Source organism: Variovorax sp. YR566, from assembly GCF_051992195.1.
GTDB lineage: Bacteria > Pseudomonadota > Gammaproteobacteria > Burkholderiales > Burkholderiaceae_C > Variovorax.
Genome location: NZ_CP197092.1, coordinates 1,840,223 through 2,282,576, shown reverse-complemented (window position 1 = coordinate 2,282,576; position 442,354 = coordinate 1,840,223). Strand labels below are relative to the sequence as shown.

Here is a 442,354-nt window from a genome sequence, read left to right as displayed (position 1 = left end):
GCGCATGACGCGCGCCACCGTGCTCGAAGTGCTGCACGAGGACTACATCCGCACCGCGCGCGCCAAGGGCCTGGGCGTGCTGCCGGTGCTGGGGCATGCGCTGCGCAACGCGGCCATTCCCATCGCCACCACCGTCGGCGCGGGCATCGCGCTGCTGATCGGCGGCGTGGTCGTCACCGAAACGGTGTTCGCCATTCCGGGCGTGGGCCGGCTCGTGATCGATTCAGTGCAGCGACACGACTACCCCGTGATCCAGAGCGTGCTGCTGCTCTCGGCGGGGGTGTATGTGCTGATCAACCTGCTGATCGACCTGAGCTACCGCCTGTTCGACCCGCGCATCCAGTACTGATGAAGAAGAACCCCACGCAATGTCCACGGTCCTTCCCTTGAACACCATCCAGACACCCGACGCCGCGGCCGACGACGAAGCCCCTTTCGTGCCGCCGCGCTGGCGCTGGGTGCGCAAGCACCCGACGCTGATCATCGGTGCGCTGCTGCTGATTGCGGTGGCCATTCTCTCCATCGCCGCGCCGTGGATCGCCACGCACGATCCGCAGGACATCGACCCGCTCGCGCGCATGCAGCCGCCCTCCGGCGAGCACTGGTTCGGCACCGATGCGCTGGGCCGGGACGTGTTCAGCCGCGCCGTGTGGGGCGGGCGCGTGTCGATGATCGTGGGCGCCGCGGTCGCGGTGCTGGCCACCTTCTTCGGCATTGCGCTCGGACTGGTGTCGGGCTTCGTGCGCTGGGCGGACGGGCCGATCATGCGAGTGATGGACGGGCTCATGGCCATTCCCGGCATCCTGCTGGCCATCGCGCTCATGGCGGTGACGCGCGCCAGCCTGACGACGGTGATCATCGCCATCACGGTGCCCGAGATTCCGCGCGTGGTGCGGCTGGTGCGATCGCTCGCGCTCACGCTGCGCGAGCAGTTGTTCGTGGAGGCAGCACACGCGGTAGGCACGCGGCTGCCGGTGATCCTGGTGCGCCACGTGCTGCCGAACATCGTGGCGCCGTTGGTGGTGCAGGCGACCTTCGTGGCGGCGGCCGCCGTGCTGACCGAGGCCGCGCTTTCATTCCTCGGCGTGGGCGTGCCCTCGCAGACGCCGAGCTGGGGCAACATGATGGCCGAGGGGCGCAACTTCGTGACGGTGGCGTTCCACATCATCCTGTACCCGGGGCTGCTGCTGGCGGCGACGGTGCTGGCGATCAACCTGCTGGGCGACGGCCTGCGCGATGCGCTGGACCCGCGCCTGGCACGGCAGCTGTGAAGGACATGTCATGACGATCACCATGTCCCACACCGCCCTCGCCCCCGGCGAGCCTCTGCTCGAAGTCGACAACCTGCGCACGCACTTCCACACGCTGGCGGGCGTGGTGCGGTCGGTCGATGGGGTTTCGTACACGGTGCGCGCAGGCCGCACGCTCGGCGTGGTCGGCGAATCGGGCTGCGGCAAGAGCGTGACGGCGCTGTCGATCCTGCGGCTGGTGCCTACACCGCCCGGACGCCACATGGGCGCGGTGCGGCTGCGCGGCACCGACCTGATGCAGCTCAGCGAACGCGAGATGCGGCAGATTCGCGGCAACCGCATCTCGATGATCTTCCAGGAGCCGATGACATCGCTGAACCCGGTGCTCACCGTGGGCCGGCAGATCGCAGAGACGGTGCAGCTGCACCAGAAGGCCAGCCGCGCCGATGCGATGAAGCGCGCGGTCGAAATGCTGCGCGTGGTGCAGATCCCCGAGCCCGAGCGACGCGTGAACGAGTACCCGCACCAGCTCTCGGGCGGCATGCGCCAGCGCGTGATGATCGCGCTGGCCCTGGCCTGCAACCCCGAGGTGCTGATCGCCGACGAGCCGACGACGGCGCTCGACGTGACGATCCAGGCGCAGATCCTCGACCTCATCAAGCGCCTGCAGAAGGAGCTGGGCATGGGCGTGGTGATGATCACGCACGACCTGGGCGTGGTGGCCGAAAGCTGCGACCGCGTGGTCGTGATGTATGCCGGCAAGAAGGTGGAAGAGGCAGACGTGATCGACCTGTTCGACCGCCCGCTGCACCCCTACACGCGTGCTCTGATGGCCTCGATGCCCGCGATGAACACCACGAGCACGCGGCTCACCGAGATTCCGGGGCTGGTGCCGGCCGCACACGAACTGGGGCGCGGCTGCGCCTTTGCGGCGCGCTGCAGCCATGCGCGCGAACGCTGCCGCGCCGAGACGCCGCAGCTCGTGCAGCAAGTCGGCGACCATGTGGTGGCCTGCTTTGCAGTCGAAGAACACTGGGCAGGTACCGAGGAGATGGCTGCATGACGACGACCGCTGCAACGCCACTGCTGCAGGTGCGCAACCTGCGCAAGCACTACATGTCGCCCAAGCGCTGGCTGCGGCCGGCCAGGCCTTCGATCCAGGCGGTCGACGGTGTGTCGTTCTCTGTTGCGCGCGGCGAAACGCTGTCGCTGGTCGGCGAATCGGGCTGCGGCAAGACGACCACGGCCAAGTCGGTCATGCGGCTGGTCGAGCCGACCTCGGGCTCGGTGGAGCTCGAAGGCGAAGAGCTGCTGACGCTGTCCGCCGAAGACATGCGCATGCGCCGGCGGCAGCTGCAGATTATTTTTCAGGACCCGTATGCCTCGCTGAACCCGCGCCTCACAGCCGGAGACATCGTGGCCGAGCCGCTGCGAAACTTCGGCATGGGCATGGCAGCGGAACGGCGCGAGCGCGTGCAGTGGCTGTTCTCGCGCGTTGGGCTGCGGCCCGAGGCGGCGAAGAAGTTTCCGCACGAGTTCTCGGGCGGACAGCGGCAACGGCTGGGCATTGCGCGTGCATTGGCGCTGAACCCGAAGCTGATCGTGTGCGACGAGCCGGTGTCGGCGCTCGACGTGTCGGTGCAGGCGCAGGTGGTCAACCTGCTGATGGACCTGCAGGCCGAGTTCGGCATCGCGTATCTCTTCGTGGCGCACGACCTTGCGGTGGTGCGCCACATCAGCCATCGCGTGGCAGTGATGTACCTCGGGCACATCGTGGAGATTGCCGACCGCGACACGCTGTTCTCTTCGCCGCTGCATCCGTACACCGAGATTCTTCTGTCGGCCGTGCCCGTGCCCAACCCACGCACGCCCGCACGCCGCATGCTGCTGCAGGGCGATCCGCCGAGCCCCGCCAACCCGCCTTCGGGCTGCCGCTTTCACACGCGTTGCCCGATGGCGCAGGCCGTGTGCAAGGAGAAGACGCCCGAGCTGAGCGAGCGGCCGTCGTCCGCGAACGGCAGCCACTGGGTTGCCTGCCATTTCCGCTGAAGAAGAAAGAAAGGATTTTTCCGTGTCCGAAAAACCTCCCCACTACGACCTGCTGATCCGCGGCGGCACCGTAATCGACGGCACCAAGGCGCCGCGCTTCGATGCCGACATCGGCATCGTGAACGGCCGCATCGCCGCCATCGGCAAGCTCGCCGGCCACACGGCCGAACAGACGCTCGACGCCACCGGCCGCATCGTCGCGCCCGGCTTCATCGACTCGCACACGCATGACGACCAGGCCGTGCTGTCGCAGGCGCAGATGCCGTTCAAGGTGTCGCAGGGCGTGACCACGGTGGTGGCGGGCAACTGCGGCATCAGCGCCGCACCGCTGCGCGCCGACATGGACCTGCCGATGCCGCTGAGCCTGCTCGACTCGCCGGCGGAAGGCCGCTTCACCACCTTCGCGGCGTACCTCGATGCGCTGCGCGCCACGCCCTCATCGGTGAACGTGGCGGCGATGGTGGGCCATTCGACCTTGCGCGCCGTGGTCATGGCCAACCTCGACCGGCCCGCGAACGACATCGAGATCGCGGCCATGCAAGCGCTGGTCGAAGAGGCGATGCAGGCCGGCGCCATCGGCCTGTCGACCGGCACTTTCTATCCGCCGGCCGTGAAGGCGACGACCGAGGAGATCATCGAAGTCGGCCGCCCGCTCACATCGCGCAAGGCGCTGTACGTGACCCACATGCGCGACGAGAGCGACCGCGTGATGGAGTCGCTGGAAGAAACCTTCCACATCGGCCGCGCGCTCGACATTCCGGTCGTGGTGTCGCACCACAAGGTGCAGAACACGCAGAACTTCGGCAAGACGAAAGTCACGCTGCCTTTCATCAAGGAAGCGATGCAGCACCAGTGCATCGGGCTCGACTGCTACCCCTACACGGCCGGCTCCACCATGATCCGCACCGACCGCGGAATGATGGAAGGCCGCGTGCTCATCGCATCGAGCGTGCCGCACCCTGAATGCGCAGGCCGCGACCTGAAAGACATTGCAGCCGGATGGGGCGTGTCGGGCGAAGAGGCGGCCAGGCGGCTGCAGCCCGGCAGCGCGATCTATTTCATGATGGACGAGGACGACGTGCAGCGCATCCTCGCGTTCGACGAGACCATGATCGGCTCGGACGGCATTCCGCTGGGCGAGAAGCCGCATCCGCGCCTGTGGGGCACCTTTCCACGCGTGCTGGGCCACTACAGCCGCGACATCGGCCTGTTCCCGTTGGAAACTGCGGTGTGGAAGATGACGGGGCTCACGGCGCGCAACTTCGGCCTGCACGAGCGCGGCACGCTGAAGCCGGGCCACCATGCCGACGTGGTGATCTTCAACGCCGCGACGGTGCGCGACACCGCGAACTACGAAACGCCGATGCAGCCGGCAGAGGGCATCGATGCGGTGATCGTGAATGGCGCCGTGACCTGGCGCGATGGGTCGCACTGCGGGGTGCGCAACGGACAGGTGATCACGCGGCGCGAGACTGCCTGAATGGCTTGAGCAGGCTCAGTCCGGAGCGTTCATCACGCGGTCGAACTCTTCGTCGGCCGGCACGTTGTCGGCATCGAGTTCGCTCGCATCGGTGAGATCGATGCCCGTTTCCTCCGACAGGTCGTCGGACACGTCGCTGTCCTGCTCCTCGAAGTCATCGGCGGGCGTGTCGTCCTCATCGTCTTCGGCGGGCGAGGCGGATCGCGCGGTGGCGTCGATGGTATTCATGATCGGTTCCTCGGCTGATTTCTGACAGACCCCCTATGGTGCGCCTGTTTCGGCCGTTCCGGTTCATCCGGCGCGCAGCGTCGGTGTCGGAAAGTTTCCCGCGGGATTCGCTAACCGGCTGACCGACCGTGAGTCCTTGTGCACATGGCCGTGCTCCCCGTGGCCCGGGTCGTCGTGGCCGTGGTCGTGCCCATGCTCGCCATGCGCCAGCCGGCTCACTAGCGTGACCAGCACGATGCCCGCGGCCAGCCACAGGATCTGCGCGGCGGTCTGGCGTGCCGGCAGGCGCTTCTGCAGCTGCGGAATCAGGTCGGCCAACGCCACGTAGACAAAACTGCTGCCGGCCAGCACCAGGAAGTACGGCAGCCAGCTGTGCAGCTGGTCGACCAGCCACCAGCCCGCGATGCCACCCAGCGCGGTCATGGTGCCAGCGAGCGACACCTTCACCAGCGCCGCGCGCTGGTTGGCGGAGCTCTGGCGCAGCACGACGAGGTCGCCGATGTGGTGCGGAATTTCGTGCGCCAGCACCGCGATGGCAGCAACCAGGCCCAGGCGCAGGTCGGCGGTGAAGGCCGAGGCGATCAGGATGCCGTCGCCGAAGCAATGCACGCTGTCGCCTGTGAGCACGGCCCAGCCACCGGTTCGGGGGCCGTGGTCGTGCGTGTGGCCATGCGAGTGCCCGTGGTCATGGTCGTGCCCCTCGTGCGCGCTCTTCTCGTCGCCATGGTGATGTTCGTGCCCGTGGTGCCACAACTCGGCCTTGTCGAGCAGGAAGAAGAACACCAGCCCGAACAACAGCACCGCGAACAGCAGCGCGGGCTCGATGCGGCTCTCGAACGCCTCGGGCAGCAGATGCATGAACGCCGTGGCAAGCAGCGCACCAGCTGCCAGGCTCAGCAGATGCTGCGGGTTCACGCCGCCCGAGCCGCTGCGCACGCCCACCTTCAGCAGGAGGGCCGCGAGCCAGACGCTTCCGATACCGGCAACCAGGGTCGCCGCGATGATGACTATCAAATTCATAGCTGCTTGCGCAAGAGGAGCGGCCGCTGAAACTGTTTCAACAAGGCCGTTGTCCGTTCATAAAAAGAGAAAAGGCCGTCATTCGACGGCCTTCGGCGGGGGTGGCTACAGGGCGCCGCGTTCAGGCGACGCCATTGGCTTTGAACCAGGCCGTGGCACGTTGCCAGCCGTCGTCCGCTGCGCTCTTGACGTAGCTGGGGCGGTAGTCGGCATGGAATGCGTGGCCTGCTTCGGGGTACACGACGAAGCTCGACGCCTTGGCCGCCGGGGTTCCAGTGGCCAGAGCTGCTTTCATCTTATCAACCGTGTCAAGGGGGATCCCCTGGTCTTTTCCGCCGTACAGGCCAAGCACCGGCGCCTGCAGGCTGGCGGCGATGTCGATGGGGTGCTTCGGCGTCAGTTCGCTGGGCTGCCCGACCAGCCGGCCGTACCACGCCACGCCCGCCTTGACCTTGCCGGTGGCGGCATACAGCCACACGATGCGCCCGCCCCAGCAGAAGCCGGTGATGCCGGCCTTGCTGGTGTCGCCGCCGTTGGCCTTGGCATAGGCCAGCGCGCCGTCGAGGTCGGCCAGCACCTGTGCGTCGGGCACCTTGCTGACGATGTCGGCCTGCAGCTTGGGAATGTCGGTGTAGCCGCGCGGGTCACCCTGGCGCGCATACAGCTCCGGCGCGATGGCCAGGTAGCCGAGCTGGGCGAAGCGGCGGCAGGTGTCGGCGATGTACTCGTGCACGCCGAAGATTTCCTGGATCACCAGAATCACCGGCAGGCCGGTCTTTCCGGCGGGTGCCGCAGCGTAGGCGGGCACATCGAAGCCGTTGACGGTGTACTTGATCGGGCCGGCCTTCAGGCCTTCGGCCGAGGTGCTGATGGCAGTCTGCGCGGCCACCGGCAGCACGGCGGCGGCATAGCCCACGCCGATGGCGGCCTTGAGTGCAGTGCGGCGCGTGGCGCCCTGCTCGGTGCTCTCGCCGGGGCGAAGCGAATCGAAGTCTGAACGGCTGTCGTCGAGGGGCATGGGAAGGGCTCCAGTTGGATCGTCGGACAAGGGGCGTTGCGCTATCAAAAACGCACGCCGCAATGTAGGCGAAATCGACTCCTGCCTCTATGTCCCCTGGTTTCAGTGGGGTTGGTAGGCCCGCCGGGCCAGCGCCGCGGCCAGTACCTGCGCGGGGTCGACGAGGTCGAGGCCCGCCACCGCGGCCGAACCCTGCAGACCCAGCGGCACTTCGGTACAGCCCATGATGATGGTGACGGGGCCATGGCGCTCGGCCAGCCGCAGCGCCACATCGGAAAAGCATTGCTCGGCGAGCTGCATGTTGCCGGCCTTCACGCCGTCGAAGATGCCGCGCGTGATGGTGTGGCGCTCCGCCGGCGTCGGCACGTGGCAGCCCAGGCCCGCTTCGGCCAGCGCCTGTTCGTAGAGGCGCACGCGGTAGGTGCCCTCGGTAGCCATCAGCGCGACGCTGGTCGTGCCCTGCCCGGCCAGCTGTTGCGCGGTTTCGCGCGCCATGTGCAGCAGTTCGACCTGCGGAAAGCGCTCCTGCAGGTTGGCGTGCCATGCATGCGCGGTATTGCAGGCGATGGCCACGGCCCGGCTACCGAGCGCGGCCAGCCGGCCCAGCGCCTGCAGCATCGGCTCCAGCGGCTGGTGTGCGCCCTGTTCCGCCGAAGCCAGCGCGTCGGTACGGTCGGGCACCGGCACCTGCGCGAGCCAGTGTTCAGGAAAGGACTGGTCGCGCACCGGCTCGCCGCGCGCGCGCATCTGCTGCGCGCAGGCCTGCACGAAGAGCCGCACGAAGTCGGCGCCCGCCGCGGGGCCCATGCCTCCAAGAATGCCGACCACCTGCGTCACTGCCATGTCCTTTTCTTATCTTCTCGTCGCGCCTGGATCAGGTCGCGGGCTTGTCGCTGAGAGCTTTCAGGTTCTCTTTCAGCTGCGGGCTCATCGGCAGGTTCAGCGGCACGTTCTTCGGCGGGATCGGCTGCATGAACCACTTGTTGTAGAGCTTCTCGAACTCGCCGCTCTTCATCAGGCCGGCGAAGGTGTCGTCGACCAGCTTCTTGAAGGCCGGGTCGTCCTTGGGCAGCATGCAGGCATAGGGCTCGACCTGCAGAGAATCGCCCACCACCTCGAAGTCGGCCGGCGTCTTGGCGTTGGCGATCAGGCCGAACAGCAGGATGTCGTCCATGGCGAAGGCCACCGCACGGTCGCTCTCGACCAGCAGGAACGAATCGGCGTGGTCCTTGCCGAGCACGATGTCCATGCCGAGGTTCTTCTCGGTGTTGTACTTGCGCATTACCAGTGCGTTGGTGGTGCCTGTAGTGCTGGCCACGGTCTTCTTCGCGAGGTCGGCGTAGTTCTTGATCTTCGAAGACTTCTTCACCAGCAGGCGCGTGCCGGTGTAGAAGTGGTTGATGGCAAAGGCCACGTCCTTGCCGCGCGCGGTGTTGTTGGTGGTGGAGCCGCACTCCAGGTCGACCGTGCCGTTGGTGATCAGCGGAATACGGTTCTGCGAGGTGACGGGCATGAGCGCGACCTGCAGGTTGGGCTTGTTCAGTTTTTTCTTCACCGCCTCGACCACGGCGTTGGAGAGTTCGACCGAGAACCCGATCGGCTTGTTGGGGCCGTCGAGATAGCTGAAGGGCACCGACGACTCGCGATAAGAGAGCGTGATCTTGCCGGACTCGGCGATCTTGGCCAGCGTGTCGGCAGCCTGCGCGCCAGTGGCGCTGAAGAGCGCCGTTGCGGCCATGGAAGCCATGAGGACGGAGAGTTTCATGCGAGCCTTCATTCGGTTGGACTGAACATGCGGCCAGTTTAAGAAGCAGCGAAACAAAACAACAATTCCAATTGAAAGCCGACCCATGCCCAAAGGTTATGGGCGGGGGTTCTTTTGGCATTTCCGGCCGGAGCCGCGCGCGCCTACAGTCACGGCTCAAGTTCTCAATCTCCGGAAAGTTGCCTCCATGCATGTGTGTGTGCTCGGTGCCGGCATCGTGGGCCTGGCCACCGCCTGGCAGCTCGAACGCCAGGGCCATCAGGTCACCGTGATCGACCGCGCCGCCCCTGGCGCGGGCGCAAGCGGCGGCAATGGCGCGCAGCTCAGCTACTCGTACGTGCAGCCGCTGGCCGACCCGTCGATCTGGAAGCAGTTGCCCAAGCTATTGCTGTCGCCCACATCACCGCTCAAGCTGCAGCCGCAGCTCGACCCGCTGCAATGGCGCTGGGGCATGGCCTTTCTCGCGGCCTGCAACGCGCAGACTTCGCGCGACACGACGGCGAAGCTGCTGGCGCTGGCCGCATCGAGCCGTACAGAGTTCGAGGCGATGCGCGCCGATATCGCACCCGATTGCGATTTCTCGGCCACCGGCAAGCTGGTGCTGTATGCCAGCTCGGCTTCGCTCGAAGGTGCGCGCGCACAGCTCGAACTGCAGCGCGCCATGGGTAGCGAACAGCGCCTGGTAACGCCTGACGAATGCATCGCCATCGAGCCCGCGCTTGCCAGCTACCGCGGCCAGATGGCGGGCGCCGTGCACACGCCGAGCGAGTGCGCGGCCGACTGCCTCAAGGTGTGCACCGAGCTCATGCGGGCATTGAGCGCGCGCGGCGTGCGCTTCATGCTCGGTGCCGACGTGCATGGCTTTGCACGCAGCGAGAACCGCATCGCGGCCGTGCACACCAGCGAAGGCGACGTGGAGGCCGATGCCTTCGTGATGGCGCTGGGCTCTGCCTCGCACAAGCTGGGCCGCGCGCTGGGGGCCTATCTACCGGTGTATCCGCTCAAGGGCTACAGCATTACCGTGGAGGTCGATCCGTCGCCCGGCGCCGCGCCGCACGTGAACGTGACCGACAGCGCACGCAAGGTGGTGTTCGCGCGCATCGGCTCGCGCCTGCGCGTGGCGGGCATGGCCGAGCTGGTGGGGCACGACGCAAGCATTCCTGCGACGCGCATCGAGACGCTGGCAACGGCGACGCGTGCCCTCTTCCCGCATGCGAGCCGGCTCGAGGAACTGCACCCGTGGACAGGCATGCGGCCCGCCACGCCGAAAGGATTGCCGATCATCGGCCGGCTGGAGAGCGCGCCGTCGAACATGCTGTTCAACACGGGCCACGGCGCGCTGGGCTTCACGCTGGCCTTCGGGTCGGCGCTGCAGATCGGGCAGGCCTTGCGGGCCTGAGCGCAACCTGCCTCCTTCTCAGCTGGTGGTGACCAGCTTGAGCCCGATCACGCCGGTCAGGATGAGCGCAATGCACAGCAGCCGCATCGGCGCGGCCGAATCGCCCAGCACCACCATGCCCACGATCGCGGTGCCCGCGGCGCCGATGCCGGTCCACACCGCGTAGCCCGTCCCCATCGGCAATGTCCGCAGCGAGAGCGAAAGAAGCACCACGCTCGACAGGCCGGCAGCGACCGTGAACAGCGCGGGCACCAGCCGCGTGAAACCTTCGGACGACTTCATCGCAAAGGCGAAGACGATTTCAAGAACGCCGGCAACGCCGAGCAATGCCCATGCCATGGCGTTCAGGCCTTGGCAGCGGCGGCAGTGGCAGCGGGCGTCGAGCGGAACGTGATGCCGAAGCGGTTGAAGGCGTTCATCAGGCCGATCGCGTAGCTGAGGTCGGCCAGTTCCTTGTCGCTGAACTCGGCGGCAGCGGCTTCGTAATCCGCATCGGGAACGCCGGTTTCAGCGACGCGCGTCACGGTTTCTGCCCAGGCGAGCGCGACCTGTTCGCGGCGGCTGAAGACCTCGCCCGCGTCGTGCCACACCGGAACCAGCACGAGCTTGTCGACCGCCAGGCCGGACTTGAGCAGGTCGCGCGAATGCATGTCGATGCAATAGGCGCAGCCATTGATCTGCGAAACCCGCAGGTAGACGAGATCGACCAGTTGCTTGGGCAAGCCGCTTTTCTGGACGGCCATGTACACCCCTCCGAAAGCCTTGTAGACCTCGGGCGAAATCTTTGCGTAGTCGATGCGATTGCTCATGAAGAGTCCTTGTGTGTACTGGTTGGAAAGGACTCCATGGTGTCGAATCTTGGTCCAGCCCAGAAGATCCATAAATGGCATTCGATACTGGGCCATGATCTTCCAGATCACATCAGGCTCAGGATGCGCTTTCCGAGCTTCTCGGCGGTGCGCCGGGAATCGATGTTCGTGAAGTTGACGAGCAGGGCCGAAGCGCCCTCGCCCTCCTTCGTCCAGTCTGACAATGCCTCCGCGTACAGGCCCTCTTCCCGCATGCGCGCCACGAGCTCGCGATCCGATTGCCGGCCTTGCAACCGCAAGATGAGATGCATGCCACCGGGTTGCGCGTCGATTCGCACGTGCTGCCCGAGCACGCTCTGCAAGCCCGCGCTGGTCGCCTCGCGACGCTCGGCATAGAGCCTGCGCATCCGCTGGATATGCCGCGCGAAGTGCCCCTCCGTGATGAAGGCGGTGACGATGGCTTGCGTCAGTTCGGGGCTGCCCCCGGCGAAGGTCTGGATGATCTGCTCGAAGCGCTCGACCTGCGACTCCGGCACGACGAGATAGGCCAGCCGGATGCTCGGGAAAAGCACCTTGCTGAAGGTGCCCGCATAGAGCACGCGTCCGTCGCGGTCCAGGCTCTTCAGCGCAGGCAAAGGTCGGCTGACATAGCGGTATTCGCCGTCGTAGTCGTCCTCGACGATCCACGCGTTGTGCCGTCCGGCCCAGTCGAACAGCGCCTGGCGCCGGGGCAAGGACAACGACACGCCCAGCGGACTCTGGTGCGCCGGCGTAACCACGGCTGCACGCGCGCGTGGCGCCGACTTGATGCCCTCGGAAACGACCATGCCCTCCTGGTCTACACGCACCGGGACAGCCGCGATTTGCATGTGCGCGAGCAGCTCCCGCGTGGGCGGGTAGCCGGGGTCTTCGAGCCAGACGCGGTCTCCCGCCTTCAGCAAGGCGAGGCCGATCAGCTCGATGGTGTGGCGGTATCCCGAGGTCACGAACACCTGCGATGCAGCGCAGTTGATGCCACGCGACACCTGCAGATACGCGGCGATTTCGGCACGCAGCTTTGGCAACCCGTAGATGGAAGGATGCGCCATGTCGGACGGCTGCATGGCACGCACGCAGCGCGCACCCAGGCGGGCCCATATCTTTCGAGGGAATTCGTCGAGGGCGGGCAGCCCCATTTGAAACGGAAGAATCGAATCCGGCCGGAAACCGATCGAAGAAATTCTCTTGTCGAGCGGAGGCTCCGGAATTGCCACGGGCGTTTGCGGCTTGAGGCCCGGCGCCACGATGGTCCCGGCCTGGCCACGTGCCTGGATGTATCCCTCGGCGACCAGCAAGGAGTACGCGGCTTCGATCGTTCCTCTTGCCAGGCCCAATTCCTTGGCCAGTGCGCGGGCGGCGGGTATCCGGTCGCCGGGCTTGAGCAATCCGCTGGAGATGGCATTGCGAAACCGCTCGTAGATCTGCCGGTAGTAGGGCTCGGCCGCTGCGGGGTCCAGCGGTGATACGGGGCTGCTCTTCTTGGCGATCATGGATCAATCACAAGCTCCATTCTTGGCTCTGGAGTGTAGGCCATGCAAATTCTAGGATTGACGCTTCTCCCTTGCGGCCATATCAATCATGAAAATCCTGCACGTCAATTGCAGCTCCCGCGGGCAAGCCTCGGAGAGCTTCAGGCTTTCCCGAAAAATCGTCGATCTTCTGCTGAAGAAGTCGCCCGATGCCGTATTGGTCAAACGAGAAATTGGCGGCGGCGCCCTGAGGCATATCGACGCGAATTACGCGCTCGCCCAGCATTCGTCCACGACAGAAATAAATCAGGAAGGCTCGATTTCCACATCCGAAGAATTGATCCGGGAACTGGAGAACTCGGACGTCGTGGTCATCGGAACGCCCATGCACAACCTGAGCGTGCCCTCTGCGCTGAAGGCCTGGATCGATCATGTCGTTCGAGCACGCCGTACGTTCAATGTGGGCGCTGCGGGCAAGGTGGGCACGCTGCGCGACCGCCCGGTCTTCATCGCCGTGGCTTCGGGCGGGAGATTTTCCGGGGAACATGCACGGCAGCCGGATTTCCTGACGCCATACCTGACGACCATCCTGGGCACCATCGGGCTGAAGGACCTGAATTTCTTCTCAATCCAGGGCACGGGCCTCGGCCCGGATGTCGTCGCGCACGCCAGGGCCAAGACCGACCTGGCGCTGCAGGCGTATTTCTCCTAGAGCGCCTCTTGGATCGCCTGCTGCATGCAGCGCGTGATGCCGCGCACCGCCACCGAATCGGGCCGCGCCGCAAAACGCAGCGCGCGAATCGGCACCGGAATGTGCGGCTCCAGCGTCAGCACCTCGACCTTCGCACGGTCCGCCGATCGCGCCGTGCAACCGTCGACCAGCGCCACGCCGATGCCGTGGTGCGCCATGGCCAGTGCCGCGTGATAGGTCTGCACCGTGACCACCGCCTGCTGGAAGCCCACGCCCGCCTGCCGGCAGGCCTGGCTCAGGCTGGTGCCGACGGGGTCGCGGCTGTCGAGGCCGATCACCGGACGGTTGACGAGATCGTGCAGCGCCACCGAACCGTTGCGCACCAGCGCGCGCGGCAGCATGCCCTTGGGCGCAATGCACACCATGCGGCTGTCGGCCAGCGTCTCCTGCGTGAGCGAGGGATGTACCGCGGGGCTGAAGGCAAAGCCCACGTCGGCTTCCTGCAGCAGCAGCGCCGACATGATCTGCGGCGAGTGCAGCGACTCGACGGTAATTGCATAGCCCGGATGCTTTTCGCGAAAGGCCTTGAGCGCGCGCGGCAGGATGTCGTAGCTCAACGCCAGCACGCTGAGGATGCGCAGCTCGCCTGTATCGCCCGCGGTGCGCAGGTTGGAGGCAAGCCGCTGTACCTCGTCGAGCTGCGCGAACAGCCGTTCGATATGCGGATACAGCGTGAGCGCTTCTGTGGTCGGCGTGAGCCTGCCCTTGGCGCGCTGAAACAGCGGAAAGCCCAGCTGCAGTTCGGCATGCTGCAGCGTGCGGCTCACCGCCGGCTGCGTGATGTTGATGAGCCGCGCCGCCGCGCTCACGCTGCCAGTGAGCATGATCGCGTTGAAGACCTCGATGTGGCGAAGGCGCATCGCGAACGGCGGGTCAGTTGCCCGAAGCGGTCTTGCCTCGTGCGATATCCATGACCATGCGGGTGCCGAGGTACAGCCGCGGTTCGATGGAGTTGACCAGCACGTACTCGGCATCGGCCGAGTGCGCGCCGAAGCCCTGCAGGCCGAAGCGCTCGATGACGGGCGCCTTGGTCTTCAGCGCGGCAAAGGCCGCATCGGTGCCACCACCGGCGGCCTTGTCGTCGGCGCCCAGCGGCAGGCCGAGCTCGTCCTTGTAGATCTGCTGCGCATGGCGGGCCATGGCGCGCGAAGCGTCGGTGGCTTCCAGCGGCGGGCGGCGGCGCTCGAAGTTCATCTCGACCTTGGCCTCGGGAATCAGCTGTTTCTTCACGCGCTCGTTCACCTGCTGCTCGATGCGGTCGTAGTCGCTGACCTTCAGCACGCGCACGTCGGCGCCCGCGGTGGCACTGGCCGGAATCACGTTGCGGTTGCTGCCCGACTTGGAGATGGTCCAGTTCATCTTCAGGCCGGTGGCCGGGTCGGACAGGTCGCGCATCTGCAGGATCTGGTGCGAAAGCTCGTACAGCGCGTTCACGCCCAGCTCGGGCGCCGAGCCCGCATGCGAGGCCTTGCCCGTGACATGCAGCGTGACCGAGGCAATGCCCGCCGTGGCGAGCGAGAGCTTGTCTTCCTTGACGTAGGCGCCCTCGAAGGACAGCACCGCATCGTGCTCGCTGCCCATGCGCGTGATGAGCGCGCGTGCGCCGGGCGAGCTGATTTCCTCGTCGCCGTTGATCAGCACGGTGAGCGTGCCGTATTCCTTGAACTTCATCGCCTGCAGCATCGACACGATGTGCGTGATGACGGCCACGCCCTGCTTGTCGTCGGCAATGCCCAGGCCGTAGGCCTTGTCGCCATCGATGCGGAACGGCTGCTTGTTGAGCATGCCCACGGTGTAGACCGTGTCCATGTGCGCGATCAGCAAGATCTTCTTCTTGCCCGTGCCCTTGAAGGTGGCGCGCACCACGCGGCCCATTTTCTCGGGCGTGTCTTCCATGCGGTAGGCCTCGGCGCTCGGGTCGATCAGCTCGACCTGGCCGCCCAGCGCCTTGAACTTCGCGGCGATGAGGTCGGAGATTTTCTCGAGGCCGTCGAGGTCGCGGCTGCCCGACTCGATGGAGACCAGCTCCTTCAGCGTGTCGAGCAGCGCGGGCTTTTCCTTGGCGGCGAGCGAAGCGACTTGCGCGTCGGGTGCGGCGAAGGCGGTGCCGAAGCAAGCCGCGCAGACAGCGGCGAGCAGAAGTTTGCGGTGCGGAAATTGAGTCATGTGCGTACGTTCTTCTCGGTTGGTTGTCTCGTCTTTTTGTTCATCAATGCGCCTTGTCCCAATTGGGACCGACACCGATCTCGGCCAGCAGCGGCACCTTCAGCGCGGCCACGCCGGCCATGAGACGAGGGATTTCGGTGCGCACCCATTCGATCTCGGCCTCGGGCACTTCGAACACCAGTTCGTCGTGCACCTGCATGATCATCCGGGTGCCGCGCTTCTCCTCGTCAAGCACGTTCTGTACCTTGACCATGCTGAGCTTGATCAGGTCGGCGGCCGTGCCCTGCATCGGCGCGTTGATGGCCGCGCGCTCGGCGCCTCCGCGTCGCGGGCCGTTGGGCGAATTGATTTCGGGCAGGTAGAGGCGGCGGCCGAACACGGTCTCCACGTAGCCCTGCTCCTTGGCAAGCGCCTTGGTCTCGTCCATGTAGGCCTTCACGCCCGGGTAGCGCGCAAAGTAGCGCTCGATGTACGAGGCCGCGGCCTTGGTCTCGATGCCGAGGTTGCGCGCAAGGCCGAAGCTGCTCATGCCGTAGATCAGGCCGAAGTTGATGACCTTGGCATAGCGGCGCTGCTCGCTCGACACCTGGTCGGGCGTGGAGCCGAACACCTCGGCGGCCGTCGCGCGGTGCACGTCGATGCCTTCGGTGAACGCACGCAGCAGCGATTCGTCGCCGCTGATGTGGGCCATGATGCGCAGTTCGATCTGCGAGTAGTCGGCACTGGCGATCACGCTGCCCGCCGGTGCCACGAAGGCCTCGCGCACGCGGCGGCCTTCTGGCGTTCGGATCGGGATGTTCTGCAGGTTGGGGTCGTTGCTGCTGAGGCGGCCCGTGACGGCCACGGCCTGCGCATAGTGCGTGTGCACGCGGCCGGTGCGCGGGTTGGCGAGCTGGCCGAGCTTGTCGGTGTAGGTGCCCTTGAGCTTCGACAGGCCGCGGTGTTCGAGGATCTTGGCCGGCAGCGGATAGTCTTCGGCCAGTTTTTCAAGCACCTCTTCGTCGGTGCTGGGTGCGCCGCTCGGCGTTTTCTTGACCACGGGCAGGCCCAGCTTGGTGAAGAAGATTTCGCCGATCTGCTTGGGCGAACCGAGGTTGAAGGGCTGGCCGGCGATGTCGTAGGCCTCCTGCTCCAGCTCCATGATGCGCTTGCCGAGCTCGTGGCTTTGCGTGGCAAGCGTAGGGGCGTCGATCAGCACGCCGTTGCGCTCGACGCGGTAGAGCGCCTCGCTCGAATCCATTTCGAGCTGGTAGATGAAGCGCAGTTTTTCGTCGGCTTCGAGGCGCGGCCACAGCGTGTTATGCACGTCGAGCGTCTGGTCGCTGTCCTCGCACGAATACTCCGCCGCCTTGGCGATGTCGACCTGGCTGAACGGGATCTGGTGCGCGCCCTTGCCGCACAGGTCTTCGTACGAGATGCCGCTGCGACCCAGATGGCGCTCGGCCAGGCTGGAAAGACCGTGCGGCTTGTGCACTTCGAGCACGTAGCTCTGCAGCATGGTGTCGTGCGCGTAGCCCTGCACCTCGATGCCGTGGTTGGCGAACACGTGGCGGTCGTACTTGATGTGCTGGCCGAGCTTTTTCTTGGCACCGTTCTCCAGCCAGGGCTTGAGCTTCGCCAGCACCTCGTCGATGGGCAACTGCTCGGGCGCATCGGGGTAGTTGTGCGTAAGCGGGATGTAGGCCGCTTCGCCGGGCGTGACGCTGAAGCTCACGCCGACGATCTGCGCGACCATCTCGTCGAGCGAGGTGGTCTCGGTGTCGATGGCCGCGAGGTCGGCAGCTTCGAGCTTTGCGAGCCAGGCGTCGAACTGCGCCCAGTTCGTGATCGTGTCGTACTTGAGGTTGCTCGCGGGCGCGGCGGCCTCCTGCGCTTCGAGCTCGGAGGGCTCGTCGAACAGGCCGCCCTGGTCGCTGTCGGCCTTGGAGGCAGCCTTCTTCTTGATGCTCTCTTCGATCAGCTCGGGCGGCACTTCCTGCGCTTCGAGTGACTTGACCAGGCTCTTGAAGCCGAACTTCTCGTAGAAGGGTTTCAGTTCGGCCGTCTGCGGCGCGCCGACGGGCAGGCCTTCGAGCGACGGCAGGCCGGTAACGTGGCCGTCGAGGTCGCAGTCGGTGCGAATGGTGACGAGGCGTTTGCTCAACGGCAGCTTGTCGATGGCCTGGCGCAGGTTCTCGCCCGCGGCGCCCTTCACTTCGGCTGCGCGTTCGATCAATGCATCGAGCGAGCCGTATTCGAGCAGCCATTTGGCGGCAGTCTTGGGGCCGACCTTCGGGACGCCGGGCACGTTGTCGACCGTGTCGCCGACCAGCGTCTGGTAGTCGATCATCAGGTTCGGCGGTACGCCGAACTCGGACGTCACACCCGCCACGTCGCGCTTCTTGCCGTTCATCGTGTCGATGATGGTGATGTGCTCGTCGACCAGCTGGCTCAGGTCCTTGTCGCCGCTGGACACGATCACCTCGACGCCCTGAGCGGCGGCGACTTTTGCGAGCGTGCCGATGACGTCGTCGGCTTCCACGTCGGGCACGCTGAGCACGGGCCAGCCGAGCAGCTTCACCACTTCGTGGATGGGGTCGATCTGGCTGCGCAGGTCGTCAGGCATCGGCGAGCGGTTGGCCTTGTACTCGGGGTACCAGTCGTCGCGGAAGGTCTTGCCGGGAGCGTCGAAGATGCAGGCTGCGTAGTCGGCGCGCACCTCGCGCCGCAGCGCAGTCATCATGTTGATCATTCCCCGGATGGCGCCGGTCGCCGGGCTCTTGGGATCGCCGGGCACGGCCCGCAGATCGGGCATCGCGTGGAAGGCGCGGTAGAGATAGCTCGAGCCATCGACGAGCAGCAGCGTTTTCTTGTCGGTCATCGGGCCATTTTGCCGTGCCCGCGACGGCGTCCGAAGCCACGACGGCACGAGGTGTCAACCGACGCCCCGGAACCGGGGGCGAGCCTACAATCAAGGCATGCCTAGCTCCACACTCCTGGTCGCCCGCCGCATCCTGCTGGCGCTGGCTTTCGCAGCCCCCTTTGCCGCCGTACAGGCGCAGCAGCCCGCAGCCGCCCCCGCGGCGGCTCCGGCCGCATCGCTACCAAATCAGGAGCAGGACAAAGCCGAAGGCCGACGCAACCAGAAGGTCGAGAACATCCATACCGAGGACAGCGGTGCCTCGGTCGACGAAGTCCGCTACGGCGGCCGCACGCAGAGCATCAACGTCACGCCCAAGGCCAACGTGCCGGGCTACGAAGTGCTGCCCGCCGACGCGTACACGGGACGCCAGGGTTCGTCCGAAACGGGCGCCAATGGCCCCCGCGTCTGGAACGTGATGAAGTTCTGACCGTGCGTTCTTTCGTCCTAGTTTTTGCAGCGGCAACGCGGCGCTGAGTACCGCGATGGCAGTTTTCACCGAAGTCAGTTTCGGCGAGGCAGACGCGCTCGTCCAACGCCTGGGCCTGGGCCCGCTGCGCGAACTGCGCGGCATCGAGGGCGGCATCGAGAACACCAACTACTTCGCGACCACCGAGTCCGGCGAGTTCGTGTTGACGCTGTTCGAGCGCCTGAGTGCCGAGCAGCTCCCGTACTACCTTTGTCTGATGAAGCACCTGGCGGCTGCCGGCCTGCCTGTTCCCGCGCCCGTGGCGGCAGCCGAGCCCGTCGCCGCCGAGAAGCCCAGGAAGAACCAGCCCCCCGTGCCCGCCGAAGCCGCGTGCGACCTGTTGCACATCGTGGCCGGCAAGCCTGCGGCGGTGGTGCAGAAACTCTCGGGCCACAGCGAACTGGCCCCCGGCATGGCGCATTGCGCCGAACTGGGCGCGATGCTGGCACGCATGCACCTCGCGGGGCGCGACTACCCCCGCATCCAGCCGAACCTGCGCGGCCTGCACTGGTGGAACGAGACGGTGCCGGTGGTGCTGCCGTACATCGAGGAATCGCAAGCCGCCCTGCTGCGTGCCGAACTGGCCTACCAGAACCACGTCGCCGAGTCTTCGGCCTATGCGGCCCTGCCGCGCGGCCCGGTGCATGCCGACATGTTCCGCGACAACGTGATGTTCGCGACCGGTGGCGAGGCCGGCGCTGCGCCCCGCCTGACCGGCGTGTTCGACTTCTACTTCGCCGGCACCGACACCTGGCTGTTCGACCTGGCCGTGTGCCTGAACGACTGGGCCATCGACCTGCCGACGGGCCGGCACGATGCCGAACGCGCCGATGCGCTGCTGTCGGCCTACGAAACCGTGCGAAAGCTGAACGCCGCCGAGCGCGCCCTGCTGCCCGCGATGCTGCGCGCCGCGGCGCTGCGCTTCTGGATTTCCCGGCTCTGGGACTTCCATCTGCCGCGCGAGGCGAGCATGCTCAAGCCCCATGACCCCACGCACTTCGAACGCGTGCTGCGCGACCGCGCCACCCACCCGCACGCCATGGCACAGGCCCTCGAGCCGCTGCTGGCTGCCTGACCTCTACACATGAAACTCAACCTCGTGCCGGCGCGAACCGGCGTCGAATGGGTCCGCCTCGGACTCAAGAACTTCTGGCGGCAGCCGCTGGCCTTTGTCTCGCTGTTCCTGATGTTCATGGCGCTGATCACGAGCATTTCGCAGCTGCCGCTGATCGGCAGATTCATTCCGTTCGTGCTGCTGCCGTTCTCCACGCTGGGCTTCATGGTCGCGGCGTCGGTGGCCGACGCCTCGGCGACCAACACCGATCTTCCTGGGGAAGCGGGCGGCGTGAAGAAGCCGACCGGCGCGCTCATGTTCCTGTCGGTGGCCCGTGCCATGCGAACGGAATGGCGCGCTCTGGCTGTACTTGGCGTGATCTCGGCGGTGTATTGCTTCCTGACCGTGTTCCTGACGGCACTGGTCGATGGCGGCCAGTTCATGCGCAGCTACCTGCTGGGCGAAACCCCGACCAAGGAAGTGCTGGAAAGCAGCCGCTTCCAGATGGCGAATCTGCTTCAGATGTGCCTCGCGCTACCGCTGGTCGCGGCGATGTGGCATGCCCCCGCGCTGGTTCACTGGCACCGGGTGGAGCCGGTGAAGAGCATTTTCTTCAGCCTGGTGGCGATGTTCCGGAATTTCGGCGCCTATGCGCTGTACTGGCTCGCGTGGTGCGGCGTGCTGGTGCTTGGCCTGCTGGCGGCGGCGCTGGTCGGCACCATCGTGATCGGCGTGGGCTCTCTGGGCTCGGACACCGGCGCAATGGCCATCGGTAACATCCTGATGGTCGGCACGGTGCTGACGCTCGCCGCCATGGCGCAGGCGTCGAACTGGTTCACCTTCCGCGACACTTTCAATCCGGACTGAGTGCCGCCGCAGCAAGCGGCGCCCTGAACTCAGATCGGCGTGAGCTTGGCCACCGACAGCGCCAGCCACTTAACGCCATGCCGCGCGAACTTGACCTGCGCGCGCGCATCGTCGCCGGTGCCTTCCAGCGCGGTCACCGTGCCTTCGCCGAACTTGTTGTGGAACACCTGCATGCCCGAGCGCAGGCCGTGTGAAGGCGCTGTCTTCTGCGGCGGCACGGGTGGGCTGGCGAAGGTGTCCTTGTCGCGGCTGCTGCCGCCGCCTCCATAGCCACCACCGCTGTAGCCGCCTCCACCGCCGCGCGTGCTCGCGTAGCCTCCGCCATAGCCGAAGGCCGATGGAGTGAAGCCCTGGTTCTTGGGCGTGAGCCACTTCAGCGCGCCTTCGGGCAGCTCGTCGAAGAAGCGGCTCTTGACGTTGTAGCGCGTCTGGCCGTGCAGCATGCGCGTCTGCGAATGGCTCAGGTACAGGCGCTTGCGGGCACGCGTGATCGCCACGTACATCAGGCGGCGTTCTTCCTCGAGGCTCTCGAAATCGCTCATCGAGTTCTCGTGCGGAAACAGGCCCTCTTCCATGCCGGTGATGAACACGCAGTCGAACTCCAGGCCCTTGGCGGCGTGCACGGTCATCAGTTGCACCGCGTCCTGCCCGGCCTGCGCCTGGTTGTCGCCCGATTCGAGCGCGGCGTGCGTGAGGAAAGCGGCCAGCGGGCTCAGTGTTTCGCCGGTCTCGGCGTCGGGCGCGAGCGGCTCGTCGAGCACCGGACGGCTCGGGTCGATGCCCTGGCTCGCGGGCGACTGGCGCAGCTCGTCGACCGGCAGCGCCACGGCGTCGCGGCCGAAGCCTTCCTGCGTGACGAAGCTCTCGGCCGCGTTCACGAGTTCGTCCAAGTTCTCGAGGCGGTCGGCGCCTTCGCGGTCGGCCTTGTAGTGCTCGACGAGGCCGCTGTGGTCGAGCACCAGCTCGATGATCTCGCGCAGGCTCACGCCTTGGGTCTGCTCGCGCAGCACGTCGATCTTGGCAACGAAACCCGTGAGGTTGGCGCCGGCCTTGCCGCCGACGACGCTCACCGCATCGTGCAGCGAACGCCCGGCCGCGCGCGCCGCGTCCTGCAGGGTTTCGAGCGTGCGCGCGCCAATGCCGCGCGGCGGGAAGTTGACGACGCGCAGGAAGCTGGTGTCGTCGTCCTTGTTCTCCAGCAGGCGCAGATAGGCCAGCGCGTGCTTGATTTCGGCGCGCTCGAAGAAGCGCAGGCCGCCGTACACGCGGTACGGCACCGAGGCATTGAAGAGCGCCGTTTCGATCACCCGGCTCTGCGCGTTGCTGCGGTAGAGCACGGCCATTTCCTTGCGCTCGTAGCCGTCGCGCGCGAGCTGGCGCATTTCCTCGACCATCCACTGGGCTTCGGCGAGGTCGGTGGGCGACTCGTACACGCGCACCGGCTCGCCCGGGCCCTGGTCGGTGCGCAGGTTCTTGCCCAGGCGCTTCTTGTTGTGGCTGATGAGCTCGTTGGCCGAGTCGAGGATGTTGCTGTAGCTGCGGTAGTTCTGCTCCAGCTTGATCTGGTGGCGCACGTCGAACTCGCGCACGAAGTCGGTCATGTTGCCCACGCGCGCGCCGCGGAAGGCGTAGATGCTCTGGTCGTCGTCGCCCACGGCGATCACGCTGCTGTTCTCGCTCGGTGTGAACTGGCCCGCGACGGTGTTGCCGGTGAGCATCTTGATCCACGCGTACTGCAGGCGGTTGGTGTCCTGGAACTCGTCGATCAGGATGTGGCGGAAGCGCCGCTGGTAGTGCTCGCGCACCGGGTCGTTGTCGCGCAGCAGTTCGTAGCTGCGCAGCATGAGCTCGCCGAAGTCGACCACGCCTTCGCGCTGGCATTGTTCTTCGTAGAGGCGGTAGAGCTCGACCTTCTTGCGGTCGTCGTCGCTACGCACTTCTACGTCGCCGGGGCGCAGGCCGTCTTCCTTGGCGCCGGCGATGAACCACTGGGTCTGCTTGGCCGGGAAGCGCTCGTCGTCGACGTTGAACTGCTTCATCAGGCGCTTGATGGCCGAGAGCTGGTCTTGCGTGTCGAGGATCTGGAAGGTCGACGGCAGGTTGGCCAGTTTCCAGTGCGCGCGCAGCAGGCGGTTGCACAGGCCGTGGAAAGTGCCGATCCACATGCCGCGCACATTGACGGGCAGCATCGCCGTCAGCCGCGTCATCATTTCTTTCGCGGCCTTGTTGGTGAAAGTCACGGCGAGGATGCCGCCGGCGGAGACCTGGCCGGTCTGCAGCAGCCAGGCGATGCGGGTGGTAAGCACGCGCGTCTTGCCGGAACCGGCGCCGGCCAGGATCAGCGCGTTGCCCTCTGGCAGCGTGACCGCGGCGAGTTGCTCCGCGTTCAGGTTCTGGAGCAGCGGCAGCGCTGGGGGGTGGGCGTCAGCCGCAGGATCGTTAAACAACATCATGCGATTGTAGAAACCACGGCGTATGCGGGTTATATGAAGAACCGGAAGACCTGCCTTTGCGAGACCGCGTAAAATCAATCACCGGGCCCAAGTTTCTTGCGCCCGGTTTTTTGTGGGCGTTTTCCTTGCAGAACGCACCGCGAAAGCCGGCCGGACCAAGCGCTCATTCGTTTCTTTCAACGATTCCTTTCAGGAGCCTGGTCATGCAAATTTTCGATTACGACAACATCCTCCTGCTCCCGCGCAAGTGCCGCGTGGAGAGCCGCTCCGAGTGCGACACCAGCGTCACGCTGGGCGAGCGCAGCTTCCGCCTGCCGGTGGTGCCCGCCAACATGAAGACGGTGGTCGACGAGTCGATCTGCCTGTGGCTGGCGCAGAACGGCTACTTCTACGTGATGCACCGCTTCGACCTCGACAACGTCAAGTTCGTCAAGGAGATGCAGGGCAAGGGCGTGTTCGCTTCCATCTCGTTGGGTGTGAAGAAGGCCGACTACGACACCGTCGATCAACTCGTGGCACAGGGCCTCGTGCCCGAGTACGTCACGATCGACATCGCACACGGCCACGCCGACAGTGTGAAGAACATGATCGGCTACCTGAAGGAAAAGCTGCCCAAGACCTTCGTGATTGCCGGCAATGTCGGCACGCCCGAAGCGGTGATCGACCTCGAGAACTGGGGAGCTGATGCGACCAAGGTCGGCATCGGCCCGGGCAAGGTCTGCATCACCAAGCTCAAGACCGGCTTCGGCACCGGCGGCTGGCAGCTGTCGGCGCTCAAGTGGTGCGCGCGCGTGGCGACCAAGCCGATCATTGCCGATGGCGGCATTCGCGACCACGGAGACATTGCCAAGAGCGTGCGCTTCGGCGCGTCGATGGTCATGATCGGCTCGCTGTTCGCGGGGCACGAGGAGTCGCCGGGCAAGACGGTCGAGGTCGACGGCGTGCTGTTCAAGGAGTACTACGGCTCCGCCAGCGACTTCAACAAGGGCGAGTACAAGCACGTCGAGGGCAAGCGCATCCTCGAACCCATCAAGGGCAAGCTGGCCGAAACGCTGGTCGAAATGGAGCAGGACGTGCAGAGCTCGATCAGCTACGCGGGCGGCCGCGCGCTGATGGACATCCGCAAGGTCAACTACGTCACGCTGGGTGGCGACAACGCGGGCGAGCACCTGCTGATGTAGGCCGCCCCACCCGGGCGCCGGTCAGGCTTCCAGCAACTGCACCGCGTGCCGGTGCAGGGTGTGGGCAGGATCGGCGAGCGCGTCGACCACATCGAAGTGGTTGAGCCCCGGTAGCACCTCGCACACCGGCACGGTGTTGCGTCCCCACGCCTCGCGGATCATCGCGTTGTGGCGGATGAACTCTTCGCTCTCCCCGCCGCCAGCAACGGCGTAGAGCTGGCCGCGTTTGGGCGCAGGCCACCGTGCCGGGCTGGCACGCAGGGCGTCTGCATCGGTCAGCTTCAGCACATTCTCGAGAAATGGCGTGCGCTGCAGCGGGCGAAGGTCGTAAAGGCCCGAGATCGACAGCGCGTTGCGCACGAGCTGCGCGGGCAGATCGGGTGCGACCGCCTTCCAGTCGCAAGCCAACAGCGCCGCCGCCATATGACCACCGGCCGAATGGCCTGCGACGGTGATCCGCGAAGGATCGCCGCCATGGGCCGCGATGTGGCGCCAGGTCCATTCGAGCGCACGCACCATCTGCAGCAGGATGCCGGGCACCGTGACAGGCTGCTCCGGCGTACCGGGGCACAGCGCGTAGTTGGGCTGGACCACGCAGATGCCGCGGTCATTGAACGCAGGCGCAATGAAGGAGTGGTCTTTCTTGTCCATGGCGCGCCAGTAGCCGCCGTGGATGAAGACCAGCACGGGCGCGTCGGGCACCGGTGCGGGAAAGATGTCGAGCGTTTCGTTCACGCCCTGGCCGTAGGGAAGATCGATCCGCGCCGGCAAGGCCTCGCGCACTGCGGCCGATTCGCGCGCCCATCGCTCGAAGTACGCGGGGTGATCTTTCACCCGCGCAAGGTTGTTGTACATGCCTTCCAGCCAGGCGGGGTCGAACGAGGCCATGCGGTCTTTGCTCCGTGTTTCGCGAGGCGCGCATCTTGGCACGGCAGAGTGCGCCAAAACAGGAGTTCCGGTTAAAATTCGCCCTGCGTTGGGGGGGTAGCTCAGCTGGGAGAGCGCCGCGTTCGCAATGCGGAGGTCGTGAGTTCGATCCTCATCCTCTCCACCAACCAATACAGAAAAGGCCTTGGCATCCGCCAGGGCCTTTTCTTTTTTCCGGCTCAGGTATCGAGCGTCAGATGCTGGCCGTGCAGCGCCGCGGCGCCCGGCGATGCAAGGAAGCCGATCGTCTGAGCGGCGACCGAGGTCGAGACCCAGTCAGCCGGATTCGCATCGGGCATCGCCTGCCGGTTGGCCGGCGTGTCGAGCACGCTCGGAGCCACGCTGTTGATGTTGACGCCATGCGGTGCCGCCTCGGCGGCCATGGCTTCCACCAGCCGCTGCAGCGCACTCTTCGAAGCGATGTACGCGGCCATGGCCGGCACGCCGCGCGCTGCGACCTTCGCCGTCACGGCGATGACGCTGCCTGCGCGTCGCTCGATCATCGAGGGCAGCACGGCCTGCGTCACCGCCACGAACGACCATGCGTTGAGATTCATCATCCGGTCCCAGCTCGCGCGCGTGAGCGCATGCGTCGCCTCACCCATCTCGAAGCCGCCTGCGATGTGGACCAGCGTGTCGATGCGACCGAAAGACTTGAGCGCCTGCTCCGCGAGGGCTGCCATCTCGGACGCGGAAGTCACGTCGCCCGCCAGCAAGAGGTGCTGCGAGTTGTCGAGGCCCGGGAAGACCTCCGCAAGACGACCTGCATGATGGTCGACCAGCGCAAGGCGCGCGCCCTGGTCGATGAAGTGCTGAGCCACGGCACGGCCCAGTGCGCCTGCGGCGCCGGTGATCAAGACATGGGGCGTGGTGTTGGCGTCGCTCATCGAAGTTCTCCTGGTTGAGAGGGCCGTGCCCCCGTCGTCGGTAGAGGCGAATCCTAACGCCGCGACCTACAAATTTTTTGGACGGACAGAAATTCTGGGATATACTCGTGGTCTTGCCAGAAAACACCAAACGTTTTCAACGCAAGGGCTCTTAGCTCAGTTGGTAGAGCAGCGGACTCTTAATCCGTAGGTCGAGTGTTCGAGTCACTCAGGGCCCACCAACCAACATCGCGTCATCGCTGGAACGCCCGCTACTCACAAGGTAGCGGGCGTTTTTCATTGTGGCTGCTACCGCATGTACTGAGTGGGAGTGGCACCAAACGTGCGCTTGAACAAGGCAATGAACGCACTGATGTTGCTGTAGCCGAGCTCGAGGGCAACGGTCGTGACGGAGCGTCCCTCAGCCAGGAGCTCCAACCCACGCAGCAAGCGCGCACGCTGCCGCCATGTTCCAAGGCTGTATCCGGTCTCCACGGGAAAGCGACGGTTCAGCGTGCGAGGCGAAATATTCGCCAACCCGGCCCAGGCGTCCAACGAACGATCGTCAGCGGGCTGCGCCAGGAGCTCTTGCGCGATCTTCATCAGCGATGGGCTTGTCGGCATCGGCAGGCTGAGCTCTTCGATCGGCAAGGACCTGATCTCGTTAACCACGACGAGTTCGAGCAAACCTCGCATCACTCCAGCAGGCTCGCTGTTGAGACTTTCAAGCCGCCGCACTGTCTCGCGCAACAGGGCCGAGATACGAAGCGTCGCCGGTCGTTCAGGCAGCCCCTCACCCGCACCGCTCTGAACGTAGATGCTCCACGTGTCGACCTGTCCGTGCGCGCTCGCCCAGTGCAGTTGCCCGGGCGGTATCCACACCGCGTGCACGTTCGGCACGAGCCATTTGCCGAACTCCGTGCCAAGCGTCAGCAGGCCTCGCCAAACACCAAGGAGCTGCCCTCGTCCGTGGCTGTGAGGCTCCACCAGCGAACTCCCTTCGACGCATTGGGAAACAACGATCGCCAACGGCCCCGCGGCGCCATCTTTCAGGTCCGCAAGGTCGGGCTGCTGGGTTGTCGAGGACATGGCGCAAATGAGCTATTGAATGGCCTGAACAGCATAGCAACGCCAGACCCAAAAACCTAGCATCGATCCAACACTTCAGAGCAGATGACCGCCATGCAAGCCCAAGACATCCTTCCCGACAGTGCCGACATGGAAGACAGAGCAAGAGAACGCAACGTCGTTGCACTCGGCGAGCTGTACGCCGAGCCATCCCCGATGATCCAGAAGGCGGTGTCTCGCAGACTGACCGAGTACCACCGCCCCTACCTTGAAGCCGCGACGTTCTTCTGCCTTGCGACGGGGCGCGAGAGTTCGGGCCTCGACGCTTCTCCGCGCGGCGGTCCGCCTGGCTTCGTGCACATGCTCGATGCCCAGACGCTCACGTTCGCGGATTGGCCCGGCAACAACCGCATCGAGTCACTGAAAAATCTGCAGGACGACGACAGGGTTGCAATGCTCTTTCTCTTTCCCGGGCTGGATGTGTTCATGCGCATCAATGGCCGCGGGCACATCTCCACATCGCCGGATCTGCTTGGCAGGCTTGTCGAGCGAGGCAAGCATCCCAAAGCCGCCGTTGTGGTCACGGTCGAGGAAGCCTTGTTCCACTGCGGCAAGGCCGTCAATCGCGCGCGGCTGTGGGATCCCACCGCACTCCTGGATCGCAACTCCCTGCCAACGGTCGGGACAGTGCTGGTCGCACTTGCAGAGCTGAACGACGTCTCTGCGTCGGTCCTTGATGCGAAGTACCAGGACGCGGTCAAACACGATTTGTACTAACACGGAGCAACACATGACATCCAAGGTTTGGTTCATCACAGGCACGTCTCGAGGGCTCGGACGCGCATGGGCACAGGCGGCGCTGGAACGCGGCGACAAGGTCGTGGCAACAGCTCGCTCCATGGAGGCACTACAGCCGCTGGTGGCGAAGTACGGCGACGCCATCCTCCCGGTGACTCTCGACGTCACGGATCGCGACGCAGTATTCGCAGCGATGGACGCGGCGATTGCCCGTTTCGGCCGACTCGACGTCATCGCCAGCAATGCCGGCTATGCGTTGTTCGGCACCATCGAGGAAAGCAGCGAACCGCAGGCGCGTGCGCAGTTCGAGACCAACCTCTTCGGAACTCTCTGGGTCATTCAAGCAGCGCTTCCCCACCTGAGGGCGCAAGGCGGAGGGCACATCCTGGTGACCTCGAGCGTGGCGGGGATCATCACCTTCCCCACTGCCGGGGTCTACAACGCAACCAAATGGGCGGTCGAGGGACTCGTGGAGACGCTCGCATCGGAAGTCGGGGCCTTCGGCATCAAGGTGACGCTCGTCGAGCCCGGCGGCTACGACACGGACTGGCGAGGAGCCTCGGCCATCAGCGCGGAGCCGATGCAGGTCTACGAGGGGCTGCGCCAGAAGATCAAGGCCCTCAGCGCCACCCGAGCGCTGGGCAATCCGGTTGCCACGACTGCGGCGATCCTCGCTGTAGTCGATGCAGAGGAACCGCCGCTGCGACTCTTTCTCGGAAAGGCCTGCTTGCCTGCCGCGAAGCAGGCCTATTCGCAACGCATGTCGACCTGGGAAGCCTGGGCTGCCGTGTCCGAGGGAGCACAAGGCTGACCTGCGGACCGCCGGTGAACCGGACTATCAGGAAGCGGCTCCCTGCCGCGCGATCCAGTCGTCGACACAGCGATCGAGCAGATCGCGCCGCTCACCCACCTCGGCCATCAGATACTGGCGCGCGTGTGTCTGCGCCAGTTCGCTCGACAGGAACCATTGCTCGCGCTCCGGGCTTCCTTGTGCCGGCGGCGCACCCCATGCCGAACTGCCGAGAAAAGCCTCGGTGACGGGCAGTCGCCCATCGGTCTTGCCGATGTCCGACAAGGCGTCTCGCGCGCCGCCGAGGACGATGCGCACCTGCACGACCTCATCGTCCGCCTCGATGGAGGCCGCGAGGCCGCCCGCTTGATGCACGTGCCAGAGTTGCGCTGCAGAAGCATTGCGAACCCAGCTCTCCAGCGCGCGCGTCAAACTTTCAAGAATGATTTCTTTGTTCATACGGGAATATTTCACGGTTTTGCCTATCACTTGCAACCTGCTTCGGCCCCGACCTGCAAAAGACACCCATTGGGCATGGCATCTTGTACCTGCTGTCACGCATCACAACAACAAGAGACACAGGGATATCAACTTCGAAGCCAAAAAGCTCGTTCGGCCCGCTCATGCGGGTATTTTTTTGCCCGGCCGCGGCCAGGGCCAGTGACGATGTTCGGAGGCCACAGAATCTGACCTGCCTCGGACCACGCTTCGGGCGTGAGCTATATTTCCTCCCATGGAAAAGGCGTCCGACATAGGCAAACCCACCGTCCCCATCGACCTGATCGGGCCAGATCACTGGCCGCGCTCGAAGCGCGGTTCCGGTCGTGCCACCAAGGTGATCCTCGCGGTCGTGGGTGGATTGGCGGCCGCAGGCCTGATCGCCTACCGCTTCTTCGGGCGCTGACCACCGATCCCCCGCACAAACAAAAGCCCGCCGTCCGGAAGACAGCGGGCTTTTTTCATGGACATGGGTCAAGGGCACAGCCCTGCCCTTACTGAAGCCGCGAGCCCTTGGGCAGCCGCTTGGCCAGCCACTCGTGCACGTCCGCACGAATGTTGCGGCCTTCAAGCAGAAAGTTCTCATAGCGGCTCGGCACATAAGGCAGATAGACCAGCGGCATGCCTGCTTCCTCCGGCGTGCGCGCGGCCTTGCGGTTGTTGCAGACCGCGCATGCGCTCACGAGGTTGGTCCAGGTCCACGGGCCTCCGCGCGATTCGGGCAGCACGTGCTCGCATTGCAGGTCGCGCTCGTGGAACACGCCCGCGCAGTAGGCGCAGGTGTGACGGTCGCGGCGCAGCAGCTTGCTCTTGGTGACGCTCGGAATCACGTCGAAGAGGTTGATCTTCGACGCACCGCGCAGCGCGATGATCGGCGCCACTTCGACGCGCGACTGCACACCGCGCGCCACGTTGAAGCCGCCACGCAGCGTGGCCAGCGGCAGGTCGCCGTCTTCCCATGCGACCGAGCCGGTCGCGTAGTGCAACACCGCCTGCTCCAGCGAAATCCAGGCTTGCGGCGTGCCCTGAATATCGAGTTGCAGGACGTGAGGGTGCATGACTCGCCTCCTTTTGCGGCGATGGTTGTGAGGTTGAATGAAATGAAACCATGGGGTGCACGAACGGAATCGAACCGTCGTCAGCGGGACCACAACCCGCGGCTCTGCCGTTGAGCTACGTACACCATAAGAAAAAGACGAGCAGCCGACTCACCACTCGCCGACCGCGCGCACGCGCTGGTCGAGATCGAGGCCTTCGAGTGGCGCCTCTCGGCCCGGCGACGTCGGCGCGCGTTCGTTCGCGCGACGTGCATCGGTCACGATGCCGAAGCGTTGGGCCAGGGCCAGCACCATGCGCTTGCGCGGTTGTGCCGGGCGCACGGTGATCATCCGGATCGGGGTGTTGCGCTTGCGCATGGTGGCTCCTTGGTTGTGTGACAGCTGAACAAAGAAAGAAATGGCCCCACGTGCACGACTCGAACGTGCAACCCCTTGCTTCGTAGGCAAGTGCTCTGATCCATTGAGCTAACGCGGGTCAAAAAACAAAAAGTGTCCGGTTACGAGTTCCGGCGCCGCCCAATCTTTGCGGCCGGTTTCCGCGGGAGGGCCATCTGCAATGGCCCGGTCCCGCTCGGGTTCGGTGTTGTTCAAAAAAGCGGTGGCCCGCTTTCCATTTCGGTTGTGTCCTCACGCGACGGACAGCGCGCTGGGCGCTGCCCCGTACGACGTCGCTGCACAGGAGTGATCAATTCCTGCACATCCCGCCAGACCGTCTACGCGGTGGGCTCTGGCGGTGTGGTGAAGGCACACCCGAAATGGCAAACAAGAAGCCAAAAACAAAAAGGCCCGGAACCTTGCGGTGTCCGGGCCTCTGCATGAGAGAGCTTGGAAGATGTGCGCCTATGCGCAACCTCCACCCGGTAGCACCTGATCCTCGACTTTTCCAACGCGCAGGCTGGCTGCAGCTTTTGTGGAATACACGTGGCTCTGGTGCTGATTCAGTCGGAACGACGGCATGCCATCGAAACCACCACACGCCCAGACGCGCACGAGCGATCGGCCCGAGGCGGGTCGAATGCTGGTGAGGTTCAATGCGGTGTTCACGATGGTTCCTGAGTCAAAAATTGCCGCTGTCGGCTGTAAAGGGTTGGAAAAAAGGTACGGCTTTGGGCCGCGATTGAGGGCAACTGTAAATAGTGTTTACGACTGCGTCAACAACCGGGACAATCTTTTTTTGTCTTGTTGTTGTTTTTGAACAGTGCCCAATATCACCGTCGCGCGCCGCCGCAATGCTCTCGCGCTGCACCGCCGCTTTCTCGAAGAGGCCGTTGCCGCGGGCCTGCCTGCCAAGGGGCTGGACCAGGCGTTTGCGAAGAAGATCGAAATCTCCCCCAGCATGTGGAGCCAGATCAAGAGTTCCCGGCCCATCGGCGACAACCTGGCACGGCAGATCGAACGGCACTGCAACGTGGAGCCGGGCTGGCTCGACAAGGAAGATCGCCCCTCCGAGGTGCCCGATGCAGCAGAAGAACGCTTCATTGCCGCCGCGCGCGAGGCATGGCGCACGGCCAATGCCAAGGGCAAGAAAGAGCTCAGCGGCTGGCTGAAGAAGCGCACGCAGGACGCTGCCGGCAACGAGCCCGCGCCCTGAACAAGGATCAGCCCAGTTCGGGCGCGTTGCGCAGGATGGCCACGCGCATGTCGTCCGGAATGGCGACGGCGCGATGCGTTTCGAGCGAAGTCGTCACGATCACCTGTGTCATCTGCATGCGCACTTCGCCCGTCTCGGCGCTGAAGCAGCGCACAGCCAACGTCATCGAACGCGAGCCCAGCCGCTGCACCGTGAGCCCGAGGAGCACCCGGTCGCCCATGCGGCTCACGGCGCGGAAATCGACATCGAGCTTCACGGTCGGCAGGCCGATGCGGCGCTGCGCCACCAGGCCGTGGTAGCTGAGCCCCAAGCCTTCATTGACCCAATCCTCGATCAGCCCGTTGAGCATCACGAAGTACTGCGGATAGAAAACGATGCCCGCCGGGTCGCAATCCGAAAACCGGATCAGCCGCGGCCTGCGGAACTCATTGCTCGCGGCCGCCAGATCGACGTGCGTGTCGTCGCTCATCCTCAGCTCTCCTCGCCCGAAGGCTCGCCGCGCATCACATGCACGCGCAGCAGGCCCAGCTGCGTGTGCATCTGCTTGACCGTCTTCATGTCGAGCCCCGAGAACATCTCGAGGATCCACTGCTCGTGCTCGCTCGCCATCGTCTCGAAGGTGCGGCGCCCCGTGGGCGTGAGGCTCACGATCCACGCGCGGCGGTCGTCGGGGCTGGGCGCGCGCGCCACCATGCCTTCGCGTTCGAGCTCATCCGTCAGGCCCGTGACGTTGCCGCCGGTCACCATCAGGTAGCGCGACAGCACGCGCATCTTGAGCCCATCCTCGTAGCGGTAGAGCTGCGCCATGTAGTCGAAGCGCGCCAGCGAGATGCCGAAGCGCTCGCGCAGCCGGCGCCGGATCTCGGCCTCGATCTGCGTGGTGCTGGCCAGCATGCGCAGCCACAGCTTGAGCATCGCGTGGTCCTCGTGGCCCGCGCGGGCTTCGTGGCCCAGTTCTTCCGCATCGCTCAGCGCGGCGTGCGAGGCATCGTTGTTGCGTGTCATGTCACTTCTCCCCCCGAAACCGAGATGGACTGCCCGGTGACCGACGCTGCACCGGGCCCGCACAGCCAGCGCACGGCATCGGCCACCTCGGACGGTTGCACGATCCGCTTCTGCGGATTGACGCTGGAAAACTCCGCCAGCGCGTCTGCCTCGCTGCGCCCGGTCTTGCCGACCACATTGGCGACGCTGTTGCGAAGGATGTCGGTGTCGGTGTAGCCCGGACACACGGCATTCACCGTGATGCCCTTGCGCGCCACCTCGAGCGCCAGCGAGCGCGTGAGCCCGATCACGCCATGCTTGGCCGCGGTGTAGGCCGCCACGTAGGCGTAGCCCTTCTGCCCCGCCGTGCTGGCGATGTTGACGATGCGGCCCCAGCCGGTGTCGAGCATGTCGGGCAATGCCGCCTGCGCGCACAGAAAGCTGCCGGTGAGGTTGACCGACAGCATTCGCTGCCAGAGCTCGAACGACGTCTTGAGGAAGGGCGCACTTTCGGCCGCGCCGGCGTTGTTGACGAGCACAGCGACCGGGCCTCGCGCGGCGCGGGCCTCGGCGAATGCCGCCTGCACAGCCTCGGGGCTCGCCACGTCGGCGGCCACGACGCCATGCCCGCCGCCCGCGAGCGAATCGGCCACGCGCTGCAGCGCCTCACGGTCACGGCCCAGCAGCGTCAGGACGGCGCCCTCGGCTGCCAGGGTGCGGGCGATCTCGGCGCCGATGCCGCGTGCCGCACCCGTGACGAGTGCGTGGCGGCCAGTGAGTGAATTTGATTGCATACCTGAATGTTTTAGTTCTGAATCATTTTAACGGAGTGAGCCGGCCCGAGTTGTCAGCGCATGAAACGGCCGCCGTTGAGGTCCAGCGTGGTGCCCGTCATGAAGGCTGCTGGCGGCGAAGCGAGATAGACCACTGCCGCGGCCACCTCCTCTGGCAATCCGAAGCGGCCGAGGGGAATGCCCGCCCGCAGCGCCCACTGCTTCGCTGGCTCCATGGCGTCGAGCGCCGGGCTGCGGATCGCCGCAGGGGCCAGCGCATTCACCGTCACGCCGTGCGGCGCCAGTTCCTGCGCGAACGATCGCGTCAGCGCCAGCAGTCCGGCCTTGCTCGCTGCGTAGTGCGCGCCGGTCACCGTGCTGGCCTGCTGCCCCGCCATCGAAGTCAGGTTGACGATGCGCCCCGCGCCGCGCTCACGCATGTGCCGCCCGGCAATGCGACAGCCGAAGAAACTGCCACGCAGGTTGACGGCGAGCACGTCGTCCCACTCTTCAGGTGTGATGTCCCAGAGCGATGTGGTCGGCGTGCGCGCCGCGTTGTTGACCATGACGTCGACAGCGCCGAAATGTGCAACCGCCTTGTGGAAGCAAGCGGAGAACGCCGCCTCGTCGCGCACATCGAGTTGCAAGGCGAGCCCGCCGACCTCCGCCGCAACGGCTTCGGCATTCGCAAGCTCGATGTCGGCCAGGGCCACGCGCGCCCCGGCTTCCGCCAGCCCTCGCGCGATGGCCGCTCCCAGCCCCTGCCCCGCACCCGTCACGAACGCCACGCGGCCGGAAAGCGGGAGCAGCACTGCGCTCGTCATGCGATTCGCCTCAGGCCCTGGCGGGCCGTCCGTCCCAGGTCTGCGGCCCGACACCGCGCTCACGCAGCTTGAACTTCTGCACCTTGCCGTTCTCGGTGCGCGGCAGGTCGGCCAGCAGGTCGATGTATCGCGGCACGGCGAAGTACGGCAGGCGCCCTTCGCAAAAGCGCGCGAGTTCGGCGGGATCGATCGACACGCCCTCGCGCGCCACCAGCGCGGCCATCACCTCGTCTTCGGCCAGTTCGGAGCGCACCGGGTACACCGCGCACGAGGCCACGCCCGGGTGGCTCAGCAGCACCTGCTCGACCTCGAACGAAGAGATGTTCTCGCCACGCCGGCGGATCGCGTCCTTGATGCGGTCGACAAAGCGGAATGCGCCGTCGGCATCGCGCACCACGCGGTCACCGGTGTGAAACCAGAGATTGCGCCAGGCCTCGACCGTCTTCTCCGGCATGTTGAAGTAGCCGCTCGCGAAGGCGTGCGGCTCGTCCGCACGCAGCAGCAGTTCGCCCGCCTCGCCGGGCGGCAGCGCCACGTCGTCTTCATCGGCCACGCGCGCCTGGAAGCCCGGGCGCAGCCAGCCCATGACACCGCCGCGCGGCGAATCGGGCGTGGTGGCGATGGCGAAATTGGTTTCCGTCGAACCGTAGCCTTCGAGCAGCGACACGCCTGTGCGCGCCTTGAACGCAGCGCCTGCGGCAGACGGCACGCCGGGCCCCAGCCCGATGCGCACGCGGTGGTCGCGCTCCCCAGGGCCTTCCGGCTGCGCGAGCAGGATCGGCACCATCGCGCCCAGCAGATACACCACCGTCGCCCCGCTCGAGCGCATCGTCGGCCAGAAGCCCGAGGCCGAGAAGCGCGACTCGAACACAACTTGTGCGCCCGTCAGTGCGGCCTGCGCGAAGGTGTTGAGCGCGTTGATGTGAAAGAGCGGCAGCGTGGTGCACAACACATCGTCGGCGCCGACGCCGAGCACCTCCGCGCTGTTCACGCCCCACCAGAAATACTGCGCGTGAGGACAGATCACACCCTTGGCCGGCCCCGTAGTGCCGGAGGTGTAGAGGATCGCGAGCGGGTCGCCGGGCTGCACCGCAGCCGGATCAACGGGCTCCCCGCCCTCGGGATACGCCACGACGCGCACACCTTCAGGCGCTCGCCACGCGCTGGGTGCCGCTTCGCCAACCACCCAGACCTCGCGCAACGCAGTGCGCGTCAGGTCTGCCGTCGCGAGCCGCTCCAGAAAGCCCGCCTCGATCACCAGCAGCTTCGCCTCGCTGTTCGCCAGGAAGTATTCGATCTGCGGCCCCATCGACGCCGTGTTGACCGGCACCATCGATGCCCCCAACCAGCCTGCACCGAGAAAGCTTTCGAGAAACTCGACACGGTTTCCGCACATCACCGCAATGCGGTCGCCGCGTACCAGGCCAGCCGCCGCCAATGCCCCAGCACGCACAGCCGCAGCCCGCGCCGCATCGCCATGCGTCCACTCGCTCCCCGCGATCCGCAGCAACGCACGCGAGCCGAACAGCCCGGCCTGCCGCCGCAGCATCGCCGGCAGCGTGCGCAGGGCGGGCGGTACGGCGCGCGGGTCACTCGTCATCGTGCGTGCCTCCGCCGAGGTAGGTGGCCTGCACCCGCGGGTCGCTGGCCAGCTCGGCCGAAGCACCCGACAGCGCAATCTCGCCCGTCTCCAGCACATAGCCCTCGTCCGAGCTTTCGAGCGCGGCGCGCGCGTTCTGCTCCACCAGCAGGATCGACACGCCGTCTTCCCGCAGCTTGCGCACGATGGTCAGAATGTCGCGCACGATCAGCGGCGCCAGCCCGAGGCTGGGCTCGTCGAGCATCAGCAGGCGCGGCGCCGACATCAGCGCGCGCCCCACCGCCAGCATCTGCCGTTCGCCACCCGACAGGGTGTCCGCGCGCTGCGAGCGCCGTTCGGCCAGCCGCGGAAAACGGTCGTACACCGACTGCAGCCGCTTCTTCATTGCATCGCCACGCAGCCGCTTGGCGTACGCGCCGAGCTGCAGGTTGTCGAGCACCGTGAGCTCGCCGAACAGCTCGCGCTTCTCGGGCACGAGGCACAGGCCGCGCTCCACACGCGCTTCCACGTCCAACCCCTGCAGGTCTTCGCCTTCGAAGCGCAGCGTGCCCTTGCAGGGCAGCAGGCCCATGGCTGCGGCCAGCAGCGTGGTCTTGCCCGCGCCGTTCGGCCCGATCACCGAAATGATCTGGCCCGGCTGCAAGTCGAGCGACACCCCGCGCACCGCCTCGACCTGCCCGTACGACACATGCAGATCGCCGATCTCCAGCATCGCGGTCATACAACGCTCCCCAGGTAAGCCGCCTGCACACGCTCGTCCGCGCGCACCGCCGACGGCACGCCCTCCACGAGCTTGGAGCCGAAGTTCATCACCACCAGCCGGTCTACCAGTTTCATCACGAAGTCCATGTCGTGTTCGACGATGAGGATGGTCACGCCCTCCTCGCGCAGCTTGCGCAGCAAATCGCCGAGTGCCATCTTTTCCTTGCGGCGCAGGCCGGCAGCCGGCTCGTCGAGCACCAGCAGCACGGGATCGGCGGCCAGAGCGCGCGCAATTTCCAGGATGCGCTGCGTGCCCAGCGGCAGGCTGCCCGCCAGTTCGTGCGCGCGGTCGCCCAGGCCGATGCGGTCGAGCTGGCGCTGGGCCTCCTGCAGGATCTGGCTTTCTTCCGTGCGATCGAGCCGCAGCCCCGCCTTCAGGATGCCCGAGCGCGTGCGCGAGTGCGCACCCAGCGCCACGTTGTCCAGCAGGCTCATGTGCGGGCGCAGCTTCACGTGCTGGAAGGTGCGCGCCAACCCCAGCCGCGCCACCTCGCGCTGCGGCATGCCCGCGATGTCGTGGTCCAGGAAGCGCACCTGGCCCGCGCTCATCGGCAGCGTGCAGGTCAGCAGGTTGAACATGGTCGACTTGCCTGCACCGTTGGGCCCGATCAGCCCGACGATCTCGCCGGCCTTTACATCGAAGCTCACGTCGTTCACCGCAACCAGCCCGCCGAAACGCTTGACCGCACCATTCACTGACAACACCTGCGAGCCGCGTTCGGGCAGCGTGCGATGCGGCAACGGTTCGACCGGCGGCGCCTCGTGGCGCGACGGTCCTTGCGCAGCACCGCGACGACGCGTCCAGCGTCGCAGCAGGCCCATCACGCCGCCGCGCGCAAAGTGCAGCAGCAGGATGAACAGCGCGGCGAAGGCCACGGCCTCCAGCTGGCCGGCGCGTTGCGTGAGCATCGGCAGCACGTCCTGCAGGCCGTTCTTCAGCACCAGCACCAGCGCGGCGCCCACCAGCGCACCACCCAGCTGACCGAGACCGCCGGCCACCGCCATCAGCAGATACTCGATGCTGGCGCGCACGTCGAAGGGCGACGGGCTCACGAAGCGGTTCATGTGGGCATAGAGCCAGCCCGCTAGCCCCGCGAACAGCGCGGCTGTGACGAACAGCGACAGCCGCACGCGGTACGCATCAGCCCCCACGCTCGCCAGCAGCGTCGCACCGCCGCGCAGTCCGCGAATCGCGCGACCCGGCCGCGACTGCAGCAGGTTGTAGCTGAACAGGCAGGCCAGGCCGACCACCACCCAGATCAGGTAGTACATCGCGCGCGGGTCGGCCAGTGACCATCCCGCGACCTGCAGCGCCGGAATGTTCGACAGCCCCGTGTGCCGACCGAGCGCATCGACGTTGCCGAACAGCATCGCGATCGACAGCCCCCAAGCGATGGTGCTCAGCGGCAGAAAGTGCCCGCCGAGCCGCAGCGTGAGCATGCCGATGGCAAGCGCCGACAGCCCCGTGAGCAGCAGCGCGAACAGCAGCCCGATCCAGGGCGATATGCCCTGCGTGGTCGTGAGCCACGCCGTCGCATAAGCCGCGATGCCCACGAAGGCCGCCTGCCCGAACGATGTGGCGCCGCCCACGCCCGTGAGCAGCACAAGGCCCAGCGCCACCAGCGCGCCGATGCCGATGTCGTTGAGCAGCGAAACGGTGAAGCTGCCCGCCAGCACCGGCACCAGTGCCAGCACGACGACGAGCCCGGCGACCCGCGCCCGGCGCTTGTTGCGGTTGGCGTTCATTGGTCCACCTCGTCTTCTTCCTCTTCGGCGTGCGTGGCCATGAAAGACCGCAGCATGAGCACCGGAATCAGCAGGCTGAACACGATCACGTCTTTCAGCGCACCGCTCCAGAACGAGGCAAAGCTCTCCACCACGCCAACCGCGAGCGCACCAATGGCCGTCATCGGGTAGCTCACGAGCCCGCCGATGATCGCGGCCACGAAAGCCTTCAGGCCGATGATGAAGCCCGAGTCGTAATACATCGTCGTCACCGGTGCGATCAGCACGCCGATCAGCCCCGCCAGCAGCGAGGCGCAGCCGTACGCCAGCAGCGCCGTGCGCACCGGGCGAATGCCCACCAGCCGCGCGCCCACCCGGTTCACAGCCGTGGCGCGCAGCGCCTTGCCTGCCACCGTGCGCTCGAACACCAGGAAGAACAGCCCGCTCAACACGATGGCCGCTCCCACCATCAACACCACCTGCCCGCTGACCGTGAAGCCATCACCCAGCGTGAACACGGCGCTGGTCAGCGGCGTGGTGCGCGAACCCTCGGGCCCGAAGAACAGCAGGCCCAGCCCCGACAGCAAAAAGTGCAGCGCCAGCGACACGATCAGCAGCACCAGCACCGATGCATCCGCGATCGGCTGGAACACCACCCGCGCCAGCAGCGGCGCGATAGGCACCACCAGCAGCACCGCCACCGCGATGTGCACCGCCACCGGCACGCCCGGCCGCGCCGCCAGCCATGCGAGCACGCACGGAATGGCGGGCAGCACGCCCCACATCAGCACCGCCTTCGGAATGCGCGCGGCCTCGCCGCGACGCAGCAGGCTGCCGATCTCGGTGGCAAGGGCCAGCGCGGCCAGCACCGCGACCATGCCGATGGTCGGCGGCACGCGGTCGGTTTCGAAGGCCGCGAGCGACAGGGCCGCAAAGGCCGCGATGTCGCCGAACGGCACGAACACCACCCGCGTGACGGAAAAGATCAACACCAGCCCGAGCCCGGCCAGCAGATAGACGGCCCCGTTGGCCAGGCCGTCGGTGAGGAGAATCAGCGCCACGTCCCATGTCATCGCGCGGCCCTCCGGAAAGACAAAGGCGAGAGGTTCAAGGTGCGAGCTTCCATTGGCCGTTGTCGAGCTTGACGATCACGCGGGCGCGTTCGTCCACGCCGTAGAGACTGCCGGGCTTGAAGGTGTAGACGCCGTGCGTGCCCACCACTTCCTTCGTGCTGAAGATGGCATCGCGCAGCGCCACGCGAAACTCGGGCGTGCCCGGTTCCGCCTTCTTCATGGCGCGCGAGGCGGCATCGACGAACACCAGCCAGCCGTCGAACGAGTAGGCCGAGAAGGCGTCGCTGGTCGGTGCGTTGTTGACCTTCTGGAACACGGCGCGAAAGTCGGTCGCGATCTTCTTGGTCGGGTAGCTGTCCGGCAGTTGCTCGGCCACGATCACCGGGCCGGTGGGCATCAGCGCGTTCTGGCCGGCCGCGCCGACCACGCGCACGAAGTCGGGGTTGATCAGGCCGTGCTGGCCGTACACGCCGCCCTTGAAGCCGCGCTCCTGCAGCGCAAGGAACGGCAGCGCCCCCGGCGTGCCGGCGCCGCCGGTCATCACCGCGTCGGGCCGCAGCGCCACGATCTTCAGCACCTGCCCCGTCACCGAGGCGTCGGCACGCGCATAGCGCTCGTTGCTCACCACCTTGATGCCTGCGCCGGGCGCGGCCTTCATCAGCGCGTCGTAGACCAGGTCGCCCCAGGCGTCGGAGAAGCCGATATAGCCCACGGTCTTCACGTTGTTGCGCTTCATGCGCTCGACGACCGCATCGATCATCAACTGCGTCGGCTGCGCCACCGTCATCACCCAAGGGTTCTCGTTGGGGTCGAGCAGGATGGGCGTGAGGCCGATCATCGGCGTCTTCGCCTCCTTGCCCACCTGCGCCATCGCAATGGCGGCCGGCACGCCCGATGTGCCCATGAGCACGTCGACCTTCTCTTCCTCGATCAGCTTGCGCGCGTTGCGCCCGGCCGTGGTCGGGTCGGAGCCGTCGTCGAGCACGACGAGCTGGATCTTGCGGCCGTTCACCTCGCCCTTGTAGGCCAGCGCGGCCTGCATGCCCTTGGCATAGGGCACGCCCAGCGAGGAGTTGGGCCCCGACAGCGACACGCTGAGGCCGACCTTGAGGTCGGCCGCGAACGCGCTCGCTATGCCACAGGCGGTCAGCGCCGCGGCGAGGGTGCCGCGCGTCAGGATCTGCATCAGGCTCTTCATGTCGTAGCTCCGGTGAGGATTGTTGGAATGGACAGGTGGGTAACTCAGATGAACAACTGGATGGCCGGCAACGCGCGCGGGGCGTTGAGCAGGTCGACGCGCTTCTCGCGGATCAGCCAGCCGGTGGAGATGCGAACAAGGTGATGGCGGGCGGTGCCGCTCAGCAGGATCTGGTCTTCGCCGCGCGCCTCGACGTAGAGGAACGGCGTGCGCAGCCATGCCTCGTCGCCCTCCTCGCGCTCGATGCGAGAAGGCTGCAGCACATGCTGGCTATGGCTCGCAGGATGCTGCGAATGCGCGCGCGGGTTCTTGAGGCGGTCGACGCGCAGCTGCAGCAGCAGCCGGTCTTCATAGGCCAGCGAGTTGTGCGAGAACGGGTCGGCCTGCGCCGCACCGAGCAGCGGCACCCAGTAGTGGCCGTCTTCGGCGAACAGGGCCAACCAGTCATCGAGCCGCCGCTCGTCGAGCAGCGCCGCCTCGTGGGCGACGAAATCGCGCGGGTCCGTCATGTCGCAGCCTCCATGCCCGCCGCCATGGACTTCGCCCAGGCGCGGAACTGGTTGCGCATCAGCAGTTCGTTGGTGCCGTTGGTGGTGACCGTGGTTTGCTGCGTCTCGGCCGGGTCGTAGTTGCGGTGCAGGCTCACCCACTCGTTGCCGGCGGCGCTCAGGCCCTGCTGGATGCTCTCGAACAGGTGCACGTCGTCGTGCGCGACCACCGACATCGGCGAGAACACGAGGCGGTTGTAGCTCATGGCGCGTTCGAACAGCAGCGCGGGCGCACCCGCCGCACAGAAGCTCCAGGCCTCGATCAGCGTGCGGTTGGCCGCCAGCGGGCGAATCACGCGAATGGCCTGCGGCGAGCCCTTGACCGACAGGCTCGGATAGAAGACCGAGTTCTGCGGCGAGCGCTGCAATATCTCGGTGGCCCGCGCCTCGCCGTGCGCGGCGCGCATCGCGGCTTCGTACTCGGGCAACTGCGCGTAGTTGGAGTGGATGCTGAAGTTCACCCCCAGCACGCTGTGCCCGTTGGCGAACACGCGGCCGCCCATCTTGTCGAAGAACTCGTAGCCCGAGCCGAAGGGCAGTATCTGCTCCATCGCCATCGGCTTGGGGTCCGTGGGCGCATGGCCTTCCCACAGCGCCTCGGCCGCCTTGGTGGCCGACTCGTGCGTCGACATCGGGTGCACCGTGTCGTTGATGTTCTCCAGGTACATCTTCCAGTTGCAGTGGACGATGTTGCGCAGCACACCTCCGCCCACTGTCAGCCTGCCTTCGGGCGAGCGGTCGACCATGTTGTCGATGGCGCCCAGCACCTCGCCGAAGTAGTCCTCGAACGAAGGCCCGGTGTCAGACAACCGCACGAACACGAAGTCGCGGTACACCTTCACGTGCTTCACCACCGACAGCCCCTGCCCCGACTCGCAGGCCTTGAGCTGCGTGCCCTCGTAGCCGTTCTTCAGCGGCAGCCCGAGGGGCGTGCCGTCGAGCTTGTAGGTCCACGCGTGGTATGGGCAGCGGAAGAACCGGCCGGTGTTGCCGCATTCGTCCGTCACCAGCTGCGTACCCTTGTGGGCGCAGCGGTTGTAGAGCACGTGCACATCGCCATCGGGCTGGCGCACCATCAGCAGCGGCCGTCCCGCGATGTCCTGCGTGACGAAGTCGCCGGCCTCGGGCACCTGGCTCGCGTGGCCGAGGAAGACCCAGGTGTTGGCGAACAGGTTCTCCTGTTCCAGCGCGAAAAGCTCTTCGCTGAGGTACAGGTCGCGGTGCACCCGGTCGTCCTGCACCAGCGCCGCGACGAGATCGGGGCGGTTGCGATAGATGGTCATGGCGATGTGCTCGGTGGTTCGGCGAAGACTACGGAACCAGCTTCCACTGGCCCTTTGTCATCTGCACGATGACCACGCCGCGCTGGTCGGAGCCATAGCGGTCGTCGGGCTTGAAGGTGTAGATGCCGTGCGTGCCCACCAGATCCTTCGTGCTCACGATGGCGTCGCGCAGCGCCGTGCGGTACTGCGGCGTGCCCGGCTCGCCCTTGGTGCGCGAGGCCGCATCGGCCAGCAGCAGGTAGGCGTCGTAGGTGTACGACGAGAAGGCATCCGTCGGCACCGCGCCATTGACCTTCTGGTAGGCGTTGCGAAAGCCCATCGACACCTTCTTGATCGGGTTGCTGTCGGGCAACTGGTCGGCCACCAGCACCGGTCCGCTCGGCACCTGCAGGCCTTCGATGGAAGCGCCGCCCACGCGCACGAAGTCGGCGTTGATGAGGCCGTGCGTGCCGTAGATCTTGCCCTTGTAGCCACGCTCGGCCAGCGCGATGTAGGGCAGCGCGCCGGGCGTGCCCGAGTTGCCGGCGAACACCGCATCAGGCCGCGACGCGACAATCTTCAGAACCTGCCCGGCCACGGACGAATCGCTGCGCGCATAGCGCTCGTTCGCCACCACCTTGATGCCGGCGGCGTCGGCGCTCTTCACCAGCGAGTCGTAGGCCAGGTCACCCAGTGCGTCCGAGAAGCCGATGAAGGCCACCGTCTTCACGCCCGACTTCTTCATGCGCTCGACCACGCCAGCGACCATGAGCGGGAACGGCTGCGACACCGTCACCGTCCACGCGCCCTCGGGGCCGGCGATGGTGACCGGCGTGGGCGAGATCAATGGCGTGTTCAGTTCCTTGGCCACCGCTGCGATGGCCATGGCGCCTGGCACGCCGGAGGTTCCGATGAGCACGTCGACCTTGTCCTCGGTCACCAGCTTGCGTGCGTTGCGCCCGGCTGTGGTGGGATCAGAAGCGTCGTCGAGCACGATCAGCTGTACCTTGCGACCGGCAATCTCCGGGTGCTCGGCAATGGCGGCGCGGATGCCCTTTTCGTAAGGAATCCCGAGCGCGGCCACGGGGCCCGAGAGCGAGCTGATGAAGCCGATCTTCAGGTCAGCCGCCATGGCCTGCGAAGCTGCCAGCGCAAGCGCTGTTGCGCCAAGAATGTGGGTTAGCTTGTTCTTCATCTCAGGGCACCAGCTTCCATTGACCCTTTTCGAGCTTCACGACAACGCGCGAGCGGTCATCCGAACCATAGCGGTCGGTCGGCTTGAAGTTGTAGACCGAATGCGTGCCCACCAGCTCCTTGGTGCTCACGATGGCATCACGCAGCGCCAGCCGGAATTGCGGAGTGCCAGGCTCAGCCTTGCTGGCCAACGCGCGTTGCGCAGCATCGAGATAGATCAGCCACGCATCGAAGCTGTAGGCCGAGAAGGTGTCGGTGGGCGCTGCGCCGTTGGCCTTCTGGTAGGCGGCGCGGAAGTCCATCGCGATCTTCTTCATCGGGTTGCTGTCGGGCAGCTGCTCGGCCACCACCACCGGGCCCGTGGGCGCCAGCAGGCCTTCGACCGACGGGCCACCAACGCGGATGAAGTCGGGATTGATCAGCGAATGCATGCCGTAGATCTTTCCCTTGTAGCCGCGCTCGGTGAGCGCGAGGTACGGCAACGCACCGGGCGTGCCCGACGCACCGGTGATCACCGCGTCGGGCCGCAGCGCCACGATCTTCAGCACCTGGCCGGCCACCGACGAATCGCTGCGCGCATAACGCTCGTTCGACACCACCTTGATGCCCGCCGTGGGCGCTGACTTCATGAGCGCGTCGTACACCAGGTCGCCCCAGGCGTCGGAGTAGCCGATGTAGGCCACCGTCTTCACGCCGGCCTGCTTCATCTTCTCGACCATCGCGCCCATCATCAGCGGCGCGGGCTGCGGCAACGTCACCATCCATGCACCTTCTTCGCCTGCCAGGTCGGCATTGGCGATGGAGATCAGCGGGGTCTTGGTTTCACGCGCCACGCCGGCAATGGCCAGCGAGCCCGGCGCTCCGGCCGTGCCGATGATGACGTCGACCTTGTCTTCCTCGATCAGCTTGCGCGCATTGCGCGCCGCCGTGGACGGGTCTGACGCATCGTCGAGCTGGATCACCTGGACCTTGCGGCCTGCGACCTCCGACTTGTAGGCGACTGCCGCCTTCATGCCCTTGTCGTACGGAATGCCGAGCGACGACACCGGCCCCGACATCGAAGTGATGAAGCCGACCTTGAGATCGGCGGCCCACGCGCCCGCGGCACTCAGCGCGCCGAGGCCCGCGGCAATGGCCGCGAGTGTGCGAATTCGGTTCAGGACTTTCATGGCGAGGCTCCAGAGGTGGTTTTGGATGAACGTGAGGAAAGCAAAAAACTCAGAGGGCGAGACTTCCGACGCTGGTGCCGCCGCACACATACAGCACCTGGCCCGTGACGAAGCTGTTCTCGGCATCGGCGAAGAAACGCACGGCGCGTGCCACATCGGCCGATTCACCGAGGCGCTTGACGGGCACCGAGGCTGCGAGCGCGCGTTCCTTCTCGCTGCCGGCTTCGACCACGTCGTAGAACATGTCGGTGCGGATCGGCCCCGGCGCCACCACGTTCACCGTGATGCCGTCGGCCGCCAGCTCCAGCGCCCAGGTGCGCGCCATGCCCAGCATGCCGGCCTTGGTGGCCGAGTAGCTGGTGCGCGTGGCCAGCCCCAGCGCGGCGCGTGACGACAGCAGCACCACGCGGCCGAAGCGCTGCGCACGCATCGCGGGCAACGCACCTTGCACGAGCTGTATCGCACAGCCCAAGTGCAGGTCGACCAGTGCGTCCAGGTCGTCGAGCTTCACTTCGGGCAACAGCGCGGCGCGGATGACGCCTGCGTTGTGGACGATGGTGGTCGGCGCGAAGCGTTCGACCAGTTCGCGCACCGCCTCGCCGGTGGCGGCGCGGTCGCTCAGGTCGACCTCGATGCTGTGCAGCTTCGGATGGTCGATTTCGGCCTTGCGGCGCGCGAGCGACACCACCTCGTAGCCCTGCGCGAGCAGGTCCTCGCAGATCGCCTTGCCAATGCCGGCGCTGCCGCCGGTGACGGCCGCGACCTTGGGCGCCGCGCTCATGCCGAGGCTCCCACCAGGGCCAGCACGCGCAGCGGGCTGCCGCTGCCCTTCTCGATCTTCAACGGCGGGCAGATCAGCACCGCGCCGGCCGGTGGCAGCAGGTCGAGGTTGCTCAGGCACTGCAGCCCGTAGCGGCCCGCGCCGTGCATGTAGTAGTGGCACGGGTACGGTGGCCGCAGGTGATAGCCCTGCCCCGCATCGGTGCCGATGGCTTCGGAGCCGAAGCCCAGCACGTCGCGCTGCTCGACCAGGAAGCGCACGGCCTCGGTGCTCGGGCCCGGCGTGTGCTGGCCGGTTTCGTCGAAGTTCTGGTACGCCTCGGGGTCGCTGCGCTTGGACCAGTCAGTGCGCATCAGCACCCAAGCGCCTTTCGGGATGCGGCCATGCGCCGCCTCGTAGCGCTCGATGTCGGCCACGCTCAGCAGGTAGTCGTCGTTCGACTGCACATCGGCCGAACAATCGATCACGCAGGCCGGCGCCACGAAGTGCTGCACGGGAATGGTGTCGACCGAGTTGTTCGGCAGGTCACGGCCCGAGATCCAGTGGATCGGCGCGTCGAAGTGCGTGCCGGTGTGCTCGCCGCAGGAAAAGTTGTTCCAGTACCAGCCCGGGCCACGCTCGTCGTACTTCGACACTTCCTCGATGCGGAAGGGCCAGCACTGGCCCATCTCGGGCGGCAGCGCGATCTGCGGGAACTCGGGCGTGAGCGTCTGCGTGAGGTCGATCACGCGGATGCGGCCACTGGCCATTGCGGTCACCAGGCCGCCGAGGATTTCGGCGGCGGACATCAGTTCGGTTGTCGTGGTCATTCGTATGGCTCCTGTCTCAGCCGCCCGCCGCGAGCTCGCGCTCGAGCACCTTGGGGTTGTCGCGCCAGCGCTCCAGCCACTCCTGCGCCACGTCACCGGGGTAGACGTCTTCCACGCCGTCGCGCAGCGCCTTCACGATGGCGTTGGCCAGCGCTGTGGGTGCGAGCTTGGGTGGTGGCGTGTGCTGGTTCCATTCGTCGTCGATGGGCCCCGGGAACACATTGATCACGCGGATGCCGGCCGGCCGCATCTCGGCACGCAGGCACTGCGCGAGCGAGTGCGCTGCGGCTTTCGACGCGCTGAAGGTGCCGTGCGGCGGGAAGTTGCTGAGCGCGTAGATCGACAGCAGGTTGACCCAGGCTGTCGCGCCGGTTACGCCGTCGGCCGAGCGGCCCTTCAGCGCGGGGCCGAACTCCTGCGCCAGACGAAGCAGGCCGAAGTAGTTGATGTCCATCTCGGCCTTGGCCACGTCGGTGCCGCGCCGCGCTCCGATGCCGAAGGTGCGGTGCACCTCGGCGTTGTTGATCACGATGTCGACCTTGCCGCCGATGGAGCCCGCAAGCTCGGTCACCTGGCGGCCGTTGGTCAGATCGAGCGGCACCAGCGTGACCTGCGGCAGCGCCGAGATGTCGTCGAGCCCGTCGCCCATCTTCTTCCAGGGCTCGGCATGGCCGACCCAGACGATGTCGGCGCCAGCCTTCACCAGCGCGCGCACGATGGCCTGGCCGGTCTCGGTCTTGCCGTCTGTCACCAGCGCCTTGCGGAACTTCGGATCACTGGTCATTTCGCGAAGCATCTTGTCGTCGGCCATATGGGCACTCCCTTCATTCGGAAAACCAATGAGAACGGCCTGGCCCGCGCGGTCGAGCCGGGCGCCGACACGCACGCGTTGCGGCGCATCGCCGACCTCGCCATGCAGGTGGACCATGAGCGTTGGCCCGGCATCGAGATGCACCAGGCCCAGCCGCCAGGGCAGCCGCTCGCGGAAGAACAGGTCGTTGCTGTGGTGCAGCGTGGTGCTGCCGAGCAGCTCGCCCTCGCCGCTCTGCTGGCGCCAGCGCAGCGCAGCCGAGAGGCATTTGTGGCAGACCTCGCGCGGCGGGTACTGCACCGTGCCGCAGTCCTCGCAGGTCTGCAGTTCGAAGCGGCCTTCGGCGGCAGCAGCCGTAAGGCCGAGCGCCACGCGGCCACGCGCGCCGGGCGGCAGGTTCATCTGCCGGGTGCGCAGCACCGGGTTCTTGCGCGGGGGGCGCATCATCGGCATGGTCATAGCGCCTCCGCCGGGCCGCCCCAAGGCAGGCGCGCGGCCCCCTCGGGGGGCAGTGCAGCCGCGAAGCGGCAAACGTGGGGGTACATCATTCCGGTCTCCCCAGGATGACGGCGCCTGTGCACAGGCAGCGGTCGTAAGTCACCATGCCGAAGCCGGCGACCAGGCCCAGCTGTGCATCGGGCACGGTGCGTGGGCCTGCTTGATCAGTCAGCTGGCGGATCGTCTCGACCATGCCGAGGAATCCGCCCGCCGCGCCGGCCTGCCCTGCCGAGAGCTGCCCGCCGCTCGTGTTGTTCGGAAAGCTGCCGTCGAAGGTCATGGTGTGCGACTGCACGAAGGCCGGGCCCTCGCCCTTCTCGCAGAAGCCCAGGTCCTCGAACTGCATCATCACGATGACGGGGTAGTCGTCGTAGGTCTGCACGAAGTCGAGTTCGGTGGGCTGGATGCCGGCCTGCGCATACAGGTCGTCGCGGTCCTTGCGCCATCCGCCCTGCACCATCACGGGATCTTCGGCGTAGGCGTTGTGGCGCTCGATGGCGCCGCGGATCACGACGTGCGCCAGGCCCAGGTCGCGCGCGCGCTCCTCGCTCATCACGAGGAAGGCATCGGCGCCCGCACAGGGCATCACGCAGTCGAACAGGTGGATCGGGTCGGAGATGGGCCGCGCGGCCATGTACTCGTCGAGCGTCAGGCCCTTCTTGAACATCGCGTTCGGGTTGCCGAGCGCGTTGGTGCGCTGGTCGACGCAGATGCGGCCGAAGTCTTCGCGCTTCGCGCCGTAGGTGCGCATGTAGTTGGCGGTGATGAACGCGAAGATCGAGTTCGGGCCGCCCGAGCCGTAGGGGTAGCTCGCATCGCGCGCGAAGTTGCTGAAGCTGCCCAGCGTCTGGCGAAAGGAGTCGACGTGGTTGGTGTCGGCACCCACGCAAGCCACGATGTCGGCATCGCCCGCCTGCACGGCCCGCGCCGCGCGGCGCAGGCACATCACGCCAGATGCGCCGCCGGTAGGCACATGGTCGAGCCAGCGAGGCGACAGGCCCAGGTGCTGCGTGACACCCACGGCCGTGTCGGGCGCGAGCGAGAAGCTGCTGAGGCACAGGCCGTCGATCTGCTCCTTGGCCACGCCGCTGGCATCGACCAGCGCCTCGATGGCCTGGCCGACGAACCAGTGCGCGGTGCGCGTGGAGTAGCGCACGTAGGGCACGGTCACGGGCACCGCGACCGCGACGCCTTCGTAGGAGAGCCGTCGTTTCGTCGTCATGCCTGCCTCTTCTTCATGGCGCGTGTGTCGACGCAATGGCCCTGGCCCGGCAGCGACTGCGCCATTTCGCGCAGCTGGCCGCGCTGGATCTTCTGCGAAGGCGTGAGCGGCAGCGCATCGACGAAGGCCACGTAGCCGGGTGCCTTGTAGTACGCCAGCTGGGCCAGTGCGTGTTCGACGATGCTGGCGGCGACTTGCGTGCGCTGCGAGGCGTCGATGTCTTCGCGCATCACGATGCAGGCCAGCACCTCGTCACCACGCACCGCATCGGGCGTGGCGGCAACGGCGGAAGTCTTCACCGCCGGGTGCTGGTTGAGCACGCTCTCGACCTCGACGGCGGAGATGTTCTCGCCGCTGCGGCGGATCACGTTCTTCTTGCGGTCGACGAAGAAGAAGTTGCCTTCGGCGTCGCGGCGCACCAGGTCGCCGGTGTGAAACCAGCCATCGGCCCAGGCTTCGCGCGTGGCTTCCTCGTCCTTCAGGTAGCCGGAGAAGAAATAGCGCTTCGGGTCATTGCCGGCCGAACGCACCAGCAGTTCGCCCGGTGCATCGACGCCGACGTCGCTGCCGTCCTCACCCATGAGGCGGATCTCGACGAAGTCTTCCTGCCGCCCGAAACAGCTGGTGCCCACGAGGCGCGGCTCGCGGTTGGCCATGATGCAGGCGGCCGCGCCGGTCTCGGTCATGGCCCAGGCCTCGACCAACGGGAAACCGAAGCGCTCCTCGAAGGGCGCATGGTTCTTGCGGTCGACACCGGCGCCGAAGCCCCAGCGGATGGCGTGATCGCGGTCGGCCGCCGATGCAGGTGCGGACAGCAGCATGGCGGGCATCACGCCGAGGTAATGCACGATGGTCGCGCCGCTTTCCTTCGCACTGGCCAGCCAGGTCTTCGGATGGAAGCGATCAAGCTGCACCAGGCAACCGCCCGCAACCAGCACCACCATGGTGGAGAAGGCCATCGCGTTCATGTGGTTCAGCGGCAGTGGCGTGATGACGCGTTCCTTGTCAGGCCGGATGCCGCACACACCATCGAGCGCCGCATACCACTCGCCCGCGCGCAGAAAGTAGGCGTTGCTCAGGATGCAGCCCTTGGGCCGGCCCGTGGTGCCCGAGGTGTAGAGCAGGCCGCATTCGGTGTCGGCGCCCACGGGCTCATGGGCGCGCGGTGCGGCGGTCTTCGCTGGCGGCACGGCGTCTTCAGGCCCCATCGTCTCGAACGCCACGCCCGCCTGCGCCGCCGCGGCACGCAGGTCGGCCGCGCGCGCCGGCAGCGTCACGGCCAGGCCGATCTCGCTGTGGCCGATCAGGTAGACCAGCTCGGCCGAGCGCATCTCGGCGTTGATCGGCACCACGCTCACGCCCAAGGCATTCAGCGCGAGCCAGTGGAAGATGAAGGCAGGCCGGCTCTCCAGCAACAAGCCGACGCGGTGGCCGTGCCCGTAGCCGGCTTGCGCATAGGCCGCGCGCAGGCGTTCGATCTGTGCGGCAGCCTCGCCCCACCGGATGGCGCCTGCTTCGATGCCATAGGCGGCCGCAGTCACCGATTCGGTGAACAGGAATTCGGCTTGCGGCGTGCGCGCCGCGGTGGCCGCAAAGACTTGATGGACGGTGGCGTGTGACATCTCGTCCCTGTCAGATGAAGAGCTGAACGGCCGGCAGGGCCGCGTCGCAGTTGAGCAGGTCGACGCGCTTGAGCGTCATGCGCAGCGCGCCATCCTGCACCGTGAGGTGGTGGAAGAAGGTGCCGACGTAGAACTGCAGTTCGTCACCCTGCGATTCGGTGTAGTGGAACCCGGTGCGCACCACGTAGCGGTTGGCCTCGGCATCGAACTGTTCGACCACCGGCACTTGCAGCAGGTGGTGGCAGCGGCTCGGCGGCTGCTGCGAGAAAGCGCGCGGGCTCTTCAAGCGCTCGATGCGCAGGTCGCGCAGCAGCTTGTCTTCGTACAGGTGCGAGGTGTGGTTGAGGCCGTCTTCCTGGTCGGGCACGAGCGGCACCCAGTAGAAGGCGTCGTCGGTGAAGAGCGCGTTCCACTCTTCGTAGCGCCGCGTGTCGAGCAGGTGTGCTTCGTTCACGACGAAGTCGATCAGGTCCTGGCGGGTGACTTCGGTGCCGGCCATTACATGGTCTCCGTCATGCGTTGCACCCAGCTTCGGTACTGGTTGCGCATCGGCAGTTCGTTGGTGCCGCCCGTGGTGATCTCGCCGCCTTTCAGCTCCGAAGGGTCGTAGTCGCGGTGCAGGCTCACCCACTCGTTGCCGCTCGCGTGCAGGCCGGCCTGCATGCCTCGGTAGGCCTGCAAGTCGTCATGCCCCACCACCGAGAACGGCGAGTTGATGAGCCGGTTGTACATGGTGGTGCGCTGCAGCAGCTCGGGCGGCGCCCCCTTGAGGCGGAAGGTCCAGCTCTCGATCAGCGTCTTGTCGGCCGAGATCGGCTTGACCACGCGGATCGCCTGGATCGCGCCCTTGATCGTGAGGTTCGGGTAGTACACGGTGTTGTGCCGCGCCATGCCGAGGATCTGCGCCGTCTTCTCCTCGCCGTAGCGCGCCTTCATGGCGTCGTCGTACGCGGGGATCGCCTTGTATTTGCTATGGATGCTGAAGTGCACGCCCGTGAAGCTGTGGCCGTTGTCGTAGGTGCGGATGCCCATGTCCTCGAAGAACTTGTAGTCGGACATGAAGGGCGCGAACTGCTCGACCGCCATGGGCTTGGGCTGGTCTTCGGGCTTGTCGGCCCACATGCGCTTGGCGGTACCCGCAGAAGATTCGTGCGCCACCATGGGGTGCATGGTGTCGTTGAGGTTCTCGACGAACATCTTCCAGTTGCACTGGTGCATGAAGCGCAGGCACCCGCCCGCAATTTCGAGCTCGCCTTCGGGCGAGCGGTCGGCCATGTTGTCGATGGAGCTCAGCGAGTCGCCGAAGTATTCGTCGAAGTCGGGGCCCGCGTTGTTGATCTTCACGAAGATGAAGCCACGGTGGCTGCGCACGTGCTTCACGGTGGTGAGGCCCTTGCCCGACTCGCACTCGTGCAGTTGCGTGTGCTCATAGCCCGTCTTCAGCGGAATCGCCAGCGGCGCGCCGTCGGTCTTGAATGTCCAGGCGTGGTACGGGCAACGGAAGAATTTGCCGGTGTTGCCGCAGGGCCCGTTCACGAGCCGCGAGCCCTTGTGGGCGCAGCGGTTCATCATGGCGCGCACGCTGCCGTCGGAGTGGCGCACGATGATCAGCGGGCGGCCCGCGATCTCGTTGCTGATCCAGTCGCCGGGCTTGGGCAGTTGGCTTTCATGGCCGACGTAGTTCCAGGTGTTGGCGAAGAAATGCTCCTGCTCCAGCTCGAACAGCTCCTGGCTGGTGTACAGGTCGCGGTGCACGCGATCATGCTGCACCAGCGCGCGGATGGCATCGGGGTTGTCTCGGTACGAGGTCATGGTTCTCATGGCTCCTTGCTTCATCAGATGTCCAGCACCAGGCGCGCACCCTTGGCGCGCGAGATGCAGATCTGCATGACGTTGCCTTCCGCCTTCTCACGGGCGGTGAGCACGTAGTCGCGGTGGTCGATCTCGCCTTCGAGCACCGGCACCGCGCATACGCCGCATTCGCCGCGCTTGCAGTCGAACATCGGGTCGCAGCCGTTTTCGATCAGGCAGTCGAGGATGCTCTGGTCGGCCGGCACAGTGAAGCACTGGCCCGACTGGGCGAGCTCCACCTCGAAGGGCTGATCGCCTTCTTCCGCGACCGGCTCGGTAAAGAGTTCGAAGTGCACGCGGTCGTGTTCCCAGCCGCGCGCCTGGGTGTGTTCGAGCACGGCGTCGAGCATGACCTTGGGGCCGCATACATAGAGGCGGTCGCCGGTGGGAACGCTGTCGAGCAGCGCGTCGATATCGAGCGGCGTGCCAGCCTCGGCGTCCGCGTGCACGCGCAGGTCATCGCCGAGCAGGGTTTGAAGCTCGGGCAAAAAGGCCATCAGGTCGCGGCTGCGGCCGGCGTAGTGCATGCGCACGGCTGCACCTTCGGCGCGGCGGCGGGCGGCCATGGTGGCGAGCGGCGTCACGCCGATACCACCGGCCACCAACACGGTGCCGCCGGGGCCGGTGTGCAGCGGGAAGTCGTTCTTGGGCGCCTCGATGGCGAGGGTGTCGCCCTCTTGCAGCTGCTCGTGCATGAAGCGCGAGCCGCCCCGGCCTTCGGCCTCCTTGCGCACTGCGATCACGTATTCAGCCGGCGCATTGGTGGCATTGCGCGCCGTGTCGAAGTTGATGAGCGAGTAGTGGCGCCAGTCGGTCTTGCCGTCGGGCAGCGACACCTGCACGCGGATGTGGGCGCCGGCTGCAAAGCCGGGCAGCGCGCGGCCATCTTCGGCGCGCAGGCGCAGCATGCGGATCAGCGGATTCAACGCCCGCGCCTCGACGACGCGCAGTGAGAGGGTGGCTGAGGGTGCGGTCATCTTCGTTGTCTCTTCAGGCCAGTGCATGCTGTGCCAGTGCGGCCTGCAGCTTGTGGCCGTGTTCGTCGGCCAGGGCCGCATCGCGCAGTTCGCGCAGCGTGGCCGGTGCCAGCGCTGTGCCGGCGCGCTCGACAGCACGCATCACGGTGTCGTAGTTGCGGATGCCGCGTTCGTGCGTATCGCTGTAGCCCTTGACGAGGCGCTGGCACTGGGCCAGCTCGACGGCCAGTTCGGGGTTGCGTTGCGCGGTGGCGGCGATGCGCTGCAGCCATTCCTCGATACGGCGGTTTTCCTCGGCATAGCGCATCGTCGACAGGCGCCAGCGCTTGCATGCCGCCACGATGCGCAGCATGAGGTAGCCGCGCAGTGAGCTGGTCTGGATCACGCGGCCGTGCTGCGTGAAGCGCTCGACGAGCTTCTTGGGCATCGTCGAGTTCATGAGCCAGCGGCCGATGCCGCCAGGCAGCGTCTCGCAGATTTCCTGCAGGCGCGGGTGCATGTACTCGTTGATGGCGAGCACCTGGCCGGGCTGCACGCTTGCCTCACCGCGCACGCGCTCGAAGCGGGTGGAGCGGGTCTTCAGGGCTGCGACGCGGGCAGTGTCTTCGTAGGACATCCAGAGCGCGAGGTGGCGCGCGGTTTCGCGCAGCAGGCGATGGTCGTCGTTGCCCGGCAGCGCGGCGATGGCAGCCATGCGGTCGAGGTACAGGCTGGCGTAGGCCGGGTCCTGGTAGTCGATGAGACGGCGCACGCCTTCGAGCAGGAAGTCTTGCGCTTGCACCGGGAAGTCGTGTTGCACCCGCTCAACCAAAGCCCGCACGGCCGGGTGGCGCGGTTGCGGCGCCGGCGCGGCGATAGGCACTTCTTTCGCAGGCTCGCCGTCGTCACCGCCCTGTACGCGAGCGAATGCAGCGCCAAAGGCCTTGAGGCTGGGCTTCACGCCCACGCCGCCTCGCTCGATGGTTGCCTCGAACTGCGCGCGGCTGAATGGCAGCACGCCCGAACCTGCCAGCGTGCCGAACAGCACGGCGCTGATCACGCTGCCCGAAGCTTCGGCTGCCTGTGCCATGTCGAAGCGGATGAAGCGCTTGGCTGCCTTGGCGGTGTGTGCGAGAAGCTGGTCGCTGTCGACGCGGCCATCGCCCAAGGCGCTTTTCTCCGCGATGGAGAAGACGCGGTGCGTGGATGCGATCAGCGTGGTGCGGTCGCGCGTGACGAGGCCGCGCTGTACGGCACGCCCTGCCTCCATGAGCTCCGACGCCAGCACCACGTCGACGTCGCCCGGCAGCGGCATCAGCGCGAGCACCGGCAGGCCGCCATCGGCCTCGGCCTGCGCCGTGGGGTACAGCTCGACGTAGTAGATGGTCGCGCCGGTGCGCTGGGCCACGCCCGGCACCGAAGTGGTCTGGGCGACGTAGCCGTTGGCCTCGCCCATGTCGACGATCCAGTCGGCCAGCACGCCGCCGCCCTCCCCGCCCATGGCCAGGATCGCGATCTTGATGGGTTGTGCGTTTCTCGTCATTGCTTCAGAAGGCATAGGCTTCACGGCGGCGCGCCTCGCCGCGTTGCAGCCAGCCGATGACGGCGGCGCGCACACGTTCGCGCAGCACGTCCCAGCGGCTGGGGTTGCTCACGATCTGGGCCTTGTAGAACGATGGGCACAGCACGGCTGCATGCGAGACCTCGCCGCACACGCCGCAGCCCACGCAGCTGTCGAGCACGGTCGCGACGGGGTCGGTGCGCAGCGGATCGGGGTTGGGCTTGATCGACAGCGACGGGCAGCCCGACAAGCGAATGCAGGAATGGTCGCCGGTGCATGTGTCTGAATCGACGCCGAACTTCTCGCGCACCATGCGCTTGCCGTCGGCGATGGCCTTGCGCACCAGCGGCTTCTCGCGGCGCTGCTTGTTGAGCATGCACTCCGACTGGGCGATCAGGACCTTGGGGCCCTTCTTCGTGGTGGTGAGTGCGTCTTTCAGCGCGTCGCGCATGCCTGCCACGTCGTAGGTGCGGCGTAGCGTCTTGACCCACTCAACGCCCACGCCGCGCACGGCGCGCTCGATTTCGTGGCCGGTGCTGCGCGTCTTGTTGACGGCGTGCGACGACAGGATGTCCTGCCCGCCCGTGGCCGAGGTGTAGTTGTTGTCTACGACGATGGTGAGGTTGTCGCTCTTGTTGAAGACCGCGTTCGCTACACCGCTGGTGAGGCCGTTGTGCCAGAAACCACCGTCGCCCATCATCGAGATCGCGCGCTTGCCGGCGGGTGCATTGAGCGCCGCGGCACCTGCGCCGCCCAGGCCGTAGCCCATGGTGGTGTTGCCGATGTTGAAGGGCGGCAGGATCGAGAACAGGTGGCAGCCGATGTCGGCGCTCACGTGGTGCGCTCCGAGTTCGCGCTCGACCAGCTTCATGGCGCTGAAGATGGGGCGCTCGGGGCAACCGGTGCAGAAGCCTGGCGGACGGGCGTGGACTACCTCGCCCAATGCTGTCGACGGCTGCGCGGGCTCGGGTGCGGCATCGACGCCGATGGCCGCCACTTCCTTCAACGGAATCACCTTGCGCACCGGCACTGGCACCGGCAGCGGTGCCAGGCGTTCGTAGCGCTCGCAGAAGCTGCGCGCGCCTTTGAGCAGTTCGGAGGCGGTGTACTCGCCGGCCACCGGCAGTACGTCCTTGCCGTGCAGCGCGGTGGTCGAGCCGGCCTGGCGCAGGATGGTTGCCAGGTTCTGCTCGACGAAGTTGGGCTGCCCCTCTTCCACGACCATCACGGCGCGCTTGCCTTCGCAGAAGCGGATCACCTCGCTCTCGATGACGGGGTAGGCCACGTTCATCACATAGAGCGGCACCTGCGTGTTGCCGTACACGTCGGCCAGGCCCAGGCGCTCGAGGGCGCGCAGCAGCGTGTTGTAGCTGCCGCCCTGCACGATGATGCCGATGTCGTCGGCGTCTTCGGAGAAGAACTCGTTGAGCTTGCGCTCCTCGATGAAGCGCACGGCAGCGGGCCAGCGGTCTTTCACCTTCTCTTGTTCATGCACGAAGCTCGCGGGCGGCAGCACGATACGGCTGACATCGCGCTGCGGGTTCTCGAGCGCGTCTTTCAGCGTGAACTTCGGGCGGCGGTTGTCGCCTGCAATGAAGTGGCCGTGCACGTGGCAAGCGCGAATGCGCAGCTGCAGCATCACCGGCGTGTTGCTGGCCTCTGAAAGATCGAAGCCCTGCTTCACCGCATCGACGATGCTCGGCAGGTTGGGGCGTGGATCGAGCAGCCAGATCTGCGACTTCATGGCGAAGGCATGGCTGCGCTCCTGCATGATCGACGAGCCTTCGCCGTAGTCTTCGCCGACGATGATGAGCGCGCCGCCGGTGACGCCGCCGGATGCCAGGTTGGCCAGCGCATCAGACGCGACGTTGGTGCCCACGGTCGCCTTGAAGGTGACGGCGCCGCGCAGCGGGTAGTTGACGGAGGCGGCCAGCGTGGCGGCGGCGGTGGCCTCGCTCGCGCTGTTCTCGAAGCGGATGCCCTGCTCGGCAAGGATGTCCTGCGCGTCGGCCAGCACGTCCATCAGGTGCGAGATGGGTGCACCCTGGTAGCCCGCCACATAGGAAACTCCCGATTCGAGCAAGGCCTTGGTAACCGCCAGAATGCCCTCCCCACGGAAGACTTCCCCACCAGAAAGCCGCAGCTTCTTGACTTCTTCAACGAATGAACGCTCGGCCATCTGGGTCCTTGTTGTCTATCGTGGGACGATGAGCTTGGGGAGCTGCATCGCGGTTCATATAATGTTGACAAATGAATGTATCCACAATCATGAATTACCCTAGACATGCAAACAGCGTGCCCGCGGCGACTGTGAGGTGCCTTCATGGCTGAAGAACAACCCGTCGAATCGCATCGCTTCGTCGATGACTACCTGCCGGCACTGCTGGCGCAGGCCAGCCAGCTGATCTCCTCGGAGTTCCACGAGGTTGCGCGGCAGCAGGGCTTCTCCGTATCGGAGTGGCGCGTGATGGCATCGCTCGCCGGCAGCGAGCCGATCAGCATCGGCCAGCTCGCGCAGGTGACAGTGACCAAGCAACCCACGGTGACGCGGCTGCTGGACCGCATGGAATCGCGCGGACAAGTCGAGCGCCTGCCCCACGAAAGTGATCGCCGCATCACGCTGGTGCGCATCACGCGCAAGGGGCTGAAGGCGGTCGAGCACCTGATGGAACTGGCACGCGACCACGAACGGCGCGTGCTCGAACCCTTCGGGCTGCGACGCGCCGAAGAGCTCAAGCAGACGCTGAGGCAGATGATCGACCTGCACGTACATGTGCCGGTCGAGGAGCCGCAAGAAGACTGAGCTTGCTTGCTCGCTCGCCTCTCCGCTCAGAGGCGGGGCACGAGGACGGCGCGGCCGCGGTGGCCGCGCTGTGCGATCCATTCAAGCGCGTGGGCTGCATCGGCAAATGCGAACGGCTGCACGTCGAGGTGCAGGCGGCCATCGGCCAGCCTCGCGAGCAATTCGGGCGCCGCTGCACGGCCGGCGGCTTCACGTCGAATCATGTTGAGAGGCAACAGCGCAACGTCGCGTTGCAGGAAGTGCGCGATGTCGAGCTGCAGCGTCGGGCCGGCGGTATAGCCGACCAGCACGGCACGGCCGCCTGGCCGCACCGAAGGCAGCACCTTGGCGAGCACATCTCCGCCGACCGTGTCAATCAGCAGATCGGCGCCGGCAGCGGGTGGCGGCGCGGCGTTCGGATCCACTGCCGTCACCGTGCAACCTGCGTCGCGTGCGAGTTGCATCACGAGCGAGCCGACGGCGCCGCTCGCGCCGGTCACCAACACCTGCTCACCGGCCTGCAGCTTCGCGACTTCGTGCAGCGCCACCCATGCCGAGGTCGTGGGCGAGAAGAAAGCAGCGCCCAGCGCCATCGGCACAGCGTCGGGCAACAGGCCCAGCGCTTCGTCGGGCGCATCGATCTGCTCGCACCAGGTGCCGTCGAAGAGCGTGCCGAGTCCGCTGCCGCGCAGCCACACGCGCTGGCCGACGGCATACCGTTCGCTTGCCATCACTACACCTGCAGCCTCCACGCCAGGCGTGTAGGGCAACGGCGGATGGCGAAGGAAACTCCCGCGCCACACTGTGCGGTCGATGTGCCCGACCGTTGCGGCTTCCATGCGCACCAGGGTGCGGCCCGGCCGCGCGACAGGGTCGGCAATCTCCTCCAGCACGGGGATCGCATCGAATCCGTGAATGCGCACTGCCTTCACGGCAGCGTCTCCAGAAAATCGAGCACTGTGCGTGCGAAGGCTTCAGGCATCTGATCGGGCAGCGGCACCATGCCGCCTTCAATGTCGACGATGCGCGCTTGCGGCAGGTGGTGCTGCAGCTCCTCGGCATGCGGCGCCGCGAACGGGTCGGCGGTGGCGCGAACGATCAGCGTGGGCTGCGTGACGCGACTGATGCGCTCTTCCATGCGATACGACGCGACGGCGCGATGGCCCTCTTCGACACGCTTGACCTTCAATGCATCGAGCACGAAGGCTTCGAGCAGATCGGGACGTCCTAGCGGATAGAAACCCTGGCGCTTTTGCCACAGCGCTGCGAGGTGAGAGCCGTCTTCGCTCGGCGCGACTTCGTCGATGGGTGGACGTTGTGCCCGTGCCTTGCGAAAGGGCTCGTCGGTGTACGGCGTCGAAGACAGCACGAGGCTGCGAACGCGCTCAGGAAACGCTGCCGCGAGCTCGACTGCGATAACGCCGCCTGTGTGATGCCCCACCACGTCGGCCTGCGCGATGCCCATCGCATCCAGCAGTTCGCAGGCCACGCGTGCCCATTGCCCGATGCTCGCCGGCACTCCGCCGTCGGCCGAATCGCCGAAGCCGGCTGTGTCCATCGCAATGGCCCGACGATGCGCGCCGATCAACGGCAGCACTGCGCGGTACTCGGCCCAGCTGCGCGGCGACTGATGCAGCAACAGCACGGCCGGCGCCTGGTGGTCGCCGCACGCCGCGTAGTGCACCTGCCCCACCGACAGATCGGCAAAGGCGCGGCGGATGCTCATGGCAAGGTCTCGTCCGCAGGCGCGCGCCAAAGGCCCGCATGCCGCAGTTCGCCGAGCGTGCGCGAGAGCACGTCACGCCGGTAGGCCGCGATGTCGCGGCCTTCGTAGTCATAGAAGCCGCTGCCGCTCTTGAGGCCCAGCCGGCCCTGCTCGACCATGCGGCCGACGATGGCAGGCGCGGTGTAGCGGCCGGCGTCGAGCGAGGCCGACATCTCGCGGCTCGCGTGATGCAGGATGTCGCAGCCGCCGAAGTCGATGAACTCGACCACGCCCAGCGCGGCGAAGCGCAGGCCCAGGCCGTAGCGCGTGGCCTTGTCGATTTCTTCGGCGGTGGCGGCACCCTCTTCGATCATTCGCGCGGCTTCGTTCATCACCAGCGCCTGCAGGCGCGGCACGATGTAGCCTGGCGAGGCACCGCAAACCACGGGCAGCTTGCCGATCTCTTCCATCAGCGTCTTGGTGCGGGCGAGCACGGCGGCGTCGGTGCCGGGGTGGCAGCTCAGCTCGACCACGGGGATCACGTAGGCCGGGTTGAGCCAATGCATGTTGAGGAAGCGCCCGGGCAGCCGCACCAATGACGCCAGCTGCGTCACGAGGATGCTGCTGGTGGTCGAGGTGAGGATCGCGTCGTCGCGGCAATGGCGGTTGAGCTGCTCGAAGGCCTCGCGCTTGGCTTCCATGGTTTCGGGGACGCCTTCGAACACGAGTTCGGCTGCGGCCAGCGCCTGCGGGGCGGCCGCGGCGTTGACGAAGTCCACGCGCGCGGCGATGCGCTCGATCTGCGATGCGTCGATCACGCCGAGCTGCGCGAGACCCGAGAGGCTGGCTTCGATCTCGGCCTTTGCTTCGTCGCGCAGGCGCTGCCAGGCTTCGTCGCTGCGCGAGCGCAGGTCGATCAGCGAGATGCGGTGGCCGGCATAGGCGAATGCGATGGCGATGCCGCGCCCCATGCGGCCCGCGCCGACCGCCGCGAACCGGGGGAGCGCGGCGTCATTCGCCATCGTGCAGCCTCTGCTTGAGTTGCGCCGCGCTCAGGTCGGCGAGGCCCAGGCTTTCGAAGGTGCGCGGCCCGCGCCGCAGGTCGCGCCCGAGAAAGCCGCCGACGATGGCCAGCAGGCCGTGGGCGATGGGTGCATCCACACCCGCGTGGCGCGCGGCCGAGGCCAGGAAGGCCAGGCCGAGCTCGGTGTCTTCCGTGATGTAGCGGTGCGTGTGCAGGTCGATGTTCTCGCGCCAGTCGCCCGATTTGACGAGCTGCTTGTGCGCGTCGCCGTACATCCACTGGTCGTTGTTGTAGTGGTCGGCCAGCGGATAGTGCGGCGCGCCCTGCCCGAAGGCTTCTCGCACGGCAATGCGTTCCTGGTCGAGCCGATCGGTCACGTCGCGCACGGCGCGTTGCGTGCCTTCGTTGTGGATGTCCCAGCGCTCGAAGTGCTGCAGCGGCGCGGCATTCATCACCATCAACGGCGGGTGGATGACTGGGCCTGCATTCATCAGTGCACCCGAGAGCGCATCGCCGCAGCCGTGCACGGACGGATAAGCCTTGCGGATCACCTCGATGGCTTGCGCCTCCTTGCGGGCCGGGTAGACGCCGGTAGGCAGGCGGATGGCGCGGATGGTGAGGTTGACTTCGCGCTCGCCGTGCTTGCGCGCCAGGTAAGGCAGGGTGCCGGTCTCGGCCCAGGCGACGTCGGCACGGCTGCCGGCCTCTTTCACCGTCTTCGCCATCACGTAGCTGCCGAAGGTGCCCGGCGGCAGGAACACGACCTGCCCGTCGACCAGGTGCGGTGCCATCGCGAGTGCGATGTCGTGCTGGGCGATCGCGGGGGTGGGAATGACGATCAGCTCGGCGCCCTTCAGGGCTGCGCCGATGTCGGCGGTGGCCAGCGCAATGGGCACCTCGCGTGCGCCGTCGGCGTCCTTCAGCGTGATCGAGCCGGCACGCGCCAGCGGCTCGAGCGCCGCGGCGTCGCGGCGCCACAGGCGCACTTCATGGCCGGTTTCAGACAGGTCCGCAGCGGCCGCATAGGCGCCGTGGCCACCCCCAAGAATCGCAATTTTCATGTCGAAAGTCGAAAAGCAGGTGTCGATGAACCGGCGGCCGCAGGACGGACCCGGGGAAATAATGCCTTATTACATTACTTTTCATCGATTCAGATGTCAATCAAATTCAATGTCACCTGACTGCTCGGAAACCCGAAATGAAAAAGCCCGCGTTCGTTAGAAGCGCGGGCTTTCTGGGGGCGAGGCGGCCGTCAGGCCGCCCGGGAAGCAGGATCAGCGGCTGGGCTTGAACGCGCGCTTTTGCGCGTCGCGGGGCACGAACACCTTGCCTGGGCCGCCATGACCGGCAGCGCCATTGCCGCGGGGCGCGAAGCCCTCGCGCGGTGCGAAGCCGCCGTCGCCGCGGCCACCGCCGTGACCGTGGCCGCCGCGCGGAGCGCTGTCGCCCCAGCCCGGCTTGCGGCCGTAGCCGGCACCGCCGCCGTTGCCGCCTTCGTCACGGCCGCTGCCGAAACCGGCATTCTGGCCGCCCTGGAAACCACGCGGGCCCGGTGCGGCCGGACCACGCGAGTTGCGGTCGTTGAAGCCGCTGGCGCCGGCATAGCCGCCGCCGTTGCCGCCACCATTGCCGCCGCGGTAGCCACCGCCACCGCCGCCACCGAACTTGCGGTCGCGCGATTGGTTGTCGCCACGGCCGCCGCGGAATTCGCCTTGCGGCGGACGCGATTGCGGCATGCGCTGTTGCGGCTCCATGCCCGGCACCACTTCGGCCTTGAACTGCTGGCGGCTGTAATGCTCAATGTCCATGATTTTGCGGCGATCGCGGAACTCGGCGAACGTGACGGCCAGGCCGTCGCGGCCGGCACGGCCGGTGCGGCCGATGCGGTGGGTGTAGTCCTCGGCCTTCATCGGCAGGCCGAAGTTGAAGACGTGGGTGATGGTCGGCACGTCGATGCCGCGGGCGGCAACGTCGGTGGCCACCAGGATCTGCACCTGGCCCTGGCGCAGCGCCATCAGGCGGCGGTTGCGCAGGCCCTGGCTCAGGGCGCCGTGCAGCGCCACGGCGCTGAAGCCTTCTTGCTGCAGGTCGTTGGCGAGGCCGTCGCACTCGACTTGCGTGCTCGCGAACACGATCGCCTGGTTGATGCTGGTGTCGCGCAGCCAGTGGTCGAGCAGCTTGCGCTTGTGCTGGCTGTTGTCGGCCCAGAACAGCACCTGCTTGATGTTGGCGTGCTTTTCCTGCGGGCTGTCGATGGTGATGCGCTGCGGTTCGCGCATCACGCGCTGGGCCAGTTGCTGGATGCGCGGCGCGAAGGTGGCGCTGAACATCATCGTTTGCTGGCGCTCGATAGTGAGCTGGTTGACTTCGGCCAGGTCGTCGGAGAAACCGAGGTCGAGCATGCGGTCGGCTTCGTCGACCACCAGGAACTTGACCTGGTCGAGCTTGAGCTGCTGCGAGCGTTGCAGGTCGAGCAGACGGCCGGGCGTGGCAACCACGAGGTCGGCGTTCTGCAGCTTGGCGATCTGCAGTTGGTAGGGCATGCCGCCCACCACGTTGGCGATGCGCAGGCCGCGGCAGTGGCGAACCAGTTCGATGGCGTCGTGCGCGACTTGCTGCGCGAGTTCGCGCGTCGGGCACAGGATCAGGGCGCCGGGCGTGGCAGCCTTGAAATGGCGGGCGTTGGTCGGGTCCTTGCGCTTCGGCTTCTTGGGCGGGGCTTCGCCGCGGGCAGCAGCTTCGGCGGCCAGGCGCTGGAACTCGGCCTTGGCTTCGGCTTCTGCCTCGGCCTGGCGCTTGAGCAGCGTGTGCAGCACGGGCAGCAGGAAGGCGGCGGTCTTGCCGGAGCCGGTCTGGCTCGAAACCATCAGGTCGACGAAGCGGGCAGCGCCCTCTTCGCCCATGGCGATCGGCACGACCTTTTCCTGCACGGTGGTGGGCTGGGTGAAGCCCAGGTCAGCCACGGCGGCGATCAGCTCGGGCGCGAGGCCCAGCTTGATGAAGCCGTTGGGCTTGGCGGGCTCTTCGGCCGCGGCAGCTTCGGGGGCAGCCGCATCCAGCGCCTCGAGGATGGGCGCCTCGGACATGGTGTCCGTGGCGGCGGTGAATTCGTTGTGGGTAGCGGATTGCACAGGCGCGAACTCGCCCTGCGCTTCAAAAGCGTCGGTCATGAATATCAATCTCAAACGCGAGCGCTGCCGTAGGCGGCGCCCCGTTGGTGGTTAAAAACATCAACCATCCAACGACATTCAACTTCGGGCTGGCGCCTGAGGTTGCGGCCCTTTTTGATCAGCGAATGCGATCGGGCGCGGTGTGCAAGATAGGGAGATGCAAGAGACGCTGGCCGGGCTTGAAATACCTTCCCGATCAGCGAAGCCTGCGATTATGGCATGGATTCGGGTTTTTACCTAATCCCCAGCTTTGCTCAATCCGTCAGGCGCAGAAAGGTCTCGCGGTAGTGCGCCAGTTCCTCGATGGATTCGTGCACATCGGCCAGCGCGGTATGCGCCTGCTGCTTCTTGAAGCTGCTGTAGGCCGTGGGTTTCCAGCGCTTGGCCAGCTCCTTGAGGGTGCTGACGTCCAGGTTGCGATAGTGGAAGTACGCCTCCAGCTTGGGCATGTACCTGACCAGGAAGCGCCGGTCCTGCCCGATGGTGTTGCCGCACATGGGCGAACCGCTGCGCGGGATGTATTTGGCGATGAATTCCAGCAGTTGCTGCTCGGCGGCGGCTTCGTCGAGGGTGGATGCCTTGACCTTGTCGATCAGGCCGCTGCGGCCGTGGGTGCCCTTGTTCCAGGCATCCATGGCGTCGAGCACGGCGTCGCTCTGGTGAATGACGAGCACGGGGCCGTCGATGACGGGCGTGAGGTCGGGGCCGGTAACGACCACGGCGATTTCGAGCAGGCGCTCTTTTTCGGGGTCGAGGCCGCTCATTTCGCAGTCCAGCCAGACCAGGTTCTGGTCGCTTTTCTTCAGGGTGGGCGCAGCTGCGGGGGGCGTCGGGTCAAGGGATTCAGGCATCGCAGGATTGTCGTCGAAGGGCTGCGCCCCCAGATAGCGGGGACTAAACTCGCCGCTCCATGTCCTATTCGCTCATCTTCACCATCGCCTTTGCGGCCGCATTGGTTGCAGGCCTGCTCGTGAAGTTCTGGCTGGCCACGCGGCAGGTGCGCCATGTGGCGCAGCACCGCGGCACCGTGCCGGCCGCTTTCGCGCAGACCATCGCCCTCGCCGCCCACCAGAAAGCGGCCGACTACACCATCGCCAAGGCGCGCTTCGGCCTGGTCGAGATGGCCTGGGGCGCAGCGCTGCTTCTGGGCTGGACCTTGCTCGGCGGCCTCGACGTGCTCAACAAGCTTCTGCTGGCGTGGATCGGCGGCGGCATGGCGCAGCAGCTGGCATTGCTGGCAGCCTTCGCGGCCATCGGCGGCCTGCTCGAACTGCCCTTCACGCTCTGGCAGACCTTCAGGCTCGAAGAGCGCTTCGGCTTCAACAAGATGACCTGGAAGCTCTGGCTGGCCGACACGCTCAAGTCGACGCTGCTGGGCGCGGCGATCGGCCTGCCGATCGCGGCGTTGATCCTCTGGCTCATGGGCGCGGCCGGGCAGCTGTGGTGGTTGTGGTCCTGGGGCGCGTGGATGGGATTCAACCTGCTGCTGATGCTGATCTACCCGACCTTCATCGCACCGCTGTTCAACAAGTTCAAGCCGCTCGACGACCCGACGCTCAAGGAGCGCGTGACGGCACTGATGAAGCGCTGCGGCTTCGCGGCCAAGGGCCTGTTCGTGATGGACGGCAGCACGCGCAGCGCCCACGCCAACGCCTACTTCACCGGCTTCGGCGCCAGCAAGCGCGTGGTGTTCTACGACACGCTGCTGCGCCAGCTCAACGCCGGCGAGGTCGAGGCCGTACTCGCGCACGAACTGGGACACTTCAAGCACCGCCATATCGTGAAGCGGCTGGTCGCGATGTTCGCCCTGAGCCTGGCTGGCTTCGCGCTGCTGGGCTGGGTGTCGACGCAGGTCTGGTTCTACACGGGCCTGGGCGTGCAGCCCAACATGACGGCGCCCAACAGCGCGCTGGCGTTGCTGCTGTTCATGATTGCCGTGCCGGTGTTCGGCTTCTTCGTTGCTCCGCTGCCCGCACGACTGTCGCGCAAGCACGAGTTCGAGGCCGACGCCTACGCAGTGGCGCAAACCAGCGGCGCCGACCTGTCGGCCGCCCTGCTCAAGCTCTACCAGGACAACGCCTCGACGCTCACGCCCGATCCGGTGTTCGTCAAGTTCTACTATTCGCACCCGCCGGCTTCCGAGCGCCTCGCGCGCATGACGGCCGCCTGACCCGACTCCCCTCATTTCGAAGAAGCCCATCATGAGCAGCATGTTCAAGCCCAAGGACTGGAAGAACCTCCCTCCCCGCAAGGCGCTGAGCGCCACCGAGATCGTGGCCGGCCTGGCGCGCCTCGACGGCTGGATGCTCACCGGCGACGGCGCCAACGTCGCCATCGAAAAAACCTTCAGCTTCGCCAACTACTTCGAGACCATCGCCTTCGTGAACGCGCTGGCTTTCGTGGCGCACACGCAAGACCACCACCCCGACCTGGCGGTGCACTACAACCGCTGCGTAGTGCGCTTCAACACGCACGACGTGGGCGGCCTGTCGGTCACCGACTTCGACTGCGCCCGCCAGGCCGACGCGCTGGTCGCGCCCCCCGCCGCATGACGGAACGAGCCCTTGGCTAAGCCCGGCCGCGCCGCGCCCGCAGCCGCTGCTGCGAAGGCACTCCACGACGGCCTCGTCGTTGCCAGCCACGGGCGTCATTGCCTCGTCGAAACGCCCACGGGCGAGCGGCTTATCTGCCACCCGCGCGGCAAGAAGAGCCAGGCCGTGGTCGGCGACCGCGTGCACTGGCAGGCCAGTGAGGACGAAGGCACCATCGAGCAGGTGCTGCCGCGGCGCAACCTGTTCTATCGGCAGGACGAGATTCGCACCAAGTCGTTCGCTGCCAACCTCGACCACGTGCTGATCCTGATCGCGGCCGAGCCGGAGTTTTCCGAACATCAACTGGCTCGCGCGCTGATCGCGGCGGAGGCCGAGCGCATTACGCCGATCATCGCGCTCAACAAAAGCGACCTTGTCGAGCCCTTCGAGCGCGCATGGACCAAGCTGGCACCCTACCGCCGCATGCACCACGGCGTGCTGCCCCTATCGCTGAAGGCGTCAGGCGAGGCGGACTACGCCTCGCTGATGAAGCTTCTGGCCGGCAAATCCACGCTGGTGCTCGGTCCGTCCGGATCGGGCAAGAGCACGCTGACCAATCTGCTGGTGCCGGGCGCGACCGTGCTGACCCAGGAGATTTCGCAGGCGCTTAATTCGGGCAAGCACACCACCACGAGCACCACCTGGTACTGGATCGATGAAGCCCGCACCACCGGCCTGATCGACTCGCCGGGCTTCCAGGAGTTCGGCCTGAACCACATCGCGCCAATGCAGCTCGCCGGGCTCATGCCGGACATCGCCGAGCATGCGAACGACTGCAAGTTCTACAACTGCACGCATCTGCACGAGCCGGGCTGCGGCGTGATTGCGAACGTGGAAACAGCAAGCAGCGGACCAGGCGCCATCAGCGCGAGCCGCTACAAGATTTATGGCGAGCTGTTCGCCGAGTTGAGCCAGAAGCGGTACTGACCGAAAGGCAGCTTCAGCCGAGCCAGATGCGGTAGGACTTCCAGGTCGGGTCGAAGACGAGATCGAGCGTCACCGGCAGGTCCATGTCGTCCTGCAGCGATTGCGCATGCGAAATCGCTGCCTCAGGGTCGGACACCTGGAAGTGGACGGTGCGAACGCCCTCCTCCAGTACCACGTGCGTGCAGCAGCCTGCTTCGTGCGTCTGCAGCCGCGCCGTCAGCCGGTCTTCGTAGACGCGTGCCTCTTCCAACTCCTCACCCGATTCGACCGGCACTGCCGTCGACAGGCGATGGCACAGGTCGGCGCGCCCCACCAAGGCAGTGGCCGCGTCATTGCGCATGACGATCACCTCGATCTCGCGGTCGTCCTCGGCCGTGCGCGTCGCGTTCATGCCCGACCAGGCGTGTTCACCCTGGGGAAACACACCGGTGTGGCCGAGTTCGTCGCGCCAGCAGGCGTCGAACACGGACACGAAATCGTCGAGCGGCACGCCATCGAAATCCGCGTGCGCGTCGGCCTCGACGTAGTCGACCGCCCCGACCTTCACCGCGAAGTCGTACTCGCCCAGGATATGGTCGAGCATGATGAGGCTCATGTGGCGCGCATGGTCCTGCATGTCCATCGGGATGGGCTTGGCGAAGCCGATCTCCAGCGCCACCCGCCCCCGGTAGAGCTCGTGCTTCACAAGGACTTCGGAGCTTGCCAATTCGAAGTCGTTCATGCGCATGCCGAAGCCATCGCTCGAACGGTGACGAAAGGCTTCCACCTCGACCTGCGGCAGCTTGGGGCTGCTTTGCACCAGCGCCATCAGATCCTCGAAGTCGTCTACCGAACCGTGCGCCGTCAGCACCAGCTTGAACTCGGGCGGCTCGCCAGCCACTTCGGCCGCCAGCCGCGGAAAGAAGGGTTCGAGCAGTTCGTTCAACCCTTCCATCAATTCGCGAGCGGGCAAGGCGCGCAGGCTCTCGAGCCGGGCGCTCACTGCTTGCCAGAAGCCTGAGCAGGCCGCTGTGCGCGGATCGGTGTCGTGGGTCAGCATCGCCAGGGGTTCCTTCAGGGGTTTGGAGTGAGGATGTCCTGCAGGCGCTGGACCAGCGTGCTGCATTGCTCGCGCGTGCCGATGCTGATGCGCAGGTACTGCGCGATGCGCGGCTGTTTGAAATGCCGCACCAGCACCGCACGCTCGCGCAGCAGGGCCGCCAGTTCGGCAGCGTCGCGCTGCGGATGGCGTGCGAAGACGAAATTGGCCTGCGACGGCAGCACCTCGAAGCCCAGGTCTTCGAGCTGCAGGCCGAGGCCCTCCCGGGTGTCGACGATCTTGTCGCGGGTGCTGCGAAACCAGTCTTCGTCTTCGAGCGCGGCGACGGCGCCGGCCGAGGCCAGCCGGTCGAGCGGGTACGAGTTGAAGCTGTCCTTGACGCGCACCAGCGCGTCGATGAGGTGCGCCTGGCCGCAGGCAAAGCCGACCCGCAGGCCAGCCAGCGAACGCGACTTGGAGAGGGTCTGCACCACGAGCAGGTTCGGGTGCTTGTCGATCAGCGGCAACGCACTCTCGCCACCGAAATCGACGTATGCCTCGTCGACCAGCACCACGCGATCGGGGCAGGCTTCGAGCAGTTGCTCGATGCGCGACAGCGGCAGGCCGATGCCGGTCGGCGCGTTCGGATTCGCGATGACGATGCCTGCGCAACCTTGGCGGGCACGCGCTGCAAGGGCGTCGACATCGATGCGCAGGCCCTCGTCCACCGGCTGCTGCTCGCAGACGATGCCGTACAACTGCGCGTAGACCTTGTAGAAGCTGTAGCTCACGTCGGGCATCAGCAGCGGCTCGGCCTGCTGGAAGAACGCGAAGAAGGCGTGCGCGAGCACTTCGTCCGAGCCGTTGCCCGCGAACACTTCGTCGACCCGCAGGCCATGCCGCCGCGCTACGGCTTCACGCAGCGCGAGCGAGGTGGGGTCGGGATAGCGCTCCAGGCCGTTCTCGGCCGCACGCCGGATGGCCTCGATGGCGACTGGCGACGGCGGATACGGGTTCTCGTTGGTGTTGAGCTTGACAAGGTTCGCGATGCGCGGCTGCTCGCCGGGCACGTAGGGTTCGAGCGCGCCGATGCGCGGGCTCCAGAAGGCCGGCACTGGATGTGTCATGGTTCGTTCGCCGCTTCGCTCAACCGAGCAGGCGAGCCAGGGTGAGCAAGGCCAGCAGCACCATCCACATCACGACCGAGCGCCAGACCAGGCCCACGACACTTCGCAGGTGGCCGGGCTCGGGCTCGCGCCCCGGCGTGCTGCCGGTGTCGGTGCGACGGCCGTCGGCCAGCGATTCGCCGGCCTGGGCGCGCGGCAGCGGGTCGGTGACCGGAATCGGGCGCAGCGAACCGCCGCCCAGGCGCACGTTGACCGCACCCGACGTGGCCGCGAGGATCACACCGTCGTTCTCATTGGGAAAACGCTGTGCGTCATTGCGCCAGCAATCGATCGCTTCCTCGAAGCTGCCGACCACCGCGAAACCCAGCGCCGTGATGCGCGCGGGCAGCCAGTCGATCATGTGCCAGGCGCGATCCGCGGCCTGTTGCACAGAAACACTCGACGGCTGCACGGCAGCGCCGTTCTTGTGCGCCCAGTAGCGCGAGACGAACTCGCTCATGCGATAGAACACTGCGCCCGCAGGCCCAAGACCGATGGCCGCAATGATCGAGAACCACGCGAGCACGCCGAACACATGGCGATGCGCTGCGATCACCGAATGCTCGATCACGTGGCGCACGATCTCGCTGCGCGGCAGGTTGGCCGCATCCACGCCCTGCCAATGCGCGAGCAGCGAGCGCGCGAGCGGCTCGTCGCCTTCGTCGAGCGCATCGCGGATGTCGGTGAAGTGGTGGCTGAACTGCCGGAAGCCCAGCGTGACGTAGAGCACCGCAATGCTCCAGAGCACTGCGAACGGCAGGCCGAGCGTGAGCACCAGCAGCCAGTGCACACCCAGCGCGCCGAGCGTGGGCACGAACACCGCGAGGCCCCAGGCGATCCATCCGTGATGCGGCTTGCCCGCGTCGAAGTTGCGGCTGGTCCAGCGTGTCCACGCCAGCACCGCGCCGTACACGGGGTTGTGCGGGCCCAGGGGCCGCACCTGCTCGATCAGCAGCGCGCACAGGATGGCAAAAAAGCTCATCCTTCGATGATAGCGAGAGCGCCTGAAGGTTCAGGCCATCTTCATTCGAGCTACGGATTCAGTCAGGCCGCGAGGAAACGATAGAGATTGCGCAGCATGCCCGCGGTCGCGCCCCACACGAAGCGCTCGTCGGGCCCGTCCTGGTAGGGCATCGAGTACCACTGGCGCCGGGTGCCATCGGGTGCGGGCACGGTGTGGTGACGGTGATTGGCCGGGTCCATCAGCCATGCGAGCGGCACCTCGAAGGCTTGCGCGACCTCATAAGGATTGATGGTGAGTTCGAAGTCAGGTTGCACCAGCGCAACCACCGGCGTCACGATGAATGAGGTCACCGTCGTGTAGGTCGGCAGGTTGCCCAGAACCTCGATGTATTGCGCCGAGAGGCCGACCTCCTCCCAGGCCTCGCGCAAAGCGGCAGCCGCGATGTTGGCGTCCTCCGGGTCGACGCGGCCACCGGGAAACGCAACCTGCCCCGAATGCGTCGACAGATTCGAGGTCCGCTCGGTCAGCAGCACGGTCGCGCCCTGGGGGCGTTGCACGATCGGCACCAGCACCGCAGCCTGCGCGGGGACACGGTCGGTCATCCGCGGATCACGCCGCAGCTCCGGCGTCCAGGCAGGCGGTGTCGCGAAGCGGGCTCGCAACGCCTGTGCCGTCAGCTGCACGGCCGACACCGCCGGCAATCCCTCGACTCCTCCGGCCACAAACGGCACTTTGCGCGGGTCGAACTGCAGCAGCGTGGGCGGCGCCACGGCGTTGACGGGTTCGACGGATACGGCCTGCGGAGGAATGGATGAGTTGGTCAAGAGATGAAACGTACCTGAGGCGGAGGAAAGAAAGAAGTAGAGCGGAAAAAAGGAAGGTTGTCGCTGAGCGGGGGCAACAATGCAAAAAGCCGCCAGAGCGGCGGCTTTTTTGCACGACAGGCGAGCTGCTTACTTGGCAGCCGCTGCAGCCGTCGACTTGCTCGGCAGCTTTTCCTTGATGCGTGCCGAACGGCCGCTGCGGTCGCGCAGGTAGTACAGCTTGGCGCGGCGCACATCGCCACGGCGCTTGACTTCGATACCGGCGATCAGCGGGCTGTAGGTCTGGAACGTACGCTCCACGCCTTCGCCGCTGGAGATCTTGCGCACGGTGAAGCCGCTGTTGAGGCCACGGTTGCGCTTGGCGATCACAACGCCTTCGTAGGCCTGCACGCGCTTGCGGGTGCCTTCGACGACGTTCACGCTGACGATGACCGTGTCACCGGGCATGAAATCGGGGATGGTCTTGCCGAGACGGGAGATTTCTTCCTGCTCGAGGGTCTGGATGAGGTTCATGATTTCCTGAAAGTCGATCGTGTCGGGCTACACAAAAGGCGCCTTTGGCTTTCACGGGATGACCGGGAAAAGACCGGGCGCGGCCGGGCAGAGGATCGGGGAACCGGGGATTATAGCTTTTTTTTCAGCGCGGCCTCATCGGCTTTGCCAAGACGACCCGCCGCGCGGGCGGCGTCGATCAGGTCGGGGCGCCGTGCGGCCGTGATGGCCAACCGCTGATCGCGTCGCCAGCGCTCGATCTGGGCGTGGTGCCCCGAGAGCAGCGGCGCCGGCACGCCCTGCCCGCTCCATTGCTCGGGCCGCGTGTAATGCGGGCAGTCGAGCAGGCCGTCGAGTGCGGGGTTGAAGCTGTCCTGCACGTGGCTGGCCTCGTCGCCGAGCACGCCCGGCTGCAGCCTGGCCACAGCGTCGAGTAGCGCCATGGCTGCAATCTCGCCGCCGGAGAGAACAAAATCGCCGAGGCTGATCTGGTGGGTGACGCGCGCGTCGATGAAGCGCTGATCAATGCCTTCGTAGCGGCCGCAGATCAGCACCGCGCCTTCGCTGGCCGACCACTTCTCGACCGCCTCATGGCGCAGCGCCTCCCCGATCGGAGAAAACAACACGACGGGCGCCTCTGCGCCGCGTGCAGCCAGCGCCGCATCAAGGCAGGCCGCCAACGGCTCCGCCATCATCACCATGCCTGGACCGCCGCCAAAGGGGCGATCGTCCACGCGCTTGTAATTGCCCTGCGCAAAATCGCGCGGATTCCAGAAGACGACTTCGACCTGCTTCGACTCGTAGGCACGGCGCGTCACGCCGCTGGCCATGAAAGGAGCGAACAGTTCAGGAAAAAGCGTGAGGACGTCGAAGCGCATGCGCGCAAGGTCCAGATCAGAAATCGGGTTGCCAGTCGACCGTGATGAGACGGCCGGGCAGGTCGACCTTGTCGACGAAGACCGAGACGAAGGGCACCATGCGCTCGATGGCCTTGCCGTCTTCTTCGGCGGTGAGCACCAGCGTGGTCTGCGGGCCGGTTGCGAGCAGCTCGCGCACGGTGCCGAGCACCACGCCTTCGCGGTTGACCACCGACAGGCCGATCAGGTCGACCCAGTAGTACTCGTCGTCGCCGGCCGTAGGAAAGCTCGAGCGCGGCACGAACACGCGCGCGCCACGCAGCGCCTCGGCCGCATTGCGGTCGGGCACGTCCTCGGATGTGGCGACGATGCAGTCGGAATGTTCTTTGGCCTCGCGGATCGCGAGCCGGAAAGCGGTGCTTGCCGAGGCTCCGGGAGCCTGCAGGAACCAGCGCTTGGAAGAAAAAAGCGCCTCGGGCTGGGCGCTGTGGGGCAGGACCTTGAACCAGCCCTTGATGCCCCAGGCATCGGCGATGCGCCCTACTTCAATCGCATCCGCCGGCAATTCGGCGGTTTCGAGTGCGGGCAGCATCGCCGTGCGGACGGCTTAGGCCGCCGCCTTGGGAGCTGCCGAGGCAGCTTGACGGATCAGGCGCAGAACGGTGGGCGAAGCTTGTGCGCCGACGCTCTTCCAGTAGGCCAGGCGGTCCTGGGCGATACGGATGCTTTCTTCGTTTTCCTTGGCGGTCGGGTTGTAGAAACCCAGGCGCTCGATGAAACGGCCATCGCGGCGAACGCGCTTGTCCGACACGACGATGTTGAAGAACGGACGGCCTTTGGAGCCGCCGCGGGAGAGTCGAATGACGACCATGATTTATCCTTGGGTGGTCAGCAGGCCTTATGGATGAAGAAGAGGCCCGCTCACAATGTTCTTCCAGCGTCGAGACACGCGACATGGCCACCCGGCCAGCGACACGCTGAAAAGCCCGCGATTATAGCCCGACCCGCGTTTTCTCCGAATTCCGGCCTTGCGCCATCCGTTTCCACCGCATGCCCCTCACCATCCGCCCCAGCCGCGACGAAGACGTCGAGGCCATCGCCGCCATCTACGCCCACCACGTGCTGCACGGCACCGGCACCTTCGAAACAGAGCCTCCTTCCCCCGCCGACATGGCCGCCCGCCGGGCCGACGTACTGGGCAAGAACCTGCCGTATCTGGTTGCCGAAGAAAATGGCGAAGTGTTGGGTTTTGCCTACTGCAACTGGTTCAAGCCGCGCCCGGCCTACCGTTTTTCGGCCGAAGACTCGATCTACATGTCGGAGTCAGCACGCGGCAAGGGTCTGGGCGCCAAGCTGCTGGCAGCGCTGTCGCAGGCTGCCGAGGCGGCCGGTGTGCGCAAGCTGATCGCGGTGATCGGCGATTCGGCCAACGCCGGCTCCGTCGGCGTGCACCGCAGCCAGGGCTTCACGCACGTGGGCGTGCTGAAAGACTGCGGCTGGAAGTTCGGCGAATGGCGCGATGTCGTATTGATGGAAAAAGTGCTCGGCGAAGGCAGCACCACCAAACCCGAATGAAAAACAAGACTGTTGCCGCCTGGCTCTCCTTCCTCGGCGGCCCGCTCGGCCTGCACCGCTTCTACCTGCGCGGCATGGGCGACTTGCTCGGCTGGCTGCTGCCCATTCCCACGGCGCTGGGCATCTACGGCATCGAGCGCGTGCGCATGTACGGCGTGGACGACGGCGTTAGCTGGGCGCTGATCCCGCTGCTGGGCTTCACCATCGCAGGCTGCGCGTTGATGGCCATCATCTATGGCCTCATGACGCCCGAGAAGTGGAATGCCCGCTTCAACGCCAGCGCGCCGGCCGACGCGGAACCCGGCCGCACGAACTGGTTCACCATCGGTGCCGTCGTGCTCTCGCTCTTCTTCGGCAGCACGATCCTGATGGCCAGCATCGTGTTCAGCTTCCAGCGCTACTTCGAGCACCAGGTCGAAGAGGGCCGGAAGATCTCGCAGTAGCCGTCAGAACAGCTGGATGCTGATCCAGTAGGCAATCGCCGCCACGAACGCCGAGGCCGGGATCGTGAAGATCCACGCCCATACGATGTTCCCCGCCACGCCCCATCGCACCGCGCTCGCGCGCTGCGTCGAGCCGACACCGACGATGGCGCCCGTGATGGTGTGTGTGGTCGACACCGGAATGCCCAGCGCCGTCGCCAGGAACAGCGTTAGCGCCCCGCCCGTCTCGGCGCAGAAGCCGCCCACGGGCTTGAGCTTGGTGATCTTCTGGCCCATCGTCTTCACGATGCGCCAGCCGCCGAACATCGTGCCCAGCGCGATCGCGGCGTAGCAGCTCACGATGGTCCAGGTCGGCGGGCTCGCGTCGCCGGCATTGGCATAGCCGGTGGCGATCAGCAGCATCCAGATGATGCCGATGGTCTTCTGCGCATCGTTGCCGCCATGGCCCAGGCTGTAGGCGCCGGCCGAAACCAACTGCAGTCGCCGGAACCAGCGATCCACGCGCGACGGCGTGGCGCGCCGGAAGCCCCAGGCCACCACGACCATCATCATCGAACCGAGCAGGAAGCCCAGCAGCGGCGACACGAAGATGAAGGCCACCGTCTTCCAGATGCCCGAGGCCACCAGGCCACTGGTACCGGTCTTGGAGATCACCGCGCCCACGATGCCGCCGATCAGCGCGTGCGACGAGCTGCTCGGAATGCCGTAGTACCAGGTCACGAGGTTCCAGCTGATGGCGCCGACGAGCGCACCGAACACCACGTGCACGTCGACCACCCCCGGCTGGGCGATGCCCTTGCCCACGGTGGCGGCCACGCTCAAATGGAAGATGAAGATCGCGATCAGGTTGAAGAAGGCCGCAAACACGACGGCCTGCCCCGGCTTGAGAACCCCGGTGGACACCACCGTCGCAATCGAATTGGCGGCGTCGTGGAACCCGTTCATGAAGTCGAACAGGATCGCCAGCGCGACCAGCACTATCACCACCCAGAGGGCGACCTGAACCGTTGCCATCAGCGCTGCCCGCTCAGGAATTCTCGAGGACGATGCCCTCGATCACGTTGGCCACGTCCTCGCACTTGTCGGTGATCGTCTCGAGCAGCTCGTAGATCGCCTTCAGCTTGATCACCTCGCGCACGTCGGGCTCCTCGCGGAACAGCTTGCTCATGGCGCTGCGCATCACGCGGTCGGCGTCCGATTCGAGGCGGTCGATTTCCTCGCAGGTCTTCAGCGTGGCCTCGGCCACGGCCGGGTCGGCGATCTTGCCGAGGAACTTGACGGCATCCTTCAGGCGGTCGCAGCACTTCACGCTCAGTGCCGTGAGGCGAACGATCTCGTCGGTCATGTGGCGCACGTCGTACAGCGCCATGGTCTCGGCCGAGTCCTGGATCAGGTCGGCCACGTCGTCCATCGTGTTGATGAGCTTGTGGATCTGCTCGCGGTCGATGGGCGTGATGAAGGTCTTGTGGATCAGCCGGTTGACGTCGTGCGTCACGCGGTCGGCGGCGCGCTCGGCGTTGTCGACGTCGCGGTTGTACTGCTCGCGCAGGTGCACGTCGCTGTAGTTGGCAACGAGCTGCTCGAAGGCCCTTGCCGCCTCCACGATGCGCTCGGCGTGCTGGTTGAACATCTCGAAGAAATTGCCCTCGCGGGGCAGCAGCTTGCCGAACATGAAAACTCCAGGGGAGCGCCAATCACAGTTTCATGACGCCTTGATGAAAAACCGGCGAAGTTTAACGGGCGCGCGACCCCTGCCCGGCCCGGCCGGCTTTTCGGGGCCGCCGGAACCCCCTCAATTCAGGCTGGCAAGCGCAGCACCGGCAGGTGCCAACCGCCGTAGATTCCGCCCAGGCGGAGCGCCACGATCAGCAGCACGCCGGCGTGAAAGGCCCAGCGCCGCGGCGTTCCAGCCGCCTGCAGCAGAAGGTAGGCCGCGATGCCCGCGATGGCGGCCGAGCCGTAGATGCCGCTGCTCAGCAGCAGCGGAACGCGGGCGGTGAACACATCGCGCAGCAGCCCGCCGGCCGCACCGGTCATGGTGCCGACCAGCAGCACGATGACGGCCGGCAGGCGCCGCTCCTCGGCCACCTGCGCACCGGTGATGGCGAACAGGCCGAGCCCCAGGGCGTCGGCAACGGCCAGCGCATGCTCCGGCACTGGCAACAGGTGCACCCAGACGATGGTGAGCGCCGCAGCCGCGAGGATCACGTAGACATACCGGGTGTCGCGGATCCAGAACACCGGATGGCGGTCGAGCAGCAGGTCGAGCAGCAGGTCGCGCAGCGTGCCGCCGCCCACCGCGGTGACCGAAGCGATCACCACCACGCCCAGCCAGTCGAGGCCCGCATGGCCGGCCCCCCAGCGCCCCACTGACCGCGAAGACCGCCACGCCGGCGAGATCGAGGACGTAGAGCAGCACGGCCTTCAGACGATGCGCTTGACCACCTGGCCCGTAACGCGTGCCAGCGCCGCGCGCGGCACCTTGTCGGGCGCGATTTCGGCGAGCGGCTTCAGCACGAAGGCGCGCTCGCGCATGCGGGGGTGCGGCAAGGTCAGCGTGGGCGTGTCGATCACCGAGTTGCCGTGCATCAGCAAATCGAGATCGAGCGTGCGCGGCGCGTTGGGAAACGGCCTTTCGCGGCCAGCCAGCGCCTCCAGGCGCTGCAACGCCACGAGCAGTTGCTCGGCATCCAGGCCGGTGCGCACCGCCACCACGGCGTTGATGAAATCGGGGCCTTCGGCATCCACCGGCTCACTGCGATAGAGCGACGAACGGGCCGTCACCACGGTTCGCTGAAGTGCGCCGATGTCCGCCATGGCGGCCTTCACGGCTGCCTCGGCATCACCCAGGTTGGCGCCGATAGCGATGAAGGCCTGTGCCGTGGGGTAATCCTCCCGCGGACCGCGTGGGCTGCGCGACGGTGCACGGGTGGGCGCGCGGCGCGCGGGCGGTCCGCTCTTGGCGCCTGCAGACGGTGGCTTGGCACCACCGCCCGCACGCGGCGGTGCAGCCTTGGCCTTGGGGCCTGGCTTGCCGTCCTTCGGCCGGTTGGGCGTGCTCATGCGCCTCCGGCGCTCCCGCCGCCCCCACCACCAGCACCGCCACCACCTCCGGTGCGGGGCTTGCGGCGACGCCGGCGCTTGCGCGGTACCGCCTCGCCATCGGGCGGCACGGCGCCGGCTTCTACTTCAACCTCTTCGACTTCGTCGTCCTGCTCCGAATCGGGGGCCTGGCTCTTGCGCGCAGCCGGTTCACCGCCGCGCGGCTTCGGCGCCGGGGTTTCGCGCACCCGCACGCGCTGGCGCACCTTCTGCTCCTCGCGCACCTGCTCCAGCAGGTCCTGGCGGCGCACGTCGTCGGCGGTGCTGAATTCCTGCCACCACTCGGCAATCGCCTCGCTCACCTCGCCCACGTCGGCGCGCAGGCGCATGAAGTCGAAGGCGGCGCGGAAACGCGCCTGCTCGACCAGGCTGTAGGGCGTGGATCCGGTGCGCTTGTCGAAGCGCGGCTGCATCATCCAGATCTCGCGCATGTCGGCGGCCAGCTTGCCGCGGCCCGAGACATCGCCGATGCGGGCGTTGAACACGTCGTCGATCGCGTCCTGCAGCGCCGGGAACGGCGGCTGCGGGCGCTGGCCGTGGCGGCCTTCCTGGCGCTGGGCCCAGCCGTCGCGCACGTCGGCCCACAGCACGCATGCCAGCAGGAAGCTGGGCGCCACGGGCTTGCCTTCGCCCACGCGGCGGTCGGTGTCCTGCAGGGCGGCCTTCACGAAGGGCTGGTCGGCGCGCTCCACCACCACGTCGAGCAACGGATAAATGCCACGGGCAAGGCCGAGCTTGTTCAGCTGCTCGACGGTCGCAATCGCGTGGCCGGTCTGCAGCAGCTTGAGCATTTCGTCGAACAGGCGGCTTTGCGGCACGTCAGCCAGCAGCTTGCTCGACTCGATCAGCGGGGCCACTGTCTTGGCTTCCATCTTGAAGCCCAGGGCCGCGAGCTTGGCCGAGAAGCGGATGGCGCGAATGATGCGCACCGGGTCTTCGCGGTAGCGCGTGGCCGGGTCGCCGATCATGCGCAGCGTGAGCTTCTGCGCGTCCTTGATGCCGTTGTGATAGTCGACCACGACCTGGTTGGCCGGGTCGTAGTACATGGCGTTGACGGTGAAGTCGCGGCGCGCCGCGTCTTCTTCCTGCGGGCCCCAGACGTTGTCGCGCAGCACGCGGCCGCTGGCGTCCACGGCGTGCTTCATGCTGGCAAGCTCGCCCTTGCTGGTGCGCTCGTTGCCCGCCACCTGCTCGGCCGCGGCGTTGTCCATGTAGGCGCGGAAGGTCGAGACCTCGATCACCTCGTGCTCGCGGCCGCGGCCGTACACCACGTGCACGATGCGAAAGCGCCGCCCGATGATGAAGGCGCGGCGAAACAGCGACTTGACCTGCTCGGGCGTGGCGTTGGTGGCCACGTCGAAGTCCTTGGGGCGCAGCCCCAGCAGCAGGTCGCGCACCGCGCCACCCACCACGTACGCCTCGTAGCCGGCCTGCTGCAGCGTGGTGACCACGTTCTTCGCGCGTTCGTCGACCAGGGCCGGATCGATCTTGTGAACCTCTGCCGGCACCTCCTGGCGCTTGCCGAAGCGGCTCTTGCCCTGCGTGCCGCCGGCGGTCTTGCCGAGCAGCTTGTCGATGAATTTCTTGATCATTGTTGGTTGAAAGCCTAGTTCGCTCTTTTATTCGTTCTCGAGCATGGAGCGGATCAGCGGAATGGTGATCGCGCGTTGCGTCTGCAGGGCATAGCCGTCGAGCTGCGTGAGCAGCTCCATCAGGCTGCCGAGGTCGCGGCTGAATCGGTGCAGCATGTAGTCGAGCACGTCGTCGGACAGCATCACGCCGCGCGCATCGGCGGCCTGGCGCAGCACCGCGCGGCGTTCGCTTTCGCTCAGCACCTGCAAGTGGAACACGTGGCCCCAGCCGAGGCGGGTGCGCAGGTCTTCGCGCAGCGGCAGGTCGGCCGGCGGCAAGGCGCCGGCGGCGACCACGCCACGCTGCAGGGTCTGGGCGTTGACGAACCAGTTGAATGCCGCATGCTGCTGCACGGCGGTGTAGAGGTGCACGTCGTCGAGCAGGACGGCGCCCCAGCGCTCGTCGAACTCGGGCGGCTCCAGCAGGCCGGCGTGCAGCCAGCCCACGCTGGCGCCCTGCTCGCGCAGTGCGACACGCACCGATTCGAGCAGATGGCTCTTGCCGCTGCCGCCTTCGCCCCACAGATAGGTTGGCACCGGCGAGTGCAGCGCGGGGCTGCCGGCGCCGCCCACCCACACTTGCAGGTGCCGCAGCGCCGCCTCGTTGGGGCCGGCAAAAAAGGCGTCGAAGCTGGGGCCCGTCGCAATGCCGATATCGAGCGCGAGCTGTTTCATCCCGGGAAGGTTCATGGAGGGGGCCGCGAGGGCCCTTAAAATCGTGAGGAATTCTATCGGCCCGGCCACCATGGTTACCGGCGCCGCCTTCCGCTCCTACTCTTCGCGTCCTTCCCGACCTCGACCACCCATGACTTCCCCTACGCCCACTCCTCTCAGCTACAAGGATGCCGGTGTCGACATCGATGCCGGCGACGCGCTGGTCGACCGCATCAAGCCCCTGGCCAAGAAGACCATGCGCGAAGGAGTGCTGGCCGGCATCGGCGGCTTCGGCGCCCTGTTCGAGGTGCCCAAGCGCTACAAGGAGCCGGTGCTGGTGAGCGGCACCGACGGCGTGGGCACCAAGCTCAAGCTGGCCTTCGAATGGAACATGCACGACACGGTCGGCATCGACCTGGTGGCAATGAGCGTCAACGACGTGCTGGTGCAGGGCGCCGAGCCCCTGTTCTTCCTCGACTACTTCGCCTGCGGCAAGCTGGACGTGGACACGGCCGCGGCCGTGGTCGGCGGCATCGCCCGCGGCTGCGAACTCTCGGGTTGCGCTCTCATTGGCGGCGAAACCGCCGAAATGCCCGGCATGTACCCGGCCGGCGAGTACGACCTGGCGGGCTTTGCGGTCGGCGCCGTCGAAAAGTCGAAGATCCTCACGGGCCAGAACGTCAAGCCCGGCGACGTGGTGCTGGGCCTGGCCTCGGCCGGCGTGCACTCCAACGGTTTCAGCCTGGTGCGCAAGGTGATCGAACGCGCCGGCGCCGACCTGCCCGCCACCCTCGACGGCAAGCCCTTCCGCGAAGCCGTGATGGAACCCACCCACCTCTACGTGAAGCCCGTGCTCGAAGCGCTGGGCAAGCACCCGATCAAGGCACTGGCCCACATCACCGGCGGCGGCCTGCTCGAGAACATCCCGCGCGTGCTGCCCGAAGGCACCGCCGCCCACCTCAAGAAGGGCAGCTGGCCGCAGACCGAGCTGTTCGCCTGGCTGCAGAAGGTGGCCGGCATCGACGACATCGAGATGAACCGCACCTTCAACAACGGCATCGGCATGGTGGTCGTGATCGACGCGGCTGAAGCCGCCGCCTGCGCCGCTACGCTGCGCGCCGCTGGCGAATCGGTGCACGAGATCGGCGTGATCGCCGAGCGCGGCGAAGGCGCCGCGGTAGTCGTCGGCTGAGCGCCGGCTGCCCATCCACAATGTCCTGAACTGAGCACGCGACGCCCCGGATGGCCAAGAAGCCACAACCCATCAGCCCCGCCGTGACAACGGCCCCCGTCCACCGCCCGGCCGCCTCGCGCGGCGTGATGATCGCAAGCTACCTGCTGATGCTGGCCGCCTTGCTGCTGGTGATGTGGGAACACCTGCTGCCGGGGCTGCTGTGCGTCTGCATCGGCTTCCTGGCCACGCGGTGGTTCGCACGGGTGCTGAGCGCGGGCATGCGGCGCATTCCGGCACTCGGCGGCCAGCGCGCCGATGGCTGGGCCGGCGTGCTGGCCGTCATCCTCGTGCTGGTGGGGCCGATCGCGCTGATCACGCTGCTGCTGTCGCAGGCCCGCGAATACATCGTCGACGCGCCTGACCAGTACCGCGAATTGCTCGACTACACGGCGCGCACGGTGCTGGAGCTGCGCTCCAAGCTGCCGGTCGAAATCGCTGTCTACCTGCCCGAGGGCGCCGCCGAGGTGCAGCGGGTGATCGCCAATTACCTGCGCGCGCAGGCCGGCTCGCTGGCCGTGGCCGGGCGTGCCTGGCTGCACGGCATTCTCTTTTCGTACGTGGGCCTGATCGTGGGCGGCCTGGCCGCCGTGGCGCACGCGCCGCTGCGCCGCCTGCCGCTGGCCGACCAGCTGCACCAGCGCGTGCGGACCTTCGGCGAAGCCTTCGGCCAGATCGTGGCGGCCCAATTCTGGATCGCTGCCTTCAACACGCTGCTCACGGCGATCTTTCTGCTGTTCATCATGCCGACGTGGGGGGCTCACCTTCCGTACACGCCGGCGCTCATCACCCTCACCTTCCTGGCGGGGCTGGTGCCGATCGTGGGCAACCTGGTCTGCAACTCGGTGATCACGCTGGTGGGGCTGTCGGTGTCGCCGGTCACGGCGGCGGCGTGCCTGATCTTCCTGATCGTGATCCACAAGGCCGAGTACGTCATCAACGCCAAGGTGGTCGGCGCACGCACGCAGATGAGCGTGTGGGAGCTGCTGGCCGTGATGTTCGTGGCCGAGGCGGTGTTCGGGCCGGCTGGGCTGGTGGCGGCGCCGCTGTACTACGCGTACCTGAAGAAAGAGCTGCAGGCGGCGTCGCTGGTCTGAGGCAACCGTCGGGCAGCAATGTCCTGATCTGATCGGTTTTGGTCCGGCCGCGAGCGGACTGCGGGCTGGCAAGGCAGAAGAATAGGCGGCATCATCCACTTTGCCTCTGCGAGCCCCGCCATGAAAACCTGTCTGATTGTGATCGACGCCCAGGAATCGTTCCGCCAGCGCGCGTACTGGTCCGAGAGCCAGGCCACTCCCTACTTCGCCGCGCAGAACGCGCTGATCGAAGGCTGCGCCGCCGCCGGCGTGCCGATCGCGCGGGTCTTTCACACCGACGAGCCCTCCGATGCGGGCAACCCGTTTGCCGTCGAATCGGGCCACGTGCGCCCCATCGGCGGGCTTGCCGACTTTGCCGCAGCAGCCACCTTCACCAAGCACCGCCACAGCGCGCTGGTCAACAGCGGGCTGGACATCTGGCTCACGCAGAACGGCATCGGCCGGCTGATCGTGAGCGGCATCCGCACCGAGCAGTGCTGCGAAACCACAACCCGCCACGCCTCGGACCTGGGCTGGGAGGTCGACTACGTGACCGACGCCACGCTCACCTTCGACATGGTGCAGCCGAACGGCCAGCCGCTTTCGGCCGCCGACATCAAGGCCCGCACCGCCACCGTGCTGCAGGGCCGTTTCGCCACCGTCTGCACCGTGGCGCAGGCGCTCGAACGGGCCGTGGCGTGAGCGGCATGAGCTTGCGCGTGCTCATCCTCGCCTTCGACGGCGTCGAAGCGCTGGACTTCGCCGGCCCCTTCGAAGTGTTCACCACCGCGAGCCGGGTCAGCCAGCGGATGCAGCCGGGCACCGCGGCGCCGTTCGATGTCGCATCGGTGGCCCACGCTGCACACGGCCAGTCCGTGCAGGCGCGCGCCGGTCTGCGGCTGCTGGCCAACCACACGCTGGCCGACAACCCGAAGGCCGACGTGCTGATCGTTCCCGGTGGCGTGGTCGACGCGCCGATGGCCAGCCCCCACACCCTGCGATGGATCGCCCACAGCGCAGCCGGTGCGCAGGTCGTCGCCTCGGTCTGCACCGGCGCCTTCCTGCTGGCCGAAAGCGGCGTGATCGCGAACGACACCGTCACCACCCACTGGGAAGACATCGCCGACCTGCGCGAGCGCTTTCCTTCGCTCGACGTGCGCGACGGCGTGCGCTGGGTCGACAACGGCCGCATCGTCAGTTCCGCGGGCATCAGCGCCGGCATCGACATGAGCCTGCACCTCGTCGAGCGGCTGGCCGGACGCGAACTGGCCGAGCGCACCGCGCGCCAGATGGACTACGCATGGACCCGCAACCCCAGCCACGACCCATCCGCGTAGTCTTCGTCCTCCTGCCCGGCAGCATCGTGCTCGACTGGGCCGGCCCGGCCGAGGCGCTGCGCATCGCCAACCAGCGGCTGTGCGCAATGGGCCAGCCCGAGCGTTTTGCCATCGAGTTCGCGAGCCCCCGGCCGACCACGATGGGCTCGGTCGGCGTCGCGCTGGCCGGGCTCTCGCCCTTGCCGACGCAGTGGGACGGCCCCGGCTGGATCGTGCTGGTCGGCCTGCCCGGCGACACCATCGCCATCGACAACCCCGAGACGCAAGACCTGCTGCACTGGCTGCGCGGCCTGCGCTTCGAACGCGACCGGCTGGAGCTGCTGACGATCTGCGCCGGCGCGGTGCTGGCCGCGCATGCCGGTGCGCTGGCAGGCCGACGCGCCACCACGCACCACCAGCACCTCGACGAACTTCGTGCCGTGGAGCCGCGCTGCGACGTGGTCAGCAACCGCGTGTTCGTGATCGATCCGCCGCTGTACAGCAGCGCGGGCGTGACGACCGGCATCGACCTCGTCCTGCACCGCATCGCCAGGCTGTGCGGCGAAGCGCTCGCGGCGCAGGTCGCGCAGACCATGGTGGTGGCGCTGCGCCGCGGCCCGCACGACCCGGAGCTGTCGCCCTTTCTCGCCTACCGCAACCACCTGCATGCCGCGCTGCATCGCGTGCAGGACGCGGTCAGCGAGCAGCCGCAGGCCGACTGGAATGTGCCGCGCATGGCCGAGGTGGGGCACACCTCGGCGCGGCATCTCACGCGGCTGTTCGTCGAGCATGCGGGCGTGGCGCCGCTGGCCTATCTGCGGCGGCTGCGGCTCGCAGCTGCGCAACTCGCGCTGGCCTCGGGCACGAGCGTGACGCGGGCGGCGGAGCAATCGGGCTTCGGCTCGGACACCCAACTGCGCCGCGCGTGGCACCAGTTCGGGTTGCCGGGCTCGCCTTCGGAGGCGGGCCCGGCCTTCAAGGCCTGAAAACGCTCAGTGCCAGACGCCGACGGGCACCGGCCCGGGCACGCGCAGCAGCCTGTCGTCGCCGATCTCGAGCAGCCGGTTGGCCGCATAGCTGTTCTGCGAGTCGGGCTCCAGCGCCGCGCTGACCAGCGGCGACAGCGGCTGCGCCAGCGACACGTAGAAGCTCCCCGGCTGCACCACCGCGCGACCGGCCCGCGGCCGCACGCGGAAGGCGCGGATCGCCTCGCCGTCCTCGATGGCGCCGCGCGCATCCTGCCGCTGGCCGTCGGTCTGCGACAGGATCTCGTAGCGCTCCACCTGCCAGGGCGCCGCGCTGTCGATGCGCTCTACCCGCACGCCCAGCATCTGCAGGCGCTGCACGGCCGTGGTCTCGCTCGCCGCGAGCAGATAACCGCAGGGGCGCGGGCGCGCATTGGCAATCTTGAGCGGCTCGGCGGCGCGCCATTCGACGTCGACGGTCTTGTCTTCCCCGGTCTTCGCGTCGAGGAATTCGAGGCGCTGCCGCGTCGGCGTCTGCCAGGCCTCGACCACCAGATCGCCATGGCACGCCTCGGCCTTGGCGCGCTGGCCAGCCTGCGCGGTGAGCTGCATCAGCGCCGGCCCCTGCTTCGCGGCCGTCTCGATGACGGTGGTGGCGGCCAGTACCTGCGTGTGCACGCGGCGCGCGAAGTGCGCACGCCCGAGCCCCACGCCGCGCACTTCGAGCAGCAGGCTCACGGCCTGGCGCAGCGCGCTCACGTTGCGTCCGGTGTCGGGCTGCACGCCGCCCATCGACACCGTGCGGTCCTCGCTCTTGCCGCCGGAGGTGGTGTGGTACTTGAAGCCCTGCAAGCCGGCCTGCGTGAATGCGGACTGGATGGCGTCGACATAGTCGCGCTGCGCACCCACGGCGATGGCGGAGTCGAGATTGCCCACGGTGGCAGGCTGCAGCAGGCCGTCGTACTTCATGACCGCGCCGAACTTCTCGATCCAGCGGCCGCCGACGGTGAACTCGTGCAGGTCGAGCACCACCTGCGGCTGGTAGCGCAAGGTGGCGGCCGCGAGCATGCGCGCCTCGGGGGTGCGCAGCAGCAGGTGGTCGCGATTCACGTCGATGCCGTTGGCGGTGACGCGGGTGAAGCGCTCGGCGCCGTCCGGGTTGCCGCGCGGCACCAGCACCAGGTTCACCTTCTTCAGCAGCGCGGCGCCGGGCTCGCTGGCGAACTGCTGCGCCAATGCCAACACCGCTTCGCCACCGGCCGGCTCGTTGCCGTGCTGCTGGCCGATCACCATCACGGTAGGCCGCGCGGGATCGATTCGCCCCTGGTCGGCCAGCACCACCAGCGGCATTTCGCGTCCCTGCTGCGTCAGGCCCAGGCGCTCGACGCGAACGTTCGGCGACTGGCGCGCAAGGTCGCTCAAAAAGGCCAGCACCTCGGCATGCGAAGGAAAGTCGGCGCGCCCGGCGCGAAAACCCGGCGTGGCGTAACTCACCGGCGGATCGGGGAAACGCGCGGCGATGGCCTGCGGCTCGACCCACGCCTTGGCGGGGTCGAACTGGGCCTGGGCCGAAAGGGCCGGCAGCAGGGCCAGGCAGGAAACGCACAGGAGGCGGAGGGAGGGGGTGCACAGCATGGCGCGCATTTTCTCCCGGCACCGGCCGCGCGGGCCAGCGCAGCTTCAGCAGGCGCTCAGCTCACCCGCCGGGGCCATCGAGGAGGCAGGCGCGCGCACGCGCCAGCAGCAGCGCCCGCTCGCGCGTGTTGCGCGTGAGCGCCGCGGCGCGGTCGAATTCCTTGCGCGCCTCGTCGCGGCGGCCGAGCTTGAAGAGCAGATCGCCGCGCACGGTCGGCAGCAGGTGGTAGCCCTTCAGCGAGGGCTCGTCCATGAGCGCATCGACCACCTCCAGCCCCGTCGCCGGCCCGAAAGCCATCGACAACGCGACCGCCCGGTTGAGCTCGACGATGGGCGACGGCGTGAGCTCGGCCAGCGCGTCGTAGAGCGCGGCAATGCGGCCCCAGTCGGTTTCGTCGGCGGTGCGCGCGCGGCCGTGGCAGGCGGCGATGGCGGCCTGCAGCGCATAGGGGCCTAGCGCGCCGCCGAGTGCTTCGGCACGCGCGAGCGCCGCGAGGCCGCGACGGATCAGCATCTGGTCCCAGCGCGCGCGGTTCTGTTCGAGCAGCAGCACCGGCTCGCCGGAAGGCCCCATGCGCGCGGCGGTGCGCGAGGCCTGGATTTCCATCAGCGCCACGAGGCCGTGCACCTCCGCCTCCTTCGGCACCAGCTCGGCCACGATGCGGCCCAGGCGCAGGGCCTCGTCGCACAGCGTGGGGCGCATCCAGTCGTCGCCGGCGGTGGCCGAGTAGCCTTCATTGAAGATCAGGTAGATCACTTCGAGCACCGAGGCGAGCCGGGCTTCGAGCTCGTGCCGGCGCGGCACCTCGAAGGGCACGCGCGCCTCGGCCAGCGTGCGCTTGGCGCGCACGATGCGCTGCGCCACGGTGGCCTCGGGCACGAGAAAGGCGCGCGCGATTTCGTCGGTGGTGAGGCCGCCCATCAGCCGCAATGTGAGCGCCACGCGGGCCTCGGTCGACAGCACCGGGTGGCAGGCGGTGAACACCAGTCGCAGCAGGTCGTCGCAAATGTCGTCGTCCAGCGCGGCATCGATCGCCTCGGCGAAATCGTCCTGTGCCATTTCGTGCTGCGCGTCGATCTCGCGGCCGATTTCGCCGGCCTTGTGCTCGGCCAGCTGCAGGTGGCGCAGGCGGTCGAGCGCGCGGCGCTTGGCCACTGCCGTGAGCCAGGCCGCGGGGTTGTCGGGCACGCCGGATTCGCTCCATTGCTCAAGCGCCGAGACCAGCGCGTCCTGGGCCAGCTCTTCAGCCAGGCCCACGTCGCGCACCATGCGCGCGACGGTGGCGATGATCTTCGCGGACTCCATGCGCCACACCGCCTCGATGGTGCGGTGGATGGCGGCGACGTCCGCGCGACCCTCTTCCCTGATCACAGCTTTACGGCTCGGTCTTCTTGACCGTCTGCATCGACGCGAACTCGCTGGTCAGCGCCTGCACGTCGGGTGGGTAGTCGCCGATTTCCTGGATCTGGCGCACCTCGATGACTTCGTTGTCGGAGCCGGGGCAGCGGGCAGCCCATTCGATGGCGGCGGCGCGCGAGGGCACGTCGATGACCCAGAAGCCGCCGAGCACTTCCTTGGCCTCGGCGAAGGGGCCGTCGACGATCTTGGGCTTCTTGTTCTTGAAGCTCACGCGCGCGCCCATCGAGGGCGGATGCAGGCCGTCGCAGCTGATCAGCACGCCGGCTTTCTGCATCGATTCGTTGTAGGCCATCATGGCCGACACCGCATCGACGTCTTCGGGGATGGTGCCGGGCGCGGCGGTTTCGTAGCCGTGGGGAATCATCAGCAGCATGAATCGCATGGTGGATCTCCTTGGGTTCGATTCGGTTGCGGCTGCTTCAGCTGCCGGCCTTGGCGCGGGCCTCGGTCTCGGCGCGCAGGCGGTCTTCCTGGGCGAGCAGCTCGGGCGTCATCGAATCGCCGAAGTCGGCAGCCTCGAACACCTGGCGGATCTCGATCTCGCCTTCCTGGAAGGGGCTGCGCTTGATCCACTCGATGGCTTCTTCCTTTGACTTGACCTGGAACAGCCAGAAACCAGCCAGCAGCTCCTTGGTTTCAGCGAAGGGGCCGTCGATGACGGTGCGCTTGGTCGGGCCTTCGCAGCGCACGCGCACGCCCTTGGAGCTGGGGTGCAGGCCTTCGCCCGCCAGCAGCACGCCGGCCTTGACCAGTTCCTCGTTGAACTTGCCCATGGCGGTGAGTATTTCGGTGCTGGGCATCACACCGGCTTCGGAATCGGCGTTGGCCTTGACCAGAATCATGAATCGCATGTCGTTTCTCCTGAAGGTTGATGAGACTGGGAGCGGCTGACGAATGAAATTTGCCTGCTCCTGTTCACACGTCGGACGAGCGGAAGACGGATCGACACGATCGCATCGATCTATTTGTAATTTTGTGTTTCTGAAATCGAGGCTTCAGGGCAGATAGCCGCAGAAGCGCAGCACGTGGCCGTCGGGCTCCCGGATCGCGAATTCGCGCAGTCCCCAGGGCTGGGAGGTCGGCGGCTCGATGACCGTCACGCCGCGCTTCACGTAGGCGGCGTGCAGGCCGTCGATGTCCTTGCCCACGTGGATCACGATTTCACCGCGCCAGGGTTTGGCCTCGCGCGAGTTGCATTGCCACAGCCTCAGGTAGACCGGGTCGCCATAGCTTCGGTCGCCCTTCTTCACCCGGGCGTAGCTGGGCGGCTCCCCCGCGATGAAGTCGAGCTCGAAGCCCAGCACGTCGCGAAACCAGCGCGCGGCGCGCGACACGTCCGACACCGGCAGCACCGGCTGCACGCCGTGGAATTCATGCAGGGTGCCCAGGTCGGGCGCCGGGCTCACACCGGCCTTGGTGTTCATTTTCAGCTGGCCATTCGGCGCAACATGGCGACGCGCTCGGCGATCGCGTCGATGTCGAGGGCGTCCTCGGCCTTCCCCAGATAGGTTTCCAGGTCGCGCACGGCCTGCGCCGTGTTGCCCTGCTCGGCGTGCGCGATGCCGCGGTCGCGGTACTCGCCCCAGGCACTGGGCAGCAGGGCGATCAGGCGGTCCTGCACGGCGATGACGCGCTGCCAGTCTTCCTGCGCGTGGTGCACTTCCTTCAGGTTGCGCAGCATGCGCGCAATGATTTCGCGCGGGCTTGCGGGCTGCAGGTACAGGCCCAGCGGCACGTCGAAATCGCCGACCAGGCCATTGCTGCGCTTGTAGGGCTCGAGCCGCTCGCCGAGTTCCTCGCGCGACAGCGACTTGCCGGTGAAAGGATCGATCACCACCTGCCCCTTGGGCAGCGTCACCTTGAGCATGAAATGCCCCGGAAACCCGATGCCGCGTGCCTGCAGGCCCAGGCCCTGCGCCAGTTCCATCCACAGCACGGCCAGCGAGATCGGAATGCCGCGGCGGGTGCGCAGCACGGCGTTCAGGTAGCTGTTGTCGGGGTCGTAGTAGTCGTTGACGTTGCCGCCGAAGCTCAGGTCATTGAAGAAGAACTGGTTCAGGGCGCGCAGGCGGGCCAGCGGTGCGGCGTCGGCCGGCAGGCGGCGCTTCAGGCGGGCCAGGAGCTGGTCTACATCGCCAAGCACCTGCTGAACGTCGAGATCGGGGTATTCGTCCTGCGCCAGGCTGGCGGCAGCTTCGAGCAACGGAAATTGATCGTCGCTGCGAACCAGCGATTCGAAATACTCCAGTGCGGTAGGAACCTGAAAGCTGAACGTCATGTGTCTTTGTAGAGGAGCATTCAGGGAGCGTCAAGGCGGGACACGTGCGTATTGCCAACGCCCTGCGCGCTGGCTTCAGCGGCGCAGGAAGCTGCGCAACCGCACGCCGACGGCCGCCAGCACGGCGAAATAGAGCAGCGCCGAGCCGGCGATCAGCGCGGCGAGCAGACCGATGCGCAGCAGGCGCTGCTCGCGCAGGCCGACCCAGTCGAAATGGCCCGAGCCCCAGAACAGCAGGCCAGCCAGCACCAGCGTGCCCGCCAGCACCTGCAGCGCGAACTTGCCCCAACCCGGTTCGGGCTTGTAGCTGCCGCGGCGCATCAGGCCGACAAGCAGCCAGGTCGAATTGACCAGCGCGCCGATGGCGATGGTTAGGGTCAGCGCTGCGTGCTGCAGCACCGGCACCAGGAAGATATTGAGCACCTGCGTCAGCACCAGCACGCCGACTGCGATGAGCATCGGCGTGCGCGTGTCGTGCTTGGCGTAGTAGCCGGGCGCGAGCACCTTCACGGCCACGATGCCGACCAGCCCGACTCCGTAGCCCATCAGCGCCAGGGTCGTGCGGCCTACGTCCTCGCCGGTGTACGCACCGTTGTGGAAGAGCACCGCCACCAGCGGCTTGGCAAACAGCAGCAGCGCGATGGCGCAAGGCGCCGAAAGCAGCACGACGAGACGAAGGCCCCAATCGAGCAGCGACGAATAGCGCGCGTCGTCCTTGGCGGCGCGGGCGCCGGCCAGCTGCGGCATCAGCACCACGCCGAGCGCGACGCCGAGCATGGCGGTGGGGAATTCCATCAGCCGGTCGGCATTGGTGATCCAGGTGACGCTGCCCACTGCAAGGTGCGAGGCGATCTGCGTGTTGATGAGCAGCGAGATCTGCGCCACGCTCACGCCCAGCAGCGCGGGCAGCATCAGCTTGAGCACCTTGCGCGTGGCAGGGTCGGTCCATGCGGTCCGCAGCGCCCGGAAGCTCGCGCCGACACGCGGCATCAGCCCGAGCTTGCGCAGCGCCGGAATCTGTAGCGCCAGCTGCAGCACACCGCCCACCAGCACGCCCACGCACTGCGCATAGATCGGCTCGATGCCCCAGCGGCGGAACAGCGGCGCCCCGACCACGATCGCCAAAATCAGCGCAATGTTGAGCAACACCGGCGACGCCGCCGGCACCGCGAACTTGCGCCAGGTGTTGAGAATGCCGCCCGCCAGCGCCACCAGCGACATGAAGCCGATGTACGGGAACATCCAGCGCGTCATGATCACGGCCGGGTCGAAGCCGGGCAGTCCGCTCGCCATGGCCCAGACCAGCAGCGGCGCGCCGGCCACGCCGGCCACGCACACGACCAGCAGCGTCCAGGTGAGCAGCGTGGCGACATGGTCGATCAACTGCCGGGCGCCCTCTTCCCCGTCTTCGGCCTTGCGCGCGGCCAGCACCGGCACGAAGGCCTGGCTGAAGGCGCCTTCGCCGAAGACCCGACGGAACAGGTTGGGAATGCGAAATGCGACGTTGAAGGCGTCGGTCAGCGCGCTGACGCCGAAAACCGAGGCAAACAGCACGTCGCGCACAAGGCCCGTGATCCGCGAAGCGAGAGTCAGCAGGGAGACGGTGGAGGCGGATTTGAGCAGGGACACGGGGGCCGAGTGTAGGGCCCGCGAAGGTGCCGAAACGGGCCGATTCGGGCGCGAATTGGGCAAAAGGGCCAACCCGGCCTATAATGGAGGGCTTTGCTGCATCATCCTCAGACACCTAAGGAACATTAAATATGGCATCCGCCAAGCCCAAGAAGAAGAACCCGCGCCTCGCCTCCGGCCGTAAGCGCGTCCGCCAGGACACCAAGCTCAACGCTGCGAACACCTCGCTGCGCTCCAAATACCGTACCGCTGTCAAGAACGTCGAAAAGGCTGTTCTGGCTGGCGACAAGACCAAGGCAAGCGAACTGTTCGCGAAGGCCCAGAGCATCGTCGACACCGTCGCCGACAAGGGCATCTTCCACAAGAACAAGGCAGCCCGCGACAAGAGCCGCCTGTCGGCCAAGGTCAAGGCCCTCGCCCTCGCGCCTGAAAAGGCGGCCGCCTGACACCTGTCAGGCAAGCCCGGACCGGAATTCTCCAGTCCGCCGTTTGATCGGGGTGCGCTGCAGCAAAGTGAAAACCGCCTTCGGGCGGTTTTTTCATGCCCGTTCGATTTGCGCCCCAGGGCGACGGGCAAGAAAAAAGGCCGCTCAGGCCTTCTTGGGGGGGATGGGCGTGTCGGGCACCAGGCAGGCCTCGGCCACCTGCAGGTCGTTGTCTCTCGCGAAGTTCACGCAGAAATCCCAGGCCATCGGCTCGGCATCGCGCAGCTCGCGGTTCACGATCACGCACTTCACGCCGTTGATGGTCGTCGGAATGCACCAGGGCGAGTAGCTCAGGTGGCTGCCCGGATAGGCGCCGCCGGGGCGAAAAGAGCACATCACGCCGGCCAGACGCTCGGCCCAATCGCTGGGGCGGAATGTCCGGCCATCCTTGGTGATGCCCTGGATGAAGATTTCTTTGGCAGTGGGGGAAATCATCGTTGAATGAGGCGACCGGAGCGGGTGCTGCGGTGCAGCAAGCGATTCTATCCGCGGCACTTTTTGCATCCTGAACATGGGGCATTGCTGTAATGCGGAATCCTCAACGAAGCCGTCAAACGGCACGCCTAGAATCCGCCTTCCCTATCTGGAGAACCCGAATGAGCGCTACCGCCCAGCCCACCTCGCCCCACGTCATGAACACTTACGGTCGCCTGCCGATCGCACTGTCGCACGGTCAGGGTTGCCGAGTCTGGGACACCACGGGCAAGGCCTACATCGACGGCCTCGGCGGCATTGCCGTGAACACGCTGGGCCACAACCACCCCGAGCTGGTGCCCGCCCTGCAGGACCAACTGACCAAGCTGATCCACAGCTCCAACTACTACCACGTGACCGGCCAGGAACAGCTCGCCACCAAGCTGACCGAGATTTCGGGCCTCACCAACGCGTTTTTCTGCTGCACCGGCCTCGAAGCCAACGAAGCCGCCCTGAAGCTGGCGCGCAAGTTCGGCCACGACAAGGGCATCGAGCGCCCCGAAATCGTCGTCTACGAAGCCGCCTTCCACGGCCGCAGCATCGCCACCCTGTCGGCCACCGGCAATCCCAAGGTGCAGGCCGGCTTCGGCCCGCTGGTCGAGGGCTTCATCCGCGTGCCGCTGAACGACATCGAGGCGCTGAAGAAGGCCACCGAAGGCAACCCCAACGTGGTCGCCGTGTTCTTCGAAACCATCCAGGGCGAAGGCGGCATCCACCCGATGCGCGTCGAATACCTCAAGCAGGTGCGCCAACTCTGCGACGAGCGCGACTGGCTCATGATGATCGACGAAGTGCAGTGCGGCATGGGCCGCACCGGCAAGTGGTTCGCCCACCAATGGGCGGGCATCAAGCCTGATGTGATGCCGCTGGCCAAGGGCCTGGGCTCGGGCGTGCCGATCGGCGCCGTGGTGGCCGGCCCCAAGGCCGCCAACATCTTCGGCCCGGGCAACCACGGCACCACTTTCGGCGGCAACCCGCTCGCCATGCGTGCCGGCGTCGAAACCATCCGCATCATGGAAGAGCACAAGCTGCTCGAAAACGCCGCCACCGTCGGCGCCCACCTCAAGGCCGCGCTGGAGCGCGAAATCGGCGGCCTGCCCGGCGTGAAGGAAATCCGCGGCCAGGGCCTGATGCTGGGCATCGAACTCGACCGTCCCTGCGGCGTGATCCTGAACCGCGCCTGCGACGCCGGCCTGCTGCTGAGCGTGACGGCCGACAAGGTGATCCGCCTCGTGCCGCCGCTCATCCTGAGCATTGCCGAGGCCGACGAGATCGTTGCCATCCTCGCGCCCATCGTCAAGAACTTCCTGTCGGAGCCTGCCGCCCAATGACGACCGCCACGACGACCGCACCCGCCGCCATCCGGCACTACCTGCAGTTCTCGGACTTCACGGCCGACGAGTACGCCTACCTCTTCGATCGCATGGCGATCATCAAGAAGAAGTTCAAGACCTACGAAAAGCACCAGCCGCTGGTCGACCGCACGCTGGCCATGATCTTCGAGAAGGCCAGCACGCGCACCCGCGTGAGCTTCGAGGCCGGCATGTACCAGCTCGGCGGTAGCGTGGTCCACCTGACCACCGGCGACAGCCAGCTCGGACGCGCCGAGCCCATCGAGGACAGCGCCAAGGTCATCAGCCGCATGGTCGACATCGTGATGATCCGCACCTACGAGCAGACCAAGATCGACACCTTTGCCGCGCACTCGCGCGTGCCGGTCATCAACGGGCTGACCAACGAGTTCCACCCCTGCCAGATCCTCGCGGACATCTTCACCTACATCGAGCATCGCGGCTCCATCCAGGGCAAGACGGTGGCGTGGGTGGGCGACGGCAACAACATGGCCAACACCTGGCTGCAGGCGGCCGAGATCCTGGGCTTCACGGTGCACGTGAGCACGCCCAGCGGCTACGAGGTGGACCAGTCGATCGCCGGCATCCGCTCGGGCGACAGCTACAAGGTCTTCAAGGACCCGATGGAAGCCTGCCGCGGCGCCGACCTCGTGACCACCGACGTCTGGACCAGCATGGGCTACGAGGCCGAGAACGAGGCGCGTCGCAAGGCCTTTGCCGACTGGTGTGTCGACGAGGACATGATGCGCATCGCCCAGCCCGGCGCCCTGTTCATGCACTGCCTGCCTGCCCACCGCGGCGAAGAAGTGCAGGCCGAAGTCATCGACGGACCGCAGTCGGTGGTGTGGGACGAGGCAGAGAACCGCCTGCACGCACAAAAGGCGTTGATGGAGTTCCTGCTCCTCGGCAGGCTCTGACTCCCTGAAGCACAAGGCGCAGCCGCATGTCCGATTGCCAGCAATGCGGCGCCTGCTGCGCCAGCTATCGCGTCGACTTCAGCGTGCATGAGCTCGACGACAACGGCGGCAAGGTGCCCTCGGGCCTCGCCGTCGAGGTAAACGACGCCATCTGCCGCATGCGCGGCACCGACCACACGCCCATGCGTTGCGCTGCGCTCACCGGCAAGATCGGCCAGTCCGTGGGCTGCGGCATCTACGAATGGCGCCCCAACCCGTGCCACGAGCTTCAAGCTGGCAGCGACGCATGCGAGCGGGCGCGGGCACGGCACGGGTTGCCGGCGCTGTCGTCGTTGCACTGATCCGTTCAACTCGTCACGTTTGGTGTTGGAAATAACCGACACCACGACCCCTCGCCCGGCGCTAACTTCGCGCCATGGCTTCATCACATCAGCAACGCATCTGGGACATCTCGCCGCCCGTGCATGAAGGCGCGCCGGTCTTTCCCGGCGACACGCCCTACCAGCAGCGCTGGGCGGCGACCATTTCACCGGACTGCCCGGTGAATGTCAGCGAGATCAAGCTCTCGCCCCACGTCGGCGCGCACGCCGATGCGCCGCTGCACTACGACCCCGAAGGCCAGACCATCGGCAACGTCGACCTCGCGCCCTTTCTCGGCCCCTGCCGCGTGATCCACGCGATCGACAAGGGCCCGCTCGTCGAGTGGGATCACATCGCCCACGCCGTCGACAGCACCCTGCCCCCGCGTGTGCTGGTGCGCACCTACACCACCATGCCGGTCGGCCACTGGGACCCGCAACTTGCGGCCTACGCCCCCGCCACCGTCGAGCGCCTCGCGGCCATGGGCGTGAAACTCATCGGCATCGACACCGCCAGCATCGACCCGGCCGACAGCAAGACGCTGGAAAGCCACCAACGCATTCGCCGCCTCGACCTGCGCGTGCTCGAGAACCTCGTGCTCGACGACGTGCCCGAGGGCGACTACGAACTCATCGCGCTGCCGCTCAAGCTGGTCAGCGCCGATGCCTCCCCCGTTCGCGCCGTGCTGCGCGAACTCCCCCGCTGAAAACTCCACCATGACGACCCTTGCAGACTGCCGCGCGCTCGACGCGCAAGACCCGCTGCGCGCCTTGCGCGACCAATTCACCATTCCCGAAGGCGTGCTGTACCTCGACGGCAACTCGCTCGGCGTGATGCCCAAGGCTGCACCGGCACGCATCGCCGAAGTCGTGACCAAGGAATGGGGCGAAGGCCTGATCCGGTCGTGGAACACCGCGAGCTGGTTCGACCTCCCGCAACGCCTGGGCGACAAGGTGGCCCGACTGATCGGCGCCGCGCCCAGCGAAGTGGTGTGCACCGACAGCACCTCGGTCAACCTCTACAAGGTGCTGTTCGCTGCCTTGTCCCAGCAGAAGGACAGCGGCCGCAAGCTGGTGATCAGCGAGCGCAGCAACTTCCCGACCGACCTGTACATCGCCGAATCGCTGTGCCGCGAGCGCGGCTTCACGCTCAAGCTGATCGATGCGAGCGAATTGCCCGGCGTATTGACCGACGAAGTGGCCGTGCTGATGCTCACGCACGTCAACTACCGCACCGGCGCCATGCACGACATGAAGGCCATTACCGCCGCCGCGCATGCCGCGGGCGCGCTGACCGTGTGGGACCTCGCGCACAGCGCGGGCGCCGTGCCGGTCGCGCTCAACGACAGCGAGGCCGACTACGCCATCGGCTGCGGCTACAAGTACCTGAACGGCGGCCCCGGCGCGCCGGCGTTCGCATGGGTGAACACGAAGCACGCAGGGCAGTTCGAGCAGCCGCTGTCCGGCTGGTGGGGCCATGCGGCGCCCTTCGAGTTCACGCCGCACTACCGACCTGCCTCGGGTGTAGGCCGCTACCTCTGCGGCACGCAGCCGATCATCGCGCTGGCCGGGCTCGAATGCGGGCTCGACACCGTGCTCGCGGCTGAAGCCTTCAACGGCACGAACGGCGCGATGGCCGCGCTGCGCACCAAGTCGCTCGCGCTCACCGACCTGTTCATCGCACTGGTCGAAGAGCGCTGCGCCGGACAAGGCCTCTCGCTCGTCACCCCGCGCGACCACGCACTGCGCGGCTCCCAGGTCTGCCTGAGCCGAGAAGAAGGCGCCTACGCCATCGTGCAGGCGCTGATCGCGCGCGGCGTGATCGGCGACTACCGCGCCGGCGACTCGCAGATGCCCGACATCCTGCGCTTCGGTTGCACGCCGCTGTACCTGAGCTTCGAGGACGTGTGGAACTCGGTCGAGCACCTGGCGCAGGTGCTGGAGACGGGCGAGTGGAAGCGCGAAGAGTTCAACCGCAAGAACGCCGTAACCTGAGACGAAGCCAGCCATGAAATCCCGACTGATCATTCTGTACACCGCCTTGCTGATGCTGGCGGCACCCGCCCTTGCACAGCAACCGGCGTTCACGCTGCCGCAACTGAAAGCCTTCGCCGAACTGACGCCCGACGCCTTTCGCCAGCAGATCAAGAGCCAGGGCTTCTCGTATGCCGACAAGACCGTGACCGACGAGGTCAGCATGATCGAGTACGAGAAGTTCGTCGACGGCCAGACCACGCACCTGATGAAGTCCACCTACGTGGAAAGCCGCCGCAGCGAGGACGGCGTGCAGCTCTCGCTGACCGACAAGGCCGCCTTCGAGCGCCTCGTGAAGGAGGCACGCGACACCGGCTACAAGCCGGGCGAGAAGGGCCGCATTCCCGGCGGCGAGACCTACCAGGAATACAAGCGCAAGAACGAGGTCGTGCGCTTCGTCTATCCGAAGAAGGAGTCCGGCATGGGCCTTCCTTCCTACACCGCCGTGGTCTGGCGATGACCCGCCAGCAAACATCATGAGCACCGACAAGTCCCCCGAGAAAATCGTCCACGAGGAAAAAGCGCAGCTGGACTTCAGCAAGTCCATGAGCTACGGCGACTACCTGCACCTCGACGAGATCCTCAACGCGCAGCACCCGCTTTCGCCCGCGCACGACGAAATGCTGTTCATCGTGCAGCACCAGACCAGCGAGCTCTGGATGAAGCTGATGCTGCACGAGCTGCGTGCCGCCACCGCCCACATCGCCGAAGAGAAGCTGGCCGACGCATTCAAGATGCTTGCGCGCGTGAGCCGCATCATGGAACAGCTGGTAAGCGCATGGACCGTGCTCTCGACCATGACGCCGCCCGAGTACACGGCGATGCGCCCCTACCTCGCGAACTCCAGCGGCTTCCAGAGTGCGCAGTACCGCTGCATCGAATTCGCGCTCGGCAATAAGAACGCCGCCATGCTCAAGCCGCATGCGCACCGCGCCGATCTGCTGGCGCAGGTCGAAGCGGCCTATCGCGCGCCTTCGCTGTACGACGAGTCGCTGCGCCTGCTGGCACGCCACGGCCTGCCGGTGCCCGCCGACCGGCTGGAACGCGACTGGACACAGCCCTACGAATCGAGCGATGGTGTCGAAGCGGCGTGGCTCACGGTCTACCGCAATCCGCACGATCACTGGGACCTGTACCAGCTCGGCGAAAAGCTCACCGACCTGGAAGACGCGTTCCGCCTCTGGCGCTTTCGCCACGTGACGACGGTCGAGCGCGTGATCGGATTCAAGCGAGGCACCGGCGGCACGGGCGGCGTTAGCTACCTGCGCAAGATGCTCGACGTGGTGCTGTTTCCGGAAATCTGGAAGCTGCGCACCGACCTGTAGCCCACGAGGCCGCGCGCGAAGTTGGCTCCTACAATCCGCGCGGCACCGGCACTTCAAGACTCGACAAGGCTCTGCGATTCGTCGCCTGGTCTTGTACTGCGGGGGAACCCCGTGGTGGATGGATGGCTACACATTCCGGCGCGTGAGCGGACCTGCGCTACCGCGCAGCCCAGCTAGCGCATCACCGGCTGGTTGAAGGGCTGGTTGCCACCCACCTTCACAGGCCTCGCCATCTTCATTCATGACGCGTGAACTGAGCTACAGCGAATGGATCGCCCAAAGCCTAGCGCGCGCATTGCTTGCCGATGCGAGGCAACCCGGCGGCACCGCGCCCGGTGCGTTACGCGCGCGGGCTGCGGCAACGCTGGGCGCCGACGCGCCCTGGCTGAAGCCGCTGGCGGAAGCGCTCGGCAACCGGTCGCGAGCCACTTGGCGGCGCACCGACCTGCCCACGCTGGCGAAGGCGATCCATGAAATGCCTGAGTTCGATGCGGCCTTCGAGCAGGACGAGGAGCCACGCGTGCGGCGAATCATCCTCCGGCCTGCGGAGATGTTCCCCCGCCCGATGGGGCTGGACCATTTCGCGCTGCCGAACATCCCGACGCTCGCCGACCTCGCGCAGTGGCTGGAGCTCGACGCGGACCGGCTGGCCTGGCTCACATCACCGGCACAGGCTTTTCGCGCACCCAGCGATCCCGGCGTGCAGCCCGCATCGCACTACCGCTACCAGTTGCAGCCCAAGCGCCTCGGCGGCCTGCGCCTGCTCGAGATTCCCAAGGCCGACCTGAAGCGCGCGCAGCGCCGCATCCTCGACGACCTTCTGCAGCACGTGCCCGTGCATGAAGCGGCGCACGGCTTCGTGCCGGGCCGCTCGGTCGCGAGCCACGCGGCCGCCCACGCCGGCCAGGAGGTCGTGATCGGATTCGACCTGCGCGACTTCTTCCCCGCCGTTCGCGCCTCTCGCGTGCATGCCACGTGGCGCACGCTGGGTTACCCCGAAGGCGTGGCGCGCGCCCTCACCGCACTGTGCACGCACCGCACCGATGCCGCTGTGATCGAGCGCCTGCGCGACGACGGCGGGCTCGACTGGATGGGCGCCAAGCGCCTCGCCGCGCCGCACCTGCCCCAGGGCTCGCCCTGCTCGCCCGCGCTGGCCAACCTCTGCGCATTCCGGCTCGACCTGCGGCTCGAAGGCCTGGCGTGGGTCTTCGGCGCCACCTACACGCGCTATGCCGACGACCTGGTGTTCTCCGGGCCGGCCTCGCTGCGCGCGCGGTTCACCGCCTTGCGCGCCTGGGTCGACGGCATCGCGGCCGACGAGGGCTTCGAGCTGCACCCGCGCAAAGTGCGCTGCATGCCGCAGCACCGCCAGCAGCGCGTGACCGGCGTGGTCGTCAACGACAAGGCAAACGCGCCGCGCGAAGACTTCGACCGGCTCAAGGCCGTGCTGCATCGCTGCACGCTCGACGGCCCCGCCAGCCAGAACCGCGCGAAGGCAGCTGACTTTCGCGCCCACCTGCTGGGCCACATCGCATGGATCGGCCAGTTCAGCCCGACGCGCAAGGCCCGGCTGATGAGGCTTTTCGACCGCATCGACTGGACGGGTACCACGCAAACGCCCTCATGAAGCTGGGGTGGACCTGATTGTTCCGTCGGCGCAAAGCGCTACAGTTTTGAAAACAACGGAGGCCCCCGCCATGCACGACATCCGGTTCACACCCGACGAGCTCTCCACCCTGCGCGAACATGGCGTCGTGCTGTTCGCCGACCGCGTGATCTTCGACGCGCAGCCGCCGATGCCCCGGCAGCAGATCGATGCCGTGCAGGCCCTGTGCGCGGGCCCCGTTCCCGAAGGGCTGCTCGCGCTGTGGCAGCAGACGGCGGGCGGGCGGCTCGACTACGACCTGTCGCTCGAGATGAACGGCAACCTCGAAGCCATCAGCTGGAACGAGCTGTTCTGGAACGGCAGCGACGGCTACCACGACCTGCAGGGCTGGATCGAGCACGAACTGGAACTGGCCAAGGAAGCCGCCGAGGACGGCGGCAAGCCATCGAGCGGCAAGCTCACACACCTGCCCTTCGGCGGCTTCGAGTACACCGACCGCGTCTACGCGGTGGTCGAACCCGGTGCCGGGCACGGGCAGATCGTCGCGTGGAAGAAGGGCCTGCCACCGGCCTGGACGCACGCGCTGCATGAAGACAGCGTGAACACCATCGCGCCCGACCTGCGCGGCGCATTCGCGGCGCTGCAGCTCGACGAAGACCCGCTGGCGCCCACGAGCGACTACTTCTCGGGGCAGACGCTGCTCGGCTACCTCGACGATCGCCACCAGGACCACGGGCTCGACCTCGACCTGATGGACAAGCTGGTGACCTTCTATTGCCACGCCGTGGTCGACTGGCACACGCCGCTGGCCGAAGGCACGCTGCGCCACCATCCGTCGATCGCGCGCGTGGCCTTGCGCCATGCCATCGCGGCCGACGACGCCGGGCTGGTCGCCGAACTCGCCGCCTCGGGCGTGGGCTTCGACGGGCCGCATCAGGGCAGCGCGCTCGCGACCGACGTCGCAGTGGAGCACGGCGCCTTCGCCGCAGCCGCGGCGCTGGTGCGCGCAGGCGCGCCGGTGGCTGCCGACGCCCTGCGCAACATCGACGGGCAGATCGCTCCCGAACTCACGAGCGCCCTGCTTGCCAACGGCGCGGAGCCCAACGTGACGGCCATCGTCAAGTGCGCGGCGTGCGGGGCGCCCGCAAGCGCGCACCTGATTGCTGATGCCTGCGCGCAGGCGGGCATCGATGTGGCGCCCGCATTCGTTGCTGAGCGCGATGCGATGCTGCTCGAACTGGAGACCACGCTCGCGCAGATGCAGGACGGCACGCACGGGCACTACCTCGGGCAAGAGGGGCTCGCGGAACGCATCGAGCACCTTCAGACATTCCGGCTCTGAAAGGCGCCGGCGCGCCGTTCGCTCAGCCGCCGTACAGCCAGGGCTGGTCGAGCAGCTTTGCGCCCAGCAAGCGCATCGCCATGTCGCGGCCCAGGCGCACGGCGCCCGTGGCATGGAAGATCTCGCCGTTGCGGCGCGCACGTGCCTGTACCTGCGCGTTGCGCGCCCAGCGCGCCTCGGCATAGCGCGCGAAGGCAGCGGGCACATCGGCCGCACGGCCGTCGGCTAACGAATCGGCCAGCGCCACCGCGTCTTCGATGGCCATGCCCGCGCCTTGCGCGAGGTACGGCACCATCGGATGCGCGGCATCGCCCACCAGCGCGACACGCTCATGCGCCATCTCGGCTGCGCTGGTCATGGGGGCGCGGTCGCCGAGCGACCATGCGCGCCAGCCGGGCATGGCATCGAGCAACGACTGCAGTCCGGCGCAACTGCGGCCCATGGCCTGCTTCAGGGCGGCGATGCTGCTGGACTGGTCCCAATCGCGCGCGTCGCCGGCCGGGGCCGATTCGGCGATCACCACCACGTTGAGCCAGTCGCCGCCGCGCACCGGGTACGCCACGGCATGCAGGCGTGGGCCGAGCCACACATCGACCCGCTTGCGGCGCAATGCGGCGGGCAGGCGCGATTGCTCGATCAACGCGCGCCAGGCCGTGTGGCCGGTAACGCGCGGTGGCTGCGCGGCAGACGCGCAATCGAGCTGCCGACGCACCATGCTCCAGAGGCCGTCGGCTCCGACGATGGCTTCGCCCTCCCAGGCGCGTGCGTCGGTGCTCGACAGGCAGACGAGGTCGTCGCTGGTTTCCACCTGCCTTATCTGCGCGCCAGTCACGAGCGTGCCGGTGCCGCGCGCACGCACGGCATCGAGCAGCAGGCCGTGCAGGTCGGCGCGATGCACGCAGAAGTAGGGGGAGCCGTAGCGCTGCTGCATGGCATCGGCCAGCGGCATGCGGGCGAGTTCGGAGCCGCTTTCGGCGCTGTGCACCACCAGCGCATCGGGCCGCGCCGCGATGGCTGCGAGCCCGGGGCCCAGGTCGAGTTGCTGAAGACGCCGCGTGGCATTGGGCCCGAGCTGCACGCCGGCACCGATTTCGCCGAAGACGGCGGCCTGCTCGAAAACGTCGACCCGGTGCCGGCCCTTGGAAAGCGCCAGCGCAGTGGCCAGCCCCCCGATGCCGCCCCCGGCGACGAGGATGTGCGCGGGCATCGGTCTCAGCGGCCGTGCATGGACGGGCTGATGGTGGCCTGGTCGGCTTCCGGTTGTTTGAGAGGTGTCTTGGGGGCGCAGCTTCCGCAGCTGTCGCACGAGCCGCAGCCCGAGGTCTTGGCGAGCGATGCAGCCAGTTCCTTGGCGCGTTCTTCGTCGACCCAGCCCGCGCGATGCGTGCCGGCCGCGAGCTTCTGTGCCGCGCCGCGGCGCCAGCCTGCGGGCATCCAGCGCCAGACCGCGTAGAACGCGGCGGCCGCGACGATCAATCCGACGATCAGTTGCTGTGCCATTTCTTCTTCAAACCTTTCATGACAGGTTTTAACCCGCTCCGAGTGCCACCGCAACGCGGTAGGTGATGAAGCAGGCCATGTAGGCCAGCGCGAACAGGTAGCCAGCCATGATCCAGACGTACTTCCACGAGCCCGTCTCGCGCTTCACCGCAGCCAGCGTCGAGATGCACTGCGGCGCGAACACGTACCAGACCAGCAGCGACAGCGCGGTAGCCAGCGACCAGCTGCCGGCGATGAGCGGCTCCAGCTGGCCTGCCACGTCGTCGCCCGTGGCCGACAGCGCGTACACCGTGCCGAGCGCACCCACGGCCACTTCACGCGCCGCCATGCCGGGCACCAGCGCGATCGAGATCTGCCAGTTGAAGCCGATGGGCGCGAAGATGTGCTCCAGCCCGCGGCCGATCATGCCGGCCAGGCTGTACTGGATGGCCGGGCCGGTCGCGCCCTCGGGCGGCGACGGGAAGGTCGAGAGGAACCACAGCAGGATCGTCAGCGTCAGGATGATCGTGCCCACGCGCTGGATGAAGATCCATGCACGCTCGTACAGGCCCAGCGCCAGGTTGCGCGGGTTCGGCCAGCGGTAGGCCGGCAGCTCCATCAGCAGCGGCGAATGCTGCGTGTTGTCGCGGAAGCGCTTCATCACCCAGGCCACGGCCATCGCCGAGACGATGCCGAACACATACAGCGCGAACAGCACCACGCCCTGCAGGTTGAACACGCCGCCCACGGTGCGCGCCGGAATGAAGGCCGCGATGAGCAGCGCATAGACCGGCAGCCGCGCCGAACAGGTCATGAGCGGCGCAATCATGATGGTCGTGATGCGGTCGCGCCAGTTGCTGATGGTGCGCGTGGCCATCACGCCCGGAATGGCGCAGGCAAAGCTCGACAGCAGCGGAATGAACGAGCGGCCCGACAGGCCCACGGTGCCCATCACGCGGTCGAGCAGGAAGGCCGCGCGCGGCAGGTAGCCCGAGTCTTCCAGCGCAAGAATGAACAGGAAAAGAATCAGGATCTGCGGCAGGAAGACGATGACGCCGCCCACGCCTGCGATCACGCCGTCGACCAGCAGGCTCTGCAGCATGCCCTCGGGCATGGCCGTCTTGAGCAGGTTGCCCAGCCCCTCGGTGCCGGCCTTGATGGCGTCCATCGGCACGTTGGCCCAGCTGAACACGGCCTGGAACATCAGGAACATGGTGACGGCCAGCACCAGCATGCCCCACACGGGGTGCAGCACCACGCGGTCGATGCGGTCGCTGGTGGCAAGGCTGCCGACCGGCTCCTTCACCGTGAGACCGAGGATGCGGCGCACCTCGCGCTGCGTGGCCAGCACGTCGTCGAGGCCCGGCGCCTGCCAGGGCTGCGGCGTGGCGGCGGCCACTGGCGTGTCGAGCGCTGCGAGCAGGCCTTGCGCGCCGCCGGTGTGCACGCCGACGGTTTCGATGACGGGCACGCCCAGTTCGCGCGAGAGCACGGCCGTGTCGACCACGATGCCCTGCTTCTTCGCCATGTCGGTCATGTTGAGCGCCACCACCATCGGCAGGCCGAGCCGCTTGGCTTCGATCACCAGCCGCAGGTTCAGGCGCAGGTTGGTGGCGTCGGTGACGCACACCAGCAGGTCGGGCAGGGCTTCCTTGCTCTGGCCGGTGACGATGTCGCGGGTGACGGCTTCGTCGGCGCTCAGCGCGTTCAGGCTGTAGGCGCCCGGCAGGTCGAGCACGAACACGCGGCGGCCCGAGGGCGTGCGCAGCGTGCCCTCCTTGCGCTCGACGGTCACGCCGGCGTAGTTGGCCACCTTCTGGCGGCTGCCGGTGAGCAGGTTGAACAGTGCGGTCTTGCCGCAGTTGGGGTTGCCCAGCAGGGCGATGCGGCCCGGCTGAGCGGTGGCGGCGAGGCGGCCGGGGCCCTGGATGACGGCTTCAACCATGGTTTGCGGCTCCCGGCGTGACGTGGATCAGCGCGGCCTCGTGGCGGCGCAGTGCGAAGGTGGTGTGGCCGAGGCGCACCGCCAGCGGCTCGCGGCCCGGAATGCCGCTGGCGACGATGCGCACGGCCTCGCCCGGCACGAAGCCGATTTCGGTCAGGCGCAGGACGAGTTCCCGGTCGTCGGCGTTGTCGGGGCGCGCCACGTCGAGCACGGTGGCCCACTGGTTGTTCGGAAGCTGGTCGAGGCGCAGGGCGACGGCGGTGGTCGGCGCTGCGCCGAAATCGTTGGTTCGCACGGTGAGAGGACGCCCGGGATATCGGGCGCGCCGGTAAGCAAAACCTAGATGCTAGCAATTCTCACTCACAAATACCTGACCAACCCCTCGAAATCAGGCTCTATCGACCCAGAAACACCAAGAAACCGGCTCAAGGCCGGGTCTCAGGTGCCTCCCCCGGTAGAGGGAAGACCACCCTGCGGGTCGATCGAGACGACGCGCGCAGTCACTGACGCACCGTCGATAACGAGTTCGGCGACGGAAATCGGCAGCTTGAACCGTCGCGGGCCCGCACTGCCCGGATTGACGTAGAGCACACCATCGCGCTCTTCGACTTTCGGCTTGTGCGAATGGCCCGAGACGACCACGCGCACGCCGGCTGCGGGCGGGTCGATGTCGAGCTGCGCAAGATCATGAATGGCATAGAGGTGCACGCCGCCGAACTTCACAAGTTCGGTTTCCGCAATGGCATCTGCCCAGGGTTCGCGGTCGTTGTTGCCTCGCACGACCGTCAACGGCGCAATGGCCGCGAGCGCTTCGAGGATGCCGGCGCTGCCGATGTCGCCACCGTGCACGATGAAGTCGCTGCCCTTCAGGAAGGCGAGGGCCTCGGGCCGCATGAGCCCGTGCGTGTCGGAGATCAAACCGATGCGAAGCATGGGCAGAAGAAGAAAGTTATTCAGGCAAACCCGGGGCGACAGCCAGCAAGAAGCACGGCCCCCAAGGGCATGATCGACGACATGCCCGAAGACATCATCGCACCGCAGCAGCCTCCCGAGAACACCGAAGAAGCATCCGCTTCGCCTCCGCCCACGCAGGACACCCCGCCGCGCGCGAGCCTGTGGCACTGGCTGGTCGGCGGCCTGCGCGCCTCGCTCCTGCTGGAGCCGCGGGTCGATGCACGACCCGCGCCCTGGCAGTTGCTGCTGCTCGTGCTGCTGCCCGAACTCGTCTGGACTGGCTTGGCGCGCCTCGAAATCGCCGGCCCCGCACGGCTCTACGAAACCGTCGGCCTCAACACGCTCTGGGTGCTCGGCGTGCTCGCGTGGCTGGGCTGGTTCGCGCTGTCCGGGCGGGCCCGCGGCGGCGGACTGGCGCGCTGGTTCGTGCTGGCCACCTGGGCGATGTTCCCGGCCAACCTGGCGCTCGGCATGCTGGCGCTGGGCTACACACGCGGCTGGTTGCCGTCGGCGATCGCCACCTCGCCCGGCTACTGGGTCGTCTTCGGCCTGGGATGCGCGTGGATGGTGCTGGCGCTGGTTCGGTTCACCGCGCGCGAAGCCGGCGCGCGCTGGCGGCTCGCGATCTTCGCGCCCGCGTTCGTAGCCTTGCTGACGCTGACTTTCTGGCAATCGCTCAACACACAGGACCGCATGTGGCAGCCCGATGCCACCAGCGCATCCACCCAGCCCGAGCGTCCGCGCATGCAGCTGACGCAGGAACTCTTCGAGGAGCAACAGGCGCTGTGGGAGCGCACGGTCGCGGCCCTGCCCGCCGGCAAGCCGGGGCAAACCAACGTCTACGGGCTGGTGTTTGCGCCCTACGCGTCTGAAGACGTGTTCCTGCGCGAAAGCAACATGGTCACCCAGTTGCTGGAGGAACGCTTCGACGCCAAGGGCCGCGTGATCCACCTGATGAACCACGCAACCACCGCCGAGACGCTGCCCTGGGCCACCCCGCTCAACCTGCAGCGTGCCATTGCCGCGCTGGCCGAGCGCATGGACCGCGAGAACGACGTGCTGATCGTCTACCTCACCTCGCACGGCGCGCGCGACCACCAGCTGGCCGCCGCGCATTGGCCGCTGGCCGTGCCCTGGCTCACGCCGGAAGAACTGCGCGAAGCGCTCGACGAAGCCGGCATTCGCCACCGGGTGGTGGCGGTGTCGGCCTGCTATTCAGGGGGGTGGATCGAACCGCTGGCCAACGAAAACACGCTGGTGATGACCGCCGCCGACGCCACGCACACCTCGTACGGATGCGGCCGGCTGTCGGAGCTGACCTTCTTCGGCCGCGCGATGTTCAACGAGGAACTGCGCAAGACCCGCTCCTTCGAAACCGCCTTCGCAGCGGCCGTACCGCTGATCAAGCAGCGCGAGATCGAGGCCGGCAAGGAAGACGGCTTCTCGAACCCGCAGATCAGCGTCGGCGAAAAGATCCGCCCGCTGCTCGACCAGCTTGCGCAGCGACTCGACGCCGCCTCGAAGTAGCAGCGCGGACGGGCCTGCTCCCGGGAGTTATTCCAGGAGCTGTCGCAGCACGAACGGCAGGATGCCGCCGTGCTTGTAGTAGTCGACCTCGATAGGCGTGTCGATGCGCAGGCGCACCGTCACCTCCTGGTGCGTGCCGTCGGGACGGTGCACCACCAGCTTCACGTCCATCTGCGGCTTCAGCTCGCTGCCGATCACCACGTCGATCTGCTCGTCGCCCGTGAGACCCAGCGTCTGCCATGAATCGGCGCCGCGGAACTGCAGTGGCAGCACGCCCATGCCGACCAGGTTGGCGCGGTGGATGCGCTCGAAGCTGCGCGCCACGACGGCCTTGATGCCCAGCAGCTGCGTGCCCTTGGCGGCCCAGTCGCGCGAGGAGCCGGTGCCGTACTCTTCGCCGCCGAACACCACCGTGGGCACGCCCTGCTCCATGTACTTCATGGCGGCGTCGTAGATGAACATCTTCTGGTTGCCCGGCTGGAACAGCGTGACGCCGCCCTCTTCCTGCGTGCCGTTGGCATCCGGCGGAATCATCAGGTTCTTGATGCGCACGTTGGCAAAGGTGCCGCGCATCATCACGTCGTGGTTGCCGCGGCGCGAGCCGTAGCTGTTGAAGTCGGCCTTGGGCACGCCGTGCGCCTTGAGCCAGATGCCCGCGGGCGAACTTTCCTTGATGGAGCCGGCCGGCGAAATGTGGTCGGTGGTGATCGAGTCGCCGAACAGCGCCATCACGCGCGCGCCCTTGAAGCCCGCGTCCGACGCATGCGGCTTCATCTTGAAGCCCTCGAAGAACGGCGGCTCGGCGATGTAGGTCGACTTCGGCCAGTCGTACACCTGACCATTGGTGCCCTTGATGCTGCTCCAGAACTTGCCCGGGTCGGTCTTGACCTTGTCGTAGTTGGAGCGGAACGACTTGGCATTCATCGCGTAGCGCAGGTTGTCGTCGATTTCCTTCGGCGTGGGCCAGATGTCGCCGAGGTACACGTCCTTGCCTTTCTTGCCCTTGCCAACGGGTTCGGTCATCAGGTCGGTCATTACGTTGCCGGCGATGGCAAAGGCAACCACCAGCGGCGGCGAGGCCAGGAAGTTGGCCTTCAGGTTCGGATGGATGCGCGCCTCGAAGTTGCGGTTGCCCGACAGCACGGCCGCGCCGATCAGGTCGTTCTTGGTGATCGCCTCGTTGATCTCAGGCGTGAGGTCGCCGGCGTTGCCGATGCAGGTGGTGCAGCCGTAGCCCGCAAGGTAGAAGCCGAGCTTTTCGAGGTACGGCAGCAGGCCTGCCTTCTCGAGATATTCGGTCACGATGCGCGAGCCTGGAGCCAGCGAGGTCTTGATGTGCGGCTTGACCGTGAGGCCGGCCTCGACGGCCTTCTTGGCCAGCAGGCCGGCGGCCAGCATCACGCTCGGGTTCGAGGTGTTGGTGCACGAGGTGATGGCCGCAATCAGCACGTCGCCGTTGCCGATGGTGACTTCGCCCTTGGGCGCCGAAGGCGCGGTGGCGCTCACGTGCGCGGCGGCGTTGGTCGAGCGGTTCGCCACCATCTCGACCACGTCGAGCGGCGCGCCTGCCGGCGGCGGGGCGGCTTCTTCGTCACCGGCCTTGCCGGCCGCGACCAGCGGATAGCGCAGCTTGAGCCTGTCGGCCGGCTGGTTGAAGCCGTTGGCGTCGTTGGGCTTGCTGTAAAGCTCCGAGAACTTGGTGGAGAGGTGGCCGAGGTCGATGCGGTCCTGCGGGCGCTTCGGGCCGGCCAGGCTGGGCGAGACGGTGCCCAGGTCGAGCTTGACGATCTTCGTGTAGTCGATGTCGCCCGGGTTGGGCATGCCGTAGAGGCCCTGCGCCTTGTAGTAGGCGGCGAAGCGCTCGACCTCTTCCTTGGTGCGGCCGGTGCCTTCGAAATACGCCACGGTCATGTCGTCGACCGGGAAGAAACCCATGGTCGCGCCGTATTCAGGCGCCATGTTGCCGATGGTCGCGCGGTCGGGCACGGCAATGGATGCGGCGCCGGGGCCGAAGAATTCGACGAACTTGCCGACCACCTTTTCAGCCCGCAGGATGGAAGTGACGTACAGCACCAGGTCGGTTGCCGTGACGCCTTCGCGCAGCTTGCCGGTGAGCTCGAAGCCCACCACGTCGGGCGTCAGCATGTAGACCGGCTGGCCCAGCATGGCCGCCTCGGCCTCGATGCCGCCAACGCCCCAGCCGACCACGCCGATACCGTTGATCATGGTGGTGTGGCTGTCGGTGCCGACCAGCGAGTCGGGGTAATACGTTGGTTTGTCGCCCTTGTCGCTCGGGCTCTTGTAGACGCCGCGCGCAAAGTATTCGAGGTTGACCTGGTGCACGATGCCGAAGCCCGGCGGCACGACGCGGAAGGTGTCGAAGGCCTGCATGCCCCACTTCATGAACTGGTAGCGCTCGTTGTTGCGCTGGAATTCCAGCTTCATGTTCAGGTCGAGCGCCTTGGACGTGCCGTAGTAGTCGACCATCACCGAGTGGTCGACCACCAGGTCGACGGGCACCAGCGGCTCGATGGTCTTGGGCGACTTGCCCAGCTTGGCGGCCACGCTGCGCATGGCGGCCAGGTCGGCCAGCAGCGGCACGCCGGTGAAGTCCTGCAGCACCACGCGAGTGACGACGAAGGGAATTTCGTCTACGCGCTCGGCGTTGGGCGCCCAGTGGGCCAGCTCTTCGACGTGCTTGGCCGAGACTTTCTGCCCATCGCAATTGCGCAGCACCGATTCGAGCACGATGCGAATGGAGACGGGCAGGCGGTCGATGGTGGGGTATTGCTTGGCCAGTTCCTTCAGGGACCAATATTTGCCGGACTTGCCTGACGGGGTCTTGAAGGTCTTGAGGGTGGACGCAAACGCATGCGCCGGGGCTTTGGCCATGGAGAGACTCCTGTTTGTTCGTGGAAGCCTCTCAAAGATATCAGGGATCAATGTCAGCCGTTGTAGTCGGTCTTCTCCGATCCCGCCTTCTGCCGCCCTGTTCCTCATCGCGAAAAATGCCGGGTAAAGGGGTGTCGCCGGCATTTGCGCGAGATCGGATCACCAACGACCGGCCGGCGTCAGCCCGGTGACCGCGCCTGCACTGCCGCGGGTGCGGCGCAGGCCAGTCCATTGCAGCTCGGCCAACACAACCACGCACGCAACCTGCGCCAGCACCCATGCCATGCCCAACACAGTGACCGCAAACATGCCGCTCACCAGCAGCGCGATGCACGCCACGGCCCAGCCGAAGTTGCCGGCGACGACCAGGCCGATCAGCGTGCGCGGCGGAGTGCTGCGGCTGGCCATGAAGGCCGCGGCGGCGGCATAGACCAGCAGGAACACGCCCGTACCCATGAGCAGCGGCGCCGACAACCCGGTCAACCCGGCCAGTGCGCCGGTGAATGCCACCTGCAGCGCGCCGGTCGCGGCGCAGGAGGCGGCGTCGGCCCACATCACGGCGGGCAGGAAGCGGGGGGATGCGAAGACGGACATGAGGATCTCCTTGGTGGTTACGCGGCAAGCCAGTCCTGCCGCGTTGGAGCCAATGATTCCGGCCAGCGTGGATCGCGTCGATGACCTCGGAGGTCATGGCGCCGCGCCGCCGCCACGCCAGAATGCGCCTCATGAACACCACCCGCTCCCACCCGACCAAGGCCAGCCAGCCCGGCGCGCGCGACCCGTTCGGCGCCCACCTGCGGCACTGGCGCACCCACCGCCGCCTGAGCCAGCTCGACCTGGCGCAGGAGGCCGAGGTCTCGACCCGCCACCTGAGCTATGTTGAAACCGGCCGCGCCGCGCCCAGCCGCGAGATGGTGCTGCGCCTGGCCGAGCGGCTCGAGGTGCCGCTGCGCGAGCGCAATGCGTTGTTGGTGGCCGCCGGCTTCGCGCCGATGTACCGGCAGCGCTCGCTCGATGATCCGGCAATGGCCGCCGCACGCCGCGCGGTCGATCTGGTGCTGAAAGGCCACGAGCCCTTTCCCGCGCTGGCCGTGGACCGCCACTGGAACCTGGTCGCGCACAACGCGCTGGTGCCGCTGCTGATGGAAGGCGCCTCGCCCGAGCTGCTGAAGCCGCCCATCAACGTGCTGCGCCTGAGCCTGCACCCCGACGGCGTGGCGCCGCGCATCGCCAATCTTGCGCAGTGGCGCAGTCACCTGCTCGAACGGCTGCAACAGCAGATCGCCGCCACCGGCGACGCGGTGCTGCAAGCGCTGCACGATGAACTCGCAGCCTATCCCCCGCCCGCCGTGAGCCATGACGCGCCCGTCATCGACACCGCGCTGTCGGCGGTAGCCGTGCCCTTTCAAGTGGTCATGCCGAGCGGCGTGCTGAGCTTCATCAGCACCATCACGATCTTCGGCACGCCGGTCGACGTCACATTGCAGGAACTCGCGGTGGAGTCGTTCTTTCCGGCGGATGAGCAGACGGCGGCAGCGCTGATGGCACTGGCTGCGCAGCAGCAACAGGCGGGCTGAGGTCGGCCCTGCCGTCTGCATCGCGCGGCGGGCCTTCGAAGTCGTCCACCTGGATGACCTTGTCGGCCGCTTTCAGATAAGCGAGCGCCAGTTCGGGGTCGGGTGCCGAGCGGGCCGCCTCTTCGAGCGAGTTCGTGCGGCGTAGCGCCTTGTTGAGCGCAGCCGTGGCATCGCCGAGCTGCGCGCCCAGTTCCATCGCGTACATCAGATCGCGCAGGCCACCCGCGGCGGGCTCGCTCAGGTCAGGCGCCAGGCGTTCGATGATGCGCGGGTCCTTGCGCAGCAGGTCGGCCAGTTCGAGCAGTTGCACGTCGCGCAGCGGCGCCAGGTGCGCGGTGCGGCGCAGCACCAGCGCACCGATCACGCGCCGGCCCGCCGTCGGCAGGTTGGCATACAGATCGCGCAGGATCTTGCCGGCCTCGTCGATCTGCAGGCGGATCGCAGCCCGTGCGAAGGGCAACAGTTCGGGCGCACCATCGACGCGATAGCGCCAGATGCACGAACTGGCCAGGTACAGGTGCGCGAGCACGTCACCCAGGCGCGCCGACAGCAGCTCCATGCGCTTGAGCTTGCCGCCGAGCATGCCCATCGCGAGATCAGCCGTGAGCGCGTACTTGGCGCTCATGCGCGCGAGGAGCCGCGCTTCGTGCATCAGCTCATCGGGCGGCGCGCCGAGCACCGGCGCGCCGAAGAGGCTGCGCCACAGGTTCACCGCCACATGCCTGCCGTGCGCCATGAGCGCCTTGCCGAGCGCGGTCTCGTCCTTCGCTTGCACGGCAGCCATTTCGTCGAGCACATGCGGATGGCATCGCACCGCGCCCTGCCCGAACACGATGAGCGCGCGCGTGAGGATGTTCGCGCCCTCCACCGTGATCGCGATCGGCGCCTGTCGGTAGGACACGCCGAGCAGGTTTGACGGGCCGGAGATGATGCCCTTGCCGCCGAGGATGTCCATGCCGTGGTTGACCGCGCGGCGTCCGGCTTCGGTCAGCTGCACCTTGAGGATGGCACTGGCCACGCTGGGCCGTTCGCCCTTGTCGAGCGCGGCCGCCGTGAAGCGCCGCGCCGCATCGGTCGCATACAGCTCGGCCGACATCTGCGCCACCAGCCCGGCGACCGCGTGGAACTTGCCGACCGGCATGCCGAACTGTTCGCGAATTTGCCCATAACCATTGCTCACGTAGAGCGCTGTCTGCTGCATCGCCGAGCCCAGCGCCGGCAGCGAGATCGCACGGCCCGCGGCCAGGCACTCCATCAGCATGCGCCAGCCCTGCCCGACCTGCTGCTCGCCGCCGATGATCCAGTCCATCGGCACGAACACCTGACGGCCGTGGATCGGGCCGTTCATGAAGGCGCTGTCCATCGGGCGATGGCAGCGGCCGATCTCCATGCCCTCGTGCGGCACTGGAATCAGCGCGCAGGTAATGCCGAGTTCGCGCTCGCCCTCGGGCCTGCTTTCGTCGATGGCGTGGAAGGCCAGCCCGACCACGGTGGCGACCGGCGCGAGCGTGATGTAGCGCTTGTCAAAATCGACCAGGAAGCCGCGCGTCATGCGGCCGTTGAATTCGCGCTCGACCACCACGCCACGGTCGGGAATCGACGCCGCATCCGATCCCGCATACGGCGATGTCAGGCCGAAGCACGGCAACTCGCGACCGTCGGCAAGGCGCGGCAGGTAGTGCTCTTTCTGCGCATCGGTGCCGTAGCGCAGCAGCAGTTCGGCAGGCCCCAGCGAGTTGGGCACCATCACCGTGACAGCCGTGGCCACGTTGACGGTGGCGATGCGCGCCACCACCGTGGCGTGTGCATGGTGACCGAAGCCGAGGCCGCCGAATTCCTCTGGAATGATCATTCCGAAGAAGCGCTTTTCGCGCAGGTAGCGCCACACCTCGGGCGGCAGGTCGTGCGCCTGGTCGATGGCGTGGTCGTCGAGCATGTGGCACAGCTCGCGCACTTCGTTGTGGAGAAAGGCCTGCTCGCGTTCGGTGAGCTGATTGGGGCCCATGGCCGCCAGTGCATCGAAGTCCGGGCGGCCTGCGAAGAGCTGGCCTTCGAAGCCGACGGTGCCCGCCTCGAGCGCCGCGCGCTCGGTGTCGCCCAGCGGCGGGAGCGCCTTCGAGAATGGCTGCATGGCCCATCGGCCGATCAGTGTCGCCAGAGGCATGGTGCGTCTCCTTCCGCGACGAATGCGCGCGGATTGGCACCATTCTTGAGGCTTGTGGCTGGCCCCGAGGGCCGGTCAAGGGCTCCCCGGCCTGTCGGAGACGGACGCGCCTACCGCTTCTTCGGAGGCTGGGCCGCAGCAGCGGCGGCTGGATCCCGCCAGCCATATTCGACATAGCGCCGGATGACCAGGCAGCCCGGCGGCGAATCGATCAGCGAGACCGACGAGGTCGGCTCCTTCTCGTCGGTGTAGACCGCGTAGTTGGGCAGCAGCCGCGTCATCTTGTAGCTCGCCAGCTCCTGCTGGCCGACGCTCGCGCAGGTGAAGGGCGCGACCGAGATGCGCTCGGCCGACACGGTGCAGGCGCCGCTTTCATCGGGAATGGCGGTGATCGAAGCAGCTACGCCAGCGTTCGGAAACTCCATGCCGATCAGCGAGAACATCGGCCCTGCGTCGGGGCGCTTTCGGTCCCAGTCGAGCAGCACGTCGTGGCTGCGAGCCCCCTGCACGGTGAGCGTGGAAAGCCGCGTGATGGCCGGCAGGCAGCGCTTGATGCCCACGCTGGTGGCAGCGCGCGTGAGCGTGTCCTGCGGCGCCGCGGACGGGGCCTGGGGCACCAGCACGCCTTGGGCAAGCGCGGCGCCGGCAGCGGCCCATGCAAGGGAGGCAATCAGCAGGCGGGGAAATCGTTGGGTCGGCTTCATCCCGGTCCTCATGCGTAAAGGTTTTCGATGGCGGCGGTGTAGGCGCGCACGTTGTCCTCGCCCTCGGGGTCGAGCGTGGCGATGAAGCGGCGCGCGCGCTCGCGGTAGGCCGGCAGGTTGGCGTCGTGCTCGGCAAAAGCGCGCTGCAGGGCGCGGCCGCCCTCCTCGCAGTCGAAGCCGTGGTAGCGGTAGCCGCAGTCGCCGATGAGGTGCGAGTTGTGGACGAGCGGGTAGCCGCCGTACAGCGCCTCGTAGTAAAGGTAGTTCTGCGCGTTCTCCCAATGGTGCGCGAACACGGCGTCGATCTTGCCGGGCATCACCTGGTACATCGGAAAGCGCCCCTCGAAGGTGGCCAGGCCGTGCTGCACGAGGTCCAGGCTCTGCGCGAAGCCGATGAACAGCGGCTTGTCCTTCAGGTGAAAGCTGTTGTAGACCCACATCTTCTCGATCAGCCGCGGCTGCGCGCGGTGCGCCGCCTCGCAGCCGAGCATGGGAATGAAGCTGGTCTTCACCATGCAGATGTTGGGCTCGAAGATGGCCACGCGCCATTGCTTGCGGCCGGGCTCGTAGGCAAAGGGCGGGCTGTCCGCCGGCGCGCGGGTCATGGCGCGCTCCAGCACCATCGGGCTCCAGAGATGCGGCATGAGCCGCACCGGCGCGCGGAAGGTGCTCTCGAAGTAGGGCTTGCACGACACCTCGTACTCGGGAATCGTCCAGACCTCGTCGTAGGGCGCGCCCGAGATCAGCAGGCCGTGCGGCTTGTCGAAAATCATGCGCTCGATGTCGATCACGTAGTCGTTGCCCACGCGCATCGAGACGATCTTGCCGCCGCGCTCACGGAACGCCACGGACCACGGCATGGCCAGCTGGGCGCTCATCTCGATCATGAGGTCGAGCTCCTGCGCTGCCGTGGCCATGTCGATGATGGGCACCGGCGAATCGGCGAGGAAGTTGGTGGCGTCCGCCGGGCCGCCGTCGCCACCGCCGGCCACCAGCACGGCGCTTTCCACGCGCGGCGAACGCAGCAGCAGCATCACGAGGAACAGGCAGTTCTGGTAGACGCCGTTCTCCCACAGGCTCTGCTCGCCCTTGCGGATGAAGATGGAAACGCCGACCTTCAGCTTCGCCGGCATGGCGTTCTTTTGTTGCTGCGCCTCGTTCATGCGGCAGCCTTCACGCCGTCGGCACGGAATGCGGCATTGCCACCCACCAGGTTCAGCAGGCGCTGCGCATAGCCGTCGACGTTCGCGGGGTTGAGCGGATCGACCGCGTCGAAGACGCGTTGCGAGCGGGCGCGGTAGTCGTCCAGCTGCCGGTCGTGATTGCACACGGCCTGCTGCAGTTGCGCGGCGCCGGCGGCGATGTCGAAGTCTGGGTAGTAGTAGCCCGCATCGCGCAGCCAGGGCGAGTTGTGCACCAGCGGGTAGTTGCCGTAGAGCGCATCGAGGTAGCTGTAGTTCTGGTCGTTCTGCCACTGGTGCGAAACCACCGCGTCGGCAAACTGCACCATGAAGCCCGCGAAGTCGTGCCGGCCGTGGAAGATCGCCTTGTGCTGGCGCACGATGTCGAGCGAGTTCGCCAGGTACAGCATGGTCGGGTGGTCCTTGATGTGCAGGGTGTTGAGCACCTGCATCGAGGTCACGGCCGCCGGGTCTGCGCGATAGGCCCCGTCGCAGATCAGCATGGGCACGCTGCTGGACTTCACCACCGAGATGTTGGGCTCGAAGATCGCCACCCGAAAGCCCGGCTGCTGCGCCGTGCGCGGCGTGTAGCCGAAACGATGGCCCGCGGCCTCGACCTCCGCGACGCGCTGGGCCAGGAACTGCGGCGACCAGAGGTACGGCACCTCGAACACCGGGCAGCGGTGCATGGTGCGCATCATGGGCGTGAACACCGCGTCCTTGGGCAGCAGCCACACCTCGTCGCAGCGCTCGGGCTTGCTGAAGTGGCCCTTGTCGGTGAACACGATCGGCTCGGCCAGCGCCGCGAAAGGCTGGCCCACGCAATGGAACACCACGCGGCCGCCGCATGCGCGAAAGTAGGAGAGCCATTGCACGTCGAGCGCGCCGGCCATCTCGATGACCACGTCGAGCGCATCGGTCAGCTCGCGCGCCCGCCCAAAGGCCAGGCCCATGGCAGCAAGGTCGACCTGGGGCGGCATGCTCGGCTGGTCGCCGGCGTCGATCAGGGTGACGGACTCGACGAACCCGATGCGTTGCAGCAGCCGGGCGAGGAACAGGACGTTCTGCCCCATCCCGTTCTCCCAGATGTTCTGCCCCGCGTGGGTGAGGACTGAAATACCAATGCGCATGGGGGCGAAGTGTGTACCAAAAGAAAAGGCTCCCGCACCATCACGGCGCGGGAGCCGGCCGGTCGCTGGCCGATTCAGTGGCTTATTTCCACTTCCAGCCGATGCCGGCGTTGACACCCCACTCCTTGCCCGTGGTCGTCAGGCCCGCGCCCCAGGACATCTTGCCGTCGTCGGACAGCGCCTTGAAGGTCAGCGCCACGGCGCTGTAGCCCTTGTAGCTGCCGAGGCCCACGCCCACCGTCTTCTCGCCGGGGTACAGCGTCGGCAGGTAGGTGCCCGACATCGCGAAGGCCATGGCCGTGCCCGAGTAGGCAATGCGGGCCACGTCACCGACCTGGCTCTGCACCTGGTTCAGCTGGCTCATGTTGACCGCGTCGCCCGGCAGGATGCCCGGCGCCACGTTGCTGATGCGCGTGCCGCCAGTTGCCTGGCCGTTGCCCAGCGTGATCTGGTTGTAGTTGACCGAGCCGTCCGGGTTGGTCGCGTACTGCACGCTGCCGGCCTTCGCGGCGGCTGCCGATGCCTTGAGCTGCGCCACGTTGGTCGCGTCGCTGTCGGCCGTGCCTGCTGCCACGCCCGTGATCTGGCGGTACTGCCCGTTGGCCGCATCGCCCACCGACACCGCGGCCTGCGTGCTGGTGGTTGCATTGACGGCTGCCTGCTGCTGTGCCGACGCACCGCCCGGCACGTAACCGGCCACGCCCGCCGCGGTGGAAGCCACCGAGCCCGAGCCCAGTGCGACGCCGCCGCTTTGCGTCACGATCGCGCCGAAGCCGATGGCCGTGCCCTGCGAGATGTTCTGTGCCTTGCTCAGCTGCGTGCCGCCGGCATCCGCGTTGTCGCCCAGCGCCACGCCGCCGCCGCCCGCGCGGGAGTTCACGCCGATCGCCTGCGAGCCCGTGGCCAGCGCCCCGGTGCCGATGGCGATCGCGTTCGCACCCGTGGCCTGCGCGCCGAAGCCCACCGCCACCGCGCCGTCGGCCGTCGCCTTCGCACCGTTGCCGGCCGCAAAGGAGTTGGCGCCGCTGGCCACCGACTGCGGGCCGATCGCCACTGCTTCCTGGCCGGAGGCGTCTGCGTCTGCCGCCGTCGAGTTGGCGTGGAAGTACTTGGTGCCGGTGTTGTAGATGTTGTTGACCGACGTGCTCAGGCTGTTGACGTTGACATTGGTCGTGCTCAGGCTGGTCGACAGGCTGCCGACGCCGGTCGAGAGACTGGCGATGTTGCTGGTCGCAGTGCTCAGGCCCGACGAGGTCGACGTGGACAGGCTTGCGAGGCTGCTGTCGGTGGTGCTCAAGCCGGTCGACAGGCTTCCGATGCTGCTTGTCGCGGTGCTCAGGCCCGTCGAGGTCGACGTGGACAAGCTGTCGATGCTGCTCGTGGCAGTGCTAAGCCCCGTGGAAGTCGAGGTCGACAGGCTCGCAACGCTGCTGTTCGTCGTGCTCAGGCCGGTCGAGGTCGAAGTCGACAGGCTGGCAATAGCGCTCGTCGAACCGCTCAGGCTCGTCGACAGGCTCGCCACATTGCTGTTCGTCGTGCTCAGGCCGGTCGACAGGCTGCTGATGCTGCTGGTCGCCGTGCTCAGGCCCGTCGAAGTCGAAGTCGACAAGCTGTCGATGCTGCTCGTGGCAGTGCTCAGACCCGTGGAGACCGAGGTCGAGAGACTGGTCACATTGCTGTTCGTCGTGCTCAGGCCGGTCGACAGGCTGCCGATGCTGCTGGTCGCCGTGCTCAGGCCCGTCGAAGTCGACGTGGACAGGCTGTCGATGCTGCTCGTGGCGGTGCTCAGGCCCGTGGAGGTCGAAGTCGAGAGGCTGGAAACGTTGCTGTTGGTCGTGCTCAGGCCGGTCGACAGGCTGCTGATGCCCGTCGAAGTCGATGTGGACAAACTGCCGATGCTGCTTGTGGCGGTGCTCAGCCCTGTGGAGGTCGAAGTCGACAGGCTGGAGACGCTGCTGTTCGTCGTGCTCAGACCGGTCGACAGGCTGCCGATGCTGCTGGTCGCGGTGCTCAAGCCCGTCGAGGTCGACGTAGACAGGCTGTCGATGCTGCTCGTGGCGGTGCTCAGGCCCGTGGAGGTCGAGGTCGACAAGCTCGAGACGTTGCTGTTCGTCGTGCTCAGGCCGGTGGACAGGCTGCCGATGCTGCTCGTTGCAGTGCTCAAGCCAGTCGAGGTGGAAGTCGACAGGCTGGCAATACCGCTGGAAACCGAGGTCGACAGCGAAGTCAGTTGGCCGAAGTTCACCGCGTCAGTGGGGTTCACACCCGCGGCAACGTTGGTCAGGATGACCGGCGATGTCGCACCAGCGCCGCCCAGCGTGACCTTGGTGTGAGTCGCATCGTCGTACTGGACCGAGTTCGCGACGCCCGTGGACAGGCTGCCGATGCTGCTGTTGGCGGTGCTAAGGCCGGTGGACAGGCTGCCGATGTTGCTGGTGGCGGTGCTCAGGCCGGTCGACGTCGAGGTCGACAGGCTGGTCACATTACTGTTCGTCGTGCTCAGGCTCGTGGACAGGCTGCCGATGCTGCTTGTGGCTGTGCTCAGGCCAGTCGAGGTCGAAGTCGACAGGCTGGTGACATTGCTGTTCGTCGTGCTCAGGCCAGTCGACAGGCTACCGATGTTGCTGGTCGCGGTGCTCAGACCCGTCGACGTCGAAGTCGAGAGGCTGGTGACATTGCTGTTCGTCGTGCTCAAGCCAGTCGACAGGCTACCGATGTTGCTGGTCGCGGTGCTCAGACCCGTCGACGTCGAAGTCGACAGGCTGGTCACATTACTGTTCGTCGTGCTCAAGCCGGTGGACAGACTACCGATGCTGCTCGTCGCAGTGCTCAGACCAGTCGAGGTCGAAGTCGACAGGCTGGTCACGTTGCTATTCGTCGTGCTCAAACCTGTAGACAGGCTACCAATGCTGCTCGTCGCAGTGCTCAGACCGGTCGACGTCGAGGTCGACAGACTGGTCACATTGCTGTTGGTCGTGCTCAAGCCGGTAGACAGGCTGCCGATGCTGCTCGTCGCTGTGCTCAGACCGGTCGACGTCGAGGTCGACAGACTGGTCACATTGCTGTTGGTCGTGCTCAAGCCGGTAGACAGGCTGCCGATGCTGCTTGTCGCTGTGCTCAGGCCCGTGGAGGTCGAAGTCGACAGGCTAGTCACATTGCTGTTCGTCGTGCTCAAGCCGGTCGACAGACTGCCGATGCTGCTCGTCGCCGTGCTCAGACCGGTCGACGTTGAAGTCGACAAGCTGGTCACATTGCTGTTCGTCGTGCTCAGGCCGGTCGACAGGCTGCCGATGCTGCTGGTGGCTGTGCTCAGACCGGTCGACGTCGAGGTCGACAAGCTGGTCACATTGCTGTTGGTCGTGCTCAAGCCGGTAGACAGGCTGCCGATGCTGCTTGTCGCTGTGCTCAGGCCCGTGGAGGTCGAAGTCGACAGGCTAGTCACATTGCTGTTCGTCGTGCTCAAGCCGGTCGACAGACTGCCGATGCTGCTCGTCGCCGTGCTCAGACCGGTCGACGTTGAAGTCGACAAGCTGGTCACATTGCTGTTCGTCGTGCTCAGGCCGGTCGACAGGCTGCCGATGCTGCTGGTGGCTGTGCTCAGACCGGTCGACGTCGAGGTCGACAAGCTGGTCACGTTGCTGTTCGTCGTGCTCAAGCCGGTCGACAGACTGCCGATGCTGCTCGTCGCCGTGCTCAGACCGGTCGACGTTGAAGTCGACAAGCTGGTCACATTGCTGTTCGTCGTGCTCAGGCCGGTCGACAGGCTGCCGATGCTACTTGTCGCTGTGCTCAGACCCGTCGACGTCGAGGTCGACAGACTGGTCACATTGCTGTTCGTCGTGCTCAGGCCCGTCGAAAGGCTGGCAATGCTGCTCGTTGCGGTGCCGATGCTGCTCGACAACGAAGCTGTGACGGTCTTGACTTGCAGGACGTTGACGGCGTCCTGGTCCGCGCTGCCCGGCGCCACGCCTGTGATCTGGCGGTTGCCCACGTTCACTTCACCCGATGAGCTTTGCTTGCTCGTCAGGCCGAACGCGTCGTAGTTGGCCAACGCACCCACGCTGGCCACCGAGTTCGCACCCAGCGCCACGCTGTCGGGCTTGGTGGTCTGGGCGTTCTTGCCGACCGCCACGCTGTTGTCGCCGTTGGAGATCGCGTTCTGGCCGATGGCCACGCTGTCGGCGCCGTTGGCCTGGCTGTCCGCGCCGGTGCTGTTGGCGTGGAAGTACTTCGTACCGGTGTTGTAGATCGAGCTGACCGACGAGCTCAGGGTGCCAAGGTTGCTGTTGGTCGTGCTCAGGCTAGTCGACAGGCTGCCGATGCCGCTCGTTGCGGTGCTCAAGCCGGTGGACAGGCTGGAGACGTTGCTGTTCGTCGTGCTCAGGCCCGTTGACAGGCTGCCGATGCTGCTCGTCGCAGTGCTGAGACCTGTCGACGTCGAAGTCGACAGGCTGGTCACGTTGCTGTTCGTCGTGCTCAAGCCGGTAGACAGGCTGCCAATGCTGCTCGTGGCGGTGCTCAGACCCGTCGAGGTCGAAGTCGACAGGCTCGCAACGTTGCTGTTGGTCGTGCTCAGGCCTGTAGACAGACTGCCGATGCTGCTGGTCGCGGTGCTCAAGCCGGTCGAGGTCGAGGTCGACAAACTCGCAACGGCGCTGTTCGTGGTGCTCAAACCAGTCGACAGGCTGCTCACGTTGCTGTTTGTGGTGCTCAGGCCGGTCGACAAGCTGCCGATGCTGCTCGTCGCTGTACTCAGACCGGTCGACGTCGAGGTCGACAAGCTGGTCACGTTGCTGTTTGTGGTGCTCAGGCCAGTCGACAAGCTACCGATGCTGCTCGTCGCTGTGCTCAGACCGGTCGACGTCGAGGTCGACAAGCTGGTCACGTTGCTGTTCGTGGTGCTCAGGCCAGTCGACAGGCTGCCGATGCTGCTCGTCGCTGTGCTCAAACCGGTCGAGGTCGAGGTCGACAGGCTGGAAACATTGCTGTTGGTCGTGCTCAGGCCAGTGGACAGGCTGCCGATGCCGCTAGTCGCCGTACTCAGACCCGTGGAGGTCGACGTGGACAGACTGGTCACGCTGCTGTTCGTGCTGCTCAAGCCGGTCGACAGGCTACCGATGCTGCTCGCCGACGCGCTCAGGCCAGTGGACAGGCTGCTGACGGTGCTGTTGGTCGTGCTCAAACCAGTCGACAGGCTGCCGATGCTGCTCGTCGCAGTGCTCAGACCGGTCGAAGTCGAGGTCGACAGGCTGGAAACCCTGCTGTTGGTCGTGCTGAGCCCGGTCGAAAGGCTGCCGATGTTGCTCGTCGCAGTGCTCAGGCCCGTCGAGGTCGAGGTCGACAGACTGGTCACATTGCTGTTCGTTGTGCTTAGGCCCGTGGACAGGCTGCCGATGCTGCTCGCGGTAGTGCTCATGCCCGTGCTCAACTGAGCTACGGTCACAGCGTCCTGGGGCGCCGCGCCATCGGCAACGTTCGTGATTCGCCGCAGGGCGGAAGACGAACCCACCGAGACCTCGGACGCAGGCGCGTTGGTGTTGGTGAGGAACCCCTTGCCGGTAGGCGCCGCGGCGCCGGTCACGCTGCCCGCGCCAATTGCGACGCTGTTTGCATACGCTGCATTGGCGCTGTCGCCGACAGCAATGCCGGACGCGCCATTGACGGCTGATCCACGTCCGACGGCAATGCCGGAGGTTGCCGTCGCAGCGACAGCGGACTGCCCACCAATGGCGATCGAATCGTTCGCAAGCGCCTTCGCCCCGCCAACGGAGTTGGAGCCAATCGCGGTGGATCCGTCAGCGAACGAATTCGCTGTCCGGCCAAGGGCCACGGAGTAGGCGCCTGTGGCGTTGGCTCCCGAGCCAATGGCGGCGCTGCGGTCACCGATGGAAGACGCATTGGTGCCGACCGCCAGGCCGTTTGTTGCACCGGCGCCGGTCTGCGCGGCATAACCGATAGCTGCGGAGGTGGCGCCCTGGGCATTCGAAAGGGTCCCGAATGCCGTGGAACCGCTGCCCGTGGCATTTGCGCTGTTGCCGAAAGCGGTCGAAGGTGCCAGTCCCGATGCATCGCCAACGGCACGCGCGTTGGTGCCGAAAGCCATGTCGTTGCCGAAGGCTGCATTGGCGTTGTTGCCGAAGGCCGTCGCGCCGCCGCCATTGGCCTTGGCACCGGCGCCGACCGCGACTGCGTTGGCGCCAGAGCCAATGGCAGAAACGCCGAGGGCTACCGCGTTGAGGGCCGACGCATTGGCGCCATCGCCAACGGCAACACCGGCTGTGCCGCTGACGATCGAGCCGCGCCCGACCGCGATACCGGAGTTGGCGGCAGCCACCACCGAAGACTGACCGCCGATGGCGATGCCGTCGACGGCCGCCGACTTGGCCACGTCGGTGGTGTTGCTGCCGATCGCGATGGAGCCGGTGTTCGAAGCCAGCGTGCCATTGCCCGCTGCCAGCGAGTTCTGGCCCGTGGCTTTGGCTCCCACCCCGAAGGCGGTCGCGCCGCTGGCAGAAGCCGTGGTGCCGTTGTTGCCGATCGCCAGCGTGTTCAAGGCACTGGCCGTGGTCTGGCCGCCGACGGCGGTCGAATCCTGGCCGGTGGCCTTGGCACCCGTGCCAACGGCGGTGGAATCGCCCAACGATGCAGCCGTACCCGTCGCCACGGCGCCCCAGCCGATCGCAAGATTCGAGGCGCCGGTAGTCGCAGCATTGGCATTCGTGCCGATGGCGATGGCATTGCTGCCGATCGCGTTCGCGCCGTCACCGAGCGCAATCGCACTGGTACCCGCGACGTTGGCGCCGCGGCCGATGGCTACGCCCGAAGTGGCCCCGGAACTGACAAAAGCCTGGCCGCCGATGGCGATGGAATCCGTCGCGGTCGCCTGCGCGCCCTTGGTCGCGTTGCTGCCGATGGCCACCGCCCCGCTGCCCGAGGCGGTGGTCGAGTTGGCAACGGTCAGCGGGGTGGTGCCGTCCCCGCCCGCGCCGCCGATGGCTACGGCATTGAGCGCGGCAGCGTTGCTGCCGAAGCCCATCGCGATGCTGGAGATGCCGCCCGCGCTCGACTCCAGCCCGTAGGCGCTGCTCCACTTGCCGCTCGCGTTGCTGAGGAAGCCGAATGCGGAAGCCCCGGTTGCCCGGCCCTGGGCGAACGCGCCGTACACGGTCACCGCGGTCGAGCCCGTACCGGTCGCGTTGCATCCCGCCACCAGCGAGTAGGTGCCGGTACCGTCTTGCGTCGGTGCACCGGTCGCTCCACTGGTGCTTCCGGGATTCACGCGGCCGACGATGCCGCTCGATCCCGTCACACAGGTGCCGTCGGTATTGATGACGTTGGCGTACGCCACCCCGGCTCCGCCCTGCATCACCCCATAGATGGCCGCCACGGCCAGGAGACGGAATGTCGACCGCTTCGCGCTACCGCTTCGCTTGCCGCGCGCCGAGGTGAGCTCGGAAGCCGCCACCCATGCTCCCAGGGCTTCGTTCCATATACTTCTGTATGACTTGTTCATTTGCTGTTCGGCTCGCGGTGAATGGATTGACGGGTTCAGATCGACAAAAAAATGCGATGCCCCTGCGTCAGGTTCCATCGCTGAAGGCACGCGCTTGGGAGTGCCTCGATTACAGGAATGCTGGAATGTACGGACTTGTTTACATTTCAGTTCGCATGCCGCAATAGGGAAATTTCGAACCAATGATTTAGTTCACAAAAATGAAATATGAGTGAACTCATTCAGGCCCGAGGGTTGCCGACAAGCCACTGAAAGCGGGAGGCCACATAGAATCCAAAGCGCGGCTTCAGCGGACTTTTTTCACACAACTTCGCCGATAAGCCCCCTTTCTCCTTCTTCTCGCCGCCGGCTCAAAGAACAGTACGTCTGCTCTTTGCAAGCCTCGAAGAATGACAAAGCCCACTGAAATAGGAATTTCGTCACATAGCAGTTAATTAATTGCCAATCCCAGAAAGCGATCTCCAATCGCCGCGGATGGCAATTAACATTCTTGAAACAATTAAATGAGGTCCGCCATTCAGCTGCGCATCGGCATCACCATCGGCCTCCACCACGAGGCCGAAACCCTCTGGAACAACGGCATCAAGCAGAACGCCGTGTTCCTGGCGGAAGCACTGAAGCACTGCCCGGATGTGGCGTCGGTGGTACTGGTCAACACCACGGCGACCCCGATTACCCCGGCCCTGCCCTGGGACCAGACACGCTGGCCTACCGTGACCTTCGAGGCGGCCAAGGACAACGTGGACGTGCTGATCGAGCTCGGCGGCCAGATCAACCCGGCGCAGACCGACTACCTGAAGCAGCGTGGCGCGCGGCTGGTGTCCTACTGCTGCGGCTTCGAATACGTGCACGCCATGGAGTCGATGCTGTTCAACAAGCCGCTCTGGGGGCAGAACCTGTTCGTGAACCAGCGCTACGACGACATCTGGATGGTTCCGCAGGTGGCGAACATCAGCCAGCCGTACTTCGAGGTGCTGCGCCGGGCCGAGGCGCGCCCCGTGCCTTTCGTGTGGAGCCCGGTATTCCTGGACGAACGCACGCGATCCCTGCCCGACGCCGGCGTCTACCAGCCGCACGCCGGGCCGCGCCGCCTCAGCGTGATGGAGCCGAACATCAACGTGGTGAAGTTCTGCCTCTACCCGGTACTGATCGCCGAGCTGGCCTACCGCGCCCGGCCCGAAGCCATCGCGCTGCTGCAGGTCACCAATGCCGAACGGCTGGCCAGGGAGAACATGGAGTTCATCACGCTGATGAACCAACTCGACCTGGTCCGAGAGCACAAGGCGGTCTTCCTGGGCCGACATGAAACGCCCGTGTTCCTCGCGCAGAACACCGACATCGTGGTTTCGCACCAGTGGGAGAACCCGCTCAACTATTTCTACCTGGAAACCTGCTGGCAGGGCTATCCGCTGGTGCACAACGCGCACCTGTGCGCGGACCTCGGCTACTACTACCAGGGCAACGACGTGGCCGGCGGCAGCGCCCGGGTGCTCGAAGCCATCGACACGCATGATGCGCAGGCAACCGCCTATCGCGAGCGCCAGCGCAGCCTGATCGACCGCTACCTCCCCGGCAACGCCGCGGCCACCGAGGTCTACAACAACCTGCTGCTCGGCCTGATGCAGCGCCCCGCCCGATAGACAGGCACACGGAGCCCGAAATGCTTGACCCGTCCGAACTCCGGCAGTTCTTTCCCGTGGTCGTGACACCGAGCCACGACGGCAAGTTCTTCCAGAACTACGTCGCCTCGATGCTGAACTTCACTGTCCAGGCCGAGCGCGCCGGCATGCGCATGCAGGTGCTGATGCACCAGGGCGAGAGCCTGGTGACGCGTGCGCGGAACAACTGCGTGGCCCAGTTCCTCGCCAATCCGCAATGGACCCACCTGTTCTGGATCGACGCCGACATCGGCTTCTCGGCGCAGGCGGCCTTCCGGTTGCTGCTGTCGGGCTACGACATCGCGGCCGGCGTCTATCCGCTCAAGCGGGAGAACTGGCCCGACGACGGCGTGGCCGCGGGCACGACACAGCAGCAGTTCGAGGCCACCTTCACCCGCTACACGGTCAACGCCAAGGCCTCGGAGACCACTTCGCAGGTCGAACTCAAGATCCAGCCCGACGGCTTCATGGAGATGACCGAGGCACCGACCGGATTCATGGTGATCAAGCGCGCCGTGTTCGAGCGGCTCATGGCGAGCTACCCCGACCTCGCCTACGTGCCCGACAGCATCGGCGAGGCCGACCTGGGCCTGCACTACCGCTTCTTCGACGTGATGGTCGACCCGCAGACGCGCCGCTATCTCTCGGAGGACTACGGCTTCTGCCGCCTGTGGTCGGGGCTGGGCGAGTCGATCTACATCGACGCCAATTCCAACCTGACACACCAGGGCGCCAAGCTGTACCGCGGCGACTTCGCCAACTCGCTGCTGACCTCCCTGCCCCATGCGGTGGGCGGCCCGGTCGGAGCAAAGATGGTGCTCACGGGCCAGGAGTACCTGCAGCCCAACGCGCCCTCGCTCTGAGCTGAACGAAGGCACATCGCCCACAAAAAAGCCCCGCCGAAGCGGGGCTTTCTGGTTGGAGCGATCCGAAGAAGATCAGGCCGCGACCGTGTCCGCCACGCCCTTGTAGTCTTCGATCTTGTCGAAGTTCAGGTACTGGTAGATCTGCGCGCTGGACGCGTCAAGCACGCCGGTGGCGGCCATGTACTCCTCACGGGTCGGGATGCGACCCAGGCGCGAGCAGATGGCGGCCAGTTCGGCCGAGCCGAGGTACACGTTGGTGTTCTTGCCCAGGCGGTTGGGGAAGTTGCGCGTGCTGGTCGACATCACCGTCGCGCCTTCGCGCACCTGTGCCTGGTTGCCCATGCACAGCGAGCAGCCCGGCATTTCAGTGCGGGCACCGGCATTGCCGAACACGCCGTAGTGGCCTTCCTCGGTGAGCTGCTGCGCGTCCATCTTGGTGGGCGGAGCGATCCACAGCTTGACCGGGATGTCGCGCTTGCCTTCGAGCAGCTTCGACGCGGCGCGGAAGTGGCCGATGTTGGTCATGCACGAGCCGATGAACACTTCGTCGATCACGGCGCCTGCCACGTCGCTGAGCGTCTTCACGTCATCGGGGTCGTTCGGGCAGGCCACGATGGGTTCGTGGATCTCGGCCAGGTCGATCTCGATCACGGCGGCGTAATCAGCGTCGGCATCGCCCTTGAGCAGTTGCGGGTCCGCAAGCCAGGCTTCCTGCGCGGCGATGCGGCGTTGCAGCGTGCGGGCATCGGCGTAGCCTTCGGCAATCATCCACTTCATCAGCGTGATGTTGCTGTTGATGTACTCGATGATCGGCTCCTTGTTCAGGTGCACCGTGCAGCCGGCGGCCGAGCGTTCGGCCGAGGCGTCGCTCAGCTCGAAGGCTTGCTCCACCTTCAGGTCGGGCAGGCCTTCGATTTCGAGGATGCGGCCCGAGAAGATGTTCTTCTTGCCCTTCTTCTCGACCGTCAGCAGGCCGGACTTGATGGCGTACAGCGGAATTGCGTTGACCAGGTCACGCAGCGTCACGCCGGGTTGCATCTTGCCCTTGAAGCGCACGAGCACCGATTCGGGCATGTCCAGCGGCATCACGCCGGTGGCGGCCGCGAAGGCCACGAGGCCCGAGCCCGCCGGGAAGCTGATGCCGATGGGGAAGCGGGTGTGGCTGTCGCCGCCCGTGCCCACGGTGTCGGGCGTCAGCAGGCGGTTGAGCCACGAGTGGATCACGCCGTCGCCGGGGCGCAGCGACACGCCGCCGCGGTTGGCCATGAACTCGGGCAGTTCGTGGTGCATCTTGACGTCGACCTTCTTGGGGTACGCCGCCGTGTGGCAGAACGACTGCATCACGAGGTCGGCCGAGAAGCCCAGGCAAGCCAGGTCCTTCAGCTCGTCGCGCGTCATCGGGCCGGTGGTGTCTTGCGAGCCGACCGAGGTCATCTTGGGTTCGCAGTACGTGCCCGGGCGAACGCCCTGGCCTTCGGGCAGGCCGCAGGCGCGGCCGACCATCTTCTGTGCCAGCGAGAAGCCCTTCTTGGTGTCGACGGGGCTTTGCGGCAGGCGGAACAGCGTCGAGACCGGCAGGCCCAGCGCCTCGCGCGCCTTGGCCGTCAGGCCGCGGCCGATGATCAGCGGAATGCGGCCACCGGCGCGCACTTCGTCGAACAGCACGTCGCTCTTGACCTGGAACTCGGCGATGACCTTGCCGTCCTTCAGCGCCTTGCCTTCATAGGGACGCAGCTCGACCACGTCGCCCATGTTCATTTGCGCCACGTCGAGTTCGATCGGCAGCGCGCCCGAGTCTTCCATGGTGTTGTAGAAGATGGGAGCGATCTTGCCGCCGAGGCAGACGCCGCCGAAGCGCTTGTTCGGCACGAAGGGAATGTCTTCGCCGGTGAACCAGAGCACCGAGTTGGTGGCGCTCTTGCGCGAAGAGCCGGTGCCGACCACGTCGCCGGCATAGGCCACGAGGTGGCCGCGCGCGCGCAGGTCTTCGATGAACTTCACCGGGCCGCGCTTGCCGTCTTCTTCGGGAACGATGCCCGGGCGCGCGTTCTTGTGCATCGCCAGGGCGTGCATCGGAATGTCGGGACGGGTCGTCGCGTCGGGTGCGGGCGACAGGTCGTCGGTGTTGATTTCGCCGGCCACCTTGAAGATGCTGACGGTGATGCTCTCGGGCACTTCGGGACGGCTGGTGAACCACTCGGCATCGGCCCAGCTTTGCAGCACGCCCTTGGCGTTGGCGTTGCCCTTGTCGGCCTTTTCCTTGACGTCGTGGAACTGGTCGAACATCAACAGGGTTTTCTTCAAGCCTTCTGCTGCCACAGCGCCGACTTCGGCGTCGTCGAGCAGGTCGATCATGGGGCTGATGTTGTAGCCGCCGAGCATGGTGCCGAGCAGTTCGGTCGCGCGGGCACGCGAAATGAACTCGCTCTTCTCGGTGCCGTGGGCCACGGCCGCGAGGTAGCTCGCCTTGACCTTGGCGGCGTCGTCGACGCCGGCAGGCACGCGATAGGTGAGCAGGTCGAGCAGGAAGGCGCCGTCCTTGGCGTTCGCGCTCTTGAGGAGCTCGATCGCTTCAGAGGTCTGCTTCGCGCTCAAGGGCAGCGGCGGGATACCGAGCGCGGCGCGTTCGGCAACATGGTCAACGTAGGCTTGCAACATCTTCTTTTCTCCGGAAACTGAGCTGGCGGGCGTGCAGTACGGCAAGCAAGAGCCGCGCCGCACGCCGTTTCGTTACTTACTTCTTTTCGCCGTCGGCGCCTTCGAACAGGGCCTTCGGCGGGTTCTTCTTCATTTCTGCGGCAAATGCGACCTGGGCGTCGGTCTGGCATTCATCGGCAATGCGCAGGCCGGCCTTCTGGTTCATCAGCATCGACTTGTTGCCGAGCTGGAGCCACATGGCGCCGGCACGCGGGTCTTCGAGGCGGATGGCACCGGTGCGGCTTTCGACCGGGTGCATGCGGTACTTCAGGCCCTTGGTGGTCACGGTGAAGAAGCCGGGCTTCTTCTCGTCGGGCGTGACGGTCACGTCGGCGCCGAGTTCGCACTGGGCGCGGCCGATCGACACGCGCTGGGCGACAGCCAGGTCGGCATCGGTGAGCACGACGTTGGTGTCGTCGGCGATCGGCGTGACTTCCTCGACAGCCTTGGCCGCCTTGCGGGTGACCTGGCGCTTGGGAGGTGTCTTCTTGGCTTCGGCCTTTGCCGCAGGCTTGGCCGCGGGCTTGGCGTCCTGCGCGACTGCTGCAAGCGGCAGGGCCAGGGCGACGGCGGCGATCAGGGCAATTTTCTTCATGTGTGGGTTTCCTTGAGGCTGGATTCAGAGAGTTTCAGGAGGCCGCGAGCGCAAACCAGGCTTTCGCCTCGGGGGGCAACGCGCGCCCTGTTGCGTGGGCGCGCGTCAAGACCTGCCAAAAGTGGCGGTAGCTCGCGCGGTCGTGCAATGTGCCATCAATTTGTGTCGGAGCCCAATCAGCAAGCGCCGCTTTTGCAATGATTTGTGTGGCAACCTGAATCTGCGCCTCGTCGGGCGCAAAGGCCTCGAGGATGGGGCGGATCTGGTTCGGGTGGATGCTCCACATGCGTGTGTAGCCGAATTCGGTGGCCGCCTTGCGGGCCGCCGTGCGCATGGCATCGGTGTTGCTGAACTCGGTGACCACGCAGTGCGAAGGCACCTTGCCGTAGGCATGCGCGGCCGATGCGATGGCCAGCTTGGCGCGCACCACCAGCGGGTGGCTGAACTGCCCTGCCGCACCCATGCCATCGGCAGGGATCGCGCCGGCGTGGGCCGAGACGAAATCCATCAGGCCGAAGCTCAGCGACTGCACGCGCGGATGGGCGGCAATCTCGAAGGCGTTGTGCACGGCGAGCGGCGACTCGATCAGCACGTGCAGCGGCAATGCATCGGCATCGGCCGCTTCGAGCGCCGCGACAGCCTGCAACACATCGGCCACCGATTCGACCTTCGGCACCATCAAATGGCTCAGGCGCTGGGCGGCACGGCCGGCAATGGTGATCACGTCGCCGGCAAAGGCGGGATGGTCGACGGGGTGCACGCGCACGCCGACGCGCATGCCGGGTTTGGCGGCCAACGCTAGTTCGGTGACTAGCGCGGCATGCTCGGCTTCGCCGCCCACCGGGGCGCCGTCTTCGCAATCGAGGGTAACGTCGAACACGCAGGCGCCGAACTCCTCGGCCATTTCGGCCTGGAGCGCGAGGCTCTTCTTCATGCGCGCCTCGACGCCGCTGTAGTGGTCGCACACGGGCAACGTCACAGCGCCGGCTTGCGCGCCGAGCAGTACTTCAGCGGGATGCGCGGTCTTCGTCATGCCTTTTTCTGGGCCACGATGAACATGCGCGGGAAGGCGAGCAGCCGCTTGCCGTCGGTGCGCGCCGGATAGGCTTCGTTCACTCGACGCTCGTACTCGGCGAGGTAGCTCGCCTGCAGGTCCGGCGGCAGTCGGTCGACGAAAGGCTTCAGCCCCGTGCCGCGCACCCATTCGACGATGGATGCGGCATCGGCCATGCGGTGCTGGTAGATCGTGTGCCAGACATCGACGTGAACCGCACGCGGCGCCAGCAGGTCGTAGTAGCCACCGAGGTCGAGCAGCAGGGTGCGCAGCTTGTCGGCGTCGCCGATGCGTTCGGCCCACGGTGCTTCAGCGGCCAACGCACGCATCAGGCGATGCGTGGGCTCCTGGCGGTTGTCGGGCATCTGGATGGCGAGCACGCCACCCGGGGCCAGCGCGTCGAACAGGCGCGGGATCAGCTTTTCGTGATCGGGCACCCACTGCAGGGACGCGTTGGCATAAATGAGGTCAGGAGCTTCTTCCTGGGATTGCGGCGCCCAGGTCGCAATGTCGCTCAACTCGAAGCGCGCCTGCGGCAGGCGCTCGCGCGCGCTGACAAGCATGGCTTCGGAGTTGTCGGTTCCGAGGACTTGCGCCTTCGGAAACCGGTTGACCAGCAGCTCGGTGGAGTTGCCCGGTCCGCACCCGAGGTCGACCACGCGGGCGGCCTCGGTCAGTGGCACCCGCGCCAGGAGCTCCTGTGCGGGTCGGGTGCGCTCGTCCTCGTAGCGACGGTAGAGCGCGGGGTTCCAGTCGAGCATGCTGGCTGGTCGTGCTTTAGAGCAGGTGAGCGACGCCGGCGCGTTCGCCTTCCAGTTCTTCCAGGGTCTTGTTGATGCGTTCCTGGCTGAATGCATCGATCTCGAGGCCTTCGACCAGCTTGTATTCACCGTTTTCGCAGGTGACCGGGAAGCCGAACATCACGTCCTTCGGAATGCCGTACTGGCCGTCCGACGGAATGCCCATGGTGACCCACTTGCCGTTGGTGCCCAGGGCCCAGTCGCGCATGTGGTCGATGGCGGCGTTGGCAGCCGAGGCAGCCGACGACAGGCCGCGTGCTTCGATGATGGCAGCGCCGCGCTTGCCGACGGTCGGCAGGAAGGTGTTGGCGTTCCATTCCTGGTCGTTGATCATCTTGGCGACGCTTTCGCCGTTGATGGTGGCGAAGCGGTAGTCGGCGTACATCGTGGGCGAGTGATTGCCCCAGACGGTGAGCTTCTCGATGTCGGCCACGGCCTTGCCGGTCTTGGCGGCGATCTGGCTGGCGGCGCGGTTGTGGTCCAGGCGCAGCATGGCGGTGAAGTTCTTGCGCGGCAGGTCGGGGGCGCTCTTCATGGCGATGTAGGCGTTGGTGTTGGCCGGGTTGCCGACCACCAGCACCTTGACGTTGCGGCTGGCGACGGCATTGAGGGCCTTGCCTTGCGCGGTGAAGATGGCGCCGTTGACGGCCAGCAGTTCGGCACGTTCCATGCCGGGGCCGCGGGGACGCGAACCGACGAGCAGTGCGTAGTCGGCGTCCTTGAAGGCGGTCATCGGGTCGCCGTGGGCTTCCATGCCGGCCAGCAGCGGGAAGGCGCAGTCGTCGAGTTCCATCATCACGCCCTTGAGCGCCTTCTGGGCCTTCTCGTCGGGGATTTCGAGCAGCTGCAGGATGACCGGCTGGTCTTTGCCGAGCATTTCACCGGAGGCGATACGGAACAACAGGGCGTAACCGATTTGACCGGCGGCACCGGTGACGGCAACGCGGACGGGCTTTTTGCTCATGGGAAGACTCCAGAAGGTAATGAAACGGTGTCGGCGCTCTCGTGGGGCGCCAGGGTTCTGCGGGCTGGGAATACTTCCCGCAGCGCGAGACCGGCCGCATTTTAAGCCGATTCAATGAGCCTCGTCTTATGTCTTATATAAGATATCCTCCAGGGGTCCGCCAAGGCGCACCCCACCGCTGCCATGAACACGCCCACCACATTCGACGAGCCCGCGACGCCGTCCTTCAGTCCGCTCTACCAGCAGATCAAGACATTGATCCTGCAGAGCCTGCAGGCGGGCGAGTGGAAGCCTGGCGAGCCCATCCCGAGCGAGATGGACCTGGCCGTGCGCTATCGGGTGAGCCAAGGCACGGTGCGCAAGGCCATCGACGAACTCTCTGCCGAAAACCTCGTGGTGCGCCGCCAGGGCAAGGGCACCTTCGTCGCCACTCATGCCGAGCAGCATGTGCAGTACCGCTTCCTCAAGCTCGTGCCCGATGCGGGCGACCCGAACACCGAGGGCCCGGCGGTGCGCACCATCGTCGACTGCAAGCGCCAGCGCGCATCGGCCGACGTGGCGCGCGCGCTCGGCCTGCGTACGGGCGACGCGGTGCTGCAGGTGCGGCGCGTGCTCGCCTATGGCGGCGTGCCCACCATCCTCGAAGACCTCTGGCTGCCCGGCGCGCCCTTCAAGGGGCTCACCGCCGAGCGGCTGCGCGCATGGCCCGGCCCGATGTACGCATTGTTCGAAACCGAGTTCGGCGTGCGTATGGTGCGCGCAGAAGAAAAAATCCGCGCCGTGCTGCCCGATGCCGAACAGGCCGCGCTGCTCGAGGTGACGCTGCAGATGCCCCTGTTGAGCGTGGAACGCGTGGCGCACACCTACCATGACATGCCGATGGAGTTGCGTCGCGGGCTCTATCGCACCGACACGCACCACTACAGGAACCAGCTGGGCTGATCCCGATGCAGACGAAGGCCGAATACCGCCGCGCCGATGTGCGCATACAAGCTGCGCATTGCGCTACGAAGTCAATAGCATCCGACTGCAACGGTGCGCCGACTCGTGCATGTCCGCTGCGCGATGGTGCATTGCAATAGAATTTTGCGTTGTTTGCATTTCCGCAGAAGAAACAAAAGCGTTCGCTCTCAGAACAAGCCAACAAGTCACAAAAGCCACGAAAGCACTTCCCCCAATGACAGAGCTTGCAACTCCCCCCCGGCCTCCGCGTCGCGAATTCCGCAACATCAATGCCTTCACCGACCTCACGACCTACCGGCTGCCGCCGGCCGGCATCGTGTCGATCCTGCATCGCGTCAGCGGCGTGCTGATGTTCCTGCTGCTGCCGTTCATCATCTGGATGTTCGACACCTCGCTGTCTTCCGACTATTCGTTCGCCAAGTTCAAGGCCGCCTTCAACAGCGGCCTTGGTTTCGTTCCGGGGTGGTTCTTCAAGCTGGTCGCGCTCGCGCTCATCTGGGCCTACCTGCACCACTTCATCGCCGGCCTGCGCCATCTCTGGATGGACGTGAGCCACGCTGCCGTGACCAAGGAATTCGGCCATACCTCGGCTGTCGTCACGCTGGCACTGAGCATCCTGCTCACCGTGGTGCTCGGCGCCAAGCTGTTCGGCCTGTACTGAGAAGGAGCCAACCATGTCTGTGAATTACGGCTCCAAGCGCATCGTCGTCGGCGCGCACTACGGTCTGCGCGACTGGCTCAGCCAGCGCATTACGGGCGGCCTGATGGCGCTCTTCACGATCGTGCTGCTCGCGCAACTGATCTTCACCCGCGGCCCCATCGGCTACGACCTCTGGGCCGGCATCTTCGCCGCGCAGTGGATGAAGGTGCTCACGTTCTCCGTGATCGTCGCCCTGCTCTACCACGTGTGGGTCGGCATGCGCGACGTCTGGATGGACTACGTCCAGCCCGTCGGCATCCGTCTCGTGCTGCAAATTTTCACCATCGTCTGGCTTGTCGGTTGTGCGGGTTGGGCCATTCAAGTGCTTTGGAAGATCTGACCCCACCATGACCTACACAAAAGAAAAAATCACCAAGCGCAAGTTCGACGTCGTGATCGTCGGTGCCGGCGGCTCCGGCATGCGCGCCTCGCTGCAACTCGCCCGTGCCGGCCTCAACGTGGCCGTGCTCTCCAAGGTGTTCCCGACCCGTTCGCACACCGTCGCCGCTCAAGGCGGCGTGGGCGCATCGCTCGGCAACATGAGCGAAGACAACTGGCACTACCACTTCTACGACACGATCAAGGGCTCCGACTGGCTCGGCGACCAGGACGCGATCGAGTTCATGTGCCGTGAAGCCCCGAAGGTCGTGTACGAGCTCGAACACTTCGGCATGCCCTTCGACCGCAATCCCGACGGCACGATCTACCAGCGCCCGTTCGGCGGCCACACGGCCAACTACGGCGAGAAGCCCGTGCAGCGCGCCTGCGCCGCGGCCGACCGTACCGGCCACGCGATGCTGCACACGCTCTATCAGAAGAACGTCGAAGCCCGCACCCAGTTCTTCGTCGAATGGATGGCACTCGACCTCATCCGTGACGACGAAGGCGACGTGGTCGGCGTGACCGCGCTCGAAATGGAAACCGGCGACCTGCACATCCTGCAGGCCAAGACCGTGCTGCTGGCCACCGGCGGCGCAGGCCGCATCTTCCAGGCCTCGACCAACGCCTTCATCAACACCGGCGACGGCCTCGGCATGGCGGCCCGCTCAGGCATTCCGCTGCAGGACATGGAGTTCTGGCAGTTCCACCCGACCGGCGTGGCCGGCGCAGGCGTGCTGCTGACCGAAGGCTGCCGCGGCGAAGGCGCGATCCTGCTGAACAGCAACGGCGAACGCTTCATGGAGCGCTATGCGCCCACCCTGAAAGACCTGGCGCCGCGCGACTTCGTGTCGCGCTCGATGGACCAGGAAATCAAGGAAGGCCGAGGCTGCGGTCCCAACAAGGACTACGTGCTGCTCAAGCTCGACCACCTGGGCGCCGAAACCATCCACAAGCGCCTGCCCTCGGTGTACGAAATCGGCGTCAACTTCGCCAACGTCGACATCACGAAGGAACCGATTCCGGTCGTGCCCACCATCCACTACCAGATGGGCGGCATCCCGACCAACATCCACGGCCAGGTCGTCATCCAGAAGGGTGAAGAGAACAGCGCAGTGGTGAACGGCCTCTACGCCGTGGGCGAATGCTCCTGCGTGAGCGTGCACGGCGCCAACCGCCTGGGCACGAACTCGCTGCTCGACCTGCTGGTGTTCGGCCGCGCGGCCGGCAACCACATCGTCGAGTTCAACGACAAGCTCAAGGAACACAAGCCCCTGCCCAACGATGCGGCCGACCGCACGCTGGAGCGCCTGAACCGCCTCGAGTCGACCACCACCGGCGAATACGCCCAGGACGTGGCCGGCGAGATCCGCGCCGTCATGCAGCAACACGCGGCAGTGTTCCGCAAGCAGGCTTCGATGGACGAAGGCGTGACCAAGATCGCCGCCGTGCGCGAGCGCGTCAAGGCCATCGGCCTGAAGGACAAGTCGAAGGTGTTCAACACCGCCCGCATCGAAGCGCTGGAAGTCGACAACCTGATCGAAGTGGCGCAGGCCACCATGGTCTCGGCCGCCGCCCGCAAGGAATGCCGCGGCGCCCACACGGTCGAAGACTACGAACGCCCGGCGGACGACCCTGTCGCACCGCTCGGCCGCGACGACGTCAACTGGATGAAGCACACGCTCTGGTACAGCCAGGACAACCGCCTCTCGTACAAGCCGGTCAAGCTGCAGCCGCTCACCGTGGCCTCGGTTCCACCCAAGGTCCGCACGTTCTAAGAGAACGGCTCACAGTCAGCTCATACAAAGCATTCACAAGGTCACTACGATGAAGCGCACATTCCAGATTTACCGCTACGACCCGGACAAGGACGCCAAGCCCTACATGCAGACGGTCGAGATCGAACTCGACGGCCACGAGCGCATGCTGCTCGACGCCCTCATGAAGCTCAAGGCGCAAGACCCGACGCTGTCGTTCCGCCGCTCGTGCCGCGAAGGCGTCTGCGGCTCCGACGCGATGAACATCAACGGCAAGAACGGTCTGGCCTGCCTGACCAACATGAACACGCTCAAGGGCACCGTCGTGCTCAAGCCGCTGCCGGGCCTGCCCGTCATCCGCGACCTGATCGTGGACATGACGCAGTTCTTCAAGCAGTACAACTCGATCAAGCCGTACCTGCAGAACGACACCGTGCCGCCCGAAAAGGAACGCCTGCAGTCGCCCGAAGAACGCGAAGAGCTCAACGGCCTGTACGAGTGCATCCTGTGCGCGAGCTGCTCCACGAGCTGCCCGAGCTTCTGGTGGAACCCCGACAAGTTCGTGGGCCCCGCCGGCCTGCTGCAGGCCTACCGCTTCATCGCCGACAGCCGCGACGAAGCCACCGCCGAGCGCCTGGACAACCTGGAAGACCCGTACCGCCTGTTCCGCTGCCACACGATCATGAACTGCGTGGACGTGTGCCCGAAGAGCCTGAACCCGACCAAGGCCATCGGCAAGATCAAGGAATTGATGGTGCGCCGCGCCATCTGACCCTGATCCATTTGTTCGAGAAGCCACCATGCAACCCGCCGCCGACTCCGCCGACCTGCTCAGTGAACGTGCGCTGAGCAAGCTCAAATGGCGCTGCCGGCGCGGACTGCTCGAGAACGACCTGTTCATCGCCCGCTTCTTCGAGCGGCACGAATTCCGCATGACCGTGGGTCAAGCGGGAGCGATGGAGACACTGATGGACCTGTCGGACAACGACCTCCTTGACCTCCTTCTGCGCAGGAAGGAGCCCGAGCCCGCATGGGCCGGGGCCGAGGTGGTCGCATTGCTGCAGCTGATGCGTACCGACGGCGCGCAGCGTCCCGCAATCTCTCCTTCGTCCTGAATCCACCTCTGAAAGTAAACCGAAATGAAAGCATCCGATACCAAGGCCACGCTGTCGTTCAGCAACGGCGGCGACAGCGTCGAACTGCCGATCTACAAGGGCACCGTGGGCCCCGACGTGATCGATATCCGCAAGCTGTACGCACAGACCGGCATGTTCACCTACGACCCGGGCTTCATGTCGACCGCCGCCTGCCAGTCGGCCATCACGTACATCGATGGCGACAAGGGCGAGCTGCTGTATCGCGGCTACCCCATCGAGCAGCTTGCGACCAACTGCGACTTCATGGAGACCTGCCACCTGCTGCTGTACGGTGAACTGCCGGACACGGCCAAGAAGGCCAACTTCACCAAGCTCGTGACCAACCACACGATGGTGAACGAGCAGATGCAGTTCTTCCTGCGCGGCTTCCGCCGCGACGCGCATCCGATGGCCATCATGACCGGCCTGGTGGGCGCCCTGTCGGCCTTCTATCACGACAGCACGGACATCAACAATCCCGAGCACCGCGAGATCGCCGCGATCCGCCTGATCGCGAAGATGCCCACGCTCGTGGCCATGGCCTACAAGTACACGATCGGCCAGCCGTACATGTACCCGAAGAACGACCTGAGCTACGCCGGCAACTTCCTGCACATGATGTTCGCCACGCCGTGCGAAGAGTACAAGGTGAACCCGGTGCTCGAGCGCGCGCTCGACCGCATCTTCATCCTGCACGCAGACCACGAGCAGAACGCCTCGACCTCGACGGTGCGCCTGTGCGGCTCGTCGGGCACGAACCCCTTCGCGGCCATCGCGGCCGGCGTGGCCTGCCTCTGGGGCCCCGCCCACGGTGGCGCCAACGAAGCGGCGCTGAACATGCTCTACGACATCCAGAAGGAAGGTGGCGTGGAGAAGATCGGCGAGTTCATCAAGAAGGTCAAGGACAAGAACTCGAACGTCAAGCTGATGGGCTTCGGCCACCGCGTGTACAAGAACTACGACCCGCGCGCCAAGCTGATGCAGGAAACCTGCAACGAAGTGCTGACCGAGCTGGGCCTGGAACAAGACCCGCTGTTCAAGCTCGCCAAGGAACTGGAAAAGATCGCCCTGGAAGACGAGTACTTCGTGTCGCGCAAGCTGTACCCGAACGTCGACTTCTACTCGGGCATCGTGCAGCGCGCCATCGGCATCCCGGTGCCGCTGTTCACCGCGATCTTCGCGCTGGCCCGCACGGTCGGCTGGATCGCCCAGCTGAACGAAATGATCGGCGACCCCGAGTACAAGATCGGCCGCCCGCGCCAGCTGTTCGAAGGTTCGCCAAAGCGCGACGTGAAGCCGATCACGGCTCGCTGAGCTTCCGTCGAATCTCGATGATCAGAAAAGCTGCCTTCGGGCAGCTTTTTTTTGGCCTGTAAATTGCGATCTCTTTGGGCTCAAGAAGGAGAAGGCGAATGTCAGTTTTTCAACGCGTGACCTGGTTTGGCGCGAAGGCGGCATTCATCGCCTTCGCGACAACGCTGCTGTTCGGCTGCGCTACCGACGCTCCCGGCGCAAAGCCGCCGCAGCAGATTGCAGTGAAGGTTCTCATCATCAGCATGTTCAAGCCCGAGGCACAGGTGTGGTTCGAGCCGCTGAAGCTGACCCGGGAGATCAAGGTGCCGGGCCTGTCCGCCGACGATCCGCAGGTCAGGTGCAACGCCGATTCGGTGTGCCAGGTCACCACCGGCATGGGCCACACCAATGCGGCGGCTTCCATCACGGCACTGGTGTTCAGCGGGAAGTTCGACCTCTCGAAGACTTACTTCCTGGTGGCCGGCATCGCGGGCGTCGACCCGAATGTCTCGACCATCGGTTCTGCCACCTGGGCCCGGTTCCTGGTCGACTTCGGCATCGCGCACGAGATAGATGCGCGTGAAATGCCATCGACCTGGCGCTCTGGCTACTTCGGCATCGGCGCCAAGGATCCGGACTCGAAGCCCAAGTTCGAGTACCGGACCGAGGTCTTCCGCCTCAACGAGAAGCTGCTGCAGAAGGCCCTGAAGCTGTCGGCCAATGCGCCGCTGGCCGACAACGACAAGGCACGCGCCTACCGCGCCAGGTATTCGCAGCCAACCGCGAAGGCCCGCCCGTCGGTCCTGCAATGCGACACCGCGGCTGGGGACACCTACTGGCACGGCAGGTTCCTGGGCGAAACCGCCACGCGCTGGGTTTCGCTCGTGACCGACGGGCAGGGCAAGTACTGCACCACCCAGCAGGAAGACAACGCCACCTACGAGGCATTGAAGCGAGGCGCCAGCGCGGGGCTGCTCGACCTGCAGCGCGTGGCGGTTCTTCGCACGGCATCCAATTTCGATCGGCCCTACCAGGGGCAGACCGCTTACGCCTCGTTGAATGCCGAGTCGGGCGGGTTCCCCATCGCTACCGGCAATCTCCTGATCGCAGGACGCCCTCTGGTGGATGCGATCGTGGGCAACTGGCCTGCCTGGAGCGCGGGGGTTCCCGCGGACTGATCCGCTCCGGGCTCAGCCTTTCACCACTTCACCCGCACGCCGATCGACCCGTTGATCGAGCTCTTGACCTTGGCGTCGCCACCGCTGGCCCAGAGCTTGCCGATTTCGCCGTAGAGGCTTGTCGTCTGGCCCAGCGCCAGCGTGAAGCCACCTGCCAGCTCGGTGCTTGTGCCGCCCGTCGGCGCCGAGATATCGGTCGTCGTCGCCCCGTTCACGAAGCGCGCGATGTCCGCGCCGCTCGATGTCCTGTAGACGTTGAAGCGGCCGTACGGCTGAAGCGCGCCGATGCCCGTGTCGATCTGGCCCTTCACCCGAACGCCCGCACGGGCGATCCAGCCGCCGTCGGCCTGCGGCTGAGCGATGGCGCCAGCGATGGCGGAGTTGTTCAGATCCATGTGCTGGTGAATCAGCTGCAGCTGCGGCTCAACGCTCCAGCCACTGCCGCCCAACGCAAAGGCCTGGCCCACCTCGATCGAGCCCAGCAGGCTGTTGCCCTTGCCGCCGACACCCGGGCTCAGGAATGGCTCGACCGTGTAGCGGTGACGGCCCGACTGCACCACCGCATCGGCGTAGAAGCCGCTGTCGCTGGTGTAGGTGCCGTACACGCCCAGGTACTGGCTGCGCAGGTCGTTGCGGCCCACGGCCAGGTTCTGGATGCCGCTGGCGAAGCCTCTCACGCGGGCATCGCCGTCGAGCTGGCCGACGTAGAGGCCTGCTCGCCAGTTCGGCATGACCAGCAGGTCTGTGCCGGCCTGGAAGCCGGTGAGGCGCCCTTTGCTGGATGGCGAGACGGCACCGCCCTGCTGGATGTCGATGTCGGTGGAGAGCACGCGGGCCCAGGCTCGGCGATCAGAACCGGTCGGGGTGGTCGCGGTGCCCTTGACGTCGTCATCTCCCACGCGCTTGCGCAGGTCGCCCAGCATCGCGAGGTTGCCCTGTCGCAGCTGGCCCGCCAGCGCGGCGTAGAGCGAGGCTTCCGCGCGGTAGGTGACCACGGGCGCAGAGGGCGTGGGCGCACCTGGCGATGCTGTGGTGCTCGAACGCAGGAACCAGTTCTCGCCTGCGCCGTTGGCATCGGCCGCGTACAAGCGGTACTCGTAGGCGCCGGCATCCACGTGGCCATTGGCCAGCGAGAACGCATCCTTGGTCGTCTGGGCAGTGGTCGTCGCGCCGTTCTGCGCGGTGATCACCTCGATGCCGTTGCCGCTGGTGAGCGCACCCAGGCCGCCGAGGTTGGTGATCTGCACCGTGGTCTTGCCGCTGGCCACCGCAGTTGCGCCGTTGAGCACCAGACGATCCGACGGCCCCGTGCCGTTGAGCGCGGTGCCGAGCCTGAGCACGCCGTTGTTGCCGACGTACGCGCCCGTCACCGTCAGCGTGGTGCCTGCGGTCGCACCCACCAGCGAGACGGTGCCGCTGTTGGCTAGCGAGGCCACGCTCTGATTGAAGCCCGCCAGATCGAGCGTCGCGCCCGAAGCCACGCTGTGCGCCGAAGCCGCGCTGAAGGTGTTGGCGGCGCCCGCCTTGAGCGTGCCCTGCGCGACGTTGGTCGCGCCGGTGTAGTTGTTGGCGCCCGACAGCGTCAGCGTGCCCGTGCCTTCCTTCGTGATGAAGCCGCCGCCGCTGATCGCGCCGCTCAAGATCGCGTTGAATGCGCCGGTGTCGATGACCGGATCGTTGTTGCCCGTGAGCTGGATCGCGTTGGCGATCGTCAGCCCGTCGGCGCTGAAGCCCAGCGTGGTGTCGTCGTCCATCAACAGCGTGCCAGTGCCCAGCGCCAGGTTGTTGCCGAGGTTCAGGCGCCCCTGGCGCAGCGCGGTGCCGCCGGTGTAGGTGCTGGCGCCCGAGAGCGTCAGCGTGCCGGTGCCTTGCTTGACGAGGCCGCCGCCGGTGCCGGTCAGGCTGCCACCGAAGGTTTGCGATGTGTTGTCGGTCAGGGTCAAGGTGTTGGCACCCAGTGCCACCAGGCTGCCCGCCGCGCCTGACAGGTGCGCCACCGACTGGCTGCTGCCGGTCGACAGGTCGAACACCGCGCTGGCCCCCGTCAGCGATACCCCGGTTGCCCCGGCCAGGGTGCCCGCGCCGGCCAGCTTCAGCGTGCCGTTGCTGATGGTCGTCTCGCCCGTGTAGCTGTTCGCGTTCGTCAGCGTCAGGATGCCGGCGCCCGTCTTCGTCAGGCCGCCGGTACCGCTGATGCCGCTTGCCAGCGTCACGTCGTTGCCATTGGTGTCGAAGGTGCCGCCGCTTGCACCCAGCGCATTCAACCGGCCGGAAATGTCCGTCGTGTTTGCCGCGGCCCATTGCAGGCTGCCGCCGTTCAGAGTGATGCGGCCGGTGCCGAGGTTGCCGCCGTTGCTGAAGTTGATCAGGCCGGCGTTGACGATCGTGGCGCCCGAATAGGTGTTCGCCCCGGTCAGGAAGGTGATGCCGCTGGCGTTCTGCACGACCGCGCCGGTGCCGGCGATGGCCGTGGCAAATGTGTAGGCGGCATCGGACTGGTTGAAGTTGATCGTGCCCGCATTGGTGATGCTGCCGACCAGCCCGGTGACGGTGCCGGCGGTCGTGCCGTTGGCCGTGGCATTACCGATGTTGAGCGTGCCGTTTCCATTGATGGTGAAAGCGGCGCCGGTCAGGTTCAGCGTGCTGCCATCACCCAGGTTGAAGACACCCGCGCCGCCCGCCCCGCCGTTGCCGGAACAGCCGCAGTTGCCGCCCGTGCCACCCAGGCCGCCGATGTACAGCTGGGTGCCGACCGTGATGGTCGCCCCGCCGGTGGCAGTGAGCGTTCCACTGCCGCCCGTGCCGCCATTGCCGCCCCGTGTGAAGGGGGCTCCGCCCGAACCGCCACCGCCACCGGCACCGCCGATCAGCAGCGTGTTGGTGACGTTCAGGGCCGTGCCGTTGAGATTGAGTACCCCCGCACCTCCGTCGCCTCCATTCATGCCGCCCAGGTTGGCACCGTCCCCGCCGCCGGCGCCGCCCCCGATGCCGACGTAGTCGTAGATCGGCAGGAGGCTGCTGCCGCTGGCCGGGCTGGGGAGAGTCTGCGTCGGAGCGGGAACACCACCCGCACCACCAGCGCCTGGAAGGTAGAAGTCTGCCCCGCCACCGCCGCCGCTGATGCTGCCGTTGCCGCCGTCACCGCCGCCCGTGCCGCCGGCGCCTATGAGGAGCACGTCGGCCGCGTGCGCTAGCGGCGCGGCCAGGCCCAGCGACACCGCGAACATCGCGCTCGCCGCGGCGCGACGCCGTGCGCGGCGCTTCCCGCCCGCGCCCGCTCCTTTGACGGCCGACACGGCCAGTTCAGATACAGCCTGCCAGACGCCCAGACTCCCGTTCCAGACGACCCTGAAAGTGCGATTCATCCTGTTGATCCCGTTCTGTTTTGTCGGATCCGGCTACGTGGTCGCAGCCGCGTTTCACGGAACGCCACTCGAGGCACTTGCTCGCGATGGAGCGATGCCGGGCATCCGGGAGACTTGAAGGAGCCAATGTAAGATTTGCAACAGGACGATTCAATTACCCGAAAGAGTAGTCATGAACACCGACCCGATCCTGTTGCAGGAAATCGTGCGCCTCTACGAGGCCGAACCTGACCTGCTGACGCTGCCGCAGCTTCTCTTCGAGGGTGTGGTCCGCCTGACGGACTCCGACGTGGTCGGCTGGACGGAGGTCCACCATCGCAGCGGCGAGCTGCGCGCGCTGCTGTCGGTCGAAGACGACCCGGATCGGCGCCAGGCGGCGTTCCAGGCCTACGCACGTCACGCGGGCAGCCACCCTTTCTGGCAGAAGGATCCCGCCTTTTACGGCGAGCGCGCGGTGCGTGAATCGGATGTCTTCACCGACGAGGAATTCATGGCGCTCCCCATGGCTCGCGATGTCTTCCTGCCATCGGGCGCCCACCGCATCATGGGCGTCCTGATTCAGCACGGCGAATACGCGTTGGATCTGAGCGCGCATCGGGTCATCGGGCGACCGGCATACAGCGATGCGCAGCGCGACCGGCTCCAGATCTACCGAGGGCACGTGCTGCGCGTATACCGCCAGGCGCAGCAGCGTACCGTCGACAACCTCCCCCCAGCCGACCGTCTTCGCTACGCCTTTCCGGAGTTGACGCAGCGTCAGGTCGAGGTTGCCGTGTGGATTGCCCAAGGCAACTCGAACGAGGCCATCGCCAGTGCCATGAACGTCACTCTGGATACCGTCAAGGCGCATTTGAAGGCGATCTTCAGCAAGATCGGCACCGACAGCCGGCTCGCCCTGGCCAAGCTTGTCCACACCGTACCGCCGTTCTCGCAGATGCCGCCGCTGTGGAAGCTGCCGATGGGAACGTGGAAAACGCAAACCAGACCAGGGTGACGCGCACGGCGAAGCCGTGCAGCCGCAGGGCATCCCGTCGCCACCCGGCAACGATGCCATCGTGCATCGCGATGGATACGGGGCAAAAACAAGGGGAAAATGGCAATCTCATCGCAAAGCGCGATGACTCCCCACAGCCCCATGAGCACATCCGAACGCAACTTCGCCCGCCGCATCGACCTCACGTCGCTGCAGCTGTTCGTTGCCGTGTGCGAACTGGGCAGCATCGGCCGCGCTGCCGAGCGCGAGTTCATCGCGGCCTCGGCCATCAGCAAGCGGCTGTCCGACCTCGAGGCCACGCTCGGCACCACCCTGCTCTACCGCCACGCGCGCGGCGTCGACCTCACGCCCGCCGGCGAAAGCCTGCTGCATCACGCCCGCTCGGTGCTCTACAGCCTGGAGAAGATGCAGGGCGAACTCAGCGAATACGCCGACGGCGTGCGCGGCCACGTGCGGGTGCACGCCAACATCTCGGCGATCGTGCAGTTCCTGCCCGAAGACTTGGGTGTGTTCACACGCGCCCACGAGGCCATCAAGATCGACCTTGAAGAACACCTGAGCAGCGAAGTGATCCGCGCGGTGCAGGAAGGCGCGGCCGACCTCGGCGTGTGCCACGTGGCCGGCGGCGCGAGTGAGTTGCAAAGCCTCTCGTACCGGCACGACCGCCTCGCGCTCATCGTGCCCACGGGGCATGCGCTGGCGGCGCAGGGCGCCATCGATTTCGTGGATTCGCTCGACTTCGATCACGTCGGCCTGCACACCAACAGCTCGATCTACGTCGCGATGCACGAGGCCGCGCTCGACGCCGGCCGCAGCATCAAGCTGCGTATCCACGTGACGGGCCTCGACGCCATGTGCCGGATGATCGAGAACGGCCTGGGCATCGGCGTGATGCCGCAGCGCGCCTTCGAGCTCATGCAGAACGGCATCGGCCGCGGCCTCGTGAGCGTGGCGCTCAACGACGCCTGGGCGGCACGCGAGATCCGGCTGGTGGCGCGCGACTTCTCCACCCTGCCGGTGGCGGCGCGCTCGCTGGTGAATCACCTGCACGCGGCTGCGGACGCTGCAGAACAGATCGCGGCCTGAACCTCGAATTCACGGCCGCAACGACAGACAATCCATTTCCCCACGAAAGACAAGAGACCGACATGGCACGCACGCTCTACGACAAGATCTGGGACGAACACGTCGTCCACACCGAGGAAGACGGCACCGCGATCCTCTACATCGACCGCCACCTGGTGCATGAAGTGACCAGCCCTCAGGCCTTCGAAGGCCTGCGCGAAGCCGGTCGCAAGCTGTGGCGCATCAGCTCGGTCGTGGCCACCGCCGACCACAACACGCCCACCACGGGCTGGGAGCGCGGCTACGAAGGCATTGCCGATCCGACCAGCAAGGAACAGGTCACCACGCTTGACCACAACATCGCCGAATTCGGCGCGGCCGCGTTCTTCCCGTTCCTGAGCAAGCGCCAGGGCATCGTGCACGTGATCGGCCCCGAGTCGGGCGCAACGCTGCCGGGCATGACTGTCGTCTGCGGCGACTCGCACACCTCCACGCACGGCGCGTTCGGCGCGCTGGCGCACGGCATCGGCACCAGCGAGGTCGAGCACGTGATGGCCACGCAGACGCTGCTTGGCAAGAAGGCGAAGAACATGCTCGTGAAGGTCGAGGGCAAGCTGCCGCTCGGCTGCACCGCCAAGGACATCGTGCTGGCCATCATCGGCAAGATCGGCACGGCCGGCGGCACGGGCTACACCATCGAGTTCGCGGGCTCGGCCATTCGCGACCTGAGCATGGAAGGCCGCATGACGGTCTGCAACATGGCCATCGAGGCCGGCGCGCGCGCCGGGCTGGTGGCGGTCGACGAAAAGACCATCAGCTACGTGAAGGGCCGTCCGCTCGCGCCCACCGGCGTGGAGTGGGACCAGGCAGTGATCTACTGGCGCACGCTGCAGTCCGACCCTGGCGCGACCTTCGACGCCGTGGTCGAGCTCGACGCCGCGCAGATCCAGCCGCAGGTGACCTGGGGCACCTCGCCCGAGATGGTGGTCGATATCAACGGCCGCGTGCCTGATCCCGACAAGGAAAAAGATGCGAACAAGCGCGGCGCCATCGAGCGCGCGCTGGTCTACATGGGCCTGGAGCCGAACAAGGCCATGAACGACATCTTCATCGACAAGGTGTTCATCGGCTCTTGCACCAACAGCCGCATCGAAGACATGCGCGAAGCCGCCGCCGTGGTGAAGAAGCTCGGCCAGAAGGTCGCGAAGAACGTGAAGCTCGCGATGGTCGTGCCCGGCTCGGGCGTGGTGAAGGAACAGGCCGAGCGCGAAGGGCTCGACCTGATCTTCAAGGCCGCTGGCTTCGAATGGCGCGAGCCCGGCTGCTCGATGTGCCTCGCAATGAACGCCGACCGGCTCGAGCCCGGCGAGCGCTGCGCATCCACCAGCAACCGCAACTTCGAAGGCCGCCAGGGCGCCGGCGGCCGCACCCACCTCGTGAGCCCGGCCATGGCTGCCGCTGCTGCCGTGCACGGCCACTTCGTCGACGTGCGCACCTTCGCCTGATCTGGAGACAACACATGCAGAAATTCACCGTGCACAAGGGCCTCGTGGCCCCGATGGACCGCGAGAACGTCGACACCGACGCGATCATTCCGAAGCAGTTCCTGAAGTCGATCAAGAAGACCGGCTTTGGCGTGAACCTGTTCGACGAATGGCGCTACCTCGACGCAGGCTTTCCGGGCCAGGACCCGGCCAGCCGCAAGCCCAACCCCGACTTCGTGCTGAACCAGCCGCGCTACGCCGGCGCTTCGGTGCTGCTGGCGCGCAGGAACTTCGGCTGCGGCTCGTCGCGCGAGCATGCGCCGTGGGCGCTCGACCAGTACGGCTTTCGCGCGATCATCGCGCCGAGCTACGCCGACATCTTCTTCAACAACAGCTTCAAGAACGGCCTGCTGCCGATCGTGCTGCCCGAAGCGCAGGTGGCCCAGTTGTTCGACGAGACCTTCGCGTTCCCGGGCTACCAGCTGACCATCGACCTGGAACGCCAGGTGGTCGTGAAGCCCGATGGGCAGGAGTTCGCGTTCGACGTGCAGGCCTTCCGCAAGTACTGCCTGATCAACGGGCTGGACGACATCGGCCTCACGCTGCGCCACAAGGACAAGATCAAGGCCTTCGAGGCCGAGCGCCTGGCGCAGAAGCCGTGGCTCGCGCACACGATGATCTCCTGATCGCGCGCATTTCCGTTTTCAAAAAACCTCAGACCAATTTATGAAAATCGCAGTTCTCCCGGGTGACGGCATCGGCACCGAAATCGTGGCGGAAGCCGTCAAGGTGCTCGACGTGCTCGACCTGAAGTTCGAGATGGAGTCGGCGCTGGTCGGCGGCGCGGCCTACGAGGCGCACGGCCACCCGCTGCCTGAATCGACGCTCAAGCTGGCGAAGGAATCGGACGCAGTGCTGTTCGGCGCCGTCGGCGACTGGAAGTACGACAAGCTCGACCGCCCGCTGCGGCCGGAGCAGGCGATCCTGGGGCTGCGCAAGAACCTCGGCCTGTTCGCGAACTTCCGTCCCGCCATCTGCTACGAGCAGCTGGTGGATGCATCGAGCTTGAAGCCCGAGCTGATCGCGGGCCTGGACATCCTGATCATTCGCGAACTGACCGGAGACATCTACTTCGGCCAGCCGCGCGGCCGCCGCATCGCGACGGACGGGCACTTCCCGGGCGCCGAAGAGGCGTTCGACACGATGCGCTATTCGCGCCCCGAGATCGAACGCATCGCCCGCGTGGCCTTCGAGGCCGCCCGCAAGCGCAGCAAGCGCGTGACCAGCGTCGACAAGAACAACGTGCTGGAAACCTCGCAGCTGTGGAAAGACGTGATGCTCGACATCGCGAAGGAATATCCGGACGTCGAACTCGACCACATGCTGGTCGACAACGCGGCCATGCAGCTCGTGAAGGCGCCCAAGAAATTCGACGTGGTGGTCACCGGCAACATGTTCGGCGACATCCTCTCGGACGAGGCCGCGATGCTCACCGGCTCCATCGGCATGCTGCCCTCGGCATCGCTCAATTCGAGCAACCAGGGCCTGTACGAGCCCAGCCACGGCAGTGCTCCCGACATTGCCGGCAAAGGGGTTGCCAATCCTTTGGCTACAATCCTGTCCGCTGCCATGATGCTCCGCTTCTCACTCAACCAAGCCGAAGCTGCCGACCGTATCGAGTCGGCGGTCAAGGACGTGCTTGCCTCCGGGCTGCGCACGGGCGACATCTGGTCAGAAGGTACGAAGCGCGTCGGCACCCGCGAAATGGGCGACGCGGTCGTTGCAGCAATCACCAAAAAGACGATTACCGGCTAACCGCAGCCCGCTTCGTCACGCCCCTCCCCGGCTCGACGAGTCGGGGGCAAGAAAAGACAACTTTTTCTTTTTTCATAAGGGCAAACTGAAATGGCGAACGCATCTCAACCTCTGGTCGGCCTCGTGGGCTGGCGCGGCATGGTCGGCTCGGTCCTGATGGACCGCATGCAGGCCGAAGGCGACTTCGGTCTCATCGAGCCGGTCTTCTTCTCGACCTCCAACGCCGGCGGCAAGGCCCCGGCGATGGCCAAGAACGAAACCGCGCTGAAGGATGCGAACGACATCGAGGCACTGAAGAAGTGCGACATCGTCATCACCTGCCAGGGCGGCGACTACACCAGCGAGGTGTTCCCCAAGCTGCGCGCCGCCGGCTGGAACGGCCACTGGATCGACGCCGCCTCCACCCTGCGCATGCAGGACGACGCGATCATCGTGCTCGACCCGGTCAACCTGCCGGTCATCGAGAACGCGCTCGCCAAGGGCGGCAAGAACTGGATCGGCGGCAACTGCACCGTGAGCTGCATGCTCATGGGCGTGGGCGCCCTCTACAAGGCAGGCCTGGTCGAGTGGATGACCAGCATGACCTACCAGGCGGCCTCGGGCGGCGGCGCGCAGCACATGCGCGAGCTGCTGACCCAGTTCGGCACCCTCAACGCCGAAGTGCGCGCCCTGCTGGACGACCCGAAGTCGGCCATCCTCGAAATCGATCGCAAGGTGCTGCACAAGCAGCAGACCCTCAGCGCCGCTGAAACGGCCAACTTCGGCGCGCCGCTGGGTGGCTCGCTGATCCCCTGGATCGACAAGGACCTGGGCGACGGCATGTCCAAGGAAGAGTGGAAGGGCGGCGCCGAGACCAACAAGATCCTCGGCCAGGGTCCGGGCTTCAGCACCGCTGCCACGCCGGTCGACGGTTTCTGCGTTCGCATCGGCGCGATGCGCTGCCACAGCCAGGCCCTGACCTTCAAGCTCAAGAAGGACGTGCCGGTCGCCGACATCGAAGCGATGATCGCCGCCGACAACCCCTGGGCGAAGGTCGTGCCGAACACGCGCGAAGCCACCCTGAAGGACCTGACGCCGGTGGCCGTGACGGGCACCATGGACATCCCAGTCGGCCGCATCCGCAAGCTGGCGATGGGCCCGGAATACGTTGGTGCCTTCACCATCGGTGACCAGCTGCTGTGGGGCGCCGCGGAACCGCTGCGCCGCATGCTGCGTATCCTGCTCGAAGCCTGATGCGGGCTGCTCAGGGCCTTTTGAAACATGAATTGTTGCCTTACGGCAACATCGAATGTGTGCGTAAGTATGCGCGCACTGGGTAGAACAAGCGCATTGCCTTGTCAGTGCCCGGTGATGGTGCTAACGTCCTCTTACAAATTCTGGGCCTGAGCCGCCCCCTATCAGCATGACAAGACATCTGTTGCCTGCGGCCAGCCCATCGGCCGCTCGCCCGCCTCTGCCATCGAATGGCTGGCGCCTTTCCATCCTCGGCGCGGCGGCAGCCGTGGCCCTGGGCATCGTCAGCACCGACGCCAGCGCATTCGCGCTGGGTCAGCTGAAGGTGCAATCGGCACTGGGCGAACCCTTGCGCGCCGAGATCGACGTGACCGAAATCGCCGCCAACGAGGCGGACGGTCTGAAGATCAACATCGCCACGGCCGAAGCTTTCAAGAGCGCGGGCGTTCCGTACAACTCGGCACTGAGCGACGTCAAGGCGACGCTTCAGCGCCGCGCCGGCGGCCAATACGTGGTGCGCTTGAGCGGTAACCGCCCGTTGAACGACCCGTTCATCGACCTGTTGCTCGAGGCCAACGGTTCGTCGGGCCGCATCGTGCGCGACTACACCGTGCTGCTCGATCCGCCGGCCACGCGCCAGGCGGCGGCACCGGCCACGCCCATTTCGCCCCAGATCGCCACGCCGACCGAACGCGTTGCCCCGGCAGCCCGTGCTCGCCGCGAGCGCCCTCCGGTGGTGCCGGCTGCGCCTTCGGCAGCCCCCTCTGCACCTGCGGCAGCTTCACCGGCGCCTGCGCCCGCTGCGGCAGCACCCGCCCCTGTCACCGCAGCCGCTCCGGCGGTTCGCAGCGGTGGCGGCGAACAAGTCACCGTTCAGCGCGGCGACACCGCCAGCAAGATCGCCGGCGCCCACAAGCCAGCCGACGTGTCGCTGGACCAGATGCTGGTGGCGCTGCTGCTCTCCAATCCCGATGCATTCGTCGGCGGCAACGTCAACCGCATGCGCGCCGGCGCGGTGCTCGACCTGCCGAGCGGTGCCGAGGCGGCCGCCATTCTGCCGGACGAAGCCCGCCGCACGGTCACGGCACAGAGCCGCGACTTCGGCGCCTACCGCCAGCGCCTGGCCGACAACGCGCCGACCTCGAACGTGGCCGCCGCCAGCCGCAAGGCATCGGGCAAGCTGCAAGCCAACGTCGAAGACCGCAATGCAGCGGCCAGTGCCCCCGACAAGCTCACGATCTCGCAAGGCAACGCGGCCACCCGCGCCGCCGACGAAAAGGTCGCGCAGACCCGTCAGGCACAAGACAACAACAACCGCGTTGCGGAACTGTCGAAGAACATCAACGAGCTGAACAAGCTCAAGGCTGCAACGGGCACCGGTTCGTCGGCACCTGCCGCAGCCGCTGCGCCGGCAGCACCGTCGACGCCGGGCATCCCGGTTCCGGCACCGACCACCAGTGCCACGACCGCTCCCCCGGTCGCAAGCCCTGCACCAGCACCTGTTGCTGCACCAGTTCCGGCTCCCGCCCCCGTTGCGGCAGCCGCACCGGCCGCTCCCGCCGCAGCAGCACCGAGCCCCGCGCCCACGCCCGAGGCAACGGCAGCGGCCCCTGCTGCTGCACCGGCTCCGACGGCCGAGGCCGCAGCCGCTGCCGCGCCAGCTGCAACCGACGCCGGTGCCGCTCCCGCAACTGCGGCAGCCAGCGCCGCAGTGGCCGCCGCTGCACCGAAGCCAGCCGTGAAGAAGCCCGCTCCGCCGCCCCCGCCGGAGCCCACCTTCCTCGAAGAACTGCTGGACAACCCGCTGATGCTGGCCGGCGCGGCGCTGATCGCGCTGCTGATCGGCTTCCTGCTGTACCGCGTGCTGGGCCGCCGGCGCGAGGAAATGAGCGAAAGCGTGTTCCTCGAAAGCCGCATCCCGAAGGATTCATTCTTCGGCGCCAGCGGCGGTGAATCGGTCGACACCAAGCATCGCGGCGACTCCACCGTCTCGTCGCTGTCGTACTCGCCGAGCCAGCTCGACGCGGGCGACGTGGACCCCGTGGCCGAAGCCGACGTGTACCTGGCCTACGGCCGCGACCTGCAGGCCGAGGAAATCCTGCGTGAAGCGCTGCGCCTGAACCCCGACCGCACCGCCATCCACCTGAAGCTGCTCGAAATCCACGCCAAGCGCCGCGATGTGCGCGCCTACGAAGGCCTGGCTACCGAAGTGCACAAGCTGACCGGCGGCCTCGGCTCCGACTGGACCCGCGTGGTCGACATGGGCAAGGATCTCGATCCGGGCAACCCGCTGTACGAATCGGGCGCTCCCCGCAGCGGTGGCGGTGCCAGCGCTGCCGAGACGGCCGCCTTCGCAGGCGCCCTCGCTTCGGCCGCCAAGCCGGCAGCAGTTCCGCCTCCCGCAGCACCGCCAGTGGCCGTTGCACCGCCTGCCTTCGTGCCCTCGGTGGCACCGCTGGACTTCGACCTCGACCTGACCACGCCGCCGGCACCCGCCCCTGCGCCGGTCCAGCACGCACCGGTCGGCGCCAGCCTGCCGAAGTCGGTCTACGCGCCCGCTCCGACGACAGCACGCCCCGCGCCGCCCCTGTCGAACGGCCACGCCGCAACGCCTGTCGATCTCGAGAACGACTTCGACACCGCCCCCGGCGCGCTGTCGGCAGACACGCTCCCCAGCTCGCTGAGCGATGCGGAACACAACACCCGTCCCGCCGCACTGCGCAATGCGCTGCCGGCCGACTCGGGTTTCATCGAATTCGACATGAGCGCGCTGGCAGGTCTGCCCGCTGCCCGCTCGGCCGAAACTGCAAGGTCTGCGGCTACCGCGCCTGACGACGAAGGCGACGACAGCCCGCACGCCGTCAAGCTGTCGCTCGCTCGCGAACTGCAAGCCATCGGCGACGTCGAAGGCGCCCGCTCGCTGGTCGAGGAAGTCGAAGCCGAAAGCGCCGGCGACCTCAAGTCGCAAGCCCGTCAACTGCTCGCAGAACTGCGCTGAGCGATTGCCGCTCCTGTCGTTCTTCCTGAATTCGTGAGGCTGGCGCTCGGCATCCGGTACAACGGCCAAGCGTACGAGGGCTGGCAAAGCCAGCGCTCGGGCCTCACGGTGCAGGACAAGCTCGAAGCGGCCCTCACGAAGTTCGCCGCGCAGCCCATCGGCACGCTGTGCGCCGGCCGCACCGATGCCGGCGTGCACGCGCTGATGCAGGTGGTGCACTTCGACACCACCGTCGAGCGCGAACCCTTCTCCTGGATGCGCGGCACCAACCGCTTTCTGCCCGACGACATCGCGGTGCAGTGGGCGCAGCCGGTGCCCGACGAATTCCATTGCCGCGCCAGCGCCCTGGCGCGCCGCTACCTCTACGTGCTTTCTCAATCGCCGGTGCGGCCCAGCCTCGATACGGGCCGGGTCGGCTGGTCGATGCATGCGCTCGACGGCGATGCGATGCGCGCCGCGGCCGCGCTGCTCGTTGGGCGGCACGACTTCAGTTCGTTCCGCGCCTCGGCCTGCCAGGCGCGCTCGCCAGTCAAGGACCTGCGGCGCATCGAGATCACGCGCGTGGGCGACGGCGAACGCTGCCGCTGGCATTTCGAATTCGAAGCCGACGCCTTCCTGCACCACATGATCCGCAACCTGATGGGTTGCCTCGTGCGCATCGGCCGTGGCGACGAACGGCCCGAGTGGATTTCTGAAGTGCTCGAGGCGCGCAGCCGCAAGGTGGCGGCGCCCACCTTCTCCGCGGACGGCCTGTATTTCCTGGGCCCGTTGTACGACGCCAAGTGGGGTCTGCCGGCGGAAGCCACGCTGCAGGCCGGCGGGGCTCCGTATGATGGCCCGCCATGACCGCGCCTCCCGTTCCCCGCACCCGCATCAAGATCTGTGGCCTGACGCGTGAGGCCGACGTGGATGCGGCAGTCGAAGCCGGCGCCGACGCCATCGGCTTCGTGCTCTACGCGAAGAGCCCCCGCGCCGTGACACCCGAGCGCGCCGCCGAACTGGCCTCGCGCCTGCCCCCGTTCATCACGCCCGTGCTGCTGTTCGTGAACGAGGATGCTCCCAAAGTCATAGCAGCACTCAGCCGCGTGAAGGGCGCCATCGCGCAATTCCACGGCGAGGAGACGCCCGAACAGTGCGAAGAAGCCAGCGGCCCGGGGCGCTTTCGCTACATGCGCGCCGCCCGCATTCCGCTGGGGGCTGCCGGGGCCGGCTTCGACCTCGTAAAATACGCGTCCGATTACTCCCACGCCCAGGCCATCCTGCTCGACGCGCACGTCGAAGGTTATGGCGGTGGCGGCAAGGCATTCGATTGGTCACTTCTTCCACCCGCCGTCGACGCTCACCTCGTCTTGAGTGGTGGGCTCACACCTGCAAACGTGAGCGATGGCATTCGCATCCTGCGGACGCGCTGCAAGACGCTGTCCGTTGATGTGAGCTCGGGCGTCGAAATCGACGGTCCCGGGAACAAGGGCCTCAAGGACGCCGGAAAGATCCGGCAATTCGTCGCAGCCGTCAGGGCTGCCGACGCGTCCTTCTCCAGTTAGCCGCCGCAGCCGATCGTTGTCGGGCTGCGGCTCACCGATCGAGAACCATGCAAAGCCAATTCCAGGACTACCAGCAACCCGATGCCACCGGCCATTTCGGCAACTACGGCGGCACCTTCGCGAGCGAAACGCTCACCCACGCGATCAACGAACTGCGCGACGCGTACGCCAGGTTCAAGGACGATCCGGCGTTTCTCGCCGAATTCCACTACGAGCTGAAGCACTTCGTCGGCCGCCCCTCGCCGATCTACCACGCCGCACGCACCAGCCGTGAAATGGGCGGTGCGCAGATCTACCTGAAGCGCGAAGACCTGAACCACACCGGCGCGCACAAGATCAACAACGTGATCGGCCAGGCGATGCTCGCGCGCCGCATGGGCAAGCCCCGCGTCATTGCCGAAACCGGCGCCGGCCAGCACGGCGTGGCCACCGCCACCATCTGCGCGCGCTACGGCCTCGAATGCGTGGTCTACATGGGCAGCCAGGACGTGAAGCGCCAGAGCCCCAACGTCTACCGCATGAACCTGCTCGGCGCGACCGTGGTACCCGTCGAATCCGGCAGCAAGACGCTGAAGGACGCGCTCAACGAGGCGATGCGCGACTGGGTCACCAATGTGGAAAACACCTTCTACATCATCGGCACCGTTGCCGGCCCGCACCCCTATCCGACGATGGTGCGCGACTTCCAGAGCGTGATCGGCACCGAGTGCATCGAGCAGATGCCGGCCATGCTCGCGGCCGACGGCATCACCGGCGAGGCCGAGGGCAAGCAGCCCGACGTGGTCGTCGCCTGCGTGGGCGGCGGCAGCAACGCCATGGGCATCTTCCATCCCTACATCCCGTTCGCCGGCACTCGCCTGATCGGCGTCGAAGCGGCTGGCGAAGGGCTCGACAGCGGCAAGCACTCGGCGTCGATCCTGCGCGGCAGCCCCGGCGTGCTGCACGGCAACCGCACCTACCTGCTGCAGAATGAGGACGGGCAGATCACCGAGACCCACAGCATCAGCGCGGGCCTCGACTACCCAGGCGTGGGCCCCGAGCACGCGTACCTGGCCGACATCGGCCGCGCCGAATACGTCGGCATCACCGACACCGAAGCGCTCGAAGCCTTCCACTACCTGTGCCGAACGGAGGGCATCATCCCCGCGCTCGAATCCAGCCATGCCCTGGCCCATGCAATGAAGCTCGCCAAGACCATGCGCCCCGACCAGTCGATCCTGGTGAACCTCTCGGGCCGCGGCGACAAGGACATCGGCACTGTCGCCGACCTGTCGGGCGTCGATTTCTACGACCGGCCCTCGATGCGCGGCCTGAGCGTGAAGGGAGGCAAGTGATGAGCCGCATTGCCGCCACCTTCGACGCGCTGAAAAAAGACGGCCGCCGCGCCCTGATTCCCTACGTGACCGCCGGCTTCCCCTTCGCCGACATCACGCCCGAGCTGATGCACGGCATGGTCGAGGCCGGCGCCGACGTGATCGAGCTGGGCGTGCCCTTCTCCGACCCCATGGCCGACGGGCCCGTGATCCAGAAAGCCGGCGAAGCCGCGCTGGCATTGGGCATCGGCATGAAGCAGGTGCTCGCCATCGTGGCCGCCTTCCGCCAGAAGGACACGACCACGCCCGTGGTGCTGATGGGCTATGCCAACCCGGTCGAGCGCTACGACCTCGTGCATGGCAAGAAGGCCTTCATCCGCGATGCGGTCGCCGCCGGCGTCGACGGCCTGCTGGTGGTCGACTACCCGCCGGAAGAGTGCGAAGACTTCGCCGCCGAGCTGAAGGCTGCCGGCATCGACCTGATCTTCCTGCTGGCCCCGACCAGCACCGACGAGCGCATGGCGCAGGTCGCGCGCATCGCCAGCGGCTACGTCTACTACGTGTCGCTCAAGGGCGTGACCGGCGCTGGCCACCTCGACACCGAGGCGGTCGGCCAGATGGTCCCGCGCATCCGCCAGCACTTGAGCATCCCGGTCGGCGTGGGCTTCGGCATCCGCGATGCGCGCACGGCGCAGGCGGTCGGATCGGCCGCGGATGCGGTCATCATCGGTACCAAGATCATTCAACTCATCGAAGACCAGCCCCGCGAGCGGGTGGTGCCGGCGGTGCGCGAATTCCTTGCGGGCATCCGCGAGGCGCTCGACGCGCTGCCTGCCGCCACGGCCAAGAACGCGGCTGGTCGATAATCACCGCCAACACAAGGAGCCCCTTATGAGCTGGCTTGAAAAACTGCTACCCGCCAAGATCGCACAAACCGACCCGTCCGAGCGCCGCCAGGTGCCCGAGGGCCTGTGGATCAAATGCCCCGCCTGCGAGACCGTTCTGTACAAGACCGATCTCGAGCACAACCAGAACGTCTGCCCCAGCTGCAGCCACCACCACCGCATCGGCGCCCGCGCACGGCTCGACGCGTTCCTCGATGCCGAGGGCCGCTATGAAGTCGGCCAGGAAGTGCTGCCGGTCGACGCCCTGAAGTTCAAGGACAGCCGCAAGTACCCCGAGCGCCTGAAGGAAGCCCTGGAAAACACCGGCGAGACCGATGCGCTGGTCGTCATGGGCGGCTCGGTCCACAGCATCAGCGTGGTCGTGGCCTGCTTCGAGTTCGAATTCATGGGCGGCAGCATGGGCAGCGTGGTCGGCGAGCGCTTCGTGCGCGGCGTCGAGACCGCCATCGAGCAGAAGGTGCCCTTCATCTGCTTCACCGCCACCGGCGGTGCGCGCATGCAGGAAGGCCTGCTCTCGCTGATGCAGATGGCCAAGACGAATGCCGCGCTCACGCGCCTGGCAAAGAAGGGCCTGCCCTACATCAGCGTGCTGACCGACCCGACCATGGGCGGCGTGTCGGCAGGCTTCGCCTTCGTGGGCGACGTGGTGATCGCCGAGCCCAAGGCGCTGATCGGCTTTGCCGGCCCGCGCGTGATCGAATCGACCGTGCGCGTGACGCTGCCCGAAGGCTTCCAGCGCGCCGAGTTCCTGCAGACCAAGGGCGCCATCGACTTCATCAGCGACCGCCGCGAACTGCGCAAGACCATCGCCAGCACGCTGGCCATGCTGCTGCGCCAGCCGGCCGACGCGGTCAGCTGAGCGAAACAGGGCAAAAGCAAAAGGGCCCGGGTGCGATGCACCCGGACCCTTTTTTTATTGCCGCTTCAGAAAGTCAGTTGATAGGCAAACACCAGCAGGTTGCCCAGCACGATCGCGATCACCTGCAGCACGACGATGGCGGCCAGCGGCGACAGGTCGACCCCGCCGATCAGCGGAATGAAGCGGCGAAACGGCCGCACCAGCGGCTCGGCCAGGCGCGAGATCAGGTCGAGCAGCATCGGCGAGGCATTTGGAATCCACGACAGCACCGCATAGACCACCAGCAGCGCGGTCAGGCCGGAAACCGCCAGTTGCATCAACCCGACCAGCGACACCAGCGGCAAGGTCGCGATACGCCCAAGATTGCCCACCAGCAGCCACAGCAGCAGAAACTTCAGCATCACCAGCAACCAGGCCGCGATCAGGCTTGCCATGTCCCAGCGCTTCACCGCGGGCACGATGCGCCGCAACGGCAGCACGATCCAGTCGGTGATGGCGAACACGAAGCGCCCGAGCGGGTTGCCGAACGGCACCCGGTGGTACTGCATGTAGAGCCGCAGCAGACATGCGCCGCCGAGGAGGCCGACGATCACGTCGAGAAGGAACGAGGGAATCTGATAGAGCATGGGGCGTGGCCGTGAGCGGAATGCGATGATAGCCACGCAAGGCTCTTCGATGACGACACAACCCTTTTTGCATTCACTGCCATTGTTCCCGCTCGGTACGGTCCTGTTTCCGGGTGGCCTTCTTCCACTGCGCATCTTCGAGGTTCGTTATCTCGACATGATCGGCAAGTGCCGCAAGGCCGACGCGCCCTTCGGCGTGGTGAGCCTCACCAGCGGCAGCGAAGTGCGCAAGGCCGGCGCCGATGCGGAAAGCTTCGCCGCCATCGGCACGCTGGCCATGATCCGCGAGTTCGAATCGCCGCAGAGCGGCCTGCTGCAGATCGAATGCGTGGGCACGCAACGCTTTCGGGTTCGCAGCAATGAGCTGCAGAAGCATGGCCTGTGGGTCGCCGAGGTCGAGGCCGTGAACGACGACGTCGCGCTTGAAATCCCCGACGACCTGCGGCACACCGCCACCGCGCTGCAGCGCCTGATCGACACGCTGGAAGAGCGCCGGCGTGCGCAAGGCGAAGCGGTGCGGCTGCCGATCGGCGCGCCCTATCAGCTCAACGATTGCGGCTGGGTGGCCAACCGCTGGTGCGAACTGGTGCCGATGCAACTCGAACTGCGCCAGCGCCTGATGGAGCTCGACAGTCCGTTGATGCGGCTCGAACTGGTCAGCGATCTGCTCGCACGCACGGGCATCACTGAATAGGCTGCTACTTTTTTTGTAGCACATTGCGCAGGATTGACGGGCGCTAGGCGCAGGTTTTATTCAAACCCGATGGGCTAAAATGCCAGCCCCGCGCACGCTCCCGGATGCGCGCCACCCGCCTCCCATGTCCGATCACCTGACCCCTCACCTTCCCACGCCCGCTGCGGCACCGGCCGCGACCACGCCTGCCGCCGACGACAACAAGCTCATCGCCGAACGCCGCGAGAAGCTCAAGCTGCTGCGCACAGCGCAGGCTGAGGGCAAGGGTGTCGCGTTCCCGAACGACTTCAAACCGGGCCATCGTGCGGCGGCACTCATCGAGGCACATGACGCCACCGAAGCCGAAGCCCTTGAAGCTCAAGCCGTCGCCGTGAGCGTGGCGGGCCGGATGATGCTCAAGCGCGTCATGGGCAAGGCCAGCTTCGCGACGCTGCAAGATGCCACCAGCCGCATCCAGCTCTACGTAACGCGCGACGCGGTCGGCGAAGAGGCTTATGCCGAATTCAAGCGCTGGGACCTAGGCGACATCATTGGCGCCGAAGGCACACTGATGAAGACCAAGACCGGCGAGCTGTCGGTCAAGGTCACGAAGATTCGCCTGCTGACCAAGAGCCTGCGGCCTTTACCCGGTGACTTCTACGGCATGGCCGACCAGGAGCAGAAGTACCGCCAGCGCTACGTCGACCTGATCACCGACGAATCGGCGCGCGTGCGCTTCACTGCGCGCAGCAAGGCCGTGAGCGCGCTGCGCGAGTTCATGGTGGCCAACGACTTCCTCGAAGTCGAGACGCCCATGCTGCATCCGATTCCGGGCGGCGCGAACGCCAAGCCCTTCAAGACGCACCACAACGCGCTCGACCAGGAGATGTTCCTTCGCATCGCGCCCGAGCTGTACCTCAAGCGCCTGATCGTCGGCGGCTTCGAGCGCGTGTTCGAAATCAACCGGAGCTACCGCAACGAGGGCATCTCGGTGCGGCACAACCCCGAGTTCACGATGATGGAGTTCTACGCGGCCTACTGGAACTACCGCGACCTGATGGACTTCACCGAGACGCTGATCCGCACCATCGCCGACAAGGCCGTGGGCACGCTGCAGCTCACCTACCAGGGCAAGCCGGTCGACCTGACCCAGCCCTTCGAGCGCCTGACGATCCGCGAGGCGATCCTGAAGTACACCGACGCCGGTGATGGCGTCGACGACGCCGCCTGGCTCATCAACGCCCTGCGCAAGATCGGCCTGAGCGAAGAGAAGGACAAGCTCTCGCAGCGCAGTTTGGCCAGCCTGCAGGTGATGTACTTCGAGGAGACTGTGGAAGAGAAGCTCTGGCAGCCGACCTTCATCATGGAGCACCCGACCGAGATCTCGCCGCTGGCGCGCGCCAACGACGAGCGCCCCGAGGTCACCGAACGCTTCGAGCTGTACATCACCGGCCGCGAGTTCGGCAACGGCTTCAGCGAGCTGAACGACGCCGAAGACCAGGCCGCGCGCTTCAACGCGCAGGTGGCCGCCAAGGACAGCGGCGACGACGAAGCCATGTACTACGACCACGACTTCGTGCGTGCGCTCGAATACGGCATGCCGCCCACCGGCGGCTGCGGCATCGGCATCGACCGGCTGATGATGCTGCTGACGGATTCGCCGAGCATTCGCGACGTGATCCTGTTCCCGGCGCTGCGCAGGGAATCTTGAGCGTGTTGTCACCGTCGTCGCTGCCGACGATCGGCATCGACTTCGGCACCTCCAACTCCGCCGTGGCCTGCCGGGTCGATGGCGAGGCCCGCCTGTTGCCCATCGAAGGCGCGGCCACCACCCTGCCCACCGCGATCTTCTTCAACGCCGAAGACCGCACGACCCACTTCGGCCGCGACGCCATCGGCCAGTACCTCTCGGGCACCGAAGGCCGCCTGATGCGCTCGCTGAAGAGCCTGCTCGGCAGCGCGCTGATGCAGGAGAAGACTGCGATCTACGACGGCCTCGTGAGCTTCGAGGACATCATCGCGCGCTTCCTGCGCGAACTGGCCGTGCGCGCCAGCCGCGAGCTCGGCCGGATGCCCGAGCGCGTGGTGATCGGACGGCCCGTGCATTTCGTGGACGACGATGCCAGGCGCGACGAGCGTGCCGAAGAGAGCCTGCGCCACGCAGCGCGCGCGGCGGGGTTCCGCGAGATCGCCTTCCAGCTCGAACCTATTGCGGCCGCCTTCGACTACGAGCAGCGCATCGTCAAAGAGTCGATCGTGCTCATCGTCGACATCGGCGGCGGCACCTCTGACTTCACTGTTGTGCGCGTCGGCCCCGAGCGTGCCGCGCGCGAGGACCGCAGCGACGACGTGCTGGCCACCAGCGGCGTGCACATCGGCGGCACCGACTTCGACCAGCGCCTGAACCTCGAGCGCGTGATGCCGCAATTCGGCTTTCGCCACCACGGCCCGCAGGGACGCGAAGTGCCGAGCAAGGTGTTCTTCGAGCTCTCGTCCTGGCACCTGATCAACTGGCTCTACGCTGCCAAGGCGGTGCGGCAGGCAAAGGATTTGCGCACGAGCTACAGCGACACGCGGCTGCACGACCGGCTGATGACCGTGCTCGAAGAGCGGCACGGGCACCGCATCGCGAGCGCGGTGGAAGCGGCCAAGATCGATGCCTCGGTGACCGATGCGGCGACGGCGATCGACCTCTCCTGCGCCGAACACGGGCTGGTGGCCTCGCTCACGCCGGACGACATGGCACAGCAGCTGGCCGGACCACTCGAGAACGTGATTGCGTGCGCCCACGCCTGCGTCAAGCGCGCGGGCTTGCGCAGCGGCGACCTCGACGCGATCTACCTCACCGGCGGCTCTTCGGCGCTGCGACCGTTCCAGCACGCCCTGCGCAAGAGCTTTGCGGGCGTGAACCTGGTCGAAGGCGACCTGTTCGGCGGCGTGGCCACGGGGCTGGCCTGCGCGGCGCGCACGGAGCGCCGTCGCGCATGAAATACCTGGCGGGCTATCCGGCGCCCCTGCTGGACCAGGTCCGTCAGCTGATCGCCGAGGACAAGCTCGCTGCGCTGCTCGGCAAGCGCTATCCGGACGGAGTGCACAACGTGCAGACCGACCGCGCGCTCTACGAGTACGTGAACGAGCTCAAGAGCGAGTTCATGCGCAAGGCCGAACCGCTGTCGAAGGTGATGTTCGACAACAAGCTGCACGTGATCCGCAACGCGCTGGGCACGCACACCACGGTGTCGCGCGTGCAGGGCGGGAAGCTCAAGGCCAAGCGGGAGATCCGGGTGGCGAGCCTGTTCAAGGGCATGCCGCTGGCCTGGTTGCGGATGATCGTCGTGCATGAACTGGCGCACATGAAGGAGCGGGAGCACGACAAGGCCTTCTATGCGTTGTGCACGCACATGGAGCCGGACTACCAGCAGCTTGAATTCGACCTGCGGCTGTATCTGACGCACCTGGATATGAACGGCCGTCGGCTCTGGGACGCCAGCTCCCGGCCCTGATCAGTCGGACGCGAAGAACGCGGACAGCTCGCGCGCCAGCACCTCGACCTCTTCCTGGGACATGGTCTCGATGGCATGCGACGCACGCAGGTTCTCGGTGCCATGAAGGCTCTCGATCAATTCATTGCGCGAACCCGAATCGTGGTGCAAGTGGAAAAGGGGCACGTGCATCGAGTGCCAACGCAGACCCAGCCGCCCTGCCCTGCGCAGCAGTTCATCGTCCTCGCCGCCCCATCCTTCCAGGCGTGCGTTGTACCCGCCGACTCGGATGTACTCGCTACGCTTGAACAGCACGATGCCCCCATTGGCATTCGAGTACAGCACGCCGGCATCCGGAGGCAGTTGCTCCACGTCGATCGATGCGAATCGGGCGTAGTCGGGCAACTGCATGAAATCGCGCTTGAGTTCACCCGTCACGTTGATGACGCTCCAGTAGGGGCACAGCACCTCGCTGCTGTCCCGGTCCAGCAGCACATCGACACAGCCACGCAGCGTTGAAGGCTGGGCAATGGAATCGGCGTCGTGGAAGCAGATCACAGGGCTGCGGGCCAGCCGGACGCCCGTGTTGTAGAGCATCGACTTGGGAAACGGCCCATCGTGATGGATGAAGACATGCCGGATCTTCGGATCGCACAGCCGCTGCCAGTCGAAGCGCGGCGCCGTCGCCGCCTCCATCAACCACAGCCGGTAGTCGGTATAGGTGTAGGCCAGATGCGCCAGCACGGCATAGAGGTTCTCGCGCCGCTCTTCGGTCGCCTCCCTGTACGAAACGATGATGTCTATATCGCGAAGGGAGATCTTGTCGGTTGCCGTCATGAAACAACGTCCGTCAGAAGGGGCGGTACAGCACGACGTTGTGTTCGTCAGCCGGCTCCTTGTAGCGCGTGTCATGAATCGTCAGGTTGACCGCCTGCTTCTTGTCGCTGGAATGGTCGTTGAAAATTCCCGCTCCATTGACCGCACTCACTACCTCTGCCAGACCCGGCCCAGCCCAGTTGTCGTGCCCCCTGAGCAGATAGAAGTGCATCACGCCGCACTGCTGGTGCGCCCAGTAGTCGTGCCAGCCGAACGAATCGGGACGCCACAGCGAGTTGTGGCCTTCGAAGAAGATGGGACGGCTCATCGGCATGCATTCCGGCGTGGAAACGATGAGATAGCGGGAGCGGTAGTTGAGAAATTCCAGCAGGTCGCGGCCTTGCGAATGGAGCATGTGCTCGATGACATCGCCCAGGATCACTACGTCGTAGAGATCGCCGCTGCGTTCATAGAGCTTGTCGGCCGTGATCGGAAGAATCTGGTGGTAGCCGACCTCGCGCAGTTGAGGAAATGCCACTTCGTCACACTCCAGCGCGGTCAGCTCGCATTCGGGCACGACGTTCTTGAGCAAGGCTCCATATTTGCCGCCCCCGGCACCGATGTCCAGGATGCGCTTGGGATTGATCGTCTTGACGACGTGCTGCGTCAAGCTGTCGAAAGTCAGCCAGGATTCGCCGATGTGCGCCATGAGAAATGCCCCCCGAAACTGCCTGATTCAGAACATTTGACTCTATAGGACGGCGCGGCTGACTTATCTGGCGTATTTGCCAGCTTGTTCACAAATGCGCCAATTCCGGATCGGCTGGACAGCCTTCAAACGTCCGTCATCCGCCTCGCATCGCGGTACCCGCGCGAAGCGACGAGCGTCGACCAATCGGGTGCAGCGCCCTGCGGCAGCAGCGCCTGGCGGCGCGCTTCGCTGCTCGCGTCCGGCAGCCATCGGCCCGCGCGCGCGGCGGCCTCGAAGCCCTCGAGGAAGTCGTCGAGCAGGCTCCCCTCGCCGATGCTCTGGTTGCACAGCAGCGCCATGTCGCATCCGGCTTCCAGCGCGGTCAGCGCCGCATCGGTATAGCTGAGCAGCCGGCCATCGATGTAGCGGCCCGCCTCCATGCTCAGGTCGTCGCTGAACACGGCGCCGTCGAAGGCAAAGCGCTGCCGCAGGATCGCCTTGAGCCATTTCGACGAAAACCCCGCCGGCCGCTTGTCGACCTTCGGATAGATCACGTGCGCCGGCATCACCGCGCCGAGCGTGCCCGACAGCCAGTCGTACGGCCGTGCGTCGTCGTCAAGGATGGCCTTGAGGCCGCGCTTGTCCACCGGGATCTCGACATGCGAATCGGCCTGCACGAAGCCATGCCCCGGAAAATGCTTGCCGCAGTTGCGCATGCCCATCTGCAGCATGCCGTGCATCACGCTCTTGGCCAGCAGCGCCACCACGCGCGGATCGCGATGAAAGCTGCGGCTGCCGATGACGCTGCTGCCGCCGTAGTCCAGGTCGAGCACCGGCGCAAAGCTGAAGTCGACGCCGCAGGCGCGCAACTCGCCCGCCAGCACCTGTCCGACCGCGGTCGCGGTCTGGGTGGCGCGCATGGCGTCGCGCATCCACAGCTCGCCGAGTGCGCGCATCGCCGGCAGGTGCGTGAAGCCGTCGGTGCGAAAGCGCTGCACGCGGCCGCCCTCGTGGTCGACGCAGATCAGCAGGTCGGGGCGGATCGCCTTGATCTCGGCATTGAGCGCAGTCATCTGCGCGCGGTCCTGCCAGTTGCGGGCGAAATGGATCACTCCGCCGACCAGCGGATTGGCGAGACGACGGCGGTCGGCGTCGTTGAGCTCGGTAGCCGCCACATCGATGATCAGCGGCGCATGGGGGCGAGCGGCGGGCCCGGCAGTCATAGCTTCTCCACCACCACGAAGCTCGCGGCGTATTCGGTTTCGTCAGTCACGGTCACGTGGGCGGTGAGGCCCTGCGCCTCGAACCAGTCCTTCAGGCCGCCATGCAGCACGATGACGGGCTTGCCACTGCGCAGGTTGGCGATCTCGCACAGGCGCCAGCTCATGGGCATGCGCATGCCCAGGCCGATGGCCTTGCTGAAGGCCTCCTTGGCGGAGAAGCGGGTCGCCAGATAGCTCAGGCCGCGCTTGGGCCAGCGTTCGCTGCGGGCCTTCCAGACTGCGAATTCAGCGTCGCTCAGCACCTTGCGGGCAAAGCGTTCGCCCTGGCGCTCGAAGGTCGCGGCAATGCGACGCAGGTCGCAGATGTCGGTGCCAATGCCGTAGATCATGCGGCGCGGGCGCTCATTGCGCCTCGTTGATGCAGCGCAGGTAGTCGCGCGTGGCGGCCGTATAGCCGAGCTCCAGCGCGTCGGCCACGAAGGCATGACCGATCGAGACCTCCTGCACGCCAGGCACGGCACGCAGGAAAGCCGTCAGGTTGTCGCGGCTCAGGTCGTGGCCGGCGTTGATGCCCAGGCCTGCGGCATGGGCCGCACGCGCCGTGTCGGCATAACGCTGGAGCACAGCCTTCTCGTCGGGCGTTCCGCGCGATGCGGCATAGCCTTCGGTGTAGAGCTCGACGCGGTCGGCGCCCACGGCCTTGACCGCCGCCATCATTTCGGGAATCGGGTCCATGAACAGGCTGACGCGCACGCCCAGCGCCTTGGCTTCGGCGATCAGGGGGCGCAGGCGCTCGGCGTCGTCGGGGAAGGTCCAGCCGTGGTCGCTGGTCGACTGGGTTTCGCTGTCGGGCACGAAGGTGGCCTGGTGCGGCCTCAGCGTGCGCACGAAGTCCATCAGGTTCTGGAACGGGTTGCCTTCGATGTTGAACTCGATGGCCGGCCAGTCTTTGGCGAGCAGCGCCGACAGGTCGCTCACGTCGTGTGCGCGAATGTGGCGGGCATCGGGCCGCGGGTGCACTGTGATGCCGTGCGCGCCGGCTGCCAGGCAGGCCTGGGCAGCTTTCACCACGCTCGGGATGCCCAGGTGGCGCGTGTTGCGGACCAAGGCGACCTTATTGAGGTTGACGGACAGCGAGGTGGTGGTGCCTGAAGTGCTCATAGTGCTTGCAGATCTCTCATCATTTGCCGCGTGCGCAGCGTGGACACGCCGCAATGGTAGTTGAGCAAGGTGCGCAACTGGTTTCGCAGGGCACTGTTGCTGCCGGCGTTCATGGTGGCAATTTCACGCAACGTGGCGGTAAAAGGGGCGCGGTCGTCGAGAACTGCCTGCAGAGCCTGCCAGTCGGCGCCATTCAGCGCGGCCTCGTCGTCGGCGGCTTGGCGCAGGCCGGCTTCCGGCACGAGGCTGTAGCGCTGCTCGGCAGCAAGCGGCTCCAGCGTGAGGGTCTGCACATCGAGCGACGGCAGCAGGCCGACCTCGCGCAGCAGCAGCAACTCGAAAGCACGTAGCGCAGCAGCCTGGGTCGCGGCCTGCGCGCCGACGTGATCGCCTGCCAGCACCTGAACGACCCCGGCGTAGGCATCGAACAGCGCTTCATGGGCATCGTCACGCGCCAGCAGGCGCAGCAGCAGCTCGTTGACGTAATAGCCCGACAGCAGCGCCTCGCCGGTCGGCATCACATGGCCGCCCATCCATTCGGCGCCCTTGAGCGTGCGGATTTCGGCGTCGCCGCCGTAGTTGAGCTGCAGCGGCTGCAGCGGCAGCAACACCGGCCGGAAGTTGGAACTAGGCCGCTTCGCCCCTTTGGCCACGAGCGCAATGCGCCCGTGGTGGCGGGTGAAGACTTCGAGAATCAGGCTCGACTCGCTCCAGTCGTAGCGATGGAGCACATAGGCCGGTTCGTGCGAAACGCGGTGGGCAGCGGCCACTTCATTCGTAGCCGAACGAACGGACACGGGCTTCGTCGTCGGCCCAGCCCGAACGCACCTTCACCCACAGTTCGAGAAACACCTTGGCGTCGGCCAGCTTCTCGAGCTCGACGCGGGTTTCCATGCCGATGCGCTTGATGCGCTCGCCCTTGTCTCCGATCACCATGGCCTTGTGGCCGTCGCGTTCGACCACGATGGTGGCGGCAATGCGCAGCAGACGCTTCTGGCCCTTCTTCTGGGGCGGCTCTTCCTCGAATTTGTCGATGATGACGGTCGAGGTGTAGGGCAGCTCGTCGCCGGTGAGGCGGAACAGCTTTTCGCGCACGAGTTCGCCGGCAAGGAATTTCTCGCTGCGATCGGTCAGTTCGTCCTCGTCGTAGAACCAGGGCTGTTCGGGCAGGTACTTCTCGCAGATGCCGAACAGGCGCTCGACGTCCTTGGCATTCTTCGCCGACATGGGCACGAACTCGGCGAAGCTGTGCTTTTCCTGCATGGTCTTCAGCCAGGGCGCGATGTCGCCGCGGCGGTGCACGTTGTCGAGCTTGTTGGCCAGCAACACGGTCGGAATGCCCTTGCCAAGCAGCTTGAGCACGCGCTCGTCGGCCGGCGTGAAGCTGCCGGCCTCGACCACGAAAAGAATCAGGTCCACATCGCCGACCGCGCCCTGCACGGTCTTGTTGAGCGACTTGTTCAGCGCGTTGGCGTGCAGGGTCTGGAAGCCCGGCGTGTCGACGAACACGAACTGCGTGGCGCCCAGCGTGCGCATGCCGGTGATGCGGTGACGCGTGGTCTGCGCCTTGCGCGAGGTGATGCTGATCTTCTGGCCGACCAGCGCATTGAGCAGCGTCGACTTGCCCACGTTGGGCTTGCCGACGATGGCGATGAGGCCGCAGTGTTGGGGTCCGGTGGCAGGCGCATCGCCTGCAGTGTCTTCGGGTCCCGCTACGGGATTGATAGCATCGTTCATTCTGGTTTCACGCGGTGCCGCGTGCCTTGAGCCGGATCAACATGGCGGCCGCAGCCGCCTGCTCGCCGGCGCGGCGCGAGCCGCCGATGCCGCGTTCGCGAAACCCCAACTCGGGCACCTCGCACTCGACATCAAAAGTCTGCTTGTGCGCTGCGCCCAGTGTGGCGGCCACGCGATACACCGGCAGCTTCATTTTGTGACCCTGCAGCCATTCCTGCAATTCGGTCTTGGGATCCTTGGCTGCGGCTTCCATGCGCGGATTGATTTCGACCGCCTCGTAGAGCCGGTGCACCAGCGACTGTGCGGCCGCAAAGCCGGCGTCGAGATAGACGGCGCCGATCAGCGCCTCGAGCGCGTCGGCCAGGATCGACGGCCGGTTGGGCCCGCCCGAGCGCGCCTCGCCTTCGCCGAGCCGCAGCAGCGGCGACAGCGCCAGCCCTACCGCCAGGCGGTGCAGGGTGTCCTGCTTGACCAGGTTGGCCCGCACGCGCGACAGGTCGCCTTCGGGCAGAGCCGACAGGCGCATGTAGAGCAGGTGCGAGACCGCCAGGTTCAGCACCGAGTCGCCGAGAAATTCAAGGCGCTCGTTGTGTTCGGCCGAGAAGCTGCGATGCGTGAGCGCGAGCTGGAGCAGCCGCGGATCGGAGAAGGTGTGCTGGAGGCGCGCCTGCAGCGCGGCAAGGCTGCCCTCCACCTTTTTGGGCGCCGTGTTCAGCGGGATTCGCCCTTGTACTTGAGCGTCAGGTAGGCCGGGCCGAACAGGGGGATCTCACGCTCGTACGAGTACGACACGACCACCTTGTCGCCGACCTTCTTGATGTCGAGATCCTTGCCGCTGACCGACTTGAAGTCGTCGATGGCCTGGGCACGATCGAAGATGGCGCGCACTTCAGGCACGGTCGTGCCTTCCTTGGCCTTGTTGACCGCCTTGTCGATGGCCTGCCATTCGATCAGCGTCGGGATGACCTGCGCGACGACCACGCCCAGGCACCCGAGCACGACCGCGACAAACACCAAGCCGATGAACGAAATGCCGCGTTGTTGCGCAGCCCTGCTGCGAACGAACCGATGTGTTCTCATGCCCTCATACCCCTCGAACTGAACTATTCAGATGAATGCTTATTGAAACGGACCGATGCGACCCAGATCGCCGAAGTTCATCCAGACGAAGAACGCCCTGCCCACGATGTTCTTGTCCGGCACGAAGCCCCAGAAACGCGAGTCCGCCGAATTATCGCGGTTGTCGCCCATCATGAAATAGTTGCCGGCCGGCACCTTGCAGACCACGCCCTCGACCGAGTAGCGGCAGTTTTCGATGCCCGGGAAATTGAAGCCACTGGCACCGGGAACGTAGGATGGCGTGGTTTCGTCGTTGAGGATCTTGTGCTGCTTGCCGCCGAGGTTCTCGGTGTACTGCTTGAGCAGGCGCATCGATTCGCCGTCGAGGTAGTCGGCATCCGACTCCTTGGACACCGGCTGACCGTTGATCGTGAGCTTCTTGTTCAGGTAGGCCACCTCGTCGCCCGGGACGCCGACCACGCGCTTGATGTAGTCCATGCTCGGCTTGGGCGGGTAGCGGAACACCACCACGTCGCCGCGCGCCAGCGGCGTACCGTCGGTGATCTTGGTGTTGATCACGGGCAGGCGCAGACCGTAGGTGAACTTGTTGACCAGGATCAGGTCGCCGGTCAGCAGCGTGGGCATCATCGAGCCCGATGGGATCTTGAAAGGCTCGTAGAGGAACGAGCGCAGCAGGAACACCACCAGGATCACCGGGAACAGACCGGCGGTCCAGTCGAGCCACCAGGGCTGCATCAGCAGCCGTTCGCTCGCCTTCGCGTCGGCCGTGTCGACCTGCTTGATACCCTGCTCGGACAGGCGCGCATTGCGCTCGGTCAGCGAAGCTTCCAGCTTGGCGGCGGCCTGTTCGCGCCGGGGCAGGAAATAGAAGCGCTCGGCCAGCCAGTAGAGGCCGGTGACCACCGTCGCCAGGAACAGCAGCAAGGCAAAGTTGCCTTCGATCGCGTTGAAATACCAGGCGCCGACATAGGCGGCGAAGGCCGCGAGGACCAGGGTGGTGATGAATGCCATTTTTTTGATCAGTCTTCGACTTGCAGAATGGCGAGGAAGGCCTCTTGCGGGACCTCGACGGAGCCGATCTGCTTCATTCTTTTCTTGCCCGCCTTCTGCTTCTCGAGCAGCTTCTTCTTGCGGGTGATGTCGCCGCCATAGCACTTGGCCAGCACGTTCTTGCGAAGCGCCTTGATTGTCTCACGCGCAATGATGGTGACGCCGATGGCCGCCTGGATCGCAACGTCGTACATCTGGCGCGAAATGATCTCGCGCATCTTCGACACCACGGCCCGGCCGCGATACTGCGACTGGCTGCGGTGCACGATGATCGACAGCGCATCGACCTTGTCGCCGTTGAGCAGGATGTCGACCTTCACCACGTCGGACGCGCGGTACTCCTTGAACTCGTAGTCCATCGAAGCGTAACCCCGGCTCACCGATTTCAGCTTGTCGAAGAAGTCGAGCACGATCTCGCCGAGCGGCATCTCGTACGTCAGCATGACCTGGCGGCCGTGGTAGGCCATGTTCATCTGCACGCCACGCTTCTGGTTCGCCAGCGTCATGACGGAGCCGACGTATTCCTGCGGCATGTAGAGATGAACGGTGACGATCGGCTCGCGGATCTCCGCCATCCTGCCGACGTCGGGCATCTTGGACGGGTTCTCGACCATGATCACTTCGCCGTCGTTCTTGACCACCTGGTAGACCACGCTCGGCGCGGTCGTGATCAGGTCCTGGTCGAACTCGCGCTCCAGGCGCTCCTGCACGATTTCCATGTGCAGCAAGCCGAGGAAGCCGCAGCGGAAGCCGAAGCCGAGCGCCTGGCTCACCTCGGGCTCGTAGCGCAGCGACGAATCGTTGAGCTTGAGCTTTTCGAGTGCGTCGCGCAGCGAGTCGTACTCGCTCGCTTCGGTCGGGTACAAGCCCGCGAACACCTGCGGCTGGATTTCCTTGAAGCCGGGCAGCGCCTCGGTCGCCGTTGCCGCGGCACCACCAGTGCCGGCCTTGATCAGCGTGACCGTATCGCCGACCTTGGCCGCCTGCAGCTCCTTGATGCCCGCGATGATGTAACCCACCTCGCCCGCTTCGAGCGAATTGCGGGGTTCGTTGGCGGGCGTGAAGACGCCGACGCTGTCGGCGTTGTACATCGCACCCGACGCCATCATCTTGATGCGATCACCCTTCGCGAGCCGGCCGTCGACCACGCGCACCAGCATGACGACGCCGACGTACGGGTCGAACCAGCTGTCGACGATCATCGCGCGCAGCGGGCCGTCGGGGTTGCCGCGCGGCGCGGGCATCCTGGCAACGATGGCTTCGAGAATGTCGTCGATGCCCACGCCGGTCTTTGCCGAGCACGGGATCGCATTGGTCGCGTCGATGCCGATCACGTCTTCGATTTCGGTGCGCGCGTTGTCGAGGTCCGCGTTGGGCAGATCGATCTTGTTGAGCACGGGCACCACTTCGACTCCGAGGTCGAGCGCGGTGTAGCAGTTGGCCACTGTCTGCGCTTCGACACCTTGCGATGCATCGACGACGAGCAGTGCGCCTTCGCACGCCGACAGCGAGCGGCTCACTTCATACGAGAAGTCGACGTGGCCCGGCGTGTCGATCAGATTGAGGTTGTAGACCTGCCCATCGAGTGCCTTGTAGTGCAGCGCAGCGGTCTGCGCCTTGATGGTTATCCCACGCTCTTTTTCGATGTCCATCGAGTCGAGCACCTGCGCTTCCATCTCGCGGTCTGCGAGGCCGCCGCAACGCTGGATCAAACGGTCTGCGAGCGTCGACTTGCCATGGTCGATGTGCGCAATGATCGAAAAATTTCTGATGTGATTCATCAACGGGAACGCTTAAGTACTTGAATTGGCTCGTGCGCAGAGTGCGACAGGCAAGAAAAAAGGGCGCGTCTTCTGGAGACGCGCCCTGAACCAACAAGCAATGGCAACTGCAGTAGTTGGAACTTCATTGTAGGCAAAAAGGGAAGCGCGTACATCCGGGAACGGGGTCCAAAGGGGTCGTTGCAGGTCCACAACATGAAAGATATGAACAGGTTATCAACAGGATCGGTGGAGCAGTCACTGAACAACTTGTGGGCGATCTGTGGAGCACCGGTGGACTGCTGTCTGACATCTCGCATGGTGAAGGTCAGGGCACTCCTTATGCGCCGACCGACCGCCGAGAGCGCCCTATTCTACCGAAATCCGTCCTTAGCCTCTTTAAAAGTTAGTGAGCACAAACAAAAATCGGCATTTCCGAGCCCTCAGATTTTTTTAGGGGCCGGCGCCTGAACGTCGTAAACACCTCAAAAAAACGGCCCCAAACCCGACTGCCGGGTGGGGCCACTTGACGCCAGAGCCAGATCAGCGTGCAGGGCGAATCAGCGCGTACTGCGCCCAATCGCCACGGCGGAACAGCACGCTGAGCGCCTTGCTCTTGTCGGCCTTGCCGATGGCGGACTCGAATTCGCGCGCATTCGACACCTCGACATTGCCCACCGACAGGATGATGTCGCCCTCGCGCAGGCCTGCACGGGCTGCGGCGTCACTGGCGGCATCGACCTTCACGCCGCCCTTCAGCTTGAGCTCTTTCTTCTGCGCGTCGGTGAGATCGCTCACAGCCAGGCCGAGCGACTTGGCGGCTGCAGATGCGGGCGGCTTCGGCGCCGGCTCGTCGCGGTCGCCCGCACGCTTGCCCGGCTTGTCGGGCTCGATCTCGGCAATGGTCACGCTGAGGTCGCGCGAAGCGCCGCGGCGGAATACGGTGAGCGTGCTCTTGGTGCCCGGCTTGGTGTTGCCCACCAGGCGCGGCAGGTCGCTCGGCTTCTCGATGGGCTTGCCGTCGAACTTGGTGATGACGTCGCCCGGCTCGACACCGGCCTTTTCGCCCGGCGAGCCGGCTTCCACGCCGCGCACCAGCGCACCCTGTGCCTTGCCCAGGCCGATGGCCTCGGCCACGTCCTTGGTGACCTGGTCGATCTGCACGCCGATGCGGCCGCGCGAGACGCGGCCCGAGGTGCGTAGCTGATCGCTCACGCGAATCGCCTCGTCGATCGGGATCGAGAACGAGATGCCCATGAAGCCGCCCGAGCGCGAGTAGATCTGGCTGTTGATGCCGACCACTTCGCCGCGCATGTTGATCAGCGGGCCGCCCGAGTTGCCGGGATTGATGGCCACGTCGGTCTGGATGAACGGCAGGTACTCACCGGTGTCGCGCTGCTTGGCGCTCACGATGCCGGCCGTGACGGTGTTCTCGAGGCCGAAGGGCGAACCGATGGCCATCACCCATTCGCCGACACGCAGCTTGGAGATGTCGCCAACCTTCACCGCTGGCAGGCCGGTGGCCTCGATCTTGACGACCGCGACGTCGGTGCGCTTGTCGGCGCCAACGATCTTGGCCTTGAACTCGCGCTTGTCGGGCAACGTGACCAGCACTTCGGAAGCGTCTTCGACCACGTGCGCATTGGTCATCACGTAGCCGTCGGCTGTCAGGATGAAGCCGGACCCGACGCCACGCGGACGCTCTTCTTCCTGCGGCTGCTGCGGGCGCTTCGGGGTCGGGCCCTGACGCGGTTGGCCAGGCAGAGGCTGGCCGAAGAAACGGCGGAAGAACTCCTGCATCTCCTCGTCCATCTCGCCATTGCCGCCGCGCTGGGCGACCTTCTCGACGGTGCGGATGTTGACGACGGAAGGGCCGACCTGGTCGACCAGATCGGTGAAATCGGGCAGCGTGCGCGTTTGCGCATGGACCGGCTCGACCGGAAGGAATGTGGCGCTTGCAGTCAGTGCGAGCGCGCAAGCCAGCAGACCGGAACGAAACTTGTGTCCCTCGACTTTGAAGATCATCGGTTTTCTTTCAAAAGAACAGAGCGGCTGAAAACAAGTGCTATGAGTTTGCGCTGTGTGCTTGGTTCAGCGCAATTGGCGCCTATTTGGCCTGTCAGCGCGTGCGCGCGAGGCTTTGGGCGAATGCATTGAGCGTCTGCTGCGGCACCTCGCCGACTGCGGTCAGCCACCAGTCGCTGGCCGGCTCGGGCAGACGCCGACGGATGGCGTTGGTCGCTCCGATGGTCAGCACGCCGTCGCGGGGCGCGCGCGCTGCGTCGTAGCGCTCGATGAAAAGCGACACCGAGGCCAGGCCATCGGAGAAGGTCCACTGGACCGTGGCCGCGTCCTGCTTCGACTTGCCGCTGCTGTCGCCATCACCACCCGCTGTCGGGCGACGGAAGAAGCTTCGGGGCTTAAATCCGGCCACAGGCGTGCGCAGCGTCCAGCCTTCGTCCTGCGCATTGCTGCGCTCGAGCTCCAGCTTCTCGATGCGGTAGCCGGAGGTGTTGGACATCATCTGCGAAAGCGCCTGCGCCTTCACCGGCGCGTCGAGCTGCAGCTCGGAAAACGCCGACTGCTCCACCACGCGGGAATCGCCGTCAATGGTCTGCAGCTTCACCACCAGGCCCGAGCGGCGCTCGCTCCAGATGCGATAGCCGAAGCGCAGCGCGTCGTGCGGCACCAGTTGCACCACGTCGGCATCGAAGCCGGCCACGCGGTCCTTGCCGATCGCGCGCACGTCGTAGAAATCGCCAATCGACGAATCGGGCTTGTCCGGCAGGTTCGGGAAGAGATCGAGGTTCTCGCGCTTCTCGACCTTCACCACCTTCGCCTCCGGCAGGAAGGTCATGACATTGCGGTTGCGCCGGAAGGTCGAGCGCGGCGGCCCCGAGAGAGCTTCGATGCGTTCGATCTGATGCTCGCCGTCGCGCACATGCCAGATGCGTGCGCTCGACAGGTCGCCGCCCGGCGCCGACACCACGAAGGTGCCCACGTAATTGCGCTGCCGGGCGCCCGCGTGCATGCGCTGCAGCCACTCGGTCACGCTCATGGCCGGTGGCTCGTCCGTCTGCGCAGTCGCCGCGCTCTTCGTATTCGCAGCGCCCGAGCGGGTCTGCGCGGTGGCAGTCTGCGCAAGGCAAAAAGCAGCAAACACAAGCACGAAAGCGCGCGCGGAGATCGGCATCGGAACGGTCATTACGGGCAGCTAGGGGTGCGCGCACTCAGCGCGTCGGGCCCTCGAAAGTGGCATTGCGCAGGAAACCGGAAGGCATTTGCGAAGCACCGCCAGCTTGCTGATGCGCTTCGAGCAGTTGATCGAGCCGCGGGTCACGCAGCATGACCTGCGGATTGCCGTTGCCCACGATCACGCGAGTCGGGGTCAGCGTGTTGCTCGCGGGTTGCGGGCTGTTGACCGCAGCCGCCGCCAACACCGAATTGACCGCCGGCTGCTGTTGCTGCTGGACCGAAGCCAGCTGCGCGCCGCCCTGCGGCACCGCCGTGCCGTTGCCGACCAGGGTCCAGCTGATGGCAGCCACGGCCATCAGCGACGCGGCACCAGCCACAAGCTTCCAGCGGAACACAGGCTCGTTGGCCGCTTCCGCCCTGCGCTGCGCGGGCAGTGCCACCGGTGCGGCGACCGGCACCGGCATGGGGGCGACCATCACAGGCTCCGCCGCCAATCGCTGCTGGAAGCGCGCCAGGAATGCCGAGGTATCGCTGCACGGCGAATGAGAGCCCGAACGCAGCACATCGCCCACCACGTGGTAGGCCTGCCATGCCGCGCGCGATTCGCCTTCGGCGCAGACAGCTTCGATCGCCTGCGCGAACGCCTCGCCCTGCAAATGACCATCCGCAAGTGCGGACACCTGTTCCCGAACCGTCATCGTCTGATTCATTTCATTCACCTGCTTACTTACCAACGCTTGCCGGACTGGTTGTCCAGCAGCGGCTTGACCCTGGCCGAAATGGCCTCGCGCGCCCGGAAAATACGCGAACGCACCGTGCCGATAGGGCAATCCATGACCTCGGCAATCTCTTCGTAACTCATGCCCTCGATTTCGCGCAGCGTGACCGCCTGGCGCAGCTCGGCAGGGAGTGCTTCCATGGCCGCCTCGACGGCACTGGCGATTTCATTCGCCGCCATGACCGATTCGGGGGTTTCGTCGGTGGTTGGTTCGTTTCCGGGACGGTAAGTTTCATCGTCGTCCTCAGAAGAAGGCCTGAGAGCGGCCTCGGAGACAGTCGGATCGCGCTTCATGTCCACCAGCGCCTTCTTGGCGGTGTTGACCGCGATCCGGTAGAGCCAGGTGTAGAACTGCGCCTCACCGCGGAACTGGTGCAGCGCGCGATACGCGCGAATGAAGGTTTCCTGCGCAATGTCCTCGACCAGGTCGACATCGCGCACCATCCGCCCGATCAGGCGCTCGATGCGGCGCTGGTACTTGATGACCAGCAACTCGAACGCCTTCTGGTCACCCGCGACGGTGCGCTGGACCAGCTGGAAATCGACCTCACCCGGACGCACCACGGCGGGCGCATCGTTCAGACCGGAATCCGGCGGCACAGGCGGAGAAGTGGTCATCGACGGAGGATCAGGGCGCGTCGGCGGGAGCCGTCGCGCGCCAGGGGTCGCCCGCAGGTGCTGCGGACGGGGGGCGCGAATATACCGCACGGCGCACGTCGCGCCAGCGCTCAGGCATGGCCCGCTGCTCGATCCAGACCCAGCGGCGGGCGCGGCCCGGCTCGCTGAGCCGCACCAGCATCAGCGACTGGAAATCGAGCGCCACGAACGCCCTGGCAGCATGCACGGCCCGGGAGGCATGACCTCCCGTCAACGACCAGTAGAGGCCGTCGAAATGCAGAACGCCCGCGCCATCGCGTCGCAAGCCGAAGCCCGCGGCGACACCTGCAAACACGACACTGAGAACCAGCAGCAGCTGGCGCCATCCGGCGCTATCGAAGAGATAGCAAGATGCGCCCGCACAGCAAGCGCCCAGGGCCCAGAGGACAACGAGAATCCGGGTTGCGCCACGCGAGCGCCCCACCGGATAGGTCACCGACGGTGCGCTGTGCATGAAAGAGCAGTGCTCAAGCGCGCTTGAACACCAGCGTGCCGTTGGTGCCGCCGAAGCCGAAGTTGTTCTTGACCGCGACGTCGATCTTCAGATCGCGCGCCTCGTTGGCGCAGTAGTCGAGATCGCATTCCGGATCCTGATTGAAGATGTTGATGGTCGGCGGGCTCTTCTGCTCGTGCAGCGCCAGCACCGTGAACACCGATTCGATGCCGCCCGCGCCGCCCAGCAAATGGCCGGTCATGGACTTGGTCGAATTGACGACGAGCTTCTTCGCGTGATCGCCGAATGCCAGCTTGACCGCATTGGTCTCGTTGACGTCGCCGATCTGCGTCGAAGTGCCGTGCGCATTGAGGTACTGCACCTGATCAGCATTGACACCGGCATTGGCCAGCGCCATGGCCATCGAGCGGCGCGGGCCGTCGACGTCGGGCGCGGTCATGTGATACGCGTCGCCCGTCAGCCCAAAGCCCGCGACTTCCGCGTAGATCTTGGCGCCACGTGCCTTGGCGTGTTCGTACTCTTCGAGCACCAGCACACCAGCGCCCTCGCCCAGCACGAAGCCGTCGCGGTCCTTGTCCCACGGACGCGAGGCCGTGGCGGGATCGTCGTTGCGCGTGCTCAGCGCGCGAGGCGCGGTGAAGCCACCGATGCCGAGCGGAGAGATGGTCGACTCCGCGCCACCCGCGATCATCACGTCGGCATCGCCGTACTCGATCATGCGTGCCGACGTGCCGATGGCATGCAGGCCGGTGGTGCAGGCGGTCACGACCGCGATGTTCGGGCCCTTGAAGCCGTACTTGATCGAGACGTGGCCCGAGATCATGTTGATGATCGATGCCGGCACGAAGAACGGCGAGACGCGGCGCGGGCCGCGGCTCATCAGTTCGCCGTGCGTCTCTTCGATCATCGGCAGGCCGCCGATGCCGGAGCCGATGTTGCATCCGATGCGCACGGCTTTTTCATAGGACAGCGCTTCGCCGGTCGGCAGTCCGCTGTCCTGCACCGCCTGGATGGCGGCGGCGAGACCCAGATGAATGAAGCGGTCCATGTGGCGCGCTTCTTTCTCCGAGATGTATTGGGTGATGTCGAAACCCTTGACCTCACCGGCGAACTTGCAGGCGAAGGCGCTTGCATCGAACGCGGTGATGTTCGCAATACCCGATTTCCCGGCCAACAGGTTGGCCCAGGATTCGGTTGCGGTGTTTCCGACAGGAGCGATGCAACCGAGTCCGGTCACGACGACGCGGCGTTTGGTCATGCCGGCAAACCTTTCTGGAAGCGCTGAACAGTTGCCTGTCGGCGCGTGCGGTTTTTAAAGGAAAAGCCGCCGGCCGCAGTTGCAGTGTTGTCAGCTGGCCTATCAGGCCTTTTGATTCTTGGTGGCGTAGTCGACGGCGTTTTGCACCGTGGTGATCTTCTCGGCATCTTCGTCGGGAATTTCGATGCCGAATTCGTCTTCGAGTGCCATCACGAGTTCGACCGTGTCGAGCGAGTCAGCGCCGAGGTCGGCCACGAAAGCCTTTTCGTTCGTCACTTGGGACTCTTCCACGCCGAGCTGCTCGGCGATGATTTTCTTGACACGTGCTTCGATATCGCTCATTTGGTTCCCTCTGAGGGTTGTAGGTAATCGGTGGATTTTAGCCGGGCGCATTGTGGCATTTGCCGCGCGTCCGGTACGGGAAAAACTTGCGCCTTGCGGCTACATGTGCATGCCGCCGTTGACGTGCAGCTCTTGCCCCGTGACGTAGGACGCCTGGGGCGATGCGAGGTAAGCCACCGCGTGCGCGATGTCGGCCGGCTTGCCCAAGTGGCCTAGCGGGATCTGCTGGAGCAGCGCCTGTTGCTGGGCTTCGGGGAGGCTGGCCGTCATGTCGGTTTCGATGAAACCAGGTGCGACGCAGTTGACGGTGATGTTGCGGCTGCCCAGCTCGCGGGCCAGCGCACGGGTCATGCCCGCGACGCCTGCCTTGGCAGCGGCGTAGTTGGCCTGGCCGGCATTGCCGGAGGCGCCGACCACGCTGGTGATGCTGATGATGCGGCCGTAGCGCTGCTTCATCATCGGGCGGATCACGGCGCGCGAGAGGGAGAAGACGGCCTTGAGATTGGTGTCGAGCACCGCGTCCCAATCACTGTCCTTCATGCGCATGGCGAGCGTGTCGCGCGTGATGCCGGCGTTGTTCACCAGCACGTGGACGGCGCCGTAGGCCTGCACGATCTCGTCGATCAGGGCCTCGACGGCGGCGCCGTCGTTCACGTCGAGCGCACGGCCGCGACCGCCGTAGGCGCTCAGGGCCGAAGTGATCTTGGCCGCGCCGTCGTCGGTGGTGCCGGTGCCCACGACCTTGAGGCCACGCTGCGCCAGCTCCAACGCGATCGCCGCGCCGATGCCGCGCGTTGCGCCGGTGACCAGGGCGACTTGCCCTTCAAATTTGGGAATGCTCATAAGAAAAAGTGTCGGAGCCTTGCGCCGGTCAGCCGGCGAGCGATTGTCGGGTGTCCGCGAGCGTGGCCGGGTCGTACACCGACGCGGCTTCCAGATCGGGGGAGATGCGCTTCACCATGCCGGCCAGCACCTTGCCGGGACCGCACTCGATGATGGCGGCTACACCGCGCAGTTTCAAGGCCTGTACGCTCTCGACCCAGCGCACCGGGCCGGCGGCCTGGCGCACCAGGGCGTCGCGGATGCGGTCGGCATCGGTCTCGATGGCGACGTCGATATTGTTCAGCACCGGAATTTGCGGCGTGGCCAGCGTGATGGAAGCCAGCTTCTCGCGCAGCGCTTCCGCGGCAGGTTTCATGAGGCTCGAATGGAACGGCGCCGAAACCGGCAGCAGCAGCGCCCGCTTGGCACCGTTGGCCTTGAGCAGTTCGCAGGCCTTGTCGACCGCGGCCTTGCTGCCGGCGATCACGGTCTGCATGGGGTCGTTGAAATTCACCGCTTCGACGATTTCCGCACTGCCAGAGCCAAAGCTGGCAGTGGCTTCCGCGCAGCCTGCCACCACCTTGCCCGACTCCATGCCGAGCACCGCAGCCATCGCGCCGACACCGACGGGCACCGCCTGTTGCATCGCTTGCGCGCGGAAACGCACGAGCGGCGCAGCCTGCGCGAGCGTCAGAACACCCGAAGCCACCAGCGCCGAATACTCGCCGAGCGAATGACCAGCCACCACAGAAGGCGCGGCACCACCCTCGGCCAACCAGGCGCGCCATGCAGCAACACCAGCCACCAGCATCACGGGCTGAGTGTTGGTGGTGAGCGCCAGCTCTTCCTTGGGGCCGTTCTTGATCAGCGCGCCGACGTCTTCGCCGAGCGCTTCGGAAGCTTCGCGCAGCGTTTCAGCCACGGTCGGGTGATCACCCCAGGCGTCGAGCATGCCGACCGCCTGCGAGCCCTGACCCGGAAAGACAAAAGCAAAGGATTTCATTGTTGTATGCGCCATCTCGCATCGCGGCCGCCCTCTTCCAGGGCGCCGCAACGCACTACAGATTCAATAGCACCGCGCCCCAGGTGAAGCCGCCACCCACGCCTTCGAGCATGAGCGTTTCGCCTTTCTTCACCTTGCCGGAGCGCACGGCCTCGTCGAGTGCCAGCGGAATCGAGGCGGCGGAAGTATTGCCGTGCTCGTTCACCGTGACGATCAGCTTCTCGCGCGGAAGCTTCAGCTTCTTCGCCGTGCCTTCCATAATGCGGATGTTGGCCTGATGTGGAATGAGCCAGTCGATGTCGGTGTCGACCTTGCCGGCCTTGGCCAGCGTGGCGCGCGCAGCCTCTTCGAGCACGCGGACCGCGAGCTTGAAGACGGCCTGGCCGTCCATGTGCAGCAGCGGCGTGCCCAGCACATTGCCGCCTGAAACGTGGCCCGGCACACAAAGAATGCCGACGTGCTTGCCGTCCGCATGCAGGTCGCTGGCCAGAATGCCGGGCTCTTCGCTGGCTTCAAGCACCACCGCGCCCGCGCCATCGCCGAACAGCACGCAGGTGGTGCGGTCGTTGAAATCGAGGATGCGGGAGAACACTTCGGCCCCCACCACCAGCGCGCAACGCGCTGTGCCCGTGCGGATCATCGCGTCGGCGACGGTCAGTGCGTAGACGAAACCACTGCAAACCGCCTGGACGTCGAATGCCGGGCAGCCGGCAATGCCGAGCTTGTTCTGGAGAATGGCGGCCGACGACGGAAACACCATGTCGGGCGTCGAGGTCGCGACGATGATCAGGTCGATGTCGCCGGCTTTACGGCCGGCAGCCTCCAGGGCGTGTCGGGCCGCTTCAAGACCAAGGTCGCTGCTCGTGACATCCGGCGCGGCGAAATGCCGCGCGTGGATGCCTGTGCGCTCGACGATCCACTGGTCGGAGGTTTCGATGCCTCGCATCGCCAGGTCTTTGGCGAGATCGTCATTGGTCACGCGGCGTGGGGGCAGATAGCTGCCGGTGCCGGTAATGCGTGAATAAGAAGGGGTCATCAAACGTGAAGGGCCGTCGCGTCGACCGGCGCCGCCGGTTCCTGTCGCGCTAGCAAAGGCGCGGCGTGGGCGATGCGGGCCCGCACGCGATCGAGCAGGTTGTTGCGAGCGGCATCATAAGCGCGATCCAGCGCATGGCCGAAAGCCACTTCGTCAGCCGAGCCATGGCTCTTGAAAACCAGGCCACGCAGCCCCAGCAAGGCTGCACCGTTGTAGCGACGATGATCCAGGCGGCTTTTGAACGCTTTTAGAACCGGATAGGCAACAATTGCCGCCATCTTGGTAAAAATGCTCCGAGAGAATTCGACGCGAATGAATTCGCCGATCATTGAAGCCACGCCCTCGCTGGCCTTCAGAGCCACATTTCCGACGAAGCCGTCACAGACGACGATGTCGGTCGTGCCCTTGAAGATGTCGTTGCCTTCCACGTTCCCGTAGAAGTTCAGATCCTTGGAGTTGGCAGCTGTACGCAGCAGTTGGCTCGCTTTTTTGATCGTTTCGCTGCCCTTGATGGCTTCCTCGCCAATATTGAGCAGGCCGACCGAGGGCGCCTCATTGCCAGTCAGCGCCGACACCAGGGCCGAGCCGAGCACGGCGAACTGGAGCAGGTCTTCGGCGTCGCAATCGACGTTCGCACCCAAATCGAGCACGGTCGTTGCCCCGCCCTTGGCATTGGGAAGCTGCGGTGCGATCGCGGGGCGATCAATGCCTTCGAGCGTCTTGAGCAGGTAGCGCGCAATCGCCATGAGGGCGCCGGTGTTGCCGGCGGAGATGGCGGCTTGGGCGGCGCCGTCCTTGACCTGCTGGATCGCGACGCGCATTGAAGAGTCTTTCTTCTTGCGCAGGGCGATTTCAACCGGGTCATCCATGCCCACCACTTCGCTTGCAGCGACGATGCGGGCACGCGGATGCGCGGCAAACCCCGCCAGTGCGGCCGGCGCGCCGACCAGCAACAACGAGGCTTCGCTGTGCCGCTCGAGAAACGCGCGGCAGGCCGCGAGCGTGACGCGCGGCCCATGATCGCCTCCCATGCAATCCACGGCGAGCGTGATTGCAGAAGGCGCAGCAGTGATTTCGGGGGAAGAAGGCGTAGCCATCAAAACAAAGGCCCGACGCTACAGCAGAAGTAGCTTCGGGCCTTGGCCTTGGAATGCGAGATCAGGCTTCGGACTTGTTCTTGAGCACCTGACGGCCACGGTAGAAACCGTTGGGGCTGATGTGGTGGCGCAGGTGCGTTTCGCCGGTGGTCGGTTCCACGGCGATGCCGGGCACGACCAGCGCATTGTGGGAACGGTGCATGCCGCGCTTGGAAGGCGACTTCTTGTTTTGCTGGACGGCCATGATGGCTCCTGGACTGTTAGGTGAGTGATTGGATGCGGGCTCAAGCGGTGGCAATACAAAAAATTTAACGGCATGTATGGAATGCCTTTATCTGTACTGCTGCTCACGGCGGCGCGCGCGAAGCCCATGATTATAGCCCAGCCTGCGGGAAAGGGCTACTTTCCCTCTTCGGGCTTGCGCGAACGCAACGCGCCGAGCACTGCGAAGGGGTTCGGCTTGGCCTCTTCGGCCGCCTTGAAGTCCTCGTCGCTGGACGAAAGCTGCACCGGCGTGGGGCAGACATCGTGAACGGGCATGACGGGGATTTCCATCAGCAGCTCGTCCTCGATCAGGGCACGCAGGTCGAAATCCCGGCTCACGACGAGCAGGTCTTCCTCGGATTCCTCGTCTTGCACCTCGGCAGTGGCCTCGTCGGCCACGAAACGGAACCAGCGATCCACGGAAAGCAGCGTGTCGACCGGCGACAGGCAACGCTGGCAGACCAGCGGCACGGTGGCTTCAGCCTCCAGGTGCAGCCAGGGCGCGGCCTTGCCATCCGCACCGGGGCGCTCTTCCCCGTGAGCCTCCCATCGGACCACCGCGTCGGGCGCCGGGACGGCCAATTCGGCGACCAGGCGTACATAGTTTGGAACCGGATCGGCGGCTTCCAGGGTGGCGGCAGCGGCGGTAAAGCCGGGCACATTGAGCCGTTCGGGGGCAAATTCTCTCTTCATCCACGCCAGTCTAGCGTGCCGGCCATCTCACCGGCTTGGGGCATACCTGAGAGTTCTGGGCGGCTCACGCACAATCGTCACCATGCAACGCACCGTGATCCTCGCCTCGACCTCGCGCTACCGCCGCGAACTGCTCACCCGCCTGCGCCTGCCCTTCGATGTGCACTCGCCGGAAGTCGACGAAACGCCCCAGCCCGGCGAAACGCCGCACGACCTGGCCGTGCGCCTCGCGCTGGAAAAGGCCAACGCCGTGGCCACCCGCTTCCCAGAAGCCGTGGTCATCGGTTCGGACCAGGTGGCCGACCTGGCCGGCGAGGCGCTGGGCAAGCCCGGCGACCATGCCCGCGCCACTGCCCAATTGCGCCGCATGCGCGGCCAGACGCTGATCTTCCAGACGGCCGTGGCCGTCGTCTGCAAGGCCACCGGCTTCGTCCAGCGCGACATCGCGCCCGTGCGCGTGGTGTTCCGCGACCTCAGCGACGCCGCCATCGAACACTATCTGCAGGCCGAGCAGCCCTATGACTGCGCCGGCAGCGCCAAGAGCGAAGGCCTCGGCATCGCGCTGCTGAGCGCCATCGACAGCGACGACCCGACCGCACTGGTCGGCCTGCCGCTGATCCGTACCTGCCAGATGCTACGCGCCGCGGGGGTCGATCTGCTGTGACACAACAAAAAGGCAAGCTCTACCTCGTTCCCGCGCCGCTCGACTTCGGCTGCGACGTGCAAGCCCCGCTGCAAGACGCCCTCCCGCTGGGCACGCTGCAGACGGCCGCCGGCATCACCCACTGGATCTGCGAGAACGCGAAATCCGCGCGCGCCTACCTGAAGCGCATCGACGAAGTGGCGCCACTGGCCGCTGCGCTGCAGGCGCAGAACATCCAGGAACTGCCGCGCGAAGTGCACAAGAAAGGTGATCACGCAGGCCAGTTCGACGCCCGCCCCCTGCTGGCCGCTGCGCTCGAAGGCCATGACATCGGCCTGTTGAGCGAGGCAGGCATGCCAGCGGTGGCCGACCCGGGCTCCTCGGTGGCGCGCGCCGCGCACGACCTGGGCCTTACCGTGGTGCCGCTGACCGGCCCGGTCTCGTTGCTGCTCGCACTGGCCGCGAGCGGACTCAACGGCCAGAACTTTGCCTTCGTCGGCTACCTGCCGCAGGACGCCAGCGAGCGCCAGACCCGCATCCGCGAGCTCGAAGCGCTCGCGCTCAAGTCGGGCCAGACGCAGCTGTTCATCGAGACGCCCTATCGCAACGCCGCGCTGCTGCAGGCCCTCGTGCAGACCTTGCAGCACAACACCCGGCTCGCCGTGGCGCGCGGCCTGACGCTCGCCTCCGCCCACGTACGCAGCGAAACGGTCAAATCCTGGCGCGCCAAGCCACAAGCCACCACAGACGAACGCCTGCCCGCCGTGTTCGCGATCGGCCGCTGACGATGGTGGGTGTTACCGCAGCCACGCGCTGGGCATCGCGCGCGCAGTTCTTTGCCGCCGGCTTCATCTTCGCGACCTGGGGCGTGCATGTGCCCACGGTCAAGGCGCACTACGGCATCGACGAAGCCCAGCTCGGGCTGGCGATGCTCGCGGCCGGTGCCGGTGCGATGTTCGGCCTGACCAGTGCAGGCCGCTGGATCGGCCGCCACGGCCCGCGCCGTGTAGCCAGCATCTGCGGCTGCATTTATGCACTGCTGCTGGCCGGCCTGATCGCGATGCCCGGCTATGCCGCGCTGCTGGTTCTGCTGGCGGCTTTCGGCCTCGTGACCAGCGTGTTCGACGTCTCGATCAACACCGAAGCCGCCCAACTCGAACTGCACGGCGACACGCCCCTGATGAGCGGCATGCACGGCATGTTCAGCCTGGGCGGCATGGCCGGTGCCGCGAGCGGCAGCGCCGCGCTGGCGGCCGGGCTCGGCGCGCAGGCGCACCTGCTGCTGGTCTCGGCCGTGATGGTGCTGCTCGTTGCCGTAGCCTCGACACGCATGCTGCCCCGCCCCGCCACCAGCGGCGCCACCGAGGCCGATCACGGCTTCCTGCTGCCCCGCGGCACGCTCGCGGTGCTGGGCGTGCTGGCCGCGCTGGGTCTGATCGCCGAAGGCGCGATCTACGACTGGAGCGTGCTCTATATGCAGCAGGAAATCGGCAGTCCCCAGCAACAGGCGGCTCTGGCATATGCGAGCTTCTCGGCCGCGATGGCCGCGGCGCGCTTCGGCGGCGACGCGCTGCGCGCCCGCTTCTCGCCGAGCACGCTGCTGCTCGGCAGCGGCCTGCTGGCCGCGGCGTCGATGGCGCTGGTGCTCATCACCGACCTGCCCTGGCTGGCGCTGGTCGGCTTCGCGGGCGTGGGGGTCGGCTTTGCGAACGTGGTGCCGATCCTGTTCTCGGCCTCGGCGAAAGTTCCAGGCATCGAGCCCGCACGCGGCATTGCGTCGGTCTCGGCCCTGGCCTATCTGGGGTTCATGGCAGGCCCGGCAGTGATCGGGCTGCTGGCGCGGGCGACCTCGCTGACCGCCGCGCTCTATGTCGTCGTGGTCTTCGCCGCGGCGCTGGCGGCATCTGCGCGATACACCGCCAGCGGCGAAAACAAATAAGAGATCAGCGCAGGGCCGGCGCGGTGTGCATCAGCCGCACCGTGGTTTCAGCCATCGCCGCGCCGAACTTCTTGGCCAGCTTCTCGGCCACGTTGTCGCGCCGCGTGTAGTCGATCACCTCTTCGGCCTTGATCACTTCGCGGGCCACGTAGTCGACGTTGCCCAGCTGGTCGGCCAGGCCGTATTCGACAGCCTGCTCGCCGCTCCAGAACAGGCCGCTGAACAGGCCGGGGGTGTCGAGCTTCAGGCGGTCGCCACGGCCGGCCTTCACCACATTGATGAACTGCGTGTGGATCTGGTTGAGCATCGTCTGCGCGTGCGCGCGCTGCGCATCGCTCATCGGGCTGAACGGATCGAGGAAGCCCTTGTTCTCGCCGGCGGTCAGCAGGCGGCGCTCAACGCCGACCTTCTCCATCACGCCGGTGAAGCCGAAGCCGTCCATCAGCACGCCGATGCTGCCGACGATGCTGGCCTTGTCGACATATATCTTGTCTGCGGCGGCGGCAATGTAATAGGCGGCCGAGGCGCAGGTCTCCTCGACCACGGCATAGACCGGCTTCTTGTACTTGGCCTTCAGGCGCTTGATCTCGTCGTTGATGATGCCGGCCTGCACCGGGCTGCCGCCGGGCGAGTTGATCAGCAGGACCACGCCCTTGGCGCCTTCGTCCTCGAAGGCCGTCTTCATCGCGGCGACCACGAACTCTGCGCTCGCATCCCCGCCATTGGCGATTTCGCCCTTGATCTCGACGACGGCGGTGTGCGCCGTGGTCTTGGCCGTGCTCGGCGCGCTGCGCGAGAGCGCGAACCACGCCAGGAAGACGAAGAAGGCAAGCCAGGACAGCCGCACGAAGGTCTTCCAGCGGCGCGTGGCCTTCTGTTCGTTCAACGAAGCGAAGGCGAGCTTTTCGAGGGTGGCGCGCTCCCAACCGGGGCGCTGCGTGGGATCTTTGGCCATATTCGTGGGAGGGGCCGGCTCAAATGGTTCGAACCCGGCGGGTTCCGTTCGGTTCGGGTCGGTCATGTCAGAAGGTCAGGGGGTGAAGGTTCCAGCCAGTATGCCAGTGCACTACGCCGTCATGCTCGCTCAAGGCGATCTTCACGAGGCCGCCGCGGCACGGCCCGCCCGCGCACTCGCCGGTGTCGGGCTTGTAGACCGCGCCGTGCGTCGCGCACAGCAGCCACTGGCCGGTGTCGTCGAAGAAGCGGTCGGGCTGGAAGTCGAGTTCCATCGCGACGTGGCTGCACCGGTTGAGAAACGCATGCGGCTGCCCCTCGAAACGTATCGCGAAGGCGCGGCAGGTTTCTCCGCCATAGACCACGTCGAAGGGCACGGCCAGGCTGCCTTCGACCAGGTCCGCGGTATTGCACAACGGGATGCGTTCTTCGTCGCTCATGGCGGGACTTTTTCAGGCGTTTCCGAGAAGCCACGCTTCGAGATCGGCCACCGAATGCGCAATGTGCAGCGGCTTGAATTCGTCGAAGCTGGCGGGTTCATGCGCGCCGTAGCTCACACCCACGTTGGCGCAGCCGGCGTTCTGCGCAAGCTGCAGGTCATGCGTGGTGTCGCCGATCATCAGGGTGCGTTCCGGCGGCACGTCGAGTTCTTCCATCAATTCCAGCAGCATGCGCGGATGCGGCTTGCCGAAGGTTTCGTCGGCAGTGCGAGAGGCATCGAAGCGGTCGCGCAGCGCGACCGACTTGAGCGCCTCATTGAGGCCGCGGCGCGACTTGCCGGTGGCCACGGCCAATTTGTGGCCGCGCGCGCGCAGGGCATCGAGCATCTGCAGCACGCCATCGAACAGCACGAGGTCGTCCTGGTGCTGAAGATAGTGGTAGCGGTAACGGGCGCCAAGCTCCGGGTATTTTTCTTTCGGCACGTCGGGCGCCGCACGCGCGAGCGCCTCGGCCAGGCCGAGGCCGATCACCCAGGCGGCGTCGTTCTCGCTCGGCTTGGCACCGCCGACGTCGATCACCGCGGCCTGGATGCAGCGCACGATCAGGCGCGTGGAGTCATAGAGCGTGCCGTCCCAGTCGAAGGCAATCAGGTCGAAGCGAAGAGGTCTGGAAGAATCAGTCATGGGCCGTGGGAGTGGGATGTTGGGCCAGTGCCTCGAGGGCAGCGGGCGGCATCAGCGCGTGCAGCTCGGGCGGCAGGTCGGCCTGCAGCGCCACGCGGTCGCCGCTGGCCGGATGGTTGAATTGCAGCCGCCAGGCGTGCAGGAACATGCGCTTGAGGCCAAGTTTCTGAAATGCGCGCTGGCGTTCGGACTCGCCGTACTTGTCGTCGCCGGCAATCGGATGCCCGGCCGACGCGAGGTGAACGCGAATCTGATGCGTGCGCCCGGTCTTGATAGTCACTGCCAGCAACGACAGCGGCGCGGCATCGCCCGGCAGCGAGAGCCGCGCCAGCACCCGCACCAGCGTGACGGCGCGCATGGCGTCCGGATGGTCCTTGGCGACCACGCGCACGCGGCGCTCGCCGGCGCCAGCGCCGGAACCGTCGGGCAGCAAATACTTGGCCAGCGGCGCGTCGAGCACCTTCTTGTTGGCCGGCCAGGCGCCTTCGACCAGCGCCAGATAGGTCTTGCCGGTTTCGCGTTCGCGGAACTGGTCCTGCAGCGCGACCAGCGCGCTGCGCTTCTTGGCGACGAGCAGGATGCCGGAGGTTTCGCGGTCCAGCCGGTGCACCAGTTCCAGGAATTTGGCGGCGGGCCGGGCCGTGCGCAGTTGCTCGATCACGCCAAAGCTCACGCCGCTGCCGCCATGGACGGCCACGCCGGCCGGCTTGTCGATGGCCAGCACGGCTTCGTCTTCGAGCAGCACCGGAAATTCGCGCGCCGGTGCCGGCGGGGTGCCGCCCTCTTCAGCGCGCGGCGAGATGCGGATCGGTGGCAGTCGCAGCACATCGCCCGCCTCGATACGGGTTTCGGCCTGCACCCGGCCCTTGTTGATGCGCACCTCGCCCGACCGGATGATCCGGTAGACGTGCGTCTTCGGAACGCCTTTCAGATGGCGGAAAAGGAAGTTGTCGAGCCGCTGCCCGGCAGATTCGGCGTCGACCGTGAGGAATGTGATGGCCGAATGCGGCGCCCCGGCTTCGCCTGGGGCTTTTTGGCCTGCGGGATTTGGAGCAGCCGCGGGGCCTTGCTTCGCACCTATAATGTTTTTCACCAGCGCGGTCATGTAAGTGCTTGATTAGACAGAAGTTTAGTCCACTGCCATCAAATACCCAGGACGGCGCTGTGAGGTCGATGCCGCTTTGGCGCCGAGCTGCAAACCCCGCGCAATTGCGCAAAGTGGCAGACCAGGCACCCAAGTCAAGCCGACACCCACGAAACACCGATACGGAATACCCAGCCTGCAGCTTCCAAGCTGCCGGCGGATCGAAGCGAGTCCCTTGTTGTGTTGATGCTGCTGATTCAAATGTGCCTGCGCTGGCCAACCTGGTTTCGACCAGTGGCCTCAGGCATTGAATCGTTGGCAGCGTGCGCCACTCTTGCGCAACCAGCTATCAAAAAGATAGCTGGCCAACACCGAATCTGGCTCGCGCCCATCCACGCGCCCCCACCCCGGCTGTCTTCTTGAGCTAACGCTCGAGAGGCCTGCTCGCGCCTGGCGCGGCAGTGAACAGCATCCGGGGCCCAAGCGGCAATTCCCTGGTTTCGCGGGCGTCGTCCGTGCATCGTTGGCCCATCAAGGGCCGGTAGAACGATACATATAAGGACAACGCATCATGAAGCGGATGCTGATCAATGCCACGCAGGCCGAAGAACGCCGCCTGGCCATCGTCGACGGGCAGAAACTGCTCGACTACGAAATCGAAATCGAAGGGCGCGAACAGCGCAAGGGCAACATCTACAAAGCCGTCGTGACGCGCGTCGAGCCCTCGCTCGAAGCCTGTTTCGTCGACTACGGCGAAGACCGCCACGGCTTCCTGCCGTTCAAGGAAATCTCCAAGCAATATTTCGCCGAGGGCGTGTCTGCCAGCCAGGCCCGCATCCAGGACGCGATCCGCGAAGGCCAGGAACTCACCGTCCAGGTCGAAAAAGAAGAACGCGGCAACAAGGGCGCGGCCCTCACCACCTTCATCTCGCTGGCCGGCCGCTACGTCGTGCTGATGCCGAACAACCCCCGTGGCGGTGGCGTTTCGCGCCGCATCGAGGGTGACGACCGCGCTGAACTCAAGGAGGCGATGGACCAGCTCGAGTACCCGAAGGGCATGAGCATCATCGCGCGCACCGCCGGCATCGGCCGCATCGCGTCCGAACTCCAGTGGGACCTGAACTACCTGCTCAAGCTCTGGACCGCCATCGACGGCGCGGCCAAGGGCGGCAAGGGTGCCTTCCTGATCTACCAGGAATCGTCGCTCGTCATCCGCGCCATCCGTGATTACTTCAATCACGACATCGGCGACATCCTGATCGACACCGACGACATCTACGACCAGGCGCAGCAGTTCATGGCGCACGTCATGCCCGAGCATGCCGCCCGCGTGAAGCGCTACCGCGACGACGCGGCCCTGTTCAGCCGCTTCCAGATCGAGCACCAGATCGAATCGGCCTACGCCCGCACCGTGCAGCTGCCTTCGGGCGGCGCCATCGTGATCGACCACACCGAAGCACTGGTCTCGGTCGATGTGAACTCGGCCCGCGCCATCAAGGGCGGCGACATCGAAGAGACCGCCACCCGCACCAACCTCGAAGCCGCCGACGAAGTGGCCCGCCAGATGCGCCTGCGCGACCTGGGCGGCCTGATCGTCATCGACTTCATCGACATGGACGAGTCGAAGAACCGCCGCGAAGTCGAAAGCCGCCTGCGCGACGCGCTGCGTCAGGACCGCGCCCGCGTGCAGTTCGGCTCGATCAGCAAGTTCGGCCTGATGGAAATGAGCCGCCAGCGCCTGAAGCCCGCACTCTCCGAAGGCTCGTCGATCCCCTGCCCCCGCTGCGGCGGCTCGGGCCACATCCGCGACACCGAATCGAGCGCGCTGCAGATCCTGCGCATCATCCAGGAAGAGTCCATGAAGGACAACACGGCCGCCGTGCATGTGCAGGTGCCCGTGGAAGTCGCCTCATTCCTGCTGAACGAAAAGCGCCCCGAAATCGCGAAGATCGAGCTCAAGCAGCGCGTCACCGTGCTGATGGTGCCCAACAAGACGCTCGAAACGCCGAACTACAAGCTCGAGCGCCTGAAGCACGACGATCCGCGCCTCGACCACATCGAAGCCAGCTACAAGATGGCCGACGAGATCGAAGACCCGACCTCGGTCACGCGCCGTTCGCAAGAGCCCACCAACAAGCAGACGCCGGTCATCAAGGGCGTGCTGCCCGATGCGCCCGCGCCCGTGGTGCCGCCCAAGCCCGAAGCAGTGCGTGCGCCTGTCGCAGCAGCACCCGCACCGGTCGCACCGCCCGTGGTGAGCGCACCGGTTCCGGCGCAGACCGGCTTCTTCGCCTGGATCAAGAACCTGTTCGGCGGCACGCCGGCCCCCGCTGCGGCGCCTGCGCCGTCCGCGATCCCGGTCGAGGCACCGAAGCCCCGTCGCGACGGCCGTCCTGGCCGCGACGGCGAAGCACGCGGCGGCGCACGTGACGGCGAACAGCGCCGTGGCGGCCGCGGCGGCGAAGGCCGCGGCGAGAACGGCGGACGCTCCGGCGGTCGCGACGGCGAACGCCGTGGCGGCCGTGGTGGCGAGCGCCGTGAAGGTCGCGAAGGCCGTGAAGGCCGTGAAGGCCGCAGCAGCGAACTGCGCAACGACGCCGCCAACCAGCCGCGTGAACAACGCGAACCGCGCGAGCAGCGTGAGCCCCGCGAGCCGCGTGAAGCGCGCGCACCGCGCGACGGCGAACAACGCCGCAACGGTCGTGGCGAGCGCCGCGAAGGCGAAGGCCGCGAAGGTCGCAACAACGCACCGGCCGAAGCACTCGACGGCAACGTCAACCTCGAAGCCCAGCAACTGGCGCCGGGCGCCGTTGCAGGCGATGAAGGCAACGCAGCAGAACGCGCACCCCGCGCCCGCGGCGAACGCCGTGAACGTGGCGAGCGCGGTGAACGTGGTGGCGAACGCAATGGCGCCGACAACAACGGCGCCCGCGAACGCAACAATGCCGAAGCCGGCGAAGGCGCCGCACAAGGCGAGCAACGCCAGCCCCGCAACGGCCGCGACGAGCAGCGCGCACCGCGTGGCGACCGCAACGACGGCCGCCGCGAACGCCGCAACGACGCGCCTCAAGCCGAAGCGGATGCACGCGGCGCCGAAGCCGCAGCAGCCGATGTCGATCAAGGCGGCGAAGCCAGCATCAACGGCAGCAACGAGCAGGCACCGCGCCGCGAAGGCGACGAGCGCCGCGGCCGTTCGCGTGACCGCTACGGCCGTGACCGCCGCGAACGCGGCCCGCGCGATGAAGCCGAAGCCACCGCCGAAGGCGCCGCAACGGAAGCCACGGGCGATGCACAGCAGCAAGCCCCGCAGCAGCAACTGCCGCTGGCGTCGGAACGCTTCGAAGCAGTCGAAGCCGCTGCGGCACCGGAAGTCCGAGAACCCGTGGCAGCACCGCAGCATGTCCGCACCGAGCGCCCTGCGCCGGCACCGGCTGTCGTGGCAGCAGCTGCGCCGATCGTCGTCGAAAGCGCCAAGGCACCTGTCGCTGCCAACGGCCGCGCACTGCCCAAGGTCCAGCCTTTCGAACTGCCGCTGAACGAGCTCGCGCAGATCGCCGAGAGCTCGGGCCTGCAGTGGGTCAATTCGGATGCCGAACGCATCGCGCAAGCACGCGCCGCCATCGAAGCCGAGCCGAAGCCGGTGCACGTGCCGCGCGAACGCCCACCGGTGGTTGTGCTCGACGAGGGCCCGCTGGTGCTGGTCGAAACCCGCCGCGACCTCGGTTCGATGTCGCTGCCGTTCGAGCAAGAGCGGCAACGCAGCCTCTGAGCGACACACGCTCCTAAGTAAAAACGGCGCCAGTGGCGCCGTTTTTTTATGCCTTGTCGTGCGCCGGCAGTTCCGGCATCTCCAGGATCAGCTGGCCGAACCGGCAGGCGCATTCCGTCTTGCCGCCCTCGCTCCAGATAAGCGAAAAATCCACGTTCGGCAAAGGCGGCAGGCCATAGCGGCCGTCGACGATCTTCATGCCCGGCTCCACGTCCTCGCGCGTGAGCACCGTCACGGCCAGCCCCGCCAGCACGGCCGCGCGAATGCCATGCTGGCTCGCGGAGGTGAACACGACGTGCCAGTCGACCGGCGTCGCATCCAGCGCTGCGCCGGCCAGTTCACGGTTGACGCAGGGCTTCGGAAAGTACGCCAGCGGCAGCGACGCGCCGGCGGGCGGCTCGAAAGTCTCAGCCGCCACCCACACCAGTTGCGTGCGCCGCAAGCGCGTGCCCTCCTCGCAATCGGCCGGCGACATCACCACCGCGAGGTCGAGCTCGCCCGCCTTGATCATTGCGCGAAAGTCGAGGTGCATGCTCACGCTGACTTCCATGCGCGTGGCGGGGAACGAGCGCGCGAACTGCGAGAGCAGCGGCGGCAGCCGGTCGCCCATGAAGGTGTCCGGCGCGCCGAAGCGCACCACGCCCGAGATCAGCGAGGGTTGAAAACGCCGCGTCATCGTGTCGAGCGTGTCGAGGATCTGCTGCGCATAGCGAAGAAAGTCTTCGCCGTCTTCCGTCACCGTGAGGCGGCGTGTCGTTCGATGCAGCAGCGGCCGGCCCACCTGCTCTTCGAGCCGCCGGATCTGGTGGCTGATGGCCGACTGCGTCAGGTGCAGCCGCTGGGCGGCGCGCGTGAAGCCGCCGGTTTCCTTGACGGCCACGAAGGCTCGCAGCAGCGCAGGGTCGAAATCCATGGCAATCACCCAATCAATGATGAATCGTCATGGATTCTAGGAAATTAAATCATTTCCATCATGAAGAGGCCTTCCCCAGAATCGCCCGAACCTCTTTGCCAAAGACTCCCGAAAGACTTCCGATGCCTCTCTCCCATACCGGCAAGAACCGGGTCGCGCTGGCCGCGATCTGCCTCATTGCCCTGATGTTCGGCCTGGAAATCTCCAGCGTGCCGGTCATTCTTCCCACGCTCGAACAGGCACTGCACGCCGACTTCAGCGACATGCAGTGGATCATGAACGCCTACACCATCGCCTGCACCACGGTATTGATGGCCGCGGGCACCCTTGCCGACCGCTACGGCCGCAAGCGCCTCCTCGTCGTCGGCGTGGTGCTCTTCGGCCTCACCTCGCTGGCCTGCGGGCTGGCGCAGAGCGCGCCGGTGCTGATCGTCAGCCGCTTCCTCCAGGGCCTGAGCGGCGGCGCGATGCTGATCTGCCAGCTCGCCGTGCTCTCGCACCAGTTCCAGGAAGGCAAGGAACGCAGCAAGGCCTTCGCCATCTGGGGCGTGGTCTTCGGCATGGGCCTGGGGTTCGGGCCGATCATCGGCGGTGCCATCGTGGCGCTGTCGAACTGGCAGTGGGTGTTCCTAGTCCATGTGCCGCTGGCGGCGGTGGCCGCTGCCCTGGTGCTCGGCAGCGTGGAAGAGTCGAGCGACCCCGATGCGCAAAAGCTCGACCTGCCTGGCATCGTCACGCTGTCGCTTGCGGTGCTGGGCCTGACGTACTTCATCACGCAGGGGCCGGGTCTCGGCTTTGCGAGCCCGCTGGCCATCGGCGTGATCGCGGCGTCGGCCGCGGGCTTCGCGCTCTTCCTGTGGGTGGAAAAGATCAACCCGCATCCGATGTTCGACTTCTCGGTCTTCAAGATTCGCAATTTCTCGGGTTCGATCATCGGCTCCATCGGCATGAACTTCAGCTTCTGGCCGTTCATGATCTACCTGCCGATCTACTTCCAGGGCGCGCTGGGCTACGACGCGGTCACGGCCGGCTCGGCACTGCTGGCTTACACGCTGCCCACGCTCGTGCTGCCGCCGCTGGCCGAGCGGCTGTCGCTGCGCTACCGGCCCGGCGCGGTCATTCCCGCGGGCCTGTTCGTCATCGGGCTCGGCTTCATGGCAATGCGCTATGGCAGCGGCATGGCCCACGCAGGCTGGATGACGATGCTGCCCGGCTGCCTGCTGGCCGGCATCGGGCTGGGCCTGACCAACACGCCCGTCACCAACACCACCACAGGTTCGGTGCCGAGTTCGCGCGCAGGCATGGCCTCGGGCATGGACATGAGCGCACGGCTGATCACGCTGGCCATCAACATCGCGCTGATGGGCTTCATCCTGCTCGAAGGCGTTCATGCGCATCTGCGCGGCGCGTTGTCGGCATCGCTGGACGCAATGCAATTGCGCGCGCTGGCGGAAAAGATCGCGGCCGGCAACTTCGCATCGCTTGCCGAAGGCTTTCCGGCGCTGTCGCAGGCGGACCCGTCCGGTGCCGTCGTGCATGCGGCGCTGGTGAACAGCTTCGGACTGGTGATGCTCTACGGGGGAGTCGGCGTCTGGGTGCTGGCCGGCGTCAGTCTGCTGATCTTCGGCAGTGGCAAGCCACTGGCGCGGTCATCGGGCCTGCACGCCGAGAGGTCCTGCCCCTGAAAACGCTCAGGTGTTCTCGATCTGCGCCGCGCGCTTCCACGCCTCGGCGGCTTGCTCTGCATCGTCGCGGTCTTCGGCCAACTGGGCCAAGGCGAGCCAGGCGCGACGGTACAGATCGGTGTCCTGCAGCCCAAGGCCGGCCTGTGTCAACAGCTGCTGGGCCTTGCCCCACAGCTGGCGCTTCATGCAGGCCATGCCTGCGAGGTACTGAAGGTTCGGGTCGCGCGGGTTGTTGCGCTGCGCGCTTTCGATGCGCGCCAGCCAGTCGGCATCGACCGAGTCGAGCCCCGCTTCGAGCGCACGCGCCAGCTTGACGCGCAGCGCATCGCCGAGCGCGCGCGGATTGGCCACCATGCGCTCCCAGGCCGGCAGCAGCCAGCCGCGGGCCAGAGCAAGGTCGCCACGCAGCGCGACCATGCGTTGGGCCGCGTGAATCGCCACTTCGGGCATGTCGCGCTCATTGGCATCGAGCTCAGTCCACGCGCGAAGCAGCTGTGCCGGATCGTGCGCGCCCGTCAGCAGCTCGGTCGCCAGCCCGCGCACGATGCTCTGTGCCGCGGCATCAGAGAAGGCGCGGTGCTTGGCCAGCAGGCGCGCGGTTTCGAGCGCTTCGAGCGTGCGGCGATCCTGCCGTGCCGCCTTGAGCCGCAAGCGCAACGCGAGCGTGCGGCGTTGCGCGCCCTGCGGCAGTTCTTCGAGCCGCGCGAGCGCTGCGGCTGCATCGCGGTCTTCGAGCGCCCAACGCGCCGCGCGCAGTTGCACGCCTTCGCGCGTCTCCGGGCTGGCGAGCACGGCGCGGTCGGCGCTTTCGTTGAGGGCCTGCTGCAGATGCGCGTCGCGTGCTGGCTTGTCTTGCAGGGCCTGTGCGCTCTCGGCCGCCAGCAGGTGCGACAGCACGCGCACCTGCTGCGCCTGCGGCAGGCTGGCGCCGAGCGCCGACAGCGTTTTCTCCTGCGTGAGCGCGGCCTGCGCGGCCTTGCGTGCACGCGAGAAGCGACCCGAGATCAGCTGCACCATCGCATCGAGCAGAGCTGCATGCAGCGTGCGCTCCTTCTGCTGCAGCCGCCACTGGCGCGCCTGCGTCGGCAGCGAGAACAGTGCTGCCAGCGCACGCAAAGCCACGTGCATCAGCACGAAGGCCACCAGCAGGATCACGAGCACGAGATTCAGCGACAGGTCGACACGCCAGGGCGGCCAGAACACGGTGATCGTGCCCTGGTTGTTGCCTGCGAAAAGAGCGACTGCTGCTGCAACAGCGAACAGCGCGAGGAGCCAGATTGCGGCGCGCATGTCCGATCAGCGTCCTGCTGCGGCGGTGGCCAGTGCCGCGAGCGTGTCGTCGATGCGGACCGGCTCGGACGTCTTCACCAGCGCCTGCAGCTGCTGCAGCTGCGTGGCGGCGGCCTGGGTGCGGCGCGATGCGGGATCGAAATAGCGGTTGAGCGAGGCAGTTACCTGCGACAGCTCGCCGCGCGTGGCCTCCATCTGCCGCGACAGCAGCGACAGGCGCGCATTGAGCAGCTTGAGCTTCAGGTTCTCGCGCAGGAAGTAAGACTGCTCGGGCGCCAACAGGATCGCCTCCGGGCTCTGGATGCGGCCGACGCGCACCAGCGAGCGGGCCTCGCCGCGCACGGTGAGCAGCACGCGGCGCCACCACGGCGCGTCGGCGGGAATCGGCTCGGGCTGCCAGGCGTTGGTGCCGGTGCCGCGCACGGCAACGGCGTTGAGCGTGGGCAGGTCGTCCACGCCGCGCATCAGTTCGTCGAGCTTCTGCAGCGCTTCGGCGCTGTCGGTGCTTGCAGTGCTGCGCAGGCGGTCGGCATCGCGCTGCATGGACCTCTGCAGTGGCGTCAGCCGCGGCTGCGCGGCTCGCGCGATGCGCACGTCGCCGGCCTTCAGCGCAGCCAGCAGCGGCTCGACGCTGCCGGTGACCTGTGCCTGCTGCAGGGCAAGGCGCACGGCCGACTCGATGTCGACCACGAGGTTCTCATCGCGCGAACGCGAGAGGCTTTGAATGAGTTCTTCGAGCTGCGAGCGCTGCAGCGCGACTTCAGCCACGCGGGTTTCGACCAGAGCCACGCGGGCCGAGGCCTCGCGAACGGTGTCGCTTGCCTGGCGGGCCAGCGTGCGCGCCTCCATCGATTGCGCGATGGCATCGGCGCTCTGGCGTGCCAGCTGTTCCTTCATGCCGCCAACCTTCTGCCACAGCGCGATCGCCATCAGCAAGGCGGCCAGCGCCACGAGGGCCACGAGGCCGAATGCGATGCGAGAGAGGATCAGCGCCCCTGCTGCCTGTGCGGCCGGCGTCTGGTGCGGTGCCAGCGTGGCGGGCACCGGCGCCGTGGCAGCGGTTGGGGAAGGAGAGGAAAAATCGTCTGACGGGGACGCGGCGCTCATGCCAAGGATTCTATAGACGCGATCAGCGCATCCCGCAGTGGTGTGCATACACGCAACGCCCCGAAACCCGCGGCCCGCGCGGCTTCGCCGATTCGTGCATGCGTGGCGACCGCACTCGCGGCATGCCATTGCACACCGGGCATCGCACGCTGCAGATTGCCGATGGCCTCTGAGCTGCTGAAGAGCCAGATCGCGCGGCCTTCGGCGCCATCAATGGCCAGCCGACGTTGTACGACATCCAGCGACGGCGGCAACCGGCGATAAGCCACCACGGTGTCGCGATGGCCGCCCGCGACATCGATTTCATTGGCGAGCCAGTCGCGCCCTGTGGGGTGCCCGGCTTCGTCGCCGCCACGCACGATCAGCACGCGCACGCCGGCAGACACCTGGGCCTGCACCCGCTCCCACAGCGCTTCGGAGTCGAAACGCGTGGCCTCAGGAGGTGGTGCGTCGATGAGCTCCGACGGCACGCCGGCGCGAAGCAAGGCGCGCGTGGTGCCTGGGCCCGTGGCCCAGAAGCGGCGCCCTGCCAGCGTATCGGCAGCGTTCTTGTGCTGGAAGAAATGCTCGACGGCCGTGGCGCTCACGAACATCAGCGCCGCGTAATTCACCAACTGCCGCCACGCCGTGCGCAGCGGTTTGGCATCGACCACTGGCGCGATCACGATGAGCGGCAGCGTCACCGCATCGAGCCCAGCGGCGCGCAGGTCACTCACCCATTGCGCCGCCTCGCGCGCCGGCCGCGTGACGATGACGGGGCGGGCGGTCATACGATGACCACCGATCTCAGTGGGCCCCGGCGTCGCGCAGCAGCGCCGCGGCGCGCTCGCCGAGCGCATCGGCCTGCGCGAAATCGCCGGCCTGCGCCAGCGCATGCACCTTCACCAGCGGCGCGTTGCCCTCTGGATCGCCCCAAGCGGCGTCGATGCGCAGCGCGCCGTCGGCCTGCCAGCGTGCATGAGCCGCCAGCGGCATGGAGCAGCTGCCGCCCATCGCGCGACTCACAGCGCGCTCGGCGGCGGTGGAAAGCCAATCGCCCTGGTGGGCCAGCGAGCGCAGCAGTTCGATGAGTTCGGCACGGTCCGCGCGCACCTCGATGCCCAATGCGCCCTGCCCGGCGGCCGGCAGCATGGTGTCGGGATCGAAGGCCACGCGGATGCGGCTTTCCAGCCCCAGCCGCTTGAGCCCGGCCGCAGCCAGCACGATGGCGTCGTACTGCCCTTCGTCGAGCTTGCGCAGGCGGGTGTCGAGGTTGCCGCGCAGCGGTTCGATGCGCAGGTCGGGCCTCAGCGCGCGCAGCAGCACCACGCGGCGCAGGCTCGAAGTGCCGACGACCGCACCCTGCGGCAGCGCGTCGAGCGATTCATAGCGGGGGGAGACGAGCGCGTCGCGCGGGTCTTCGCGCTCCAGCACGCAGGCCAGCGCGAAGCCTTCGGGCAGGTCCATCGGCACGTCTTTCAGCGAATGGACCGCGATGTCGGCGCGCCCTTCTTCGAGCGCGAGTTCGAGCTCTTTCACGAAGAGCCCCTTGCCGCCCACCTTGCTGAGCGTGCGGTCGAGGATCTGGTCGCCGGTGGTCGTCAGGCCGAGCAGGCTGACCGTATGGCCCTTTTCTTGCAAAAGCGCCCGGACGTGTTCGGCTTGCCACAGTGCCAGGCGGCTTTCGCGCGTGGCGATCACGATATTGCTCAAGACCGGTTCCAAAAGTACATGTTCTAAACCGCCGGAATGCTAGCATGTTGCGCCGCAACAACGCAGGCGGCGCATCCATTCAAGAAGTCAAAAAGTCCAGGACAAACATCGAATGAAAGCCAGCAAGACCCCTGCTCCCCCCAAGCGCCGCCAGACCGAAGACCAGCCACTGATCGACGACATCCGGCTGCTGGGCCGGATCCTCGGCGACGTGATCCGGGAGCAGGAAGGAGACGAAACCTACGCGCTGGTCGAAAAGATCCGCACCTTGTCCGTGGCTTTCCGCCGCGATGCCGATCACGCCGCCGACCGCGCGCTGAAGAACCTGCTCAAGGGCCTGAGCGCGGCCGAGACGGTGCGCGTGATTCGCGCCTTCACCTACTTCAGCCACCTGGCCAACCTCGCGGAAGACCGCCACCAGATCCGCCGCCGCACGGAAACGGAACGCGCTGGCGAAAGCGTCGAAGGCGACCTGCAGACCGCACTCGCGCGCATCCGCAAGGCCGGCGTGAAGCCCGACGACATCGTCGCCTCGCTGGCCCACAGCTACGTTTCGCCGGTGCTCACCGCGCACCCGACCGAAGTGCAGCGCAAGAGCATCCTCGATGCCGAGCGCGCCATCGCGCAACTGCTCACCGTGCGCGACGAGATCAGGCTGCGCCAGAGCGCCTATGCGGGCGGCAAGGACGCGCTCTCGCCGCTCGAATTTGCCGAGAACGAAACGCAGATGCGCACCCGCGTCACGCAGATCTGGCAGACGCGCATCCTGCGCTTTTCCAAGCTCACGGTGGCCGACGAAATCGAGAACTCGCTGAGCTACTACGAGGCCACCTTCCTGCGCGAGATTCCGCGCGTGTACGCCGACCTCGAAAAAGCCCTCGCCCAGGGTGGCCACACGCCATCGGTCGCGCCCTTCCTGCGCATGGGCCAGTGGATCGGCGGTGACCGCGACGGCAACCCCAACGTCACCGCCCAGACGCTCGAATACGCCCTGGGCCGCCAGTGCGAGCTGGCGCTGCGCCACTACCTCACCGAAGTGCACTACCTGGGCGGCGAGTTGTCGCTGTCGGCCACGCTGGTCGATGTGACGGTCGAGATGCAGGCGCTGGCCGAACGCTCGCCCGACACCAACGAGCACCGCAAGGACGAGCCCTACCGCCGCGCCCTCACCGGTGTGTATGCGCGCCTTGCGGCCACGCTGCGCGAGCTCACCGGCGGCGAGGCCGCGCGCCACGCCGTCGCGCCGCAGAACCCGTACGCCACGGCCGAAGAGTTCCTGGCCGACCTGCGCACCGTGGCCGAATCGCTCGAAGAAAAGCACGGAACCGTGCTTGCCGCGCCGCGCCTGCTGCCGCTGATTCGCGCGGTAGAAGTGTTCGGCTTTCACCTGGCCACGGTCGACCTGCGCCAGAGCTCCGACAAGCACGAGGCGGTGATCGCCGAGCTGCTGGCCACCGCGCGCATCGAGCCCTCGTATGCATCGCTCGCCGAAGAGGCCAAGCAGACGCTGCTGCTCAGGTTGCTCGACGACGCCCGCCCGCTGCGCGTGCCCGACGCCGACTACTCGCCGCTTGCGAAGAGCGAGCTGGCCATCTTCGCCGCCGCCCGCGTTTCGCGTGCGCGCTATGGCGCCGCGGCCATCCGCCACTACATCATCAGCCACACCGAAACGGTGAGCGACCTGCTCGAAGCACTGCTGCTGCAAAAAGAAGTGGGCCTGCTGCGCGGCGCGATGGACAGCAACGCAACCTGCGACCTGATCGTGGTGCCGCTGTTCGAAACCATCGAAGACCTGCGCAACGCCGCGCCCATCGTGCGCGCCTTCTATGCGCTGCCGAACATCCAGGCGCTCGTCGAACGCTCGGGCGCCGAGCAGGACGTGATGCTCGGCTACTCCGACAGCAACAAGGACGGCGGCATCTTCACCAGCAACTGGGAGCTGTACCGCGCGGGCATCGCGCTGGTGTCGCTGTTCGACGAGCTCAACAAGAAGAAGGCCAACCCCATTCGCCTGCGCATGTTCCATGGCCGCGGCGGCACCGTGGGACGCGGCGGCGGCCCGAGCTACCAGGCCATCCTCGCGCAGCCGCCCGGCACGGTGCGCGGCCAGATCCGCCTGACCGAGCAGGGCGAAGTCATCGGCTCGAAGTACGCCAACCGCGAGATCGGCCGGCGCAACCTCGAAACGCTGGTGGCTGCCACGCTCGAAGCCACGCTGCTGCCGCAGGGCAAGTCGGCGCCCGCCACCTTTCTCTCCGCTGCGGGCGAACTGTCGACCGCCAGCATGGCCGCGTACCGCAAGCTGGTCTACGAAACCCCGGGCTTCGGCGACTATTTCTTCGGCTCCACGCCGATCCGCGAAATTGCCGAGCTCAACATCGGCTCGCGCCCCGCCTCGCGCAACCCCAGCCACAAGATCGACGACCTGCGCGCGGTGCCGTGGAGCTTCAGCTGGGGCCAGTGCCGCCTCACCATTCCTGGCTGGTTCGGCTTCGGCTCGGGCGTCGAACAGTTCCTCGCCGCAGCGGGCACGGCTGCGGGGAAGAAGGAGCGCCAGGCATTGCTGCAGCGCATGTACGAGCAGTGGCCCTTCTTCCGCACGCTGCTGTCGAACATGGACATGGTGCTGGCAAAGAGTGACCTTGCGCTGGCTTCGCGCTACGCCGAGCTGGTCACCGACCGCAAGCTGCGCCAGAAGGTGTTCTCGATGATCGATGCCGAATGGCACCGCACCTCCGACGCACTCACACTCATCACCGGCGCGAAGCAGCGGCTCGAAGGCAATGCCGAGATGCAACGCTCGGTGCGCCACCGCTTTCCGTACATCGACCCGCTGCACCACCTGCAGGTCGAGCTGATGCGGCGCTACCGCGCGGGCGACGGCGGCGAGCGGCTGCAGCGCGGCATCCACATCTCGATCAACGGGGTGGCGGCGGGGCTGCGCAACACGGGCTGACCACACCCATTCCGACCACGGCAAAGGGCGCTTCGGCGCCCTTTCCTACGTCTGGCATCGGCAATCAGGCACCTGTAAGGTCATTTAAAAGGGTACGGTCGGACACGTTCACAGTTCTCGCAATCGCGCGGCAGCTCGAAGTCGTTACAAGGAGCCCGTTGCCATGCCAGTCCCGCAGTCCCTCACCCATTCGCCCATCGACTTCGTCGGCAACGACGCCGAGGCGCTGGCCTCCCACATGCGCCACTGCGCGCGCGCTCACGGGCGCTGGTTCTCGCTGCGAAGCCACATGCAACGGGTGCGCGCGCTCGCTGCGGGCCGCATCGTCACGATCGCCTGCGTGGCCGTGGTGCTGGGTATCGGTCTCTTCGCCATCGCTTGAGCGCCGCAGCCGTCGTCGACCGTCTCCAGGGACTCAGTCCGTACGCCCGGGCGCTGCTGCTCGGCCCGCATGATCCGGTAGCCGCACCGATCCGCGCCGAACTCTTCGGCATCCAGCGTTTCGAGCAGCACGGCCACAGCCTCGCCCGCGCCCAGGTGGTGGAAGAAGACCGCCGCCTCGCGCGCGAGGGCGCGCCCTTCTTTCCGCGCGTGGACGAAAACCTCGCGTCGCTGCGCAACGCCTTCGACTACATCGCGCTGATCTCGCTCAGCGGGCGCTACGTGTCGCCCGCGGCCGAGTGGCTGCTCGACAACTTCCACCTGGTCGAGGCGCAGCTCCAGCAGATTCACGACGGCGTGCCGCGCAGCTACTACGCGCGCCTGCCCAAGCTCGCCGCGCCGCCGCTGGCGGGGCTGCCGCGCGTGTACGGCATTGCATGGGCCTACGTGGCCCATACCGACAGCGTGCTCAACAAGACGCTGTTCACCGCCTTCCTCAATGCCTATCAGGACATCGACGAGCTCACGCTCGGCGAGCTGTGGGCGCTGCCCACCACCCTGCGCGTGGTGCTGCTCGAAAACCTGCGCCGCGTGGCCGAGAGCATTGCCGAGAACAAGGTGGCGCGCGAGATCGCGCATGCCGCATGGGACGCCGCGCCGCACCTTTCGGTGCAAGACCTCGACGTGCTCTACCGCGCGCTGCAAAGCCACGGCCTGCAGGACAACTACCTCACGCAGCTGTGGCAGCGCCTGCCCGTCGAGCACGGCGAAGACATGCCCGCGCTGGTGCGCTGGACCGAGCAGCACTGCCCCAACGGGCCGGCACTGATCGGCGAAGCGCAGAACGCACAGGCCGCCGCCAATCTCACGGTCGGCAACATCATCACCACGCTGCGCATGATCGGCCAGGTCGAGTGGAGCGACCTGATCGAGCCCGTGAGCCGTTCGCTGCGCGTGCTGCGCGAACTGCCGAGCTTCGCCAACGAGAGCGAACTCACGCGCCAGCAGATCACGCATGCGATGGAGCAAGTGGCGCGCAGCAGCGAACAGCCCGAGCGCGCCATCGCGCAAGCCGTGGTGCAACTGGCCGCCAGCGCGCCGGCCGACGACGCGGGCGCGGAGACCGACCGCGCCGACGGCACCGCCGGCTACTACCTCTTCGGCCAGGGCCGGCCCGCGCTCATCGCGGCGCTGCAATCGAACGGCCATGCGGGCCGTGCCGGGCGGGCGCCTGACACGCGGCAGGCACGCAGCCATCGCGGCTGGCGATTGCCCGTCTACGTCGGCTCCGTTGCGCTGGGCACCGCGCTGCTGCTGTTCGCCGTGGTGCACAGCCTGCCGCACCGCGAAGACTGGACCACCGTGCTGGCGCTCGTCCTTCTGGCGTGGCCGCTCTCTGAAGCGCTGCTCGCGCTTGCGCAACGCATCATGGCCGAGTCGGTGCGAGTGCAGGGCCTGCCGCGCCTGGACTTTGCGAACGGCATTCCTGAGCGGCACCGCGCGCTCGTCGTCATGCCCACGCTGCTGGGTTCGACCGCGAACAACGCGCAGCTCGCGCACCGGCTCGAACTGCACTGGCTCGCCAACCGCGAAACAAATGCGCAGTTCGCGCTGCTCACCGACTGGGCCGATGCACCGCTGGCCTCGCTGCCCGAAGACGGCCCCCTGCTCGACGACGCCCTGCAGCGCATCGCTGCGCTCAACACCAAATACCCCGTGGCGCCAGGCGAAGCGCCACGCTTCCTGCTGCTGCACCGCCCGCGCAGCTGGAGCGACACCGAGCAGCGCTGGATGGGCTGGGAGCGCAAGCGCGGCAAGCTCGAAATGCTGGTGCGCCTGCTCGCAGCCGGTGACGCCAGCGGCTTCCTGCCGCTCGCACCGGGCCTGCGGCTCGCCGCCGGCCGCACGCCGTATGTGCTGACGCTCGACAGCGACACCGGCCTGCCGCCGGGCGCCCTGTGCGACCTGGTGTCGATTGCCGCGCATCCGCTCAACGCGCCCGAAATTGACGTGCAACGCCAGCGCGTGGTCGCCGGCTTCGGCATCCTGCAGCCGCGCATCGTCACGCCGTTTCCGCAGCGCCACGAGCGCTCCTTCTTCCATTGGGTGTTCGCCGGCCAGTGCGGGCTAGACCCCTACGGCAGCGGCGCCTCCGACATCTACCAGGACGTGTTCGGCAGCGGCTCCTTCACCGGCAAGGGCCTGCTGAACGTGCGTGCGCTGCACGCCACGCTCGATCGCCGCCTGCCCGACGGCGCGGTGCTCAGCCACGACCTGCTCGAAGGCACGGTCGCGCGCTGCGCGATGGTGAGCGACGTCGTACTTGTCGAGGACCATCCGCACCATGCCGGCGTTGCGGCGTCGCGCGTGCACCGCTGGGTGCGCGGCGACTGGCAGCTGCTGCCGCTGATGTGGCGCGCGCGCCGCTTCGGCATCGATGCGCTGGGCCTCTGGAAGATGAGCGACAACCTGCGCCGCTCACTGGTGGTGCCAGCTTCTTTCGCGCTGCTGGTGCTGGTGATCTTCACGCAGGCCATGCCGCTGGGCTGGGCGCTGGCGGCCGTGGCGTCGGCGCTCACGCTCGGGCCCTTGCTCGGCGCGCTGGCCGGGCTGGTGCCCACGCGCCGCGCCATCGAGCTGCGCCACTTCTTCGACGTGGGCGCGGTCGAGCTGCTGCGTGCCATGGCCGGCGCGGCCTGGCAGTTCGTTCAACTCGCGGCGCAGACGCGGCTGCTGCTCGACGCATGGTTCCGCGCGACATGGCGCCTCGTGGTCAGCCGCCGGCATCTGCTCGAATGGACCACGGCCGCGCAGGCGCAGGCGCAATCGAGCGGTCGCCTCGCATCCTTTGTGCGCAATGCCGCCGCGAGCAGCGTGGCGTGCCTCGCGCTCGCCGTGGCGGCGCACTGGAGCGCATACCCCGTGATCGGCACGCTGCTGTTCGTGCTGTGGGCGCTGGCGCCGGTCGCGGCCTGGTGGGGCAGCCGTTCTGAAGCAAAGGCACCTGACCCGCTCAGCACCGACCAGCGCACCTACCTCGAGAAGCTTGCGCACGACACATGGCGCTTCTTCGAGCACGTGGTGGGCCCGGACGACAACCACCTGCCGCCCGACAACCTGCAGCTGGAGCCGCAACCCACCGTCGCGCATCGCACCTCGCCGACCAACATCGGCATGTACCTGCTGGCCACCTGCTGCGCGCGCGAGTTCGGGTGGATCGACACCACCGCCCTGCTCGCCCGCATCGCCGCCACGCTTGACAGCGTGGACCGCATGCAGAAGCACAACGGCCACCTGTTCAACTGGTACGACACGCAAACGCTGAAGCCGCTGCCGCCCGACTACGTGTCGAGCGTGGACAGCGGCAACTTCGCGGGCCACCTCGTGGCCGTAGCGCAGGCCTGCCGCGCCTTCGCCGCCGAAGGCTGCCAGCCCCATGAAGCGCCCGCGCTCGAAGCACTTGCCGTGCGCTGCGACGCACTGCACGCCGGCATGGACTTCAGCGGCCTCTACGACCCCAAGCGCCACCTGTTCCATATCGGCTTGCGGGTCGAGGAAAACGTGCTCGACGCAAGCTACTACGACCTGCTGGCTTCCGAATCGCGGCTGCTGAGCTTCCTGGCGATTGCCAAGGGCGACGTGCCGCGCCGCCACTGGATGGCGCTGGGCCGACCATTCCTTCTGGTGGGCTTCCAGCCCAGCCTGAAGTCGTGGTCGGGCTCGATGTTCGAGTACGTGATGCCCGCGCTGGTGATGACCGAGCCTGCCGACGGCCTGCTGCAAGTGGCCAATGCCGCCGCCATCGCCGAGCAGCAGGCCTTCGGGCGGGCGCAGAACCTGCCGTGGGGCGTTTCCGAATCAGCCTACTTCGCACAAGACCACTCGCTGGCCTACCAGTACTCGCCCTTCGGCGTGCCGCGCCTCGCGCTGCGGCGCACGCCGCCCACCGACCGCGTGGTGGCGCCCTATGCGAGCGCCATGGCCGCGCCGTTCGCGCCCGGGGCGGCGGTGATCAATCTGGAACAGCTCGAATCGCTCGGCGCGCGCGGCGAGTTCGGCTTTCACGACGCAGTCGACTTCACCGTCTCGCGCCAGCCCGAGGGGCAGGACTTCACCGTGGTGCGCAACTTCATGGCGCACCACCAGGGCATGTCGCTGGTGGCGCTGTGCAATGTGCTGTGCGCCGATGCGCCGCGCCGCTGGTTCGGCAGCGCCGCGCTGGTGCAGGCGCACGAGTCGCTGCTGCACGAGCGCACGCCGCGGCAGATCATCGGCAGCGCCGATCCGCGCACGCCGCCCGAGCCCAGCCAGGCCGAGCTGGCGCCGCTGTTCCAACCCCGCCTTGTCGACCCGATGGCGCCCGGCTTCCAGCCCACGCACCTGCTGTCGAACGGCCGCTACACCGTTGCCCTGCGCGCCAACGGCGCCGGTGTGAGCCGCTGGCATTCGTTCAACGTGACGCGCTGGCGCGACGACCCGCTGCGCGACAGCTACGGCACCTTCTTCTTCGTGCGCGACGAGGGCACCCAGGAACTCACCTCGCTCACCGCCCTGCCCGCGCCGGGCGACGGCTGGCGCTATCGCACCCGCTTCCTTGCCGACCACGTGCAGTTCGACGCGACCGGCCCCGGCCTGCAGGTGCGTACCACTGTGCTCATCAGCCCCGAGGACGACACCGAGCTGCGCAACATCACGCTGCACAACTCGGGCGAGGAAACGCGCACGCTCGAACTGGTCTCGTACTTCGAGCCTGTGCTGTCGAACCCCAAGGCCGACGAGGCGCATCCGGCCTTCGCCAACCTGTTCGTCGAGTCGCGCTGGGAGCCCGCATGGCGCGCGCTGCTGATGTCGCGCAAGCCGCGCCTGCATGGCGACGCGGTGATGGCCGCCGCGCACTTCCTGGCCTCGGCGGACGCGCAAGTGCTCTCGGTCGACTGCATGACCGACCGGCGCGCCTTCATCGGGCGCAACCGCACGCTGGCCAACCCCGCGCTCGACGCACAGCCGCTCACGCCCAACGGCAAGCAGGTCAACGGGCTCGACCCCATCGCCTGCCTGCGCGTGCGGCTGTCGATTGCGCCCGGTGCCACCGCGCGCCTGAGCTTTGCCACCGCGGCCGACAAGAACATCGATGCGCTGATGCCCGGCATCGACCGCTACATGCAGCCGATGCACGTGGAGCGCGCCACCCGCATGGCCGCCACGCTGGCGCAGGTGCGGCTGCGCGACCTGAGCATCGCGCCCGCGCAGAACCTGGCGCTGCAGGACCTGACGACCATCCTCACCTACACCACGCCGCGCGTCATGCGCGACCGCGGGCTGATCGACCTGCGGCAGATCTGGCGCTTCGGTATCTCGGGCGACAAGCCCATCGTGCTGGTGCACATCCACTCGATGATCGGCATGGGGCTGATCAACACGCTGCTGCGCGCCCAGCCCTGGTGGGGCTTCGGCGGCGTGGCCTGCGACCTGGTGGTGCTCAACAGCGAGCCCAACTCGTACCTGATGCCGCTGCAGCGCGAAATAGAAAGCCTGCGCGCGCGCGTCGCGCAGCAGACGCAGAACAGCTTTCCGCGCAACGACACGGCCGGCTTCTACCTGCTGCGCGACCAGGACGTGGTGCCCTCGGAAAAGGCCGCGTTCTCCAGCCTGGCGCGCGCGGTCTTCACGGCCGACGGGCGCCCGCTCGAAGTGCAGGTGGCCGCGCTGCACGAGGCCCGCAATGACACGGCATCGATGGTCAATGACGTCGCCGCACCGCCGGGCGTGCCCCTGCTGCCGCGCCCTGCCCCGACGCCATCGGCTACCGCCCCGACCGGCGACTTCGACGCCGGCACCGGCGAGTTCCGCTTCGAGGTCGGCGCGGGCCGGCGCACGCCACGGCCGTGGATCAACCTCATCGCCAACGCGGGCTTCGGCTTCCAGGTGTCCGAGTGGGGTACGGGCTTCACCTGGGCCGGCAACAGCCGCATGCACCAGGTGACGCCGTGGTCGAACGATCCGGTGCAGGACCCGGCCTTCGAGCACTACCTGCTGCAGGACCTTGCTTCGCGCGAGATGCTGCCGCTGACACCTGCCGGCGGCAGCGCGGGCAGCGCACGCCACCGTGTGCGACACGGACAGGGCTACACGGTGTTCGAGCACAAGGCGAATGATCTCGCGCTGGAAACCACCTTCTTCGCGGATCGCGACGAGGCCGTCAAGCTCGTGCATGTGCGCGTGCGAAACGGCGGCACCGGCACGCGCCGCCTGCGCGCACTGGCCATGGCCGAGTGGCAGCTCGGCGACGCGCGGGGCACGCGGCGCACCGTGCATTGCTGGAAGCCGGAAGACCAGCCGGCAGTGTTCGGCCAGCAGCGCGAATCGGGCGCGGGCTTCGGCGGCAGCACGGCCTTCCTGCTGCTGGCGGGGCTGCAAGGTGCCACGCAATGGACCTGCGACCGCAATGAATTCTTCGGTGATCGCGGCATGGTCGAAGTACCCGACACACTCGCACGGCGCGCCGGCAGCGGGCTCGACGCCTGCGCGGCCATCGGCGGCGAGTTCGTGGTGGCGGCCGGCGGCACCGCGGGCTTCACCTTCGTGCTGGGCCACGCGGGCAGCGCAGACGCCGCACTCGAGCTCGCGCGCCGCTGGCGCCAGCGCGACGTGCCCGAAGCATTGGCGCAGGTGCGCGGCTTCTGGGACGAGCTGCTCGGCCGCCTGCAGGTGCGCACGCCCGATCCGCTGTTCGACGCACTGGTCAACCGCTGGCTGATTTATCAGACGCTGGCCTGCCGCCTCTGGTCGAAAGCGGGCTTCTACCAGGCGGGCGGCGCCTTCGGCTTTCGCGACCAGCTGCAGGACGCGATGGCCTTCGCGCTCACCGACCCGGCGCGGCTGCGCGAGCAGATCCTGGTCAACGCAGCGCGGCAGTTTCCCGAAGGCGACGTGCAGCACTGGTGGCACATGCCCGGCGGTGCCGGCGTGCGCACGCATTTCTCTGATGACCTGCTGTGGCTGCCGTACGCGTCGGCGCACTATGTCGAGGTGACGGGCGATGCATCTCTGCTCGACGAGATGGCCGGCTTCATCGAAGGCCCCGCCATTCCCGACGGTGCCGAAGACGCCTACTACGCGCCGCAGCGCAGCGGCCAGATGGCCAGCGTGTTCGAGCACGGCGCGCGCGCCATCGACTGCAGCCTGAAGACCGGCGTGCACGGCCTGCCGCTGATGGGCACCGGCGACTGGAACGACGGCATGAACCGCGTGGGCAACGAAGGCCGCGGCGAATCGGTGTGGCTCGCGTGGTTCCTGTGCAGCGTGGTCGCGCAGTTTGCGCCGCTGGCACAGGCACGCGGCGAGCACGAACGCGCCGCGCGCTGGACCGCGGCACGCACCGGCTGGATCGCCGCGCTGCACGACGCGGGCTGGGACGGCGCGTGGTTCCGCCGCGCCTTCTTCGACAACGGCGCGCCGCTGGGCTCTTCGTCCAACGACGAATGCCGCATCGACCTGATTGCGCAGGCGTGGTCGGTGCTGTCGGGCGCCTCGGACGCGGCGCACACGGGGCCGGCCATGGAATCCGTCAAGAAACTGCTGCACGACGAGCCGGCCGGACTGATGCGCCTGCTGACGCCGCCGTTCGCGCGTTCGGGCAACAACCCGGGCTACATCCAGGCCTACCCGCCCGGCGTGCGCGAGAACGGCGGGCAGTACTCGCACGGCGCGGTGTGGGCGCTGATGGCGCAGGCGCTGCAGGGCGACCACAAGGCCGCGTGGCGGAGCTTCGAGGGGCTGAGCCCTGCCCATCGCGCACAGCACCCCGAGCGCGGCCCGGCCTACGAGCTGGAGCCCTACGTGATGGCGGGCGACATCTACGGTGCCGCGCCCTACGTGGGCCGTGGCGGCTGGAGCTGGTACACCGGCTCGGCCGCGTGGCTGCACCGTGCGGCGGTCGAAACGCTGCTGGGCCTGAGCGTGAAGGGTCGCCAGCTCTCGCTGACGCCGCGCGTGCCTGCGCACTGGCCGGGCTTCGAGATCGCACTGCGGCTCGGCGCGCGCAAGCTCACGCTGCAATGGGGCGATGTGCAAGGCGCTGCCGCCTCCACGCATCAGCTGGCGGTGGGCGAATGGATCGACTGGCAGGCGCTGCCGGCCGATGCGGTGCTGCGGGTGGGATGAGCCGACACTCGCGGTGGCCCTAGACTCGCAACCAGACCTCGCATCAGAAGTCGTGACTCGATCACGCATCCGACATTCCATCGCTTCCCGAAGCGGCGCCACCCAGAACATGAGCACCACCAAGATCCAGTTCCGCCGCAAGGTCATCGTCATCGTCCTGCTGTGCGTGGCCGTCGGTGGCGCCGTCGTCCGGCATTACGCGACACCCGGCACCACCACGCGCGACATCGCCACGCTGCTGATGGTGCTGTGGGTGCCGATCATCGGCAACGTGATTGCATGGCTCATCAGCAAGCGCCCGCGCCGTGCGCCGAGTGCGCCGGCCGTCATGCCGCCGAGCTTCGACACGGCAGGCGCCTTCACGCCGCATGCGCGCGTCGAGCTCACCTTCCGCAAGCCCGCGCTGCCCTCGCAGGACCTGCCGATTGCGCCGGGTGAATACCGCTGCGCACTGGTGATCGACAAGGAAGGCTTCTCGGCGCGCTGGGTCGTGCCGCCGGGCGATGCGCTGGAGCGCGGCAAGCCTGCGGCGCTGGAGGTCGAATTTCTCTCGCCGGCCGTGGCGCAACCGAAGTTTGCGCAGGGTGCGGTCTTTCGTGTACTGATCGGCGACTCGTTCATCGCCGACGGCCGGGTGCTGTAGCTGCGGGCCACGCCAGCAAAGCCAGCAAATACGGATACGCGGATGGCTACAGCCATCAAAAGGGTCGATTGTTCGCCCCAGGGAAACTGACTACTGCTCCCCGGCGTCTTTGTCGCGGAGGCGACGGCTCGCACACTCCAATGCCTCTTCACCAGCATTGGCCCACGCGTCGCCGATGCTTCCAAGGACCGCTTCCCATGATGAATTCCCCAAGCAGCAACCCGTGCATCGACGACCTCGCTGCACCGGCGCCGGTCTCCGCACCGGTGCCTGCGTCCCGCTCCGCATGGCTCGCCGTCAGCTCCATCGCCGTCGGCACCTTCGCGATGGTCTCGACCGAGTTCATGCCCATCGGCCTGCTGACCGACATTGCGCGCGGGCTCAACGTGTCCGACGGCACGGCCGGCCTGATGGTCACCATGCCCGGCGTGCTGGCCGCATTCGCCGGCCCGGCTTTGATCGTGGCGTCGGGCAAGCTCGACCGCCGCACCGTGCTGATCGCGCTCACCACGCTGCTGATCGCCTCCAACCTGCTCGCCGCCTTCGCGCCCAACTTCGGCACGATGCTGGTGGCGCGTCTGCTGCTCGGCCTGTGCGTGGGCGGCTTCTGGACTTTTGCGCCCGCCGCCGCCACGCAGCTGGTGCCGCATGCTTCGCAGGCGCGTGCCATGTCGCTGGTGCTGGCCGGTGTGTCGGCCGCCACGGTGCTCGGGGTGCCGGCAGGTTCGCTCCTCGGCACGCTGTTCGGCTGGCGCGCCTCGTTCGCGGTGACCGGTGCACTGGCGGCCATCGTGCTGCTGGTGCAGCTGTGGCTGCTGCCCGCGATTCCGCCGGTGCGCGCCATCGGCGCACGCGACCTGCTGACGCCGCTCACGCGCCGCATGGCGCAGGTCGGCCTGCTCGCGGTGCTGTTCTTCATTGCCGGCCACTTCGCGGCCTACACCTACCTGAAGCCGCTGCTGCAACAGGTATTCGGCCTGGCGCCCAACTCGGTCTCGACGCTGCTGCTGGTCTACGGCGCGGTGGGCTTCGTCGGCACCTTCGTCGGCGGCAGCCTGGTGGCGCGCAGCGTGCGCGGCACCACCCTGCTGGCGGCGTTGATGCTCGCCACCGCCCTGCTGCTGACGACGGTGATCGGCTCCGGCTTCGTGCCCGGCGCGGTGGTGGTCGTGATCTGGGGCGTGGCCTTCGGCCTGATCCCCGTGGCGCTCACGGGCTGGATGATGGAAGCGGTGCCCGACGCACCCGAAGCCGGCCAGGCCCTGCTGGTGAGCGGCTTCCAGGTGGCGATTGCCTCCGGCGCGCTGATCGGCGGCGTGACGGTCGACAACTTCGGCATCTCCAGCGCGATGGTGCTCAGCGGCGTGCTGGTGCTGATCGCTGCGCTCATCGTCGGCACGCTGGGCCGGGCACGCGGCGGTGCTTCGCTGGCTGCGGTTCCGGAATAACGCGGCACTGACCCTTCAGCGGCGGCCGGGCTTCTTTCCGGCCGCCACGATCGCATCGAGCACCACGCGCAAGGCCTTGTTGACGGGCTTGTCCCGCCGGATCACCACGGCCAGCGTTCGGTGCATGCGTGGATTCAGGCGGCTGGTCTTCAGCTCGGGGTGGGCGCCGCGGCCCACCATCGACATGCCGGGCACGATGGCATAGCCCAAGCCCGCGGCCACCATCTCCTTCATCGCCTCGACGCTGCCCAGCTCCATCACGGGCTGCGGCTGCAGGCCACCGGCGGCGAACCAGCGGTCGACCAGCTTGCGCGTGTTGGCGGCGGGCTCGAACAGCACCAGCGGCAGCGCGCCCAGATCGGCCGGCGCCACCCTCGCCTTCAGCGGTGCGAGGTCTGCCCGGCCGATGGCGACGAACTCGTCGTCGAGCACTGGCATCACCGTCAACGAGCGCCCAGCCGCCGGCAACGTGACCAGCGCGAGGTCGAGGCTGTTCTCTTCCACCTTGCGCGCCTGGTCTTCGGTGTTGCCGGTGCTGACCACCACGCCCAGCTCCGGAAACTGCTCGCGCAGTCCGCGCAGCACGGCCGGCAGGAAATGCAGGCAGGCCGTCGCGCCCGTGCCAAGCCGCACACGGCCCGCGATGCCGCTGGCGTGGTCGGCCAATGCATCGACGGCGTTCTCGACCGCGGTCTCGATGTGTTGCGCGTGGCGCAGCAGCTCCATGCCCGCGGGCGTGGCCTTCGCGCGCTTGCCGACCCGCTCGACGAGGCGCACCGCCAAATGGCGCTCCAGCTGGCGGATCTGCAGGCTCACGGCCGGCTGCGAGATGCCGAGCCGGTCGGCGGCTGCCGAGAAGCTGCCGCTTTCGATCACCAGCCCGAAGGACTTGAGCTGATCTAGGTTCAGTGATTTATCCAAAGTATTTCTTATGCCTTGCATAGGTCAGCGAAGCTTCACTTATCAAGTGTGGATCGTCAAGATCGGGCCATGTCATCTCCATGCCTCACTTCCGCCACCGTTGAAATCCTCGACGCCGAGCCGCATCACGTGGCCGCCGTGCAGGCCATCTACAGCCACTACGTGCTGAACGACCTGTGCTCCTTCGAGGAAGAAGTACCCACCGTCGACCAGATGCAGGCGCGCCGCGCCGATGTGCTCCAGCGCGGCCTTCCCTACCTCGTCGCGCTGAAGGACGGCGAGGTCGCCGGCTATGCCTACGCCACCGCCTACCGCGCCCGCTCCGCATACCGGCACACGGTGGAAGACTCGATCTACGTCGCGCAAGGCATGCACGGCCATGGCATCGGCAAGGCGCTGCTGCGCGAAGTGATCCGGCGCTGCACCGACGGCGGCTTCACGCAGATGGTGGCGTGCGTGGGCAACAGCGCCAACGCAGGCTCGCTGCGGCTGCACGAAAGCCTGGGCTTCGAGCAGGTCGGCGTGATGCGCGACATCGGCTTCAAGTTCGGGCAGTGGGTCGACACCGTGCTCCTGCAACGTGCATTGCGCTGAGCCCGCCCCGCAGCGCGGCTGGCTGGCACTGCTGTGCACGAGCCGGCTGCTGCAGGCGATGATCGTCACCGCCTATTCCGGCGTGCTGCCGTTCATGATGGCCGACTGGCACATGACGGCCGCGCAGGCCGGCTCGATTCAGAGCGCCTGGCACGTGGGCTACATGAGCTCGCTGTTCGCCGTGGGCCTGCTGGCCGACCGCTACGGGCCGCACCGCATCTTCTTCGCCGGCAGCGCCATCAGCGCGATGGCGGCACTGGCCTTCGCCATCTTCGCGCGCGACCATCTCTCGGCGATGCTGCTCTACGGCCTGGCCGGGCTGTGCGCGGGGGCCTCGTACACGCCGGGCCTGCAGCTGCTGGCGCGCAACACCGAGCCCGCCGTACGTGGGCGTGCGATGGGCCTTTTCATCGGTTCGTCGTCGATGGGCTATGCGCTCTCGCTCGCGGTAGTGGCGGCATTCAGCCATCTGCAGCACTGGCGGCTGGGCTTGCTGGTTGCGGCGGGCTGCACCGTGGCGGGCGCATTGCTGACGCTGCAGGCGCTGCGCCGCATGCGGCCGCCTTCGGCGCCCGTGCCTGGCGCGGTCCGCGAAGGCACCTGGCACGCGCTGGCCGCCACGGTACGCGACAAGCCCGCGATGGCTGGCAACTGGGCCTATGCCTTCCATTGCTGGGAGCTCATGGCGCTGTGGGCGTGGCTGCCGGCCTATCTGGTGGCGTCGTCGGGCACGGCGACATCGTGGCAAGGCGCGGGCATCGCGCTTGCCGCGCTGGCGCACCTCGTCAGCGTGTTCGGCAGCGTCGCAGGCGGCGCAGCCTCCGACCGGCTTGGCCGCGCGCGGGTGATGATGATCGCCACCGTCGCAAGCCTGTGCATGTCCTTCGCCTTCGGCTGGATGTGGAGCTGGCCGCTGTGGCTTCTGGCTGCGGCCGCCGCCATTTACAACCTGCTCGCCATTGCGGATTCGTCGGTCTACTCGACCGCGCTGGCCGACGTGGTGGCGCCGCACCGGCTGGGCGTGGCGTACTCGGTGCGTTCGGTGATGGGCTTCGGCGCGGGTGCGCTCAGTCCGTGGGTGTTCGGCCTCGCGCTGGACTGGGGGCAGACGCGCTTCGGCCTGGGCAGCACGCACGGCTGGGTGGCGGCGTGGAGTTCGGTCGGGCTGGGCGCGCTGCTGGGGCCGTTGATGATCGCGCGCTTCTCACGGCTGCACCGTGCGCACGCGGCTGCTGCTCACTGAGCTTCTTCGCCCTCGGACCACTCGGGGCTGTAGCCGCCGAGCGTCGGGTGGTACATCTCGTCGCCCGAATGCTGGGTGAACTCGACATTGAGCCGGTCTTCGCGCAAGCCCAGGATCTCGATGCAGTCGCGGCACAGCGCCTTGGCCACTTCGAGCCGCAGTTCGGCCGATCGGCCGCGCCGGATGTCGCACATGAGCACCGACACCTCGGCGGGCTCGCCGTCCACCATGCGCCACACGCCGCCCTCGCCCACTTCGCGGATTGCGATGCTGATGCGGCGGATGTCGACGCTCATCATCTGCGCGTAGGTTTCGCTGAGTTTCTTGGCGAGGCGTTTCTTGTCGACCACGGGGTGGCGGCCGTTCACATCGAGTTGGAGATAGGGCATGTGGGGATTCCTCCAGGCTGATCCTAGCCATTGCGGTTTTACTCTGCAACCGAATGGCCATTGCGATCTAAACTCGCGCCCAACGCAGGAAGAAAAGCCATGGCCCGAAGAAGAAGCCTCAAAACCGACGCATGCCCAATGGCACGCGCGCTCGAGATCGTCGGCGACCAATGGTCGCTGCTTGTCATCCGCGATGCGTTCGACGGCATGAAGCGCTTCGGCGAGTTCCAGCAGAGCCTGGGCGTCGCGAAGAACATCCTGTCGGACCGGCTGAAAAATCTGGTGCAGGAAGACGTGCTCGACCTCGTGCCCGCCTCCGACGGGTCGCTCTACCAGGAGTACGTGCTGACGGCCAAGGGCAAGGGCCTGTTTCCCGTGGTGGTGGGCCTGCGGCACTGGGGCGAAGCGCACCTGTACGCCAAGGGCGAGCGGCATTCGGTGCTGCTCGAGCGCGACAGCGGCAAGCCGGTGCCGAAGATCGATCTGCGCACGCGCGATGGAAAGCCGCTGGACCCGGACCTCACCTTCGTGAAGAAACTGCCGGCAACAACAGCGACTAAAGCAGGCTCTCGCTGATGAACGGGAAAAGCAGCCACAGCTGCAGCCGCGTACCGAAGTCGACGCCGGGGTCGCTCTCGTAGACGGTCTCGGCGCCGTTCACGTTCCCCACCCACTGCAGCCGGTCGCCCGATTCTCGGCGCTGTCTTCGCTGGTGGGTGCAGTGTCGCTGTCGCGTGCGGTCAACGACGAGGCGCTTTCGCGGGAAATCCTCACGGCTGCGGCTGGCGAGTTGAAGGCCCTGCTGGGCTAGGCCTACTCCCCCAGCAGCTCCCCGATCGGCTGCAGGTCTTCCACCCGGTCGCAGATCGACTTGATCACCATCGTGATCGGAATGCCCAGCAGCAGGCCCCAGATGCCCCAGAGCCAGCCCCAGAAGATCACGCCCACGAACACCGCCACCGGGTTCATGCGGCTGGTGCGGCTGGTGAGCCAGGGCATCAGCAGGTTGCCGATGATCGTGTGGATCGCCAGCGACACGCCGCCCACCACGATGCCCATCTGCAGGCTGTTGAACTGCAGGAAGGCCACCAGCCCCGCGGCCGCCAGCACGATCACCGAGCCGATGTAGGGAATGAGGTTGGTCACTGCCGCGATGATTCCCCACACCGCCGCGTTCTCCACGCCGAGGGCCCAGAACGCCAGCCCGGTCGCCACGCCCACCACCCCGCTCACCAGTATCTGCACCAGCAGGTAGCGCTCGATGTTGCGGGTGATGTCGTCCAGCACGTGCACCGTGACCTTCTTCTTCTGCAGGCTCGACCCGGTGATCTTGATGAGCTTGCGGCGGAAGGTGTCGCCCGAGCAAAGCGCGAAGTAAGTGAGGAAAGCCACCAGCGTGAGCTGCCCCATCGCGCTCAGCAGCCCGACGGTGCCGCTCAGCAGGTAGTCGCGCACGTTGAAGCCCGGCCGTTCGATGACCACGCGCGCCACGCCCTTGCGCGCTGCAACGCGGGCGGAGTTTTCTTCGGCGGCTTTCTCGAGCTGCGCGGCGGCCTGCTGCACGCTTTCGAGCGGCGTGGCGCTGGCGCCCTTGTCGCGGCGCATGGCCTGGCCGAGCTTCTGCGCGGCCACCGGCAACGAATCGAGCAATTGCGAGGCGCTGCCCGACAGCGAATAGCCGGTCCAGCCCAGCCCGCCGAACAGCCCCACGAGGATCAGCGCCGCGCCAATCCAGCGCGGCAGCTTCCAGCGATGGAGCAGGTCCACCAGCGGCGAAAGCGCGTAGGTCAGCAGCAGGCTCAGCATCAGCGGAATGAACACGGCCTGGCCCCACTGCAGCGCGAACACGCTGGCCAGCACGGCGAGCACCACCAGCGAGGCGCTGCGCACGTCGACGGGCATGTGCAGCAGCAGGCGGTCGCGCGCGGGTGCGGGCGGCTCCGGTTCGGGCTCGGTGACCGGTTCGGGCTCTTGCGCCTTGGGCACAGGTGCGGGCTCGACCGCTGCGGCCTGCGGTGGTTCGGCAGCCGGTTCCGGCTTTGGCTCAGGCGGCGGTGCCTCGGCAGCCGCGGGCTTGTCGTCGCTCATCGCGCTTCCTTGAGCACTTCGCGCACCGCGGCAAGCTGGCGACGCGACACGGCCACGGGCTCGGGAATGGCGTCCAGCCGCAAGGCCCAGCCTTCGGCGTCCTCGCCGTCGTCGTATTTCTCCAGCGCGCGAATCGCCGAGCGCGCCACCAGCGCATTGCGGTGCACGCGCAGGAAGCGGTTCGGATAGCGCTCCTCGAACTCGTTGAGCGAGCCGTCGAGGATGTGGCTGCGCGTGGCGGTGCGCACGGTGAGGTACTTGTATTCGGACTTGAGGTAGAGCACTTCAGACAGCGGCACGCGCTCGGCTCGGCCGCGGTCCTGGATCAGCACCGTCTCGGGCACGGCCTCGGCCTGCAGCGCGCGGCGCTCCTTCAGGAAGCGTTCTGCCTTCTGCAGCGCCTGCTGCAAGCGCTCGGCGCGCACGGGCTTGGTGAGGTAGTCGACCGCATCGAGGTCGAAGGCCGTCACCGCGTGGGTCGCGTGCGCGGTCACGAACACCACGGCCGGCGCATCGGAGCGGCTGCGCAGCGCGCGCGCCACCTCGATGCCGTCGACGCCGGGCATGTGTACGTCGAGCAGCACCAGGTCGAGCGCCATCGTCGTCAGGTGCTGCAGCGCCTCGGCACCCTGCGAAGCCTCGGCCACCACTTCGGCGGCGGGCGATGTGCAGTCGCGCAGCAGCGTGCGAAGGCGCGATCGCGCCAGGGCTTCGTCGTCAACTATGAGTGTCTTGAGGGTCATGATTCGGCGGGGATCGCTATGCGCACCCGGTAGCTTTTCTGGTCCATGCCGGCGCTGAACTGCATCTGCATGTCGTGCAGCAGCCGCAGCCGGTCGCGCACGTTGGCCAGCGCAATGCCGTGGCCGCGCGGCAGCGGCTCGTCGGCCCAGCGCAGCGGCGGCAGGCTGTTGACCACCTCGATCACCACCATGGAACCGCGCCGCTCGGTGCGGATGCGCAGCCTGGCGCCCTCGGGGCTGGGCTCCACGCCGTGCTTGATGGCGTTCTCGACCAGCGGCTGAAGCAGCAGGGGCGGCAGGCGCGCGTTGCTGGCGGCGGCGTCCAGGTCCCAGCGGATGCGCAGGCGGTCGCCGAAGCGCACCTGCTCGATGGCCAGGTAGCGCTCGGCCAGCGCGATCTCGTCGGCCAGCGTGCACGATTCGCCCGGGTCGGCCAGCGCCTGGCGGAACAGTTCGGCCAGGTCTTCGAGCATGGTCTCGGCCTTGGCTGGCTCCTCGCGCACCAGCGCGATGGCGCTGTTGAGCGTGTTGAACAGAAAGTGGGGGCGGATGCGCGATTGCAGTTCTTCCAGCCGCGCGGTGGTCGCCGCCGGCGTCTGGCCCCGGGCGCGCAGCACCATCGCGGCCATCACCAGCCCCGCGAACAGGGCGCCGGTCAACGCACTGGCCAGCCACGGCGCACTGGCAAGAACACCCGTCAGCCGCAGCAGGCCACAGCCATACAGCGCCGACACCGCGCCGAGCACGGCCCCGGCCGCGTACTGCCCCTGTTTCGGCAGGCGCCGCAGCGGCTTCTTGAGCCCGCAGGCGCTCACCAGCCACATCAGGGTGGCTGGCAGGGCCCCGCCAGTGACGGTGGCCGTCTGCACCAGCCATTCGCCGGGCGTGGAGGCCACGAACAGGGTGGCGATAGCCACCACCGCCTCGACGAACACCACGGTGCGCAGCACCACGCCGATCTGGCAGGCGTCGAAGATCGACGGGTCGCCGCGCAGGGGCGTGCGAGCCCTTTCCGACGATGACGGGGGCGTGGGGGTAGAGCTGGCCGATAAAATCGCCGGGTTGCGCATCGCAGACATCAGATCCATCGGGTGACCAACCCATTATTGCCTCCTGGACGGCTCCCATGACCCAAAACCAATTCGACAAGAAATCCGAAGCCTGGTCGGCCCTTTTCTCCGAACCGATGAGCGACCTGGTGAAGCGCTACACCTCCAGCGTCTTCTTCGACAAGCGCCTGTGGCAGGCCGACATCCAGGGCTCGCTGGCCCATGCCGGCATGCTGGCCGCACAGGGGATCATCGGCGTGCAGGACCACGCCGCCATTGAACGCGGGATGGCGCAGATTCGCGCCGAAATCGAATCCGGCGCCTTCGAGTGGAAGCTCGACCTCGAAGACGTGCACCTGAACATCGAGGCCCGCCTGACCCAGCTGGTCGGCGACGCCGGCAAGCGCCTGCACACCGGCCGCAGCCGCAACGACCAGGTCGCCACCGACGTGCGCCTGTGGCTGCGCGGCGAAATCGACCTGATCGGCGACCTGCTGGTCGAGCTGCAGAAGGCGCTGGTCGACATCGCCGAGAAGAACGTCGACGTGATCCTGCCGGGCTTCACCCACCTGCAGGTGGCGCAGCCGGTGAGCTTCGGCCACCACATGCTGGCGTATGTCGAGATGTTCAGCCGCGATGCGGAACGCATGGGCGAGGTGCGCAGGCGCGTCAACCGCCTGCCGCTGGGCGCCGCCGCGCTGGCCGGGACCAGCTACCCGCTCGACCGCGAGCTGGTCGCCAAGACGCTGGGCATGGACGGCGTGTGCCAGAACAGCCTGGACGCCGTGAGCGACCGCGACTTCGCGATCGAATTCACCGCTGCGGCCAGCCTGTGCATGGTGCACATCAGCCGCATGAGCGAAGAACTCATCCTGTGGATGAGCCAGAACTTCAGCTTCATCCAGATCGCCGACCGCTTCACCACGGGCTCGTCGATCATGCCGCAGAAGAAGAACCCCGACGTGCCCGAGCTGGCGCGCGGCAAGACCGGCCGCGTGGTCGGCCACCTGATGGCGCTCATCACGCTCATGAAGGGCCAGCCGCTGGCCTACAACAAGGACAACCAGGAAGACAAGGAGCCGCTGTTCGACACCGTCGACACGCTCAAGGACACCCTGCGCATCTTTGCAGAGATGATCGGCGGCATCACCGTGAAGCCCGAGGCCATGGAAATGGCCGCGCTGCGCGGCTATGCCACCGCCACCGACCTGGCCGACTACCTGGTGAAGAAGGGCCTGCCCTTCCGCGACGCGCACGAAACGGTGGCGCATGCCGTCAAGGCCGCCACCTCGCACAAGGTCGACTTGGCCGAGCTGCCGCTGGCCGTGCTGCAGCAGTTCAACCCGGGCATCGAGAAGGACGTGTACGACGTGCTGAGCCTGCGCGGCTCGCTGAACGCACGCAACATCCTGGGCGGCACCGCCCCGGCGCAGGTGAAGGCGCAAGTGGCGCGCCACCGCGCCCGCCTCGGCTGATCGCACCGGCGGCCACACCGTGTTCTACGCCATCCCGCTCGAGAACAAACCGAGCTGGCGCAACCCACCGTGGATGACGGTGCTGCTGATCCTCCTGAACATGCTCGTGTTCTGGGGGCCGCAGCGCAGTGAAGAGAACACGCGCGAGCGTGCCGCCAACTACTACACGAAGAGCGTGCTGCCCGAACTGGAGCTGCCGCCCTTCGTCGAATGGCTGGAAAAAACCGACCCCAAGCGCGGCAAGCTGGCCCGGCGCATGCTGCCGCACGAAGAGGCCTATGCGCAGTTGCTGGAAGGCCTGCAGAACGACAAGAAGTTCCTGGCAAAGCTGCGGGCCGACGAGGTCATCAAGCCCACGAACCCGCAGTACGGCGAATGGAAGCGCGACCGCCAGCAGTACGAGGCGATGCTGCCGGCGCCCTTCACCGAGCGCTGGTCGCAGGACTACAACAAGGACGCCGAGTTCAAGCCCTGGACCTGGATCACCGCCGCCTTCCTGCACGGCAGCACCGGCCACCTGCTGGGCAACATGCTGTTCCTCTTCCTGTTCGGCTTCTCGGTCGAGCTGGCGCTGGGGCGCGGCACCTACCTGACGTTCTATCTGCTGGGCGCCGTCGGCTCCTCCCTGCTGGCCGGCTGGGCCTATGCGGGCAAGGAGGGCTACGGGCTCGGCGCCTCGGGCGCCATCTCGGCGCTGATGGGCATGTACGCGGTGATGTACCGGCTGCGGCGTATCCGCTTCTTCTACCAGCTGTTCTTCTATTTCAACTACGTCACCGCACCGGCCTTGCTGCTGCTGCCGGCCTGGATCGTCAACGAGCTGATGCAGCACTGGCTGGGTGGCCAGGGCATCGCCTACATGGCCCACCTGGGTGGCCTGCTGACCGGCGCCGCGCTGATGACCGGCGCCATGCTGCTGGGCCGCGTGAAAACGCCCGAAACCGTCAAGTCGGAAATGACGAACGACGACGACCACTTCGATGCGCACGTGGCCGCCGCACGCCGGCTGGCCGCCGCAATGAAGTTCGAGCCCGCCTGCGCCGAGTGGCGCGCCGCCGCCGCCCTGCGCCCCAACGACGCCGACACCCTGCGCGCCTGGTTCAACACCGCGCGGCTGCAGCCCGCGAGCGACGACTTCCACCAGGCTGCGCGCCGCATCTTCCGCCTGCCCGGCACCGACCCCGAAACGATTGCGCTGCAACACGCCAGCTACAAGACCTACCTCGACCAGGCCAAGCCTGGCCCGCGCCTGAAGCCCGACGACATGGCCCGGCTCGCGCGCCGCTTCGCCCGCATCCGCGAGTTCGGCGATGCCGACATGCTGTGCCGCATCCTGCTGAAGACCGCGCCCGACCATCCGCAGCTGGCCGACACGCTCTCCGTGTGCGCCAACGGGCTGCTGCATGCCGGCGAACGCGAAAAGGCATTGGGCCTGTTGCCGCACCTGCTGCGGCTGGCGCCGAACGACATGGTGACGCGCGCCCTGCAGCGCGCCTGACAAGCGCCTGAGCGGGCGTCAGCCGCCCGGCATCGGCTCTTCGAAATTCGACAGCAGCCGCGCCCGGCCAGCCAGCACATGGCGTTCGGCGGCAGAGCGCGCACGCGCGCGGTTCGACGCCACGATCGCCTCGAAGATCGCGCGGTGCTCGATGTTCGAGCGGCGCATGTTGCCTGGCGCGTTGAAGTACTTGCGCCGCACCAGGTGCAGCTCCTTCACGTAGTCGTCGTAGGCCTGGTGGGCGCGACGGTTGTTCGATAGCGTGAGGATCAGCGCGTGGAACTGCAGGTTCAGCTCGTAGTAGAGCGTGCCGTCTTCCGCGTCGCAGGCGGCGTCCATTGCCGACAGCAGCGACTCGAACTGCTTCTTGTGCTCTTCGGTGAGGTGCTCGCAGGCGCGGTCGGCCGCGTAGCCGAACACCAGTGCGCGCATCTCGTAGATCTCCAGCATCTCGCGCAGCGAAAGCTGCCGCACGTACACGCCGCGGTTGGTTACCGCATTGACGATGCCCAGCCCCGCCAGCACCTTGATGGCCTCGCGGATCGGTCCGCGGCTGGTGCCCATGCGCAGTGCCAGCGCCGCCTCGTTGAGCCGCTCCCCCGGCTTGAACTCCCCGGTGTAGATCAACTGCTTGAGTTCATTGACGATGGCATCCGACAGTGCGGAACCACGGGTGCTGGAAGATGGCGGAGGCATGCGGCAATCCTAACTTCAGACCAACAGCGCTCCGCCCAGCCTCGCCCCGGCCGGCGGCTAGGGCCTGTTAACACAAACGAAGTCCGTCGGCGATCAGCGCGAAGCTGATGAAGCCGACGAACATCACGTCGAGTTTCTCGAAGCGAGAGAAGATGCGGCGATAGCCCTTCAGGCGCCGGAACAGTCGCTCCACCTCGTTGCGGCGTTTGTACATCTCACGGTCGTACTCCCAGGGCTGGAGCCGGGTCTTCAGCGGCGGCACGACGGGGATGAAGCCCAGATCGAGCGCGAGTTGCCGGGTCTCATTGCCTTCATAGGCGCGGTCCATGAGCAGATGTAGCGCTCGATCCGGCGCGCCCAGGCGGCTGAGCAGTGCGCGCCCTGCAGGCGCATCGTGCACTTGGCCCGGTGACAGCGAGAACGTTACGGCCGTTCGAGCATCCGCGGCAACCATATGAATCTTGGTGGTCCACCCGCCTCTGGATCTTCCGATCGACTGGGGGCCGTTTTTTTTAACGCCCCCGTGCCATCGGGATGCACCTTCACGATGGTGCTGTCCAGCGACACGGCCTCGATTCTGATACGCACGACTTGGGCTTGCTGAAGCTCTGCGAAGACGCGGTCCAGCACGCCGCTCTTGGACCAGCGGTTCATGCGCGTGTAGATGGTGTGCCAGTTGCCAAAGCGCTTGGGCAGGCCGCGCCACTTGCAGCCGTGCTCGGCGACATACAGGATTGCGTTCAACACACTCAGATTCGACAGGCTGACATTGCCCCGCTGAAGGGGCAGGCAGTGCTCGATCTGAGCGAACTGGGCTTGAGTGATCTCCATGCATGAAGTGTCTTGCATCCCTCATGGTTGGCTCAATTAGTGTTAACACGCCCTAGTCGACCTTGACGTTCGCGCTCTTCACCAGCTTCACCCAGAACTTGCCGTCCTCCGCCAGGAAGCTGCCGAACGCCTCGGGCGACGCGGAGACCGACACCTCGGTGCCGTCTCGCGCCAGCGAGGCCTTGACCGAAGGCTGCTGCATCGCGGTGACGGTCGCGTCGTAGACCTTCTTCACCACGGCCGGCGGCGTGCCGGCGGGCACGAACATGCCGTACCAGAACTCGAGGTGGTAGTCGGGCAGGCCCGCCTCCTTCATGCCCGGCAGCCCGGGCACCAGCGGCGAGCGCTCGCGCGTGCTGACGGCCAGCGCGAGCAGCTTGCCGCCGCTGGCCATGGGCAGCACCGAGGGCGAGGTGCCGAAGGTCAGCTGCGTGTCGCCCGCCATCACCGACTGGATCGCCAGGCTGCCGCCCCGGTAGGGAATGTGCGTCATCTCCGCGCCGGTGATCTGGCCGAACAGCGCCGCGCCCAGGTGCGGCGCCGAGCCGTTGCCAGAAGTCGAGTAGTTGAGCTTGCCCGGGTCCTTCTTCGCCGCCGCGACAAGGTCTGCCACCGAGCGGATGCCTGTCGCGGGGTTGACGGCCAGCACCAGCGGCGAGGTGGTGATCTTGGTAACGGGCGCGAGGTCGCGCGCCGAGTAGGCCAGCCTGGGGTTGAGCGCCGGGTTCACCGAGATGCTGCTCGGGCTTGCGATCAGCAGCGTGTAGCCGTCGGGCGGTGCCTTGGCCACGATTTCCGCGGCAATGCTCGAGCCGTTGCCGGGCTTGTTGTCGATCACCACCGGCTGACCGAGCGCCCTGGCGAAGGCATCGCCCATCGCGCGGGCCACGTAGTCGGCCGCGCCGCCCGGGGCGAAGCCGATCACGAGACGCACCGGCTTGCTCGGGTAGTCCGCCGGTTGCGCCCAGCCGGTACTCGCGAAGGCGCACAGCCCGAGGGTCATGACGAGGTTTCTGGTGTTCATGCGCTTGTCTCCTTCATTGTGTTTTTCGTCGCGCGCTTCGGGACGGATCGATCAGCCCGCGGGCGGCATTCGCAGCACGATCTTTCCGACATGGCCTCCGGCTTCCATCCGGTCCTTCGCTTCCTGCAGCCTGGCGAAGTCGAAGACGCGGTCGACGTGCGGCTTGATCCGCCCCGCGGCAATGTGCGGCAGCACGTCGGCCACGAAGGCGGGCAGCGCCGCTGCGCGCTGCGCCTTGCTGCGCAGCTTGTTGGACACGCCGAACACGGCCAGCCGCTTCGCATGCAGGGCCGCCAGGTCGAGCTCGGCCTTCACCACGCCGTCGACATAGCCCACGGTGGCGAGCCGGCCTTCGAAGGCCATCGCGCGGATGTTTTCGGCGAACACCGTGCCGCCGACGGTGTTGATGACGATGTCGGCGCCGTGGTCCTGCGTCACCTCCAGCACGGCGACCGCGAAGTCAGGTGTGCGCGTGCAGATCGCGACATCGAGCCCCAGGCTTTGCAGCAGCGCCAGCTTGTCGGCCGAGCCCGAGGTGCCGATCACCTTGGCGCCGAGCGCCTTGGCAAGTTGAAGCGAAGCCACGCCCACGCCGGAAGACACGCCGTTGATCAGCACCCAGTCGCCCGCGCGCAGTCGGCCTTGCAGCACGAGCATGTCGTACGACACCAGGAAGGTCAGCGCGACGCTGGCGGCCTCTTCCCACGACAGGCTGGCCGGCATGGCCATCGCCTCGATGTCTTCCATCAGCGCGTATTCGGCAAAAGCCCCTGCGCAGCGGCCCATCACCCGGTCGCCCGCGCGAAAGCGCGTGACCTCCGCACCCACGGCAACGACCTCGCCGGCCCCCTCCCCGCCGATCGCCTTCCAGCTCCCGGCCTGGCCGTGCAGGCCATGGCCCGACACGAACTCGCCGCGGTTGAGCGACGCGGCCCGCATGCGCACCAGCAGCTGGTTCGCTCCCGGCTGCGGCACGGCCGTGTCGCGTATTTCGAGGACCGTGGCCTCGTCGCTCATCTGCATCCAGTACGACTGCATGGTGTTTGTCTCCTTGCTTCTTCTCAGCGTCCGGTGAAGACCGGCTTGCGCTTCTGCATGAAGGCGGTGCGGCCTTCGGTGTAGTCGGCGCTTTCGAAGCAGCCGCGGATCAGCGAGTTGCACAGCGCCAGGTCAAGTTCCGGCGAGGGCTTGAGGATCTCGCGCGTGATCGCCTTGCCCGCCGCAATGGTGAGCGGCGCGTTCTCCGCCATCGCGCCGGTGTATTCGGCGAGCAGTTGCTCCAGCCCATCCGGCTCGCTCACGCGCGTTACCAGGCCCAGTGCCTTGGCTTCGGCTGCATCGATGCGGCGGGCCGTGAAGAACAGGTCTTTCGCCGCGCCGGGGCCGATCAGGTCGACCAGGTTCTTCATCGCGGAGTAGCGGTAGCCCAGGCCGAGGCGCGCCGCCGGAATGGCGAACACCGCGTCCTGCGCCGCGATGCGGATGTCGCAGCTGATCGCCACGTTCACGCCGCCGCCGATGCAGTAGCCGCGGATGCAGGCGAGCGTGGGCTTGGGAAAGTCGTGGATGCTCATCAGCGCGTCGTCGGCCATGGCCTCGTAGCGGGCCACGGCCTCGCGCGCCGCGCGCATGTCCTCGAACTGCGAGATGTCGGCGCCCGAGACGAAGGCCTTCTCGCCCGCGCCCGAGAAGACGACCAGGCGCACACGGTCGTCGTCCTGCGCCACGCGCAGCAGCTGCGGCACAGCCTCCCACATGTCGACCGACAGCGCGTTGTGCCGCGCGGGGTTGTTGAAGCGGATGTGCAGCGTGCTGGCGTCGAGCCAGGTCTGCACGCGTTCAGTGCTGGATGCGTAGGTGGGGTTGATCATGCTCTTCTCTTCAATAGACTCCGGTCGCCTTCATTCGGGCAAGCTCGTCCGGGCCGAGGCCCAGTTCGCCGAGGACTTCTTCCGTGTGTTCACCTCGCCGCGGCGCTGCGCGGGCGATGGTGCTGGGCGTGCGTTCGAGCTGCATCGGCTGGCCGACCAGCCGCTGCGGGCCGAGGCGCGCCGAGACCACGTCCTTGACCATGCCGAGGTGCCGGATCTGCGGCTCCTCGAACACTTCGCGCATGTCGCTGATGAGGCCGCAGGCCACGCCGCCGGCATTGAACTGCTCGATCCAGTGGCTGCGGTCCTGCGCGGCCAGCCGGTGGTTGATCTCGGCGTTGAGCGTGTCGCGGTTGACGGAGCGCGAGGCCTTGTCGTGATAGCGCGGGTCTTCGATCCATTCCGGCGCGCCGAGGATCTGGCAGAAGCGCTCCCAGATCTTGGAGCCGAACACGGCGATGTTGAGATAGCCGTCGCGCGCCTTGTAGACGCCGGTCGGAATGCTGGTCGGGTGGAAGTTGCCCGCCTGCGTGCCGACTTCGCCGTCGATCAGGTAGCGCGAGGTCTGGAAATCCATCATGTAGACCATCGCCTCCAGCAGCGAGGTGTGCAGCCACTGGCCGCGGCCCGATGCTTCGCGCTCCAGCAGCGCGACGAGGATGCCCTGCGCCGCGAAGATGCCCGCGCAAAGGTCGGCAATCGGGATGCCGACGCGCACCGGGCCGTCGCCCGGCAGGCCGGTCACCGACATCAGGCCGCCCATGCCCTGCGCGATCTGGTCGAAGCCCGGTCGCTTGGCAAGCGGACCGCTCTGGCCGAAGCCCGAGATGCTGGCGTAGACCAGGCCCGGGTTGTCGGCCGAGAGCGTTTCGTAGTCGATGCCCAGGCGGAACTTCACGTCGGGCCTGAAGTTCTCGACCACCACGTCGGCACTGGCGATCAGGCGCTTCAGGGTGGCGACGCCCTCTTCTTCCTTCAGGTTGAGCGTGATCGAGCGCTTGTTGCGGTGGGTGTACTGGTAGTCGGAGCCGTCCTGCCCGCCAAGCGTGTCGTCGCCGCGCATGTGCTCGGGCATCTGCACCTGGATCACGTCGGCGCCCCAGTCAGCGAGCTGCCTGCAGGCCGTGGGCCCGGCGCGCACCTGGGTCAGGTCGATGACGCGAAAGCGTTGCAGGGCGGAAGAGGCAGGCAGATGGGGCATGCGGGCTCGATGAACAAGGACCTTGAACGGGCCAGATTGTTTTCATCGACAACCCAAAGTGTCAACACTTTTATAGAAACAGTGGACATTAAAGGCGAAAATCGTATACGATATTTCGGCAAACAAAGGATCTCCGCATGCTGCCCTGGCTCGCCGAACAGGCCTCCGATCACCTCTCGACCGTGCGCGACACCCCGCTCGCAAAGCTGGTGCGAGACGACATGCTGGCGATGATCCTGCGGGGCGAATTGAAGACCGGCCAGCGCATCAACGAGCCCGACGTTGCCGCCCGGCTCGGCGTTTCGCGGGTGCCGGTGCGCGAGGCCCTGCGCGAACTAGAAAGCACCGGACTCGTGGTCGCGCGCAAGCACGCCGGCGTCTTCGTGCGCGAGCCGACCAGCGACGAAGTGCACGACCTCTACGAGATGCGCGGCCTGCTCGACGGCTTTGCCGGGCGCCGCGCGGCGCGGCTGGCCGAGCCGGAACGCATCGCGCTGGCCGATGTGCTCGACGCCTCCATCGCCGCCATGAACGCGGCCTTTGCCGCCCACGACGTGCAGCGCTACTACCGCGAGAACCTCGCCTTCCACTGGGCCATCGTCGAGGCGGCGGGCAACCACGCGCTGGCCCAGACCTACCGGACGATCGTGCAGAAGCTGCACCTGTCGCGCCTGAAGAACCTCTCGCAGGACATGGGCATGCGCGCGTCGATCGCCGAGCACACGCGCATTGCCCGCGCGCTGCGCAAGGGCGACATCGCCCGCTGCGAAGACCTCATGGCGCGCCACGTGAGCGACGCCTACGACCGCCTGCAGAGCCGTCGCCACTGAACGCGCGGCGCAGCCGCTCTTGCCCGAACAACTACCAGGAGACATTCATGCAACGCCGCGCCTTCACACTGGCCATTCCTACTTCCGCATTCCTCGGGATGCACGGTCTTGCGCGTGCGCAGGACTTTCCGAACAAGCCCATCCGCTACATCGTGCCGGTCGCGGCCGGCGGCGGCAGCGACATGGTGGGCCGCACCGTCACCGAACGCTGGGGCAAGCTGCTCAACCAGACCTTCATCGTCGACAACCAGGGTGGCGGAGGCGGCGTGATCGCCTCGCAGAACACGGCCCGCGCCCCGGCCGACGGCTACACGCTGATGCAGGGCTACGTCGCCACGCACGGCACCAGCCCCGCGACGCGCCAGGTGCCCTACGACCCCGTCAAGGACTTCACGCCGATCGGCATGATCGGCGGCACGCCCAACGTGCTTGTGGTCAACGCCGACCTGCCGGCCAAGGACTTCAGGCAGTTCGTCGAATACGCGAAGGCCAACGCGGGCAAGCTCAGCTATGGCTCGGCCGGTGCGGGCTCGCTGACGCACCTGACGATGGAGCTCTTCAAGCAGCAGACCGACCTGCAGATGACGCACGTGCCGTATCGCGGCGTGGCGCCAGCCTTCAACGACCTGATGGGTGGCCAGACGCAGGCCATGTTCCCCGGCCTGGCCGCGGCAATGCCGCACATCAAGTCGGGCCGCGTGCGTCCGCTGGCAGTGACCGGCAAGGCGCGCCACCCACAGATCAAGGACGTGCCCACGCTCGAGGAGCTGGGCTTGAAAGGCTTCGACGCGATGCAGTGGTACGGCGTGGTCGGTCCGGCCAACATACCGCTCGCGGTCGTGAAGCTGCTCAACGACACGCTCAACACCGTGCTCAAGGCGCCCGATCTCAGCGAGAAGCTGGCGATCGAGGCCGTCGAGCCCATGCCCATGAGCGCGCAGCAGTTCGGCGACTACATCCGCGCCGACGTCGCGCGATGGACCCAGCTCGCGCGCGACCGCAAGATCGAGCTCACGACCTGAAGCCCGCCACAGTTTTCCTTTTTTCCCTTCCCAGCTATCCACCAAAGGCTTTCACACACATGGCCCGCAATACCCAGGTCGCCGCAGACCACAACGCACCTCCCATCACCCGCATCCTTGCCGAGTACGTCGCGGGCCATGCCTCGCGCGGCTGGAGCGACGCGGTGGACCACGAGGCGCACCGCACCTTCCTCAACTGGCTGGGCTGCGCCGTGGGCGCCGCGCGGCACGAAGCCGTCGAGGCCGCATTGGCCGCCGTGCAGGTGCTGCAACCCGCACCGCAGGCCACCGTGCTCGGCCGCACGGAGAAAATCGACATCGCGAACGCGGCGCTGCTCAACGGCATCAGCTCGCACACCTTCGATTTCGACGACACGCACCTGAAGACCATCATCCACCCCGCCGGCCCGGTGGCCTCCGCCCTGCTGGCGCTGGCCGAGCACACCGGTGCGAGCGGCCGCGCGGTGCTCGATGCGCTGGTGCTGGGCATCGACGTTGCCTGCCGTCTGGGCAACACCGTCTACCCCGAGCACTACGACCGCGGCTGGCACATCACCGGCACCACGGGCATGTTCGGCGCCGCGGCGGGTTGCGCGCGCCTGCTCGGCCTGGATGCGGACCGCACGGCGATGGCGCTCGGCATCGCCGCATCGCAGCCGGTCGGCCTGCGCGAGCAGTTCGGCACCATGACCAAGCCCTTCCATCCAGGCGGCGCGGCGCGCGCCGGCCTGATGGCCGCGCTGATGGCCCGGCACGGCTACACCGCGAGCCCGAAGGCGATCGAGGCGCCGCGCGGCTGGGCGCAGGTGGTGTCGACCAGGTACGCATGGAACGAAGTCACCGACGGGCTCGGCGAGCGTTTCGAGATTTCATTCAACAGCTACAAGCCCTTTGCCTGCGGCATCGTGATCCACCCGAGCATCGACGCCTGCGTGCAGCTGCGCGAGCGCGGCATTGCACCGGAGCAGATCGAGCGCATCGAGCTCAAGGTGCACTCGCTGGTGCTCGAACTCACGGGCAAGAAGGAGCCGGCCGACGGGCTGCAAGGCAAGTTCAGCGTGTACCACGGGTGCGCGGCCGGCCTGCTGTTCGGCCGCGCGGCCGAGGAAGAGTTCGCCGACGACATCGTGACGCGGCCCGACGTGGTCGCCCTGCGTCGCAAGGTGGTGGCCACGGTGGACGACAGCATCGACGAAGCCAGCGCCGACGTGACCGCGGTGCTGACCGATGGCCGCCGCGAGCACGTGTTCATCGAACACGCGATTGGCTCGCTGCAACGCCCCATGAGCGACGCGGACCTGGAGCGCAAGTTCCATGGACTGTCTGACGGCATCCTGGGCGCGGAGCGCACGAGCGAGCTTCTTGCGGCCTGCTGGCCGCTGGGCACTGCCGCCGATGTGCGCAGCCTTGTGGCGCTGGCCCGGCCCTGATACGGAGAACGGAGGCACGCATGAAACCGTCCGACCTTTCCCGCGCCATCGACCGCCGCGCCTTCTGCGCCGCGGGCGGACTCCTGCTGACGGGCTGCGCCGGCACCAGGGCGGGCTCGCAAGCAGCCGCGGCGGCGGAACTCGGCGGCACCGGCAAGCTGCGCGCCGCCATCAACTTCGGCAACCCGATCCTCGCCAGCCGCGGCGCGGGCGGCGTGCCGAGCGGCGTCTCGGTGGACCTTGCGCGCGAGGCGGCGCGCCGCCTCGGCCTGGCCGTCGAGCTGGTGCAGTTCAACTCCGCCGGCAACGTGGTCGAAGCGGTCAAGGCACGGCAGGTCGACATGGCCTTTGTCGCCATCGACCCGGTGCGCGCGGCGGACATGGAATACACCGCGCCCTACGTGATCATCGAAGGCGCCTACCTGGTTCGCAACGGCTCGCCGCTGCAGCGCAACGCCGATGTCGACCGTACGGGAACCCGCGTCGTGGTGGGCCGCGGCAGCGCCTACGACCTGTTCCTCACGCGCGAGCTGAAGGCCGCCACGCTGGTGCGCGCGCCGACCTCGCCCGAGGTCACGAACCAGTTCCTGGCCCAGAACCTCGACGTGGCCGCCGGCGTGAAGCAGCAGTTGGAAGCGGATGCCACGCGAGTGGGCGGCGTGCGCCTGCTGCCGGACCGCTTCATGGTGATCGAGCAGGCCATGGGCGTGCCGAAGGGCCGGCTCGCTGCGCAGGCGTGGCTCAGCGATTTCATCGAGGAGATGAAGGCATCAGGCTTCGTTGCCGAGGCGCTGAAACGGCACGGCATCGAGGGCGCCGCCGTGGCGCCGCGCCGCGCCTCGTAATACCGCGCGCTAGGCCGCCGGAGTCGGCCGCAGCAACCAGCGCACTTCCTGCGTCTGCTCGCTGTCGGGGTAGCGCGACTCCATCGTGGTGAGGATGGGCTGCGCCATGTCGGCCCGGCCCAGCCCCTGCACCAGCGCGCGGGCGGCCAGCTCGTAGGCCTGCGGAATCGCCTCGTTGCCGCGAAAGCGCTTGTCGAAGCCCGACAGCAGTGCCAGCGTGGCGTGCGCATCGCCGTTGCGCCATTCGGCGCGCGCCATCGCGATCACCATGACGGCATCGTCGAGCGCGAAGGCCTTGTCCTTTTCCTTACAGACCTTGAAGACCTTGAGCGCCTCCGAGGCCAGATCGCGCCGCATCAGCAGCGGGATGAAGCGCCGCGCCTGATCGAGCATCGTGTCCTTCTTGTCGGGCATCAGCGCCAGCACGCGGTGGTAGCGGCGCTGCGCCGCGAGGTCGTCGGACGCGGCCGTGCGCTGGGCCTCGTAGGCCGAGCCCAATGCGGCCGCAAGGTCGCCCTCGGTGATCAGCTGCGCCACTTCTGCGTCCATGCGCTGCGCGGCGATCTGCTCGGGCGTGCGGCGGTCGACCGTGGCGCTGTCGCCCAGCTCGCTGCCCGGCACAGCGTCGAAGCCGAAGGCGTCGTGGTGCTGGAACATCACGTAGCCCAGCAGGCTCGCCATGACCCAGCCGAAGTAGATGAAGGCGAAGTTGATCACCGGCAGCGCGATGCGCCCGTCGAACATCGGCAGCAGCATCGACAGCGCCACCTGCGCGCCCGTGCTCAGCAGGAACAGGAAGAAGCACAGCAGCGCATACGGCCAGCCGATGATGCGCATCGCGTCCATCACGTTGCCGGGGTTCATCGCCTGGAAGAAGCTGGCCGACTGCACCAGCACGATCACCGCCGCCGGGAACGTGAACGACATGACGAACAGCCCCACCGTGCCGAGGATCGGCGCGTACCAGGCAAGCCAGCCGATGAGAAAGGCCTGCACCATCGTGATCGCGAACAGCTTCCACGGCAGGTAGGTCCAGTCGTCGCTGGACTCGCGGCCGAAGTCGGCTGAATCGCGGATGCCGCGCGCGCCCAGCGCAATGATCTTGAAGCCGTAGCGGCTGGCCGCCAGCATGATGCCGACCTCGATGACGAAGAGCGCCAGCGCGTCGGGCAGGAAGAAGATCGCGTCGAAGAACAGGCTGCAGAACGACAGCAGCAGCCCGTAGGCCAGCGGCCGCATCTGGAACGGAAAGGCGAAGAAGCTGTTCAGGCGGTGCCAGAACGGCGGTGGCGGCGGCGCCGCATCCTTGACGACGATCATGGCAACGACCCCCTGTTTTTATGGATTCGCTTACTTGCGGAAGAAATCGCTCTGGCTCATGGCGCCCCGGCCGCCCAGGCGCACCACGGTGGCCTCTTCGGCATGCACCAGGCGCATCTGGCCCAGCTCGCTCTCCAGACGCTGCGTGAAGCTGGTCTTGAGCTGAATGACCGACTCGCCCATCTGCAGCACGCTGGTGCCCTTGACGATGGCGCTCTTGCGGTTGGGCGCCACTTCGACGGAATCGATGTGGTAGTCGTAGTCGAGAGTGAGGATGCCGCCCATCTGGTCGCCGACGCGGCGCAGGATCTCGAAGGTCTTGTGCTGCGCCTCGCAGGCCTCGTCACGGTTGTGCGAGGTCTCTTCCGTGCGGCCCATCATGGTCGTCTTGCTGTCGATGACGGCCTTGCGGCTGAGCTGCTTGCACAGCTTGTCGGCGTCGCGGGCGGCAATGGCGCGCGCTTCCTTCTGGTAGTAGTCGCGCACCATCGGCTCGTCGAGCTTGCGACCGCCGATAAAGAAATACCACGCGCCCACGCAGAGCACGATCGCAATCGCAATTTGCTTCATTTCCCCGCTCGCGCGTGTGCGCGTCCCTCTAAATTTTGCGGGCAGTATACGTTGCCGAATGTTTCCTAAAGACTGCATTCGACCTGAAATCGGGCCTGCAGCATGAATCCGGCCACCCCGGCGCCCCGTATATCTGGCATGTGCATCGATGCCCCACAATCCGCGGATGCCAGCTCCCAGCCCCGACGCCGAACTGATGGCGCTGATCGACCGCATCGGCCATCGCGACGAAGCCGCCCTGCGCCAGCTCTACGACCGCACCTCGCCCAGGCTGATGGGCCTGGCGATGCGCGTCGTGCGGCAGCGCGAATGGGCCGAGGACGTGCTCCAGGAGGCCTTCCTGACTGTCTGGCGAGTCGCCGGCGACTATCGCGCCTCGCTCAGCCCGCCGCTGGCGTGGCTCGGGCTGATCGTGCGCAGCCGGGCGCTCGACCTGCTTCGCCGCCGCACCGCCGACCGCGCCCAGCTGACCCAGGAATTCGACGAGCTCATGGCCGACCAGCTCGAATCGGACGCGCCCAACCCGGCCGACACCGCCGATGCGAGCGAGCAGGCCTGGGCGCTGCACCAGTGCCTGAGCCAGCTAGAGGGCCGCCAGCGCGAGGTGGTCAGCCTGGCCTACCTGCGCGACATGAGCCACGGCGAGCTGGCCGAGCAACTGAAGCTGCCGCTCGGCACGGTCAAGACGTGGATCCGGCGCGGACTGGAAAAGCTGCGCGTCTGCATGGGGCGCTTTGCGTGAGAGCGACGATGAACAAGGCAGCCTCCCAATGAACCTCATCGCCCACCCCGAACTGCTCGAACTGCTGGCCGCGAGCCATGCGCTCGGCACGCTGCGCGGCGGCGCCCGACGCCGCTTCGAAGCCCTGGCCCGCGAACAGGCACCGGTGCGCGCCGCCGCGCTGGTCTGGCAAGGCCGGCTCGCGGGCATGACCGAACTGCAAACCTCGGTCGCGCCCGACCCGGCCGTGTGGACCCGCATCCGCAACATGATCGACGCCGAGCAGTCGGCGCTGGCCATCGAACGGCAACGCGATGCCGCCAATGCCAGGGCCGACAGCGAGCCGCGCCAAGGCGGCTGGCTCCGAAGCCTCGCGCTGTGGCGCGGCGCCACCGCCGCCGGCGCGCTGGCCACGGTGCTGGCCGTGGCGGTCGGCCTCAACCTGCGCGACCAGTTGCACAACGCCCCGGCGGTGCAGTACGTGGCCGTGCTGAGCGACGATAAGGACGCAGCCTCGATGCTCGTGACTTTCGACCCCAAGAAAAAGCAGCTGGTGCTTCAGCGCGTGGGCGGCTTCAATGAAGGCAACGACAAGTCGCTGCAGCTCTGGGCCCTGCCGCCGGGCGGCGCGCCGCGATCGCTGGGTGTGCTCGACAACGCCCCGGGCCTGCGCCTCGCGGCATCGGAGTCCGACGTGCATGCCGTGCCTGCGCTGGCCATCACGCTCGAAGCCAAGGGCGGCGTCCCGCCGGGCAGCGGGCCGAAAGGACCGGTCCTGTTCAAGGGCGCGCTCATCGAGAAAACCATCTAGGCGAGACCCGGCTGTCAACGGTCACGGCCACTGGAGCGTCGTGATGGAAAATCCGCCTACCGCTCGCTCCCAGCCCTTCTTCCGTTCTTCCGATGCATTCGATGAAAACCGCGCTGGCCGCGATCGCCCTGCTCGCCGCAGCGCTCACAGCGCACGCCCAGTCCAGCTTCTTCCCCCAGGAATCCGAGACGGCCGCTGCCGAGGCCGCGGCCGCGCGCGACTACCTGGCCGCAAAGGACCGCTGGCACAACGAGCTCGCGGCTTTTGCGCGCGCCGACCAGGAACGCTTTCCCGCGCCCGGCGGCGTGGTGTTCGTCGGCAGTTCCACGGTGCGCATGTGGACCCGCCTGCAGCAAGATTTCGCGCGCGTGCCCGGCGGCGTGATCAACCGCGGCTTCGGCGGCTCGACGCTGCAAGACTGCAGCCTCTTCGCGCGAGACCTCGTGGTGCGCTACAAGCCCCGGCAGGTGATGGTCTATGCGGGCGACAACGACCTGGCCGAGGGCCGCACGCCGCTGCAGGTGCTCGACAGCTTCGCGCGCTTTGCCAACGCAGTGCGCGCCGAGCTGCCGGATGCGCGCATCAGCTTCATTTCGGTCAAGCCCAGCCCCTCGCGCGAGCAGCTGATGCCGCAGATCCGCGAGACCAATCACGTGATCTCGGCCTACCTGAACCTGCTGCCCAACAGTGAGTTCATCGATATCTACACGCCGATGCTCGGCGCGGATGGCCGCCCGCGCATGGAGCTTTTCCGCGGCGACAGGCTGCACATGACGGACGAGGGCTACCGGCTCTGGCACTCGGTGATCGCGCCGCACCTGCCTGTTCCGCCCGCGCCGCCGACGGCCAGCCTGCCCTGAACCTGGGCGCTCAGGCCGGCGCGGGCTCCGACGGCACGTCGTCGGCCGGCGGCGGCACGTCCGCCCCACGCGTGAAACGCGCCACGAAGTACATCCCCGAGAACACCGCCAGCAGCAGCAAGCCGTCGCCCCACCATGGCCGTGCCGTCTGGCTGTCGCCGTAGAAGGCCAGCACCAGCAGCACCGCCACCAGGTGCGCGCAGAACACCGGCAGCGAGGCCGAGCCCATTGCCTCCAGCCAGCGTAGCCGCGGAATGCGCCGCATCAGCCAGGGCCCGAAGCGCACCGCCAGGATGCCCAGCGCCACCAGGTTCACCAGCCGCAGCGGCCCGAGCTGCCATTTGTCGAACAGCAGGTTCAGCTCCACGTCGCCGCCGAACGGCGCCTGCCCGTTGATGCCGGTGTGACGCCAGTAGACGCCGTACAGCGCGATGCCCGCCGCCAGCACCAGCAGCCACGCCGGAAAGCGCAGCGGCCGGGCTTCCGGCCCGTTGCGGGTAGCGCCGATGCACAGCCCCGCGAACCACAAAAACTGCCAGGCATAGGTGTTGAACGCGCCCATCTCGTGGAACGGCACCGGCACACCCAGGTAGCGCTCTGCCAGCCCGTACACCCATTCGCTGAGCCCGAACTGCGCCGCCGCCCACACGGTCGCGCTCGCCACCATCACCCAGGTCCAGCCATGGCGCATGGCGAAAGCCAGCACCCAGGGGCTCAAAAGCATGAAAAAGATGTACATCGGCAGGATGTCGAGCAGCGCCGGCTCGTAGATGAGCAGCAGCCCGAACAGGAAGCCCTCGCGCGGCTCCGCCAGGTAGTACGACACCAGGTTCTTCACGGCCGGCTGGTCGATGTGCAGCCCCACCGCCGCGATCACCGTGAACAGGAACAGCAGGATCGCCGCCTGGCACAGGTAGACCTTCAGCACGCGCCGCCAGAAGGCCTGGCGCATCGAATCGACCCCGCGCAGATAGCCGATGCGGCTGTACACCAGCCCGGCCACGAAGGCCGACAACAGCACGAAGCCCTCTGCCGCCGAAACGAACCCGAAAGGCTGGCCCAGCGGATCGGTCAGCCGGGTGGGAAGGTGGGTGACGGTCATCAGCACGAGCATCAGCCCGCGCAAGGCGTCTATTTCCCAGTAGCGTTTCATCGGTCGGCGGCGAGGTCTTGGTGGCGGTCCGCGCGGCGCACGCACGACAGCGGCTGATTGTAAGAAGGCCGGTGTAAAGACGTTCCGGGGTGCGCGCGAATGACACCGTCGTAGTGAGCGCAGCTCCGGACAGCGCCAACAGCCTATGACTGTTGGCACTGCCGAAGCGTCGCGCAAATCGGCTACGCTGCGCGCTGCCTCAAGGTGGAGATACAAAAAAGTGAACCGTTTCCTTCCAACATTGCTCCTGGCCGGCGGCGTCCTCATGGCCGGCCCGGGCTTTGCCCTCCAGATCACCAGCCTCACGCCCCAGGGCGAGGTCGCGCGCGTACGCCAGGTCGTCGCCAAGTTCGACCAGGCCGCCGTCAACTTCGGCGACCCCAAGGCTCCCGCCCCGCTCACGGTGAGCTGCACCGACGCGCAGGCCGCCAAGGGCACGGGCCGCTGGACCGACGCCAAGGCCTGGGTCTACGACTTCGAGAACGACCTGCCGCCCGGCGTGCGCTGCACGGTCACCCGCATTCCCACCTTCAAGCCCGCCAGCGGCGAGCTGACCGGCCCCGAGCGCTACCAGTTCAACACCGGCGGCCCCTTCGTGCGCAACTACATGCCGGGCAGCTACAGCCGCATCGACGAACAGCAGATGTTCGTGCTCGAGCTCAACGGCGCGGCCACGCTCGACAGCGTGCGCCAGAACATCTGGTGCGCCGCCGACGGCGTGGGCGAGCGCATTCCCGTCAAGCTGCTCGACGGCGAGCAGCGCGCAGGCCTGCTCAAGGCCTTCGGCCGCGACAAGGCCGCCGAGAAAGACCCGCTGCGCTTCGTCACCATGCAGTGCAACCGCACGCTGACGCCCGGCGCCAAGGTGCAGGTCGTCTACGGCAAGGGCGTAGCCACGCCTTCCGGTGTGCCCAACAACGTGGAACGCCGCCTCGACTTCCAGGTGCGCGAGCCCTTCGCCGTCTCGTTCACCTGCGAGCGCGAGAACGCGCAGGCCGCCTGCCTGCCGCTGCGCCCGATGCAGCTGACGTTCAATGCACCGGTCACGCGCAAGCTGGCCGCGCAGATCCAGCTCAAGGGCGACAAGACCATCAAGGCCAAGCTCGAGAACGAGGGCGGCACGCAGAGCGACGATGACGTGGTCAACGGCGTGAGCTTCGAGCCGCCGCTGGCCGAGAGCACGCAATACAGCATCGAGCTGCCCTCCAAGTTCGAGGACGCCTCGGGCCGCCCGCTGGCCTCGCCCGGCACCTTCCCGCTGAAGGTGGCGACCGGCATGATGCCGCCGCTGGCCAAGTTCGCCGCCTCGCCCTTCGGCGTGGTCGAGCGACTGGCCGAGCCCGACACCCCGGCCATGATGCCGGTCACCGTGCGCCGCGTGGAGCCGAAGCTGATGGTGAACGCCCTCACGCCCGGCAAGGTGAGCGACATGAACCCGAAGACCGACGCGGAAATCATCGCGTGGTTCCGCAAGGTGCGCCGCTACGACAGCTTCACTATCTCGCGCGAGCAAGCCCGCAAGGACGTGAAGGGCCCGCTGCCGCCGGTCATCGACAAGGACGACCGCACCAGCCTGCAAACGCGCATGCTGTCGCTGCTGGCGGGCCAGTCGGGCGTGAAGGCGCTCGACATGCCCAAGTCTGACGCCGGCGATCCGCGCCCCTTCGAAGTCATCGGCATTCCGCTGACTCCCGGCTTCCACGTGCTGGAAATCGCCTCGCAGAAACTCGGCGAGGCGCTGCTCGACGAGCGCTACAACGCCGGCCGCACGATGTACGTGCGCACCACCGCGCTGGCCACCAACCTGGCCGTGCACTTCAAGCTGGGCCGCGAGAACTCGATGGCCTGGGTGACCACGCTCGACAAGGGCAAGGTCGTGGCCGGCGCCGAAGTGCGCGTGTCCGGCTGCGACGGCAAGGCCGTGGCCAGCGGCACCACCGATGCGAACGGCATCGTCATGCTGAACGGCGTGTCGCCGCAGCCGCCGTCGTGCAACGGCCCGAACGAATACGAAACGGGCGCCTGGTTCGTCAGCGCCCGCGCCAAGGACGACAAGGGCGTCGAAGACCTCGCCTTCACCTGGAGCGACTGGCAGCGCGGCATCGAGCCCTGGCGCTTCAACGTGCCGACCAACCTGCAGGCCGAACCCGATCGCGTCGCCCACACCATCTTCGACCGCACGCTGCTGCGCGCCGGCGAAACGGTGTCGATGAAGAGCCTGATCCGCACGCAGACCAGCAAGGGCTTCGGCCTGCCGGAGAACCGGCCCGACACCCTCGTCATTACCCACACGGGCAGCGGCCAGCGCTTCACGCAGCCGCTGAACTGGCGCAAGACCGCCACCGGCGGCCTGAGCGCGGAGAACACATTCCCCATTCCGCCCGCGGCCAAGCTCGGCGTGTACGAGGTGATGCTGCGCACCGGCAAGGGCAAGGACGCTAACGGAGAAGGCGAGTCCGACGGCGACGAGGACTACGCCCGCAGCTTCAGCACCGGCATGTTCCGTGTCGAGGAATTCCGCCTGCCCGTGCTCGAAGGCCGCATCTCGCCCACCGAGAAGAAGCCGCTGGTGGCCGCAACGAGCGTGCCGACCGACGTGCAGATCAACTACGTGGCAGGCGGCGGCGCCGCCAACCTGCCGGTGCGCGTGTCGGCCATGGTGCGCGGCAAGGCCCTGAGCTTCTCCGACTACGACGCCTTCAGCTTCAACCCGCCGCGCGCCACGCAGGGCGACGGCACCGAGGCCGCCACACCGGCCGCGGACACGAGCGCCGGCGAGGAAGACCTCAACAGTGTGAACGACACCCGCGTGATCGCCGACAAGCTGCCGCTCACGCTGAACAAGGACGGCGGCGGCAAGGTCACGATCGACAAGGTGCCCAAGGTCAAGGCCGCGCGCGAGCTGCTGCTCGAAGCCACGTACGCCGACCCGAACGGCGAGGTGCAGACCATCCGCAGCACGCAGACGCTGTGGCCCGCATCCGTCATCGCCGGCATCAAGACCGAGGGCTGGGTCTCCACCGCCCAGAAGCTGAAGTTCCAGGCACTCGCGCTCGACCTCACGGGCAAGCCCCAGGCCAACGTGACGCTCAACGTGCGCGCCGTGGCGCGCATCACCACCACCAGCCGCAAGCGCATGGTGGGCGGCTTCTACACCTACGACAACAAGACCGAGACCAAGGACATCGGCACCGTCTGCAGCGGCAAGAGCGACGCGCGCGGCCTGCTGCTGTGCGAGTCGGAGCTGAAGGAAGCCGGCGAAGTCGAGCTCATCGCCAGCGCCACCGACAGCGACGGCCGCGACGCCAAGGCCGTGAGCTCCGTCTACGTGACGAAGCAGGGCGAGCTCTGGTTCGGCGGCGAGGACAACGACCGCATCGACGTGCTGCCCGAGAAGAAGAGCTACCAGCCCGGCGAAGTCGCCAAGTTCCAGGTGCGCAGCCCCTTCCGCTTCGCGACCGCGCTGGTCGCGGTGGAACGCGAAGGCATCATCGAGACGCACGTGGTGCAGCTCGATGGCAAGGACCCGACCGTCACCCTGCAGGTCAAGCCCGAATGGGGACCCAACGCCTACGTGAGCGTGCTCGCCCTGCGCGGCCGCCTGCGCGAAGTGCCGTGGTACAGCTTCTTCACCTGGGGCTTCAAGTCGCCGCGCGAGTGGTGGACCGCCTTCTGGTACGAAGGCAAGGAATACGTGGCGCCGACCGCCATGGTCGACCTGAGCAAGCCGGCCTACCGCCTCGGCATGGCCGAGATCCGCGTCGGCACGCGCGCTCATCAGCTCGACGTGACCGTCACCAGCGACAAGCCCAGCTACCCGATCCGCAGCAAGGCGCAGGTCACCATCAGCGCGAAGCTGCCCGACGGCAAGCCGGCGGCAGGTGCCGAAGTGGCGCTGGCCGCGGTCGACCAGGCCCTGCTGGAGCTGATGCCCAACGACAGCTGGAACCTGCTCAACGCCATGCTGCAGCGACGCAGCTGGGGCGTGAGCACCTCCACCGCGCAGATGGAAATCGTCGGCCGGCGCCACTACGGGCGCAAGGCCGTGCCCGCGGGCGGCGGCGGCGGCAAGGGCCAGACGCGCGAACTGCTCGACACCCTGCTGGTGTGGAACCCGAAGGTGGTGCTCGATGCCAACGGCCAGGCCGTGGTGACGGTGCCGCTGAACGACGCGCTCACCACCTTCAAGATCGTGGCGGTGGCCGATTCGGGCACCAGCCTGTTCGGCACCGGCCAGGCCAGCATCCAGGCCACGCAGGATCTGCAGATCATCAGCGGCCTGCCGCCGCTGGTGCGCGAGGACGACCAGTTCCGCGCGCAGATCACGCTGCGCAACACCACGCAGAAGCCGATGAAGGTCGAGGCCACGCCGCGCGCCACCCTGCTCACGCTGGAGCCGCAGACCGTGGACATTCCGGCCGGCGAGGCGCGTGAAGTGGCATGGACCGTGACCGCGCCCGCGCAGCTCGCGCAGACGCGCGCCGAAGCCATCCTGTGGGAGATCGAGGCGAAAGACATCATCGGCGGCGCGCAAGGTGCGAGAGATGCGCTCAAGGTGCGCCAGCGCATCGTGCCTTCGGTGCCGCTCACGGTGCAGCAGGCCACGTTGGTGCAGGTCGATGGGCCGTTCACGCTCGACGTGGCACCGCCCGCCGACGCCCTCCCCGGCCGCGGCGGCCTCAAGCTGTCTCTGCAGCCCAAGCTGGCCGAAGGCCTGCCAGGCGTGCGCGACTGGTTCGCGAACTACCCCTTCATCTGCCTCGAACAGAAGACCAGCAAGTCGGTCGGCCTGCGCGACGCGAAGATGTGGCAGGGCGTGCTGGCCCAGCTGCCGACGTACCTCGACAGCGACGGCCTGGCCAACTACTTCCCGCCGCGCGACGGCGAGGCCAACCGCGGCAGCGACATCCTCACGTCGTACCTGCTCGCGGCGACGAACGAGGCCGCGCAGCTCAACCCGGCCTTCGCGCTGGCCGACGACGTGCGCGCACCGATGGAGTCGAGCCTGATCGCCTTCGTCGAAGGCCGCATCACGCGCGAGTTCTGGAGCCCGCGCAAGGACCTCGACGTGCGCAAGCTCGCCGCGCTCGAAGCGCTCTCGCGCTACGGCAAGGCCAAGGGCAGCATGCTCGGCAGCATCACCATCGCGCCGAACCAGTGGCCCACCAGCGCGGTGATCGACTGGCTCAACATCCTCAAGCGCGTGAACGACGTGCCGCAGCGCCAGCAGCGCCTGGACGAAGCCAACAACGTGCTGAAGGCCCGCCTCTCATACCAGGGCACCAAGCTGATCTTCAGCACCGAGCAGGACGACTACTGGTGGTGGCTGATGACCAACGGCGACGTCAACACCGCCCGCCTGCTGCTCAGCGTGATGGACGACCCGAGCTGGAAGGACGACATCGGCAAGCTCGCCAACGGCTTCATCGGCCGTCAGCAGAACGGCGCGTGGCACACCACCACCGCCAACCTGTGGGGCGGGCTGGCGCTGGAGAAGTTCAGCAAGGTGTTCGAGAGCACGCCGGTGGCCGGCGTCACTGCCGCCACGCTCGGTGCAGTGAAGGCCCAGGTCAACTGGAGCCAGGTCGAACGCGTGAAGACCAGCGACCCGGCCGGTGCACCGAACCAGACCACCTTCTTCGGCGCGCCCGCATCGCCGGGCAACCTGAAGAACAACACGATGTTCCTGCCGTGGGCGGCATCGCCGTCGGGCGCACCGGTGCGCGACACCCTGCTGGTAACGCAGCAAGGCACCGGCAAGCCGTGGCTCACGCTGCAGTCGATTGCCGCCGTGCAGCTGAAGGCGCCGTTCGCGGCCGGCTACGCCATCAAGAAGACCATGACGCCGGTCGAGCAGGCCACCGCGGGCAAGTACACGCGCGGCGACGTGCTGCGCGTGACGCTGGAAGTGAACGCCAGCGCCGACATGACCTGGGTCGTCATCAGCGACCCGATTCCTGGCGGTGCCACCATCCTCGGCGGCGGCCTCGGCCGCGACTCGCAGATCGCCACACAGGGCGAGAAGAAGTCGGGCGCCGGCTGGGCCGCCTTCGAGGAACGCAGCTTCGAGGCCTTCCGCAGCTACTACGAGTACCTGCCCAAGGGCGTGGTGAAGATGGAATACACCGTGCGCCTGAACAACGTCGGCGACTTCGCGTTGCCGCCAAGCCGCGTCGAGGCGATGTATGCGCCGGAGATGTTCGGCGAGGCGCCGAATGCGCGGGTGAAGGTGGAGGCGACGAAGTAACAATTTAGCGGTCATCGCTTCTTCACCGGCGGTCGTCACCATCGCGGCGAACCAACAACCTGGAGGAAAGATCATGGGTCTGGCTGTCTGTGTCGGCATGCTCGCCGAATTGCTCGAAGACGATCCCGAAAGCGCCGAGGGCTTCGAGGAAGAACTGGCCGAAGCCAACCGCGTACTGGCCGCCGCGGGGCTTCCCCAGCACACGGAGCCACGCGAGCCGATGGAGCTCGACTCGCGCGCTTCCATCGACGGCTTCCCGTATTCCTTCATCCACTACCTGCGCCGCGCCTACGCCCACCGACTGCTCTCGCCCGACTGGGTGGCGACGCCGCTGCCGGACGACGTCGACCCCACGGCCGACCCGAAGATCCAGGCGCTGCTCGACGGCTCGGCAAGCCACCTGCTGTGCCACTCGGATGCGGAAGGCTTCTACGTTCCCATCGATTTCAAGGATGTGCTGTTCGACGGGGATGACAGCTGCGAAGAGGATGATGAGGACGACGAAGACGAGGAGGAAGAGGAAGCCGGCCTCCCCGGCGGCATGCTCGGCTCGTCCTACCGCCTGCTCGAAGAACTCGTGTTCGTGGCCCCGGCCCTGGGCATCCACCTCGACAACGGCAAGCTCTCGGACGAGGAAGCGGAACGCATCGACGCGCTGATCGAGGAAGACGGCGGCCTGTACCGGGAATACGTGTCTTGGCTGCTGCTGTATGAATCGGCGCGGCTGAGCATTGCGCACAAGACGGCGATTGTTTTCTGCTGACGCCGTCACTCCACCATGACCCGGCTGCTCGAAATCCGCACCTACAGGCTCAAGCCCGGCACGCTCGCCGACTTCCACGAAGCCATGCACACACGGGCCGTGCCGATGCTCCGAAGCAAGGGCATGGACGTCGTCACCTACGGCAAATCGGACCACGAGGAAGAGACCTACCACCTCGTGCGCGCATATGCGAACCGGCAGGCGCTGGAAGCGGAACAGGCCGCGTTCTACGGTTCGGCCGAATGGCGCGAAGGCCCGCGCAGCGCGCTGGTCGACCGTATCGAGACCTACCTCAACACGCTGCTGTGGGCATCGGACGAAACGGTGGCCAGCATGCGTTCGCTGAACCCCGGCTGACCGCGACGCAGGCAGTGTTGAACGCCCTCTGACGCGCCCATCGGCCTAAACTGCTTTCCCACCCGCCCCTTCCCCAGGAGACAACCATGACCACGCTCGAAATCGCGAACAAGCTCGTCGCGCTGTGCAGAGAAGGAAAGTTCGAGGACGCGAAATCGCTCTACGCCGATGACGCGGTGAGCGTCGAGGCGGGCGCCCCGCCCGGCCAGCAGCGCGAAGCCGTCGGCCTGGCAGCCATCGAGGCCAAGGGCAAGTGGTGGAGCGACAACCACGAAGTGCATTCGTTCAAGATCACCGGCCCCTGGCCGCATGACGACCGCTTCATCGTCGGCTTCGATTTCGACGTGACCATGAAGCCCACGGGCCAGCGCTTCCAGATGGAAGAAGCAGGCCTCTACACCGTCAAGGACGGGGCCATCGTGCGCGAAGAGTTCTTCTATTCGATGGGCGGCTGAGGCGCCCCGGGGGCACGAACACCGGCAAAATGCCTGCAGGTGCCCCCATGAACACACGATTTGTAGAAGCCTTTCTCTGGGCCGCACGGCTCGGCAGCTTCCGCGCGGCGAGCGACCGGCTCCACATCACGCAGGCGGCGGTGTCCAACCGCGTCGCCTCCCTCGAGGAAGACATCGGCGCGCGCCTGTTCGAACGCGATGCGCGCGAGCTGCGGCTCACGCCGGTGGGCGTGCGGCTGATGGACTACGGCGAGCGCCTGCTCGAGTTGCGCCGCGAGATCGTCTCGCTCGGCCGTCCGCGCGAAGACATCCTCGGCCTGGTTCGCATCGGCGCCATCGAGACCGTCGTCCATACCTGGCTGCTGGGCTTTCTCACCAACCTGCGCTCCACCTACCCGGGCATCGAGGTGCAGTTGACCTCCGAGACCACGCTGGCCCTGCACCGAGGCCTGCGCGAAGGCGCGCTCGACATCGCGCTGCAGACCGACCACATCGCCGGCGCCGGCATCGTGAGCACGCCCTGCCTGCCGATGCCCATGGGCTGGGTCGGGCCGCCCGGCGCCGAGCCCATGCAGACGGTCGAGCAGTTGCTGCGCCAGCCCGTGCTCACGATGAGCCCCGGCTCGCAGCCACACGAGGCGCTGAAGAACCTGTTCCGCGCGGCGGGCATTCCTCTGGGCAAGGTGCACTGCGTGAGCTCAATCTCTGCATTGGCGCGGCTGGTGAAGGCGGGCTTCGGCAACGCGCTGGTGCCGCTGCCGCCCTGCTATGAATACGTGGCCATCGGCGACGTGCGGATCATCGAGTGCGACGCGCTCATCTCGCCGCAGCGCATCGTGGTGAGCCACCTCGAAGCCGCAGACTCCGACGCCATCCGGCTCGTGGCCGAGCTGGCCTGCCGCGCTTCCGACCAGTTCACCACGTCGGCAATCGCACCAACCTGGAGCGCATCGGCAGAGGGTTAACCCTCAAAACAGCGCATTTCGGCCCCGAAAAGGGGCCAGTAATTCTTGTGGCTGTAGCCCAGAAAAACTCGTTTGTGACAGTTCGCCCCTGCGACGGAAGATCGCGCCTTCATTTTTCGAAGGCCCGCCTGCTCTTCCGCCGCCATGAACACACCTGACCTTTCTTTCCCCGCAGCGAACGCGAACGGCCTGCTGTTCGTCGCTTCCGATGTCGAGTCGGCCGACGATGCCGACTTCAACCGCTGGTACGACCAGGAGCACGTGGAAGAGCGCGTGCGCATCCCCGGCTTTCTCTCGGGCGCGCGCTACTTCTCGCTCGAAGGCGGCCGCAAGTACCTCGGGCTGTACCGCACTGAATCGTTGGCGGTGTTCGGCTCGCCGGGCTACCGCGCCGCTTTCGAGAAGCAGACGCCGTGGTCCATCGCCAACCTCGACCGCATGCGGCAGCCGATCCGTCGCGTCTGCGCCGTGCGCGCAGTCACGGGTTTCGGCAGCGGCAGCCACGTGGTCGTGCTGCCCCTGCCGGTGCCCGCCGACGCTGAAGCGCTGGTGCAAAGCGCAGAGCGCATCGGCCTTCAGCTGAAGAAAGAGCAGGCAGGCTTCGTGCAGTCGTACCTGCTCGTGCCCGACACCGCGCTCAGCACGCCGCTGCCGCGCGAATCCACCGAAGGCCGCGTGCTGCAGCCGATGCTGGTGATCGAAACCAGCAGCGCCGCTGCCGCACGCACCGCACGTGCCACGGCCGCCGGCGCCTTCGATGCCGACCCCACCACAGGCTGGCTGCTCGCTCTCGGCTGGAAGCTGAGCGCGGCCGAGCTGGGCTGACCCGACTTCCATCTCCTCCCTGAACAAAGGTATTCCGATGACCGAACATGTTCTCCCCGCTGCGGCCACCGCAGCCACGCCGCCCACACCCGGTTCCAGTTCCGGGTCCGCCAAGATGGGCCGCCTGGCCATGGCCAGCTCCATCGGCACCACGCTGGAGTGGTACGACTTCACCGTCTACAACATCATGGCCGCGCTGGTCTTCAACGCGGTGTTCTTCCCGTCGTTCGACCCGCTCACCGGCACCATCCTCGCGTTCTCGACCTATGCGGTCGGCTACATCTCGCGTCCGCTGGGCGGCATGGTGTTCGGCCACCTCGGCGACCGGCTGGGCCGGCGCTTCGTGCTGGTGGCCACGCTGGTCATCATGGGTGTGTCCACTGGCCTGATGGGCCTGCTGCCCACCTATGCGACCTGGGGCATCTGGGCGCCGGTGGCACTGGTTGCGCTGCGCTTCGTGCAGGGTGTGGCGCTCGGCGGCGAATGGGCCGGCGCGGTGTTGCTGTCGATGGAACACGGCAAGCCCGACGAACGCGGCCGCAACGCCTCGTTCACGCAGGTCGGCCCGTCGTGCGGCACGCTGATCGGCACCGGCTTCATCGCCATCGTGTCGGCCTGGCTGAGCCCGGAAGAGTTCCAGGCCTGGGGCTGGCGCCTGCCGCTGATCTCCAGCGTCGCGCTGGTGCTGTTCGGCCTGTGGCTGCGCCGCGGTGTTGACGAGACTCCCGTGTTCCGCGAGATGGAAGAGAAGAAGGCCACCGCCAAGACCCCCATCAAGGAAGTGTTCACCCAGCACTGGCGCAGCCTGCTGGTCGCCGGCGGCTCGCGCATCGGCTCCGACGTGCTGTACGCGCTGGTGGTGGTGTTCACGCTGACCTATGTGACGACGGTGCTGCACCTGTCGCGGCCGCTGGCGCTCACCGCCACGATGATCGGCGCGGCCTGCAACGCGATTGCAGTGCCGTGGTTCGGCAGCCTGTCTGACCGCATCGGCCGCCGGCCGGTCTACATTGCCGGCGCGCTGCTGGGCATGGTGTGGGCCTTCGTGTTCTTCGTGCTGATGGACAGCGCGCAACCGGTCGCCATCTGCGCGGCGGTGGTGGTTGGCCTCTTGATCCACGCAATGATGTACGGCCCGCAGGCCGCCTTCGTGACCGAGCAGTTCCCCGGCCGCGTGCGCTATGCGGGCGCCTCGCTGGCCTACACGCTGGCCGGCATCGTGGGCGGTGGCTTCGCGCCGCTGATCATCGCGAGCCTGTTCAAGTCGTGGGGCACCACGGTAGCCGTGTCGCTGTACGTGGTGGCCGCGCTGGGCCTGACGCTGATCGCCCTCGTGGTGGCCCGCGAAACCGCCAAGCGCCCACTGGAGAACTGATGACGACGAGCATGCATCATTCCCTGCGCTTCGCCTGCGAGAGCATTGCCGACGACGGCACGCGTTCCACCGCCCTGCACAGCATCGCGCCCCGTGCGCTCGTGGTGGCGGGCTGGACCGGCCGCGACATCGCTGCCATCGAGCACCACATCGAGGAGCTGGCGGAGCTCGGCGTGCCGCGCCCTTCGAGCGTGCCGCTGTACTACCGCGTCGCGGCCCAGCTGCTGACGCAATCGCCGGCCATCGAGGCGCTGGGCGACCAGAGCTCCGGCGAGGCTGAGCCCGTGTTCTTCTTCTCGCAGGGCGAGTGGTGGCTGAGCGTGGCCTCTGATCACACCGACCGGCATGTCGAGAGCTATTCGGTGGCCGTGTCGAAGCAGATGTGCGCAAAGCCCGTGGCCGAGACCGCATGGCGCTGGCGCGACGTGCAGGCGCACCAGGACTCACTCGAACTGCGCTCGCGCATCTTCGAGGATGGCCGCTGGACCGACTACCAGCGCGGCACGCTCGCGTCGATCCGGCCGCTGGCCGCGCTGCGCGACGGCATGCCCGGCGCCGGCAGCGCACCCGAAGGCCTGTTCATGACCTGCGGCACGTTGGGCGCACTGCCCAACGCGAAGGGCGAAGGCATCCGGCCCGCCGGGCAGATGGAAATCGAACTGCACGACCCGAAGCTGCGGCGCCGCATCGTGCATCGCTATGCGGTGGAAGCACTGCCGGTGGTGGCGTGATGAAAAACGGCTTCACCATCGCAGCCCTGCGCGAACGCATCGCGCGCGGCGAGCTTTCGCACGAGGCGCTGATCGAACAGATGCTCGAAGCGGCCGCACAACCCGCCGCCGAGCACGTCTTCACGCGGCTCTACGCCGATGCGGCTCGTGCCGCAGCGCGCCATGCCGATGCCGCGCGAAAGGCCGGCGTCGAACTCGGCCCACTCGCCGGCCTGCCCGTGTCGGTCAAGGACCTCTACGACGTGGCCGGCGAGACCACCATGGCCGGCTCTGCCGTCTGCGCAGGCGAGCCGCCGGCCACGCGCGACGCAATCGCCGTGACGCGGCTGCGCACGCAAGGCGCTGCCATCGTCGGCAAGACCAACATGACCGAGTTCGCGTTCTCGGGCGTGGGCATCAACCCGCACTACGGCACGCCGCGCAATCCGGCCGACGCGGCCACGGCGCGCATTCCGGGCGGTTCGTCGTCGGGTGCTGCGGTGTCGGTGGCGCTCGGCCTCGCTGTCGCGGGGCTGGGCTCGGACACGGGCGGCTCCATCCGCATTCCCGCCGCGCTGTGCGGACTCGTGGGCTTCAAGAGCACGCAGTCGCGCGTGCCGCGCACGGGTGCCTTCGAACTGGCGCGCTCGCTCGACACGGTCTGCGCCATGGCCCGCAGCGTGGAAGACTGCCTGATCGCCGATGCGGCCATTGCCGATGCACCGCTCGCGGTGCGCCGCCGCCCGCTGCAGGGCATGCGCCTTGCCGTGCCGCGCACGATGATGTTCGACGATATCGAGCCCGCAGTGGCGCACGCCTTCGACCGCGCGCTGCAGGCCCTCTCGGCCGCTGGCGCGCAGATCGTGGACATCACGCTAGCCGAACTCGCCGAGATCGCGACCGTCAACGCGCCCGGCGGCTTCTCGCCGGTCGAGGCCTCTGCGGTGCACCGCGAGCGCTTCGCCGCAAAGCGCAGCGGCTTCGATTCGCGCGTAGCCGCCCGCATCGCGCTCGGCACCGAAGTGCGCGCCGCCGACTACATCGCCATGCAAGACCGCCGGCGCGACTGGATCGGCCGCGTCGAACGGGCCATCGAAGGCTTCGACGCCCTCGTGTGCCCGACCGTGCCGATCGTCGCGCCGCCCATTGCGGCGCTGGCGGAAGACGCGGCCTTCTTCAAGGCCAACGGCCTGCTGCTGCGCAACACCTTCGCGATCAACCTGCTCGACGGCTGCGCCTTCAGCCTGCCCTGCCATGCGCCGGGCGAACTGCCGGTGGGGCTGATGCTGGCCTCGGTGCGCGGCGACGATGCGCGGCTTGCGGCCGTGGCGCTGGCTGTGGAGGCTGTGCTGTAGAAGCCCGGAACGTAAATCAGGGGCTGACGAATCTCGGGTCGAGTTGCGCCACGGCGAACTTGCGCACGTGATCGACGAAGGCGCTCACCAGCAATGACGAGCTCCGCCGTACCGGCGTGAGCACGGAAAAATCCGTCACCATTTCCGGCTCGAAGGGCAGGAAGCTCAGGCCCTGGCCGGCGTGCTCCAGCGCGGTGATCGGGTCTACCAGCGACACGCCGAGGCCGGCAGCCACCATGGCGCAAACGCCGGCCGACACCTGTGTCTCGACCTGCAGCTTGCGCTCGATGCCGTAGGACGCAAAGAGCGCGTCGACGTGCAGCCGCGATTCGATCACATGCGGATGCGAGACGAAGTGCTCGCCAGCCAGGTCTGGAGGACGGATCACCTTTTTCTTCGCGAGCCGGTGATCGCTGCGCATCACGCAAACCATCCGGGTCGCGATCAGCCGCTCACCGTGCGTGCTCGAATGGCTTACCGGCAGGATGACGAATCCGACGTCGCAGCGCTCGCCCACCACCAGGTCCACCACCGTGCGCGAGGAATGGTTGGCGAGCGACACCCGGATGTCGTTGTGCTCGGCCAGGAAGCCCGCAATTGCGCGCGGCAGGAAAGACAGCGCCAATGCCGGCGCGGCGGCAATGCGCAGCGCGCCGCGCTGCAGCGACCGGATCTCCTCGGCGGTTCGCGCAATGCGCTCCATGCCGAGCAGCGAGCGCTCGACCTCCTCGTTCAGCGCCTCGGCCTCCGCGGTGGGTTGCAGGCGCCCCCGCACACGCAAAAAGAGCGGGAAGCCCACGCTTTCCTCCAGGTCGGCAATCAACCGCGTGACGGCGGGCTGCGACACGTGCAGCGACTCGGCCGCGCGTGTCACCGTTTGCCACAGCATCACGGCGCGAAAGGCCTCCAATTGACGAATCTTCATGTCTGGCACTCCATACATGAATGTTATGGCATTCCGAAAAAAAACGATTGTTCAGCGAACGAACGCATCGTTAATCTGCATTCTTCAAGTGAAACGAACTGCGGAACCCATTCTGGTGCGCCATAAGAGAAACGCATCACGATAGGGAAAACCCGGACTTTTTGGTGCGCAACAAAGGAAATCCCATGATGCTTCGTCCCGTTTCCGCGGCCGTGAATGCGGCGCTGTCCACCGTGCTGGCCTTCTGCGCCCTTGCCGCAGCAACCATCGCGTCAGCCCAGCAGCCGACCACGCTCTACGTCGGCTCCTACGGCGGCTCGACCGAGAAGGCCTTCAAGGAGAAGCTGATCCCCGCGTTCGAGGCCAAGCACAACGCCAGGATCGTCTACGTGTCGGGCAACTCGACCGACACGCTGGCCAAGCTGCAGGCGCAAAAGGGCAAGCAGGAACTCAACGTCGTGCTGCTCGACGACGGCCCGATGTACCAGGCCGTGCAGTTCGGCTTCTGCGACAAGCTGGGCAACCAGCCGGTGCTGAAAGACCTGTACCCCGTCGCACGCATGACCGACAGCGCAGTCGGCGTGGGCATCGTCGCCGCCGGCATCGCCTACAACACCGAAGCCTTCAAGAAGGCGAACCTGCCTCCGCCGGATTCGTGGGAGGTGCTCACCGACAAGCGCTTCAAGCAGAAGGTCGCGATCCCGCCGATCAGCAACACCTACGGCCTGCAGACGCTGCTGACCTTCGCCAAGCTGCGCAAGGGCGGCGACAAGAACATCGACCCGGGCTTCACGGCAATGGCGCGCGAAGTCGGGCCCAACGTGCTGGCGTGGGAACCGTCGCCGGGCAAGATGACCGAGCTGTTCCAGAACAACGACATCATGCTGGCCGTGTGGGGCAGCGGCCGCGTGCAGGCGCTGAAGGACACGGGCTTCCCGGTGCAATTCGTGATTCCGAAGGAAGGCGCGCCGGCCCTGCTGATAGCTGCCTGCCCGGTGGCGCAGAACACCGCCCCGGCGCTCTCGCAGGCCTTCGTCAACTACCTGCTGACGCCTGAAGTGCAAGCCATCCTCGCCGACACGCAGGGCTGGGGCCCGGCCAACTCGACCACCAAGCTGGCACCGGCAGTGGCGGCCAAGGTGCCGTACGGCAAGGAACAGATGGACAAGCTGCTGCCCACCGACTGGACGCTGGTCAACGAGAAGCGCGCCGAGTGGACCAACCGCTGGAACCGCACCGTCGAACGCTGAGCAAGCATGACCTTCCTTCAACTCGATCAACTCGGCAAGACCTTCGGCGACTTCCGCGCCGTGGAGAGCCTGAGCCTGGACGTCGAGCGCGGCGAGTTCATCTCGCTGCTCGGCCCCTCGGGCTGCGGCAAGACCACCACCCTGCAGATGGTGGCGGGCTTCGTCGAGCCGACGCGCGGACGCATCCGCCTGAACGGCGCCGACATCACGGCCATGCGGCCGGAGAAGCGCGGCATGGGTGTAGTGTTTCAGAGCTATGCGCTGTTTCCGCACATGACCGTGGCCGACAACATCGGCTTCGGCCTCGAGATGCGCGGCATGCGGGGCGCCGAGAAGTTGAAACGCATCGACGAGACGCTCGAGCTCGTGCGGCTGCCGGGCCTGGGCAAGCGCTATCCAAAGGAACTCTCGGGCGGCCAGCGGCAACGCGTTGCCATCGCCCGTGCGCTGGCGGTGCGCCCCGAGGTGCTGCTGCTCGACGAGCCGATGTCGAACCTCGACGCGAAGCTGCGCGAGGACATGCACGTCGAGCTGCGCGGCATCCAGCGGCACCTTGGCATCACCACGATCCTGGTCACGCACGACCAGGTCGAGGCCATGACCATGAGCGACCGCATCGCGGTCATGCACGGCGGGCGCATCGTGCAGCTCGCCACGCCCTTCGAGGCGTACGAGCGACCCGAATCCGCATTCGCCTCGTCCTTCCTCGGCAAGACGAACGTGCTGAAAGGTGTCGTCGAAGCCCGCAACATGCGCTGCTGCGAAGTGCGTGTCGGCGATTCGCTGCTGCACGTGCCGCACCAGGAAAAGCCGCTTGCGCGCGAGGTCAACGTCTATGTTCGGCCCGAGAAGGTGAAGCTTGCGCCGGCCTCGGCCGCGAACGGCATTCCGGCCACCATCCGCACGAGGCTCTTCCTGGGCAACCACTGGCTGGTCGAGGTCGACAGCGCGCTCGGGCCGATGCGCGTAAGCCATCCCAACATCGGCGCGGTGCCACCGGCCGAAGGCGAAGCCGTCGCGCTGCACTGGCTGGACGACGACCTGCGCCTGCTCGACACGGAGGCCGCGAATGGCTGAGGCAGCCTCCGGGCCGCGCGCGAGTTCTGCGCCCTGGTTCCTCAGCGCGCCCGCGCTGCTGCTGTTTCTCGGGCTGCTGGTGATTCCGCTCGCGCTCACCGCGGTGTTGTCATTCCATTCGTTCGACGGCACGCGCGGTGTGCTGCCGGACTTCACTGCTCGCAACTACCTCGAGGTTTTCTCGGACCCGTACTACTACGAGATCTTCCTGCGCACGGCCGGCCTGGCGCTCGCGGTCACGCTGCTGTCGGTGCTGTTCGGCGTGCCGGAAACCATCATCCTGTCGCGCATGAAGGCGCCGTGGCGCGGCATCTTCCTGATCGTCATTCTTGGCCCGCTGCTGGTCTCGGTCGTGGTCCGCACGCTGGGCTGGGCCATCCTCATGGGCAACAACGGGCTCATCAATGCGGGCCTGCGGGCGCTCGGCCTCACGGACGAACCGGTACGCCTGCTGTTCACGATGACCGGGGTGGTCATCGCGCTCACGCACGTGCTGATGCCGTTCATGGTGATCTCGGTGTGGGCCTCGCTGCAGAAGCTCGATCCGCAGGTCGAGAACGCGGGGCTCTCCTTCGGCGCGGCGCCTTTCACGGTGTTTCGCCGGGTCATCCTGCCGCAGATCCTGCCAGGCATCCTGTCGGGCGGGATCATCGTGTTCGCGCTGGCGGCCTCGGCCTTCGCCACGCCGGCCATTCTTGGCGGGCGCCGGCTCAAGGTGGTGGCCACGGCCGCGTACGACGAGTTCCTGAGCACGCTGAACTGGCCGCTGGGCGCGTCGATCGCGATCCTGCTCCTGGTGGCCAACGTCATCGTCATCGCCGGCTTCAACCGCTGGCTCGAGCGGCGCTACGCACAGGTCTTCGAAGGCTGAGAAAAAGAGGCACGACATGCGCAAGAACGGACTGCTCTCCCTCGTCTACCACGCGATCTTCATCGCCTTCATCCTGGCGCCGCTGGTCGTAGTGGTGCTGGTGTCGTTCACAGGCAAGGGCTACATCTCGCTGCCGACCGACGGCTTCTCGCTGCGCTGGTTCCGCGCGATCGGCGGCGCCACCGAGCTGGTCAACGCGTTCTGGATCTCGCTCTGGCTCGGCCTTGCGAGCGCGACCGTCGCCGTGGTGCTGGCAGTGCCGGCCGCGCTGGCGCTGGTGCGCTACCGCTTTCCGGGGCGCGGCGTGCTCGCGGCCTTCTTCATGTCGCCGCTGATGATTCCGCATGTGGTGCTGGGCGTGGCGTTCCTGCGCTTCTTCACCACGGTGGGCGTGTCGGGGTCGTTCGCGTGGCTCGCGCTGACGCACGTGGTGGTGGTCATGCCCTACGCACTGCGGCTGGTGCTGGCCTCGGCCACGGGCCTCGATCGCGATGCAGAGAAGGCCGCGCTCTCGCTCGGCGCGAACCGCATGACCGCGTTCCGCCGCATCGTGCTGCCGCTGATCCTGCCGGGCGTGGTCGGCGGCTGGATGCTCGCCTTCATCCAGAGCTTCGACGAGCTCACCATGACCGTGTTCGTCGCCACGCCGGGCACCACGACTCTGCCGGTCGCCATGTACAACCAGATCGCGCAGACCATCGACCCGCTGGTGGCGTCGGTATCGACCGTGCTCATCGCCGGCACGGTGGTGCTGATGGTGCTGCTCGACCGCCTCGTCGGCCTCGACCGCGTGCTGATCGGCAAGGGCTGAGCGCGCCCTGCCCGCCTCTGCCCATCTGCTCGCATCCGGGCATTTCTTTTTCTGCATTCCATGAACACAAGTGATTTGATCGTCGTCGGCGGCGGCCTGGTCGGCACCGCGCTGGCCTACGGCGCGGCGCGCAACGGCACTCGCGTGACCGTCCTCGACGAGGGCGACGATGCCTTTCGTGCGTCGCGCGGCAACTTCGGACTCGTATGGGTCCAGGGCAAGGGCTTCGGCATGACGCCGTATGCGCGCTGGACGATGAGGTCGGCCGCGCAATGGCCGCAGCTCGCCGAGGCACTGAATACCGACACCGGCATCGACGTGCAGCTGCGCCAGCCCGGCGGCTTTCATTTCTGCTTTTCCGACGAGGAGATGCAGGCACGCGAAGCGCGCATGCGCAGCATCAGCGACGCGCTCGACGGCAACTACTCCTTCGAAATGCTGGACCACGCATCGCTCAAGGCACGGCTGCCCGGCATCGGGCCCGCGGTCGCCGGCGCGAGCTATACGCGGATGGATGGCCACGCCAATCCGCTGAAGCTGCTGCGGGCGCTGCACGCGGCCTGCCGCCATCACGGCGTGCGCTTCGCGCAGGGCAGCCGGGCGACGCGGATCACGCCGCAGGCCGGCGGCTTCGAGATCGAGGCCGGCACGGCCATATGGCACGCGCCGCGCGTGGTGCTCGCGGCCGGCCTCGGCAACCGCGAGCTGGCGCCGCAGGTCGGCCTCTTTGCGCCAGTGCAACCCAACCGGGGCCAGGTGCTGGTCGGCGAACGCGTCGCCCGCTTTCTCGACCATCCGACCACCTACGTGCGCCAGACGGACGAAGGCACGATCCAGCTCGGCGATTCGCTCGAGGACGTCGGCCTCGACGACGGCACGACCGCCGACGTACTGAGCACCATCGCGCGTCGCGGCGTGCGCAGCTTTCCGGCGCTGGAGAGCCTGCGGCTGGTGCGCGCATGGGGCGCGCTGCGGGTGATGACGCCCGACGGCTTTCCGATCTACCAAGCATCGACGCAGTGCCCTGGCGCATTCGTCGTGACCTGTCACAGCGGCGTGACGCTGGCCGCCAACCATGCGTTCTCCATCGCGCCGTGGATCGCCGGCAGCGCCGGGGACGGCGCACCGGCCGGCATCGAATCTTTCAGCGGTGACCGCTTCCTCAACGGCAACGAGACCTTCCAACATGCCCACTAACGTCCGCTTTCGCTCCCTGGTTCCGGCCGATGCTTCGCCGCGCGGCGAGCCGATGGTCAACCTGTTTTTCGATGGCCGTGGCCTGCAGGCTCCGGCCGGTTGCAGCGTGGCCGCGGCCCTGCTCGCCAACGGTGTCTCTACCTTCCGCACCACGCCCGTGAGCGGGGCGCCGCGCGCGCCCTACTGCATGATGGGCGCGTGCTTCGATTGCCTGGTCGATATCGACGGCCAGCCCAACCGGCAGAGCTGCCTCGTCGCGGTGGCCGAAGGCATGCAGGTAAAGACGCAGGCCGGCCTGCGTTCCTTCGACGGCGCTGATGCCGTGATAGCCGAAGAGGCCGCGCATGTCGAATGAACGTTGCGACATCGCCATCGTTGGCGCCGGACCGGCCGGCATGTCGGCCGCCATCGTTGCCGCGCGGCTCGGCGCCAGCGTCGTCGTGCTCGACGAGCAACGCGGTGCGGGCGGGCAGATCTATCGCGCCATCACCGACGCGCCGGCGCGCCGGGTCGACCTGCTCGGGCCGGACTACGCCGCCGGCCGCTCGCTCGCCGATGCCTTCGCTGCAAGCGGCGCCCGGCACCTGACCAACGCCGCCGTCTGGCAGGTGACGCCCGAAGGCGCTGTGCATTACCTGCGCGACGGCGCGACCTCAACGCTGCAGGCCGGACGCGTCGTGCTCTGCTCGGGCGCCATGGAGCGTCCGTTCCCGATCCCGGGCTGGACGCTGCCGGGCGTGCTCACCGCTGGCGCTGCGCAAATCCTGCTGAAGAGCGCCGACGTGGTGCCGGCCGAGCCCGTCGTGCTCGCGGGCTGCGGACCGCTGCTCTACCTGCTCGGCTGGCAGTACGTGCGCGCGGGCGTGCCAATTCGCGCGCTGGTCGACACGACGTCGATGGAAGACTACCGCCGCGCGCTCTCGCACCTCGGCGGCGCGCTGGCCGGCTGGCGCTACCTGAAGAAAGGGCTGTCGCTCATGCGTGTGCTGAAGCGCGCCGGTGTGCCCTTCCACACCGGTGCCGAGAACCTCGCAGCGGAAGGCGATGACGGCGTGGAGGCGCTGCGCTTCACGGCCGGCGGCAAGGCGCATCGCATCGAAACCTCGACCCTTCTGTTGCACCACGGCGTGGTGCCGAACACGCAATTCACCTGGTCGCTGCGGGCCGGGCACACCTGGGACGACGCGCAACTGTGCTGGCGGCCCGAGGCGGATGCCTGGGGTGCGCTCGACGTGCCCGGCATCCACGTCGCCGGCGATGGCCTCGGCATCGGTGGTGCGCTGGCGGCGGCGCAGCAGGGCGAGCTTGCGGCGCTCGGCGCGATGCACGGGCTCGGCCGGATCACCACCGCGGAGCGCGACAAGCTTGCCGAGCCGCTTCGCGCGGCGCTGCGCGAGCACCTGCGCATCCGCCCCTTCCTCGATGCGCTGTACCGGCCCAAGAAGGCCAACCGCATTCCGGCAGACGACGTGATCGTGTGCCGCTGCGAGGAAGTCGCTGCCGGCGCCATCCGGCATTTCGTGGCGCTCGGCTGCGACGGACCGAACCAGGCGAAGGCCTTCGGGCGTTGCGGCATGGGCCCGTGCCAGGGGCGCCAGTGCGGCCTGACCGTGACTGAGCTGATCGCGGACGCGCGCGGCGTGACGCCGGCCGAAGTGGGCTACTACCGCATCCGGCCGCCGATCAAGCCGATCTCGCTGGGCGAGCTCGCGGGCGCGGAATGAAGCGATCGGCGGATGTGATCGTCGTTGGCGGCGGCCTGCACGGCCTGTCGAGCGCGCTGCATCTTGCGCAGCGCGGGCTGGCGGTCATCGTGCTCGAGGCCGAGTTCTGTGGCCGCCATGCTTCCGGCGTGAACGCGGGCGGCGTGCGAACCCTCGGGCGCCACGTCGCCGAGATTCCGCTCGCGCTGGCGTCGCGAACAATGTGGCACCGGCTGGCCGAACTCGTCGGCGATGACGCGGGTTTTGCGCCCAGCGGCCAATTGAAGGTTGCCGAGACCGATGAGGAACTGCAGACGCTGCGCGACACCGTTGCGCGTCTGCATTCGCTTGGCTTCGGCCATGAAGAATTCGTCGACGCCAAACAGGTGCGCGAACTCGTGCCCGCCATTGCGCCGCACGTCGTCGGCGGCATCTGGGTGCGCGATGACGGCCATGCCTTGCCGTACCGCGCCGTCACCGCATTCCGGCTGGCATCCCAGCGCGCCGGCGCAGAAGTGCACGAGGAGACGCGCGTCGAACGCATCGACCATCGCGCCGGCCGCTGGCACGTGGCAACCACGCGTGGCAGCTTCGATGCCACCCATCTGGTCAACGCCGCCGGTGCCTGGGCCGGCACGCTGGCCGCGCAGGCCGGTGACCCGGTGCCGGTCGAAGGGGGCGGGCTGATGCTCATGATCACGCACCGTGCACCGCCCTTCGTCACGCCGGTGCTCGGCGCGACCGGCCGGCCGCTGTCCTTCAAGCAGTTCGCGAACGGCACGGTGCTGATCGGCGGTGGGCTGCGCTGCACCGCGGACCTCGACGCGCGGCATGGCATCGTCGACATGCCGAAGCTCGCCCGCAGCGCGCGCACGGTGACCGACTTGTTCCCGCACCTGAAGCCGCTGGGCGTCAACCGCGCCTGGGCCGGCGTCGAGGCCTTCATGCCCGACGGTATTCCCGTGATCGGCCCGAGCCGCGCGGCGCCGAACCTCGTGCATGCCTTCGGCTTTTCTGCGCACGGCTTCGAGCTCGGGCCGATCGGCGGGCAGATCGTTGCCGAGCTCGTGACCGAAGGCCGCAGCACGCTGCCCATCGAAGCCTTTGCCGTCGACCGCTTCGCGCGTCGAGCGGCCGCAACTTTTCAACCACTCCAGCAAGGACAACCATCATGAGCGACATCCAGCGCTACGACTCCAACGCACGCCTTTCCCGCATCGTCGTGCACAACTCGGTGGTCTACGTCGCAGGCGTCACCGCGAACGACCGCAGCGGCGACGCCCAGGCGCAGGCCGCGGACATCCTCGCCAAGATCGACGGCTACCTTGCGAGCGTCGGCACGAACAAGTCGCGCCTGTTGTCGGTGCAGATCTGGCTGCAGGACATCGACCGAGATTTCGCCGGCCTGAACGCCGCCTGGGCAGAGTGGATTCCCGCCGATGCCATGCCCACGCGGGCCACCTGCGAGGCCAGGCTGGCAGCACCCGACCTGCGCGTCGAGATCATCGTGACGGCGGCGCTGTAGGGCGTCGCGTCAGGGCGCTTCGCACTCGTCGATGAAGTTCTCGAGCAGCTTCTTGAGCTGGCTGGTCTTGCGCGGCCCCAGCGCTTCTTCGATGACATCGTGGTGCGCGTCCACGCTTTTCTTCAGGCGCGAGACCGTTTCCAGGCCCAGGTCGCTGATGTAGACCAGCACCCTGCGGCTGTCGGTGGCGTCGGCTGCGCGCTGCACCAGCCCGCGGCTCACCAGCTTGTCGATGTTCTTGGTCAGCGCCGGGTGGTTCAGCAGGACGGTTTCCGCCAGGTCGCCCATGGAACGCCCCTGCTCGTCGGCCAGCACCTGCAGGATGCGCCAGTGCTCTTCCGTCACCTCTTCCGCGGCGATGGATTGGGCCAGGCCGATGCGCATGCGCCGGTTGGCGGAGGCCAGCAGGTAGGCCAGGTACTGGGAAATGTCTTGCTCGGGCATGGGCGGCGGGGCGGTCTGCGTCGGAATCGGATGCGGGTGAGTCTACGCAGAATCGTTTGCCTTGGAAAGTATTGGCGCGATTTTTGCAGCATGCTCAGCCCCAGTCGCCGTCCTTCCATCCTCCGCACCGGTCACTCGTCCCATGCCCGCCCTCTCATCGAACAGGATTGCGGCCCGCGCGCAACGGCCGCGGCCCCTGCTTGCGCGCCAGGAACTCAACATCGCGCTGTGCGTGCCGCTGGGCGGCACGGCCGGCATATGGGCTCCCTCTTCCCTCGCCTGCGCCAAGCTGGCGCAGGCCGAGCTCAACCGCGACGCGGGCATCGGGGGCCGCTCATGCCGGCTGCTGACCGTCAATGCCGCGGGCGATTCGGCCGACATCGAAGCCACGCTGACCGAACTGGTGCAGGCCGGCGACATCGACGCCATCATCGGCATGCACACCAGCGCCGTGCGCCATCGCATCCTGCGCGCCGTGGGGGGACAGATCCCGATCGTCTATACGCCGCTGTACGAAGGCGGGGAATCCACGCCAGGCGTCTTCGCGATCGGCGAGACCGCCGCACGCCAGCTGCAGCCGGCGATCGGCTGGCTGGGCCGCCACAAGCACCCGCGGCGCTGGTTCGCGGTCGGCAACGACTACATCTGGCCGCACATCTCGCACCGGATGGCGCGCGGCTACATCGCGCAAGCCGGCGGCGAGCTGGTCGGAGAGACGTACGTTCCCTTCGGAACCACGGATTTCTCGCAGGTGCTCGACGCGCTCCACAAGGGCAGCGTCGACGCCGTCCTGCTCTCGCTCATCGGACAGGATGCCATCGAGTTCAACCGGGCCTTCGGCCGCACGAGCCTGTCGCGCGCCATGCTGCGGCTGTCCTGCGCCATCGGGGAGAACGAACTCCTGGGCATCGGCGCCGACAACGCGGAAGACCTCTACATGGCCTGCGGCTACTTCGCCACGCTCGACACGGAGGCCAACCTGGCCTTCAAGGAGCGCTACCACGCGCATTTCGGCGAGCGCGCGCCGACTCTCAACACCTTCGGCCAGTCGACCTACGAGGGCATGCATTTCCTGGGCGCGCTGTTCGCCGGGAGCAGGCAGCCCATGGCCTGCCTGGAACACCTGGGCGGCACGCCGATCCACTACCGCAGCGCGCGGGAAGCCGACTACCAGGGCGATGGAGTGAACCGCACGCCGATCTATCTGGCCCGGGCCGAAGGCAATGCGTTTCGCGTCATCACGCGACTTTGAGTGAGCTGAGAACGGTTGTGTTTTATTTTCCAAGGAAAATAAAATCCTTGACTTGGAAAATATCGGCACACAGAATAAAGCCGTGACGAGCCTGTAGGCGCCCGCTGCTTCGCACGGTGCGGCAAGGCCGACGCAACGCCGATCCGGCCGCCTCTTCGGGGCTGCCGGCGCCCACTCAACGAAGAACGCGGAGCCCGCTCATGGCCATCAAGCGCCCCACCCTCGACCAGCTGCAGGACGTTGCCCTGGGCCTGGGCATCCATCTGTCCGAAGCGCAGGCCAGCAGCTACAACGCGCTGCTGCAGGCCAACTTCGACGCCTACGACGCAGTCGACGCGATGCCCGACTACCTGCCTGTCGTGAGCTATGCGCGCACGCCCGGCTACCGCCCCCTGGGCGAAGAAAACAAGTACGGCGCCTGGTACGTCAAGACCACGATCAAGGGCAAGGCCGAGGGCAAGCTCGCCGGCAAGACCGTGGTGCTCAAGGACAACGTCTGCCTCGCCGGCGTGCCGATGATGAACGGCGCCTCCACGCTCGAAGGCTATGTGCCGAACGTCGACGCCACCGTCGTCACCCGGCTGCTCGATGCCGGCGCCACGGTGGTGGGCAAGTCGGTCTGCGAATACTTCTGCTTCTCGGGCGGCTCGCACACCAGTGCCTCCGGGCCGGTCCACAACCCGCACCGCATGGGCTACTCGGCCGGAGGCTCCTCGTCGGGCAGCGCGGCGCTGGTGGCAGCGGGCGAGGTCGACCTCGCGATCGGCGGCGACCAGGGTGGCTCCATCCGCATGCCGGCGTCCTACTGCGGCATCTACGGCATGAAGGCCACCCACGGCCTGGTGCCCTACACCGGCGTGATGCCGATCGAACTCACCATCGACCACACCGGCCCGATGACGGCCAACGTGACCGACAACGCGCTGATGCTCGAGGTGCTGGCCGGCCCCGACGGACTCGACCCCCGCCAGCATGCGGGCCAGGTCGCCAAGCCCTACAGCGAACTCATGAAGGACGGCGTGCGCGGCCTGCGCATCGGCATCGTCAAGGAAGGCTTCGGCTGGCCCCAGTCGGACCCCGCCGTCGGTGCCAAGGTGCGCAAGGCGGCCGAGGTGTTCACCCGGCTGGGCGCGATCGTCAGCGAGGTGTCGGTCCCCATGCACTCGGTCGGCCCGGCGATCTGGCTGCCGATTGCCGCCGAGGGCGCCACCCAGCAGATGATGAAAGACAACGGCCACGGCTTCAACTGGAAGGGGCTCTACGTCACCAGCATGGTCGACTTCCACGCCGGCTGGAAGCACCGCGCCGACGAGCTCTCCGAAACGCTCAAGCTCACCATGGTGCTGGGCGAGTATTTCATCAAGCACTACCGCGGCCACTACTACGCCAAGGCGCAGAACCTGGCCCGCCAGCTGACCGCGGCCTACGACAGCGCCCTGTCCGATGTCGATCTGCTGCTGATGCCCACGCTGCCGATCACGGCCACGCCGCTGCCGGCGCCCGGCGCCAGCATCGAGGAGGTGGTCACGCGCGCCTTCGAGGTGCTGCCCAACACCTGCCCCTTCGACGTCACCGGCCATCCCTCGATGAGCGTGCCCTGCGGGCTGATCGACGGCCTGCCGGTCGGGATGATGCTCACCGGCCGCTGCTACGACGAGGCCACCATCTACCGCGCCGCCTATGCCTTCGAGCAGGCCGGCGACTGGAAAGCCATCTGACGCTTTCGCCCGCTTTCTTCTGTTCCTGCCCTTCCCGACAACACAGTGGCGGCTGCGCCCGCCGAGCAACGAGGAGTTAGTTCCATGGATCGTCGTTCCTTCATCCAGTCTTCGGCCGCTGCCCTGGCGGGCACCGCGGTGCCGCTGTTTCCGATGGCAGCCATGGCCGCCGACGAGATCGTCGTCGGCAGCATCGTCGACATGTCGGGCGGGCTGGACATCTACGGCAAGCCGATGGCCGACTGCATGACGCTCGCGGTCGAGGAGCAGAACGCCGCCGGCGGCCTGCTGGGCAAGAAGATCAGGCTGGCCACCTACGACCCGCAGTCGAACATGCAGCTCTATGCGCAGTTCGCGCAGCAATCGGCGCTGAAGGACAAGTCGACGGTCGTGATGGGCGGCATCACCTCGGCCTCGCGCGAGGTGATCCGGCCGGTGCTCACGCGCAACAAGACGCTGTACTTCTACAACACGCAGTACGAAGGAGGCGTGTGCGACCGCAACACCTTCTGCACCGGCGTCACGCCCGGCCAGACCGTCGCCAAGCTCATTCCCTACGCGATGAAGAAGTGGGGCAAGAAGGTCTACGTGGTGGCGGCCGACTACAACTACGGCCAGATCACCTCGCAATGGGTCAAGAAGTTCGTGCAGGAGAACGGCGGCTCGGTCGCCTCCATCGACTTCTTCCCGCTCGACGTGACCAACTTCGGCCCGACCATCTCGAAGATCGAGGCGGCCAAGCCCGACATGATCGTCTCGGCGCTGGTCGGCGGCGCGCACATCTCCTTCTACCGCCAGTGGGCAGCCGCGGGCCTGACGAAGAAGATCCCGCTCGCGTCCACGACGTTTGCGGGCGGCAACGAGCACATCGTGCTGTCGCAGGCCGAGGCCGACGGCTTTCTCATCTCCTACAACTACTTCCAGAACCTCGACACGCCGCAGAACAAGGCCTTCAAGGAGCGCTTCTACAAGCGCTTCGGCACCGACTATCCCAACATCACCGAACTCGCGATGGGTACCTACCAGGGCTTCAAGCTCTGGGCCGAGGGCGTGAAGAAGGCCGGTTCGCTGGACCGCGAGAAGATGATCGCCGCCCTGGAGACCGGCATCAGCATCGACGGCCCGAGCGGCAAGGTCTCGCTCGACCCGGCAACCCACCACTGCGTGCTGAACGTGAGCATCGCAGAGGTGCGCAACAAGCAGCTCAACATCGTCGAGACCTTCCAGCAGCAGCAACCGGTGGACACCAGCGCGGTCTGCAACCTCGTGAAGAATCCGAAGGACAACCAGCAGTACGTGATCAAGGTCTGAAGGCAAGGCACCGGCATGGATCTCGCACTCGTCGTTCTCATCCAGGTGCTCTACGCGGTGGCGAGCCTGGTCATCGTCTCGGCCGGGCTGGCCGTCATCTTCGGGATGATGAAGGTCATCAACCTCGCGCACGGCGAGTTCATGATGCTCGGTGCCTATGCCGTCATCGCGGCGCTCAAGATCGGTATCAACCTGTGGATCGCGATGTTCATCGTCGCGCCGATCGCGGTGGGCCTGGTCGGCGTGGTGCTGGAGCGGCTGGTCATCCGCCGCCTCTACGGCCGCATGGTCGACACCATGCTGGCCACCTGGGGGCTGTCGCTGCTGCTGGTGGGCATCGTCACCTCGGTGGCGGGCAACACCACGGCCGGCGTCTCGGCGCCGCTGGGCAGTTTCTCCGTCGGCGCCTATTCGGTCAGCGGCTACACGCTGGTGATCATCGCGGTTGCCGTGGTGCTGTCGCTCGCGATCCGCTTCGTGCTCACGCGCACGCAGCTGGGCCTGATCGCACGCGGCACCATGCAGAAGCCCGACATGGCGAACGCACTCGGCATCAGCCCGAGCCGCGTGTACTCGGTCACCTTCGCGGTGGGCGCCGCGCTCTCCGGCCTGGCCGGCGGGCTGCTCGCGCCGCTGACGGGCGTGGTGCCGACCATGGGCGCCGCCTTCGTGGCCAAGGCCTTCATCACCGTGATCGGCGGCGGGCCGGCCATCCTGGCAGGCCTGATCGGCGCATCGACGCTGTTCGGCGCCATCAACCAGCTCGCGACCTTCGTGACCACGCCGGTGCTGGGCGAGGTGGCGCTGCTCGTGGCCGCGATCGTGATGCTGCGGCTGCTGCCGCAAGGCATCACCGGGCGTTTCTTCAAGGGGTCCCTGTGAATCGTTTTGCCAAGTCCTGGGCCAGCGCGGCGATCAGCCTGGCCGTTGGCGTCGCGCTGCTCTTCGGCCTGCCCGGCGTGATGGACGACTACACGCTGATCGAAGTCACGATCTACGCCGTCATGTCGATCCTCGGCGTGAGCCTGGCCTTCATCTGGGGCTTCGGCGGCATCCTGTGCTTCGGGCAGGCAGCCTTCTTCGGGCTCGGCTCGTACACCTACGCGATCGCGATGATGAACATGGGCGACAGCACCGTGCCCTTCCTGCTCGCGATCGTGGTCCCCGCGCTGTTCGCCGCGCTGCTGGGCTACGTGATCTTCTACGGCCGGCTGTCGGACGTGTACATGGGCGTGATCACCCTCACCGTCACGCTGATCCTGTTCAACCTGATCAACTCGACCGCCGGGCCGGAGTGGCGCATCGGCAGTGCGCCGCTGGGCGGCTTCAACGGCATCCCGGCAATACCGACGCTCAACTGGCCCGGGCAGCAGGACGAGGTGCTCACGCCGAAGGACCTGTTCTACGTCACCTTCAGCTGCCTGCTGCTGGTCTACCTGGGGCTGCGCGTGCTGATCAGCTCGAAGATCGGCCGCGTGATCGTCGCGGCCAAGGAGAACGAGCAGCGCGTGCTGCTGCTGGGCTACGACGCGCGCGCCTACAAGCTCTTCAGCTTCACGCTGGGCGGCGCCATCGCGGGCCTGGCGGGCTGCCTGTTCGCGAACTGGGGTGCATTCACGAGCCCCACCATCTTCGGCCTCGGGCAGTCGGCGCAGATCATCATCTGGGTCATCGTCGGCGGCCTGGGCACGCTGGTCGGGCCGATCGTCGGCTGCATCGCCATCCAGTGGCTCACCTCGCAGATCGGTACGCAGCAGACCTTCAATTCCAACCTGGTGCTCGGCGGCATCCTGGTGGTCTTCGTGCTGCTGGTGCCACGCGGCATCGTGCCGACCCTCGGCGACCTGATCGACATGGCCTGGCGGCGCCTGCGCAAGACGCCGGCCCATGCCCCGAAGGCGGCCTCGCCCGCGGCAGCCCCCAAGGCCCCGGTCGAAGCGCCGCCGCACGCGCTGGCCGCAACGGAGACGGCCCCATGACGACACCCCTGATCGAGACCCGCAACCTCAACGTGCGCTTCGGCGGCGTGCACGCCACGCGCGACGTGAACTTCACGCTGGCCGAAGCCGAGCTGCGCTGCGTGATCGGCCCGAACGGCGCCGGCAAAAGCACCTTCTTCAAGCTGCTGACCGGCCAGGTCAAGCCGACCTCGGGCCAGATCCTGTTCCGCGGCCAGGACATCTCGAAGATGCAGCCGCACGACCCGGGCCGCCTGGGCATCGGCATCAAGACCCAGGTGCCGAGCCTCTTCAACGGGCTGAGCGTGTGGGAGAACGTGTGGCTCTCGGCGCGGCGCCTGAACAGCACCGCGCAGGCCGACCGCATCACGCGCGAGACGCTCGAACGCGTGGGCATGCATGCCTACCGCGACGTCACGGCCGGGCTGCTGGCGCACGGCATGCGGCAGTGGGTCGAGATCGGCGTGGTGATCGCGGCCGATCCGCCGCTGATCCTGCTCGACGAACCGGCCGCCGGCATGAGCGACGCCGAGGTGGCGCGCACGGCCGAACTCATTCTGGAAATCAACCGCCAGCATGCGCTGGTGGTGGTGGAACACGACATGAACTTCATCCGCATGATCGCCAGGAAGGTCACCGTGCTGCACCAGGGCGCCGTGATCAAGGAGGACACGCCGGACCGCATCATGAGCGACCCGCTGATCCAGCAGATCTACCTCGGCAAGAAGCCGCACTGACCCCGAAGGCGCACCACAACATGCTGGACGTATCGGGTCTTCACGCAGGCTACGGGGCCATCCCCGTGCTGCACGACATCTCGCTGAAGATCGCACAAGGCGAATCGGTCGGCATCCTCGGCCACAACGGCATGGGCAAGACCACCATGCTGCGCACGCTGATCGGCGCGCTGCGTGCCACATCGGGCACCGTGCGCTTCGGCGATGCCGACGTCACGCGCCTTGCGCCACATACGCGAGCCCGCCTGGGCATGGCCTACGTGCCGCAGGGGCGCGAGATCTTTCCGACGCTGAGCGCGATGGACAACCTGCGCATGGGCCTGGTGAAGACCGGCGAGCGCACGCTGCACACCATCGAGGCGCTGCTGGAGGACTTTCCGCGCCTCAAGCCGCTGCTCGAACGGCCCGGCGGTTCGCTCTCGGGCGGCGAGCAGCAGTTGCTGGCGCTGGCCCGCGCACTGGCCGGAAAGCCCACGCTGCTGCTGCTCGACGAGCCCACCGAAGGCATCCAGCCTTCGATCATCGAGGAGATCGCCGAAACGCTGGCGGCGCTGCGCGACCGCATGAAGCTCACGATCGTGCTGGTGGAGCAGAACCTCGAGTTCATCGCCGCCGTGTCGCAGCGAGTGCTCGTCATCAAGCGCGGCCAGATCGGCGGGGAGATCCCGCGCGAGCACCTCGGCGATTTCGAAATCATGAGTCAATACACAGGAGTCCATGGATGAGCAACGAACTGCATTACCTCGAGCTGGTGGACATCGGCCAGCGCATCCAGCGCAAGGAGCTCTCGCCGGTCGAGGTTACGCAAGCACAGCTCGACCGCATCGGCAAGGTCGACGGCGCGCTGAAGAGCTATGCGATGGTGACGGCCGATCAGGCGCTGGCCGAAGCGCGCCGCGCCGAGGCGGAGATCGCAAAGGGCCAGATTCGCGGGCCGCTGCATGGCGTGCCGGTCGCGGTAAAGGATCTGTGCTGGACCGAAGGCGTGGCCACTGCCGCCGGCATGACACTCTACCGGGACTTCGTGCCCACCGAGGACGGCACGGCCGTGCGCAAGCTGCGCGAGGCCGGCGCCGTGATCCTCGGCAAGCTGCAGCTGACCGAGAGTGCCTATGCCGACCACCACCCGACGGTCACGCCGCCAGTCAATCCGTGGAATGCGGCGCACTGGTCGGGCGCGTCGTCGAGCGGCTCGGGCGTCGCGACCGCGGCGGGGCTTTGCTATGGCTCGCTGGGCACCGACACGGGCGGCTCGATCCGCTTCCCCAGCGCCGCCAACGGGCTCACCGGCCTCAAGCCGACCTGGGGCCGCGTGAGCCGCTACGGTGCCTTCGAGCTGGCCGCGACACTCGACCACATCGGCCCGATGACGCGCAGCGCCGCCGATGCGGGCGCGATGCTCGGCGCCATCGCGGGCGCCGACCCCAAGGACCCGACCGCGAGCCTGGCGGCCGTGCCCAACTACCTGGCGGGCATGCAGCGAGGCCTGCGCGGCTTGCGCGTGGGCATCGACGCACGCTGGAATGGCGAGGGCGTCGACGCGCAGACCTTGAAGGTGATGCAAGGCGCGCTCGCGGCCGTGCGCGAGCTGGGCGCCGAAGTGCGCGAAGTTGCCTTCCCCGACCCGGCGCAGGTCATCGCCGACTGGTTTCCGCTCTGCGGCATCGAGGCGGCCGTGGTGCACGAGTCGACCTACCCCGCACGCAAGGACATGTACGGCCCGGCCCTGTCCGGCCTGCTCGACCTCGGCCGCGCACAGAGCGGCATGGACTACCAGAAGATCGTGCTGAACCGCCATGCCTTCAGCGGCCGGGTGCGGGCGATGTTCGAGGGCATCGACCTGCTGCTGGTGCCGGCCCACGGCGTGGCGTCGCCCACGCTCGCGCGCATGGCCACCTTCGGCGAGGACGCCGCGCTGATGTCCGCCATGCTGCGCTACACATGCCCCTTCGACATGAGCGGCAGCCCCACGATCACGCTGCCGGGCGGCTTCACCGAGGCCGGCACGCCGGTTGCCTTCCAGTTCGTCGCCCGCCATTTCGAGGAAGAACTGCTTGTGCGCGCGGGCTGGGCCTTTCAGCAGGCGACCGACTGGCACCAGCGGCATCCGGCGCTTTGAAGGCGTACGACACGATCATCGTGGGCGCCGGCACCGCAGGCTGCGTGCTGGCGAACCGGCTGTCGGCCGATCCGGCCCGCAAGGTGCTGCTGCTCGAGGCGGGCAGGGCCCCGCCCCGCGCCTCCAGCATTCCGGCGCTGTGGTCGTCGATGCTGAACACCGAGGTGGACTGGAGCTTTCATACCGAGCCGCAGCCAGGTTGCAAGGGAAGGCGCCTGTACTGGCCCAGAGGCAGGATGGTCGGTGGATCGGGCGCCCTGAACGCGATGATCTACATGCGCGGCGTGCCCTCCGACTACGACCGCTGGGCAGCGGCCGGATGCAACGGGTGGAGCTGGAAAGAGGTACTGCCGTTCTTCAAGCGGTCCGAGCAGAACCTTCGGCTTGGCGCTTCGCCCCTGCACGGCAGCGAAGGGGAGCTGGTCGTCTCCGACATCGCGCACGTCGACGCGGTGGAACGCCTCTGGCTGCAGGCCGCGCAGGCAGCCGGCTTGCCGGCGAACGAAGATTTCAATGGCCCGCGCCAGGAAGGCGTCGGGCTGTTCCAGGCCACGGTGAAGGACGGCGCGCGCTTCGGCACCGGCAGTGCGTTCCTGGCGCCCGCGCTGGCGCGTCCCAACCTGTCCCTGCACACCGGCGTGACACTCCTGCGCCTGATCTTCGAAGGTACGCGGGCGACCGGCGTGGAGTTTCTTCACAACGGGATTCCCGGACGCATCACCGCCTCTTCCGAGGTGGTGCTCTGTGCAGGCGCCGTGGGCTCGCCTCACCTGCTGCTGAACTCGGGCATCGGTGCGGCCGACGAGCTTTCCCGCGTCGGCATACGCCCGCTGATCGACCTGCCCGGCGTCGGCAAGAACCTGCAGGACCACGTCAATGCCTCCATCACCTGTGCCACGCACGAGCGGTTCGGCATTGCACAGGCTGCGGACGAGGAAGCGGCGCTCCACATGAAGCTGTGGGAGCAAGACCGCAGCGGACCGCTCGCCTCGAACTGGTCTTCATGCGGGGGCTTCGCGCGCGTCGGGCCCGGCACCGGCGACCCCGACCTTCAGCTCTATTGCATCCCCAGCGCCAACCGCGACCACAACCGCCATCTCTCGGCAGGCCCGGGCATCACGCTTTTCTCGGTCCTGCAGCGACCGCAGAGCCATGGCGAGCTGCGCCTGCGTTCCGCCGATCCGCTCGAGGCGCCGGCCATCGACCCTCGGTACTTCAGCGACGCGCAGGGTAGCGACCTGCAGCTTCTGGTGGAAGGCATCCGCCTGAACCGGGAGATCTTGCGCCAGGCGCCCATCGCCGAACACCTCGGCGATGAGATTTCAGCCAGTGCGGGCGCAGTCAGCGATGCGCAGCTGCGCGATTTCGTTCGCGGCCACGCATCCACCCTGTATCACCCGACCAGCACCTGCAAGATGGGCATCGACGACCTGGCAGTCGTGGACCCGACGTTGAAGGTTCATGGCATCGAAGGCCTCTATGTGGCCGATGCCTCGGTGTTCCCTTGCATGGTTTCGGGCAACACGAATGCACCGACGGTGATGGTGGCGGAGCGTGCGGCGCACTTCATCGCCCCCTGAGCCGCCCGTTACCGGCTCAAGGCAATGAGGCTCCACACGATCGCCACGAGCTGGGCGAGGTTGATCAGGATTGCGGTGATGTGAGTCCTGCGGAATCCCGGGATCGCATCCATGTAGTTGGACTGGATCTGCGCCCCGAGCGCGTCCATCTTGGGAATGACCTTCTTGCGCAGCGCGACGGCAATCAACGCCAGCGCCGCAGCACCCACCGCGAGCCCCGGGCGACCCGCAAATGCAAAGCTGACGGCCGTTGCAGCCGCGGTAACGAATGCGGCGCGGTAGTAGATGTTGAAGAAGCCCCGCACAAAGCGGGCGTCGAGCGGCGTGTCGTGCTTCAGCACCAGGAGCGGGATGGAACCCATGATGAAGTAAGCCGTCGTGACGAGAAGTGCCACCGTGAAGAACAGGGCGGCAAACATGGCAGCAGACATCTTGGTTTTCCTCCACGCCATGGGGCTTGGGACGACCGGCACATTATGGGCATTGGCCCGCTGCCGTCCACTGGTGGCTGCCCTGCCCCGGGGTCATCGGCTATCGTCCTGTTCATGTCGCTCGCGCAACCCTCACTCACCGGCCCTCGCCTTCTGCTGCGCCCGCTGCTCGCTTCCGACGCAGCGGCGCTCGCCGAGGCAGCCTCTGACGGCGAACTCTGGAGCCTGCCGTTCACCGTCGTGCCCTCGGCCGAAACCGTCGATGCCTACATCGGCAACGCCCTCGCCGGCCGGGACGCCGGCACCGTGATGCCCTTCGCCACCGTGCTGCGCGAGACCGGCAAGGTCATCGGCTCCACGCGCTTCTGGAAGATCGACCGCATCAACCGCAAGCTGGAAATCGGCAGCACCTGGATCGCGGCCTCATGGCAGAAGACCTTCGTCAACACCGAGGCCAAGCTGCTGATGCTGCGCTACGCTTTCGAAGAACTGCAATGCGTGCGCGTGCAGCTCACGACCGACGAGATCAATGCCAAGTCGCGCGCGGCCATTCTTCGGCTCGGTGCGAAGCAGGAAGGCGTCGTGCGCAACGAACGCATCATGCCGGACGGCCGCAAGCGCAATTCGGTGCGCTTCAGCATCATCGACGACGAGTGGCCGGCGGTAAAACAGCAACTGGAAGCGCGAATCCGTGCATGAATGTCGCGCATGAACCAAATGGAGAGTGCCCATGTGCCGCAGCATCAAGACCCTCTACAACTTCGAGCCGCCGGCCACCGAGCAGGAGATCCGCGCCGCCGCGCTGCAGTTCGTGCGCAAGCTCAGCGGCTTCAGCGTGCCGTCCAGGGCGAATGAAGAAGCCTTCGAACGCGCGGTCGATGAGGTGGCCGCCACCGCGGCGCGGCTGATCGACTCGCTGGTCACCACGGCCGAGCCGCGCGATCGGGCCATCGAGGCCGAGCGCGCCAAGGCCCGCGCCGCCGTGCGCTTCGGCAGCACCCCCGCCGGATAACCTGCCGCCAGCGTCGCGGCATCGCCTTTGATATGGTGCTCTCCAGCACCACCATGCGAATTCCGAGCGTATGAAAAAGACCTACACGGGCGGCTGCCATTGCGGCGCCGTTCGATTCGAAGCCGATATCGACCTGAGCCTGGGCACCCTGCGCTGCAACTGCTCGATCTGCACCAAGACCCGCTTCTGGCCCGCCATCGTCGCGACCGATGCCTTCCGGCTGATCGAAGGCGAATCCGAACTCAGCGAGCAGATGCTCGACACCCGCAACAGCCACTACATCGTCTGCAGGCATTGCAGCGTGCGCTCCTTCGGCGTGGGCCATTCGCCCGAGACCGGCGCGAGCGCCTATGGCGTGAACGTGACCTGCCTGGACGACATGGACCTCGACGACCTCGCCAACTCGCCGATAAGCTACGTGGACGGACACCGCGGCACCTGGCACGTCGCGCGCACAGCCATCGGAATCTGACGAAGAGAACCGCTTCCCGCACAAACCACCATCTGGAGATATGCACATGCCCATCGAACTCTGGCTCGCCTTCGTCGCGGCCTCCGCCGTCATGCTGATCATTCCGGGGCCGACCATCCTCACGGTGATCAGCTATTCCATGTCGCACGGCCGCCGCGCCAACGTGCCGCTGGTGGCGGCCGTGGCGCTCGGCGACTCGACGGCGCTGGTGGTGTCGCTGCTGGGGCTGGGCGCGCTGCTGGCCACATCGGCCTTCTGGTTCACGGTAGTCAAGTGCGTGGGCGGGCTGTACCTGCTGTACCTCGGCATCAAGCTGCTGCGCGCGGGCATCTCGTCCACCGAGGTGGCCGCGCCGGCCGCGCCCGCATCGCGGCTGCGGCTGTTCGCCAACACCTACCTGGTGACGGCGCTGAACCCGAAGGGCATCGTGTTCTTCGTGGCCTTCCTGCCGCAGTTCATCAGCCCGACGGCCGACGTGACGCGCCAGCTCTGGGTGCTGGCCGTCACCTTCGTGGTGCTGGCGGCGACCAACGCGACGCTCTATGCAGTGTTCGCTGGCTCGGCGCGCAAGCTGCTGTCGTCGCCGCGCGCGCAGCGGCGCTTCAACTTCGCGGGTGGCTCGCTGCTGAGCGCGGCGGGCATCTGGGCTCTGATGGCACGCCGCCCGGTGTAGCCGCCCCGCGCAGCCCCATGAAAAAAGGCCGCGAAGCGCCATGCTTCGCGGCCTTTTCTTTCGTTGCCGCTCAGTTGCGGTACGGGTTGTTCGGATTGCGGTCGTAGCGGTTGGGGACGCCGTCGTTGTCACGGTCCCTGTCATAGCGGTTCGGCACGCCGTCGCGATCGCGGTCGCCGTAGTGCTGGCCGCGCGGCGGTGGCGGACGGTCGTAGGGTGCGACCACACAGCCGGCCAGGATGGCCGATGCGGCCAGCAGGATCGCCAATGTCTTCGTCATGTGAGTTCTCCTTGGAGTGTTTGTGAAACCGGGGTTCGCCTCCTGCGAGCCGGTACTGCATTGAAGGCCACGCCGGTACGCGTTGGGTTTCCGCATTGAAGCCCCCGCGTGAAGTTCGTTACCGGATGTGGAACCTGCAGAGAACTCTGAGCCGGAGTTCCAGCTCCGGCAAGGCGGCGGGTCGCCCGTCCCCAAGTAGGCGAGGTTCCCGTGGTGCATCGCCGAGAATGTCGTGGCCTCACGCCTTTCGGACACGAATCTTTTCGATGCAGCTCGCGCCCCTCATTCCCGCCCGCAAGACCCTCGCCGCTGCCCTGCTGGCCGTGGCTTGCGCGCACCCTGCCTGGGCTCTCGTCAGCTTCGAGGAAGTGAAGCGCGATTTCCGCTCGTCCGACACCGCGGTGCTCGACCGCAACGGCGAGCTGCTGCAGCGCGTGCGCACCGACCCCACCGTGCGTCGCGGCCAGTGGACCGCGCTGGCCGATGTGTCGCCCGCGCTGCGCACGGCCATGGTGCTGAGCGAGGACAAGCGCTTCTACGAGCACAGCGGCATCGACTGGCGCGCGGTCTCTGCCGCCGCCTGGGGCAACTTGTGGAACACGCGCACACGCGGCGCCTCGACCATCACGATGCAGCTGTCGGGCCTGCTCGACGAAGACCTGCGCCGCAACTCGAGCGGGCGCAGCTTCACGCAGAAGATCGGGCAGACGGTGGCGGCCGCGCAGCTGGAGCGCAACTGGCGCAAGGACCAGATCCTGGAGGCGTACCTCAACACCGTGCCGTTCCGCGGCGAGATCGTGGGCATCGACGCGCTCTCGCGCACGCTGTTCGGCAAGGCGCCGAGCGGGCTCGATGCGCGCGAGGCGGCCGTTGCGTCGGCGCTGGTGCGCGCGCCGAATGCCAAGCCCGCCGTGGTGGCGCAGCGCGCCTGCGAGGTGCTGCGCGCGATGGAGCCGCAGCAGAAGACCGACTGCGAGGCGCTCGACATGTTCACCAGCGCGGCGGTGCAGCGAAAGGCCTTCGAGGCGAACGAAGGGATTGCGCCGCATGCGGCGCGGCGTGTGCTGCGGGAACTGAGGGACGCGAATGCGGGGGCAGCCCCCGCCCCGCCCCTCGCCCAGCGGCCGAAGGAGAAAGACAGGGAAGTCGGCGTGCGAACGACGCTGCGCGCACCGCTGCAGCGCTTTGCGCTCGACTCCCTGCAGCGCCACCTGCGCGAATTGCGCGAGCGCCATGTGGAAGACGGTTCGCTCGTCGTGCTCGACAACGCGACGGGCGAAGTGCTCGCCTGGGTCGGCTCCTCCGGTCCGCTGAGCCAGGCGGCCGAGGTCGATGGCGTCACCGCCTTGCGCCAGCCTGGCTCCACGCTCAAGCCACTGCTCTACGGCCAGGCGATTGCCGAGCGGCGCATCACCGCGGCCTCGCTGATCGAGGATTCTTCGGCGCAGATCAGCACCGCCAGCGGCCTCTACATTCCGCAGAACTACGACCGCCGGTTCAAGGGCCCGGTATCGGCGCGCACCGCGCTGGCTGCGTCGCTCAACGTGCCGGCGGTGCGCACGCTGGTGATGGTGTCGCCCGAGGCCTTCGCGCGCGAACTGCGCGCCGCCGGCCTGCCGCTGCGCGAGAGCGGTGACTACTACGGCTACAGCCTCGCGCTGGGCAGCGCCGAGGTGTCGCTGCTGTCGCTCACCAATGCCTACCGCATGCTGGCCAACGGCGGGCGCTACGGCACGACGACGCTGACCGCGCGGCCACCTGTGCCTGCGGACAAGACGAAGGCAGGCGCCCCGCCGCTGCTCGACCCGCGCGCCGCCTTCATCGTCGGCGACATCCTCTCCGACCCGAACGCGCGCACGCGCACCTTCGGCCTCGACAGCATCCTCTCCACCCGCTTCTGGACGGCCGTGAAGACCGGTACCAGCAAGGACATGCGCGACAACTGGGCCGTGGGCTGGTCGCAGCGCTACACGGTGGGCGTGTGGGTCGGCAACGCCAGCGGCGAATCGATGTGGGACGTGAGCGGCACCAGCGGCGCAGCGCCGGTGTGGGCCGAGGTAATGCGCTTCCTGCACGCACGCGAGCCGAGCCGCGCGCCCGCGCCGCCGCCGGGCCTCGTCGAAACGCGCGTGAGCTTCGGCCCCGGCGTCGACGGCAACCCGCTCGAAGCGGCGCGCAGCGAATGGTTCCTGCAGGGCACCGAGCAGCCGCTGTTCGCGCTCGACACCGGCATGGCGGCCGACACCGTCTCGGCGCGCATCACCGCGCCGACCGACGGCACCATCATCGCGCTCGACCCCGACATTCCGCCCCAGCGCCAGCGCGTGCGCTTCGACTCGGAAGGCCGCGGCGTGCAGTGGCGCGTCGACGGCAAGCCGTTTGCGCGCGGCAACAGCGTGCAGTGGTTTCCCTGGCCCGGGCGCCACGTGATCGAACTGGTGGACGCCAGCGGCAAGGTGGTCGACCAGCGCCGGCTCGAAGTGCGCGGCGCGGGCGTGGTGACGAAAAGCGCGCGCCGGTAATTGGCCCGGTTGCCGTCCGGGCCAATCACCGGATGTACAGTCCGGGCTTCGGACGGCAAAATTCGTCCAATCATTGAATGACTAGGCCCACCTGATGCTCGCCCAAGCCCCTCGCACCTCTCTGGCGGACACCGCTGCCGACAGCATCCGCGCCGAAATCTCCGCCGGCCGCTGGGCCGTCGGCTCCCGCATTCCCATCGAGCCGCAGCTCGCGCAACTGCTGGGCGTGAGCCGCGGCACGGTGCGCGAGGCGGTCAAGACGCTGGTGTCGCGCGGGCTGCTCGAAGTGCGCCAGGGCTCGGGCACTTACGTTCGCTCAGGGTTCGACCCGTCGTCCAGCCTGCAGAAGATGCGCCTGGCCAGCCTGCGCGACCAGTTCGAGGTGCGCCGCGCGCTCGAAGTGGAGGCCGCACGGCTCGCGGCGGTGCGCCACACGGCGCGCGACCTGCGCCGCCTGCACACCCTGCTGGACAAGCGCGGCACCTTCGACGCCAGCGACAACGGCGCGGGCTTCATCGAACGCGACCTCGCCTTTCACCTCGCCATCGTCGACGTGTCGGGCAATCTCGCGCTGGCCGAAACCTGCCGCTTCATCACGGGCTACATCAAGGAAACCATCGCGAGTTCGCTGGGCAGCAGCAACCTGCCCGAGCCCGACGAGGCCGCGCACCGCGCCATCGTCGAAGGCATTGCCAGCCGCGACCCCGACGTGGCCGCCGCGGCGGTGCGCACCTTCATGGCGCCGATGATCAACGCGCTGGCGCTGGGCTCGTGATGAGTTCGGCCACTTTCGCGCAGGGCAACGGCGCCACTACGCGCCACGCAAGCAACGACCTGCTGATCGACGCCGAAGCCGACAGCCTGCCCATGCCGCGCCCCACACCCGCACCAACACTCGCCCGCCGAATCCTGCTCGGCGCGAGCGTGGTGCTGATCGCCTTCAACCTGCGCCCGGTGTTCGCCAGCCTCTCGGTGGTGCTGCCGGAAATCATCAAGGCCACCGGGCTCTCGTCCACCGCCGCGAGCCTGCTGACCACGTTGCCGATCGTCTGCCTCGGCGTGTTCGCGCCGCTCGCGCCCAGCCTGGGCCGGCGCTTCGGCACAGAGCGAACGCTGCTCGCGTGCATGGTGCTGATCCTGGTCGGCACGGTGCTGCGCGGCACCGGCAACATTCCGCTGCTGTTCCTGGCCTCGGCCATCGCGGGCAGCGGCATCGCGGTGTCGAACGTGCTGCTGTCGGGCCTGGTGAAGCGCGACTTCGCGGCGCAGGCGGCGCTGATGATGGGCCTGTACACCATGGCCGTGTGCGGCGGCGCGGCCAGCGCCGCCGGCCTCACGGTGCCCATCGAGCACGCGCTGGGCGGCGGCTGGACCATGGCGCTCGCTATGTGGGCGCTGCCGGCCGCGCTGGTCACGCTGATCTGGGCGCCGCAGGCGCTGCCGCTCAAGCCTGTGGCGAGCGAATCGGGCTTCACGGTGCGTGGCCTGTGGCGCGACAGGCTGGCGTGGCAGGTCACCTTCTTCATGGGGCTGCAATCAGCCCTTGCCTACATCGTGATGGGCTGGCTCGCGCCGATATTGCGCGAGCGCGGCCTCGGCAGCGAAACAGCCGGCTACGTGGTGTCGCTGTCGGTCATGACGCAGGTGGTCACCTGCCTCGTGGTGCCGGCGCTGGCGGTGAAGCTGCGCAACCAGCGCGGGCTGGCCGTGGTGCTGGCGATGCTCACGGTGGGCGCCATGCTGGCGATGCTGTTCGCGCCGCTCGGTGGGGTATGGGCCTGGGCCGTGCTGCTGGGCATTGCGCAGGGCGGCACCTTCGCGCTGGCGCTCACGATGATCGTGCTGCGCTCGCCCGACTCGCACGTGGCCGCGCACCTCTCGGGCATGGCGCAGGGCGTGGGCTACATGGTGGCGGCCTTCGGTCCGCTGGTGGCCGGGCTGCTGCACGGCTGGACGGGGAGCTTTCGCGCCTCGTCGTGGCTCTTCATCGGGCTGGGCATCGCGCTCGTCGTCGCGGGGCTGGGCGCCGGCCGCACGATGCACGTGGGCACGACGACCGTGCCCCGGCACTGAGCAGGTCTGCTGCCTTACTGCGGCCCGCCGCAGAAATCCGCGCGTTCGGTGGTCTTCGCGGTGAAGCGGATGCGCGTGCTGCTCGCTGAGCTTTTCGGCTCGTTCTGCGGCCACTCGCTCTGCAGCCAGGTGTATTGCCACTCATACGGCGCACCCGGCTTCGCGGCTTCGCCGTAGGCGATGCGCAGGCTGCCGTTGCTTTCGTCGTGGCAGTGCTTCGAGGTCTTGTATTCCTTCTCACTGAAGCAGGCGCGGATCATCTTGAAGCACGAGAACGGAATGCCTTCTTGCACGGCCTTGCCGCCTTCGAGCGGGATGAAGTCGGCCGTGTCGAACGAGGCGCCACCGCCGGAGTACCCCTCGAACACGGTCTGCAGCACGGCCACGGCCCACTTGCCTTCAGCCAGCGGGTAGAGCGCGGGCGCAAGCGACAGGTGCGTGTCGGGCCGGTCGGCGTCCTTCTTCAGGCCCTGCGCGTAGTCCGAGAAGTCATGGAGGCGATCGAGCTGCCAGCTCTTCGCATCGATGCCTCGCTTGATGCGCGCCATGACCAACGGCTCGCCAGAGAGCACCACGTAGTCATTGGGCGAAGCGCCGCGCGGGCGGTACAGGCCGAGCTCCTGCACGTCGCAGGGCTGCGGCAGCAAGGCACAGAGGTGCGCTCGCCATTGCGCATCGAGCGACTCGGGCTTCTTCACGGCATCGAACACCTGCGCGGACGGCGCGGCGAGCACGGGGGCGGTGAACGGCAGGGCGAGCAGCAGCGGCAACAGCTTTTTCATGGAGCCGAATGGTAGCCACGGCCTGGGCGTTGCGCGAGGGTCGCTTGCTAAAGTCGGCCCGACCATGAATCTTTCTTCTCCTCCCCTTCTCCGGATCGATGCGCTGCGCTTCGCGTACCCCGACCAGCCTGCGCTGGTGTCGAACTGGAGCGCATCCATCGGCCCGGGCGTCACGCTGCTCTATGGCGACACGGGCACCGGCAAATCGGCGCTGCTCCAGGTGATTGCAGGCACGCTGCCCGCCACCGGGCGGCTGACGGTGTCGGGGGTGAGCCTCGATACCGCGCCCGAGGCCTATCGCCGCCAGGTGTTCTTCGTCGATCCGGTGACCGACCGCTTCGACCAGCTCACCGCACGCGAATGCACGGCCTCGCTCGTCGAGGGCGACGCAGGCTTCAGCGACGCGAAGTGGCAGGCCATTGCCGACGGCTTTGCGCTCGCCCCGCATCTGGACAAGAAGATGTTCATGCTCTCGACCGGTTCGAAGCGCAAGGTGTGGATGGCAGCCGGGCTTGCATCGGGCCGCCCGCTCATCCTGCTCGACGAGCCGACGGCCGGGCTCGATGCGCCGTCGACCCGCTGCCTGTGGGCCACGCTCACCGGCTTTGCGGACCAGTCGAAGCAGGCGGTCATCGTGGCCAGCGCGGCGCGCATCGACACGGTGCCGCTCGCGGCCACCATCGAGCTGCCGCTCGACTGAAGCGTCTCTTCAGGCCGCGTCGAAGTTCGTGCTGCGGCTCACGGCCTCCCAGGCCTCCATGTCCTTGAGCAGCGCCTGCGCATGCGCACGCACCGCATCGACCGAATCGTCGCCCAGTTGCAGGCGCAGCGGCGTGTGTTCGGCGTCCAGCGCCTTTTCGATGGCTGCCGCGGCCTTGCGCGGATCGCCGGCCTGCGTGTTGTGCATGGTGTGCGCGAACTCGCGCGTGGCGCCCACCACCGGCTGGTAGGCCTCGATCACCGGCATGTGGCGCATGCCGCTGCCCGCGAGCTGCGTGCGGAACTGGCCCGGCTCGACGATCAGCACCTTGATGCCGAAGGGCGCGACCTCCTGCGCCAGCGCTTCCGAAGCGCCCTCCAGCGCGAACTTGGAGGCCGAGTACGCGCTGAAGCCCGAGAACGACAACTGCCCGCCCAGGCTGGAGATGTTGACGATAGCGCCCGACTGCTGCGCGCGCAGCACCGGCAGCGCGGCGCGGGTGACGGCCATGGCGCCGAAGAAGTTGGTGTTTATCAGGGCGCGCAGCTCGGCGTCGGGGGTTTCTTCTAGCGCGCCGACCACGCCGTAGCCGGCGTTGTTGATGAGCACGTCGATACGGCCGAAGCGCGCGACCGCGGCTTGAACGGCGGCTTCGGCTGCGCCGGCTGCGTCCACGTCGAGCGGCGTGGCCAGCACGCGGTCGGGCGCCAGCGCCACGAGATCGGCGAGGCGGCCGGCGTCGCGGGCGGTGGCGACCACGTTGTGGCCCTGCGCCAGCGCGTGTTCGGCAAAGGCGTGGCCGAAGCCGGAAGCAGCGCCGGTGATGAACCACGTCTTGCGGGTTTCGGGAGTGTTGGCGGTGGTGGACATGAGGGTGGCTCCTTCGGTATTTGCGGGTTGTTGGAGAGGCATGGCGTGACTGTTCCAGCAATCGCATTCATCGACTAGACGGTTCAAATCGAATGCACCTTGCGATACGATGCATGAATGGACCGCACCCTGCTCCCGCACCTCGCGATCGTGCTGGCGGTGCACCGGCGCGGCGGCTTCGCGGCTGCCGCGGCCGAACTGGGCATGAGCGCCTCGGCCGTGAGCCACGCGGTGCGCGCCGTCGAAGACCACCTGGGCCAGCCGCTGTTCGCACGCACCACCCGCAGCGTGCGGCTCACCGAGGCCGGCGCCGGCTTCATCGGCATGCTCAGCCCCGCCATGGGCGAGATTGCCGATGCGGTCGACCGCTTCGGTGAAGCATTGGGGCGCGTGAGCGGCGTGCTGCGCATCAACGCGCCGCACGTGGCGCTGCCGCTGGCCATGACGCCGCTGGTGGCCGAAATGTCGCGCCGCCACCCCGAACTCACGGTCGAAATTACCTGCGACGATGGCTTGGCCGACATCGTCGCCGGCGGCCACGACGCGGGCGTGCGTCTGGGCCACACGGTGGCGCAAGACATGGTCGCCGTGCGGCTCACGCCGCCCTTCCAGGCCATCATGGTGGCCACGCCGCGCTACCTGGCTGCGGCCGGCGAGCCGCGCAACATCGACGCGCTGCAGCAGCACAACTGCATCGGCTTTCGCTTCGTGACTTCGGGCGGCGTGTACGCCTGGGACCTGCGCGACAAAGCAGGCGCCCACGTGTCGGTCGAAGTGCCGGGCACGGTGCGCGTCACCGACGCGCTGTATGCCCGCGATCTGGCACTGGCCGACGTGGGCATTGCCTACATCTTCGAGCCGCTGGTGCGCGCCGAACTGCGCGACGGCCGCCTGCGGCAGCTGCTGCCGCGCACGGCTTTCGACGAACCGGGGCTGTTTTTGTACTTTCCGCGCCGCGCGGCGCAGGCACCCAAGCTGCGCGCTTTTGTCGACCTGGCGCGGGAAATGCTGAAGCCTTAAAGCGCCCGCCGAAGGGGGGTCATCGGGCCCCATCCGGCCAAACCCGGCCCCAGCCGGGCGACAATCGGGGATTCCGGCGAAAACACCCCTATCCCCGTTCCGCCGGAAGTTCCAGCCAACCCGACAACCCAGGATCTACGGAAGCAAGCGCATGAGCTCGAAGCAACCCACCATCGTCTACACCCTCACCGACGAGGCGCCCCTGCTGGCGACCTACGCGTTTCTGCCCATCATCCGCGCCTTCACCAACCCGGCCGGCATCAACGTGGCCACCAGCGACATCTCCGTGGCGGCCCGCATCCTGGGCGAATTTCCCGAGCTGCTGAGCGACGACCAGAAGGTGCCCGACAACCTGGCCGAACTGGGCAAGCTCACGCTCAAGCCCGAGGCCAACATCATCAAGCTGCCCAACATCAGCGCCTCGGTGTCCCAGCTCAAGTCGGCCATCAAGGAACTGCAGGGCAAGGGCTACAAGATCCCCGACTACCCGGAGAACCCGACCTCGGACGAGGACAAGGACATCCGCGCGCGCTACAACAAGTGCACCGGCAGCGCGGTGAACCCGGTGCTGCGCGAAGGCAACTCCGACCGCCGCGCGCCCAAGGCCGTGAAGGAATACGCACGCAAGAACCCGCACAGCATGGCCGACTGGAGCCAGGCCTCGCGCTCGCACGTCTCGCACATGCACGGCGGCGACTTCTACCATGGCGAAAAGTCCATGACGCTGGACCGCGCGCGCAACGTCAAGATGGAGCTGATCACCAAGAGCGGCAAGACCATCGTGCTCAAGCCCAAGGTCGCGCTGCTGGACCGCGAGGTCATCGACTCCATGTTCATGAGCAAGAAGGCACTGCTGGCCTTCTATGAAAAGGAGATCGAGGACGCGCACAAGACCGGCGTCATGTTCTCGCTGCACGTCAAGGCCACCATGATGAAGGTCTCGCACCCCATCGTGTTCGGCCACTGCGTGAAGATCTTCTACAAGGAAGCCTTCGAGAAGCACGGCAAGCTGTTCGACGAGCTGGGCATCAACGTCAACAACGGCATGATCGATCTCTACAACAAGATCGCCACGCTGCCGCAGAGCACGCAGGACGAGATCAAGCGCGACCTGCACGCCTGCCATGAGGGCCGCCCCGAGCTGGCCATGGTCGACTCGGCCAAGGGCATCACCAACTTCCATTCGCCCAACGACGTGATCGTGGACGCCTCGATGCCCGCGATGATCCGCAACGGCGGCAAGATGTGGGGCGCCGACGGCCGCCTGAAGGACGTGAAGGCCGTGATGCCCGAATCGACCTTCGCCCGCATCTACCAGGAGATCATCAACTTCTGCAAGTGGCACGGCGCCTTCGACCCCAAGACCATGGGCACGGTGCCCAACGTGGGCCTCATGGCCCAGAAGGCCGAGGAGTACGGCTCGCACGACAAGACCTTCGAGATCCCGGAGGACGGCGTCGCCAACATCACCGACCTGGACAGCGGCGAAGTGCTGATGAGCGAGAACGTGGAGCAAGGCGACATCTGGCGCATGTGCCAGGTCAAGGACGCCGCGATCCGCGACTGGGTCAAGCTGGCCGTTACCCGTGCGCGCAACTCGGGCATGCCGGTGGTGTTCTGGCTGGACGCCTACCGCCCGCACGAGGCGCAGCTGATCACCAAGGTCAAGATGTACCTGCACGAGCACAACACCTCGGGCCTGGACATCCAGATCATGAGCCAGGTGCGCGCCATGCGCTACACGCTGGAGCGCGTCGTGCGCGGCCTGGACACCATCAGCGCCACCGGCAACATCCTGCGCGACTACCTGACCGACCTGTTCCCCATCATGGAACTGGGTACCTCGGCCAAGATGCTGTCGATCGTGCCGCTGATGGCCGGCGGCGGCCTGTACGAGACCGGCGCGGGCGGCTCGGCCCCCAAGCACGTGCAGCAGCTGGTGGAAGAAAACCACCTGCGCTGGGACTCGCTGGGCGAATTCCTCGCGCTGGCCGTGAGCCTGGAAGACCTGGGCCTGAAGACCGGCAACAAGAAGGCCGCCATCCTGGCCAAGACGCTCGACACCGCCACCGGCAAGCTGCTCGACAACAACAAGAACCCGTCGCCCAAGACCGGCCAGCTCGACAACCGCGGCAGCCAGTTCTACCTGGCCATGTACTGGGCGCAGGAACTCGCCGCGCAAACGGACGACAAGGAACTGCAGGCCCAGTTCGTGAAGCTGGCCGGCACGCTCGCCAGCAACGAGCAGAAGATCGTCGACGAACTCTCGGCCGTGCAGGGCAAGCCGGTGGACATCGGCGGCTACTACCTGGCGGACCCCGCCAAGTTCGAAGCCGTGATGCGCCCGAGCGCCACGCTCAACGCGGCGCTGGCGTCGGCCCAGGGCTGATGGGTATCGAGCGGGTGGCAGCCATGAAGCCTTGGCTCGCAATGCTTCCCGCCGCGCTGGCCCTGGCTGGCGCGGCAGGCACTGCGCACGGGGCCGAAGACTGCGAAGCCCTGCGCACCCGCGTCGAATCGAAGATTGCCGCGGCCGGCGTGGCGCGCTTCACCGTCACCGTCATCGATGCCAACGCATCGGCGAACGGCCAGGTGGTGGGCAGCTGCGAGCTCGGCAGCAAGAAGGTCGTGTACCTGAAGGACGCCGGGTCCGGGCCGGGCTCGGCCCCGGCGGTCCCGCCCATATCGTCGGGCGAACCGATCCTCACCGAATGCAAGGACGGCACCGTGTCCGTCGGCGGCGACTGCAGGAAGTAGACGGGGCAGCGCTCAGCGCTTCCCCACCACCCGCGCAATCCAAGCCAGCAACACTGCCTCGACTTCCTCACGATTGACCTCGTTCAGCGTCTCGTGTCGCGCGCCGCCGAACACGTGGCACGACACATCGCGCAGCCCCGCCTCGCGGTAGCGCTGCACCAGCGGATAGAACCACTCGGCCTTGTTGCTGACCGGGTCCTCATCACCGATGAACAGATAGAGCGGCAGCTCGGGCCGGATGTGCTTGCGCATCGCGGCAGGCGTCAGGTCGGCGAGATTCGCGAACATCGAACCCAGCCCCTCGGCCGATACCGTGAAGCCGCACAGCGGATCGGCAATGTAGGCATCGACCTGCGCCGGATCGCGGCTGAGCCAGTCGAAGGGCGTGCGAACGTCTGGCAATGCGGCGTTCATGTCTTCCAGCTTGAAGCCAGACTGCAATGCGGCACCCAGCAAGTCGAGCGCCGAAGTGCCCGAGAGCACCGCGCCCGCCAGCAGTGCGCTGTGTTTGACGAGGTAGTACTGCGTGGCGAACGAGCCCATGCTGTGGCCCACAAGAATCAGCGGCAGGCCGGGATGCACGCCGCGCACGTGATGGCTCAGCAGCGCCATGTCGTCCACCAGCCCGGCGAACGCGCGCGGTCCGAACTCGCCCAGTTCGCCGCGCTCTGAGGCTCCCTTGCCATGGCCGCGGTGCTCGTTCGCATAGACCACGTAGCCGGCCTGCACCAGCGCATCCGCCAGATGCCGGTAGCGCAGCGAATGCTCGCCCATGCCGTGCGCCAGCTGGATGACGGCACGCTGCGTCGCGCCCTGCCAGCGATGGACCTCCACCGTGACGCCGTCGTGGGCGGTCAGTTCGAAGTGGGTCTCGGTGGTGGGCATGCGGTGCTCCGATTTGAAGGGAGCACCATCCTAGGTGCTGATGAACGGAGCTTCGATCAGGGGTTTCCAGCCTCTGTCGCGTGGCGGACAGCCAGTAGCGCGGCCATCTTCTTCAACGCAGCTTCCGGCGTCGGCTCGATGTGGATCGAGCAGGCCAGCATCAGGTTCAGCGGCTGGCCGAAGTCTTCGACCGCGATGCCGGTGCCGCTTTCGCGCAGCACGTCATTCGCGTCGACCTCGCACTGCAATGCCGCCCGCGCGCGGTCTGCATAGCTGCCTTCGGGCACGCCGTAGGCCACCACCGGAATCCCCAGCGCAATCGCCGCGCCAACTTCGAACACCGTGCCGGAATCGGGCTCCATGCCTCTGAAGCACTGGAGGTTGGCAACGACGCCGTCTGCGCTGCGAAGGCGCTGCATGTTGGCTTTGTAGATCTGCATTTCCGGGGCGTCGGAGGTTTGCTCCTCGTTGCCGTCGGCGGGTAGCAGTGCCGCGAGGCCGGCCGCATCGCACGCGGCAGTCAGCCGGATGAAGTGATCTCTCGCGTCGGGACGGAAGACGTCCGGGCCCGCCAGGTAGATGCGCGGGCGGGCCGGGATCTCGGGAGATTTGTCCATCGACGGAGCATCATCGATTTCCGAGCTCGGCTCAATCTCGGCAACATGGTGTGAAGCGACTTACCGATGGATGCATCAGGCGTACGGCACCAATCCCCGGCCTTCGGGGAATCAGGCAAGAAACTCGCATAAAGCGACTACCGCCCGACCCGCGCCTTTTTCAAGAATGGACGCTCCTTCCATTCACGACCCAAGGCGCACCATGAACACCGCACATCGCACCGGCGCAATCACCGCGCTCTCGCTGTCCCTCGCCATGGCCTCCGGGCCTTCGCAGGCCCAGGCGCAACGCCCCAGGCTGCTCGAAGACCCGAACCGCTACGTGGGCATGTGGGTGACACAAGACGGTCATATCCGCCACGAACTGCTTCCAAACGGCCGCTACGACGAAGCCCGCGGCACGCGCCAGAGCGCCTACCAGGGCCGCTACACGCTCACCGGCAATCACATCGACTACGTCGACGACACCGGCTTCACAGCGGACGGCGAGTTCCGCGAAGGCGTGCTGTACCACGCCGGCATGGTGCTCTACCGCGAAAGCAAAAGCACTACGCGGCGCTGAACGGCGGCCGGGTCGGCCTCGCGTTTTGCAGGATCAGGCAAAAACCACGTTCGATTCGGATACCACCTCAAGCACCTCGGAAGCGAAACTTCTTTCCATGCCCGGCTCACGCTCTTTTCTGTGTGAGCCCCACGGCAACCAGACCAGCACGAGGAGTTCTCCATGACCGCAATCCAGGAAAAAGTCGTTCTCATCACCGGCGCGAGCAGCGGCATCGGCGAAGCGACCGCGCGGCTGCTTGCGCGGCGCGGCGCCAAGGTGGTGCTCGGTGCGCGCCGCACCGACAGGCTCGCGGCACTCGTGGCCGAAATCGAGGCCACGGGCGGCACGGCGAGCTTCCAGCGGCTCGACGTGACGCACCGGCCCGACGTGGAAGCCTTTGCCGAATTCGCCCTCGAGACGCATGAGCAGATCGACGTGCTCGTCAACGCCGCGGGCGTGATGCCGATGTCGCCGCTGTGGAACCGCAAGATCGAGGAATGGGAACTCATGATCGATGTGAACCTGCGCGGCGTGCTGCTCGGCATCGCGGCCGTGCTGCCGACGATGCAGGAGCAGGGCTGGGGCCACATCGTGAACGTGGCGCCGGTGGCGATGCAGGGCGTGTCGCCCAACTCGGCCGTGTACCACGGCACGCAGTACGCGGTGAACGCGATCTCCGAGGGGCTACGGCAGGAGCATGCCGGCCGCCTGCACGTGACGGTGGTGAGCCCCGACGTGAACGGCCCGAGCGACCCGCTGGCCGAGCGCATCGCGGCCAGCTACGCCCGGGAACGCATGCGCACGAACCGGCGGCTTGCAGTGCCGGTGGATGCCGTGGCCCGGTCGATTGCCGGGGCCATCGAAGGCTACGGCATCACGGCCGGAGCGATGCGGCCGCCCGGCAGGCAGAAGCCGCATCCCTCCGTGTACGTCCAGTAATTCAATAGGTCTTGTACGGCAGGAACTTGCCCGACAGCACCACGTTGACGCGGTCGCCCTTCGGGTCGGCCTGGCGCTGGATGTCCATGCTGAAGTCGATGGCGCTCATGATGCCGTCGCCGAACTCTTCATGGATCAGCTCCTTGATGGTGGTGCCGTACACGCTCACCACCTCGTACCAGCGGTAGATGAGCGGATCGGTCGGCACGGGCGTGGGCAGCGAGCCCTTGTAGGGCACCACCTGCAGCCACTTCTGTTCCTCGACCGTGAGGCCGAAGATCTTGCCGATGACCTTGGCCTGCTTGTCGTCGAGCGTCATCTGGCCGAGGCAGGCGGCGGTGGTCCACTCTTTCGAGAGACCGACCTTCCTGGCCACGTCGGCCCACTGGATGCCCTTGCTCACCTTGACGGTGATGATTTTCTCGGTGACGTCGTTGCGGTTCATGCGGGTTTGCTCCTGATTGGATTGAAGAAAAGCGGAAGGCTCACGACGCCTTCGCGCGCGTGACGAGAAAGTCGACGATGTGATTGCGCAGCGCGTAGTAGCCGTCGAGGTGGTGCAGCGAGGCGCGCGTGCGCTCGCGCGGCAGCGGGTTGACTACCGTTTCGACGATGTTCCCCGCACGGTAGCCGCCCTGCGGCAGGTCGGCGCCATTGGTCATCAGCAGGATGCGGTCGGCCAGCAGGATGGCCTCGTCCACGTCGTGCGTGATCATGAAGACGGTCTGCTGCGTCTGCCGCACGATGGCCATCAATTCATCTTGAATGGTGCCGCGCGTGAGCGCATCGAGTGCGCCGAAGGGCTCGTCGAGCAGCAGCATCTTGGGCTGGATGGCAAAGGCACGCGCAATGCCCACGCGCTGCTTCATGCCGCCCGAAAGCTGCGACGGCTTCTTGTCAATGGCCGCCTGCAGGCCGACCATGGCAACGAAGCGCTCCACCTGTGCATCGACCTGTGCGGCCGACCAGTCGGGCCAGCGCGAAACCACGGCGAACGCGATGTTCTTGCGCACGGTGAGCCACGGCATGAGCGCATGGCTCTGGAACACCACGCCGCGCTCCAGGCTGGGGCCCGCCACCTCGCGCCCGTCCATGAAGACGTGGCCTGCGCTAGCCTGGTCGAGGCCTGCCAGCACGTTGAGGATGGTGGTCTTGCCGCAGCCCGAGTGGCCGATGATGCAGACGAATTCGCCACGGTCGAGGGTGAACGACACGTCCGCGAACACAGGCCGTGTTGACACAAAGGCCTTGGCGAGCCCTTCGATGCGCAGGAAGCCGCGGGCGCCTGGCGCCTCCACGGCGGCAGTGGGTGCAACGGGTTGAGTCATGACTTCGCCTTGGGTCGCAAGATCGGTGCGCTCACTCCACATACGTCACCTTCCGCTGCAGGCCCGCGAAGGCCTGGTCGAGCAGCATGCCCACGACACCGATCAGCAAGATCGCGAAGATCACGTTGGTGAGCGACAGGTTGTTCCACTCGTTCCACACGAAGTAGCCGATGCCCGTGCCGCCCACCAGCATCTCGGCCGCCACGATGACAAGCCACGCAATGCTCATGCTGATGCGCATGCCCGTGAGGATGGTCGGCGCTGCCGCCGGCAAGATCACGCGGAACGCGCGGCGCAGCGGCTTCACCTCGAGCGTGCTGGCCACGTTGAGCCATTCGCGCTTGACCGAGGCCACGCCGAAGGCCGTGTTCAGCAGCATCGGCCACACCGAGCAGATGAAGATCACGAAGATGCCGCTGACCGACGAGTCCTTGATGGTGTAGAGCGCCAGCGGCATCCACGCCAGCGGCGAGATCGGCTTGAGCACCTGTATGAACGGATCGAATGCCTTGTGCAGCAGCGGCGACATGCCGATGACGAAGCCCAGCGGCACGGCAACCAGGCACGCCAACGCAAAGCCCAACCCCACGCGTGCCAGCGAATAGGCCAACTGGATGGCAATGCCCTTGTCGTTGGGCCCGTTGTCATAGAACGGATTCGACAGGTGCTTCCACGCGGTGGCGCCCATCTCGGCCGGCGTGGGAAAGCCCGAACTCTTCACCTGGCCCTGCGTCGGGTCCTTGCCAAGCATCTTCTGGTATTCGATCTGCTCGGCTGTCATGCCAGTCGCGGCGGAGACACCGGTGATCGGTGCGGTCGCCAGCTGCCACACGCCGACCAGCAGCAGGAACATCAGCAGCGACACCAGCGCCGCCTTGAACGAGAGGGCCTTCTTCGGCATGGCTCAGGCCATCTTCGCAATGGCGAAGCTCTTGACGTAGTCGTCGGGCTTCGCCGGATCGAACACCTTGCCCATGATCGTGAACTTGGGGTAGGCGCCATCGGGCACGGCCTGGCCCAGGTCCTTCATGCGCTTCTTCGCGTCGGTGAGCAGGAAGACTTTTTCGGCGATCTGCTTGTAGTTGATGTCGCCTTTCACGTAGCCCCAGCGCTTCATCTGCGTGAGCATCCAAACGGCCATCGACTGCCAGGGAATAGGGTCGAAGTCGGCCCGGTCGGGCACGGTGCGGATGTTGCCCAGCCCGTCGGCAAACTTGCCGGTGAGCACCTGCATGAGCACGGTCTCGGGCTGGTTCAGGTACTGCGCGGGCGCGATCACCTTCGCGATGAGCTCGCGGTTCTTCGGGTCGCGCGCCATGGCCGATGCGGTGAGCACCGAGCGCACCAGCGCGGCGAAGGTGTTGGGGTTCTTCTCGATGAACTCGGTCGAGGAGCCGAAGGCGCAGCACGGGTGGCCGTTCCACAGCTCTTTGGTGAGCAGGTGGATGAAGCCGATTTCCTCGAACACGGCGCGCTGGTTGAACGGGTCGGGGCCGAGGTAGCCGTCGATGTTGCCGGCGCGCAGGTTGGCCACCATCTCGGGCGGCGGCACCACGCGGATCTGGATGTCGGTGTCGGGGTTCAGGCCCGCTTCCGCCACGTAGTAGCGCAGCAGGAAGTTGTGCATGCTGTACTCGAAGGGCACGGCGAACTTCATGCCCTTCCAGGTTTTCGGGTCACGCTTGTCCTTGTGCTTGTTGGCCAGGGTGATGGCCTGGCCGTTGGTGTTCTGGATGGTCGCGACGTTCATGGGCACCGCGTTGGAGCCCGCGCCCATCGAAATGGCCAGCGGCATGGGCGACAGGAAGTGCGTGGCGTCGTACTCCTTGTTGAGCATCTTGTCGCGGATGAGCGCCCAGCCCGCCGTCTTCACCACTTCCACGTCGAGGCCCTGCTTCTGATAGAAGCCCAGCGGGTGCGCCATGATGAGCGGCGTGGCGCAGGTGATTGGAATGAAGCCGATCTTGAGCCTGGTCTTCTCGAGCGGCGCTTTCTCCTGCGCCATGGCCTGCAGCGCGCCGAGCGGAAATACCGAGGCGATGGCGGCGCGCGCGGTGTTGGCGCCAACGGCGCGCAGGAAGCCGCGCCGCACGCTGTCGACAGGGAACAGCGCCTTCATGAGGCTGGCTTCGAGCTTGTCTTCTGGCCGCACACCCGCGCCGTGCACGCGCCCGCAGGCGCAGCGCATCTTCAGTGGCCGGTCGGCATCGTAGGGATCGCAGGCGGTCTGTTCGCGCGGGCTGGACATGGTGGTGCACCTCGTTGGAAAGATGCAGCAGCCGTTGCAAGCGCCGGGCCGGAAATGCGCCGCAACTCCCTTTCGACGCGTTGCGGCTCCAGATCGTGCCGCCGATGTCGAGGCCTTGTAGGGCTGGCACTACAAGCCGGTGCACACCGGCCGTGTTTTCAGCCAGTCGCACCCTGCTTGCCGTGGCGTTCGGCATACAGGGCCAGTTCCACGTCGTTCTTGGTGCCGGTCTTTTCGAGGATGCGCGCGCGGTAGGTGCTCACGGTGTTGGGCGCCAGGCCCAGCTGCGCACCGATTTCGCTCACGCTGTGCCCGGCGCTGAGCAGGCGGTACACCTGATGCTCGCGGTGCGAGAGCATTTCGGCGCCCTGCCCGGCGCCACGGCCCACGGCGGTGGCCAGTGCCTCGGCCGTGGCCGCCGACACATACAACCCACCGGCCGCCACCTTGCGCACCGCACCGACCATGTCGTCGGCGTCGGCGCTCTTATTGAGATAGCCCGAGGCGCCGAGCTTGATGCAGCGTACGGCGTACTGCTTCTCGGGGTACGTGCTGAGCATCAGCACCGGGAGCGTGGGCCACTGCTTGCGCAGGGCCTGCAGCACGTCGAGGCCGTCGCGGCCCGGCAATGCGATGTCGAGCAGGACCACGTCGAGGCCTTCCTGGCCTCCGAGCGCCTGTACCATTTCCAGCACTTCGGGGCCTGTTTGCGCCTCGGCACGGACGGTCATTGCGGGCAGGCCGTTGGAGAGGTCGCCGAGCATCTGCTTGAGGCCCTCTCGCACGATGCGGTGGTCGTCGGCTATCAGTACGCGGATGTCGGTCATCTCATTGGTCCGTGTTTTCTTGTCCTTGTTCGGGGTGCGTGCGGATGACACCGGGTGCTCCCCTCCGCGATGTTTCCCCGTCGGCATGATCGCGCCCCGAACCGACGCAGCAGATCGAAAGACAGGGGCTCATGGCAGCGGCAAGTGCAGACAGAAGGTACTGCCCTCACCCACCCGGCTTTCGATGTCGACGCGCCCGCCGAAGTGGCGTGCACGTTCCCGCATGCCGAGCACGCCATAGGAAGTGGCAGCCTCGAAGGCCTGCGCCGGTGCGCCGACACCGTCGTCGCGCACGCTGATGCTCAGTTGCTCTTGTTCGACACCGATGCGGATCTCGAGACTGCGCGCCCGCGCATGCCGGCCGACATTACTCAGCATCTCCTGGAAGATGCGAAACACCGCAATGGCAGCGGGCTCGGGCAGCTCCACGCCAAGCGGCACGTCGAAGCGCCAATCCAGTTCGAGCTCCGCCGCCTGCACGAACTCGTGCGCCTGCCATTCGAGCGCGGCCCACAGGCCCTGATGGTCGAGGATGCTGGGACGCAGGTCGGTGATGATGCGCCCCACGTTGTCTACCGCGCGTTCGATGAGCTGGCTCATGTTCGTGCACTTGCAGCGCATCTGGTCGCGCATGGCTTGTGCCGCGTCGGGCGTGCGCTCCTGCTGTTCGCCCAGGCGCTTGCCGATCCAGTTGACGTCCATCTTCAGCGCCACCAGCAGGCTTCCGAGCTCGTCGTGCACCTCGCGCGCGATGCGGGTTCGCTCGTCCTCGCGCACCTTGTCGAGCCAGGCAGAGAGTTCACGCAGCTGCACCAGCGCGTCGCTGAGCTCACGGGTGCGCTCCTGCACGCGCAGGCCGAGTTCGTCCTTTGCCTGCTGCAAGGCCTCGGCCTGGCGGCGGCGTTCGGTGATGTCGACGAAGGTGATGACGGCGCCGCGCACCTGAGCGCCATCCATGATGGGGTGGCTCGAATATTCGACCGCGAAGGCGGTGCCGTCGCGGCGCCAGAACACCTCGGTGTCGATGCGGCACGGCAGGCCGCGTCTGAAGGCGTTGAAGATGGGGCAGTCGGTGTCGGCGTAGTGCGAACCGTCGGGGTGCGAGTGGTGCGTGAGCTCGTGCATGTTCGAACCGAGCACGTCGCGCACCTCGTAGCCGAGCATCTGCGCGCCGGCCCGGTTGATGAACATGCAATGACCGTCGAGGTCGATGCCGAAGATGCCCTCGCCCGTCGACTCAAGCAGCAGGCCTAGCTGGTGCTGCCAGAGCGGGTGGCTGGCGGTCGGGTTCAGTACGGGCGTCTCCATGCACCAAAAGCAAGCAACAGCCGTGCCCGAAGCACCCCGGCCGGGTCAGGTGCGCGCCCAGTGGAACTTTCGATCCGCCTCCTTGATGGGCTGGTCGTTGATGCTCGCAAAGCGCCTTTGCATCAGGCCGTTCTCCGCGAACTCCCAGTTCTCGTTGCCGTGGCTGCGATACCACTGGCCCGCGTCGTCATGCCATTCGTACTCGAAGCGCACCGCGATGCGGTTGTCCATGAAGGCCCATAGCTGCTTCTTCAGCCGGTAGTCGAGCTCGCGCACCCACTTGCGCGACAAGAATTCGACCACCTGCTCGCGGCCATTGACGAACTCGGCGCGGTTGCGCCATTCGGTGTCGGGCGTGTAGGCCAGGCTCACGCGCACGGGGTCGCGCGAGTTCCAGGCGTCTTCGGCAGCCTGGACTTTCCTGGTGGCCGACTCAAGGGTGAAGGGCGGCAGCGGCGGGCGGGATTCCATGAGGGTCTTTCGTTGAAGTGGTGAAGGGGAATGCGCCGCAATGTGCCACATGTAGACAGACCTGTCTACATGCCTACAATCGCGGCATGGACATCTCCATCATCTCTGCGCTGCCTGCGCGCGAGCGCATCCTTCTCACCGCGCACGACCTCTTCTATGCCGACGGCATTCGCGCCACCGGCATCGACCGCGTCATTGCCGCGTCGGGCGTCACCAAGGTCACCTTCTACCGGCACTTTCCTTCGAAAGACGATCTGGTGCGAGCCTTTCTCGACCACCGGCACGGGCGATGGATGGCATGGTTCATCGATGCGCTGGGCCGGCGTGGCGCGCAGCAGCGCATCGGCGATGCACAGGCGCTGGAGATGCTGGCCGACGTGATGGCCGAGTGGTTTGCCGACCCGGTGTTCCGCGGCTGCGCGTTCATCAACTCGGTGGTGGAAGTGGGCACGAGCGTGGCCGGTGCCAGCGACATCGCGCGCGAGCACAAGCGCGAGATGGTCGAGGTGATTGCCGGGCTGTTGCCCGATGGACCGCAACGCACGGCCATCGCACAAGCAGCCGCGCTGGGCGTCGATGGCGCCATCGTCAAGGCGCAGATGGGCGACGCCGCACTCGCGCGCGAAGCGGTCGACGACCTGCGCCGCTTGCTTCAGGCGCTGACAGCCGCGCTCGTCACTTCACGACCATCAGCGTGAACGGCCACACATAAGCCTGCAAGGTCACGTAGAAGCCCACGAGGCAGGCCAGCGCGATGGAGTGGAAGAAGACGTAGCGAAGGATCTCGCCTTCGTGGTTGAACCAGCGCGTGGCGGTGGAGGCAACCACGATCGACTGTGCATCGATCATCTTGCCCATCACGCCGCCCGAGCTGTTGGCCGCGCCCATCAGGTTCGGGCTCAGGCCCAGCTGGTCGGCCGCCACCTTCTGCATGCCGCCGAAGAGCACGTTCGACGCCGTGTCGGAGCCCGTGAGCGCCACGCCCAGCCAGCCCATCAGCGTGCCGAAGAACGGGTAGAACATGCCGGTGTTGGCAAAGGCCAGCCCCAGCGTGGTGTCCAGCCCCGAGTAGCGCGTGAGCGTGCCCAGCGCGAGCATCAGCATGATGGTGAGCAGCGAGAACTTCACCAGCCACAGCGTGCGACCATAGGCGGCCACGAGCTGGATGGGGTTGTACTTCATCACCAGCCCGCCCACGATGGCCGACACCAGGATGCCGGTGCCCGTGGCCGAGAGCAGCAGCAGCTGGTACACCGCACCCTCCTTCGTCGGCTTGGGCACCACGGGCGCCACCTTCTCGATCATGTTGTGCAGCCCGTCGATGGGGAAGTTGGGCGCGAAGATGCCGTTGAGCCAGGTCTTCACCACAGGCAGGCCCCAGATGAACACGAACACGGTGAGGATGAGCCACGGCGTCCAGGCGCGGATCACGGCGGCGCTCGAATGCTTCGCGGGCGCAACGGCCGGGCCGGCGTCGCCGCCGTCGGTTTCGTGCCCCTTGAGCGACACCGAGGTCCAGATCTTCTTAGGCTTCCACACGCGCAGGAACAGCACCAGGCAAACCATCGACACGATGGCTGCGATGATGTCCACCAGCTCGGGACCGATGTAGTTCGACACCAGGAACTGCGGAATCGCAAAGGACACGCCCGTCACCAGGATGGCCGGCCACACCTCCATCATTCCCTTGCGCCCCGCGAAGGCCCAGATGAGCCAGAACGGCACCAGCAGCGAGAAGAACGGCAGTTGCCGCCCGATCATCGCGGTGACCGCCATCAGGTCGTAGCCGTGCACCTTGGCCAGCGTGATGACCGGTGTGCCCAGCGCGCCGAAGGCCACCGGCGCCGTGTTGGCAATGAGCGAGAGTCCCGAGGCCGCGAGCGGCGAGAAGCCCAGCCCGATGAGAATGGCCGCCGTGACCGCCACCGGCGTGCCGAAGCCGGCCGCACCCTCGAAGAAGGCGCCGAAGGCAAAGGCGATGAGCAGCAGCTGCAGGCGCCTGTCTTCCGTGATGCCGGCAATGGAGTCCTGCAGTATCTGGAAGCTGCCGTTCTGCTGCGTGAGCTGCTGCAGGAAGATGATGTTCAGCACGATCCAGCCGATGGGCAGCAGGCCGGTGATGCCGCCCAGAAAGGCCGCCTTGCCCGCCATGTCGGCCGGCATGCCGAAAGCGAACACCGCGATGACCACCGCACTCAGCAGGCCGAGCCCCGCCGCGTAGTGCGCCTTGACGTGAAGCAACCCGAGGCATACCAGCATCACCACCACCGGTATCGCGGCCAGTGCCGTCGATACGATCATGTTGCCGAACGGGTTGTAAACCTGTTGCCAGACCATGCGCTTGTCTCCTCTTTGTTGGAATCTTTTTGAGTCGGCAACACGAGGCGGGAATGGTCCTGCCACGAGCGGCCGAAAGCGTTCGCTACCATCCTAACCCGCTCCCCTCGCCAGCAAAAGATGGTTTCTCCGCGTCTCCCCTCGACCCAGGGCCTGCAGGCCTTCGAGGCCGTTGCACGCCTGCGCAGCGTGAACCTCGCCGCCGAAGAGCTCAGCGTGACGCCCAGCGCGGTGAGCCACCGCATCCGCCAGCTCGAACTGCTGCTGGGGCTGAAGTTCTTCGTGGGCAACGATTTCAGCCTCAGCGCCGACGGCATGGTCTACCTGGCGCGCGTGCGCGAGGCCATTGCGGCGCTGCAGCAGGTGCCGGGCCGCGAGCCCGAGTCGCAGGTGCGGCGGCTGCGCGTGGCGGTCACGCCGACCTTCTCGCGGCAGATGCTGCTGCCGCGGCTCGCGCGGTTTCGCGACGCGTACCCGAACATCGAGCTGATGCTGCAGGTGACCATGCCGGTGCGCAACGTCACGGTCGAAGAGGCCGACATCGAGTTGCGCTTCGGCACCGGGCCCTTTCACGATCGCGAGTTTGTCCAACTGCTGGCCGACGAGGTCTCGCCGGTGTGCAGCCCCGCCTACCTGAAGCGCCACGGCCCCTTCGACGGCTTTGCCACCGATGCCGAGGTGTCTCGCGCGCAGTTGCTGCGCACGCCGCTGGAGTCGTGGCGCACCTGGTTCAAGGCCTGCGGCGTGGGCCTGCCCGAGCCGGCCACGGGCCACCAGTTCAACGACCTCGGGCTGGCGCTCGACGCGGCGGCTGAAGATTTCGGCGTGGTGCTGATGCACCTGCGGCTGGGCAGCGCCTGGCTGGACAACGGGCGGCTGGTGCGGCTGTCGCCGCGCAGCGTGCCCTCGCCGAACGCCTACTTCCTGTGCTGGCGGCCCGGCGCCATGGAGCGCTGGGAGTGCGCGACCTTCGTCGAGTGGCTGCGCGAGGCCCTGCGCAAGTGAAGCGACCGATCTGAATTTTTTTCAGTTGCGAGCCCGGCTTTTTTCAGATGGCGCACCGGAGCGCCTGCCGATAATGGCCGGTTCGCCTTCGTCAACCCACAAGAACCAGCCAGGAGACAGCCCGTGTCCGACCTTTCCAAGATCACCAGCATCGAAGACCTGCGGGTGATCGCCAAGCGGCGTGTGCCGAAGATGTTCTACGACTACGCCGACTCCGGCGCCTGGACCGAGGGCACCTACCGCGCCAACGAGAGCGACTTCCAGAAGATCAAGCTGCGCCAGCGCGTGGCCGTAAACATGGAAGGCCGCTCCACCCGCACCACCATGGTCGGCCAGGAGGCCGCAATGCCCGTGGCCATTGCGCCCACCGGCCTCACCGGCATGCAGCACGCCGACGGCGAAATCCTCGGTGCGCGCGCGGCCAAGGCCTTCGGCATTCCGTTCACGCTGTCGACCATGAGCATCTGCTCGCTCGAAGACATTGCCGAAGGCACCGACCGCCATCCCTTCTGGTTCCAGCTCTACGTGATGAAGGACCGCGACTTCATCGAACGCCTCATCGAGCGCGCCAAGGCCGCCAACGTCACAGCCCTGCAGCTCACGCTCGACCTGCAGATCCTCGGCCAGCGCCACAAGGACATCAAGAACGGTCTCACGGCACCGCCCAAGCCCACCATCAAGAACCTGATCAACCTGGCCACCAAGCCGCGCTGGTGCATGGGCATGCTGGGCACCAAGCGCCGCACCTTCGGCAACATCGCGGGCCATGCCAAGGGCGTGAAAGACCTGTCGTCGCTGTCGTCGTGGACCGCCGAGCAGTTCGACCCCGCGCTGAGCTGGGCCGATGTCGAATGGATCAAGAAGCTCTGGGGCGGCAAGCTCATCCTCAAGGGCATCATGGACGTGGAAGACGCGCGCCTTGCAGCCTCGAGCGGCGCCGATGCGCTCATCGTGTCGAACCACGGCGGCCGGCAGCTCGACGGCGCGCCATCATCCATCGCGGCGCTGCCCGCCATCGTCGACGCGGTGGGCACCGAGATCGAGGTGTGGATGGACGGCGGCATCCGCAGCGGGCAGGACGTGCTCAAGGCCCGCGCGCTGGGCGCACGCGGCACCATGATCGGCCGCAGCTTCCTGTATGGCCTGGGCGCCTACGGGCAAGAGGGCGTAACGCGCGCGCTGCAGCTCATCCACAAGGAGCTCGACATCACGATGGCTTTCTGCGGCCGCACGAACATCGACGAAGTCGATTCGAGCATCCTGCTGCCGGGTACGTTCTAGGCTTGCCTGAAGGCCTCCCGAAGGCCACTTCGGGGGTAGGCCGATGCGGCGTTGACCGACACGCCGCAGCCTCTTGCCGGCGCAGAATGTTTTGGCAACAACAACATTGCCTGCACGGCACAAGAAGGCACCATGAGCGCAGTCACGCCTGTTCCGGGAGGCCCAGCGGCCTCTGCTTCGCCACTCCCGCACTACACGGCAGAAGAAAAGCGCCACCGCGTCTTCGCGATCATGGCGGCCTCTTCCGGCAACCTGGTCGAGTGGTTCGACTTCTATGTGTATGCGTTCTCGGCGCTGTACTTCGCGCCGGCCTTCTTTCCCAAATCGGACCCCACCGCCCAGTTGCTGAACACCGCCGGCGTGTTCGCGGCCGGCTTCCTGATGCGGCCCATCGGCGGCTGGCTCTTCGGCCGCGTGGCCGACCGGCTGGGGCGCAAGACGTCGATGCTGATCTCGGTGACGATGATGTGCGCCGGCTCGCTCGTCATCGCGTGCCTGCCGACTTACGCGCAGATCGGCGCGTGGGCGCCCTTCCTGCTGCTGATCTGCCGCCTGTTCCAGGGGCTGTCGGTCGGCGGCGAATACGGCACCACCGCCACCTACATGAGCGAGGTGGCACTGCGCGGCCAGCGCGGCTTCTTCTCGTCATTCCAGTACGTCACGCTGATCGGCGGGCAACTGCTCGCGGTGCTGGTGATCGTGGTGCTCGAACAGCTGCTGACCGAGGCCGAACTCAAGGCCTGGGGCTGGCGTGTTCCGTTCGTCATCGGCGCCATCGCAGCGGTTGTCGCGCTGCTGCTGCGCCGCACGCTGCATGAAACGCAGACCGACGAAGCCAAGAAGAACAAGGAGGCCGGCAGCATGGCCGGCCTGTTCAGGCATCACACGCCCGCTTTTCTCACGGTGCTGGGCTACACGGCCGGCGGCTCTCTGATCTTCTACACCTTCACCACGTACATGCAGAAATACCTGGTGAACACGGTGCACCTGCCCATCAAGACCGCAAGCTATGTGATGACCGGGGCGCTGTTCGCCTACATGTGCATGCAGCCGGTGTTCGGCGCGCTGTCGGACCGCATCGGGCGGCGCAACAACATGCTGCTGTTCGGCGGGCTCGGCGCGCTGACGACCGTGCCAATTCTTACTGCGCTGCAGCACACGACGAGCCCGGTGATGGCCTTCGTGCTGATCATCGTGGCGCTGGCCATCGTGAGCTTCTACACGTCGATCAGCGGGATCGTGAAGGCGGAGATGTTCCCGCCTGAAGTACGGGCGCTGGGCGTAGGGCTGGCCTATGCCGTGGCCAACGCGATCTTCGGTGGCTCGGCGGAATACGTGGCGCTGGGACTCAAGTCACTGGGACACGAGTCGGCATTCTTCTGGTACGTGAGCGCGATGATGGTGATCGCGTTCCTGGTGAGCCTGCGCCTGCCGAGGCAAGCGAGCTACCTTCATCACGATCACTGAACCAACACTGGCGGCTGGCTACTCGGCTTCCAGACGCTGCGCCACTTCGTGCTTGCTCAGCCCGCGCACCGAAGCAAGGTTCTCGAGTTGCGCTGCCCTGGGCCGGGCCTTGCCCTGTTCCCAGTGGTAGATCGTCTGGCCCGACACGCCCACCAGCTTTCCATAAGACGCGGCGGAAATACCCAGCTTCGTGCGATGCGCAGCCAGGCGCCCGGCACTGAAGCGGCGCTTGGTTCCGCCTTCATCCGACTCGTCGGGTTCGCTCGCGCGTGCGCTGCGGGCCGTGCCTTTGGCAACGTTGCGCAGTTCCTTCTCCAGCGAACTCACCTGGCGGCGCAGTGCCGCTATGGCCGCGCGGTGATGAACCGATGCCTTCTTGAGGGTTTCCATTTCTGCGCGGACTTCCTTGCGGGCGACGCGCGAGATTTCAGATTTAAGGATGGATGCAATGTTTGGCATGCCGGCATTGTGCCCAGCAAATGTAAACACGGGACAAGAATGTCAAATCTTGGATCAAATTTGAATCTTTTGATTACAAAGCGAAGATCCGCGTCATTGCGACCCACTTCTCCCCTTCAGGCGTCCAGGGCGTGGGCGCCTGGAACTTCCACATCAGTTCTTCCCACTCCCTGATCTTTGGATTGCTCCGCGTGGCAAGCGCCATGGCATCGGCGTTGTAGCAGGCATCGTCCGTCTCCATCAGCATCACCATCCGCGTACCGAGCCGGTAGATTTCCATGGCCGTTATGCCGTGCGCATTCAGGTGCTCGCGCACCTCGGGCCAGATGCTGCGGTGATAAGCCTCGTACTCGGCGATCAATACAGGGTCGTCTTTCAAATCGAGGGCCAGGAAATGGCGCATGGCTTGTTCCGATCAAAGCAGGGAATCAATCAGGTCAGCGCCCGATCCAGATGCGTATATCCGCCGTCCACAAACACCCATTGCCCGGTGGTGTGCGCGGCACGCTCCGACAGCAGGAACACGACGTTGTCCGCAACTTCCTGCGGCGTCGTCATGCGGCGGCCAAGCGGGATCTTGTCGGTGATCTCCGCGAGCTTGCGATCGGGCTCGTCGAACGCGGAGATCCAGCGCTGGTACAGCGGCGTCATCACCTCGGCCGGGATCACCGCGTTCACGCGAACGCCGTCCTCCAGCAATGAAGCAGCCCACTCACGCGTCAGCGACAGTTGCCCGCCCTTGGCTGCCGTGTAGCCGCTGGTGTTGCCCTGCCCCGTTATCGCTGTCTTCGATGAGATGTTGACGATGGCACCGTGGCTGGCCTTCAAGTGCGGCAGGCAGTAGTGCGCCATCACGTAGCAATGGACGAGGTTGCGTTCGAGTGAACGTACGAAGGCCTCGCGTCCCGCCTCCAGCCCCACGCTGTCGTTCACACCTGCGTTGTTGACCAGGCCATCGATGCGACCGAACTCGGCGGCGGTATCGGCAATGGCCTTGGCACAAGCGGTTTCTTCCATCAGCTCGAACTGGAAGAACCGCGCACGCGGCTGCAGCGAACGCAATGCCTCTTCAAAAGGCGCTTCGAGCGGATTCTTCCCGCAGATCACAGGCACCGCGCCCTCCTGTGCCAGCGTCATCGAAATGGCCGCACCGATTCCGCTGCCGCCACCGGTAACGATCACCACCTTGTCCTTCAGATTCAGGTCCATGCTGTGCAGTGCCTTTCCTTATCCACGAAAGAGGTATTTCTCCAGCGACTCCGGCTTCATCGTGATCGAGAAGCCCGCGCCCTTCGGCGGCATGTAGGCCGCATTGCGAATCTCGCAGGGCTCGACGAAGTGCTCGTGCAGGTGGTCGACGTACTCGACCACGCGGCCTTCGCGCGTGCCCGAGATGCAGAGGTAGTCGATCATCGACAGGTGCTGCACGTACTCGCACAGCCCCACTCCCCCTGCATGCGGGCACACGGGCAGTTTGTACTTCGCGGCCATCAGCATCACCGCAAGAATCTCGTTCACGCCGCCTAGCCTGCACGCGTCGATCTGCACCACGTCGATGCCGCCGCGCATGATGAACTGCTTGAACATGATGCGGTTCTGGCACATCTCGCCCGTGGCCACTTTCACCGGTGCGATGCCCTCGCGAATCTTGCGGTGGCCCTCCACGTCGTCGGGGCTGGTGGGTTCCTCGATGAACCACGGCTTGGCAAACGCCAGCTGGCGCACCCAGTCGATGGCCTGGCCCACTTCCCACACTTGGTTGGCGTCGATCATCAGGTGCCGCTCGGGCCCGAGCACCTCGCGCGCCACGCGCAGGCGGCGGATGTCGTCCTGCAGGTCGCGCCCCACCTTCAGCTTGATGTGGTTGAAGCCCGCATCCACAGCCTCTTGCGCGAGACGCCGCAGCTTCTCGTCGGAGTAGCCCAGCCAGCCGGCCGATGTGGTGTAGCAGGGGTAGCCCTCGGCCTGCAGCGTGGCGATGCGTTCGGCCTTGCCAACGGCCGCCGCGCGCAGCAGGGCCAGTGCCTCGTCCGGCGCGATGCAGTCGGTGATGTAGCGGAAGTCGATGCATCGCACCAGCTCCTCGGGGCTCATGTCGGCTACCAGCTGCCACACGGGCTTGCCTTCGGACTTGGCCCACAGGTCCCACATCGCGTTGACCACCGCGCCGGTCGCAAGATGAATCGCGCCCTTGTCGGGGCCGATCCAGCGCAGCTGGCTGTCCGATGTCACGTGCCGCCAGAAGCGGCCCATGTCCTCGGCCACCCACGCCAGGTCGAGCCCCACGACCAGATGCCGCATCGCCTCGATGGCCGCGCAGCAGATCTCGTTGCCGCGGCCGATGGTGAAGGTGAGGCCGTGGCCTTCGAGCCCCGGCTGGTCGGTTTCGAGCACGACGTATGCCGCCGAATAGTCCGGGTCGGGGTTCATCGCATCGGAGCCGTCCAGATGCTGCGAGGTGGGAAAGCGCACGTCGAGCACGCGCATGGATCGGACGATGGTCATGGGACTTTGCGGGCGAGCGATCAGTCGTACAGCACCGAGGCGATCTTCGGATCGGCGATGTTGGTTTTGTCGTACCAGAAGAACCCGGTGTCGACCACCTTGGGCAGCTTCTCGCCCTTGATCGCCTTCACGGCCATTTCGACGGTCTTGTAGCCCATGCCCACGGGGTTCTGCGTGATGGCGCCGGCCATGCTGCCGTCCATGATGGCGTTCTTCTGCTGCTTGCCGGAGTCGTAGCCGATGATCACGACCTTGCCGTTGCGCTTCATCTCCTTCACGCCGTTGACCACGCCGATGGCAGAGCCTTCATTGGCGCCGAAGATGCCCTTGAGGTTGGGCGAGGCTTGCAATATCGACTTGGTGATCTCGGTCGACTTCAGCTGGTCGCCGCCGCCGTACTGCACGCTCACGATCTTGATGTTCGGGTAGGTCGACTTGATGCGGTTCACGAAGCCGTCGCGCCGGTCGACGCCCGTGCGGCTGGTCTGGTCGTGCACCACCAGCGCGACTTCGCCGCTCTTGCCGATCAGCTCGGCCATCTTGTCGGCTGCGAGCGCGGCGGCAGCCTTGTTGTCGGTGGTCGTGGTGGTCACGGGAATGTCGCTGTCCACGCCCGAGTCGAATGCCACCACCGGGATCTTCGCGGCCTGCGCCTTCTTCAGCAGCGGAATGGCCGCCTGGCTGTCGAGCGCGGCAAAGCCGATGGCCTGCGGCTTCTTGGCGAGCGCGGCAGAAAGCATGTCGATCTGCTTGTCGACCATGGCCTCGGTCTCGGGGCCTTCGAAGGTGACCTTGACCTTGTAGTCTTTCGCAGCCTGCTCGGCGCCCGACTTCACGGCCTGCCAGAACTGGTGCTGGAAGCCCTTGGACACGAGCGGGATGTAGACCTCTTGCGTCTGTGCCTGCGCGATGCCGGCAAGGCCGATGAGCGCCGCGCCCAGCGTGCACGCAACGGCTGTTCTTCTCTGGATCATGCGAAGTCTCCTGTGGTTGTAGAACGAAACGAAATCGAGGGGAATCAATGCGTCTTGCTGCCGCGGCGGCGCAGGATGTCGGCATACACGGCCAGGATGATGATCACGCCCGTGACCACCGTCTGCCACTCTTGCGCAACCGAAAGAATGCGCAGGCCGTTGGTGAGCACGCTCATGATGAAGGCGCCGATGATCGTGCCGACGATGGTGCCGGTACCGCCGCTGAGCGACGTGCCGCCGATGACCACGGCCGCGATGGCGTCGAGTTCGTAGCCCTGCCCCAGCGCGGGCTGCGCCGAGTTCAGGCGCGAGGCAATCAACAGCCCCGCAATGCCGCAGATGCCACCGCTCACCGTGTACACCACGATCTTCCAGAAGTCGGTGTTCACGCCCGAAAGGCGCACCGCTTCTTCATTGCTGCCGAGCGCGAAGGTGTAGCGGCCCAGGATGGTCTTGTTGAGCACGATGCTCGCGGCCACCGCCACCAGGAACAGGATCAGCACCGCATTTGGAATCGGCAGCGCCGGAATGAAGTAGCCGATGAGCGAGTCTTGCGAGATCGCCGGAAAGTCCGGCGTGTCGTTGAAGTAGATCGGCTTGGTGCCCGAGATCACCAATGACAAGCCCTTGAGCAGCATCATCATGCCCAGCGTCGCGATGAAGGGCGGTATCTTGAGCTTGGCGATCAGCACGCCAGAGACAAAGCCTGCCAGCGCCCCGAAGAGAATCGCGGCCGCAATGCCGAGTGCGAGCGGCATGCCCATGTAGGTGAGCACCACGCCGGCCATGACGGCGCAGAAGGTCATCAGCGTGCCAACCGACAAATCGATGCCCGCGGTGATGATGACGAAGGTGCAGGCAATGGCCAGCACGCCGTTCACCGCTGTCGACTGCAGGATGCTCACGAGGTTGTCGGCCTGCAGAAACTGCGGTGACGCGACGCTGAAGAACACCATCAGCGCGACGAGGCTGGCAAAGGCCAGCAGCTTCTGCCTGGTGGCGGGGCGAAAAAGCCGTGCCCTCAGCGAGAAGCCGGGCGTGACAGCGGTGGTGGCGGTGGGGGTCGTCAAAGGGTGTCTCCAATCGTCATGCGGTGGCGGCAGCAGCAGCGGTGGTTTCACGCCGGGTGGCGAGCTGCATGATCTTTTCCTGCGAGGCTTCGCGCGCCGGCAGCTCGCCGGTGATGCGGCCTTCGCACATCACAAGCACGCGGTGGCTCATGCGCAATATCTCGGGCAGCTCCGAAGAGATGATCACGATGGCCTTGCCCTGCGCGGCAAGCTCGTTGAGCAGGCGGTATATCTCGGCCTTGGCGCCCACGTCGATGCCGCGCGTGGGCTCGTCGAAGAAGAGCACGCCGCAGTCGCGCAGCAGCCACTTGGCGATCACGATCTTCTGCTGGTTGCCGCCCGACAGCAGCCGCACCTGCTGGCGCACCGAAGGCGTCTTGATGCTGAGCTGCTTCACGTAGCGCTCGCCCGCCGCCTCGATGGCGCCCTGGTCGATGAACAGGCCCATCGACAGGAACTTCTTCATGCTCGGCAGCGCGATGTTGGTTTCCACGTCCATGCCGGTGGCCAGGCCGAAGTGCTTGCGGTCTTCCGACAGGTAGCCGATGCCGTGGGCCACCGCGTCCTCGGGCGACTTGATCGACACCTTCTTGCCGTGCACGAAGACCTCGCCCGCGTCGATACGGTCGGCGCCGAACACCGCGCGCGCCAGCTCGGTGCGGCCCGCGCCCATCAGGCCCGCAAAGCCGAGGATCTCGCCGCGGCGCAGCATGAAGCTCGCGTTGCGCACCATCGTTCCGCGGCAGATGCCCCTGGCCTCGAGCACGATCTCGTTGCCCGAGGTGTCGGGCATGTCGGTTTCCACTTCCGCGAGCTGGCGGCCCACCATCATGGCGATGAGCGAATCCATCGGCGTTTCGGCCATAGGCACGGTGGCGATGTACTGGCCGTCGCGCATCACGGTCACGCGGTCGGCGATGCGCTTGAGCTCGTCCATCTTGTGCGAGATGTAGACGATGGCCACGCCCCGCGACTTCAGCCGGCCGATGATGCGGAACAGGTCGGCCACCTCTTCGTTGTTCAGCGCGGCGGTGGGCTCGTCCATGATGAGCACGCGTGAGTCGAACGACAGCGCCTTGGCGATCTCCACCATCTGCTGCTTGGCCACCGTGAGCTCACCGACCGGCGTGCGCGGGTCGAGCCGCAGGTTCATGCGCTCGAAGATGCGTTGCGTCTCGGCGCACATGGCTTCTTCGTCGATGAAGAGGCCGAAGCGCCCGCGCGGCTCGCGGCCGATGAAGATGTTCTGCGCGGCGCTCAGGTGGTTCATCAGGTTGAGCTCCTGATGGATGATGCCGATGCCCAGGGCCTGCGCAGCGCGCGGGCTCGCGATGTCCACGGGCTGGCCGTCGAGCAGCACCTCGCCGGAGTCCTTGCGGTACACGCCCGCCAGCACCTTCATCAGCGTGGACTTGCCCGCGCCGTTCTCGCCCATGAGCGCATGCACCTCACCGGGCAGCAGATCGAACTGCGCCTTGTCGAGCGCGCGCACGCCGGCGAAAGACTTGCTCAGGTCGCGAAGGGTGACGATGGGTTGCGTCATGAACTTTCCCTGTCAGTGCAACGGCAGGTCGTAGAAGCGCTGCGCGGTGCCGTGCCACACGCTGGCCTGCTCGCTCGGCGAAAGGCTGCCGATGCAGGCCTCGCTCACTGCGACCCAGCCCGCGTAGTTGCCGGCCAATGTGAGCACAGGCCAGTCGCTGCCCCACATCAGGCGATCGGGCCCGAACACGTCGAGCAGGTGCTCCCACACCGGGCGCACGGCGCGCACGGCCGCATCGACGTCGCCGTGCGTGGACGGCGGAGCCTCACCCCACAGCCCCGAGAACTTGCAGCACACCTGCGGCAGTGCCGCGACCGCTGCAATGCTCTTGCGCCATCGCTCGAAGTCTTCGCTGCCGTGCGCGCCGACGGGTGGCTTGGCCCCATGGTCGACCACCACCGGCAGCTCCGGCCATTGCTTCAGGAAGCGCAGCAGCGGCGGCAAGTGCCGTTGCTTCACCAGCGCATCGAAGCGCAGGCCGAACCGCAGCAAGGTGCGCAGCGCATCAGGACGCGGCCGGTGCGCGATCCAGTCGTCGTCGGGCAGGTCTTGCAGCATCGGCCGCACGCCCTTGAACCTGGGGTGCCGCGCCATCCGCTCCAGCGAAGCGACGGCACCGGGCCGGCTCAGGTCGACCCAGCCGACCACGCCGCCGATGACGTCGTGCGCCGTGGCCAGGTCGAGCATGAAGTCGGTTTCGGCCTTCGATTCGGCGGCCTGCACCAGCACGGTCCGGCCCACGCCGTGAGCCTGCAGCAGCGGCGCGAGGTCTTCGGGCAGGAAGTCGCGCACCAGCGGGGCCAGCGTCGGCACGCTCGCGCTCAACCACGTGTAGTCGCCGCGTGCGGGCCGCCAGAAATGCTGGTGCGAGTCGATGCGCTGGATCATGTCGGGTCGCGGGCAGCGGTATGCTGCCGAACGCCTTGCCTCTCTAGTCCATGTGTGAACAGAGTATTTACATACGAACTTTTAGCGTCAAGCGCACTTCATGAGTGCTTACCCGTAGAACGAAACTTGCAAAAAGCGATGTCTGCTGTTGAAATTCATCAGTGAACAAATCGATTCAAACCGACATCCTGAGCAAGCCCGCCGAAGACCCTGAGCGCTACCGCGCGCCCGCGCTGGACAAGGGCCTGGACATCCTCGAACTGCTGGCCGACCAGCCCGAGGGCCTGACGCGCGGCGAGATCGTGAAGGCGCTCGACCGCGGCCCGAGCGAGATCTACCGCATGCTCGAACGGCTGGTGGCGCGGCAGTACGTGCTGCGTTCGCTCGCGGGCGACCGCTACAGCCTGAGCCTGAAGATGTTCGACCTGGCGCACCGCTACCCACCGAACCACAGGCTGGTCACGCAGGCGCTTCCGGTGATGGACCGCTACGTGAAGGAGGCCGAGCAGTCGTGCCACCTGGGCGTGTACGACCGGGGCAACGTTCAGATCGTGGCGCAGGTCAACAGCCCGGCGGCGAGCAACATGACAGTGCGGCCCGGCACACGCGTGAACCTGCTCGACACCGGTTCAGGCCAGGTGCTGCTGGCCTGCGAATCGGACGAGCGGCGCAAGCAGATGGTGGCCGAGCACGTGGCGCTCGACGGCGAGGTGCAGATACCGCCCGACGAGCTGGAGCACATGCTCGAAGCCGTCCGCGCCACCGGCTACCGGCAGCGCGAGAGCATGCAGTACTTCGGCGTGATAGACATCTCGTGCCCCATCCTCGGCCCGCACGGGCATGCGCTGGCGGTGCTCACCACGCCGTACATCCGGCGCATCGACCGCCATGCGATTCCGTCGCTGGACCGCGCGCGCGAACTGATGCTGCAGGCTGCGCGCGACCTTTCGCTGCTCGCGAACGCCTAGTTCCCGGGAGGCTTGGGCGCCTTCTTCTTTCGCCCGCCGATAGCCCCGGACGCCGCAGCCCCGAGGATGCGGCGAAAGGTGGGGCATTCCATGTGACTGGGCGCGCGGCACACAGCAGCGTGCCGCAGGCCGTCGCGCATGGCGCTCAGGCTGCGGATCGTCCTGTCGAGTTCTTCCGCCTTGGCTGTGAGCATCAACCGGTCGATGCGCGGCTGCCCGTTGGGCCCGAACATGCGCGCGATCTCGTCCAGAGAGAAGCCGGCGGCGCGCCCCAGCGCAATGAGTGCGAGCCGCTCCAGCACGCCCGCATCGAACAGGCGGCGCAGGCCTTGCCTTCCGGTCGAGGCGATCAGCCCCTTCTCGTCGTAATAGCGCAGCGTCGAGGCGGGCACGCCGGAGCGCTGCGCAACCTCGCCGATATCCAGATGTTTCATTACCCTCTTGACCTCAAGCCGACTTGAACTTGCATAGTGCGGTTTCCGCCTCATGAAGGCAAGCCAAAGGAAACGACCATGGACGACACCACCCCGCAGGCCGGCGACGAACAGGCAAGGCTCTGGAACGGCTCGGCCGGACGCGCCTGGGTCGACACGCAGGCAACGCTCGACCGCCTGTTCCAGCCCTTCGAAGACCTGCTCGTCGAGGCTGCGTCCACCCGACCGGGAAGCCGCGTGCTCGACGTGGGCTGCGGCACCGGCAGCACCACGCTCGCATTCGCACGGCTGCACGGCGCCGAAGGCGGTTGCGTCGGCATCGACATCTCGGAGCCGATGATTGCCGTCGCCCGCAGCCGCGCCGAGCGCGAAGGCTCGCCGGCAAGCTTCATCTGCGCCAACGCGCAGACCCACGCCTTCGAGCCCGCGAGCTTCGACAGCATCATGTCGCGCTTCGGCGTGATGTTCTTCGACGACCCCGTGCGGGCCTTTGCCAACCTGCGGACTGCCGCAAGGGACAACGCCGAGCTACGCTTAATTGCCTGGCGCAGTGCGGCAGAAAACCCGTTCATGACCACCGCCGAGCGTGCCGCCGCGCCGCTGCTGCCGAACCTCCCCGCCCGCCGGCCGGATGCGCCCGGCCAGTTCGCCTTCGGCGACAAGCGCCGGGTCCACGCCATCCTCGAAGAGAGCGGCTGGGCCGACATCGACATCCAGCCCATCGACGTGCCCTGCACCATGCACGAGAAGGAACTGCCCGGCTACCTGAGCCGGCTCGGCCCTGTCGGCAATGTGCTTCAGCAGGCGGACGAGCACGTGCGTGCACAGGTAATCGACACGGTGCGTGCCGCCTTCGAGCCTTTTGTGCATGGTGACGAAGTGCGCCTGACCACGGCTTGCTGGACGGTCGTTGCACGCGCACCTTGAAAGCACCGGAGCGCGCCGCACGAACTCCTGCAAGCCTTGCACACGTATCGCCTCCCTTACACTGCCCTTCATGAGTACGCAGGGCTCACCCTCATCCGCGCCAGGCAACACGATCACAGGCGCAGATGCACCGCCTGGCCCCGGCGACTCCCATGCCCAGCTGGTTCGCGAACGCCTGTTGCGCCGCATGTTCGTGATGGGTCCGCCCACGGTGCTCACAGCGCTGGCCGCGGCCATCGCGATGGCCGGCGTGTTCTTCTGGATGACGCGCGGCCTCGGCGCATTGATATGGGGCTTCGTGATCTGCGCGCTGCTCGGCCTGAGGCTGGTGTTCATGCGCTGGAACGCGCGTCTGTACCCGGAGCCCGAGTTCACCTTGCGCCAGCCCGACGGCGCGTGGCGCTTCATGTGCCCGCTGGGCGCCTACATGTCCATGTGGACGCTGGCGCCCTGGGCGCTGATGCCGCCGGGTACGGAATCGCCCATGCGAATCCTGATACTGCTGCTGGGCATGTTCGCCGTGCTGATGGGCTCGGTGCCGGTGATCGCCACATGGCGCGCCATGGTGCCTGTGGTCACCATTCCGCTCACGCTGGGCGTAGTGACGCGCTTCGCGTGGATGGGCGGCACGGACGGCTGGTTCACCTGCGTGGTCGGCCTGCTGTTCGGCGGCTCGATGGCGCGCTACGCACTGTCGCAGCACCAGCTCATCCGGCGCAGCCTGTCTGACCAGATCGACAAGGAACTGCTGAGCGAGCAGCTGCTGCGCCAGTCGTTCGAGCTGCAGCGGCTCAACCGCGAGCGCAGCCGGTTTTTCGCGTCGGCCAGCCATGACCTGCGCCAACCCGTGCATGCACTGGCGCTGTTCTCGCGCTCGCTGGAGCGCGACCTCGCGGACCACCCGCTTGCCCCCGTGGCCGGCCGCGTCGTGCAGGCGACCGACGCAGTGAGCGGCCTGCTCAACGCGATGCTGGACATCTCCAAGATCGATGCGGGCACTGTGGTGCCCCAGCCCATGGAGATCGCCGTGGACCCGCTGTTCCTGCGACTGTCGCAACTCTTCGAGCCGCGTGCCCAGCAGGCGGGGCTCTCGCTGCGGTTCCATACCGGGCCCGAATGGCTGAAAACCGATGCCGACCTGCTGCTGCGCGTGCTGACCAATTTCGTCGATAACGCCCTCAAGTACACACGGCACGGCGGCATTCTTGTGAGCGCGCGACCACGCGGCGACCGTTTGCGCCTGGCCGTGTGGGACACAGGCCTGGGCATCGCACCCGAGCATCTGCCTCATGTGTTCGACGAGTTCTACCAGGTCGACAACCCGCAACGTGATGTCGCGCGCGGCCTGGGCATCGGGCTGGCCATCGTCAAGCGCCTGGTCGACCTGCTCGGCGGTGAAGTCGGCGTGCGTTCCCGGCAGGACCATGGCAGCGTGTTCTGGGTCGACCTGCCGCGCCGACCACCGGCACCGGCAGCCCCGGCCCTCGCGCCCACGGCTACACCCGCTCCCGCCGCGATCGACACCATGGAGCTACCGCTGGTGCCGCCACGCGTACTGCTGCTCGACGACGAGCAACCTGTGGGTGAGGCGGTGCGCATGTGGCTGGCACCCTACTGCGAGCGCATCGAAATCACCACCCGGCTGTCCGATGCCTGCGCACAGGTGCGGGCAACGCCGGAAGACTTCGACGCTTTCATCGTCGACTTTCGGCTTGCTGACCCGCAGGACGGCATCCAGGCGACCGCGGAACTGCGCCAGCTTGCCGGCCGTCGCGTGCCCACGATCCTGGTCACGGGCGATACCGACCCCGAGCGTGTGCGTGCCGCTTACGCCAGCGATCTGGTCGTGATGTTCAAGCCGGTTCAGCCGGAGGTGCTGCTGCGCACCCTGCACCAGATCATCCGCAGCGAGGAAAGGGAGCCAGCCCTCAGTCCGCGTAGACGCCAGCCGCCTTGATCACAGGCGTCCACTTGGCGATCTCTTCGATCACGAACTTCTTGTGACCTGCGGGCTCGATGCGTCCGTCGGTGGCCACCACGGCGCCCAGCAGCTCTTCACGATGGATGAAGTCCGGGTCTTTCAGCGCAACCTTCAGCGCGTCATTCAGCTTCTTCAGCACCGGCGCAGGCGTGCCCTTCGGCGCATAGAGACCGTGCCAGATGGTGACCTGGAAGTTCTTCAGCCCGGCTTCGTCAAGCGTCGGCAAGTCTTTCAGCATCGGCAGCGCAAGCCGCTTCGATGTGGTGACGGCAAAGGCCTTCACCTTGCCGGCCTGGATCTGCGGCGTGGTGTTGGTGGTCTGGTCGCACAGCAGGTCGATCTGGCCGCCGATCAGGTCGGTGATGGCCGGGGCGGTGCCCTTGTAGGGCACGGGCGTCATCTCGGTCTTGGTGGCGCTCTGGTACAGCAGGCCGCACAGGTGCGAGGCGGAGCCCACGCCGGCATTGCCGATGTTGATCTTGCCCTTGTTGGCGGCGATCCAGGTGCTCAGCTCCTTGTAGTTGCTGGCGGGAATGCTGGGCTTGGAGATGAGCGTCATCGGCACGTCGTTGACGATGCCCAGGTATTCGAAATCGGTTTCGACCTTGAACGGCACATTGCGCACCAGGCTCGGCACGGTGGCCATCGCGATATGGTTCAGCAGCAGCGTGTAGCCGTCGGGTGCGGCGCGCGCCACCTTGGCCGCGCCGATGGAGCTGCCGGCACCGGGCACGTTGTCGATGATGACGGTGTTGCCGCCGAGCGGCTTGCGCAGCGCCTCGGCGAGGTCGCGCGCCACGCGGTCGGTCGGGCCGCCGGCCGCGAAGGGCACGACGATGGTGACGGGCTTGCTGCCCGGAAAGTCCTGCGCGTGGGCAGCGACGGCGGCAGCGGCGATCGCCGCGAGGGCGAACAGTTTCTTCATGGAGTCTCCGGGACGTTGGAAAAAAAGAGGATGAAAAAAGTAGATCAGGGCGCGCGTGATGGCACGCGGCTTTCGAGCGCGGGCGGCTGCCAGGTGGGCTGGATGTGGCAACCGTTCTTGCCGTCGGCATCGTAGCGAGGCATCAGCGACTTGCAGCGCTGCGCGAGGCTTTCGGGCGTGGGCTTCTCGCCCTTGTCGATCCAGTCGAGCAGCGCGGCAAAGAGCGCGGGATATTCCGAATCGCTGAGGTAGCTGTGCTCGCGCTCGTTGCTGAAGCTCTGCACCAGCAGGTCACCGGTGCCTGCCGCATCGCGGATGCGGCGATAGGAATTCTCCAGTTCGACGAAGGCGGTTGGATCGTCGATGGCATGCAGGCCCACGGTGGGCAGCGCGGTGCGGCCGGTGGGCTGGCTGTCGGCCGCCAGTGCGCCCTTGGCCTGCGGGTCGGCCGCGTAGCGCGCCACGCCGGCATTGAGCGCAGCATCGTCGGCCGAGCCGCTGTAGACCACGCCGATGTTGCCGAAGGGGTTGCGGCCGTTCAGCCGTTTCTGCACCAGGTCCTGGAACAGCCAGGTCGCCCATGTGAGGTGCCCCACCAACGAGCGCTCCTGGATCTTCACGACCGAAAGAATGGTCTTCAGTTTCGCCGCCTGCTCCGGCGTGCGCTGCGCGGCGGGCAGGCCGACGCCGGTGCACTCCTGCACGCGCGCGGCGAGGTCGGCGCGCGTGAGCTTCGAGTCCATCGGCAGGCCCATCCACAGCGGGTACTGCGGCTCGTCGGGGCGCGGGTGGTTGCGGCAGACGTACTGGTACACCACGCGCAGGTCGAGCCGGAAGTCGTAGGCGCTGTTGCCGCCGCCGAGCACGCCGCTGGTCAGCAGCAGGCCGTCGTACGGGCTCTTCGCGCCGCCGGCCGGCGCATACAGCTCGGCCGCTTTCGCCGCCACGCCGGCGCCGTAGCTCTGCCCGTGCAGCAGCGTGCGGCGCGGCTGGCCGAAGTGGCGCACGAAGATCTGGCGCAGGCGCTCGGTGTCTTCGGCCGACATGGTCACGCCGTAGCCGCCGCGTCGGTAGGTGGAACCGGCCCAGGCGTAGCCGGCCTTCACGGTGACGGCCCAGCGCTTGAGGTCTTCCGCGCTGCGCTCGAGCTTGGGCGGTCCGGTCTCGGGGCCGCCGTGGGCGTGCATGACGAGCACGCCGCGGTTCCAGTCCTTCGGAATGGCGATCCAGTAGAGGGCGCCCGTGCCGTCCTCACCGGTGTAGCAGCGCGCGGCCTCAGGCACCGGCGCGGGGCAGGTGGTGGCCTTGGGTGCGGTCGCCGCCGCATGCGCGGACAACATCGGCGCAGCGCCGATCAGTGCGAATGCCGCGAGGCTGGACAGTCGTTTTTTCAATGGCGTACTCCGAATTCGAGCGCCGCGTTCGCTCCCGGGTCGGAGACGAAGGCGAGAACGCCGCTGTTGAAGATGAAATTGCCCGGTCGGCCCGCATCGGCCTGCACCACGCCCAGCACGGGCGCGTCGTAGCTCAGCACCGCGGCAGCACCCGCCAGATTGAAACCGTTGCCGGCCACCGTGGCATCGTGGTTCTCGCCCTTGACACTGACCAGTGCATAGCTCCCGTCGGCCGTGCCGGGCGTCAGGCTCTGCTGCAGGCCGAACACACGCAGCCCCGCATTCGCGGCCGACTCGCGCACCAGGTGCACCGGTACGGCCACGCCGTTGACGAGGCCGATCACCATCGAGCCGGTGAGCGTGCCGCCGGTGGTCACGGCGCTGCCCGTGGGCGAGGTGGTGAACAGGTCGAACGAGGCGCGCGTGGTGTTGTAGGCGACGTAGCCCTTCTCGGTCTGCGTGCAGTTGGCGTCGTAGATCATGAAGCCGCCGGACACCGGATCGCGGCAGTACTGGAAGGTGCCCGCATTGCGCAGCCGCACGGCCAGCGACTGCGCACTGGTGCCGCCCGTGCCCTGCTGCACGCCCACCGCGTTGAAGATGTTCGCCACCGACTTGAAGTCGCCCGACACCGGCGCCGTCGCGAAGGTGCTCTGGAACGCCACCAGGGGCGCGAAGCCGCCGCCGCTGGGCGCGTTCACGCCGCCCGACACCACGCCGCCGGGCCCGAAGCTGAACACCGCGCCGCTCTCAGCGCTCGAATAGCTGCAGTTGCCCTCGGCAATGAGCGAGCCGGTGCGCTGCGTGCCCACGGTGCGCTGCAGGCTGGCGTCGATGGTTATGGCGTAGGTCATGGCGGCGGGGTCGATCTGCACGCGCAGCTCTTCGCCGAAGCTGTTGCCGCCCTTGTAGCTGGTGACGGAGGCGGGCAGGTTCGGGCAGGCCAGCGGGTCGCCGACCTCGGTCACGCAGCTGTAGTTGACGGCCGCGTCCAGGCTGCCGCTGCCGCGGTACTTGGGCCATGCCGGAAAGCGGCACAGCGGGCGCGTGCGGCCATAGGTGCCGGCCACCGCGTCGGCCGCGATGCCGGTGGCGGGCGCGAGGCCGCCTTCCACCCAGCCTTCGAGCGCGGCGAGCGAGTCCCAGTTGGGAATGAAGCTGCCGGTGCCATGGCCCATGCCGGGCACGGTGTAGAAGCGCATGCCCTGATCGACCGCCGCCTGGCCCAGCGTGGCGACGACCTGCTTGTAGTAGTCGATGGTCGAGTTGTTGCTGATCACCTCGTCGGCCAGCCCGTGCAGCATGATGAGCCGGCCGCCATGGCCGAAGAACGGTGCCAGGTTGGGGTTGGTCGCGTCCGTGAGGTTCGATACCGCTGTCACGCGTGCGGTGTAGGCGCCCGGGTCGAGTGGGTCGAAGGTGAGCGAATCGAAGGCGTCGATGCGCGTGACGAAGTACTTCACCCACTGGTCGCCGGTGACGTACATGTTGGCGTCCAGCGAGGTCGCCGGGTTGCCCGGCACGGCGCGCGTGCCGAGGTCGCGCGTGGTGTACGGGCCGGCCACCAGCGTGCCTTCGAGGATGTTGTAGCCGCCCGCGCGCTTCACGCCGTTGGCCAGCGAGTAGGTCGTGAAGTCCAGCGGGTTCTCGATGGCGCGCACGGTGTCGAGCTGCGCGTCCGACAGGCAGGTGTTGCCCGTGTCCGTGCCGCCGGGGCAGCGCAGCGAGGCCAGGATCTGCGTGTTCAGCAGGCGGCAGCTCTCCACGTTGCTGATGAGGTTGTCGGCTGCGCCGTCGAGCTTGTCGCAGGCGTTCATCACGGTCTTCTGCACCAGCAGCGTCTTGGTCACGTTCATCCAGCCCACGCCGCCGTTGCGGTACAGGGCGCGGCCCACGGCCACGTTCGACAGGCGGGTGCCGGTGTAGTTGAGCGCGGGTTCGTTGGCGATCACGCCGTCGTAGTCCAGCGGCCAGCGCTGGATGTAGCTCAGCGCGTCGCGCCCGCCGGTCGAGGTGCCGAGAAAGTAGGCGTGCTTGGGCGCCATGCCGTAGCGCGCGAGCACCAGCGCCTGCGCCACGTCGCGCGTCTTCTTGAGCGAGAGGCCGCCATAGTTGGCCAGCTGCTCGTCGTTGGCCGCGAACTTGCCGTCGGTGATGCTGCCCGACTGGTGGCCCGAGTCGTCGCCGTAGGTGGCGTAGCCCAGCGCCAGCGGCGCGGGCTTGTCGGCGGGGCCGAAGCGGATGACCTCGGTGCCGTCGATGAGCACGCCGTCGAAGCCGCCGCCGCCGAAGTGGATGGTCTTCTGGTTCCACTTCTCGGGCAGGTTCACCGCGAAGTTGATGACTTGCGAAGCGGGGTCCACCGGCTGGATGGTGCCGCGCACGCGGCAGTAGTCGCCGAGCGTGTTGCCCACGTCGCCCGCGGCCACGGGCGTGGCGCTGGTGACGGTGGCGCCTTGCGTGGGCAGACTGATGAGCGAGGCGGGCAGGCTCTTGCCCGACAGGTCGGCACACGAGACAACCGGCTGCACGGGCGGGGGCGGCGGGTTGTCGGGCGGGCCGTCCGGCGGGTTGTCGGCGGGCGGGTTATTGCCGTCGCTGGCGGGCGGGGTTGTAGGCAGGATCGGGAGGAAGCCGGCACCGCCGCCTCCCCCACCGCCGCCACCACAGGCGGCAAGGATCAGCGAAATACCGATCGCGGAAACGACGGCACGAAACATCGAGGCAGGGCGCGTTTTGCGCATGGATTTGTCTCCGGCATGCGGCCTCGGTGGGCCACTTTTTGAATAGGCGGCCGGACGATAGATTCAGGGTGACTTAGGGTCAAATAAAATAACAAGGCACTCTTCATACGAAAAAAATATGGACATACGGGCACTGCGCTACTTCGCCGCCGTCGCGGAGACCGGCCACATGACACGCGCGGCCGAGCAACTGGGCATCCAGCAGCCGCCGCTCAGCCAGCAGATCAAGGCGCTGGAACGCGAGCTGAGTGTGCTGCTGTTCCGCCGCCATCCGCGCGGCGTGGCCCTCACCGACGCGGGCCGCCTCTTTCAGACCGAGGCGCTGCGCATGCTGCAGGACATGGACGCCATGAAGCAGCGCATGGTGCGTGTAGCCAAGGGCCAGGCCGGCACGCTCGCAGTCGGCTTCACCAGCTCGGCCGCGGCGCACCGCTTCATGCCCGAGGCGCTGCGCGAGTTCCGCCGGGCGTACCCGGCGGTGGAGCTTCAGCTGCGCGAAGACAACGCCGCCGAACTCACCGAGGCGCTGGCCGCGGGCCGACTGCACTGCGGCCTGTTGCGCGTGCCGGTCGCGCGGCCCGAGGGGCTGGTGTTCGAGACGCTGCTGCGCGAGCCGGTGCTCGTTGCCATGCCCAGCGACCATCGCTTTGCCCTCGGCCGCAACAAGGCCTCGCGCCCGCTACCGCTCGCGAAGCTGTGCGAGGAAGGCATCATCCTCGTGCGCCGCCCCGGCGCGCCCGGCCTCTATGCCGACCTGCTAGCGCTGTGCCACGCCAAGGGCCTGCGCCCGCGCGTGGTGGCCGAAGTCGATCGCATGATGACCAACCTGAACCTAGTGGCCGCCGGTGTCGGCCTGTCGGTGGTGCCGGCCTCGATGACCGGCGTGCACGCACACGCCATCGCCTATGCGCGGCTGGCCGATGGCGGCCAGCTCGATGCGCCGCTCACGCTGGTGTCGCGCGTCGAGGAAGACAACCTGCCCGCGCAGCATTTCGCGGAGCTGCTGCGCAGATTGGCTGTCGAAAATCCGGGGTCATGAGCTTGCTGCGGCGTCGTCATTTCATCCAGCGCGCGGGCGGCGCGCTCGCGACGGCGATGTGCGCGCTGCCGGAGGTGTCGCATGCCGCGCCATGGCCAAGCCGCCCGGTGCGCCTGATCGTGGTCTACCCGCCCGGCGGCGTGAGCGACGGCATGGCACGCGTGCTGGCAGAGCCTCTGGCGCAGTCGCTGGGCGTGCCGGTGCTGATCGAGAACCGTCCCGGCGCGGGCGGCAGTCTCGGCATGGATGCGCTCGCGCGCGCAACACCCGATGGCTGCACCCTGGCCTTCTCCGCCATCAGCCCGCTCACGCTGCACCCGCTGCTGGCGCGCGTGCCCTACGACCCGCAGCGCGCCTTCGTGCCCGTGGCCAGCGTGATGCGCACGCCGGTGCTTGTGGTGGGCACGCCGGCCTTCACAGGGCACGGCTTCGGTGAGCTGATCGCGCAGGCGCGCAGGCAACCGGGCGAGGTGCGCTGGGCCACCTCGGGCGTGGCGACCATCGGCCACCTGGTGCTGGCGCAGGTGCGCGTGCAGAGCCGCACCGACATCACGCACATCCCCTACCAGGGCGGCGGGCCTCAACTCAACGATGCGCTGAGCGGACAGTTCGAGGTGCTGTCGACCAACGTCGCGGCGCAGCAGCTTCAGTACATCGAAGGCGGGCGCTTCCAGGCGCTTGCAGTCGGCGCGCCTGCTCGCATCGAGGCACTGCCCGCGGTTCCCACGCTCGCGGAGCTGGGCTTCGAGAAGGCGAACCGCGATTCGCTCTTCGGCATCTTCGCGCCGGCACGCACGCCTGCGGCGGTGGTGCAGCGGCTCAATGCGGAGATCAATCGTGTGCTGGACAGCAGCGTGGTGCGCGCACGGCTGCGTGGGGCATACAACCTGCCGGCCGGTGGTGGCACCGACGATTTTGCGCACGAGATTGCGGTTGATCGACGGCGCAATCGCGAACTGGTCGCGGGCGACCGCTCGCAGTTCGACTGATTACTTCTCGGCGACCCAGAGCCTCGGGTAGTCGCGCACGAAGCCGTCTTCCGTCACGCTCAACGTCGCCGCATAGTCGAAGCGCTTGGCCTCGTAGGCATATTCGCTCTCGCTACGCCGCTCGTAGCGCTGCGCCAGCTCGCTCAGCACGCCACCACCATCCAGATCGACCCAGGCCGCCGGAGCATCGGCGCCCTCGCCCTTCGCCAGGTTGAGCCGTCGCAACTGCAGCAGGTTGGTTGCAGGCGTGAAGCCCAGGTCGAGATCGACGCAGTGCGACAGGTCGGGCACCGCCTCGTCGTTGAGCTTCCAGTGGCCACGCGGGTCGCGGGCAATCGACAGATCGACGGCCACGTCGCCCAGCCAGCCGCGCACGGTGCCCCATTGGGTGTGCCAGTGCAGGTCGCAGCGCACGCGGTAGTGCAGTTGGCCGATGCGGCCGTCTTCCTGTCGGAACACGGCCGCGCCATCGAGCTGCCAGGCCGAGGCATTGCGTTCTAGACGGCAGGCGTCGTGGCCCGGTACATCGAGCCTGCGCCAAAGGATGGAGGCGACTGTTTGCATGGCGCGGATGATGGCACCGGCATGCTGCACCGCGCAAGCAATGACCCGCGCGGCCGCAGGTGGTGGTCAGGTTCCGGGAAGACTATCGGCGTCGCATGACGCCGCCATCTGCCGATCTTCCAGCCCCTCCCCCGCCGCCGGCCCCGCGCTGGCTCGACTGGATCGACCGCGCGGCGATGCCCTTTGCCATCGCAATCGCCCTGCTGCTGTTCGCCCAATGGCCGCTGCGCGACCTGGCCGGCTCGGGCAATGGCCCCACGCAGGCCAACGACCTTGCGCAGTGGCTGTTCGCGCTGTACGTGGCCGTGGCGCTGCGGCACGCCGGGCGCCGCGGCGCGCACCTCGTGGCGCGGCCCGACCTGGCTGCCGACACCAGCGGGCGCTTTGCGCGGCTGCGCCGCATCGGCGCGGCGCTGTGCGTGCTGCCGTGGGCGCTGTTCCTGATCGTGACGGCCACGGTGCCGGTGTGGCGCTCGGTGGCCGCGTTCGAGCTGTTCCCCGACACTTTCAACCCCGGCTATTTCATGATCAAGGTGGCGCTGCTGCTGCTCGCGGTGTTGCTGGCGGTGCAGAGCGCGCTCGATCTCCTGCGCGAACTGCGCCATCCACGCGGGCACTGAATGGCCTGGCTCGGACTCGCCCTGCTCGCGCTGGCCCTGGCGCTGATGATGACCACCGGCTGGCCGACTTATGCCGTGCTGCTCGGCGTGTGCACGCTGGGCGCGCTGGCTGGACTGGCGCTGGGTGCGTTCGATGCGGCGCTGCTGCAGAACCTTCCGTGGCGCATCATCGGCCTGCTGGAGCACGACCTGCTTCAGGCGCTGGCGCTCTACGCGCTGGTGGGCGCGCTGCTCAACCGGCTGGCGCTGGCCGAGCACCTGTACAACGGTTTGCGCAAGGCGCTGGCCTTCGTCGCGCCGCGCGCCGCATCGGAGCTGGCCGGCATGGTGCTGGGCCTGATGCTCGCGCCGATGAACGGCTCGGTCGGCGCCAGCCTGCTGACGCTGGCGCGCACGGCCGGCAAGGGCTGGGCAGCCGAAGGCCTGCCCGCTGCACAACGCACCGCGCTCGTGGCCGTGACCAGCACGCTGGGCGTGATCGTGCCGCCATCGCTTGTGCTTCTGCTGCTCGGCGACGCGATGCTGCGCGCCCACACCGAGGGCGTGAACATGGCGCGCACGCTGGCCTTGCCCACAGCCAATGCCAACCGCATCGTCAACACACAGGACATCCTCCAGGCCGCGTTGATGCCAGCAGCGGCGCTGCTGATCGGCTGGCTCGCGGTCGCGTGGTTCGGCGCCCGGCGCAACAAGCCCGCCGCCACTGCAGCGCCGCGCGAGCCGATGCAGCCGCGCGAAGGCTGGACGCTGCTGCTCGTGCCCCTGCTGATCGGCGCTTTGCTCGTGCTGGTCACGCTGGGCAGGGTGCGCGCGGTCGAGGGCGCGGCCGCCGCCTGCGTGCTGCTGCTCGGCTGGGGCCTGGTGTCGCGCCAGCTCACGCGAGCGGTGCTGTGGCAGGTGCTCGACGACGCGATGGCGCTCACCGGCGCACTGTATGCGCTGCTGGTGGCGGCCACCACTTTCTCGCTGCTGCTGCGCGGCTTCGGCACCGACGGGCTGATCGCGCGGCTCATGCTGTCGCTGCAGGGCCACCCCATGGTCGGGCTCATGGCGGTGCTGGCCGTGCTGCTGGCCTGCGCCTTCGTTCTCGACGCCTTCGAACTGATCTTCCTCATCGTGCCCATCGTCATGCCGCCGGTGCTCGCCCAGCTCGACGACGCCGCATGGATCGCCACCCTGACCCTGCTGGTGCTGCAGGCCGGCTTCCTGCTGCCGCCTTTCGGCTATGCGCTGGTGCTGGCACGCGGGCAGGTCGCGCCGCGCCCGCCGGTGGCTGCCGTGGCGCGGGCGCTGGCGCCTTACCTGGCGGTGCTCGCCACCGTGACAGCACTGGTGATGGCGCTGCCCGAGACCACGCGCTGGCTGCGCAGCTCGCCCACCGCGCTCGCGCCCGCCGAGCCGATGAACGATGAAGCGGTGGACCGCCTGATGCGCGAGATGGCGCCGCCCGACACCGGCGACAGCGCCGCTCCACCAGAGGAGAAATAGCGCCGCGGCGTGCCGCACAATGCGCGGCGTATGACATTCAAGCTCCCCGTCGCGCTCGCACTCGTCCTGTCCTTCAGCGCCAGCCACGCGGCGGCAACGCTGAAAGACGGCGACATCATCTTCCACACCTCGCGTTCGGCGCAGAGCATCGCGGTGCAGCGCGCCACCGGCTCGCGCTACAGCCACATGGGCATCGTGCTGTTGCGGGGCGGCAAGCCTTATGTGTTCGAGGCGGTGTCGACGGTGCGCTACACGCCGCTTGCGCAATGGACCGCGCGCGGCAACGGCGGGCACTACGTGGTGAAGCGGCTGCGCAATGCCGACACGCTACTGACACCAGGCGCGGTGGCCAAACTGCGCGCGGGCACCTCTGACTTCGAAGGGCGGCCCTACGACCTGACCTTCGAATGGTCCGACAAGCGCATCTACTGCTCCGAACTCGTGTGGAAGCTCTACCAGCGCGCGCTGGGCGTGCGCATCGGCGAGCTGCAGAAGATCCGCGAATTCAACCTGGGCGACCCTGCGGTGCGCGCCAAGATGCGCGAGCGCTATGGCGACAAGGTGCCGATGGACGAGCCGGTGATCTCGCCGGTGGCGATGTTCGAATCGCCGCTGCTCGTGACCGTCGAAACCCGCTGACCGGATCTCCCCCGCGCGGGCACACGCCGCCCGACCGCGAGACAATCGTGACCGTGAGTTCACAGACCCAGCCACCGTCACCTGCGACACCGCCGATCCGCCGCATCGCGCACCTCGACATGGACGCCTTCTACGCGTCGGTCGAGCTGCTGCGCTATCCGCAGCTCAAGGGCCTGCCGGTGGTGATAGGCGGCGGGCGGCGGCGCGTGGACGAAGCCATCCGCAACCTGCCCGAGGGCGGCACGCTGGCCGACATTCCGGTCGAGTCCTTTCCGCTGCTGAAGGACTACACCGGCCGCGGCGTGATCACCACCGCCACCTACCCGGCGCGGCAGTTCGGCGTGGGCTCGGCCATGGGGCTCATGAAGGCGGCCAAGCTGTGTCCGCAGGCCATCATCCTGCCGGTGGACTTCGACGAGTACCGGCGCTATTCGCGCGCCTTCAAGAACCTCATCCTGGAGGTCGCGCCGCTCATGGAAGACCGCGGCGTGGACGAGGTGTACATCGACTTCACCGACGTGCCCGGCGGCCAGCGCGACGGCGGGCGCTCGCTGGCGCGGCTGCTGCAAAAAGCCATCTTCGATGCCACCGGCCTGACCTGCTCCATCGGCGTGGCGCCCAACAAGCTCATCGCCAAGATGGCGAGCGAGTTCAACAAGCCCAACGGTATCTCCATCGTCTACGAGGACGATCTCGAATCGCGCATCTGGCCGCTACCCTGCCGCAAGGTGAACGGCATCGGCCCCAAGGCCGACGAAAAGCTCAAGCGCTTCGGCATCGAAACGGTGGGCCAGCTCGCGGCGCGCGACCGCGACTGGCTCATTGCCACCTTCGGCAAGGCCACCGGCGCATGGATGCACGAGGTGGCCTGGGGCCGCGACAACCGCCCGGTGGTGACCGAAAGCGAGCCCGTGTCGATGAGCCGCGAGACCACCTTCGACCGCGACCTGCACGCGGTGCGCGACCGCGCCGAGCTGGGCGCGATCTTCACGCAGCTGTGCGAGCAGCTCGCCGCCGACCTGCAGCGCAAGGGCTACGTGGGCAAGACCATCGGCATCAAGCTGCGCTACGACGATTTCAAGATCGCCACACGCGACCAGACCATCGACCGCTTCACGGACGACGCGAAGACCATCCGCCACACGGGCGGGCTGTGCCTGAAGCGCGTGCCGCTGGAGCGCCCGCTGCGCCTCCTGGGCGTGCGCGTGGGCGCGCTGGCGAAGGCGGGCAGCCCCGAGGCGCTGGCGCCCGCCGGGGCCAGTGCGCATCGCGCCGCGTCGGAACCGGCGGCGACCACCGCGTCGCTGTTCTGAACACGCCATGGTGCTGAAACGCTGGCTGCGGCGCGTCGCCTTCACGCTGCTGGGCTTCGTTGCGCTGGTCGGCCTCTACGTGGCCACGGCCTGCGTGCTGGTGTTCTGGCCGGCCAATGCGAAGCCATCGAACGATGCGACCGCCGACGTACAGGCCTGGGTGCTGAGCAATGGCGTGCACACCGACTACGTGTTCCCCATCCGATCGGCCACCGTCGACTGGCTGCAGGTGTTCCCGCTGAAAGACTTCAAGGCGCCGCCGCCCGATGCCGAGTTCATCGCCATCGGCTGGGGCGACCGCGAGTTCTACCTGAACACGCCCACCTGGGGCGACCTGACGGCGGCGCGCGCTTTCGGGGCTCTGTCGGGCGGCAACCGCGCGCTGATGCATGTGAGCTACCTGCGGCGCAACCAGCTGGGGCGCGGCGCCTACAGCCTGCCGCTCTCGCAGGCGCAGTACGCGCAACTGGCCGGCTACGTGCGCGCCGCGCTGCCCTCGGGCCAGGCCACGCCCATTGCGGGCGCGCACTACGACAGCCAGGACGCCTTCTACGAAGCCGAAGGCGGCTACAACCTCTTCGAGACCTGCAACACCTGGACTGGGCGCGGGCTGCGGCGCTCGGGCGTCACCGTCAGCCGCTGGACGCCCTTCGACTTCACGGTGACGTGGCACCTGAAGCCGGTGCGGCCCTGAGCGACGAAGCTCAGGGCTTGGGCACGCCGGCCGACCACTGCGGCCAGTTCGCAACGATGTGATCGACCACGCGGCTGCCCACCAGCTCGATGTTTTCCACCGTCTCGGCAAAGCCGCCGGCCGTTTCGCCCGGTGCAGGGTCCAGGTGCTGCAGCGTGGTTTCCTTCGGGCTGCCCTGGTCGAAGTTGACGGCGCCGCGCAGGCTCATCACGCGGTCGGTGCCGTGGGTACGCTTGATCACGAGGGTGATGGCGGCGGCTTCCATTTCGGTGATGACGTAGTCGTCGGCGCCGTAGAGCTTGGCGATGTACTGCGCCTGCTTCGACATGCCGGGGCCGTGGAAGAAGGTGTCGCCGGTCATGTGCGTGCCGGTACCTACGAAGGGCGCGCGGCGGGCCGCGGCATCGGGGTAGCGCAGGCGGTACTTGCGGGCCGAGTCGGCGTCTTTCAGCGGCGTGTCGGCCGAGAGCTTCATGGCCCAGCCCACGAGGTCGGGGTTGAGCTTGAAGCGGCGGTATTCCTCGTAGCCCTTGCGCGGCATGAAGGTCGGTTCGCCGGGCTTGTTCTCTTCGGGTGCCCAGCGGTGGCCCAGGTCGTAGTCGACCAGCCAGGTGGCCCAGCTCACTTCGCCGATGGTGCCGCGCGAGGGCGGAGTGCCGGCCACGCCCGAGATCACGTAGTAGCTCTGCGAGAAGTCGAACTGCGGGTTCAGCAAGATGGCCTGCATCGACGACGACGAGTTGACCTTGCCCATGCCGAGCACCGCGCCGCACACGCCGTCGGTGTTGCAGTACACGGGCTGCAGTGCGCCGGGCACCGCAATGGGCCTGGCGCCCTTCCAGTAGCGCTCGTACCAGTGCTGGAACTCGCCGGCACGGTCACCGGTGTTCTGGCCGATCTCGAACATGGCGGCGACGAAGACCTTGACCTTCACGGGCGCAGCCGGGGCAGATGCGGTCGGGGTCGAAGTGGAAGCACAGGCCGTGAACAGCAGCGCCGCGGCGGGCACGGCCAGCCAGCGGGCGGTGAAAAAGGAGGACTTGAAAGAAGTCATTCTGGAACCCGTTAAGAAGGACAAGGACGGCAGGACAAGGACAACAAGCGCGCCCGGCGTCCTACAACCGCCGATTGTCGGTGCTGGCAAAAGCGCGATGTAACGCCATCACGCAAACACCATGCCGGACTCTTCCACTCCTGCAAAGCCTCCGACGAGGCCTCCTTCGAAGCCGACGCCCATCGCCAACGGCCTCGTCTACGTGAACCCCGACATGCCCGGCATCCGCCGCCTGAAGCACGGCGAGCGCTTTCGCTATCGCGATGCCAAGGGGCAATGGCTGCGCGACGTGGACGAGATCTCGCGCATCCGCATGCTGGCCATTCCGCCGGCCTACACCCAGGTCTGGATCTGCCCGCTGCCCAACGGCCATCTGCAGGCCACCGGCATCGACGCGCGCGGGCGCAAGCAGTACCGCTATCACGCCGACTGGCGCTCGATGAAGGACGAGACCAAGTTCGACCGCCTCGAAGCCTTCGCGCTCGCGCTGCCGCGCATCCGCGCCCGTGTGGCGCGCGACCTGCAATTGCCAAGGGGCCAGAAGGCGCCGGGCCGCAGCCAGGTGCTCGCGGCGGTGGTGCGCCTGCTCGACACCACGCTGCTGCGCGTGGGCAACGAGGAATACGCGAGCAGCAACGGCTCCTACGGCCTCACCACGCTGCGCAACCGGCATGCGGCCGTGCAGGGCCAGGCCCTGCGGCTGCGCTTTCGGGGCAAGAGCGGCGTGATGCACGAGGCGAAGCTCGACGACCCGCGCGTGGCCAGGGTGGTGCGGCAATGCCAGCAGTTGCCGGGGCAGGCGCTGTTCCAGTACGTGGACGAGGATGCAGAGGGAGGCGGAAATGGCGAACTGCGCAGCGTCTCGTCCACCGACGTGAACGACTACCTGGCCGAAGCCGCGCAGGGTGAGCGCTTCACCGCGAAGGATTTCCGCACCTGGCACGGCACCGTGCAGGCGCTGGAACTCACCCGGCTGGCCTGCGAGCCGGGCCGCGCCGCTGCCGACGGCACTCGCTACAGCGCAAAGGACATCCTCGCGGCCGTCGCCAGGCAACTCGGCAACACGCCAGCAGTCTGCAAGAAGGCGTACGTGCACCCGGCCGTGCTGGCGCTGGGCAGCGCGCTCTCGGAGGGCGACGAAGCCACCGGCGCACTGTTCGAAAGGATCGCCGGGCACGGCACGGCCAGGCCATCACGTGGGCTGCATGCGGCCGAACGGCGGCTGCTGGCCTTCCTGCGAGCGCCACGGGGGAGGCATGCGGCGCGAGGCCGCAGCAGCAAGACTCAGTTGCCGGTCGCGAGCACGAGGCGCACGCTGTCGCCATCCAGCGCCACGGCGTAGCCAAGGTCTTCAGCCAGGTTCTGCAGCGCGACGGCATCGATGGCCAGGGCGCGCGGTGCGCGGTGCGCATCGAGCACGGCGGGCGTGCCACCGGGTTCGCGCGGCAGGGCCGTGAGGCGCAGTGCATTCGCACCATCTGCCTCGACACGGATCGCCCCCGCCTCGGCCGCACCGTCGTGCAGGTACCCCAACGCCCCGAGGAACAGATAGCGCAGGGCCGCCGCGGCAGGCCAGCGGTGCTCGTCTTCCTGCGGATCGAGCGAGGCATCGGCGTCGAGCGACACGCCGTGCAGGTCGAAGGCCGAGCGCATCAGCGCCACGCATTGCGCCACCAGCGCGCTGCGGGTGATGCCGTCGTCGGTGGTGGCCAGTTCCCAATCGCGCAGCGAGCGGACGGCTTCGATCAGCTCCGACACCTGGTTGTCGATCAGCGCCACCCGCTCTTCGCAGGCCACGGCGTCGATGGTGGCGGCGCCAACCTGCCGCTTGAGCATCAGCAGCGCCATGCGGATCACCGAGACGGGCGCCGCCATGTCGTGCCGCAGGGCGGGCAACGCACGTGTGAGCAGTTCGTGGCGCACGCCGGCGGCGATCCAGCTGCGCGCACTGGGCGAGGCCTTCATTGCGCAGCAGCCACGGGCGTCGGGTTCATCGGCACGGTCACGAGGTACTTCCTGAAACGGGGGAGTTAACAAGTATCGTGCCCGACCCCGGGTGCGGGTGTAGGAGCGTGCCTACGATGGCCCCGCCCACCGGTTGGGAATGTCCGGAAACGGCGCGCCGACGCTCGGCCCTGCCTCTACCTTCGTGCCTCCGTCCACCCCCCGCCCCGATCGATCCTCATGACCCCAGAGCAGAACAAGCGCGCCGTCACCGAAGCCTGGAAGGCCTTTGCGAGCCGCGACCCGCAGCGCATCCAGGCCGTCTTCACCGAAGACGCCGAATGGCTGGCGCCCAAAGGCAACGCGACAGCGGTGGCGCTCGACGTACCAGACCACATGATCGGACCGGCTGCGATCGCGCATTTCCTGGTCGAGGCCTTTCCCAAACTCTTCGTCGCAGACGTCGCGGTGAGCTTCTCTCATCTGTACTGCGACGGCGACACCGTGATCCTCGAAGAGCGCATGCAGGCCACGCTGGCCAGCGGCAGGCACTACGACAACGACTACTGCTTCGTCTTCGAGCTGCGCGAGGGCCGCATCGCCCGGGTGCGCGAGTACATGGACACGCAGAAGGGCCGGGCCGCGATCTTCGGTTGAATCAGCCGACCGGCGCGCAACGCGCCTGCAACTCGCGCTTGAGCAGCTTGCCGTTGGCCGTGGTCGGCATCGCGTCGATCACCTCGATGCGGGTCGGGCGCTTGTAGGGCGACAGGTGCTCGACAAGGTGCGCGCGCAGAGCCGCCTCGTCGAGCATCGCGCCAGGCTTCAGCTCGACGAAGGCGACGACCTGCTCGTTGCCGTCGGCCTCGGGCACGCCGACCACAGCGCACAGGTGCACGCCGTCGAAGCGGCCGATGACCGCCTCGATCTCCGCCGGGTATACGTTGAAGCCCGAGCGGATGATCATTTCCTTCAGCCGGCCGACCACGAACAGCGCACCGTCGCTGCCGAAGCGCCCGAGATCGCCGGTGGCGTACCAGCCGCCGGGGCGCATCACCTGCGCCGTGGCGGCGGCATCGCGGAAGTAGCCGAGCATGAGTCCGGGGCCGCGCAGCCAGATCTCGCCGGTATCGCCGGGCGCGGCGTCATTGCCGTCGAGGGTCACGATGCGGGCTTCGCCGCCTTCCACCGCGTAGCCCGCCGAAGTGTCCGCGCGCGGCGACTCGGTGCGCGTGAGAAACACCGAGCCCGCGTACTCGGACAGCCCGTAGCCATAGTGCAGCGGCTGGCCGAACAACTGCTCCACGCGCTGCTTGAGCGCGGGGTCGAGCGGCGCCGAGCCGGTGTAGACGTAGCGCAACTGCGGAAAGCGCGGCGCCACGCCCTCCGCCTCGATGTGGGCCAGCAGGCGCGCATACATCGTCGGCGGCCCGAGCAGGTTCGACACCTGCTCATGCGCCAGCGCCTGCAGCATGTCGGCCGGCGAGAAGCTGCCGCGCAGCACCAGCGCGGCACCGCCCGTGAGCGCGGCCATCAGCACCGTGCCGATGCCGAAGATGTGCGTCATCGGCAGGAAGGCGTAGGCGCGGTCGCGCTCGCTCAGGGCTCGCACCTGGGCCGAGACGCGGCCGAAATGCAGCAGGCCGCGGTGCGACACCATCACGCCCTTGGGCGTGCCCGAGGTACCGGAAGTGAAGATGATGGCGGCCGTGTCGGCCAATGCCGGGTCGGGCTCGGTGCGCGCTTCGGCACGCACGGCCGAGCGCATCACGCCTTCGAGTGCGGAAGGCTCTGCACCGGCCCTCTGCGCATGCTTTTCAGCGGCTTCGGATACCCCGGTCGTGAAGTAGCAAAGCCGTGCATCCGCACGCTCCGCAATGGCCGTGATCTCGCCCGGCGACATGCGCGCATTCACGCCGCACGACCAGGCCCCGACGCGGCTGCAGGCCATGAGCAGCGCGATGTGCGCGGCACAGTTCTCGGCCACCAGCACCACGCGGTCGGTCGGCCGCACACCGGCGGCCAGCAGGTCGTGCGTGGCGGCGTCGACCATCGATTGCAGCGCCGCATACGTCGTCGTCCCAGCGGGTTCGAAAATAAAGACAGCCTCCGGCGTGCGAACCGCGCGTGCCTCCAACAGCTGATGAATCTTCTGCATCGCCTATTCCGCCTCGATGCCCTTGGACGCCGTCGCCCAGAGCTGGCGATCTGACTTGCCCTTCGTCGCCAGCAGGTCGGCCGCACCAGACCACACGTCGTAGCCCTGCTCGCGCAGCCGGTGCGCGATGTCTTCGCGCGCCAGCATCTTCTGCGCCGCGGCGTTCATGCGCGCGACCAGTGCCGGGTCCATGCGCGCCGGGCCGTAGAGGCCGAACCAGCCACCCACGTCGTAGCCGGGCACGCCCGACTCGATCATGGTCGGCACATCGGGCAGCATGCGGTTGCGCTGACGCGAGGTAACGGCCAGTGCGCGCACCTTGCCCGTCTGGATGAAGGGCTTCGAGGTGGCGATGATGTCGAACATCATCGTCACGGTGCCGCCCATCACGTCGGCGAGCGCCGGTGCACTGCCCTTGTAGGGCACGTGCGTCAGCTGCACGCCGGTCATCTTCTCCAGCAGCGCGCCGCTCAGGTGGTTTGAGGCGCCCACGCCCGCCGAGCCATAGAACACCTTGCCGGGCCGCGCCTTCGCGTAGGCCAGCAACTCGGCGAGGTTGCGCACCGGCACTTCGTTGTTGACGACGAGCACGTTGGTGTAGTCCACCAGCGGCGCGATGGGCGTCAGGTCCTTCATCGGGTCGAAGGCCATCTTGCGCTGCACGTTCGGGTTGATGGTGATGGTCGGGCTCGCGCCGAAGAACAGCATCGTGCCGTCAGGCGCGGCCTTGGCGACCGCGTCGCCGCCGAGCGAGCCGCTGGCGCCGGGACGGTTGTCGACGATGACCTGCGTGCCCAGCTCCTGGCTCAGCGCGGGCGCCAGCAGGCGCGCGGCGCCGTCGACCGGGCCGCCTGCGGAATAGCCGACGACGAGCTTGATGAGCGGCGGCAAGGGCTGCTCCGCGAAAGCACGGTGCGGCAATGCGGCCAGCGCCGCGCTGCCTGCCATCGCGGCCATGAGGTGTCGGCGCGAGAAGTGAGTCGATGTCATGAGCGTTGTCTCCTGTTGTGTATTTCTTCGTCGGCTGCATCGCTCAGGCCGGCAGGTCGAGCATCTGCCGCGCGAGGATGTTGCGCTGTATCTCGTTGGTGCCGCCGTAGATCATTGCGGCGGTGGAGCCGATGAGCGGAGAGAGCACGTTGAAGCTCTGCCCGTCGAGCAACTGGTCGCCGGCCACGGCACCCTGCTCTTCGCCCGCCTCGACCAGCAGCGCGCCGATGCGGTGATAGGTCTCGCTCGCCCAGATCTTCAGCAGCGACACCGAAGCCGGCAGCGGCTTGCCAGCGCGCACGATGTTCGCGAAGCCCGTGTAGGCGGCCGACAGGTCGAGCACGTCGAGCCGCAGCGCCGCGAAGCGCTGCGCGAACACCGGGTCGGCAAACAGGCGCCGCGCCTGTGCCAGCCGCGCCAGCTGGCCCAGCGCGTACTGCGACTGCTTGGGGCTGCCCAGGAAGATGCGCTCGAAGCCCAGCAGCGCCTTCGCAATGGTCCAGCCGCCATGCAGCTTGCCCACGAGGTTTTCTGCCGGCACGCGCACGTTGTCGAAGAACACTTCGCAGAACTCGGGCTCGCCGGCCAGCGTATGAATCGGCCGGATGGTGATGCCCGGCGTGCGCAGGTCGCACAGCAGGAAGCTGATGCCCTCCTGCTTGCGTGCGTCCTTGTCGGTGCGCACGAGCATGAAGATGTGGTTGGCGTCCTGCGCGAGCGTGGTCCAGATCTTCTGGCCATTCACGACGAAGTGATCGCCCTGCGCATCGCGCGCAGGCAAGGCCTCGGTGCGCAGGCCCGCGAGGTCGGAGCCGGCATTGGGCTCGGAGTAACCCTGGCACCAGACATGCTCGCCGCTCAGGATGCGCGGCAGAAAGCGTTGCTGCTGCTCGGGCGTGCCATGCTGGATGAGCAGCGGGCCGATCATCACGATGCCCTGGTCGGGCGCGCGCGCCACGCCGTGCTGCTCCAGCTCCTCGATCCACGCGATGAGCTTGTCCGCCGGCAGGCCCATGCCGCCATGCGCCTGCGGCCACGCGGGCGCGATCCAGCCTTGCGCCGACAGCGTGAGATACCACTCGCGCATCTCGCTCCAGCGCGCGCGGTGCGAGAGATAACGCAGTTGCGGCGGATAGCACTGCTGCAGGAAGGCGCGCACCATGCTGCGGAAGTCGGCCTCGGGCATGGCGGACCAGTCGGCGGTGCGCGGGAACTCACCCTGCCACTCGGCCGCACCCGCCGTGGCTTCCGCATAGCCCGACAGCGACGCATGCCGGCGCTGATGCGCGCTGACGTTACCCAGCCAGGCCGAGAGACACAGCACACGCTTGTAGAACAGGCTCAGGTCGCACTCCTGCGTGTAGCCGATGGCGCCATGCAACTGCACCGATGCTCGCGACGCCTGCAGCGCAGCGGCTGTGCAGCGCGCGTTGACGCGACTAGCCTCGGCTTCGATCCGGTCCGCCGGCAAGCCCTGTGCGGCCAAGGCCAGCACCTCGTTCAGCGTGGCCTGCGCCACTTCGAGGTGGATGAACATGTCGACGCAGCGATGCTGCAGCGCCTGGAAGCTGCCGATGGGCTTGCCGAACTGCGAGCGCGTGCGCAGGTAGGCCAGCGTCTGCGCCAGCATGGCCTGCCCCGCGCCCAGCAGCTCGGCTGATTGAAGGATCTGGCCGGCCGCAAGGGCATGGCGCAACGCATCCTGCGCGGCCGGGCCTTCGGCCAGCACTGCGCCGGGCGGCAACGCCACTTGCTCGAAGCGCAGGTTCGAGGCCTGGCTGCCATCGACCAGTGGCACCAGCGTTTCGGTCACGCCTTCGGTGCCGCGTGGCACCCACAGCAGCACCGCATCGTCCTCTCCGCGCGCCGACACCAGCCAGCCGCTGGCAGCCGCGCCGGGCAGCACCATGAGTTTTTCGCCTTGCAGCAGCACGCCGCCTGTGTGCCCGGGCCGTACTTCGCAGCCGCAGGCCAGCGGCACCGCACTCAGGTCGCCGGCGCTTTCCTGCCATGCCAGCGCGGGCAGGCTGCGGCCCGCGACCAATTCAGCGAGCAGGGCATCCGCGCCCGGCGTGCCGAGCCGCGCCAGCAGCAGCGCGCTGAGGCCGGCCACGGCCAGCAGCGGCTCGGGCGCCACATGCTCGCCCGCAGCCCGCAGGATCTCCGCCGCGCCGTCGAGGCCCAGCGCGAGACCGCCGGCCGATTCGGGCGCCAGCATGCCGGGCCAGCCCAGCGCGGCGATGCCGCCCCAGCCTTCGGCCTCGTCGGCACCGGGTTGTTCCAGGCATGCGCGCCGCCGCTGGATAGCGCGGCTGCGAACGAAGTAGTCGAGCGCCGATTCGCGCACTGCCGAAAGTGATTCAATATCCATCGCCGCAGCGTGCCTGAAGACCCCGCGAGCGAGCATTTGCATTTGCCGAAGGGAGGGTTTCGCAATCAGAGAACCACCCCGCGCGAGGGCGGGCTAGATTCGCTGCCATGACGAAAATCAAGAAATCCCTGCACACCGAACTGGGCCACAGCACGCCCGACAAGATCACCGTGCGCGGGCGCGACCTGCCTTCGGAAATCCTCGGCCACCTGAATCTCGGCGACATGGCCTTCCTGGAGCTGACAGGGCGCATCCCGACGCCGCAGGAATCCGTCACCTTCAACGCCATCGTCGTCACGCTGGTGGAACACGGCATCACGCCCAGCGCGCTGGCTGCTCGCCTCACTTATGCGGGCGCACCCGAAGCACTGCAAGCCGCCGTGGCTGCCGGTCTTTGCGGCCTGGGCACGGTGTTCGTCGGCAGCACCGAGGGCGCCGCGAAGATGCTCTACGAGGCGATTCCCTTCGGCGAGAAGCCCACGCGCCCGCTCGCCGACATGGCGAAGGACATCGTGGCCGACCACCGCGCGCGCAAGCAGATCGTGCCGGGCCTTGGCCATCCGCTGCACAAGCCCATCGACCCGCGCACGCCGCGCCTGTTCCAGATCGCGGCGGAGAACGGGCTCTCCACGCACTACGTCGCGCTGATGCAGGCGGTGCAGGAAGAAGCCGAGCGCGTGTCGGGCAAGTCGCTGCCAATCAACGCGACCGGGGCCATCGGCGCCATTGCGGCCGAGTTCGGCTTTCCCTGGAAGATCATTCGCGGCTTCGGCGTGATGGCGCGCGCCATCGGCCTCGTGGGCCACATCCTGGAAGAGATCGACGACCCGATGGCCATCGAGATCTGGCAACGCGTGGAGAAAGAAGCCGGCGGCCCCCGCCAGGACTGACTGAGCAACGACCGATGAACAACGCCAACGACAAGAGCTTTCCCGACATTCGCGACGCCGTGCGCGACCTGTGCGCGCAGTTCCCCGATGCCTACTTCCGCAAGATCGACGAGGCGCGCGGCTACCCCGCCGAATTCGTCGACGCGCTCACCAAGGCCGGCTGGATGGCCGCCCTGATCCCGCAGGAGTACGGCGGCTCGGGCCTGGGGCTGACCGAGGCCTCGGTGATCATGGAAGAAATCAACCGCTGCGGCGGCAACTCCGGCGCCTGCCACGGCCAGATGTACAACATGGGCACGCTGCTGCGCCACGGCAGCGAGGCGCAGAAGCGCAACTACCTGCCGAAGATCGCCAACGGCGAGCTGCGCCTGCAGTCGATGGGCGTGACCGAACCCACCACCGGCACCGACACCACGAAGATCAAGACCACGGCGGTGAAGAAGGGCGACCGCTACGTCATCAACGGCCAGAAAGTGTGGATCTCGCGCATCCAGCATTCGGACCTGATGATTTTGCTGGCGCGCACCACGCCGCTGGCGGACGTGAAGAAGAAGTCCGAAGGCATGTCGATCTTCATCGTCGACCTGCGCGAGGCCATCGGCAAGGGGCTCACGGTACAGCCCATCCTGAACATGGTGAACCACGAGACCAACGAACTGTTCTTCGAGAACCTCGAGATTCCGGCCGAGAACCTGATCGGCGAGGAAGGCCAGGGCTTCAAGTACATCCTCGACGGACTCAACGCCGAGCGCACGCTGATCGCGGCCGAATGCATAGGCGACGGTTACTGGTTCATCGACCGCGTGACGGCCTACACCAAGGAGCGCGTGGTGTTCGGCCGGCCCATCGGGCAGAACCAGGGCGTGCAGTTTCCGATTGCCGAGGCGTTCATCGAAGTGGAAGCAGCCAACCTGATGCGCTACGAGGCCTGTCGCCTATTCGACGCGCACCAGCCCTGCGGCGCGCAGGCCAACATGGCGAAGTACCTTGCGGCCAAGGCGAGCTGGGAGGCGGCGAACGCGTGCCTGCAGTTCCATGGCGGCTTCGGCTTTGCGTGTGAATACGACATCGAGCGCAAGTTCAGGGAGACGCGGCTGTATCAGGTGGCACCGATCTCGACCAACCTGATCCTGAGTTATGTGGCAGAGCACATGCTCGGCCTGCCCCGTTCGTTCTGAAGGAATGCACATGAACCCAGTCGACCATCCGAGCAAGGTGCTCGCGACCTTCGCCGCTGAACTGCAGTTCGCTGACATCCCCGCCCCCGTGCTGCGCCGCACCGAAGACCTGATGCTCGACTGGCTGGGCTCCGTGCTCGCGGCCCGCACCGCACGGCCGGTGCGCAGCATCGAACGCTTCGCGCAGATGATGGGCCCCGCCGACGGACCCAGCGAGATACTGACCTCGCGCCGCACCAGCTCGCCAGTGTTCGCTGCGTTGGTCAATGCAGCGGCCTCGCATTTCGTGGAGCAGGACGATGTGCACAACGGCTCGGTGTTCCATCCGGCCGCCGTGGTGATTGCGCCTGCGCTGGCCGTGGCGCAGAGCCTCGGCGCGAGCGGCGCACAGCTGCTGACGGCCGTGGTCGCGGGCTACGAGGTGGGCATCCGCGTCGGCGAATTCCTCGGCCGCTCGCACTACAAGACCTTTCATACGACCGCGACTGCAGGCACGCTCGCAGCCGCCGCTGCGGTGGGCCGTTTGCTGGACCTCACGCCGCAGCAGATGCTGCACGCCTTCGGCTCGGCCGGTACGCAATCGGCCGGTGTGTGGGAGTTCTTGCGCGACGCGGCCGATTCCAAGCAGCTGCACTGCGCGCATGCGGCAGCGAGCGGGCTGATGTCGGCCTACCTCGCGCAGGACGGCTTCACCGGCGCCGCGAAGATCCTCGAAGGCGCGCAGGGCCTGGGCGTGGGCATGTCGAGCGACGCCGACCCGGCCAGGCTTACTGACGGCCTCGGCACGCGCTGGACGCTGGCCGAGACCTCCTTCAAATACCACGCCTCCTGCCGCCACACCCACCCTGCCGCCGATGCGCTGCTGCAGGTAATGACGCAGAACAGGCTGAAGCCCACCGACGTGTCTCACGTGACCACGCACGTGCATCAGGGCGCCATCGACGTGCTGGGCCGCGTGACCGTGCCGGCCACCGTGCACCAGGGCAAGTTCTCGATGGGCACGGTGCTGGGCCTGATAGCAGTGCACGGCCGCGCGGGCCTAGGCGAGTTCGATCGCGACTTTCTCGCGCCCGAGGTCTCGGCCTTCCGCGACAAGGTGGCGATGCAGCTCGACGATGAAGTCGACACTGCCTACCCCGCACGCTGGATCGGCAAAGTCAGCGTGCAGACCACCGACGGCCGCACGCTGCAGGGCCGTGTGGATGAACCGAAGGGCGACCCCGGCAACAGCCTGGACCGCGCGGAGATCGAAGACAAGATGCAGCGCCTGGCGCACTACGGCGAAGGCGTGACGGCAGAAGAAGCGAAGGCGCTGTGCGAGCGCATCTGGCAGCTGGCCGACACGCCACGCGTGGAACGCTGGCTGGCCTGAAAGGGCTCAGACGAGGCTCCAGGCAAAGAGCCGCCCCCAGCCCGGCGAACGCGCATCGAGCCCCGCGGTGCGCACCAGATCCCAGAAGCCTGCGGGCGAGCTGGACACAACGGGCACCTGCAGTCGCGCTTCGACCTCGCGTACAGCGTCGAGCGTTACGAGCCCGCCGCACGAGATGAGGATACCGTCGGCGCCGGGTTGTGCTTCGAACACCTTGACGCACAGACCCACCAGCTCCCGTGTCGGCACCTTTCCAACCGCCTGCACGTCGGAGATGGAAAGGCCCTCGAGCGCCAGCGGCTCGAAATCGCTCTGCTCAAGGTACTTCCGCAAGTGCACGTTGACTTCATCGATGTAGGCCGTGGCCACAGCCACGCGTCGCACCTTCAGATGGCGCAACCCATTGACGATGGCGTTGCTCATCGTGGTGCAGGGCAAGCCGGTGGCGCGTGCCATTTCTGCTTCGAGCTGCCGGTTGAACGCGGCGCCGCGAAAGAAACTCAGCGATGTGCCCATGAGCGACACAGCGCTCGCGCCCTCATCCTTGAGCGCCAACGCCTTCTCGACCACCGAGTCGATAACTTCCGTGTAGCCGCGTGTGGAGATTTCTCCAAGGCCAAGGCCGCGTGCGCTGAAGCGGATGCGGTCGCCGTAGAGCAATGGGCCGTCTACCGGAACCTCTCCGGCTGCCGGCGGAACAATCAGGCCCAGGTGCGGTTGCTTCATTTCAGTTGCTCCGTGGAGTGATGTGTTGCTTGTGTTCGGGGTGCGTGCGAATGACACCGGGTGCCTTGCGCAGCGAAATAAAGGAGGAGGCCGAAGGCCGGGGGACATTCGCGGAGCAAGGCACTCCGTCGGCGTGAGCGTGCCCTGAACAGCAAGCCTCAAGACGCACCCTAGCCCCCTTCCGCCACGATGCGCTGCTCGCTGATGATGCGTTTCCAGCGTGCGGTCTCGTCGGCCATGTCCTTGCCGAGCTGAGCAGGTGCAACGTAGGCGCGCAACGTACCCAGGGCAGCGGCCGCGGTGCCGGCCTCGGGCGTTTCGAGCACGGCCTTTATCGCAGACGAGAGCTTCTCGACGATCTCGTTCGGCGTACCAGCCGGCGCGAGCACGAATATGCGCGGTGCCACGTCGAAGCCCGGTAGCGCATCGGCCAGCGGCGGAACGCTCTCCACGCCTTCGAGCTTCGCAGTGTTCATCAACGCCAGCGCGCGCAGCTTGCCCGCCTTGGCCTGCGCCATGCCGGCCGTGGCGCTCACAACGCCGATGGGAATCTGCCCGCCGATCACGTCGGGCACGATCTGCGCGGCGCCGCGGTACGGCACGTGCACCACCGAACTGCCGGTGGCCTGCTTGAGCATCTCGAAGCCCAGGTGCTGCACCGTGCCGACGCCCGAGGTGCCGAAGGAATAGCTCGTCGGGTGGGCCTTGAGCTGCGCGACCAGTTCGGCCGGCGTCTTCGCGGGAAAGTCGTTGCCGGTGACGATCATCAGCGGCGCAATGAATGCACCCGCCACCGGCTTGAAGCTGGTCAGCGGATCGATCGGGATCTTCGGCTGCAGCAGCTTGGCGATCAGCAGTGCGCTCTCGCCCATCATCAGCGTGTAGCCGTCGGGCGGCGCCTTGGCGACGAAGTCGGCGGCAATGATGCCGGTCGCGCCAGTGCGGTTCTCGACCATCACCTGCTGCCCCAGTATTGCGGGAAGGCGCGCGCTCAGCAGCCGCGCGGCGGCATCGACGCCGCCGCCGGCCGAGTAGCCGACCACGAGGCGGATGGGCTTGTCAGGGTACTTCTGGGCCCAGGCCATGGGCGCTGCGAGCAGCGCGCCGGCAAGGCCCAGAGCCACTGCCGCGCGAATCGCTTGTCTGGCTTTCATCGTGTCTCCGTTTTATTTTTTGATTCGCAGGGCGGCTCAGGCCTTGCCCTTGCCGTGCGAGGTCGGCAGTTTCGCCAGCTCTCGCACGCGATCGGCATTGGGCGCGAAGCCCAAGCCCGGCGTCTCGGGCAGAGTCAGCCAGCCCTGCTCGGGCACCGGCAGGCCGTCGAAGATCTGCTTGAGCATCTGCACCGCGACGTAGTGATATTCGACCAGCCCGCCATTCGACACGCCCGCATGCAGATGCATGTTGTGAAAGGGCCAGGCGCCACCGTTGTCGATGGGCACGTTGAAAGCCTGCGCCATGCCCGCGATCTTCAGGCACTGCGAGTAGCCGCCCGAGATGGTCACGTTGGGCTGCAGCACGTCGGCTGCCTGGTTCACCAGCAGGTCGCGGAAGCGGAAGGCCAGCCCCTCGTTCTGGCCGCAGGCGAGCGGAATACGGGTGCGCGCGCGCAGCTGTGCCATCTGGCGCACGTCGTTCTGCGTGAGCGGCTCCTCGAAGAAGCTGATGCCGTAGGGCTCGATGCGGTGTGCGAGTTCGGTGGCGTGAAACAGGTCGAGACCGCAGTTGGCGTCGACATACAGCTTCACGTCGGGGCCCACGGCCTCGCGCACAGCGGCGACGCGGCGCACGTCTTCGGCGATGACTTCGTCAAGCGGACGCGGCTCGTCGCGGCGCGCGAGTGCGTGGTTGCCGACGGTCATCTTCAGGCGCTGGAAGCCCTGCGAAACCCACAGCTTCGCGGCGGCCGCGAGCTGGTCGCGCTCGAAGAAGCCGAAGCCGAAGGTGGCGTACACCGGCACCTTGGCGCGCGCGCCGCCGAGCAGGCGCCACAGCGGCTGGCCCAGCGCGCGGGCCTTGATGTCCCACAGCGCGATGTCGAGCGCTGCGATGGCATGACTGGCGTAGCCGGTCTGGCCGCGCGGCGAGAGCAGCCAGTAGAGCTTGTCCCACAGGCGTTCGGTGGCCATCGGGTCTTCGCCGATCAGCGCGGGGCCCGCCACCTCGCGCACGGCTGCGGCAACGATTTCTTCCTCGGTGATGGCAGTCATGCCGTGGCCGACGAGGCCGGTGTCGGTCTCGATCTCTGTGAGGCACAGCGACAGCGATGTCTGCTTGTTCAGGCCGACCACGTCGATGGTGACGGGAATGTTCAGCGGCGTGGCGCTGACGCGAACGATCTTCAAGGGTGTCTCCTTTGGTTTGCGCGATCTTTGCGCGCGGGCCGCGAGAGAACAATTCGTTTTTGGCGGGCGCGAGGCTTCGCGCGGCGCGAAGCCTCGTGCTCAGTCTGGCCGGCCTAGGTGCTCCAGCACCGAGCGCGCAGCCACGGTCAAATCTTGCTGCCTGCGCACGCACAGCAGGTGGCGACGCATGGCCCAGGGCGCATCGAGCTTCAGGCAGCGCAGCTTCAATATCTGCAGCTGCGGCAGGATGGCCGCATAGGGCAGCACGCCGATGCCCACGCCCTGCTCCACCATGCGGCACACCATGTCGAAGCTGCCCACCTGCATGCGCACCTTGAGCGGCACCTGCGCCTCCAGCGCAGCGGCCAGCAGCACGCGGTGCAGGGCCGTGCCTTCGCGCACCACGATATGGTCGTGGCGCAGCACCTCGTCCACGCCGATGCGCTTGCGCCGGGCCAGTGGGTGGTCGCGTGCGATCACCACGGCCAGCTCGTCGTTGCGGTAGGACAGGCATTCGAGACCGTCGGCGGGCGTGTTGCCCTCGATCACGCCGATGTCGGCCAGGCCTGCCTGCACGGCCTTCACCACCTCGGTGCTGGCGCGCTCCTGCAGGTCGATCTTCAGCACCGGGTGCAGCCGCAGGAAGGAGCCGATCTGCGCCGGCAGAAACTGCGCGATGGTCGATGCATTGGCCGTGATGCTGACCACGCCCGCCACGCCGTTCTGGAAATCGTCCAGCTCGGCGCCGAGCCGGTCCATGGCCGAGAGCACCGCGCGCGCATGCAGCAGCAGGCCATGCCCCGCCGACGTGAGCGTGACGCCGCGTGCATGGCGCACCAGCAGAGGCAACCGCGCGCGGGCTTCAAGATCGGAGATTCGTTTGCTGGCCGCCGCGAGCGCGATATGGCAGCGCTTGGCGCCCTCGCTGATGCTGCCGTGATCGGCCACGGCCACGAACAGGCGCAGCGACTTCAGGTCGGCGGACATGATGGCCGCGCCCTCAATGCGCGACGAGGTGGTCGAACAGCTCGCGCGCCGAGGCCGGCAGCTGCTCGCGGTTGCGCGCGATCAGCTTCAGCTCGCGCTCGGCCCATGCATCGCTGAGCGCCACGGTCGAGATGCGCATCGCCATCGATAACCGCTGCGCAGAAGACGCAGGCAGCACGCCGACCCCCACGCCCGCTTCGATCATCAAACAGATGGCCTCGAAGCTGCTGACCTGGATGCGCGGGTTGAAGCCCCGTCCCGCGAGCTCGGCGCGGCGCTGCAGGAAGCGGTGGATGGCGCTGCCGTGGTGCAGGCCCACGTGCTGCTCGTCGAGCGTATCGGCAAAGGCCACCGAAGACGCGCCCGCGAGGTGGTGCGTGGTGGGCACGACCAGCACGAGCTGGTTGCTGCCGAACGGCCGTGCATCGAAGTCACCCGTGTGCACGTCGCCGGCGAGGATGCCGATGTCGGCCTCGCCGTCTGCCACCGCGCGCACGATTTCTTCGCTCAGGTATTCGCGCAGGTCGACCTGCACGGCCGGGTGCTGCGTGAGAAAGCCCGCGAGCTTCTGCGGCAGGTACTCGGTGATCGAGGTGGTGTTGGCGAACACGCGCACATGGCCCTTGATGCCCTTGCCGAAGTCCTGCATGTCGCAGCGCAGGTGCTCCATCTGCTGCATCACGCGCTTGGCGTGGTACAGCACCGCCTGCCCCGCGGCAGTGAGGCTCACGCCCTGCGCGCTGCGGTGCAACAGCTTGCCTCCCACGGCCTCTTCCATCTGCTTGATGCGGGTGGAGGCGGCGGCCAGCGAGATGCAGGCCTTCTCGGCGCCGCGCGTGAGGCTGCGCGCGTCCGCCACGTAGACGAACAGTTTCAGGTCGAACAGGTCGAAGTGCAGGTTCACCGGGCGCGGGCATCAAAGAGGAAGGGAACGCGCATTGTCCGGCGAATGGTGCCGTGCGTACCCTCTTGCGGGTTTCTCCTCAGACCGGGTCCCAGCTGAACACGTCGGCCGAGCGGTCCAGCGGGAAGAAGCTGGCGCGCATCGCGGGCATGGCGTGCTCGGCGATGCTCTGCGGCGTCCAGCCTTCGGAGCGGTGGATGGAGCGCACCGGGCGCGGCTGGCTGATGAGCGAAATTTCGTTGTTGCGCACCGAAAAGATCTGGCCGTTGACCGCGCCGGCCGCATCGCTCGCGAGATACACCGCAAGCGGCGCGACCTTGGCTGGCGTCATCTGCTTGATCTTGTCGACGCGGGCGCGCTGCTCGTCGGTGTCGGTAGGAATGGCGCCGATCATGCGGCTCCAGGCAAAGGGTGCGATGCAATTGGAGCGCACGTTGAATTTCTGCATGTCGAGTGCAATCGACTTCGACAGCGCCACGATGCCGAGCTTGGCGGCCGAATAGTTGGCCTGGCCGAAGTTGCCGATGAGGCCCGAGGTCGAGGTCATGTGCACCAGCGCGCCCGAGTTCTGCTCCTTGAAATGCGTGGCTGCCGCGCGGCTCACGTAGTAGGAGCCGTACAGGTGCACCTTGAGCACCGAGTCCCACTCGTCGACCGACATCTTGTGGAAGAAGCGGTCGCGCAGGATGCCGGCGTTGTTGACCACCGCATCGATGCGCCCGAAGCTGTCGACCGCGCACTGCACGATGCGCGCCGCGCTGGCGGCGTCTGCCACGTTGTCGGCGTTGGGAACAGCCTGCCCGCCGGCCGCGCGGATCTCGTCGGCCACCTGCTGGGCCGGGCCTGCGCTGCGGGTTGGGCCGCCGCCTTCGGCGTCGAGTGCGCCATCGAGCGCGGCGCCGATGTCGTTGACCACCACCTTCGCACCGTGGGCCGCCATGGCCAGCGCAATGTCGCGCCCGATGCCGCCGCCCGCGCCCGTGACGACGACCACTTTTCCTTCAACCATGTTTGTCTCTGCTCCGGATGTTCCGCTCGCGGGTTCGCGGGCGAATTTCAGAATGCCACAGGCGGGGCAGGAGCGGGTTTCGGGTTTCCGAAGAGGGGCTTAAGGGCTGCTTCGGCTTACTGCCGCGCCGTGCGGATATTCAACGGCAGCGCCTGCGGCCAGCTCGTACGGAACGGATTGATGTCCAGCCCGCCACGACGCGTGTAGCGCGCATACACCATGAGCTTGGTCGGCTTGCAGCGGCTCCAGATGTCCGTGAACATGCGCTCGGCGCAGGGCTCGTGGAATTCGTTGTGGTTGCGAAAGCTCACGATGTACGCCAGCAGCCCGGCCTGGTCGATGGGCGGGCCGCTGTAGCGGATCTGCACGCTGCCCCAGTCGGGCTGGCCGGTGACGAGGCAGTTGCTCTTGAGCAGGCGGCTGGTGAGGGTTTCGTTCACGTGCACCTGCGTGGCGTCGCTGCTCAGCAGCTCGGGGGCGGGCTGGTAGTGGGTGCACTCGATGTCGAGGCGGTCGAGGTCGAGGCCGTCGAGTTCGTGCACCGGCTCGCGGTCGAACATGTCGGGCGCCAGCAGATTCACGCCGATGCCGGCCGACTGGTCGCTGCCGCGCCATGCGGCCTCCGACAGGTCGGCGCGCAGGCGCTCGCGCACCGCGTCGATGCTCGCGAACTGGCTGTTGTTGAAGCTGTTGAGGTAGAGCTTGAAGCTCTTGCTCTCGATGATGTTGGGCGTCTCGCACGGAATGGTGAAGTGCGCGATGGCCAGTTGCGGCTTGCCGCGCAGGTTGAGCCAGCTCACTTCGAAGGCGGTCCAGAGGTCGGCGCCGAAGAACGGCAAGGCGCCGGCCTTGATGCCCATGGCCTCGCGCTGCGTGGCGCGCGCGATGGGAAACAGCAGCGTGGGGTCGTAGTGGTCGGCGTAGGCCGAGGCGCGGCCGAGCTGCGATTGCTCGGGCGTGTTGGGGTTCGTCGGGTCGTGGCTCATGGCTTGGCTTCTCTGGATTCCGCCGCGTGCGCGAACGGAGCAATGTGGTTGGCGAGGATGGTGCACACCTCGGGCGGCAGGTCATGGCCCATGCCGGGAACGGGGACGAATTTCGAGCCCGGAATGCGTTTGGCAGTGTCCTCGCCGCAGGCGATGGGTACGAGCGCATCGGCCTCGCCGTGCAGCACCAGCGTGGGCGACTGGATGCGCGGCAGCACCTGGGGGCGGTCGGCATCGGCGCCGATGGCCAGCATCTGGCGCATCAGGCCGGCCGGGTGGTACGAGCGCCGCATACTGAAGGTGAGGCGCTCGGCCAGGTCTTCATCGCTTTGCGGATAGGCGGGGCTCTGGATGAGCCGCAGCAGCCTGATGCTGTGCGCGACCAGTTCGGGCTCGCTGCTGCCCGACGGACGGCGCATGAGCATGGAGGTGACTTCGCGGCGCGGCCCGGGCAGGCCGCGCGCACCACTCGAACTCATGATGCTCACGAGGCTGGTCGCGCGTTGCGGCGCGCTGGCGGCCAGGCGCTGGGCGATCATGCCGCCCATGGAGGCACCGACGATGTGGGCCTTGGCTATGCCCAGTGCGTCGAGCACGCCGAGCGAATCGAGGGTCATGTCCTGCAGGGTGTAGGCCGAGCGCACCTTCAGGCCGAGGCGGTGGCGAATCGTTTCCCACACCAGGTTGCCGACGCCCGCGTGGTCGAAGCCCTGGCTCAGGCCGATGTCGCGGTTATCGTGGCGCACCACGCGAAAACCTGCCTCCACCAGTTGCTGCACGAAGCCGGTGGGCCAGGCCACCAGCTGCATGCCCAGGCCCATGATGAGCAGGATGACAGGGCGCCCTTCGCCTCCGGTGTCGTCGACTTCGATCTGCAGCCCGTTGGCGGTGACTTTCATTGGTTCCCCTGGTCTTCTTTCTCTGGTCTTCTACTTGAACTCGCGCTCGCGCAGCCACTTGGTGGCGACCCACTTTTCGCCCGCCAGCACCGGCGCGCCGCCGTGCAGGGTGCGGGTGACGGGGTCGGGCCGGTCGTAGCTGAAGAACACGCCGCAGCCGCGCACGGGCGCCACTTCGAGGCCCACGTCGGGGAAGGTGGTGGCACCGCCGCCCTCGGGCTCCTGCAGGTACATCACGAGCGTGGCGACGCGCTGGCCGCCGCGCTTGAGGATGGTGGGCGTGCCCGGCTCGTTCGGGTCGAAGTAGTCGTAGTGCGGGCGGTACTGCGCGCCGGGGGCATAGCGCAGGATCTGCAGGCCTTCGCCGAATTCGAGCGGCCAGCGCAGCAGCGCTGCGATGCGCTGCTCCAGGCGCGCGACGATCTCGTTCTCGCCACGTTCGAAGAACATGCCGTCGCTGGTGCGATCGACGTTGAGTACCTCGCCGCCGGTGCGCGTCTCCACGGTGAGCGAGCGCGCGAGCCGCACGCGCGCAGCGGCAATCAGGCCTTCGCACTCTTCGCCAGACAGCAGGTTGCCGAAGACGATGACACGCGGATGCCGCATGGTCTGCAGCACCTGCACGCGGCGGTCGCCTGCGTCGAGGTGCAGCGGCGCGCCATCGAGATCGGGGCCGGGCATTTCCGTGTGCACGGGCGGCAAGGCCACTTCCACGTTGGGGAAGCCGGCTTCGAGCTGGGCCAGCGCCGTGTCGGCGGCGGCATCGTGCCAGCCGGCCGCGCGCATGGACGCACGCAGCGCCGGCACCGAGTGCCCGGCCGCGAGCTGGGCCACCAGCCACTCGCGCAGTTCCGGACTGATTGGTTGGGACATCAGACTTTTCTCCTGAACACCAGCCTTTCGGCGGTTGACACCTGAGCGTCGAAACCATAACCCTCGAGGTCGAACTTTTCCAGTGCCTTGGGCGTGGCCGCCTTGTGCTGCACGGCCCAGCGCGCCAGCAGCCCGCGAGCACGCTTGGCGAAGAAGCTCACGATCTTGTACTTGTCGCCCTTCCACTCCTCGAACACGCATTCGACCACACGGGCCTTGAGCACCTTCTTGTCGACCGACTTGAAGTACTCCTGCGAGGCGACGTTGACGACCACCGGGGTGCGATCGGCCGCCAGGCGCTCGTTCAGGTGCTCGGCGATGCGCGAGCCCCAGAAGGCGTACAGGTCCTTGCCGTGGCGGTTGGCCAACTGGGTGCCCATTTCGAGGCGGTAGGGCTGCAGCAGGTCAAGCGGGCGCAGCAGGCCGTAGAGGCCGCTGAGGATGCAGACATGGTCTTGCGCCCAGTCGAGCTGCGCCCTGGTGAGGGTGCGGGCGTCAAGGCCGCCGTAGACGTCGCCGTCGAAGGCGAAAGCGGCCTGGCGGGCGTTCTTCGCGCTGCTCTTGCTGGACCAGGCCTCGTAGCGGGCCACGTTCAGGGCCGAGAGCTTGTCCGACAGGTGCATGAGTTCAGAAATCTGCTGGGGCGACTTCTCGCGCAGCAGCTTGATCAGCTCGACCGAAGGGCCGCGCGGAGACTCGAAATGGGGTTGGGTGGCGGGGAGTTCGGAGGGGAGCGGGGTGTCGTAATCGAGCGACTTTGCAGGGGAAAGCAGGAAGAGCATCCCGGAATTATCAGTGGCTGCCGTGACGCCAGGCCGCCCCGGTAAAATCGCGGGCTATCCCACCCTGTCCCCCAACGGCTCCCTGAAGGGCCGTTCTGCATTTCCCATGAGCGAACCCATCACCCCTTCCGCCCAGCCCGGCCTCGACAGCCTGTCGAAATCGTTCGAACCCGCCGCCATCGAGGCGCACTGGGGCCCGGAATGGGAGAAGCGCGGCTATGCCAAGGCCGGCTTCCGCGGCACGCAGCAACCCAAGGAAGGCGCCGAGTCGTTCGCGATCCAGCTGCCGCCGCCCAACGTGACGGGCACGCTGCACATGGGCCATGCGTTCAACCAGACGATCATGGACAGCCTCACGCGGTATCACCGCATGAAGGGCGACAACACGCTGTGGGTGCCGGGCACCGACCACGCCGGCATCGCAACGCAGATCGTGGTGGAACGCCAGCTGCAGGAGCAGAAGGTCAGCCGCCATGATCTGGGCCGCAAGAACTTCGTGGCGCGCGTGTGGGAGTGGAAAGAAAAATCGGGCAACACCATCACCGAGCAGATGCGCCGCATGGGCGACACGGTGGACTGGAGCCGCGAATACTTCACGATGGACGACGACCTCTCGGCGGTCGTGACGCAGACCTTCGTGAAGCTGTACGAAGAGGGCCTCATCTACCGCGGCAAGCGCCTGGGCAACTGGGACCCGGTGCTCAAGACCTCGGTGAGCGATCTCGAAGTCGAGAGCGAAGAAGAAGACGGCTCGCTCTGGCACATCGCCTACCCGCTGGAAGACGGCAGCGGCACGCTGACCGTGGCCACCACCCGGCCCGAAACCATGCTGGGCGACACGGCCGTGATGGTCCACCCGGAAGACGAGCGCTACAAGCACCTGATCGGCCAGCGCGTGAAGCTGCCGCTGGTGGACCGGCTGATTCCGATCATTGCTGACGACTACGTCGACAAGGAGTTCGGCACCGGCGTGGTGAAGGTCACACCCGCCCACGACTACAACGACTACGCAGTCGGCCAGCGCCACAAGCTCGAGATGATCGGTGTGCTGACGCTGGACGCGACCATCAACGACAACGCACCCGAGAAGTACCGAGGCCTCGACCGCTTCGTGGCGCGCAAGGCCATCGTGGCCGACCTCGACGCGCTGGGCCTGCTGGTCGAGGTGAAGAAGCACAAGCTGATGGTGCCGCGCTGCGCGCGCTCGGGCGCCATCGTCGAGCCGATGCTCACCGACCAGTGGTACGTGGCCATGACGCGCCCCGGCGCCGACGGCCAGTCGATCGCGCAGAAGGCCATCGACGTGGTGAAGTCGGGCGAAGTGCGCTTCGTGCCCGAGAACTGGGTCAACACCTACAACCACTGGATGGAGAACATCCAGGACTGGACCATCTCGCGCCAGCTGTGGTGGGGTCACCAGATCCCGGCCTGGTACGACGAGGACGGCAACGTTTACGTGGCCGAGAACGAGGCCAACGCACAGGCCAAGGCGCCGGGCAAGAAGCTCGTGCGCGACGAGGACGTGCTCGACACCTGGTACTCGTCGGCGCTGGTGCCCTTCTCTTCGCTCGGCTGGCCCGCGAAGACGCAGGACCTCGACCTGTACCTGCCCTCGACCGTGCTGGTGACGGGCTACGACATCATCTTCTTCTGGGTCGCCCGGATGATCATGATGACCAAGCACTTCATCGGCAAGGTGCCGTTCAAGCACGTGTACATCCACGGCCTGGTGCGCGACGCGCAGGGCAAGAAGATGAGCAAGTCCGAAGGCAACGTGCTGGACCCGGTCGATTTGATCGACGGCATCGAGCTGCCCGAGCTGCTCGACAAGCGCACGCAAGGCCTGCGCAAGCCCGAGACGGCGCCTGCGGTGCGCAAGAACACGCAGAAGGAGTTTCCGGACGGCATTCCGGCCTTTGGCGCCGATGCGCTGCGCTTCACCTTCGCTTCGCTGGCTTCGCTGGGCCGCAGCATCAACTTCGATTCGAAGCGTTGCGAGGGATATCGCAACTTCTGCAACAAGCTGTGGAACGCCACGCGCTTCGTGCTGATGAATTGCGAAGGCCAGGACTGCGGCCTGCTGGAGCATACGAAGGAAGAGTGCAAGGTCGGCGGCCCGGCGCATGGCTACCTGAAGTTCAGGCGCGCCGACTACTGGATCGTGTCGCAACTGCAGCGCGTGGAGGCCGAAGTGGCCAAGGGCTTCGAGGAATACCGCCTCGACAACGTGGCCAATGCGATCTACCAGTTCGCCTGGGACGAGTTCTGCGACTGGTATCTGGAAATCGCCAAGGTGCAGATCCAGACCGGCGACGATTCGCAGAAGCGCGCCACGCGCCGCACGCTGATCCGCACGCTCGAAACGCTGCTGCGCCTGGCACACCCGGTGATTCCGTTCATCACGGAAGAGCTGTGGCAGAAGGTGTCGAAGGTTGCAGGACGTGAGGGCGAGTCGATCATGATCGCGGCCTATCCGAAGAGCCAGCCGGAGAAGATCGATGAAGCGGCCGAGGCATATGTGGCGCGGCTGAAGGCGCTGATCGATGCGTGCCGCACGTTGCGCGGAGAAATGAAGCTGTCGCCCGCATTGCGCCCGCCGCTCTATGCCGTGGCCGACGATGCGGAAAGCGCGGCTTTCCTGCGCGACGCCGCGCCAGTGCTGCAGGCCCTGGCAAAACTCAAGGAAGTGAAAGTGTTCGATGACGAAGCTTCGTGGGTAAAAGCCGCCGAAGCTGCGCCTACGGCTGTCGTCGGAACTGTGCGTGTTTGCCTGTTCGTGCCGATCGACAAGGAAGCCGAGTGCGCGCGACTCAAGAAGGATATCGAGCGAATCGAAAGCGAGAAGGCCAAAGTCGAGGCCAAGCTCGGCAACGAAGCCTTCGTCGCAAAGGCTCCACCGGCCGTGATCGAGCAAGAACGTAAACGTCTGACTGACCTCACGGCCACTCTGGAGCGTTTGCGCGACCAGCTTGTGCGCCTCGGCTGACAGACGCAGGGCTTTGAGGGCGTTTAGGATTCCAGGAGCGGCTGCGCGCCGCTGCGCCTCCTAACTCCCCTCTTCAAGAAAGACGCTGAGCTGCCCATGTCCACTTCCTCGACCCGCATCCGCAAGGCCGTATTCCCCGTTGCAGGCTTTGGTACTCGCTTCTTGCCAGCCACCAAGGCGCAGCCGAAGGAAATGCTGCCGGTGGTCGACAAGCCGCTGATCCAGTACGCCGTCGAAGAGGCGTACGCCGCGGGCATCCGCGACATGATCTTCGTGACCGGCCGCAACAAGCGCGCCATCGAGGATCACTACGACACCGCCTACGAGCTCGAAAGCCAGCTCGAGGCCAGCGGCAAGACCGCCCTGCTCAACATCGCGCGCTCGGTCATGCCCGACGACATGACCTGCTCCTACGTGCGCCAGCCGCGCATGCTGGGCCTGGGCCATGCGGTGCTGTGCGCCGAACACCTGGTGGGCAACGAACCCTTCGCCGTGCTGCTGGCAGACGACCTGATGGTCGGCCCCGATGGCGGCGAGCCCGTGCTGGCGCAAATGACCGCAGCTTTCGCCCGCCTCGGCGGCTCGCTGCTGGCAGTGCAGGAAGTGCCGCTCGCGCACGTCAAGCGCTACGGCATCGTGGCCGGCGACGCGGTCGAAGAAGGCCTGATAAAGGTCAACCGCATGGTCGAGAAGCCTAAGCCCGAAGACGCGCCTTCGCGCCTGGGCGTGGCGGGCCGCTACATCCTGACGCCGGGCGTGTTCGACGAAATTCGCAACCAGCCAAAGGGCGCTGGCGGCGAGATCCAGCTGACCGACGGCATCGCGGCGCTGATGAAGAAGGAATCGGTCTACGCCTATTCGTACAAGGGCATCCGCTACGACTGCGGCAGCAAGGAAGGCTTTCTGCAGGCGTCGGTGGAACTGGCGCTGGCGCACCCCGAAGTGGGCGCGGAATTCCGCGAATACCTCAAGAGCCTGAAGCTGTAATCGCCTCGTCTCTGCTTCGAGGTGCCATCACGAACAAAGGGCCGCTGCTGCGGCCCTTTTCTTTTGTTTCTTTTGCTTCGTCAGCGGCGCTTGAGCACGTGGATGAAGTCGCTGCCGACGGTTTCCTGCTCCATCAGCTCGTTGCCCGTCTGGCGCGCAAAGGCCTGAAAGTCGCGGATCGACCCCGGATCGGTCGACACCACCTTCAGCAGTTGCCCGCTCGCCATTTCGTTGAGCGATTTCTTCGCCTTGAGAATGGGCAATGGGCAGTTCAGCCCGCGCGTGTCGAGCTCGCGGTCAACTTGCATTGCCCGGCTCCGGCGGCAGGCTCAGGCCGCGGCGGCGCTCTTCGTTTTCCGCGGCGGTGAAGAACACGGGCTCGTGCCCGCGCGTGCGCAGCCAGTCGGCCAGCGCATAGCCGGTGCCGGCGGGCCAGCACCGGAGATCGGGCAGGTCGTAGAGGCGGTAGTCGACCAGTTCGGGCGAGAGCTTCACGTCGCCATCGGCCACCACGTGGTACGCGATGATGATCTGGTTCATGCGCTGGAAGTCGTACGCACCGACGAGCTTGGTGGCGCTGACGTCGAGGTTGGTTTCTTCTTTCACCTCGCGCGCAACGCCCACTTCGGGCGTCTCCCCGGCTTCCATGAAGCCGGTGATCAGCGCGAACATCTTGCCCGGCCATGCCGCATTGCGCGCCAGCAGCACCTGGCCGCGGTACTCGACGATGGCCGCGAGCACGGGGGTCGGGTTGTTCCAGTGGGTGTGGCCACAGTTGGGGCAACGCAGGCGCTCCTTGGGGCCGCCGTCTTCCATCAACGCGATCCACTCGAGCGGCGTAGCGCAGACCTGGCAAAACTTGGGATGGGGCATGGGGGTCTCTTTTCTTTTTTGTGGCTGCCTGAGCGCCTTGAGCGGGCGCTGCTGCCAGTCGTTGCTTATGCGGGAAAGACGCCCGTCGAAAGGTAGCGGTCGCCGCGGTCGCAGACAACGAACACGATGGTGGCGTTCTCGACCGTCTTCGCCACTTCGAGCGCGGCCCACAACGCACCTGCGGCCGAGATGCCGCCGAAGATGCCCTCTTCGCGCGCGAGGCGCCGGCACATTTCTTCTGCGTCGTCCTGGCTCACGCTGATTTCCTCGTCGACCCGGCTCGGGTCGAAGATTTTCGGCATGTACTCCGCAGGCCATTTGCGGATGCCCGGAATGCGCGAGCCTTCGGCCGGCTGCGCGCCGATGATGCGCACTGCCGGGTTCTTCTCTTTCAGGAAGCGCGAGACGCCGGTGATGGTGCCGGTGGTGCCCATGGCGCTCACGAAGTGCGTGACCTTGCCCTTGGTGTCGGCCCAGATCTCGGGGCCGGTGGTCTCGTAATGGATGCGCGGGTTGTCGGGGTTGGCGAACTGGTCGAGCACCCGGCCCTTGCCCTGCGCAACCATCTGCTCGGCGAGGTCGCGCGCGTATTCCATGCCGCCGCTCTTGGGCGTGAGCACGAACTCGGCGCCGAAGGCCTTCATGGTCTGGGCGCGCTCCACCGAGAGGTCCTCCGGCATGATGAGCACCATGCGGTAGCCCTTGATGGCCGCGGCCATGGCCAGGGCGATGCCGGTGTTGCCGGAGGTGGCTTCGATGAGGGTGTCGCCAGGCTTGATCTCGCCGCGCTCCTCGGCGCGCCGGATCATCGAGAGGGCCGGCCGGTCTTTGACCGAACCAGCCGGATTGTTGCCTTCGAGCTTGCCGAGAATCACGTTGCCGCGCTTGGCGTTTTCTGCGGCGTTGATGCGTTGCAGGGCGACCAGGGGGGTCTTGCCAATGGCGTCTTCGATCGTCGGATAATTCATGGCAGCCACTGTGCCATAATTTTGGGCTTCGTTCAGAACCCTGCCCGGGTGGTGAAATTGGTAGACGCAGGGGACTCAAAATCCCCCACCGAAAGGTGTGCCGGTTCGATTCCGGCCCCGGGCACCACACTTTGGCTCGCCCCCAGGCTACGCGCACTTCGTGTCGCTTCGCCTTCCCCCTACCGGGGGCGACACCGGTGGCCCGGCGAAGCCGGTTCCACGGTGTCCCTGGAATGGGCCCCTTCCCCCTTCCCCCTTTATCTTGGCTCGGTCTGCTCGCGCAGCCCCGTATGCACCGTCGGGTGCGCAAGCCGTACCCGCAGTTCGCGCTTGAGCCGGGTGTTGTCGAGCCGGCGCGATTCCCCCATGAAACTCAGCAGTTGCAGCGGCAGTTGCCGCTCAGCCTCGCCACGGGCCACTCGCGGCGGGCGGGGCATGCCGTACATGTCGGCGGCCAGGTCTACGTAGTCGCCCATGCGCAGTTCGGTGTCGTCCGAGGCATGCACGATGCGCTGCGGCTTGCCTCGAAACAACGCGGCGATACAGGCGCGCGCAAGGTCGTCTGCGTGGATGTGGCTGGTGTAGACGTCGTCTTCGTGCCTCAGCACGGGCGTGCCGCGCTGCAGGCGGCCGCGCGGGGTGCCGTTTTCGCGGTCGGGGGCGTAGATGCCCGGAATGCGCAGGATGCTGGCGCGCACGCCTGCGCTGCGGCCCAGCCAGCGCACGGCTCGTTCGGCGTCCACGCGGCGGTGGGAGCGTGGGGTGTCGGGGCGCACGACGCGGGTTTCGTTCACGCGGGCGCCGCCGCAGTCGCCGTATACGCCGCTGGTCGAGCCGTAGACGAAGGCGGAAGGCACCGACCGCAGCCGCAGTGCCCGCGCCAGCGCAGTAGTGCGCTGGTCGCGCCACCAGGCGGCGCCACCGTCACGGGCGGGCGGTGCCAGGTGCAGCACCCGCGTTGCGATGCCCGCCAGGCGGCGCAGGGTTGCTGCGTCGTCCAGATTGCCCACCAGCGGGCGGATGCCGGCCGTGCGCAGGGCGCCCACGCGGTCGGCCGACGAAGTAAGCGCCACCAGTTGCATGCGGCCGCGCAGGTCGCGCGCCACGCGCTGGCCGACGTCGCCGCACCCGACGATCAGCAGGCGTTCGCGCCGGAAACGCGCTGGCAGAGCGCCGGAGGGGCTATTGATTGAAGGCAAAATCCTGTTCCTGTCCCAATTCAGTTGCTCACCGGGTCTTACGCACGGCCCGGGCAGAGTTCACCCTCGAAGAATACCGATGACTGCTACAGCGCCGCATGAAGCGGGCTTTTCCATCCACGTCGAACCCAGCGGACGCCATTTCGTGGTCCACGGCGACGAAACCATCCTGGCGGCCGGCATTCGCCAGGGCATCGGCCTTCCCTATGGCTGCAAGGACGGCGCCTGCGGCTCGTGCAAGTGCAAGAAGCTCTCGGGCGAGGTCACCCTCGGCCCGCACCAGAGCAAGGCCCTGAGCGCCGAGGAACAGCTCGCCGGCTACGTGCTGACCTGCTGCGCGCACGCCAGGAGCGACGTGGTGCTCGAATCGCGCCAGGTCACGGAGGCCGGAGCGCTGCCGATCCGCAAGATGCCGGTGCGGGTGCTGGCCCTCACGCGCCAGTCGCACGACGTGATGATGGTGCGCCTGCAACTGCCGGCCGGCGAGCCGCTGCAGTTCTACGCTGGCCAGTATGTGGAATTCATCCTGCGCGACGGCGCGCGCCGCAGCTACTCGATGGCCAATGCGCCGCACACGCTGGGCGAGCCGGGCACGGGCATCGAACTGCATCTGCGGCACCTGCCCGGCGGCAAGTTCACCGACCATGTGTTCGGCACGATGAAGGAAAAGGAAATCCTGCGCATCGAAGGCCCCTTCGGCAGCTTCTTCCTGCGCGAGGACTCCGCCAAGCCGATGATCCTGCTGGCCTCGGGCACGGGCTTCGCGCCGATCAAGGCGCTGCTGGAGCACATGCAGTTCAAGGCCATCGACCGGCCCGCCACGCTCTACTGGGGCGGCCGCCGGCCGGAAGACCTGTACATGGACACATGGGTGCGCGAGCAGATGACGCAGATGCCGAACCTGCGCTACGTGCCCGTCATCTCCAACGCCACGCCCGAAGACAACTGGACCGGCCGCACCGGCTTCGTTCACCAGGCCGTGCTCGAAGACTTCGCCGACCTGTCGGGCCACCAGGTCTATGCCTGCGGCGCACCCATCGTGGTCGACTCGGCCAAGCGCGACTACGTGGCGCTGGCGGGCCTGCCCGAGGAAGAATTTTTTGCCGACGCGTTCACCACAGAGGCTGATAAAGCCCTTCCCTGAGACAAAACCAAAAAGAGAATCCCAAGAAAAAATGAAAACGAGACACTTCCTCCTCACCCTGATCGCAAGCACCACCGCCCTGCTGGGTGCCGGCCACGCCATGGCGCAGCAACAGCGCCCCATCCGCCTCGTCGTTCCCTACGCCGCAGGCGGCCCGATCGACAACACGGCTCGCATCCTGGCCGAACGCGTCAAGGACACGCTGGGCCCGGTCATCATCGACAACAAGCCCGGGGCGGGCGGCAACATCGGCGCCGATATCGTGGCAAAGGCGCCCGCCGACGGCCTGACGATCGGCATCGCGGCCACCGCCACCAACGCGGTGAATCCGTGGCTCTACAACAAGATTCCGTTCAACGCCGCTACCGACTTCGCACCAATCACGCAGATGGTCCGCGTGCCCAACGTGCTGGTGATGAACGCCGACACGGCCAGGCGCCTGAACATCAACAGCGTGGCCGACCTGATCCGCTATGCCAAGGCCAACCCGGCCAAGCTCAACTACGGCAGCGGCGGCAACGGCAGCGCGGGGCACCTGGCGGGCGAGCTGTTCAAGAAAGAGGCGGGCATCTTCGCGCTGCACATTCCGTACAACGGCGGCAGCCCGGCGCAACTGGCGCTGATCTCGGGGCAGGTCGATTTCAACTTCGACAACCTCGCCACCGCCGCGCCGAACATCCGCTCGGGCAAGCTGAAGGCGATTGCGGTGACGACGCTGCAGCGCAGCGCTTCGCTGCCCGATGTGCCGCCCATCGCCGACACGCTCAAGGGCTTCTCGATCGACACATGGTGGGGCCTGGTCGCGCCGGCGGGTACGCCGCACGACGTGGTCGTGAAGCTCAATCAGGCCTTCGTGGCAGCCTTGAACGCACCGGAAACGAAGACGCGCTTCGCCGGACTGCTGGCAGAGCCGGTGACCAACTCGCCGGAGCAGTTCGGTGCGTTCATGAAGAGTGAACTGGCGAAGTACGAAGCCGTCGTCAAGGCCACTGGCGCCAAGGTCGACTGAAGACGCCCCTCGGGGGCCCTTGTTTATTCGCCCAAGTAAGCGGCCCGCACGCGCGGGTCGCTCAGCAGTTCCTTGGCATCGCCGTTCATCGTGATGAGGCCAGACTCCATCACGTAGCCACGGTCGGCCAACTGCAGTGCGCGGTTGGCGTTCTGCTCCACCAGCAGGATCGTGACGCCCTGCGAGGCCACGGTCTGCACCACCTCGAAAATCTTGTCGCACATGATCGGCGACAGGCCCATGGTGGGTTCGTCCAACAGCAGCACCTTGGGGCGCGCCATCAGCGCGCGGCCCATGGCCAGCATCTGCTGTTCGCCGCCCGACATGGTGCCGGCCAGCTGGTCCTTGCGCTCGCGCAGGCGCGGGAAGGTGACGAACACGCGCTCCATGTCGCTCGCGATGGCGGCCTTGTCCTTGCGGATGTAGGCGCCGATCTGCAGGTTCTCGGTGATGGTCATGCGCGTGAACACGCCACGGCCTTCGGGCACCATCACGAGGCCCTCTTCCACCAGGTCCCACGCGCCGCGGCCCTTGATGCTGCGGCCCAGGAACTCGATGTTGCCGGCCCCGGCCGGCAGCGTGCCGGTGATGGCCTTCATGGTGGTGGTCTTGCCGGCGCCGTTGGAGCCGATCAGCGACACCAGTTCGCCTTCGCGCACCTCGAAGTCCACGCCCTTGACGGCCTGGATGCCGCCGTAGCCGACCTTCAGGCCGGAGACCTTCAGCAGCGTCTTGCCGGTGGCCTTGGCTTGTGCGGCATTGGCCCGGGTTGCTTCTTCAGCGCTTGTCATGGTTGCGGTGCTCATTTCAGTGGCCTCCCGTGCCGAGGTAGGCCTCAATCACTTTTTCATTCTTCTGCACGTCGGCGGGCGTACCTTCGGCAATCTGCTTGCCGTAGTCCAGCACGGTGACGCGGTCGCACAGGCCCATGATGAGCTTGACGTCGTGTTCGATGATCAGGATGGTGCGGTCGTCCTTGCGGATGCGGTCGATCAGTTCGCGCAGCAGCACCTTCTCGGTGGAGTTCATGCCGGCGGCGGGCTCGTCGAGCGCGATGAGCTGCGGGTCGGTGGCCAGTGCACGTGCAATTTCGAGACGGCGCTGGTCGCCGTACGACAGCGTGCGCGCCTTGTAGTCGGCGAACTTGCCGATGCCCACGTAGTCGAGCAGTTCCTGTGCGCGCTTCGCAATGGCCTTCTCTTCAGCCTTGAAGCTGCCCGTGCGCAGCATGGCGCCGAAGATGCCCGACTGCGTGCGGATGTGGCGCCCGACCATCACGTTCTCCAGCGCCGTCATTTCGGCGAAGAGGCGGATGTTCTGGAAGGTGCGTGCAATGCCGGCCTTGGCCACTTCATGCACGGCCGTCGGCTGGTAGGGCTTGCCCGCGAGCTCGAAGGTGCCGCTGTCGGGCGTGTACAGCCCGGTGATCACGTTGAAGAAGGTGGTCTTGCCTGCGCCGTTGGGGCCGATCAGGCCGTAGACCTGGCCGCGCTTGATGGTGATGCCCACGTCGGACAAGGCTTGCAGCCCACCGAAGCGCTTGGAAATTCCACGAACGTCGAGGATGGTGTCTGTCGTCATGTTGATTTTTCCTTCGGCGTTCAGGGATTGATCGACATGGGACGCGAAGCCGCACCCGGCACTTCGTCGGCAGGCGTATCGATGCCCGGCGCGTGCGTTTGCAGCGATCCGGGGGCCACGGCCGCATGGGCCGGGTCGACGGGCACGCCGCCCTTCTTCGTCAGCGTCTTGCCGTGCTCCGGCGAGGGCCAGAGGCCGCGCGGACGCACCAGCATGATGATGATCATGGCGAGCGCAATGAAGAGCTGGCGCAAGATGGACGCATCGAGGCGGCCACCGGTCAGCGACTGCAGCGGGCCGGCAACGTAGCGCAGCACTTCGGGCAGCGCTGCAAGCAGCACGGCACCGAGAATGACGCCAGGCAGATGGCCGATGCCGCCGAGCACGACCATGGCCACGATCATCACCGACTCCATCAGGCTGAAGGACTCGGGCGACACGAAGCCCTGGAAGGCCGCGAACATCGCGCCCGACACGCCGCCGAAGCTCGCGCCCATGCCGAATGCCAGCAGCTTCATGTTGCGGGTGTTGATGCCCATCGCCTTGGCGGCGATTTCATCTTCGCGGATGGCCATCCATGCGCGGCCGATGCGCGAGACCTGCAGGCGGTGCGAAATGATCACAGTGGCGATCACCAGCGCAAGGAACAGGTAGTAGTACAGCGACACCGACGAGATCGAGAAGCCGTCGAACTTCCATGCCTTGCCGAGGTCCAGGCCCCAGAACTTGATGGAGTCGATGGCCGTGATGCCCTTCGGACCGTTGGTGATGTTGACCGGTTGGTCGAGGTTGTTCAGGAACACGCGGATGATTTCGCCGAAGCCCAGCGTGACGATGGCGAGGTAGTCGCCGCGCAGCTTGAGCGTGGGCGCACCGAGCAGCACGCCGAGCACGGCGGCCACCACCAGCGCCAGCGGTATCACGATCAGCAGCGAGGTGTGCATGCCGTTCGGGAACATCTGGGCGAACCACGGGAAGGTCTCGGTCAGGTGCGACGAGCCCATGAGCGCGAAGAGGTAGGCCCCCACCGCGAAGAAGGCGACGTAGCCCAGGTCGAGCAGGCCGGCGTAGCCGACCACGATGTTCAGGCCCAGGGCCAGCAGCACGTAGAGCAGTGCGATGTCGGCGATGCGCACCCAGGCGTTGCCCTGCATCTGCAGCAGCAGGGGCAGCGCGAGCACCGCGATGATGCCGATGACGTAGAGGGCGAGGTTCTTGCTGTTCTTCATGTCTCGCTCCTTACGCACGGTCCGCCACGCGTTCGCCGAGCAGGCCGGACGGACGCAGCGTGAGCATGACGATCAGCACGATGAACGCGAAGATGTCGCTGTAGTTGCTGCCCAGCACGCCACCCGTGATGGTTCCGATGTAGCCCGAGCCGATGGCCTCGATGAGACCGAGCAGGATGCCGCCGACCACCGCACCGGCCAGGTTGCCGATGCCGCCGAACACGGCAGCCGTGAAGGCTTTCAGGCCGGGCAGGAAGCCCATCGCGTGTTGCGCGATGCCGTAGTTGGACGCATACATCACGCCGGCGATGGCAGCGAGCACGGCGCCGATGATGAAGGTGGCCGAGATGACCATGTCGGGGCGGATGCCCATGAGCGCGGCGACGCGCGGGTTCTCCGCGGTGGCGCGCATTGCGCGGCCAAGCTTGGTGTAGTTGACCAGCCACATGAGCACCACGAGCGAGAACGCCGTGACGCTGAGGATCATCACCTGCGTGGGCGAGATCACCGCACCGCCCACGTGGATGGGGTCGGTCGACAGCAGGTTGGGATACGCCTTGTTGGTCGGCTTCCAGATGATCATTGCCAGCGTCTGCAGCAGGATCGACATGCCGATGGCGGTGATCAGCGGCGCGAGCTTGGGGCTGTTGCGCAGCGGCCGGTAGGCCACTTTCTCGATCACGAAGTTGAGGGTTGCCGCGACAACGCAGGCAATGATCAACGCGATGAGGAGGATCAGCCAGCCCGGTGTGTTGGGCATGCCGTCCTTCATGAGTCCGATGATGGTCCAGCTCGTGAGAGCCCCGACCATCAGCACTTCTCCGTGCGCAAAGTTGATCAGATTGATGATGCCGTACACCATGGTGTAGCCCAAGGCTATCAAGGCATACATGCTGCCGAGAACCAGACCGTTGATGATCTGCTGCAGCAAAATGTCCATATCGCGATTCCCTATGTGTTGCACCGTTGCGGGGTGCCATTCACCCACCAGGGCACCGGTTTGGCGCCCCTGAGCTGACAAGCAAAAAACCAGCCAACATGTGTCGCTGGCGGATTTGTGGGCGGGATTGTAAGCACGCACCAGCGCTGATTTGGTGCGCTTGGACCGGGGTTTACCCGCTCACGTCATGCTGTATGCGCGTGGGGTCATGCACGCTTTGCGCGCATGCTGCAAGACGGTATCGATGCGGGTATCGACGATCTTGTCAGCCGTTGCCTTCGGCGTTCCGGCGGCGCAGTTCGCGCAGCTTTTCCGCGATGCGGATCTCGAGTCCACGCTCTACAGGTTCGTAGAAAACCTGGCCTTCCAGCCCGTCGGGAAGGTAGCGCTCGCCGGCGGCGAAACCGCCCTCCTCGTCGTGCGCATAGCGATAACCCTTGCCGTAGTCGAGCTCCTTCATGAGCTTGGTGGGTGCATTGCGCAGGTGCATGGGCACCGGGCGTGTGCTGTCCGTCTTCACAAGGGCACGCACCGCGTTGTAGGCCTTGTAGACGGCATTCGACTTGGGCGCGATCGCGAGGTAGACCACGCATTCGGCCAGCGCCAGTTCGCCCTCGGGGGTACCCAGGCGTTCGTACACCTCGGCCGCATCGAGCGCCAGGCGCAGCGCGCGCGGATCGGCCAGGCCGATGTCTTCGCTGGCCATGCGAACCAATCGGCGCGCCATGTAGCGCGGATCGGCACCGCCGTCGAGCATGCGCACGAACCAGTAGAGCGCGGCATCGGGGTCGCTGCCGCGCACGGATTTGTGCAGCGCGCTGATGGTGTCGTAGAACTGTTCGCCGCCCTTGTCGTAGCGCCGCATGCGCTCGCCGAGCACGCGCAGCAGCCACTCGTCGGTGATGTGGTCGAGCTTTTCGGCACGGGCCGCGACGGCGAGCGTTTCGAGCGTGTTGAGGAGCCGGCGCGCATCGCCGTCGGCATAGGCCACGAGGCGGTCGATCGCTGTGGCGTCGATGGCGGGCACGGCCTGGATGGCCTGCGCGCGCGCCACGATCTGCTTGAGGTCGTCTTCGCCGAGCGACTGCAGCACGTAGACGGCTGCACGCGAGAGCAAGGCCGAATTGACTTCGAACGAAGGGTTCTCGGTTGTCGCGCCGATGAAGGTGAAGAGGCCCGACTCCACGTGCGGCAGGAAGGCGTCCTGCTGGCTCTTGTTGAAGCGGTGCACCTCGTCCACGAAGATGATGGTGCGCCGCTGCTCCAGCCCGTCGCGCGCAGAGGTGGCACGGTCGACGGCTTCGCGGATGTCCTTCACGCCACCCAGCACCGCGCTGATGCTCAGGAACTGTGCGTCGAAGGCATCGGCCATGAGCCGCGCAATGGTGGTCTTGCCGGTGCCTGGCGGCCCCCAGAGGATGCAGGAGTGTGGCTGACCTGACTCGAAGGCGATGCGCAACGGCATGCCCGGGCCGAGCAGGTGCTGCTGGCCGATCACCTCGCCCAGCGTCTTGGGACGCAGGCGCTCGGCAAGGGGTTGATGAGCAGTGTTGGCCAAGCCTGTGGCTTATTGCTTGACGACGTCCGCGCCGGCCGGCGGCTTGAAGTCGAACACGCTGGCCGGCAAAGAGGGGTTCACCTCGACCTTGCTGAACTTGAGCACCGAGCGTTGGCCGAAGCTGTCGAGGATTTCAAGCGCCGCCAGCGCATCGCCCTGGAAGCCGACCTGCACGCTCTGCAGTTGGCCGTCCTTGTTCTTCGGCGTTGCCTTGACCCACTGCAGGCCGTCGCGCTCCGGCGCGGCTTCGAGCGTGAAATCGGCCTGCAAGGCTCGCAGATCGGGTGCGGCGGCAATCAGCGCCGCGGGCGTGGAGCCCAGCGCCTGCGCCTGCGCGCGCTGCGTGACCTGGTTCAGGTCGGCGTCGTAGAGCCACAGCGTCTTGCCGTCGGCCACGATGTTCTGCGCAAAGGGCTTCTGGTAGTCGAACTTGAATTTGCCGGGGCGCTGGAATTCGAAGGTGCCGGTCGATGTCTTGGTGCGGCCCGGTTGCCCTTCGCGTGCCGGGGCGGTCACGGTCTGGGTGAAATCGGCGCGGCCGGATTTGACCGTCTTCACGAAGGTTTCAAGGCTTTCGAGCCCGCCGGCCCAGGCGTTGGCGGAACTCAGGAGGCCGATCAATAGCCAATGACGCAATTTCAATTTGGATTCCTCTGAATAGCTGTGGCACTGGGCTTCGACCCTACCCGCCGCGAATTGCGGCAGGTGTAGGCCTTGATGAAGATTTGCAATGCTGAAAGGCGCTTTTGCAAATTGCCTTTCAGCACGTAACCTGAATTTCGAAAGCCCTGCGGCGAATTACTCCGCTGCGCGTGCCGGCACCAGGATTTCTCGCTGGCCGCTGCCGCTCATGGCGCTGACGAGGCCGGCCTTCTCCATGTCTTCGACAAGGCGCGCGGCGCGGTTGTAGCCGATCTTCAGGTGACGCTGCACCAGCGAGATGCTGGCCTTGCGGTTCTTGAGCACGACCTCGACCGCCTGGTCGTACATCGGGTCTTTCTCGCCATCGCTGCCACCCAGCAGGTCGCCTTCACCATCACCATCGACCGTGCCGCCTTCGAGCACGCCCTCGATATAGTCGGGCTCGCCCTGGCTCTTGAGGTAGGCCACCACGCGGTGCACTTCCTCGTCGCTCACGAAGGCGCCGTGCACGCGGATCGGCAGGCCCGTGCCGCTGGGCATGTAGAGCATGTCGCCCATGCCGAGCAGCGCTTCGGCGCCCATCTGGTCGAGGATGGTGCGGCTGTCGATCTTGCTCGACACTTGGAAGGCGATGCGGGTAGGGATGTTGGCCTTGATGAGGCCGGTGATCACGTCGACGCTCGGGCGCTGCGTGGCAAGAATGAGGTGAATGCCGGCGGCTCGCGCCTTCTGCGCGAGGCGGGCGATCAGCTCTTCGATCTTCTTGCCGACCACCATCATCAGGTCGGCCAGCTCGTCGATCACGACGACGATGTGCGGCTCACGCTTGAGCGGCTCCGGATCGTCGGGCGTGAGGCTGAAGGGGTTGTAGATGAACTCCTCGCGCGCCTTGGCTTCATCGATCTTGGTGTTGTAGCCGGCCAGGTTGCGCACGCCGAGCTTGCTCATGAGCTTGTAGCGGCGCTCCATCTCGGCCACGCACCAGTTCAGGCCATGGGCCGCCTGTCGCATGTCGGTGACCACGGGCGCCAGCAGGTGCGGGATGCCTTCGTAGACCGACATTTCGAGCATCTTCGGGTCGATCATGAGCAGGCGAACGTCGCGTGCCTCGGCCTTGTAGAGCAGCGAAAGAATCATCGCGTTGATACCGACCGACTTGCCCGAACCGGTGGTACCAGCCACCAGCACGTGCGGCATCTTCGCGAGGTCGGCCACCACAGGGTTGCCGATGATGTCCTTGCCGAGGCCCATGGTGAGCATCGACTTGCCTTCGTTGTAGATCTGCGAGCCCAGGATTTCGCTGAGCTTGATCGACTGGCGCTTGGCGTTCGGCAGTTCGAGCGCCATGTAGTTCTTGCCCGGAATGGTTTCGACCACGCGGATCGACACCAGCGAAAGCGAACGCGCCAGGTCCTTGGCCAAGCCAAGAATCTGCGAGCCCTTGACGCCGGTGGCGGGCTCGATTTCGTAGCGGGTGATCACCGGGCCGGGCGAGGCCAGTACCACGCGCACCTCGACGCCGAAGTCCTTGAGCTTCTTCTCGATCATGCGCGAGGTCATCTCGAGGGTGTCGGCCGAAACCGTTTCCTGGCGCGTCTGCGCGGCATCGAGCAGGTCGACCTGAGGCAACTTGCTGTCGGGCAGTTCCTTGAAGAGCGGCTTCTGGCGCTCCTTGACGACGCGATCGCTCCTGGGCACCTCGGTCATCGCGGGCTCGATCTGCACCGGCGGCGAAGGGGGACGGCGCTTGGGGCGCGGCTCGATGCGGATTTCTTCTTCGTCGTCGTCGAAGGCGCCGGACGACGGCGCCAGCGAGGGCTCAGAGCGACCCTGATCGCCACCGCGCGTGAATGCCGGTTCGTCAGCCTCGGCACGCTCGCGGGCGGCCTGCTTGCCCATGGCGATGTCGGCGGCCAGTTCACGCTTCTCGCGACGCGACTCGAACAGCGAGTAGGCGCGCGCGCCGATGCGCTCGGCGATCAGGCTCCACGAGAAGCGGAACACCAGCGCCGAGCCGATCACGCCGCCTGCGATGGCCACCAGCGCCGAACCAGTGAAGCCCATCCAGCGCACGCTGGCCGGACCCACGAGGTAGCCCAGTGCGCCACCACCAGAGCCCGGCAGGTGGGCTTCAAGCCGGTACAGGCGCGACCATTCGAGCACGGTGCTCGCACACAGCAGCAGGATGAGGCCGAACCAGAAGGCGAGACGGCTGCGGTTGAAGCGACCGCGCGGCGCCGGTTGTTCGCCGGACGACGGCTCGCCGCCGCGCAGCCAGTTTGCCAGCGACGACAGCCAGGCGCGCAGCCCGGCGAATAGGCACCACCAGACGGAATAGCCTGCAACGTAGTAGCTGCCATCGGCCAGCCAGGCGCCAATGCGGCCGCCCCAGTTCTTGATTTCGCCCCCGGTGCCCGAAGTCGACCAGGCGGCATCGGAAGGCGTGAAGCTCAGCATTGCGAGCAGCCAGAACAACAGCGCTGCGAATCCTGCGATCAGCGTGATTTCGTGAGCGAAGCGCATCGCGCGCATGCGCACGGGTTGCCCCTCGGCAGCAGAAGAAGATTGAAGCGTATTGAGCGAATAGGTCATGAAAAACACGGCACCCGGCCCGGGAAATCAGGGGCCGGAGGCACGAACACTACAACAAAAGGCCGGGACCGCCGGTAACGGCGGGCCCGGCCCCGGAGGCTCAAGCCAGTGACAGGAGCCGTTCCTTGACGATCATCGATCCGTCATCCATGGTCTGCACGAAACCGCGCTCTTCGAGATCCTTCATCACGCGGCTCACCATTTCGCGTGAGGCACCGACCATCTTGGCCAGGTCCTGGCGGGAGATCTTGTCGCGCACCTTGAGATTGCCGGCACCGTCGTCGATGGCGAATTCGAGCAGCGAGCGGGCCACGCGTCCGTAGACATCCATCAACGCCAGCGACTCGATCTTGCGGTCGGCATGGCGCAGGCGCTGCACCAGGCCGCGCATGATGTTGTAGGCCATCGAGGAGTTCTCGGGCAGGCAACGCGCGAAGGCGTCGCGGCCCAGCATGAGCACATCGCACTGGATTTCGGTGCGCACGGTGGCCGAGTGCGGCTCGTCGTCGATCAGGCTCATCTCGCCCAGGTAGTCGCCGGGATGCAGCGTGGCAAGGATGACCTCGCGCCCACGGCTGTCGGCGCTGGTGACGCGTGCGCGCCCGGTCAGGATGATGTACAGCGCATCGGACTTCTTGCCCTGCTCCACGACGACTTCTGCGCGCTTGAAGCGCTTCTTGATAATCGCGTCCGCGATGCTGGCGGACTGCGTGGCCGTCAGCGACGCGAACAAAGGAACGCGCCGAAGCAATTCGAGGTTGGACAGCATCGACATTTATCAATCCCTGAGACAGCGCACGGAGCGACCCAGAGGGCAAGCCAATGGATTACTACAATCGCGCGCATTGAAAACACCGTTCACCCGGTGTTGAACCGGGCAGTGATACTCCATATATATCGCTACCACCCTGAAAATGTACACGCTGACGCAGCGCATATCCTAGGTTTTCTACCCATGTCCGCTTCCCAACACGCCAAGGTTTTGATTCTCGGCTCCGGTCCAGCCGGCTATACCGCCGCCGTCTACGCAGCCCGCGCAAACCTTCAGCCCCTGCTCATCACTGGCATCGCCCAGGGCGGGCAATTGATGACCACGACCGAGGTCGATAACTGGCCGGCCGACGTTCATGGCGTGCAGGGCCCCGACCTGATGCAGCGCTTCCTGGAGCACGCCGAACGCTTCAAGACGCAGATCGTGTTCGACCACATCAACAAGGTCGACCTGAGCAAGCGCCCCTTCACCCTCACCGGCGACAGCGGCACCTACACCTGCGACTCGCTGATCATCGCCACGGGTGCTTCCGCGAAGTATCTGGGCCTCGATTCCGAACAGAAGTTCATGGGCCGCGGCGTCTCCGCATGCGCGACCTGCGACGGCTTCTTCTACCGCGAGCAGGAGGTCTGCGTGATCGGCGGCGGCAACACGGCCGTTGAAGAGGCACTCTATCTCGCCAACATCGCGAACAAGGTGACGCTGGTCCATCGCCGGGACAAGTTCCGCGCCGAACCCATCCTGATCGACAAGGTCAAGGAGAAGGTCGCCGAAGGCAAGATCGTGCTGAAGCTGCACAACGAACTCGACCAGGTGCTAGGCGACGACTCGGGCGTGACGGGCATCCGGATCAAGAACACGCAAACCGGCGCTACCGAGCAGATCGACCTCAAGGGCTGCTTCATCGCCATCGGACATCACCCCAACACCGACATCTTCCAGGGCCAACTGGAGATGAAGGACAACTACATCCTGACCCGCTCGGGCCTGCAGGGTTTTGCCACGATGACCAGCATTCCGGGCGTCTTTGCCGCCGGCGACGTGCAGGACAACGTGTACCGCCAGGCCATCACGAGCGCTGGTACCGGCTGCATGGCGGCACTCGACGCCCAGCGCTTCCTGGAGCAGGACGGCACCCTGTAGCCAATGCGGCCCCCAAAAGGGCTATAATCCGAGGCTTTGCCGAAACAGGGCTCTCTCACGAGCCGCGGCAAAGTCGGGGTACCGCCACCCGTTTCTGGCGAGGTCAAGCTGCAAAACACCCTGCAATCGCCCTGATTGCGCCGGTGCCAGCTGTTCAAGAAAGAGTGTCCTCATGGCACGCGTATGCGACGTAACGGGCAAAGGCCCGATGGTCGGAAACAACGTTTCCCACGCCAACAACAAAACCAAGCGCCGGTTCCTGCCGAACCTGCAATACCGCCGTTTCTGGGTCGAGACTGAAAACCGCTGGGTTCGCCTGCGTGTTTCGAGCGCTGCACTGCGCCTGATCGACAAGAACGGCATCGACGCCGTGCTCGCAGACCTGCGCGCACGCGGCCAAGCTTAAGGAGCTGAAACATGGCAACGAGCAAAGGCGGACGCGAAAAGATCAAGCTGGAATCCACCGCGGGTACCGGCCACTTCTACACGACCAGCAAGAACAAGAAGACGATGCCTGAAAAGATGTCGATCATGAAGTTCGACCCGAAGGCGCGCAAGCACGTCGAATACAAGGAAATCAAGCTGAAGTAATTCGGCTCCGGTTTTCCCAATAAAAACCCGCTGCTAACCCAGCGGGTTTTTTGTTGCCCGTCGATTTGCAATGCAAGAACGGCGGACACAAAAAAGCCGACCCTGGGGTCGGCTTTTTCATTGAGCGCGGAACCGTCAGGCGCGGGCAGCGCGCAGGCGGGTCGAGAAGTCGCGCAGCCCGGCAATGCCGCTGGCTTCCGCCCGATGGCACCAGGCCGCCAGATCGGCCGCCAGCTGCTCGCGCGATTGCGAGGTGTTCAGCCACAGCTGACGCAGCTCTTCGCGCATCGTGACCATCTTGTCGAGCACCGGGTGGGCAGCGCGGGCCTGCACGACATGCGAGCGAGCCGAAGCAGGCACCTTGTCGTCGTCGCGGTGCAGCCAGCGCTTGGCGGCCTTGAGCACCGACAGGTCGGCACCCTTGGTCTTCAACGCATCCAGTTCCTGGCTGGTGGCGCGGCGCATTTCGCGCGCATAGCCGGCCATGACCTCATAGCGGTTGGCGATGACAGCCTCGAGCGTTTTCTCGTTGGCCACGGGCTGGATGTCGCCCATCAACATCTTCGGCGGCACCTTCTTGACCTTGGCCCAGCCGAGCTTCTGGAGCGCCTGGATGTAGATCCAGCCGATGTCGAACTCGTACTTCTTGACCGAGAACTTGGCCGAAGTCGGGTAGGTGTGGTGGTTGTTGTGCAGCTCTTCGCCGCCGATGATCAGGCCCCAGGGCATGATGTTGCGGCTGGCGTCGGGCGCCTCGAAGTTGCGATAGCCCCAGTAGTGACCAATGCCGTTGATAACGCCGGCAGCGGTGATGGGAATCCAGAGCATCTGCACAGCCCACACGGCCATGCCGAGCGTGCCGAACAGCGCCAGGTTGATCACCAGCATCAGGCCCACACCTTGCCAGCTGTAGCGCGAATACAGGTTGCGCTCGATCCAGTCATCGGGCGTGCCGTGACCGTAGCGCTCCATCGTTTCCTTGTTCTTCGACTCGGCGCGATACAGCTCGGCGCCGCGCCAGAGCACTTCGTCGATGCCCTTGACCTGCGGGCTGTGCGGGTCGTCCTGCGTTTCGCACTTGGCGTGGTGCTTGCGGTGAATGGCGACCCATTCCTTCGTCACCATGCCGGTGCCGAGCCACAGCCAGAAGCGGAAGAAATGCGACGGGATCGGGCCCAGATCCATGGCCCGGTGCGTTTGCGTGCGGTGCAGGAAGATCGTGACCGCGGCAATCGTGATGTGCGTGGTGACGAGCGTGTACAGCACGACTTGCCACCATGCGATGTCCCACAGGCCGTGTCCGAGCCATTGGATGGCCGCGTTCAAAACGGCGGAGTCAGGAAGCAACATTGAGTCAGGTACTCCATGGCCACACGAAGGTGCAGCCTTCAGATAACCCGCGATTTTAAAGCGGCAGGCCTAAAACAAAGCCTTTAAACCTTCAAGAAAAGCGCAGATTAACCCTAGTTTGGAGTCCCGCCCCTATTTGCGGTTCCACACCGCGGCAAAGAAACCGTCGGTCGAATGGCGGTGCGGCCACAGGCGCAGGTAGCGCTTTGCGCCCTCCCCGCCGGCGCAAAGCGCCTCGAAACCTTCGATTTTCAGGCCCTGCAGCAATTCCGCCACATCCACGGGCACGAAATCGGGATTGGCGGCGCCGAAGGCCTCCGCAATCGCCTCGTTTTCTTCCGGCAGCACGCTGCAGGTGGCGTAAACCAGACGGCCGCCCGATTTCACGAGCCGCGCCGCGCTTTGCAGGATGGCGGTCTGCTTGACCGTCAATTCCTCGACCGACTTGACCGATTGGCGCCATTTCAGGTCAGGATTGCGCCGCAGCGTGCCCAACCCCGAGCAGGGCGCATCGACCAGCACGCGGTCGATCTTGCCCGCCAGGCGCTTGATACGGTCGTCGCGCTCATGGGCAATGGCGGCCGGATGAACGTTCGACAGCTTGCTGCGCGCCAGCCGCGGCTTGAGCGCGTCGAGCCGGTGCGCCGACGTGTCGAAGGCATACAGCCGGCCGGTGTTGCGCATCGTCGCGCCAATGGCCAGCGTCTTGCCGCCCGCGCCAGCGCAAAAATCGACCACCATCTCGCCGCGCTTGGCATCCAGCAGCAGCGCCAGCAACTGCGAGCCCTCGTCCTGCACCTCGATGGCGCCACGGACAAAGGCATCCAGCTTGGTCAGCGCCGGCTTGCCGTCGATGCGCAAGCCCCAGGGCGAGAACGGAGTCGCTTCCGCTTTGATAGCAGCCTTGGCAAGCTCAGCCTTCACATCCGCGCGCTTGTCGGTCAGCGCGTTGACGCGCAGATCGAGCGGCGCAGGCTGTTGCAGGGCTTCGACCAGCGGCCAGAAACCATCGCCCAGTTGCGCCTTCAGCGGGGCCACCAGCCACTCGGGCAGGTTGTGGCGATGACGCTCCAGCAGATCATCCGGCTTGACGGCGTCGCAGTTGTCGAGCCAGCGCTTCTCGGTGTCGTTGAGAGCGCTCTTCAAAAAGTCGCGCGGGCCGTGAAAGCCCAGGATCGCCATGCGGCGCTCCTTCGAGCCACTGCCCGAGGGCGAGAGGTGGTCGAACAGCAGCTTCTTGCGAAGCACGGTGTAGACGGTTTCGGCAAGCGTCGCGCGCTCGCGCGGACCGAACTCGCGGTGGTCGCGGAAGAACCGCGAAACGACCTGGTCGGCCGGGTGATCGAATTTCAGGACAAGGCCGACCAGATCGGCGGTGGCCTCCAACAGGGCTTTGGGGTGCATCCCCCGATTGTCTCAGCCGCCGCCCTGTCCGCCCCCGAAGGGCTATGCGCCGCGCGTCCAGACCGCCCCGAAGGCTTCCCGTTCGATGTCTTCCAGCTTCGGCGAATGACCAGCCCACAGCACCAGCGCAGCCCCCGGCAGCGTGAGGGTCTGTTCCAGCTGGCGACACAGGTTCCAGCGGTCTTCGTCGTCGAGCCCCGGCAGTTCGACGAACACGATGTAGGCACGGCGCCACGGGAATTCGCGCAAGTTCTTGCGCACCAGCCAGGCCCGCGAGGCGGGCAGGCAACGCACGAGGTCAGCCCGCAGTTCGCCCAGCTCGTAGTCGTTGAGGTCGTGCCGCGAGATCTGGCTGAAAAACGGCGTGCCGGTGATCTCTTCCCAGGCGCGCTCCTCGGCCTCTTCTGCTTCCTTGAGGCGGCCTCGCCACAACTTCAGCGCCTCTTCATCGTGCGGGCCCGCGTCTGGATCTTCGAGCGAGGCCACGGCGCTCCTGGCCGCCCACCACCGGCTGGCCGCGCCGGAGCCATGCAAGCGCTCGAGCACGGCAAGGCGCGCCTCGCGATCGCTCGCGGGCAGCATCTGGGCCAGTCCCCGCAGCGCGCCGGGATGCTCCGGCGCGATCTGCAGGGCGCTCTCGTAGCGCAAGCGCACAGGAGCTGCCGGGTCAAGCCGCCGCTCGGAATCGGCCCATTCGACCATCTCGTCCGGCGTGTTGCGCTCGCCTCGCGCGGCCAGCACCGCGATGCGCTCGCGGATGCGCGCCCGGTGCGCGTGGTGCTGCTTCCAGTCGGCGGCATGGGCGCGGCGCCACTGGCTGTCGAAATACTCGATCCACTTCTTGCGGTCGGCCAGCAATTCGAGCGCCGGACGCATCGACCACTCGGGCATGGCCGCCTTCTGGCCGAGCGCCTCCAGGCGGTCCCGCAAGACCGGGTGGGTGTCCTCCAGGTCGCTGACGCGGCGCATCGCCTCGCGCAACGCCTGGCGCGCGAAGTCGTCGCCGGGCGGCGTGCGCACGCGCTTGCGCAGGGCCGCGAACGGGCCCGGCGGCTGCGGCTCGTGCTCGGCGCGAGCCCAGTGCCACGGCCAGAATTCGTTGGCGTACCAATTGCCCTTGATCGCGATCTCGGTCAGCGCGGCCGCCGCCACGGAACTGCCCAGCAGCCGGCCCGAGATGCGGTCGGCCTCGTACTCGTCCTGGCGGGCCAGCGCGAAAGTCTTGGCCGCGAAGCGCGGGAAGTACCAGCGGAAGAAGGCCTGCGAGAACAGCGCCATCACGCCTTCGTTGCGCTGCAGGTTGGCGTCGAGCTTGAGCCACGACAGCCGGGTGCGGTAGATCCACGCGCTCAGCTTGCCGTGGTTGCCGCGGAGGTGGCCGTACTCGTGCGCCAGCACCGACAGAAGCCGCCGCCGGTCGAGCATCATCAAGAGCGGCAGGCCGATGCTCAGCGAGTTGACCGCGCCGCCGAACAGCCCGAAGCGCGGCACCTGCCGGATGCTGGCGTTGAATTCGTCGTCGAGATAGACATGGTGGACCGGCGGCCCCTTGATCTTGCTGCGAATGCGGTCCAGCGCCTCGAAGAGTGCCGGCGCGTCTTCCCGATGGAGCTCGATGCCCTCAGGCTCGTCGAAGCGCACCCAGAGCGCACGCAACGTGGCCCACAGCAGGCCCGCGGCGAACAGCAGCAGCCAGCCCCGTGTGAAGTTGAATCGCACCTCCCCGATCGAGGAGAGCACCCAGACGATGAGGCCCACCGAGAGCCCGAGGCAGCCCAGCACCCACAGGTAGCCGAGCGCGGCAAAGGCCGCGACGCTGCGTCGATAGCGCGCACTGTCGTCCGCACTGGCATGCTCGCTCAGTCGAACCAGGTGAACAAAATCAGCGCGATCCATCCGACTCCCGTCAAATCAAGCCCCGACAGTTTTTGAAGAAAGAAGCCCCGTTGAACGACGAAGACCTCCCTCCCCTGATCGAAACGCCCCTCGGCCGCTACCGCCATTACAAGGGCGGCGAATACGAAGTGCTCGGCACCGTGCGCCATAGCGAGACGCTGGAGCCGATGACGCTGTACCGCGCCCTGTATGGCGCCCATGGCCTCTGGGTCCGGCCAGCCGCCATGTTCAGCGAAACCGTCGAGATTGACGGCGTGCCCCGGCGAAGATTTATTCCGATCTAGCCAGCCAGGCTGCGCACGCCCGTCCTGACTCAAAAGATTGCTACCTTTTCAGTAGCAATCCGCATTCCATCAACCGCAGCGGACGTCCGTTACGCGCCCGCGGGCGTCGACATCGAGATTGAGCCGTCCACCATTGAGTTCCATCGTGGCCGCATCGCCAGGCTTCAGCACTCGCACGATTCCGGCGCCCGAGCGCACGCGGGCGGCGGCTTCGAGCTGGGGCGTCAGCGGCTGGCCTACGGCAAAGCGGGCGCCATCTGCGTTGCATTGGTAGACCGGTTCAGGCGGCGGCGCAGGTGCCGGGGCGGGCGCGGGCGCCGGAGCGGCACAGCCCGCCATCAGGGCAGCGCCGGCAACGGCCAACAGCAACGATTTGGTTTTCACTTTCTGGACTCCCGAAAACCCGCGAATATAAACAACTTTAAGGTTTGTGACTCAATGTATCTGACAACCATCCGGCGATGGCACGCGGATACAACAGATGTTCCTGCGCCAGGACTCGCCCGGCCAGGGTGGCGGCGGTGTCATCGGGCAGCACCGGCACGACGGCCTGCGCCAGGATCGGCCCGTGGTCGAGTTCGGTGGTCACCTGGTGGACCGTCACGCCCGCCACCTTGCAGCCCGCCTCTATGGCGCGCTGGTGCGTATGGAGCCCCGGGAACGCCGGCAGCAGCGAGGGATGGATGTTCACCAGCCGACCTGCATAGCGGCCGACGAAGCCCGGCGTCAGGATGCGCATGAAACCCGCCAGCACCACCAGCGCTGGCGCATAGCCGTCGATCACCTTCGCCAGCGCCTCGTCGAAGGCCTCGCGGGAGGCGAAATCCTTGTGCGGGACCACCGCGGTGTCGATGCCGTGGGCCTTGGCGATCGCCAGCCCGCCGGCCTCGGCCTTGTTGCTCACTACTGCGGCAATGCGAGCGCCGAAACGCTCGGCCCAGCGGTCGCGCTCGGCGGCGCGCACGATGGCCGCCATGTTGGAGCCGCCGCCGGAGATCAGGATCACGATGTTCTTCATGGGAGGCGGGATTATCCGTGGCGCGTGTCTTGTCGCCGCGCGGACACCGATTCACAGCACGACCGTGCTAAAACTCGCAGTTCCGGAGACACACCGCGTCTGCGGTGAACCGATCAACACAGCGAGGCACGCATGGATTTGAGCTTCACACCCGAAGAACAGAAGTTCCGCGAAGAGGTTCGCGCCTGGGTCAAAGAAAACCTCCCCAAGGAGATTTCGCACAAGGTGCACAACGCGCTCGAACTGACGCGCGACGATCTGCAAGGCTGGGCCAAGATCCTCGGCAAGAAGGGCTGGCTGGGCTACGGCTGGCCCACCGAGTTCGGCGGCCCGGGCTGGACCGCCGTCCAGCGCCATCTGTTCGAGGAAGAAACCGCCCTCGCCGGCGCACCGCGCATCGTCCCGTTCGGCCCCGTGATGGTCGCACCGGTGATCATGGCCTTCGGCAATGCCGAGCAGCAAAAGCGCTTCCTCCCTGGCATCGCCAGCGGCGAAGTCTGGTGGAGCCAGGGCTACAGCGAACCCGGTTCGGGCTCCGACCTGGCGTCTGTCAAGACAAAGGCCGAGCGCAAAGGCGACAAGTACATCGTCAACGGCCAGAAGACCTGGACCACGCTCGGCCAGTACGGCGACTGGATGTTCAACCTCGTGCGCACCAGCAACGAAGGCAAGCCCCAGACCGGCATCAGCTTCCTGCTGCTCGACATGAAGTCGCCCGGCGTCACCGTGCGCCCGATCAAGCTGCTCGACGGCGGCCATGAAGTGAACGAAGTGTTCTTCGACAACGTCGAAGTGCCCGCCGAGAACCTGATCGGCGAAGAGAACAAGGGCTGGACCTACGCCAAGCACCTGCTCTCGCACGAACGCACCAACATCGCCGACGTGAACCGCGCCAAGCGCGAGCTCGAGCGCTTGAAGCGCATCGCCAGGAGCGAAGGCGTCTACGAAGACCATCGCTTCCGCGACGAGATCGCCAAGCTAGAAGTCGACATCGTCGCACTCGAGATGATGGTGCTGCGCGTGCTCTCCGCCGCCACCTCGGGCAAGAACTCGCTCGACGTGGCCGGCCTGCTCAAGATCCGCGGCAGCGAGATCCAGCAGCGCTACAGCGAACTGATGATGCTGGCCGGCGGCCCCTATTCGCTGCCGCTGATCCGCGAAGCGATGGAAGCCGGCTGGCAAGGCAACTTCCCGGGCGGCAACCCGGCGCTCGCGCCGCTGACGTCGACCTTCTTCAACATGCGCAAGACCACCATCTACGGTGGCTCGAACGAAGTGCAACGCAACATCGTCGCGCAGACGGTTCTGGGCTGAGGAGACACGCACATGGATTTCAATTTTTCCGACGACCAGGAACAACTGCGCGACGCCGTTCGCAAGTGGGTCGACAAGGGCTATGACTTCGAGCGCCGCCGCGGCATCGAGGCCAAGGGTGGCTTCTCTCGCGAGGCCTGGGACGAACTGGCCGAGCTCGGCCTGGGCGGCCTCTACATCAGCGAGGACGACGGCGGCCTGGGCATGGGCCCGGTGGCCGGCATGGTCGTCATGGAAGAGCTGGGCCGCGGCATCGTGCTGGAGCCCTTCGCGCAGACGCTGATCGCCGGTGCCGTGCTCAGCGGCTATGCCGCTGCCGACACCAAGGACAGCTGGCTGCCGCGCATCGCGGGCGGCCAGGCCATCGTGGTGCTGGCGTACCAGGAACGCAAGGCACGCTACCGCCTCGACGTGTGCGACGCGCACGCAGCAAAGACCGGCACCGGCTGGTCGCTGAACGGCGCCAAGAGCGTGGTGCCCGTGGGCGACGAAGCCGACGCTTATCTCGTGCCCGCCAAGGTCGACGGCAAGATCGCCCTCTTCCTGGTCGAGCGCAGCGCCAGCGGTGTCGAAGCCCGCGGCTACGGCACGCAGGACGGCGCCCGTGCCGCCGAAGTGGTGTTCGACAAGGCCGACGCCACGCTGGTCACACTCGACGGCCTGGCCGCGCTCGAGTACGCCGTGGACGTCGGCATTGCCGCCACCTGCGCCGAAGCCGTCGGCGTGATGGACAAGACCGTGGCCGTCACCATCGACTACATGAACCAGCGCAAGCAGTTCGGCGTGGCCATCTCCACCTTCCAGGCGCTGCGCCACCGCGTCGCCGACATGAAGATGCAGCTCGAACTCGCGCGCTCGATGAGCTACTACGCGACGCTCAAGCTCAACGCCCCGGCCGACGAGCGCCGCCAGGCGCTGGCCCGCGCCAAGTACCAGCTCGGCGTGTCGATGCGCTATGTGGCCGCCAACTCGGTGCAGCTGCACGGCGGTATCGGTGTGACCGACGAATACATCGGCAGCCACTACTTCCGCAAGCTCACGCAGATGGAAATGACCTTCGGCGACACGCTGCACCATCTGGGTGAAGTGTCGGCCCGCATGCAGGACACGGCTGGCGTCTTCGCCTGACGGACTTTTTCCCCTAGCATCCAACGCCCGCCCGCCTTCGCGCCGGCGGGCGTTTTCACTTGGAACCCAGAACTCCAGGAACCCAGGAACGAAACATGCAATCCCGCCGCACCCTTCTTCTTGCCATGGCCGTCACAGGGACAGCCGCCACAGCCATGCTGACCGCCTGCGCCACCTCCCCTACGCCTTCGTACACCGAGCGCCCACCCATCGTGTTCATGCACGGCAACGGCGACTCGGCCGCGCTCTGGCAGACGACGATATGGCGCTTCGAGTCGAACGGCTGGCCGCGCGACCGGCTCTTCACGGTCGACCAACCCAATCCGGTCGCGCGCGACGACGACGCCGTGGCCCAGCCCGGGCGCAGTTCGACCGGCGAGTCGGCGGTGTTCCTCAAGGCTGAAGTCGACAAGGTGCTGAAGGTGACGGGCGCCAGCAAGGTCGTGCTGATCGGCAACTCGCGTGGCGGCAACACCATCCGGAACTACGTGCAGAACGGCGGCGGCGCAGCAGTCGTGAGCCACGTTGTGCTGGGCGGCAATCCGGCGCACGGCATCTGGGCGGTGAAGGGCTTCCGCGAGAACAACGAGTTCTCGGGGCTGTCAGGTTTCATGCAGCAGCTCAATGCGCCGAAAGGAGCGAACGGCGAAGAAGTCACGCCGGGCGTGAAATGGATGACCCTGCGCTCCGACAACAACGACAAGTACGCACAGCCCGACGGCGTGTGGATCGGCGCGCCCGGCAAGCCGACCAACATCGGCTTCGACGGGCCGGCGCTCAAGGGCGCGACCAACATCGTGCTGCCGCGTGTCGACCACCGGGAGACTTCGTTTTCGCCCGCCGCATTCGCTGCGACGTGGCAATTCCTGACCGGGCAGGCGCCGCGCAGCACGGATGTCGCGGCGGAGGCAGATGTGGTGCTCAACGGCCGTGCGATCGGCGCGGAAAACCTTTCTCTGAACGGTGCGAAGGTGACCGTGTACGCCATCGACCCAGCTACTGGCGCGCGACTCGGCGAAGCCGTCTTCACCAAGTCAGTCGGCGCCGATGGTCGCTGGGGCCCTTTCAAGGCGCGCGGCGACGCAGCCTACGAGTTCGTCCTGGCCACGCCCAGCTACGGCACCACGCACATCTACCGCAGCCCGTTCCCGCGCAGCAGCAGCGTCGTGAACCTGCGGCCGGAGCGCGTCATACCCGCCGACAACGGGGCCAGTGCCGTCGTCGTGTTCACGCGCCCGCGCGGCTACTTCGACGCACAGCGCGACACCATGCGCTTCGATGGCAAGAGCCCGCCGGCCGGCGTGCCGCCGAAGGGGTCGGGCGTGTCGACATCGCGGCTGCGCATCGAGGGCGGCGGCGCGCCGCGCGCTGTGAGCGGCGAATTCAATGGCGAGCGCATCACGGGCCTGACCTGGCCGGCCGCGAGCGAACACACGACCGTGCTCGAGCTGACCTACTGAGGCACAGGCGGCCATGACCGACACGGACACCCCCTTCGTCCTGCAGGCGCGCGACGAGCGCGGCGTGGTCACGCTGACGCTGAACCGGCCGGCGTCGTTCAACGCACTCTCGGAAGGCATGCTGGGCGCGCTTGAACAGGCGCTCGGCGAGATCGCGGCCGACGAGACCGTGCGCGCCGTCGTCATCGCGGCTGCTGGCAAGGCTTTCTGCGCCGGCCATGACCTGAAGGAAATGCGCGCCGAGCCCTCGCTCGACTACTACCAGCAGCTGTTCGAACGCTGCGGCGCGATGATGCTGTCGATCCAGAAGCTGCCAGTGCCGGTGATCGCGCGCGTGCACGGCATCGCGACGGCGGCAGGCTGCCAGCTGGTCGCGGTCTGCGACCTGGCTGTGGCGTCGAGCGAGGCGCGCTTTGCGGTCAGCGGCGTGAACGTGGGGCTGTTCTGCGCCACGCCGAGCGTCACGCTCTCGCGCAACCTCGGCCGCAAGGAAGCCTTCGAGATGCTGGTGACGGGTGAATTCATCAGCGCGCAGGAAGCGCGCGAAAAGGGGCTGGTCAACCGGGTGGCACCGCCCGGAGAACTCGACGCTGCGGTCGAGACGCTGGTGGCCAGCATCGTTGCCAAGCCCCGCCAGGCGCTCGCTTTGGGCAAAGCCCTGTTCTACCGCCAACTGGAAACCGGCATCGAGGCCGCGCTGGCCGACGCCAGCCAGACCATGGCCTGCAACATGATGGACGAGAGCGCGCTGGAAGGCGTTCAGGCCTTCATCGAGAAGCGCCCGCCCGACTGGAAGCGCTGAAGCTAGGTGTCGTGCAGCCGCGAGCTTTGCGGCAGGTGCGCCATCAGGAACTCCATCTGGTCGGCGAGGATTCGCCTGTTTCGCAGAATGAAATCTTCCCAGAGGCTGGGCACGTAGGGCGCGTACAGCAGCGGCATGTTCGCCTGTTCGGGCGTGCGGCTGCTCTTGCGGTGGTTGCACGGCTTGCAGGCCGTGACCACGTTCATCCAGGTGTCGATGCCCTTCTGGGCGAACGGAATGATGTGCTCGCGCGTGAGCTCGTCTTCGTGGAAATGCCCGCCGCAGTACGCGCAGATGTTGCGGTCGCGCGAAAACAACTTGCTGTTGGTGAGCCCGGGCCGCTGCGCGAAGGGGTTGATGCGTGGCACGCCCTTGGTGCCGATGATGCTGTTGATCGCAATCTGCGACTGCTCGCCCGTGATCGCGTTGTGGCCGCCACGGAACACCGCCACCTGCGCGCCCACTTCCCAGCGAACTTCGTCCGCCGCATAGTGGATCACCGCCTGTTCCAGCGAAATCCATGACTGGGGCAGCCCTTGGGCCGACAGCTTCAAGACCTTCACACACGCCTCCTCGAAAAGTGAGAGAACACGGAAAGACCAGGGACACGGAGCGCATTGAAGACCGACGCCAATCAACGCACTACGTCACAATATACCGGCTTTGTGACAAATCGGCCTGATTCGCCCATTTGACGGGCGAAAGGCGCTATCAAAAAGATACTCACCAATGCAGGTTTTTCGCGGCTTCCGGCACCCGGGCGTAGCTCCTGCCTGCGCCCTCACCATTGGCAATTTCGACGGCGTGCACCGTGGCCACCAGGCCATGCTCGCGCTCTTGCAGACCGAGGCCCGCCAGCGCGGGCTGCCGAGTTGCGTGCTCACCTTCGAGCCCCACCCGCGCGACTATTTCGCCGCCATCACCAAGAAACCCGACCTTGCGCCGGCACGCATCGGCACGCTGCGAGACAAGCTCAGCGAGCTGGCTGCCTGCGGCGTGGCGCAGACCATCGTGCTGCCATTCGACGGCAGGCTGGCCTCCCGGTCGCCCGAGGAATTCATCCAGGAGGTGCTGGTCGACGGCCTGGGCGCGCGCTACGTGCTGGTGGGCGACGATTTCCGTTTCGGCGCCAAGCGGGCCGGCGACTACGCCATGCTCGATGCGGCCGGCGATGCCCGCGGCTTCGACGTGGCACGCATGAACAGCTACGAAGTGCACGGCCTGCGGGTTTCGAGTTCCGCCGTGCGCGAAGCGCTGGCCGAAGGCCGCATGGCCGACGCCCAGACACTGCTCGGGCGGCCGTACACCATCTCCGGCCACGTGGTCCATGGCCGCAAGCTCGGCCGGGCGCTAGGCGCCTCGGCACCGGGCAAGGACGACGGTTTTCGCACCCTCAACCTGCGCTTCAAGCACTGGAAGCCGGCCGCCAGCGGCATCTTCGCGGTGCTGGTGCACGGCCTGGCTAACCAGCCGCTGCCGGGCGTGGCGAACCTCGGCGTGCGCCCCTCGCTGGACGCCAACGACGTCAACGCCGGGCGTGTTTTGCTGGAGACCCATTGCCTGGAGTGGCCCTCCCATCTGGGCGCCGAAGGGGCCTACGGTAAAATCGTCCGCGTGGAACTTCTGCACAAACTGCACGACGAATTGCGCTACACCAGCCTCGAGGCCCTCACTGCGGGCATCGCGAAGGATGGCCGCGACGCGCGCGCGTTCTTTGCATCGACCCACGCCGAAACCCACCGCCAGACCACGCGCGACCGAATTTAGCCCTGCACGCACCGTGCTGCCGCCCTTCGACAAGCTCAGGGCGAACGGCTTTACCTCCCGCACCGACACGCTTCATGCAGTTCGGGCTGAGCCTGTCGAAGCCCCCTGTTTCGCACCCCAACATGTCTGACGCTGCTTCCCCCAAAGATTACCGTTCCACGCTGAACCTGCCCGACACCCCCTTCCCGATGCGCGGCGACCTGCCCAAGCGCGAACCGGGCTGGGTGAAGGAATGGAACGACGAAGGCCGCTACCACCGCCTGCGCGACGCTCGCCACGGCGCGCCCAAGTTCATCCTGCACGACGGCCCGCCGTACGCCAACGGCCAGATCCACATGGGCCATGCGGTGAACAAGATCCTGAAGGACATGATCACCAAGGCGCGCCAGCTCGAAGGCTACGACGCGCTCTACGTGCCCGGCTGGGACTGCCATGGCCTGCCGATCGAGAACGCCATCGAAAAGCAGTACGGCCGCAACCTGAGCCGCGACGAGATGCAGGCCAAGAGCCGCGCCTTCGCCACCGAGCAGATCGCCCAGCAGATGGTCGATTTCCAGCGCCTGGGCGTGCTGGGCGAGTGGGACCATCCCTACAAGACGATGGACTTCGCCAATGAAGCCGGCGAGCTGCGCGCGTTCAAGCGCGTGATCGAGCGTGGTTTTGTCTATCGCGGCCTGAAGCCGGTGTACTGGTGCTTCGACTGTGGCTCCTCGCTGGCCGAGTTCGAAATCGAATATGCCGACAAGAAGAGCCAGACCGTCGACGTGGCCTTCAAGGCGCACGAGCGCGAGAAGGTGCTCAAGGCCTTCGGCACCGACCACACGATCCTCGGCGACGTCTTCGCCGTGATCTGGACCACCACCGCGTGGACCATCCCGGCCAACCAGGCGATCAACCTGAACCCCGACCTCGAGTACTCGCTGGTCGACACCGAGCGCGGCCTGCTGATCCTTGCCAACTCGCTGGTCGAGATGTGCATGACGCGCTATGCGCTCGACGGCAAGGTGCTGGCCACGGTCAAGGGCGAGAAGCTCGGCGGCCTCGAATTCGAGCACCCGCTGTACGACGTGGATGCCGGCTACAAGCGCCTGTCGCCCGTGTACCTGGCCGACTACGCCACCGCCACCGACGGCACGGGCCTGGTGCACTCCTCGCCCGCCTACGGCGTGGACGACTTCAACTCCTGCATCGCCCACGGAGTGGCGTACGACGACATCCTGAACCCGGTGCAAGGCAACGGCAGCTACGCGGCCGACTTCCCGCTGTTCGGCGGCCAGAACATCTGGAAGGCCGTGCCGGAAATCATCGCCGCGCTGCGCGACGCCAACCGTGTGCTGACAAGCGAGACCATCACCCACAGCTACCCGCACTGCTGGCGCCACAAGACGCCGGTGATCTACCGCGCCGCGGCGCAGTGGTTCATCCGCATGGACGAAGGCGAAGGCGTGTTCACCAAGGACAAGGCGCCCAAGACGCTGCGCCAGACCGCGCTCGACGCCATCGAGCAGACCAGCTTCTATCCGGAGAACGGCAAGGCGCGCCTGCACGACATGATCGCCGGGCGTCCCGACTGGTGCATCAGCCGCCAGCGCAGCTGGGGCGTGCCGATCCCGTTCTTCCTGCACAAGGATTCGGGTGAACTGCATCCGCGCACGATGGAGATCATCGACCAGGCCGCCGACATCGTCGAAAAGGGCGGCATCGAGGCCTGGAGCCGCGCCACAGTCGAAGAGATCCTCGGTGCCGAAGACGCGCCACACTACACGAAGAGCACCGACATCCTCGAAGTGTGGTTCGACTCGGGCTCGACCTTCTCCCACGTGCTGCGCGGCACGCACCCCGCCGTGCACCACGACACGGGGCCTGAAGCCGACCTGTACCTCGAAGGCCACGACCAGCATCGCGGGTGGTTCCACTCGTCGCTGCTGATCGCCTGCGCGCTGGAAGACCGCGCGCCGTACCGGGGCCTGCTGACGCACGGCTTCACGGTCGATGCCAAGGGCATCAAGATGAGCAAGTCGCTCAAGAACGGCATCGATCCGCAGGAAATCAGCAACAAGCTGGGTTCGGAAATCATCCGCCTGTGGGTGGCCGCGAGCGACTATTCGGGCGACATCGCTGGCGACGACAAGATCCTGGCGCGCGTGGTCGATGCGTACCGCCGCATCCGCAACACGCTGCGCTTCCTGCTCGCGAACACGAGCGACTTCGACGCTGGCAAAGATGCGGTGCCGCTCGACCAGCTGTTCGAGATCGACCGCTATGCGCTGTCGCGCGCGGCGCAGTTCCAGGCCGAGATCCTCGCGCACTACAAGGTGTACGAGTTCCACCCGGTGGTGGCCAAGCTGCAGATCTACTGCTCGGAAGACCTGGGCGGCTTCTACCTCGACATCCTGAAGGACCGGCTCTACACGACGGCCCCGGGCTCGCTGGCTCGCCGCAGCGCTCAAACGGCGCTGTGGCACATCTCGCAAGCCATGCTGCGCTGGATGGCGCCGTTCCTCAGCTTCACAGCCGAGGAAGCCTGGAAGTTCGTGAGCACCGGCAAGCCGGGCGAATCGATCTTCGCGCAAACCTACAGCCAGTTCGCCGCGCCCGACGAAGCCCTGCTCGCCAAGTGGAGCCGCATCCGCGAGATCCGCGATGCGGTGAACAAGGACATCGAAGCGGTGCGTGCCGAAGGCAAGGTCGGCTCGTCGCTGCAGGCCAATCTGCAGCTGACGGCGCCTGCCGACGACTTCGCGCTGCTGGGCTCGCTGGGCGATGACCTGAAGTTCGTCTTCATCACCTCGGCCATTGCACTGGCCGCCGGTGAAGCGCTGTCGACGGTGGTGACGCCGAGCGCCGCGCAGAAGTGCGAGCGCTGCTGGCACTACCGCGACGACGTGGGCCACGATGCGGCACACCCGACGATCTGCGGGCGCTGCACGAGCAACCTGTTCGGCGCCGGCGAATCACGGAGCGTTGCCTGATGGCCGCCACCCGCTCCATGTCTTCTGCATCGCGTTCGCGCGGCGGCAGCATCTGGCCGTGGCTCGGGCTGGCGGTGATCATCGTGATCATCGACCAGTTCACCAAGACGCTGATCCTGGGCTACTACAAGCTCGGCGACGCGACCTACGTGACGAGCTTCTTCAACGTCGTGCGCGCGCACAACACGGGGGCCGCCTTTTCATTCCTCGCGGATCACTCGGGATGGCAGCGCTGGCTGTTCACGATCATCGGCGTGGCGGCTGCGGTGTTCATCGTGTGGATGCTGAAGTCGCACGCGGGGCAGAAGCTGTTTTCGTTCGCCATGGCCTGCATCCTGGGCGGGGCCATCGGGAACGTGGTCGACCGGATGATGCACGGCTATGTCGTCGACTTTCTGAGCTTTCATGCTGGGAACTGGTACTTCCCGGCTTTCAATGCTGCGGACAGTGCGATCACGCTTGGGGCGATCTGTCTGATCCTGGATGAGATCCGGCGGGTTCGTCGGGGTAAGTAAGTTTTCTCAGGGGCCCGATGGGCCCCTTCTTCTTTGGGTCCGCGCCCACCCTCACAAAGCCCCCTCGGGTTTCTCCCGCCTTCTTCCGATGTCATAACAAAGTCATACTGCTGCAGTTCAATGTAATCGATTACATGAACACCGCACGATGAGCATTCAAGCCGTTGCAGCCAAAGCCGGGGTCTCCGTGGCCACCGTCTCGCGCGCCTTCAACTTTCCCGGCAAGGTGACGCCTGCCACGCGCGAGCTGGTGGAGCGTGTGGCGCGCGAACTCAACTACGTGCCGAATGCCAGCGCGCGCACCTTGCGCACCCAGCGCAGCCGTGTGCTCGGCGTGGTGCTGCCCACGCTGCTGAACCCGACCTTCGCCGAGTGCCTGCAAGGCATTGCGCGCGCAGCCGTCGCGGGTGGCTACGCGATCATTCCCGTCACCACGGGCTACAAGCTCGACGAAGAAGAGCGTGCCGTTCATCTGCTGCTGGCAGGCAATGTCGACGGGCTGATCCTCGTGGTGTCGAACCCCTCCACTTCGGCTGCCCTGCTCCGCCTGCAGGCAGCCGGCGCGCCCTATGTGCTCGCCTACAACCGGCACCCGGACCACCCTTGCGTATCGGTCGACAGCGAAGGCGCGGTGGCCGACGCGGTCACGCGCCTCGTGCTGCTGGGCCACCGCCGCATCGCCATGGTCAGCGGCACGCTCGCCGCGTCGGACCGAGCGCAGCAGCGCTACCGCGGCTACCTGAAGGGCATGGCCGAAGCCGGGCTCGCCGCACCCGCGCTTATCGAAGTGTCCTTCGTCGAAACGGCCGTCGATGCGCTCTCCAGCCAGCTGCAGGCGCGCAACCGCCCCACCGCGCTGATCTGCTCCAACGACCTGCTGGCCATTCGCAGCATCCGCGCCGCGCACCTCAGCGGCCTGTCGGTGCCCGGCGACCTCAGCGTCGTCGGCTTCGACGGCATTGCGCTCGGTGAAGACCTCACGCCTGCGCTTACCACCATCACCCAACCCAACAGCGACATCGGCCGCCACAGCGTAGAGCTGCTGATCCAGGCCATGGCCAGCGGCGCCACGCTGCAGGCCGATGCGAGCCTGCTGCTTCCCCATGCCTTCCGAGACGGCGAGTCGTGCGCTTCGGTGCACGAAGACAACAACGCCGCCATTTCACGACCCTGACCACTTCTCGTTCTTTGCCTACATCCATCCAAGGAGCTTCTTCATCATGTCTCTTCGCTTCCACCGCATGGCCCGCCTCGGCCTGCTCGCCGCCACGCTCGTCGCCGGCAGCGCCATGGCGCAGACCGCCATTTGCTACAACTGCCCGACCGAATGGGCCGACTGGGGCACGCAGCTGAAGGCCATCAAGGCCAGGACCGGCGTCACCGTGCCGCCCGACAACAAGAACTCGGGCCAGTCGCTCGCCCAGATGGCGGCCGAGAAGGCCAGCCCCGTGGCCGACGTCACCTACCTCGGCGTGACCTTTGCGGTGCAGGCAGCCAAGGACGGCCTGGTCGAGCCCTACAAGCCAGCCGCCTGGAAAGACATTTCCGACGGCCTGAAGGACCCGGCCGGCAACTGGTTCACCATCCACTCGGGCACGCTCGGCTTCATGGTCAACGTCGATGCGCTCAAGGGCAAGCCGATTCCGAAGTCGTGGGCCGACCTGCTCAAGCCCGAATACAAGGGCCTGATCGGCTACCTCGACCCCGCCTCGGCCTTCGTCGGTTACGTCGGCGCGGTCGCGGTGAACGAAGCGCGCGGCGGCACGCTCGACAACTTCAAGCCGGCCATCGACTACTTCAAGGCGCTGCAGAAGAACGAGCCCATCGTGCCGAAGCAGACCTCGTACGCGCGCGTGCTGTCGGGCGAAATCGCGATCCTGCTCGACTACGACTTCAACGCCTACCGCGCCAAGTACAAGGACAAGGCCAACGTCGCCTTCGTGATCCCGAGCGAAGGCACGCTGGCAGTGCCCTACGTGATGAGCCTGGTCGCCAAGGCCCCGCACGCGGCCGACGCGAAGAAGGTGCTCGACTTCACTCTGTCCGACGAAGGCCAGGCGATCTGGGCCAAGGCCTACCTGCGGCCGGTGCGCGCCAATGCGATGCCCAAGGACATCGAGGCGCAGTTCCTGCCTGCGAGCGAATACGCCCGCGCCAAGAGCGTGGACTACGGCCGCATGGCCGCAGCGCAGCGCGCTTTCTCCGACGAGTACCTGAAGGAAGTCCGCTGAGCGGACGCCACGCGCGATGACGCAAGCCACCCTCTCCAACGCTTCCAACGCCTGGAACCCGCGCTGGCGCCTGCTGGCCTGCGTCGCGCCCGCGGCCGCCTTCTTCGCGGCCTTCTGGCTGCTGCCGGTGGTGCGCCTGCTCACGCTGCCGGCCGACAAAGGCTGGGCCACCTACTTCGCGGTGCTGACCGATGCGCGCTACCTCACGAGCATGGCCAACACGGTCGCGCTCTCCGTGGCCGTGACGCTGGCCACGCTGGTGCTGGGCGCGGCCGTCGGCATCTACCTGGCGCGCCATGCCTTTATCGGCAAGCGTGTGCTGCTGTCGCTGCTCACGCTGCCGCTGTCGTTTCCGGGCGTGATCATCGGTTTCTTCGTGATCCTGCTGGGCGGGCGGCAAGGCGTGGTGGCCGACATCGGCGACAGCCTGTTCGGCGAGCGCATCACCTTCGCCTACGGCCTGCTCGGGCTGTTCCTGGCGTACCTGTATTTCTCGCTGCCGCGCGCCATTGCTACCTATGCAGCGGCGGCCGAGTCGATGAACACGCAGCTCGAAGAAGCCGCGCGTTCGCTCGGCGCCTCGCGGCTACGCGTGGCGCGCGACGTGTGGATGCCCGAACTCGCGCCCACCACGCTGGCCTGCGGCGCGATCCTGTTCGCCACCTCGATGGGCGCCTTCGGCACGGCCTTCACGCTGGCCAGCAAGTTCGAGGTGATCCCGATCACCATCTACAACGAGTTCACCAACTACGCCAACTTCGCGCTCGCCGCGTCGCTGTCGATCTCGCTGGGCATCGTGACCTGGCTGGTGCTGTTCGTGGCGCGCCGCTTCGGCGCGAACCCCGTCGCACGTTGAGACCCACGCACATGCGCAAGAACACCCAAGCCAAAGCGCCCTTCCTGCTCGCCGTCACGGTGATCGTGAGCCTTTTCATGATTGCGCCGATGTTGCTGTCGGTGATGGCGGGGCTCGTCAACAACTACAGCGCCGGGCTCAAGAGCGGCCTTACGCTGCGCTGGCTCGGCGAGGTGTGGGAGAACTACGGCGGCACCGTCGGCTGGTCGCTCGCGCTGGCCGTGGCCTGCGTCGTCGGCACCGTGCTGCTGGGCGTGCCCTGCGCCTATGCGCTGGCGCGCAGCCGCTCGCGCGCCGCGCGCATCTTCGAAGAGCTGCTGACACTGCCGGTCGCAGTGCCGGGCCTTGCGACGGCGCTGGCTTTGATCCTCGCCTACGGCCAGCTCACCGCCTTCCGCCAGAGCTTCGCCTTCATCCTCGTCGGCCACATGATCTTCACGCTGCCCTTCATGGTGCGCACCGTGAGTTCGGCCTTCCAGCGCGACGACCTGCTTGCGCTGGAAGAGGCCGCACGCTCGCTGGGCGCCAACTTCCGCCAGCGCTTCATGGGCATCCTGGTGCCGGCCGTGTTCCCGGCCATCGTGGCCGGCAGCCTGATGGTGTTCACGCTGTCGGTGGGCGAATTCAACCTCACGTGGATGCTGCACACGCCGCTCACCCGCACGCTGCCCGTGGGCCTGGCCGACAGCTATGCCTCGATGCGCATCGAGATCGGATCGGCCTACACGCTGGTCTTCTTCGCCGTCATTCTTCCGGTGCTGTGGGGCCTGCAGTACCTTGCCAACCTGATGCAGAAACGCCATGGAACTTGAACGCATCCCCGTCGACATCACGAACTGCGCAAAGACCTACGCAGACGGCACGCGCGGCCTGCAGCCCACCGACCTGAAGGTCGAGGCTGGCGAGGTGCTCGCGCTGCTGGGCCCTTCGGGCTGCGGCAAGACCACGCTGCTGCGGCTGATCGCGGGGCTCGAAGCACCCGACGCGGGCAGCCGCATCGTGTTCGGCGGCCAAGACGTCACGCAGCGCCCGGTCGAGCACCGCGGCGTAGGCATGGTGTTCCAGAGCTACGCGCTCTTTCCGCAGATGACGGTGGCGGCCAACATCGGCTACGGCCTGCGCATTCGCGGCGTCTCGCCCGATGAGGAAAAGCGCAGCGTCGGCGAGCTGGTCGACCTGGTGCGCCTGGGCGGCCTGGAAAACAAGCGCCCCGCCGAACTCTCCGGCGGCCAGCGCCAGCGCGTGGCCCTGGCGCGCGCCGTGGCCGTGCGCCCGCGCGTGCTGCTGCTCGACGAGCCGCTGGCCGCGCTCGACGCCAAGCTCAAGGAATCGCTGCGCGACGAGCTGGCCGAGCTGCTGCGTCGCCTGCACATCACGGCCATCCACGTCACGCACGACCAGCAGGAGGCGCTCGCCATCGCCGACCGGCTCGCGGTAATGCGCGCCGGCCGCATCGTGCAGGTGGGCCGTGGCGAAGACCTGTACCGCGCGCCCGCTCACCCCTTCGTCGCCGAGTTCCTGGGCCGTGTCAACCGCCTGGAGCGCGAGGCCGATGCCATCGCGCAAGGTGTTGTCCGACTCGGTGGATCAACCGTGCCCTGCCCGGGCGCGTGGCAAGGCCATGCGATGCTGCTCGTGCGGCCTGAAGACATCGAGGTCGGCGCGCCGCAGCCAAACTGGGGCGCCGCCATCGTCGAGCGCCGCACCTTCCTCGGCGACCGCGTGCAATTGCACCTGCGCCTGCAAGACCAGCCCGTGCTGGTGGCCGATGTAGGGCGCGACAATCCTTTTGGGCCGGGCGACGCGGTGGGTCTTCGCATCTACCCCGACCGGCTGATGACGTCGCAGGAGACAAGCGCATGACGACAACTCAGAGCAAGAACACCGTCCTGGTCCAGCTGACCGACCTGCACATCCGCGAGCCGGGCCGGCTGGCCTACGGCCGCATCGACACCGCGCCGTACCTCGAACGCGCCGTGCAGTCGGTGCTCGCCTTGCGCCAGCAGCCCGACGCAGTGGTCGTCACCGGCGACCTGACCGATTTCGGCCGCGCCGGCGAGTACGAGCACCTCGCCCGCCTGCTGGCTCCGCTGACCATGCCGGTCTACCTGATGCCCGGCAACCACGACGACCGCGACCAACTGCGCCGCAGCTTCCCCGGCCATGCCTACATGGGCACCGGCGCCGATACAGACGGCTTCATCCAGTACTCGGTGCGCGTCGGCGACCTGCGCCTGCTCACGCTCGACACCTGCGTGCCCGGCGCCAGCCACGGCTCGCTGTGCGAGAAGCGACTGGCCTGGCTCGAGGCACAGCTCGACGCCTGCCGCGACGAGCCCGTCGTCGTCGCCATGCATCACCCGCCCTTCGAAACGCTGATCGGCCACATGGACGAGATCGGCCTGCTGCAAGGCGCCGATGCGCTCGAAGCCCTGCTTGCGCGCTACAGCAACGTCGAGCGCGTCATCTGCGGCCACCTGCACCGTGCCATCGACGTGCGTTTCGGCGGCACCATCGCCTCGACCTCGCCGGCGCAGGCCCATCAGGTCTGCCTCGATCTGGCTCCGGACGCGGACTCGGCCTGGACACTGGAGCCGCCTTCATTCCGGGTGCACGCGTGGTCAGCGCGCGGACGCCGGCTCGTCACCCATCTCGCGACATCAGGCAGCTTCGAAGGCCCCTATCCTTTCCACGACAACGGAGCGCTGATCGACTGAAGCGCTCACTTGTGGAAAATGGGGTCGAAACGAAGCAAAACGAAAAGGATAGAACCCGACCCCCATGAAGCATCTCCTGAATCTGCTGGCGGCCGTGGCCCTGCTGGTATGGGGCACGCACCTGGTCCGCACCGGCGTGCTGCGTGTGTTCGGCGCCAACCTGCGCAAGATCCTCGTGCAGAGCATGCGCAACCGCTTCACGGCCGCCCTCTCGGGCATCGGCGTGACAGCCCTGGTGCAGTCGAGCACGGCCACCTCGCTCATGACCTCGTCCTTCGTCGGGCAAGGCCTGGTTACGCTGCCGGCGGCTCTGGCGGTGATGCGGGGCGCCGACGTGGGCACTGCGCTGATCTCGGTGCTGTTCTCGGCAGACCTGTCGTGGCTTTCGCCAATGTTCATCTTCGTGGGCGTGGTGCTGTTCATCACGCGCTCGGCCACCGTGGCGGGGCGCGTCGGCCGGGTGCTGATCGGGCTCGGGCTGATGCTGCTGGCGCTGCAGCTGGTGGTGGAGGCGACCGAGCCGCTGTTCTCCTCGCCGGCCGTGCGCGCGCTGCTCGCATCGATCAGCAGCGACGTGCTGCTTGAAATCACCATCGGCTCGGTGCTGGCCATCGTGGCCTATTCGAGCCTCGCGGTGGTGCTGCTGGTCGCGGCCATGGCCACGTCGAACGTGGTGCCGCTGGACGTGGCGCTCGGCCTGGTGCTCGGCGCCAACCTGGGCAGCGGTCTGCTGGCGGTGCTGACCACGGCCAAGTCGGCGGTGGCGGTGCGGCAGGTGACTGTGGGCAACCTGCTCTTCAAGGCACTGGGCGTGGCCGTCGTCGCCCCCTTCATCGGCCTGTGGATCCGCTACGTGCAGCCGCAGCTGCCCAACCAGACGCACGGGGTCGTGCTGTTCCACCTGGCGTTCAACATCGTGATCAGCGTGGGGTTCATCGGCCTCACGCAGTGGGTCGCCAAGCTGGTAACGCGCATGCTGCCGGTGCCGCAGCAGCCGGCCGGCACATCACGGCCGCATCACCTCGATCCATCGGCGCTGTCGACGCCCTCACTCGCCATTTCGAATGCCGCGCGCGAGGCGCTGCACCAGGCCGACATCGTGGAGACCATGCTGATCGGCACGCTCGACGTGATCCGCCACAACGACCTGCGGCTCGCGCAGGAACTGAGGCAGCTCGACGACACGGTGGACGAGCTGTACTCGGCCATCAAGTACTACATGACCCGCATTTCGCGCGAGGCGCTGGGCGAAGAGGAAAGCCGGCGCTGGACCGACATCATCAGCTTCACGATCAACATGGAGCAGATCGGCGACATCATCGAGCGCGTGATCATCGACGTGGAAGACAAGAAGATCAAACCGCAGCGCAACTTCTCGGAAGCGGGCATGGCGGAAATCGTCGAGCTGCATGGGCGGCTGGTGGCCAACCTGCGGCTGAGCATGAGCGTGTTCCTGAACGGCAACGTGCGCGATGCGCAGAAGCTGCTCGAAGAGAAGGTGCGCTTCCGGAACCTGGAGCGGGCCTACGCCACGACCCACCTGGACCGGCTGTCGGACCGCACCACGCTGAGCATCGAGACGAGCTCGCTGCACATCGACCTGATCAGCGACCTGAAGCGAATCAACTCGCACATCTGCTCGATTGCGTATCCGATCCTGGAGTCGGCCGGAGCCTTGGCGCCCAGCCGGCTGAGAGAGTCTCGACTGGGAAAGATCGAGGGCTGACCGACTAGTCGGCCTGCTCGGCCGTCTTCAGCACGGAAGCCTCGCGCCCCCGCCGCGCATAGCGTTGCGCCAGCACAGCGCACACCATCAGCTGCATCTGATGGAACAGCATCAGCGGCAGCACGATCGCGCCCACCGCGTGCGAAGCGAACAGCACCTTCGCCATCGGTATGCCGCTGGCCAGGCTCTTCTTGGAGCCACAAAACACGATCGTGATCTCGTCCTCGGTATCGAAGCCCAGCTTGCGCGCCAGCAGGGTCGTGAGGCTCAGCGCCAGCCCCAGCACCACCGCGCACACCACCAGCAACCCGACCAGCGCATGTGCGGGTACCTGCTTCCACAGGCCTTCGATCACGGCCGCGCTGAATGCCGTGTAGACAACCAGCAGGATCGAGCCCTGGTCCACGAACTTCAGCACCGCGGCGCGGCGCTGTATCCACTTGCCGATCAACGGCCGCAGCAGATGCCCCGCCACGAACGGCACCATCAACTGCAGCAGGATGCGTCCGATCGAGTCCAGCGACGAGCTCGCATGGCCGCCGTTCGGCAGCACCACCAGATTGACCAGCACCGGCGTGATGAACACGCCCAGCAGCGTGGAGGCCGATGCACTGCAGATGGCGGCGGGCATGTTGCCTTTAGCCATCGCCGTGAAGGCGATAGCCGACTGCACCGTGGCGGGCAGCACGCACAGATAGAGCACGCCGGTGTAGAGCTCTGGTGTCACCAGCGGCAGGAGCAGTGGCTTGAGCGCCAGCCCGAGCATGGGAAACAGCACGAAGGTGCTGCCGAACACCAGCAGGTGCAGCCGCCAGTGCGTGAGCCCGTTCAAGATCGCCTCGCGCGACAGCTTGGCGCCATGCAGGAAGAACAGCAGCCCGATGGCGGCGGTCGTGAGCAGCTCGAAGAAATGCGCCACCTTGCCGCTTGCAGGCAGCAGGCTGGCAAAGGTCACGACCGAGAGAAGCGCGAAGGTGAAGTTGTCGGGAAGAAAGCGGGGGCGGGACATGTTGCAACTTGGGGCGCTGCGCGCGTTGCAGGCGCGCAAGCCGACTCAGCAGGGGAATGTGTGATTTCCGCGCATGAATCTCGTCGCCAATTTGCGGAGCCCGGCGCGTGCTCCTCGCGCCTTTGGGGTGCATTTTCGGCGAAGTCCGGCTCGGTTGCCGGTCGGCGAAAAATGCCCCTGCCTCAGTGTGCGGCGGGCGAACTGAACTGCGCCTGACGATGGCGCAGGCAGTAGTCGATCAGGTCGTCGATTTCGGTGGCCTTGTCGAACACGGCATCGGCACCGAGGTGCACGCATTTGCGCCGCATGTCGGGCGTGGCGTAGTTGCTGAGCACCACCATCTTCTGCGACGGGCCGCGGTGGCGACACGCTTCGAGCACGCGAAAACCGGTGCCGTCCTTCAGGAACAGGTCGACGATGGCCAGGTCCCACTGCGACAGGTTGTCTGAAAGCCAACGCGAGCCCTCCTCCTCCGACTCGGCCTCGCCGACCGGATCGACTCGCGCCACCTCGCGCAGCGTGCCCACAAGGCTCTTGCGGATGGTCGGGTTGTCTTCGACGATGAAAGTGCGAACTGTGGTCATGGGCTGGCTCGTCTCTACGCTGTGTTCACAGGCTACAAAGTGCACCCGGCACAAGTCGAAGGCATGACACCCCACCGCCGGTAGGACAAGACTGTCGACGCTCAGAGCGTCAGGATCGTGCAGCCCGTGGTCTTGCGCGCCTCCAGGTCGCGGTGCGCCTGCTGCACGTCGGCCAGTGCATAGCGCTGGTCGATCGGGATCTTCACCGCGCCGCTTCGCACCACCGCGAACAGGTCGTCGGCCATCGCCTGCGTGCTTTCGCGCGTGGCCATGTGCGTGAACAGTGTTGGCCGCGTCACATAGAGCGAGCCCTTGGACGCCAGCAAGCCGAGGTTGACCGGCGGCACCGGGCCAGAGCCGTTGCCGAAGATGGCCAGCAGGCCGAACGGGCGCAGGCAGTCGATCGAGCCTTCGAAAGTGTCCTTGCCCACCGAGTCGTACACCACCTTCACGCCCTTGCCGCCGGTGATCTCTTTCACGCGGGCCGCGAAGTTCTCGGTGCTGTAGTTGATGGCGTGCGCCGCGCCGTGCGCCAGCGCGAGCTTGCACTTGGCATCGCTGCCGGCCGTGCCGATCAGCTGCAGGCCCAGCGCCTTGGCCCACTGGCAGGCGATCAGGCCCACCCCGCCGGCCGCTGCATGGAACAGGATGAAGTCGCCGGCCTGCAGGCCTTCGGCCGGCAGCGTCTTCTTCAGCAGGTACTGGGTGGTCAGGCCCTTGAGCATCATGGCCGCGCCGGTCTCGAAAGAGATGTCGTCGGGCAGCTTGCACACGCACTTGGCCGGCATCACGCGCAGTTCGCAGTAGGCGCCCGGCGGCGGGCTGGCATAGGCGGCGCGGTCGCCGGGCTTCAGGTGCGTCACGCCCTCGCCCACCGCCTCGACGATGCCCGAGGCCTCCATGCCCAACTGCAGCGGCATCGCGAACGGGTAGAGCCCGCTGCGCTGATAGGTGTCGATGAAATTCAGGCCCACGGCCTTGTGGCGGATGCGGATCTCGCCGGGGCCGGGCTCGCCGACTTCCACGTCGACGATCTTCAGTTCTTCGGGGCCGCCATGGCGGTCGATACGGACGGCTTTGCTCATCATCGTTGCAGTCTCCACACACAGGAAAAGAAGAGGGATGGGCATCCTGCCACGTCTGGGTTTCCCGTGGCGGCGCGGGGCATCATTGCCCGGTAGAGTCGGCGGCCATGCAGACACAGCCGCAGCGCCTCGCTCCCCTTACCGTTCTCCTGCTCGTCGTTCCGCCGCTGCTCTGGGCCAGCAATGCCGTGGTCGGCCGGCTGGTGCGCGACATGGTGTCGCCGCTCACGCTGAACTTCGTGCGCTGGGTCATCGCGTTCGCACTGCTGCTGCCGCTGGCCGCGCCGGTGCTGCGCCGCAACAGCCCGCTGTGGGAGCACTGGAAACGCTACGCGGTACTCGGGCTACTGGGCATCGGCCTGTACAACGCGTTCCAGTACCTGGCGCTGCAGACCTCCACGCCCATCAACGTGACGCTGGTCGGCTCCAGCCTGCCGCTGTGGATGCTCGCGACCGGGGCGCTGTTCTTCGGCGCACGCATCAGTGCCCGCGAAATCGGTGGCGCGCTGCTGTCGATGGTGGGCGTGCTGCTGGTGCTCAGCCGCGGCGAATGGCAGCAACTGCTCGGGCTGCGGCTGGTGCCGGGCGACCTCTACATGATTTTGGGCACCATCGCCTGGGCCTTCTACAGCTGGCTGCTTGCGCGCACGCACGAGCCCAAGGCCGTGCGGCAGGACTGGGCCGCGTTCCTGATGTCGCAATTGGTGTTCGGTGTCGCATGGTCGGGCGCGCTGGCCGCCGGTGAATGGACGCTGACACCCGCCCACATCGACCTCGGCTGGCCGCTCATCGCCGCGATGCTGTTCATCGGCATCGGGCCCGCGGTGGTGGCGTATCGCTGCTGGGGCACCGGCGTGCAGCGCGCGGGCCCGCAGGCGGCAAGCATCTTCATGAACCTCACGCCGCTGTTCGCGGCGGTGCTGTCGGCGGCCTTTTTGCGGGAGCCGCCGCATTGGTACCACGGCGCGGCGTTTCTGCTTATCGTGGGCGGGATAGTGGTGGCGTCCCGGCGCTGAAAACACCGGGCCTCGCGCAGCCTGGGGGCGAGCTCAGTACGTGCCCGGGTAGGCCCCGCCGTCGGCGAGCACGTTCTGGCCGGTCATGTAGCCGGCCTGCATGCTGCACAGGAAGGCACAGATGGCGCCGAACTCGGCCGGCGTGCCGAAGCGCTTCGCGGGAATGTTCTTCTTGCGGGCTTCCCACACGGTATCGAAGTCCTGGCCCGACTTCTGCGCCGCGCCGGCCATCGTGCCCTTGAGGCGGTCGGTGTCGAAGGAGCCCGGCAGCAGGTTGTTGATGGTCACGCCCTGCGCTGCGATGGGCGTGCGCGCCACGCCGGCCACGAAGCCGGTGAGGCCGCTGCGCGCGCCATTCGACAGGCCCAGGATGTCGATGGGCGACTTCACCGAGCTCGACGTGATGTTCACGATGCGGCCGAAGCCGCGCTTGGCCATGCCGTCGACCGTGGCCTTGATCAGCTCGATGGGCGTGAGCATGTTGGCATCGACCGCCTTGATCCACGCCTCGCGGTCCCAGTTGCGGAAGTCGCCGGGCGGCGGGCCGCCCGCGTTGGTGACGACGATGTCGAAGTCATGGCCCAGCGCGAACACTGCGGCGCGGCCGGCTTCGGTCGTGATGTCGGCGGCCACATGCTTGACGAACGGGCCCGATGCGCCCGCGGCCTCCGTCAGCTTCTTCGCAGCCGCTTCCAGTGCCTCGGCGCCGCGCGCCACGATCACCACGTTCACGCCTTCGCGCACCAGCGCCTCGGCGCAGCCGTAGCCCAGCCCCTTGCTCGCGCCGCACACCAGCGCGGTCTTGCCCGCAATACCCAGATCCATGTTGTTGCTCCAGTGAGTAAGTCAGTACGGCAAGGGGCTTCAGCGCCCCTTGCGTGTGAAAACGAAAATGCCCGCGATGACGAGCACGGTGCCGGCCGCGATCCACGGCGTGAACGGCTCGCCCAGTATGACCACCCCCATGAGGATGGTCGACAGCGGCCCGATCATGCCGGTTTGCGCGGCCACGGCCGGGCCGATGCGTTCGATGGCCATCATCACCATCAGCACGGGCACTGCCGTGCAAAGCGTTGCGTTGAGCACCGACAGCCAGATCACCTCGGGCGCCACCTGCATCGCCACGCTCATCGGCCGCGTCAGCACGAACTGCAGGATGCACAGCACGCAGGCCACGGTGGTGGCCAGTCCCACGAGCCGCAGCGACCCCAAGCGCTTGACGAACTCGCCGCTGTAGACGAGGTAGCCCGCATAGCTCACCGCGCTCAGGAACACCAGGAACGCGCCCCACGCCGCCGCCCCGCCGCCCTTGCCGCCGCCCCCGGTCCACAACTCGTGGCCGAACACCAGCAGCACGCCGGCATAGCTCACGACCATGCCCAGCACCTGCTGGCGCGTGGCGCGCCGCCGGTACATCAGCCAGCCGAACAGCAGCACCAGCGTGGGGTTGAGATACAGGATCAGCCGCTCGAAGCTGGCCGAGATGTACGCGAGCCCCGCAAAGTCGAGAAAGCTCGCAAGGTAGTAGCCCGAGAAGCCGAGCCCGATCACGCCGATCCAGTCGCGGCCGGTGAGCGCGGGCTTGCCGCGCCCCGCCCACCATGCCATCACGGCAAAGAGCGGCAGCGCGAACAGCATGCGCAGCATGATGAGCGTGATGGCGTCCACGCCGTAGCGGTACGCCAGCTTGACGATAATGGCCTTGCCGCTGAACGCGATGGCGCCCAGCGTGGCGAGTATCAGACCGGACGCATAGCCTTTTCTTGCGCCGTCGTGAGAGGGGATGCCGAGCGATGCGGCTGTCTTGTTCATCCCCCGATCATCGCGGGAACCTCGAGACCTTGCTCAATACCCTGCAGCCAGGCCGTCGCGGCGCGGATCGCTGGCAGCCACGTAGCCTTCGACCGAAGGCTCGCCCGCGCGCCAGATGAACTGGCCGGCGCCGAAGTCCTGGTACGAGTCGTTGATCACTTCCAGGTGGTGGCCCAGGTCGCGCAGGCCCTGCACCGTGGCCGGGTTCATCGCAGCCTCGACGTTGATCTCGAGCCCCGCGTTGAAGCGCCAGCGCGGCGCGTCGCAGGCGGCCTGCGGGTTCTGCTTGTAGTCGAGCATGCGCACCAGCGTCTGCATGTGGCCCTGCGGCTGCATGTTGCCGCCCATCACGCCGAAGCTCATCACCGGCTGGCCGTCCTTGGTGAGGAAGGCCGGAATGATGGTGTGGAACGGGCGCTTGCCCGGCGCCACCACGTTCGGGCTCTCGGCCTTCAGGCTGAAGCCGTGACCACGGTTCTGCAGGCTGATGCCGAATTCGGGCTCCACGCAGCCCGAGCCGAAGCCCATGTAGTTGCTCTGGATGAAGCTCACCATCATGCCGCTCTCGTCGGCAGCCGTGAGGTAGATGGTGCCGCCCTTCACGGGGTTGCCGGCCTTGAAGTCTTGCGCCTTCTTCGCATCGATGAGGCGGGCGCGCGAGGCGAGGTACGCATCGTCGAGCATCTGCTCGGTCGTGACTTCCATCGTCTTGCGTTCCGACACGTAGCGGTACACGTCGGCAAAGGCCAGCTTCATCGCTTCGATCTGCAGATGCTGCGATTGCACCGAGTCGACCGGCAGCGAGGCGATGTCGAACTTTTCGAGAATGCCGAGCGCGATCAGCGCGGCAATGCCCTGGCCGTTAGGCGGAATCTCGTGCAGCGTGTGGCCGCGGTAGTCGCGCGAGATCGGCTTGACCCACTCGGGCTGGTAGGCCGCGAGGTCGGCCACCGTGAGCGCACCGCCCTGCTCGGCCGAGAACTTCGCCAGCGCCTCGGCGATCTCGCCGTTGTAGTAGGCCTCGCCCTTGGTGCGTGCAATGGCCTTGAGCGCACGCGCGGCGGCCGTGAAGCGGAACAGCTCGCCCACCTCGGGCGCGCGGCCCCACGGCAGGAAGGTCTGCGCAAAGCCCGGTTGCGAGCCCAGCAGCGGCGTGGCCGCAGCCCACTTGCCCTGCACCACCGGCGGCACAAGATACCCGCGCTCGGCGATGTCGATGGCCGGCGCCAGCAGGTCGGCGAACGGCAGCTTGCCGAAGCGCTCGCTCATGGCCACCCAGCCGCGCACAGCGCCCGGCACCGTGACCGAGTCGATGCCGCGCATGGGCGGATTGGCCGCGTCGGCACCGTACTTGGCCTTGAAGTACTCGGGCGTCCAGGCCTTGGGCGCCGGGCCCGAGGCATTGAGGCCGTGCAGTTCCTTGCCGTCCCACAGGATGCAGAAGGCATCGCTGCCCAGGCCGTTGCTCACCGGCTCGACCAGTGTCATCACGGCGGCAGTGGCAATGGCCGCATCGACCGCGTTGCCGCCCTGCTGCAAGATGCGCAGGCCGGCCTGCGAGGCCAAGGGGTGCGAGGTCGACACCACATTGCGCGCGAAGATCGGGATGCGGGTCGAGAGGTAGGGGTTGTTGAAATCGAAGTTCATTTAGGCGTGCTCTTCTTTCTCTGCGTCATTCGTTGGTGATCTTGCGGTCGACGACGATCTTCTTCCACTTGGCAGCGTCGGCGGCGACCATCTTCGCGAACTGGTCGGGCGTGCCCGGAGTCGCGGTTTCGATGCCCAGGCGCGCGAGTTTCTCTTTCACTTCAGGATCGGCCAGCGCTTCGTTGGCCGCCTTGTTGATCTTCGCGACGATGTCGGCCGGCAGGCCCTTCGGGCCGTAGAAGCCGAACCAGGTGTTCGACTCGTAGCCCGGCAATGTGTCGGCAATGGGCGGCAGTTCGGGCGCCAGCGGGCTGCGCTTGAGCGAGGTGACGCCCAGTGCGCGCAGGCGGCCGTCACGGACGTGCGGCATGCCGGTGGGCAGTGAGTCGAACAGCACGTCGATCTTGCCGCTGATCAGGTCGGGAATGGCCAGCGCCGTGCCCTTGTAGGGAATGTGCGTGACGAACACGCCGGCCTGCGCCTTGAACAGCTCGGCCGTGAGCTGCACGATGGTGCCGTTGCCGCTCGATGCATAGTTGAGCTTGCCGGGGTTCTTCTTCGCGTAGTCGATCCACTCGCGCACCGTTTTCGCGGGCGAATTGACCGGCACCAGCATGATGCTGGCCGCGTCGCCCACGTGCGCGATGGGCGTGAAGTCGCGCACCGTGTCGTAGGGCAGCTTGCTGACGGCCGGGCCGATCGAATGCGTGCTGGTGGTGGCCAGCAGGATCGTGTAGCCATCGGCCGGGGCCTTGGCAGCCTGGTCGGAGCCGATGGCGCCGCCGGCGCCGGGCTTGTTGTCGACCACCAGTGTGGTGCCGAGCTTCTCGCCCATCTTCTGCCCCAGCGTGCGGGCGAAGAGATCGGTGGCGCCGGCCGCCGGGAACGGCACGATCAGGCGGATCGGCTTGTTCGGGTAGCCCTGGGCCAGGCTGGCGGACGAGGCGGCCACGCCGAGCGCAACGGCGAGCACCTGGAGGAACTGGAGGCGTTTCATGTACGGAATTCTTGCCTGTGAACGAAAAAAGGATGCTATGCAGCGGCAGCGCATCAAGCCAGATAATTCTGCTTATTCAACTATCAAAGCTGTTTATGGCAAGGAACACCGCTGAAGAGATCTCGCTGCAGCAGTTGCGAGCGCTGACGGCGGTGGCCGAAACGGGCAGCTTCACACTGGCGGCCGAGGCATTGCAGCTCACGCAGCCGGCCATCAGCCATCTGGTCAAGCGCCTGGAAGAAGAGCTGGCGCAGCCACTGGTGGTGCGCGGCCGCCGCATCCGCATGACCAATGCGGGCCAGATGATGGTCGACACGGCCGTGCGTGCGCTGCGGCTGATCGATGAATCCGTCGATGCCTGCCGCTCGCAGTCGCAGCTGCGCGAAGGCCGCATCGTGCTGGCGGTGGGCCATCTGACTGCAGGCGCCCTGTTGCCGCCGTTGCTCGGCCGTTTTTCGCAGAAGCACCCGACGCTCGCGACCACGCTGCTCGACAGCACCGCGGATCAGATGATCTCGCGCATCCTCTCGCAGGAGGCCGACCTGGGCTTCGGCTCCGACATCGGCCAGAAGCACTCGGAGCTGGCGACGGAGCCGCTGTTCTCCGACCGCATGGCCCTCTTCGTGCGGGACGACCATCCGCTGGCGCAGCACGCCGTGGTCGAGGCCCGGCACCTGGAGGCGCTGCCCTTCATCCACGTCAACCCCGACGCCAATGTGTGGCGTGCCGTGAGCCGCCAACTGTCGAGCATGGCCAACGTGTACCCGCGCGTGGTGCATCACGTGTCGATGCTGTCGACAGCCTTCGGTCTCATCCAGGCGGGTGCAGGGGTAGCGCTGCTGCCGCGCTATGTGGAAGTGCTGATGCCGGCCAACCTGCGGGCGTTGGGCGTGGTGCGGCCCACGCTGGAGTACCCGGTGGTCGCCATCCGGCTGGCCAAGCACCCGCTCAACCCGGCTGCCATGGCTTTTCTGGCGATGGCTCGGCAGCATATGAAGCCGCCCCGAACGCGCACCTAAAGAGTCGTCGCATCAACGAAAAACGGCGCCCGAAGGCGCCGTCTTGAAGGGGAGCAGAACGCCGTCAGTCTTCGACGAAGGCCTCTTCGCGCTTCGACTTCACAGCCGGCAGCAGCACGATGATCAGCAGCAGCGCAGCAGCAGCCAGCAGGCTCGCCGAGATCGGACGCGTCACGAACACGCTCCAGTCGCCGCGCGACAGCAGCAGCGAACGGCGCAGGTTCTCTTCCATCATCGGCCCGAGGATGAAGCCCAGCAGCAATGGTGCAGGCTCGCAACCCAGCTTGAAGAAGGTGTAGCCCACCAGACCGAAGATGCCCACCATCCAGATGTCGAAGGTGTTGTTGTTGGTCGAGTACACGCCGATCGCGCAGAACAGCACGATCGCGGGGAACAGGTACTTGTACGGCACCGACAGCAGCTTGATCCACATGCCGATCAGCGGCAGGTTCAGGATGATCAGCATCGCATTGCCGATCCACATCGAGGCGATCAGGCCCCAGAACAGCTCGGGGTTGCTGGTCATGACCTGCGGGCCCGGCTGGATGTTGTGGATCGTCATTGCGCCCACCATCAGCGCCATCACCGCGTTGGGCGGAATGCCCAGCGTCAGCAGCGGGATGAAGGAAGTTTGCGCACCGGCGTTGTTGGCCGACTCGGGAGCCGCCACGCCGCGGATGTTGCCCTTGCCGAAGGGCACTTCGCCCGGCTTCAGCTTGGTCTTCTTCTCGATCGTGTAGGCCGCGAAAGCCGCCAGCAGCGCACCGCCGCCAGGCAAGATGCCAAGAGCCGCGCCCAGTGCCGTGCCGCGAAGCACCGCGGGAACCATGCGCTTGAAGTCTTCCTTGGTCGGGAACAGGCCCGAGACCTTGGCAGTGAACACTTCACGCTCGTCATCGGGGCGCGAGAGGTTGGCAATGATTTCGCCATAACCGAACACGCCCATGGCGATGGCCACGAAGCCGATGCCGTCGGTGAGCTCCGGAATGTCGAAGCTGTAGCGAGCGACACCCGAGTTCACGTCGGTACCGACCAGACCCATCAGCAGGCCCAGCACGATCATCGCGATGGCCTTGAGCAGCGAGCCCGAAGCCAGCACCACGGCGCCGATCAGGCCCAGGATCATCAGCGAGAAGTATTCGGCAGGGCCGAACTTGAAGGCCAGCTCGGTCAGCGGCGGTGCGAAGGCGGCCAAGATCAGCGTGCCGACGCAACCAGCGAAGAACGAGCCCAGGCCGGCGGCAGCGAGTGCCGGACCCGCACGGCCCTTGCGCGCCATCTGGTAGCCGTCGATCACGGTCACCACCGACGATGATTCGCCCGGCAGGTTGACCAGAATCGCGGTGGTGGAGCCGCCGTACTGCGCGCCGTAGTAGATGCCGGCCAGCATGATCAGCGCCGACACGGGCGGCAGCGCGTACGTGGCGGGCAGCAGCATCGCGATGGTCGCGACCGGGCCGATGCCCGGGAGCACGCCGATCAGCGTGCCCAGAATGCAGCCGACGAGGCAGTACAGCAGGTTGGTGAAGGTAAAGGCAACGCCAAAACCCATCGAGAGGTGTTCAACCAATTCCATGATGTGAGCAGCTTTCTTCTCAGCCGGTGATGAAGGTCGGCCAGACCTGGATCTGGAGCTTCAGCGCCCAGATGAACGCGACATAGCTGCCCACGGCCAGCACAGTGGCCAGGACGAGCACGCTGGGCAGCTTGAACTCATGGCCCGCAAGGCTGGAGATGATCACCAGCGCGTAGATGGCGATGATCATGCCCATGGCCGGCACGCCGATGCTCGGCAGGCCGCCGAGCAGGATGCCGAATGCGAGGTTGGCGCCCAGGATGAACACCACCTGCTTCCAGGCCCACTTGCCGATCTTTTCGCCGTCGGTGGTTTCAACGGTGAGCCCGCTGAACATGATCCCGAGGCCGATGAGGGCCATCAGGATGCCGAGCATCAACGGGAAATAACCCGGACCCATGCGGGCCCCGGTGCCCACGGTGTAGGTGGTGGCGCCCCATGCGAACGCCACACCCACCACCGTGAACATCAGACCCGAGAAAAAGTCTTTCTGACTCTTGATCTTCACGAACAGTCTCCTCGAACAAATTTCGATGCGGGATTGTCGAGTCAGCTTCCGGTCAGACTGATGTGGATTCCACTAACCAAAGGCCTAGGGATAACCCGAAAGGTCTCAGCGGCCTTCCGGATGTCGAACTGCCGGATTATTCCAGCGGCGGCGTGGCGCTCAGCACCTCTTCGATGGTCGTCACGCCTTCGGCCACGCGCAGCGCGCCGGCCAGCCGCAGCGGCCGCATGCCGTCGATCACGGCCTGCCTGCGCAGCCCGCCCAGGTTGGGCTCCTTCGTGACCTGCGCCTTGAACGCCTCGCTGATGCTCAGCAGTTCGTACAGCCCCATGCGGCCCATGTACCCGGTCATGCGGCAATCGACGCAACCCACCGGCTTGTAGGCGCGCACCGAGCCCGTGATCTGCCACGGCTTGACGATGGTCTCCAGCTTCTCGCGGGTGACGGTGTCGTCGGGCTGCTTGCAGTTGGGGCACAGCGTGCGCACCAGCCGCTGTGCGAGCACGCCCAGCATCACCGCATTGATGAGGTACGAAGGCACGCCCAGTTCCATCATCCGCGTGATGGCGCTCGGCGCGTCGTTGGTGTGCAGCGTGCTGAACACCAGGTGGCCGGTGAGCGCGGCCTGCACCGCCATCTCGGCGGTGGCGAGGTCGCGGATTTCGCCGACCATGATGATGTCCGGGTCCTGCCGCATCAGCGCGCGCAGGCCTTCGGTAAACCCGAAGTCCAGCTGCGGCTGCACCTGCGTCTGGTTGAACGAGGGCTCGATCATTTCGATCGGGTCTTCCACCGTGCTCACGTTGACCTCTTCGGTCGCGACGCGCTTGAGCGTGGAATACAGCGTGGTGGTCTTGCCCGAGCCCGTGGGCCCAGTCACGAGAATGATGCCGTTGGGCCGCGTGACCAGCTGTTCCCAACGCTGCGCGTCGTGCTGCGCAAAGCCCAGCGCGTCGAGATCTTTCACCGCCGTGTCGGGGTCGAAGATCCGCATCACCATCTTCTCGCCGAAGGCGGTCGGCAGGGTCGACAAGCGCATTTCGACTTCGTCGCCGCGCATGTTGCGGGTCTTGATGCGGCCGTCGAGCGGGCGGCGCTTTTCCACCACGTCCATGCGGCCCAGCAGCTTGATGCGCGCGACCATCGCGTTCATCACGCCCATCGGCATCTGGTAGGCCGGATGCAGGATGCCGTCGATGCGAAAGCGGATCACGCCCTGCTCGCGGCGCGGCTCCAGGTGGATGTCGCTCGCGCGCTGGTCGAAGGCGTATTGCCACAGCCAGTCGACCACCTGCACCACGCTCTGGTCGTTGGCGTCGAGCTGCTTGTTGCTCTTGCCGAGCTCCACCAGCTGCTCGAAGCTCGCGCCGCCGGTGTTGCCGCCGGCCTTCTGCGCGGCGCGCACCGACTTCGCGAGCGCGAAGAACTCGGCCGTGTAGCGCTGGATGTCGGCCGGGTTGGCGACCACGCGACGCACCGAGCGGCGCGCCTGGCGCTCGACCTCGGCGATCCAGTCGGTGAGGAAGGGCTCGGCCGTGGCCACCACCACCTCGTTGGGCAGCACCTGCACCGGCAGCACCTTGTGGCGCTCGGCATAGGCGGCGCTCATGGTGTCGGCCACCTTGCCCACGTCGACCTTGAGCGGGTCGATGCGCAGGTACGTGAGCCCGGCGCGGCCCGCGAGCCATTGCGTAAGCATTTCAAGGTCCAGCGGCTTGTTGTCGCTCTCTCGCGTCATGGCCACGTTGGCCAGCCGCACCAGCGGTGCCTGCCGGCTTTCGGCCTGCGCGCAACGCGCGATGGTGCGCTTGGCTTCGACCGGGGAAATCACGCCATCGGCGGCGAGCCATTCAATAAGGCGCCGCAGGTCGAGCGGGCCTTCGTGGCGGGCGGTCAGGGGGGCGGGAGCAGAAACAGCGGGAACAGCGCTCATGAGCCGGCAGGTCGAGTGATTGAAATATTCAGGGGCTTGAAGACTCGCAACCATTTCGGCGCGGGCAAGCCCCAGCGAGTCTGGATCGTTTGGGCGCGCTCGGCAAGCGCCTCGCGCTTCGGACGGCTCGGCGTGCGCTGCGCGAGCACCACCGTGTTGCCTTCGCGCGTCGGCTTGAAGGCCCAGACGGCGTCGGCGCCGAATGCACCGGCGATCTTTTCGAGGCTGCGCTCGTAGCTCGACGAGCGGCCGAAGAGGTTGACCGTCATGCAGCCCTCTTCGGTGAGCAGCGCGCGGCAGTCGGCATAGAAGTCTTCGCTGTCGAGCACGGGCGCGGCGGCCTCGTGGTCGTACAGGTCGACCTGCAAGGCATCGACAGTGCCGTGCCATTCGGGCTTGCGGATCTCGGCGGCCGCGTCGGCGATCACCACGCGCAGCTTCGGGTCGTCGGGCGGCAGCTTGAACCAGCCGCGGCAGGCCGACACCACCTGCGGATTGAGCTCGATCGCGGTGGTGCGCATGCGCAGGATCTTGCGGCTGAACTTGGTGAGCGTGGCCGCACCCAGGCCGAGCTGCATCGCATGGCAGGTGGCGACGGTCTTGCCGTCGGCAAACAGCAGCCAGGCCATCATGCGCTGCACATATTCGAGTTCGATCTCGAAAGGCGCGTCGAGCTTCATCGAACCCTGGACCCATTCGGTGCCCAGGTGCAGGTAGCGGATGTCGCCCCAGTCGGAGAAATTGACTTCGGGGAGAGAAATAGAAGTTTTGCTCGATGCCATCGATGCCGTCAGACGACTAGTTTGTGGGTGGCCAGCACCTCGCGCCACGCCGCAAGCTTGCGCTCGAAGCTCCACGACGCATTGGCAGGACTGGTGGAAGGCAGCTGGTAGACCGGCACGCCCAGGGTGCGCGTATGGCGCGCGTGCTTGAAGCTCTCGCCGCCGTTGTGGGCGATGGCGGCGAGCTTCGGCAAGTGCAGCCCGGCGATGTCGTTCGCCACGGGCGCGCGGATGGCCGAGTCGAGGCTGCCCTCGCGCTCGCAAGACGCGTACACGTCCCACACGCCCAGGCCGCGGTCGAGCAGCCAGCGGCAGCGCTGCGCGTAGCTGTCTACGCCCGACGGCAAAGGGACTTCGGGCCAGACAGCTTGCAAGATCTTCCAGAACTGGTTTTGGGGGTGTGCATAGTACTGCTGCCGCTCGAGCGACTTGACCCCGGGGAAGCTGCCGAGGATGAGCACGGCCGTTGCAGGCGAGACGATGGGCGCCAACCCCGTGAGCATGGAACTGGCGGCATCGGATGCGGCGGGTGGATTCATGGGCGGCAATCGTGCCACCGTCCCGCACGCACTTGCGCGGCCCATGAAAAAACCCGCCGAAGCGGGTTCTTTCGCGAAAGCCGAAGCCGGCTTGTCAGCTCTTACTTCTTGGCGGCTTCGTTCTCGGCCGTGCCGGGGATCTTCTCGCCGATGGCCTTGCCGGTGCTGCGCATGCCGTCGGCCGTCTTGTGGCCGGCGTTCTCGACGACTTCGCCGGTCTTGGTGGCTGCATGCTTGGTGGCGGTGGTGGCCTTCTTGGTGGTGCGCTTGGTGGCGCTCCAGGCCTTCTTGGTGCCCTTTTCGGTGGCGGCGACGGCCTTCTTGGTGGTGCGCTTGGTGGCGTCAACGGCGTCCTTGCCGGCTTCCTTCACCTTTTCAGCGGTGGAGGGCTCGGCCGGGGCCGGGGCGGTTGCAGCAGGCGCGGTGGTCTGGGCCACGGCCGACACGCCGATGGAGGCGAGCGCCAGCGCAAGGACGACGGGCACGGTGCGAATGAAAGACGTGGTCATGTAAAGCTCCTTGTTGGATGAAGTTTTGAGTGACTGACTTGCCACTGAACCAGCAACGAACTGGTGAAGTTCAAGGATGACAGCAAATCCACGCCATCTGCACGCATCCGGGCAGGTCGGGGCATTGGCCTACGCGGGTTGCGGCGGGCGTTCCGACATGGCCATGAGGTTTTCGAGACGCGGAAGCGTTTCGAGCGCGTTCCGGGTGGTAGCCGCGGCCAGTTCGTCGATGCCCATGCCCCGCAGGCCGGCCACCACTTCGGCGATGCGCGGCAGCTCGGCCGGCTCGTTGCGGCCCTGCGGTTCGCCGGCGTCGCGCTGGGCCTGCGTGCGGTACAGCCAGTGCGGCTGGATGTCGGGCGCATCGGTCTCCATCACGATCGATTCGATTGGCAGCGCGGTTGCCAGTCGCCGCAGCTGCAGGGCCCGCTCGAAGGTCACCGCGCCGCCAAAGCCGAGCTTCAACCCAAGATCGATGCACGCATGGGCCTGCTGCTCGCTGCCGTTGAAGGCATGGGCAATGCCCTGCCACGGCCTGCCGCCCGCCGTCTGGCGAAGATGCTTGAGCACCTTGTCGACCGAGCGCCGCACGTGGATGAGCACGGGTAACCCATGCTTGCGTGCCAGTTGCAACTGAGTGTGAAAAAAGCGCTCCTGCTTCGGGCCGTCGAGCCCCTCGACGAAGTAGTCGAGCCCGATCTCGCCGACCGCCACGAGCCGCGGGTCGCCGCGCCGTGCGGTCAGTTCGGCATCGAGGGTTTCAAGGTCTTCGTCCTTCGCCTCGCCGGTGCACAACGGGTGGATTCCCAGCGCGTAGGCATCGCCCTGCGCGTGGGCCAGTTCGCGCACGGCGGCGAAATTGAAGACGGCCACCGCCGGGATCACGCACATCGCCACCCCCAGCCCGGCGGCGCGGGCGCGAAGGGCCGGCATCTCCGCACCGAATTCGGGCGCATCCAGATGGCAGTGGGTATCGACGAAGGTAGCCATCGCACGATGATGCCTGATGGGATGCGCAGGCGCGGAAAGCGTGCTACTGTGAACTCCTTCACGCGATTTTTTAGCCGGAGGTGCTCCGATGCGCAGGCCCGCTTTCTACAGCCGTTCGCCCCGCACGCTGCCACCGGCCGCAGACGAGGCGGCCGAACGGGCGGATGCGCCAGCATCGGCTGAAAACGCCGGCGGGGGCCAGTCCCTGCAGGCTGCTCCCGCGAAAAAACCCGGCTGGCAACCCGGTCGCCGCAGCTTCGCGCTGCTCTTCCTGCTGTCGGCCGCGCTGGTCACCGGCGCCGCCCTGTGGATGCCGCGCCCGGGCGCCAAGGCACTCACGCAAAAAGACATCGACGCGGCCGTGCTGCGCACGCTGCAGACCAACACCCTGCCCTCGCCCGCGGCCAAGGCGGCCGACATCATCCGGCCCTCGGTGGTGCGGGTGGTGAGCTACGGCGAAGAAAAGCACACGCCCGAAGCCAAGACCCAGAAGCGCGGACGCAACATCGCCAAGGGCAAGCCGCCCGAAGCCCCCAACGACGGCGAAGCCCCGGGCGAGGTCGAGCGCGGCGTGGGCACGGGCGTGGTGATCGTCGACAAGGGCGTGATCCTCACCAACCTGCACGTGGTCGCAGGCGCCGACAAGATCAAGGTCACCTTCTACGACGGGCTGGAAGCCATCGCCACCATCACCGGCGTGCAGCCCGAGAACGACCTCGCGGTGCTGCAGGCGCAGAAGATTCCCGACGACCTGATCCCCGCCACCATGCGCTCGACCGCCGACCTGCGCCCCGGCGACCAGGTGGCGGCCGTGGGCTTTCCGTTCGGCATCGGGCCATCGGTGTCGGCTGGCGTGGTGTCGGGCCTGAAGCGCTCGTTCCGCTCGCCCGAGGGCAAGCAGGAGCTGGGCAACCTGATCCAGTTCGATGCCGCAGCCAATCCGGGCAATTCAGGCGGGCCGCTGATCAATATGGACGGCGAGGTGCTCGGCATCGTCACCGCCATCCTCAACCCGACGCAGCAGCGCACTTTCATCGGCATCGGCTTCGCGGTGCCCATCGAGAACGCCGCTTCCGCCGCGGGTTCGCCACCGTTCTGACCGATCCTTCTTCGAAAGTCCTTCGCATGAGCACAGCAGAGACCGTCAACCCCACGCCCGCCGGCACCGCCGAACTGATGGAACAGATCCTCTACGAGGTGAAGCGCGTGGTCGTGGGCCAGGACCGCTTTCTGGAGCGCGTGATGGTCGGCATGCTTGCGGGCGGGCACCTGCTGGTCGAAGGCGTGCCGGGCCTTGCGAAGACGCTCACCATCAAGACGCTGGCCGACACCGTGCGCGGCCAGTTCAAGCGCATCCAGTTCACGCCCGACCTGGTGCCGGCCGACCTCGTGGGCACGCGCATCTACAACCAGAAGACCGGCGAGTTCAGCACCTCGCTGGGCCCCGTGTTCGCCAACCTGCTGCTGGCCGACGAAATCAACCGCGCGCCGGCCAAGGTGCAGAGCGCGCTGCTCGAAGTGATGCAGGAGCGCCAGGTCACCATCGCCGGCGAAACGCACAAGGTGCCGCGCCCCTTCCTCGTGATGGCCACGCAGAACCCCATCGAGACCGAGGGCACCTACCCGCTGCCCGAGGCGCAGGTCGACCGCTTCATGATGAAGGTGCTGGTCGACTACCCGAGCGACGAGGAGGAATTCGTCATCGTCCAGCGCGTGATCGGCCCGCCCGTCAACGCCACGCCGGTCGCCACCACCGAGCAGCTCGCGGCGCTGCAGGCCGAGGCGCGGCGCGTGTACGTCGACCCTTCGCTCATTCAATACGCCGTGAAGCTGGTGTCGGCCACGCGCACGCCCGAGAAGCACGGCCTGAAGGACCTGCGCCGCTTCATCACCTTCGGCGCCAGCCCGCGCGCCAGCATCAGCCTGACCGAAGGCGCGCGCGCCCTGGCACTCTTGCGCGGTCGCAGCTATGCGCTGCCGGAAGACATGACGGCGCTGGTGCCCGACGTGCTGCGCCACCGCGTGACGCTTTCCTACGAAGGCTTGTCCGAAGGCCTGACGCCCGATGGCCTAGTCGAGAAGATCATGCGTGCAGTCCCCGCCCCACCCAAACCGCTCGAACATGAAAAGCTGGTGGCCTGAAATGAGCACACCCCCAGTCTTCGCGCACTTCGTGTCGCTTCGCCAACCCCCTTGCAGGGGGCAACACCAGCGGCCCGGCAAAGCCGGTTCCGCGGTGTTCCCTGAAATCGCATGAAAAGCTGGTGGCGTAAGGCCCCCGCGGCCGCAAACGACGAACGGCTCGCCGCAGAAGCCGGCGGGGCCGAACGCGCGCTGCGCCGGCTCGAATGGACCGTGATCCGCCGCCTCGACGGCCTGTTGCAAGGCGACTACCGCACGCTGATGCGCGGCACCGGGCTCGACCTGGCCGACCTGCGCGAGTACCAGCACCACGACGACGTGCGCCACATCGACTGGAACGTCACCGCGCGGCTGCAGACGCCGCATGTGCGCGTGTTCACCGAAGACCGCGAAATGGCCGCGTGGTTCGTGCTCGACCTGAGCCGCTCGGTCGACTTCGGCTCGGGCCTGAAGGCCAAGCGCGAGATCTCGGCGGGCTTCGTCGGCGTGCTGGCACGGCTGCTCACGCGGCACGGCAACCGGGTCGGTGCGCTGGTCTACGGTAGCGACCTCGAAGCGGTGATTCCGCCGCGCAGCGGACGGCGCCATGTGCTGCACCTGCTGCATGCGATGGAAAAGCGCGCCGGCAAGGCCGAGACCGCCCCCACGCAGAAAGGCATGACGCGCCTGGACGGCCTGCTCAAGTCGGCCGCCATGCTGATGCCGCGCCGCTCCACCGTGTTCGTGGTGTCCGACTTCCTGAGCGAACCCGGCTGGGAGCGCCCGCTGGGCCAGCTGGTGCAACGCCATGAAGTGGTCGCCGTGCGCCTGTTCGACCCGCTCGAACTCGAACTGCCCGACCTCGGCCTGGTGCCGCTGCGCGATGCCGAGACCGGCGAGCAGCTGTGGGTCGACACCCATGACGCCGGTTTTCGCAAGCGCTTCGCGCGCCTGGCGTCCGAACGTGAAACCGCACTGCGCGAGGCGCTGGCAAGGGCAGGCGTCGACGCACTCGAGCTCTCGACCCAGGACGACCTGGTGGAAGCCATCGTCCGTTTCGCCGATATGCGCAAGCGCCGCACGCGCATCGGAGGCCCAGCAGGCATGAAGGCGGTGGCAGCATGACTTTTCTCTGGCCTCAATTCCTCTGGCTGCTGGCAGCCCTGCCACTGCTGATCCTGCTCTACCTCTGGCTGCTGCGGCGCAAGAAGAAGCTGGCCGTGCGCTACGCCAGCCTGTCGATCGTGCGCGAAGCCATGGGCGCCGGGCAGAGCATCCGGCGGCACATTCCGCCCTTGCTTTTCCTGCTGGCCATGGCTGCGATGCTCGTGGCCGCAGCGCGGCCAATGGCGGTGGTGGTGCTGCCGTCGAACCAGCAGACCATCATCCTGGCGATGGACGTGTCGGGCAGCATGCGCGCGGCCGACGTGCAGCCCAACCGGCTCGTGGCGGCGCAGGAGGCAGCCAAGAGCTTCATCAAGGACCTGCCGCGCAGCGTGAAGGTAGGCATCGTCGCCTTCGCGGGCAGCGCGCAGGTGGCGCAACTGCCCACCACCAACCACGAAGACCTGGTGACCGCCATCGACAGCTTCCAGCTCCAGCGCGCCACCGCCACGGGCAATGCCATCGTGGTGTCGCTGGCCACGCTGTTCCCCGATGCGGGCATCGACGTCGAACAGTTCAGCGCGCCGAGCCGCCAGCGCGGCATGCCGATCGACCAGAACGAGAAGAAGCTCAAGGACTTCACACCCGTGGCGCCGGGTTCCTTCACCTCCGCCGCGATCATCATGCTGACCGACGGCCAGCGCACCACCGGTGTCGACCCGCTCGATGCGGCCAAGGCTGCGGCCGACCGCGGCGTGCGCATCTACACGGTGGGCGTGGGCACCGTCGATGGCGAAACCATCGGCTTCGAAGGCTGGTCGATGCGCGTACGGCTCGACGAAGACACGCTCAAGGCCATCGCCAACAAGACGAACGCCGAGTACTTCTACGCCGGCACCGCGAACGACCTGAAGAAGGTCTACGAGACACTGAGCTCCAAGCTCACGGTGGAGAAAAAGGAAACCGAAATCTCGGCGCTGTTCGCGATGTGCGCGGCAGTGCTGACGCTGCTGTCGGCGGGGCTGTCGCTGCTCTGGTTCAACCGGATTCTTTAGCAGGCCTTCGCGGCTTGGCAGCCGGCGCATCGGGCGTCTTGACCGCCCCGATGCCCCCCAGGAACAGATCGGCCACGATCGGCGCAATGGCCGCGTGGTCGAGCCGGCCGCCGGGCTTCATCCAGGTGAACATCCAGTTGATCATGCCGAACAACAGCATGGTCAGCGGCTTGGCAAGGTCGTCACTCGGCGCACCGGGGCGCAGCGCAGACACCGCACGCGCAAAGCCCGCGACCACCTCGCGCTCCTTGTCGAGCACGCGTTCGCGGTCGGCTTCCGCGAGAAAGCGCACGTCGTCGGTCAGCACGCGGTGCGCGTCCTGCGCGCCGGCGTATTCCTCGACGATGCGGTAGATGAAGCGGCGCAGGCGCTGCTCGTCGGTGTGCGTCGAGGCCTCTTCCTCGGCTACCAGCGCCGCGAGCTTGGAGACGTGCGTCTCGGCAATGCTGATCAGCAGGCTGCTCTTGTCCTTGTAGTAGTGATAGAGCGTGGCCTTCGAGAGGCCGCAGGCCTCGGCCACCTGGTTCATCGAGGTGGCGGGATAGCCGCTGCGCGCGAACAGCTGGGCGGCCTGCGCGAGGATCAGTTCACGCTGATCGTCGTAAGTGGCGGATCTTCCACGCGGCATCGGGTCGGTTTCCTGGGTTGGACTGTTGGGGACAACGCGCGATCTTGCACGAAGCGCGGATGAGGTCAGCCCCGCTTGGTGGCAATGAGCGAACGCACCTCGGTAGCCGGCAGGCGCGGACGGCCTGCCTCCACCTGCGCGAGCGGCGCCACCTCATGCAGGCTCGCGAGGCTGCGCACCGTGAGGTCCTGGTAGGTCTGCGTGCCTTCGAGCTTCCACGCGATCTCGTCCTCGCTCAACTCGCGCTTCACCTTTGCTGGAATGCCCGCGACCAGCGAACGTGCCGGCACCTTCATGCCGGCCGGCACGAAGGCACAGGCCGCGACGATGGCCTTCTCGCCGATCTCGGCCTCGTCCATCACCACAGCGTTCATGCCCACCAGCGCGTCGCGCCGCACGATGCAGCTGTGCAGGATCGCACCATGGCCGATGTGGCCGTTGACCTCGATCACCGTGTCGTTGTCGGGAAAGCCGTGCACGCAGCAGTGGTCCTGCACGTTCGAGCCCTCCTCCAGCACGATGCGGCCGAAGTCGCCGCGCAGGCTGGCGCAGGGGCCTACATAACAGTTCGGGCCGACGATCACGTCGCCGATCAGCACGGCAGTGGGGTGTACGTACGCGCTCGGGTCGACGACCGGAATTACGCCGTCGATGGAATAGCTGGGCATTCGGTCTCCTTTGTTTTTCGCGTGACTCAGGGTTTGCCCTGAATAGCTCCCGCTTGTGCCGGTAGCAGGCTCGATACTAAAATCAACCGAACGGTCGGTCAATAGTGTTTGCACTCCGATCCGCTCCCACAAAGGATGAAAGAGACACGCGATGACTGAGCCTTTGGTACTCACCGGCAACGCCGGCGCCGTGCGCACGTTGAGCCTCAACCGCCCCGCGGCGCTCAACAGCTTCACGACGCAGCTGCACGCCGAACTCATGGCGGCGCTGGAGCTGGCGGCCCAAGACGCGAGCGTGCGCTGCGTAGTGCTCACGGGCGCAGGCCGCGCCTTCTGCGCAGGGCAGGACCTGGCCGACCCTTCGGTCGCCCCCGACCCGACGCCCGGCGCCGCGCCCAAGGACCTGGGCCACGTCATCTCCACTTACTACGCCCCGCTGGTCGCGCGCCTGCGCTCGATGCCGGTGCCGGTGATCGCAGCCGTCAACGGCGTGGCCGCCGGAGCGGGCGCCAACCTCGCGCTGTGCTGCGACCTCGTGGTGGCCGCCCGCTCGGCCAGCTTCATCCAGGCATTCACCAAGATCGGCCTCGTGCCCGACACCGGCGGCACCTGGCTGCTGCCGCGCCTCGTGGGTTCGGCTCGCGCACTCGGCATCGCGCTGCTGGGCGACAAGCTGCCGGCGGAAGAAGCCGCTCGCATCGGCCTGATCTGGCAATGCGTGGACGACGCGGCGCTGACCGAAACCACGGCGGCGCTCGCACTGAAGCTGGCCGGCATGCCGACCCGCGCCCTCGTCGCCACGCGCCAGGCCATGGCCTCCGCGCAAGACATGGACCTCGATGCGGCACTCGCCGAAGAAGCCCGCCTCCAGCGCGACATGGGCAACGCCAACGACTACCGCGAAGGCGTCGAAGCCTTCCGCGCCAAGCGCGCCCCCGTGTTCAAGGATCGCTGAGCCATGACCGACACCACCCGCACACCCCAGCAGACGGCCGAGTACGTCCGCGACGGCATGTTCGAGAACGACAACGCCAGCAAGGGCCTGGGCATGCGCATCGTCGAGGTCGGCCCCGGCCAGGCCACCATCGAGATGCGCGTGCGCGCCGACATGCTCAACGGCCACGCCATCTGCCACGGCGGCTTCATGGCCACGCTGGCCGACTCGACCTTCGCCTTTGCCTGCAACTCGTACAACGAGCTGACCGTGGCCTCGGGCTTTGCCATCGACTTCATCGCCCCGGCGCGCGAGGGCGACCTGCTCACCGCGCGCTGCCACGAGGTGTCCAAGGCCGGCCGCACCGGCGTGTACGACACCGAAATCATCAACCAGCGCGGCGAGCGCATCGCGATGTTCCGCGGCCGTTCCTACACAGCCAAGGGCCGCCCCGCCGTCCCGAACGCCGCTGCCGCCTGAGGAGACAACAGACATGACCGTGAAACGCCCCGCCCCCGGCGACCTCGACCCCATCGAAACCGCCAGCCGCGACGAGATCGCCGCGCTGCAGCTCACCCGCCTGCGCGCCACGCTGCAGCGCGCCTACGACAACGTGCCGCACTACCGCAAGGCCTTCGACGCCAAGGGCGTGCACCCCGACGACCTGAAGTCGCTCGCCGACCTGTCGAAGTTTCCGTTCACGGTGAAGAGCGACCTGCGCGACAACTACCCCTTCGGCATGTTCGCCGTGCCGCGCGAAAACGTCGCGCGCATCCATGCGTCGTCGGGCACCACCGGCAAGCCGACCGTGGTCGGCTACACGCTGAAGGACATCGACACCTGGGCCAACCTCGTGGCGCGTTCCATCCGCGCTGCGGGCGGGCGGCCCGGCGACATGGTGCACGTGTCTTACGGCTACGGCCTCTTCACCGGCGGCCTCGGCGCGCACTACGGCGCCGAGCGCGCGGGCTGCACCGTCATCCCGATGTCGGGCGGCCAGACCGAGAAGCAGGTGCAGATCATTCAGGACTTCAAGCCGGACATCATCATGGTCACGCCCAGCTACATGCAGGTGATCATCGAGCAGTTCGAGCGCCAGGGCCTCGACGCCAAAGACAGCTCGCTGAAGGTCGGCATCTTCGGCGCCGAGCCATGGACCGAAGCCATGCGCCGCGACATCGAGGCCAAGGCCGGCATCGACGCCGTCGACATCTACGGCCTGAGCGAAGTGATGGGCCCCGGCGTGGCCAGCGAATGCGTCGAGAGCAAAGATGGCCCCGTCATCTGGGAAGACCACTTCTACCCCGAGATCATCGACCCCGAGACCGGCGAGCTGAAGGCCGACGGCGAAGAAGGCGAACTGGTCTTCACCTCGCTGAGCAAGGAGGCCATGCCCATCGTGCGCTACCGCACGCGCGACCTCACGCGCCTGCTGCCGCCCACTTCGCGTTCGTTCCGCCGCATGGGCAAGATCGTCGGGCGCAGCGACGACATGATGATCATCCGCGGCGTCAACGTCTTCCCCACGCAGGTCGAAGAAATCGTGCTCGCGCACAAGGCGCTGTCGGGCCTCTACCAGGTGCACGTGAGCCGCGCCGACAAGCTCGACCAGGTCGAGGTGCACTGCGAGCTCAACCCCGCCGACGCCGCCTCGGCGGATCGCACCGCCATCGGCGAATGGGTGCAGCACCGCGTGAAGACGCTCATCGGCATTTCCACGCGCGTCGTGGTTCACGCGCCCAACGAGATGGAACGCACCCAGACCGGCAAGGCACGCCGCGTGATCGACACGCGCCCGCGCTGAGCCGCCCCTCACACCCCACCGAAAGGACACGCACATGTACACCCAGGCAATGGACACCATGGGCAAGGACGCAGGCGACGGCAAGCAGAAGGCCGTGCGCTCCGCCGAGGAAATGCAGCTCGAAGAGCGCTTCGACGCGCACATCGATGCCGGCGACTTCATCGAGGCAAAAGACTGGATGCCCGAGCACTACCGCAAGACGCTGGTGCGCCAGATCAGTCAGCACGCGCACTCCGAAATCGTCGGCATGCTGCCCGAAGGCAACTGGATCAGCCGCGCGCCCACGCTCAAGCGCAAGGCCATCCTGCTGGCCAAGGTGCAGGACGAAGGCGGCCACGGCCTCTACCTGTATGCCGCCGCCGAAACGCTGGGCACCTCGCGCGACCAGATGTTCGACGCGCTGCACAGCGGCAAGGCCAAGTACAGCTCGATCTTCAACTACCCCACGCTGACCTGGGCCGACATGGGCACCATCGGCTGGCTGGTCGACGGCGCGGCCATCATGAACCAGGTGCCGATCTGCCGCTGCTCGTACGCGCCGTACGCCCGCGCCATGATCCGCATCTGCCGCGAGGAGAGCTTTCACCAGCGCCAGGGCTACGAGGCCCTGCTCACCATGATGACCCACGGCACCGACGCGCAGAAGGCGATGGTGCAGGACGCGGTCGACCGCTGGTGGTGGCCGTCGATCATGATGTTCGGCCCGCCGGACGACCAGTCGCCCAACAGCGCGCAATCGATGCGCTGGGGCATCAAGCGCTTCAGCAACGACGAGCTGCGCCAGAAGTTCATCGACGCCGCCGTCGAGCAGGCAGCCATCCTCGGCGTGACCCTGCCCGACCCCGACCTGAAGTGGAACGAAGAGCGCCAGGCGCATGACTTCGGCGCCATCGACTGGAGCGAGTTCTGGCGCGTGATCGCCGGCGACGGCCCCTGCAACCGCGAGCGGCTGCAGGCGCGCGTCGACGCCTGGGAAGACGGCGCATGGGTGCGCGAAGCCGCGATGGCCCACGCCAACAAGCAACCAATGAAGGAGGCCGCATGAGCGCCCCAAATACCCAAGACAGCAAGCAAGAGTGGCCCCTGTGGGAAGTGTTCGTTCGCAGCAAGGCCGGTCTCGACCACAAGCACTGCGGCAGCCTGCACGCGGCCGATTCGAAGATGGCGATCCAGATGGCGCGTGACGTGTACACGCGCCGCCAGGAAGGCAGCAGCATCTGGGTGGTGCGCTCCGAGCAGATCGTGGCCAGCGACCCGGGCGACAAGGACATGTTCTTCGACCCGGCGGAAGACAAGGTGTACCGCCACCCGACCTTCTACGCGCTGCCCAAGTCGGTCGACCACATGTGAGCAAGGCCAGGACCATGCAAGCATCGATCGAACTGAACCGCACACCCGCCGTGCAGTACCTGCTGCGCATCGGCGACACCTGCCTCGTGCTCGCGCAGCGCCTGGGTGAATGGTGCGGCCACGCGCCTGTGCTGGAAGAAGACATCGCGATGGCCAACATCGCGCTCGACCTCGTCGGCCAGGCGCGCGCGCTGCTCACGCATGCCGGCAAGCTCGAAGGAGCCGGCCGCGAGCACGACGAAGACCAGCTGGCCTACCTGCGCGACGAGCGCGACTACTTCAACCTCACCATCGCCGAACTGCCGCGCGGCGACTTCGCCTTTGCCGTGGTGCGCAACACGATGGTCTCGACGCTGCTCAAGCTGCTGTGGCAGCGCCTCGCCGCATCGAACGACGCCGAAGTGGCCGCCATCGCCGGCAAGGCCGTGAAGGAAGCGCGCTACCACCAGCAGCACTCGGGCGACTGGGTGGTGCGCCTGGGCGACGGCACCGACGAATCGCGCCAACGCACTGAAAAAGCGCTGAAGCAGCTGTGGCTCTACGTGCCGGAGCTCTTCGAGAGCGACGCGGTGGATGCCGAAGCCAGCGCCAGCGGCCTCGGCCCGGCGTGGAGCGAGTTGCGCGACCCTTGGCTCGGCGAGATGCAGCAGGTACTCGACGCGGCCGGCCTCGCCATGCCCAAGGAAGCTGCCTTCCGCAGCAACGGCAAGCGCGGCGTGCACAGCGAGCACATGGGCTACATCCTCGCGGAGATGCAGCACCTGCAGCGCAGCTACCCCGGGGGCGTGTGGTGACCACGGCCGACCTCATGGCAGCCTCGCGCGCCGATGCCGCGTGGGCCGTGCTGCACACCGTGCTCGACCCCGAGGTGCCGGCCGTGTCGGTCTGCGACCTCGGCATCGTGCGCGACGTGATCGAGCACGACGACGGCCTGGAGATCGTGCTCACGCCAACGTACTCCGGCTGCCCCGCGACCGAAGCCATCGAGCACGACGTGCTGGCCGCAATCGAGCAGGCCGGCCTCGGCCGCGCCCGCGCCACCCTGCGCCGCGCCCCCGCCTGGAGCAGCGACTGGATCAGCGACGAAGGCCGCGCCAAGCTCAAGGCCTACGGCATCGCGCCACCGGCCCACCTCACACCCGAAGCCGCGGCCAACACCGCAATGCCGATCAAGCTCTTCGGCCGCATCGCAGGCGAACGCATCGCCTGCCCGCGCTGCGCGAGCGAGCGTACCGAACGCCTTTCGGCCTTCGGCTCGACCGCCTGCAAGGCGCTCTATCGCTGCATGGCCTGCCGCGAGCCTTTCGAACATTTCAAGCCAATCTAAAAAAGCGCCCCAAGCGATGAGCACCCTCTTCCACCCCTTGCGCGTGAAGGCCATCGAGCCCGATACGGCCGAGGCCGTCATCGTCTCGTTCGAAGTGCCGGGCGACCTGCAGCAAGTCTTCGGCTTCACGCAGGGCCAGTACCTCACCCTGCGCCACGACATCGACGGCCAAGACCTGCGCCGCTCCTATTCGATCTGCGCCGGCCTCGACGACGGCGAGCTGCGCGTCGGCGTGCGCAAGGTGCGCGGTGGCGTGTTCTCCAACTGGATCAACGCCAGCCTGCAGCCCGGCGACACCCTGCAGGTGATGGCGCCGCAGGGCCGCTTCTTCGTGCCCATCGAGCCGGCTTCGGCCCGCCATCACGTGGGCATTGCAGGCGGCAGCGGCATCACGCCCATCCTGTCGATCATGAAGACGGTGCTGGCCCGGGAGCCCGCGAGCCGCTTCACGCTGATCTACGGCAACCGCCAGCTCCAGTCCACGATGTTCAAGGAAGAAATCGAGGACCTGAAGAACCGCTACATGACGCGCCTCGTGCTGCAGCATGTGTTCTCCGACGAGCACACCGATTCGCCGCTGGGCTTCGGCGTGATGAACCGCGAGAAGATCGGCGAGTTCCTCAAGAGCGTGGTGCCGGCTGCGCAGATCGACCACGTGTACGTGTGCGGCCCGTTCCAGATGAACGACGAAGCCGAGGCCGCGCTGCTGGCAGCCGGTGTGCCCGAAGACCGCATCCACATCGAACGCTTCGGCGTCGCCCTGCCCTCGGCCACCCAGGTGGGCGCGGTGGTGCACGAGGCGCAGCCCGGAGACGCCAAGCAGGCGCGCATCGTCATCGTGCGCGACGGCCTGCAGCGCGAGATCACCTACACCGAAGGACAGCCCAGCATCCTCGACGCGGCATCGGCTGCGGGCCTTGAAGTGCCCTTCTCGTGCACCTCGGGCGTGTGCGGCACCTGCCGCGCAAAGTGCGTTGACGGGGAAGTCCGCATGGAAAGAAACTTCGCGCTCGACAAGAATGAAGTAGCCGCGGGATTCATCCTGACCTGCCAGGCCCACCCCCTGACCGAACGAGTAACGCTCTCATTCGACGAGCGCTAGCACTTCAACGTTTTTTTCAACCCGGAGACAAGACCAAATGAAATTCTTCTTCAAGCCCCTGCTGATCGCCGCGCTGTGCGCCACCGCCGCCGCATCGTGGGCCGACGTCACTGTCGGCGTGACGGTCTCGGCCACCGGCCCTGCCGCCTCGCTCGGCATCCCCGAGAAGAACACCATCTCGCTGATGCCCAAGACTCTCGGGGGCCAGAAGATCAACTACATCGTGCTCGACGACGCATCGGACACCACCGCAGCCGTGGCCAACACGCGCAAGCTCATCACCGAGAACAAGGTCGACATCGTGCTGGGTTCTTCCACCACGCCCACCTCGCTCGCCATGATCGACGTGGTCAGCGAGGCCAAGGTGCCGATGATCTCGGTGGCCGCCTCGGCCCGCATCGTCGAGCCGGTGGACGCCAAGAAGCGCTGGGTCTTCAAGACGCCGCAGAACGACATCATGATGTCGCTCGCCATTGCCGAGCACATGGCCTCCAACGGCGTGAAGACCGTCGCCTTCATCGGCTTTGCCGACGCCTACGGCGAAGGCTGGTCTGAAGAATTCGCCAAGGCCGCCGCGCTGAAGAAGATCACCGTGGTCGCCAACGAACGCTATGCGCGCACCGACACCTCGGTGACGGGCCAGGTGCTGAAGATGATGGCCTCGAAGGCTGACGCCGTGCTGGTCGCGGGTGCGGGCACGCCGGCCGCGCTGCCGCAGAAGGCGCTCAAGGAGCGCGGCTACACCGGCAAGATGTACCAGACGCACGGCGTGGCGAACGCCGACTTCCTGCGCGTCGGCGGCAAGGACGTGGAAGGCACCTTCCTACCGGCCGGCCCGGTGCTCGTGGCCGACCAGCTGCCCGCCAGCAACCCGGTGAAGAAGTCGGCCCTGACCTATGTGACAGCCTACGAAGCCGCCTACGGCAAGGGCACGGTGTCGACCTTCGGCGCGCACGCCTGGGACGCCGGCCTGCTGATGAGCTCGGCCGTGCCGGTCGCGCTGAAGAAGGCACAGCCTGGCACGCCCGAGTTCCGCGCCGCACTGCGCGATGCGCTGGAGCAGACCAAGGAAGTGTCGGGCGCACATGGCGTTTTCAACATGACCGAGAAGGACCACCTGGGCCTGGACCAACGCGCCCGCGTGATGGTGAAGATCGAAAACGGCGCCTGGAAATACCAGCCCTGATCAACTGGGCTCGCCCCCAGGCTTCGCGCACTTCGCGTCGCTTCTCCTACCCCCTACCGGGGGCAACACCGGAGGCCCGGCAAAGCCGGCTCCTCGGTGTTCCCGATCTGACTAACGGGCGCCGCCCGAAGGCTGTTGTTATATGGATTCGCAGATCGCCCTTTTGCTGGGGCAGGACGGCATCGTCAACGGTGCCGTCTACGGTTTGATGGCGCTCGCGCTGGTGCTGGTGTTTTCAGTCACGCGCGTCATCTTCATTCCCCAGGGCGAGTTCGTCGCCTTTGGGGCGCTCTCCATGGCGATGCTGCAGGCCGGCCGCGTGCCGGCCACGCTGTGGCTTCTGCTGGTGCTGGCTGTCGCGGTGCTGCTGGTGGAGTTCTGGCGCTGGAAGCGCGGCGCGGTGGTCGACTGGGCCTCCGCGCTCGCGTGGTGCGTGGTGCTGCCGGTGGCGGCGGCCGCGCTGGTGCTGCTGCTCAAGCCGACCTCGATGGCGGGCCAGACGCTCGCCACGCTGCTGCTCATCATGCCGCTCGGCCCGCTGCTCTATCGCCTGGCCTACCGGCCGCTGGCGGATGCCAACGTGCTGATGCTGCTGATCGTCTCGGTCGCGCTGCATGGCGTGCTGGTCGGCCTGGGCCTGCTGTTCTTCGGCGCCGAGGGTTCGCGCACCACGCCGTTCTCCGAGGCTCGCTTCGACATCGGCGGCATTCCGGTCAGCGGGCAATCGCTGGTAGTGGTTGGCGTCACGCTGCTGCTGGTGATCGCCATGTTCCTGTTCTTCGGCCGCTCGATGGTGGGCAAGGCGTTGCGCGCAACCGCCATCAACCGCGTAGGTGCACGGCTGTCGGGCATTCCGACCGAACTGTCGGGCGACCTGAGCTTCGCGCTCGCGGCGCTCATCGGCGCCATCTCGGGCCTGCTGATCGCGCCGATCACCACGGTGTATTACGACACCGGCTTCCTCATAGGCCTGAAGGGCTTCGTCGCCGCCATCGTCGGCGGGCTCGCAAGCTATCCGCTGGCACTGGCCGGCGCGCTGCTGGTCGGCCAGCTCGAATCGTTCGCCTCTTTCTGGGCCAGCCCGTTCAAGGAAGTGCTGGTCTTCACCCTGATCATTCCCGTGCTGTGGTGGCGTTCGCTCAACAGCCATCATGTGGAGGACGAAGAATGAGCGCGTCTTCTCCGAACAACATTGCCGTGCCCGCACAACCCGAAGGCAAGCCGCTGGTCACGCCGCGCCAGCTCACGCTGGTGTGCGTGGTGCTGCTGGCATTGGCCTGGGGCTTCCTGCCCGAATTCACCGTCTCGGTGCTCAGCAACATCGGCCTGTATGCGCTGGTCGCTGCCGGGCTGGTCATGCTGACCGGCGTGGGCGGCATGACCTCTTTCGGCCAGGCCGCCTTCGTGGGCATGGGCGCCTATGCCACGGCGTGGATCTGCACGTCGCCTACCGCCGCCGCGTGGCTGGGCGGCGCGGTCAGCCCGGCCTTGCTGCCATGGGCCGGCCTGCTGCTGGGACTGGTGTTCACCTTCGCGCTGGCCTGGGCGCTGGGTTCGGTCACGCTCAAGCTGCAAGGCCACTACCTGCCGCTGTGCACCATCGCCTGGGGCCTGAGCCTGTACTACCTGCTGGGCAACATGGACTTCCTGGGCGGGCAGACCGGCATCACCGGCGTGCCGCCGCTGGTGGTGGCCGGCGTGTCGCTGGCCACGCCGCGCATGCTGGGCGTGGTGATCTGGGCGGCGCTGCTGCTGGCGCTCTGGGCGCTGCACAACCTGCTCGATTCGCGCGAAGGCCGCGCCATCCGCGCGCTCAAGGGCGGGCGGCTCATGGCCGAGTCGATGGGTGTGGACACGGCACGCCACCGCATCAAGCTCTTTGTGCTGGCCGCGCTGCTCGCAGCGGTGTCGGGCTGGCTCTACGCGCACCTGCAGCGCTTCGTGAACCCGACGCCCTTCAACCTGAACATCGGCATCGAGCTGCTGTTCATGGCGGTGGTCGGTGGCGCGGGCCATCTGTGGGGCGCGGTGCTGGGCGCAACGCTGATCACGCTGCTGAAGGAAAAGCTGCAGGACATCCTGCCCGCGTTGCTCGGCAGCAGCGGCAATTTCGAAGTGATCGTGTTCGGTCTGCTGATGCTCTTCGTGCTGCAGCGCTTCTCCGATGGCCTGTGGCCCACGCTGGCGCGCATCGTGCGCCGCTGGGTGCGCGATGACTCGGCGGGCAAGGCCGCCGCCGCAGCAGCGCTCGCCAAGACTCCCTCTACCGTGCAGCTCGCACAACGCGCCCTGCCCCCTAGTGGCGAACTGCTGCTGCAAGCCAGCGACGTGAGCAAGCGTTTCGGCGGCCTCGTCGCCAACAACTCGATCTCGATGACGCTCAAGGCCGGCGAGATCCACGCGCTGATCGGCCCGAACGGCGCTGGCAAGAGCACCTTCTTCAACATGATCTCGGGCGTGGACGATCCCACCTCGGGCGAGGTGAAGCTCGCGGGCCAGTCGATGGCAACGAAGCCGTCGCGCGCCTTTGCCGCACTGGGCCTGGGCCGCACCTTCCAGCACGTGCGCCTGCTCGGCCAGCGCAGCGTGGTCGAGAACGTCGCGCTCGGCGCCCACCTGCGCGCAAAGCGCGGCTGGCTCGCGGCAATGCTGCGGCTGGACCGCGCCGAAGAAGCCGCGCTGATGGCCGAAGCCCGCAAGCAGATCGAACGCTGCGGCCTAGGCCCACATGCCGACACGCCCGCCGCATCGCTTTCTTTGGGACAGCAGCGCGTGGTCGAAATCGCCCGCGCACTCGCTGGCCAGCCTTCGGTGCTGCTGCTCGACGAACCCGCGGCTGGCCTGCGCCATCTTGAAAAGCGAGCCCTCTCTGTGCTGCTGAGCCAGCTGCGCGCCGAGGGCCTCGGCATCCTCGTGGTGGAGCACGACATGGAGTTCGTGATGAATCTCGCCGACCGCATCACGGTGCTCGAATTCGGCACCGTCATCGCCACCGGCACGCCCGCCGAAGTGCAGGCCAACCCGCGCGTGCTCGAAGCCTATCTGGGCGGCGCTGACGACGAACTGCTGGAAGACGCACGATGAGCCACCCTCTGCTTCAACTCGAGGACTTCTGCGTTGCCTACCGCACCGTGGAGGCGGTGCACAACGTGCGCCTGCAGGTGAACGAAGGCGAGATCGTCACCGTGATCGGCCCCAACGGCGCCGGCAAGACCACGCTGCTGTGCGCTGCCATGGGCCTGCTGCAGTCCACCGGCCGGCTCTCGCTGGGCGGCGAGCGCATCGCTCGCCCCGGCGTCGAAACGATGGTGGCGCGAGGCGTGGCGCTGGTGCCCGAGCGGCGCGAGCTGTTCGGCGAGATGTCGGTCGAAGACAACCTGCTGCTCGGCGGCTTCTACCAGTGGCGCAAGGGCAAGCGCGACCAGCGTGCGCGCATGGACGAGATCTTCGAGATCTTCCCGCGCCTGCGCGAACGCCGTCCGCAGATGGCATCGACGCTCTCGGGCGGCGAACGCCAGATGCTGGCCATCGGCCGCGCGCTGATGGCGCGGCCCCGCCTGCTGATGCTCGACGAACCCTCGCTCGGCCTTGCACCGCTGGTGGTGCGCGAAGTGCTGCGCGTGGTGTCGCAGCTGCGCAGCCATGGCGTGTCGGTGCTGCTGGTGGAGCAGAACGCGCGCGCCGCGCTGCAGGTGGCCGACCGCGCCTATGTGCTCGAAATGGGCGCCGTGGCGCTCGAAGGCAAGGCGCGCGACCTGCTGCACGACCAACGAATCATCGACACCTACCTGGGCATCGGCAAGAAGGACTGACCCAGTCTTCGAGCCGGCGCCATTGACCAAAGGACACGCACCATGACCACCACCCTCCAAAGCTACATCGCCGGCCGCTGGATCGGCCAGCAGGCTGCGCAGCAACTGCGCAGTGCCGTCAACGGCCAGCCCGTGGCGAGCACGCACGCCGAGGCCATCGACTTCGCCGAGGCGCTGCAGTACGCGCGTCGCACCGGCATTCCCGCGCTGATGGCGCTCGACTTCCAGCAGCGAGCCGAACGCCTGAAGGCGCTGGCCAAGTACCTGGCCGCGAACAAGGAAGCGCTCTACGCCGTCTCGACCCACACGGGTGCGACGCGCGCCGACAGCTGGATCGACATCGAGGGCGGTGCGGGCACGCTGAGCGCTTACGCCGGCATCGGCACCAACGAGCTGCCCTCGGGCAACCTCGTGCACGAAGGCCCGGCCTTCCCGCTCGGCAAGAAGGGCGGCTTCGCGGGTACGCACATCCTGGTGCCGCGCGGCGGCGTGGCGGTGCACATCGACGCGTTCAACTTTCCCATCTGGGGCCTGCTCGAGAAGTTCGCGCCCAGCTTCCTCGCGGGCATGCCCTGCATCGGCAAGCCGGCCACGGCCACCAGCTACCTCACCGAGGCGCTGATGCGCCTCATCGTGCAGTCGGGCATCCTGCCTGCGGGCAGCCTGCAACTCGTGATCGGCAGCACGGGCGACCTGCTCGACCGGCTCGAAGGCCCCGACGTGGTGACCTTCACCGGCTCGGCCGATACCGCTGCCAAGCTGCGCGTGCACCCGAACATCGTGCGCCAGTCGATCCCGTTCAACGCCGAGGCCGACTCGCTGAACTGCGCGATCCTCGCGCCCGACGTGACGCCCGACGACGAGGAGTTCGATCTCTTCGTGAAGGAAGTGGCGCGCGAGATGACCACCAAGGCCGGCCAGAAGTGCACGGCCATCCGCCGCGCGATCGTGCCGCGCCAGCATCTCGATGCGGTGGCCGAGCGGCTGCGCGCGCGGCTCGCGAAAACTGTCGTCGGCGATCCGTCGCGCGAAGAAGTGCGCATGGGCGCCCTCGCCTCGCGCGACCAGCAGGCCGACGTGGCCGAACGCGTGGCCACGCTGCTGAAGGGCGCGGAGCTGGTGTACGGCGAGCGCGACGGCTTCTCGCCGGTGGGCGACGGCGTGAGCGAAGGCGCGTTCTTCGCGCCCACGCTGCTGCTGAGCCGCAAACCGCTCGAACACGACGCCGCGCACGACGTCGAGGCCTTCGGCCCCGTCAGCACGCTGATGCCCTACGACGGCATCGATGAGGCGCTGGCACTGGCCGCGCGCGGCCGCGGCAGCCTGGTGGGCACGCTGGTCACGCGCGACCCGGCCATCGCGGCCAAGGCGATCCCGGTTGCTGCCGCATGGCACGGCCGCCTGCTGGTGCTCGACCGCGAGGCCGCGGCCGAGTCGACTGGCCACGGCTCGCCGCTGCCGCAGCTCAAGCACGGCGGCCCCGGCCGCGCGGGCGGCGGCGAAGAGCTCGGCGGACTGCGCGCCGTGAAGCACTACCTCCAGCGCGCCGCGGTGCAGGGCTCGCCCACCATGCTGGCCGCCATCACCGGCGAACACGTGCGCGGCGCGGCCGTGCGCGAGAGCGATGTGCACCCCTTCCGCCGCTACTTCGAAGACCTGCGCATCGGCGACTCGCTGCTCACGCACCGCCGCACCGTCGGCGAGGCCGACATCGTGGCCTTCGGCGGCATCTCGGGCGACTACTTCTACATGCACTTCGACGAGGTGGCCGCGAAGCAGTCGCCCTTCGGCAAGCGCATTGCGCACGGGTACTTCGTGCTGTCGGCCGCGGCCGGGCTGTTCGTGTCGCCATCGCCGGGACCGGTGCTGGCCAACTACGGCCTCGACACGCTGCGCTTCACCAAGCCCGTGGGCATCGGCGACACCATCCAGGCGCGCCTGACCTGCAAGCGCAAGATCGACCGCAACAAGAAGGACGCGAGCGGCCAGGGCCAGGGCGTGGTGGCATGGGACGTGGAAGTGACGAACCAGGACGGCGAGCTGGTCGCCAGCTACGATATCCTGACGCTCGTTTCCAAGAAACCCGAAACCACCTCCACTCCAGCCTCTACCTGATGTTCGATCTCACTGGCAAAGTCGCGCTCGTCACGGGCGGCAACGGGGGCATCGGCCTCGGCATGGCTCAGGGCCTTGCCAAGGCCGGTGCGCGCGTCATCGTCGCCGCGCGCAATGCACAGAAGTCGGCCGCTGCCGTCGAAGCGCTGAAGGCGCTGGGCAGCGACAGCTTCGCGCTCGAAGCCGACGTGAGCGACGAAGCTTCGGTGCAGAAGCTGTTCGACGACGCCGCCGCGCGCTGCGGCCGGCTCGACATCCTGGTCAACAACGCCGGCACCAACATACGCAAGCCGGTCGACCAGCTCTCGCTGGACGAGTGGCACCAGGTGATGAACACCAACCTCACCAGCGCCTTCCTGTGCAGCCGCGCCGCGCACCCGCACCTGAAGGCCGCGGGCGGCGGCAAGATCATCAACATCGGCTCGATGATGTCGATCTTCGGCGCGCCCTATGCGCCGGCCTATGCCGCGAGCAAGGCCGGCATCGTGCAGCTCACCAAGTCGACGGCGCTCTCATGGGCGGCCGACAACATCCAGGTCAACGCGATCCTGCCGGGCTGGTTCGAGACCGAACTGACCGATGGCGCGCGCAGCCAGGTTCCGGGCCTGTACGAGCGGGTGAAGGCCCGCGCCGCCGCCGGCCGCTGGGGCCAGCCGGCCGACATTGCCGGCACCGCCGTGTTCCTCGCGAGCCCCGCGTCGGACTACGTGACGGGCACGGCCATTCCCGTCGACGGCGGGTTTTCCATTTCGGGCTGATGCCCGCGGGCCGTGTAAATTCGCCCGCCATGCTCTTCTGGATTCAGCTCTTCCTTTTCGTCGCCGGCACGGCCGCTTTGCTGTACGTGTCGCGCGGCCCGCTGAGCCAGCCCGGCTCGCACGGTTTCTACCGCTTCTTCGCATGGGAATGCATGCTGGTGCTGATCGTCGTGAACCTGCCCATGTGGCACGACGATCCGTTCTCGCCCAAGCAGATCGTCTCGTCGCTCTTCTTCGTGCTGTCGATCTGGCTGCCGATCCACGCGGTGCGACTGCTCAAGGCGCAGGGCAAGCCGACCGAGGCGCGCAGCGACGACCCCGCGCTGTACAGCTTTGAAAAAACCTCAACCATCGTCAGCACCGGCGCCTTCCGCTACATCCGCCACCCGATGTACACGGCGCTGATGCTGCTGGCGTGGGGTGCTTTTCTCAAGCAGTTCACATGGCTCACGCTGGCGCTGGTTGTTGCGGCCACGGTGCTGCTGTTTCTGACGGCGCTGCGCGACGAGCAGGAGTGCATCGCGCACTTCGGCGATGACTATCGCGCTTATATGCGGGGCACGCGGCGGTTTATTCCGTTTTTGCTTTAGCGGGCGGCCGAAGCTCGTCTCCGCGTGAGCGTCGTTCAGCAACGGCGTGGTGATGCCGAAGGATCGATCCGCTCGAGAGAGTGAGGGTCGAGTTCGCCAGGCCAGTCAGCAGGCGATAGCGCACTCACGCGGCCACTGCCGGGGTTGAAGGCGGGCAGGCGGCCAAGCATGTGACCCAATGGAACCAAGGCCAAGCGCAACAGTTGTGCGCCCGTTTCCTTCAGGTCGTTGTGCCGCACCGCGACACCGAGCATCGCCATATGAACGCGCAGATGCAGAAGGAAGCGCGACTGCCCGATGACGTGTGCAAGTTCGAGCGCACGCCACCCTTGTGCGGTGTCGCCGTTTGCCAGTGCGGCGCGCGCGAATGACATTTCACGGTCAAAAGCCTGATGCTGAAGAGCTGGATTCATGCAGGCGATTGAAAGCCCCAAAGCCACTCCAGGGTCAAGAAGCAGCCTTGCGGCACGAGGGGTCGATGAAGCAGCCCACGAAGGCCTTTTCACACGCACGTCATCCTCAACCTTGCGGGATGCTGACCCGCCCGATCAGGTTCTGTTCACACGAGCCTCCTAGCATTCGTGCATGCTGCTCGCACGCATCCGTCGTTTTGCTGAGGCGCACTACAAGGCGTGGTGCGTTGCCGGCATCCTGCTGATCTTTCTGCAGCCCTTCATCGCGGTGCATTTCCGCTGCGACGGGCTGGAAGACGAGCCGATGCTGCGTTTGCGCAGCCTCAGCGAAACCACGCAGTTCGAAGCCGACGACCGTGCGGATCATCCGTCCGACCGCGAGACCACCGTGTTCACCCAGGCGCCGGCGAGCATCGACCACCCCGATGCCTTCAAGCTCGGGCTGAACACGCTGATGGCGATGGTGCTGGCACTGCTGCCGCTGGCCGTGGCTGTCGCACGGCTGGTGATGCCCATCGTGCGCGAAGCGCCCGAACACGTGCCGCCGCACGGCGGTGCCCCGCCTCTCTCGCAGCCCTGGCGGCTTCTGCCGCCCACTGCTGCACCACCTTCCGGGATCTGAGACACGACGCCTCGCGCGTCTGGTGGTCCGCTGCTTCGCGCTGCGGGCTCCTGCGTCCCTCTCGAAAGGTTTGACCATGTCCGGATTTTTCTGGTGCGCGCGCCGCACCGGGTGCTGTCGCACGCCCATTGTTTTCTCCAGCTTGCCGAAGAAGGTGGCGCCATGAATGCGCTGAACCTCACACTCTTTCAATGGCTCACGGCCGGCAGCCAGCCGACGCCGTGGGTGCTGTCGGTTGCATCGGCCTTCGCGCTCTGGGGCAGTTGGCTGTGCGCGGGCGTGCTCGTTGTGGCGCTGTGGCGACATCGCGCCGACCGGGCCTACCTTTGCATCGTGGCAGCGCTCGCGGGCTTCGCATCGATGGCCTCGCACGCGATTGCGCTGTCGCTCAACGCGCCGCGGCCCTTCATGCTGGGGCTGGCGCCGTCGTACATCGAGCATGCGGGTCGCGGCTCGCTGCCCAGCACGCACGCGACGGTGATGTTCATGGTGGCGCTGGCCTTCCTGCTGCGCCCCAGCCTGCGCAGGCTGAGCGTGCCGCTGCTGCTGCTGGCCGCCATCACCGGATGGGCGCGCGTCTACGTGGGTGTTCATTTCCCGCTCGACATCGCAGCCGGCCTGCTGCTCGCGGTCGCGATCGCAGGGCTGCTCGCCGCCGCGCAATGGATCGCGCACCGGTTCATTTCTTTTCCGGCGTCGCACGCTGGCCGCGCGCGCGACGACAAGACAGCGGCCGCTTCTTTCTGGAGGCATCCATGATCTCCCCGAGCAACGCCAGCAGGCATTCGCGCGCACCGGCCAGGCTGCAGCAGGCCGAGGCGCCCGCACCACGCGCAGCCACGCCTTTCACTCCGCCGACCGGAGCGCGCAGCATCTCCTGTGTGATCCCCTGCTTCAACGAGGCGGCCAACCTGCGGCACCTGCTGCCACTGCTCGAGGACATCCTCTGGGCCACGCACATGCGCTGGGAGATCATCGTGGTGGACGACGGCAGCACCGACGACACCGCCGCGGTGGCCGAGGCGTGGTGCGAGCTCTCGGGCTTTCGCTGCATCTCGCTGTCGCGCAACTTCGGCAAGGAGGCCGCACTCACTGCAGGCCTTGCCGCTGCCACGGGCGATGCGGTGGTGCTGCTCGACGGCGACCTGCAGCATTCGCCGCAACTCATCCACACGATGGTCGCGCAGTGGGTGGCCGGCGCAGAGGTGGTGTATGCGGTGCGCGAAGAGCGCAGCGACGAGAGCCGCTTCAAGCAGATCGGCAGCCGGCTCTTCTACAGCCTCGTCAATTCGTCGGACCGCTTCGCCGTGCCCAAGGATGCGGGCGACTTCCGCCTGATGGACCGCAAGGTGGTCGATGCGCTCATGAGCCTTCCGGAGCGCAGCCGCTTCATGAAGGGGCTGTACGCCTGGGTGGGGTTTCGCGCAGTGGCGCTGCCTTACACGCCCGCACCGCGTGCGGAAGGCCGCAGCACTTTCAACGTACGCCGGCTGGTGCGCCTGGCCATCGACGGGCTCACTGCCTTCACCACCTGGCCGCTGCGCATGGTCAGCGTGGTGGGCCTGCTGCTGGCGTTGCCGGCCTTCGGCTATGGCGCCTTCGTGGCAATCGACCACCTGTTGTTCGGCAATGCCGTCTCGGGCTGGACCACCATCGTCGTGAGCCTGATGTTCTTCATCGGCATCCAGATGATCTCTACCGGCATCGTGGGCGAATACATCGCGCGCATCTACGAGGAGGTCAAGGGCCGCCCGCTGTATGTGGTGCGCGAAGAGCGCGGCACGGGGATCGAGACCGGCAAGCCATGAAGCAATTCGACTCTGCATGGCGGACCGTGCCCCGGCCGCTGTGGCTCATTGCCGCGCTCTTCGCGTGGCTGCTGGCCACCGCCTGGCTCCGTCCGCTGATGGCGCCTGACGAGGGCCGCTACGGCGGCGTCGCGCTCGCGATGCTGCACTCCGGCGACTGGCTGGTGCCTCGGCTCGACGGCCTGCCCTTCTTCCACAAGCCGCCGCTGTTCTACTGGATCGGCGCCGCCGCGATGGCGGTGACGGGGCCGGTGGAATGGGCGGCGCGGCTGCCGTCCGTCCTGGGTGGTGGCGCAGCGGCGGCTTCGCTGTTCTTCTTTCTGCGCCGATGGACGACAGTGCCGCAGGCGCTGCTGTCGGCGGTGGTGCTGGTGACCACGCCCTTCTTCTTCCTGGGCGCGCAGTTCGCGAACCTCGACATGCTGGTGGCTGGCTGCATCTCTGCCACGGTGCTGCTGGCGGCCGGCGCCGCAATGGCGAAGGAGCGCGGGGAACCATGGCGGGCGCTGCTGGCTGGCGCCTACCTGTTCGCCGCGGCCGGCTTGCTGGCCAAGGGCCTGATCGGCCTCGTGCTGCCCGCGATGGTGATCGCGATCTGGTGCGCGGCAACGCGCAGGCTCGCAACACTGCGGCTCGCGTTGTGGCTGCCCGGCTGGGCAATCGTGCTGGTAGTGGCCGGCCCGTGGTTCGTCGCGATGCAGATGAAGTACCCGGAGTTCTTCGACTACTTCGTCATCACGCAGCACTTCCGGCGCTTTGCTTCATCGGGCTTCAACAACGAGCATGGCTTCTGGTTCTACCTGCCGGTGCTCGCAGGCTTCACGCTGCCTTGGTTCGCGTGGGTGTTCGTGCCCAGGGGCAAGGACGGCACCGCGCACGCCCGGCTCAGCGATGTCGACTGGTTGATGTGGATCTGGCTCGCAGTCATCGTGGTGTTCTTCTCGCTGCCGCGCTCCAAGCTCGTCGGCTACGTGCTGCCTGCCCTGCCGCCGCTGGCGTACCTGATCGCGCAGCGCGTGCTCGCCGGCCGCGTGCTGGAGACGCTGCTACCCAAGGTGCGCGTAATGGCGCTGGGGGCCGCCGCCGTGTGCATCGCCTGCGTGGTTGCCATTTCGATCCTTTCATCGCCGCCGGGCACACGGCTGCGGCTGCCGGTCGGGCAGGCGGTGGCGCCCGGCGACCAGGTGCTGATGCTCGACAGCTATTACTACGACATTCCCTTCTACTGGAACCTGCGCGGGCCGGTATTGGTGTCGGACGACTGGAAGGCGGCAGCGCTGGACACCCGCGACAACTGGCGCAAGGAGATCTCCGACGCCGGCCGCTTCGAGCCGGAGCGCGCGGCCCGCACGCTGATCGACCGCACGCAACTCGCGGCCACGCTGTGTCTGCCGCGCACCACATGGCTCGTCGCTTCGAATACGGCGCAGCTCACGCACCCTTGGCTCTTCCGCGCGCAACTGGTGGCGGTGAACGACGGCGTCGCCGCATGGCGTTTCGCAGGCAGCGCCACGAGCGACCCGCACTGCCTTGATGCCGCACCCGCCCCAACCTCCGGGACGAACGGCGATGAGTGAGGCCTTGCGCTACCTCTGCATCTGCGCGGACGACTTCGGCATGAGCGCGGGCATCAACTCCGCCGTGTTCGACCTGGCCGAGCAGGGAAAGATCTCCGCGGCCAGCTGCATGGTGCGACGCGATGCCTGGCTGACCGGAACGAGGATGCTCCGGCGCATCGATCCGGCGCGGTTCGATGCCGGCCTGCATCTGGACCTCACGCGGCCCGCGCGTGCCGGTGGCACCGAGCCCGGGCTCTTGGGGCTGCTCGCACGGACGTACACGCGCACGGTGTTCGCACCGGGGCTGCAGGCCGACATCCGCGACCAGCTGACGCGCTTCGAGGATGCCATGGGCCGCGCGCCCGCCTTCGTCGACGGGCACCGGCACGTGCACCAGTTCCCGGTCGTGCGCGATCTGCTGGTGGAGGAAATCGCGCGGCGCTATGCCGCGTCGCCGCCCTGGATCCGCAGCACGGCGCCGGGCTTGCGCCAGGGCCCCGAGCGGCTGAAGGCCCGGGTCATCCACGCACTGGGTGGCCCGCAGTTGGCCGCACTGGCCGCGCGGCGCGGCATTCCCGTGAGCACCCACCTGCTGGGCGTCTACGATTTTTCGGGCGACATGCAGCAACACGAGCAGCGCCTGTCCGAATGGATCTCGGCATGCAATACCGGCGACGTGCTCATGTGCCACCCCTCCGCCGGGATCGAGCCGGGCGACCCGCACGGCGCTGCCCGGTTGCGCGAGTACGCATTGCTGCGCGAACTGGTGCTGGCGGCGCAGGACGGCAGCAGCGGGATAGCGCTCGCGCCGCTCTCGCAACACCTGCAGCGAGGCTGACAAGCCGGTCGCGTAACATCCGCGCCACCCTCCCTCCGCGCCCCGCCCAATGCCCTCCCCGAAAAGCGCCGCCTTTCCCTCGGTGGCGCAAGCCGCCCTCCTGTTCGTGGCGCTGTTCCTCTGCGAGTTCGTCATTGGCGCAGCGCTGCGCGACGCCAACGGATGGCTGGAGCTCAACACCATGCAGATCGGTGTGCTCGCAGCCGTGCTGGGCAACGGCTGCGTGTTCGCGGTGGTGATGCACGCCCAGAAGCTCACGTACCGCGAGCTGTTCCACCAGTCGCCGGCTTCCGCCGGGGCAGTGCTCATGCTCGTGGTGCCGCCGGTGCTGCTGCTGGTGCCCGCGCTGCTGCTGACGATTACTTCCGCGCTCAACCTGCTGATGCGCGTTGTTCCGCTGTCGGCCTGGGAAGAATCGATGTTCAGCCGCATGGCCGACGGCAGCATCGCCGCCGTGCTCGCGGTGTGCGTGCTGGCGCCGCTGCTGGAGGAAATGCTGTTCCGCGGCATCGTGCTGCGCGGCTTCCTGCAGCGCTATCCGCGGGGGCAGGCAATCTTCATGTCGGCGCTGTTCTTCGGCGCGGCGCACATGAACATCTACCAGTTCGTGGTCGGCTTCGTGATGGGCACCGTGCTCGCGTGGCTGTACGAGCGCACGCGCTCGCTCATTCCGTGCATTGCGCTGCACGCCGCCTACAACATCACCACCTTGCTGCTGGCCGACTGGCTGGACGCTGCATCGCCCTCGCGCCTGCTCTGGGCCGTGCTGCTGGCACTGGCGGCAGCCGTGTGCGGCGTACTGGCCTTGCGGGCGATGCTGGTGCCCCGCGCGGCGCGGGGCACTTCGGCCTGAACTTCTTCTAGCGAGACAGCGGCGGCAGTGGCTGCGCGTCGACCGCATCGCCATCGACGATGAAGTGCCCGCCCGCCACGTGGTGCAAGGTGCGCAGTTCGTCGTGCCCGGTGAAGTTCCAGCGACCGTTGGCAAACACGCGCTCATCGGCCTGCGCGGCGATCACCTCGCCAAGGAACAGGTCGTAGCGCTGCTGGATCGAGGGCTCGGGCAGCAGCCGGCATTCGAGCCAGGCCGCGCAGCCTTCGAGCAACGGCGCATCGGTGGCCGTGCCTGTGAAAGTCTCCAGCCCATAGGCGGCGAACTTGTCCTGCCCCGACTTCTCGACGATCTCGCGGCCAGAGCTGTTGCCCAGCGCCTCGGTCAGGTCGAGCTGAGCACGCACCGGCACCTGCAGCGCGAAGGTGCCAGCGCCTTCGAGCAGCACACGCGTCCAGGTGCTCTTGTCGAGCACCACCGCCACCTTGGGCGGATCGAAGTCGAGCGGCATGGCCCAGGCCGCTGCCATGATGTTGCGCTGGCCGCCATGCGCGGCGCTCACTAGCACGGTGGGGCCGTGGTTCAGCAGGCGGTAGGCTTTGTTCAGTGCAACGGGCTGGCGGTGGGAGGCGGTCATGGACGAGGTTGCTCGGGTTAGGGGCATACGCGGGAGGAGACGGTGGCCGTGTGGATGCGGCCACGGCGAAATCGTACCTGTCATGGGCTTGGCTTGTATCGCACTGCAGCATTCCACCGAAGCAGGTCCAACTCCGGGGCTGTGAGGCGCAGGACCATCCCGCCCCTCCTCGAATCACAGGTATCTGCGTGGCTATACTGCGCGCCGTCACGTCAAAAACAGGCGTGATCGGGATTGGCGTCCCGTGCAATCACTGCGACGCAAGCCGCAGTTTCTCCGCAGAGTCTGCGGCTTTGTCGTTCGTGCCTCCAGTTTTGGCGGCTCGACGGGAGGGCTCGCGCCCTGCCGGTTTCACGCAAGTGATTGCCCGGTACGCCAACCCGTCGAGCTGCCGCCCTCAATTGGCGTTGAGTGCGTCGGTTTCAGCAAACCGCAATCACTTGGAGGCCATTCATGGCTGCATCCGCTCGTGCGTCCGCGCACCTTCACTCACTTCCCGAATCTTCTGAAGCCGCCAGCGTTGAATCGCTTGCGCTGCAAGCATGCGATGACATCGACAGTCTTCACGAGGTGCAGCGTGCGTACGTGGGTCTCGAAAAGCTCATCGTTCCACAGGGGGTGAACGATACCGAAGAGGTTTATCCGACCCGCACCGAACTCGGCGCGCTAGTGCGGGTGGTTAATGAAGAATTGCAGCGGCGGATCGAAACAGCCGACACCACGATGCAGTCGTTGCGTGTCGCCTTGAGCGAAGGCGGTACGCGCTAGATGTGAAACGCCGCCAACCCACCCACCACAAGCCCCGCAGCCGCCACGCCGAACATCGCCCGCTCAAGCCATTTCTTCTTCGTCAGCAGCGCAATGGCAGCCAGGGCAATCGACACCTGCAGCACAGTAGTCGCCTGAGCCCACCGATGGTGTTGGTGCATCTGCTCATCAGACTGCGCATCCCACCGGCTCGCCTCCGCCTCCAGCTTCTTCGCCTCGGTCTGGATCTCAGTCTTCTCCTGCTCGTAGCGCGCCACCTTGACCTGCCAGCCCTGCTTGCGAGCATCGTCGGTCGCGGTGTCACGCGCAAACTCAGCCAGCGCCTGCTTGGTGCTCTTCGACTGGAAGTAATTCCACTGGTTCGAAGCCTCGGTCTTCTTGATGGCGGCGTTGTTCTTGTAGAGGCCGGCGTTGGCCTGCGTGGCCCCGCCCATATACGAGAAGATCGCGCCGACGGTGGCGATCACGGCGGTGCACACCGCGATCTTGCTCGTCATGCTCATGCCGCCGGAATGCGCTGCTGCTGTGTCGTCATGGCCGCTGCCATGGCCGCCTGATGCAGCGTGTTCCAGTTCGTGGTCGTGCGGGCCGTGCACGTGAAAGCCGTGTCCTGACATGGGATCCTTGCTGAAATATGGTTTTTAGGGCGCGCGCGAGTATGCACGGTCGCGCGCCGGTATCCCCCTGCGCCGTCAGGTTCCGGTCCGCTACCCATTGCCAGCATGAAGCGACAACAACAAACTTGCCCATGACCGCAGAAACTCCCCCGATGCCCATGCCCACGACCGCCCCACGCCGCCCCGGCCTTGCCGACGTCGTCGCGGGCGTCTCCATTGCGGGCCTGCTGCTGCCCGAAGCGGTGGCTTATTCGGGCATTGCAGGGCTGCCACCCCAGGCCGGCGTGATCGCGCTGTTCGCGGGGCTGCTGGTGTACGGCCTCTTCGGCAGCAGCCGCTTCGCGATCGTCTCGGCCACTTCGTCTTCCGCCGCGGTGCTGTTCGCGGCCACGATGTCGGTGACGGGTGTCGATGCGGTCACGCGGCTGGCGTTGGGCGCGGGCATCGTGCTGCTGGCCGGGGTGTTCTTCGTGATTGCGGGCATCGCCCGACTCGGCGCTGTGTCTAGCCTGATCGCCAAGCCGGTGCTGCGCGGCTTCGCACTGGGGCTGGCGCTCACCATCGTGGTCAAGCAGTTGCCAAAGGTGCTCGCGGTGCAGCCGGCGCACAGCGATTTCTTCCGGCTCGCCGCCGGGCTGGTGGCCGAATGGCGGCACTGGAATCTTGCGGGCGCGGCCATGGCGCTTGTCGCGCTGGTGCTGCTGCGCGGACTGGCGCGGTGGCGCGCGGTGCCGGCTGCCCTGCTGGTGATCGTGGCCGGCATCGTGCTCGACGTGAGCGGCCTGTGCCATGCCTGGGGCGTGGCGGCGGTGGGGCCGATCTCGCTCGACTTCTCGCACCCGGGCGTGCCGCAGCTCGACCGGGAGCAGTGGCAGAGCCTCGGCGGGCTGGCCTTCGCGATGGCGCTGATCCTCTATGCCGAGTCTTACGGGTCTATCCGCACCTTTGCGATGCGTCACGGCGACAACGTGTCGGCCAACCGCGACCTGCTGGCGCTCGGCGGCGCGAACCTGCTGTCGGCGCTGTTCCAGGGCATGCCGGTGGGCGCGGGCTATTCGGCCACGTCGGCCAACGAATCGGCCGGTGCGAAGACTCGCACGGCCGGCATCGTGGCGGGGCTGGTGGTGCTGGTGGCGGTGCTCACGCTGCTGCCGTGGATCGCGCACACGCCCGAGCCGCTGCTGGCGGCCATCGTGATCCACGCAGTAAGCCACACACTGAGCCCGGCGGCGCTGCGGCCGTACTTTCAGTGGCGGCGCGACCGGCTGGTGGCGCTGGTGGCGATTGCCGCGGTGCTGCTGCTGGGCGTGCTCAACGGGCTGCTGGCTGCCATCGGCGTGAGCCTGCTGTTGCTGCTGCGCGGCTTCTCGCGCACCACGGTGAGCTGGCTCGGCCGGCTGGGCCAGAGCCACGACTTTGTAGACACGGCCCGCCACCCCGAGGCCGTGGTGCCGCCTGGCGTGCTGATCGCGCGGCCCGATGTGCCGCTTTTCTTCGGCAATGCGGATGCGGTGTTCGCATCGATCCGTGCGCGTATCGACGCGACGCCGGGCCTGCAGCGCATGGTGCTGAGCCTGGAAGAGTCGGCGGACCTCGACGCGACCAGCATCGAGGCGCTGTGCGACTTCGCTGCATACGTGCGGGTGCGCGGCCTGCGCCTGTCGCTGGCGCGCGTGAAGGACGACGTGCGCGATCTGCTCGCGAAGGTGAATTCGCCCGACCTGCATGCCGAGGTGTACGCGCCCTGGAGCGTCGACGATGCGGTGCAACCAGAAAACAGGACACCACGGTCTTCTTGATCACCTGCCGTCGGAGGCAGCGTGTTCAACCGTGTGGATTTCAGCTCTTGGGGGGTGGCTTGGGCTCGCGGCTTTCCCGCAGAGTTTTAAGCCGTGGTTTCGCCTGACCTGGTGGAATCCGACCTTCTGCCTCCAGTCGCTTGAGGCGCCGTTCATCTGCCCGATTGAGAGCATCTTTGAGCAGTGCCATCTTGCGATCGTTGCAGGGTTCGCAGTCGTAGTAGCTTCCGGGATCAGTCGTGGGCCCAAGCGCCTCGTCCAACTCCGCGGTACTGATTCTCCCCGTGGGCTCAATGCCGATAGCGAGGATTTTTCCGTTCTTGAATGTAACGAGCGCACTGCCCTCGCATCCGGTTTCTTGCGCCTGCGGCACGAGATACGACCTCTTTGAGACCCTCCGCATATGACGTAGCGCATAGAACACATCTTCGACGGTCAAAACAACATCCTGACAATCTAGAAAATCTTTGTTCTCCCACGCTGTTTTCCCCGACGGGTTGTCGATCTTGATCGACTTTACGAAGGCTGCCGGATAGCGCTTGTCTGCCGCGTGAACTGACAGGGCCATAGCTACGGTAGCCAGCGTTACCGCAAGAACGATGACTTTTCTCATGGCGTCGGGGCCACCAGATTCCAATTCGCACCTTGTGCCTCGGTCGTATTTTTTCTGCTGGCTTCTGGATGTCGAAATATCTCGCTCGGTGCGATCTGCATGGAGTCTTCGAGCGCCTTGACAAGCCACGAGAGTGCTTGGTTCTGGGCGGTGGTCGGCGTGTCGTATACACCGTACCGTCCTCTCAACTCATCCGTGGAGAGTTTGTTGTTTCGTGGTACCTGGAACCCTGCTGGTAGTCTGGCCCTGCCCACCATCTCGATACCAATGCCCTCCATGTTGCCTGGATACCGGTCGCTAGGTGCCCTGCGCATCTCGATGCGATGCATCGGATCCACCGCGTTCACGCCCGCAGGGTAGTCTCGCGGAGAGCACTCCCGGTGATCAGGCACCTCGCCTTCAGTGGCCCGACATGGTTCGTGCGCTGGTAGATCGCGGCGGTCTGGTAAATAGTTCCATCGGTGTCGACAAGAAAGTGCGCGCCATTGGCCTTTGGGCGTTTGTAGCTGTTCAGCGAGGATGCTGAAGTGTCCGCATCGGTCTGGTGCACAACGATGCCTGTGATCGTGCTCGTACGTCTACCGCGTTCGATCGCAGGGCTGCGCGCATTGCGGACTTTCGCGTGAATGATCATTCCATCCGTGTCAATTTGAATTGCCATACGGCCTCCCGGAAATTAATTTCTCGTTGTTGATGTGGGTACCCCGGAACATGCAAGTCATCGACCTGCAGGCTTGCTTCGATGCACCCGCCCAGGATGATATCGACCCGAACATTGATTTGTTGCGGCCCGAGTTGCCGCTTTTCTGCGTCACCGCAGACGCAGTATTTGCGTCAATCAGCGCAACGCCGCCTGCCGCCTGAATTCGCTCGGGCTGCCGCCCGTGTGCTCGCGGAACACTCGGCTGAAGTGCGAGAGGTTGCCGAAGCCCGAAGCCAGCGCGATGTCGGTGATCGACCTTGCTGCGTTCGCCGGGTCGAGCAGTTCGCGGATGCTCGCAGCCAGCCTCTGGTGCTGGATGTAGCCGTTCAGCGTTTCATCATCGTCGGCGAAGGCGCTGTGCAGCAGGCGCTTGCTGCAGCGCAGGGCCAGCGCCATGCTGTCTATCGACAAGGCCGGGTCATGCAGGTTCTGCGCAACGTGGCGGCGGATGCGGTCTTTCAGGGCCTCGCGCTGCGTCTGCGGCGTTTCCTGCCCGGCCAGCTCCATCAACGAAAGGCGCACCAGCTGTATCAGCAGTTCGCCCGCACCGCGCGCCGCTGCCTCGCTCATGAAGGGCAGTTCGAGGTACGTGCTGCGCATGGTCTCCAGCGCCACACGCGAGATGCCGCTGCCACCGCCGATGCGGCGCGCCACCAGGTCGTTGAGCGGCAGCGCGGGCGATGCGATCTGGTCTTTCGGCAACATCACGATCAGGTGGTCGCTGCGCTCGGGGTTGGCCACGGTGTAGTCGGCGGTGGTGTCGTAGAGCGTCCATCCACCCGAGCGCACGGCGGCGGCGCGGCCGCGCTGCGTGACCTCGGCTGAGCCCTGCCAGGGCGCGACGATCTTCAGGTACGGAACTTCGCTCAGGCGCGCCATCTGCGTCGTTCTGAGCACGCGGTGCCGATTCGCTTCGAGCCGTGTGAGGATCACGTCGCCCGCATGCGAGGCCGCGAGGTGACCGTCGAATTCGCTGTCGTTGTAGAGGTCGGAGCCCAGGCCGCCGAAGTGGCGCCACACCCATTCGCACCACAACGGCCCGCGCTCCTTGGGCGGGATCTCGTCTGTGGACAGGAGCAGGGACGCGGTCATCTCGTGCAGTGAAGGGCGAAAACGAAAGAGTGCAAGGCAACGCCGGATTGCTGCGCATTGTGAAGCGCATGCAAGGCCCCCGGCTTTGCGGGTTAACCACTAGGCGCGTGCACGCTGCGTCAAGTGCTTTGTGCACGGCGGGCACAGCGGCCGAAGGCGCCCGTTTCTACGATTCCGGGCAGCGGGCGCATGTCGACGCCCGGCAGGAGACTTCCATGCACCACCACCCCAATCGCCGCCGCTGGATACAGGGCACCGCCACCGCCCTGGGCGCCGCCGCCGTCGCGCCGCAGCTGTTCGCACAAAACAGTTCGGGCGGCCCCGTGAAGATCGGCTACGCCATCGCGCGCACCGGCCCATGGGCGGCCGGCGCGCAGGTGAGCCAGGAGCCCAACTACCTGCTGTGGGCCGAGCAGGTCAACGCGGCGGGCGGGCTCTCGGTGAAGGGTGCGAAGCGCCCCATCGAGCTGATCGGCTACGACGATCGCAGCGAGACCGAGACCTGCGTGCGCACTTTCGAAAAGCTCATGGGCAGCGACAAGGTCGACCTGGTGCTGCCGCCCTGGGGTTCGGGCGCCAACTTCGCGGTTGCGCCGCTGGCCAACCGCTTCGGCTATCCGCTGCTGGCGCCCACTGCCCTGTCGCGCAAGTTGATCGACATGCGCCTGCCCTTCTTCTTCTCGCTGCTGCAGCAGCCCGACAAGATGATGGGCGCATTGGTCGACATGTTGGTGGCCAATAGCGTGAAGACCATCTCCATCGTCTACATGGACGACCTGTTCGGGCTGGAGAACTTCGCGGCGCTGAACAACGCTCTGAAGAAGACGAGCATCCAGGTGCTCGAACGCAAGAGCTACCCGCTGGGCGTGAAAGACCTGGCGCCGGTGCTGCGCGCCATGAAAGACCTGAACCCCGATGCCTTCATCGGCATCACCTACCCGCCGGACACCATCCTTGCGAGCCGGCAGGCGCGCGAAGTGGGCTTCAACCCGAAGTACTTCTATGCCTCGGTGGGCACGGCCTTCCAGCTCTACAAGAACGTGATGGCGGCCAACACCGAAGGTGTGATCGGCATGGGCTCGTGGAACAGCAAGACCAGCCCCGAGGCCAAGGCGTACTTCGACGCACACACGAAAAAGTTCGGCAAGGAGCCCGACCGCTGGGCCAGCGGCCACGCGTGGGCGGGCCTGCAGATTCTTCAGCAGGCCGTGGAGAAAGTGGGCCTCGACCGCAAGGCGCTGCGCGAGCAGATCGCAAAGAACGAGTTCAAGACCATCCTCGGGCCGATCCGCTTCGAGGGCAGCGAGAACGCGTCCATTCCGGGCACCGTGTCGCAATGGCAGGGCGGCGAGTTCGAAGTCGTGTGGCCCAAAGACCGCGCCACCGCGCAGCTGATGCCGAAGCCGGCCTGGAAGTAAGCACGTGTCTTTCTCTGGATGGGCCGAACTCCTCGCCGGCGGGTTGATCACGGGCGGCATCTACGCGCTGGTCGCCATCGGCCTGAACCTGCAGTACGGGCTGATGCGCATCATGAACATCTCGCACGGCGAGTTCCTGATGCTGGGCGCCTTCGCGACATGGTGGGCGCACAGCACCTGGGGCATCTCGCCGCTGCTGTTCATGCCGGTGGCCTTCGTGCTGCTGATGGCGCTGGGCATGGCGGTGCACTGGCTGTGCTTCCGGCAGGTGGCGGCGCGCGCACCGAACGTCGACGTATTCGAGGCACGCAGCCTGATGGTGGGCTTCGGCCTGATGTTCCTGGTGCAGAACACTGCACTGCTGGTGTGGGGCGGCGACCTGCGCGGCTACGACTACCTGGCCGACCCGGTGCAGCTGGGCGAGATGCGCTTCACCGCCAACAAGCTGGTGCTGTTCGGCGTGGCGCTGGCACTGAGCCTTGTGCTGATCGCGCTGCTCAAGCTCACGCTGCTGGGCAAGGCGGTGCGCGCGCTGATGCAGTCACCCACCGGCGCGCAACTCGTGGGCATCAACACGAAGCGGCTGCATCCGCTGATGTTCGGCATCGGCCTGGGCCTGTCGGGTGTGGCCGGCGCGCTGCTGTCGATGACCTATGAAATCTCTCCCTCGATGGGCGAGCCCTACACGGTGACGGCGCTGATCGTCATCACCCTCGGCGGCTTCGGCAGCATCGCAGGCAGCCTTGTCGGCGGACTGTTGCTGGGCGTGGTGGAAGCGCTGGGCATGTACTTCACGAGCCCCTCGCTCAAGATGCTGCTGTCGTATGCCGTGTTCATCGGCGTGCTGATCTGGCGGCCCAACGGACTGTTCTCCAGAAAATGATTCCTTCCCTTTCCCGAAACAAGCCGTGGTGGGTACTGTGCATCGGCCTCGTGCTGGCGGCCGGCGTGCCGTGGGTCGCGTCGGAGTTCATGGCCTCGGTGGCGCTCGGCTGCCTGATGTACATCGCGCTGGCCACCAGCTGGTCGCTGTTCTGCGGCGCCACGCGCTACCTTTCGCTCGCCACCTCGGCCTTCTTCGGGCTCGGCGCGTATGCGAGTGCGACGCTGCTCGACTTGCTCCCGTGGCCGCTGGTCATCCTCAGCGGCGCGGCCATCGCGAGCGCGGTCGCGGTGCTGATGGGCGCGGCGGTGCTGCATCTGCGCGGCACCTACTTCGCGGTGCTGACCTTCGGCATGACGGAGCTGATCCGCCATGCCGTGACCTTCGTCGAGAAGCAGGTGTCGGGCACGGTTGGGCGCGTGCTG

General features: G+C 66.7%; 419 protein-coding genes, 5 tRNA genes and 2 pseudogenes (2 of these 426 cut by a window edge). 204 read left to right on the top strand and 222 right to left on the bottom strand.

From position 1 onward, the window contains the following. The 5 genes in view from ACTG4X_RS10590 to ACTG4X_RS10570 are tightly spaced (at most 22 nt apart) and all read left to right on the top strand, a layout consistent with a single transcriptional unit that may run on beyond the window. A protein-coding gene (locus ACTG4X_RS10590; RefSeq protein WP_440533761.1) for an ABC transporter permease crosses the window boundary here: on the top strand, nucleotides 1-349 show its 3' end. Its footprint begins 587 nt before the window's first position; only the last 349 of its 936 coding nucleotides appear in the window; its start codon lies off the left edge, out of view; it ends in the stop codon at nucleotides 347-349. A gap of 19 nt (nucleotides 350-368) precedes the next feature. After that, the gene (locus tag ACTG4X_RS10585) at nucleotides 369-1,271 is read left to right on the top strand and encodes an ABC transporter permease (protein ID WP_093075394.1); all 903 of its coding nucleotides are present in this window, start codon (nucleotides 369-371) and stop codon (nucleotides 1,269-1,271) included. A 10-nt stretch (nucleotides 1,272-1,281) separates the two neighbouring features. After that, nucleotides 1,282-2,313, top strand: coding sequence for an ABC transporter ATP-binding protein (locus ACTG4X_RS10580; protein ID WP_440533760.1), 1,032 nt, complete (start codon nucleotides 1,282-1,284; stop codon nucleotides 2,311-2,313). Continuing rightward, nucleotides 2,310-3,299: an ABC transporter ATP-binding protein gene (locus ACTG4X_RS10575; RefSeq protein ID WP_440533759.1), complete on the top strand. Its 990-nt coding sequence runs from the start codon at nucleotides 2,310-2,312 to the stop codon at nucleotides 3,297-3,299. Before ACTG4X_RS10580 ends, ACTG4X_RS10575 begins: the two co-directional genes overlap by 4 nt. A gap of 22 nt (nucleotides 3,300-3,321) precedes the next feature. Next, the gene (locus tag ACTG4X_RS10570; RefSeq protein WP_440533758.1) at nucleotides 3,322-4,779 is read left to right on the top strand and encodes an N-acyl-D-amino-acid deacylase family protein; all 1,458 of its coding nucleotides are present in this window, start codon (nucleotides 3,322-3,324) and stop codon (nucleotides 4,777-4,779) included. Between the two features lie 15 nt (nucleotides 4,780-4,794). On the opposite strand, the gene ACTG4X_RS10565 is transcribed toward ACTG4X_RS10570, so the two are convergent. From ACTG4X_RS10565 to ACTG4X_RS10545, 5 genes are all read right to left on the bottom strand, one after another. Further along, nucleotides 4,795-5,007 carry a hypothetical protein gene (locus ACTG4X_RS10565; protein WP_093049911.1) on the bottom strand — a complete coding sequence of 71 codons (213 nt, stop codon included), beginning with the start codon at nucleotides 5,005-5,007 and terminating at the stop codon, nucleotides 4,795-4,797. Nucleotides 5,008-5,070: 63 nt separating this feature from the next. Then, the gene (locus ACTG4X_RS10560; RefSeq protein ID WP_440533757.1) at nucleotides 5,071-6,027 is read right to left on the bottom strand and encodes a ZIP family metal transporter; all 957 of its coding nucleotides are present in this window, start codon (nucleotides 6,025-6,027) and stop codon (nucleotides 5,071-5,073) included. A 121-nt stretch (nucleotides 6,028-6,148) separates the two neighbouring features. Further along, nucleotides 6,149-7,045 carry a dienelactone hydrolase family protein gene (locus ACTG4X_RS10555; protein ID WP_093075402.1) on the bottom strand — a complete coding sequence of 299 codons (897 nt, stop codon included), beginning with the start codon at nucleotides 7,043-7,045 and terminating at the stop codon, nucleotides 6,149-6,151. A 102-nt stretch (nucleotides 7,046-7,147) separates the two neighbouring features. Further along, nucleotides 7,148-7,888, bottom strand: coding sequence for an aspartate/glutamate racemase family protein (locus ACTG4X_RS10550; protein WP_093075405.1), 741 nt, complete (start codon nucleotides 7,886-7,888; stop codon nucleotides 7,148-7,150). A gap of 31 nt (nucleotides 7,889-7,919) precedes the next feature. Then, nucleotides 7,920-8,810: a transporter substrate-binding domain-containing protein gene (locus ACTG4X_RS10545; protein ID WP_440533756.1), complete on the bottom strand. Its 891-nt coding sequence runs from the start codon at nucleotides 8,808-8,810 to the stop codon at nucleotides 7,920-7,922. Nucleotides 8,811-8,997: 187 nt separating this feature from the next. Between ACTG4X_RS10545 and ACTG4X_RS10540 the strand changes: the two genes are divergently transcribed. Next, nucleotides 8,998-10,209 (top strand): D-amino acid dehydrogenase, encoded by a 1,212-nt coding sequence (locus ACTG4X_RS10540; RefSeq protein WP_440533755.1) that lies wholly within the window; start codon nucleotides 8,998-9,000, stop codon nucleotides 10,207-10,209. An 18-nt stretch (nucleotides 10,210-10,227) separates the two neighbouring features. Here ACTG4X_RS10540 and ACTG4X_RS10535 read toward each other — a convergent pair whose 3' ends face one another. The 3 genes from ACTG4X_RS10535 to pdxR form a co-directional block, all read right to left on the bottom strand. Next, nucleotides 10,228-10,548: a DMT family transporter gene (locus ACTG4X_RS10535; protein WP_093049896.1), complete on the bottom strand. Its 321-nt coding sequence runs from the start codon at nucleotides 10,546-10,548 to the stop codon at nucleotides 10,228-10,230. A gap of 5 nt (nucleotides 10,549-10,553) precedes the next feature. After that, nucleotides 10,554-11,018, bottom strand: coding sequence for a carboxymuconolactone decarboxylase family protein (locus tag ACTG4X_RS10530; protein WP_097199729.1), 465 nt, complete (start codon nucleotides 11,016-11,018; stop codon nucleotides 10,554-10,556). 107 nt (nucleotides 11,019-11,125) lie between these two features. Further along, the gene (pdxR, locus tag ACTG4X_RS10525; RefSeq protein ID WP_440533754.1) at nucleotides 11,126-12,547 is read right to left on the bottom strand and encodes a MocR-like pyridoxine biosynthesis transcription factor PdxR; all 1,422 of its coding nucleotides are present in this window, start codon (nucleotides 12,545-12,547) and stop codon (nucleotides 11,126-11,128) included. Nucleotides 12,548-12,635: 88 nt separating this feature from the next. Here pdxR and ACTG4X_RS10520 point away from each other — a divergent pair, with 88 nt between their 5' ends. Continuing rightward, nucleotides 12,636-13,238 carry an FMN-dependent NADH-azoreductase gene (locus ACTG4X_RS10520; RefSeq protein WP_440533753.1) on the top strand — a complete coding sequence of 201 codons (603 nt, stop codon included), beginning with the start codon at nucleotides 12,636-12,638 and terminating at the stop codon, nucleotides 13,236-13,238. On the opposite strand, the gene ACTG4X_RS10515 is transcribed toward ACTG4X_RS10520, so the two are convergent. From ACTG4X_RS10515 to polA, 3 genes are read right to left on the bottom strand one after another with little or no spacing between them, the layout of a single operon-like run. Then, on the bottom strand, nucleotides 13,235-14,137 hold the full coding sequence (locus ACTG4X_RS10515; protein ID WP_093049884.1) for a LysR family transcriptional regulator: 903 nt from the start codon (nucleotides 14,135-14,137) through the stop codon (nucleotides 13,235-13,237). The genes ACTG4X_RS10520 and ACTG4X_RS10515 overlap by 4 nt on opposite strands. Nucleotides 14,138-14,150: 13 nt before the next feature. Next, nucleotides 14,151-15,443: a M20/M25/M40 family metallo-hydrolase gene (locus tag ACTG4X_RS10510; RefSeq protein ID WP_093075423.1), complete on the bottom strand. Its 1,293-nt coding sequence runs from the start codon at nucleotides 15,441-15,443 to the stop codon at nucleotides 14,151-14,153. A gap of 43 nt (nucleotides 15,444-15,486) precedes the next feature. Next, nucleotides 15,487-18,303, bottom strand: a complete 2,817-nt coding sequence (gene polA, locus ACTG4X_RS10505) for a DNA polymerase I (RefSeq protein ID WP_093172009.1) — start codon at nucleotides 18,301-18,303, stop codon at nucleotides 15,487-15,489. Between the two features lie 97 nt (nucleotides 18,304-18,400). Between polA and ACTG4X_RS10500 the strand changes: the two genes are divergently transcribed. The 3 genes from ACTG4X_RS10500 to ACTG4X_RS10490 are packed head-to-tail and all read left to right on the top strand — an operon-like array spanning nucleotide 18,401 to nucleotide 20,732. Further along, a complete protein-coding gene (locus ACTG4X_RS10500) occupies nucleotides 18,401-18,772 on the top strand; it encodes a hypothetical protein (RefSeq protein ID WP_093049875.1) in 372 nt (123 codons plus the stop codon). 55 nt (nucleotides 18,773-18,827) lie between these two features. After that, nucleotides 18,828-19,886 (top strand): homoserine kinase, encoded by a 1,059-nt coding sequence (locus tag ACTG4X_RS10495; protein ID WP_440533752.1) that lies wholly within the window; start codon nucleotides 18,828-18,830, stop codon nucleotides 19,884-19,886. Nucleotides 19,887-19,895: 9 nt separating this feature from the next. After that, nucleotides 19,896-20,732: a BPSS1780 family membrane protein gene (locus ACTG4X_RS10490; RefSeq protein WP_093172013.1), complete on the top strand. Its 837-nt coding sequence runs from the start codon at nucleotides 19,896-19,898 to the stop codon at nucleotides 20,730-20,732. 29 nt (nucleotides 20,733-20,761) lie between these two features. Here the strand turns inward: ACTG4X_RS10490 and ACTG4X_RS10485 are convergent, their stop codons facing one another. Beyond that, nucleotides 20,762-23,182, bottom strand: a complete 2,421-nt coding sequence (locus tag ACTG4X_RS10485) for a UvrD-helicase domain-containing protein (protein ID WP_371127531.1) — start codon at nucleotides 23,180-23,182, stop codon at nucleotides 20,762-20,764. A gap of 206 nt (nucleotides 23,183-23,388) precedes the next feature. On the opposite strand from ACTG4X_RS10485, the gene ACTG4X_RS10480 reads away from it, so the two are divergent. Then, nucleotides 23,389-24,366 (top strand): GMP reductase, encoded by a 978-nt coding sequence (locus ACTG4X_RS10480; RefSeq protein WP_093075435.1) that lies wholly within the window; start codon nucleotides 23,389-23,391, stop codon nucleotides 24,364-24,366. A 21-nt stretch (nucleotides 24,367-24,387) separates the two neighbouring features. Here ACTG4X_RS10480 and ACTG4X_RS10475 read toward each other — a convergent pair whose 3' ends face one another. Beyond that, nucleotides 24,388-25,254 carry an alpha/beta hydrolase gene (locus ACTG4X_RS10475; protein ID WP_097199733.1) on the bottom strand — a complete coding sequence of 289 codons (867 nt, stop codon included), beginning with the start codon at nucleotides 25,252-25,254 and terminating at the stop codon, nucleotides 24,388-24,390. 90 nt (nucleotides 25,255-25,344) lie between these two features. Between ACTG4X_RS10475 and ACTG4X_RS10470 the strand changes: the two genes are divergently transcribed. After that, nucleotides 25,345-25,420: transfer RNA gene (locus ACTG4X_RS10470), tRNA-Ala, on the top strand. A gap of 52 nt (nucleotides 25,421-25,472) precedes the next feature. Here the strand turns inward: ACTG4X_RS10470 and ACTG4X_RS10465 are convergent. Beyond that, the gene (locus tag ACTG4X_RS10465) at nucleotides 25,473-26,180 is read right to left on the bottom strand and encodes an SDR family NAD(P)-dependent oxidoreductase (RefSeq protein ID WP_093075441.1); all 708 of its coding nucleotides are present in this window, start codon (nucleotides 26,178-26,180) and stop codon (nucleotides 25,473-25,475) included. 145 nt (nucleotides 26,181-26,325) lie between these two features. Between ACTG4X_RS10465 and ACTG4X_RS10460 the strand changes: the two genes are divergently transcribed. Then, nucleotides 26,326-26,401: transfer RNA gene (locus tag ACTG4X_RS10460), tRNA-Lys, on the top strand. Between the two features lie 67 nt (nucleotides 26,402-26,468). On the opposite strand, the gene ACTG4X_RS10455 is transcribed toward ACTG4X_RS10460, so the two are convergent. Further along, complete coding sequence (locus tag ACTG4X_RS10455; RefSeq protein WP_440533751.1) at nucleotides 26,469-27,248, bottom strand: AraC family transcriptional regulator; 780 nt, start codon at nucleotides 27,246-27,248, stop codon at nucleotides 26,469-26,471. Nucleotides 27,249-27,377: 129 nt separating this feature from the next. On the opposite strand from ACTG4X_RS10455, the gene ACTG4X_RS10450 reads away from it, so the two are divergent. Both ACTG4X_RS10450 and ACTG4X_RS10445 read left to right on the top strand, forming a co-directional pair. Continuing rightward, entirely contained in the window at nucleotides 27,378-28,004 is a 627-nt protein-coding gene (locus ACTG4X_RS10450; protein ID WP_440534380.1) for an MSMEG_1061 family FMN-dependent PPOX-type flavoprotein, read from the top strand. 13 nt (nucleotides 28,005-28,017) lie between these two features. Continuing rightward, complete coding sequence (locus ACTG4X_RS10445; RefSeq protein WP_440533750.1) at nucleotides 28,018-28,836, top strand: SDR family NAD(P)-dependent oxidoreductase; 819 nt, start codon at nucleotides 28,018-28,020, stop codon at nucleotides 28,834-28,836. Between the two features lie 27 nt (nucleotides 28,837-28,863). Here ACTG4X_RS10445 and ACTG4X_RS10440 read toward each other — a convergent pair whose 3' ends face one another. Then, nucleotides 28,864-29,274 (bottom strand): hypothetical protein, encoded by a 411-nt coding sequence (locus tag ACTG4X_RS10440; protein ID WP_440533749.1) that lies wholly within the window; start codon nucleotides 29,272-29,274, stop codon nucleotides 28,864-28,866. Between the two features lie 274 nt (nucleotides 29,275-29,548). On the opposite strand from ACTG4X_RS10440, the gene ACTG4X_RS10435 reads away from it, so the two are divergent. After that, entirely contained in the window at nucleotides 29,549-29,719 is a 171-nt protein-coding gene (locus tag ACTG4X_RS10435; RefSeq protein ID WP_176928697.1) for a hypothetical protein, read from the top strand. An 88-nt stretch (nucleotides 29,720-29,807) separates the two neighbouring features. Here the strand turns inward: ACTG4X_RS10435 and ACTG4X_RS10430 are convergent, their stop codons facing one another. The 4 genes from ACTG4X_RS10430 to ACTG4X_RS10415 form a co-directional block, all read right to left on the bottom strand. Further along, nucleotides 29,808-30,371, bottom strand: coding sequence for an HNH endonuclease (locus ACTG4X_RS10430; RefSeq protein WP_093172026.1), 564 nt, complete (start codon nucleotides 30,369-30,371; stop codon nucleotides 29,808-29,810). Nucleotides 30,372-30,422: 51 nt separating this feature from the next. Further along, a tRNA-His gene (locus tag ACTG4X_RS10425) sits at nucleotides 30,423-30,496 on the bottom strand. 25 nt (nucleotides 30,497-30,521) lie between these two features. Beyond that, nucleotides 30,522-30,728 (bottom strand): short-chain dehydrogenase, encoded by a 207-nt coding sequence (locus ACTG4X_RS10420; RefSeq protein WP_093172028.1) that lies wholly within the window; start codon nucleotides 30,726-30,728, stop codon nucleotides 30,522-30,524. Nucleotides 30,729-30,769: 41 nt separating this feature from the next. Further along, a tRNA-Arg gene (locus ACTG4X_RS10415) sits at nucleotides 30,770-30,846 on the bottom strand. Nucleotides 30,847-31,569: 723 nt separating this feature from the next. Between ACTG4X_RS10415 and ACTG4X_RS10410 the strand changes: the two genes are divergently transcribed. Next, nucleotides 31,570-31,962 carry a hypothetical protein gene (locus ACTG4X_RS10410; protein WP_426391874.1) on the top strand — a complete coding sequence of 131 codons (393 nt, stop codon included), beginning with the start codon at nucleotides 31,570-31,572 and terminating at the stop codon, nucleotides 31,960-31,962. Between the two features lie 7 nt (nucleotides 31,963-31,969). Here ACTG4X_RS10410 and ACTG4X_RS10405 read toward each other — a convergent pair whose 3' ends face one another. The 23 genes from ACTG4X_RS10405 to ACTG4X_RS10295 form a co-directional block, all read right to left on the bottom strand. Then, a complete protein-coding gene (locus ACTG4X_RS10405) occupies nucleotides 31,970-32,431 on the bottom strand; it encodes an acyl-CoA thioesterase (protein WP_440533748.1) in 462 nt (153 codons plus the stop codon). A gap of 2 nt (nucleotides 32,432-32,433) precedes the next feature. Next, nucleotides 32,434-32,967 carry a MarR family winged helix-turn-helix transcriptional regulator gene (locus ACTG4X_RS10400; protein ID WP_093172033.1) on the bottom strand — a complete coding sequence of 178 codons (534 nt, stop codon included), beginning with the start codon at nucleotides 32,965-32,967 and terminating at the stop codon, nucleotides 32,434-32,436. Beyond that, nucleotides 32,964-33,740, bottom strand: a complete 777-nt coding sequence (locus ACTG4X_RS10395) for an SDR family NAD(P)-dependent oxidoreductase (protein ID WP_307615797.1) — start codon at nucleotides 33,738-33,740, stop codon at nucleotides 32,964-32,966. Before ACTG4X_RS10395 ends, ACTG4X_RS10400 begins: the two co-directional genes overlap by 4 nt. Nucleotides 33,741-33,793: 53 nt before the next feature. After that, a complete protein-coding gene (locus ACTG4X_RS10390; protein WP_440533747.1) occupies nucleotides 33,794-34,543 on the bottom strand; it encodes an SDR family NAD(P)-dependent oxidoreductase in 750 nt (249 codons plus the stop codon). Between the two features lie 10 nt (nucleotides 34,544-34,553). After that, the gene (locus ACTG4X_RS10385; RefSeq protein WP_440533746.1) at nucleotides 34,554-36,143 is read right to left on the bottom strand and encodes an ATP-dependent acyl-CoA ligase; all 1,590 of its coding nucleotides are present in this window, start codon (nucleotides 36,141-36,143) and stop codon (nucleotides 34,554-34,556) included. Then, a complete protein-coding gene (locus ACTG4X_RS10380) occupies nucleotides 36,133-36,864 on the bottom strand; it encodes an ABC transporter ATP-binding protein (RefSeq protein WP_007831224.1) in 732 nt (243 codons plus the stop codon). The genes ACTG4X_RS10385 and ACTG4X_RS10380 overlap by 11 nt, the downstream gene beginning before the upstream one ends. Next, nucleotides 36,861-38,651 (bottom strand): branched-chain amino acid ABC transporter ATP-binding protein/permease, encoded by a 1,791-nt coding sequence (locus ACTG4X_RS10375; RefSeq protein ID WP_440533745.1) that lies wholly within the window; start codon nucleotides 38,649-38,651, stop codon nucleotides 36,861-36,863. The genes ACTG4X_RS10380 and ACTG4X_RS10375 overlap by 4 nt, the downstream gene beginning before the upstream one ends. Then, complete coding sequence (locus ACTG4X_RS10370) at nucleotides 38,648-39,703, bottom strand: branched-chain amino acid ABC transporter permease (RefSeq protein ID WP_093049773.1); 1,056 nt, start codon at nucleotides 39,701-39,703, stop codon at nucleotides 38,648-38,650. The genes ACTG4X_RS10375 and ACTG4X_RS10370 overlap by 4 nt, the downstream gene beginning before the upstream one ends. Before the next feature lie 34 nt (nucleotides 39,704-39,737). Next, a complete protein-coding gene (locus tag ACTG4X_RS10365) occupies nucleotides 39,738-40,901 on the bottom strand; it encodes an ABC transporter substrate-binding protein (protein WP_093049770.1) in 1,164 nt (387 codons plus the stop codon). A gap of 44 nt (nucleotides 40,902-40,945) precedes the next feature. Beyond that, complete coding sequence (locus tag ACTG4X_RS10360) at nucleotides 40,946-41,410, bottom strand: aromatic-ring-hydroxylating dioxygenase subunit beta (RefSeq protein ID WP_440533744.1); 465 nt, start codon at nucleotides 41,408-41,410, stop codon at nucleotides 40,946-40,948. Continuing rightward, nucleotides 41,407-42,732: an aromatic ring-hydroxylating dioxygenase subunit alpha gene (locus ACTG4X_RS10355; RefSeq protein ID WP_440533743.1), complete on the bottom strand. Its 1,326-nt coding sequence runs from the start codon at nucleotides 42,730-42,732 to the stop codon at nucleotides 41,407-41,409. The genes ACTG4X_RS10360 and ACTG4X_RS10355 overlap by 4 nt, the downstream gene beginning before the upstream one ends. A 28-nt stretch (nucleotides 42,733-42,760) precedes the next feature. After that, nucleotides 42,761-43,906, bottom strand: coding sequence for an ABC transporter substrate-binding protein (locus ACTG4X_RS10350; RefSeq protein WP_440533742.1), 1,146 nt, complete (start codon nucleotides 43,904-43,906; stop codon nucleotides 42,761-42,763). A 1-nt stretch (nucleotide 43,907) separates the two neighbouring features. Then, complete coding sequence (locus ACTG4X_RS10345) at nucleotides 43,908-45,074, bottom strand: ABC transporter substrate-binding protein (RefSeq protein ID WP_440533741.1); 1,167 nt, start codon at nucleotides 45,072-45,074, stop codon at nucleotides 43,908-43,910. Between the two features lie 49 nt (nucleotides 45,075-45,123). Next, entirely contained in the window at nucleotides 45,124-45,855 is a 732-nt protein-coding gene (locus tag ACTG4X_RS10340) for an SDR family oxidoreductase (RefSeq protein WP_093075480.1), read from the bottom strand. Continuing rightward, nucleotides 45,852-46,664, bottom strand: a complete 813-nt coding sequence (locus ACTG4X_RS10335; RefSeq protein ID WP_093049750.1) for a cyclase family protein — start codon at nucleotides 46,662-46,664, stop codon at nucleotides 45,852-45,854. Before ACTG4X_RS10335 ends, ACTG4X_RS10340 begins: the two co-directional genes overlap by 4 nt. A gap of 16 nt (nucleotides 46,665-46,680) precedes the next feature. Continuing rightward, nucleotides 46,681-47,934, bottom strand: coding sequence for an SDR family NAD(P)-dependent oxidoreductase (locus ACTG4X_RS10330; protein WP_440533740.1), 1,254 nt, complete (start codon nucleotides 47,932-47,934; stop codon nucleotides 46,681-46,683). 85 nt (nucleotides 47,935-48,019) lie between these two features. Beyond that, complete coding sequence (locus tag ACTG4X_RS10325; RefSeq protein WP_440533739.1) at nucleotides 48,020-49,195, bottom strand: thiolase family protein; 1,176 nt, start codon at nucleotides 49,193-49,195, stop codon at nucleotides 48,020-48,022. Further along, complete coding sequence (locus ACTG4X_RS10320) at nucleotides 49,192-50,817, bottom strand: AMP-binding protein (protein WP_440533738.1); 1,626 nt, start codon at nucleotides 50,815-50,817, stop codon at nucleotides 49,192-49,194. The genes ACTG4X_RS10325 and ACTG4X_RS10320 overlap by 4 nt, the downstream gene beginning before the upstream one ends. Nucleotides 50,818-50,827: 10 nt before the next feature. Continuing rightward, on the bottom strand, nucleotides 50,828-51,316 hold the full coding sequence (locus ACTG4X_RS10315) for an aromatic-ring-hydroxylating dioxygenase subunit beta (protein WP_440533737.1): 489 nt from the start codon (nucleotides 51,314-51,316) through the stop codon (nucleotides 50,828-50,830). Then, nucleotides 51,316-52,629 (bottom strand): aromatic ring-hydroxylating dioxygenase subunit alpha, encoded by a 1,314-nt coding sequence (locus ACTG4X_RS10310; protein ID WP_440533736.1) that lies wholly within the window; start codon nucleotides 52,627-52,629, stop codon nucleotides 51,316-51,318. Before ACTG4X_RS10310 ends, ACTG4X_RS10315 begins: the two co-directional genes overlap by 1 nt. A gap of 23 nt (nucleotides 52,630-52,652) precedes the next feature. Then, nucleotides 52,653-53,645 carry a PDR/VanB family oxidoreductase gene (locus tag ACTG4X_RS10305; RefSeq protein ID WP_440533735.1) on the bottom strand — a complete coding sequence of 331 codons (993 nt, stop codon included), beginning with the start codon at nucleotides 53,643-53,645 and terminating at the stop codon, nucleotides 52,653-52,655. A gap of 13 nt (nucleotides 53,646-53,658) precedes the next feature. Next, the gene (locus ACTG4X_RS10300; protein WP_440533734.1) at nucleotides 53,659-55,167 is read right to left on the bottom strand and encodes an indolepyruvate oxidoreductase subunit beta family protein; all 1,509 of its coding nucleotides are present in this window, start codon (nucleotides 55,165-55,167) and stop codon (nucleotides 53,659-53,661) included. 4 nt (nucleotides 55,168-55,171) lie between these two features. Further along, a complete protein-coding gene (locus tag ACTG4X_RS10295; RefSeq protein ID WP_097199749.1) occupies nucleotides 55,172-57,364 on the bottom strand; it encodes an indolepyruvate ferredoxin oxidoreductase subunit alpha in 2,193 nt (730 codons plus the stop codon). A 144-nt stretch (nucleotides 57,365-57,508) separates the two neighbouring features. On the opposite strand from ACTG4X_RS10295, the gene ACTG4X_RS10290 reads away from it, so the two are divergent. Beyond that, nucleotides 57,509-57,988, top strand: a complete 480-nt coding sequence (locus ACTG4X_RS10290) for a MarR family winged helix-turn-helix transcriptional regulator (RefSeq protein ID WP_093049726.1) — start codon at nucleotides 57,509-57,511, stop codon at nucleotides 57,986-57,988. Between the two features lie 26 nt (nucleotides 57,989-58,014). On the opposite strand, the gene ACTG4X_RS10285 is transcribed toward ACTG4X_RS10290, so the two are convergent. From ACTG4X_RS10285 to orn, 6 genes are all read right to left on the bottom strand, one after another. Beyond that, on the bottom strand, nucleotides 58,015-58,899 hold the full coding sequence (locus ACTG4X_RS10285) for a quinone oxidoreductase family protein (RefSeq protein ID WP_440533733.1): 885 nt from the start codon (nucleotides 58,897-58,899) through the stop codon (nucleotides 58,015-58,017). Next, nucleotides 58,896-59,693 (bottom strand): alpha/beta fold hydrolase, encoded by a 798-nt coding sequence (locus tag ACTG4X_RS10280; RefSeq protein ID WP_440533732.1) that lies wholly within the window; start codon nucleotides 59,691-59,693, stop codon nucleotides 58,896-58,898. The genes ACTG4X_RS10285 and ACTG4X_RS10280 overlap by 4 nt, the downstream gene beginning before the upstream one ends. Then, nucleotides 59,690-60,694, bottom strand: coding sequence for a 3-hydroxybutyryl-CoA dehydrogenase (locus ACTG4X_RS10275; RefSeq protein ID WP_440533731.1), 1,005 nt, complete (start codon nucleotides 60,692-60,694; stop codon nucleotides 59,690-59,692). The genes ACTG4X_RS10280 and ACTG4X_RS10275 overlap by 4 nt, the downstream gene beginning before the upstream one ends. Next, a complete protein-coding gene (locus tag ACTG4X_RS10270; RefSeq protein ID WP_440533730.1) occupies nucleotides 60,684-61,757 on the bottom strand; it encodes an NAD/NADP octopine/nopaline dehydrogenase family protein in 1,074 nt (357 codons plus the stop codon). The genes ACTG4X_RS10275 and ACTG4X_RS10270 overlap by 11 nt, the downstream gene beginning before the upstream one ends. Nucleotides 61,758-61,970: 213 nt before the next feature. After that, complete coding sequence (locus tag ACTG4X_RS10265) at nucleotides 61,971-63,866, bottom strand: DEAD/DEAH box helicase (protein WP_440533729.1); 1,896 nt, start codon at nucleotides 63,864-63,866, stop codon at nucleotides 61,971-61,973. Nucleotides 63,867-64,120: 254 nt separating this feature from the next. Then, entirely contained in the window at nucleotides 64,121-64,717 is a 597-nt protein-coding gene (gene orn, locus ACTG4X_RS10260; protein WP_440533728.1) for an oligoribonuclease, read from the bottom strand. A gap of 59 nt (nucleotides 64,718-64,776) precedes the next feature. Between orn and ACTG4X_RS10255 the strand changes: the two genes are divergently transcribed. Genes ACTG4X_RS10255 through rsgA form a run of 3 tightly spaced genes read left to right on the top strand, consistent with a single transcriptional unit; the run spans nucleotide 64,777 to nucleotide 67,384 of the window. Then, nucleotides 64,777-66,036, top strand: a complete 1,260-nt coding sequence (locus ACTG4X_RS10255) for a M48 family metallopeptidase (RefSeq protein ID WP_440533727.1) — start codon at nucleotides 64,777-64,779, stop codon at nucleotides 66,034-66,036. A 31-nt stretch (nucleotides 66,037-66,067) separates the two neighbouring features. Continuing rightward, complete coding sequence (locus ACTG4X_RS10250) at nucleotides 66,068-66,418, top strand: 4a-hydroxytetrahydrobiopterin dehydratase (protein WP_093049703.1); 351 nt, start codon at nucleotides 66,068-66,070, stop codon at nucleotides 66,416-66,418. Between the two features lie 12 nt (nucleotides 66,419-66,430). After that, on the top strand, nucleotides 66,431-67,384 hold the full coding sequence (rsgA, locus tag ACTG4X_RS10245; protein WP_093172079.1) for a ribosome small subunit-dependent GTPase A: 954 nt from the start codon (nucleotides 66,431-66,433) through the stop codon (nucleotides 67,382-67,384). 13 nt (nucleotides 67,385-67,397) lie between these two features. On the opposite strand, the gene ACTG4X_RS10240 is transcribed toward rsgA, so the two are convergent. From ACTG4X_RS10240 to rpsP, 8 genes are all read right to left on the bottom strand, one after another. Next, on the bottom strand, nucleotides 67,398-68,423 hold the full coding sequence (locus ACTG4X_RS10240) for a hypothetical protein (protein WP_440533726.1): 1,026 nt from the start codon (nucleotides 68,421-68,423) through the stop codon (nucleotides 67,398-67,400). Nucleotides 68,424-68,437: 14 nt separating this feature from the next. Next, nucleotides 68,438-69,529 (bottom strand): histidinol-phosphate transaminase, encoded by a 1,092-nt coding sequence (gene hisC / locus ACTG4X_RS10235; protein ID WP_426391855.1) that lies wholly within the window; start codon nucleotides 69,527-69,529, stop codon nucleotides 68,438-68,440. Nucleotides 69,530-69,548: 19 nt separating this feature from the next. After that, nucleotides 69,549-70,550 (bottom strand): CobD/CbiB family protein, encoded by a 1,002-nt coding sequence (locus ACTG4X_RS10230; protein ID WP_093075510.1) that lies wholly within the window; start codon nucleotides 70,548-70,550, stop codon nucleotides 69,549-69,551. 62 nt (nucleotides 70,551-70,612) lie between these two features. After that, nucleotides 70,613-71,356 (bottom strand): CoA pyrophosphatase, encoded by a 744-nt coding sequence (locus tag ACTG4X_RS10225; protein WP_440533725.1) that lies wholly within the window; start codon nucleotides 71,354-71,356, stop codon nucleotides 70,613-70,615. Nucleotides 71,357-71,485: 129 nt separating this feature from the next. After that, the gene (gene rplS / locus ACTG4X_RS10220) at nucleotides 71,486-71,869 is read right to left on the bottom strand and encodes a 50S ribosomal protein L19 (RefSeq protein ID WP_093172085.1); all 384 of its coding nucleotides are present in this window, start codon (nucleotides 71,867-71,869) and stop codon (nucleotides 71,486-71,488) included. Between the two features lie 110 nt (nucleotides 71,870-71,979). Further along, nucleotides 71,980-72,726, bottom strand: coding sequence for a tRNA (guanosine(37)-N1)-methyltransferase TrmD (gene trmD, locus ACTG4X_RS10215; RefSeq protein ID WP_354338558.1), 747 nt, complete (start codon nucleotides 72,724-72,726; stop codon nucleotides 71,980-71,982). A gap of 16 nt (nucleotides 72,727-72,742) precedes the next feature. Next, the gene (rimM, locus tag ACTG4X_RS10210; protein WP_093049679.1) at nucleotides 72,743-73,297 is read right to left on the bottom strand and encodes a ribosome maturation factor RimM; all 555 of its coding nucleotides are present in this window, start codon (nucleotides 73,295-73,297) and stop codon (nucleotides 72,743-72,745) included. A 15-nt stretch (nucleotides 73,298-73,312) separates the two neighbouring features. Then, nucleotides 73,313-73,576, bottom strand: a complete 264-nt coding sequence (rpsP, locus tag ACTG4X_RS10205) for a 30S ribosomal protein S16 (protein WP_093049676.1) — start codon at nucleotides 73,574-73,576, stop codon at nucleotides 73,313-73,315. Between the two features lie 179 nt (nucleotides 73,577-73,755). Between rpsP and ACTG4X_RS10200 the strand changes: the two genes are divergently transcribed. Next, on the top strand, nucleotides 73,756-74,280 hold the full coding sequence (locus ACTG4X_RS10200) for a GNAT family N-acetyltransferase (protein WP_093049672.1): 525 nt from the start codon (nucleotides 73,756-73,758) through the stop codon (nucleotides 74,278-74,280). Further along, nucleotides 74,277-74,723, top strand: a complete 447-nt coding sequence (locus ACTG4X_RS10195; RefSeq protein WP_093049669.1) for a TM2 domain-containing protein — start codon at nucleotides 74,277-74,279, stop codon at nucleotides 74,721-74,723. The genes ACTG4X_RS10200 and ACTG4X_RS10195 overlap by 4 nt, the downstream gene beginning before the upstream one ends. 3 nt (nucleotides 74,724-74,726) lie before the next feature. Here ACTG4X_RS10195 and ACTG4X_RS10190 read toward each other — a convergent pair whose 3' ends face one another. The 6 genes from ACTG4X_RS10190 to hda all read right to left on the bottom strand — a co-directional run bounded on the left by ACTG4X_RS10190 (nucleotide 74,727) and on the right by hda (nucleotide 80,131). Next, entirely contained in the window at nucleotides 74,727-75,737 is a 1,011-nt protein-coding gene (locus ACTG4X_RS10190) for an inorganic phosphate transporter (protein WP_093075515.1), read from the bottom strand. 13 nt (nucleotides 75,738-75,750) lie between these two features. Further along, nucleotides 75,751-76,395, bottom strand: coding sequence for a DUF47 domain-containing protein (locus ACTG4X_RS10185; RefSeq protein WP_012746613.1), 645 nt, complete (start codon nucleotides 76,393-76,395; stop codon nucleotides 75,751-75,753). 125 nt (nucleotides 76,396-76,520) lie between these two features. Continuing rightward, nucleotides 76,521-77,093, bottom strand: a complete 573-nt coding sequence (locus ACTG4X_RS10180; RefSeq protein WP_440533724.1) for a trimeric intracellular cation channel family protein — start codon at nucleotides 77,091-77,093, stop codon at nucleotides 76,521-76,523. A gap of 54 nt (nucleotides 77,094-77,147) precedes the next feature. Then, on the bottom strand, nucleotides 77,148-77,786 hold the full coding sequence (gene folK / locus ACTG4X_RS10175; protein WP_093049659.1) for a 2-amino-4-hydroxy-6-hydroxymethyldihydropteridine diphosphokinase: 639 nt from the start codon (nucleotides 77,784-77,786) through the stop codon (nucleotides 77,148-77,150). Next, on the bottom strand, nucleotides 77,783-79,417 hold the full coding sequence (pcnB, locus tag ACTG4X_RS10170; protein WP_440533723.1) for a polynucleotide adenylyltransferase PcnB: 1,635 nt from the start codon (nucleotides 79,415-79,417) through the stop codon (nucleotides 77,783-77,785). The genes folK and pcnB overlap by 4 nt, the downstream gene beginning before the upstream one ends. A gap of 27 nt (nucleotides 79,418-79,444) precedes the next feature. Beyond that, nucleotides 79,445-80,131 carry a DnaA regulatory inactivator Hda gene (gene hda / locus ACTG4X_RS10165; protein WP_305367572.1) on the bottom strand — a complete coding sequence of 229 codons (687 nt, stop codon included), beginning with the start codon at nucleotides 80,129-80,131 and terminating at the stop codon, nucleotides 79,445-79,447. A gap of 130 nt (nucleotides 80,132-80,261) precedes the next feature. Here hda and purM point away from each other — a divergent pair, with 130 nt between their 5' ends. The 5 genes from purM to ACTG4X_RS10140 all read left to right on the top strand — a co-directional run bounded on the left by purM (nucleotide 80,262) and on the right by ACTG4X_RS10140 (nucleotide 84,719). After that, nucleotides 80,262-81,302 carry a phosphoribosylformylglycinamidine cyclo-ligase gene (gene purM / locus ACTG4X_RS10160; protein WP_093049650.1) on the top strand — a complete coding sequence of 347 codons (1,041 nt, stop codon included), beginning with the start codon at nucleotides 80,262-80,264 and terminating at the stop codon, nucleotides 81,300-81,302. Nucleotides 81,303-81,352: 50 nt separating this feature from the next. After that, the gene (locus ACTG4X_RS10155) at nucleotides 81,353-82,438 is read left to right on the top strand and encodes an AI-2E family transporter (RefSeq protein ID WP_176928696.1); all 1,086 of its coding nucleotides are present in this window, start codon (nucleotides 81,353-81,355) and stop codon (nucleotides 82,436-82,438) included. A 120-nt stretch (nucleotides 82,439-82,558) separates the two neighbouring features. Further along, on the top strand, nucleotides 82,559-83,119 hold the full coding sequence (locus tag ACTG4X_RS10150) for a cysteine hydrolase family protein (protein WP_440533722.1): 561 nt from the start codon (nucleotides 82,559-82,561) through the stop codon (nucleotides 83,117-83,119). Between the two features lie 5 nt (nucleotides 83,120-83,124). Then, the gene (locus tag ACTG4X_RS10145) at nucleotides 83,125-83,754 is read left to right on the top strand and encodes a DJ-1/PfpI family protein (RefSeq protein WP_440533721.1); all 630 of its coding nucleotides are present in this window, start codon (nucleotides 83,125-83,127) and stop codon (nucleotides 83,752-83,754) included. Then, on the top strand, nucleotides 83,718-84,719 hold the full coding sequence (locus tag ACTG4X_RS10140) for a GlxA family transcriptional regulator (RefSeq protein WP_440533720.1): 1,002 nt from the start codon (nucleotides 83,718-83,720) through the stop codon (nucleotides 84,717-84,719). The genes ACTG4X_RS10145 and ACTG4X_RS10140 overlap by 37 nt, the downstream gene beginning before the upstream one ends. A 6-nt stretch (nucleotides 84,720-84,725) precedes the next feature. Here ACTG4X_RS10140 and ACTG4X_RS10135 read toward each other — a convergent pair whose 3' ends face one another. The 7 genes from ACTG4X_RS10135 to murJ all read right to left on the bottom strand — a co-directional run bounded on the left by ACTG4X_RS10135 (nucleotide 84,726) and on the right by murJ (nucleotide 91,660). After that, nucleotides 84,726-86,333, bottom strand: coding sequence for a M14 family metallopeptidase (locus ACTG4X_RS10135; RefSeq protein WP_440533719.1), 1,608 nt, complete (start codon nucleotides 86,331-86,333; stop codon nucleotides 84,726-84,728). Between the two features lie 61 nt (nucleotides 86,334-86,394). Beyond that, a complete protein-coding gene (locus tag ACTG4X_RS10130; protein WP_440534379.1) occupies nucleotides 86,395-87,639 on the bottom strand; it encodes an RNA polymerase sigma factor in 1,245 nt (414 codons plus the stop codon). Nucleotides 87,640-87,709: 70 nt separating this feature from the next. Continuing rightward, on the bottom strand, nucleotides 87,710-88,135 hold the full coding sequence (locus ACTG4X_RS10125; RefSeq protein ID WP_440533718.1) for a YciI family protein: 426 nt from the start codon (nucleotides 88,133-88,135) through the stop codon (nucleotides 87,710-87,712). Nucleotides 88,136-88,172: 37 nt separating this feature from the next. Then, the gene (locus ACTG4X_RS10120) at nucleotides 88,173-88,604 is read right to left on the bottom strand and encodes a YciI family protein (protein ID WP_093049633.1); all 432 of its coding nucleotides are present in this window, start codon (nucleotides 88,602-88,604) and stop codon (nucleotides 88,173-88,175) included. 144 nt (nucleotides 88,605-88,748) lie between these two features. After that, a complete protein-coding gene (locus ACTG4X_RS10115; RefSeq protein ID WP_093049630.1) occupies nucleotides 88,749-89,177 on the bottom strand; it encodes a bleomycin resistance protein in 429 nt (142 codons plus the stop codon). Nucleotides 89,178-89,179: 2 nt separating this feature from the next. Continuing rightward, nucleotides 89,180-90,031: a SirB1 family protein gene (locus ACTG4X_RS10110; protein ID WP_093049627.1), complete on the bottom strand. Its 852-nt coding sequence runs from the start codon at nucleotides 90,029-90,031 to the stop codon at nucleotides 89,180-89,182. Nucleotides 90,032-90,106: 75 nt separating this feature from the next. Beyond that, a complete protein-coding gene (gene murJ, locus ACTG4X_RS10105; RefSeq protein ID WP_093049624.1) occupies nucleotides 90,107-91,660 on the bottom strand; it encodes a murein biosynthesis integral membrane protein MurJ in 1,554 nt (517 codons plus the stop codon). 131 nt (nucleotides 91,661-91,791) lie between these two features. Between murJ and rpsT the strand changes: the two genes are divergently transcribed. After that, entirely contained in the window at nucleotides 91,792-92,106 is a 315-nt protein-coding gene (rpsT, locus tag ACTG4X_RS10100; RefSeq protein ID WP_007831346.1) for a 30S ribosomal protein S20, read from the top strand. Nucleotides 92,107-92,250: 144 nt separating this feature from the next. On the opposite strand, the gene ACTG4X_RS10095 is transcribed toward rpsT, so the two are convergent. After that, complete coding sequence (locus tag ACTG4X_RS10095; RefSeq protein WP_093049621.1) at nucleotides 92,251-92,580, bottom strand: DUF3579 domain-containing protein; 330 nt, start codon at nucleotides 92,578-92,580, stop codon at nucleotides 92,251-92,253. A 161-nt stretch (nucleotides 92,581-92,741) separates the two neighbouring features. Between ACTG4X_RS10095 and ACTG4X_RS10090 the strand changes: the two genes are divergently transcribed. From ACTG4X_RS10090 to ACTG4X_RS10050, 9 genes are all read left to right on the top strand, one after another. Continuing rightward, entirely contained in the window at nucleotides 92,742-93,950 is a 1,209-nt protein-coding gene (locus ACTG4X_RS10090) for an aspartate aminotransferase family protein (RefSeq protein ID WP_440533717.1), read from the top strand. Then, the gene (gene argF, locus ACTG4X_RS10085) at nucleotides 93,947-94,888 is read left to right on the top strand and encodes an ornithine carbamoyltransferase (RefSeq protein WP_093049615.1); all 942 of its coding nucleotides are present in this window, start codon (nucleotides 93,947-93,949) and stop codon (nucleotides 94,886-94,888) included. The genes ACTG4X_RS10090 and argF overlap by 4 nt, the downstream gene beginning before the upstream one ends. Before the next feature lie 26 nt (nucleotides 94,889-94,914). After that, nucleotides 94,915-95,229: a YkgJ family cysteine cluster protein gene (locus ACTG4X_RS10080; RefSeq protein WP_093049612.1), complete on the top strand. Its 315-nt coding sequence runs from the start codon at nucleotides 94,915-94,917 to the stop codon at nucleotides 95,227-95,229. 74 nt (nucleotides 95,230-95,303) lie between these two features. Further along, nucleotides 95,304-95,954: an arylformamidase gene (gene kynB, locus ACTG4X_RS10075; RefSeq protein WP_440533716.1), complete on the top strand. Its 651-nt coding sequence runs from the start codon at nucleotides 95,304-95,306 to the stop codon at nucleotides 95,952-95,954. 10 nt (nucleotides 95,955-95,964) lie between these two features. Next, nucleotides 95,965-97,242, top strand: coding sequence for a kynureninase (gene kynU / locus ACTG4X_RS10070; protein ID WP_440533715.1), 1,278 nt, complete (start codon nucleotides 95,965-95,967; stop codon nucleotides 97,240-97,242). A 13-nt stretch (nucleotides 97,243-97,255) separates the two neighbouring features. Then, the gene (locus ACTG4X_RS10065) at nucleotides 97,256-97,741 is read left to right on the top strand and encodes a hypothetical protein (protein WP_093049603.1); all 486 of its coding nucleotides are present in this window, start codon (nucleotides 97,256-97,258) and stop codon (nucleotides 97,739-97,741) included. Nucleotides 97,742-97,757: 16 nt separating this feature from the next. After that, nucleotides 97,758-98,606, top strand: a complete 849-nt coding sequence (gene kynA / locus ACTG4X_RS10060) for a tryptophan 2,3-dioxygenase (RefSeq protein ID WP_093049601.1) — start codon at nucleotides 97,758-97,760, stop codon at nucleotides 98,604-98,606. A gap of 241 nt (nucleotides 98,607-98,847) precedes the next feature. Continuing rightward, nucleotides 98,848-100,233, top strand: coding sequence for a reverse transcriptase family protein (locus ACTG4X_RS10055; RefSeq protein WP_440533714.1), 1,386 nt, complete (start codon nucleotides 98,848-98,850; stop codon nucleotides 100,231-100,233). A gap of 70 nt (nucleotides 100,234-100,303) precedes the next feature. Next, nucleotides 100,304-101,554 (top strand): SMI1/KNR4 family protein, encoded by a 1,251-nt coding sequence (locus ACTG4X_RS10050; RefSeq protein WP_440533713.1) that lies wholly within the window; start codon nucleotides 100,304-100,306, stop codon nucleotides 101,552-101,554. 22 nt (nucleotides 101,555-101,576) lie between these two features. On the opposite strand, the gene ACTG4X_RS10045 is transcribed toward ACTG4X_RS10050, so the two are convergent. The 5 genes from ACTG4X_RS10045 to ACTG4X_RS10025 form a co-directional block, all read right to left on the bottom strand. After that, the gene (locus ACTG4X_RS10045; RefSeq protein ID WP_440533712.1) at nucleotides 101,577-102,761 is read right to left on the bottom strand and encodes an FAD-dependent monooxygenase; all 1,185 of its coding nucleotides are present in this window, start codon (nucleotides 102,759-102,761) and stop codon (nucleotides 101,577-101,579) included. A 5-nt stretch (nucleotides 102,762-102,766) separates the two neighbouring features. Further along, nucleotides 102,767-103,054: a DUF6587 family protein gene (locus tag ACTG4X_RS10040; RefSeq protein ID WP_440533711.1), complete on the bottom strand. Its 288-nt coding sequence runs from the start codon at nucleotides 103,052-103,054 to the stop codon at nucleotides 102,767-102,769. A 28-nt stretch (nucleotides 103,055-103,082) separates the two neighbouring features. Next, nucleotides 103,083-104,978, bottom strand: coding sequence for a ferrous iron transporter B (gene feoB / locus ACTG4X_RS10035; protein ID WP_093049588.1), 1,896 nt, complete (start codon nucleotides 104,976-104,978; stop codon nucleotides 103,083-103,085). Further along, the gene (locus ACTG4X_RS10030; protein WP_093049585.1) at nucleotides 104,971-105,273 is read right to left on the bottom strand and encodes a FeoA family protein; all 303 of its coding nucleotides are present in this window, start codon (nucleotides 105,271-105,273) and stop codon (nucleotides 104,971-104,973) included. The genes feoB and ACTG4X_RS10030 overlap by 8 nt, the downstream gene beginning before the upstream one ends. A gap of 143 nt (nucleotides 105,274-105,416) precedes the next feature. Continuing rightward, nucleotides 105,417-105,911, bottom strand: a complete 495-nt coding sequence (locus ACTG4X_RS10025) for a metallophosphoesterase family protein (protein ID WP_093049582.1) — start codon at nucleotides 105,909-105,911, stop codon at nucleotides 105,417-105,419. 69 nt (nucleotides 105,912-105,980) lie between these two features. Here ACTG4X_RS10025 and ACTG4X_RS10020 point away from each other — a divergent pair, with 69 nt between their 5' ends. Then, nucleotides 105,981-107,459 carry a C13 family peptidase gene (locus ACTG4X_RS10020; protein ID WP_440533710.1) on the top strand — a complete coding sequence of 493 codons (1,479 nt, stop codon included), beginning with the start codon at nucleotides 105,981-105,983 and terminating at the stop codon, nucleotides 107,457-107,459. 27 nt (nucleotides 107,460-107,486) lie between these two features. Here ACTG4X_RS10020 and ACTG4X_RS10015 read toward each other — a convergent pair whose 3' ends face one another. Both ACTG4X_RS10015 and ACTG4X_RS10010 read right to left on the bottom strand, forming a co-directional pair. After that, nucleotides 107,487-110,351 (bottom strand): aconitate hydratase, encoded by a 2,865-nt coding sequence (locus ACTG4X_RS10015; protein ID WP_440533709.1) that lies wholly within the window; start codon nucleotides 110,349-110,351, stop codon nucleotides 107,487-107,489. Nucleotides 110,352-110,510: 159 nt separating this feature from the next. Beyond that, complete coding sequence (locus ACTG4X_RS10010; protein WP_440533708.1) at nucleotides 110,511-110,945, bottom strand: hypothetical protein; 435 nt, start codon at nucleotides 110,943-110,945, stop codon at nucleotides 110,511-110,513. A gap of 131 nt (nucleotides 110,946-111,076) precedes the next feature. Here ACTG4X_RS10010 and ACTG4X_RS10005 point away from each other — a divergent pair, with 131 nt between their 5' ends. Beyond that, nucleotides 111,077-111,928 carry a helix-turn-helix domain-containing protein gene (locus ACTG4X_RS10005; protein ID WP_440533707.1) on the top strand — a complete coding sequence of 284 codons (852 nt, stop codon included), beginning with the start codon at nucleotides 111,077-111,079 and terminating at the stop codon, nucleotides 111,926-111,928. Here the strand turns inward: ACTG4X_RS10005 and ACTG4X_RS10000 are convergent. The 5 genes from ACTG4X_RS10000 to ACTG4X_RS09980 all read right to left on the bottom strand — a co-directional run bounded on the left by ACTG4X_RS10000 (nucleotide 111,828) and on the right by ACTG4X_RS09980 (nucleotide 118,404). Beyond that, the gene (locus tag ACTG4X_RS10000; RefSeq protein ID WP_440533706.1) at nucleotides 111,828-114,092 is read right to left on the bottom strand and encodes an acyl-CoA dehydrogenase; all 2,265 of its coding nucleotides are present in this window, start codon (nucleotides 114,090-114,092) and stop codon (nucleotides 111,828-111,830) included. The genes ACTG4X_RS10005 and ACTG4X_RS10000 overlap by 101 nt on opposite strands. Nucleotides 114,093-114,202: 110 nt before the next feature. Next, nucleotides 114,203-114,796 carry a hypothetical protein gene (locus tag ACTG4X_RS09995; RefSeq protein ID WP_426391832.1) on the bottom strand — a complete coding sequence of 198 codons (594 nt, stop codon included), beginning with the start codon at nucleotides 114,794-114,796 and terminating at the stop codon, nucleotides 114,203-114,205. 8 nt (nucleotides 114,797-114,804) lie between these two features. Beyond that, nucleotides 114,805-115,959, bottom strand: coding sequence for a DUF2827 domain-containing protein (locus ACTG4X_RS09990; RefSeq protein ID WP_440533705.1), 1,155 nt, complete (start codon nucleotides 115,957-115,959; stop codon nucleotides 114,805-114,807). Then, nucleotides 115,956-117,107 carry a DUF2827 family protein gene (locus ACTG4X_RS09985; RefSeq protein WP_440533704.1) on the bottom strand — a complete coding sequence of 384 codons (1,152 nt, stop codon included), beginning with the start codon at nucleotides 117,105-117,107 and terminating at the stop codon, nucleotides 115,956-115,958. The genes ACTG4X_RS09990 and ACTG4X_RS09985 overlap by 4 nt, the downstream gene beginning before the upstream one ends. An 82-nt stretch (nucleotides 117,108-117,189) precedes the next feature. After that, nucleotides 117,190-118,404 (bottom strand): YadA-like family protein, encoded by a 1,215-nt coding sequence (locus ACTG4X_RS09980; protein WP_440534378.1) that lies wholly within the window; start codon nucleotides 118,402-118,404, stop codon nucleotides 117,190-117,192. On the opposite strand from ACTG4X_RS09980, the gene ACTG4X_RS09975 reads away from it, so the two are divergent. Further along, complete coding sequence (locus ACTG4X_RS09975; RefSeq protein WP_440534455.1) at nucleotides 118,328-119,440, top strand: hypothetical protein; 1,113 nt, start codon at nucleotides 118,328-118,330, stop codon at nucleotides 119,438-119,440. The genes ACTG4X_RS09980 and ACTG4X_RS09975 overlap by 77 nt on opposite strands. Here ACTG4X_RS09975 and ACTG4X_RS09970 read toward each other — a convergent pair. Then, nucleotides 119,329-124,620, bottom strand: a pseudogene (locus ACTG4X_RS09970) (ESPR-type extended signal peptide-containing protein); the annotation flags it as partial. The gene ACTG4X_RS09975 and the pseudogene ACTG4X_RS09970 overlap by 112 nt on opposite strands. Nucleotides 124,621-125,123: 503 nt before the next feature. Here ACTG4X_RS09970 and ACTG4X_RS09965 point away from each other — a divergent pair. Beyond that, the gene (locus ACTG4X_RS09965) at nucleotides 125,124-126,260 is read left to right on the top strand and encodes a DUF2827 domain-containing protein (RefSeq protein ID WP_440533703.1); all 1,137 of its coding nucleotides are present in this window, start codon (nucleotides 125,124-125,126) and stop codon (nucleotides 126,258-126,260) included. Nucleotides 126,261-126,280: 20 nt separating this feature from the next. Next, nucleotides 126,281-127,141, top strand: a complete 861-nt coding sequence (locus ACTG4X_RS09960; protein ID WP_426391828.1) for a hypothetical protein — start codon at nucleotides 126,281-126,283, stop codon at nucleotides 127,139-127,141. A gap of 75 nt (nucleotides 127,142-127,216) precedes the next feature. Here ACTG4X_RS09960 and ACTG4X_RS09955 read toward each other — a convergent pair whose 3' ends face one another. The 5 genes from ACTG4X_RS09955 to ACTG4X_RS09935 all read right to left on the bottom strand — a co-directional run bounded on the left by ACTG4X_RS09955 (nucleotide 127,217) and on the right by ACTG4X_RS09935 (nucleotide 133,254). Then, nucleotides 127,217-129,802 carry a bifunctional aconitate hydratase 2/2-methylisocitrate dehydratase gene (locus ACTG4X_RS09955; RefSeq protein ID WP_093049553.1) on the bottom strand — a complete coding sequence of 862 codons (2,586 nt, stop codon included), beginning with the start codon at nucleotides 129,800-129,802 and terminating at the stop codon, nucleotides 127,217-127,219. A 76-nt stretch (nucleotides 129,803-129,878) separates the two neighbouring features. Continuing rightward, complete coding sequence (locus tag ACTG4X_RS09950; RefSeq protein WP_093049550.1) at nucleotides 129,879-130,436, bottom strand: hypothetical protein; 558 nt, start codon at nucleotides 130,434-130,436, stop codon at nucleotides 129,879-129,881. Between the two features lie 34 nt (nucleotides 130,437-130,470). Further along, a complete protein-coding gene (locus ACTG4X_RS09945) occupies nucleotides 130,471-131,469 on the bottom strand; it encodes an HpcH/HpaI aldolase/citrate lyase family protein (protein WP_440533702.1) in 999 nt (332 codons plus the stop codon). After that, nucleotides 131,466-132,251, bottom strand: a complete 786-nt coding sequence (gene tam, locus ACTG4X_RS09940; RefSeq protein WP_440533701.1) for a trans-aconitate 2-methyltransferase — start codon at nucleotides 132,249-132,251, stop codon at nucleotides 131,466-131,468. The genes ACTG4X_RS09945 and tam overlap by 4 nt, the downstream gene beginning before the upstream one ends. A gap of 16 nt (nucleotides 132,252-132,267) precedes the next feature. Then, nucleotides 132,268-133,254 (bottom strand): malate dehydrogenase, encoded by a 987-nt coding sequence (locus ACTG4X_RS09935; protein ID WP_042578072.1) that lies wholly within the window; start codon nucleotides 133,252-133,254, stop codon nucleotides 132,268-132,270. Between the two features lie 183 nt (nucleotides 133,255-133,437). On the opposite strand from ACTG4X_RS09935, the gene ACTG4X_RS09930 reads away from it, so the two are divergent. The 8 genes from ACTG4X_RS09930 (at nucleotide 133,438) to ACTG4X_RS09895 (ending at nucleotide 140,659) form a co-directional block, all read left to right on the top strand. Beyond that, a complete protein-coding gene (locus ACTG4X_RS09930; RefSeq protein WP_307613607.1) occupies nucleotides 133,438-134,196 on the top strand; it encodes a GntR family transcriptional regulator in 759 nt (252 codons plus the stop codon). A gap of 235 nt (nucleotides 134,197-134,431) precedes the next feature. Then, nucleotides 134,432-134,878, top strand: a complete 447-nt coding sequence (gene sdhC / locus ACTG4X_RS09925) for a succinate dehydrogenase, cytochrome b556 subunit (RefSeq protein ID WP_093049538.1) — start codon at nucleotides 134,432-134,434, stop codon at nucleotides 134,876-134,878. Nucleotides 134,879-134,891: 13 nt separating this feature from the next. Further along, the gene (sdhD, locus tag ACTG4X_RS09920; protein ID WP_093049535.1) at nucleotides 134,892-135,257 is read left to right on the top strand and encodes a succinate dehydrogenase, hydrophobic membrane anchor protein; all 366 of its coding nucleotides are present in this window, start codon (nucleotides 134,892-134,894) and stop codon (nucleotides 135,255-135,257) included. A gap of 7 nt (nucleotides 135,258-135,264) precedes the next feature. Next, on the top strand, nucleotides 135,265-137,073 hold the full coding sequence (sdhA, locus tag ACTG4X_RS09915) for a succinate dehydrogenase flavoprotein subunit (protein ID WP_093049532.1): 1,809 nt from the start codon (nucleotides 135,265-135,267) through the stop codon (nucleotides 137,071-137,073). 49 nt (nucleotides 137,074-137,122) lie between these two features. Continuing rightward, nucleotides 137,123-137,824, top strand: coding sequence for a succinate dehydrogenase iron-sulfur subunit (locus tag ACTG4X_RS09910; RefSeq protein ID WP_093049529.1), 702 nt, complete (start codon nucleotides 137,123-137,125; stop codon nucleotides 137,822-137,824). A 28-nt stretch (nucleotides 137,825-137,852) separates the two neighbouring features. Beyond that, on the top strand, nucleotides 137,853-138,167 hold the full coding sequence (locus ACTG4X_RS09905; protein WP_093049525.1) for an FAD assembly factor SdhE: 315 nt from the start codon (nucleotides 137,853-137,855) through the stop codon (nucleotides 138,165-138,167). Between the two features lie 24 nt (nucleotides 138,168-138,191). After that, nucleotides 138,192-139,502 (top strand): citrate synthase, encoded by a 1,311-nt coding sequence (gene gltA, locus ACTG4X_RS09900; protein WP_093049522.1) that lies wholly within the window; start codon nucleotides 138,192-138,194, stop codon nucleotides 139,500-139,502. 98 nt (nucleotides 139,503-139,600) lie between these two features. Beyond that, nucleotides 139,601-140,659, top strand: a complete 1,059-nt coding sequence (locus ACTG4X_RS09895; protein WP_440533700.1) for a purine-nucleoside phosphorylase — start codon at nucleotides 139,601-139,603, stop codon at nucleotides 140,657-140,659. Between the two features lie 20 nt (nucleotides 140,660-140,679). On the opposite strand, the gene ACTG4X_RS09890 is transcribed toward ACTG4X_RS09895, so the two are convergent. Beyond that, a complete protein-coding gene (locus tag ACTG4X_RS09890; RefSeq protein ID WP_440533699.1) occupies nucleotides 140,680-144,024 on the bottom strand; it encodes an autotransporter outer membrane beta-barrel domain-containing protein in 3,345 nt (1,114 codons plus the stop codon). 172 nt (nucleotides 144,025-144,196) lie between these two features. On the opposite strand from ACTG4X_RS09890, the gene ACTG4X_RS09885 reads away from it, so the two are divergent. The 12 genes from ACTG4X_RS09885 to accD all read left to right on the top strand — a co-directional run bounded on the left by ACTG4X_RS09885 (nucleotide 144,197) and on the right by accD (nucleotide 158,234). Next, on the top strand, nucleotides 144,197-145,018 hold the full coding sequence (locus tag ACTG4X_RS09885) for a helix-turn-helix transcriptional regulator (RefSeq protein WP_093172140.1): 822 nt from the start codon (nucleotides 144,197-144,199) through the stop codon (nucleotides 145,016-145,018). A 141-nt stretch (nucleotides 145,019-145,159) separates the two neighbouring features. Continuing rightward, nucleotides 145,160-146,104 carry a LysR substrate-binding domain-containing protein gene (locus tag ACTG4X_RS09880; protein WP_440533698.1) on the top strand — a complete coding sequence of 315 codons (945 nt, stop codon included), beginning with the start codon at nucleotides 145,160-145,162 and terminating at the stop codon, nucleotides 146,102-146,104. 62 nt (nucleotides 146,105-146,166) lie between these two features. Then, complete coding sequence (leuC, locus tag ACTG4X_RS09875; RefSeq protein ID WP_097199790.1) at nucleotides 146,167-147,588, top strand: 3-isopropylmalate dehydratase large subunit; 1,422 nt, start codon at nucleotides 146,167-146,169, stop codon at nucleotides 147,586-147,588. 14 nt (nucleotides 147,589-147,602) lie between these two features. Next, nucleotides 147,603-148,253 carry a 3-isopropylmalate dehydratase small subunit gene (leuD, locus tag ACTG4X_RS09870; protein ID WP_093075564.1) on the top strand — a complete coding sequence of 217 codons (651 nt, stop codon included), beginning with the start codon at nucleotides 147,603-147,605 and terminating at the stop codon, nucleotides 148,251-148,253. A 40-nt stretch (nucleotides 148,254-148,293) separates the two neighbouring features. Further along, nucleotides 148,294-149,382 (top strand): 3-isopropylmalate dehydrogenase, encoded by a 1,089-nt coding sequence (leuB, locus tag ACTG4X_RS09865; protein ID WP_093172144.1) that lies wholly within the window; start codon nucleotides 148,294-148,296, stop codon nucleotides 149,380-149,382. Between the two features lie 90 nt (nucleotides 149,383-149,472). Beyond that, nucleotides 149,473-150,615, top strand: coding sequence for an aspartate-semialdehyde dehydrogenase (asd, locus tag ACTG4X_RS09860; protein ID WP_093049497.1), 1,143 nt, complete (start codon nucleotides 149,473-149,475; stop codon nucleotides 150,613-150,615). A gap of 169 nt (nucleotides 150,616-150,784) precedes the next feature. Next, complete coding sequence (locus ACTG4X_RS09855) at nucleotides 150,785-153,613, top strand: FimV/HubP family polar landmark protein (RefSeq protein ID WP_440533697.1); 2,829 nt, start codon at nucleotides 150,785-150,787, stop codon at nucleotides 153,611-153,613. Between the two features lie 33 nt (nucleotides 153,614-153,646). After that, complete coding sequence (gene truA / locus ACTG4X_RS09850) at nucleotides 153,647-154,459, top strand: tRNA pseudouridine(38-40) synthase TruA (RefSeq protein ID WP_440533696.1); 813 nt, start codon at nucleotides 153,647-153,649, stop codon at nucleotides 154,457-154,459. Continuing rightward, nucleotides 154,456-155,157 (top strand): phosphoribosylanthranilate isomerase, encoded by a 702-nt coding sequence (locus ACTG4X_RS09845; RefSeq protein WP_093049489.1) that lies wholly within the window; start codon nucleotides 154,456-154,458, stop codon nucleotides 155,155-155,157. The genes truA and ACTG4X_RS09845 overlap by 4 nt, the downstream gene beginning before the upstream one ends. A gap of 47 nt (nucleotides 155,158-155,204) precedes the next feature. Further along, the gene (gene trpB / locus ACTG4X_RS09840; RefSeq protein WP_093075571.1) at nucleotides 155,205-156,491 is read left to right on the top strand and encodes a tryptophan synthase subunit beta; all 1,287 of its coding nucleotides are present in this window, start codon (nucleotides 155,205-155,207) and stop codon (nucleotides 156,489-156,491) included. Further along, nucleotides 156,491-157,336 (top strand): tryptophan synthase subunit alpha, encoded by an 846-nt coding sequence (gene trpA, locus ACTG4X_RS09835; RefSeq protein WP_097199792.1) that lies wholly within the window; start codon nucleotides 156,491-156,493, stop codon nucleotides 157,334-157,336. The genes trpB and trpA overlap by 1 nt, the downstream gene beginning before the upstream one ends. Before the next feature lie 25 nt (nucleotides 157,337-157,361). Further along, the gene (gene accD / locus ACTG4X_RS09830) at nucleotides 157,362-158,234 is read left to right on the top strand and encodes an acetyl-CoA carboxylase, carboxyltransferase subunit beta (protein WP_012746558.1); all 873 of its coding nucleotides are present in this window, start codon (nucleotides 157,362-157,364) and stop codon (nucleotides 158,232-158,234) included. Nucleotides 158,235-158,299: 65 nt separating this feature from the next. On the opposite strand, the gene ACTG4X_RS09825 is transcribed toward accD, so the two are convergent. Next, on the bottom strand, nucleotides 158,300-158,860 hold the full coding sequence (locus ACTG4X_RS09825; RefSeq protein ID WP_093049480.1) for a YggT family protein: 561 nt from the start codon (nucleotides 158,858-158,860) through the stop codon (nucleotides 158,300-158,302). Between the two features lie 49 nt (nucleotides 158,861-158,909). On the opposite strand from ACTG4X_RS09825, the gene ACTG4X_RS09820 reads away from it, so the two are divergent. The 4 genes from ACTG4X_RS09820 (at nucleotide 158,910) to ACTG4X_RS09805 (ending at nucleotide 163,036) form a co-directional block, all read left to right on the top strand. Beyond that, nucleotides 158,910-159,554 carry an LON peptidase substrate-binding domain-containing protein gene (locus ACTG4X_RS09820; protein WP_257014907.1) on the top strand — a complete coding sequence of 215 codons (645 nt, stop codon included), beginning with the start codon at nucleotides 158,910-158,912 and terminating at the stop codon, nucleotides 159,552-159,554. A gap of 124 nt (nucleotides 159,555-159,678) precedes the next feature. Next, nucleotides 159,679-161,244, top strand: a complete 1,566-nt coding sequence (gene lysS, locus ACTG4X_RS09815; RefSeq protein WP_097199794.1) for a lysine--tRNA ligase — start codon at nucleotides 159,679-159,681, stop codon at nucleotides 161,242-161,244. Continuing rightward, nucleotides 161,241-162,521, top strand: a complete 1,281-nt coding sequence (locus ACTG4X_RS09810) for an Hsp70 family protein (protein ID WP_373559390.1) — start codon at nucleotides 161,241-161,243, stop codon at nucleotides 162,519-162,521. Before lysS ends, ACTG4X_RS09810 begins: the two co-directional genes overlap by 4 nt. After that, nucleotides 162,518-163,036 (top strand): M48 metallopeptidase family protein, encoded by a 519-nt coding sequence (locus ACTG4X_RS09805; protein ID WP_097199795.1) that lies wholly within the window; start codon nucleotides 162,518-162,520, stop codon nucleotides 163,034-163,036. The genes ACTG4X_RS09810 and ACTG4X_RS09805 overlap by 4 nt, the downstream gene beginning before the upstream one ends. Here the strand turns inward: ACTG4X_RS09805 and ACTG4X_RS09800 are convergent, their stop codons facing one another. The 24 genes from ACTG4X_RS09800 to ACTG4X_RS09685 form a co-directional block, all read right to left on the bottom strand. Then, nucleotides 163,037-163,852, bottom strand: a complete 816-nt coding sequence (locus tag ACTG4X_RS09800) for a glycosyltransferase family 2 protein (protein WP_179830470.1) — start codon at nucleotides 163,850-163,852, stop codon at nucleotides 163,037-163,039. A gap of 13 nt (nucleotides 163,853-163,865) precedes the next feature. Continuing rightward, entirely contained in the window at nucleotides 163,866-164,540 is a 675-nt protein-coding gene (locus ACTG4X_RS09795; protein WP_093049465.1) for a hypothetical protein, read from the bottom strand. A 125-nt stretch (nucleotides 164,541-164,665) separates the two neighbouring features. Next, nucleotides 164,666-165,745 (bottom strand): beta-N-acetylhexosaminidase, encoded by a 1,080-nt coding sequence (nagZ, locus tag ACTG4X_RS09790; protein WP_097199797.1) that lies wholly within the window; start codon nucleotides 165,743-165,745, stop codon nucleotides 164,666-164,668. After that, complete coding sequence (gene acpS, locus ACTG4X_RS09785) at nucleotides 165,742-166,134, bottom strand: holo-ACP synthase (RefSeq protein ID WP_093049461.1); 393 nt, start codon at nucleotides 166,132-166,134, stop codon at nucleotides 165,742-165,744. The genes nagZ and acpS overlap by 4 nt, the downstream gene beginning before the upstream one ends. 13 nt (nucleotides 166,135-166,147) lie before the next feature. Beyond that, the gene (locus ACTG4X_RS09780; RefSeq protein WP_093049458.1) at nucleotides 166,148-166,906 is read right to left on the bottom strand and encodes a pyridoxine 5'-phosphate synthase; all 759 of its coding nucleotides are present in this window, start codon (nucleotides 166,904-166,906) and stop codon (nucleotides 166,148-166,150) included. Next, complete coding sequence (recO, locus tag ACTG4X_RS09775) at nucleotides 166,903-167,676, bottom strand: DNA repair protein RecO (RefSeq protein ID WP_093075584.1); 774 nt, start codon at nucleotides 167,674-167,676, stop codon at nucleotides 166,903-166,905. The genes ACTG4X_RS09780 and recO overlap by 4 nt, the downstream gene beginning before the upstream one ends. Before the next feature lies 1 nt (nucleotide 167,677). Next, nucleotides 167,678-168,643 carry a GTPase Era gene (gene era / locus ACTG4X_RS09770; RefSeq protein ID WP_093049452.1) on the bottom strand — a complete coding sequence of 322 codons (966 nt, stop codon included), beginning with the start codon at nucleotides 168,641-168,643 and terminating at the stop codon, nucleotides 167,678-167,680. Between the two features lie 7 nt (nucleotides 168,644-168,650). Further along, nucleotides 168,651-169,337 carry a ribonuclease III gene (rnc, locus tag ACTG4X_RS09765; RefSeq protein WP_097199798.1) on the bottom strand — a complete coding sequence of 229 codons (687 nt, stop codon included), beginning with the start codon at nucleotides 169,335-169,337 and terminating at the stop codon, nucleotides 168,651-168,653. Between the two features lie 17 nt (nucleotides 169,338-169,354). Beyond that, nucleotides 169,355-169,723 carry a DUF4845 domain-containing protein gene (locus ACTG4X_RS09760; protein WP_093049446.1) on the bottom strand — a complete coding sequence of 123 codons (369 nt, stop codon included), beginning with the start codon at nucleotides 169,721-169,723 and terminating at the stop codon, nucleotides 169,355-169,357. 39 nt (nucleotides 169,724-169,762) lie between these two features. Then, a complete protein-coding gene (lepB, locus tag ACTG4X_RS09755) occupies nucleotides 169,763-170,734 on the bottom strand; it encodes a signal peptidase I (RefSeq protein ID WP_093049443.1) in 972 nt (323 codons plus the stop codon). An 8-nt stretch (nucleotides 170,735-170,742) separates the two neighbouring features. Next, a complete protein-coding gene (gene lepA / locus ACTG4X_RS09750; RefSeq protein WP_093049440.1) occupies nucleotides 170,743-172,554 on the bottom strand; it encodes a translation elongation factor 4 in 1,812 nt (603 codons plus the stop codon). Between the two features lie 522 nt (nucleotides 172,555-173,076). After that, entirely contained in the window at nucleotides 173,077-174,558 is a 1,482-nt protein-coding gene (locus ACTG4X_RS09745; protein WP_093049437.1) for a DegQ family serine endoprotease, read from the bottom strand. A 94-nt stretch (nucleotides 174,559-174,652) separates the two neighbouring features. Next, nucleotides 174,653-175,738: a MucB/RseB C-terminal domain-containing protein gene (locus tag ACTG4X_RS09740; RefSeq protein WP_093049434.1), complete on the bottom strand. Its 1,086-nt coding sequence runs from the start codon at nucleotides 175,736-175,738 to the stop codon at nucleotides 174,653-174,655. A 25-nt stretch (nucleotides 175,739-175,763) separates the two neighbouring features. Then, nucleotides 175,764-176,438, bottom strand: a complete 675-nt coding sequence (locus ACTG4X_RS09735) for a sigma-E factor negative regulatory protein (protein ID WP_097199799.1) — start codon at nucleotides 176,436-176,438, stop codon at nucleotides 175,764-175,766. 17 nt (nucleotides 176,439-176,455) lie between these two features. Beyond that, on the bottom strand, nucleotides 176,456-177,124 hold the full coding sequence (gene rpoE, locus ACTG4X_RS09730) for an RNA polymerase sigma factor RpoE (RefSeq protein WP_093049428.1): 669 nt from the start codon (nucleotides 177,122-177,124) through the stop codon (nucleotides 176,456-176,458). Between the two features lie 10 nt (nucleotides 177,125-177,134). Then, nucleotides 177,135-177,617, bottom strand: coding sequence for a hypothetical protein (locus ACTG4X_RS09725; RefSeq protein ID WP_093049425.1), 483 nt, complete (start codon nucleotides 177,615-177,617; stop codon nucleotides 177,135-177,137). A 13-nt stretch (nucleotides 177,618-177,630) separates the two neighbouring features. Then, the gene (fabF, locus tag ACTG4X_RS09720) at nucleotides 177,631-178,875 is read right to left on the bottom strand and encodes a beta-ketoacyl-ACP synthase II (RefSeq protein WP_093049422.1); all 1,245 of its coding nucleotides are present in this window, start codon (nucleotides 178,873-178,875) and stop codon (nucleotides 177,631-177,633) included. A 102-nt stretch (nucleotides 178,876-178,977) separates the two neighbouring features. Then, nucleotides 178,978-179,217 (bottom strand): acyl carrier protein, encoded by a 240-nt coding sequence (gene acpP / locus ACTG4X_RS09715; RefSeq protein ID WP_007830471.1) that lies wholly within the window; start codon nucleotides 179,215-179,217, stop codon nucleotides 178,978-178,980. 99 nt (nucleotides 179,218-179,316) lie between these two features. Continuing rightward, entirely contained in the window at nucleotides 179,317-180,060 is a 744-nt protein-coding gene (gene fabG / locus ACTG4X_RS09710) for a 3-oxoacyl-ACP reductase FabG (protein ID WP_097199800.1), read from the bottom strand. Between the two features lie 28 nt (nucleotides 180,061-180,088). Further along, nucleotides 180,089-181,042, bottom strand: a complete 954-nt coding sequence (fabD, locus tag ACTG4X_RS09705; RefSeq protein WP_097199801.1) for an ACP S-malonyltransferase — start codon at nucleotides 181,040-181,042, stop codon at nucleotides 180,089-180,091. A 55-nt stretch (nucleotides 181,043-181,097) separates the two neighbouring features. Next, nucleotides 181,098-182,078 carry a beta-ketoacyl-ACP synthase III gene (locus ACTG4X_RS09700; RefSeq protein WP_097199802.1) on the bottom strand — a complete coding sequence of 327 codons (981 nt, stop codon included), beginning with the start codon at nucleotides 182,076-182,078 and terminating at the stop codon, nucleotides 181,098-181,100. Further along, a complete protein-coding gene (plsX, locus tag ACTG4X_RS09695; RefSeq protein ID WP_093172178.1) occupies nucleotides 182,078-183,175 on the bottom strand; it encodes a phosphate acyltransferase PlsX in 1,098 nt (365 codons plus the stop codon). Before plsX ends, ACTG4X_RS09700 begins: the two co-directional genes overlap by 1 nt. 61 nt (nucleotides 183,176-183,236) lie before the next feature. Further along, nucleotides 183,237-183,419 (bottom strand): 50S ribosomal protein L32, encoded by a 183-nt coding sequence (gene rpmF / locus ACTG4X_RS09690; protein ID WP_007830466.1) that lies wholly within the window; start codon nucleotides 183,417-183,419, stop codon nucleotides 183,237-183,239. A 155-nt stretch (nucleotides 183,420-183,574) separates the two neighbouring features. Continuing rightward, on the bottom strand, nucleotides 183,575-184,132 hold the full coding sequence (locus tag ACTG4X_RS09685) for a YceD family protein (RefSeq protein ID WP_097199803.1): 558 nt from the start codon (nucleotides 184,130-184,132) through the stop codon (nucleotides 183,575-183,577). An 82-nt stretch (nucleotides 184,133-184,214) separates the two neighbouring features. Between ACTG4X_RS09685 and ACTG4X_RS09680 the strand changes: the two genes are divergently transcribed. Genes ACTG4X_RS09680 through ACTG4X_RS09670 form a run of 3 tightly spaced genes read left to right on the top strand, consistent with a single transcriptional unit; the run spans nucleotide 184,215 to nucleotide 186,714 of the window. Beyond that, a complete protein-coding gene (locus ACTG4X_RS09680) occupies nucleotides 184,215-184,796 on the top strand; it encodes a Maf family nucleotide pyrophosphatase (protein ID WP_093075596.1) in 582 nt (193 codons plus the stop codon). Further along, nucleotides 184,793-185,560 carry an SAM-dependent methyltransferase gene (locus ACTG4X_RS09675; RefSeq protein WP_093172182.1) on the top strand — a complete coding sequence of 256 codons (768 nt, stop codon included), beginning with the start codon at nucleotides 184,793-184,795 and terminating at the stop codon, nucleotides 185,558-185,560. The genes ACTG4X_RS09680 and ACTG4X_RS09675 overlap by 4 nt, the downstream gene beginning before the upstream one ends. 2 nt (nucleotides 185,561-185,562) lie before the next feature. Further along, on the top strand, nucleotides 185,563-186,714 hold the full coding sequence (locus ACTG4X_RS09670) for an MFS transporter (RefSeq protein WP_440533695.1): 1,152 nt from the start codon (nucleotides 185,563-185,565) through the stop codon (nucleotides 186,712-186,714). A gap of 4 nt (nucleotides 186,715-186,718) precedes the next feature. Here the strand turns inward: ACTG4X_RS09670 and ACTG4X_RS09665 are convergent, their stop codons facing one another. The 4 genes from ACTG4X_RS09665 to ACTG4X_RS09650 are packed head-to-tail and all read right to left on the bottom strand — an operon-like array spanning nucleotide 186,719 to nucleotide 189,885. Next, nucleotides 186,719-187,735: a S49 family peptidase gene (locus tag ACTG4X_RS09665; protein ID WP_093049395.1), complete on the bottom strand. Its 1,017-nt coding sequence runs from the start codon at nucleotides 187,733-187,735 to the stop codon at nucleotides 186,719-186,721. A 1-nt stretch (nucleotide 187,736) separates the two neighbouring features. After that, the gene (locus ACTG4X_RS09660) at nucleotides 187,737-188,108 is read right to left on the bottom strand and encodes a Rieske (2Fe-2S) protein (protein WP_440533694.1); all 372 of its coding nucleotides are present in this window, start codon (nucleotides 188,106-188,108) and stop codon (nucleotides 187,737-187,739) included. Nucleotides 188,109-188,120: 12 nt separating this feature from the next. Continuing rightward, nucleotides 188,121-188,792, bottom strand: coding sequence for an HAD family hydrolase (locus ACTG4X_RS09655; RefSeq protein ID WP_093049389.1), 672 nt, complete (start codon nucleotides 188,790-188,792; stop codon nucleotides 188,121-188,123). After that, nucleotides 188,785-189,885, bottom strand: coding sequence for an RluA family pseudouridine synthase (locus ACTG4X_RS09650; protein ID WP_354337307.1), 1,101 nt, complete (start codon nucleotides 189,883-189,885; stop codon nucleotides 188,785-188,787). The genes ACTG4X_RS09655 and ACTG4X_RS09650 overlap by 8 nt, the downstream gene beginning before the upstream one ends. Nucleotides 189,886-190,447: 562 nt before the next feature. Here ACTG4X_RS09650 and ACTG4X_RS09645 point away from each other — a divergent pair. Continuing rightward, nucleotides 190,448-193,645, top strand: a complete 3,198-nt coding sequence (locus ACTG4X_RS09645) for an Rne/Rng family ribonuclease (protein ID WP_440533693.1) — start codon at nucleotides 190,448-190,450, stop codon at nucleotides 193,643-193,645. A gap of 46 nt (nucleotides 193,646-193,691) precedes the next feature. Here the strand turns inward: ACTG4X_RS09645 and ACTG4X_RS09640 are convergent, their stop codons facing one another. Continuing rightward, nucleotides 193,692-194,558 carry a LysR family transcriptional regulator gene (locus ACTG4X_RS09640; protein WP_093049383.1) on the bottom strand — a complete coding sequence of 289 codons (867 nt, stop codon included), beginning with the start codon at nucleotides 194,556-194,558 and terminating at the stop codon, nucleotides 193,692-193,694. A 122-nt stretch (nucleotides 194,559-194,680) separates the two neighbouring features. Here ACTG4X_RS09640 and ACTG4X_RS09635 point away from each other — a divergent pair, with 122 nt between their 5' ends. After that, nucleotides 194,681-196,243 (top strand): MFS transporter, encoded by a 1,563-nt coding sequence (locus tag ACTG4X_RS09635; protein WP_440533692.1) that lies wholly within the window; start codon nucleotides 194,681-194,683, stop codon nucleotides 196,241-196,243. Nucleotides 196,244-196,249: 6 nt separating this feature from the next. Here the strand turns inward: ACTG4X_RS09635 and ACTG4X_RS09630 are convergent, their stop codons facing one another. The 4 genes from ACTG4X_RS09630 to hemC are packed head-to-tail and all read right to left on the bottom strand — an operon-like array spanning nucleotide 196,250 to nucleotide 200,332. Continuing rightward, nucleotides 196,250-197,533 carry a heme biosynthesis protein HemY gene (locus ACTG4X_RS09630; protein ID WP_093075608.1) on the bottom strand — a complete coding sequence of 428 codons (1,284 nt, stop codon included), beginning with the start codon at nucleotides 197,531-197,533 and terminating at the stop codon, nucleotides 196,250-196,252. A 6-nt stretch (nucleotides 197,534-197,539) separates the two neighbouring features. Beyond that, a complete protein-coding gene (locus ACTG4X_RS09625; protein ID WP_440533691.1) occupies nucleotides 197,540-198,640 on the bottom strand; it encodes a uroporphyrinogen-III C-methyltransferase in 1,101 nt (366 codons plus the stop codon). Then, complete coding sequence (locus ACTG4X_RS09620) at nucleotides 198,637-199,410, bottom strand: uroporphyrinogen-III synthase (protein WP_440533690.1); 774 nt, start codon at nucleotides 199,408-199,410, stop codon at nucleotides 198,637-198,639. The genes ACTG4X_RS09625 and ACTG4X_RS09620 overlap by 4 nt, the downstream gene beginning before the upstream one ends. Before the next feature lie 16 nt (nucleotides 199,411-199,426). Then, nucleotides 199,427-200,332, bottom strand: a complete 906-nt coding sequence (hemC, locus tag ACTG4X_RS09615; RefSeq protein ID WP_256328816.1) for a hydroxymethylbilane synthase — start codon at nucleotides 200,330-200,332, stop codon at nucleotides 199,427-199,429. A gap of 112 nt (nucleotides 200,333-200,444) precedes the next feature. Between hemC and ppc the strand changes: the two genes are divergently transcribed. The 5 genes from ppc (at nucleotide 200,445) to ACTG4X_RS09590 (ending at nucleotide 213,923) form a co-directional block, all read left to right on the top strand. Continuing rightward, on the top strand, nucleotides 200,445-203,288 hold the full coding sequence (gene ppc, locus ACTG4X_RS09610) for a phosphoenolpyruvate carboxylase (protein WP_093049367.1): 2,844 nt from the start codon (nucleotides 200,445-200,447) through the stop codon (nucleotides 203,286-203,288). A gap of 163 nt (nucleotides 203,289-203,451) precedes the next feature. Further along, on the top strand, nucleotides 203,452-203,670 hold the full coding sequence (locus tag ACTG4X_RS09605) for a hypothetical protein (RefSeq protein ID WP_093049364.1): 219 nt from the start codon (nucleotides 203,452-203,454) through the stop codon (nucleotides 203,668-203,670). After that, nucleotides 203,667-211,832, top strand: coding sequence for a GH36-type glycosyl hydrolase domain-containing protein (locus tag ACTG4X_RS09600; protein WP_440533689.1), 8,166 nt, complete (start codon nucleotides 203,667-203,669; stop codon nucleotides 211,830-211,832). Before ACTG4X_RS09605 ends, ACTG4X_RS09600 begins: the two co-directional genes overlap by 4 nt. A 109-nt stretch (nucleotides 211,833-211,941) precedes the next feature. Beyond that, a complete protein-coding gene (locus ACTG4X_RS09595) occupies nucleotides 211,942-212,475 on the top strand; it encodes a hypothetical protein (RefSeq protein WP_440533688.1) in 534 nt (177 codons plus the stop codon). A 197-nt stretch (nucleotides 212,476-212,672) separates the two neighbouring features. Then, nucleotides 212,673-213,923 carry an MFS transporter gene (locus tag ACTG4X_RS09590; protein ID WP_440533687.1) on the top strand — a complete coding sequence of 417 codons (1,251 nt, stop codon included), beginning with the start codon at nucleotides 212,673-212,675 and terminating at the stop codon, nucleotides 213,921-213,923. Between the two features lie 15 nt (nucleotides 213,924-213,938). Here ACTG4X_RS09590 and ACTG4X_RS09585 read toward each other — a convergent pair whose 3' ends face one another. Beyond that, nucleotides 213,939-214,865: a LysR family transcriptional regulator gene (locus ACTG4X_RS09585; protein ID WP_440533686.1), complete on the bottom strand. Its 927-nt coding sequence runs from the start codon at nucleotides 214,863-214,865 to the stop codon at nucleotides 213,939-213,941. Between the two features lie 48 nt (nucleotides 214,866-214,913). Here ACTG4X_RS09585 and ACTG4X_RS09580 point away from each other — a divergent pair, with 48 nt between their 5' ends. Then, the gene (locus tag ACTG4X_RS09580; RefSeq protein ID WP_440533685.1) at nucleotides 214,914-215,438 is read left to right on the top strand and encodes an N-acetyltransferase family protein; all 525 of its coding nucleotides are present in this window, start codon (nucleotides 214,914-214,916) and stop codon (nucleotides 215,436-215,438) included. Then, entirely contained in the window at nucleotides 215,425-216,681 is a 1,257-nt protein-coding gene (locus tag ACTG4X_RS09575) for an MFS transporter (RefSeq protein ID WP_440533684.1), read from the top strand. Before ACTG4X_RS09580 ends, ACTG4X_RS09575 begins: the two co-directional genes overlap by 14 nt. On the opposite strand, the gene ACTG4X_RS09570 is transcribed toward ACTG4X_RS09575, so the two are convergent. Beyond that, nucleotides 216,675-217,070: a tautomerase family protein gene (locus ACTG4X_RS09570; protein WP_440533683.1), complete on the bottom strand. Its 396-nt coding sequence runs from the start codon at nucleotides 217,068-217,070 to the stop codon at nucleotides 216,675-216,677. The genes ACTG4X_RS09575 and ACTG4X_RS09570 overlap by 7 nt on opposite strands. 99 nt (nucleotides 217,071-217,169) lie before the next feature. Between ACTG4X_RS09570 and ACTG4X_RS09565 the strand changes: the two genes are divergently transcribed. Beyond that, entirely contained in the window at nucleotides 217,170-217,646 is a 477-nt protein-coding gene (locus ACTG4X_RS09565; RefSeq protein WP_440533682.1) for a winged helix-turn-helix transcriptional regulator, read from the top strand. Nucleotides 217,647-217,883: 237 nt separating this feature from the next. Here ACTG4X_RS09565 and ACTG4X_RS09560 read toward each other — a convergent pair whose 3' ends face one another. The 3 genes from ACTG4X_RS09560 to ACTG4X_RS09550 are packed head-to-tail and all read right to left on the bottom strand — an operon-like array spanning nucleotide 217,884 to nucleotide 220,971. Further along, nucleotides 217,884-219,158: an AI-2E family transporter gene (locus ACTG4X_RS09560; protein WP_097199817.1), complete on the bottom strand. Its 1,275-nt coding sequence runs from the start codon at nucleotides 219,156-219,158 to the stop codon at nucleotides 217,884-217,886. After that, a complete protein-coding gene (locus ACTG4X_RS09555) occupies nucleotides 219,155-219,901 on the bottom strand; it encodes a LytR/AlgR family response regulator transcription factor (protein ID WP_093049334.1) in 747 nt (248 codons plus the stop codon). Before ACTG4X_RS09555 ends, ACTG4X_RS09560 begins: the two co-directional genes overlap by 4 nt. Further along, nucleotides 219,898-220,971 (bottom strand): sensor histidine kinase, encoded by a 1,074-nt coding sequence (locus ACTG4X_RS09550; protein ID WP_101952319.1) that lies wholly within the window; start codon nucleotides 220,969-220,971, stop codon nucleotides 219,898-219,900. Before ACTG4X_RS09550 ends, ACTG4X_RS09555 begins: the two co-directional genes overlap by 4 nt. Nucleotides 220,972-221,027: 56 nt before the next feature. Here ACTG4X_RS09550 and argH point away from each other — a divergent pair, with 56 nt between their 5' ends. Together argH and ACTG4X_RS09540 are read left to right on the top strand one after the other, a co-directional pair. Next, nucleotides 221,028-222,425, top strand: coding sequence for an argininosuccinate lyase (gene argH / locus ACTG4X_RS09545; RefSeq protein WP_093049331.1), 1,398 nt, complete (start codon nucleotides 221,028-221,030; stop codon nucleotides 222,423-222,425). Between the two features lie 19 nt (nucleotides 222,426-222,444). Continuing rightward, nucleotides 222,445-223,923: a rhomboid family intramembrane serine protease gene (locus ACTG4X_RS09540; RefSeq protein ID WP_440533681.1), complete on the top strand. Its 1,479-nt coding sequence runs from the start codon at nucleotides 222,445-222,447 to the stop codon at nucleotides 223,921-223,923. Between the two features lie 18 nt (nucleotides 223,924-223,941). On the opposite strand, the gene ACTG4X_RS09535 is transcribed toward ACTG4X_RS09540, so the two are convergent. The 6 genes from ACTG4X_RS09535 to ACTG4X_RS09510 all read right to left on the bottom strand — a co-directional run bounded on the left by ACTG4X_RS09535 (nucleotide 223,942) and on the right by ACTG4X_RS09510 (nucleotide 229,546). Beyond that, the gene (locus tag ACTG4X_RS09535) at nucleotides 223,942-224,619 is read right to left on the bottom strand and encodes a GntR family transcriptional regulator (protein WP_093075625.1); all 678 of its coding nucleotides are present in this window, start codon (nucleotides 224,617-224,619) and stop codon (nucleotides 223,942-223,944) included. A gap of 67 nt (nucleotides 224,620-224,686) precedes the next feature. Then, a protein-coding gene (locus tag ACTG4X_RS09530) for an IS5 family transposase (protein ID WP_097198224.1) occupies nucleotides 224,687-225,450 on the bottom strand; the annotation gives its coding sequence in 2 pieces (ribosomal slippage) (nucleotides 224,687-225,135 and nucleotides 225,135-225,450; 765 coding nt in all). A 52-nt stretch (nucleotides 225,451-225,502) separates the two neighbouring features. Continuing rightward, nucleotides 225,503-226,474: a Bug family tripartite tricarboxylate transporter substrate binding protein gene (locus ACTG4X_RS09525; RefSeq protein ID WP_440533680.1), complete on the bottom strand. Its 972-nt coding sequence runs from the start codon at nucleotides 226,472-226,474 to the stop codon at nucleotides 225,503-225,505. 51 nt (nucleotides 226,475-226,525) lie between these two features. Next, nucleotides 226,526-227,512 carry a zinc-binding dehydrogenase gene (locus tag ACTG4X_RS09520; RefSeq protein WP_440533679.1) on the bottom strand — a complete coding sequence of 329 codons (987 nt, stop codon included), beginning with the start codon at nucleotides 227,510-227,512 and terminating at the stop codon, nucleotides 226,526-226,528. A gap of 23 nt (nucleotides 227,513-227,535) precedes the next feature. Then, a complete protein-coding gene (locus tag ACTG4X_RS09515; RefSeq protein WP_097199821.1) occupies nucleotides 227,536-228,345 on the bottom strand; it encodes an enoyl-CoA hydratase in 810 nt (269 codons plus the stop codon). A gap of 10 nt (nucleotides 228,346-228,355) precedes the next feature. Then, nucleotides 228,356-229,546, bottom strand: coding sequence for a CaiB/BaiF CoA transferase family protein (locus tag ACTG4X_RS09510; protein WP_093049311.1), 1,191 nt, complete (start codon nucleotides 229,544-229,546; stop codon nucleotides 228,356-228,358). Between the two features lie 137 nt (nucleotides 229,547-229,683). Between ACTG4X_RS09510 and ACTG4X_RS09505 the strand changes: the two genes are divergently transcribed. The 4 genes from ACTG4X_RS09505 to ACTG4X_RS09490 are packed head-to-tail and all read left to right on the top strand — an operon-like array spanning nucleotide 229,684 to nucleotide 233,673. Continuing rightward, the gene (locus tag ACTG4X_RS09505; protein WP_093075633.1) at nucleotides 229,684-230,376 is read left to right on the top strand and encodes a GntR family transcriptional regulator; all 693 of its coding nucleotides are present in this window, start codon (nucleotides 229,684-229,686) and stop codon (nucleotides 230,374-230,376) included. A 47-nt stretch (nucleotides 230,377-230,423) separates the two neighbouring features. Next, nucleotides 230,424-231,398 (top strand): Bug family tripartite tricarboxylate transporter substrate binding protein, encoded by a 975-nt coding sequence (locus ACTG4X_RS09500; protein WP_097199822.1) that lies wholly within the window; start codon nucleotides 230,424-230,426, stop codon nucleotides 231,396-231,398. Between the two features lie 59 nt (nucleotides 231,399-231,457). Next, nucleotides 231,458-232,828, top strand: a complete 1,371-nt coding sequence (locus ACTG4X_RS09495; protein WP_097199823.1) for an MmgE/PrpD family protein — start codon at nucleotides 231,458-231,460, stop codon at nucleotides 232,826-232,828. A gap of 20 nt (nucleotides 232,829-232,848) precedes the next feature. Continuing rightward, nucleotides 232,849-233,673, top strand: a complete 825-nt coding sequence (locus ACTG4X_RS09490) for an ABC transporter substrate-binding protein (RefSeq protein ID WP_097199824.1) — start codon at nucleotides 232,849-232,851, stop codon at nucleotides 233,671-233,673. 9 nt (nucleotides 233,674-233,682) lie between these two features. Here ACTG4X_RS09490 and ACTG4X_RS09485 read toward each other — a convergent pair whose 3' ends face one another. Further along, nucleotides 233,683-234,993, bottom strand: coding sequence for a hypothetical protein (locus tag ACTG4X_RS09485; protein WP_097199825.1), 1,311 nt, complete (start codon nucleotides 234,991-234,993; stop codon nucleotides 233,683-233,685). Nucleotides 234,994-235,023: 30 nt separating this feature from the next. Next, entirely contained in the window at nucleotides 235,024-235,563 is a 540-nt protein-coding gene (locus ACTG4X_RS09480) for a hypothetical protein (RefSeq protein WP_093049294.1), read from the bottom strand. 166 nt (nucleotides 235,564-235,729) lie between these two features. Between ACTG4X_RS09480 and ACTG4X_RS09475 the strand changes: the two genes are divergently transcribed. The 3 genes from ACTG4X_RS09475 (at nucleotide 235,730) to ACTG4X_RS09465 (ending at nucleotide 237,955) form a co-directional block, all read left to right on the top strand. Continuing rightward, nucleotides 235,730-236,305: an RNA polymerase sigma factor gene (locus tag ACTG4X_RS09475; protein WP_371127341.1), complete on the top strand. Its 576-nt coding sequence runs from the start codon at nucleotides 235,730-235,732 to the stop codon at nucleotides 236,303-236,305. Between the two features lie 28 nt (nucleotides 236,306-236,333). After that, on the top strand, nucleotides 236,334-237,095 hold the full coding sequence (locus tag ACTG4X_RS09470; RefSeq protein ID WP_097199826.1) for an anti-sigma factor: 762 nt from the start codon (nucleotides 236,334-236,336) through the stop codon (nucleotides 237,093-237,095). Nucleotides 237,096-237,196: 101 nt separating this feature from the next. After that, a complete protein-coding gene (locus ACTG4X_RS09465) occupies nucleotides 237,197-237,955 on the top strand; it encodes an SGNH/GDSL hydrolase family protein (RefSeq protein ID WP_093050382.1) in 759 nt (252 codons plus the stop codon). Between the two features lie 10 nt (nucleotides 237,956-237,965). On the opposite strand, the gene opgC is transcribed toward ACTG4X_RS09465, so the two are convergent. Further along, nucleotides 237,966-239,108, bottom strand: a complete 1,143-nt coding sequence (gene opgC / locus ACTG4X_RS09460; RefSeq protein WP_093049285.1) for an OpgC domain-containing protein — start codon at nucleotides 239,106-239,108, stop codon at nucleotides 237,966-237,968. A 265-nt stretch (nucleotides 239,109-239,373) separates the two neighbouring features. Between opgC and ACTG4X_RS09455 the strand changes: the two genes are divergently transcribed. The 9 genes from ACTG4X_RS09455 to ACTG4X_RS09415 all read left to right on the top strand — a co-directional run bounded on the left by ACTG4X_RS09455 (nucleotide 239,374) and on the right by ACTG4X_RS09415 (nucleotide 252,160). Next, the gene (locus tag ACTG4X_RS09455; RefSeq protein ID WP_440534377.1) at nucleotides 239,374-245,355 is read left to right on the top strand and encodes an alpha-2-macroglobulin family protein; all 5,982 of its coding nucleotides are present in this window, start codon (nucleotides 239,374-239,376) and stop codon (nucleotides 245,353-245,355) included. Between the two features lie 73 nt (nucleotides 245,356-245,428). Continuing rightward, complete coding sequence (locus ACTG4X_RS09450; protein WP_093049279.1) at nucleotides 245,429-246,118, top strand: hypothetical protein; 690 nt, start codon at nucleotides 245,429-245,431, stop codon at nucleotides 246,116-246,118. Nucleotides 246,119-246,133: 15 nt separating this feature from the next. After that, entirely contained in the window at nucleotides 246,134-246,475 is a 342-nt protein-coding gene (locus ACTG4X_RS09445) for an NIPSNAP family protein (RefSeq protein WP_093049276.1), read from the top strand. Between the two features lie 86 nt (nucleotides 246,476-246,561). Further along, nucleotides 246,562-246,930, top strand: coding sequence for a nuclear transport factor 2 family protein (locus ACTG4X_RS09440; RefSeq protein WP_093049273.1), 369 nt, complete (start codon nucleotides 246,562-246,564; stop codon nucleotides 246,928-246,930). Between the two features lie 47 nt (nucleotides 246,931-246,977). Continuing rightward, nucleotides 246,978-247,895 (top strand): LysR family transcriptional regulator, encoded by a 918-nt coding sequence (locus ACTG4X_RS09435; protein ID WP_093049270.1) that lies wholly within the window; start codon nucleotides 246,978-246,980, stop codon nucleotides 247,893-247,895. Nucleotides 247,896-248,039: 144 nt separating this feature from the next. Next, nucleotides 248,040-248,720: a DUF4286 family protein gene (locus tag ACTG4X_RS09430; protein ID WP_097199828.1), complete on the top strand. Its 681-nt coding sequence runs from the start codon at nucleotides 248,040-248,042 to the stop codon at nucleotides 248,718-248,720. A gap of 37 nt (nucleotides 248,721-248,757) precedes the next feature. Then, complete coding sequence (locus tag ACTG4X_RS09425) at nucleotides 248,758-250,095, top strand: MFS transporter (RefSeq protein WP_179830471.1); 1,338 nt, start codon at nucleotides 248,758-248,760, stop codon at nucleotides 250,093-250,095. Then, nucleotides 250,095-250,826 (top strand): DUF2848 domain-containing protein, encoded by a 732-nt coding sequence (locus ACTG4X_RS09420; RefSeq protein ID WP_097199829.1) that lies wholly within the window; start codon nucleotides 250,095-250,097, stop codon nucleotides 250,824-250,826. Before ACTG4X_RS09425 ends, ACTG4X_RS09420 begins: the two co-directional genes overlap by 1 nt. Further along, entirely contained in the window at nucleotides 250,826-252,160 is a 1,335-nt protein-coding gene (locus ACTG4X_RS09415; RefSeq protein ID WP_097199830.1) for an amidase, read from the top strand. Before ACTG4X_RS09420 ends, ACTG4X_RS09415 begins: the two co-directional genes overlap by 1 nt. Nucleotides 252,161-252,176: 16 nt before the next feature. Here the strand turns inward: ACTG4X_RS09415 and ACTG4X_RS09410 are convergent, their stop codons facing one another. Beyond that, complete coding sequence (locus tag ACTG4X_RS09410; RefSeq protein WP_093075645.1) at nucleotides 252,177-253,085, bottom strand: LysR substrate-binding domain-containing protein; 909 nt, start codon at nucleotides 253,083-253,085, stop codon at nucleotides 252,177-252,179. A 185-nt stretch (nucleotides 253,086-253,270) separates the two neighbouring features. Here ACTG4X_RS09410 and ACTG4X_RS09405 point away from each other — a divergent pair, with 185 nt between their 5' ends. The 9 genes from ACTG4X_RS09405 to ACTG4X_RS09365 are packed head-to-tail and all read left to right on the top strand — an operon-like array spanning nucleotide 253,271 to nucleotide 261,519. Further along, nucleotides 253,271-254,335, top strand: coding sequence for an ABC transporter substrate-binding protein (locus ACTG4X_RS09405; protein ID WP_371127340.1), 1,065 nt, complete (start codon nucleotides 253,271-253,273; stop codon nucleotides 254,333-254,335). A 6-nt stretch (nucleotides 254,336-254,341) separates the two neighbouring features. Further along, entirely contained in the window at nucleotides 254,342-255,412 is a 1,071-nt protein-coding gene (locus ACTG4X_RS09400; protein ID WP_097199831.1) for an ABC transporter ATP-binding protein, read from the top strand. Beyond that, a complete protein-coding gene (locus ACTG4X_RS09395; protein ID WP_097199832.1) occupies nucleotides 255,405-256,283 on the top strand; it encodes an ABC transporter permease in 879 nt (292 codons plus the stop codon). Before ACTG4X_RS09400 ends, ACTG4X_RS09395 begins: the two co-directional genes overlap by 8 nt. Nucleotides 256,284-256,299: 16 nt before the next feature. Beyond that, complete coding sequence (locus ACTG4X_RS09390; RefSeq protein ID WP_093049254.1) at nucleotides 256,300-257,094, top strand: ABC transporter permease; 795 nt, start codon at nucleotides 256,300-256,302, stop codon at nucleotides 257,092-257,094. Between the two features lie 60 nt (nucleotides 257,095-257,154). Beyond that, nucleotides 257,155-258,291: an NAD(P)/FAD-dependent oxidoreductase gene (locus tag ACTG4X_RS09385; protein WP_440533678.1), complete on the top strand. Its 1,137-nt coding sequence runs from the start codon at nucleotides 257,155-257,157 to the stop codon at nucleotides 258,289-258,291. Continuing rightward, the gene (locus tag ACTG4X_RS09380; RefSeq protein ID WP_093075650.1) at nucleotides 258,281-258,646 is read left to right on the top strand and encodes a (2Fe-2S)-binding protein; all 366 of its coding nucleotides are present in this window, start codon (nucleotides 258,281-258,283) and stop codon (nucleotides 258,644-258,646) included. The genes ACTG4X_RS09385 and ACTG4X_RS09380 overlap by 11 nt, the downstream gene beginning before the upstream one ends. After that, entirely contained in the window at nucleotides 258,636-260,015 is a 1,380-nt protein-coding gene (locus ACTG4X_RS09375; protein ID WP_097199834.1) for an NAD(P)/FAD-dependent oxidoreductase, read from the top strand. The genes ACTG4X_RS09380 and ACTG4X_RS09375 overlap by 11 nt, the downstream gene beginning before the upstream one ends. Further along, entirely contained in the window at nucleotides 260,012-261,169 is a 1,158-nt protein-coding gene (locus ACTG4X_RS09370; RefSeq protein ID WP_097199835.1) for an NAD(P)/FAD-dependent oxidoreductase, read from the top strand. The genes ACTG4X_RS09375 and ACTG4X_RS09370 overlap by 4 nt, the downstream gene beginning before the upstream one ends. After that, nucleotides 261,166-261,519, top strand: a complete 354-nt coding sequence (locus ACTG4X_RS09365) for a RidA family protein (RefSeq protein ID WP_093049240.1) — start codon at nucleotides 261,166-261,168, stop codon at nucleotides 261,517-261,519. The genes ACTG4X_RS09370 and ACTG4X_RS09365 overlap by 4 nt, the downstream gene beginning before the upstream one ends. A 9-nt stretch (nucleotides 261,520-261,528) precedes the next feature. Here ACTG4X_RS09365 and ACTG4X_RS09360 read toward each other — a convergent pair whose 3' ends face one another. Further along, complete coding sequence (locus ACTG4X_RS09360; RefSeq protein WP_093049237.1) at nucleotides 261,529-261,963, bottom strand: MarR family winged helix-turn-helix transcriptional regulator; 435 nt, start codon at nucleotides 261,961-261,963, stop codon at nucleotides 261,529-261,531. A gap of 142 nt (nucleotides 261,964-262,105) precedes the next feature. On the opposite strand from ACTG4X_RS09360, the gene ACTG4X_RS09355 reads away from it, so the two are divergent. From ACTG4X_RS09355 to ACTG4X_RS09315, 9 genes are all read left to right on the top strand, one after another. Beyond that, nucleotides 262,106-263,215, top strand: coding sequence for a substrate-binding domain-containing protein (locus tag ACTG4X_RS09355; RefSeq protein WP_440533677.1), 1,110 nt, complete (start codon nucleotides 262,106-262,108; stop codon nucleotides 263,213-263,215). A 200-nt stretch (nucleotides 263,216-263,415) separates the two neighbouring features. After that, on the top strand, nucleotides 263,416-264,933 hold the full coding sequence (locus ACTG4X_RS09350) for an amidase (RefSeq protein WP_093049231.1): 1,518 nt from the start codon (nucleotides 263,416-263,418) through the stop codon (nucleotides 264,931-264,933). A gap of 84 nt (nucleotides 264,934-265,017) precedes the next feature. Further along, complete coding sequence (locus tag ACTG4X_RS09345) at nucleotides 265,018-266,244, top strand: urea ABC transporter substrate-binding protein (RefSeq protein WP_440533676.1); 1,227 nt, start codon at nucleotides 265,018-265,020, stop codon at nucleotides 266,242-266,244. A 15-nt stretch (nucleotides 266,245-266,259) separates the two neighbouring features. Continuing rightward, nucleotides 266,260-267,126, top strand: coding sequence for a branched-chain amino acid ABC transporter permease (locus ACTG4X_RS09340; protein ID WP_440533675.1), 867 nt, complete (start codon nucleotides 266,260-266,262; stop codon nucleotides 267,124-267,126). Beyond that, a complete protein-coding gene (locus tag ACTG4X_RS09335) occupies nucleotides 267,123-268,223 on the top strand; it encodes a branched-chain amino acid ABC transporter permease (protein WP_257014912.1) in 1,101 nt (366 codons plus the stop codon). Before ACTG4X_RS09340 ends, ACTG4X_RS09335 begins: the two co-directional genes overlap by 4 nt. Further along, nucleotides 268,220-268,939 carry an ATP-binding cassette domain-containing protein gene (locus ACTG4X_RS09330; RefSeq protein WP_093049222.1) on the top strand — a complete coding sequence of 240 codons (720 nt, stop codon included), beginning with the start codon at nucleotides 268,220-268,222 and terminating at the stop codon, nucleotides 268,937-268,939. Before ACTG4X_RS09335 ends, ACTG4X_RS09330 begins: the two co-directional genes overlap by 4 nt. A 20-nt stretch (nucleotides 268,940-268,959) precedes the next feature. Continuing rightward, nucleotides 268,960-269,664 carry an ABC transporter ATP-binding protein gene (locus ACTG4X_RS09325; protein WP_440533674.1) on the top strand — a complete coding sequence of 235 codons (705 nt, stop codon included), beginning with the start codon at nucleotides 268,960-268,962 and terminating at the stop codon, nucleotides 269,662-269,664. Next, nucleotides 269,661-271,058: an amidase gene (locus ACTG4X_RS09320; protein WP_440533673.1), complete on the top strand. Its 1,398-nt coding sequence runs from the start codon at nucleotides 269,661-269,663 to the stop codon at nucleotides 271,056-271,058. Before ACTG4X_RS09325 ends, ACTG4X_RS09320 begins: the two co-directional genes overlap by 4 nt. After that, on the top strand, nucleotides 271,055-272,638 hold the full coding sequence (locus ACTG4X_RS09315) for a GMC family oxidoreductase (RefSeq protein WP_440533672.1): 1,584 nt from the start codon (nucleotides 271,055-271,057) through the stop codon (nucleotides 272,636-272,638). Before ACTG4X_RS09320 ends, ACTG4X_RS09315 begins: the two co-directional genes overlap by 4 nt. Nucleotides 272,639-272,646: 8 nt before the next feature. Here the strand turns inward: ACTG4X_RS09315 and ACTG4X_RS09310 are convergent, their stop codons facing one another. After that, entirely contained in the window at nucleotides 272,647-273,057 is a 411-nt protein-coding gene (locus ACTG4X_RS09310; RefSeq protein WP_256330673.1) for a hypothetical protein, read from the bottom strand. A 126-nt stretch (nucleotides 273,058-273,183) separates the two neighbouring features. Here ACTG4X_RS09310 and ACTG4X_RS09305 point away from each other — a divergent pair, with 126 nt between their 5' ends. From ACTG4X_RS09305 to ACTG4X_RS09290, 4 genes are all read left to right on the top strand, one after another. Continuing rightward, complete coding sequence (locus ACTG4X_RS09305; RefSeq protein WP_097199840.1) at nucleotides 273,184-273,768, top strand: GNAT family N-acetyltransferase; 585 nt, start codon at nucleotides 273,184-273,186, stop codon at nucleotides 273,766-273,768. A gap of 31 nt (nucleotides 273,769-273,799) precedes the next feature. Next, a complete protein-coding gene (locus tag ACTG4X_RS09300) occupies nucleotides 273,800-274,081 on the top strand; it encodes a DUF2277 domain-containing protein (RefSeq protein ID WP_097199841.1) in 282 nt (93 codons plus the stop codon). 70 nt (nucleotides 274,082-274,151) lie between these two features. Then, nucleotides 274,152-274,553, top strand: a complete 402-nt coding sequence (locus tag ACTG4X_RS09295) for a GFA family protein (protein ID WP_093075662.1) — start codon at nucleotides 274,152-274,154, stop codon at nucleotides 274,551-274,553. A 46-nt stretch (nucleotides 274,554-274,599) separates the two neighbouring features. Further along, complete coding sequence (locus tag ACTG4X_RS09290) at nucleotides 274,600-275,226, top strand: LysE family translocator (protein WP_440533671.1); 627 nt, start codon at nucleotides 274,600-274,602, stop codon at nucleotides 275,224-275,226. 70 nt (nucleotides 275,227-275,296) lie between these two features. Here the strand turns inward: ACTG4X_RS09290 and ACTG4X_RS09285 are convergent, their stop codons facing one another. Further along, the gene (locus ACTG4X_RS09285) at nucleotides 275,297-275,506 is read right to left on the bottom strand and encodes a thrombospondin type 3 repeat-containing protein (RefSeq protein ID WP_093049198.1); all 210 of its coding nucleotides are present in this window, start codon (nucleotides 275,504-275,506) and stop codon (nucleotides 275,297-275,299) included. A 266-nt stretch (nucleotides 275,507-275,772) separates the two neighbouring features. On the opposite strand from ACTG4X_RS09285, the gene pbpC reads away from it, so the two are divergent. The 3 genes from pbpC to ACTG4X_RS09270 all read left to right on the top strand — a co-directional run bounded on the left by pbpC (nucleotide 275,773) and on the right by ACTG4X_RS09270 (nucleotide 280,101). Continuing rightward, nucleotides 275,773-278,028 (top strand): penicillin-binding protein 1C, encoded by a 2,256-nt coding sequence (gene pbpC / locus ACTG4X_RS09280; protein WP_440533670.1) that lies wholly within the window; start codon nucleotides 275,773-275,775, stop codon nucleotides 278,026-278,028. A gap of 94 nt (nucleotides 278,029-278,122) precedes the next feature. Continuing rightward, on the top strand, nucleotides 278,123-278,803 hold the full coding sequence (locus ACTG4X_RS09275) for a FadR/GntR family transcriptional regulator (RefSeq protein WP_093049192.1): 681 nt from the start codon (nucleotides 278,123-278,125) through the stop codon (nucleotides 278,801-278,803). Beyond that, nucleotides 278,803-280,101 carry a CynX/NimT family MFS transporter gene (locus tag ACTG4X_RS09270; RefSeq protein ID WP_440533669.1) on the top strand — a complete coding sequence of 433 codons (1,299 nt, stop codon included), beginning with the start codon at nucleotides 278,803-278,805 and terminating at the stop codon, nucleotides 280,099-280,101. The genes ACTG4X_RS09275 and ACTG4X_RS09270 overlap by 1 nt, the downstream gene beginning before the upstream one ends. Nucleotides 280,102-280,115: 14 nt before the next feature. Here ACTG4X_RS09270 and ACTG4X_RS09265 read toward each other — a convergent pair whose 3' ends face one another. After that, on the bottom strand, nucleotides 280,116-280,883 hold the full coding sequence (locus tag ACTG4X_RS09265) for a hypothetical protein (protein WP_097199846.1): 768 nt from the start codon (nucleotides 280,881-280,883) through the stop codon (nucleotides 280,116-280,118). 64 nt (nucleotides 280,884-280,947) lie between these two features. Between ACTG4X_RS09265 and ACTG4X_RS09260 the strand changes: the two genes are divergently transcribed. Further along, on the top strand, nucleotides 280,948-281,583 hold the full coding sequence (locus ACTG4X_RS09260) for an ABC transporter ATP-binding protein (protein ID WP_097199847.1): 636 nt from the start codon (nucleotides 280,948-280,950) through the stop codon (nucleotides 281,581-281,583). 9 nt (nucleotides 281,584-281,592) lie between these two features. On the opposite strand, the gene ACTG4X_RS09255 is transcribed toward ACTG4X_RS09260, so the two are convergent. Beyond that, the gene (locus ACTG4X_RS09255; protein ID WP_440533668.1) at nucleotides 281,593-282,453 is read right to left on the bottom strand and encodes an oxidoreductase; all 861 of its coding nucleotides are present in this window, start codon (nucleotides 282,451-282,453) and stop codon (nucleotides 281,593-281,595) included. 117 nt (nucleotides 282,454-282,570) lie between these two features. On the opposite strand from ACTG4X_RS09255, the gene ACTG4X_RS09250 reads away from it, so the two are divergent. From ACTG4X_RS09250 to ACTG4X_RS09240, 3 genes are all read left to right on the top strand, one after another. Continuing rightward, entirely contained in the window at nucleotides 282,571-283,473 is a 903-nt protein-coding gene (locus tag ACTG4X_RS09250; RefSeq protein ID WP_093049179.1) for a LysR family transcriptional regulator, read from the top strand. 151 nt (nucleotides 283,474-283,624) lie between these two features. After that, nucleotides 283,625-285,862 carry an NADP-dependent isocitrate dehydrogenase gene (locus ACTG4X_RS09245; protein ID WP_093049177.1) on the top strand — a complete coding sequence of 746 codons (2,238 nt, stop codon included), beginning with the start codon at nucleotides 283,625-283,627 and terminating at the stop codon, nucleotides 285,860-285,862. 23 nt (nucleotides 285,863-285,885) lie between these two features. Beyond that, nucleotides 285,886-286,230 carry a DUF1161 domain-containing protein gene (locus ACTG4X_RS09240; protein WP_097199850.1) on the top strand — a complete coding sequence of 115 codons (345 nt, stop codon included), beginning with the start codon at nucleotides 285,886-285,888 and terminating at the stop codon, nucleotides 286,228-286,230. 12 nt (nucleotides 286,231-286,242) lie between these two features. On the opposite strand, the gene ACTG4X_RS09235 is transcribed toward ACTG4X_RS09240, so the two are convergent. Together ACTG4X_RS09235 and ACTG4X_RS09230 are read right to left on the bottom strand one after the other, a co-directional pair. Next, entirely contained in the window at nucleotides 286,243-287,115 is an 873-nt protein-coding gene (locus ACTG4X_RS09235) for an alpha/beta fold hydrolase (RefSeq protein WP_097199851.1), read from the bottom strand. Between the two features lie 56 nt (nucleotides 287,116-287,171). Beyond that, on the bottom strand, nucleotides 287,172-287,732 hold the full coding sequence (locus ACTG4X_RS09230; protein WP_097199852.1) for a nucleoside 2-deoxyribosyltransferase: 561 nt from the start codon (nucleotides 287,730-287,732) through the stop codon (nucleotides 287,172-287,174). A 202-nt stretch (nucleotides 287,733-287,934) separates the two neighbouring features. On the opposite strand from ACTG4X_RS09230, the gene ACTG4X_RS09225 reads away from it, so the two are divergent. After that, complete coding sequence (locus tag ACTG4X_RS09225) at nucleotides 287,935-288,294, top strand: Atu4866 domain-containing protein (RefSeq protein WP_256328808.1); 360 nt, start codon at nucleotides 287,935-287,937, stop codon at nucleotides 288,292-288,294. A 162-nt stretch (nucleotides 288,295-288,456) separates the two neighbouring features. After that, nucleotides 288,457-289,215, top strand: coding sequence for an SDR family oxidoreductase (locus ACTG4X_RS09220; protein WP_093172261.1), 759 nt, complete (start codon nucleotides 288,457-288,459; stop codon nucleotides 289,213-289,215). 1 nt (nucleotide 289,216) lies between these two features. Here ACTG4X_RS09220 and cynS read toward each other — a convergent pair whose 3' ends face one another. The 7 genes from cynS to ACTG4X_RS09185 all read right to left on the bottom strand — a co-directional run bounded on the left by cynS (nucleotide 289,217) and on the right by ACTG4X_RS09185 (nucleotide 295,397). Beyond that, the gene (gene cynS, locus ACTG4X_RS09215; protein WP_093049166.1) at nucleotides 289,217-289,660 is read right to left on the bottom strand and encodes a cyanase; all 444 of its coding nucleotides are present in this window, start codon (nucleotides 289,658-289,660) and stop codon (nucleotides 289,217-289,219) included. A gap of 40 nt (nucleotides 289,661-289,700) precedes the next feature. Next, complete coding sequence (locus tag ACTG4X_RS09210) at nucleotides 289,701-290,543, bottom strand: ABC transporter ATP-binding protein (protein WP_440533667.1); 843 nt, start codon at nucleotides 290,541-290,543, stop codon at nucleotides 289,701-289,703. 31 nt (nucleotides 290,544-290,574) lie between these two features. Then, on the bottom strand, nucleotides 290,575-291,444 hold the full coding sequence (ntrB, locus tag ACTG4X_RS09205; RefSeq protein WP_440533666.1) for a nitrate ABC transporter permease: 870 nt from the start codon (nucleotides 291,442-291,444) through the stop codon (nucleotides 290,575-290,577). Nucleotides 291,445-291,447: 3 nt separating this feature from the next. Further along, entirely contained in the window at nucleotides 291,448-292,731 is a 1,284-nt protein-coding gene (locus ACTG4X_RS09200) for a CmpA/NrtA family ABC transporter substrate-binding protein (protein WP_440534376.1), read from the bottom strand. Nucleotides 292,732-292,949: 218 nt separating this feature from the next. Continuing rightward, entirely contained in the window at nucleotides 292,950-293,618 is a 669-nt protein-coding gene (locus tag ACTG4X_RS09195) for a response regulator transcription factor (protein ID WP_440534375.1), read from the bottom strand. A 129-nt stretch (nucleotides 293,619-293,747) separates the two neighbouring features. Further along, the gene (locus tag ACTG4X_RS09190; RefSeq protein ID WP_440533665.1) at nucleotides 293,748-294,926 is read right to left on the bottom strand and encodes a PAS domain S-box protein; all 1,179 of its coding nucleotides are present in this window, start codon (nucleotides 294,924-294,926) and stop codon (nucleotides 293,748-293,750) included. Between the two features lie 45 nt (nucleotides 294,927-294,971). Continuing rightward, nucleotides 294,972-295,397: a nuclear transport factor 2 family protein gene (locus tag ACTG4X_RS09185; RefSeq protein WP_097199855.1), complete on the bottom strand. Its 426-nt coding sequence runs from the start codon at nucleotides 295,395-295,397 to the stop codon at nucleotides 294,972-294,974. An 86-nt stretch (nucleotides 295,398-295,483) separates the two neighbouring features. Here ACTG4X_RS09185 and ACTG4X_RS09180 point away from each other — a divergent pair, with 86 nt between their 5' ends. Continuing rightward, complete coding sequence (locus ACTG4X_RS09180; protein WP_440533664.1) at nucleotides 295,484-296,095, top strand: TetR/AcrR family transcriptional regulator; 612 nt, start codon at nucleotides 295,484-295,486, stop codon at nucleotides 296,093-296,095. On the opposite strand, the gene ACTG4X_RS09175 is transcribed toward ACTG4X_RS09180, so the two are convergent. After that, nucleotides 296,073-297,734 (bottom strand): L-lactate permease, encoded by a 1,662-nt coding sequence (locus ACTG4X_RS09175; protein WP_440533663.1) that lies wholly within the window; start codon nucleotides 297,732-297,734, stop codon nucleotides 296,073-296,075. The genes ACTG4X_RS09180 and ACTG4X_RS09175 overlap by 23 nt on opposite strands. 120 nt (nucleotides 297,735-297,854) lie before the next feature. Between ACTG4X_RS09175 and ACTG4X_RS09170 the strand changes: the two genes are divergently transcribed. From ACTG4X_RS09170 to ACTG4X_RS09160, 3 genes are all read left to right on the top strand, one after another. Beyond that, a complete protein-coding gene (locus tag ACTG4X_RS09170; RefSeq protein ID WP_440533662.1) occupies nucleotides 297,855-298,739 on the top strand; it encodes a LysR substrate-binding domain-containing protein in 885 nt (294 codons plus the stop codon). 123 nt (nucleotides 298,740-298,862) lie between these two features. Then, nucleotides 298,863-300,020, top strand: a complete 1,158-nt coding sequence (locus ACTG4X_RS09165; protein ID WP_093049139.1) for an alpha-hydroxy acid oxidase — start codon at nucleotides 298,863-298,865, stop codon at nucleotides 300,018-300,020. Between the two features lie 132 nt (nucleotides 300,021-300,152). Beyond that, entirely contained in the window at nucleotides 300,153-301,487 is a 1,335-nt protein-coding gene (locus ACTG4X_RS09160) for an MFS family transporter (RefSeq protein ID WP_093050355.1), read from the top strand. A gap of 18 nt (nucleotides 301,488-301,505) precedes the next feature. Here ACTG4X_RS09160 and ACTG4X_RS09155 read toward each other — a convergent pair whose 3' ends face one another. The 8 genes from ACTG4X_RS09155 to ACTG4X_RS09120 all read right to left on the bottom strand — a co-directional run bounded on the left by ACTG4X_RS09155 (nucleotide 301,506) and on the right by ACTG4X_RS09120 (nucleotide 308,926). Beyond that, a complete protein-coding gene (locus ACTG4X_RS09155; protein WP_093075688.1) occupies nucleotides 301,506-301,946 on the bottom strand; it encodes a helix-turn-helix domain-containing protein in 441 nt (146 codons plus the stop codon). Between the two features lie 73 nt (nucleotides 301,947-302,019). Beyond that, complete coding sequence (locus tag ACTG4X_RS09150; protein ID WP_093049134.1) at nucleotides 302,020-302,349, bottom strand: L-rhamnose mutarotase; 330 nt, start codon at nucleotides 302,347-302,349, stop codon at nucleotides 302,020-302,022. 29 nt (nucleotides 302,350-302,378) lie between these two features. Continuing rightward, nucleotides 302,379-303,155, bottom strand: coding sequence for an SDR family oxidoreductase (locus tag ACTG4X_RS09145; protein WP_093049131.1), 777 nt, complete (start codon nucleotides 303,153-303,155; stop codon nucleotides 302,379-302,381). 18 nt (nucleotides 303,156-303,173) lie between these two features. After that, nucleotides 303,174-304,451: an L-fuconate dehydratase gene (locus tag ACTG4X_RS09140; RefSeq protein WP_307613677.1), complete on the bottom strand. Its 1,278-nt coding sequence runs from the start codon at nucleotides 304,449-304,451 to the stop codon at nucleotides 303,174-303,176. Between the two features lie 20 nt (nucleotides 304,452-304,471). Continuing rightward, entirely contained in the window at nucleotides 304,472-305,425 is a 954-nt protein-coding gene (locus ACTG4X_RS09135) for an ABC transporter substrate-binding protein (RefSeq protein WP_097199861.1), read from the bottom strand. A gap of 44 nt (nucleotides 305,426-305,469) precedes the next feature. Next, nucleotides 305,470-306,495, bottom strand: coding sequence for an ABC transporter permease (locus ACTG4X_RS09130; RefSeq protein ID WP_093049123.1), 1,026 nt, complete (start codon nucleotides 306,493-306,495; stop codon nucleotides 305,470-305,472). A gap of 16 nt (nucleotides 306,496-306,511) precedes the next feature. Beyond that, nucleotides 306,512-308,038 (bottom strand): sugar ABC transporter ATP-binding protein, encoded by a 1,527-nt coding sequence (locus ACTG4X_RS09125; RefSeq protein ID WP_093075694.1) that lies wholly within the window; start codon nucleotides 308,036-308,038, stop codon nucleotides 306,512-306,514. Between the two features lie 12 nt (nucleotides 308,039-308,050). Beyond that, nucleotides 308,051-308,926 (bottom strand): amidohydrolase family protein, encoded by an 876-nt coding sequence (locus ACTG4X_RS09120; protein WP_440533661.1) that lies wholly within the window; start codon nucleotides 308,924-308,926, stop codon nucleotides 308,051-308,053. A gap of 188 nt (nucleotides 308,927-309,114) precedes the next feature. Between ACTG4X_RS09120 and ACTG4X_RS09115 the strand changes: the two genes are divergently transcribed. Further along, complete coding sequence (locus ACTG4X_RS09115) at nucleotides 309,115-309,894, top strand: IclR family transcriptional regulator (RefSeq protein WP_093050352.1); 780 nt, start codon at nucleotides 309,115-309,117, stop codon at nucleotides 309,892-309,894. Here the strand turns inward: ACTG4X_RS09115 and ACTG4X_RS09110 are convergent. Then, nucleotides 309,891-310,328, bottom strand: a complete 438-nt coding sequence (locus ACTG4X_RS09110) for a helix-turn-helix domain-containing protein (RefSeq protein ID WP_093049114.1) — start codon at nucleotides 310,326-310,328, stop codon at nucleotides 309,891-309,893. The two genes, ACTG4X_RS09115 and ACTG4X_RS09110, sit on opposite strands and share 4 nt — an antisense overlap. Nucleotides 310,329-310,406: 78 nt before the next feature. On the opposite strand from ACTG4X_RS09110, the gene ACTG4X_RS09105 reads away from it, so the two are divergent. Together ACTG4X_RS09105 and ACTG4X_RS09100 are read left to right on the top strand one after the other, a co-directional pair. Continuing rightward, nucleotides 310,407-311,255 (top strand): class I SAM-dependent methyltransferase, encoded by an 849-nt coding sequence (locus ACTG4X_RS09105; protein ID WP_440533660.1) that lies wholly within the window; start codon nucleotides 310,407-310,409, stop codon nucleotides 311,253-311,255. A gap of 70 nt (nucleotides 311,256-311,325) precedes the next feature. After that, on the top strand, nucleotides 311,326-313,212 hold the full coding sequence (locus ACTG4X_RS09100; RefSeq protein ID WP_440533659.1) for an ATP-binding protein: 1,887 nt from the start codon (nucleotides 311,326-311,328) through the stop codon (nucleotides 313,210-313,212). Here the strand turns inward: ACTG4X_RS09100 and ACTG4X_RS09095 are convergent. From ACTG4X_RS09095 to ACTG4X_RS09085, 3 genes are read right to left on the bottom strand one after another with little or no spacing between them, the layout of a single operon-like run. Further along, nucleotides 313,184-314,161 (bottom strand): tripartite tricarboxylate transporter substrate-binding protein, encoded by a 978-nt coding sequence (locus ACTG4X_RS09095; protein ID WP_093049105.1) that lies wholly within the window; start codon nucleotides 314,159-314,161, stop codon nucleotides 313,184-313,186. The genes ACTG4X_RS09100 and ACTG4X_RS09095 overlap by 29 nt on opposite strands. A 44-nt stretch (nucleotides 314,162-314,205) precedes the next feature. After that, nucleotides 314,206-315,501, bottom strand: a complete 1,296-nt coding sequence (locus tag ACTG4X_RS09090; RefSeq protein WP_426393150.1) for an alpha/beta hydrolase family protein — start codon at nucleotides 315,499-315,501, stop codon at nucleotides 314,206-314,208. A gap of 50 nt (nucleotides 315,502-315,551) precedes the next feature. Beyond that, nucleotides 315,552-318,299 (bottom strand): tannase/feruloyl esterase family alpha/beta hydrolase, encoded by a 2,748-nt coding sequence (locus ACTG4X_RS09085; RefSeq protein WP_440533658.1) that lies wholly within the window; start codon nucleotides 318,297-318,299, stop codon nucleotides 315,552-315,554. Nucleotides 318,300-318,417: 118 nt separating this feature from the next. Between ACTG4X_RS09085 and ACTG4X_RS09080 the strand changes: the two genes are divergently transcribed. Then, a complete protein-coding gene (locus ACTG4X_RS09080; protein ID WP_440533657.1) occupies nucleotides 318,418-319,338 on the top strand; it encodes a LysR family transcriptional regulator in 921 nt (306 codons plus the stop codon). Continuing rightward, the gene (locus tag ACTG4X_RS09075) at nucleotides 319,335-320,327 is read left to right on the top strand and encodes a Bug family tripartite tricarboxylate transporter substrate binding protein (protein WP_093172299.1); all 993 of its coding nucleotides are present in this window, start codon (nucleotides 319,335-319,337) and stop codon (nucleotides 320,325-320,327) included. The genes ACTG4X_RS09080 and ACTG4X_RS09075 overlap by 4 nt, the downstream gene beginning before the upstream one ends. On the opposite strand, the gene ACTG4X_RS09070 is transcribed toward ACTG4X_RS09075, so the two are convergent. Beyond that, the gene (locus ACTG4X_RS09070; RefSeq protein WP_093050349.1) at nucleotides 320,328-320,891 is read right to left on the bottom strand and encodes a putative glycolipid-binding domain-containing protein; all 564 of its coding nucleotides are present in this window, start codon (nucleotides 320,889-320,891) and stop codon (nucleotides 320,328-320,330) included. It abuts the gene before it with no gap. A 95-nt stretch (nucleotides 320,892-320,986) separates the two neighbouring features. On the opposite strand from ACTG4X_RS09070, the gene ACTG4X_RS09065 reads away from it, so the two are divergent. From ACTG4X_RS09065 to ACTG4X_RS09045, 5 genes are all read left to right on the top strand, one after another. Next, nucleotides 320,987-321,511 carry a C4-dicarboxylate ABC transporter substrate-binding protein gene (locus ACTG4X_RS09065; RefSeq protein ID WP_093049090.1) on the top strand — a complete coding sequence of 175 codons (525 nt, stop codon included), beginning with the start codon at nucleotides 320,987-320,989 and terminating at the stop codon, nucleotides 321,509-321,511. Continuing rightward, a complete protein-coding gene (locus ACTG4X_RS09060; protein WP_440533656.1) occupies nucleotides 321,512-322,999 on the top strand; it encodes a TRAP transporter large permease subunit in 1,488 nt (495 codons plus the stop codon). 30 nt (nucleotides 323,000-323,029) lie between these two features. Then, nucleotides 323,030-323,638, top strand: coding sequence for a YiiX family permuted papain-like enzyme (locus ACTG4X_RS09055; protein WP_440533655.1), 609 nt, complete (start codon nucleotides 323,030-323,032; stop codon nucleotides 323,636-323,638). A 119-nt stretch (nucleotides 323,639-323,757) separates the two neighbouring features. Beyond that, a complete protein-coding gene (locus tag ACTG4X_RS09050) occupies nucleotides 323,758-324,951 on the top strand; it encodes a Y-family DNA polymerase (protein ID WP_440534374.1) in 1,194 nt (397 codons plus the stop codon). 7 nt (nucleotides 324,952-324,958) lie between these two features. After that, nucleotides 324,959-325,645: a TIGR02117 family protein gene (locus ACTG4X_RS09045; RefSeq protein WP_440533654.1), complete on the top strand. Its 687-nt coding sequence runs from the start codon at nucleotides 324,959-324,961 to the stop codon at nucleotides 325,643-325,645. 10 nt (nucleotides 325,646-325,655) lie between these two features. On the opposite strand, the gene ACTG4X_RS09040 is transcribed toward ACTG4X_RS09045, so the two are convergent. Further along, nucleotides 325,656-326,699 carry a purine-nucleoside phosphorylase gene (locus ACTG4X_RS09040; RefSeq protein ID WP_093049075.1) on the bottom strand — a complete coding sequence of 348 codons (1,044 nt, stop codon included), beginning with the start codon at nucleotides 326,697-326,699 and terminating at the stop codon, nucleotides 325,656-325,658. A gap of 121 nt (nucleotides 326,700-326,820) precedes the next feature. Here ACTG4X_RS09040 and ACTG4X_RS09035 point away from each other — a divergent pair, with 121 nt between their 5' ends. Beyond that, nucleotides 326,821-328,041, top strand: coding sequence for a DNA topoisomerase IB (locus tag ACTG4X_RS09035; RefSeq protein WP_440533653.1), 1,221 nt, complete (start codon nucleotides 326,821-326,823; stop codon nucleotides 328,039-328,041). Here the strand turns inward: ACTG4X_RS09035 and ACTG4X_RS09030 are convergent. Beyond that, nucleotides 327,984-328,664: a hypothetical protein gene (locus tag ACTG4X_RS09030; RefSeq protein ID WP_093049069.1), complete on the bottom strand. Its 681-nt coding sequence runs from the start codon at nucleotides 328,662-328,664 to the stop codon at nucleotides 327,984-327,986. The genes ACTG4X_RS09035 and ACTG4X_RS09030 overlap by 58 nt on opposite strands. Nucleotides 328,665-328,883: 219 nt before the next feature. Between ACTG4X_RS09030 and ACTG4X_RS09025 the strand changes: the two genes are divergently transcribed. Continuing rightward, nucleotides 328,884-329,300: a nuclear transport factor 2 family protein gene (locus tag ACTG4X_RS09025; RefSeq protein ID WP_093172309.1), complete on the top strand. Its 417-nt coding sequence runs from the start codon at nucleotides 328,884-328,886 to the stop codon at nucleotides 329,298-329,300. Nucleotide 329,301: 1 nt separating this feature from the next. Here ACTG4X_RS09025 and ACTG4X_RS09020 read toward each other — a convergent pair whose 3' ends face one another. From ACTG4X_RS09020 to ACTG4X_RS09010, 3 genes are read right to left on the bottom strand one after another with little or no spacing between them, the layout of a single operon-like run. Beyond that, the gene (locus ACTG4X_RS09020; RefSeq protein ID WP_440533652.1) at nucleotides 329,302-330,801 is read right to left on the bottom strand and encodes a class I adenylate-forming enzyme family protein; all 1,500 of its coding nucleotides are present in this window, start codon (nucleotides 330,799-330,801) and stop codon (nucleotides 329,302-329,304) included. Nucleotides 330,802-330,804: 3 nt separating this feature from the next. Further along, complete coding sequence (locus ACTG4X_RS09015) at nucleotides 330,805-331,791, bottom strand: Bug family tripartite tricarboxylate transporter substrate binding protein (protein WP_440533651.1); 987 nt, start codon at nucleotides 331,789-331,791, stop codon at nucleotides 330,805-330,807. Between the two features lie 43 nt (nucleotides 331,792-331,834). Then, the gene (locus ACTG4X_RS09010; protein WP_440533650.1) at nucleotides 331,835-334,162 is read right to left on the bottom strand and encodes an acyl-CoA dehydrogenase; all 2,328 of its coding nucleotides are present in this window, start codon (nucleotides 334,160-334,162) and stop codon (nucleotides 331,835-331,837) included. A 107-nt stretch (nucleotides 334,163-334,269) separates the two neighbouring features. On the opposite strand from ACTG4X_RS09010, the gene ACTG4X_RS09005 reads away from it, so the two are divergent. The 3 genes from ACTG4X_RS09005 to ACTG4X_RS08995 are packed head-to-tail and all read left to right on the top strand — an operon-like array spanning nucleotide 334,270 to nucleotide 337,602. Then, on the top strand, nucleotides 334,270-335,052 hold the full coding sequence (locus ACTG4X_RS09005; RefSeq protein WP_435458897.1) for a citryl-CoA lyase: 783 nt from the start codon (nucleotides 334,270-334,272) through the stop codon (nucleotides 335,050-335,052). A gap of 14 nt (nucleotides 335,053-335,066) precedes the next feature. After that, nucleotides 335,067-336,230, top strand: coding sequence for an acyl-CoA dehydrogenase family protein (locus tag ACTG4X_RS09000; protein ID WP_093049052.1), 1,164 nt, complete (start codon nucleotides 335,067-335,069; stop codon nucleotides 336,228-336,230). A 10-nt stretch (nucleotides 336,231-336,240) separates the two neighbouring features. After that, the gene (locus tag ACTG4X_RS08995) at nucleotides 336,241-337,602 is read left to right on the top strand and encodes an MmgE/PrpD family protein (RefSeq protein WP_440533649.1); all 1,362 of its coding nucleotides are present in this window, start codon (nucleotides 336,241-336,243) and stop codon (nucleotides 337,600-337,602) included. Nucleotides 337,603-337,608: 6 nt separating this feature from the next. Here the strand turns inward: ACTG4X_RS08995 and ACTG4X_RS08990 are convergent, their stop codons facing one another. From ACTG4X_RS08990 to yaaA, 10 genes are all read right to left on the bottom strand, one after another. Next, nucleotides 337,609-338,328 carry an aspartate/glutamate racemase family protein gene (locus ACTG4X_RS08990; RefSeq protein WP_440533648.1) on the bottom strand — a complete coding sequence of 240 codons (720 nt, stop codon included), beginning with the start codon at nucleotides 338,326-338,328 and terminating at the stop codon, nucleotides 337,609-337,611. A 170-nt stretch (nucleotides 338,329-338,498) separates the two neighbouring features. Further along, complete coding sequence (locus tag ACTG4X_RS08985; protein WP_440533647.1) at nucleotides 338,499-339,482, bottom strand: Bug family tripartite tricarboxylate transporter substrate binding protein; 984 nt, start codon at nucleotides 339,480-339,482, stop codon at nucleotides 338,499-338,501. 36 nt (nucleotides 339,483-339,518) lie between these two features. Beyond that, nucleotides 339,519-340,673: a mandelate racemase/muconate lactonizing enzyme family protein gene (locus ACTG4X_RS08980; RefSeq protein WP_440533646.1), complete on the bottom strand. Its 1,155-nt coding sequence runs from the start codon at nucleotides 340,671-340,673 to the stop codon at nucleotides 339,519-339,521. Nucleotides 340,674-340,772: 99 nt separating this feature from the next. Continuing rightward, a complete protein-coding gene (locus tag ACTG4X_RS08975) occupies nucleotides 340,773-341,660 on the bottom strand; it encodes a LysR family transcriptional regulator (protein ID WP_093172325.1) in 888 nt (295 codons plus the stop codon). 13 nt (nucleotides 341,661-341,673) lie between these two features. Continuing rightward, the gene (locus tag ACTG4X_RS08970) at nucleotides 341,674-342,564 is read right to left on the bottom strand and encodes a LysR family transcriptional regulator (protein WP_093049037.1); all 891 of its coding nucleotides are present in this window, start codon (nucleotides 342,562-342,564) and stop codon (nucleotides 341,674-341,676) included. A gap of 79 nt (nucleotides 342,565-342,643) precedes the next feature. Continuing rightward, nucleotides 342,644-343,573, bottom strand: a complete 930-nt coding sequence (locus ACTG4X_RS08965; protein ID WP_440533645.1) for an SDR family NAD(P)-dependent oxidoreductase — start codon at nucleotides 343,571-343,573, stop codon at nucleotides 342,644-342,646. Between the two features lie 116 nt (nucleotides 343,574-343,689). Beyond that, nucleotides 343,690-344,559: an NADPH-dependent 7-cyano-7-deazaguanine reductase QueF gene (gene queF, locus ACTG4X_RS08960; RefSeq protein WP_440533644.1), complete on the bottom strand. Its 870-nt coding sequence runs from the start codon at nucleotides 344,557-344,559 to the stop codon at nucleotides 343,690-343,692. Then, nucleotides 344,556-345,458, bottom strand: a complete 903-nt coding sequence (locus tag ACTG4X_RS08955) for an alpha/beta fold hydrolase (protein ID WP_440533643.1) — start codon at nucleotides 345,456-345,458, stop codon at nucleotides 344,556-344,558. The genes queF and ACTG4X_RS08955 overlap by 4 nt, the downstream gene beginning before the upstream one ends. Before the next feature lie 30 nt (nucleotides 345,459-345,488). Further along, complete coding sequence (locus ACTG4X_RS08950; protein ID WP_093049025.1) at nucleotides 345,489-346,331, bottom strand: 2OG-Fe(II) oxygenase; 843 nt, start codon at nucleotides 346,329-346,331, stop codon at nucleotides 345,489-345,491. After that, entirely contained in the window at nucleotides 346,331-347,113 is a 783-nt protein-coding gene (gene yaaA, locus ACTG4X_RS08945) for a peroxide stress protein YaaA (RefSeq protein WP_307613700.1), read from the bottom strand. The genes ACTG4X_RS08950 and yaaA overlap by 1 nt, the downstream gene beginning before the upstream one ends. Nucleotides 347,114-347,219: 106 nt before the next feature. Between yaaA and ACTG4X_RS08940 the strand changes: the two genes are divergently transcribed. Continuing rightward, nucleotides 347,220-350,099, top strand: a complete 2,880-nt coding sequence (locus tag ACTG4X_RS08940; RefSeq protein ID WP_440533642.1) for a valine--tRNA ligase — start codon at nucleotides 347,220-347,222, stop codon at nucleotides 350,097-350,099. 96 nt (nucleotides 350,100-350,195) lie between these two features. Beyond that, nucleotides 350,196-351,086, top strand: coding sequence for a UTP--glucose-1-phosphate uridylyltransferase GalU (gene galU, locus ACTG4X_RS08935; RefSeq protein WP_093075739.1), 891 nt, complete (start codon nucleotides 350,196-350,198; stop codon nucleotides 351,084-351,086). An 80-nt stretch (nucleotides 351,087-351,166) separates the two neighbouring features. Here the strand turns inward: galU and ACTG4X_RS08930 are convergent, their stop codons facing one another. The 3 genes from ACTG4X_RS08930 to cysM form a co-directional block, all read right to left on the bottom strand. After that, nucleotides 351,167-351,394, bottom strand: a complete 228-nt coding sequence (locus tag ACTG4X_RS08930) for a sulfurtransferase TusA family protein (RefSeq protein ID WP_056509850.1) — start codon at nucleotides 351,392-351,394, stop codon at nucleotides 351,167-351,169. After that, a complete protein-coding gene (locus ACTG4X_RS08925; protein WP_440533641.1) occupies nucleotides 351,384-351,959 on the bottom strand; it encodes an NUDIX domain-containing protein in 576 nt (191 codons plus the stop codon). Before ACTG4X_RS08925 ends, ACTG4X_RS08930 begins: the two co-directional genes overlap by 11 nt. 65 nt (nucleotides 351,960-352,024) lie before the next feature. Next, complete coding sequence (gene cysM, locus ACTG4X_RS08920; RefSeq protein ID WP_440533640.1) at nucleotides 352,025-352,927, bottom strand: cysteine synthase CysM; 903 nt, start codon at nucleotides 352,925-352,927, stop codon at nucleotides 352,025-352,027. 42 nt (nucleotides 352,928-352,969) lie between these two features. On the opposite strand from cysM, the gene ACTG4X_RS08915 reads away from it, so the two are divergent. Continuing rightward, a tRNA-Leu gene (locus ACTG4X_RS08915) sits at nucleotides 352,970-353,054 on the top strand. Nucleotides 353,055-353,184: 130 nt separating this feature from the next. On the opposite strand, the gene ACTG4X_RS08910 is transcribed toward ACTG4X_RS08915, so the two are convergent. After that, nucleotides 353,185-354,126, bottom strand: a complete 942-nt coding sequence (locus ACTG4X_RS08910) for an NAD-dependent epimerase/dehydratase family protein (protein WP_440533639.1) — start codon at nucleotides 354,124-354,126, stop codon at nucleotides 353,185-353,187. A 79-nt stretch (nucleotides 354,127-354,205) separates the two neighbouring features. Here ACTG4X_RS08910 and ACTG4X_RS08905 point away from each other — a divergent pair, with 79 nt between their 5' ends. Together ACTG4X_RS08905 and ACTG4X_RS08900 are read left to right on the top strand one after the other, a co-directional pair. Continuing rightward, nucleotides 354,206-355,270, top strand: coding sequence for a CDP-6-deoxy-delta-3,4-glucoseen reductase (locus ACTG4X_RS08905; protein ID WP_440533638.1), 1,065 nt, complete (start codon nucleotides 354,206-354,208; stop codon nucleotides 355,268-355,270). A gap of 31 nt (nucleotides 355,271-355,301) precedes the next feature. Then, nucleotides 355,302-356,279, top strand: coding sequence for a Bug family tripartite tricarboxylate transporter substrate binding protein (locus ACTG4X_RS08900; RefSeq protein WP_440533637.1), 978 nt, complete (start codon nucleotides 355,302-355,304; stop codon nucleotides 356,277-356,279). A gap of 23 nt (nucleotides 356,280-356,302) precedes the next feature. Here the strand turns inward: ACTG4X_RS08900 and ACTG4X_RS08895 are convergent, their stop codons facing one another. The 8 genes from ACTG4X_RS08895 to ACTG4X_RS08860 form a co-directional block, all read right to left on the bottom strand. Next, complete coding sequence (locus tag ACTG4X_RS08895) at nucleotides 356,303-357,070, bottom strand: ABC transporter ATP-binding protein (protein ID WP_093050343.1); 768 nt, start codon at nucleotides 357,068-357,070, stop codon at nucleotides 356,303-356,305. A gap of 16 nt (nucleotides 357,071-357,086) precedes the next feature. After that, nucleotides 357,087-357,860, bottom strand: a complete 774-nt coding sequence (locus tag ACTG4X_RS08890) for an ABC transporter ATP-binding protein (RefSeq protein ID WP_093048994.1) — start codon at nucleotides 357,858-357,860, stop codon at nucleotides 357,087-357,089. A 20-nt stretch (nucleotides 357,861-357,880) separates the two neighbouring features. Next, nucleotides 357,881-359,089 (bottom strand): branched-chain amino acid ABC transporter permease, encoded by a 1,209-nt coding sequence (locus ACTG4X_RS08885; protein ID WP_093048991.1) that lies wholly within the window; start codon nucleotides 359,087-359,089, stop codon nucleotides 357,881-357,883. Nucleotides 359,090-359,099: 10 nt separating this feature from the next. Next, nucleotides 359,100-360,029: a branched-chain amino acid ABC transporter permease gene (locus ACTG4X_RS08880; protein WP_093048988.1), complete on the bottom strand. Its 930-nt coding sequence runs from the start codon at nucleotides 360,027-360,029 to the stop codon at nucleotides 359,100-359,102. A gap of 265 nt (nucleotides 360,030-360,294) precedes the next feature. Then, nucleotides 360,295-361,587 (bottom strand): replication-associated recombination protein A, encoded by a 1,293-nt coding sequence (locus ACTG4X_RS08875; protein ID WP_440533636.1) that lies wholly within the window; start codon nucleotides 361,585-361,587, stop codon nucleotides 360,295-360,297. A 9-nt stretch (nucleotides 361,588-361,596) separates the two neighbouring features. Continuing rightward, complete coding sequence (gene lolA, locus ACTG4X_RS08870) at nucleotides 361,597-362,229, bottom strand: outer membrane lipoprotein chaperone LolA (RefSeq protein WP_093172343.1); 633 nt, start codon at nucleotides 362,227-362,229, stop codon at nucleotides 361,597-361,599. A gap of 156 nt (nucleotides 362,230-362,385) precedes the next feature. Beyond that, the gene (locus ACTG4X_RS08865; protein WP_093048978.1) at nucleotides 362,386-364,821 is read right to left on the bottom strand and encodes a DNA translocase FtsK; all 2,436 of its coding nucleotides are present in this window, start codon (nucleotides 364,819-364,821) and stop codon (nucleotides 362,386-362,388) included. A gap of 100 nt (nucleotides 364,822-364,921) precedes the next feature. Continuing rightward, on the bottom strand, nucleotides 364,922-365,596 hold the full coding sequence (locus tag ACTG4X_RS08860; protein ID WP_093048975.1) for a Crp/Fnr family transcriptional regulator: 675 nt from the start codon (nucleotides 365,594-365,596) through the stop codon (nucleotides 364,922-364,924). Between the two features lie 180 nt (nucleotides 365,597-365,776). On the opposite strand from ACTG4X_RS08860, the gene trxB reads away from it, so the two are divergent. The 3 genes from trxB (at nucleotide 365,777) to rpmG (ending at nucleotide 367,327) form a co-directional block, all read left to right on the top strand. After that, nucleotides 365,777-366,736, top strand: a complete 960-nt coding sequence (gene trxB / locus ACTG4X_RS08855) for a thioredoxin-disulfide reductase (RefSeq protein WP_093075748.1) — start codon at nucleotides 365,777-365,779, stop codon at nucleotides 366,734-366,736. Nucleotides 366,737-366,908: 172 nt separating this feature from the next. Next, on the top strand, nucleotides 366,909-367,142 hold the full coding sequence (gene rpmB, locus ACTG4X_RS08850) for a 50S ribosomal protein L28 (RefSeq protein ID WP_007830293.1): 234 nt from the start codon (nucleotides 366,909-366,911) through the stop codon (nucleotides 367,140-367,142). A gap of 11 nt (nucleotides 367,143-367,153) precedes the next feature. Then, nucleotides 367,154-367,327 (top strand): 50S ribosomal protein L33, encoded by a 174-nt coding sequence (gene rpmG / locus ACTG4X_RS08845; RefSeq protein WP_007830291.1) that lies wholly within the window; start codon nucleotides 367,154-367,156, stop codon nucleotides 367,325-367,327. A gap of 135 nt (nucleotides 367,328-367,462) precedes the next feature. Here the strand turns inward: rpmG and ACTG4X_RS08840 are convergent, their stop codons facing one another. From ACTG4X_RS08840 to ACTG4X_RS08830, 3 genes are all read right to left on the bottom strand, one after another. Beyond that, nucleotides 367,463-368,677: a DesA family fatty acid desaturase gene (locus ACTG4X_RS08840; protein WP_093048969.1), complete on the bottom strand. Its 1,215-nt coding sequence runs from the start codon at nucleotides 368,675-368,677 to the stop codon at nucleotides 367,463-367,465. Between the two features lie 132 nt (nucleotides 368,678-368,809). Further along, the gene (locus ACTG4X_RS08835) at nucleotides 368,810-370,081 is read right to left on the bottom strand and encodes an RsmB/NOP family class I SAM-dependent RNA methyltransferase (RefSeq protein WP_440533635.1); all 1,272 of its coding nucleotides are present in this window, start codon (nucleotides 370,079-370,081) and stop codon (nucleotides 368,810-368,812) included. Between the two features lie 42 nt (nucleotides 370,082-370,123). Further along, nucleotides 370,124-371,977 carry a M48 family metallopeptidase gene (locus tag ACTG4X_RS08830; RefSeq protein ID WP_093075750.1) on the bottom strand — a complete coding sequence of 618 codons (1,854 nt, stop codon included), beginning with the start codon at nucleotides 371,975-371,977 and terminating at the stop codon, nucleotides 370,124-370,126. A gap of 50 nt (nucleotides 371,978-372,027) precedes the next feature. On the opposite strand from ACTG4X_RS08830, the gene ACTG4X_RS08825 reads away from it, so the two are divergent. Next, on the top strand, nucleotides 372,028-372,261 hold the full coding sequence (locus ACTG4X_RS08825; RefSeq protein WP_440533634.1) for a DUF1653 domain-containing protein: 234 nt from the start codon (nucleotides 372,028-372,030) through the stop codon (nucleotides 372,259-372,261). Between the two features lie 69 nt (nucleotides 372,262-372,330). Here the strand turns inward: ACTG4X_RS08825 and ACTG4X_RS08820 are convergent, their stop codons facing one another. Continuing rightward, nucleotides 372,331-372,645: an I78 family peptidase inhibitor gene (locus ACTG4X_RS08820; protein ID WP_093048957.1), complete on the bottom strand. Its 315-nt coding sequence runs from the start codon at nucleotides 372,643-372,645 to the stop codon at nucleotides 372,331-372,333. Between the two features lie 37 nt (nucleotides 372,646-372,682). After that, the gene (gene purN, locus ACTG4X_RS08815) at nucleotides 372,683-373,279 is read right to left on the bottom strand and encodes a phosphoribosylglycinamide formyltransferase (RefSeq protein ID WP_093048954.1); all 597 of its coding nucleotides are present in this window, start codon (nucleotides 373,277-373,279) and stop codon (nucleotides 372,683-372,685) included. 132 nt (nucleotides 373,280-373,411) lie between these two features. Between purN and ACTG4X_RS08810 the strand changes: the two genes are divergently transcribed. The 4 genes from ACTG4X_RS08810 to ACTG4X_RS08795 all read left to right on the top strand — a co-directional run bounded on the left by ACTG4X_RS08810 (nucleotide 373,412) and on the right by ACTG4X_RS08795 (nucleotide 377,983). Next, on the top strand, nucleotides 373,412-374,593 hold the full coding sequence (locus ACTG4X_RS08810) for an acyl-CoA dehydrogenase family protein (RefSeq protein ID WP_093048951.1): 1,182 nt from the start codon (nucleotides 373,412-373,414) through the stop codon (nucleotides 374,591-374,593). 12 nt (nucleotides 374,594-374,605) lie between these two features. Beyond that, on the top strand, nucleotides 374,606-375,721 hold the full coding sequence (locus ACTG4X_RS08805) for an acyl-CoA dehydrogenase family protein (protein WP_440533633.1): 1,116 nt from the start codon (nucleotides 374,606-374,608) through the stop codon (nucleotides 375,719-375,721). A gap of 95 nt (nucleotides 375,722-375,816) precedes the next feature. After that, nucleotides 375,817-377,181 (top strand): alpha/beta fold hydrolase, encoded by a 1,365-nt coding sequence (locus tag ACTG4X_RS08800; protein WP_440533632.1) that lies wholly within the window; start codon nucleotides 375,817-375,819, stop codon nucleotides 377,179-377,181. A 13-nt stretch (nucleotides 377,182-377,194) separates the two neighbouring features. Then, complete coding sequence (locus tag ACTG4X_RS08795) at nucleotides 377,195-377,983, top strand: enoyl-CoA hydratase (protein WP_440533631.1); 789 nt, start codon at nucleotides 377,195-377,197, stop codon at nucleotides 377,981-377,983. A gap of 2 nt (nucleotides 377,984-377,985) precedes the next feature. Here the strand turns inward: ACTG4X_RS08795 and ACTG4X_RS08790 are convergent, their stop codons facing one another. Beyond that, a complete protein-coding gene (locus ACTG4X_RS08790; RefSeq protein WP_093048940.1) occupies nucleotides 377,986-378,546 on the bottom strand; it encodes an HNH endonuclease in 561 nt (186 codons plus the stop codon). Nucleotides 378,547-378,712: 166 nt separating this feature from the next. Between ACTG4X_RS08790 and ACTG4X_RS08785 the strand changes: the two genes are divergently transcribed. The 10 genes from ACTG4X_RS08785 to ACTG4X_RS08740 all read left to right on the top strand — a co-directional run bounded on the left by ACTG4X_RS08785 (nucleotide 378,713) and on the right by ACTG4X_RS08740 (nucleotide 390,767). Then, a complete protein-coding gene (locus tag ACTG4X_RS08785; protein ID WP_440533630.1) occupies nucleotides 378,713-379,750 on the top strand; it encodes a bifunctional riboflavin kinase/FAD synthetase in 1,038 nt (345 codons plus the stop codon). Nucleotides 379,751-379,872: 122 nt separating this feature from the next. Beyond that, a complete protein-coding gene (gene ileS, locus ACTG4X_RS08780) occupies nucleotides 379,873-382,722 on the top strand; it encodes an isoleucine--tRNA ligase (protein WP_093050340.1) in 2,850 nt (949 codons plus the stop codon). Beyond that, nucleotides 382,722-383,237, top strand: a complete 516-nt coding sequence (gene lspA, locus ACTG4X_RS08775; RefSeq protein ID WP_093048934.1) for a signal peptidase II — start codon at nucleotides 382,722-382,724, stop codon at nucleotides 383,235-383,237. The genes ileS and lspA overlap by 1 nt, the downstream gene beginning before the upstream one ends. Before the next feature lie 148 nt (nucleotides 383,238-383,385). Beyond that, entirely contained in the window at nucleotides 383,386-384,411 is a 1,026-nt protein-coding gene (locus ACTG4X_RS08770; protein ID WP_440533629.1) for a LacI family DNA-binding transcriptional regulator, read from the top strand. Between the two features lie 46 nt (nucleotides 384,412-384,457). After that, entirely contained in the window at nucleotides 384,458-385,468 is a 1,011-nt protein-coding gene (locus ACTG4X_RS08765) for an ABC transporter substrate-binding protein (RefSeq protein ID WP_440533628.1), read from the top strand. A 16-nt stretch (nucleotides 385,469-385,484) separates the two neighbouring features. Further along, the gene (locus ACTG4X_RS08760; protein WP_093048924.1) at nucleotides 385,485-386,324 is read left to right on the top strand and encodes an ABC transporter permease; all 840 of its coding nucleotides are present in this window, start codon (nucleotides 385,485-385,487) and stop codon (nucleotides 386,322-386,324) included. 11 nt (nucleotides 386,325-386,335) lie between these two features. After that, a complete protein-coding gene (locus tag ACTG4X_RS08755) occupies nucleotides 386,336-387,136 on the top strand; it encodes an ABC transporter permease (RefSeq protein WP_440533627.1) in 801 nt (266 codons plus the stop codon). Next, entirely contained in the window at nucleotides 387,126-388,187 is a 1,062-nt protein-coding gene (locus tag ACTG4X_RS08750; protein WP_440533626.1) for an ABC transporter ATP-binding protein, read from the top strand. Before ACTG4X_RS08755 ends, ACTG4X_RS08750 begins: the two co-directional genes overlap by 11 nt. Then, nucleotides 388,184-389,041, top strand: coding sequence for a phosphodiesterase (locus ACTG4X_RS08745; protein ID WP_440533625.1), 858 nt, complete (start codon nucleotides 388,184-388,186; stop codon nucleotides 389,039-389,041). The genes ACTG4X_RS08750 and ACTG4X_RS08745 overlap by 4 nt, the downstream gene beginning before the upstream one ends. A gap of 64 nt (nucleotides 389,042-389,105) precedes the next feature. Then, nucleotides 389,106-390,767: a Na/Pi cotransporter family protein gene (locus ACTG4X_RS08740; protein WP_093172362.1), complete on the top strand. Its 1,662-nt coding sequence runs from the start codon at nucleotides 389,106-389,108 to the stop codon at nucleotides 390,765-390,767. A gap of 4 nt (nucleotides 390,768-390,771) precedes the next feature. On the opposite strand, the gene ACTG4X_RS08735 is transcribed toward ACTG4X_RS08740, so the two are convergent. The 3 genes from ACTG4X_RS08735 to ACTG4X_RS08725 all read right to left on the bottom strand — a co-directional run bounded on the left by ACTG4X_RS08735 (nucleotide 390,772) and on the right by ACTG4X_RS08725 (nucleotide 393,445). Beyond that, on the bottom strand, nucleotides 390,772-391,776 hold the full coding sequence (locus tag ACTG4X_RS08735; protein WP_440533624.1) for a bile acid:sodium symporter family protein: 1,005 nt from the start codon (nucleotides 391,774-391,776) through the stop codon (nucleotides 390,772-390,774). A gap of 182 nt (nucleotides 391,777-391,958) precedes the next feature. Beyond that, entirely contained in the window at nucleotides 391,959-392,360 is a 402-nt protein-coding gene (locus ACTG4X_RS08730) for a response regulator (protein WP_093048906.1), read from the bottom strand. Nucleotides 392,361-392,461: 101 nt separating this feature from the next. Beyond that, on the bottom strand, nucleotides 392,462-393,445 hold the full coding sequence (locus ACTG4X_RS08725) for a quinone oxidoreductase family protein (RefSeq protein ID WP_093050337.1): 984 nt from the start codon (nucleotides 393,443-393,445) through the stop codon (nucleotides 392,462-392,464). 107 nt (nucleotides 393,446-393,552) lie between these two features. Here ACTG4X_RS08725 and ACTG4X_RS08720 point away from each other — a divergent pair, with 107 nt between their 5' ends. Next, entirely contained in the window at nucleotides 393,553-394,461 is a 909-nt protein-coding gene (locus tag ACTG4X_RS08720; RefSeq protein WP_307613713.1) for a DMT family transporter, read from the top strand. A gap of 33 nt (nucleotides 394,462-394,494) precedes the next feature. Here ACTG4X_RS08720 and ACTG4X_RS08715 read toward each other — a convergent pair whose 3' ends face one another. From ACTG4X_RS08715 to ACTG4X_RS08700, 4 genes are read right to left on the bottom strand one after another with little or no spacing between them, the layout of a single operon-like run. Beyond that, on the bottom strand, nucleotides 394,495-395,286 hold the full coding sequence (locus ACTG4X_RS08715) for an SDR family oxidoreductase (protein WP_093048901.1): 792 nt from the start codon (nucleotides 395,284-395,286) through the stop codon (nucleotides 394,495-394,497). A 39-nt stretch (nucleotides 395,287-395,325) separates the two neighbouring features. Continuing rightward, nucleotides 395,326-396,273 (bottom strand): DMT family transporter, encoded by a 948-nt coding sequence (locus ACTG4X_RS08710; RefSeq protein WP_440533623.1) that lies wholly within the window; start codon nucleotides 396,271-396,273, stop codon nucleotides 395,326-395,328. Nucleotides 396,274-396,306: 33 nt separating this feature from the next. Then, on the bottom strand, nucleotides 396,307-397,920 hold the full coding sequence (locus ACTG4X_RS08705; protein WP_440533622.1) for a gamma-glutamyltransferase family protein: 1,614 nt from the start codon (nucleotides 397,918-397,920) through the stop codon (nucleotides 396,307-396,309). A 25-nt stretch (nucleotides 397,921-397,945) separates the two neighbouring features. Beyond that, a complete protein-coding gene (locus ACTG4X_RS08700; RefSeq protein WP_440533621.1) occupies nucleotides 397,946-398,917 on the bottom strand; it encodes a Bug family tripartite tricarboxylate transporter substrate binding protein in 972 nt (323 codons plus the stop codon). 95 nt (nucleotides 398,918-399,012) lie between these two features. Between ACTG4X_RS08700 and ACTG4X_RS08695 the strand changes: the two genes are divergently transcribed. Beyond that, nucleotides 399,013-399,936, top strand: coding sequence for a LysR family transcriptional regulator (locus tag ACTG4X_RS08695; RefSeq protein WP_097199906.1), 924 nt, complete (start codon nucleotides 399,013-399,015; stop codon nucleotides 399,934-399,936). 64 nt (nucleotides 399,937-400,000) lie between these two features. Here the strand turns inward: ACTG4X_RS08695 and ACTG4X_RS08690 are convergent, their stop codons facing one another. The 7 genes from ACTG4X_RS08690 to ACTG4X_RS08660 all read right to left on the bottom strand — a co-directional run bounded on the left by ACTG4X_RS08690 (nucleotide 400,001) and on the right by ACTG4X_RS08660 (nucleotide 406,773). After that, a complete protein-coding gene (locus ACTG4X_RS08690; RefSeq protein WP_093048886.1) occupies nucleotides 400,001-401,512 on the bottom strand; it encodes a tripartite tricarboxylate transporter permease in 1,512 nt (503 codons plus the stop codon). Nucleotides 401,513-401,531: 19 nt separating this feature from the next. Beyond that, the gene (locus tag ACTG4X_RS08685) at nucleotides 401,532-402,020 is read right to left on the bottom strand and encodes a tripartite tricarboxylate transporter TctB family protein (RefSeq protein WP_093048883.1); all 489 of its coding nucleotides are present in this window, start codon (nucleotides 402,018-402,020) and stop codon (nucleotides 401,532-401,534) included. Between the two features lie 136 nt (nucleotides 402,021-402,156). Next, nucleotides 402,157-403,953: a GspE/PulE family protein gene (locus ACTG4X_RS08680; protein ID WP_440533620.1), complete on the bottom strand. Its 1,797-nt coding sequence runs from the start codon at nucleotides 403,951-403,953 to the stop codon at nucleotides 402,157-402,159. Beyond that, nucleotides 403,950-404,735 (bottom strand): spermidine synthase, encoded by a 786-nt coding sequence (locus ACTG4X_RS08675; RefSeq protein WP_440533619.1) that lies wholly within the window; start codon nucleotides 404,733-404,735, stop codon nucleotides 403,950-403,952. Before ACTG4X_RS08675 ends, ACTG4X_RS08680 begins: the two co-directional genes overlap by 4 nt. 8 nt (nucleotides 404,736-404,743) lie before the next feature. Further along, complete coding sequence (locus ACTG4X_RS08670) at nucleotides 404,744-405,274, bottom strand: DNA-deoxyinosine glycosylase (protein ID WP_093048874.1); 531 nt, start codon at nucleotides 405,272-405,274, stop codon at nucleotides 404,744-404,746. Between the two features lie 101 nt (nucleotides 405,275-405,375). Continuing rightward, complete coding sequence (locus ACTG4X_RS08665) at nucleotides 405,376-405,783, bottom strand: hypothetical protein (protein WP_440533618.1); 408 nt, start codon at nucleotides 405,781-405,783, stop codon at nucleotides 405,376-405,378. Nucleotides 405,784-405,912: 129 nt separating this feature from the next. Next, nucleotides 405,913-406,773, bottom strand: coding sequence for a TatD family hydrolase (locus ACTG4X_RS08660; RefSeq protein WP_440533617.1), 861 nt, complete (start codon nucleotides 406,771-406,773; stop codon nucleotides 405,913-405,915). An 88-nt stretch (nucleotides 406,774-406,861) separates the two neighbouring features. On the opposite strand from ACTG4X_RS08660, the gene ACTG4X_RS08655 reads away from it, so the two are divergent. The 4 genes from ACTG4X_RS08655 to ACTG4X_RS08640 all read left to right on the top strand — a co-directional run bounded on the left by ACTG4X_RS08655 (nucleotide 406,862) and on the right by ACTG4X_RS08640 (nucleotide 411,053). Then, nucleotides 406,862-407,872: a S1C family serine protease gene (locus ACTG4X_RS08655; RefSeq protein ID WP_093048866.1), complete on the top strand. Its 1,011-nt coding sequence runs from the start codon at nucleotides 406,862-406,864 to the stop codon at nucleotides 407,870-407,872. A gap of 26 nt (nucleotides 407,873-407,898) precedes the next feature. Continuing rightward, on the top strand, nucleotides 407,899-408,915 hold the full coding sequence (locus tag ACTG4X_RS08650) for an AAA family ATPase (RefSeq protein ID WP_093048863.1): 1,017 nt from the start codon (nucleotides 407,899-407,901) through the stop codon (nucleotides 408,913-408,915). 111 nt (nucleotides 408,916-409,026) lie between these two features. Then, nucleotides 409,027-410,019 carry a DUF58 domain-containing protein gene (locus ACTG4X_RS08645; protein WP_440533616.1) on the top strand — a complete coding sequence of 331 codons (993 nt, stop codon included), beginning with the start codon at nucleotides 409,027-409,029 and terminating at the stop codon, nucleotides 410,017-410,019. Further along, complete coding sequence (locus ACTG4X_RS08640) at nucleotides 410,016-411,053, top strand: VWA domain-containing protein (RefSeq protein WP_093075782.1); 1,038 nt, start codon at nucleotides 410,016-410,018, stop codon at nucleotides 411,051-411,053. The genes ACTG4X_RS08645 and ACTG4X_RS08640 overlap by 4 nt, the downstream gene beginning before the upstream one ends. Here ACTG4X_RS08640 and ACTG4X_RS08635 read toward each other — a convergent pair. Both ACTG4X_RS08635 and ACTG4X_RS08630 read right to left on the bottom strand, forming a co-directional pair. After that, on the bottom strand, nucleotides 411,037-411,681 hold the full coding sequence (locus ACTG4X_RS08635; RefSeq protein ID WP_097199909.1) for a TetR/AcrR family transcriptional regulator: 645 nt from the start codon (nucleotides 411,679-411,681) through the stop codon (nucleotides 411,037-411,039). The two genes, ACTG4X_RS08640 and ACTG4X_RS08635, sit on opposite strands and share 17 nt — an antisense overlap. Nucleotides 411,682-411,746: 65 nt before the next feature. Next, on the bottom strand, nucleotides 411,747-412,349 hold the full coding sequence (locus ACTG4X_RS08630) for a phenylacetic acid degradation protein PaaY (protein ID WP_440533615.1): 603 nt from the start codon (nucleotides 412,347-412,349) through the stop codon (nucleotides 411,747-411,749). 151 nt (nucleotides 412,350-412,500) lie between these two features. Here ACTG4X_RS08630 and ACTG4X_RS08625 point away from each other — a divergent pair, with 151 nt between their 5' ends. The 15 genes from ACTG4X_RS08625 to ACTG4X_RS08555 all read left to right on the top strand — a co-directional run bounded on the left by ACTG4X_RS08625 (nucleotide 412,501) and on the right by ACTG4X_RS08555 (nucleotide 427,327). Next, the gene (locus ACTG4X_RS08625; RefSeq protein WP_440533614.1) at nucleotides 412,501-413,304 is read left to right on the top strand and encodes an enoyl-CoA hydratase-related protein; all 804 of its coding nucleotides are present in this window, start codon (nucleotides 412,501-412,503) and stop codon (nucleotides 413,302-413,304) included. Nucleotides 413,305-413,307: 3 nt separating this feature from the next. After that, nucleotides 413,308-413,763 (top strand): hydroxyphenylacetyl-CoA thioesterase PaaI, encoded by a 456-nt coding sequence (gene paaI / locus ACTG4X_RS08620; RefSeq protein WP_440533613.1) that lies wholly within the window; start codon nucleotides 413,308-413,310, stop codon nucleotides 413,761-413,763. A 13-nt stretch (nucleotides 413,764-413,776) separates the two neighbouring features. After that, nucleotides 413,777-415,087 carry a phenylacetate--CoA ligase PaaK gene (paaK, locus tag ACTG4X_RS08615; RefSeq protein WP_097199911.1) on the top strand — a complete coding sequence of 437 codons (1,311 nt, stop codon included), beginning with the start codon at nucleotides 413,777-413,779 and terminating at the stop codon, nucleotides 415,085-415,087. 34 nt (nucleotides 415,088-415,121) lie between these two features. Further along, complete coding sequence (gene paaA, locus ACTG4X_RS08610; protein WP_440533612.1) at nucleotides 415,122-416,132, top strand: 1,2-phenylacetyl-CoA epoxidase subunit PaaA; 1,011 nt, start codon at nucleotides 415,122-415,124, stop codon at nucleotides 416,130-416,132. Beyond that, nucleotides 416,129-416,437 (top strand): 1,2-phenylacetyl-CoA epoxidase subunit PaaB, encoded by a 309-nt coding sequence (gene paaB, locus ACTG4X_RS08605; RefSeq protein ID WP_093048835.1) that lies wholly within the window; start codon nucleotides 416,129-416,131, stop codon nucleotides 416,435-416,437. Before paaA ends, paaB begins: the two co-directional genes overlap by 4 nt. A gap of 14 nt (nucleotides 416,438-416,451) precedes the next feature. Further along, nucleotides 416,452-417,231 carry a 1,2-phenylacetyl-CoA epoxidase subunit PaaC gene (gene paaC / locus ACTG4X_RS08600; protein ID WP_440533611.1) on the top strand — a complete coding sequence of 260 codons (780 nt, stop codon included), beginning with the start codon at nucleotides 416,452-416,454 and terminating at the stop codon, nucleotides 417,229-417,231. 14 nt (nucleotides 417,232-417,245) lie between these two features. Next, complete coding sequence (gene paaD / locus ACTG4X_RS08595) at nucleotides 417,246-417,764, top strand: 1,2-phenylacetyl-CoA epoxidase subunit PaaD (protein ID WP_440533610.1); 519 nt, start codon at nucleotides 417,246-417,248, stop codon at nucleotides 417,762-417,764. A gap of 16 nt (nucleotides 417,765-417,780) precedes the next feature. Continuing rightward, nucleotides 417,781-418,866: a 1,2-phenylacetyl-CoA epoxidase subunit PaaE gene (gene paaE, locus ACTG4X_RS08590; protein ID WP_093048832.1), complete on the top strand. Its 1,086-nt coding sequence runs from the start codon at nucleotides 417,781-417,783 to the stop codon at nucleotides 418,864-418,866. 37 nt (nucleotides 418,867-418,903) lie between these two features. Beyond that, on the top strand, nucleotides 418,904-420,052 hold the full coding sequence (locus tag ACTG4X_RS08585) for an ABC transporter substrate-binding protein (RefSeq protein WP_258350889.1): 1,149 nt from the start codon (nucleotides 418,904-418,906) through the stop codon (nucleotides 420,050-420,052). Between the two features lie 142 nt (nucleotides 420,053-420,194). Further along, nucleotides 420,195-421,223: a branched-chain amino acid ABC transporter permease gene (locus tag ACTG4X_RS08580; protein WP_440533609.1), complete on the top strand. Its 1,029-nt coding sequence runs from the start codon at nucleotides 420,195-420,197 to the stop codon at nucleotides 421,221-421,223. Further along, nucleotides 421,220-423,136, top strand: coding sequence for a branched-chain amino acid ABC transporter ATP-binding protein/permease (locus tag ACTG4X_RS08575; RefSeq protein ID WP_440533608.1), 1,917 nt, complete (start codon nucleotides 421,220-421,222; stop codon nucleotides 423,134-423,136). Before ACTG4X_RS08580 ends, ACTG4X_RS08575 begins: the two co-directional genes overlap by 4 nt. Further along, a complete protein-coding gene (locus tag ACTG4X_RS08570; protein WP_258350892.1) occupies nucleotides 423,133-423,864 on the top strand; it encodes an ABC transporter ATP-binding protein in 732 nt (243 codons plus the stop codon). Before ACTG4X_RS08575 ends, ACTG4X_RS08570 begins: the two co-directional genes overlap by 4 nt. A gap of 42 nt (nucleotides 423,865-423,906) precedes the next feature. Continuing rightward, the gene (gene paaZ, locus ACTG4X_RS08565) at nucleotides 423,907-425,979 is read left to right on the top strand and encodes a phenylacetic acid degradation bifunctional protein PaaZ (RefSeq protein ID WP_440533607.1); all 2,073 of its coding nucleotides are present in this window, start codon (nucleotides 423,907-423,909) and stop codon (nucleotides 425,977-425,979) included. Further along, entirely contained in the window at nucleotides 425,979-426,737 is a 759-nt protein-coding gene (locus tag ACTG4X_RS08560) for an SDR family NAD(P)-dependent oxidoreductase (protein ID WP_440533606.1), read from the top strand. Before paaZ ends, ACTG4X_RS08560 begins: the two co-directional genes overlap by 1 nt. A gap of 29 nt (nucleotides 426,738-426,766) precedes the next feature. Next, nucleotides 426,767-427,327, top strand: a complete 561-nt coding sequence (locus ACTG4X_RS08555; RefSeq protein ID WP_440533605.1) for a methyltransferase family protein — start codon at nucleotides 426,767-426,769, stop codon at nucleotides 427,325-427,327. Nucleotides 427,328-427,362: 35 nt separating this feature from the next. Here ACTG4X_RS08555 and ACTG4X_RS08550 read toward each other — a convergent pair whose 3' ends face one another. Beyond that, nucleotides 427,363-427,740 (bottom strand): DUF3703 domain-containing protein, encoded by a 378-nt coding sequence (locus ACTG4X_RS08550; protein WP_093048810.1) that lies wholly within the window; start codon nucleotides 427,738-427,740, stop codon nucleotides 427,363-427,365. 172 nt (nucleotides 427,741-427,912) lie between these two features. On the opposite strand from ACTG4X_RS08550, the gene ACTG4X_RS08545 reads away from it, so the two are divergent. The 6 genes from ACTG4X_RS08545 (at nucleotide 427,913) to ACTG4X_RS08520 (ending at nucleotide 433,420) form a co-directional block, all read left to right on the top strand. Continuing rightward, on the top strand, nucleotides 427,913-428,362 hold the full coding sequence (locus ACTG4X_RS08545) for a hypothetical protein (RefSeq protein ID WP_440533604.1): 450 nt from the start codon (nucleotides 427,913-427,915) through the stop codon (nucleotides 428,360-428,362). 162 nt (nucleotides 428,363-428,524) lie between these two features. Then, complete coding sequence (locus ACTG4X_RS08540; RefSeq protein WP_093172401.1) at nucleotides 428,525-429,121, top strand: phosphatase PAP2 family protein; 597 nt, start codon at nucleotides 428,525-428,527, stop codon at nucleotides 429,119-429,121. Next, a complete protein-coding gene (locus tag ACTG4X_RS08535) occupies nucleotides 429,118-430,170 on the top strand; it encodes a glycosyltransferase family 2 protein (protein ID WP_176928692.1) in 1,053 nt (350 codons plus the stop codon). The genes ACTG4X_RS08540 and ACTG4X_RS08535 overlap by 4 nt, the downstream gene beginning before the upstream one ends. Then, nucleotides 430,167-431,747 carry an ArnT family glycosyltransferase gene (locus ACTG4X_RS08530; RefSeq protein ID WP_440533603.1) on the top strand — a complete coding sequence of 527 codons (1,581 nt, stop codon included), beginning with the start codon at nucleotides 430,167-430,169 and terminating at the stop codon, nucleotides 431,745-431,747. The genes ACTG4X_RS08535 and ACTG4X_RS08530 overlap by 4 nt, the downstream gene beginning before the upstream one ends. Continuing rightward, nucleotides 431,740-432,567 carry a ChbG/HpnK family deacetylase gene (locus ACTG4X_RS08525; RefSeq protein ID WP_440533602.1) on the top strand — a complete coding sequence of 276 codons (828 nt, stop codon included), beginning with the start codon at nucleotides 431,740-431,742 and terminating at the stop codon, nucleotides 432,565-432,567. The genes ACTG4X_RS08530 and ACTG4X_RS08525 overlap by 8 nt, the downstream gene beginning before the upstream one ends. Nucleotides 432,568-432,616: 49 nt before the next feature. Then, on the top strand, nucleotides 432,617-433,420 hold the full coding sequence (locus tag ACTG4X_RS08520; RefSeq protein WP_093172409.1) for a CPBP family intramembrane glutamic endopeptidase: 804 nt from the start codon (nucleotides 432,617-432,619) through the stop codon (nucleotides 433,418-433,420). Nucleotides 433,421-433,427: 7 nt separating this feature from the next. On the opposite strand, the gene ACTG4X_RS08515 is transcribed toward ACTG4X_RS08520, so the two are convergent. Beyond that, a complete protein-coding gene (locus tag ACTG4X_RS08515; protein WP_440533601.1) occupies nucleotides 433,428-434,036 on the bottom strand; it encodes a flavin reductase family protein in 609 nt (202 codons plus the stop codon). Nucleotides 434,037-434,489: 453 nt separating this feature from the next. Here ACTG4X_RS08515 and ACTG4X_RS08510 point away from each other — a divergent pair, with 453 nt between their 5' ends. Beyond that, nucleotides 434,490-434,804 carry a hypothetical protein gene (locus ACTG4X_RS08510; RefSeq protein ID WP_440533600.1) on the top strand — a complete coding sequence of 105 codons (315 nt, stop codon included), beginning with the start codon at nucleotides 434,490-434,492 and terminating at the stop codon, nucleotides 434,802-434,804. Here ACTG4X_RS08510 and ACTG4X_RS08505 read toward each other — a convergent pair. Beyond that, nucleotides 434,801-435,421 carry a DUF4337 domain-containing protein gene (locus tag ACTG4X_RS08505; protein WP_440533599.1) on the bottom strand — a complete coding sequence of 207 codons (621 nt, stop codon included), beginning with the start codon at nucleotides 435,419-435,421 and terminating at the stop codon, nucleotides 434,801-434,803. The genes ACTG4X_RS08510 and ACTG4X_RS08505 overlap by 4 nt on opposite strands. A 131-nt stretch (nucleotides 435,422-435,552) precedes the next feature. Here ACTG4X_RS08505 and ACTG4X_RS08500 point away from each other — a divergent pair, with 131 nt between their 5' ends. Continuing rightward, the gene (locus ACTG4X_RS08500) at nucleotides 435,553-437,220 is read left to right on the top strand and encodes a SulP family inorganic anion transporter (protein WP_440533598.1); all 1,668 of its coding nucleotides are present in this window, start codon (nucleotides 435,553-435,555) and stop codon (nucleotides 437,218-437,220) included. 40 nt (nucleotides 437,221-437,260) lie between these two features. On the opposite strand, the gene ACTG4X_RS08495 is transcribed toward ACTG4X_RS08500, so the two are convergent. Beyond that, the gene (locus ACTG4X_RS08495; protein WP_093048784.1) at nucleotides 437,261-437,833 is read right to left on the bottom strand and encodes a hypothetical protein; all 573 of its coding nucleotides are present in this window, start codon (nucleotides 437,831-437,833) and stop codon (nucleotides 437,261-437,263) included. Then, nucleotides 437,830-438,494, bottom strand: a pseudogene (locus tag ACTG4X_RS08490) (peptidoglycan recognition protein family protein). The gene ACTG4X_RS08495 and the pseudogene ACTG4X_RS08490 overlap by 4 nt, the downstream one beginning before the upstream one ends. Before the next feature lie 50 nt (nucleotides 438,495-438,544). Between ACTG4X_RS08490 and ACTG4X_RS08485 the strand changes: the two are divergent. Further along, nucleotides 438,545-438,697 (top strand): hypothetical protein, encoded by a 153-nt coding sequence (locus ACTG4X_RS08485; protein WP_176928691.1) that lies wholly within the window; start codon nucleotides 438,545-438,547, stop codon nucleotides 438,695-438,697. Here the strand turns inward: ACTG4X_RS08485 and ACTG4X_RS08480 are convergent. After that, entirely contained in the window at nucleotides 438,672-439,628 is a 957-nt protein-coding gene (locus tag ACTG4X_RS08480; RefSeq protein ID WP_097199923.1) for a helix-turn-helix domain-containing protein, read from the bottom strand. The genes ACTG4X_RS08485 and ACTG4X_RS08480 overlap by 26 nt on opposite strands. A gap of 215 nt (nucleotides 439,629-439,843) precedes the next feature. Between ACTG4X_RS08480 and ACTG4X_RS08475 the strand changes: the two genes are divergently transcribed. The 3 genes in view from ACTG4X_RS08475 to ACTG4X_RS08465 are tightly spaced (at most 4 nt apart) and all read left to right on the top strand, a layout consistent with a single transcriptional unit that may run on beyond the window. Continuing rightward, on the top strand, nucleotides 439,844-441,046 hold the full coding sequence (locus tag ACTG4X_RS08475; protein WP_440533597.1) for an amino acid ABC transporter substrate-binding protein: 1,203 nt from the start codon (nucleotides 439,844-439,846) through the stop codon (nucleotides 441,044-441,046). A 4-nt stretch (nucleotides 441,047-441,050) separates the two neighbouring features. Then, a complete protein-coding gene (locus ACTG4X_RS08470) occupies nucleotides 441,051-441,929 on the top strand; it encodes a branched-chain amino acid ABC transporter permease (RefSeq protein WP_435458962.1) in 879 nt (292 codons plus the stop codon). Further along, nucleotides 441,926-442,354: the 5' end (the start) of a branched-chain amino acid ABC transporter permease gene (locus ACTG4X_RS08465; protein WP_097199926.1), read on the top strand. The gene runs 510 nt beyond the window's last position; the window shows 429 of its 939 coding nt (coding positions 1-429); its start codon is at nucleotides 441,926-441,928; the stop codon falls past the right edge of the window. The genes ACTG4X_RS08470 and ACTG4X_RS08465 overlap by 4 nt, the downstream gene beginning before the upstream one ends.

What these genes read in the sequence shown, in the direction of transcription:
- ACTG4X_RS10200 (WP_093049672.1), top strand. Translation starts at nt 73,756, where the DNA reads ATGCCCCTCACCATCCGCCCCAGCCGCGACGAAGACGTCGAGGCCATC.
- ACTG4X_RS09465 (WP_093050382.1), top strand. Translation starts at nt 237,197, where the DNA reads ATGAAAACCGCGCTGGCCGCGATCGCCCTGCTCGCCGCAGCGCTCACA.
- ACTG4X_RS09885 (WP_093172140.1), top strand. Translation starts at nt 144,197, where the DNA reads ATGAACACCGACCCGATCCTGTTGCAGGAAATCGTGCGCCTCTACGAG.
- purN (WP_093048954.1), bottom strand. Translation starts at nt 373,279, where the DNA reads ATGAAGAACATCGTGATCCTGATCTCCGGCGGCGGCTCCAACATGGCG.
- ACTG4X_RS09180 (WP_440533664.1), top strand. Translation starts at nt 295,484, where the DNA reads ATGGACATCTCCATCATCTCTGCGCTGCCTGCGCGCGAGCGCATCCTT.
- ACTG4X_RS09420 (WP_097199829.1), top strand. Translation starts at nt 250,095, where the DNA reads ATGACGACGAGCATGCATCATTCCCTGCGCTTCGCCTGCGAGAGCATT.
- leuD (WP_093075564.1), top strand. Translation starts at nt 147,603, where the DNA reads ATGCAGAAATTCACCGTGCACAAGGGCCTCGTGGCCCCGATGGACCGC.
- ACTG4X_RS10490 (WP_093172013.1), top strand. Translation starts at nt 19,896, where the DNA reads ATGAAACTCAACCTCGTGCCGGCGCGAACCGGCGTCGAATGGGTCCGC.
- ACTG4X_RS09260 (WP_097199847.1), top strand. Translation starts at nt 280,948, where the DNA reads ATGAATCTTTCTTCTCCTCCCCTTCTCCGGATCGATGCGCTGCGCTTC.
- rpsP (WP_093049676.1), bottom strand. Translation starts at nt 73,576, where the DNA reads ATGGTCGTCATTCGACTCTCCCGCGGCGGCTCCAAAGGCCGTCCGTTC.
- ACTG4X_RS09405 (WP_371127340.1), top strand. Translation starts at nt 253,271, where the DNA reads ATGATGCTTCGTCCCGTTTCCGCGGCCGTGAATGCGGCGCTGTCCACC.
- ACTG4X_RS10300 (WP_440533734.1), bottom strand. Translation starts at nt 55,167, where the DNA reads ATGACGAGAAACGCACAACCCATCAAGATCGCGATCCTGGCCATGGGC.
- ACTG4X_RS09820 (WP_257014907.1), top strand. Translation starts at nt 158,910, where the DNA reads ATGACGACACAACCCTTTTTGCATTCACTGCCATTGTTCCCGCTCGGT.
- ACTG4X_RS09135 (WP_097199861.1), bottom strand. Translation starts at nt 305,425, where the DNA reads ATGATCCAGAGAAGAACAGCCGTTGCGTGCACGCTGGGCGCGGCGCTC.
- ACTG4X_RS09060 (WP_440533656.1), top strand. Translation starts at nt 321,512, where the DNA reads ATGGCCTGGCTCGGACTCGCCCTGCTCGCGCTGGCCCTGGCGCTGATG.
- purM (WP_093049650.1), top strand. Translation starts at nt 80,262, where the DNA reads ATGACTTCCCCTACGCCCACTCCTCTCAGCTACAAGGATGCCGGTGTC.
- ACTG4X_RS10090 (WP_440533717.1), top strand. Translation starts at nt 92,742, where the DNA reads ATGAGCGCTACCGCCCAGCCCACCTCGCCCCACGTCATGAACACTTAC.
- ACTG4X_RS09345 (WP_440533676.1), top strand. Translation starts at nt 265,018, where the DNA reads ATGGATCGTCGTTCCTTCATCCAGTCTTCGGCCGCTGCCCTGGCGGGC.
- ACTG4X_RS09360 (WP_093049237.1), bottom strand. Translation starts at nt 261,963, where the DNA reads ATGCCCGAGCAAGACATTTCCCAGTACCTGGCCTACCTGCTGGCCTCC.
- ACTG4X_RS08770 (WP_440533629.1), top strand. Translation starts at nt 383,386, where the DNA reads ATGAGCATTCAAGCCGTTGCAGCCAAAGCCGGGGTCTCCGTGGCCACC.
- ACTG4X_RS08625 (WP_440533614.1), top strand. Translation starts at nt 412,501, where the DNA reads ATGACTGAGCCTTTGGTACTCACCGGCAACGCCGGCGCCGTGCGCACG.
- ACTG4X_RS09935 (WP_042578072.1), bottom strand. Translation starts at nt 133,254, where the DNA reads ATGAGCAAAAAGCCCGTCCGCGTTGCCGTCACCGGTGCCGCCGGTCAA.
- ACTG4X_RS09930 (WP_307613607.1), top strand. Translation starts at nt 133,438, where the DNA reads ATGAACACGCCCACCACATTCGACGAGCCCGCGACGCCGTCCTTCAGT.
- ACTG4X_RS09095 (WP_093049105.1), bottom strand. Translation starts at nt 314,161, where the DNA reads ATGAAGAAACTGTTCGCCCTCGCGGCGATCGCCGCTGCCGCCGTCGCT.
- ACTG4X_RS10195 (WP_093049669.1), top strand. Translation starts at nt 74,277, where the DNA reads ATGAAAAACAAGACTGTTGCCGCCTGGCTCTCCTTCCTCGGCGGCCCG.
- paaI (WP_440533613.1), top strand. Translation starts at nt 413,308, where the DNA reads ATGACCGACACCACCCGCACACCCCAGCAGACGGCCGAGTACGTCCGC.
- pcnB (WP_440533723.1), bottom strand. Translation starts at nt 79,417, where the DNA reads ATGATCAAGAAATTCATCGACAAGCTGCTCGGCAAGACCGCCGGCGGC.
- ACTG4X_RS08950 (WP_093049025.1), bottom strand. Translation starts at nt 346,331, where the DNA reads ATGTCCCAACCAATCAGTCCGGAACTGCGCGAGTGGCTGGTGGCCCAG.
- ACTG4X_RS09285 (WP_093049198.1), bottom strand. Translation starts at nt 275,506, where the DNA reads ATGACGAAGACATTGGCGATCCTGCTGGCCGCATCGGCCATCCTGGCC.
- ACTG4X_RS10125 (WP_440533718.1), bottom strand. Translation starts at nt 88,135, where the DNA reads ATGCGATTCATGCTGCTGATGATTCCCCACGGCTACGAAACCGCCGCG.
- ACTG4X_RS09665 (WP_093049395.1), bottom strand. Translation starts at nt 187,735, where the DNA reads ATGACCGACCCGAACCGAACGGAACCCGCCGGGTTCGAACCATTTGAG.
- ACTG4X_RS10545 (WP_440533756.1), bottom strand. Translation starts at nt 8,810, where the DNA reads ATGAAACTCTCCGTCCTCATGGCTTCCATGGCCGCAACGGCGCTCTTC.
- ACTG4X_RS08995 (WP_440533649.1), top strand. Translation starts at nt 336,241, where the DNA reads ATGAACCCAGTCGACCATCCGAGCAAGGTGCTCGCGACCTTCGCCGCT.
- ACTG4X_RS09160 (WP_093050355.1), top strand. Translation starts at nt 300,153, where the DNA reads ATGAGCGCAGTCACGCCTGTTCCGGGAGGCCCAGCGGCCTCTGCTTCG.
- ACTG4X_RS10510 (WP_093075423.1), bottom strand. Translation starts at nt 15,443, where the DNA reads ATGACTCAATTTCCGCACCGCAAACTTCTGCTCGCCGCTGTCTGCGCG.
- polA (WP_093172009.1), bottom strand. Translation starts at nt 18,303, where the DNA reads ATGACCGACAAGAAAACGCTGCTGCTCGTCGATGGCTCGAGCTATCTC.
- ACTG4X_RS10315 (WP_440533737.1), bottom strand. Translation starts at nt 51,316, where the DNA reads ATGGCCGGCACCGAAGTCACCCGCCAGGACCTGATCGACTTCGTCGTG.
- ACTG4X_RS08745 (WP_440533625.1), top strand. Translation starts at nt 388,184, where the DNA reads ATGACGACAACTCAGAGCAAGAACACCGTCCTGGTCCAGCTGACCGAC.
- ACTG4X_RS10440 (WP_440533749.1), bottom strand. Translation starts at nt 29,274, where the DNA reads ATGAACAAAGAAATCATTCTTGAAAGTTTGACGCGCGCGCTGGAGAGC.
- ACTG4X_RS09560 (WP_097199817.1), bottom strand. Translation starts at nt 219,158, where the DNA reads ATGAGCGACGACAAGCCCGCGGCTGCCGAGGCACCGCCGCCTGAGCCA.
- ACTG4X_RS09700 (WP_097199802.1), bottom strand. Translation starts at nt 182,078, where the DNA reads ATGACCCCTTCTTATTCACGCATTACCGGCACCGGCAGCTATCTGCCC.
- ACTG4X_RS09370 (WP_097199835.1), top strand. Translation starts at nt 260,012, where the DNA reads ATGAAGCGATCGGCGGATGTGATCGTCGTTGGCGGCGGCCTGCACGGC.
- ACTG4X_RS09035 (WP_440533653.1), top strand. Translation starts at nt 326,821, where the DNA reads ATGCCGGACTCTTCCACTCCTGCAAAGCCTCCGACGAGGCCTCCTTCG.
- ACTG4X_RS09085 (WP_440533658.1), bottom strand. Translation starts at nt 318,299, where the DNA reads ATGCGCAAAACGCGCCCTGCCTCGATGTTTCGTGCCGTCGTTTCCGCG.
- ACTG4X_RS09430 (WP_097199828.1), top strand. Translation starts at nt 248,040, where the DNA reads ATGAACACACCTGACCTTTCTTTCCCCGCAGCGAACGCGAACGGCCTG.
- ACTG4X_RS10355 (WP_440533743.1), bottom strand. Translation starts at nt 42,732, where the DNA reads ATGACCATCTATCGCAACCGCCCCGATCTCGTCGCGGCGCTGGTGCAG.
- ACTG4X_RS09070 (WP_093050349.1), bottom strand. Translation starts at nt 320,891, where the DNA reads ATGCAAACAGTCGCCTCCATCCTTTGGCGCAGGCTCGATGTACCGGGC.
- ACTG4X_RS09020 (WP_440533652.1), bottom strand. Translation starts at nt 330,801, where the DNA reads ATGCAGAAGATTCATCAGCTGTTGGAGGCACGCGCGGTTCGCACGCCG.
- yaaA (WP_307613700.1), bottom strand. Translation starts at nt 347,113, where the DNA reads ATGCTCTTCCTGCTTTCCCCTGCAAAGTCGCTCGATTACGACACCCCG.
- ppc (WP_093049367.1), top strand. Translation starts at nt 200,445, where the DNA reads ATGAAAGCCAGCAAGACCCCTGCTCCCCCCAAGCGCCGCCAGACCGAA.
- ACTG4X_RS10055 (WP_440533714.1), top strand. Translation starts at nt 98,848, where the DNA reads ATGACGCGTGAACTGAGCTACAGCGAATGGATCGCCCAAAGCCTAGCG.
- ACTG4X_RS10565 (WP_093049911.1), bottom strand. Translation starts at nt 5,007, where the DNA reads ATGAATACCATCGACGCCACCGCGCGATCCGCCTCGCCCGCCGAAGAC.
- ACTG4X_RS09910 (WP_093049529.1), top strand. Translation starts at nt 137,123, where the DNA reads ATGAAGCGCACATTCCAGATTTACCGCTACGACCCGGACAAGGACGCC.
- ACTG4X_RS10130 (WP_440534379.1), bottom strand. Translation starts at nt 87,639, where the DNA reads ATGGAGTCCGCGAAGATCATCGCCACCGTCGCGCGCATGGTGCGCGAC.
- lysS (WP_097199794.1), top strand. Translation starts at nt 159,679, where the DNA reads ATGTCCGATCACCTGACCCCTCACCTTCCCACGCCCGCTGCGGCACCG.
- ACTG4X_RS10045 (WP_440533712.1), bottom strand. Translation starts at nt 102,761, where the DNA reads ATGCCCGCGCACATCCTCGTCGCCGGGGGCGGCATCGGGGGGCTGGCC.
- accD (WP_012746558.1), top strand. Translation starts at nt 157,362, where the DNA reads ATGAGCTGGCTTGAAAAACTGCTACCCGCCAAGATCGCACAAACCGAC.
- ACTG4X_RS09905 (WP_093049525.1), top strand. Translation starts at nt 137,853, where the DNA reads ATGCAACCCGCCGCCGACTCCGCCGACCTGCTCAGTGAACGTGCGCTG.
- ACTG4X_RS09445 (WP_093049276.1), top strand. Translation starts at nt 246,134, where the DNA reads ATGACCCGGCTGCTCGAAATCCGCACCTACAGGCTCAAGCCCGGCACG.
- ACTG4X_RS09895 (WP_440533700.1), top strand. Translation starts at nt 139,601, where the DNA reads ATGTCAGTTTTTCAACGCGTGACCTGGTTTGGCGCGAAGGCGGCATTC.
- lepA (WP_093049440.1), bottom strand. Translation starts at nt 172,554, where the DNA reads ATGAATCACATCAGAAATTTTTCGATCATTGCGCACATCGACCATGGC.
- ACTG4X_RS10375 (WP_440533745.1), bottom strand. Translation starts at nt 38,651, where the DNA reads ATGAACGCCAACCGCAACAAGCGCCGGGCGCGGGTCGCCGGGCTCGTC.
- ACTG4X_RS09075 (WP_093172299.1), top strand. Translation starts at nt 319,335, where the DNA reads ATGAGCTTGCTGCGGCGTCGTCATTTCATCCAGCGCGCGGGCGGCGCG.
- ACTG4X_RS09975 (WP_440534455.1), top strand. Translation starts at nt 118,328, where the DNA reads ATGTTGCTGGTCGCAGTGCTCAGGCCCGACGAGGTCGACGTGGACAGG.
- ACTG4X_RS10265 (WP_440533729.1), bottom strand. Translation starts at nt 63,866, where the DNA reads ATGACCGACGCTTTTGAAGCGCAGGGCGAGTTCGCGCCTGTGCAATCC.
- ACTG4X_RS08475 (WP_440533597.1), top strand. Translation starts at nt 439,844, where the DNA reads ATGCACCACCACCCCAATCGCCGCCGCTGGATACAGGGCACCGCCACC.
- ACTG4X_RS09580 (WP_440533685.1), top strand. Translation starts at nt 214,914, where the DNA reads ATGTCATCTCCATGCCTCACTTCCGCCACCGTTGAAATCCTCGACGCC.
- leuC (WP_097199790.1), top strand. Translation starts at nt 146,167, where the DNA reads ATGGCACGCACGCTCTACGACAAGATCTGGGACGAACACGTCGTCCAC.
- ACTG4X_RS08930 (WP_056509850.1), bottom strand. Translation starts at nt 351,394, where the DNA reads ATGCAAGTTGACCGCGAGCTCGACACGCGCGGGCTGAACTGCCCATTG.
- lepB (WP_093049443.1), bottom strand. Translation starts at nt 170,734, where the DNA reads ATGGCATTCATCACCACCCTGGTCCTCGCGGCCTTCGCCGCCTATGTC.
- ACTG4X_RS08750 (WP_440533626.1), top strand. Translation starts at nt 387,126, where the DNA reads ATGGAACTTGAACGCATCCCCGTCGACATCACGAACTGCGCAAAGACC.
- ACTG4X_RS10095 (WP_093049621.1), bottom strand. Translation starts at nt 92,580, where the DNA reads ATGATTTCCCCCACTGCCAAAGAAATCTTCATCCAGGGCATCACCAAG.
- ACTG4X_RS10150 (WP_440533722.1), top strand. Translation starts at nt 82,559, where the DNA reads ATGAAAACCTGTCTGATTGTGATCGACGCCCAGGAATCGTTCCGCCAG.
- ACTG4X_RS08785 (WP_440533630.1), top strand. Translation starts at nt 378,713, where the DNA reads ATGCAGGTTTTTCGCGGCTTCCGGCACCCGGGCGTAGCTCCTGCCTGC.
- ACTG4X_RS09290 (WP_440533671.1), top strand. Translation starts at nt 274,600, where the DNA reads ATGCCCATCGAACTCTGGCTCGCCTTCGTCGCGGCCTCCGCCGTCATG.
- ACTG4X_RS09475 (WP_371127341.1), top strand. Translation starts at nt 235,730, where the DNA reads ATGCCAGCTCCCAGCCCCGACGCCGAACTGATGGCGCTGATCGACCGC.
- ACTG4X_RS09555 (WP_093049334.1), bottom strand. Translation starts at nt 219,901, where the DNA reads ATGACCCTCAAGACACTCATAGTTGACGACGAAGCCCTGGCGCGATCG.
- ACTG4X_RS09195 (WP_440534375.1), bottom strand. Translation starts at nt 293,618, where the DNA reads ATGACCGACATCCGCGTACTGATAGCCGACGACCACCGCATCGTGCGA.
- ACTG4X_RS09680 (WP_093075596.1), top strand. Translation starts at nt 184,215, where the DNA reads ATGCAACGCACCGTGATCCTCGCCTCGACCTCGCGCTACCGCCGCGAA.
- ACTG4X_RS10120 (WP_093049633.1), bottom strand. Translation starts at nt 88,604, where the DNA reads ATGCGATTCATGATTCTGGTCAAGGCCAACGCCGATTCCGAAGCCGGT.
- ACTG4X_RS10390 (WP_440533747.1), bottom strand. Translation starts at nt 34,543, where the DNA reads ATGACGAGCGCAGTGCTGCTCCCGCTTTCCGGCCGCGTGGCGTTCGTG.
- ACTG4X_RS09625 (WP_440533691.1), bottom strand. Translation starts at nt 198,640, where the DNA reads ATGAGCGCCGCGTCCCCGTCAGACGATTTTTCCTCTCCTTCCCCAACC.
- ACTG4X_RS09550 (WP_101952319.1), bottom strand. Translation starts at nt 220,971, where the DNA reads ATGCGCAACCCGGCGATTTTATCGGCCAGCTCTACCCCCACGCCCCCG.
- ACTG4X_RS08800 (WP_440533632.1), top strand. Translation starts at nt 375,817, where the DNA reads ATGCAATCCCGCCGCACCCTTCTTCTTGCCATGGCCGTCACAGGGACA.
- paaC (WP_440533611.1), top strand. Translation starts at nt 416,452, where the DNA reads ATGCAAGCATCGATCGAACTGAACCGCACACCCGCCGTGCAGTACCTG.
- ACTG4X_RS08570 (WP_258350892.1), top strand. Translation starts at nt 423,133, where the DNA reads ATGAGCCACCCTCTGCTTCAACTCGAGGACTTCTGCGTTGCCTACCGC.
- ACTG4X_RS09380 (WP_093075650.1), top strand. Translation starts at nt 258,281, where the DNA reads ATGCCCACTAACGTCCGCTTTCGCTCCCTGGTTCCGGCCGATGCTTCG.
- ACTG4X_RS09270 (WP_440533669.1), top strand. Translation starts at nt 278,803, where the DNA reads ATGAGTTCGGCCACTTTCGCGCAGGGCAACGGCGCCACTACGCGCCAC.
- ACTG4X_RS10010 (WP_440533708.1), bottom strand. Translation starts at nt 110,945, where the DNA reads ATGTCCGTCTTCGCATCCCCCCGCTTCCTGCCCGCCGTGATGTGGGCC.
- ACTG4X_RS09330 (WP_093049222.1), top strand. Translation starts at nt 268,220, where the DNA reads ATGACGACACCCCTGATCGAGACCCGCAACCTCAACGTGCGCTTCGGC.
- rplS (WP_093172085.1), bottom strand. Translation starts at nt 71,869, where the DNA reads ATGAACCTCATCCAGACCCTCGAGCAGGAAGAAATCTCCCGTCTCGGC.
- ACTG4X_RS10320 (WP_440533738.1), bottom strand. Translation starts at nt 50,817, where the DNA reads ATGTCACACGCCACCGTCCATCAAGTCTTTGCGGCCACCGCGGCGCGC.
- trpA (WP_097199792.1), top strand. Translation starts at nt 156,491, where the DNA reads ATGAGCCGCATTGCCGCCACCTTCGACGCGCTGAAAAAAGACGGCCGC.
- ACTG4X_RS09025 (WP_093172309.1), top strand. Translation starts at nt 328,884, where the DNA reads ATGACCCCAGAGCAGAACAAGCGCGCCGTCACCGAAGCCTGGAAGGCC.
- ACTG4X_RS10250 (WP_093049703.1), top strand. Translation starts at nt 66,068, where the DNA reads ATGAGCAGCATGTTCAAGCCCAAGGACTGGAAGAACCTCCCTCCCCGC.
- ACTG4X_RS09200 (WP_440534376.1), bottom strand. Translation starts at nt 292,731, where the DNA reads ATGCGCTGCGCCTGCGGGCGCGTGCACGGCGCGGGTGTGCGGCCAGAA.
- ACTG4X_RS10025 (WP_093049582.1), bottom strand. Translation starts at nt 105,911, where the DNA reads ATGCTTCGCATCGGTTTGATCTCCGACACGCACGGGCTCATGCGGCCC.
- ACTG4X_RS09150 (WP_093049134.1), bottom strand. Translation starts at nt 302,349, where the DNA reads ATGCGCCATTTCCTGGCCCTCGATTTGAAAGACGACCCTGTATTGATC.
- ACTG4X_RS10455 (WP_440533751.1), bottom strand. Translation starts at nt 27,248, where the DNA reads ATGTCCTCGACAACCCAGCAGCCCGACCTTGCGGACCTGAAAGATGGC.
- ACTG4X_RS08740 (WP_093172362.1), top strand. Translation starts at nt 389,106, where the DNA reads ATGAAGCATCTCCTGAATCTGCTGGCGGCCGTGGCCCTGCTGGTATGG.
- ACTG4X_RS08890 (WP_093048994.1), bottom strand. Translation starts at nt 357,860, where the DNA reads ATGACGACAGACACCATCCTCGACGTTCGTGGAATTTCCAAGCGCTTC.
- ACTG4X_RS09470 (WP_097199826.1), top strand. Translation starts at nt 236,334, where the DNA reads ATGAACCTCATCGCCCACCCCGAACTGCTCGAACTGCTGGCCGCGAGC.
- ACTG4X_RS10450 (WP_440534380.1), top strand. Translation starts at nt 27,378, where the DNA reads ATGGAAGACAGAGCAAGAGAACGCAACGTCGTTGCACTCGGCGAGCTG.
- ACTG4X_RS08580 (WP_440533609.1), top strand. Translation starts at nt 420,195, where the DNA reads ATGGATTCGCAGATCGCCCTTTTGCTGGGGCAGGACGGCATCGTCAAC.
- ACTG4X_RS10140 (WP_440533720.1), top strand. Translation starts at nt 83,718, where the DNA reads ATGGACCCGCAACCCCAGCCACGACCCATCCGCGTAGTCTTCGTCCTC.
- ACTG4X_RS08725 (WP_093050337.1), bottom strand. Translation starts at nt 393,445, where the DNA reads ATGAGCAAAGCCGTCCGTATCGACCGCCATGGCGGCCCCGAAGAACTG.
- ACTG4X_RS09995 (WP_426391832.1), bottom strand. Translation starts at nt 114,796, where the DNA reads ATGAAGCCGACCCAACGATTTCCCCGCCTGCTGATTGCCTCCCTTGCA.
- ACTG4X_RS08795 (WP_440533631.1), top strand. Translation starts at nt 377,195, where the DNA reads ATGACCGACACGGACACCCCCTTCGTCCTGCAGGCGCGCGACGAGCGC.
- ACTG4X_RS09240 (WP_097199850.1), top strand. Translation starts at nt 285,886, where the DNA reads ATGAAGCCTTGGCTCGCAATGCTTCCCGCCGCGCTGGCCCTGGCTGGC.
- acpP (WP_007830471.1), bottom strand. Translation starts at nt 179,217, where the DNA reads ATGAGCGATATCGAAGCACGTGTCAAGAAAATCATCGCCGAGCAGCTC.
- ACTG4X_RS10555 (WP_093075402.1), bottom strand. Translation starts at nt 7,045, where the DNA reads ATGCCCCTCGACGACAGCCGTTCAGACTTCGATTCGCTTCGCCCCGGC.
- ACTG4X_RS10050 (WP_440533713.1), top strand. Translation starts at nt 100,304, where the DNA reads ATGCACGACATCCGGTTCACACCCGACGAGCTCTCCACCCTGCGCGAA.
- ACTG4X_RS09500 (WP_097199822.1), top strand. Translation starts at nt 230,424, where the DNA reads ATGCAACGCCGCGCCTTCACACTGGCCATTCCTACTTCCGCATTCCTC.
- ACTG4X_RS10185 (WP_012746613.1), bottom strand. Translation starts at nt 76,395, where the DNA reads ATGTTCGGCAAGCTGCTGCCCCGCGAGGGCAATTTCTTCGAGATGTTC.
- ACTG4X_RS08990 (WP_440533648.1), bottom strand. Translation starts at nt 338,328, where the DNA reads ATGAAGCAACCGCACCTGGGCCTGATTGTTCCGCCGGCAGCCGGAGAG.
- ACTG4X_RS08985 (WP_440533647.1), bottom strand. Translation starts at nt 339,482, where the DNA reads ATGAAAGCCAGACAAGCGATTCGCGCGGCAGTGGCTCTGGGCCTTGCC.
- queF (WP_440533644.1), bottom strand. Translation starts at nt 344,559, where the DNA reads ATGAGCCACGACCCGACGAACCCCAACACGCCCGAGCAATCGCAGCTC.
- ACTG4X_RS08805 (WP_440533633.1), top strand. Translation starts at nt 374,606, where the DNA reads ATGGATTTCAATTTTTCCGACGACCAGGAACAACTGCGCGACGCCGTT.
- rpmB (WP_007830293.1), top strand. Translation starts at nt 366,909, where the DNA reads ATGGCACGCGTATGCGACGTAACGGGCAAAGGCCCGATGGTCGGAAAC.
- ACTG4X_RS10000 (WP_440533706.1), bottom strand. Translation starts at nt 114,092, where the DNA reads ATGCCTCTGGCGACACTGATCGGCCGATGGGCCATGCAGCCATTCTCG.
- hda (WP_305367572.1), bottom strand. Translation starts at nt 80,131, where the DNA reads ATGAAACAGCTCGCGCTCGATATCGGCATTGCGACGGGCCCCAGCTTC.
- kynA (WP_093049601.1), top strand. Translation starts at nt 97,758, where the DNA reads ATGAGCACCGACAAGTCCCCCGAGAAAATCGTCCACGAGGAAAAAGCG.
- ACTG4X_RS09410 (WP_093075645.1), bottom strand. Translation starts at nt 253,085, where the DNA reads ATGAAGATTCGTCAATTGGAGGCCTTTCGCGCCGTGATGCTGTGGCAA.
- ACTG4X_RS08680 (WP_440533620.1), bottom strand. Translation starts at nt 403,953, where the DNA reads ATGAGCGCTGTTCCCGCTGTTTCTGCTCCCGCCCCCCTGACCGCCCGC.
- ACTG4X_RS08555 (WP_440533605.1), top strand. Translation starts at nt 426,767, where the DNA reads ATGCTCTTCTGGATTCAGCTCTTCCTTTTCGTCGCCGGCACGGCCGCT.
- ACTG4X_RS09295 (WP_093075662.1), top strand. Translation starts at nt 274,152, where the DNA reads ATGAAAAAGACCTACACGGGCGGCTGCCATTGCGGCGCCGTTCGATTC.
- ACTG4X_RS10585 (WP_093075394.1), top strand. Translation starts at nt 369, where the DNA reads ATGTCCACGGTCCTTCCCTTGAACACCATCCAGACACCCGACGCCGCG.
- ACTG4X_RS09055 (WP_440533655.1), top strand. Translation starts at nt 323,030, where the DNA reads ATGACATTCAAGCTCCCCGTCGCGCTCGCACTCGTCCTGTCCTTCAGC.
- ACTG4X_RS08545 (WP_440533604.1), top strand. Translation starts at nt 427,913, where the DNA reads ATGCTGCTCGCACGCATCCGTCGTTTTGCTGAGGCGCACTACAAGGCG.
- ACTG4X_RS08835 (WP_440533635.1), bottom strand. Translation starts at nt 370,081, where the DNA reads ATGCACCCCAAAGCCCTGTTGGAGGCCACCGCCGATCTGGTCGGCCTT.
- ACTG4X_RS09795 (WP_093049465.1), bottom strand. Translation starts at nt 164,540, where the DNA reads ATGGCGCACATCGGCGAATCCTGGCTGACTTTCGACAGCTTGACGCAG.
- ACTG4X_RS09145 (WP_093049131.1), bottom strand. Translation starts at nt 303,155, where the DNA reads ATGGACCTGAATCTGAAGGACAAGGTGGTGATCGTTACCGGTGGCGGC.
- ACTG4X_RS09255 (WP_440533668.1), bottom strand. Translation starts at nt 282,453, where the DNA reads ATGTCCACCACCGCCAACACTCCCGAAACCCGCAAGACGTGGTTCATC.
- ACTG4X_RS10530 (WP_097199729.1), bottom strand. Translation starts at nt 11,018, where the DNA reads ATGAGCAATCGCATCGACTACGCAAAGATTTCGCCCGAGGTCTACAAG.
- paaD (WP_440533610.1), top strand. Translation starts at nt 417,246, where the DNA reads ATGGCAGCCTCGCGCGCCGATGCCGCGTGGGCCGTGCTGCACACCGTG.
- ACTG4X_RS10325 (WP_440533739.1), bottom strand. Translation starts at nt 49,195, where the DNA reads ATGACGACGAAACGACGGCTCTCCTACGAAGGCGTCGCGGTCGCGGTG.
- ACTG4X_RS08655 (WP_093048866.1), top strand. Translation starts at nt 406,862, where the DNA reads ATGCGCAGGCCCGCTTTCTACAGCCGTTCGCCCCGCACGCTGCCACCG.
- nagZ (WP_097199797.1), bottom strand. Translation starts at nt 165,745, where the DNA reads ATGACTGCCGGGCCCGCCGCTCGCCCCCATGCGCCGCTGATCATCGAT.
- ACTG4X_RS08540 (WP_093172401.1), top strand. Translation starts at nt 428,525, where the DNA reads ATGAATGCGCTGAACCTCACACTCTTTCAATGGCTCACGGCCGGCAGC.
- orn (WP_440533728.1), bottom strand. Translation starts at nt 64,717, where the DNA reads ATGCCTGAATCCCTTGACCCGACGCCCCCCGCAGCTGCGCCCACCCTG.
- pbpC (WP_440533670.1), top strand. Translation starts at nt 275,773, where the DNA reads ATGCAGCTCGCGCCCCTCATTCCCGCCCGCAAGACCCTCGCCGCTGCC.
- asd (WP_093049497.1), top strand. Translation starts at nt 149,473, where the DNA reads ATGGCGAACGCATCTCAACCTCTGGTCGGCCTCGTGGGCTGGCGCGGC.
- ACTG4X_RS09105 (WP_440533660.1), top strand. Translation starts at nt 310,407, where the DNA reads ATGGACGACACCACCCCGCAGGCCGGCGACGAACAGGCAAGGCTCTGG.
- paaZ (WP_440533607.1), top strand. Translation starts at nt 423,907, where the DNA reads ATGACCACCACCCTCCAAAGCTACATCGCCGGCCGCTGGATCGGCCAG.
- plsX (WP_093172178.1), bottom strand. Translation starts at nt 183,175, where the DNA reads ATGGCTACGCCTTCTTCCCCCGAAATCACTGCTGCGCCTTCTGCAATC.
- ACTG4X_RS09800 (WP_179830470.1), bottom strand. Translation starts at nt 163,852, where the DNA reads ATGACGGCAACCGACAAGATCTCCCTTCGCGATATAGACATCATCGTT.
- ACTG4X_RS10190 (WP_093075515.1), bottom strand. Translation starts at nt 75,737, where the DNA reads ATGGCAACGGTTCAGGTCGCCCTCTGGGTGGTGATAGTGCTGGTCGCG.
- ACTG4X_RS09805 (WP_097199795.1), top strand. Translation starts at nt 162,518, where the DNA reads ATGAAATACCTGGCGGGCTATCCGGCGCCCCTGCTGGACCAGGTCCGT.
- ACTG4X_RS09455 (WP_440534377.1), top strand. Translation starts at nt 239,374, where the DNA reads ATGGCCGGCCCGGGCTTTGCCCTCCAGATCACCAGCCTCACGCCCCAG.
- ACTG4X_RS09110 (WP_093049114.1), bottom strand. Translation starts at nt 310,328, where the DNA reads ATGAAACATCTGGATATCGGCGAGGTTGCGCAGCGCTCCGGCGTGCCC.
- ACTG4X_RS09365 (WP_093049240.1), top strand. Translation starts at nt 261,166, where the DNA reads ATGAGCGACATCCAGCGCTACGACTCCAACGCACGCCTTTCCCGCATC.
- ACTG4X_RS09605 (WP_093049364.1), top strand. Translation starts at nt 203,452, where the DNA reads ATGCCAGTCCCGCAGTCCCTCACCCATTCGCCCATCGACTTCGTCGGC.
- ACTG4X_RS09040 (WP_093049075.1), bottom strand. Translation starts at nt 326,699, where the DNA reads ATGACTTCTTTCAAGTCCTCCTTTTTCACCGCCCGCTGGCTGGCCGTG.
- ACTG4X_RS08670 (WP_093048874.1), bottom strand. Translation starts at nt 405,274, where the DNA reads ATGAATCCACCCGCCGCATCCGATGCCGCCAGTTCCATGCTCACGGGG.
- ACTG4X_RS10335 (WP_093049750.1), bottom strand. Translation starts at nt 46,664, where the DNA reads ATGACCACGACAACCGAACTGATGTCCGCCGCCGAAATCCTCGGCGGC.
- ACTG4X_RS10420 (WP_093172028.1), bottom strand. Translation starts at nt 30,728, where the DNA reads ATGCGCAAGCGCAACACCCCGATCCGGATGATCACCGTGCGCCCGGCA.
- ACTG4X_RS09005 (WP_435458897.1), top strand. Translation starts at nt 334,270, where the DNA reads ATGACGAAAATCAAGAAATCCCTGCACACCGAACTGGGCCACAGCACG.
- ACTG4X_RS09265 (WP_097199846.1), bottom strand. Translation starts at nt 280,883, where the DNA reads ATGAAAAAGCTGTTGCCGCTGCTGCTCGCCCTGCCGTTCACCGCCCCC.
- ACTG4X_RS08635 (WP_097199909.1), bottom strand. Translation starts at nt 411,681, where the DNA reads ATGCCGCGTGGAAGATCCGCCACTTACGACGATCAGCGTGAACTGATC.
- ACTG4X_RS09375 (WP_097199834.1), top strand. Translation starts at nt 258,636, where the DNA reads ATGTCGAATGAACGTTGCGACATCGCCATCGTTGGCGCCGGACCGGCC.
- ACTG4X_RS09670 (WP_440533695.1), top strand. Translation starts at nt 185,563, where the DNA reads ATGGTGGGTGTTACCGCAGCCACGCGCTGGGCATCGCGCGCGCAGTTC.
- ACTG4X_RS09685 (WP_097199803.1), bottom strand. Translation starts at nt 184,132, where the DNA reads ATGAAGAGAGAATTTGCCCCCGAACGGCTCAATGTGCCCGGCTTTACC.
- ACTG4X_RS09355 (WP_440533677.1), top strand. Translation starts at nt 262,106, where the DNA reads ATGCCCGCCCTCTCATCGAACAGGATTGCGGCCCGCGCGCAACGGCCG.
- ACTG4X_RS08880 (WP_093048988.1), bottom strand. Translation starts at nt 360,029, where the DNA reads ATGGACATTTTGCTGCAGCAGATCATCAACGGTCTGGTTCTCGGCAGC.
- ACTG4X_RS10080 (WP_093049612.1), top strand. Translation starts at nt 94,915, where the DNA reads ATGTCCGATTGCCAGCAATGCGGCGCCTGCTGCGCCAGCTATCGCGTC.
- ACTG4X_RS08925 (WP_440533641.1), bottom strand. Translation starts at nt 351,959, where the DNA reads ATGCCCCATCCCAAGTTTTGCCAGGTCTGCGCTACGCCGCTCGAGTGG.
- ACTG4X_RS09435 (WP_093049270.1), top strand. Translation starts at nt 246,978, where the DNA reads ATGAACACACGATTTGTAGAAGCCTTTCTCTGGGCCGCACGGCTCGGC.
- ACTG4X_RS08520 (WP_093172409.1), top strand. Translation starts at nt 432,617, where the DNA reads ATGCCCTCCCCGAAAAGCGCCGCCTTTCCCTCGGTGGCGCAAGCCGCC.
- ACTG4X_RS09780 (WP_093049458.1), bottom strand. Translation starts at nt 166,906, where the DNA reads ATGAGCACTTCAGGCACCACCACCTCGCTGTCCGTCAACCTCAATAAG.
- ACTG4X_RS10345 (WP_440533741.1), bottom strand. Translation starts at nt 45,074, where the DNA reads ATGAAAGTCCTGAACCGAATTCGCACACTCGCGGCCATTGCCGCGGGC.
- ACTG4X_RS08865 (WP_093048978.1), bottom strand. Translation starts at nt 364,821, where the DNA reads ATGACCTATTCGCTCAATACGCTTCAATCTTCTTCTGCTGCCGAGGGG.
- rpmF (WP_007830466.1), bottom strand. Translation starts at nt 183,419, where the DNA reads ATGGCCGTCCAGCAAAACAAGAAGTCGCCTTCCAAGCGCGGCATGCAC.
- ACTG4X_RS10535 (WP_093049896.1), bottom strand. Translation starts at nt 10,548, where the DNA reads ATGGCATGGGCATTGCTCGGCGTTGCCGGCGTTCTTGAAATCGTCTTC.
- ACTG4X_RS08765 (WP_440533628.1), top strand. Translation starts at nt 384,458, where the DNA reads ATGTCTCTTCGCTTCCACCGCATGGCCCGCCTCGGCCTGCTCGCCGCC.
- rpmG (WP_007830291.1), top strand. Translation starts at nt 367,154, where the DNA reads ATGGCAACGAGCAAAGGCGGACGCGAAAAGATCAAGCTGGAATCCACC.
- ACTG4X_RS10295 (WP_097199749.1), bottom strand. Translation starts at nt 57,364, where the DNA reads ATGGCCGAGCGTTCATTCGTTGAAGAAGTCAAGAAGCTGCGGCTTTCT.
- ACTG4X_RS10020 (WP_440533710.1), top strand. Translation starts at nt 105,981, where the DNA reads ATGATCGACGACATGCCCGAAGACATCATCGCACCGCAGCAGCCTCCC.
- ACTG4X_RS10280 (WP_440533732.1), bottom strand. Translation starts at nt 59,693, where the DNA reads ATGAGCATCCGCCGCGCCTTTGCCGATCTGTCGGTGGGGCAGGTGCAC.
- kynU (WP_440533715.1), top strand. Translation starts at nt 95,965, where the DNA reads ATGACGACCCTTGCAGACTGCCGCGCGCTCGACGCGCAAGACCCGCTG.
- ACTG4X_RS08885 (WP_093048991.1), bottom strand. Translation starts at nt 359,089, where the DNA reads ATGAAGAACAGCAAGAACCTCGCCCTCTACGTCATCGGCATCATCGCG.
- ACTG4X_RS10360 (WP_440533744.1), bottom strand. Translation starts at nt 41,410, where the DNA reads ATGACGGACCCGCGCGATTTCGTCGCCCACGAGGCGGCGCTGCTCGAC.
- ACTG4X_RS10500 (WP_093049875.1), top strand. Translation starts at nt 18,401, where the DNA reads ATGCCTAGCTCCACACTCCTGGTCGCCCGCCGCATCCTGCTGGCGCTG.
- ACTG4X_RS09225 (WP_256328808.1), top strand. Translation starts at nt 287,935, where the DNA reads ATGAACACCGCACATCGCACCGGCGCAATCACCGCGCTCTCGCTGTCC.
- ACTG4X_RS09400 (WP_097199831.1), top strand. Translation starts at nt 254,342, where the DNA reads ATGACCTTCCTTCAACTCGATCAACTCGGCAAGACCTTCGGCGACTTC.
- paaB (WP_093048835.1), top strand. Translation starts at nt 416,129, where the DNA reads ATGAGCGCCCCAAATACCCAAGACAGCAAGCAAGAGTGGCCCCTGTGG.
- ACTG4X_RS08840 (WP_093048969.1), bottom strand. Translation starts at nt 368,677, where the DNA reads ATGTTGCTTCCTGACTCCGCCGTTTTGAACGCGGCCATCCAATGGCTC.
- ACTG4X_RS09080 (WP_440533657.1), top strand. Translation starts at nt 318,418, where the DNA reads ATGGACATACGGGCACTGCGCTACTTCGCCGCCGTCGCGGAGACCGGC.
- ACTG4X_RS10400 (WP_093172033.1), bottom strand. Translation starts at nt 32,967, where the DNA reads ATGACACGCAACAACGATGCCTCGCACGCCGCGCTGAGCGATGCGGAA.
- ACTG4X_RS10380 (WP_007831224.1), bottom strand. Translation starts at nt 36,864, where the DNA reads ATGACCGCGATGCTGGAGATCGGCGATCTGCATGTGTCGTACGGGCAG.
- ACTG4X_RS10480 (WP_093075435.1), top strand. Translation starts at nt 23,389, where the DNA reads ATGCAAATTTTCGATTACGACAACATCCTCCTGCTCCCGCGCAAGTGC.
- ACTG4X_RS10485 (WP_371127531.1), bottom strand. Translation starts at nt 23,182, where the DNA reads ATGTTGTTTAACGATCCTGCGGCTGACGCCCACCCCCCAGCGCTGCCG.
- ACTG4X_RS09415 (WP_097199830.1), top strand. Translation starts at nt 250,826, where the DNA reads ATGAAAAACGGCTTCACCATCGCAGCCCTGCGCGAACGCATCGCGCGC.
- ACTG4X_RS09480 (WP_093049294.1), bottom strand. Translation starts at nt 235,563, where the DNA reads ATGAAGCAAATTGCGATTGCGATCGTGCTCTGCGTGGGCGCGTGGTAT.
- ACTG4X_RS10155 (WP_176928696.1), top strand. Translation starts at nt 81,353, where the DNA reads ATGGCCAAGAAGCCACAACCCATCAGCCCCGCCGTGACAACGGCCCCC.
- ACTG4X_RS09385 (WP_440533678.1), top strand. Translation starts at nt 257,155, where the DNA reads ATGAACACAAGTGATTTGATCGTCGTCGGCGGCGGCCTGGTCGGCACC.
- ACTG4X_RS09890 (WP_440533699.1), bottom strand. Translation starts at nt 144,024, where the DNA reads ATGAATCGCACTTTCAGGGTCGTCTGGAACGGGAGTCTGGGCGTCTGG.
- ACTG4X_RS09325 (WP_440533674.1), top strand. Translation starts at nt 268,960, where the DNA reads ATGCTGGACGTATCGGGTCTTCACGCAGGCTACGGGGCCATCCCCGTG.
- ACTG4X_RS08675 (WP_440533619.1), bottom strand. Translation starts at nt 404,735, where the DNA reads ATGGCATCGAGCAAAACTTCTATTTCTCTCCCCGAAGTCAATTTCTCC.
- ACTG4X_RS09450 (WP_093049279.1), top strand. Translation starts at nt 245,429, where the DNA reads ATGGGTCTGGCTGTCTGTGTCGGCATGCTCGCCGAATTGCTCGAAGAC.
- ACTG4X_RS08755 (WP_440533627.1), top strand. Translation starts at nt 386,336, where the DNA reads ATGCGCAAGAACACCCAAGCCAAAGCGCCCTTCCTGCTCGCCGTCACG.
- trpB (WP_093075571.1), top strand. Translation starts at nt 155,205, where the DNA reads ATGCAAAGCCAATTCCAGGACTACCAGCAACCCGATGCCACCGGCCAT.
- ACTG4X_RS08730 (WP_093048906.1), bottom strand. Translation starts at nt 392,360, where the DNA reads ATGACCACAGTTCGCACTTTCATCGTCGAAGACAACCCGACCATCCGC.
- ACTG4X_RS09635 (WP_440533692.1), top strand. Translation starts at nt 194,681, where the DNA reads ATGCCTCTCTCCCATACCGGCAAGAACCGGGTCGCGCTGGCCGCGATC.
- argH (WP_093049331.1), top strand. Translation starts at nt 221,028, where the DNA reads ATGACCCAAAACCAATTCGACAAGAAATCCGAAGCCTGGTCGGCCCTT.
- ACTG4X_RS09170 (WP_440533662.1), top strand. Translation starts at nt 297,855, where the DNA reads ATGGTTTCTCCGCGTCTCCCCTCGACCCAGGGCCTGCAGGCCTTCGAG.
- ACTG4X_RS09275 (WP_093049192.1), top strand. Translation starts at nt 278,123, where the DNA reads ATGCTCGCCCAAGCCCCTCGCACCTCTCTGGCGGACACCGCTGCCGAC.
- ACTG4X_RS10040 (WP_440533711.1), bottom strand. Translation starts at nt 103,054, where the DNA reads ATGGCACAGCAACTGATCGTCGGATTGATCGTCGCGGCCGCCGCGTTC.
- ACTG4X_RS10580 (WP_440533760.1), top strand. Translation starts at nt 1,282, where the DNA reads ATGACGATCACCATGTCCCACACCGCCCTCGCCCCCGGCGAGCCTCTG.
- ACTG4X_RS08735 (WP_440533624.1), bottom strand. Translation starts at nt 391,776, where the DNA reads ATGTCCCGCCCCCGCTTTCTTCCCGACAACTTCACCTTCGCGCTTCTC.
- acpS (WP_093049461.1), bottom strand. Translation starts at nt 166,134, where the DNA reads ATGATCTACGGCATTGGCACCGACATCTGCGACCTGCGTCGCATTGCC.
- ACTG4X_RS08830 (WP_093075750.1), bottom strand. Translation starts at nt 371,977, where the DNA reads ATGGATCGCGCTGATTTTGTTCACCTGGTTCGACTGAGCGAGCATGCC.
- ACTG4X_RS10340 (WP_093075480.1), bottom strand. Translation starts at nt 45,855, where the DNA reads ATGAGCGCGGCGCCCAAGGTCGCGGCCGTCACCGGCGGCAGCGCCGGC.
- ACTG4X_RS08860 (WP_093048975.1), bottom strand. Translation starts at nt 365,596, where the DNA reads ATGTCGATGCTGTCCAACCTCGAATTGCTTCGGCGCGTTCCTTTGTTC.
- ACTG4X_RS10255 (WP_440533727.1), top strand. Translation starts at nt 64,777, where the DNA reads ATGTCCTATTCGCTCATCTTCACCATCGCCTTTGCGGCCGCATTGGTT.
- ACTG4X_RS09960 (WP_426391828.1), top strand. Translation starts at nt 126,281, where the DNA reads ATGCTTGACCCGTCCGAACTCCGGCAGTTCTTTCCCGTGGTCGTGACA.
- leuB (WP_093172144.1), top strand. Translation starts at nt 148,294, where the DNA reads ATGAAAATCGCAGTTCTCCCGGGTGACGGCATCGGCACCGAAATCGTG.
- ACTG4X_RS09155 (WP_093075688.1), bottom strand. Translation starts at nt 301,946, where the DNA reads ATGCCAAACATTGCATCCATCCTTAAATCTGAAATCTCGCGCGTCGCC.
- ACTG4X_RS08640 (WP_093075782.1), top strand. Translation starts at nt 410,016, where the DNA reads ATGACTTTTCTCTGGCCTCAATTCCTCTGGCTGCTGGCAGCCCTGCCA.
- ACTG4X_RS09185 (WP_097199855.1), bottom strand. Translation starts at nt 295,397, where the DNA reads ATGGAATCCCGCCCGCCGCTGCCGCCCTTCACCCTTGAGTCGGCCACC.
- ACTG4X_RS09880 (WP_440533698.1), top strand. Translation starts at nt 145,160, where the DNA reads ATGAGCACATCCGAACGCAACTTCGCCCGCCGCATCGACCTCACGTCG.
- ACTG4X_RS08575 (WP_440533608.1), top strand. Translation starts at nt 421,220, where the DNA reads ATGAGCGCGTCTTCTCCGAACAACATTGCCGTGCCCGCACAACCCGAA.
- ACTG4X_RS09100 (WP_440533659.1), top strand. Translation starts at nt 311,326, where the DNA reads ATGAGTACGCAGGGCTCACCCTCATCCGCGCCAGGCAACACGATCACA.
- ACTG4X_RS10540 (WP_440533755.1), top strand. Translation starts at nt 8,998, where the DNA reads ATGCATGTGTGTGTGCTCGGTGCCGGCATCGTGGGCCTGGCCACCGCC.
- ACTG4X_RS08515 (WP_440533601.1), bottom strand. Translation starts at nt 434,036, where the DNA reads ATGACCGCCTCCCACCGCCAGCCCGTTGCACTGAACAAAGCCTACCGC.
- ACTG4X_RS10515 (WP_093049884.1), bottom strand. Translation starts at nt 14,137, where the DNA reads ATGCGCCTTCGCCACATCGAGGTCTTCAACGCGATCATGCTCACTGGC.
- rimM (WP_093049679.1), bottom strand. Translation starts at nt 73,297, where the DNA reads ATGCTGCCCGCACTCGAAACCGCCGAATTGCCGGCGGATGCGATTGAA.
- ACTG4X_RS10330 (WP_440533740.1), bottom strand. Translation starts at nt 47,934, where the DNA reads ATGACCATGCCGATGATGCGCCCCCCGCGCAAGAACCCGGTGCTGCGC.
- ACTG4X_RS09440 (WP_093049273.1), top strand. Translation starts at nt 246,562, where the DNA reads ATGACCACGCTCGAAATCGCGAACAAGCTCGTCGCGCTGTGCAGAGAA.
- ACTG4X_RS09735 (WP_097199799.1), bottom strand. Translation starts at nt 176,438, where the DNA reads ATGAATCAGACGATGACGGTTCGGGAACAGGTGTCCGCACTTGCGGAT.
- folK (WP_093049659.1), bottom strand. Translation starts at nt 77,786, where the DNA reads ATGAGCACGCCCAACCGGCCGAAGGACGGCAAGCCAGGCCCCAAGGCC.
- ACTG4X_RS08660 (WP_440533617.1), bottom strand. Translation starts at nt 406,773, where the DNA reads ATGGCTACCTTCGTCGATACCCACTGCCATCTGGATGCGCCCGAATTC.
- ACTG4X_RS09515 (WP_097199821.1), bottom strand. Translation starts at nt 228,345, where the DNA reads ATGATCAACCCCACCTACGCATCCAGCACTGAACGCGTGCAGACCTGG.
- ACTG4X_RS10430 (WP_093172026.1), bottom strand. Translation starts at nt 30,371, where the DNA reads ATGCACCCTCACGTCCTGCAACTCGATATTCAGGGCACGCCGCAAGCC.
- ACTG4X_RS09140 (WP_307613677.1), bottom strand. Translation starts at nt 304,451, where the DNA reads ATGACCATCGTCCGATCCATGCGCGTGCTCGACGTGCGCTTTCCCACC.
- ACTG4X_RS09855 (WP_440533697.1), top strand. Translation starts at nt 150,785, where the DNA reads ATGACAAGACATCTGTTGCCTGCGGCCAGCCCATCGGCCGCTCGCCCG.
- ACTG4X_RS08810 (WP_093048951.1), top strand. Translation starts at nt 373,412, where the DNA reads ATGGATTTGAGCTTCACACCCGAAGAACAGAAGTTCCGCGAAGAGGTT.
- ACTG4X_RS09065 (WP_093049090.1), top strand. Translation starts at nt 320,987, where the DNA reads ATGACGCCGCCATCTGCCGATCTTCCAGCCCCTCCCCCGCCGCCGGCC.
- ACTG4X_RS09495 (WP_097199823.1), top strand. Translation starts at nt 231,458, where the DNA reads ATGGCCCGCAATACCCAGGTCGCCGCAGACCACAACGCACCTCCCATC.
- ACTG4X_RS09305 (WP_097199840.1), top strand. Translation starts at nt 273,184, where the DNA reads ATGTCGCTCGCGCAACCCTCACTCACCGGCCCTCGCCTTCTGCTGCGC.
- trmD (WP_354338558.1), bottom strand. Translation starts at nt 72,726, where the DNA reads ATGCGCTTCGACGTCCTCACGCTTTTTCCTGAACTGTTCGCTCCTTTC.
- ACTG4X_RS08480 (WP_097199923.1), bottom strand. Translation starts at nt 439,628, where the DNA reads ATGACCGCGTCCCTGCTCCTGTCCACAGACGAGATCCCGCCCAAGGAG.
- ACTG4X_RS08650 (WP_093048863.1), top strand. Translation starts at nt 407,899, where the DNA reads ATGAGCACAGCAGAGACCGTCAACCCCACGCCCGCCGGCACCGCCGAA.
- ACTG4X_RS09965 (WP_440533703.1), top strand. Translation starts at nt 125,124, where the DNA reads ATGAGGTCCGCCATTCAGCTGCGCATCGGCATCACCATCGGCCTCCAC.
- ACTG4X_RS08585 (WP_258350889.1), top strand. Translation starts at nt 418,904, where the DNA reads ATGAAATTCTTCTTCAAGCCCCTGCTGATCGCCGCGCTGTGCGCCACC.
- ACTG4X_RS09585 (WP_440533686.1), bottom strand. Translation starts at nt 214,865, where the DNA reads ATGCAAGGCATAAGAAATACTTTGGATAAATCACTGAACCTAGATCAG.
- galU (WP_093075739.1), top strand. Translation starts at nt 350,196, where the DNA reads ATGTCCACTTCCTCGACCCGCATCCGCAAGGCCGTATTCCCCGTTGCA.
- ACTG4X_RS08505 (WP_440533599.1), bottom strand. Translation starts at nt 435,421, where the DNA reads ATGTCAGGACACGGCTTTCACGTGCACGGCCCGCACGACCACGAACTG.
- ACTG4X_RS10065 (WP_093049603.1), top strand. Translation starts at nt 97,256, where the DNA reads ATGAAATCCCGACTGATCATTCTGTACACCGCCTTGCTGATGCTGGCG.
- ACTG4X_RS09725 (WP_093049425.1), bottom strand. Translation starts at nt 177,617, where the DNA reads ATGCACAGCGCACCGTCGGTGACCTATCCGGTGGGGCGCTCGCGTGGC.
- ACTG4X_RS09425 (WP_179830471.1), top strand. Translation starts at nt 248,758, where the DNA reads ATGACCGAACATGTTCTCCCCGCTGCGGCCACCGCAGCCACGCCGCCC.
- ACTG4X_RS10395 (WP_307615797.1), bottom strand. Translation starts at nt 33,740, where the DNA reads ATGCAATCAAATTCACTCACTGGCCGCCACGCACTCGTCACGGGTGCG.
- ACTG4X_RS10435 (WP_176928697.1), top strand. Translation starts at nt 29,549, where the DNA reads ATGGAAAAGGCGTCCGACATAGGCAAACCCACCGTCCCCATCGACCTG.
- ACTG4X_RS10475 (WP_097199733.1), bottom strand. Translation starts at nt 25,254, where the DNA reads ATGGCCTCGTTCGACCCCGCCTGGCTGGAAGGCATGTACAACAACCTT.
- ACTG4X_RS09760 (WP_093049446.1), bottom strand. Translation starts at nt 169,723, where the DNA reads ATGAGAACACATCGGTTCGTTCGCAGCAGGGCTGCGCAACAACGCGGC.
- ACTG4X_RS08535 (WP_176928692.1), top strand. Translation starts at nt 429,118, where the DNA reads ATGATCTCCCCGAGCAACGCCAGCAGGCATTCGCGCGCACCGGCCAGG.
- ACTG4X_RS10240 (WP_440533726.1), bottom strand. Translation starts at nt 68,423, where the DNA reads ATGCTGACCCACGACACCGATCCGCGCACAGCGGCCTGCTCAGGCTTC.
- ACTG4X_RS09250 (WP_093049179.1), top strand. Translation starts at nt 282,571, where the DNA reads ATGGACCGCACCCTGCTCCCGCACCTCGCGATCGTGCTGGCGGTGCAC.
- ACTG4X_RS10270 (WP_440533730.1), bottom strand. Translation starts at nt 61,757, where the DNA reads ATGAAAATTGCGATTCTTGGGGGTGGCCACGGCGCCTATGCGGCCGCT.
- ACTG4X_RS09030 (WP_093049069.1), bottom strand. Translation starts at nt 328,664, where the DNA reads ATGAAGGCCTCGCCCAGTGCGCGCAGCTGGATCGCCGCCGGCGTGCGC.
- ACTG4X_RS09220 (WP_093172261.1), top strand. Translation starts at nt 288,457, where the DNA reads ATGACCGCAATCCAGGAAAAAGTCGTTCTCATCACCGGCGCGAGCAGC.
- ACTG4X_RS10550 (WP_093075405.1), bottom strand. Translation starts at nt 7,888, where the DNA reads ATGGCAGTGACGCAGGTGGTCGGCATTCTTGGAGGCATGGGCCCCGCG.
- paaA (WP_440533612.1), top strand. Translation starts at nt 415,122, where the DNA reads ATGTACACCCAGGCAATGGACACCATGGGCAAGGACGCAGGCGACGGC.
- ACTG4X_RS10495 (WP_440533752.1), top strand. Translation starts at nt 18,828, where the DNA reads ATGGCAGTTTTCACCGAAGTCAGTTTCGGCGAGGCAGACGCGCTCGTC.
- ACTG4X_RS09175 (WP_440533663.1), bottom strand. Translation starts at nt 297,734, where the DNA reads ATGGTCTGGCAACAGGTTTACAACCCGTTCGGCAACATGATCGTATCG.
- ACTG4X_RS10015 (WP_440533709.1), bottom strand. Translation starts at nt 110,351, where the DNA reads ATGGCCAAAGCCCCGGCGCATGCGTTTGCGTCCACCCTCAAGACCTTC.
- ACTG4X_RS08720 (WP_307613713.1), top strand. Translation starts at nt 393,553, where the DNA reads ATGCAGACACAGCCGCAGCGCCTCGCTCCCCTTACCGTTCTCCTGCTC.
- ACTG4X_RS08965 (WP_440533645.1), bottom strand. Translation starts at nt 343,573, where the DNA reads ATGGTTGAAGGAAAAGTGGTCGTCGTCACGGGCGCGGGCGGCGGCATC.
- ACTG4X_RS08700 (WP_440533621.1), bottom strand. Translation starts at nt 398,917, where the DNA reads ATGAAACGCCTCCAGTTCCTCCAGGTGCTCGCCGTTGCGCTCGGCGTG.
- paaE (WP_093048832.1), top strand. Translation starts at nt 417,781, where the DNA reads ATGAGCACCCTCTTCCACCCCTTGCGCGTGAAGGCCATCGAGCCCGAT.
- ACTG4X_RS08905 (WP_440533638.1), top strand. Translation starts at nt 354,206, where the DNA reads ATGACTGCTACAGCGCCGCATGAAGCGGGCTTTTCCATCCACGTCGAA.
- ACTG4X_RS08900 (WP_440533637.1), top strand. Translation starts at nt 355,302, where the DNA reads ATGAAAACGAGACACTTCCTCCTCACCCTGATCGCAAGCACCACCGCC.
- ACTG4X_RS08665 (WP_440533618.1), bottom strand. Translation starts at nt 405,783, where the DNA reads ATGACCACGTCTTTCATTCGCACCGTGCCCGTCGTCCTTGCGCTGGCG.
- cynS (WP_093049166.1), bottom strand. Translation starts at nt 289,660, where the DNA reads ATGAACCGCAACGACGTCACCGAGAAAATCATCACCGTCAAGGTGAGC.
- ACTG4X_RS09010 (WP_440533650.1), bottom strand. Translation starts at nt 334,162, where the DNA reads ATGGATATTGAATCACTTTCGGCAGTGCGCGAATCGGCGCTCGACTAC.
- ACTG4X_RS09045 (WP_440533654.1), top strand. Translation starts at nt 324,959, where the DNA reads ATGGTGCTGAAACGCTGGCTGCGGCGCGTCGCCTTCACGCTGCTGGGC.
- ACTG4X_RS08560 (WP_440533606.1), top strand. Translation starts at nt 425,979, where the DNA reads ATGTTCGATCTCACTGGCAAAGTCGCGCTCGTCACGGGCGGCAACGGG.
- ACTG4X_RS09015 (WP_440533651.1), bottom strand. Translation starts at nt 331,791, where the DNA reads ATGACATCGACTCACTTCTCGCGCCGACACCTCATGGCCGCGATGGCA.
- sdhA (WP_093049532.1), top strand. Translation starts at nt 135,265, where the DNA reads ATGACCTACACAAAAGAAAAAATCACCAAGCGCAAGTTCGACGTCGTG.
- ACTG4X_RS10230 (WP_093075510.1), bottom strand. Translation starts at nt 70,550, where the DNA reads ATGAGCTTTTTTGCCATCCTGTGCGCGCTGCTGATCGAGCAGGTGCGG.
- ACTG4X_RS09620 (WP_440533690.1), bottom strand. Translation starts at nt 199,410, where the DNA reads ATGACCGCCCGCCCCGTCATCGTCACGCGGCCGGCGCGCGAGGCGGCG.
- ACTG4X_RS09630 (WP_093075608.1), bottom strand. Translation starts at nt 197,533, where the DNA reads ATGCGCGCCGCAATCTGGCTCCTCGCGCTGTTCGCTGTTGCAGCAGCA.
- ACTG4X_RS09640 (WP_093049383.1), bottom strand. Translation starts at nt 194,558, where the DNA reads ATGGATTTCGACCCTGCGCTGCTGCGAGCCTTCGTGGCCGTCAAGGAA.
- ACTG4X_RS09565 (WP_440533682.1), top strand. Translation starts at nt 217,170, where the DNA reads ATGGCCCGAAGAAGAAGCCTCAAAACCGACGCATGCCCAATGGCACGC.
- feoB (WP_093049588.1), bottom strand. Translation starts at nt 104,978, where the DNA reads ATGGTTGAAGCCGTCATCCAGGGCCCCGGCCGCCTCGCCGCCACCGCT.
- ileS (WP_093050340.1), top strand. Translation starts at nt 379,873, where the DNA reads ATGTCTGACGCTGCTTCCCCCAAAGATTACCGTTCCACGCTGAACCTG.
- ACTG4X_RS09090 (WP_426393150.1), bottom strand. Translation starts at nt 315,501, where the DNA reads ATGTTGTCCGCGCATGCGGCGGCGACCGCACCCAAGGCCACCACCTGC.
- ACTG4X_RS08530 (WP_440533603.1), top strand. Translation starts at nt 430,167, where the DNA reads ATGAAGCAATTCGACTCTGCATGGCGGACCGTGCCCCGGCCGCTGTGG.
- ACTG4X_RS08645 (WP_440533616.1), top strand. Translation starts at nt 409,027, where the DNA reads ATGAAAAGCTGGTGGCGTAAGGCCCCCGCGGCCGCAAACGACGAACGG.
- ACTG4X_RS09125 (WP_093075694.1), bottom strand. Translation starts at nt 308,038, where the DNA reads ATGACGCAACCCATCGTCACCCTTCGCGACCTGAGCAAGTCTTTCGCC.
- rpoE (WP_093049428.1), bottom strand. Translation starts at nt 177,124, where the DNA reads ATGACCACTTCTCCGCCTGTGCCGCCGGATTCCGGTCTGAACGATGCG.
- ACTG4X_RS09120 (WP_440533661.1), bottom strand. Translation starts at nt 308,926, where the DNA reads ATGATCCAGCGCATCGACTCGCACCAGCATTTCTGGCGGCCCGCACGC.
- ACTG4X_RS09945 (WP_440533702.1), bottom strand. Translation starts at nt 131,469, where the DNA reads ATGACGAAGACCGCGCATCCCGCTGAAGTACTGCTCGGCGCGCAAGCC.
- ACTG4X_RS10445 (WP_440533750.1), top strand. Translation starts at nt 28,018, where the DNA reads ATGACATCCAAGGTTTGGTTCATCACAGGCACGTCTCGAGGGCTCGGA.
- ACTG4X_RS09535 (WP_093075625.1), bottom strand. Translation starts at nt 224,619, where the DNA reads ATGCCTCCGCCATCTTCCAGCACCCGTGGTTCCGCACTGTCGGATGCC.
- paaK (WP_097199911.1), top strand. Translation starts at nt 413,777, where the DNA reads ATGACCGTGAAACGCCCCGCCCCCGGCGACCTCGACCCCATCGAAACC.
- ACTG4X_RS10110 (WP_093049627.1), bottom strand. Translation starts at nt 90,031, where the DNA reads ATGACGTTCAGCTTTCAGGTTCCTACCGCACTGGAGTATTTCGAATCG.
- ACTG4X_RS08760 (WP_093048924.1), top strand. Translation starts at nt 385,485, where the DNA reads ATGACGCAAGCCACCCTCTCCAACGCTTCCAACGCCTGGAACCCGCGC.
- ACTG4X_RS09485 (WP_097199825.1), bottom strand. Translation starts at nt 234,993, where the DNA reads ATGATCGTCGTCAAGGATGCGGCGCCGCCGCCACCGCCGTTCTGGCAC.
- ACTG4X_RS09320 (WP_440533673.1), top strand. Translation starts at nt 269,661, where the DNA reads ATGAGCAACGAACTGCATTACCTCGAGCTGGTGGACATCGGCCAGCGC.
- argF (WP_093049615.1), top strand. Translation starts at nt 93,947, where the DNA reads ATGACGACCGCCACGACGACCGCACCCGCCGCCATCCGGCACTACCTG.
- ACTG4X_RS10365 (WP_093049770.1), bottom strand. Translation starts at nt 40,901, where the DNA reads ATGAAGAGCCTGATGCAGATCCTGACGCGCGGCACCCTCGCCGCGGCG.
- ACTG4X_RS08485 (WP_176928691.1), top strand. Translation starts at nt 438,545, where the DNA reads ATGCAAGTCATCGACCTGCAGGCTTGCTTCGATGCACCCGCCCAGGAT.
- ACTG4X_RS09845 (WP_093049489.1), top strand. Translation starts at nt 154,456, where the DNA reads ATGACCGCGCCTCCCGTTCCCCGCACCCGCATCAAGATCTGTGGCCTG.
- ACTG4X_RS10560 (WP_440533757.1), bottom strand. Translation starts at nt 6,027, where the DNA reads ATGAATTTGATAGTCATCATCGCGGCGACCCTGGTTGCCGGTATCGGA.
- ACTG4X_RS09660 (WP_440533694.1), bottom strand. Translation starts at nt 188,108, where the DNA reads ATGAGCGACGAAGAACGCATCCCGTTGTGCAATACCGCGGACCTGGTC.
- ACTG4X_RS08525 (WP_440533602.1), top strand. Translation starts at nt 431,740, where the DNA reads ATGAGTGAGGCCTTGCGCTACCTCTGCATCTGCGCGGACGACTTCGGC.
- ACTG4X_RS10310 (WP_440533736.1), bottom strand. Translation starts at nt 52,629, where the DNA reads ATGACCTCGTACCGAGACAACCCCGATGCCATCCGCGCGCTGGTGCAG.
- ACTG4X_RS09235 (WP_097199851.1), bottom strand. Translation starts at nt 287,115, where the DNA reads ATGCCCACCACCGAGACCCACTTCGAACTGACCGCCCACGACGGCGTC.
- ACTG4X_RS09520 (WP_440533679.1), bottom strand. Translation starts at nt 227,512, where the DNA reads ATGCAGTCGTACTGGATGCAGATGAGCGACGAGGCCACGGTCCTCGAA.
- ACTG4X_RS09245 (WP_093049177.1), top strand. Translation starts at nt 283,625, where the DNA reads ATGAGCTCGAAGCAACCCACCATCGTCTACACCCTCACCGACGAGGCG.
- gltA (WP_093049522.1), top strand. Translation starts at nt 138,192, where the DNA reads ATGAAAGCATCCGATACCAAGGCCACGCTGTCGTTCAGCAACGGCGGC.
- ACTG4X_RS08550 (WP_093048810.1), bottom strand. Translation starts at nt 427,740, where the DNA reads ATGAATCCAGCTCTTCAGCATCAGGCTTTTGACCGTGAAATGTCATTC.
- tam (WP_440533701.1), bottom strand. Translation starts at nt 132,251, where the DNA reads ATGCTCGACTGGAACCCCGCGCTCTACCGTCGCTACGAGGACGAGCGC.
- ACTG4X_RS09645 (WP_440533693.1), top strand. Translation starts at nt 190,448, where the DNA reads ATGAAGCGGATGCTGATCAATGCCACGCAGGCCGAAGAACGCCGCCTG.
- ACTG4X_RS09955 (WP_093049553.1), bottom strand. Translation starts at nt 129,802, where the DNA reads ATGTTGCAAGCCTACGTTGACCATGTTGCCGAACGCGCCGCGCTCGGT.
- ACTG4X_RS09595 (WP_440533688.1), top strand. Translation starts at nt 211,942, where the DNA reads ATGAGCACCACCAAGATCCAGTTCCGCCGCAAGGTCATCGTCATCGTC.
- fabF (WP_093049422.1), bottom strand. Translation starts at nt 178,875, where the DNA reads ATGACCAAACGCCGCGTCGTCGTGACCGGACTCGGTTGCATCGCTCCT.
- hisC (WP_426391855.1), bottom strand. Translation starts at nt 69,529, where the DNA reads ATGACACATCCAGTGCCGGCCTTCTGGAGCCCGCGCATCGGCGCGCTC.
- ACTG4X_RS08500 (WP_440533598.1), top strand. Translation starts at nt 435,553, where the DNA reads ATGACCGCAGAAACTCCCCCGATGCCCATGCCCACGACCGCCCCACGC.
- ACTG4X_RS09390 (WP_093049254.1), top strand. Translation starts at nt 256,300, where the DNA reads ATGCGCAAGAACGGACTGCTCTCCCTCGTCTACCACGCGATCTTCATC.
- ACTG4X_RS09350 (WP_093049231.1), top strand. Translation starts at nt 263,416, where the DNA reads ATGGCCATCAAGCGCCCCACCCTCGACCAGCTGCAGGACGTTGCCCTG.
- ACTG4X_RS10275 (WP_440533731.1), bottom strand. Translation starts at nt 60,694, where the DNA reads ATGGCGAATGACGCCGCGCTCCCCCGGTTCGCGGCGGTCGGCGCGGGC.
- ACTG4X_RS10575 (WP_440533759.1), top strand. Translation starts at nt 2,310, where the DNA reads ATGACGACGACCGCTGCAACGCCACTGCTGCAGGTGCGCAACCTGCGC.
- ACTG4X_RS08630 (WP_440533615.1), bottom strand. Translation starts at nt 412,349, where the DNA reads ATGCCCAGCTATTCCATCGACGGCGTAATTCCGGTCGTCGACCCGAGC.
- rpsT (WP_007831346.1), top strand. Translation starts at nt 91,792, where the DNA reads ATGGCATCCGCCAAGCCCAAGAAGAAGAACCCGCGCCTCGCCTCCGGC.
- ACTG4X_RS10115 (WP_093049630.1), bottom strand. Translation starts at nt 89,177, where the DNA reads ATGAACACCAAGGCCGGTGTGAGCCCGGCGCCCGACCTGGGCACCCTG.
- ACTG4X_RS08510 (WP_440533600.1), top strand. Translation starts at nt 434,490, where the DNA reads ATGGCTGCATCCGCTCGTGCGTCCGCGCACCTTCACTCACTTCCCGAA.
- ACTG4X_RS09050 (WP_440534374.1), top strand. Translation starts at nt 323,758, where the DNA reads ATGGACGCCTTCTACGCGTCGGTCGAGCTGCTGCGCTATCCGCAGCTC.
- ACTG4X_RS08715 (WP_093048901.1), bottom strand. Translation starts at nt 395,286, where the DNA reads ATGGATCTGGGTATTGCGGGCAAGACCGCGCTGGTGTGCGGCGCGAGC.
- ACTG4X_RS09310 (WP_256330673.1), bottom strand. Translation starts at nt 273,057, where the DNA reads ATGTTTGCCGCCCTGTTCTTCACGGTGGCACTTCTCGTCACGACGGCT.
- cysM (WP_440533640.1), bottom strand. Translation starts at nt 352,927, where the DNA reads ATGAATTATCCGACGATCGAAGACGCCATTGGCAAGACCCCCCTGGTC.
- ACTG4X_RS09505 (WP_093075633.1), top strand. Translation starts at nt 229,684, where the DNA reads ATGCTGCCCTGGCTCGCCGAACAGGCCTCCGATCACCTCTCGACCGTG.
- ACTG4X_RS08705 (WP_440533622.1), bottom strand. Translation starts at nt 397,920, where the DNA reads ATGAACTTCGATTTCAACAACCCCTACCTCTCGACCCGCATCCCGATC.
- ACTG4X_RS09745 (WP_093049437.1), bottom strand. Translation starts at nt 174,558, where the DNA reads ATGATCTTCAAAGTCGAGGGACACAAGTTTCGTTCCGGTCTGCTGGCT.
- ACTG4X_RS09825 (WP_093049480.1), bottom strand. Translation starts at nt 158,860, where the DNA reads ATGCTCTATCAGATTCCCTCGTTCCTTCTCGACGTGATCGTCGGCCTC.
- ACTG4X_RS09190 (WP_440533665.1), bottom strand. Translation starts at nt 294,926, where the DNA reads ATGGAGACGCCCGTACTGAACCCGACCGCCAGCCACCCGCTCTGGCAG.
- ACTG4X_RS08690 (WP_093048886.1), bottom strand. Translation starts at nt 401,512, where the DNA reads ATGGAATTGGTTGAACACCTCTCGATGGGTTTTGGCGTTGCCTTTACC.
- ACTG4X_RS08940 (WP_440533642.1), top strand. Translation starts at nt 347,220, where the DNA reads ATGAGCGAACCCATCACCCCTTCCGCCCAGCCCGGCCTCGACAGCCTG.
- ACTG4X_RS08895 (WP_093050343.1), bottom strand. Translation starts at nt 357,070, where the DNA reads ATGACAAGCGCTGAAGAAGCAACCCGGGCCAATGCCGCACAAGCCAAG.
- sdhC (WP_093049538.1), top strand. Translation starts at nt 134,432, where the DNA reads ATGACAGAGCTTGCAACTCCCCCCCGGCCTCCGCGTCGCGAATTCCGC.
- ACTG4X_RS10145 (WP_440533721.1), top strand. Translation starts at nt 83,125, where the DNA reads ATGAGCTTGCGCGTGCTCATCCTCGCCTTCGACGGCGTCGAAGCGCTG.
- ACTG4X_RS10135 (WP_440533719.1), bottom strand. Translation starts at nt 86,333, where the DNA reads ATGCTGTGCACCCCCTCCCTCCGCCTCCTGTGCGTTTCCTGCCTGGCC.
- ACTG4X_RS10305 (WP_440533735.1), bottom strand. Translation starts at nt 53,645, where the DNA reads ATGACCGCACCCTCAGCCACCCTCTCACTGCGCGTCGTCGAGGCGCGG.
- ACTG4X_RS09990 (WP_440533705.1), bottom strand. Translation starts at nt 115,959, where the DNA reads ATGAACGAGGCGCAGCAACAAAAGAACGCCATGCCGGCGAAGCTGAAG.
- ACTG4X_RS10465 (WP_093075441.1), bottom strand. Translation starts at nt 26,180, where the DNA reads ATGAGCGACGCCAACACCACGCCCCATGTCTTGATCACCGGCGCCGCA.
- trxB (WP_093075748.1), top strand. Translation starts at nt 365,777, where the DNA reads ATGTCCGCTTCCCAACACGCCAAGGTTTTGATTCTCGGCTCCGGTCCA.
- ACTG4X_RS10290 (WP_093049726.1), top strand. Translation starts at nt 57,509, where the DNA reads ATGGCTGAAGAACAACCCGTCGAATCGCATCGCTTCGTCGATGACTAC.
- ACTG4X_RS08495 (WP_093048784.1), bottom strand. Translation starts at nt 437,833, where the DNA reads ATGAGAAAAGTCATCGTTCTTGCGGTAACGCTGGCTACCGTAGCTATG.
- ACTG4X_RS08955 (WP_440533643.1), bottom strand. Translation starts at nt 345,458, where the DNA reads ATGAAAGTCACCGCCAACGGGCTGCAGATCGAAGTCGACGACACCGGA.
- ntrB (WP_440533666.1), bottom strand. Translation starts at nt 291,444, where the DNA reads ATGCCGAAGAAGGCCCTCTCGTTCAAGGCGGCGCTGGTGTCGCTGCTG.
- ACTG4X_RS09490 (WP_097199824.1), top strand. Translation starts at nt 232,849, where the DNA reads ATGAAACCGTCCGACCTTTCCCGCGCCATCGACCGCCGCGCCTTCTGC.
- fabG (WP_097199800.1), bottom strand. Translation starts at nt 180,060, where the DNA reads ATGAGCATTCCCAAATTTGAAGGGCAAGTCGCCCTGGTCACCGGCGCA.
- ACTG4X_RS10385 (WP_440533746.1), bottom strand. Translation starts at nt 36,143, where the DNA reads ATGACGAGTGACCCGCGCGCCGTACCGCCCGCCCTGCGCACGCTGCCG.
- lspA (WP_093048934.1), top strand. Translation starts at nt 382,722, where the DNA reads ATGGCCGCCACCCGCTCCATGTCTTCTGCATCGCGTTCGCGCGGCGGC.
- sdhD (WP_093049535.1), top strand. Translation starts at nt 134,892, where the DNA reads ATGTCTGTGAATTACGGCTCCAAGCGCATCGTCGTCGGCGCGCACTAC.
- ACTG4X_RS09000 (WP_093049052.1), top strand. Translation starts at nt 335,067, where the DNA reads ATGAACAACGCCAACGACAAGAGCTTTCCCGACATTCGCGACGCCGTG.
- ACTG4X_RS10520 (WP_440533753.1), top strand. Translation starts at nt 12,636, where the DNA reads ATGAAAATCCTGCACGTCAATTGCAGCTCCCGCGGGCAAGCCTCGGAG.
- ACTG4X_RS09590 (WP_440533687.1), top strand. Translation starts at nt 212,673, where the DNA reads ATGATGAATTCCCCAAGCAGCAACCCGTGCATCGACGACCTCGCTGCA.
- ACTG4X_RS08695 (WP_097199906.1), top strand. Translation starts at nt 399,013, where the DNA reads ATGGCAAGGAACACCGCTGAAGAGATCTCGCTGCAGCAGTTGCGAGCG.
- ACTG4X_RS09655 (WP_093049389.1), bottom strand. Translation starts at nt 188,792, where the DNA reads ATGACTGATTCTTCCAGACCTCTTCGCTTCGACCTGATTGCCTTCGAC.
- era (WP_093049452.1), bottom strand. Translation starts at nt 168,643, where the DNA reads ATGAACGATGCTATCAATCCCGTAGCGGGACCCGAAGACACTGCAGGC.
- ACTG4X_RS09230 (WP_097199852.1), bottom strand. Translation starts at nt 287,732, where the DNA reads ATGGACAAATCTCCCGAGATCCCGGCCCGCCCGCGCATCTACCTGGCG.
- opgC (WP_093049285.1), bottom strand. Translation starts at nt 239,108, where the DNA reads ATGAAACGCTACTGGGAAATAGACGCCTTGCGCGGGCTGATGCTCGTG.
- ACTG4X_RS10350 (WP_440533742.1), bottom strand. Translation starts at nt 43,906, where the DNA reads ATGAAGAACAAGCTAACCCACATTCTTGGCGCAACAGCGCTTGCGCTG.
- ACTG4X_RS09985 (WP_440533704.1), bottom strand. Translation starts at nt 117,107, where the DNA reads ATGCGCATTGGTATTTCAGTCCTCACCCACGCGGGGCAGAACATCTGG.
- ACTG4X_RS08710 (WP_440533623.1), bottom strand. Translation starts at nt 396,273, where the DNA reads ATGAACAAGACAGCCGCATCGCTCGGCATCCCCTCTCACGACGGCGCA.
- kynB (WP_440533716.1), top strand. Translation starts at nt 95,304, where the DNA reads ATGGCTTCATCACATCAGCAACGCATCTGGGACATCTCGCCGCCCGTG.
- ACTG4X_RS10005 (WP_440533707.1), top strand. Translation starts at nt 111,077, where the DNA reads ATGAACACCACCCGCTCCCACCCGACCAAGGCCAGCCAGCCCGGCGCG.
- ACTG4X_RS09340 (WP_440533675.1), top strand. Translation starts at nt 266,260, where the DNA reads ATGGATCTCGCACTCGTCGTTCTCATCCAGGTGCTCTACGCGGTGGCG.
- ACTG4X_RS09525 (WP_440533680.1), bottom strand. Translation starts at nt 226,474, where the DNA reads ATGAACACCAGAAACCTCGTCATGACCCTCGGGCTGTGCGCCTTCGCG.
- ACTG4X_RS10370 (WP_093049773.1), bottom strand. Translation starts at nt 39,703, where the DNA reads ATGACATGGGACGTGGCGCTGATTCTCCTCACCGACGGCCTGGCCAAC.
- ACTG4X_RS09395 (WP_097199832.1), top strand. Translation starts at nt 255,405, where the DNA reads ATGGCTGAGGCAGCCTCCGGGCCGCGCGCGAGTTCTGCGCCCTGGTTC.
- fabD (WP_097199801.1), bottom strand. Translation starts at nt 181,042, where the DNA reads ATGAAATCCTTTGCTTTTGTCTTTCCGGGTCAGGGCTCGCAGGCGGTC.
- pdxR (WP_440533754.1), bottom strand. Translation starts at nt 12,547, where the DNA reads ATGATCGCCAAGAAGAGCAGCCCCGTATCACCGCTGGACCCCGCAGCG.
- ACTG4X_RS09740 (WP_093049434.1), bottom strand. Translation starts at nt 175,738, where the DNA reads ATGACCGTTCCGATGCCGATCTCCGCGCGCGCTTTCGTGCTTGTGTTT.
- ACTG4X_RS10405 (WP_440533748.1), bottom strand. Translation starts at nt 32,431, where the DNA reads ATGAGCGACGACACGCACGTCGATCTGGCGGCCGCGAGCAATGAGTTC.
- ACTG4X_RS09300 (WP_097199841.1), top strand. Translation starts at nt 273,800, where the DNA reads ATGTGCCGCAGCATCAAGACCCTCTACAACTTCGAGCCGCCGGCCACC.
- ACTG4X_RS08975 (WP_093172325.1), bottom strand. Translation starts at nt 341,660, where the DNA reads ATGTCCGCCGACCTGAAGTCGCTGCGCCTGTTCGTGGCCGTGGCCGAT.
- ACTG4X_RS09950 (WP_093049550.1), bottom strand. Translation starts at nt 130,436, where the DNA reads ATGAAGAAAATTGCCCTGATCGCCGCCGTCGCCCTGGCCCTGCCGCTT.
- ACTG4X_RS09510 (WP_093049311.1), bottom strand. Translation starts at nt 229,546, where the DNA reads ATGCCCCATCTGCCTGCCTCTTCCGCCCTGCAACGCTTTCGCGTCATC.
- ACTG4X_RS09210 (WP_440533667.1), bottom strand. Translation starts at nt 290,543, where the DNA reads ATGACTCAACCCGTTGCACCCACTGCCGCCGTGGAGGCGCCAGGCGCC.
- ACTG4X_RS09570 (WP_440533683.1), bottom strand. Translation starts at nt 217,070, where the DNA reads ATGCCCTATCTCCAACTCGATGTGAACGGCCGCCACCCCGTGGTCGAC.